Source organism: Pseudomonas sp. NFX1 (assembly GCF_051123555.1).
GTDB lineage: Bacteria > Pseudomonadota > Gammaproteobacteria > Pseudomonadales > Pseudomonadaceae > Aquipseudomonas > Aquipseudomonas capeferrum.
The window spans coordinates 1,252,024-1,713,396 of sequence record NZ_CP169366.1; the positions used below are offsets into that span (position 1 = coordinate 1,252,024).

362 protein-coding genes, 7 pseudogenes and 2 riboswitches (2 of these 371 cut by a window edge) are annotated in these 461,373 nt (G+C 63.5%); of the genes and pseudogenes, 232 read left to right on the forward strand and 137 right to left on the reverse strand.

Annotated elements, in window-relative coordinates; genetic code table 11:
• The 6 genes from DJ563_RS05540 to DJ563_RS05565 form a co-directional block, all read left to right on the forward strand.
• Positions 1-352, forward strand: partial view of an amino acid ABC transporter permease gene (locus DJ563_RS05540; protein WP_434518987.1) — the 3' portion only. 290 nt of this gene lie to the left of the window's left edge; 352 of the gene's 642 nt are visible here — the last part of the coding sequence; the start codon falls outside the window, past its left edge; it ends in the stop codon at positions 350-352.
• Entirely contained in the window at positions 349-1,014 is a 666-nt protein-coding gene (locus DJ563_RS05545) for an amino acid ABC transporter permease (protein WP_434518988.1), read from the forward strand. Before DJ563_RS05540 ends, DJ563_RS05545 begins: the two co-directional genes overlap by 4 nt.
• Positions 1,015-1,048: 34 nt before the next feature.
• On the forward strand, positions 1,049-1,882 hold the full coding sequence (locus DJ563_RS05550) for a substrate-binding periplasmic protein (RefSeq protein WP_274100669.1): 834 nt from the start codon (positions 1,049-1,051) through the stop codon (positions 1,880-1,882).
• A 156-nt stretch (positions 1,883-2,038) separates the two neighbouring features.
• Positions 2,039-3,013 carry a porphobilinogen synthase gene (gene hemB, locus DJ563_RS05555; protein ID WP_033697542.1) on the forward strand — a complete coding sequence of 325 codons (975 nt, stop codon included), beginning with the start codon at positions 2,039-2,041 and terminating at the stop codon, positions 3,011-3,013.
• A gap of 246 nt (positions 3,014-3,259) precedes the next feature.
• Positions 3,260-4,762, forward strand: coding sequence for a glycine betaine/L-proline transporter ProP (gene proP, locus DJ563_RS05560; RefSeq protein WP_033697543.1), 1,503 nt, complete (start codon positions 3,260-3,262; stop codon positions 4,760-4,762).
• A gap of 33 nt (positions 4,763-4,795) precedes the next feature.
• The gene (locus DJ563_RS05565) at positions 4,796-5,695 is read left to right on the forward strand and encodes a LysR substrate-binding domain-containing protein (RefSeq protein WP_434518989.1); all 900 of its coding nucleotides are present in this window, start codon (positions 4,796-4,798) and stop codon (positions 5,693-5,695) included.
• Positions 5,696-5,750: 55 nt separating this feature from the next.
• Here the strand turns inward: DJ563_RS05565 and DJ563_RS05570 are convergent, their stop codons facing one another.
• From DJ563_RS05570 to DJ563_RS05585, 4 genes are all read right to left on the reverse strand, one after another.
• Complete coding sequence (locus tag DJ563_RS05570) at positions 5,751-6,452, reverse strand: YoaK family protein (protein WP_434518990.1); 702 nt, start codon at positions 6,450-6,452, stop codon at positions 5,751-5,753.
• Positions 6,453-6,454: 2 nt separating this feature from the next.
• Positions 6,455-7,084, reverse strand: coding sequence for a riboflavin synthase subunit alpha (locus DJ563_RS05575; protein ID WP_434518991.1), 630 nt, complete (start codon positions 7,082-7,084; stop codon positions 6,455-6,457).
• An 83-nt stretch (positions 7,085-7,167) separates the two neighbouring features.
• Complete coding sequence (gene treS, locus DJ563_RS05580) at positions 7,168-9,234, reverse strand: maltose alpha-D-glucosyltransferase (protein ID WP_434518992.1); 2,067 nt, start codon at positions 9,232-9,234, stop codon at positions 7,168-7,170.
• 100 nt (positions 9,235-9,334) lie between these two features.
• Positions 9,335-10,252: a LysR family transcriptional regulator gene (locus DJ563_RS05585; RefSeq protein ID WP_274099852.1), complete on the reverse strand. Its 918-nt coding sequence runs from the start codon at positions 10,250-10,252 to the stop codon at positions 9,335-9,337.
• Between the two features lie 120 nt (positions 10,253-10,372).
• Here DJ563_RS05585 and DJ563_RS05590 point away from each other — a divergent pair, with 120 nt between their 5' ends.
• The 3 genes from DJ563_RS05590 to DJ563_RS05600 all read left to right on the forward strand — a co-directional run bounded on the left by DJ563_RS05590 (position 10,373) and on the right by DJ563_RS05600 (position 13,080).
• Complete coding sequence (locus tag DJ563_RS05590; protein WP_434518993.1) at positions 10,373-11,131, forward strand: 5-oxoprolinase subunit PxpA; 759 nt, start codon at positions 10,373-10,375, stop codon at positions 11,129-11,131.
• A gap of 93 nt (positions 11,132-11,224) precedes the next feature.
• The gene (locus tag DJ563_RS05595; RefSeq protein ID WP_274099851.1) at positions 11,225-12,112 is read left to right on the forward strand and encodes a 5-oxoprolinase subunit B family protein; all 888 of its coding nucleotides are present in this window, start codon (positions 11,225-11,227) and stop codon (positions 12,110-12,112) included.
• A complete protein-coding gene (locus DJ563_RS05600) occupies positions 12,109-13,080 on the forward strand; it encodes a biotin-dependent carboxyltransferase family protein (RefSeq protein ID WP_434518994.1) in 972 nt (323 codons plus the stop codon). The genes DJ563_RS05595 and DJ563_RS05600 overlap by 4 nt, the downstream gene beginning before the upstream one ends.
• A 300-nt stretch (positions 13,081-13,380) precedes the next feature.
• Here DJ563_RS05600 and DJ563_RS05605 read toward each other — a convergent pair whose 3' ends face one another.
• From DJ563_RS05605 to DJ563_RS05620, 4 genes are all read right to left on the reverse strand, one after another.
• Complete coding sequence (locus DJ563_RS05605; protein WP_434518995.1) at positions 13,381-13,821, reverse strand: hypothetical protein; 441 nt, start codon at positions 13,819-13,821, stop codon at positions 13,381-13,383.
• Between the two features lie 11 nt (positions 13,822-13,832).
• Positions 13,833-14,234 (reverse strand): SGNH/GDSL hydrolase family protein, encoded by a 402-nt coding sequence (locus DJ563_RS05610; RefSeq protein WP_434518996.1) that lies wholly within the window; start codon positions 14,232-14,234, stop codon positions 13,833-13,835.
• 215 nt (positions 14,235-14,449) lie between these two features.
• Positions 14,450-15,289: a TIGR03915 family putative DNA repair protein gene (locus DJ563_RS05615; protein WP_033697553.1), complete on the reverse strand. Its 840-nt coding sequence runs from the start codon at positions 15,287-15,289 to the stop codon at positions 14,450-14,452.
• Positions 15,280-16,500, reverse strand: coding sequence for a putative DNA modification/repair radical SAM protein (locus tag DJ563_RS05620; RefSeq protein ID WP_274099848.1), 1,221 nt, complete (start codon positions 16,498-16,500; stop codon positions 15,280-15,282). Before DJ563_RS05620 ends, DJ563_RS05615 begins: the two co-directional genes overlap by 10 nt.
• Before the next feature lie 146 nt (positions 16,501-16,646).
• Between DJ563_RS05620 and mqo the strand changes: the two genes are divergently transcribed.
• From mqo to DJ563_RS05635, 3 genes are all read left to right on the forward strand, one after another.
• Positions 16,647-18,236 carry a malate dehydrogenase (quinone) gene (gene mqo, locus DJ563_RS05625; protein ID WP_434518997.1) on the forward strand — a complete coding sequence of 530 codons (1,590 nt, stop codon included), beginning with the start codon at positions 16,647-16,649 and terminating at the stop codon, positions 18,234-18,236.
• A gap of 377 nt (positions 18,237-18,613) precedes the next feature.
• Positions 18,614-19,660 (forward strand): class I SAM-dependent methyltransferase, encoded by a 1,047-nt coding sequence (locus DJ563_RS05630; RefSeq protein ID WP_434518998.1) that lies wholly within the window; start codon positions 18,614-18,616, stop codon positions 19,658-19,660.
• A gap of 101 nt (positions 19,661-19,761) precedes the next feature.
• Positions 19,762-20,457: a tRNA (adenine(22)-N(1))-methyltransferase gene (locus tag DJ563_RS05635; protein ID WP_434518999.1), complete on the forward strand. Its 696-nt coding sequence runs from the start codon at positions 19,762-19,764 to the stop codon at positions 20,455-20,457.
• A gap of 1 nt (position 20,458) precedes the next feature.
• On the opposite strand, the gene DJ563_RS05640 is transcribed toward DJ563_RS05635, so the two are convergent.
• Entirely contained in the window at positions 20,459-20,725 is a 267-nt protein-coding gene (locus DJ563_RS05640) for a DUF2790 domain-containing protein (protein WP_274100244.1), read from the reverse strand.
• A 126-nt stretch (positions 20,726-20,851) separates the two neighbouring features.
• Between DJ563_RS05640 and DJ563_RS05645 the strand changes: the two genes are divergently transcribed.
• A complete protein-coding gene (locus tag DJ563_RS05645) occupies positions 20,852-21,784 on the forward strand; it encodes a LysR family transcriptional regulator (RefSeq protein WP_186659223.1) in 933 nt (310 codons plus the stop codon).
• A 45-nt stretch (positions 21,785-21,829) separates the two neighbouring features.
• On the opposite strand, the gene DJ563_RS05650 is transcribed toward DJ563_RS05645, so the two are convergent.
• Both DJ563_RS05650 and DJ563_RS05655 read right to left on the reverse strand, forming a co-directional pair.
• Positions 21,830-22,981, reverse strand: a complete 1,152-nt coding sequence (locus tag DJ563_RS05650; protein WP_434519000.1) for an acyl-CoA dehydrogenase family protein — start codon at positions 22,979-22,981, stop codon at positions 21,830-21,832.
• Between the two features lie 16 nt (positions 22,982-22,997).
• Complete coding sequence (locus DJ563_RS05655) at positions 22,998-24,068, reverse strand: enoyl-CoA hydratase/isomerase family protein (protein WP_274100243.1); 1,071 nt, start codon at positions 24,066-24,068, stop codon at positions 22,998-23,000.
• Positions 24,069-24,343: 275 nt separating this feature from the next.
• On the opposite strand from DJ563_RS05655, the gene mdcA reads away from it, so the two are divergent.
• The 28 genes from mdcA (at position 24,344) to DJ563_RS05795 (ending at position 53,108) form a co-directional block, all read left to right on the forward strand.
• Positions 24,344-26,005, forward strand: a complete 1,662-nt coding sequence (gene mdcA / locus DJ563_RS05660) for a malonate decarboxylase subunit alpha (protein ID WP_274100242.1) — start codon at positions 24,344-24,346, stop codon at positions 26,003-26,005.
• Positions 26,005-26,847, forward strand: coding sequence for a triphosphoribosyl-dephospho-CoA synthase (locus DJ563_RS05665; protein WP_434519001.1), 843 nt, complete (start codon positions 26,005-26,007; stop codon positions 26,845-26,847). The genes mdcA and DJ563_RS05665 overlap by 1 nt, the downstream gene beginning before the upstream one ends.
• A gap of 1 nt (position 26,848) precedes the next feature.
• Positions 26,849-27,145 (forward strand): malonate decarboxylase subunit delta, encoded by a 297-nt coding sequence (locus DJ563_RS05670; RefSeq protein ID WP_033697564.1) that lies wholly within the window; start codon positions 26,849-26,851, stop codon positions 27,143-27,145.
• Complete coding sequence (locus tag DJ563_RS05675) at positions 27,142-27,990, forward strand: biotin-independent malonate decarboxylase subunit beta (RefSeq protein ID WP_434519002.1); 849 nt, start codon at positions 27,142-27,144, stop codon at positions 27,988-27,990. Before DJ563_RS05670 ends, DJ563_RS05675 begins: the two co-directional genes overlap by 4 nt.
• Complete coding sequence (mdcE, locus tag DJ563_RS05680) at positions 27,987-28,778, forward strand: biotin-independent malonate decarboxylase subunit gamma (RefSeq protein WP_434519003.1); 792 nt, start codon at positions 27,987-27,989, stop codon at positions 28,776-28,778. The genes DJ563_RS05675 and mdcE overlap by 4 nt, the downstream gene beginning before the upstream one ends.
• 1 nt (position 28,779) lies before the next feature.
• Positions 28,780-29,394, forward strand: coding sequence for a malonate decarboxylase holo-ACP synthase (locus tag DJ563_RS05685; RefSeq protein WP_434519004.1), 615 nt, complete (start codon positions 28,780-28,782; stop codon positions 29,392-29,394).
• Positions 29,391-30,311 (forward strand): malonate decarboxylase subunit epsilon, encoded by a 921-nt coding sequence (gene mdcH, locus DJ563_RS05690; protein ID WP_274100185.1) that lies wholly within the window; start codon positions 29,391-29,393, stop codon positions 30,309-30,311. Before DJ563_RS05685 ends, mdcH begins: the two co-directional genes overlap by 4 nt.
• Before the next feature lie 163 nt (positions 30,312-30,474).
• Positions 30,475-30,897 (forward strand): malonate transporter subunit MadL, encoded by a 423-nt coding sequence (gene madL, locus DJ563_RS05695; RefSeq protein ID WP_274100184.1) that lies wholly within the window; start codon positions 30,475-30,477, stop codon positions 30,895-30,897.
• Positions 30,898-30,899: 2 nt separating this feature from the next.
• Positions 30,900-31,664, forward strand: a complete 765-nt coding sequence (gene madM, locus DJ563_RS05700) for a malonate transporter subunit MadM (RefSeq protein ID WP_033697574.1) — start codon at positions 30,900-30,902, stop codon at positions 31,662-31,664.
• Positions 31,665-31,834: 170 nt separating this feature from the next.
• On the forward strand, positions 31,835-37,696 hold the full coding sequence (mnxG, locus tag DJ563_RS05705; RefSeq protein WP_274100183.1) for a manganese-oxidizing multicopper oxidase MnxG: 5,862 nt from the start codon (positions 31,835-31,837) through the stop codon (positions 37,694-37,696).
• Between the two features lie 18 nt (positions 37,697-37,714).
• A complete protein-coding gene (locus DJ563_RS05710; protein ID WP_434519005.1) occupies positions 37,715-39,706 on the forward strand; it encodes a cytochrome D1 domain-containing protein in 1,992 nt (663 codons plus the stop codon).
• Entirely contained in the window at positions 39,703-40,395 is a 693-nt protein-coding gene (locus DJ563_RS05715) for an SCO family protein (RefSeq protein WP_434519006.1), read from the forward strand. Before DJ563_RS05710 ends, DJ563_RS05715 begins: the two co-directional genes overlap by 4 nt.
• Entirely contained in the window at positions 40,392-41,057 is a 666-nt protein-coding gene (locus DJ563_RS05720) for an SCO family protein (RefSeq protein WP_033697584.1), read from the forward strand. The genes DJ563_RS05715 and DJ563_RS05720 overlap by 4 nt, the downstream gene beginning before the upstream one ends.
• Before the next feature lie 5 nt (positions 41,058-41,062).
• Positions 41,063-42,607 carry an ABC transporter substrate-binding protein gene (locus DJ563_RS05725; RefSeq protein WP_434519697.1) on the forward strand — a complete coding sequence of 515 codons (1,545 nt, stop codon included), beginning with the start codon at positions 41,063-41,065 and terminating at the stop codon, positions 42,605-42,607.
• A 12-nt stretch (positions 42,608-42,619) separates the two neighbouring features.
• Positions 42,620-43,261 (forward strand): SurA N-terminal domain-containing protein, encoded by a 642-nt coding sequence (locus DJ563_RS05730; RefSeq protein WP_274100152.1) that lies wholly within the window; start codon positions 42,620-42,622, stop codon positions 43,259-43,261.
• Between the two features lie 248 nt (positions 43,262-43,509).
• Positions 43,510-44,043, forward strand: a complete 534-nt coding sequence (locus DJ563_RS05735; protein ID WP_033697588.1) for a response regulator — start codon at positions 43,510-43,512, stop codon at positions 44,041-44,043.
• 61 nt (positions 44,044-44,104) lie between these two features.
• Entirely contained in the window at positions 44,105-45,808 is a 1,704-nt protein-coding gene (locus tag DJ563_RS05740) for a GspE/PulE family protein (protein WP_434519007.1), read from the forward strand.
• The gene (locus DJ563_RS05745) at positions 45,789-46,583 is read left to right on the forward strand and encodes a hypothetical protein (RefSeq protein WP_434519008.1); all 795 of its coding nucleotides are present in this window, start codon (positions 45,789-45,791) and stop codon (positions 46,581-46,583) included. Before DJ563_RS05740 ends, DJ563_RS05745 begins: the two co-directional genes overlap by 20 nt.
• Position 46,584: 1 nt before the next feature.
• Complete coding sequence (locus DJ563_RS05750) at positions 46,585-47,127, forward strand: pilus assembly protein (protein WP_156310325.1); 543 nt, start codon at positions 46,585-46,587, stop codon at positions 47,125-47,127.
• Positions 47,114-47,677, forward strand: coding sequence for a type 4a pilus biogenesis protein PilO (gene pilO, locus DJ563_RS05755; protein ID WP_274100155.1), 564 nt, complete (start codon positions 47,114-47,116; stop codon positions 47,675-47,677). Before DJ563_RS05750 ends, pilO begins: the two co-directional genes overlap by 14 nt.
• The gene (locus DJ563_RS05760) at positions 47,677-48,201 is read left to right on the forward strand and encodes a hypothetical protein (RefSeq protein WP_434519009.1); all 525 of its coding nucleotides are present in this window, start codon (positions 47,677-47,679) and stop codon (positions 48,199-48,201) included. The genes pilO and DJ563_RS05760 overlap by 1 nt, the downstream gene beginning before the upstream one ends.
• Positions 48,198-50,063: a secretin N-terminal domain-containing protein gene (locus DJ563_RS05765; protein WP_033697598.1), complete on the forward strand. Its 1,866-nt coding sequence runs from the start codon at positions 48,198-48,200 to the stop codon at positions 50,061-50,063. The genes DJ563_RS05760 and DJ563_RS05765 overlap by 4 nt, the downstream gene beginning before the upstream one ends.
• A complete protein-coding gene (locus DJ563_RS05770; RefSeq protein WP_434519010.1) occupies positions 50,060-50,533 on the forward strand; it encodes a type II secretion system protein in 474 nt (157 codons plus the stop codon). The genes DJ563_RS05765 and DJ563_RS05770 overlap by 4 nt, the downstream gene beginning before the upstream one ends.
• Before the next feature lie 5 nt (positions 50,534-50,538).
• On the forward strand, positions 50,539-50,913 hold the full coding sequence (locus tag DJ563_RS05775) for a type II secretion system protein (protein ID WP_033697602.1): 375 nt from the start codon (positions 50,539-50,541) through the stop codon (positions 50,911-50,913).
• Positions 50,888-51,415, forward strand: a complete 528-nt coding sequence (locus tag DJ563_RS05780; RefSeq protein WP_274100159.1) for a type II secretion system protein — start codon at positions 50,888-50,890, stop codon at positions 51,413-51,415. Before DJ563_RS05775 ends, DJ563_RS05780 begins: the two co-directional genes overlap by 26 nt.
• Positions 51,412-51,813 (forward strand): curli production assembly/transport protein CsgE, encoded by a 402-nt coding sequence (csgE, locus tag DJ563_RS05785; RefSeq protein WP_274100160.1) that lies wholly within the window; start codon positions 51,412-51,414, stop codon positions 51,811-51,813. Before DJ563_RS05780 ends, csgE begins: the two co-directional genes overlap by 4 nt.
• Positions 51,810-52,223: a curli assembly protein CsgF gene (locus DJ563_RS05790; protein ID WP_033697605.1), complete on the forward strand. Its 414-nt coding sequence runs from the start codon at positions 51,810-51,812 to the stop codon at positions 52,221-52,223. The genes csgE and DJ563_RS05790 overlap by 4 nt, the downstream gene beginning before the upstream one ends.
• Before the next feature lie 33 nt (positions 52,224-52,256).
• The gene (locus DJ563_RS05795) at positions 52,257-53,108 is read left to right on the forward strand and encodes a CsgG/HfaB family protein (RefSeq protein ID WP_274100161.1); all 852 of its coding nucleotides are present in this window, start codon (positions 52,257-52,259) and stop codon (positions 53,106-53,108) included.
• A gap of 141 nt (positions 53,109-53,249) precedes the next feature.
• Here the strand turns inward: DJ563_RS05795 and DJ563_RS05800 are convergent, their stop codons facing one another.
• Positions 53,250-54,041, reverse strand: coding sequence for a MipA/OmpV family protein (locus tag DJ563_RS05800; RefSeq protein ID WP_274100162.1), 792 nt, complete (start codon positions 54,039-54,041; stop codon positions 53,250-53,252).
• An 881-nt stretch (positions 54,042-54,922) separates the two neighbouring features.
• Here DJ563_RS05800 and DJ563_RS05805 point away from each other — a divergent pair.
• The 4 genes from DJ563_RS05805 to qhpG are packed head-to-tail and all read left to right on the forward strand — an operon-like array spanning position 54,923 to position 60,520.
• Positions 54,923-56,833: a sigma-54-dependent Fis family transcriptional regulator gene (locus tag DJ563_RS05805; protein ID WP_274100519.1), complete on the forward strand. Its 1,911-nt coding sequence runs from the start codon at positions 54,923-54,925 to the stop codon at positions 56,831-56,833.
• A 1-nt stretch (position 56,834) separates the two neighbouring features.
• Positions 56,835-58,568, forward strand: a complete 1,734-nt coding sequence (locus DJ563_RS05810) for an ABC transporter ATP-binding protein (RefSeq protein ID WP_274100518.1) — start codon at positions 56,835-56,837, stop codon at positions 58,566-58,568.
• Positions 58,558-59,235, forward strand: coding sequence for a subtilisin-like serine protease QhpE (qhpE, locus tag DJ563_RS05815; protein ID WP_156310313.1), 678 nt, complete (start codon positions 58,558-58,560; stop codon positions 59,233-59,235). Before DJ563_RS05810 ends, qhpE begins: the two co-directional genes overlap by 11 nt.
• Positions 59,228-60,520 (forward strand): flavin-dependent monooxygenase QhpG, encoded by a 1,293-nt coding sequence (gene qhpG / locus DJ563_RS05820; protein WP_434519011.1) that lies wholly within the window; start codon positions 59,228-59,230, stop codon positions 60,518-60,520. The genes qhpE and qhpG overlap by 8 nt, the downstream gene beginning before the upstream one ends.
• Positions 60,521-60,665: 145 nt before the next feature.
• Here qhpG and DJ563_RS05825 read toward each other — a convergent pair whose 3' ends face one another.
• The gene (locus tag DJ563_RS05825; protein ID WP_033697611.1) at positions 60,666-62,159 is read right to left on the reverse strand and encodes an aldehyde dehydrogenase family protein; all 1,494 of its coding nucleotides are present in this window, start codon (positions 62,157-62,159) and stop codon (positions 60,666-60,668) included.
• Positions 62,160-62,570: 411 nt separating this feature from the next.
• On the opposite strand from DJ563_RS05825, the gene peaA reads away from it, so the two are divergent.
• The 5 genes from peaA to DJ563_RS05850 all read left to right on the forward strand — a co-directional run bounded on the left by peaA (position 62,571) and on the right by DJ563_RS05850 (position 68,866).
• A complete protein-coding gene (gene peaA, locus DJ563_RS05830; RefSeq protein ID WP_434519012.1) occupies positions 62,571-64,136 on the forward strand; it encodes a quinohemoprotein amine dehydrogenase subunit alpha in 1,566 nt (521 codons plus the stop codon).
• 47 nt (positions 64,137-64,183) lie between these two features.
• On the forward strand, positions 64,184-65,614 hold the full coding sequence (gene peaB, locus DJ563_RS05835) for a quinohemoprotein amine dehydrogenase maturation protein (RefSeq protein ID WP_274099980.1): 1,431 nt from the start codon (positions 64,184-64,186) through the stop codon (positions 65,612-65,614).
• Between the two features lies 1 nt (position 65,615).
• Complete coding sequence (qhpC, locus tag DJ563_RS05840) at positions 65,616-65,939, forward strand: quinohemoprotein amine dehydrogenase subunit gamma (RefSeq protein WP_008091708.1); 324 nt, start codon at positions 65,616-65,618, stop codon at positions 65,937-65,939.
• A gap of 32 nt (positions 65,940-65,971) precedes the next feature.
• Positions 65,972-67,093, forward strand: a complete 1,122-nt coding sequence (peaD, locus tag DJ563_RS05845) for a quinohemoprotein amine dehydrogenase subunit beta (protein WP_434519013.1) — start codon at positions 65,972-65,974, stop codon at positions 67,091-67,093.
• Between the two features lie 99 nt (positions 67,094-67,192).
• Positions 67,193-68,866 (forward strand): fatty acid CoA ligase family protein, encoded by a 1,674-nt coding sequence (locus DJ563_RS05850; RefSeq protein ID WP_434519014.1) that lies wholly within the window; start codon positions 67,193-67,195, stop codon positions 68,864-68,866.
• A gap of 21 nt (positions 68,867-68,887) precedes the next feature.
• Here the strand turns inward: DJ563_RS05850 and mobA are convergent, their stop codons facing one another.
• Positions 68,888-69,466: a molybdenum cofactor guanylyltransferase MobA gene (mobA, locus tag DJ563_RS05855; RefSeq protein ID WP_274099983.1), complete on the reverse strand. Its 579-nt coding sequence runs from the start codon at positions 69,464-69,466 to the stop codon at positions 68,888-68,890.
• A 182-nt stretch (positions 69,467-69,648) separates the two neighbouring features.
• Here mobA and DJ563_RS05860 point away from each other — a divergent pair, with 182 nt between their 5' ends.
• On the forward strand, positions 69,649-69,927 hold the full coding sequence (locus tag DJ563_RS05860) for an HU family DNA-binding protein (protein WP_274099984.1): 279 nt from the start codon (positions 69,649-69,651) through the stop codon (positions 69,925-69,927).
• 67 nt (positions 69,928-69,994) lie between these two features.
• Here the strand turns inward: DJ563_RS05860 and DJ563_RS05865 are convergent, their stop codons facing one another.
• Positions 69,995-73,123 (reverse strand): multidrug efflux RND transporter permease subunit, encoded by a 3,129-nt coding sequence (locus tag DJ563_RS05865; protein ID WP_434519015.1) that lies wholly within the window; start codon positions 73,121-73,123, stop codon positions 69,995-69,997.
• A gap of 11 nt (positions 73,124-73,134) precedes the next feature.
• Complete coding sequence (locus DJ563_RS05870) at positions 73,135-74,322, reverse strand: efflux RND transporter periplasmic adaptor subunit (protein WP_274099986.1); 1,188 nt, start codon at positions 74,320-74,322, stop codon at positions 73,135-73,137.
• A gap of 212 nt (positions 74,323-74,534) precedes the next feature.
• Between DJ563_RS05870 and DJ563_RS05875 the strand changes: the two genes are divergently transcribed.
• Both DJ563_RS05875 and DJ563_RS05880 read left to right on the forward strand, forming a co-directional pair.
• Positions 74,535-75,236 carry a response regulator transcription factor gene (locus DJ563_RS05875; RefSeq protein WP_033697621.1) on the forward strand — a complete coding sequence of 234 codons (702 nt, stop codon included), beginning with the start codon at positions 74,535-74,537 and terminating at the stop codon, positions 75,234-75,236.
• Positions 75,237-75,242: 6 nt separating this feature from the next.
• Positions 75,243-76,544, forward strand: coding sequence for an ATP-binding protein (locus DJ563_RS05880; protein ID WP_434519016.1), 1,302 nt, complete (start codon positions 75,243-75,245; stop codon positions 76,542-76,544).
• Here the strand turns inward: DJ563_RS05880 and DJ563_RS05885 are convergent.
• The 4 genes from DJ563_RS05885 to nrfB are packed head-to-tail and all read right to left on the reverse strand — an operon-like array spanning position 76,516 to position 83,683.
• Positions 76,516-77,628: a GGDEF domain-containing protein gene (locus DJ563_RS05885; protein WP_434519017.1), complete on the reverse strand. Its 1,113-nt coding sequence runs from the start codon at positions 77,626-77,628 to the stop codon at positions 76,516-76,518. The two genes, DJ563_RS05880 and DJ563_RS05885, sit on opposite strands and share 29 nt — an antisense overlap.
• Before the next feature lie 42 nt (positions 77,629-77,670).
• Positions 77,671-78,510: a DUF4434 family protein gene (locus DJ563_RS05890; protein ID WP_434519018.1), complete on the reverse strand. Its 840-nt coding sequence runs from the start codon at positions 78,508-78,510 to the stop codon at positions 77,671-77,673.
• Complete coding sequence (locus tag DJ563_RS05895; protein WP_434519019.1) at positions 78,510-81,512, reverse strand: phage receptor; 3,003 nt, start codon at positions 81,510-81,512, stop codon at positions 78,510-78,512. Before DJ563_RS05895 ends, DJ563_RS05890 begins: the two co-directional genes overlap by 1 nt.
• Positions 81,509-83,683 (reverse strand): cyclic di-3',5'-guanylate-activated glycosyltransferase NrfB, encoded by a 2,175-nt coding sequence (nrfB, locus tag DJ563_RS05900; protein ID WP_434519020.1) that lies wholly within the window; start codon positions 83,681-83,683, stop codon positions 81,509-81,511. The genes DJ563_RS05895 and nrfB overlap by 4 nt, the downstream gene beginning before the upstream one ends.
• Positions 83,684-83,911: 228 nt before the next feature.
• Between nrfB and DJ563_RS05905 the strand changes: the two genes are divergently transcribed.
• Both DJ563_RS05905 and ilvA read left to right on the forward strand, forming a co-directional pair.
• Positions 83,912-84,343: a PACE efflux transporter gene (locus tag DJ563_RS05905; RefSeq protein ID WP_274097980.1), complete on the forward strand. Its 432-nt coding sequence runs from the start codon at positions 83,912-83,914 to the stop codon at positions 84,341-84,343.
• A gap of 181 nt (positions 84,344-84,524) precedes the next feature.
• The gene (gene ilvA / locus DJ563_RS05910) at positions 84,525-86,087 is read left to right on the forward strand and encodes a threonine ammonia-lyase, biosynthetic (protein ID WP_274097981.1); all 1,563 of its coding nucleotides are present in this window, start codon (positions 84,525-84,527) and stop codon (positions 86,085-86,087) included.
• A 48-nt stretch (positions 86,088-86,135) separates the two neighbouring features.
• Here ilvA and DJ563_RS05915 read toward each other — a convergent pair whose 3' ends face one another.
• The 5 genes from DJ563_RS05915 to DJ563_RS05935 form a co-directional block, all read right to left on the reverse strand.
• On the reverse strand, positions 86,136-87,317 hold the full coding sequence (locus tag DJ563_RS05915) for a hypothetical protein (RefSeq protein ID WP_434519021.1): 1,182 nt from the start codon (positions 87,315-87,317) through the stop codon (positions 86,136-86,138).
• 80 nt (positions 87,318-87,397) lie between these two features.
• Positions 87,398-87,865, reverse strand: a complete 468-nt coding sequence (locus DJ563_RS05920; protein WP_434519022.1) for a VOC family protein — start codon at positions 87,863-87,865, stop codon at positions 87,398-87,400.
• Between the two features lie 130 nt (positions 87,866-87,995).
• Positions 87,996-89,615: an NADP-dependent glyceraldehyde-3-phosphate dehydrogenase gene (locus tag DJ563_RS05925; RefSeq protein ID WP_434519023.1), complete on the reverse strand. Its 1,620-nt coding sequence runs from the start codon at positions 89,613-89,615 to the stop codon at positions 87,996-87,998.
• A gap of 215 nt (positions 89,616-89,830) precedes the next feature.
• On the reverse strand, positions 89,831-93,445 hold the full coding sequence (locus DJ563_RS05930) for a dermonecrotic toxin domain-containing protein (protein ID WP_434519698.1): 3,615 nt from the start codon (positions 93,443-93,445) through the stop codon (positions 89,831-89,833).
• Positions 93,337-93,666 carry a hypothetical protein gene (locus DJ563_RS05935; RefSeq protein WP_434519024.1) on the reverse strand — a complete coding sequence of 110 codons (330 nt, stop codon included), beginning with the start codon at positions 93,664-93,666 and terminating at the stop codon, positions 93,337-93,339. The genes DJ563_RS05930 and DJ563_RS05935 overlap by 109 nt, the downstream gene beginning before the upstream one ends.
• Positions 93,667-93,998: 332 nt before the next feature.
• Here DJ563_RS05935 and DJ563_RS05940 point away from each other — a divergent pair, with 332 nt between their 5' ends.
• From DJ563_RS05940 to DJ563_RS05970, 7 genes are all read left to right on the forward strand, one after another.
• Positions 93,999-95,153 carry a hypothetical protein gene (locus DJ563_RS05940; RefSeq protein WP_274097986.1) on the forward strand — a complete coding sequence of 385 codons (1,155 nt, stop codon included), beginning with the start codon at positions 93,999-94,001 and terminating at the stop codon, positions 95,151-95,153.
• A 41-nt stretch (positions 95,154-95,194) separates the two neighbouring features.
• Positions 95,195-96,313 (forward strand): glycosyltransferase 61 family protein, encoded by a 1,119-nt coding sequence (locus tag DJ563_RS05945; protein WP_434519025.1) that lies wholly within the window; start codon positions 95,195-95,197, stop codon positions 96,311-96,313.
• 399 nt (positions 96,314-96,712) lie between these two features.
• Positions 96,713-96,889 (forward strand): EPS-associated small membrane protein EppA, encoded by a 177-nt coding sequence (gene eppA, locus DJ563_RS05950; protein ID WP_077068395.1) that lies wholly within the window; start codon positions 96,713-96,715, stop codon positions 96,887-96,889.
• 347 nt (positions 96,890-97,236) lie between these two features.
• Positions 97,237-97,794, forward strand: a complete 558-nt coding sequence (locus DJ563_RS05955) for a polysaccharide biosynthesis/export family protein (RefSeq protein WP_033697637.1) — start codon at positions 97,237-97,239, stop codon at positions 97,792-97,794.
• A 23-nt stretch (positions 97,795-97,817) separates the two neighbouring features.
• Positions 97,818-98,933, forward strand: a complete 1,116-nt coding sequence (locus DJ563_RS05960) for a hypothetical protein (protein ID WP_274097988.1) — start codon at positions 97,818-97,820, stop codon at positions 98,931-98,933.
• 20 nt (positions 98,934-98,953) lie between these two features.
• On the forward strand, positions 98,954-100,519 hold the full coding sequence (locus tag DJ563_RS05965; protein ID WP_274097989.1) for a GumC family protein: 1,566 nt from the start codon (positions 98,954-98,956) through the stop codon (positions 100,517-100,519).
• Between the two features lie 11 nt (positions 100,520-100,530).
• Positions 100,531-101,337 carry a CpsD/CapB family tyrosine-protein kinase gene (locus DJ563_RS05970; protein ID WP_274097990.1) on the forward strand — a complete coding sequence of 269 codons (807 nt, stop codon included), beginning with the start codon at positions 100,531-100,533 and terminating at the stop codon, positions 101,335-101,337.
• A 77-nt stretch (positions 101,338-101,414) separates the two neighbouring features.
• Here DJ563_RS05970 and galE read toward each other — a convergent pair whose 3' ends face one another.
• From galE to DJ563_RS05985, 3 genes are all read right to left on the reverse strand, one after another.
• Positions 101,415-102,377 (reverse strand): UDP-glucose 4-epimerase GalE, encoded by a 963-nt coding sequence (gene galE / locus DJ563_RS05975; RefSeq protein WP_274097991.1) that lies wholly within the window; start codon positions 102,375-102,377, stop codon positions 101,415-101,417.
• A 108-nt stretch (positions 102,378-102,485) separates the two neighbouring features.
• Positions 102,486-105,086: a cellulase family glycosylhydrolase gene (locus DJ563_RS05980; protein ID WP_434519026.1), complete on the reverse strand. Its 2,601-nt coding sequence runs from the start codon at positions 105,084-105,086 to the stop codon at positions 102,486-102,488.
• 5 nt (positions 105,087-105,091) lie between these two features.
• Complete coding sequence (locus tag DJ563_RS05985) at positions 105,092-106,618, reverse strand: O-antigen ligase family protein (protein WP_434519027.1); 1,527 nt, start codon at positions 106,616-106,618, stop codon at positions 105,092-105,094.
• Positions 106,619-106,712: 94 nt separating this feature from the next.
• Here DJ563_RS05985 and DJ563_RS05990 point away from each other — a divergent pair, with 94 nt between their 5' ends.
• The 11 genes from DJ563_RS05990 to DJ563_RS06040 all read left to right on the forward strand — a co-directional run bounded on the left by DJ563_RS05990 (position 106,713) and on the right by DJ563_RS06040 (position 118,862).
• Positions 106,713-108,089 (forward strand): oligosaccharide flippase family protein, encoded by a 1,377-nt coding sequence (locus DJ563_RS05990; RefSeq protein ID WP_434519028.1) that lies wholly within the window; start codon positions 106,713-106,715, stop codon positions 108,087-108,089.
• A 274-nt stretch (positions 108,090-108,363) separates the two neighbouring features.
• Positions 108,364-109,830: an FAD-dependent oxidoreductase gene (locus DJ563_RS05995; RefSeq protein WP_434519029.1), complete on the forward strand. Its 1,467-nt coding sequence runs from the start codon at positions 108,364-108,366 to the stop codon at positions 109,828-109,830.
• Positions 109,831-109,936: 106 nt separating this feature from the next.
• On the forward strand, positions 109,937-110,554 hold the full coding sequence (locus DJ563_RS06000) for an acyltransferase (RefSeq protein ID WP_033697657.1): 618 nt from the start codon (positions 109,937-109,939) through the stop codon (positions 110,552-110,554).
• Positions 110,547-111,503 (forward strand): glycosyltransferase family 2 protein, encoded by a 957-nt coding sequence (locus tag DJ563_RS06005; RefSeq protein ID WP_274097996.1) that lies wholly within the window; start codon positions 110,547-110,549, stop codon positions 111,501-111,503. Before DJ563_RS06000 ends, DJ563_RS06005 begins: the two co-directional genes overlap by 8 nt.
• An 8-nt stretch (positions 111,504-111,511) precedes the next feature.
• Positions 111,512-112,042: a serine O-acetyltransferase gene (locus DJ563_RS06010; protein ID WP_274097997.1), complete on the forward strand. Its 531-nt coding sequence runs from the start codon at positions 111,512-111,514 to the stop codon at positions 112,040-112,042.
• A 5-nt stretch (positions 112,043-112,047) separates the two neighbouring features.
• Complete coding sequence (locus DJ563_RS06015; RefSeq protein WP_434519030.1) at positions 112,048-113,025, forward strand: glycosyltransferase family 2 protein; 978 nt, start codon at positions 112,048-112,050, stop codon at positions 113,023-113,025.
• A 7-nt stretch (positions 113,026-113,032) separates the two neighbouring features.
• Positions 113,033-114,034 carry a VirK/YbjX family protein gene (locus DJ563_RS06020; RefSeq protein WP_434519031.1) on the forward strand — a complete coding sequence of 334 codons (1,002 nt, stop codon included), beginning with the start codon at positions 113,033-113,035 and terminating at the stop codon, positions 114,032-114,034.
• Positions 114,035-114,083: 49 nt separating this feature from the next.
• On the forward strand, positions 114,084-115,286 hold the full coding sequence (locus DJ563_RS06025; protein ID WP_434519032.1) for a glycosyltransferase family 4 protein: 1,203 nt from the start codon (positions 114,084-114,086) through the stop codon (positions 115,284-115,286).
• Positions 115,283-116,470, forward strand: coding sequence for a glycosyltransferase family 2 protein (locus tag DJ563_RS06030; protein WP_434519033.1), 1,188 nt, complete (start codon positions 115,283-115,285; stop codon positions 116,468-116,470). Before DJ563_RS06025 ends, DJ563_RS06030 begins: the two co-directional genes overlap by 4 nt.
• On the forward strand, positions 116,470-117,234 hold the full coding sequence (locus DJ563_RS06035) for a WecB/TagA/CpsF family glycosyltransferase (RefSeq protein ID WP_434519034.1): 765 nt from the start codon (positions 116,470-116,472) through the stop codon (positions 117,232-117,234). The genes DJ563_RS06030 and DJ563_RS06035 overlap by 1 nt, the downstream gene beginning before the upstream one ends.
• 212 nt (positions 117,235-117,446) lie before the next feature.
• A complete protein-coding gene (locus DJ563_RS06040) occupies positions 117,447-118,862 on the forward strand; it encodes an undecaprenyl-phosphate glucose phosphotransferase (RefSeq protein WP_033697665.1) in 1,416 nt (471 codons plus the stop codon).
• A gap of 18 nt (positions 118,863-118,880) precedes the next feature.
• Here the strand turns inward: DJ563_RS06040 and DJ563_RS06045 are convergent, their stop codons facing one another.
• Positions 118,881-119,816, reverse strand: a complete 936-nt coding sequence (locus tag DJ563_RS06045) for a LysR substrate-binding domain-containing protein (protein ID WP_274098003.1) — start codon at positions 119,814-119,816, stop codon at positions 118,881-118,883.
• A 146-nt stretch (positions 119,817-119,962) separates the two neighbouring features.
• Between DJ563_RS06045 and DJ563_RS06050 the strand changes: the two genes are divergently transcribed.
• Positions 119,963-121,339, forward strand: coding sequence for an L-serine ammonia-lyase (locus tag DJ563_RS06050; protein WP_274098004.1), 1,377 nt, complete (start codon positions 119,963-119,965; stop codon positions 121,337-121,339).
• Between the two features lie 39 nt (positions 121,340-121,378).
• On the opposite strand, the gene DJ563_RS06055 is transcribed toward DJ563_RS06050, so the two are convergent.
• The 4 genes from DJ563_RS06055 to DJ563_RS06070 form a co-directional block, all read right to left on the reverse strand.
• Complete coding sequence (locus DJ563_RS06055; protein WP_434519035.1) at positions 121,379-122,056, reverse strand: DUF3313 domain-containing protein; 678 nt, start codon at positions 122,054-122,056, stop codon at positions 121,379-121,381.
• Between the two features lie 440 nt (positions 122,057-122,496).
• Positions 122,497-123,792 carry an NAD(P)/FAD-dependent oxidoreductase gene (locus DJ563_RS06060; RefSeq protein ID WP_434519036.1) on the reverse strand — a complete coding sequence of 432 codons (1,296 nt, stop codon included), beginning with the start codon at positions 123,790-123,792 and terminating at the stop codon, positions 122,497-122,499.
• Positions 123,793-123,805: 13 nt separating this feature from the next.
• Complete coding sequence (locus DJ563_RS06065; RefSeq protein ID WP_274098007.1) at positions 123,806-124,894, reverse strand: polyamine ABC transporter substrate-binding protein; 1,089 nt, start codon at positions 124,892-124,894, stop codon at positions 123,806-123,808.
• Positions 124,895-124,959: 65 nt separating this feature from the next.
• A complete protein-coding gene (locus DJ563_RS06070) occupies positions 124,960-126,318 on the reverse strand; it encodes a glutamine synthetase family protein (protein WP_274098008.1) in 1,359 nt (452 codons plus the stop codon).
• 150 nt (positions 126,319-126,468) lie between these two features.
• Here DJ563_RS06070 and DJ563_RS06075 point away from each other — a divergent pair, with 150 nt between their 5' ends.
• Both DJ563_RS06075 and DJ563_RS06080 read left to right on the forward strand, forming a co-directional pair.
• The gene (locus DJ563_RS06075; protein WP_274098009.1) at positions 126,469-127,368 is read left to right on the forward strand and encodes a helix-turn-helix domain-containing protein; all 900 of its coding nucleotides are present in this window, start codon (positions 126,469-126,471) and stop codon (positions 127,366-127,368) included.
• 71 nt (positions 127,369-127,439) lie between these two features.
• Positions 127,440-129,353: a hypothetical protein gene (locus tag DJ563_RS06080; RefSeq protein ID WP_274098010.1), complete on the forward strand. Its 1,914-nt coding sequence runs from the start codon at positions 127,440-127,442 to the stop codon at positions 129,351-129,353.
• Positions 129,354-129,389: 36 nt separating this feature from the next.
• Here the strand turns inward: DJ563_RS06080 and DJ563_RS06085 are convergent, their stop codons facing one another.
• Positions 129,390-130,775, reverse strand: a complete 1,386-nt coding sequence (locus tag DJ563_RS06085) for an aldehyde dehydrogenase family protein (protein WP_434519037.1) — start codon at positions 130,773-130,775, stop codon at positions 129,390-129,392.
• A 106-nt stretch (positions 130,776-130,881) separates the two neighbouring features.
• Between DJ563_RS06085 and ptrR the strand changes: the two genes are divergently transcribed.
• Positions 130,882-131,748 (forward strand): putrescine utilization regulator PtrR, encoded by an 867-nt coding sequence (gene ptrR / locus DJ563_RS06090; protein ID WP_033700022.1) that lies wholly within the window; start codon positions 130,882-130,884, stop codon positions 131,746-131,748.
• Between the two features lie 296 nt (positions 131,749-132,044).
• Here ptrR and DJ563_RS06095 read toward each other — a convergent pair whose 3' ends face one another.
• Positions 132,045-133,253, reverse strand: coding sequence for an FAD-dependent oxidoreductase (locus tag DJ563_RS06095; protein ID WP_033697683.1), 1,209 nt, complete (start codon positions 133,251-133,253; stop codon positions 132,045-132,047).
• A gap of 660 nt (positions 133,254-133,913) precedes the next feature.
• Here DJ563_RS06095 and DJ563_RS06100 point away from each other — a divergent pair.
• The 3 genes from DJ563_RS06100 to DJ563_RS06110 all read left to right on the forward strand — a co-directional run bounded on the left by DJ563_RS06100 (position 133,914) and on the right by DJ563_RS06110 (position 135,878).
• The gene (locus DJ563_RS06100; protein WP_434519038.1) at positions 133,914-134,357 is read left to right on the forward strand and encodes a carboxypeptidase regulatory-like domain-containing protein; all 444 of its coding nucleotides are present in this window, start codon (positions 133,914-133,916) and stop codon (positions 134,355-134,357) included.
• Between the two features lie 57 nt (positions 134,358-134,414).
• Positions 134,415-135,161, forward strand: coding sequence for a phytanoyl-CoA dioxygenase family protein (locus DJ563_RS06105; protein ID WP_434519039.1), 747 nt, complete (start codon positions 134,415-134,417; stop codon positions 135,159-135,161).
• A gap of 195 nt (positions 135,162-135,356) precedes the next feature.
• Positions 135,357-135,878: an acyloxyacyl hydrolase gene (locus tag DJ563_RS06110; protein WP_274100723.1), complete on the forward strand. Its 522-nt coding sequence runs from the start codon at positions 135,357-135,359 to the stop codon at positions 135,876-135,878.
• 146 nt (positions 135,879-136,024) lie between these two features.
• On the opposite strand, the gene DJ563_RS06115 is transcribed toward DJ563_RS06110, so the two are convergent.
• The 4 genes from DJ563_RS06115 to DJ563_RS06130 form a co-directional block, all read right to left on the reverse strand.
• Positions 136,025-138,151 (reverse strand): TonB-dependent siderophore receptor, encoded by a 2,127-nt coding sequence (locus tag DJ563_RS06115; RefSeq protein WP_434519040.1) that lies wholly within the window; start codon positions 138,149-138,151, stop codon positions 136,025-136,027.
• A gap of 173 nt (positions 138,152-138,324) precedes the next feature.
• Entirely contained in the window at positions 138,325-139,215 is an 891-nt protein-coding gene (locus DJ563_RS06120) for a universal stress protein (protein ID WP_033697693.1), read from the reverse strand.
• A gap of 55 nt (positions 139,216-139,270) precedes the next feature.
• Positions 139,271-140,719 carry an efflux transporter outer membrane subunit gene (locus DJ563_RS06125; protein ID WP_434519041.1) on the reverse strand — a complete coding sequence of 483 codons (1,449 nt, stop codon included), beginning with the start codon at positions 140,717-140,719 and terminating at the stop codon, positions 139,271-139,273.
• A 17-nt stretch (positions 140,720-140,736) separates the two neighbouring features.
• A complete protein-coding gene (locus DJ563_RS06130; protein WP_434519042.1) occupies positions 140,737-141,519 on the reverse strand; it encodes a helix-turn-helix transcriptional regulator in 783 nt (260 codons plus the stop codon).
• Between the two features lie 415 nt (positions 141,520-141,934).
• On the opposite strand from DJ563_RS06130, the gene DJ563_RS06135 reads away from it, so the two are divergent.
• From DJ563_RS06135 to DJ563_RS06155, 5 genes are all read left to right on the forward strand, one after another.
• A complete protein-coding gene (locus DJ563_RS06135; RefSeq protein WP_434519043.1) occupies positions 141,935-148,294 on the forward strand; it encodes an amino acid adenylation domain-containing protein in 6,360 nt (2,119 codons plus the stop codon).
• Positions 148,295-148,423: 129 nt separating this feature from the next.
• Positions 148,424-170,746 carry a non-ribosomal peptide synthase/polyketide synthase gene (locus DJ563_RS06140; RefSeq protein ID WP_434519044.1) on the forward strand — a complete coding sequence of 7,441 codons (22,323 nt, stop codon included), beginning with the start codon at positions 148,424-148,426 and terminating at the stop codon, positions 170,744-170,746.
• Positions 170,743-182,064 (forward strand): amino acid adenylation domain-containing protein, encoded by an 11,322-nt coding sequence (locus DJ563_RS06145; RefSeq protein WP_434519045.1) that lies wholly within the window; start codon positions 170,743-170,745, stop codon positions 182,062-182,064. The genes DJ563_RS06140 and DJ563_RS06145 overlap by 4 nt, the downstream gene beginning before the upstream one ends.
• Before the next feature lie 63 nt (positions 182,065-182,127).
• Positions 182,128-183,285, forward strand: a complete 1,158-nt coding sequence (gene macA / locus DJ563_RS06150; protein ID WP_186664591.1) for a macrolide transporter subunit MacA — start codon at positions 182,128-182,130, stop codon at positions 183,283-183,285.
• Positions 183,286-183,287: 2 nt separating this feature from the next.
• Positions 183,288-185,291, forward strand: coding sequence for a MacB family efflux pump subunit (locus DJ563_RS06155; protein ID WP_410926954.1), 2,004 nt, complete (start codon positions 183,288-183,290; stop codon positions 185,289-185,291).
• A 65-nt stretch (positions 185,292-185,356) separates the two neighbouring features.
• Here the strand turns inward: DJ563_RS06155 and DJ563_RS06160 are convergent, their stop codons facing one another.
• On the reverse strand, positions 185,357-186,001 hold the full coding sequence (locus DJ563_RS06160; RefSeq protein WP_274100692.1) for a helix-turn-helix transcriptional regulator: 645 nt from the start codon (positions 185,999-186,001) through the stop codon (positions 185,357-185,359).
• Positions 186,002-186,221: 220 nt separating this feature from the next.
• On the opposite strand from DJ563_RS06160, the gene hisN reads away from it, so the two are divergent.
• Together hisN and DJ563_RS06170 are read left to right on the forward strand one after the other, a co-directional pair.
• Positions 186,222-187,013, forward strand: coding sequence for a histidinol-phosphatase (gene hisN / locus DJ563_RS06165; protein ID WP_274100693.1), 792 nt, complete (start codon positions 186,222-186,224; stop codon positions 187,011-187,013).
• 111 nt (positions 187,014-187,124) lie between these two features.
• Positions 187,125-187,856 carry a hypothetical protein gene (locus DJ563_RS06170; protein WP_434519046.1) on the forward strand — a complete coding sequence of 244 codons (732 nt, stop codon included), beginning with the start codon at positions 187,125-187,127 and terminating at the stop codon, positions 187,854-187,856.
• An 11-nt stretch (positions 187,857-187,867) separates the two neighbouring features.
• On the opposite strand, the gene DJ563_RS06175 is transcribed toward DJ563_RS06170, so the two are convergent.
• Together DJ563_RS06175 and DJ563_RS06180 are read right to left on the reverse strand one after the other, a co-directional pair.
• Positions 187,868-188,752, reverse strand: a complete 885-nt coding sequence (locus DJ563_RS06175; protein ID WP_434519047.1) for an alpha/beta hydrolase — start codon at positions 188,750-188,752, stop codon at positions 187,868-187,870.
• Positions 188,753-188,836: 84 nt separating this feature from the next.
• Positions 188,837-189,799, reverse strand: coding sequence for a LysR family transcriptional regulator (locus DJ563_RS06180; protein WP_274100218.1), 963 nt, complete (start codon positions 189,797-189,799; stop codon positions 188,837-188,839).
• A gap of 355 nt (positions 189,800-190,154) precedes the next feature.
• Between DJ563_RS06180 and DJ563_RS06185 the strand changes: the two genes are divergently transcribed.
• From DJ563_RS06185 to DJ563_RS06260, 16 genes are all read left to right on the forward strand, one after another.
• Positions 190,155-191,033, forward strand: a complete 879-nt coding sequence (locus tag DJ563_RS06185; RefSeq protein ID WP_274099701.1) for a quaternary amine ABC transporter ATP-binding protein — start codon at positions 190,155-190,157, stop codon at positions 191,031-191,033.
• A gap of 19 nt (positions 191,034-191,052) precedes the next feature.
• Entirely contained in the window at positions 191,053-192,006 is a 954-nt protein-coding gene (gene proW / locus DJ563_RS06190) for a glycine betaine/L-proline ABC transporter permease ProW (RefSeq protein ID WP_274099702.1), read from the forward strand.
• A 57-nt stretch (positions 192,007-192,063) separates the two neighbouring features.
• Positions 192,064-193,092, forward strand: coding sequence for a glycine betaine/L-proline ABC transporter substrate-binding protein ProX (proX, locus tag DJ563_RS06195; RefSeq protein WP_274099703.1), 1,029 nt, complete (start codon positions 192,064-192,066; stop codon positions 193,090-193,092).
• 79 nt (positions 193,093-193,171) lie between these two features.
• A complete protein-coding gene (locus DJ563_RS06200) occupies positions 193,172-194,218 on the forward strand; it encodes a GlxA family transcriptional regulator (protein WP_434519048.1) in 1,047 nt (348 codons plus the stop codon).
• A gap of 237 nt (positions 194,219-194,455) precedes the next feature.
• Entirely contained in the window at positions 194,456-195,412 is a 957-nt protein-coding gene (locus DJ563_RS06205; RefSeq protein ID WP_274099705.1) for a helix-turn-helix transcriptional regulator, read from the forward strand.
• Positions 195,413-195,513: 101 nt separating this feature from the next.
• Positions 195,514-196,872, forward strand: a complete 1,359-nt coding sequence (benA, locus tag DJ563_RS06210) for a benzoate 1,2-dioxygenase large subunit (protein ID WP_274099706.1) — start codon at positions 195,514-195,516, stop codon at positions 196,870-196,872.
• A complete protein-coding gene (gene benB, locus DJ563_RS06215) occupies positions 196,869-197,354 on the forward strand; it encodes a benzoate 1,2-dioxygenase small subunit (protein ID WP_261871848.1) in 486 nt (161 codons plus the stop codon). The genes benA and benB overlap by 4 nt, the downstream gene beginning before the upstream one ends.
• 70 nt (positions 197,355-197,424) lie before the next feature.
• On the forward strand, positions 197,425-198,438 hold the full coding sequence (gene benC, locus DJ563_RS06220) for a benzoate 1,2-dioxygenase electron transfer component BenC (RefSeq protein WP_434519049.1): 1,014 nt from the start codon (positions 197,425-197,427) through the stop codon (positions 198,436-198,438).
• 55 nt (positions 198,439-198,493) lie between these two features.
• On the forward strand, positions 198,494-199,255 hold the full coding sequence (locus DJ563_RS06225) for a 1,6-dihydroxycyclohexa-2,4-diene-1-carboxylate dehydrogenase (RefSeq protein WP_274099707.1): 762 nt from the start codon (positions 198,494-198,496) through the stop codon (positions 199,253-199,255).
• 56 nt (positions 199,256-199,311) lie between these two features.
• Positions 199,312-200,640, forward strand: coding sequence for an MFS transporter (locus tag DJ563_RS06230; protein WP_434519050.1), 1,329 nt, complete (start codon positions 199,312-199,314; stop codon positions 200,638-200,640).
• A gap of 64 nt (positions 200,641-200,704) precedes the next feature.
• Positions 200,705-201,904: a benzoate/H(+) symporter BenE family transporter gene (locus DJ563_RS06235; protein WP_434519051.1), complete on the forward strand. Its 1,200-nt coding sequence runs from the start codon at positions 200,705-200,707 to the stop codon at positions 201,902-201,904.
• Positions 201,905-201,957: 53 nt separating this feature from the next.
• Positions 201,958-203,208: an OprD family porin gene (locus tag DJ563_RS06240; RefSeq protein ID WP_434519052.1), complete on the forward strand. Its 1,251-nt coding sequence runs from the start codon at positions 201,958-201,960 to the stop codon at positions 203,206-203,208.
• Between the two features lie 103 nt (positions 203,209-203,311).
• Positions 203,312-204,388 (forward strand): metal-dependent hydrolase, encoded by a 1,077-nt coding sequence (locus tag DJ563_RS06245; RefSeq protein WP_274099711.1) that lies wholly within the window; start codon positions 203,312-203,314, stop codon positions 204,386-204,388.
• A 3-nt stretch (positions 204,389-204,391) separates the two neighbouring features.
• Positions 204,392-205,084, forward strand: coding sequence for a TraX family protein (locus tag DJ563_RS06250; protein ID WP_434519053.1), 693 nt, complete (start codon positions 204,392-204,394; stop codon positions 205,082-205,084).
• Positions 205,085-205,275: 191 nt separating this feature from the next.
• Complete coding sequence (locus DJ563_RS06255) at positions 205,276-205,488, forward strand: cold-shock protein (protein WP_003179963.1); 213 nt, start codon at positions 205,276-205,278, stop codon at positions 205,486-205,488.
• Between the two features lie 309 nt (positions 205,489-205,797).
• The gene (locus DJ563_RS06260) at positions 205,798-206,022 is read left to right on the forward strand and encodes a hypothetical protein (RefSeq protein ID WP_274099713.1); all 225 of its coding nucleotides are present in this window, start codon (positions 205,798-205,800) and stop codon (positions 206,020-206,022) included.
• Between the two features lie 54 nt (positions 206,023-206,076).
• Here DJ563_RS06260 and DJ563_RS06265 read toward each other — a convergent pair whose 3' ends face one another.
• A complete protein-coding gene (locus DJ563_RS06265) occupies positions 206,077-207,087 on the reverse strand; it encodes an aldo/keto reductase (protein WP_156310278.1) in 1,011 nt (336 codons plus the stop codon).
• Positions 207,088-207,363: 276 nt separating this feature from the next.
• Between DJ563_RS06265 and DJ563_RS06270 the strand changes: the two genes are divergently transcribed.
• The 3 genes from DJ563_RS06270 (at position 207,364) to DJ563_RS06280 (ending at position 212,578) form a co-directional block, all read left to right on the forward strand.
• Complete coding sequence (locus tag DJ563_RS06270) at positions 207,364-209,544, forward strand: PQQ-dependent dehydrogenase, methanol/ethanol family (protein WP_434519054.1); 2,181 nt, start codon at positions 207,364-207,366, stop codon at positions 209,542-209,544.
• A 6-nt stretch (positions 209,545-209,550) separates the two neighbouring features.
• Positions 209,551-210,984, forward strand: a complete 1,434-nt coding sequence (gene aldA, locus DJ563_RS06275; protein WP_274100662.1) for an aldehyde dehydrogenase — start codon at positions 209,551-209,553, stop codon at positions 210,982-210,984.
• Between the two features lie 544 nt (positions 210,985-211,528).
• On the forward strand, positions 211,529-212,578 hold the full coding sequence (locus DJ563_RS06280) for a PAAR domain-containing protein (RefSeq protein ID WP_434519055.1): 1,050 nt from the start codon (positions 211,529-211,531) through the stop codon (positions 212,576-212,578).
• Positions 212,579-214,183: 1,605 nt separating this feature from the next.
• On the opposite strand, the gene DJ563_RS06285 is transcribed toward DJ563_RS06280, so the two are convergent.
• The 3 genes from DJ563_RS06285 to DJ563_RS06295 form a co-directional block, all read right to left on the reverse strand.
• On the reverse strand, positions 214,184-216,085 hold the full coding sequence (locus tag DJ563_RS06285; RefSeq protein ID WP_434519056.1) for a sigma-54-dependent Fis family transcriptional regulator: 1,902 nt from the start codon (positions 216,083-216,085) through the stop codon (positions 214,184-214,186).
• Positions 216,086-216,251: 166 nt separating this feature from the next.
• Positions 216,252-217,772 carry an FAD-dependent oxidoreductase gene (locus DJ563_RS06290; protein ID WP_434519057.1) on the reverse strand — a complete coding sequence of 507 codons (1,521 nt, stop codon included), beginning with the start codon at positions 217,770-217,772 and terminating at the stop codon, positions 216,252-216,254.
• 149 nt (positions 217,773-217,921) lie between these two features.
• Complete coding sequence (locus DJ563_RS06295) at positions 217,922-219,250, reverse strand: MFS transporter (protein ID WP_186653002.1); 1,329 nt, start codon at positions 219,248-219,250, stop codon at positions 217,922-217,924.
• Between the two features lie 163 nt (positions 219,251-219,413).
• Between DJ563_RS06295 and DJ563_RS06300 the strand changes: the two genes are divergently transcribed.
• From DJ563_RS06300 to asnB, 9 genes are all read left to right on the forward strand, one after another.
• Positions 219,414-220,511, forward strand: coding sequence for a sugar diacid recognition domain-containing protein (locus tag DJ563_RS06300; protein WP_033697751.1), 1,098 nt, complete (start codon positions 219,414-219,416; stop codon positions 220,509-220,511).
• A 114-nt stretch (positions 220,512-220,625) separates the two neighbouring features.
• Positions 220,626-221,786: a glycerate kinase gene (locus DJ563_RS06305; protein WP_434519058.1), complete on the forward strand. Its 1,161-nt coding sequence runs from the start codon at positions 220,626-220,628 to the stop codon at positions 221,784-221,786.
• A gap of 323 nt (positions 221,787-222,109) precedes the next feature.
• Positions 222,110-223,306, forward strand: a complete 1,197-nt coding sequence (locus DJ563_RS06310) for an AMP-binding protein (protein ID WP_434519059.1) — start codon at positions 222,110-222,112, stop codon at positions 223,304-223,306.
• Entirely contained in the window at positions 223,303-225,018 is a 1,716-nt protein-coding gene (locus DJ563_RS06315) for a prenyltransferase/squalene oxidase repeat-containing protein (RefSeq protein WP_434519060.1), read from the forward strand. The genes DJ563_RS06310 and DJ563_RS06315 overlap by 4 nt, the downstream gene beginning before the upstream one ends.
• 9 nt (positions 225,019-225,027) lie before the next feature.
• A complete protein-coding gene (locus DJ563_RS06320; protein ID WP_274100563.1) occupies positions 225,028-225,435 on the forward strand; it encodes a hypothetical protein in 408 nt (135 codons plus the stop codon).
• Positions 225,432-225,716 (forward strand): acyl carrier protein, encoded by a 285-nt coding sequence (locus DJ563_RS06325; protein ID WP_274100564.1) that lies wholly within the window; start codon positions 225,432-225,434, stop codon positions 225,714-225,716. The genes DJ563_RS06320 and DJ563_RS06325 overlap by 4 nt, the downstream gene beginning before the upstream one ends.
• Complete coding sequence (locus DJ563_RS06330) at positions 225,713-226,708, forward strand: AMP-binding protein (RefSeq protein ID WP_434519061.1); 996 nt, start codon at positions 225,713-225,715, stop codon at positions 226,706-226,708. The genes DJ563_RS06325 and DJ563_RS06330 overlap by 4 nt, the downstream gene beginning before the upstream one ends.
• A complete protein-coding gene (locus DJ563_RS06335; RefSeq protein WP_274100625.1) occupies positions 226,695-228,080 on the forward strand; it encodes an amidase family protein in 1,386 nt (461 codons plus the stop codon). The genes DJ563_RS06330 and DJ563_RS06335 overlap by 14 nt, the downstream gene beginning before the upstream one ends.
• 10 nt (positions 228,081-228,090) lie before the next feature.
• On the forward strand, positions 228,091-229,926 hold the full coding sequence (asnB, locus tag DJ563_RS06340; RefSeq protein ID WP_434519062.1) for an asparagine synthase (glutamine-hydrolyzing): 1,836 nt from the start codon (positions 228,091-228,093) through the stop codon (positions 229,924-229,926).
• A 2-nt stretch (positions 229,927-229,928) separates the two neighbouring features.
• Here the strand turns inward: asnB and DJ563_RS06345 are convergent, their stop codons facing one another.
• Positions 229,929-230,870 (reverse strand): LysR family transcriptional regulator, encoded by a 942-nt coding sequence (locus DJ563_RS06345; protein ID WP_434519063.1) that lies wholly within the window; start codon positions 230,868-230,870, stop codon positions 229,929-229,931.
• Positions 230,871-231,073: 203 nt separating this feature from the next.
• Between DJ563_RS06345 and DJ563_RS06350 the strand changes: the two are divergent.
• Together DJ563_RS06350 and DJ563_RS06355 are read left to right on the forward strand one after the other, a co-directional pair.
• Positions 231,074-231,709, forward strand: a pseudogene (locus DJ563_RS06350) (SDR family NAD(P)-dependent oxidoreductase); the annotation flags it as partial.
• Positions 231,683-232,792 carry an SMP-30/gluconolactonase/LRE family protein gene (locus DJ563_RS06355; RefSeq protein WP_434519699.1) on the forward strand — a complete coding sequence of 370 codons (1,110 nt, stop codon included), beginning with the start codon at positions 231,683-231,685 and terminating at the stop codon, positions 232,790-232,792. The pseudogene DJ563_RS06350 and the gene DJ563_RS06355, both read left to right, overlap by 27 nt.
• Here DJ563_RS06355 and DJ563_RS06360 read toward each other — a convergent pair.
• The 4 genes from DJ563_RS06360 to DJ563_RS06375 form a co-directional block, all read right to left on the reverse strand.
• Positions 232,782-233,762 carry a site-specific integrase gene (locus DJ563_RS06360; RefSeq protein ID WP_274099022.1) on the reverse strand — a complete coding sequence of 327 codons (981 nt, stop codon included), beginning with the start codon at positions 233,760-233,762 and terminating at the stop codon, positions 232,782-232,784. The two genes, DJ563_RS06355 and DJ563_RS06360, sit on opposite strands and share 11 nt — an antisense overlap.
• 34 nt (positions 233,763-233,796) lie before the next feature.
• Positions 233,797-236,166 (reverse strand): putative bifunctional diguanylate cyclase/phosphodiesterase, encoded by a 2,370-nt coding sequence (locus DJ563_RS06365; RefSeq protein ID WP_274099021.1) that lies wholly within the window; start codon positions 236,164-236,166, stop codon positions 233,797-233,799.
• Positions 236,167-236,246: 80 nt separating this feature from the next.
• On the reverse strand, positions 236,247-237,233 hold the full coding sequence (locus DJ563_RS06370; protein WP_274099020.1) for an SCO family protein: 987 nt from the start codon (positions 237,231-237,233) through the stop codon (positions 236,247-236,249).
• Between the two features lie 60 nt (positions 237,234-237,293).
• Positions 237,294-240,620, reverse strand: a complete 3,327-nt coding sequence (locus DJ563_RS06375) for an Ig-like domain-containing protein (protein ID WP_434519700.1) — start codon at positions 240,618-240,620, stop codon at positions 237,294-237,296.
• A gap of 309 nt (positions 240,621-240,929) precedes the next feature.
• Positions 240,930-241,045: riboswitch (TPP riboswitch) on the forward strand.
• Positions 241,046-241,124: 79 nt separating this feature from the next.
• Between DJ563_RS06375 and DJ563_RS06380 the strand changes: the two genes are divergently transcribed.
• Complete coding sequence (locus DJ563_RS06380) at positions 241,125-241,772, forward strand: TenA family protein (protein ID WP_434519064.1); 648 nt, start codon at positions 241,125-241,127, stop codon at positions 241,770-241,772.
• 2 nt (positions 241,773-241,774) lie between these two features.
• Positions 241,775-242,434: a thiaminase II gene (tenA, locus tag DJ563_RS06385; protein ID WP_434519065.1), complete on the forward strand. Its 660-nt coding sequence runs from the start codon at positions 241,775-241,777 to the stop codon at positions 242,432-242,434.
• A gap of 135 nt (positions 242,435-242,569) precedes the next feature.
• Here the strand turns inward: tenA and DJ563_RS06390 are convergent, their stop codons facing one another.
• The 11 genes from DJ563_RS06390 to DJ563_RS06440 all read right to left on the reverse strand — a co-directional run bounded on the left by DJ563_RS06390 (position 242,570) and on the right by DJ563_RS06440 (position 253,557).
• A complete protein-coding gene (locus DJ563_RS06390) occupies positions 242,570-243,757 on the reverse strand; it encodes an MFS transporter (RefSeq protein ID WP_274099016.1) in 1,188 nt (395 codons plus the stop codon).
• A 414-nt stretch (positions 243,758-244,171) separates the two neighbouring features.
• Positions 244,172-245,167, reverse strand: a complete 996-nt coding sequence (locus DJ563_RS06395) for an aldo/keto reductase (RefSeq protein ID WP_434519066.1) — start codon at positions 245,165-245,167, stop codon at positions 244,172-244,174.
• 116 nt (positions 245,168-245,283) lie between these two features.
• Positions 245,284-246,132: a LysR family transcriptional regulator gene (locus tag DJ563_RS06400; RefSeq protein WP_274099014.1), complete on the reverse strand. Its 849-nt coding sequence runs from the start codon at positions 246,130-246,132 to the stop codon at positions 245,284-245,286.
• A gap of 37 nt (positions 246,133-246,169) precedes the next feature.
• A complete protein-coding gene (locus DJ563_RS06405) occupies positions 246,170-246,790 on the reverse strand; it encodes a TetR/AcrR family transcriptional regulator (RefSeq protein ID WP_434519067.1) in 621 nt (206 codons plus the stop codon).
• A 2-nt stretch (positions 246,791-246,792) separates the two neighbouring features.
• Positions 246,793-247,617 (reverse strand): HpcH/HpaI aldolase/citrate lyase family protein, encoded by an 825-nt coding sequence (locus DJ563_RS06410; protein WP_434519068.1) that lies wholly within the window; start codon positions 247,615-247,617, stop codon positions 246,793-246,795.
• A complete protein-coding gene (locus tag DJ563_RS06415) occupies positions 247,614-248,456 on the reverse strand; it encodes an FAS1-like dehydratase domain-containing protein (protein WP_434519069.1) in 843 nt (280 codons plus the stop codon). The genes DJ563_RS06410 and DJ563_RS06415 overlap by 4 nt, the downstream gene beginning before the upstream one ends.
• 34 nt (positions 248,457-248,490) lie before the next feature.
• Positions 248,491-249,693, reverse strand: coding sequence for a CaiB/BaiF CoA transferase family protein (locus DJ563_RS06420; RefSeq protein ID WP_434519070.1), 1,203 nt, complete (start codon positions 249,691-249,693; stop codon positions 248,491-248,493).
• A gap of 68 nt (positions 249,694-249,761) precedes the next feature.
• Positions 249,762-250,919 (reverse strand): acyl-CoA dehydrogenase family protein, encoded by a 1,158-nt coding sequence (locus DJ563_RS06425; RefSeq protein WP_434519071.1) that lies wholly within the window; start codon positions 250,917-250,919, stop codon positions 249,762-249,764.
• Positions 250,920-250,967: 48 nt separating this feature from the next.
• Entirely contained in the window at positions 250,968-251,564 is a 597-nt protein-coding gene (locus DJ563_RS06430) for a thiamine pyrophosphate-dependent enzyme (protein WP_434519072.1), read from the reverse strand.
• Positions 251,552-252,082 (reverse strand): thiamine pyrophosphate-binding protein, encoded by a 531-nt coding sequence (locus DJ563_RS06435; protein ID WP_434519073.1) that lies wholly within the window; start codon positions 252,080-252,082, stop codon positions 251,552-251,554. The genes DJ563_RS06430 and DJ563_RS06435 overlap by 13 nt, the downstream gene beginning before the upstream one ends.
• Before the next feature lie 110 nt (positions 252,083-252,192).
• Positions 252,193-253,557, reverse strand: coding sequence for an MFS family transporter (locus DJ563_RS06440; RefSeq protein WP_434519074.1), 1,365 nt, complete (start codon positions 253,555-253,557; stop codon positions 252,193-252,195).
• A 190-nt stretch (positions 253,558-253,747) separates the two neighbouring features.
• Here DJ563_RS06440 and DJ563_RS06445 point away from each other — a divergent pair, with 190 nt between their 5' ends.
• Positions 253,748-254,671 (forward strand): LysR family transcriptional regulator, encoded by a 924-nt coding sequence (locus DJ563_RS06445; protein ID WP_434519075.1) that lies wholly within the window; start codon positions 253,748-253,750, stop codon positions 254,669-254,671.
• Here DJ563_RS06445 and DJ563_RS06450 read toward each other — a convergent pair.
• Positions 254,668-255,858 carry an MFS transporter gene (locus tag DJ563_RS06450; RefSeq protein WP_434519076.1) on the reverse strand — a complete coding sequence of 397 codons (1,191 nt, stop codon included), beginning with the start codon at positions 255,856-255,858 and terminating at the stop codon, positions 254,668-254,670. The two genes, DJ563_RS06445 and DJ563_RS06450, sit on opposite strands and share 4 nt — an antisense overlap.
• A gap of 94 nt (positions 255,859-255,952) precedes the next feature.
• A complete protein-coding gene (locus DJ563_RS06455) occupies positions 255,953-256,888 on the reverse strand; it encodes a LysR family transcriptional regulator (protein ID WP_274099012.1) in 936 nt (311 codons plus the stop codon).
• A 101-nt stretch (positions 256,889-256,989) separates the two neighbouring features.
• Here DJ563_RS06455 and DJ563_RS06460 point away from each other — a divergent pair, with 101 nt between their 5' ends.
• Complete coding sequence (locus DJ563_RS06460; protein WP_274099011.1) at positions 256,990-257,262, forward strand: PepSY domain-containing protein; 273 nt, start codon at positions 256,990-256,992, stop codon at positions 257,260-257,262.
• Between the two features lie 61 nt (positions 257,263-257,323).
• Here DJ563_RS06460 and DJ563_RS06465 read toward each other — a convergent pair whose 3' ends face one another.
• Both DJ563_RS06465 and DJ563_RS06470 read right to left on the reverse strand, forming a co-directional pair.
• Positions 257,324-259,888: an HWE histidine kinase domain-containing protein gene (locus DJ563_RS06465; RefSeq protein WP_434519077.1), complete on the reverse strand. Its 2,565-nt coding sequence runs from the start codon at positions 259,886-259,888 to the stop codon at positions 257,324-257,326.
• A gap of 201 nt (positions 259,889-260,089) precedes the next feature.
• Positions 260,090-261,466 carry an amino acid permease gene (locus DJ563_RS06470; RefSeq protein ID WP_033697791.1) on the reverse strand — a complete coding sequence of 459 codons (1,377 nt, stop codon included), beginning with the start codon at positions 261,464-261,466 and terminating at the stop codon, positions 260,090-260,092.
• 355 nt (positions 261,467-261,821) lie between these two features.
• Between DJ563_RS06470 and DJ563_RS06475 the strand changes: the two genes are divergently transcribed.
• The 17 genes from DJ563_RS06475 to DJ563_RS06555 all read left to right on the forward strand — a co-directional run bounded on the left by DJ563_RS06475 (position 261,822) and on the right by DJ563_RS06555 (position 283,027).
• On the forward strand, positions 261,822-263,519 hold the full coding sequence (locus DJ563_RS06475) for an FAD-dependent monooxygenase (RefSeq protein WP_434519078.1): 1,698 nt from the start codon (positions 261,822-261,824) through the stop codon (positions 263,517-263,519).
• 7 nt (positions 263,520-263,526) lie between these two features.
• Positions 263,527-263,715, forward strand: coding sequence for a hypothetical protein (locus tag DJ563_RS06480; protein ID WP_033697795.1), 189 nt, complete (start codon positions 263,527-263,529; stop codon positions 263,713-263,715).
• A gap of 85 nt (positions 263,716-263,800) precedes the next feature.
• A complete protein-coding gene (locus DJ563_RS06485) occupies positions 263,801-265,141 on the forward strand; it encodes an MFS transporter (protein WP_274099007.1) in 1,341 nt (446 codons plus the stop codon).
• 76 nt (positions 265,142-265,217) lie between these two features.
• The gene (locus DJ563_RS06490) at positions 265,218-266,033 is read left to right on the forward strand and encodes a helix-turn-helix transcriptional regulator (RefSeq protein WP_434519079.1); all 816 of its coding nucleotides are present in this window, start codon (positions 265,218-265,220) and stop codon (positions 266,031-266,033) included.
• 26 nt (positions 266,034-266,059) lie between these two features.
• Entirely contained in the window at positions 266,060-266,482 is a 423-nt protein-coding gene (locus tag DJ563_RS06495; protein ID WP_186653092.1) for a hypothetical protein, read from the forward strand.
• Between the two features lie 14 nt (positions 266,483-266,496).
• Positions 266,497-267,114 (forward strand): dTMP kinase, encoded by a 618-nt coding sequence (locus DJ563_RS06500; protein ID WP_274099025.1) that lies wholly within the window; start codon positions 266,497-266,499, stop codon positions 267,112-267,114.
• Between the two features lie 53 nt (positions 267,115-267,167).
• Positions 267,168-267,545 carry a VOC family protein gene (locus DJ563_RS06505; RefSeq protein WP_434519080.1) on the forward strand — a complete coding sequence of 126 codons (378 nt, stop codon included), beginning with the start codon at positions 267,168-267,170 and terminating at the stop codon, positions 267,543-267,545.
• 143 nt (positions 267,546-267,688) lie between these two features.
• A complete protein-coding gene (locus tag DJ563_RS06510; RefSeq protein WP_434519081.1) occupies positions 267,689-268,615 on the forward strand; it encodes a 2-hydroxyacid dehydrogenase in 927 nt (308 codons plus the stop codon).
• A 177-nt stretch (positions 268,616-268,792) separates the two neighbouring features.
• A complete protein-coding gene (locus DJ563_RS06515; protein WP_434519082.1) occupies positions 268,793-271,699 on the forward strand; it encodes an FAD-binding and (Fe-S)-binding domain-containing protein in 2,907 nt (968 codons plus the stop codon).
• A gap of 106 nt (positions 271,700-271,805) precedes the next feature.
• Positions 271,806-273,368, forward strand: a complete 1,563-nt coding sequence (locus DJ563_RS06520) for a PucR family transcriptional regulator (protein WP_434519083.1) — start codon at positions 271,806-271,808, stop codon at positions 273,366-273,368.
• 124 nt (positions 273,369-273,492) lie between these two features.
• Entirely contained in the window at positions 273,493-274,776 is a 1,284-nt protein-coding gene (gabT, locus tag DJ563_RS06525) for a 4-aminobutyrate--2-oxoglutarate transaminase (protein WP_033697808.1), read from the forward strand.
• 181 nt (positions 274,777-274,957) lie between these two features.
• Positions 274,958-276,367, forward strand: a complete 1,410-nt coding sequence (locus DJ563_RS06530; RefSeq protein WP_274100266.1) for an amino acid permease — start codon at positions 274,958-274,960, stop codon at positions 276,365-276,367.
• A gap of 69 nt (positions 276,368-276,436) precedes the next feature.
• A complete protein-coding gene (locus DJ563_RS06535; RefSeq protein ID WP_434519084.1) occupies positions 276,437-277,912 on the forward strand; it encodes an NAD-dependent succinate-semialdehyde dehydrogenase in 1,476 nt (491 codons plus the stop codon).
• A 195-nt stretch (positions 277,913-278,107) separates the two neighbouring features.
• Complete coding sequence (locus DJ563_RS06540; protein WP_434519085.1) at positions 278,108-278,698, forward strand: hypothetical protein; 591 nt, start codon at positions 278,108-278,110, stop codon at positions 278,696-278,698.
• Complete coding sequence (locus tag DJ563_RS06545) at positions 278,695-279,687, forward strand: hypothetical protein (protein ID WP_434519086.1); 993 nt, start codon at positions 278,695-278,697, stop codon at positions 279,685-279,687. The genes DJ563_RS06540 and DJ563_RS06545 overlap by 4 nt, the downstream gene beginning before the upstream one ends.
• Positions 279,688-279,716: 29 nt before the next feature.
• On the forward strand, positions 279,717-281,342 hold the full coding sequence (locus tag DJ563_RS06550) for a serine protease (RefSeq protein ID WP_274100262.1): 1,626 nt from the start codon (positions 279,717-279,719) through the stop codon (positions 281,340-281,342).
• 101 nt (positions 281,343-281,443) lie between these two features.
• Positions 281,444-283,027, forward strand: a complete 1,584-nt coding sequence (locus DJ563_RS06555; RefSeq protein ID WP_434519087.1) for a toll/interleukin-1 receptor domain-containing protein — start codon at positions 281,444-281,446, stop codon at positions 283,025-283,027.
• Positions 283,028-283,329: 302 nt separating this feature from the next.
• On the opposite strand, the gene DJ563_RS06560 is transcribed toward DJ563_RS06555, so the two are convergent.
• From DJ563_RS06560 to DJ563_RS06570, 3 genes are all read right to left on the reverse strand, one after another.
• A complete protein-coding gene (locus DJ563_RS06560; protein ID WP_033697820.1) occupies positions 283,330-284,121 on the reverse strand; it encodes an NYN domain-containing protein in 792 nt (263 codons plus the stop codon).
• Positions 284,122-284,212: 91 nt separating this feature from the next.
• Positions 284,213-284,839, reverse strand: a complete 627-nt coding sequence (locus tag DJ563_RS06565; RefSeq protein WP_434519701.1) for a histidine phosphatase family protein — start codon at positions 284,837-284,839, stop codon at positions 284,213-284,215.
• A 51-nt stretch (positions 284,840-284,890) separates the two neighbouring features.
• Positions 284,891-285,838 (reverse strand): AraC family transcriptional regulator N-terminal domain-containing protein, encoded by a 948-nt coding sequence (locus DJ563_RS06570; protein ID WP_434519088.1) that lies wholly within the window; start codon positions 285,836-285,838, stop codon positions 284,891-284,893.
• A 278-nt stretch (positions 285,839-286,116) separates the two neighbouring features.
• Here DJ563_RS06570 and DJ563_RS06575 point away from each other — a divergent pair, with 278 nt between their 5' ends.
• Positions 286,117-287,229, forward strand: a complete 1,113-nt coding sequence (locus DJ563_RS06575) for an MFS transporter (protein WP_274100212.1) — start codon at positions 286,117-286,119, stop codon at positions 287,227-287,229.
• Between the two features lie 184 nt (positions 287,230-287,413).
• Here DJ563_RS06575 and DJ563_RS06580 read toward each other — a convergent pair whose 3' ends face one another.
• Together DJ563_RS06580 and DJ563_RS06585 are read right to left on the reverse strand one after the other, a co-directional pair.
• Complete coding sequence (locus DJ563_RS06580) at positions 287,414-288,421, reverse strand: zinc-binding alcohol dehydrogenase family protein (protein WP_434519089.1); 1,008 nt, start codon at positions 288,419-288,421, stop codon at positions 287,414-287,416.
• A 124-nt stretch (positions 288,422-288,545) separates the two neighbouring features.
• Positions 288,546-289,343: an SDR family NAD(P)-dependent oxidoreductase gene (locus DJ563_RS06585; protein WP_434519090.1), complete on the reverse strand. Its 798-nt coding sequence runs from the start codon at positions 289,341-289,343 to the stop codon at positions 288,546-288,548.
• A 106-nt stretch (positions 289,344-289,449) separates the two neighbouring features.
• Here DJ563_RS06585 and DJ563_RS06590 point away from each other — a divergent pair, with 106 nt between their 5' ends.
• On the forward strand, positions 289,450-290,400 hold the full coding sequence (locus DJ563_RS06590; protein WP_033697826.1) for a GlxA family transcriptional regulator: 951 nt from the start codon (positions 289,450-289,452) through the stop codon (positions 290,398-290,400).
• A 65-nt stretch (positions 290,401-290,465) separates the two neighbouring features.
• Complete coding sequence (locus DJ563_RS06595) at positions 290,466-290,768, forward strand: hypothetical protein (RefSeq protein WP_277604287.1); 303 nt, start codon at positions 290,466-290,468, stop codon at positions 290,766-290,768.
• A 56-nt stretch (positions 290,769-290,824) separates the two neighbouring features.
• On the opposite strand, the pseudogene DJ563_RS06600 reads toward DJ563_RS06595, so the two are convergent.
• Positions 290,825-291,034, reverse strand: a pseudogene (locus DJ563_RS06600) (transposase); the annotation flags it as partial.
• Positions 291,035-291,482: 448 nt separating this feature from the next.
• Between DJ563_RS06600 and rfaD the strand changes: the two are divergent.
• Positions 291,483-292,523, forward strand: a complete 1,041-nt coding sequence (gene rfaD / locus DJ563_RS06605) for an ADP-glyceromanno-heptose 6-epimerase (protein WP_434519091.1) — start codon at positions 291,483-291,485, stop codon at positions 292,521-292,523.
• A gap of 147 nt (positions 292,524-292,670) precedes the next feature.
• Here rfaD and DJ563_RS06610 read toward each other — a convergent pair whose 3' ends face one another.
• Entirely contained in the window at positions 292,671-293,885 is a 1,215-nt protein-coding gene (locus DJ563_RS06610) for a type II toxin-antitoxin system HipA family toxin (protein WP_434519092.1), read from the reverse strand.
• A complete protein-coding gene (locus DJ563_RS06615; RefSeq protein ID WP_274100630.1) occupies positions 293,885-294,229 on the reverse strand; it encodes a transcriptional regulator in 345 nt (114 codons plus the stop codon). Before DJ563_RS06615 ends, DJ563_RS06610 begins: the two co-directional genes overlap by 1 nt.
• A gap of 288 nt (positions 294,230-294,517) precedes the next feature.
• On the opposite strand from DJ563_RS06615, the gene DJ563_RS06620 reads away from it, so the two are divergent.
• The 3 genes from DJ563_RS06620 to DJ563_RS06630 are packed head-to-tail and all read left to right on the forward strand — an operon-like array spanning position 294,518 to position 298,375.
• Positions 294,518-296,119, forward strand: coding sequence for a mechanosensitive ion channel family protein (locus DJ563_RS06620; protein WP_434519093.1), 1,602 nt, complete (start codon positions 294,518-294,520; stop codon positions 296,117-296,119).
• 13 nt (positions 296,120-296,132) lie between these two features.
• A complete protein-coding gene (gene potE / locus DJ563_RS06625) occupies positions 296,133-297,473 on the forward strand; it encodes a putrescine-ornithine antiporter (RefSeq protein ID WP_434519094.1) in 1,341 nt (446 codons plus the stop codon).
• The gene (locus DJ563_RS06630) at positions 297,470-298,375 is read left to right on the forward strand and encodes an amino acid ABC transporter substrate-binding protein (protein ID WP_274100409.1); all 906 of its coding nucleotides are present in this window, start codon (positions 297,470-297,472) and stop codon (positions 298,373-298,375) included. The genes potE and DJ563_RS06630 overlap by 4 nt, the downstream gene beginning before the upstream one ends.
• A gap of 1 nt (position 298,376) precedes the next feature.
• Here the strand turns inward: DJ563_RS06630 and paaX are convergent, their stop codons facing one another.
• Together paaX and paaY are read right to left on the reverse strand one after the other, a co-directional pair.
• On the reverse strand, positions 298,377-299,300 hold the full coding sequence (paaX, locus tag DJ563_RS06635) for a phenylacetic acid degradation operon negative regulatory protein PaaX (RefSeq protein WP_434519095.1): 924 nt from the start codon (positions 299,298-299,300) through the stop codon (positions 298,377-298,379).
• Between the two features lie 77 nt (positions 299,301-299,377).
• Positions 299,378-299,977: a phenylacetic acid degradation protein PaaY gene (gene paaY / locus DJ563_RS06640; RefSeq protein WP_434519096.1), complete on the reverse strand. Its 600-nt coding sequence runs from the start codon at positions 299,975-299,977 to the stop codon at positions 299,378-299,380.
• Between the two features lie 346 nt (positions 299,978-300,323).
• Here paaY and paaF point away from each other — a divergent pair, with 346 nt between their 5' ends.
• The 16 genes and pseudogenes from paaF to DJ563_RS06720 all read left to right on the forward strand — a co-directional run bounded on the left by paaF (position 300,324) and on the right by DJ563_RS06720 (position 316,357).
• Positions 300,324-301,097 carry a 2,3-dehydroadipyl-CoA hydratase PaaF gene (gene paaF / locus DJ563_RS06645; protein WP_274100412.1) on the forward strand — a complete coding sequence of 258 codons (774 nt, stop codon included), beginning with the start codon at positions 300,324-300,326 and terminating at the stop codon, positions 301,095-301,097.
• A 36-nt stretch (positions 301,098-301,133) separates the two neighbouring features.
• Positions 301,134-301,925, forward strand: a complete 792-nt coding sequence (paaG, locus tag DJ563_RS06650) for a 2-(1,2-epoxy-1,2-dihydrophenyl)acetyl-CoA isomerase PaaG (RefSeq protein WP_274100413.1) — start codon at positions 301,134-301,136, stop codon at positions 301,923-301,925.
• Position 301,926: 1 nt separating this feature from the next.
• Positions 301,927-303,444 (forward strand): 3-hydroxyacyl-CoA dehydrogenase PaaH, encoded by a 1,518-nt coding sequence (paaH, locus tag DJ563_RS06655; RefSeq protein WP_434519097.1) that lies wholly within the window; start codon positions 301,927-301,929, stop codon positions 303,442-303,444.
• The gene (gene paaI, locus DJ563_RS06660) at positions 303,437-303,892 is read left to right on the forward strand and encodes a hydroxyphenylacetyl-CoA thioesterase PaaI (protein ID WP_033697902.1); all 456 of its coding nucleotides are present in this window, start codon (positions 303,437-303,439) and stop codon (positions 303,890-303,892) included. The genes paaH and paaI overlap by 8 nt, the downstream gene beginning before the upstream one ends.
• Entirely contained in the window at positions 303,885-305,105 is a 1,221-nt protein-coding gene (gene pcaF, locus DJ563_RS06665; protein WP_434519098.1) for a 3-oxoadipyl-CoA thiolase, read from the forward strand. The genes paaI and pcaF overlap by 8 nt, the downstream gene beginning before the upstream one ends.
• A gap of 106 nt (positions 305,106-305,211) precedes the next feature.
• Positions 305,212-306,531 (forward strand): phenylacetate--CoA ligase PaaK, encoded by a 1,320-nt coding sequence (gene paaK, locus DJ563_RS06670; RefSeq protein ID WP_033697904.1) that lies wholly within the window; start codon positions 305,212-305,214, stop codon positions 306,529-306,531.
• Between the two features lie 494 nt (positions 306,532-307,025).
• The gene (gene paaA / locus DJ563_RS06675; protein WP_033697905.1) at positions 307,026-308,015 is read left to right on the forward strand and encodes a 1,2-phenylacetyl-CoA epoxidase subunit PaaA; all 990 of its coding nucleotides are present in this window, start codon (positions 307,026-307,028) and stop codon (positions 308,013-308,015) included.
• A 25-nt stretch (positions 308,016-308,040) separates the two neighbouring features.
• Positions 308,041-308,322, forward strand: a complete 282-nt coding sequence (gene paaB, locus DJ563_RS06680; RefSeq protein WP_004374528.1) for a 1,2-phenylacetyl-CoA epoxidase subunit PaaB — start codon at positions 308,041-308,043, stop codon at positions 308,320-308,322.
• A gap of 8 nt (positions 308,323-308,330) precedes the next feature.
• Positions 308,331-309,089, forward strand: a complete 759-nt coding sequence (gene paaC / locus DJ563_RS06685) for a 1,2-phenylacetyl-CoA epoxidase subunit PaaC (RefSeq protein ID WP_274100575.1) — start codon at positions 308,331-308,333, stop codon at positions 309,087-309,089.
• On the forward strand, positions 309,076-309,609 hold the full coding sequence (paaD, locus tag DJ563_RS06690) for a 1,2-phenylacetyl-CoA epoxidase subunit PaaD (protein WP_033697907.1): 534 nt from the start codon (positions 309,076-309,078) through the stop codon (positions 309,607-309,609). The genes paaC and paaD overlap by 14 nt, the downstream gene beginning before the upstream one ends.
• Before the next feature lie 14 nt (positions 309,610-309,623).
• Complete coding sequence (gene paaE / locus DJ563_RS06695; RefSeq protein WP_274100576.1) at positions 309,624-310,700, forward strand: 1,2-phenylacetyl-CoA epoxidase subunit PaaE; 1,077 nt, start codon at positions 309,624-309,626, stop codon at positions 310,698-310,700.
• An 82-nt stretch (positions 310,701-310,782) separates the two neighbouring features.
• The gene (locus DJ563_RS06700; protein WP_012314487.1) at positions 310,783-311,091 is read left to right on the forward strand and encodes a DUF485 domain-containing protein; all 309 of its coding nucleotides are present in this window, start codon (positions 310,783-310,785) and stop codon (positions 311,089-311,091) included.
• Positions 311,082-312,650: pseudogene (locus DJ563_RS06705) on the forward strand (cation acetate symporter); the annotation flags it as partial. The gene DJ563_RS06700 and the pseudogene DJ563_RS06705, both read left to right, overlap by 10 nt.
• A gap of 32 nt (positions 312,651-312,682) precedes the next feature.
• Positions 312,683-313,915 (forward strand): OprD family porin, encoded by a 1,233-nt coding sequence (locus DJ563_RS06710; RefSeq protein WP_434519099.1) that lies wholly within the window; start codon positions 312,683-312,685, stop codon positions 313,913-313,915.
• A 24-nt stretch (positions 313,916-313,939) separates the two neighbouring features.
• On the forward strand, positions 313,940-315,994 hold the full coding sequence (gene paaZ, locus DJ563_RS06715) for a phenylacetic acid degradation bifunctional protein PaaZ (protein WP_434519100.1): 2,055 nt from the start codon (positions 313,940-313,942) through the stop codon (positions 315,992-315,994).
• 192 nt (positions 315,995-316,186) lie between these two features.
• Positions 316,187-316,357, forward strand: a complete 171-nt coding sequence (locus DJ563_RS06720) for a hypothetical protein (RefSeq protein WP_434519101.1) — start codon at positions 316,187-316,189, stop codon at positions 316,355-316,357.
• 46 nt (positions 316,358-316,403) lie between these two features.
• On the opposite strand, the gene DJ563_RS06725 is transcribed toward DJ563_RS06720, so the two are convergent.
• From DJ563_RS06725 to DJ563_RS06735, 3 genes and pseudogenes are all read right to left on the reverse strand, one after another.
• A complete protein-coding gene (locus DJ563_RS06725; protein WP_077068408.1) occupies positions 316,404-316,673 on the reverse strand; it encodes a DUF6555 family protein in 270 nt (89 codons plus the stop codon).
• A gap of 168 nt (positions 316,674-316,841) precedes the next feature.
• Positions 316,842-316,997 (reverse strand): annotated as a pseudogene (locus DJ563_RS06730) (general stress protein); the annotation flags it as partial.
• A gap of 194 nt (positions 316,998-317,191) precedes the next feature.
• The gene (locus DJ563_RS06735) at positions 317,192-317,743 is read right to left on the reverse strand and encodes an ATP-dependent Clp protease proteolytic subunit (protein ID WP_186653324.1); all 552 of its coding nucleotides are present in this window, start codon (positions 317,741-317,743) and stop codon (positions 317,192-317,194) included.
• A 189-nt stretch (positions 317,744-317,932) separates the two neighbouring features.
• On the opposite strand from DJ563_RS06735, the gene DJ563_RS06740 reads away from it, so the two are divergent.
• The 5 genes from DJ563_RS06740 to DJ563_RS06760 are packed head-to-tail and all read left to right on the forward strand — an operon-like array spanning position 317,933 to position 322,237.
• Positions 317,933-318,850, forward strand: a complete 918-nt coding sequence (locus tag DJ563_RS06740) for a DUF72 domain-containing protein (RefSeq protein WP_434519102.1) — start codon at positions 317,933-317,935, stop codon at positions 318,848-318,850.
• Complete coding sequence (locus tag DJ563_RS06745; protein WP_274099646.1) at positions 318,847-319,632, forward strand: endonuclease/exonuclease/phosphatase family protein; 786 nt, start codon at positions 318,847-318,849, stop codon at positions 319,630-319,632. The genes DJ563_RS06740 and DJ563_RS06745 overlap by 4 nt, the downstream gene beginning before the upstream one ends.
• The gene (gene clsB, locus DJ563_RS06750; protein WP_434519103.1) at positions 319,629-320,831 is read left to right on the forward strand and encodes a cardiolipin synthase ClsB; all 1,203 of its coding nucleotides are present in this window, start codon (positions 319,629-319,631) and stop codon (positions 320,829-320,831) included. The genes DJ563_RS06745 and clsB overlap by 4 nt, the downstream gene beginning before the upstream one ends.
• Positions 320,831-321,778, forward strand: coding sequence for a lysylphosphatidylglycerol synthase domain-containing protein (locus DJ563_RS06755; RefSeq protein WP_274099648.1), 948 nt, complete (start codon positions 320,831-320,833; stop codon positions 321,776-321,778). Before clsB ends, DJ563_RS06755 begins: the two co-directional genes overlap by 1 nt.
• A gap of 33 nt (positions 321,779-321,811) precedes the next feature.
• On the forward strand, positions 321,812-322,237 hold the full coding sequence (locus tag DJ563_RS06760) for a hypothetical protein (protein WP_434519104.1): 426 nt from the start codon (positions 321,812-321,814) through the stop codon (positions 322,235-322,237).
• 51 nt (positions 322,238-322,288) lie between these two features.
• Here the strand turns inward: DJ563_RS06760 and DJ563_RS06765 are convergent, their stop codons facing one another.
• From DJ563_RS06765 to DJ563_RS06775, 3 genes are all read right to left on the reverse strand, one after another.
• A complete protein-coding gene (locus DJ563_RS06765) occupies positions 322,289-322,480 on the reverse strand; it encodes a metallothionein (RefSeq protein ID WP_077068409.1) in 192 nt (63 codons plus the stop codon).
• A complete protein-coding gene (locus DJ563_RS06770) occupies positions 322,473-322,940 on the reverse strand; it encodes a phosphotransferase system, HPr-related protein (RefSeq protein WP_274099650.1) in 468 nt (155 codons plus the stop codon). The genes DJ563_RS06765 and DJ563_RS06770 overlap by 8 nt, the downstream gene beginning before the upstream one ends.
• A gap of 91 nt (positions 322,941-323,031) precedes the next feature.
• Positions 323,032-323,733 (reverse strand): FadR/GntR family transcriptional regulator, encoded by a 702-nt coding sequence (locus DJ563_RS06775; RefSeq protein ID WP_434519105.1) that lies wholly within the window; start codon positions 323,731-323,733, stop codon positions 323,032-323,034.
• A gap of 95 nt (positions 323,734-323,828) precedes the next feature.
• On the opposite strand from DJ563_RS06775, the gene DJ563_RS06780 reads away from it, so the two are divergent.
• Positions 323,829-324,572 carry a FadR/GntR family transcriptional regulator gene (locus DJ563_RS06780; RefSeq protein ID WP_047583192.1) on the forward strand — a complete coding sequence of 248 codons (744 nt, stop codon included), beginning with the start codon at positions 323,829-323,831 and terminating at the stop codon, positions 324,570-324,572.
• Here the strand turns inward: DJ563_RS06780 and DJ563_RS06785 are convergent.
• From DJ563_RS06785 to DJ563_RS06820, 8 genes are all read right to left on the reverse strand, one after another.
• On the reverse strand, positions 324,560-326,356 hold the full coding sequence (locus tag DJ563_RS06785; protein ID WP_434519106.1) for a glycosyl hydrolase family 28 protein: 1,797 nt from the start codon (positions 326,354-326,356) through the stop codon (positions 324,560-324,562). The two genes, DJ563_RS06780 and DJ563_RS06785, sit on opposite strands and share 13 nt — an antisense overlap.
• A 41-nt stretch (positions 326,357-326,397) precedes the next feature.
• Positions 326,398-327,174, reverse strand: coding sequence for an ABC transporter ATP-binding protein (locus DJ563_RS06790; protein WP_033697925.1), 777 nt, complete (start codon positions 327,172-327,174; stop codon positions 326,398-326,400).
• 10 nt (positions 327,175-327,184) lie between these two features.
• Complete coding sequence (locus DJ563_RS06795) at positions 327,185-328,024, reverse strand: ABC transporter ATP-binding protein (protein ID WP_033697926.1); 840 nt, start codon at positions 328,022-328,024, stop codon at positions 327,185-327,187.
• Between the two features lie 11 nt (positions 328,025-328,035).
• Positions 328,036-328,953 carry an ABC transporter permease gene (locus DJ563_RS06800; RefSeq protein ID WP_186665379.1) on the reverse strand — a complete coding sequence of 306 codons (918 nt, stop codon included), beginning with the start codon at positions 328,951-328,953 and terminating at the stop codon, positions 328,036-328,038.
• A gap of 62 nt (positions 328,954-329,015) precedes the next feature.
• Positions 329,016-330,626 (reverse strand): ABC transporter substrate-binding protein, encoded by a 1,611-nt coding sequence (locus DJ563_RS06805; RefSeq protein ID WP_434519107.1) that lies wholly within the window; start codon positions 330,624-330,626, stop codon positions 329,016-329,018.
• A 54-nt stretch (positions 330,627-330,680) separates the two neighbouring features.
• Positions 330,681-331,718 carry an ABC transporter permease gene (locus DJ563_RS06810; protein ID WP_033697928.1) on the reverse strand — a complete coding sequence of 346 codons (1,038 nt, stop codon included), beginning with the start codon at positions 331,716-331,718 and terminating at the stop codon, positions 330,681-330,683.
• Positions 331,719-331,784: 66 nt separating this feature from the next.
• The gene (locus DJ563_RS06815; RefSeq protein ID WP_434519702.1) at positions 331,785-333,344 is read right to left on the reverse strand and encodes an ABC transporter substrate-binding protein; all 1,560 of its coding nucleotides are present in this window, start codon (positions 333,342-333,344) and stop codon (positions 331,785-331,787) included.
• 120 nt (positions 333,345-333,464) lie between these two features.
• The gene (locus DJ563_RS06820) at positions 333,465-334,619 is read right to left on the reverse strand and encodes a mandelate racemase family protein (RefSeq protein WP_434519108.1); all 1,155 of its coding nucleotides are present in this window, start codon (positions 334,617-334,619) and stop codon (positions 333,465-333,467) included.
• A gap of 360 nt (positions 334,620-334,979) precedes the next feature.
• Here DJ563_RS06820 and DJ563_RS06825 point away from each other — a divergent pair, with 360 nt between their 5' ends.
• Both DJ563_RS06825 and DJ563_RS06830 read left to right on the forward strand, forming a co-directional pair.
• Positions 334,980-335,705, forward strand: coding sequence for an oligogalacturonate-specific porin KdgM family protein (locus DJ563_RS06825; protein ID WP_033697931.1), 726 nt, complete (start codon positions 334,980-334,982; stop codon positions 335,703-335,705).
• 78 nt (positions 335,706-335,783) lie between these two features.
• On the forward strand, positions 335,784-336,614 hold the full coding sequence (locus DJ563_RS06830) for an NAD-dependent epimerase/dehydratase family protein (protein ID WP_274099242.1): 831 nt from the start codon (positions 335,784-335,786) through the stop codon (positions 336,612-336,614).
• A 20-nt stretch (positions 336,615-336,634) separates the two neighbouring features.
• Here DJ563_RS06830 and DJ563_RS06835 read toward each other — a convergent pair whose 3' ends face one another.
• A complete protein-coding gene (locus tag DJ563_RS06835; RefSeq protein ID WP_274099241.1) occupies positions 336,635-337,552 on the reverse strand; it encodes a LysR family transcriptional regulator in 918 nt (305 codons plus the stop codon).
• Between the two features lie 105 nt (positions 337,553-337,657).
• On the opposite strand from DJ563_RS06835, the gene araD1 reads away from it, so the two are divergent.
• From araD1 to DJ563_RS06880, 9 genes are all read left to right on the forward strand, one after another.
• A complete protein-coding gene (gene araD1, locus DJ563_RS06840) occupies positions 337,658-338,656 on the forward strand; it encodes an AraD1 family protein (protein ID WP_434519109.1) in 999 nt (332 codons plus the stop codon).
• A 64-nt stretch (positions 338,657-338,720) separates the two neighbouring features.
• Entirely contained in the window at positions 338,721-340,040 is a 1,320-nt protein-coding gene (locus DJ563_RS06845; protein WP_274099239.1) for an MFS transporter, read from the forward strand.
• Between the two features lie 28 nt (positions 340,041-340,068).
• Positions 340,069-341,622, forward strand: a complete 1,554-nt coding sequence (locus DJ563_RS06850; RefSeq protein WP_434519110.1) for a UxaA family hydrolase — start codon at positions 340,069-340,071, stop codon at positions 341,620-341,622.
• 43 nt (positions 341,623-341,665) lie between these two features.
• A complete protein-coding gene (locus tag DJ563_RS06855; RefSeq protein WP_434519111.1) occupies positions 341,666-343,246 on the forward strand; it encodes an aldehyde dehydrogenase (NADP(+)) in 1,581 nt (526 codons plus the stop codon).
• Positions 343,247-343,377: 131 nt separating this feature from the next.
• Positions 343,378-345,873: a DNA ligase D gene (ligD, locus tag DJ563_RS06860; protein WP_434519112.1), complete on the forward strand. Its 2,496-nt coding sequence runs from the start codon at positions 343,378-343,380 to the stop codon at positions 345,871-345,873.
• Positions 345,873-346,916, forward strand: a complete 1,044-nt coding sequence (locus DJ563_RS06865) for an acyl-CoA dehydrogenase family protein (RefSeq protein WP_274099236.1) — start codon at positions 345,873-345,875, stop codon at positions 346,914-346,916. Before ligD ends, DJ563_RS06865 begins: the two co-directional genes overlap by 1 nt.
• Positions 346,913-347,662 carry a PIG-L deacetylase family protein gene (locus DJ563_RS06870; protein WP_047583198.1) on the forward strand — a complete coding sequence of 250 codons (750 nt, stop codon included), beginning with the start codon at positions 346,913-346,915 and terminating at the stop codon, positions 347,660-347,662. Before DJ563_RS06865 ends, DJ563_RS06870 begins: the two co-directional genes overlap by 4 nt.
• Positions 347,663-347,672: 10 nt before the next feature.
• Positions 347,673-348,272 carry a class I SAM-dependent methyltransferase gene (locus DJ563_RS06875; protein ID WP_033697940.1) on the forward strand — a complete coding sequence of 200 codons (600 nt, stop codon included), beginning with the start codon at positions 347,673-347,675 and terminating at the stop codon, positions 348,270-348,272.
• Positions 348,269-348,931: a glycosyltransferase gene (locus tag DJ563_RS06880; protein ID WP_033697942.1), complete on the forward strand. Its 663-nt coding sequence runs from the start codon at positions 348,269-348,271 to the stop codon at positions 348,929-348,931. Before DJ563_RS06875 ends, DJ563_RS06880 begins: the two co-directional genes overlap by 4 nt.
• A gap of 98 nt (positions 348,932-349,029) precedes the next feature.
• Here DJ563_RS06880 and DJ563_RS06885 read toward each other — a convergent pair whose 3' ends face one another.
• From DJ563_RS06885 to DJ563_RS06930, 10 genes and pseudogenes are all read right to left on the reverse strand, one after another.
• Entirely contained in the window at positions 349,030-349,890 is an 861-nt protein-coding gene (locus DJ563_RS06885) for a Ku protein (RefSeq protein ID WP_434519113.1), read from the reverse strand.
• Between the two features lie 112 nt (positions 349,891-350,002).
• Positions 350,003-350,584, reverse strand: coding sequence for a nucleosidase (locus tag DJ563_RS06890; protein WP_434519114.1), 582 nt, complete (start codon positions 350,582-350,584; stop codon positions 350,003-350,005).
• Between the two features lie 72 nt (positions 350,585-350,656).
• Entirely contained in the window at positions 350,657-351,778 is a 1,122-nt protein-coding gene (locus tag DJ563_RS06895) for a carboxylate-amine ligase (protein WP_434519115.1), read from the reverse strand.
• A 3-nt stretch (positions 351,779-351,781) separates the two neighbouring features.
• Positions 351,782-352,735 (reverse strand): methyltransferase, encoded by a 954-nt coding sequence (locus DJ563_RS06900; protein ID WP_434519116.1) that lies wholly within the window; start codon positions 352,733-352,735, stop codon positions 351,782-351,784.
• The gene (locus tag DJ563_RS06905) at positions 352,735-354,069 is read right to left on the reverse strand and encodes an iron-containing redox enzyme family protein (protein WP_434519117.1); all 1,335 of its coding nucleotides are present in this window, start codon (positions 354,067-354,069) and stop codon (positions 352,735-352,737) included. Before DJ563_RS06905 ends, DJ563_RS06900 begins: the two co-directional genes overlap by 1 nt.
• Before the next feature lie 17 nt (positions 354,070-354,086).
• On the reverse strand, positions 354,087-354,284 hold the full coding sequence (locus DJ563_RS06910; RefSeq protein WP_033697948.1) for a hypothetical protein: 198 nt from the start codon (positions 354,282-354,284) through the stop codon (positions 354,087-354,089).
• 62 nt (positions 354,285-354,346) lie between these two features.
• Positions 354,347-354,466, reverse strand: a pseudogene (locus DJ563_RS06915) (general stress protein); the annotation flags it as partial.
• A gap of 222 nt (positions 354,467-354,688) precedes the next feature.
• The gene (locus DJ563_RS06920) at positions 354,689-355,972 is read right to left on the reverse strand and encodes an NTP/NDP exchange transporter (protein ID WP_274099244.1); all 1,284 of its coding nucleotides are present in this window, start codon (positions 355,970-355,972) and stop codon (positions 354,689-354,691) included.
• Positions 355,973-355,976: 4 nt separating this feature from the next.
• A complete protein-coding gene (locus DJ563_RS06925) occupies positions 355,977-356,885 on the reverse strand; it encodes an aldo/keto reductase (protein WP_434519118.1) in 909 nt (302 codons plus the stop codon).
• Between the two features lie 89 nt (positions 356,886-356,974).
• Positions 356,975-357,856, reverse strand: a complete 882-nt coding sequence (locus DJ563_RS06930) for a Dyp-type peroxidase (protein WP_434519119.1) — start codon at positions 357,854-357,856, stop codon at positions 356,975-356,977.
• A gap of 196 nt (positions 357,857-358,052) precedes the next feature.
• Here DJ563_RS06930 and DJ563_RS06935 point away from each other — a divergent pair, with 196 nt between their 5' ends.
• A complete protein-coding gene (locus DJ563_RS06935) occupies positions 358,053-358,952 on the forward strand; it encodes a bile acid:sodium symporter family protein (protein WP_274100125.1) in 900 nt (299 codons plus the stop codon).
• 2 nt (positions 358,953-358,954) lie between these two features.
• On the opposite strand, the gene DJ563_RS06940 is transcribed toward DJ563_RS06935, so the two are convergent.
• The gene (locus tag DJ563_RS06940; protein ID WP_186653428.1) at positions 358,955-359,422 is read right to left on the reverse strand and encodes a sterol desaturase family protein; all 468 of its coding nucleotides are present in this window, start codon (positions 359,420-359,422) and stop codon (positions 358,955-358,957) included.
• Positions 359,423-359,836: 414 nt separating this feature from the next.
• On the opposite strand from DJ563_RS06940, the gene DJ563_RS06945 reads away from it, so the two are divergent.
• Positions 359,837-360,550 carry an MgtC/SapB family protein gene (locus DJ563_RS06945; protein ID WP_274100126.1) on the forward strand — a complete coding sequence of 238 codons (714 nt, stop codon included), beginning with the start codon at positions 359,837-359,839 and terminating at the stop codon, positions 360,548-360,550.
• Between the two features lie 34 nt (positions 360,551-360,584).
• Positions 360,585-361,091, forward strand: a complete 507-nt coding sequence (locus DJ563_RS06950; protein ID WP_434519120.1) for a GNAT family N-acetyltransferase — start codon at positions 360,585-360,587, stop codon at positions 361,089-361,091.
• A gap of 27 nt (positions 361,092-361,118) precedes the next feature.
• On the opposite strand, the gene DJ563_RS06955 is transcribed toward DJ563_RS06950, so the two are convergent.
• The 3 genes from DJ563_RS06955 to DJ563_RS06965 are packed head-to-tail and all read right to left on the reverse strand — an operon-like array spanning position 361,119 to position 363,764.
• Positions 361,119-362,687, reverse strand: a complete 1,569-nt coding sequence (locus DJ563_RS06955) for a sensor domain-containing diguanylate cyclase (protein WP_274100128.1) — start codon at positions 362,685-362,687, stop codon at positions 361,119-361,121.
• Positions 362,688-362,730: 43 nt separating this feature from the next.
• The gene (xth, locus tag DJ563_RS06960; protein ID WP_274100129.1) at positions 362,731-363,525 is read right to left on the reverse strand and encodes an exodeoxyribonuclease III; all 795 of its coding nucleotides are present in this window, start codon (positions 363,523-363,525) and stop codon (positions 362,731-362,733) included.
• Positions 363,522-363,764 (reverse strand): hypothetical protein, encoded by a 243-nt coding sequence (locus DJ563_RS06965; RefSeq protein WP_033697960.1) that lies wholly within the window; start codon positions 363,762-363,764, stop codon positions 363,522-363,524. Before DJ563_RS06965 ends, xth begins: the two co-directional genes overlap by 4 nt.
• Before the next feature lie 169 nt (positions 363,765-363,933).
• On the opposite strand from DJ563_RS06965, the gene DJ563_RS06970 reads away from it, so the two are divergent.
• Both DJ563_RS06970 and DJ563_RS06975 read left to right on the forward strand, forming a co-directional pair.
• The gene (locus tag DJ563_RS06970; RefSeq protein ID WP_033697962.1) at positions 363,934-364,434 is read left to right on the forward strand and encodes a DUF4142 domain-containing protein; all 501 of its coding nucleotides are present in this window, start codon (positions 363,934-363,936) and stop codon (positions 364,432-364,434) included.
• 8 nt (positions 364,435-364,442) lie between these two features.
• Complete coding sequence (locus tag DJ563_RS06975; protein ID WP_274100131.1) at positions 364,443-364,694, forward strand: hypothetical protein; 252 nt, start codon at positions 364,443-364,445, stop codon at positions 364,692-364,694.
• Positions 364,695-364,731: 37 nt separating this feature from the next.
• Here DJ563_RS06975 and DJ563_RS06980 read toward each other — a convergent pair whose 3' ends face one another.
• From DJ563_RS06980 to codB, 5 genes are all read right to left on the reverse strand, one after another.
• A complete protein-coding gene (locus DJ563_RS06980; RefSeq protein WP_434519121.1) occupies positions 364,732-364,902 on the reverse strand; it encodes a DUF6021 family protein in 171 nt (56 codons plus the stop codon).
• Positions 364,903-364,969: 67 nt separating this feature from the next.
• The gene (locus DJ563_RS06985) at positions 364,970-365,962 is read right to left on the reverse strand and encodes a DNA-binding protein (protein WP_434519122.1); all 993 of its coding nucleotides are present in this window, start codon (positions 365,960-365,962) and stop codon (positions 364,970-364,972) included.
• Between the two features lie 245 nt (positions 365,963-366,207).
• On the reverse strand, positions 366,208-367,449 hold the full coding sequence (gene codA, locus DJ563_RS06990; protein ID WP_033697965.1) for a cytosine deaminase: 1,242 nt from the start codon (positions 367,447-367,449) through the stop codon (positions 366,208-366,210).
• Positions 367,450-367,453: 4 nt separating this feature from the next.
• Positions 367,454-368,671, reverse strand: a complete 1,218-nt coding sequence (locus DJ563_RS06995) for a PucR family transcriptional regulator (protein WP_274100134.1) — start codon at positions 368,669-368,671, stop codon at positions 367,454-367,456.
• Positions 368,668-369,933 (reverse strand): cytosine permease, encoded by a 1,266-nt coding sequence (gene codB, locus DJ563_RS07000; protein ID WP_274100135.1) that lies wholly within the window; start codon positions 369,931-369,933, stop codon positions 368,668-368,670. Before codB ends, DJ563_RS06995 begins: the two co-directional genes overlap by 4 nt.
• A gap of 320 nt (positions 369,934-370,253) precedes the next feature.
• On the opposite strand from codB, the gene DJ563_RS07005 reads away from it, so the two are divergent.
• Complete coding sequence (locus DJ563_RS07005) at positions 370,254-371,219, forward strand: endonuclease (RefSeq protein WP_274099738.1); 966 nt, start codon at positions 370,254-370,256, stop codon at positions 371,217-371,219.
• An 18-nt stretch (positions 371,220-371,237) separates the two neighbouring features.
• Here DJ563_RS07005 and DJ563_RS07010 read toward each other — a convergent pair whose 3' ends face one another.
• The 8 genes from DJ563_RS07010 to DJ563_RS07045 form a co-directional block, all read right to left on the reverse strand.
• On the reverse strand, positions 371,238-372,212 hold the full coding sequence (locus tag DJ563_RS07010) for a 2-hydroxyacid dehydrogenase (RefSeq protein WP_434519123.1): 975 nt from the start codon (positions 372,210-372,212) through the stop codon (positions 371,238-371,240).
• On the reverse strand, positions 372,209-373,516 hold the full coding sequence (locus DJ563_RS07015; protein ID WP_434519124.1) for an MFS transporter: 1,308 nt from the start codon (positions 373,514-373,516) through the stop codon (positions 372,209-372,211). The genes DJ563_RS07010 and DJ563_RS07015 overlap by 4 nt, the downstream gene beginning before the upstream one ends.
• Positions 373,517-373,579: 63 nt before the next feature.
• A complete protein-coding gene (locus tag DJ563_RS07020) occupies positions 373,580-374,530 on the reverse strand; it encodes a sugar kinase (RefSeq protein WP_434519125.1) in 951 nt (316 codons plus the stop codon).
• Positions 374,523-375,296 carry an AP endonuclease gene (locus DJ563_RS07025; protein ID WP_434519126.1) on the reverse strand — a complete coding sequence of 258 codons (774 nt, stop codon included), beginning with the start codon at positions 375,294-375,296 and terminating at the stop codon, positions 374,523-374,525. The genes DJ563_RS07020 and DJ563_RS07025 overlap by 8 nt, the downstream gene beginning before the upstream one ends.
• 64 nt (positions 375,297-375,360) lie before the next feature.
• Positions 375,361-376,383, reverse strand: coding sequence for a LacI family DNA-binding transcriptional regulator (locus tag DJ563_RS07030; protein ID WP_434519127.1), 1,023 nt, complete (start codon positions 376,381-376,383; stop codon positions 375,361-375,363).
• Between the two features lie 136 nt (positions 376,384-376,519).
• Positions 376,520-377,812: a cytochrome c gene (locus DJ563_RS07035; protein ID WP_274099733.1), complete on the reverse strand. Its 1,293-nt coding sequence runs from the start codon at positions 377,810-377,812 to the stop codon at positions 376,520-376,522.
• A 12-nt stretch (positions 377,813-377,824) separates the two neighbouring features.
• Positions 377,825-379,609 carry a GMC family oxidoreductase gene (locus tag DJ563_RS07040; protein ID WP_434519128.1) on the reverse strand — a complete coding sequence of 595 codons (1,785 nt, stop codon included), beginning with the start codon at positions 379,607-379,609 and terminating at the stop codon, positions 377,825-377,827.
• Between the two features lie 3 nt (positions 379,610-379,612).
• A complete protein-coding gene (locus tag DJ563_RS07045) occupies positions 379,613-380,353 on the reverse strand; it encodes a gluconate 2-dehydrogenase subunit 3 family protein (protein WP_434519129.1) in 741 nt (246 codons plus the stop codon).
• A gap of 418 nt (positions 380,354-380,771) precedes the next feature.
• Between DJ563_RS07045 and DJ563_RS07050 the strand changes: the two genes are divergently transcribed.
• The 13 genes and pseudogenes from DJ563_RS07050 (at position 380,772) to DJ563_RS07110 (ending at position 397,959) form a co-directional block, all read left to right on the forward strand.
• Positions 380,772-382,946 (forward strand): type VI secretion system Vgr family protein, encoded by a 2,175-nt coding sequence (locus tag DJ563_RS07050; protein WP_434519130.1) that lies wholly within the window; start codon positions 380,772-380,774, stop codon positions 382,944-382,946.
• On the forward strand, positions 382,946-383,824 hold the full coding sequence (locus DJ563_RS07055; protein WP_434519131.1) for a DUF4123 domain-containing protein: 879 nt from the start codon (positions 382,946-382,948) through the stop codon (positions 383,822-383,824). Before DJ563_RS07050 ends, DJ563_RS07055 begins: the two co-directional genes overlap by 1 nt.
• Before the next feature lie 11 nt (positions 383,825-383,835).
• Positions 383,836-386,508, forward strand: coding sequence for a T6SS effector BTH_I2691 family protein (locus tag DJ563_RS07060; protein WP_434519132.1), 2,673 nt, complete (start codon positions 383,836-383,838; stop codon positions 386,506-386,508).
• Positions 386,508-387,644: a DUF6708 domain-containing protein gene (locus tag DJ563_RS07065; RefSeq protein WP_434519133.1), complete on the forward strand. Its 1,137-nt coding sequence runs from the start codon at positions 386,508-386,510 to the stop codon at positions 387,642-387,644. Before DJ563_RS07060 ends, DJ563_RS07065 begins: the two co-directional genes overlap by 1 nt.
• Before the next feature lie 291 nt (positions 387,645-387,935).
• A pseudogene (locus DJ563_RS07070) lies at positions 387,936-389,165 on the forward strand (T6SS effector BTH_I2691 family protein); the annotation flags it as partial.
• Positions 389,165-390,301 (forward strand): DUF6708 domain-containing protein, encoded by a 1,137-nt coding sequence (locus tag DJ563_RS07075; protein WP_434519134.1) that lies wholly within the window; start codon positions 389,165-389,167, stop codon positions 390,299-390,301. The pseudogene DJ563_RS07070 and the gene DJ563_RS07075, both read left to right, overlap by 1 nt.
• A 234-nt stretch (positions 390,302-390,535) precedes the next feature.
• Positions 390,536-391,864 carry a hypothetical protein gene (locus DJ563_RS07080; protein WP_434519135.1) on the forward strand — a complete coding sequence of 443 codons (1,329 nt, stop codon included), beginning with the start codon at positions 390,536-390,538 and terminating at the stop codon, positions 391,862-391,864.
• A 32-nt stretch (positions 391,865-391,896) separates the two neighbouring features.
• Positions 391,897-394,128: an Ig-like domain-containing protein gene (locus DJ563_RS07085; RefSeq protein WP_274097875.1), complete on the forward strand. Its 2,232-nt coding sequence runs from the start codon at positions 391,897-391,899 to the stop codon at positions 394,126-394,128.
• 16 nt (positions 394,129-394,144) lie between these two features.
• Entirely contained in the window at positions 394,145-394,618 is a 474-nt protein-coding gene (locus DJ563_RS07090) for a curlin (protein WP_033697986.1), read from the forward strand.
• A 16-nt stretch (positions 394,619-394,634) separates the two neighbouring features.
• A complete protein-coding gene (locus tag DJ563_RS07095; protein ID WP_274097874.1) occupies positions 394,635-396,080 on the forward strand; it encodes a curlin in 1,446 nt (481 codons plus the stop codon).
• Between the two features lie 134 nt (positions 396,081-396,214).
• Positions 396,215-396,859 (forward strand): DNA oxidative demethylase AlkB, encoded by a 645-nt coding sequence (gene alkB / locus DJ563_RS07100; RefSeq protein ID WP_274097873.1) that lies wholly within the window; start codon positions 396,215-396,217, stop codon positions 396,857-396,859.
• Between the two features lie 111 nt (positions 396,860-396,970).
• Positions 396,971-397,258 (forward strand): hypothetical protein, encoded by a 288-nt coding sequence (locus DJ563_RS07105; protein WP_274097872.1) that lies wholly within the window; start codon positions 396,971-396,973, stop codon positions 397,256-397,258.
• Between the two features lie 86 nt (positions 397,259-397,344).
• Complete coding sequence (locus tag DJ563_RS07110; protein WP_047583215.1) at positions 397,345-397,959, forward strand: Yip1 family protein; 615 nt, start codon at positions 397,345-397,347, stop codon at positions 397,957-397,959.
• A 19-nt stretch (positions 397,960-397,978) separates the two neighbouring features.
• Here the strand turns inward: DJ563_RS07110 and DJ563_RS07115 are convergent, their stop codons facing one another.
• From DJ563_RS07115 to DJ563_RS07130, 4 genes are all read right to left on the reverse strand, one after another.
• Positions 397,979-398,239: a DUF1652 domain-containing protein gene (locus tag DJ563_RS07115; protein WP_434519136.1), complete on the reverse strand. Its 261-nt coding sequence runs from the start codon at positions 398,237-398,239 to the stop codon at positions 397,979-397,981.
• A 186-nt stretch (positions 398,240-398,425) separates the two neighbouring features.
• Complete coding sequence (locus tag DJ563_RS07120) at positions 398,426-399,307, reverse strand: pirin family protein (protein WP_274097870.1); 882 nt, start codon at positions 399,305-399,307, stop codon at positions 398,426-398,428.
• A gap of 101 nt (positions 399,308-399,408) precedes the next feature.
• Positions 399,409-400,278, reverse strand: coding sequence for an alpha/beta fold hydrolase (locus tag DJ563_RS07125; protein WP_434519137.1), 870 nt, complete (start codon positions 400,276-400,278; stop codon positions 399,409-399,411).
• A gap of 21 nt (positions 400,279-400,299) precedes the next feature.
• Positions 400,300-400,929, reverse strand: a complete 630-nt coding sequence (locus DJ563_RS07130; protein WP_077068416.1) for a LysE family translocator — start codon at positions 400,927-400,929, stop codon at positions 400,300-400,302.
• 125 nt (positions 400,930-401,054) lie between these two features.
• Between DJ563_RS07130 and DJ563_RS07135 the strand changes: the two genes are divergently transcribed.
• Positions 401,055-401,534 (forward strand): GNAT family N-acetyltransferase, encoded by a 480-nt coding sequence (locus DJ563_RS07135; protein WP_274097868.1) that lies wholly within the window; start codon positions 401,055-401,057, stop codon positions 401,532-401,534.
• A 121-nt stretch (positions 401,535-401,655) separates the two neighbouring features.
• Here DJ563_RS07135 and DJ563_RS07140 read toward each other — a convergent pair whose 3' ends face one another.
• The 4 genes from DJ563_RS07140 to DJ563_RS07155 form a co-directional block, all read right to left on the reverse strand.
• Positions 401,656-402,582: an aliphatic sulfonate ABC transporter substrate-binding protein gene (locus DJ563_RS07140; RefSeq protein WP_434519138.1), complete on the reverse strand. Its 927-nt coding sequence runs from the start codon at positions 402,580-402,582 to the stop codon at positions 401,656-401,658.
• A gap of 3 nt (positions 402,583-402,585) precedes the next feature.
• Positions 402,586-403,629, reverse strand: coding sequence for an L-glyceraldehyde 3-phosphate reductase (gene mgrA / locus DJ563_RS07145; protein ID WP_274097866.1), 1,044 nt, complete (start codon positions 403,627-403,629; stop codon positions 402,586-402,588).
• Positions 403,626-404,960, reverse strand: a complete 1,335-nt coding sequence (locus tag DJ563_RS07150; RefSeq protein WP_434519139.1) for an LLM class flavin-dependent oxidoreductase — start codon at positions 404,958-404,960, stop codon at positions 403,626-403,628. The genes mgrA and DJ563_RS07150 overlap by 4 nt, the downstream gene beginning before the upstream one ends.
• A gap of 97 nt (positions 404,961-405,057) precedes the next feature.
• The gene (locus DJ563_RS07155) at positions 405,058-407,262 is read right to left on the reverse strand and encodes a TonB-dependent receptor (protein WP_434519140.1); all 2,205 of its coding nucleotides are present in this window, start codon (positions 407,260-407,262) and stop codon (positions 405,058-405,060) included.
• Between the two features lie 260 nt (positions 407,263-407,522).
• On the opposite strand from DJ563_RS07155, the gene DJ563_RS07160 reads away from it, so the two are divergent.
• The 20 genes from DJ563_RS07160 (at position 407,523) to DJ563_RS07255 (ending at position 430,921) form a co-directional block, all read left to right on the forward strand.
• Positions 407,523-408,569 (forward strand): LacI family DNA-binding transcriptional regulator, encoded by a 1,047-nt coding sequence (locus DJ563_RS07160; RefSeq protein WP_434519141.1) that lies wholly within the window; start codon positions 407,523-407,525, stop codon positions 408,567-408,569.
• 97 nt (positions 408,570-408,666) lie between these two features.
• Complete coding sequence (locus DJ563_RS07165; RefSeq protein ID WP_274097862.1) at positions 408,667-409,557, forward strand: LysR family transcriptional regulator; 891 nt, start codon at positions 408,667-408,669, stop codon at positions 409,555-409,557.
• Between the two features lie 169 nt (positions 409,558-409,726).
• Positions 409,727-410,863, forward strand: coding sequence for an acyl-CoA dehydrogenase family protein (locus tag DJ563_RS07170; RefSeq protein WP_434519142.1), 1,137 nt, complete (start codon positions 409,727-409,729; stop codon positions 410,861-410,863).
• Positions 410,860-411,804 (forward strand): D-isomer specific 2-hydroxyacid dehydrogenase family protein, encoded by a 945-nt coding sequence (locus DJ563_RS07175; protein WP_434519143.1) that lies wholly within the window; start codon positions 410,860-410,862, stop codon positions 411,802-411,804. The genes DJ563_RS07170 and DJ563_RS07175 overlap by 4 nt, the downstream gene beginning before the upstream one ends.
• A gap of 21 nt (positions 411,805-411,825) precedes the next feature.
• Positions 411,826-412,620: a class II aldolase/adducin family protein gene (locus DJ563_RS07180; RefSeq protein WP_434519144.1), complete on the forward strand. Its 795-nt coding sequence runs from the start codon at positions 411,826-411,828 to the stop codon at positions 412,618-412,620.
• A 43-nt stretch (positions 412,621-412,663) separates the two neighbouring features.
• Positions 412,664-414,292 carry an ABC transporter substrate-binding protein gene (locus tag DJ563_RS07185; RefSeq protein ID WP_434519145.1) on the forward strand — a complete coding sequence of 543 codons (1,629 nt, stop codon included), beginning with the start codon at positions 412,664-412,666 and terminating at the stop codon, positions 414,290-414,292.
• Positions 414,289-415,239, forward strand: coding sequence for an ABC transporter permease (locus DJ563_RS07190; RefSeq protein ID WP_274097857.1), 951 nt, complete (start codon positions 414,289-414,291; stop codon positions 415,237-415,239). Before DJ563_RS07185 ends, DJ563_RS07190 begins: the two co-directional genes overlap by 4 nt.
• A gap of 2 nt (positions 415,240-415,241) precedes the next feature.
• Positions 415,242-416,132, forward strand: coding sequence for an ABC transporter permease (locus tag DJ563_RS07195; RefSeq protein ID WP_274097856.1), 891 nt, complete (start codon positions 415,242-415,244; stop codon positions 416,130-416,132).
• The gene (locus DJ563_RS07200; RefSeq protein ID WP_434519146.1) at positions 416,129-417,745 is read left to right on the forward strand and encodes a dipeptide ABC transporter ATP-binding protein; all 1,617 of its coding nucleotides are present in this window, start codon (positions 416,129-416,131) and stop codon (positions 417,743-417,745) included. Before DJ563_RS07195 ends, DJ563_RS07200 begins: the two co-directional genes overlap by 4 nt.
• A 113-nt stretch (positions 417,746-417,858) precedes the next feature.
• On the forward strand, positions 417,859-418,959 hold the full coding sequence (locus DJ563_RS07205; RefSeq protein WP_434519147.1) for an LLM class flavin-dependent oxidoreductase: 1,101 nt from the start codon (positions 417,859-417,861) through the stop codon (positions 418,957-418,959).
• 551 nt (positions 418,960-419,510) lie between these two features.
• On the forward strand, positions 419,511-421,073 hold the full coding sequence (locus DJ563_RS07210) for a flavin monoamine oxidase family protein (protein WP_434519148.1): 1,563 nt from the start codon (positions 419,511-419,513) through the stop codon (positions 421,071-421,073).
• A 20-nt stretch (positions 421,074-421,093) separates the two neighbouring features.
• Entirely contained in the window at positions 421,094-421,588 is a 495-nt protein-coding gene (locus DJ563_RS07215) for a RidA family protein (protein WP_274099572.1), read from the forward strand.
• A gap of 33 nt (positions 421,589-421,621) precedes the next feature.
• Positions 421,622-424,033, forward strand: a complete 2,412-nt coding sequence (locus DJ563_RS07220) for a TonB-dependent receptor plug domain-containing protein (RefSeq protein ID WP_434519149.1) — start codon at positions 421,622-421,624, stop codon at positions 424,031-424,033.
• A gap of 56 nt (positions 424,034-424,089) precedes the next feature.
• Positions 424,090-424,311, forward strand: a riboswitch (cobalamin riboswitch).
• A gap of 97 nt (positions 424,312-424,408) precedes the next feature.
• Entirely contained in the window at positions 424,409-424,594 is a 186-nt protein-coding gene (locus DJ563_RS07225; RefSeq protein WP_027593390.1) for a CbtB domain-containing protein, read from the forward strand.
• A 9-nt stretch (positions 424,595-424,603) separates the two neighbouring features.
• Positions 424,604-425,296, forward strand: coding sequence for a CbtA family protein (locus DJ563_RS07230; RefSeq protein WP_274099570.1), 693 nt, complete (start codon positions 424,604-424,606; stop codon positions 425,294-425,296).
• Between the two features lie 17 nt (positions 425,297-425,313).
• Entirely contained in the window at positions 425,314-425,706 is a 393-nt protein-coding gene (locus DJ563_RS07235) for a cobalamin biosynthesis protein (protein WP_434519703.1), read from the forward strand.
• A gap of 31 nt (positions 425,707-425,737) precedes the next feature.
• A complete protein-coding gene (gene cobM, locus DJ563_RS07240; protein ID WP_434519150.1) occupies positions 425,738-426,490 on the forward strand; it encodes a precorrin-4 C(11)-methyltransferase in 753 nt (250 codons plus the stop codon).
• A gap of 66 nt (positions 426,491-426,556) precedes the next feature.
• A complete protein-coding gene (locus tag DJ563_RS07245; protein ID WP_033698001.1) occupies positions 426,557-426,799 on the forward strand; it encodes a DUF1272 domain-containing protein in 243 nt (80 codons plus the stop codon).
• Between the two features lie 223 nt (positions 426,800-427,022).
• Positions 427,023-427,637, forward strand: coding sequence for a response regulator transcription factor (locus tag DJ563_RS07250; RefSeq protein WP_033698002.1), 615 nt, complete (start codon positions 427,023-427,025; stop codon positions 427,635-427,637).
• Between the two features lie 11 nt (positions 427,638-427,648).
• On the forward strand, positions 427,649-430,921 hold the full coding sequence (locus DJ563_RS07255; RefSeq protein ID WP_434519151.1) for a transporter substrate-binding domain-containing protein: 3,273 nt from the start codon (positions 427,649-427,651) through the stop codon (positions 430,919-430,921).
• Here DJ563_RS07255 and DJ563_RS07260 read toward each other — a convergent pair.
• The 3 genes and pseudogenes from DJ563_RS07260 to DJ563_RS07270 form a co-directional block, all read right to left on the reverse strand.
• Positions 430,896-431,390 (reverse strand): methyl-accepting chemotaxis protein, encoded by a 495-nt coding sequence (locus DJ563_RS07260; RefSeq protein ID WP_238338555.1) that lies wholly within the window; start codon positions 431,388-431,390, stop codon positions 430,896-430,898. The two genes, DJ563_RS07255 and DJ563_RS07260, sit on opposite strands and share 26 nt — an antisense overlap.
• Before the next feature lie 42 nt (positions 431,391-431,432).
• Positions 431,433-432,215 (reverse strand): annotated as a pseudogene (locus DJ563_RS07265) (PAS domain-containing protein); the annotation flags it as partial.
• 136 nt (positions 432,216-432,351) lie between these two features.
• Entirely contained in the window at positions 432,352-433,371 is a 1,020-nt protein-coding gene (locus DJ563_RS07270; RefSeq protein WP_274099566.1) for a LacI family DNA-binding transcriptional regulator, read from the reverse strand.
• A gap of 207 nt (positions 433,372-433,578) precedes the next feature.
• Here DJ563_RS07270 and DJ563_RS07275 point away from each other — a divergent pair, with 207 nt between their 5' ends.
• From DJ563_RS07275 to DJ563_RS07285, 3 genes are all read left to right on the forward strand, one after another.
• Positions 433,579-434,118, forward strand: a complete 540-nt coding sequence (locus DJ563_RS07275; protein ID WP_434519152.1) for a gluconokinase — start codon at positions 433,579-433,581, stop codon at positions 434,116-434,118.
• Positions 434,119-434,229: 111 nt separating this feature from the next.
• Positions 434,230-435,582: a GntP family permease gene (locus DJ563_RS07280; protein WP_033698007.1), complete on the forward strand. Its 1,353-nt coding sequence runs from the start codon at positions 434,230-434,232 to the stop codon at positions 435,580-435,582.
• 87 nt (positions 435,583-435,669) lie between these two features.
• Complete coding sequence (locus DJ563_RS07285) at positions 435,670-435,954, forward strand: hypothetical protein (protein ID WP_434519153.1); 285 nt, start codon at positions 435,670-435,672, stop codon at positions 435,952-435,954.
• A gap of 37 nt (positions 435,955-435,991) precedes the next feature.
• Here DJ563_RS07285 and DJ563_RS07290 read toward each other — a convergent pair whose 3' ends face one another.
• From DJ563_RS07290 to DJ563_RS07305, 4 genes are all read right to left on the reverse strand, one after another.
• Positions 435,992-437,419 carry a sigma-54-dependent transcriptional regulator gene (locus DJ563_RS07290; RefSeq protein ID WP_274099564.1) on the reverse strand — a complete coding sequence of 476 codons (1,428 nt, stop codon included), beginning with the start codon at positions 437,417-437,419 and terminating at the stop codon, positions 435,992-435,994.
• Positions 437,388-438,881, reverse strand: coding sequence for a sensor histidine kinase (locus DJ563_RS07295; RefSeq protein WP_274099563.1), 1,494 nt, complete (start codon positions 438,879-438,881; stop codon positions 437,388-437,390). Before DJ563_RS07295 ends, DJ563_RS07290 begins: the two co-directional genes overlap by 32 nt.
• A gap of 284 nt (positions 438,882-439,165) precedes the next feature.
• Positions 439,166-440,626 (reverse strand): sensor histidine kinase, encoded by a 1,461-nt coding sequence (locus tag DJ563_RS07300; protein WP_434519154.1) that lies wholly within the window; start codon positions 440,624-440,626, stop codon positions 439,166-439,168.
• 96 nt (positions 440,627-440,722) lie between these two features.
• Entirely contained in the window at positions 440,723-441,316 is a 594-nt protein-coding gene (locus tag DJ563_RS07305) for a lytic transglycosylase domain-containing protein (RefSeq protein ID WP_434519155.1), read from the reverse strand.
• A 185-nt stretch (positions 441,317-441,501) separates the two neighbouring features.
• Between DJ563_RS07305 and gspG the strand changes: the two genes are divergently transcribed.
• Both gspG and DJ563_RS07315 read left to right on the forward strand, forming a co-directional pair.
• Complete coding sequence (gene gspG / locus DJ563_RS07310) at positions 441,502-441,927, forward strand: type II secretion system major pseudopilin GspG (RefSeq protein WP_274100370.1); 426 nt, start codon at positions 441,502-441,504, stop codon at positions 441,925-441,927.
• Between the two features lie 11 nt (positions 441,928-441,938).
• Positions 441,939-443,129, forward strand: a complete 1,191-nt coding sequence (locus DJ563_RS07315) for a type II secretion system F family protein (protein WP_186653575.1) — start codon at positions 441,939-441,941, stop codon at positions 443,127-443,129.
• Here the strand turns inward: DJ563_RS07315 and DJ563_RS07320 are convergent.
• Both DJ563_RS07320 and DJ563_RS07325 read right to left on the reverse strand, forming a co-directional pair.
• Entirely contained in the window at positions 443,115-444,431 is a 1,317-nt protein-coding gene (locus tag DJ563_RS07320; protein WP_434519156.1) for an LLM class flavin-dependent oxidoreductase, read from the reverse strand. The genes DJ563_RS07315 and DJ563_RS07320 overlap by 15 nt on opposite strands.
• Positions 444,432-444,500: 69 nt before the next feature.
• Complete coding sequence (locus DJ563_RS07325) at positions 444,501-445,442, reverse strand: ABC transporter substrate-binding protein (RefSeq protein ID WP_434519157.1); 942 nt, start codon at positions 445,440-445,442, stop codon at positions 444,501-444,503.
• 299 nt (positions 445,443-445,741) lie between these two features.
• Between DJ563_RS07325 and DJ563_RS07330 the strand changes: the two genes are divergently transcribed.
• The 7 genes from DJ563_RS07330 to DJ563_RS07360 all read left to right on the forward strand — a co-directional run bounded on the left by DJ563_RS07330 (position 445,742) and on the right by DJ563_RS07360 (position 457,032).
• Entirely contained in the window at positions 445,742-446,350 is a 609-nt protein-coding gene (locus tag DJ563_RS07330; protein ID WP_434519158.1) for a cysteine dioxygenase, read from the forward strand.
• Complete coding sequence (locus DJ563_RS07335) at positions 446,347-447,933, forward strand: rhodanese-related sulfurtransferase (RefSeq protein WP_434519159.1); 1,587 nt, start codon at positions 446,347-446,349, stop codon at positions 447,931-447,933. The genes DJ563_RS07330 and DJ563_RS07335 overlap by 4 nt, the downstream gene beginning before the upstream one ends.
• A gap of 291 nt (positions 447,934-448,224) precedes the next feature.
• On the forward strand, positions 448,225-449,466 hold the full coding sequence (gene mexE / locus DJ563_RS07340; protein ID WP_033698016.1) for a multidrug efflux RND transporter periplasmic adaptor subunit MexE: 1,242 nt from the start codon (positions 448,225-448,227) through the stop codon (positions 449,464-449,466).
• Between the two features lie 12 nt (positions 449,467-449,478).
• On the forward strand, positions 449,479-452,658 hold the full coding sequence (locus DJ563_RS07345; protein ID WP_434519160.1) for an efflux RND transporter permease subunit: 3,180 nt from the start codon (positions 449,479-449,481) through the stop codon (positions 452,656-452,658).
• Positions 452,655-454,070, forward strand: coding sequence for an efflux transporter outer membrane subunit (locus tag DJ563_RS07350; protein ID WP_434519161.1), 1,416 nt, complete (start codon positions 452,655-452,657; stop codon positions 454,068-454,070). Before DJ563_RS07345 ends, DJ563_RS07350 begins: the two co-directional genes overlap by 4 nt.
• Positions 454,071-454,260: 190 nt before the next feature.
• Positions 454,261-455,316, forward strand: coding sequence for a tetratricopeptide repeat protein (locus tag DJ563_RS07355; protein ID WP_274098803.1), 1,056 nt, complete (start codon positions 454,261-454,263; stop codon positions 455,314-455,316).
• Between the two features lie 111 nt (positions 455,317-455,427).
• The gene (locus DJ563_RS07360) at positions 455,428-457,032 is read left to right on the forward strand and encodes a response regulator (RefSeq protein WP_434519162.1); all 1,605 of its coding nucleotides are present in this window, start codon (positions 455,428-455,430) and stop codon (positions 457,030-457,032) included.
• A gap of 6 nt (positions 457,033-457,038) precedes the next feature.
• On the opposite strand, the gene DJ563_RS07365 is transcribed toward DJ563_RS07360, so the two are convergent.
• Positions 457,039-459,120 (reverse strand): response regulator, encoded by a 2,082-nt coding sequence (locus DJ563_RS07365; RefSeq protein WP_434519163.1) that lies wholly within the window; start codon positions 459,118-459,120, stop codon positions 457,039-457,041.
• Between the two features lie 145 nt (positions 459,121-459,265).
• On the opposite strand from DJ563_RS07365, the gene DJ563_RS07370 reads away from it, so the two are divergent.
• Together DJ563_RS07370 and DJ563_RS07375 are read left to right on the forward strand one after the other, a co-directional pair.
• On the forward strand, positions 459,266-459,952 hold the full coding sequence (locus DJ563_RS07370) for a type 1 glutamine amidotransferase domain-containing protein (RefSeq protein ID WP_434519164.1): 687 nt from the start codon (positions 459,266-459,268) through the stop codon (positions 459,950-459,952).
• Positions 459,953-460,084: 132 nt separating this feature from the next.
• Positions 460,085-460,891: a CSS-motif domain-containing protein gene (locus DJ563_RS07375; RefSeq protein ID WP_274098807.1), complete on the forward strand. Its 807-nt coding sequence runs from the start codon at positions 460,085-460,087 to the stop codon at positions 460,889-460,891.
• An 18-nt stretch (positions 460,892-460,909) separates the two neighbouring features.
• Here DJ563_RS07375 and hppD read toward each other — a convergent pair whose 3' ends face one another.
• Positions 460,910-461,373, reverse strand: the 3' portion of a protein-coding gene (gene hppD, locus DJ563_RS07380) for a 4-hydroxyphenylpyruvate dioxygenase (protein ID WP_033698024.1). It continues 613 nt past the right edge of the window; the window shows 464 of its 1,077 coding nt (coding positions 614-1,077); its start codon lies off the right edge, out of view; it ends in the stop codon at positions 460,910-460,912.

Below are 461,373 nucleotides of genomic sequence, written 5' to 3' on the forward strand. Positions count from 1 at the left end.
CGAGGTCTACCGGGGCGCCTTTGCGGCGATCCCCGATGGCCAGTATGAAGCCGCCCATGTGCTCAACCTGTCAGCGCCGCAGCGCTTCTTCGATGTGGTGTTGCCGCAACTGGTGCGCATTTCCATCCCGACAGCGGCCACCTACGCCATCGGCCTGCTCAAGGACTCTGCGGTGGCGTCGACGCTGGGTGTCGCGGATATCAGCTTCCAGGCGTACCAGGTTTCGCAGCAGACCTTCCAAGGGCTGGGCGTATACAGCGCGGCTGCGCTGGTGTACTTGGTGCTCAGCGTGCCGGTGGCGCTGGCCTCGCGCTGGTTGTCGAGCACCTTGCAACGGAGGATCAGCCTATGAACGCGCTGCTGACACTGTGGGCGCAGTGGTTTCCGGAGTTATGGAAGGGCTTCGTCCTGTCGTTGCAGGTGACCGCCATCAGCCTGCTGCTGGGCATCGCGCTGGGGCTGCTGCTGGCCCTGGGCGTGGGCGCCAGGGGCAAGGCCATACGCTACCCGACGTTGATCATTGTCGAACTGGGGCGGGGTGCCCCGGCATTGATCCTGTTGCAGTACTTCTACTTCGGCCTGCCTTCGGTGAACCTGACCTTGACCTCGTTCTGGGCGGCCGTGCTGGCGTTGGCGTACTGCACGGCGGCGTACACCAGCGAGATCATCCGCGGCGGCATCGAGGCGGTTGCCCGTGGCCAGCACGAGGCGGCTGATGTGATTGGCCTGAACCGGGTCGATGCCCTGCGCTATGTGATCCTGCCCCAGGCCTTGCGGGTGGCGCTGCCGTCGTTGCTCGGCTTCTCGATCATGATGTTCCAGGCTTCTTCGCTGTGTTTCACCATCGCCTTGCCTGAGATCGTCAGCCGCGCCTCGGCCATCGGCTCCTCGACGTTCCAGTACATGCCGGTGCTGGTGCTGGCCGGGCTGATGTACGCGGCAGTCTGCGCGCCGGCCAGCCTGGGCGTGGCTGCCCTGGAGCGACGCTTGGCGCCCGTGCAAACTGCTTGCTGATGCTGCTTTTACATTCACTTCCTGAAAGGTACCCGTGATGAAACCATTCAAGCGCGTTACCCGTTGCCTGAGCCTGTGCCTGGCCCTGGTCGGCAGCGCCCAGGCCATGGCCGAGTGCAAACCCACCCACACGTTCGAAACCCTGACCCCAGGTGTGCTCACCGTCGCGGCCTGGGTCTTCCCGCCGTACTCGATCCCTGGCACCGGCCAGGCACTGGGCGGCGTTGATGGCGAGATCATCAAGCAGATCGCGGCCCGGGAGTGCCTGACCATCAAGGCCAGCGTGCTCGACCCCTCGGCGGCAATCCAGTCGGTGGTCGCCCGCCGTGCCGACGTGGTCATTGGCGACTGGTACCGCACGGCGGAGCGCGGCAAGGTGCTGGGGCTGTCGGCGCCGTTGTACCTGGACGTGATGGGCATCATCTCGCCCCAGGGCTATGCCAAGGTCAGCGAACTGGAGGGCAAGCGCGTGGGGACGGTGCAGGGCTACCTGTGGGTCAGTGACCTGAAGACGGTGTTGGGCGACGACCTGGTGCTGTACCCCAACCCGGTGGCCATGGCCCAGGACCTGGCCTCGGGGCGCATCGAAGCTGGCATCGACAGCCATGCGGTGGCCATCGCCTCGCAGCAGAAAGGGGCGTACAAGGGCGCCAGCATCAAGGTGTCCGAGCCGGATCCACGGGTCAAGGCGACCGAGCAACCGGGGCAGACCAGCATCCCTTACATGCTGAGCAACGTCGAACTGGGCAAGGCGCTGGATGCCAACATCCAGGCGTTGCATGGCAGTGGCGAGATTGCCCGTATACTTGAGGCGCATGGGCTGGATCGGCAGGCGGCAGATGTGGGGGCGCCCCGGTTGGTGGAGTGAAGTGACGTATACCGGCCTCTTCCCGGGTTTACCCGCGAAGAGGCACGGCAAATCCAGGCTATTACCCTTGATGCAAGACACAATCTCTTCATTCAGCCTTTTCACTGGGGCTCAACAGGCATATGGTGTACGCCGTCCATATTCCCTGGAGCTGTCATGTCCAACCGTTTCCCCTCCGTTCGTCCTCGTCGCTTGCGCCAGAACGAATCCCTGCGTTCGATCTTCCAGGAAACCGAGTTCCGCCTTGAAGACCTGATCCTGCCGATCTTCGTCGAAGAAGGCATCGATGATTTCGTGCCGATCACCAGCATGCCGGGTGTCAATCGCATCCCTGAAAAACTGCTGGCGCAAGAAATCGAGCGCTACGCCCGTGCAGGCATCAAGTCGGTGATGACCTTTGGCGTCTCGCACCACCTGGACGAAGTCGGCAGTGACACCTGGAACGAAAACGGCCTGGTGGCGCGCATGGCGCGGATCTGCAAGGACACCGTGCCGGAAATGGTGGTGATGTCCGACACCTGCTTCTGCGAATACACCAGCCACGGCCATTGCGGTGTGGTGCACGACCACGGTGTGGACAACGACGCCACCCTGGTCAACCTGGGCAAGCAGGCCGTGATCGCGGCCGCCGCTGGCGCCGACTTCATCGCGCCATCGGCGGCGATGGACGGCCAGGTCCAGGCGATTCGGGGTGCGCTGGATGCCGCAGGCTTCCATGACACGGCAATCATGGCCTATTCGACCAAATTCGCCTCGTCGCTCTATGGCCCGTTCCGCGAGGCCGGCGGTACCGCCCTCAAAGGCGACCGCAAGAGCTACCAGATGAACCCGATGAACCGCCGCGAAGCCGTGCGCGAATCGTTGCTCGACGAGCAGGAAGGGGCCGATGTGCTGATGGTCAAGCCGGCCGGCGCCTACCTTGACGTGATCGCCGACATCCGCGCTGCTTCGCGCCTGCCACTGGCGGCCTACCAGGTCAGTGGTGAATACGCGATGATCAAGTTCGGCGGCCTGGCCGGTGCCATCGATGAAGGGCGCGTGATGCGTGAAAGCATCGGTGCCATCAAGCGGGCGGGTGCCGACCTGATCCTGACCTACTTCGCCATGGACCTGGCGCGCGAAGGTATCTGATAGGGCCGCCTGCCTTGTGGGAGCGGCCTGTAGGAGCGGCCTTGCGTCGCGAAAGGGGCGCGTAGCGGCCCCAGGTTCTGTGGCGCAGCAAAAATCGCCGGGGCCGCTACGCAGCCCTTTCGCGACGCAAGGCCGCTCCTACAGGCCCCAGCCCGCGCTGAAATCACAAAAATTCATTAAGCGCTGAATTATTTAGTGTCCCTTAGTCTCTGATGCCATAGAGCATTCAGCGACAGGGATATAAGCATGAAATCTCGCAAGAAAAGCGTCAAACCGATCGGCCTGAAAGACATCACCATCGTCGACGACGCCAAGATGCGCAAAGCGATCACCGCCGCCGCCTTGGGCAACGCGATGGAATGGTTCGACTTCGGCGTTTATGGCTTCGTCGCCTACGCACTCGGCAAGGTGTTCTTTCCCAACGCCGACCCCAGCGTGCAGATGATCGCCGCCCTGGCCACGTTCTCGGTACCCTTCCTGATCCGCCCGCTGGGCGGGTTGTTCTTTGGGGCACTGGGCGACAAGTTCGGCCGGCAGAAGATTCTCGCCGCCACCATCGTGATCATGTCGTTGAGCACCTTTGCCATCGGCCTGATACCGTCCTATGCCTCGATCGGCATCTGGGCGCCGATCCTGTTGCTGCTGGCCAAGATGGCCCAGGGCTTCTCGGTAGGCGGTGAATACACCGGGGCTTCGATTTTCGTCGCCGAGTACGCGCCCGACCGCAAGCGCGGCTTCCTCGGCAGTTGGCTGGATTTTGGCTCCATCGCAGGGTTTGTTCTCGGTGCGGGCGTGGTGGTGTTGATTTCCACCGTGCTGGGCGAGGAGCAGTTCCTTGAGTGGGGCTGGCGCCTGCCGTTCTTCCTGGCCTTGCCGCTGGGCATCATCGGCCTCTACCTGCGCCACGCGCTGGAGGAGACACCGGCATTCCAGCAGCACGTCGAAAAGCTCGAACAAGGCGACCGCGAAGGCCTGGCCTCCGGCCCCAAGGTGTCGTTCAAAGAGGTGGCCACCCAGCACTGGCGCAGCCTGGTGACCTGCGTTGGCGTGGTGATCGCTACCAACGTCACGTACTACATGCTGCTCACCTATATGCCCAGCTACCTGTCGCACAACCTGCACTACAGCGAAGACCACGGGGTGCTGATCATCATCGCGATCATGGTCGGCATGCTGTTCGTGCAGCCGATCATCGGGCTGCTCAGTGACAAGTTCGGGCGCCGGCCTTTCATCATGGTCGGCAGTGTCGGCCTGTTCGCGCTGGCCATCCCGGCCTTCATGCTGATCAACAGCGGCGTGCTCGGGCTGATTTTTGCCGGGCTGCTGATCATTGCCGTGCTGCTGAACTTCTTCATCGGCGTGATGGCCTCGACATTGCCAGCGATGTTCCCCACGCACATTCGCTATAGCGCCCTGGCCAGCGCGTTCAACATCTCGGTACTGATCGCCGGCCTTACCCCGACCCTGGCCGCCTGGCTGGTAGAAAGCACGGGCAACCTGTACATGCCGGCCTACTACCTGATGGTGATTGCGGCCGTCGGCCTGGTCACCGGCCTGACCATGAAGGAAACCGCCAACAAACCCCTGCGCGGCGCAGCACCTGCCGCGTCGGACATCGAGGAAGCACGCGAGCTGCTGCAGGAGCATCACGACAATATCGAGCAGAAAATCGAAGACATCGACACGCAGATTGCAGAGCTTGAGGCCAAACGCAAATTGCTGGTGCAGCAGCACCCGCGTATCGAGTAAGGTACAAGGCCCTTTACTCAGTAGATAATTTATATGGCCGAGGGCTTTTCGGCGCTACCGCCACTCAATGGCTTGCGGGTGTTGGAGGTGGTATCACGCCACCTCAACTTCCGCCTGGCAGCGGACGAGCTGGGGGTTACCCAGGCGGCGGTGGCGCAGCAGGTTCGCGGGCTGGAGGCGAACCTTGGGGTCAAACTGTTCGAACGGTTGCCCAGGGGCCTGAGCCTTACCGGCGCTGGCCAGCGCTACAGCGCCGATATCCGCAGTGCGTTCGCCTTGATCGCCTCGGCTACCCAGGCGCTGCGCCCCGATGCGTCCCACCTGACGGTCAGCGTTACGCCCACCTTTGCGGCGAAGTGGCTGATCCCTCGGCTGGCGTCACTTGCCCATGACCACCCCGATATCGACCTGCAGGTACTGGCCACTGATCGCCTCTCGCAGTTCCGCCCTGAGGGCGTGGACATCGCGGTGCGCTACGGCCGCCCACCGTTCGGCCCTGCCTTGCATGTCGAGCCTTTCCTCAAGCAACGCATCGTTGCCGTGGCAAGCCCTGGGCTGCTAGCGCAACTGGGCAAGCCGACTTCCCTTGACGACTTGCACCGCTTCGCGCTGCTGCACGATGCGCACAATTTCTGGCCAACCTTTATCGGCGAGGTCTTTGCGCAGCCGCTGCTGGCCGGGGCCAAGAATGTGCGCTTCAACCAGACATCGTTGGCGATCGATGCTGCAGTTGCCGGGCAGGGGCTCGCCTTGGCCAGCGACTTCTTCGTACGCAACGACATTGAAGCAGGGCGGTTGGCCTTGGTGTTCGAGCAGCAATTGGTACTGGAGCAGGCGTTTTACCTGGTCTGGCCGCGCAATGCCTATCAAGCGCCAGCACTGGAGAGGGTGCGCAGCTGGTTGTTGCAACAGGCGCAGGCATCTGGTCAGTAGTTTTTCTATCGTCTATTGCATCAAGGTCGATGGCCGTATCACGCGCAGCATCTGATCAGCGTGGCATGTAGCCCAGTTGCCATGAGCGCGGAATGAACCGCGTCACCAGGGCCAGCAGGCACGCCAGCGCGCAACTGCCCGCCAGTGCTTGGAGGCCCAAGCGGTGCTCCAGCCAGGCGCCAAGGGCGGCGCCCAGCAGCATGCCGGCCCAAGGCACCAGCTGCACCCGCCAGCCATTGCGCCGCTCGCCCAGCACCCAGCGGCCCAGGCCACGGCCGAAACGGGACAGGGCACCGGTGACATACGTCAGGCCGATGGGCAGGCCATTCACCTGTTCGACCACCGCATTGATCATGCCCATGGCCAGCGTTGCCGCAAGCAACGCCGGAAAGGTCGCGGCCAGCGGCCAGGCCGCAGCGCCACCCAGCAGCCCCGCGACCACCAGCAGTACCGGCCAGGCGCGGCGCCGAAAGCTGCGGGCCAGCATTACACCCAGGGCATTACCGGCGACGAAGCCGAGTACCGCCCCGCTCAGGCGCAGCACCATGGCCGCATCCGCCTCACTGATCGCGACGGCCAGGCGGGTGGTGTTGCCGCTCATGAACGAAACAAAGTCGCCCAGGGCCAATAGGCCGATGGCATCGGTCATGCCGGCCAGCACCGACAGCCCGGCCACCAGCCCCAGGCCCACCCGGCCTCGCAGGCTGCGCAGTTTCAGCCGCCGCGCACTGTGCGATGTCAAGGCGTTGGGCAGCATGCTCAGGGCAACAGCTTTTCGCGGGCCAGGGTACCCTTGAGGGTGCGTTCGACCACATCGACCAACACCATGGTCTGGTGGTCCACTTCGATGTTCAGCAGATCGCCGGCCTTGTAGTTGGCGAAGGTGGTCTGGCGCAAGGTTTCGGGGATCAGGTTGATGGTAATGACGTTGTCTTCGACATCAGCGACGGTCAGGCTGCAGCCGTTCACACCAAGGAACCCGCGGGGGAACACGTACTTGGCCCACTCGGGCGGCATGCGGAACTTGATGAACGCACCGTTCGGCTCGATCGACAGTTCGACGATCTCGGCGGTGGTGGCGATGTGGCCCGCCATCAAGTGGCCGCCGATCTCGGCGTTCATCTTGGCCGAGCGTTCGATGTTCACACCCTGGCCAGCCTTCAAGCAGCGCAGGTTGGTGCGCTCCAGGGTGGCGTTCATGGCGTCGAATTTCACCTCGGTGCCGTCGATCTCGGTGACCGACAGGCAGGTCCCCTCGACACTGACGCTGGCGCCGATCTTGAGTTCGTCGAGCAGCTCCGGGGTGAGGTCGAGGGTGAACTGCTTGTGGCCTGGGTAGGTGTTCACCGCAAGCAGAGGGCGGACGGCCTGGACGATGCCGGTGTACATGGAAGTTGCTCCTGGGCACGGGAAAATGAAGTCACCCGGAAACTAAGCCTGTGAAGCGGTAAAAGCAAGGTGGCCGCGCCCGTTCAGACATGCCCGCTGCTGTTCACGATGCGCAGGCACAGTGCCTCGTAAGGGTCCAGGTTCACCACCAGCCGCCCATCTTCGGTCAAGTCGCCCTCGACCGTTTCATTGATCATGTCCACCACCGGCCCCGGCGTGAAGCCGGTCAAGTGCAGCGCTTCGCTGATCACCGTCTGGCCAAAGTTCAGCGCGCTGATCTGCACCCCGCGCCCGGCCGGCAGCTCGTGCACCATCACCAGCAACCCAGGGCTGCTGACCTCGGGCACCAGCACCTGGCGGCTGGTGGCGATACCGTAGGCCTGGCGCACGGCAAGCAGCTTCTTCACCTTGCTGGCGAATGAATCGGGGTGTTCCAGCTGGCTGTCGAGGCTGCCGTAAAGCGCGCGGGCACGGGGCATGCCACGCACCGACGTCTCGGCGTGCGGGGCAAGGCCGGCCAGGTCGTAGCCGCCGCGGTGAATCCAGCGGGTGTCGCCATCGAGCATGCGTTCTGCTACTGCCTCGGCGGGCAAGGGCAGGGCACCGACCAGGTCCCAGCCGGACAGCGCCACCACGCCAGGCTGCATGGCGTTGTACATCACCAGCAGCAGGTGAATCTTCTGGATGCGCTCGATATCCGCTGCGTTGATCTGATCGAGGTCGCGGATGCCAAGGGCGGCAGTGATCAGGCTGGCGGTGGTGCAGGCGATGCCGTTGGTGACGAAGCGCAGGTTGTAAGGGGCATGTTCGCCCGACAGACGTTCGTAGATTTCTTCGCGAATGTGCTCGCGCAGGATGTTGCCGGGCAGGGTCTGGCCCTTGTACAGGTACATGTCGTGGGCGTGCAGGGTCCAGAAGTGCACCAGTTCGACGGTCAGCTCGTCATGGTTCTGCAGGGCGTGGATCAACGAAGCCGGGTCGATGCCGAAGCCGTGCATTTCCTTGAGCATCAGGCGCAGGAATTCGGTGTCGCCGGTCAGCAGCGCGTGCTGGTAGGCCGGGCGGGTGATGAAGTCGTAGGACAGGTCGGCGCCGCCCTTGGACATCAGGGCAATGTCGTCGATCGTCAGGTTCAGCTCCTGGAAGCTGAAACCGCCCGCCTTGCGAATCATGCCGCCAATCAGCTGGTTGCCGACGATCGACAGGGGGTGGCTCTCGGACCAGGCAGTGCCCTCAAGGCGGGTTTCCACTCCGAGAAAACCATTGGCGTCCAGGCGCAGGCCGCGCGCGCCAATGCAGTCCAGCGCATGCAGGGCATCGCCGATGATCATCTGCTGGGCGGCAAACGTCGGGTCAAGCCAGTTGAGCGACGGCTGGCCCTCCTTGAAGTAGTGCAGGTACACCCAGCGCCGGGTCTTGCCGTCGACGCCGGTGACCGGCGGGGTGGCGCTCCAGTCGGTCTCCTTGACCCCAGGTTCGAAGAAGATCACCCGCTGCAACTGGCCGACGATGTAATGGCGTGCCTTGAGCGCATCGCACACGGCCGGCAACAGGTTGACCGAATCGCGCCCTGCGGGTACGTCGGGCAGCAGCGGCCAGTCTTCCTCGCGCACCTCGACCATGTGGTAAAGCCCCGGGTAGGCGCCGTGGGCCAGCTCTGCCAGGCGGAAGTCGGCGCCTTTGCCAGTGTGCGAGGGGATCAGGTCATCGATGGTCACGGCGTTGTGCGCCGCGGCCATGCGGCTCATCTGGATCAGATCCTGCTCGCTGCCGTAGAGCGGGTCGATGTCGAAGCTGATGCGGTCGAAGTTGCCGTCCACGCTGGGGGTGAACTCGCGGCCGCGCACACCGCCAGACTGCTTGATCGGGCCGGTGTGCACGCCTTGTATGCCGATCTCCGACAAGCGCTTCCACAAGGCTTCGTGGGCCAGGGCCGAGAGCACCGAGCAGTCATCGGGGGCGATGATGGCGTCGGGGTAGACGGTGAGCCACACCGAGGCGATCTCGGTTGCGCGGCGGGGCTGGGCCTCGGCATAGGGGTTTTGCCACAGGCGCGATTGCCCCGAATACAAAAGGGCCCGCTGCTGGGAGGCCTTGAGCATGGAACGGTCTTCGAGCCACTGGATGTATGACGGGTCTGGTTGAGTCATCTCGCGTCCTCTCTGCGTGTCGGCACCGGCCACAGTTATGACGGCTTCGCACGCGGAACGTTCGCAATGCCTGCGCGGCGTGTTCCCAGGGGGAAAAGGGTCAGCGCCGCGCCGACAGCTGCTGCGGTGCCAGAAACGCACTGTGGAAGTAGTTGCGCAACGCCTGCATGGCCGGGCTGAACGCCCGCTCGCGGTGCCAGGCCAGGCCCACGCTCATCGGCGTCACCGGGTCGCTGATGGTCACCGTCTCGATCCGCTTGCCTTCCAGCGACCAGGGCCTGTGCACCAGGTCGGAGAGGATCGCCACGCCGCTGCCATTGGCCACCATGCTGCGCACGGCCTCCACCGAGCTGGTCCGCACGCGCACGCTGGGCCGCTGCCCGGCCTGCTCCCAGTAGCGCATGGCGCTTTGTTCGGCCTCGTCCACGGTCAGCAGAATGAACGGTTCGCCGGCCACATCCGCCAGGCTCACCGCAGAGCGCTCGCACAGCGGATGGTGGCCGGGCAGCCACAGTCGGCGTTCGGAGTTGAAGAGGGTTTCCGAGACGATGTCCGGGTGGGTGAGGTTGGCGGTGAGCACCACAGCCATGTCGAAACGGCCCTCAAGCAGGCCCTGTTCGATGGCGCTGCGCTCCTGTTCATGCACGTGCAGGGTCACGTCCGGATGCCAGTGTGCCAGCCGTTGCAGGTGGTGCGGCAGGAAGTAGCCCATCACGGTATAGCTGGCGGCCAGGCGCAGCAGGCCGCTGGCGCGCACGTCAGGCAGCGGGCTGTTCAGCGCGTCGTCCACGCTGCGCAGAATCACATAGGCCCGGTTGAGAAAATGCCGGCCAGCCTCGGTCAGGCTCATACCCTGGGCCGAGCGCTGGAACAGCAGCACACCGAGTATCGCCTCCAGTTCCTTGATCGCCGTGGTCACGGCCGATTGAGAGATGTTCAGATGGATCGCCGCCTGGGAAATCTGGCCGATCTCGGCAGTGGCGACGAAGTAGCGGACCTGGCGCAGGGTCAGTGACAAAGTAGGCTCCCTGTGTATCTGATTTTCAGAAGACACCCTATCTGTTTATAGATCTTCCCAAGGGGGTGAGGAGAATCTAACGTGGCTTTCAGGCAGTCACAAGCACCAGGAGATACATTCATGCAGGTGGTGGATTTCAATTCGGACATGGGAGAGGGCTTCGGCCCGTGGACCATTGGTGACGGCGTCGACGAGGCGTTGATGGCTTTCATCAGCTCGGCCAACATTGCGACTGGCTTCCATGCCGGCGACCCGGGCACCATGCGCCGAACTGTCGAGCGGGCCAAGGCGCTAGGGGTGGCGGTCGGGGCACACCCGGGCTTTCGTGACCTGGTCGGTTTCGGCCGGCGACACATCAATGCCCCGGCCCAGGAGTTGGTCGACGACATGCTTTACCAACTGGGCGCGCTGCGTGAAATCGCCCGTGCCCAGGGGGTGACGCTGCAACACATCAAGCCCCACGGCGCGTTGTACATGCACTTGGCGCGCGATGAAGAGGCTGCACGGCTGCTGGTGCAGAACCTGCGTGTGATCGAACCGCAGTTGCTGCTGTACTGCATGCCGGGCTCGGTGACCTGCCGTGTCGCCCAGGCACTCGGGCAGCCGGTGATCCGCGAGTTCTATGCCGACCGCGAGTACGACATGAGCGGCTCTATCGTGTTCACCCGCAACGTGCGCGGCCATGACCCCAAGGCCGTCGCTGAGCGTGTGCTGCGGGCTTGCCAGCAAGGCCTGGTGCGCACGGTAGAGGGGCAGGACCTGGCCATCGAGTTCGATTCCATTTGCCTGCACAGCGATACCCCAGGGGCGCTCGACCTGGTCGAGGCCACGCGCCAGGCGCTCGATCGGGCGGGTATCGAGGTGCGTGCGCCACGCTGAGTTTTATCGGCACCCGGCGCTCAAAGGCCGGGGCCGTTGCATTGAGTTGTTTTCGCCTGCCTTTCTATAAAGATTCCAAGAAAAGGAACAGTCATGGCCGAGCCGGTTGCTTCAACCCCGATCCGCTACAGCTTCGGTGCCGACGAGCACCTGTTTGCCGAAGTCAGTGACAGCATGTCGCTGGAGGCCTTCTTCAAGGGCATGGCCGTCACCCGCGCGGTGGAGCGACTTGGCCTGCAGGGCGTACTCGACGTATGCCTGGCCAATGCCTCGTTCCAGATCCGCTTCGACCCTGACCGCATTGCCCCCCAGGCCCTGCTCGAAGCCGTACGCGGCGCCGAGGCAGAGGCGGTGGCGGAGCGCTCGCTGCAGACCCGCATCATCGAAATCCCGGTGCTGTACAACGACCCGTGGACCCACGAAACCCTGATGCGTTTTCGTGACCGTCACCAGGACCCGAGCAGCACGGACCTTGAGTATGCGGCGCGGGTCAACGGCCTGGCCGATGTCGAGGCGTTCATTGCCGCGCACAGTGGCGCGCCCTGGTTCGTGTCGATGGTCGGCTTCGTTGCCGGCCTGCCGTTCATGTTCCAGATGGTCGAGCGCGAGCGGCAGTTGCAGGTGCCCAAGTACCTGCGTCCGCGTACCGACACACCCAAACTGACCCTCGGCCATGGCGGTTGCTTCGGGTGCATCTACTCGGTGCGCGGGGCGGGCGGCTATCAGATGTTCGGCGTTACCCCGGCACCGATCTACGACCCGCAGCAGACTCTGGCCTACCTCAAGGCGCACATGGTGTTCTTCCGCCCTGGGGACATCGTGCAGTTCAAGCCTATCGACCGCCGAACCTATGACCAGGCCGTTGCGGATGTAGAGGAGGGCCACTTCAACCTGCGCATTCGCCCGGTGACGTTTTCCCTGGATGCCTTCCTCGCCGACCCGGTCGGCTACCCCAAGACGCTGCAGGAGGTGCTGGCATGATCAAGGTACTCAAACCCGGCCTGGCCACCTCGGTACAGGACCTTGGTCGCGAAGGCTATTACCACTTGGGCATTCCGCCGTCCGGGGCGCTCGACCAATATGCCCTGAGCGCCGCCAACCATCTGGTCGGCAACCCGGCAGGTGCAGCAGGGCTGGAATGCGCGCTGATGGGGCCAGAGCTTGAGTTCCAGCATGATGCGCTGGTGGCGGTATGCGGAGCGCAGATGCCCGCCTTGCTCGACGACCGTGAGCAGCGCCCCGACACCGCGTTCGCGGTCAGGGCAGGGCAGGTGTTGCGTTTCGGCTTCCCCACCGCAGGTGCCCGGGCGTACCTGGCCGTGGCCGGCGGTATCGATGTACCCGAAGTGCTCGGCAGCCGTTCGACCTACGCCCTGGGTGCGTTGGGCGGGCTGCACGGGCGCAAGTTGATGGCGGGTGATGTATTGCCGGTCGGTGTGCCCAGCGGCAAGACGCGGGCTGGCGCGAGCCTGCCGATGGCCCTGCGCCAGGCGCTGGGTGGCGAGGTGGTAGTGCGGGTGGTGCCGGGGTTGTATTTCCATCGCCTGACCGACGCGGCGGCGCAGAGCTTCTTCACTCAGGCGTGGACCGTCGGCTCCGAGGCGGACCGTATCGGCTACCGCTACAAGGGCGCTAGCGCATTGAGCTTCCAGCCACGTGAGCAGCCGTTTGGCGCAGGCTCGGACCCCTCGAACATCGTCGACAGCTGCTACCCGATCGGTTCGATCCAGGTGCCAGCGGGGCTGGAGCCGATCATTCTGCACCGCGATGCGGTGTCGGGCGGCGGGTATGCCATGATCGGCACGGTGATCAGCGCCGACCTGGACCTGATCGGGCAGATGCAGCCCAATCAGCAGGCGCGGTTCTTGGCGGTGAGCCTGGAGCAGGCGTTGGAGGCACGGCGGTCGTACAAGAAGAAGCTGGGGTGCCTGGCCCGGTTGTTTGCTTGATTGCTGGGTGGGTTGAGTGACAGGCCATCGCTATTGCCGAGGGTCTAGTCGCTCGCCTGTATCAGGAAGCATCCTGCTTATGCCCTCGCTCAGGTACCTCATTGGTATGACATAGTTCCACCAACCGCTTTTGTGTGCGTTACACCTGGCTAGATGCAGACTGTCCACACATCGCTCAAAAGCTGCCACTGAAACTCGCAAACAAGCTGGCGTCCTGGGCCTCCCTCTGCAGGGTGGTCGTTGTAACTCCGATACTGGCGCTGACATCGCCTAACACTACCCGCACCCCCAGCAGCGCAGTCACGTAGTAACGGTCGAACTCCAGCCCCGGCACTCGATACGGGCCAGCTCCAGGTACGGTTTGCAGCCATGCGTTAGCCTGCTTGCTGCCTTCAAACTCCTGATCGTAGGTGATCTGTGCATAAGGCTCAAAACGACTTGCTCGTAGACGGGCCTGCCAACCAATTCGACCCACGGCCGAGTCAACCTTTTGATCGTACGGGCTTCGAGCACCGAAATGGCGTACTGCCCGAGCATTTGATTAGCGGCTGTGCTCAAGTGCACATCGTCCGCAAACAGGTAGGTCATATCCGCGTTGGGGACGACGTAGTCCGCCGGGCCGCAGATCAACGCCAATTTTCGTCCGCAGGCCGCATCAGTGACATTGGTGAAACCATAGCTGTCGGGGTTGCCTGCCAGCGTTTGCATGAAGCTGAACGCATCCAGGGGAATGAACGCCAAGCCAGCCTGCCTCAACCCACCGTAAAGCGCGCGACACCACCAGTGGTCGAAAAGTACTGAGCCAGCTGGTCTGTCAACGAGGGGATCGGCCCAAGTTCACCGGCCGCCGGCATGCTCACTCGCGCACCACCCGCAGCGTAATTGTCGCCCGTCTGGCCATTGCCGTTGGCGCTTGCATCCACACCATAGTGGTCAGCCAAATGCTCTGACCAGACCTTGCCCGGATTGGTGGTCAACTTACCTAGCCCAGCTTGAACCCCAGGAGGTAGCAACGGCCGGTAATAGCCACTGTCGGTGTAACTGTCGCCCAGAAAAAGGGTGCGCGAGAAGGGCGCTTCTGTGGCAATTGAAGGCGTTGCGACGAAGAACAGCGCCGTAGCTGCGGCAGCAAGAATGCACGTTCTGATCGACATGGAATCTTCCTGATGATGCGCAGACGGGGCCTTGATAGGGGCTCAAGAGACAGTCCTTATCGAGCCGAACCATGGCGAACTTTGCGGCGATCATAGGCGTGCCTTACTGGGTGCTGCTACTGGCAAAACTAACAGTTCCACGCTGCGTTCAGACGTGCCTGCAAAGACCCCATGTTCGATCATGCCGTTGAAAATGGGTGCGGTAAGCACGTGCGCTACTCACCTCTGCAAATCCGTTTGCCGCGCTGCGAGGCCACTTCCAGCGCCTGCCCATCCCGCTGTTTGCCCTGCCGTGCCAGGCCTTCAAGCTGAGGTATCAGCATGCCTTCCGGCAAATGCCGCCAGAACCGCCCGGGCATATGCAGGCGCAGCGCGTCCGGGTTGAGGCGGGCAGGGTTGAAGGTGTGGCGATAATAGGTGCGCCACAGTTCGGCGCCGGGATCATCGGCATGGCGTGCCCATTGCCGCCAGTCATCGGGGCAGTGGCGGCGGTAGTCGAAGGCCTGGCCGTCGAAGCGGATGCCATCGGTGGGTGTGGCGATCAACCAGCGTTGTCGGCCCAGGCGGTCGGCAAAGTGCGCACTGGCATCGTGCAGGATGTCGTGGGCGGGCTCGTGATAGGCGACCAGGTCCAGCTGCAGTCGCTCGGCCAACGCCTCGGGCAGGGGGACGAAGCGCACGAAAGCATGCAGGTGGTGCGCCTCACGGCTGACTTGTTTGATCCGCCGGTGCAGCTCACTGCCCAGGCGGTCGCCCGCGAGCATGGCGGTGCGATCGCCATGGGCGACGCGCCAGAGCACTTCGTACAGCAGGTTCCAGCGTTGCGCGCCGCGATAGCAAGCGGCCTGTGCCAACTGGCTCAGTAACGCCGCCGGCACTTTGCCGCGAAACGGGCCAGGGCCTTCAGGCAGCGGTGCCGGCACGGCCAGCAGATCATCGATAGGGCCTTGCGACCAGGTCACCTCGGCCGGGTCGATGCCATGGCCGAGCAGCGTTCGGGCTTGGTCACGCCAGGTGGCGAAGTGGTTATCACAGTCGAGCGCGATCACCCCCACAACCCCATCTGCACAGGCGCTTGTGGCTCGCGCAGGCGTTCGCGCAGCAGGCCGCTGCGCAGTTCGGCCTGGGCCGGGCGGTAGTCGCTGGTGACAATGAACGGCCGGGCCTTGTCCAGTACGCAGCGCAGTTGGATCAAGTCGTCATAGCGGATGCGCCGTTCACGGCGCAGCGCCACCAGGCGCTGCACGCTGCGCAGGCCGATGCCCGGGATACGTGCCAGCAAGGCCGGTTCGGCGCGGTTAACATCCAGCGGAAAGACTTCGCGATTGGCCAGCGCCCAGGCCAGCTTGGGGTCGATGTCCAGTGCCAGGTTGCCGCTATGGCCCAGCAGTTCGCCGGCCTTGTAGCCATAGCCACGCAGCAGGAAGTCGGCCTGGTACAGGCGGTGCTCACGCAACAGCGGCGGCGCCGCCAGGGGCACGCTGCCCGGGCTGTCGGGGATCGGGCTGAAGGCCGAGTAGTACACACGCTTGAGGCCGTAACCCTGGTACAGCGACTCGGCATTGCGCAGCAGCGTGCTGTCATCGGTGGCGTCGGCGCCGACGATGACCTGGGTACTTTGCCCGGCGGGCGTGAAGCGCGGCGCCTTCGGCTCATTGGCCACGGCTTGCTGGCCTTGGTGGATGACTGCCATGGCCTGGCGGATGGTGTGCGCGTGTTTCTCCGGCGCCAGGCGTTTGAGGCTGGCATCGGTCGGCAGCTCGATGTTGACGCTCAGGCGGTCGGCCAGGTGCCCGGCTTCCTCGATCAGCAGCGGGTCGGCGTCGGGTATGGTCTTGAGGTGGATGTAGCCGCGGAAGTTGTGCTCGTCGCGCAGCAACCGTGCCACGCGGATCAGTTGTTCCATGGTGTAGTCGGCCGAGCGGATGATGCCTGAGCTGAGGAACAGGCCGCTGATGCAGTTGCGCCGGTAGAAGTCCAGGGTCAGGCGCACCACTTCTTCCGGGGTGAAGCGCGCCCGCGGTACGTTGCTGGAGCGGCGGTTGACGCAGTACTGGCAGTCATACAGGCAGAAGTTGGTCAGCAGCACCTTGAGTAGCGACACGCAGCGGCCGTCCGGCGTATAGCTGTGGCAGATGCCCATGCCATTGGTGGCGCCCAGGCCGTCGCCGCCGCGCGAGCTGCGCTTGGGCGCCCCGCTGCTGGCGCAGGAAGCATCGTACTTGGCGGCGTCGGCGAGAATGCCGAGTTTGGCGATGAGCTGCATGGTGGCTGACTCGAAACACTGAATATTCATACAGTATTTTGAGCGCGGCCTGATTGCAAGCCCCAGTGATCGAGGTGCCCCAGTAAAACCCTCAGCTAAGCTTGTGCTGGACTTTACGGACAGCTACGAGGCGTGCGGGAGAGGACATGAAAATCACGATCGATGCGAAGTGGGCGCTGGCCGGCCTGGCGCTGGCGATGGGCATGCTCAATGCCCAGGCGGCTGAAACCAAGAAGGTCGATGTGCTGCTGGTGGGCGGCGGCATCATGAGTTCGACCCTGGCTGTCTGGCTCAATGAGCTGGAGCCAGGCTGGTCGATGGAGATGGTCGAGCGCCTGGACAAGGTGGCCGAAGAAAGCTCCAACGGCTGGAACAACGCCGGTACCGGCCACTCGGCCCTGGCAGAGCTGAACTACACGCCAGAGAAGGATGGCAAGATCGACATCAGCAAGGCGGTGGAGATCAACGAGTCGTTCCAGGTGACCCGACAGTTTCTTGCCTGGCAGGTCAAGCAGGGCGTGTTGAAGAACCCCCACTCATTCATCAATACCACTCCGCACATGAGCTTTGTCTGGGGTGACGACAATATCCGCTTCCTGAAAAAGCGCTACGAAGCGCTGCAAGCCAGCCCGCTGTTCAAGCCGATGCAGTATTCCGAAGACCACGAACAGATCCGCAAGTGGGTGCCTTTGATGATGGAGGGGCGCGACCCCAACCAGAAACTGGCCGTGACCTGGACGCCGATCGGCACCGACGTCAACTTTGGTGAGATCACCCGGCAGTACGTGGGCTACCTGCAGACCCGGCCGAACTTCGACCTCAAGCTGTCGACCGAGGTCCAGGACATTACCCGTAACGAAGATGGCTCCTGGCATGTAGAGTACAAGAACCTGAAGGACGGCAGCCAGGCCGCCACCGATGCCAAGTTCCTGTTCATCGGTGCGGGGGGCGCGGCGCTGCCGCTGTTGCAGAAGTCCGGTATCGATGAAGCCAAGGACTATGCCGGCTTCCCGGTGGGGGGGTCGTTCCTGGTAACCGACAACCCGGCCATTGCCCAGCGCCATATGGCCAAGGCCTACGGAATTGCGGCGAGCGGCGCCCCGCCCATGTCGGTGCCGCACCTGGATACCCGTGTGCTCGATGGCAAACGCATGATTCTGTTCGGCCCGTTCGCTACCTTCTCGACCAAGTTCCTCAAGCAGGGTTCGTTGCTTGACCTGTTCGCCAGCGCCAGTGTTCACAACGCCTGGCCGATGGTCAGGGTAGGGGTGCGCGAGTTCGACCTGGTGCAGTACCTGGTCGGTCAGGTCTTGCAGTCCGACGATGACCGCTTCGAAGCGCTGCGCACCTACTTCCCCGAAGCCAGGAAGGAAGACTGGCGCCTGTGGCAAGCCGGCCAGCGTGTGCAGATCATCAAGAAAGACGAGGCCCAGGGTGGTGTGCTCAAGCTGGGTACCGAAGTCGTCACGTCCAAGGACGGCAGCATCGCCGGCCTGCTGGGGGCATCGCCTGGCGCCTCGACTGCGCCACCGATCATGCTGGATGTGTTGAACAAGGTGTTCAAGGACAAGGTGGCTTCAGCGGCCTGGCAGGCGAAGATCAAACAGATCGTGCCGTCCTATGGCATCCGCCTGAACGAGCATCCTGACAAGGTGCAGCAGGAGTGGACGTATACCAATGAGGTGCTGCAGCTGAATCCGCCGTCGGATGGTGAAACCCCAGGTGTCGCGCCATAACGCTGTCAGAGATGTTATGGCCGCAGTGGCCTCTTAGGTTCTGTACGAAAAGTAGGGTTATCCATCGTTATTTGATAGGTGCCTGTCTTAGGTTTGGAGGTGGGACGGAGATCGAGCGCCGCGTGGGCGGCGCTCGATCTGATAGGCGCTGAAAATGACAAGCCAGGCACTTGGTGGCCCCGAATACAATCTCCAGGCATCCACAACCCCGCGTGGGGCCGGTAAGCCGGCCCCCACAAGTACGCGCACAATTCTACACTTACATACAGCACGTCACGGCGAATGTCGCGGTGCGCGACACCATTCCCCGGACCACCGCCCCCTCGGACCCGGACTTCCCCTGTCGACGGTGGCCTTCTTGCAGAGGAGGGCAGGTCATGGACGAGGCACGGCTTCACGAATTCATGGGCAAGCTGGTGGGTGACATGGGCGCTGCGGCGACCCTGGCCAATGTCATCCTGGGTGACGAACTCGGGTTGTACCGGGCGATGGCCGACAGCCAGCCGACCACGCCCGAAGCGCTCGCGGCAAAGACCGGCTGCCACCCGCGGCTGGTCCGTGAATGGCTCAATGCCCAAGCGGCGTCGGGCTACATGGTTCACGACAAGGGCAGTTTCGTACTGCCCGAAGAACAGGCGATGGCCTTGGCGCTCGAAGACTCCCCGGCCTACATGGCCGGTGGCGCGGCGGTGGTGGCCGCCTTGTTCCACGACAAGGACAAGCTGGTCGCGGCCATGCGTGGCGACGGCGCACTGGCCTGGGGCGACCATCACCCGTGCATGTTCAGCGGCACCGAACGGTTCTTCCGGCCGGGCTACCGAACGTTCCTGGTGGCCGAGTGGCTGCCGGCGCTGGAGGGGGTGGTGGCCAAGCTGCAGGCGGGCGCCAAGGTGGCCGATGTGGGCTGTGGCCATGGCGCCTCGACGTTGGTCATGGCCCAGGCGTTTCCGGCATCGACCTTTGTCGGTTACGACTATCACGCGCCCTCCATCACCACCGCCAACCAACGGGCTGACGAGGCAGGTTTGGGCGCACGGGTGAGTTTTCAGCAGGCCACGGCGAAAAACTACCCAGGTCACGACCATGACCTGGTGTGTTTCTTCGATTGCCTGCACGACATGGGTGACCCGGTGGGCGCTGCGCGGCACGCCTACGATGCCTTGAAGGCGGACGGCACGGTAATGCTGGTGGAACCCTATGCCGAGGACTCGCTGGAGGGCAACCTGACACCGGTCGGGCGCTTGTTCTATGCGGCGTCGACGTTTATCTGCACGCCCAACTCGTTGTCTCAGGAAGTGGGGCTGGGGCTGGGTGCCCAGGCCGGGGAGGCGCGGTTACGCGCGGTGTTCCAGGAGGCGGGGTTCACACGGTTCCGGCGCGCCACACAAACACCGTTCAACCTGATACTGGAGGCGCGCAAATAGCCGCCGCCTTTGCCGCCACCTGCGCCATTCGGCTTTTGCGCATTGTAATGCCGCGCCGTGGTCGTCAGAATCGCGCCCGGTTTTCGAGCAAGGGGCTTACGTTGAACGAACAGACACTCTGCATGCGCCTGGAGCGCGTGGCGGCGCATGTGCCGCAAGGCGCGCGCCTGGCCGATATCGGCTCGGACCATGGTTATCTGCCGGTAGCATTGATGCTGCGTGGCGCCATCGAAGCAGGCGTGGCCGGTGAAGTGGCGCACACGCCCTTTGCCTCGGCCCAGCGCAACGTGCGCCGCAACGGCCTGGAGGCGCATATCACCATTCGCCTGGCCGATGGGCTGGACGCGATCGAAATGGCCGACCGGATCTCGGCCGTCAGCCTCTGCGGCATGGGCGGTAAAACCATGTGCGAGATTCTAGAGCGCGGCAAGCATCGCTTGAGCGGCAGCGAGCGCCTGATCCTGCAACCCAACGGTGATGAGTGCGAACTGCGCGGGTGGCTGATGCAAAACAGCTATCGGATCGTCAGTGAAGAGTTATTGCGCGAAAACCGCTTCGACTACGAAATCATCGTCGCCGAACCTTGTGAGGCAGTGGCTTACACCGCCGAAGAGCTGTACTTCGGCCCGCTGCTGATGTGTGAAAAAGCTCCGGCGTTCGTGACCAAATGGCAGCGCATGCTGCGCCAGAAGCAGCAGACGTTGGCCAACTTCGAACGCGCTCGGGATGCGATACCCGAGGAAAAGCGCCGCGATTTCGCCCGGCAGATCAGCTGGATCACCCAGGTACTGGCCTGACTCACTGCTGCGAGCAGTTGCCCATTTCCCGGTAGTTGATCTCGCGGGTACGGCCCTGGTGGTCGACATACACCATGTGCGCGGTGCCGACCTGGCAGTCGGCAGCGTTGCTGGCCGGGGTGATGGAGATGACTTTGGCGACATCCAGCGGCATGCCGTATTCGTAGTTGCCCGTGCTGGCGGACGGCTGCTGTGTGCCGGCGTCGGCAAAGGCGCCGAATGAGGCGAGAGTAGCGGCAAAGGCAAGGACGGTGATCGAACGTTTCATGGCAGGCTCCTTTTTCAATGTTTTACCAATGATGTATTCATTGGTGATCCACAATAAATGGGCTAAGCCGTGATAGATTCCTGCCTGGAACGTAAGAATAAGACCCGATCAAGGAGCCCACCCCCCATGGACATGCTGCATGCCATGCGTACTTTCACCCGTGTGGTCGAATGCGGCAGCTTCGCCGCAGCCGCCAATGCCCTGGACATTTCTGCGGCGCAGGTGTCGCGCATCGTTGCCGAGCTAGAGAACCAGCTACAGACCCGCCTGCTGCACCGCACCACGCGCCGTTTGCGCATGAGCGAGGCGGGCGAACGGTTTCTGGAGCGCGCGCGGCAAATCATGCTGCTGACCGAAGAAGCCGTCGGCGAGGCGCGCGGTGCGCACCTTACCCCCCGTGGGCGTTTGCGCCTGCATTGCCCGCATGGCCTGGGCCTGCTGCTGATGCCGCTGGTGGCGGGCTACAATGCGCTGTGCCCGGAGGTGGTGGTCGAGTTGACCTTGTCTCAGCGCAACCCTGACCCCTTGGCCGAAGGGCATGACGTGGTGATCACCGTGGACGAGGCCTTGCCGGACTCGCAGCTGATCGCCGTGCCGCTGGGCAACATTTTCAGCATCCCCTGCGCGGCGCCCAGTTACCTGGAGACCTTTGGCGTGCCCGAGCGGCCGGAAGACCTGCATGGGCATCGCTGCCTGCGCATGGCGTACCCGATGTACGAAGGCGACTGGGTGTTCCCTCAAGGTGTCGATCACTGTGTGATCGCACCGCGCGACAGCTTCCTCACCAACGTGGCCGATGCGATGCTGTTGGCCAGCGAGCTGGGCATGGGCATCGGGCTGCTGCCGTTCTACACCGCCAGCCAGGCGATCGAGCAGGGGCGTTTGCGCCGGTTGTTGGCGCCGTATCGCCTGCGTGAGAGTGCGCTGTATGCGATCTATCCGTCGCGCCACTACCTGGATGCCAAGGTGCGTACCTGGATCGACTACCTCAAGGAGCAACTGCCCGCGCTGTTCGAAGGGCATGCGCGGGTAGTGGATGACGCGCGCTACTGGCGCTGAGCCAGGTTGCGCGGCCGCCCCATCAGCGGCCGCGCTAGCCGGCTGTTACAGTGAATAATGCTTGAGCTCCCGCGCAATCAGCATCCGCTGGATCTCGCTCGAACCCTCGTAGATCTGCGTGATACGTGCATCCCGATAATGGCGCTCTACCGGGTAGTCCTCCAGGTAACCATAACCGCCATGCACCTGGATGGCCATGGAGCACACCCGCTCGGCCATTTCCGAGGCGAACAGCTTGGCCTGTGAAGCCTCCGACAGGCACGGCTTGCCGGCACTGCGCAAGCGGGCCGCATGCAAGATCAGCAGGCGCGCGGCATTGACCTGGACCTGCATGTCGGCCAGCAGGTTGGCGATGCTCTGGTGCTCGTTGATCGGCTTGCCGAACTGCACCCGATCACGCGAGTAGGCCAGCGCCGCTTCGAACGCGGCGCGGGCGATGCCCAACGCTTGCGCGGCAATGCCGATACGCCCCCCTTCGAGGTTGGACAGGGCGATGGCCAGCCCCTTGCCACGCTCGCCGAGGATATTGGCGGCAGGGATGCGGCAGTCGACCAGGGTCACCGCGCAGGTGTCGGAGGCGCGGATGCCCATCTTGTGCTCGCTGCGCTCAACCTTGAAACCTGGCTTGTCCGTAGGCACCAGAAAGGCCGACAGGCCCTTCTTGCCCAGCGCCGGGTCGGTCACGGCGAAGACAATCGCCAGGCCCGCGCGGCGGGCATTGCTGACAAACTGCTTGGCGCCGTTGATCACCCATTCGCCATTCACCAGCTCAGCACGCGTGCGCAGGTTGTGGGCCTCGGACCCCGCCTGCGGCTCGGTCAGGCAGAAGCAGCCAATCACCTCGCCAGTGGCCAGGCGCGGTAACCAGGCCTGCTGTTGCTCGGCAGTGCCATAGGCCAGCAGCGGGCCGCAACCCACCGAGTTGTGAATGCTCATCATCGCCCCGGTGGCGCCGCAACCGGCGGCGATCTCTTCCACGGCCAGGGCGTAGGCAACGTAATCGGTGTAGCTGCCGCCAAAGGTGTCCGGCACTACCATGCCAAGCAGCCCCAACTCGCCCATCTTGCGCACCACGCCATCATCGATCCAGCCGGCCTTTTCCCAGGCCTGGGCATGGGGCGCGATTTCGCCACGGGAAAAATCCCGGGCCATGTCGCGGATCATGATCTGTTCTTCGCTCAGTTCCAGGTCTTGCATCTGTGTACTCCCGGGCTCACAGGCCTTCGAAGAATTGGTCGACCCGCCGGCGCTCGAGCCCGGCCAGGGTCGGCGGGTTCCAGCGCGGCTGTTTGTCCTTGTCGATGATCAGGGCGCGCACGCCCTCGACGATATCGCCGTACTGGAACCACTGGCGGTCCAGGTGCAGTTCCATGGCAAAGCACGCTTCAAGCGCCAGGTGGCGGCCGCGGCGCAGCATCTCCAGGGTAACCGCCATGGCCAGTGGCGAGCGGCTTTCCAGCTGGTCGGCGGTGGCCAGGGCCCACTGGTGGCTGTCGCCGATGCTCACGGCGCGCAGTTGTTCGATGATCGCCGGCAGGTCGGGGAGGGCGAAGAAGTGGTCGATGACCGGGCGCAGCTTCTGCAGTGGCGCGTCGTCCAGTACCTGGGTGCCGAGTTTGGCCAGCAGGCTTTGCAGGTCCTTGAGCGGGTGGTCGCCGAAGGCCAGCTTGTCCAGGCCCTGGTCGAGGGCGCTGAGGGCGTCGCTGCTCAGGTACCAGTCGGCCAGCCCGCAATAGAGGGCATCGGCTGCCTGGATCTGGCTGCCGGTAACACCGAGGTAAATGCCCAGTTCACCCGGGATGCGCGGGAGGAAATAGCTGCCGCCAACGTCCGGGAAATAGCCGATGCCGACCTCTGGCATGCCCAGCCGGCTGCGTTCGGTGACCACACGCAGGTCACACCCCTGAGCCAGGCCCATGCCGCCCCCGAGGGTGAAGCCGTCCATCAGTACCAGCACCGGTTTGCGGTAGTGATGGATGCACAGGTCGAGCGCGTATTCCTCGACGAAAAAGTCTTCGTGCAGGTTGTCGCCGTTTTTGTAGCTGTCGTGCAGCGAGCGGATATCGCCACCGGCGCAGAACCCTTTAGGCCCTTCGCCGCGTAGCACCACGGCGCGTACCTGCGGGTCTTCTGCCCACTGGTCCAAGTGCTGGCGCAGGCTGCGGACCATGTCCAGGGTGAGGGCATTGAGGCCGGCGGGGCGGTTCAGGGTGAGGTGGCCAATCTGGTTACGGACCTCGGCCAAGACATGATCCGTTGCCGAAGTGTGAGCATGCGCGGTCATCGCGTTCTCCCTGCTTTGTTATTGATTTTCCAAGTGAAGTTTGGAGTTCGCTGGAGGATAGCTGGATCCTGTCATGCGAATTTGCCGTGCACAATCGGCAAATCTGCAGGGGTGTCCTGCATTTTTGTCACTCTAGCAGTCTGTAAAGGGTCTGGTGGGCGTGGATAGGCCCTCAATTATTAACCTTAGCGTAACGATTGCCCATCCAGCTTGATTGATGCCCAGGCCCGCACCGCCCTAAGGTGACCCCACGACAGCGAACCCGTGGAGTCACCATGACAACAACGAAGAATCCACCGCCGCAATGGTCGCGGCGGCGCGCCGAGAAGCAGCGCCGCCTCGACCGGGCCCGCCACCTCGCCGACGGCGTGGTGCTGCCCACCGACCGTATCGTCGAGGCCCTGGAACTGTTGCTCGCCCCCGGAGACCGGGTGGTACTGGAAGGCAACAACCAGAAGCAGGCCGATTTCCTCTCGCGCTCACTGGCCAAGGTGGACCCAGCGCGCCTGCACGACCTGCACATGATCATGCCCAGCGTCAGCCGTGCCGAGCACCTGGACCTGTTCGAGCGTGGCATCGCCCGCAAGCTCGACTTCTCGTTCGCCGGGCCACAAAGCCTGCGCATCGGGCAGTTGCTGGAAGACGGCCTGCTCGAAGTCGGCGCCATCCACACCTACATCGAGCTTTACTCGCGGCTGCTGGTCGACCTTATCCCCAACGTGACACTGGTCGCAGGCTTCATGGCCGACCGTGATGGCAACCTCTATACCGGCCCCAGCACCGAAGACACCCCGGCCCTGGTGGAGCCTTGCGCGTTCAGCGATGGCATCGTCATCGCCCAGGTCAACCAACTGGTGGATCGGGTCGATGACCTGCCGCGCGTCGATATCCCTGCGTCCTGGGTCGACTTCGTGGTGGTCGCCGACCAGCCGTTCTACATCGAGCCGCTGTTTACCCGCGACCCGCGCCACATCAAGCCGGTGCATGTGCTGATGGCGATGATGGCGATCCGTGGCATCTATGAAAAACACCAGGTGCAGTCGCTGAACCACGGGATCGGCTTCAACACCGCAGCCATCGAACTGATCTTGCCAACCTACGGCCAATCCCTGGGCCTGAAAGGCAAGATCTGCCGCAACTGGACACTCAACCCTCACCCCACCCTGATACCCGCCATCGAGACCGGCTGGGTCGAAAGCGTACATTGCTTCGGCACCGAACTGGGCATGGAGGACTACATCGCCCAGCGCCCCGATGTGTTCTTCACCGGCCGCGATGGCTCGCTGCGCTCCAACCGCATGATGTGCCAGCTGGCCGGGCAGTACGCCGTCGACCTGTTCATCGGGGCCACCTTGCAGGTGGATGGCGATGGCCATTCCTCGACTGTAACCCGCGGCCGCCTGGCCGGCTTTGGCGGTGCGCCGAACATGGGCCATGACCCCCGTGGCCGCCGCCACGCAACCCCGGCCTGGCTCGACATGACCGTGCCCGAGACAATGCTCGAGCGCGGCCGCAAGCTGGTGGTGCAGATGGTCGAAACCTATCAGGAGGGCGGCAAGCCCACCTTCGTCGAAACCCTCGATGCGGTCGAAGTGGCGAAAAAAGCCGGCATGCCCCTGGCCCCTGTGATGATCTACGGCGATGACGTCACGCACCTGCTCACCGAAGAAGGCATCGCCTACCTGTACAAGGCGCGCACCCTCGAAGAGCGCCGGCAGATGATCGCTGCCGTAGCCGGCGTCACCGCCATTGGCCTGCGGCACGACCCCAAAGACACCCAACGCCTGCGCCAGCAAGGCCTGGTGGCATTGCCCGAAGACCTCGGCATCCGCCGCACCGACGCCAGCCGCGAGCTGCTGGCCGCGCGCAGTATTGCCGACCTGGTCGACTGGTCTGGCGGCCTGTACAACCCGCCCGCACGGTTCAGGAGCTGGTGATGAAAGCACTCAACCTGCACACCTTGCCCCTGGCCGACCGCCTGGCCGACCTGGCAGTCGATGCGCTGATCGACGAAGCCGACCTGTCGCCCAAACCGGGCCTGGTAGACCGTCGCAGCAACGGTGCCCACACGGACATGACGCTGGCGTTGATGCATGCCTCGGCGTTGGCCCTGTGGCCCTGCCTGCGGCAGATGGCCGAAGCGGCCGAGGCCATTGGCGAGATCGGCGTGCCCTTGCGCGCAGCCCTGGGCCGGATTGGCCGTGAGGGCGAAGCGGCGATGCTGGCGACCACGGGCGGGGTGAACACCCACCGCGGCGCGATCTGGGCCTTGGGCCTGCTGGTGGCCGCCAGTGCGCTGGATGCCCAGGCCGGCCCCGCTGCATTGGCCGCCCGCGCCGGGCGCATTGCACTGATCGACGACCCAGGCGCAACCCCTGAAGACAGCCATGGTGTGCAGATACAGCGCCGCTATGGCAGCGGCGGTGCCCGTGAGCAGGCGCAGTTGGGGTTCCCTGCTGTGATCACTCACGGCCTGCCGCAACTGCACCGCAGCCGCGCTGCCGGCGCCCGTGAAAACCAGGCACGGCTCGATGCCTTGCTCGCGATCATGGCGGCCCTGGCCGACACCTGTGTGCTTTGGCGTGCCGGGCCGCAAGGGCTGGCCACGGTCCAGCAGGGCGCCCGTGCCGTGCTGGAGGCGGGTGGCAGTGCCACCCTGGCCGGGCGCCGTCAGCTGCGCCGGCTGGACCAGCAGTTGCTGCACCTGAATGCCTCACCGGGCGGCGCCGCCGATCTGCTGGCCGCCTGCCTGTTCCTCGACAACGCCGGGAGCCTGTGACATGGAAACCCTGACCTTTCAATTCGCCGCCGCCGAACCTGGCCGTGGCCGCACCGTGGTGGGCTGCGTCAGCTCCGGCGACCTGGAGGTGCTGATCGAGCCCGGCACCGCCGGCAGCCTGCAGATTCAGGTCGTAACCTCGGTCAACGGCAGCGGCGCCCGCTGGGCGCAACTGTTCCAGCGCCTGTTCGAAGGCCGCCAATGGCCCGCTGTGAACATCGACATCCATGACTTCGGCGCCACCCCTGGCGTGGTGCGCCTGCGGCTGGAGCAAGGCTTCGAGGAGATCGCCCCATGACGGACATCGAACGCTTGCTGCAAAGCCGCAGCTTTGTCGAACTGGGCGCGCGCCAGCGGGCCCGCGCCGTACTCGACCCGGGTAGCTTCCGCGAACTGCTGGGCCCGTTCGACCGGCTCATGTCGCCCTGGCTGCCACGCCAGGGCATCGTGCCCCAGGCCGATGATGGCGTGGTCATCGCCAAGGGCCGCCTGAACGGCCGCCATACCGTGCTCGCCGCTATCGAAGGGGGCTTCCAGGGCGGCAGCATGGGCGAGGTGGGCGGGGCCAAGATCGCCGGTGCGCTGGAGCTGGCCATCGAAGACAACCGCAACGGTACCCCGACCAGCGCCGTGTTGCTGCTGGAAACCGGTGGCGTGCGCTTGCAGGAAGCCAACCTTGGGCTGGCGGCGATTGCCGAGATCCAGGCCGCGATCGTCGCGTTGCGCAGCTACCAGCCGGTGATCGGCCTGATCGCAGGTACGGTCGGCTGCTTCGGCGGCATGTCCATCGCTGCCGGGCTGTGCAGCCACGTGCTGGTCACCCGCGAGGCGCGCCTGGGCCTCAATGGCCCGCAGGTGATCGAGCAGGAAGCGGGCATCGGCGAATACGACGCCAAGGACCGGCCGTTCATCTGGAGCCTCACCGGTGGCGAGCAGCGCCATGCCAGCGGGCTGGTGGATGGCTACGTCGCCGACGATGTGGATGCCATCCGCCAGCAGCTTCTGCAACTGCTCGACACCCCAGCAACAGACCGGGCCAGCCGCCATGCCTGGTTCCTCGAGCGGCTGTCGCGCCTGGGCGATGACTGCCCGCAACTGGATGCCGCCGCCGTGCGCACCCTCTATCAAGGAGAAGCCAAATGAACCGTGCCTCGAACTGGCTGCCGGGCCTGGCCGGCGGCCAAGCGTTGTCGGGCTACCCCGCGTCGCTGCAGGTGATCGACGGCGAACTGGACAACCGCCTGGCCCGCTTCATTGCTGTGGTGCCGGATGCGCACAACCCGTTCCCCCGGGCCCGCGCGGGTGAAGTAGGCCTGCTGGAAGGCTGGGGGTTGGCCAAGGCGGTGAGCGAGGCGGTCGAGGCCGACCGCCACGGCGAGAAGCGCGCGATTGTCGCGGTCATCGATGTGCCGAGCCAGGCCTATGGCCGCCGCGAAGAAGCGTTGGGCATTCACCAGGCCCTGGCCGGTGCGGTGCAGGCGTATGCCCAGGCGCGCCTGGCCGGGCACCCGGTGATTGGCTTGCTGGTCGGCAAGGCGATGTCGGGTGCCTTTCTGGCGCATGGTTATCAAGCCCAGCGTCTGATCGCGTTGGATGACGCTGGGGTGATGGTGCATGCCATGGGCAAGGCCGCCGCCGCGCGCATTACCCTGCGCAGCGTCGAAGCGCTGGAAGCCCTGGCCGCCGAAGTGCCGCCGATGGCTTACGACCTCGACAGCTACGCCTCGCTGGGTTTGCTGTGGCGACGCCTTGGCGTGGACAACGCCGAGACGCCAAGCGCCGACGACCTGGCTCGGGTGCGTACGTGCCTGGCCGACGCTGTGCGCGATATCGGCAGCTCGACCGACCTGTCATCGCGGCTGACGGGCGAGAACCGGCGGGCGTCGCGCGAGGTGCGCGAGCACCTGCGTCGTCAGTGGCAGGGGGCCTGAGATGAGCACGCCACGCCCACACGACCTGCTCTGGGGGATGCCCCTGTCTGCGCTGCCTGCCGATACCCCGCAGTGGGCGCTGCAGGTGGTGGCAAGCGGCCAACCTGTGGTGGTGCGCCGTGCAGCCTGCGCGGACGGCTGCGTGGCGGTGGGCGTGCGCGGGCAAAGCCGGGATCAGCGGCTGGGCACGCAGATGCGCCTGGGCGATATCCAGCGTCTGCAAAGCCCTGAGGCATTGCGTTGTTGCGAGCCGAGCCTTTGGCCTGCGCTACAGGCCTTGGCCTCGGTGGCCCCGGTGCTCGACACCTGCGGGCTGGCCTGGGGCCCGACGGGCGGGGTGGGCTACCAGTTGGCCACGGGCATTGGCGTGTTGCACCTGGCCAGCGATCTGGACCTGGTCCTGCGTGCGCCGCACCCTTTGACACGGGCAAAGGCCCTGGAACTGCTGGACATCCTCGACTGCGCACCGTGCCGTATCGATGTGCAGCTGGAAACACCGGCAGGCGCCGTCGCCCTGCGCGAATGGGCAGGTTTTGCCCGGCGCGTACTGCTCAAATCGCCGCTCGGCGCGCGCCTGGTCAGCGACCCCTGGGCTGCCCTGGAGTGCGCGGCATGAGCAGCCTGTTCGCGTTCCCCGGCCAAGGGGCTCAGCAGGTGGGCATGTTGCATCGTCTGCCTGACGACGCCGGTCAATTGCTGGAAGAGGCCAGTGATACCTTGGGCCAGAGCGCCCTGGGCCTGGACAGCCAGGAGGCCCTGCAGGGCACCCGTGCGGTGCAGCTTTGCCTGCTGCTGAGCGGGGTTGCCTGGGCCCGTTGGCTGATGCAGCGCAGCCCTGCGCCGGACTACGTGGCCGGCCTGTCGATTGGCGCCTATCCCGCTGCGGTTGCGGCGGGTGCCCTGGGGTTCGCCGATGCTGTGCGGCTGGTGGCCCTGCGTGGCGAGCTGATGCAGTGCGCCTATCCGCACGGTTACGGTATGACCGCACTCAGCGGCCTCGACCTGGCTAGCGTCGAGCGTTTGCTGAGGGCGGTGGGCGGCGAGGTCTACGTCGCCAATCTCAACAGTGAAAACCAGATCGTCATTGCCGGCAGCGAGGCGGCCATGGCCGCGGTGGCACGCCGCGCGCGCAGCCTGGGCCAAGGCGTCGCACGGCGCCTGGCGGTGAGCGTGCCATCCCATTGCCCGCTGCTCGCCGGCCCGGCTGCAGAGCTTGCCAAGGCCTTTGCCACGGTCGAGCTGCGCCGGCCTGCGATCACCTACCTGAGTGGCAGCAGTGCACGGCCAATCTTCGATACACAGCGCTTGCGCGACGACCTGGCCGGCAACATGGCACAGGTGGTGGATTGGCGTGCCACGTTGCGCAACGCCTATGAACGCGGGGTACGCCTGCACCTGGAAATACCGCCGGGCAGTGTGCTCAGCGGCCTGGCCCGGCCGGTGTTTGAACAGGGCAGGGTGGTGAGCGTGGAAGGCACCCGTCCAGACACCCTCGACGCGCTGCTGCGCCAGGAGGTGGCCCAGAACCGATGATGGCAGGCTGGAGCGATGCCTGTAGGCGCGGCCTTGTGTCGCGAAAGGCCGCAAAGCGGCCCCGACAATCTGGCAACTCCCACATTGACCGCGTGAGCCGCGCAAGTGTGTGTTTACGAAGAACAACAACAAGCAACTTCGACACTATCTGAGGACAACAACAATGATTATCTATGGTGTGGCTCTGCTGGCGGTATGCACGCTTGCCGGCGTCATCGTCGGCGACTTCCTGGGCGTGCTGCTGGGTGTCAAATCCAATGTGGGCGGGGTCGGCATCGCCATGATCCTGCTGATCTGTGCGCGGTTGTACAGGCAGCGCCATGGCGGCATGAGCAAGGAGTGCGAGTTCGGCGTCGGCTTCTGGGGCGCCATGTACATCCCTGTGGTGGTGGCCATGGCCGCCCAGCAGAATGTGGTCACCGCCCTGCATGGCGGGCCGGTGGCGTTGCTGGCGGCGATCGGCGCAGTACTGGTGTGCGGTGCGACCATCGCGCTGATCAGCCGCAGCCACCGCGGTGAACCGTTGCCCGCACTTGAGCCTGCCCCCGAAGCCCCGGTGCAGGTTGCCCCTGCAGGAGGTCGTTGATCATGTGGCCGATCATGGACAATGCCCTGGAACACAACGGCCTGATCACGGCCTTCGCGGTGGTCGGTGCGATCATGTGGTTGTCGGTACTGATGTCGAAATACCTGACCTTCGGCCGGGTGCACGGCTCGGCGATCGCCATCGTCATCGGCCTGGTGCTGGCCTGGGTAGGCGGCACTGTTACCGGCGGGCAAAAAGGCCTGGCGGACATGGCGCTGTTCTCAGGCATCGGCCTGATGGGCGGGGCGATGCTGCGAGACTTCGCCATCGTCGCCACGGCCTTCGAAGTGCAGGCCACCGAAGCCCGCAAGGCCGGGATGATTGGCGCCGTGGCGTTGCTGCTGGGCACGGTGCTGCCGTTTATCGTCGGTGCGGCGGTCGCCTATGCGTTCGGTTACCGCGATGCCGTGAGCATGACCACCATCGGAGCGGGCGCCGTCACCTATATCGTCGGGCCAGTGACGGGCGCGGCCCTAGGCGCCAGCTCCGATGTGATGGCGTTGTCGATTGCCACGGGGTTGATCAAGGCGATTCTGGTGATGGTGTTCACGCCGGTATCGGCGCGCCTGCTGGCCCTGGACAACCCGCGTTCGGCCATGGTGTTCGGCGGTTTGGCCGGGACGGTGTCGGGGGTGACGGCGGGGTTGGCGGCAACGGACCGGCGGCTGGTGCCCTACGGCGCGTTGACGGCGACGTTCCATACCGGGCTGGGCTGCCTGATGGGGCCTTCGATCTTGTATTTCTGTGTGCGTGGCTTGATGGGTTAAGGCGATGGGCTGCGCAGCAGCCCCATCCCCCGAATCGGGGAAAGCCGTTGGGGAATCCTCCCCAATCTGTTTCGGTTGATCGCATAACACACTGAAATTAATAGCAATTCACATGTGGCATATACCTTGCTGAACCTCCTCGCAGAGTTCCTGTGTTCCGGAGGTGCAGCATGTCGACCCCGCTCAAAGGCCCCGTCCTGTCATCATTCTTCCTGGCCCTGCTTGGCTGGGAAGCGACCAGCGAGGCAGCTGTGCAGTGCCAGCGCACCTTGGTTGCCAATGTGGTGGCACTGGACCAGCCGCTGATGTTCAACCGCCTCGGCGCGCAAAACGCCAATGGCATGATGTTCGCCTTGCGCGAGGATGTGGTGGACGAGCACCAGGTCCCGCTCGGCAAAGGTGGCGCCGCCGTGCCTGGCAAAGTCACCTTGCGCCCGGACAAGCGCCCACGGCCAATCGTGTTGCGTGTGGCCGCAGGCGACTGCCTCACCGTCAACCTGACCAACCTGCTGGCCTACCAGGCCAACCCCAACAAGCACGGCATCGACCACGAAGAGAACGAGGCCGAAGGGGAGGAGGAGGAAGGGCCGGAAACCGAATTCGAAAACGAAGGCGGTGAGCACTTCGTCGCCGATGAGCAAGTCAGCGACCGCCACGTAGGCTTCCAGGTCAACGGCCTGCAAGCGGTCAACAGCATTGGCGATATTGCTGCCAACACCGGCCGCAACGGCAACTTCCTGGTGTCACCGGGCAACACCCGCAGCTACACCCTGTATGCCGAACGCGAAGGGGCGTTCGCCGCCACCAGCCAAGGCGCGACCTTCGGCGGCCAGGGCGGTGCCGGTAACGTTGCCAATGGCTTGTTCGGCCAGGTGGTGGTGGTGCCCAAAGGCGGGCGCACCTTCCGCAACACCCTCACAGAAGAAGAGATGCGCCTGGCCAGCACCGGCCGCACCGCCACTGGCCAACCGGTTATCGATTACCAGGCACGCTACCCGCAGGCCGAGCCCTGGATCACCGAAGGCAAGGCCGGGAAACCGATCATCGCCATGGTCGATGGCAACGAGATCCTCAACAGCGAGACCGATGCCATTGTCATGGGTCCCAACCCCGATGGCAGCTTCCCGCGTTCGACCTATCCGCTGGAAAGCGTCAACAAACGTAACCCGGCGCTGCCCAACCGGCTGGACGCGTTCCGTGATTTCGCCTCGCAGTTCGCCGACGAAGTGGCCGCAACCCAGGCCTTCCCCGGTTACTGGGCCGACCCGATCATGGGCCATGTACTGGAGCCGACCCGTGATTCGTTCATGATCAACTACGGCTCGGGGGGCATGGGTGCCGAAGTGGTGGCCAACCGCCTGGGCGTGGGCCCGATGCACGACTGCTTGTCCTGCGCCTACGAGGAGTTCTTCCTCAGCGCCCACACCGTGGGCGATATCGGCACGCTGGTGGATGTGCCGGCCAACGTTGGCCTGGAGAACATCCGCCCAGGCGAGACGCCGCCGGCCAGCGCCATCGGCGTCAAGGCCAGCATGGCCCTGTACCCGTCAGAACCGGCCAACGTCCACCACAGCTACATTGGTGACTTCACCAAGTTCCGCAACACGCACAACGGTCACGAACAGCACATCTTCCATTTGCACGGGCACCAATGGCTGTTCAACCCCAACGACGATAACTCCGACTACGTCGACGCCCAGGGTATCGGCCCGGGCATCGGCTACACCTACGAGATCGCCAACGGTGGCTCTGGCAACCGTAACCGGGTGGCCGGCGATGCCATCTATCACTGCCACTTCTACCCGCACTTCGCCCAGGGCATGTGGGCCATGTGGAGGGTGCACGATGTATTCGAGGAAGGCACCCGGCTGGAGGTCAGTGGCCAGGCCGCGAACGGCTACCACAGCACCCCGTTTGCCCTGCGCAGCGGCAAACCGGCGGTTGGCGCGCGGGCCTTGCCCGACGGTGAAATCATTGCCGGCACCCCCATCCCCGCCATCGTCCCGCTGCCTGGCAAAGCCATGGCGCCCATGCCGGGCAAGGTGGTCGTGGTACCCAAACTTGCCGAGCAACGGGTGGCAGCCAATGACGAGGAGGATGACGACGGCGAGGAGGGCGACGATGACCACGGCCATGGGGTAGCTGAACCCAAGGCCGTCGGCTCGCTGGCACTGGTTGACCGCAGCGAGAGCAACCGTAACGCCGATGGCACCTTGAAAAACCCCGGTTATCCGTTCTGGATCGGTGGCATGGAAAGCAGTGTCGGCCAACGGCCTCCCACCCCGCCGCTGGACATGCTCGACCCTGCACTGGCCCAGCAACTCAAGAACAGCGGCAACGCCCTGTGGGCCAACCTGGACGCCAACCAGGTCGATGGTTGGGATGGTGGCCTCGGCCGGCATGCACTGGATGGTGTTTCGGCAGGGGGTGAAGCACAGACCACCACCACCAAGCTGGATTTCTCCAAGGTGGTGCACAAAGCCAAGCCGATCTACCTGCCCGAAGAGGGCACGGAAGTCGAGCAGGCAGCCATGAAATTCCACGCCAAGGCCGAGCACCCCAGCTATGCGCTGATACCCGGCAGCCAACCGGTGGCGCGTAACTTCCGCACCAACGGCGCCCTGCCGACCGCCGGTGCGCCGTTCTTCGAACCCTGCATGGACGACCGTGGCAAGCGCCTCACCCAGTCGTCGGGTGTGGGCGAGTACGCCAGCGGCGAGAGCCTGACCGGCATGAACTTCCGCGGCGCTTCCACCTTCACCGCCGACCGCCCGCGCATCTACAAGGGCGCCAATATCCAGTTCGATGCGGTCTATAACAAGGTCGGCTACCACTTCCCGCAGGCACGCATCATCGCCCTCTGGGAAGATGCCTGGCCGGTGATCACCAAGCAGCGCCCGCCAGAGCCGTTGGTGATGCGCATGAACACTTTCGACTGCACCATGTACCAGCACACCAACCTGATCCCCTCCATTTATGAGATGGACGACTACCAGGTACGCACCCCGACCGACGTGATCGGCCAGCATATCCACCTGCCCAAGTGGGACCTCACCGCAGCCGACGGTTCGGCCAACGGCTGGAACTACGAGGACGGCATCCTCTCGCCCGGCAGCGTGGTCGAGCGCGTGCATGCCATTCGTGCCTACAACGGTTGTACCGAAGGCGACAGCCGGGACGGTACCGCCGCCTGCCCGAAAGCCAAGCAACACCCTTACTTCGGGCGTTTCGGCCGGGCCGACTGGGTGGGCGCGCGCACGGCGATGCAACGTTGGTTCGCCGACCCGGTGGTCAACGTGCATAACGTCGACCGTGGCCTGGGCACCATCTTCACCCACGACCACCTTGGCCCATCGACCCACCAGCAGTTGGGCCTTTACGCCACGGTATTGGCCGAGCCTGCCGGCTCTACCTGGTACCACGCCGAAACCGGCGAGCAGCTGTACAACCCGTCTCGCCAGGACGGCGGGCCGACCTCGTGGCAGGCGGTGATCAAGACCGGTGACCATGACGGCGATGGCCGTAACGACAGCTACCGCGAGTTCTTCCTCGAGTACAGCGACTTCCAGCATGCCTATGAAGCGGGCGTGTACGTTGGCGCGGGGCCAGACGGTATTCCCAATGGCCAGTCGTACCCGGCCACTGCCGACAGCTTCCGCTACGCCATCAACCCACCGGTACGGCAGAAGGCCTCGTCGCTGCTCGAATCGGTGGTCGAGTCGCGTGGCGGGCTGAGCCCAGGGTGCCCGACCCGGCCGTGCCCACAGGCCATTTCGGTGGATGACCCTGGCATGTTCGTCGTCAACTACCGTAACGAGCCGCTGGCCCTGCGGGTGTTCGACCCCAACAAGGTGGCCCCGGACGGCAAGCGTGGCATGCAGGCCGACGGCCTGGGCGGCGACCTCAGCTATGCCTTGCAAAGCCGCATTGACCGCGCGATCCCGGCGATGAACATGGCGCCTTCGGCGATCACCTCGGCGGTGGGCCCCACCGGTGGCACCACGGTATTCCCGCCGCACATCAACACCGCCGGCAGCGAACCCGGCGACCCGTTCACGCCAATGTTGCGCACCTACTCGGGCGACAACGTGCGGCTGCGCATGCATGCCGGTGGCCATGAAGAGGAGCACAACGTCACCTTGCACGGGGTCAAGTGGCTGCAGAACGGCTCGGGCTTTGGCAGCAGCTCCAACTCGGGGTGGAAAGCGTCGCAGATGATCGGCATCTCCGAGCAACTGGGCTTCATGGCGCCGGTGTCGATGATCTCCAGCTCCGCCGCCACCAACGGCGACTACCTGTACTCGCTGGACGCGGCACTGGAAGGCTACTGGAATGGCATCTGGGGCATCATGCGCAACTACACCACCTTGCGCCCGGACCTGTTCCCGCTGTCGAACAACCCGCAGCCGGTGGCCATGCGCAACACCGTGAACTTTGACGGCATCTGCCCGAAAACCACGGCCAACGTCAATGGCATCGGCACCCGGGCGACGGTCAAGCGCAACTACGAGATCGTCGCCGCACTGGCCAACGACATCCTTGAGAACCGCCACGGCGTCAGCATCGCCGACCCGGCGGGGGTTGGCCAGCATGTCGGTGGCCCGCTCAAGGCCGCCGGCGGCACCCTGGTGTTCAACAGCCGCACCACCAGCATCCCGCAGGTCACGGTGGTCGACGAGGAGGACGGCACCACCTTCACCGTCGGCGGCCACAGCGCGCCGCTGCACGATCCGACCGCTGTGCTGTATGTGCGCAAGGCAGACCTGGATGCCAGTACCGGCAAGCTCAAGCCCGGCGTGCCGGTAGAGCCGCTGGTGCTGCGCGCCAGCGCCGGTGACTGCATCAGCATCACCTTGGAAAACCGCCTGCCGCTGGTGATGCCCGACCTGCCGAGCACCGCAGTGATGCAGAACGTGGTCAAACGTGACCGCAACGGCAGCGAAGGCTCCACCGCCTTCAACAACAACCTGATGCGGCCTTCCAGCCATGTGGGCCTGCATGCCCAGTTGCTGGCCTACGACATCACCAAGTCCGACGGTGCCAACGTTGGCCTCAACCCGGTGCAGACCGTGCCGCCGCGGGCCGGCAACAGCGGCGCCTACCCGTCCAAGGTGTACCAGTACTACGCCGGCCACCTGGAGCGCGAAGGTAAACCGGTGCTGCAACTGGGCCGTACGGTAGACAACATCAACACCACGGCGATCGAGTTCGGCGGCCTCAACCTGACCCCGTCGGACTTCATCAAGCAACCACAAAAAGGCCTGGTGGGTGCCATGAGCATCCTGCCGCAGGCTGCCACCTTCACCGAGGACACCGCCAGCCGTGCCCAGGCGACCGTGAAAGTCAGCGGCCAGCCCGACTACCGCGACTTTGTCACGGTGTGGCAGCGCTCGATGAACATGCGCTGGGCTGATGGCCGGCCTGTGGAAGGTATCGCCACCGAGGGCAATGGCGTGCCGGGCGACCCTAAAGACAACGGCAACATGGCCATGAACTACAAGACCGAACCGTTGTGGCTGCGCTTCGGCATGGCGCCGGACGCACCCTTCGGCCACGCCGACGGCAATGGCTTTGCCGATGTGCCAAATGCCCACATGGCCTACAGCAACGCCCTGGTCGGTGGCGACCCGCAAACGCCGGTGCTGTGGGCCAAGCCTGGCCAGCCGGCGCGCAGCCATGTGCTGATGCCAAGCGGTGGCAGCCGCGGTATCACCTACCAGCTGGACGGGCACCTGTGGCCGCTGCACGCCTACCAGGCCGAGAAGAACGACGCCGATGGCTACCCGATGAGCCTGCCTGGCATCGGCTCGGTGCGCTTCGGCTACAACCCGATGTCCATCTACATCGGTGCCCAGGAAAGCGTACTGCCGGCGGCGCACTTCAGCTTCATGCTGCCCAGCGCAGGCGGGGCCAACGCGGTGCCGGGGGACTACCTGTTCCGCGACTACGCCGCCTACGGCAACCTCTCGGGGCTGTGGGGGATCTTGCGGGTAACCAACGAAGCGCCGCCGGCAACGGCTGCAGCACAATAACGACATGGGAGCGCGAGCATGAACAAGAAGACTCGCCCTGCTTACTTGGGGGTACTGCTGGGGGTAGCGCTGATCGGCCTGGGCGTTGCCTATGAAAAACTCTGGTGCGACCCGCGCGAGCTGTTGCAGGAGCCTGCCGACCCGCAGGCCCTGCATCGGCTCAGCCGGGACGGCGTGACCGTGGAGTTCGAGGCCCGCCCGCTGGCCGGGGGCGAGCTGCGCGAAGGCGCCTTTGCCAGCATTCGCTTCAAGGTCAGCGACCAGACCAGCGGCCAGCCGCTGTCGGGCATGGCGCCGGGGGCCTGGATCGACCCGGCCCAGTCGGCACCGGTTGGCGACCGCGACCAAAGCTGCAAGGCCCGTGTCGCACTGTTCTTGAAAAGCAGCATTGGCGCCCGGCCGCTGCTCGACCTCAACAGCTACTTCCTGTTGATGCTGAACAAGGACGCCAGCCTGACGGTGATCGACCCGACGGTGTCGGTGGGCGGTGTCACCAGCACCATGGCCCGCATCGAATTGCCGGGCAGCCCCATGGACTGGGCAGCCACCGGCGACGACAAACAGGTGTTCGTGTCGATCCCCGAACGCGGCAAGGTGTCGGTGATCGACACCGAAACCTTCACCCGCGTGGCGGACCTGGACGCCGGCGAGCAATCGACACGGGTGGTGCTGCAACCCGACCAGCACCGGCTTTGGGTGGGCAACAACAGCAGTGACCCGGCCAAGGGTGGGGTAACGGTGATCGATGTGCCCGGGCGCAGTACGCTCAAGTCCTTCGCCACCGGCTCCGGGCACCACGAGATCGCCTTCAGCAGCGACTCGCACTACGCCTACGTCAGCAACCGCGACAGCGGCACCCTGAGCATCATCGACATCCCCGAAATGCGCCTGGCCAAGACCCTGGAGGTGGGCCCGCACCCGCTGTCGGTGAGCTACTCGGCGTTGTCCCAGGCGGTCTACGTGGTCGACGGCAGGGAAGGCACGGTGCGGGTATTCGATGGCCGTAGCCATCAATTGCGCCACACCCTCACGGCTGAACAAGGCCTGGGCCCGATGCGCTTCAGCAGTGACGGGCGTTACGGCATCGTGCTCAACACCCTGGAAAACCAAGCCCTGGTGATCGACGCCAGTACCGACACGCTGATCCACCGCATCCCGGTGGCGGCCGAACCGTATCAGCTGACCTTCACCAAGGGCTATGCCTACGTGCGGGGCCTGGCCTCGCCGAGGGTCAGCATGATCAACCTGGGCAGCCTTGGGCAGGGGCGTTCGCCGATCGTCCAAGGCTTCGACGCAGGCCCCGCCGCGCCGCGCCAGGCCGGCGACCTGCCGCTGGCCCAGGGGCTGTCGGTATCGCGTGACGACAACTCGGTGTTCGTGGTCAACCCGGTGGACAACACCACCTACTTCTACGCCGAGGGCATGAACGCGCCGATGTCCGGCTACAACAACCGCGGCCATCAGGCCCGCGCCGCCATCGTCGTCGACCGCAGCCTGCGCGAGGTGGCCCCGGGGGTGTACGGCTCGACGGTGAAAATGCCGGCAGCCGGCAAGTTCGACGTGGCCTTCCTGCTCAACCAGCCGCAGATCATTCACTGCTTCAGCACCGATGTCGCCGCAGCGCCGAATGCCCGCAAGCACAAGGGCGCGCATGCCGAGTTTCTCGGCCTTGAACAGCCGCTGCCGCAGCACAGCGCCTTCACCGCGCGGGTGCGCATCGTTGGCGATGACGGCGAGCCGCGGCTTGGCCTGAGCGACCTGAGCCTGCGCTATTTCCTGGCGCCGTCGTCGATGCCGCGCAACCTGCGCCTCGTAGAAGTGGGCGAGGGCATCTACCAGGCTGCATTGACCCTGCCTGAAGCCGGCGCCTGGTACCTGCATGTGCAGTCGCCGTCGCTTGGCCGCAAGTTTGCCGAAGAAAACTACACCAGCCTGCGCGTCCTGCCGGCTTCGGTCTCCACGGCTGCCCAAGGGGACGCTACCCAGATGCAAATAAGGAGTGTGCGATGAACGCCAAGCATGCTTTTACACGGCTGGGCCTGAGCCTGGCGCTGCCACTGTTGTTGTCCAGCAACCTGGCCCTGGCCCATGCCGGGCATGACCACGATGGCCCTGCCGAGCAACCGCCCGCCGCGCGACAGGAGAAGGCCAGCCTGCGCTTCGCCGATGTCTCGCTGCTCGACCAGGATGGCATGCCGGTGCGCCTGGAGAAGGACCTGGTCGGGGATCACCTGGTGGTGATGGGGTTCATCTACACCAGCTGCACCACGGTGTGCCCGGTGGTGTCGTCGATCATGGGCAAGGTCCAGCAGCAGTTGGGCGGCCGTGTCGGCGAGGAGATCCACCTGGTGTCGATCAGCGTCGACCCGCAGCGCGATGACGCCAAGCGCCTGCAGCACTACGCCAAGGCCTTTCAGAAAGGGCCAGGCTGGAGCTGGCTGACCGGCACGCCGTACGCCATCACCGAAACCCTCAAGGGCCTGGGCAGCTTCAGTGCCGACCTGAGCCAGCATCCGCCGCTGATCCTGGTGGGTGATGGCCGCAGCGGGCACTGGACCCGCTACTACGGCTTCACCGACCCGGCGGTATTGGTCGCGGAGATCAACCGCCTGAGCGCCCGCCGGGTGCATGCCAAAAGCACGGCCATTGCCGAGCACAGCGCCGAACCCATCGCCGACCATAACGAGGTGCAACCATGAGCCATTCGACTTCTCGCCGCGTCGGGATGCGCAGTTTCGACTGGCTGGTACTGGGCGGCTGCCTGTGGATTCTCGCCTCGGTGGCCTTCGCCCATGACGGCCATGCGCCCCAGGCCCCCGAACCACAGCCCGCGCCCCAGGCGATGAGCAGTGGCGGCGGTACCCGCGATGCACAGACCTGGTTCACCGATACCGTGCTCAAGGACCAGAACGGCCGCGAGCTGCGCTTTTACAGCGATGTGCTCAAGGACAAGGTGGTGATGCTCAACGTGATCTTCACCCACTGCACCGATGCTTGCCCGCTGATCACCCGCAAGCTGCGGGAGGTGCGTGAGGCCATGGGGCCGGTCTTGGCAGGGCAGGTGACCTTCGTCTCGATCAGCAGCGACCCGCTCAACGACACCCCGGCGGCACTCAAGGCCTTTGCCCAGAAGCAGGGCGTGGATGGCCCCAACTGGTTGTTCCTGACGGGTGACAAGGCCAGTGTCGACCTGGTACTGGGCCGTATCGGCCAGTTCCTGCCCAGCCCCGAGCAGCATTCCACGCAGCTGATTGCCGGTGACGTGGCAGGCAAGCGCTGGAGCAAGATTCGTCCGGATGCACCACCTGTGGCGATCGCCCAGCGCATGCAGCTGCTGACCCAACCGCTGGCAGGTCGGTGACCATCATGAGTGCAGGCGGGTTTGGCCGCGCATACAACGCCCTGCTGTTGGCGCTAGGTTTAAGCCTTGCCAGCTCAGCCTTCGCCCTCGACCTCACCGAGCACGAACAGGCCGGCAAACGCCTGTACCGCGAAGGCCTGTCGAGCAGTGACGCGCAATTGCTGGCGCGGGTGGGCGCCAGCGACATGAGCGTGCCGGCCAGCGTGCTGCCCTGCGCCAGTTGCCACGGCAGCGACGGGCGCGGCCGCGCCGAGGGCGGTGTTCGCCCACCGAGCCTTGACTGGCAGCGCCTGGCACTGGGCCACGGCGAGCGCCAGGCCAACGGGCGCAGTTACCCGGGTTACACCGACGCCAGCCTGGCCAGGGCGATCCAGCAGGGCGTGGACCCTGCCGGCAACCACCTCGACGCCGCCATGCCGCGTTTCGAGCTGACCCTGGCCGACCAGCGCAACCTCACGGCCTACCTCAAACGCCTGGCCGAGGACCGCGACCCGGGCGTGGAGGAGGGCGTACTGCGGCTGGGGACGTTGCTCCCCGCTTCCGGGCCGCTGGCCGAAGCGGGGCATGTGGTGCGCGCGGTGCTTGAAGACGGCCTGGCGCAACTCAATCAGCAAGGCGGTGTGCATGGACGGCGCCTGGAGCTGGTGGTGCTCGACCCCGGCAGCGACCCGCACAGCGCCGAACAGGCCCTGCGCCAGCTGTTGGAACACGAGCAGGTGTTCAGCCTGATCACCCCCCTGGCACCGATGCTTGACCAGCGTCTGGCGCCCGTGCTGGCGCAACAGAATGTGCCGCTGATCGGCAGCACCCCGCGCAGTGGCGGCAGTGCGCAGATCTTCGACCCCCTGCCGGGCTTGCCCGTGCAACTGCTGAGCCTGGCCGGCCATGCCCGCGAAGCCTTGGGCCTTGGCCCGGATGGCCTGCGCGTGGTCTACGCCGGTAACGAGCAGGCGCCGCTGGCCGAACAGGTACGCGAGCAGCTTGTGCAGCAAGGCTGGGCACCTGGCGCCATCCAGGCCTTCGATGGCCAGGCCGTGGACGGCCAGGGCATCGTCTTTCTCGGCCGCGCCCAGGCCTTTGCCGAACTGGCCGCAGCGCTGCAGGCGGCAGGCCGCAAACCCTACCTGTTCGCGGCCTCCAGCCAGGTGGTCGGGGGGCTGGCAAGCCTGTCTGAGCAGTGGTCGCAACGGGTCTTCCTGGCTTATCCGTTCGTACCCGAAGACTGGACCGAGCAGGGCCTGGCAACCCTGGCCGGCCTGCAGCAACGCCAGGGCCTCGACCCACGCCAGGCGTCCTTGCAGGTGAATACCCTGTGCGCCCTGCGCCTGCTCACCGAAGCCCTCAAGCAGATTGGCCGGGATGCCAGCCGCGAGCAGATGATCACGGCCCTGGAAGGCCTGCACGATGTCACGACCGGCCTGACCCCGGCCCTGGGCTTTGGCCCCGGCCGTCGGCAGGGCATGGCCGGTGCCCATGTGGTGGCAGTGGCCTTGCCCGGGCCGCGATTCACCTCGGTTACCCCGTACCGGCCTGTGCCGGACGCCCTTTGAGCGGAGGTTGCCATGCGTACCCTGTTGTTGTGCCTGTTGTTGCTGACCACCACGGCGAGCTGGGCCGATGTGCCGGCAGCGCGGGTGAACGGTGTGCAGATCGATGCCATGCGCCTGGAGCGTTACTTCACGGAATACCTCGAAGCCCAGGGGCGGGCGGTGGCCAGCATCCGCAACCCGACCCTGTACAAGCGCCTGCGCGACCAGGCCCTGGATGAACTGATCGACAAGGAGCTGTTGTGGCAGGAAGCCCAGCGCCAGGGTATCGCCATCAGTGACGCGCAGGTGGCTGCCCATGTCGGCGAAGTGGAGGCTGCGTTCGGCAGCCCGACAGTGTTCGAGCGGCGGCTGGCAGAGGCGGGTTTCGATAGGGCAGAGTACGCTCAATACATGCGTCACGAGATGGCAGCGCAGCAGCTGTATGCCCAGCTAAGCGCGGTCGACGCGCCCAGCCAGGCACAAGTACAGGCCTTCTACGAGGCCAATCGGCAAACCCTGCAAGGAGCGCAGAACCAAAGTGATAATCCTTCTGTCATACGGGAACAGGGCCTGCGCTTGGCCAGGGCCACGCTTACCGGCCAATTGCAGGCGCAGGCTCGGCAAACCGTGCGCCAACGTTTGCGCGAATCCGCTAAAGTGGAAATCGCCGACTGAGGCCCTCGACGGTGTTCCCCCAAAGCTGGGGGATAACGACTTGGCAAAGTGCCATCAGGTTCCCCGGATGTGGGGAACTGGGCGAGCCTGGCTGCGCGCAGCAGACTGGGCGCCCTCGGGCAGCCTTGCCAGATCAACGACTTACAGCGGTGCAGCATGACTATTCACGCCTGGCACGAAGCCTGCTCAAGCCTTATCGAGGCCGCACTTCGCAGACCGGGTAACCGGGCAGTATTGGGGAGTCGACCTTGGTGAACAGAGTATTGGTAGTCGATGACGAACAGACCCTTGCGCAGAACCTGCAAGCGTATCTGCAGGCGCAAGGCCTGGATGTTCATGTTGCCCACGACGGTGCCAGTGGTATCGAGCAGGCTGAAAGCCTGGCACCGCAAGTGATCGTGCTGGATTACCGCTTGCCCGACATGGAGGGGTTTCAGGTTCTGGAGACCGTGCGCAAGAACAGGCAGTGCCATTTCGTGCTGATCACCGCTCACCCGACCGCCGAGGTCCGTGAGCGCGCCGCCGAACTTGGTGTGACCCATGTCCTGTTCAAGCCGTTCCCGTTGGCGGAACTGGCCCGCGCGATCTTCGACCTGATGGGCATCGAGCGCCGGCGCAGGGCCACGGACAACCCGGCAGAAGGGTTCGTCGAACGACGCCAGACCAGGAACGAATCGTTCCCCCTGCAGTTGTACGATGGTAGCTGGGTACTGGCCGACCGCCGCCGCAATGGCGCAAAGCCCCCAGGTGCTGACGACGAACAACTGCTCACAGGGGAATAGCGGCGCCCGCTACCCTGGCTGAGCCAGCCTGCGACGCGCCCCCTGAGCGGAGTCGCAGGCCATGTCCGAAGCAGTCGATACAGCCGCCACACCCCTGCAGCCAGCACAGCCACTGTGCGCCTATCCGCGTGACCTGCTGGCCCAGGCCCGTCTGCAAGCCGGTGACGAACGCCTGCTCAACTGCCTGGAACGCCTGGCCAACGACAGCCCAGACACCTTCACCCATCGCCTGGGCATCACCCTGCATTACCCGGTGCTGCACAGCCAGGCCCTGCTGGCCAGCAGCCCACGCTTCGACAAGGTCAGCCTGGCCCAGAGCCTGAAACGCGAATTCGTGCTGATCGAGCGCGAAGGCGAACTGCTGGGCGTGTTCGCCGACCCCTTCGACTCTTCCCGCCTGGCCTGGATCGACGATGTGCTGCAAGGCGCGCCACTGTACCTGGCCCACGCCGCCGAGCTGGCGACGTTTCTGGCCCGCCACGAAGAAAGCTTCCATGCCGTCGATGCCCTTGACCACGACAGCGAAGCCAGCAGCGAAAGCGACCCGCTGCAACGCCTGTCGCTGACCAGCATCAGCGAAGACCAGAGCCGGGTAGTGAAGCTGGTCAACTCGACCCTCTATGACGCCCTCAAGCTGCACGCCAGCGACATCCACCTGGGCATGACCGGCCAGGGCCTGACCATCAAGTACCGCATCGACGGTGTGCTCAACGGTGCCGGCAAGGCCAGCGGCAGCGCTTTCGCCGACCAGGTGATCTCGCGCATCAAGGTCATGGCCGAGCTCGACATCGGTGAGAAGCGCGTGCCCCAGGACGGCCGGTTCAAGGTTGCCGTGGGCGAACGGCAGATCGACTTCCGCGTCTCGATCATGCCCAGCATTTTTGGTGAAGACGCCGTGCTGCGGGTGCTCGACAAACAGGACCTGTCCGACAAGGTCAGTGGTGTGCAGCTGCAGGCCCTGGGTTTTGCCGACGACACCCTGCGCGCCCTGCGCCGGCTGGCCGCCGAGCCCTACGGCATGATCCTGGTCACCGGCCCCACCGGCAGCGGCAAGACCACCACCCTGTACGCCATGATCAGCGAGATCAACCATGGCGTGGACAAGATCATCACCATCGAAGACCCGGTCGAATATCAACTGCCCGGTGTATTGCAGATCCCGGTCAACGAAAAGAAGGGCCTGACCTTTGCCCGCGGCCTGCGTTCGATTCTGCGCCACGACCCGGACAAGATCCTGGTTGGCGAGATCCGCGACCCCGACACCGCTCAGATTGCCGTGCAGTCGTCCCTGACCGGGCACCTGGTGTTCACCACCATTCACGCCAACAACGTCTTCGATGTGATCGGCCGCTTCAGCCAGATGCAGGTCGACCCCTACAGCTTCGTCTCGGCGCTCAACGCCATCCTGGCCCAGCGCCTGATTCGCCTGGCCTGCCCGCACTGCGCCACAGCCTGCGAGGCGGACGATGAAACCCTGCAGGCCTCAGGCCTGACCCGCGCCGCCGTGGCCGGCTGGACGTTTGTCCGCGCCCAGGGTTGCGGGCAGTGCCGCGGCAGTGGCTATCGCGGCCGCAGTGCCATTGCCGAGCTGCTGCACCTGGACGACGACCTGCGGCAGATGATCGTCGAACGCCGCCCCCTGTCGCAGATCAAGACACTTGCCTGCCAGCGCGGCCTGCGCTTGCTGCGCGCCTCGGCCCTGGACCTGGTCCGTGAAGGCCGCACCACCCTTGAGGAGATCAACCGTGTCACATTTATCGCGTGATCGTGGTGCTCATAGATACTGTGCCGTGCTCGGCGCCGAGGGTGTAGGCCTGGGCCGCTGGCACGCCAACCAACAGCAGTGGCTGGGCAGCCGCGCGTTCAGCTGCGAGGCGGCCCAACCGGCCTGGGAGGCCGCCGTCGAGGCGCTGGCCGCGCTGCTTGCCGAGCACGCCGTGCGCGGTGCCCAGTTGCGGGTATTGCTGTCGGCCCGCTACAGCCGCTTCTGCCTGGTGCCCTGGAGCGATGCCATCGGCCACCCGCGCGAACTCGATGCCTATGCGCGGGCCTGTTTTGAAAACCTCTATGGGCAGTCGCTGGGCGACTGGCGCATCGTCCTCTCGCCAGAGCCGGCAGGCGCCGCACGCATTGCCACGGCGCTGCCGGAGGCCTTGCTACAACGGCTGCAGGCACTGGGGCGAGAAAGCCGGCTGCAGCTGCGTTCGGTGCAGCCGTACCTGATGGCCGCCTACAACCGTTGCTCGGCGCAGCTGGGGCAGGGTGACTTCCTGTTCGTCCTCGCCGAGCCACGCCGCAGCGTGCTGCTACTGGCCGCCGGGGGGGCCTGGCAGCAGGTGCTGGCGCAAGGCTGTGCCGACAACGACCAGGCCTTGCAGGCGCTGATCGAACGCACCTGCGAGTTGTACGGGGAGCATCTGCCACGGGTGTACCTGCATGCGCCCGGCCGGGGCGACGTGCCGCAATTGGCGGCGGTGCAGCTGTGCCAACCGGCCAGCGAAGCCGACCCGTTGTGCGCCATGTGGCGGGCGGTAGCCTGACATGCGCCGCCTCGACCTGGAATTCCAGCCCCGGCGCAGCGGCGCCTTGGCCTGGTCGCTACTGGCCCTGGGTTGCGCCGTGGTGGCCGCCCTGGTGGTGCTGCAACAACGCTTGCAGGTCGAGCAGGTCGATCTGGAAGGCCGCCTGCACAGCCTGGAACTGCAACTGGGCCGGCGCCCGGCCACCGCCGCCCCGCAAAGCAGCGCTGCCAGCCGCGAACAGGCCGAGCGCCTGGCGCAGATGCGCAGTGTCTCGCAGCAGCTGCAACGGCCTTGGCAGCAGCTGTTCGCCATGCTCGAAGCGCAGCCGCAGGACGATGTCGCGCTGCTTGGCCTGACCCCGGATGCACGCAAGGGCCAGGTACGCATCGCCGCCGAGGCGCGCAACCTGGAGGCGATGCTGCAGTACCACCAGCGCCTGGAGGCCAGCGCCGAGCTCAGCGATGTTTCCTTGCTCAACCACGAGGTGATGGTGGGCCAGCCGGAGCACCCGGTGCGTTTCACCCTTACCGCTACCTGGGAGACCGGCCATGCGCGCCCCTGACCCGCTGAGCAGCCTGATCATGCAGGAACGCCTGCGCCGCATCGGCCCGGTGGGCCTTGCCGCTGTCGCCGTTGGCCTGCTGGCCGTCGGCGTGGCATTGGCCGCTGTGTTGCCGCACTGGCAAACCGTGCGCGAACTGCGCGCCAGCGAGGCGGACGCCAGCGTGCAAGTGGGGCGGGTGCAGCGGGGCGAGCTGAAGATCGCGGTCAAACCCGAGCAGCAGGCCCTCGACACGCTGCGCCAGCAACTGCCTGGGCAGCCGCAGGCCAGCGAGCTGATCGAGCGCCTGTATCACCTGGCCAGTGCCGAGCACATCAGCCTGGCACGCGGCGAATATGCCTTGGGCATCGACCCGAAAACCCAGTTGGCGCGCTACCAGATCGTGCTGCCGGTGCGCGGCAGCTATCCGCAGATCCGCGGCTTCCTCAAGGGCCTGCTGGGCCAGCTGCCAACCTTGGTGCTGGAAGACCTCGAGCTGCAACGCAAACGCATCGGCGACAGCGAGCTCAACGCCCGCCTGCGCATGACCCTCTACTTGTCGAGGTCGTGATGAAGACTCAACGTGCGGTGATCTGGGCCGGGTTTCTAGGGCTTTCTGCCGCGTTGGCATGGGCGCCGGAGCATTGGTTCGGCCAAGCGGACAGTGTGGGGCTGTTCGCGGGCAAGCCCGCTGCTACAGGTTCTGTGAGCACCCCTGACCGTGTGGAAGCGGACACATCGGGGCGCGGAGCTGCCGCGAAGAGGCCGGAACGGGCCTCTACCGATCTGTTCCCGAGCCAGCGCTGGAGCAAACCGCAAACCCTGGCCACCGTCACCGAACAACCGGTCATCGCCGCGCCTGTGGTGGTTGCCGCACCCACCGCCCCGGCGCTGCCCTTCCAGTTCGTCGGCCGCCTGGGCGATCGCGACGACCTGCAGGTGTTTCTACAGAGCGGCGAAAAACTCTACGTCGTGCGCCAGGGCGACGTCATCGAAGACACCTACCGCCTCGATCGGGTCTCGGCCAATGAGCTGGACCTTGTCTACCTGCCTTTGCACCAGTCGCAGACCTTGTCTGTCGGGAGCGCACCATGAAGTCGTCAAAGCTGTGCAAGCCTGCTCCGTTCCTGCTCCTGGCGCTGTGCGTGGCCATCGCAGGCTGCGGCTCCAGTGCGGTACGTGAAGACAGCGCAGAACTGATGAAGGAGGGGCAGTACGAAGCCGGAATCGCGCGCCTGGAAGAGGCCCTGCGTGAAGACCCGCGCGACACCGAGCTGAACATCGCCCTGGCCCATGGCCGCCAGGCGGCGGTCGAGGCGCTGCTGAGCCAGGCCGACAGCGACCGCATCCGCCACGATTTCGCCGGTGCGCGCATGGGCTATGGCCGGGTGCTGAGCATCGAACCGAACAACCGCCGCGCCCAGGAAGGCATCCGCCAGCTGGAGCTGATCCGCACCCTCGACGAACGTGTCGCCCTTGGCCAGGCGGCCCTGCGCCAGGGCGACCTGTTCGGCGCCGAGCGCTACATGCGCGAAGTGCTGCGCCTGGACCCGCAGAACCAGAAGGGCATGACCCTGCGCAGTGACATCGAGAACGTCCAGGCGCGCACCGCGCAGCCGTTCCCGCAGCTGCGCAGCAAGCTGGAGCGCCCGGTGACCCTGGAGTTTCGCGACGCCAACCTGAAGACCATCTTCGAAGTGCTGTCCCAGGTCGCCGGCATCAACTTCATCTTCGACAAGGACCTGCGCCCGGACATGAAGGCCACCATCTTCGTTCGCGACGTGCGCATCGAGGACGCCGTGGCCCTGCTGCTGGAGCAGAACCAGCTGCGCCAGAAGATCGTCAACGACAACACCCTGATGATCTACCCCGACTCGCCGCAAAAGACCAAGGACTATCAGGAACTGGTCATGCGCACGTTCTACCTGACCAGCATCGACGCCAACACGGCGCTGAACATGGTCAAGACCATGCTCAAGACCCGTGACGTGTTCGTCGACGAGCGCCTCAACACCCTGACCATGCGCGACAGCCCCGATGCCGTGCGCATGGCCGAGAAGCTGCTGCAGTCCCAGGACCAGTCCAACCCCGAGGTGGTGCTGGAAGTGGAGGTGATGGAGGTGGCCACCTCGCGCATCCTCGACCTCGGCCTGCAATGGCCCAACACCTTCGGCGTGCTGACCTCCGACGGCAAGTCGGTCAGCGTGCTCGACCAACTGCGCGGTATCGACTCCAGCCGCATCAGCATCTCGCCGGCGCCGCAGGCCAAGATCAATGCCCAGGACAAAGACATCAACACCCTGGCAAGCCCGGTGATTCGCGTCAGCAACCGCGAGCAGGCGCGTATCCACATCGGCCAGCGGGTACCGATCATCAGCGCCACCTCGGTGCCTTCGACCCAGGGCCCGGTGATTACCGAGAGTGTCACCTACCTGGATGTGGGCTTGAAGCTAGAAGTACAGCCGACCGTGCACCTGAACAACGAAGTGGCGATCAAGATCGCACTCGAAGTGAGCAACGCCACCCCGCTGGAAGCCACTCGCCAGGGCACCATCCCGGTCCAGGTCGATACCCGCAACGCCCAGACCAGCCTGCGCCTGCACGACGGCGAAACCCAGGTGCTGGCCGGGCTGGTGCGCAACGACCACAACGCCAGCGGCAACAAGATCCCGGGCCTTGGCGACATTCCCGGCCTGGGCCGTTTGTTCGGCAGCAACAAGGACGACATGAGCAAGTCTGAACTGGTGCTGGCGATCACCCCGCGCATCGTGCGCAACCTGCCGTACCAGAGCCCGTCTGACATGGAGTTCGCCACCGGCACCGAGTCGAGCCTGCAGGTGCGGCAAATGGCGCCACTGCCACCGATGGAGGTGCCGGGCACTGCGCCGTCCAGTGACAAGCCGGTGGTCGAAAGCCAGATGGCCGTAGTGCCCGCCAACGGGAGCCCACGGCCATGAAACGCCGCATGCAAGGCTTCAGCCTGATCGAGGTGGTGCTGACCCTGGCACTGCTCGGGCTGCTTGCCAGCATGGCCGCGCCGCTGACCGAAACCGTGGTGCGCCGCGGCAAGGAGCAACAGATGCGCGAGGCGCTGTACCAGATCCGCGATGCCATCGACGCCTACAAGCGTGCCTTCGACGCCGGTTACATCGAAAAGCGCCTGGATGCCAGCGGTTACCCGCCAAACCTGCAGGTGCTGGTCGAAGGCGTGCGCGATGTGCGCAGTGCCAAAGGGGCCAAGTTCTACTTCCTGCGGCGCATCCCCCACGACCCGCTGCTGGCGGCCAAGGATGACGACGAGGGAGCCTGGGGCCTGCGTGCCTACGACAGCAGCCCCGACAGCCCGCGTGAAGGCGAAGACGTGTTCGACGTGTATTCCAAGGCCCGTGGCAAAGGCCTCAACAACATCCCCTACGGGCAATGGTGACGGCCATGAAACGCAGCCAAGGCTTCACCCTGATCGAACTGCTGGTGGTGATGGCGATCATCGCCACGCTGATGACCATCGCCATGCCGCGTTACTTCAACAGCCTGGAGAGCTCCCGCGAGGCCACGCTGCGCCAGAGCCTGGCGGTGCTGCGCGAGTCGCTGGACCACTTCTACGGCGACACCGGGCACTACCCCGATTCGCTGGAGCAACTGGTGGAGCTGCGCTACCTGCGCAACACCCCGGTCGACCCGATCACCGAACGCAGCGATGCCTGGCAACTGCTGCCGCCGCCAGAAGGCGTGGCCGGCGGTGTGGCCGATATCAAGAGCGGTGCTACAGGGAGGGCGCGTGATGGCAGCCTCTATGCCGAATGGTAAGGCCTGTGCCGGCTTCACCTACCTGGGTGTGCTGCTGTTGATTGCGGTCAGCAGCGTGGCCTTGGCCGCCACCGGGACAGTCTGGTCGAGCGTCGCCCAGCGCGATCACGAGCGCCAGTTGCTGTGGGTGGGCAGCCAGTATGCCCAGGCCCTGCGCAGCTACTACCGCGCCTCGCCGGGCTTGGCCCAGTACCCGCAGGAGCTGGCCGACCTGTTGCAGGACAACCGTTTCCCGGAGGCCAAGCGGCACATCCGCAGGCTCTACCCGGACCCGATCACCAACAGCGACGACTGGGGCCTGCTGCGCTCGATCGATGGCCGCATCACCGGCGTACACAGCCGCTCGGATGCCACGCCGTTCAAGCACAGTGGTTTTGCCGCCGAGTGGTCGGGCTTCGAAGGGCTGGAACACTACAGCGACTGGCAGTTTGTCGCCGAGCAGGCGTTCGCCGACAGCCCCAACGGTGCCCAGCCCCAGGCCGGCGCGGGAGACACGCCATGAAACGCCTGGCTGCGCTGTGCCTGAGCCTGCTGCTGGCGGCATCGCCCTGCAGCCTGCTGAAGGCGGCTGAGGAGGACGAGATGATGGGCTTCATCGTCGACAACACCATCTCGCACATCGGCCACGACTTTTACTACTACTTCGCCGACCGCCTGCGTGCCACCAGCCGCCTGGATTTCAACCTGGTGGTGCGCGAACGCCCGGATGCCCGCTGGGGCAGCCTGGTTACCGTGGAGTTCGAGCGCGAAGTGATGTACCGGCGCTTCCTGCCACCCAACACCACGGAACTCAAAGACGAGGCTGTCGCGGCCGCCGACCTGGTCAAGCAGCAGATCATTCAACGCAAGCTGCAACGCTTGCTGCAGGACACCACCGATCTGGAGAGGGACGAGCTATGAAAACCCGCATTCCCCATTGCATCGCCGCCTGCCTGTTGGCCAGCGCCTGTGCTGCCCAGGCCACGGAGCTGGTGTACACCCCGGTCAACCCGGCCTTCGGTGGCAACCCGCTCAACGGCACCTGGCTGCTGAACAACGCCCAGGCGCAGAACGACTACGACGACCCCGACCTCAAGGACCGTGCCTCTGCCTTTTCGGGCACCACGGCCCTGGAGCGCTTCAGCAATCAGCTGGAGTCGCGAATGCTCTCGCAGTTGCTGGACAACATCAGTAATGGCAGCACGGGCAGCATGGCTACCGATGCCTTCCTGATCGATGTGATCGACGACTCGGGTGCCTTGAGCATCAAAGTCACCGACCGCGTCACCGGAGAAATCTCGATCATTGAGGTCAGCGGCCTGAACCCCTGAGAGGGAAGGGCTTTGAGTTGGGGAGAGAACACCATGAAACGTCTGTTGAGCACATTGCTGATCCTCGCCGCCCTGCACAGCCTGCAAGGCTGCAGCCTGCGCGACCCCATGTCGGCCGAACAGGACTCGGAAACCCCGACCCTGACCCCTCGGGCCTCGACCTACTACGACCTGATCAACATGCCACGCCCCAAAGGCCGGCTGATGGCGGTGGTGTATGGCTTCCGTGACCAGACTGGGCAGTACAAGCCGACCCCGGCCAGTTCGTTCTCGACCAGCGTCACCCAGGGCGCGGCCAGCATGTTGATGGATGCCCTGAGTGCCAGTGGCTGGTTCGTGGTGCTGGAGCGTGAAGGCCTGCAGAACCTGCTGACCGAGCGCAAGATCATCCGCGCCTCGCAGAAGAAGCCGGATGTGGCGGAGAACATCATGGGTGAGCTGCCACCGCTGCAGGCGGCCAACCTGATGCTTGAAGGCGGCATCATCGCCTACGACACCAACGTGCGCAGTGGCGGGGAAGGGGCGCGTTACCTGGGCATCGACATCTCCCGCGAATACCGGGTCGACCAGGTGACCGTGAACCTGCGCGCGGTGGACGTACGCACCGGGCAGGTGCTGGCCAACGTGATGACCAGCAAGACCATCTATTCGGTGGGGCGCAGTGCGGGGGTGTTCAAGTTCATCGAGTTCAAGAAGTTGCTGGAGGCCGAGGTGGGCTACACCACCAACGAACCGGCGCAGCTGTGCGTGCTGTCGGCGATCGAGTCAGCGGTAGGGCACTTGCTGGCGCAGGGGATCGAGCGGCGGTTGTGGCAGGTGCAGGGGGATGCCGACAAGGGGGCGGTGGAGAAGTACCTGAGTCAGTCTCAGTCTCAGTTGCAGTGACCGGGGCCGTGATTCTGATTTTTGCTTCGTCGGTGGATTTTCAGCGCTTTGGATATCGAACGCTGAAGCTCCCCTGCAATGCCCCTGAAGGCCCAAACGCAAGGCGGGCCTCATCAGGAAAAACAGCAAGCAGGTGCTCGCTCAGAAGGTGTATTCCAGCGAGCCAAGGATCGCACTCTGCAGGCGTCGCTCGACAATCGGGCTGTCAGCCGCCTCCTTGGACAAATACTGCACGTCCAGCAGCGTCGAGAATGTGGTGTGCTCGCTGATTGGCATGGCCCACGCCAGGTACAGCCCGGTACTGACCAATCCGCCCTTGGCGTCATAGGCCTGGAAGCGGCTCTGCAATGCTTGGCCGGCGGTGACGCCATACCAGGTCTGCATATAGTTCTTGTCGCCAAACAGACTGGTCAGGCCAAGGTCGAGCGAGCCATATGGGCCTTCATACACGTTGGTACCTACGCTCAGTTCCAGGGAGGTGAACGCCTTGCCAGCGTCGTTGTGATCGTCTTCCTCCAATGCGTGTTCCAACGTCGCGCCGAGGACAACGGGGCCTACGTCATAGCTGCCGCTGATGCCGAACTGAGCCCGGGACTTGATATCGCCCATGCCTTTAAGCCTGTTCGAACCCGCATGACTGCTGCTTTTCTTGTCTTTACGTTCTTCGCTACGGCCGACATAGGCGCTAAAACTCGCCTTCTCCCACTCATGTCGCCAGCCCAGGCCTTGATCGGTGTTGAGGAATATCCCCCACGGGCTGACGATTTCGCCTCCCAGTAGCGGGGTGGTAAGCCGTTCTTTACTGCCGCTGTAGCGTGGCATGTCCGCTACGCCGATGCTCAGGCTGTATTCCCAGTCGTCTGCCGATACGGCGTTGGCGTTGCCGAACAGGCACAGGGATGCCAGAGAAACACAGAGTTTAGTTGAACGCATTACAGGGATGTCCGTAGGGGTGACGTTAATGTCGTCGGGGCTGTGAAGTGCTCGAATAAAAGTTCGAGGCGCCATTTTTAATGCAGTTTTGCATTATTTTGATGGGCTATCTTGATAAGCATCATTCAATAATATTGGGTGTTCATGAGTGCTCTTGTTCGCCGCGCGCGGTAGGGGCTGAAGCAGCGTCAGGCTAGAGTTTAAGGTGTTGGCTTGTCAATGCGGGGGTGGGGTTTGTGAATGTATAAAGTCGGGGTTGTTAGTATCTGGGCGAGACTTGCAGAGGCCTTGGTGTCTCTGGCGTGGGGAGCGTGTTAGTCCAACGGATGCTATGGGTTTGATGTATGTTGGGTTTACTGTTTTTTACAACTGTTCACACGAATTCGCGCGAGGTGATACTTAATTACGCTTTTCTTGTGGGAACGGGGAATGTATGCCTTGGGTTTTGTTGCGCCTATGAGATCGAGCGCCGCCCGCGCGGCGCATCGCGACGCAAGGCCGCTCCTACATTTGTTTCGGGCCAGTTATGCCTGTGACATAAGCGCGCGACCGCCTTGTTTGTTCGACGCAACATTGAGGCGGGCACCAAGGGGCCGCGCGCAAATGCCTCAGAAATAATTGGCCCGAAACAAATGTAGGAGCGGCCTTGCGTCGCGATGCGCCGCGCGGGCGGCGCTCGATCTCGAGAGCGCTGAAGATCTCCCGCCATCCCCCTGAAGGCCCCAACGAAATCCTCAACCCAATCCCCCGCCATCCCCCCATACCCACCCCCCCAGCCTCCCGACAGCAGCCTGATGACGCCAGCCCATTTCTCCCGCACACTGCGGAAAAATTCCCAAGCCCGTTCCCCTCTACCGTGCGGGGCGCAGCCGGAGTAGAAAATGGCGCGACAACAAATAACAAACGCCCAAGACCCACTACACGAATCCCGCCAGGCCCGGCTCAAGCTGGCCAGCGAAGGCGAGCTGCCACTGGGCATGCTGCGCGACGAAATCGACGCCTCCTGGCGCCGCAGCCTCGGCCATGGCCTGGACTGCCTGCAAGGCGAACAGGTTGGCCTGGGCCTTGAACAAGGCCACGACCTGCGCATGCTGCTGGAGCGCAACCGCCTGCTGGTCGATGCCGTCACCCCCGAACTGGACTACCTGGTCTCGCGCCAGGGCAAAGCGGGCATCATCATCCTCGGCGATGCCCAGGCCAATGTGCTGGCCATCGAAGGCCAGACCCACGTGCTCACCCGCGAAGGCCTGCGCGACCTGCACCCCGGCAGTTGCTGGAGCGAGTCCTTGCGCGGCACCAACGCCATCGGCACGGCCGTGGTGGAAGGGCGGCCGACCCTGATCAACTGTGGCGAACACTACCTCGACCGCCTCAGCCCGTTTTCCTGTACTTCGGTACCGCTGCGCGACCCGCGTGGCGAGGTAATCGGTGTGCTCGACATCACCCGCGAAGGGGTGATGGCACAACCCCAGGACAGCCTGTCTACGCTGATGCTGGCTGCCGGCAATATCGAAAGCCGGCTGTTCGGCTTGTGCCACCCAGAGCAACTGGTACTGGCCTTCCACAGCCGTGCGCAGTACCTCAACAGTGCCTGGCACGGCCTCTTGGCGCTGAGCATGGACGGCGAAGTATTGGCAGCCAACGACAGTGCCTGCCAACTGCTGCAGGTGCCGCGCCAGCAACTGCTCGGCCGGCGTAGCAGCGAGCTGCTGGGTGAACGTTCACCCGCCTTCATCGCCCGGCTGTGGCAGGGCGCTGTAAGCAGTGTGCAGACGGCCAAGGGCGAATTCTTCTTCCGTGCTTTGCAACTGCCGCGCCATGGCCAACTGAGCGGCAGTGTGGCGGTGAGCAAACCGGTGCCGGCCACCCAGTCGCCTGCGCTGGAGGCTCTGGCCGGCGGCGACCCGCGTCTGGCGCGCAACCTGCGCATGGCCCGGCAAGGGCTGGGCAATGGCCTGCCGGTGCTGCTGCTGGGCGAGACCGGCACCGGCAAGGAAGTCGTCGCCCGCGCGCTGCATCAGGCCAGCCCACGGGCTGAAAAGCCATTTGTAGCGGTCAACTGCGCGGCCATTCCCGAAGGGCTGATCGAGTCTGAACTGTTCGGTTACCGCGAAGGGGCATTCACAGGTTCGCGCCGTGGCGGGATGGTCGGACGGCTGATGCAAGCCCATGGCGGCACGCTGTTCCTCGACGAGATCGGCGACATGCCGCTGGCCCTGCAGGCCAGGTTGTTGCGGGTCTTGCAGGAGCGCCGGGTGGCGCCGTTGGGCGCAGGCGACGAGCAGGACATCGATGTGGCACTGATCTGCGCCACCCACCGCGACCTCAAGCGGCTGGTGCTCGAACAGCATTTTCGCGAAGACCTCTACTACCGGGTCAACGGTGTATCGCTGCGCTTGCCGGCCCTGCGCGAGCGTGATGACCTGGGCGGGATCATCCAGGGCCTGCTGGACAAGTCCGGCGCCAAAGGGGTGACCCTCGACCCGGCACTTGCCGCCTTGCTCGAAGGCTTCGACTGGCCGGGCAACATTCGCCAATTGGAGATGGTCGTGCGCACCGCGCTGGCCATGCGAGAGGACGGCGAGCAGGTGCTGACCCTTGATCACCTCACCGATTGCCTGCTGGATGAACTGGCCACGGGCACAACGCCGTCCGGCAGCCTCAAGGACAACGAACTGGACCTGATCCGCACTGCCCTGGGCCGCCACCAGGGCAATGTCTCGGCCGCCGCCGAGGCCCTGGGTATCAGCCGCGCGACGCTGTACCGCAAGCTCAAGCAGCTGCGTAGCTGACATGGGCGGCCTGTTCGCAAGGCTGGTAGAGACCAGCGACCCTGTACTCATGCGCCAGGCTCTGGCCTGGCTGTATGGTTTCGTGCGCCCCCATCGGCGCGCCATCGGCGTGTTGCTGGGCCTGTCCCTGGGCGCCTCGCTGCTGGCCCTGGCGCAACCCTGGCTGGTCAAGACGCTGATCGACGAGGGCCTGCTGGCCAAGGACTACCAGACCCTGTGGCACATGGCAGCGGTCATGATCGTCGCCGGCCTGCTCGGCACCGTGCTGGCCGGGGTCAACCGCTACCTGCACACGCGGCTTTCCGGGCGCATCCTGTTTGCCCTGCGTGATGACCTTTACCGGCACCTGCAACAGTTATCGCCGACCTTTTACGGACGGCGGCGCATCGGCGACATTCTCTCGCGGCTGGACGGCGATGTTGCTGAAATCCAACGCTTTGCCGTGGACTCGCTGTTTTCGGCGGTGTCTGCCGTGATCGGGCTGATCGGCGCGGTGGCCTTGATGCTCATGTTGTCCTGGCAGTTGTCGCTGTTACTGGCGCTGCTGATCCCGATCGAGGTGCTATGGCTGCGCTGGATGCGGCGCAAGGTCGAGCGCGAGGTGCGTAGTCTGCGCGAGCGTTCGGCGGATGTGTCGTCGTTTCTGGTCGAGACGCTGCCCGCCATGAAGTTCATCCAGGCGGCCGGCCAGCAGGGGCGGGAAGCCGGGCGCCTCGACCAGTTGGGCCAGGGCTACATGAGCCAGTTGCTCAAGGTCCAGGTGACCGAGTTCTTTACCCAGGCGATACCCGGCACGTTGACCTCCTGGTGCCGTGCCTGCGCCTTTCTGGTGGGCGGCTGGTGGGTGATCCAGGGCACCTGGCAACTGGGCGCGCTGATCGCATTTTCCACCTACATGGGCATGGCGGTGGGGCCGGTGCAAAGCCTGTTGGGCTTGTATGTGGCGGTGCAGCGCATGGCCGTGAGCCTGGGGCGGGTGATGGAGCTCAAGCAGGAAGCCGTGGCCGTGCGCCCGGCGGATACGCCACGGCCGATACCCGACGGGCCAGGCGAGTTGCGCCTGGAAGCCTTGCACTTTGCCCATGACGGGCGCCAGGGCGCGGTGCTGAACAACCTGAATGTGTGCGTGCCGGGTGGCCTGAAGGTTGCCATCAGCGGCGCTTCGGGGGTTGGCAAGTCGACCCTGATCGACCTGCTGCAACGCTTCTACGACCCCGATGCCGGGCGCATCCTGCTGGACGGTACCGACCTGCGCGAGCTGGACCTGGCGGCGCTGCGTCGGCGCATCGCCGTGGTCAGCCAGGACATCGTGCTGTTCCGTGGCACCTTGGCGCAGAACCTCGCCTACGGGGTGCCCCAGGCCAGCCGCGCGGAGCTTGAACGGGTAGTGCGCCTGGCACGCCTGGACAGCCTGGTCGAAAGCCTGCCGTTGGGGCTGGACGGCTTGCTGGGCGAGCGCGGCCAGCAGTTGTCCGGCGGCCAGAAACAACGTATCGCCATTGCCCGCGCGGTGTTGCAGGCTCCGGCGATCCTGGTGCTGGACGAGGCCACCTCGGCGGTGGACGAAGCGACTGAGCGGGAAGTGATCGCGGCCATCGACCAGTTGTTCGCTGGGCGCACCCGCATCCTGATCAGCCACCGTGCCTCGACCCTGGCCGATGCCGACCTGCACTTGCAGTTGCGTGACGGGCAGTTGCAGGTCTTGCCCCAGGAGGCCATCAGGCATGGGCACTGAGCTGCGGGTCGGGGTTATCGACAGTGGCTGCTCGTCGGCCCAGGCCGTGCAAGTGGTGGGCGCGCGGCGGTTCTGGCTGGAGCAAGGCCAGCTGCGCGAAGGTGAAACGCTGCCTGACCAGCTGGGGCACGGCAGCGCTGTCGTCGCGGGCTTGCTGCGTGAATCAGGCCCCGTACCGCTGCTGGTGGCTCAGGTGTTCAACGCGCAGGCGAGCACCAGTGCGTTGCAGGTGGCGGCTGCGGTGTTATGGCTGGTGGAAGAGGGCGCGACACTGATCAACCTCAGCCTTGGCCTGCATCAGGACCGGCCGGTGCTGCATCAGGCCTGTGCCGAGGCCCAGGCCGCCGGCGTGCTGCTGTGCGCCTCCAGCCCGGCACAGGGCGGCGCGGTCTACCCGGCGAGCTACCCAGGCGTGATCCGCATGACCGGCGATGCCCGCTGTGCAGCGGGGCAGTGGTCGTGGCTCGGCAGCACCCAGGCCGACTTCGGTGGCGCTGTGGGCGCAGGCGGCCTGGCCGGTGCAAGCCTGGGCTGTGCGGCCTTGACCGGTCGGGTGGCGGCGTTGCTGCGGGAACGGCCGGGCCTGCAACGCCAGCAGGTGTTCGACTGGTTGCGCGCCCATGCCGCGTTCAATGGCCCTGAGCGGCGAGGTGCCGAAGATGTCTGAGCCACGCATCCTGGTGCTGGGCGCCGGCCCTGCAGGGGCGGCCACGGCCATCGGTTTGCGGCGCCTGGGCTACCCGGTCACGGTGGTCTCTGAATGGCGCCGCTTTGCTGCGGTCGAAGGCGTTTCACAACGGGTACTGGAAGGTTTGCGCCACGCAGGCCTTGGCGGCGCGCTGAGGCAGGCAGCGATGCCGGCAAGCCGGCAGGTGCGCTGGAACGGCCAGCACCTGCAGATGAACCAGGAGTTTCTGCTCGACAGGCAACGCTTTGACCGGGCACTGCGTGACGATTTGCTCAGTGCCGGCGTGACCGTGGTCGAGGGCCGGGTGCGTGAGGTGTCGCAACAAGACGGGCACCGTGTGCGCCTTGACGATGGCCAGGTACTGGCGGCGCAGTTTCTGGTCGAAGCCCGCGGCCGCCAGGCACCGCTAGCCGCCGACCGCCTGCGAGGGCCGGAGACGGTCAGCCTCCTCAACACCTGGCAAGGTCGCCCAAGCGTGCCGGCATCGGCGGTGGAAAGCCTGGAGGACGGCTGGGCGTGGATGGCCCGCCTGGAAGATGGCCGCTGCTACTGGCAGGTCACCCTGGACGCCGAAGGGCTGCCGGGCAAGGCCGCTCTGGCCGAGTATTGCGCCAACCGCCGACGGCACAGCGCGCTGGTGGCCGAGCTGTTCGATGAGCAGGCGCTGGCACCGGCGCAGGTACATGCGCGCAGCAGCACGGCGATCCTGGCGGGCGACTGTGCCGCAGAGAGCTGGCTGCGGGTGGGTGATGCGGCGATGGCGGTAGACCCCTTGTCGGGCAACGGCATTTTCCAGTCGCTGTCCTCGGCGCTGCAGGCGCCTGTGGTCATCAACACCCTGTTGCGCCGGCCCGAGCGGGCGGCGTTGGCGCTGCAGTTTCATCGGCAGCGGGTCGAGCAACTGTTCCTGCGCTTTGCCCGCATCGGTCGGGATTTCTATGCCCAGGAGCAAGGCCGGGCCGGGCAACCGTTCTGGGACGGTCGCCAGGGGTGGCCGGATGCACAACCGCTGCACACGGCCGCGGACTGGCAGGCGGTACGGGTGGCGCGGCGACCGGTACTACGTGACGGGCTGGTGGACGAAGCCGAGGTGGTGGTGACGGCGGACCAGCCGCTTGGGGTCTGGCATTTGCAGGGCGTGGAACTGGCGCCGCTGGTACGCAGGTTGCAGGCTGGCCAGGCGCTAAATGCTGTGCTTGCGGGGCAGCCGCAGGAGCAGCAGATGTGGGTGCGGCGTTGGCTCGTTGAACAGGGCTATGGTTGAGAACCCGGGGGCGTTTCACGCCCCCACAATTGTTGTTTTTGCGCGGCCTGTGCCGGCCGATTCGCCGGTGAACCCGCTGCCACAGGTACCTCACAGCTTTCGCGTTCAGTGGTGTACCTGTGCAAGGGCCGGTAGCGGCTGAAGGTCAGAGCTTGATCAGCACCGACTTGAGTTCGGTGTAGTGCTCGATGGCCGCCGCACCCATTTCGCGGCCGACGCCGGACATCTTGTAGCCACCGAATGGCAGGGCAGGGTCGAGCGCGCTGTGGCAGTTGACCCACACCGACCCGGACTTGATCCGCGGAATCATCCGATGCACCGCCCCCAGGTCGTTCGACCAGATGCTCGCCCCCAGCCCATAGGGGTTGTCGTTGGCCATGCCGATCACCTCGTCGATGTCATCGAACGGCATCGCCACCAGCACCGGCCCGAAGATTTCTTCCTGCACCAGGCGGTGGCGCTGATCGACATCGACGATGACGGTCGGCTTGACGAAGTACCCCGGCCCGAAGCTTTCGCCACCGCAGGCAATGGTTGCGCCCAGCTCGCGGCCGAGCTCGATGTAGCCGGTGACGCGGTCCTGCTGCTTGGCCGAGATCAGCGGGCCCATTTGCACCGCTGGGTCCAACCCGCTGCCGAGCTTCATGCCGTTGGCAATGCCGGCGATGTCGGCCACCACGTTGTCGAAGTGCTTGCGGTGCACGTACAGCCGCGAGCCTGCGCAGCACACTTGGCCCTGGTTGAAGAAGATTGCCGTGGCGGCGCCGGCGGCGGCTTCTTGCAGGTTGGCGTCGGGCATGACGATGGTCGGCGACTTGCCGCCGAGTTCCAGGGTGACGCGGGTCATGTTGTCCATGGCCGCCTTGCCGATCAGCTTGCCGACTTCGGTCGAGCCGGTGAAGGTCAGCTTGTCGACGCCCGGGTGACGGCTGAGCGCCGCACCGGCATTCAGGCCGGTGCCGGTAATCACGTTGAGCACGCCGGCCGGGTAGCCGGCTTCGTCCACCAGTTCGGCCAGTTTGAGCGCGGTCAGTGGGGTTTCGTCGGCGGGCTTGAGCACCACCGTGCAGCCGGTGGCCAAGGCCGGGCCCAGCTTCCAGCAGGCTAGCAGCAGCGGGAAGTTCCAGGCGACGATGGCGCCCACCACGCCAACCGCCTCGCGGCGGACAAAGCCGTGGAACTGGTCGTTGGGCATCAACGGCATCGAAGCTTCGACGGTGCTACCCTCGATCTTGGTGGCCCAGCCGGCCATGTAGCGCAAGAAATCGATGGCCAACTGCACGTCCATGACCTTGGCCACGGCGGCGCTCTTACCGTTGTTCAGGCACTCAAGCTCAGCCAGTTGTTGCGCATCGCGCTCCATGAGGTCGGCCAGACGCCACAGCATGTTCTGGCGCTCTCGCGGGCGCAGGCGGCTCCACGGCGAATCGTCGAAGGCCTGGCGCGCGGCACGTACGGCGCGGTCGACATCTTCGGCGTCGGCGGCGGGCACCTCACCGAGCACCTCGCCAGTGGCCGGGTTGCGAAACGACAGGGTGCGCCCGCTGGCGGCGTCCTGCCAGTCGGCGCCGATGCGCATCTTCAGCTTGCGTTCGAGGAAGGCGCGGGTGGCGGGCAGGATGGGCAGTTCGGAAAGCATGGGGCAGTGCCTCTTGTCATTGGAATGTGAGAGGCGGTTGCGCAATGGCCGTGCCAAGGTCGCCGATCGGCTGCAAGGGCTTGAGGCGCCTGGGGTTTGCCGCCGTGCAAGGTTGCGATTGCAGGGTTGCGCTGTTGCACATTGAGACGCTGTGAGACGGTGGTGAAACACTGCCTGCACTGGCCTCTTTGCGGGGCAGGGCCCTGTCTCAACATGAAACACACTGTCGCGAAATGGCACGCCCCGACAGGGCTCAGGTTTGCCTTCACGGCCGTTAGAAACCTACTAAGAGGCTGAAAATCAACACATTTAAAGCAGGTGGCACAGTTCCTGTATTGCCATAGTCACATGCACACCTGCTGTACCAAAGCGTGCGAAAACCATAAGAACAACAACCGTGGAGGTCTGACCTTGAAGACGACTCGACTCCGGCGGCATGCGGGCAAACTGGCGCTGGTCGCCGCCGCGCTGCTGAGCACCCAGGCCATGGCGGCCGAGCAGGGCCCGAGCCTGTTGCAAACCAAGTGCATGGGTTGCCATATCCCCGAGGGCAACGACAACTACAGCCGCATCAGCCATCAGCGCAAGACGCCTGAAGGCTGGCTGATGAGCATCGCCCGCATGCAGGTCATGCACGGCCTGCAGATCAGCGACGATGATCGGCGCACCCTGGTCAAGTACCTGGCCGACAAGCAGGGCCTGGCGCCCAGTGAAACCGACGGCGTGCGCTACGCCATGGAGCGCCGGCTGAACACGGTCGAGCACTTCGACCAACAGCTCAGTGAAACCTGTGGCCGTTGCCACTCCGGTGCCCGGGTCGCCTTGCAACGCCGCCCGGCCCAGGAATGGGAACACCTGGTCAACTTCCACCTCGGCCAATGGCCGTCCCTCGAATACCAGGCCCAGGCCCGCGATCGCGACTGGCTGGAAATCGCCCTCAAGCAAATGGTGCCGGACCTGGCCAAGCGCTTCCCGCTCGACAGCCCGGCTTGGGCCCAATGGCAGCAGGCCCGGCCCAAGGCCGATGCGTTGCCAGGGCAGTGGGCGTTCAGCGGCCACATGTTGGCCAAAGGTGATGTACGCGGGGTGATGAAGGTCAGCGCGGGCGAGGGCGACACCTTCAAGGTCGAGGTCAACGGCAGCTACGCCGACGGTACGCCGTTCACGGGCAGCGGCTCGGCGATTCTCTACAACGGCTATGAATGGCGCGGCAACGTGAAAGTCGGCGACAGCAACCTGCGCCAGGTGTTCGCGGCGCTGGATGGTGAGATGAAAGGCCGCATGTTCGAGGCCGATCACGATGAGCGCGGCCTGGACTTCAGCGCCGTGAAAGCGGGCAAGGCACGCCTGCTGGCAGTGCAGCCGGCGTACATCAAGGTGGGTGCCGAAAGCGAGATCACCCTGGTCGGCAGCGGCCTGTCGGGCAACCCGGAACTGGGCGCAGGTGTTGAAGTGACCGAAGTACTTGAGGCCACGCCGACCCTGATGCGCGTCAAGGCGCGCGCGGCGGCAGACGCCAAGCCAGGCCAGCGAGAAGTGGCGGTGGGCGCGCTCAAGGGCGTCAACCTGGCGGTGTACGACAAGGTCGACGAAGTCAAGGTGGTACCGGCGTTCTCCATTGCCCGCATCGGTGAGAACGGCGCTTCGGTACCGAAGGTGCAAGGGCGTTTCGAAGCCGAAGCGTGGGGCAAGGACGCCAGCGGCCAGCCGCTGCGCATCGGTTACCTGCCAGCCAAGTGGAAGGTCGAGCCGTTCAACGAGCGTGCAGTCGAGGACGAGGATGTCAAGTTCGCTGGCCAGATGCAGGCCGACGGGGTCTTCGTGCCCGGCGGCGCAGGGCCTAACCCGGCACGCAAGATGATGACCAACAACGCGGGCAACCTGAAGGTCATTGCCACCTTGGCTGACGGCGGCCAGACCGGCGAGGGCCACATGATCGTCACCGTCCAACGCTGGAACAACCCGCCCTTGCCATAAGGCAGGTGTGAACGGGTTTTCCAACGGATCGATTATCGGAGGTCGCCATGGGCGCACAATTGAACCTGGTCGAACGCAACCTGCACGAAGTGCAGGTCGATGCCGACCGCATGCTGTTTCATATCCCCAGCAGCTCGCTGTTTGCCACTGACGCGGTAACCGGCGGCATCATCGACACCCTGCGCCAGCAAGGCTGCTCTGCCGAAGAGCTGATGCAGCGCCTCGGCCAGCAGTTTGCCGGCGTCGATATCGAAGAGACCCTGCGCGAGCTGATCGCCCTGGAAGTGGTCAGCGACGGCTCGCCACTGACGCCGGAAATCGCCCTCAAGCAGGTCGAGCGCACGGCGTTGAACACGGTGGTGCTCAACGTCAACACCGGCTGCAACCTCAGTTGCACCTACTGCTACAAGGAAGACCTGGACAAACCGTCGGCCGGCAAGAAGATGAGCACCGCCACCGCAGAAGCATCGGTGGAGATGCTGCTCAAGGAATCGCCCGATGAGCAACGCTACAGCGTGGTGTTCTTCGGCGGCGAACCGTTGTCCAACCGGCCTTTGATCGAGCACATGGTGGCCTACTGCGAGCGGAGATTTGCCGAGGCTGGCAAGCAGGTGGAGTTCATCATGACCACCAACGCCACCTTGCTGACCGAAGAAATCATCGACTGGCTCAACGCCCATCGCTTCGGCTTGTCGATCAGTATCGACGGGCCCAAGACCGTGCACGACCGCAACCGCATCACTGTGGGCGGGCAGGGCACCTATGACGTGGTGCGGCGCAAGGCCGAGATGCTGTTGTCGCGTTATAACAGCCGTCCAGTGGGGGCGCGGGTGACCCTGACCCGTGGCATCACCGACGTCGAGACTATCTGGCATCACCTGTTCAACGAGTTGGGCTTTGCCGAGGTCGGTTTCGCACCGGTGACCTCGGGCGACCTGTCGGCGTTCAACCTCACCAGCGACGAGCTGGTGCAGGTGTTCGCCAATATGAAAGCCCTGGGCCGACGCTACCTGGAAGCGGCGCTGGAGCACCGCAACATCGGCTTCTCCAACTTGCACCAACTGATCACCGACATCCACGAAGGCCACAAGAAGGCCCTGCCATGCGGCGCCGGGTTGAAGATGCTGGCGGTAGACCACGAAGGCGAGCTGAACCTGTGCCACCGCTTCACCGGCTCCAGCCTGCCGACCTTTGGCAATGTGCACCAAGGCGTCAAGCAGGCGCAGCTCAATGACTTCCTGTCGCAACGCCTGGACCGCAGCAACACGGGGTGCGAAAGCTGCCGTATCCGCAACCTGTGCTCCGGCGGCTGCTACCACGAAAGCTACGCACGCTACGGCGACCCGCAGCACCCCACCTACCACTACTGCGAACTGATGCGCGACTGGGTCGACTTCGGCATCGAAGTCTACAGCCGCATCATGGCCGCCAACCCGGCCTTCATCGACCGCTATATCACCCCGCGGAAGGCGCACTGACATGAAGCATTTGAAGCCCCTGAACAACAAGGCGCGCATCCTCGAACAGGCCGCTGCCGAAGACCGTGTTGAAGAGGTCATGGCGATGAGCGCGGTGGCCGGCTGTACCGCCACCACCGACCCGGGTTGGGAAGTGGACGCCTTCGGCGGCGTGAGCTCGCTGTGCCAGCCCATGGAGGCCGACCTCTATGGCTGTTCCGACCCCTGCTGGTGGCCGGCCCAGGTGCCGGACATGATGAGCACCTACCAGGACTGGAACGCCCAGGCGACCAACTCCCAGGACGATTGGCGCAACCTTGGCACCGTGTTCCCGAAAGACAAGTGACCGGCCCAACAAGAATGACAAGGGGAAACCGCATGAAACCTGGACTCTGCGCGCAGCTCGCGCTCACCCTCGCCACCACGGCCAGCGCCTGGGCGGTACAGGCTGACGACACCGGGCCGGCCTTGAAGGCTGGCCATGAATACTTGATCGTGACCAACTACCCGAACAACCTGCACGTGGTCGATGTGGCCACGGATGCGCTGTACAAGAGCTGCCGCATGCCTGACGCGTTTGGCCCCGGCACCGCGATGATGGCGCCCGACAACCGCACCGCCTATGTGCTCAACAACCATTACGGCGACCTCTACGGCATCGACCTGGACACCTGCAAGACCACCTTCCACGCCAGTTTGTCCAGTGTGCCCGGGGAGGTCGGCAAATCGATGTATTCCTTTGCTATCAGCCCGGACGGTAAAGAGGTGTATGCCACGGTCAACCCGACCCAGCGGCTGAACGATCACTATGTGGTCAAGCCGCCGCGCCTGGAGGTGTTCCGCACCGCCGATGGCCTCGATGCCAAACCTGCACGTACCTTCCCGATGCCGCGCCAGGTGTACCTGATGCGCGCCGCCGACGATGGCAGCCTGTTCGTGGCCGGCCCGGACATCTACAAAATGGACGTGCACACCGGCAAGTACGAGGTGGCATTGCCGTTGCGCAACTGGAACCGGCCCGGCTACAGCGCCCCGGACGTGCTGTATTTCTGGCCGCACCAGAGCGCCCGGCACGAGTTCTCGATGCTCTATACCATCGCCAAGTTCAAGGACGACAAGCAGGACCCGGCCACCGCCGAGCTGCTTTATGGTTACCTGAGTGTCGACCTGAAGACCGGCAAGACCCACACCCAGGAGTTTGCCGACCTGACCGAGCTCTACTTCACCGGGCTGCGTTCGCCGAAAGATCCTAACCAGATCTACGGTGTGCTCAACCGCCTGGCGCGGTATGACATCAAGGAACGCAAACTGATCAAGGCGGCTAACCTTGAACACACCTATTACTGCGTGGCCTTCGACAAGAAGGGCGACAAGCTGTACCTGGGCGGCACCTTCAACGACCTGGCGGTGTTCGACCCGCAGACGCTGGCGAAAGTGAAGAACATCAAGCTGCCGGGTGGCGACATGTCGACCACCACGCCGCAGGTGTTTGTCAGGTAGGGCGGATAAACCCGCTCCCACAGGGCGTGCAGTACCTGTGGGGCGGTGTTGCCTGCGCAAGGGCCGGCCAATCAACACAAGAACAACAAGAGCGCACCCATGACCCAGCCAAGCTACTCCCAGGGCGACCAGGACAAGGCCTTGCTTACCCAATGCATCGGCGACGCCTTCGACACCACCGTGGCCCGCTTCCCCGACCGCGAAGCCCTGGTCGTTCACCACCAGTCATTGCGCTACACCTGGCGGCAACTGGCCGCAGCCGTCGACCAGCACGCCCGCGCCCTTATGGCCCTGGGCGTGCAACCGGGCGACCGCTTGGGCATCTGGGCCCCCAACTGTGCCCAGTGGTGCATCACCCAATTCGCCAGCGCCAAGGTCGGGGCAATCCTGGTCAACATCAACCCGGCCTACCGCACAAGCGAGCTGGACTACGCCCTGGTCCAGTCGGGCTGCCGTTGGGTGATCTGCGCCGACGCCTTCAAGACTTCCGATTACCACGCCATGCTGCTCGGCCTGGTCCCGGGCCTTGCCCATGGCACGCCGGGCGCACTGGCCTGCGAGCGCTTCCCCGAACTGCGCGGGGTGGTGAGCCTGGCTGCGGCACCGCCGCCGGGCTTTATGGCCTGGGACGCCTTGCAGGCCCGCGCCGATACGGTCAGCGCCGAGGCCCTTGCGGCGCGCCAGGCGCAACTGCACTGTGACGACCCGATCAATATCCAGTACACCTCCGGCACTACCGGTTTCCCCAAGGGCGCCACGCTGAGCCACAGCAACATCCTCAACAATGGCTACATGGTCGGTGAAAGCCTCGGCCTGACCGAGCATGATCGCCTGGTGGTGCCGGTGCCGCTGTACCACTGCTTTGGCATGGTCATGGCCAACCTGGGCTGCATGACCCATGGCAGCACGCTGATCTACCCCAACGATGCGTTCGACCCGTTGGCCACCTTACGCGCAGTCGCCGAAGAGAAGGCCACGGCACTGTACGGCGTACCGACCATGTTCATCGCCGAACTGGATCACCCACAACGTCACGCGTTCGACCTCTCGAGCCTGCGCACCGGCATCATGGCCGGCGCCACCTGCCCGATCGAAGTCATGCGCCGGGTCATCGACGAGATGCACATGGCCGAGGTGCAAATTGCCTACGGCATGACCGAAACCAGCCCGGTGTCATTGCAGACCGGCGCCAATGATGACCTGGAGCGGCGGGTAACCAGTGTCGGGCGGACCCAGCCGCGGCTGGAGAACAAGGTCGTCGATGGCGATGGCCACAGCGTGCCGCGTGGTGAGATCGGCGAGCTCTGTACCCGTGGTTACAGCGTGATGCTGGGCTACTGGAACAACCCCAAGGCCACGGCCGAAAGCATCGATGCCGAGGGCTGGATGCATACCGGTGACCTGGCGGTGATGGACGAGCAGGGCTATGTGCGCATTGTCGGGCGTAGCAAGGACATGATCATTCGCGGCGGCGAGAACATCTACCCGCGGGAGCTGGAGGAGTTTTTCTTCACTCACCCGGCGGTAGCCGACGTGCAGGTGATTGGCGTGCCGTGCAGCAAGTATGGCGAGGAGATCGTTGCCTGGGTGCGGTTGCATCCAGGGCATACGGCCACTGAAGACGAGCTGCGCGAATGGGCAAGGGCGCGGATTGCCCATTTCAAGGTGCCGCGCTACTTCCGTTTTGTCGATGAGTTCCCGATGACGGTGACCGGCAAGGTGCAGAAGTTCAGGATGCGCGAGATCAGCATCGAGGAGCTGTCGGTTGGTTAATGCGTGAAGGAAATCGACCCTTCAGCGCTGCAGTAGGTCAGGGCTATTGAAATTGCTCAACCTGCGGTCATCCTCCGCACACTCCAGCCCCAGCACCGGCTCAAGCAGCAGGGCCTTCTGCAAACTCCGCTCACCGGCCGCCCAGGCCTGCTGCAGTATCGGTAGCAGCCTGCGCGGCAGCACACTGAACATCGGTTGCCAGAAACCGCCCTGGCGCACCATCGCCGCACTGTCGCCAGTCACTGCCAACTGCAGCAAGTCCTCGATCAAGCCTGTGTCGATCAGCGGCGCATCGCAGGCCAGCACCACCACCCATTCGTGCCGCGCCGCGGCAAGGCCGGCGATCACCCCAGCCAACGGCCCGGGGAAGTCCGGGTCGTCGTCCCCGACCAACTGGTCGGCATAGGCCCGATAGGCCGCCTGGTTGCGGTTGCAGGATATCACCAGGTCATCGCTCAGCGGCCGCACCACGCGCTGTACATGCGCCACCAGCGGCTCGCCCTGCCAGGCCAGCAACCCCTTGTCGCGGCCGCCCATGCGCTGGCCACGGCCGCCGGCGAGGATGAGAACGGAACAGCAGGGTAAGGGGGGGCAGGTCATCGGGCAGTTTCCAAGGTTCAAGGCTTGGCAACCTCCCATGCCTGGAAGTGAAAGTCCAGATTGGCAGAACAACAGGGTGCGCGACCTGACATTTTTACCAGTTGTGGGCTTACCCCAATGGGGCCCTAAATACGCCGACGGCGCTGTCCTGGGGACAAGCCTGCAAACCAAGGAGCGAGTCTATGAACAAAGGCGAACTGACCAAGTCCATCGCGGAAAAGGCAGAAGTCTCAAAGTTGAAGGCTGCAAAAGCCCTCGAAGCTTTCATTGAAGAAGTTACCAAGGCGTTGAAGACGGGAGACCAGGTTGCCCTGGTTGGCTTCGGTACGTTCAAGTTGAAGCACAGGCCTGCTCGGGTTGGCCGAAATCCTCGGACCAAGGCGCCGCTGGATATCCCTGCAGCAAACAAGGCTGCTTTCACAGCGGGCACGAAGCTAAAGGCGGCGGTTAACAAAAAGTAGCGGGTTAACCAGAACAGGAGCGTTGAGCGCAACGCCAACGCTCCTGTTCATCGGCTTACCCCGACTGTCAGCCTTCAGTGGCGTGGCTGGCTTGCGCTTCAGGCTTGGCCTTGCCGCGCCCGGCCAGGCGCATCACCACCACGAAGAACACGGGCACGAACACCACCGCCAGGGTTGCGCTGAGCATGCCGCCGATCACCCCGATACCAATCGCCTGCTGGCTCGCCGAGCTGGCGCCGGTGGCGACGGCCAGGGGGACCACGCCGAGGATGAAGGCCAGCGAGGTCATGACGATCGGCCGCAGGCGCAGGCGGGCTGCCTGTACTGCAGCGTCCACGGCATCGACGCCCTGGTCCATCAGGCTTTTGGCGAACTCGATGATGAGGATCGCGTTCTTGGCCGAAAGGCCGATCAGGGTGATCACGCCGACCTTGAAGAACACGTCATTGGGCATGCCGCACAGGGTTACGGCCAGCACCGCACCGAGCACACCGAGCGGAACTACTAACAGCACGGCGGTCGGGATCGACCAGCTCTCGTACAGCGCTGCCAGGCACAGGAACACCACCAGCAGCGACAGCGCCATCAGCATCGGTGCCTGGCTGCCGGACAGCCGCTCCTGCAGGGACAGGCCGGTCCATTCCAGGCCCGCACCGGCGGGCAGTTGCGCGACCAGGCGCTCGACTTCGGCCATGGCTTCGCCCGAGCTGTAGCCCGCAGCCGGTTCACCGGAGATCGAAACCGCCGGGTAACCGTTGTAGCGCGTCAGTTGTACCGGGCCGCTGACCCACTTCGCCTGAACGAAGGCCCCCAGCGGTACCATCTTGCCGCTGCTGTTGCGCACGTGGATTTTCAGCAGGTCTTCGACCTGGCTGCGCTGGTCGCCTTCGGCCTGCACCACCACCCGCTGCATACGGCCCTGGTTGGGGAAGTCGTTGACGTAGCTGGAGCCTACGGCGGTATCCAGCACCGCGCCGATGTCGGCGAACGACACACCGAGGGCATTGGCCTGGCGCCGGTCGATTTCCAGCTGCACCTGTGGGCTTTCGGCCAGCGAAGCCTCGCGCACGTTGGTCAGCACCTTGCTCTTGCCGGCATTGGCCAGCAATGCATCGCGCGCGGCCATCAGCTCAGTGTGGCCCATGCCACCCCGGTCCTGCAGGCGGAACTCGAAACCGGTCGACTCACCCAGGCCATCGATAGGGGGCGGCAGTACAGCGTAGGCCACGGCATCCTTGAGCTGGGTGAAGGCCATAGTGGCGCGGTCGGCGATCGACTGGGCGCTGTCGTCGGCACCGCGCTCGGACCAGTCCTTGAGCGTGGTGAAGGCCAGCGCCGCGTTCTGCCCGCTGCCGGAGAAGCTGAAACCGAGGATCAGCGTGGTGTTGCCTACACCCGGTTCTTCGGCGTTATGCGCCTCGATCTGGGCGGCCACCTGCTCGGTGCGCATGCGGCTGGCACCGGGCGGCAGCTGGATGTCGGTGATGGTGTAGCCCTGGTCTTCGGTCGGCAGGAACGCCGTGGGCAGCTGGCTGAAGCCATAGCCCAGCACGGCCAGCAGCACGCCATACATCAGCAAGTAACGGCCGCTGCGTTTGAGCGCGTGCACGACCCAGCGCTGGTAACCGTTGCTCATGCTGTCGAAGCGCCGGTTGAACCAGCCGAAGAAGCCCTTGCGTTCGTGGTGCTCGCCTTTGGCCAGCGGCTTGAGCAGGGTGGCGCAGAGGGCAGGGGTCAAGCTCAGGGCAAGAAACGCCGAGAACAGGATCGACACCGCCATGGACACCGAGAACTGCTGGTAGATCACCCCCACCGAACCTTTCATGAAGGCCATTGGCAGGAACACCGCCACCAGCACCAGGGTAATACCGACGATCGCCCCGCTGATCTGGCCCATGGCCTTGCGCGTGGCTTCCTTGGGCGGCAGGCCTTCTTCGGCCATGATCCGCTCGACGTTTTCCACCACCACGATGGCATCGTCGACCAGGATGCCGATGGCCAGCACCATGCCGAACAGGGTCAGCACGTTGACCGAGAAGCCCATGGCCATCATCACGGCGAAGGTGCCCATCAGCGCCACCGGCACCACCAGCGTCGGGATCAGCGTGTAGCGCAGGTTCTGCAGGAACAGGAACATCACCGCGAACACCAGCAACATGGCCTCGAACAGGGTGTTGATCACCTGCTGGATGGACACCTTGACGAAGGGCGAGGTGTCATAAGGGATGTCGTATTTCACCCCCTCAGGGAAGTAGCGCGACAACTCCTGCATCTTCGCCCGCACCAGGTCGGCGGTTTCCATGGCGTTGGCGCCAGGGGCCAACTGCACGCTGAAGGCGGTGGCCGGCTTGCCATTCAGGCGCGTGCCGTACTGGTATTCCTGGGCGCCGATCTCGACCCGGGCGACATCGCCGATGGTCACGCTGGAGCCGTCCGCGTTGGCGCGCAACACGATGGCCGCGAATTCCTCGGGGGTGCTCAACTGGCCCTTGACCAGCACGTTGGCGGTGATTTCCTGGGTGCCACGGGCGGGCAGGTCACCAATGCTGCCGGGGGCGACCTGGGCGTTCTGTGCGCTGATGGCCTCGGCTACGTCGTTAGGCGTGAGGTTGAAGCCGATCAGCTTGCTCGGGTCGATCCAGATCCGCATGGCGCGCTCGGAGCCATACAGCTGGGCCTTGCCGACGCCTTTGAGGCGACGGATTTCGTTCATCACGTTGCGTGCGAGGATATCCGACAGGGCGGTTTCGTCGAGCTTGCCGTCTTCCGAGGTCAGGGTGGCCAGCAGCAGGAAGCCGGTGGATACCTTTTCCACTTGCAGGCCCTGCTGGGTCACGGGGCGGGGCAGGCGCGACTCGACCACCTTCAGGCGGTTCTGCACATCGACCTGGGCCAGGTCGGGGTGGGTGCCAGGCTCGAAGGTGGCGGTGATGGTGGCGCTGCCCAGGCTGCTTTGCGACTCGAAATACAGCAGGTTGTCGGCACCGTTGAGCTCCTGCTCGATCAGGCTGACCACGCTTTCGTCCATGGTCGCCGCCGAGGCGCCAGGGTACACGGCATAGATTTCCACCTGTGGCGGGGCCACGTTGGGGTACTGGGCCACCGGCAACTGCGGGATGGCCAAGGCGCCGGCCAGCAGGATGAACAATGCGACCACCCAGGCGAACACCGGGCGGTCAATGAAGAAATGCGGCATGGGTCAGCCCCTCACTGGCTGTTGTGCTGTGCGATGGGCGGCGCGCCGGGCGCTGTGCCCTGGCTCGCTTCGACCTGCACCTGGTCGCCGGCCTTGACGTGCTGCAGGCCCTCGATAACCACTTGTTCACCTGGCGCCAGGCCTTCGCTGACGACCCAGCGGTCGCCCTGGGCATTGCCCAGCACCACCTGACGGTCGCTGATGCGGGCCTGCGCGTCGACCACCAGCACTTTCGGCACGCCGGCGCTGTCGCGCAGGATGGCGCGCTGCGGCACGCTGAGGCCTTTGGGCTGCACCGCCTGCTCCAGGCGCACGCGCACGTAGCTGCCTGGCAGCAGGTCGAGGTCCGGGTTGGGGAACTCGCTGCGCAGGGTGATCTGGTTGGTGCTCGGGTCGACGCTGATGTCGGAGAACAGCAACTTGCCGGGCAACGGGTAGGCGCTGCCATCGTCCTGGATCAGCGTGGCGCGCGCCTGGCCGTCGCCGACCTGCTCCAGCTCGCCGGCACGCAGGGCACGGCGCAGGGCGTTGAGCTCGCGGGTCGACTGGGTGACGTCGGCGTGAATCGGGTCCAGTTGCTGGATGGTGGCCAGGGGCGTGGTCTCGTTTTGCCCGACCAGTGCGCCTTCAGTCACCAGCGCACGGCCGATGCGCCCAGAGATGGGCGCGGTGACCGTGGCATAACCCAGGTTCAGGCGGGCGCGCTCCAGGGCGGCCTTGGCTTCGGCCACTTCGGCGTCGGCCTGCAGGAAGCTGGCACGGGAGTTGTCGTATTCCTGGCGGCTCACGGCCTTTTCGTCGACCAGCTCGCGGTAGCGTTGCTCTTGCAGTCGCGCTTGATACAGGTTGGCCTGGGCCTTGGCCAGGGTGGCGCGGGCGCTGTCGTGGTCGGCCTTGAACGGCGCCGGGTCGATCAGAAACAGCACGTCGCCTTGCTTGACGTCGCTGCCTTCACGGTACACCCGCTTGAGCACCACGCCGGCCACCCGTGCGCGCACTTCTGCAGTGCGCGGGGCGAGGATCCGGCCGCTCAGTTCGCTGCTGATGGCCAGTGGCTGCAATTGCAGGGTTTCCACGCGCACGTGGGGGGCGGGGGTTTTTTCGTCCTGCTCGCTGCTGTCGCCACAGCCGGCCAGGGACACGCTCAGAAACGCCAGTAGCGCCACGGGGCGCAGGCGAGGAATACGGGTAATAAGCATACGGATCTTCCGATGATGACCGTGCGTATGCTAAGGCAGACGGCGTTCCGGTGCCTGTTAATACCTGTAGGACGTGTGTGAAAAAGTGTGAAGAAAAATCCTGTCGCTATAGGGGATTCTATATTCTGCCTGTAACCCTCTGTGCTGGACCCTTCGCCGGCAAGCCCGCGAAGAGGCCGGCGACGTCTTCACTGAATTCTGCCCAAACGCCTATGCCGAATATTCTCCTGGTCGAGGACGACAGCGCCCTGTCCGAACTGATCGCCAGCTACCTGCAACGCAACGACTTTCATGTCCGGGTGATCGCCCGCGGCGATCATGTGCTGGAGGCCTTGCGCCAGGACAAACCCGACCTGGTCATCCTCGACCTGATGCTGCCAGGTATCGATGGCCTGCAGGTGTGCCGCCTGCTGCGCCAGGAGTCGCAGAGCCTGCCGATCCTGATGCTGACGGCCCGCGACGACAGCCACGACCAGGTACTGGGCCTGGAGATGGGCGCCGACGACTATGTGACCAAACCGTGCGAGCCCCGCGTGCTGCTGGCGCGTGTACGGACCTTGCTGCGCCGCAGCGGCGTGCACGAGCCGCGCCTGGACAGCGAGCAGATCCTGGTTGGCTGCTTGCGCATCGACCTGGCCGAGCGCCTGGTCAGCTGGCGCGGTGAAGAAGTGGAGCTGTCCAGCGGCGAATACAACCTGTTGGTGGTGCTGGCGCGCAATGCCGGTGAAGTGCTCAGCCGCGACCGCATCCTCCAGCAATTGCGCGGCATCGAGTTCAACGGCACCGACCGCTCGGTGGATGTCGCCATTTCCAAGCTGCGCCGCAAGTTCGACGACAGCGCTGGCGAGGCCCGCAAGATCAAGACCGTGTGGGGCAAAGGTTACCTGTTCAGCCGCGTCGAGTGGGAGTGCTGACCGAGCATGCTGAAGATCCTGGTGCGCCTCTACCTGGTGATCATCGTCGCCTACGCCGGTGCGCTGCTGTTCATCCCCGACACCATCGTCGGTCTGTTCCATGATCGCTTCATGGCCTACAACCTGGACCAGGCCAAAGGGGTGCAGTCGCTGATCGTGCGCCAGTTTCAGCAAGCACCACGCGAGCGCTGGCCTGCGGTGGAGCAAGACCTGACCGACGCCTTCGCACCGCTCGAAATCAAGCTGCTGCGCAGGGACCAGGCCGAGCTGAGCGAGGATGAACAGGCGCGCCTGGAGCACGGGTCGTACGCCGTGCGCATCGCTGACTGGGGCTATTACGAAACGGTGCTGGCACCGCTCGACAAGGACTGGCTGGTGCGCCTTCATGCGCCCCCAGACCCACTGGACATCAACGTGCTGTCGTGGGGCGTCACGGTGTTGATCGGCGCGGCGATGCTCGGTTGCCTGCTGCTGTGGGTATGGCCGCACTGGCGCGACCTGGAGCGGCTCAAGGAGACCGCCCGGCGCCTGGGCCAGGGGCAGATGGCGGAACGCACGCACATCTCGCCGCACTCGAACATCGGCGAACTGGCCGGGGTGTTCGACACCATGGCCAGCGACCTGGAGCGCCACGTCAACCAGCAGCGCGAGCTGCTCAACGCGGTATCCCATGAGCTGCGCACACCGCTGACTCGCCTGGACTTCGGCCTTGTGCTGCTGTTCGACGAGGTGCCTCCCACCAGCCGCAAGCGCCTGCTGGAGCTGGTCGGGCACGTGCGTGAGCTGGACGAATTGGTGCTGGAGCTACTGTCCTACAGCCGCCTGTACAACGCCGACCAGGCCCGTGAGCGGGTCGAGGTGTCGTTGCTGGAGCTGGTCGACAGTGTGCTTGGCGGCTTTGCCGAAGAGCTCGACAGCCGCGGCATCCAGTGGGAGGTGCGGGCCGAGGGTGAGCTGCCGCGGTTCGTGCTTGACCCACGGCTGACGGCGCGGGCGGTGCAGAACCTGGTGCGCAATGCGATGCGTTATTGCGACGAAAGCCTGCTGTTGAGGTTGCGGCTCGAAGAGGATGGCGCTTGTCTGCTGACGGTCGAGGACGACGGGATCGGCATTCCGGTTGAAGAACGTGAGCGGATCTTCCAGCCGTTCTATCGCCTGGACCGTAGCCGTGACCGCAATACCGGCGGTTTCGGCCTGGGGCTGGCGATCAGTCGGCGGGCCATCGAAGGGCAGGGTGGCACGTTGACGGTGGCGCAGTCTGCGCTAGGTGGGGCGCAGTTCAGGATTCGCCTGCCTGCGGGTGGGTAGCTTCGCTCTGCTGGGCAGTCCACAGCACGAAGCGATCCTTGCCGTTGTGCTTGGCTTCATAGAGCGCCTGATCCGCCTTGACCAGCGCCCTGGTCAAGGTATCTGCAGGGTCCACCCGGGCTAGCCCGATGCTGATCGTCACCGGATGCGCACCCCGGTCTTCACGTACACGGCGGCACAACGCCGCAACCTGTTGTTCGGCAGTCGGTTGGTCCAGCCCTTGAAAGAAGACCACGAACTCCTCGCCGCCGAGCCTGGCAAATTCATGGCCTACGATTGACGCCTTGATGTGCTGAGCCACGCGCTTGAGCACCTCATCGCCAACATCATGCCCGTACCGGTCGTTGATCTTCTTGAAGTTGTCGATGTCGATCATCGCCAGGTACTGGCCTGGAGGCGCCGCTTGCAACTGGCGCTCAGCCTTGGCCATGAACGAGCGGCGGTTGGGAATTTCGGTCAGTACGTCGACATAAGCCTGGTCGAGCAGCACCTTGGACATGTAGAAGTTGTGCAGCTTGGCCTGGCGGATACGCAGGTAGCTGTAGATGACCAGGCCGCTGAGAAACAGCGCATAGCTGATCAGCATGGCGGCTTCCAAGTCTTCCAGGTCGATGTTGGTGTCGTAGAACGGGCTGAGGACGGTCCAGGTGATGGCCATGGCGCAGAAGAACGACCAGCGCCGCACCGGTAGCACCGAGACGCTGTACAGCACGGTCGAGGTGCCCAGCACCAGCCACAGCGGGCGCAGCGCGATCGGCAGGCCTTCGATGACCAGACGCATGGCCAGGGTGATCACCGTGATGAACAGCAGGTTGAGCACGTCGAAGTGGTGGCTTTTGCGGGTGAAACCGAGCACGACAGTGAGGCTGCACATCAGCATGACGAACAGGCCGGAAAGCCAGGTGAACCCTTGGCCGCCGAGGTAACTGACGATGAGGTCGAAGACCAGCCATATAGCGATGCTGACGCAGAAGATCAGCTGGCAGAAGCGCCGGGAAGTGTCGAACTCATGCTGGCGGAATTCGGCACGCAAGGCGGCGGGGGCGACCTGTTGGCGAACATGCTCCTCAATGGTCTTGAACATCGGTGTGCTCCTTTGAGGCATGCACGTGCTACGCAGACAGTTTCAATTCAGCGGCAAGACACCTCTGGCCCACGGCCGGTAGCGCAAGTCGAACACGGCTTCGGCATGGCAACCCGTGCCCCGTTTCGGCTCTGCCGGCTGCGCCTTGAACACCTCCCCCGGCGCACTCATCTGGCGAAACGCTTCACGCACCACGCCCACCCGGCACGGCAGGGCCTGTTCATAGCGGTCACGCACCAGCGCTGGCAGCCTTCCAGTACCGGCCCCGTCCTGCCACCAGACAGTCAAGCCCAAACTAGCCAGTTGATCCAGCCATGCGCCGTTGACCCGCGGTGCCAGCTTGCCCACGCTGAAAGCACTGATATGCAAGGGCTTGTCCAATTGCCGGTTGAATGCCTGCAATTGGCGGTACAGCGCTTCGCGCCTGCTCGACTCGCGAAAGTGCAGGTCGTCCAGCTCCATGGGCAAGTACCAGCCGTCCACCGCCAGCTGCCAGCCATCACGCAATTGTGTGTACTGGCCCAGCGAACGCCCCAGTTGGGCTTTCCAGTAACTGCTCAGGCCCTCGCCATCCAGTTGCTCCAGGCGCTGGTAATAGGTCGGGTCCATGTACAGCCCCACTACCAGCTCAAGCCCTTGGGCGCGAGCTTCGCGCAGGCTGTTGGCCAGCCAGCCCTTGGCCCCGCCAAAGTCGCTGTCGCCGTAGGTACTCCACTGCACGATCAGGGTTTTGCCGCCCTGCGCCGCAGTGGCGCGCCACAGCTTTTGCCACTGGGCCGGGGTGACCCTCGCATCGCGGTTGAGTGGCTGGTAGAACAGGCGTTGGTCTGCCGCAGCAGGCAGGCACAAGGTTAGCAGGCAGATTGCCAGGAGCGTGCGCATCAGAAGGTCATCTCCGCACCGAGCAGCACGCCATTGGCGCGCTCGTAAAGGTTGCCGCCCAGCGATTGCTGGTACTCGGCACGCACTTTCAGCGAGCCGCGATAAGCGTTGTAGCGGTCGTCATCGAACCACCACTGCCAGCGCAGGCCGACCCCGGCACGGGCATCTTGGCGCCAATCATTGCTCGGGTCCTGGCTGGATAATTCGACAAAGCCATAGGGCATGAGGGTTTGCGGCGAATTACCCGGCAGCTTCCAGGTATGGCCCTGCTGGTAGCGCGATAACCAGGCGTGATCGCCAGCGCGGGTCCACCAGGCGGCGTCGAGGTACAGGAAACGCTCGTTCCAGTGGTCTTGGTCGATGCGCCAGTCATTGCGCCAGTCACCCTGGTCGAGGAATGAGGCCGTGGCGCGCAACAACAGGTCGTTGCTCGACTCGGCGTGGTGGCGCAGGTCGCCCCAGTTGCCGCCTACCTTGGCCGGGCTGAGCAGCTCGCCAAGGCTCAGGCCGCTGTAATGCTCGGTGTCGATCTGCCGTTGGTGGTAAAGCTCGGCATACAGGTTGAGGTTGGCCTGGCCCAGCGGCTTTAAGCGCAGGCCAACACCTGTGCCCATGCTTTGTGCATAGTCGGTGCGGCTCTGGCCGCCGAACAGCACGCGACCGTAGACCGAGACGGTGCTGCCGTTGCGGCTAGGTTCCTCGCCCAGGGCGTGGTCCCACATCGCCAGCTGGACGTTCTGTGACTGTGCGCGCCGTGAGCTGCCGCTGCGCAGGCCGTTGTCAAGGAACTTGTCGTTGGTCGAGGTACCGGCTGGCGACCAGGTACTGGCCAGGGTGATGGTGTCGCGCCGCGAAAGGCTCTCGTGGGCACGGCGCTGGCGGTACTTGCGGGCTTCGAGGCTGCCGTACTCGTCGTCGCCGTCGACCAGTTGCTGCTCCACGTCGATGACCCGGCGCAGCTCGCGGCGCGCGGCGGCGCTGTTTTCGACTTCGTCGTAGCGCAAAGCCAGGGTTTCGCCCAGGCGAAAGTCCTCCGGGAAGTCGCGCGCGGCACGCTCCAGGTAGGGTATCGATTGGCGGCGCTCGGCGTTGTCCTGCGAGCCGGCCAGGCGCATGCCGTAATCGGCGCGGTAACGAGGTTGGTCCGGGGCCAGGCGTACGGCTTCGGCAAGCCACGCTGTGCTCTGGGCGCTGTCGCCGGCCAGTTGCGCGGTGCTGGAGGCTGCGTAGTAGTGATCGGCGCGTGGCGAATGGGCCAAGGCCTGGCGCTGAAAGCCCAGGGCTGCCTGAGTATCGCCTTGGCGCTGGGCGATGGCGGCGCCCAGGGCCCAGTCATCGGCGCGGGTGTGTGCAGCGGCGTCCCAGTAGGCACGTGCGGCTTTCGCATCGCCTGCATTCAGCGCGCCACGGGCGGCCGTCAGGCGTGCATTATCGGTCCAGGCAGGGTCCGGCAGGCTGCGCCAGATCGGTAGCGCGGCTTCGGAGTCGCCAGCAGCCTCCAGCGCATAGGCCAGGGGCAAGCGATTGCCGCTGTCGCCCAACTGTTCGGCAGCCTGGTAATAGACCACGGCCTCGCCGGGTTGGTCGGGCATGGCGCAGCGGCCAAGGGCACGGTATTGGCCGGCCTCGCGTGGCTCACCAGGAATCGACTGGCGCACCGCGTCGCACTGGCCGGCTTCGGCGAGGCGGCCGAGCAGTTGGGCGCGGGTGTTGGCGTCGACCCTGGGGATCAGGGCACGCATGCGGCGGCTGTCCAGTGGCCCGTCGTTGCGTGCGTAGAGGTTGCCCAGGCGTTGCAGCAGGGAAGGGCTGAGGCGACCCTGACGGCGGTCGAAGGCCTGCTCCAGCAACTGCCGGGCGCGCCCGCTCTGGCCTTGCTGCAACAGCAGGAACGTGGCTTGCTCAAGCGCGGCCAGCTCGCCGCTCTGGCGGTAGCGGCGTTCCCACTCGGCGGCGGTACGGGGTTGCGGCGGCTGTGGCGGGTCGCCGTACAGACGCTGCTGGAGCACGGCATAGGCTCGCGGATCGGTGCTGGCCGTACAACCCTTGAGCTGTTCGCGGGCCAGGTCGGGGTCGTGCCGCGACAGCCAGTCGACCGTCTCCAGGCACGGGCGCTGCAGTTCGTTGCTCAGGCGGCGCAGCAGGTGCGCGTCATCACCTTCGCGGGCCAGCGCCCACAGCTGCTGGCGCTGCTCGGGTTGTTGCAATTGCTCGGTCGGCAGTGACTGCAACCAGCGCTGGGCCTGCTGGTTGTGGCCGACGGCGATGGCGCGGTTGGCCATGGCCAGGCGGGCTTTGTTGGCCACGGCCACAGTCGGCGCGCTGAGCAACAGTTTTTTCAGGCCTTGTTCGTCGACCTGCTGGATATAGGCGTTGGCCAGGCGCTGCCAGTCCTGGGCAGCCAACTGGCCCGCTTCGGCCAACGGTTGCAGTTGTTCGATGGTTTCTTTCCAGTTGCGCAACTGTTCGGCGAAGTTAGCCCTGACCAGGCGCAGGACCTGGCCGTCCTCGCGCGGCGGCAAGTGGTTGAGCCAGTCCAGGGCCTTGGCTGCGCCACCGAACTTGGCCAGGCTCAGGCTGTAGGCCTGCCACAGGCGTACTCGCTGGTTGCCATCGCTGGCGGCGAGCCAGCTCTCCACCTGGCTGGCGGGGGGCGGGTCCTGCTCGATCCAGGTCAGGCGCAACGCCAGGACAGCATTGGCATACTCCGGGCTGTCGGCAAGCTGATCGGCCAGTGCTTCGGCCTCTTTGTAGCGTCGCTGGTGGGCCAAGGCCTCGACCAGCAGTGCGCGGGCTTCGTCGTTGTTCGGCACCCGCCCCAGCACATGGCGGGTCAGGCGCTCGACCTCGGCCCAGTTGTCGCGCTTGGCCTCGCGGTAACTGCGCTCCATGAACGGGTAGCTGGTGAAGCGCTGGAAGTCGCTCATGGGGGCGGCTGCGCCGGGCAGGGTGGTGGCACACAGCAACAGGCCGGTGAGGGTGAGGGTAAAACGCGGCTTCATGCCACCTCCCGGGTCAGGTCGTAGGCGGCCTGCTGTTCGCTGGCCTGTTCGGCAAGGGCCTGCTGCAGGACGGGCTCGGTGATGATGCCGCGGGCAATCAGGTGCTCGCCGAGGGTCTGTTGCTCGGGGTCGAAATCGATCAGGGCCTGGTTGAACAGGGTAACCGGGACCCTGCCACGCACCTGCAGCAGGGCGCCGAGCATCACCTGATGATGGCTGACTTGCTCCAGCAACTGCGCGTTGTCCTGGTGGCGTTCGAGGACGGCGAGCATGTCGCGGGTTTCGGGCTTCTGCCAGGGGCTCGGGTAGTGGTAGCGCAAGCCGAGGGTGACCCGCCCTTGGGGTGCCAGGCGGCAACTGACCGGGCGTTTCAACTGCCGGCTGATCACCCCCAGCGACACTTGGCTGACCGGGCTTTCGCTGGCCAGGATCAACGTGTCACCGTCCTCCGCCACTGGCAGTACGCCGTAATGGGTGGCCAGCTTGCGCGGCAGTTTGGCGATCAGTTGCGGGTCGAGCTTGAACGGGTTCAGTGGTGCCCAGGGCAGGTCCAGCTGTTCGGCCAGCGTGGCCACCAGTTGTTCGCTGGTTAGCCAGCCGCGCAGCAGCAGTTCACGGCCCAGGCGCCGGCGCACCGGGCTGGTGATTGCCTGTTGCAGTTGCTCGTCGCTGATCAGCCCCTTGGCGACCAGGCGCTGGCCCAGCGGTGTACGTGCAGGTGTGGTAATGGCCGGGAACTCGTGGGTGGTCTTATCCCAGGCGACGCGGCGCGAGTCGCCCATCTCCATGACCTGGCGCAGGGCACGCAGGTTGGCGAAGAAATTGACGAAGTTGCTCCACATCATCCTGGGCGCCGACAGCAAGCCCTCGCCGATGCCGTAGTAGCGGGTGACGAACCAGCCGCGTTGGAACAGGCGGTTGAACAGCATCAAGCCGTTGAGCCAGAGCAGTGTCGACAACAGCCAGCTGTCACTCAAGATCGACATGAAGCGCCAGGACTCCGGCGCAATCACCGCCACCAGCCACATGGCCAGCAGCACCAGCAGCAACAGGTTGACCAGGAAGCTCAGCAAGTAGGCGAACAGCCCGCGGCGGTCGCGCCAGAGGAAGTAGTTGAGCGCGCCTGTGCGGCTCCAGCCCAGGTTGCTGGTGCCCTGGAACACGATACCGACGATCCACCGCGACTTCTGCCGAATGGCATGCTGCCAGTCGCGGGGGAAATGCTCGCGCACGCAGATCACCTGGGAAAACTCGCGGCTCATGCCGGGGCGCCATGCTTGCTTGAGGGTCAGCGCCGGGTCACTGATCGAGTAGCGGGCGAAGATGCACTTCATGCCCTTTTGCTTCAGGCGAAAACCGATGTCGTAGTCTTCGGTGAGGCTCTGCACGTCGAAGGCGATGCCATCGCCCTCTTCGAGCAGCGCGGCGATGGCCCGGCGGCTGAAGCAGGTGCCGACCCCAGCGCTGGGCACCTGGCCGGTCAAGGCTTCGCGCACGATGACGTCCTTGCCGTGGTTTTCGGCGAACTCGTCGACGTAGTGGCCTGCGGTGAAACCCTTCCATTCCGGTGCGTAGGGGTAGACCGGGATCTGGATCATGTCCTTGTTCGGCAGCAGGTAGTTGAACAGGCGCAGTTCCATGGGCGAGATCACATCTTCGGCATCGTGCAGGATGAAGCCGGCGAACTCGATGCGCGCTTCATCCTGGAAGCGCAGCAGCGCGTCGATGATATTGTTCAGGCAGTCGGCTTTGCTGGTGGGGCCGGGGCGGGCGCAGACCACCTTGTGCACGTTGGGGTAGTGCAGGCAAACCGCGTCGACATCCGCCTGGGTCTGTGGGTCGTTGGGGTAGGTGCCAACGAAGATCTGGTAGTTTTCATAGTCGATGGTCGACGCCGCCAGGCGCGCCATTTCACCGACCACACCCACCTCGTTCCAGGCCGGGACCATGATCGCCAGGGGCTTCTCAGGCACTTCGTATAGGCGTTTTTCGTCGGCCTTTTGGTACTTGTCGTAAATGCGGAAGCGGCGGATCAGCTTGCGACCCCAGTAGCACAGGTCGATGAACAGGTCATCCAGCCCGAGCAGGAACATCAGCGAGGCGAGTATGATCGCCAGGATCTTCAGGCCGAACAGCACATAGGTAAGAAAATCGATGAATGCCAGGCTCATGCGTGGTCCTCGTACGGCTCCCTGGACGAAGGTGCATGACGTGTCGCCGCGTGCACGGCATTTATACAAGCAGCCCAATACAGGGTTGTCCAATACGTGCTGGGCAGGCCACGGCGGCGCACAGTGCGGTCGCGCGTTTATTGACGGGTTGGTCAGATATGAATTTCAGCCTTTTTCTTGTGGGCCACATCTTGTAGCTTGGTAGGTCGTTTTTTCAGGGAGCTGAATATGCAAGGCAAGGCACGCAAGATCGTCCAGGCCATCCTCTACGAAGCCATCGCCGTGGCCTGCGTGGCGCCAGCGCTGGAACTGGCGTTTGCTGCCGGTATGGCCCAATCGGCCGTGCTGTCGGTGCTAATGTCGGGCATTGCCATGAGCTGGAACATGGCCTTCAACTGGGCGTTCGAGCGCTGGGAGGCGCGCCAGCAGCAGCGTAAGCGCACCTTCATGCGCCGGGTCTTGCATGCCTTGGGTTTTGAAGGCGGGCTGGTGGTGATTCTGCTGCCGCTGGTGGCGTGGTGGCTGGATGTGAGCCTGTGGGCGGCGTTTCTGACCAACCTGGCGCTGTTCGTGTTCTTCTTCGTCTATGCCTTCGTGTTCCAGTGGGGCTTCGACAAGGTCTTTGATGTGCCGCTTTCGGCGCAGCAGGCAAAGTGTTGACTTGCTGCCATGCGGCGGGATAAGTTCCTACCCCATGAACACATTCCCGCACGTGAACGCCATTATTATTACCGCCATTATCAGTTTGGCGGGCTAGCGCGTACGTGCACCTAACCCGCCCTGGAGGCGGGTTTTTACTCTCTGACTCCTGGGCAACGTGAAAACAGCCAAGGAGTCATCGATGACCAGCTTCAGCGCCAACCTGCGTACCTCGCTCACGCCCCAGCAGCTACTGTCGGAGCAGGTGCGGCGCATTCTCTCTGCGCCCGTCTACGACCTGGCCATCGAAACACCGCTGCAGCCAGCGCCAGCGCTGTCTGCCAGCCTGGGCAACCAGGTGTTGCTCAAGCGTGAAGACCTGCAACCCACGTTCTCGTTCAAGATCCGCGGTGCCTACACGCGGCTGTCGCGTCTGACGGCGGCCCAGCGTGAACGCGGGGTGATCACCGCGTCGGCGGGCAACCACGCCCAAGGCGTCGCCTTGGCAGCTTCGCACCTGGGCCTGAAAGCAACCATCGTCATGCCAACCACCACGCCGTCGCTGAAGGTCGAGGGTGTGCGTTCGCGGGGTGGCCACGTGGTGCAGTACGGTGAGAGTTTCCCCCACGCACTGGCCCATGCCCTGCAGCTGGCCGAGCGTGACGGCGCCACTTTCGTGCCACCCTTCGATGACCCGGACGTGATCGCCGGGCAAGGTACGGTGGCCATGGAGATCCTGCGCCAGCACCCGGGTGACCTGCATGCGATCTTCGTCCCGGTAGGCGGTGGCGGGTTGGTGGCGGGCATTGCCGCCTACGTGAAATACCTGCGGCCCGAGGTCAAGGTGATCGGCGTCGAGCCGGAAGATTCCAACTGCCTGCAGGCTGCGCTGGCCGCAGGCGAACGGGTGATCCTGCCCCAGGTCGGCACGTTTGCCGATGGTGTGGCGGTGGCGCAGGTCGGTGCCCATTGCTTCGAGCTGTGTCGGCACTTCGTCGATGAGGTGGTGACCGTCAACAGCGATGAGCTGTGCGCGGCGATCAAGGACATCTACGACGACACCCGCTCGATCACCGAGCCTTCCGGTGCCCTGGCCGTGGCCGGTATCAAGAAGTATGTGGCCCGCGAGGGTGTGCAGGGGCGGACCCTGGTCGCCATCGACTCCGGCGCCAACGTCAATTTCGACCGCCTGCGGCACGTGGCCGAGCGGGCAGAACTGGGCGAGCAGCGCGAGGCGATCATCGCCGTGACCATCCCTGAGCAACCGGGCAGCTTCCGCGCCTTCTGCCAGGCACTTGGCAAACGCCAGATCACCGAGTTCAACTACCGCTACTACCCGGGCAAGGAAGCGCGTCTGTTTGTCGGGGTGCAGACCCACCCGCTGCACGACCCACGTGAAAAGCTGCTGGCCAGCCTCGCCGAGCAGGGTTACAGCGTACTCGACCTGACCGACAACGAACTGGCCAAGCTGCATGTGCGCCACACCGTGGGCGGGCATGCCGCGCCAGGGGCGGATGAGCGTGTGCTGCGTTTCGAGTTCCCGGAGCGGCCAGGTGCGCTGCTGGGCTTCCTGGAGCGGTTGGGCAAACGTTGGAACATCAGCCTGTTCCATTACCGCAACCATGGCGCCGCAGAAGCGCGGGTATTTGCTGCACTTGAAGTGCCGGCCGATGAGCAGGCGAGGTTGCCGCAGGCACTGGACGAGATGGGTTATCGCTATTGGGACGAGACCGAGAACCCGGCTTACCAGCTGTTTCTTGGTTGATCTGAGCACAACCTCAGGTGTTGGACGCACATCCAACACCTGAGGGCTTCAGCGCTCCCGCATGAAGAAACCAGCCACAAACTTGCGGAAGGTCTCCAGGCTTTTGAAGTCGGCGTAGCGCTTGAAGTTCTCGGCATCCGGCTCGGGGCCGATCGGTTGCTCCAGCAGTGACACGGACAGCACCCGGTCCTGGTCCGATGTCAGTACCAGTTCATCCATCACCTGGCCGCCGATCACCGGCCGGCGCATCTGCACTTTCACGCCCTTGCTGGCCATCCAGTCGATCAGCGACACCAGCGCCTTGAGCGGCTCGCGCTCTTCATCGCGGTACACCGGGAACAGGTGGGAACGCGACAGCACCGGTACGCTGGCCACATGGATCAGTTCATAGAAATGGCTACCGGCGCTGGTGGGCGAATACAGCGCCAATGCCAACAGCGGGCCAGCCGTGCGGTTGCCACCCCAATACAGGTGGTGGCCCTGGAAATCGAACCCCTCGTCACTGCGGTTGTTGAACAGCTTGCGCCCTTTGATCTGGTCGACACAGTCGAGCATCAGGCCATGGCGGCGGTGGTTGCCGAACACCGTGGCCTCGCGCAGCCGGGCCTTGAGCATCATCATGTGCTTCATGTCCAGGCGGGTTTCCAGGTAGTTGCTGGCCGGCACCCGCTCCAGCAGCGGGTAGCGGCTGGCAACGCTGCGCAATTCGGCAAACTGCCCGGTGAGGTCTTTTTTCAGGTGAGTGGCGTAGAGGTTCAGGCCGCTGATCTCGACCCAGGTCAGCAACAGCGACAGCAGCCGTTGCTGTTCGCGCCGGTCATTGCCATCACCGCCGCCGTTGTCTTGGGCCGGGCGAAAGTCACCGATCAGGCGCAACGGTGTATCGGGTGGCAACCACGCAGCGGGTGGGGCAGGGTCGTCTTCGCGCTCTGCGGCTTCACGCTCGTCCTTGGTGAACGGGCAGCCCGGTGCATGCTCGGCAGTACCGGGGTTGTTTTTCAAAAACAGTGTGCCGGTGCTGCCGTTGAGGGTCACGTTGAGCACCGGCAGGGCGTCCTTGCGGCAGTCGCAGGCCAGCCACTGGTTGGCGTTACGCACCTTCATCAGCAACTGGTTGGCCTGCAGCAGTTGTGGGCCGACGAGCGTCCCTGTGCTGAAACCGACCAGCAGTTCTTCTTCGGCGAGTGTGAGGCTGCGCACCTGCGCGGCGGTTTTATCGATGATACGCATTGACGGGCAGCTCCAAGCTACGAGCCCCAAGCTTCAAGCAAAGCGCTTTCACTTTCAACTTGAGGCGCGCAGCCGGCGGCTTAGTTGCCACTGAACAGTTTGGCCGCGCGGGCACGGATTTCTTCCGGGGTGAGGTCCTCTTTGTGCGTGGAGACGAACCACAGGTTGCCGAACGGGTCTTTCAGGGTGCCGCTGCGGTCACCGTAGAACTGGTCCTGCAGCGGCCGTAGCGCAGTGGCGCCTGCTGCTATGGCCTGGGCGTAGACCTGGTCGCAGTTTTCGACGTACAGGTGCAGCCCAATTGCCGCACCATCGACATGCTGGCTGGCGGTAAGCCCGCCCTCCATGTCGCACGGGTCGGCGAGCATCAGTGACGAGTCGCCAATCTTCAGCTCGGCGTGACCGACGCGGCCGTCAGGGCCGTCGAGGCGGAACATTTCGATGGCGCCGAAGGCCTGCTTGTAGAAGTCGATGGCCTTTGCGGCGTCCTTGATGCCCAGGTAAGGGGTGATGCTGTGCTGGCCTTCGGGGATGGGTTTGGCTGACATGGTATGGCCTCCTTTTGCATTGGCAGTGCTGGCCGCTTGCGAGGGCAAGGCCGACACTGATCGCGAAGCTGTATGTTTATACAGCCTGGCGATCAATGCAAATGCCATTTCTCCATTAAGCGCTGGCGGGTTAGAAGATATAGTCGGTGGTCAGGAAGCTCGATTGGCGATTGCGGATGATCTCACTGATCAGCGCTTTGTTGGCTTCCTGGAACTTGGTCGCCACCAGCGTGCGGATCGAGAACACGCGCAAAGCGTCGTGTACCGAGAGCGTACCTTCGGCGCTGTTCTTGCGGCCGTTGAACGGGTAGGTGTCTGGCCCGCGCTGGCACTGGGCGTTGATGTTGATGCGGCCGACCTGGTTGGCAAAGGTATCGACCAGGCTGCCGATGGTCGCCGGGTCGTTGCCGAACAAGCTCAGTTGCTGGCCGTAATCGGAGTCGAGCACGTAGTCGATGACCGTCTGCAGATCGCGGTAGGGCACCACCGGCACCAGCGGCCCGAACTGCTCTTCGTGGTACACGCGCATGTCATGGTTCACCGGGTAAAGCAGGGCGGGGTAGAAGAACGAGCCGCGGCTCTGCCCGCCGCCTTCGTTGATGACGCGGGCGCCCTTGGCCGTGGCATCGGCCACCAGGCCGTCGAGGTAGTCGACCTTGCCCGGTTCCGGCAAAGGCGTCAGCGCCACGCCAGGCTCCCACGGCATGCCCGGCTTGAGCGCGGCCAGCTTGCGCTGGAATTTATCCAGGAAGGCCTCGACCACATCCTCGTGGACGAACAGTATTTTCAGCGCAGTGCAGCGTTGGCCGTTGAATGACAAGGCGCCGGTGACGGCCTCTTCGACCGCGTTGTCCAGGTCGACCTGGGGCAGCACGATGCCGGGGTTCTTGGCATCCAGGCCGAGCGCCGCGCGCAGGCGGTGCGGGCGTGGGTGCAGTTTTTTCAGGTCGCTGGCGGCCTTGTGGGTGCCGATGAAGGCAAACACATCGACCAGGCCGCTGGCCATCAGCGCGCTGACGGTCTCGCGGCCGCGGCCATAGATGACGTTGATCACCCCAGGCGGGAAGCTGTCGCGGAAGGCTTCGAGCAACGGGCGAATCAGCAGCACGCCAAACTTGGCCGGCTTGAACACCACGGTATTGCCCATGATCAGTGCGGGGATCAACGTGGTGAAGGTTTCGTTTAGGGGGTAGTTGTACGGCCCCATGCACAGCGCCACGCCCAGTGGCGCCCGACGGATCTGGCCAAGGGTGCCTTGTTCGAGCTCGAAACGGCTTGAGCGGCGGTCGAGGTCCTTGAGTGCGTTGATGGTGTCGACGATGTAGTCGCAGGTGCGGTCGAACTCCTTTTCCGAGTCCTTGAGGTTCTTGCCGATTTCCCACATCAGCAGTTTGACCACCGCCTGGCGCTGTTCGCGCATGCGTGCAAGGAAGGTTTCGACGTGCTGTATGCGCTCGGCCACGCGCATCGTTGGCCAGGCGCCGCGGCCCTTGTCGTAGGCCTGTACGGCGGCATCCAACGCGGTAAGGGCGGTGTCGGCGTCAAGCAGCGGGGCGCTGCCGAGCACGACCTGCTGCTCGCCGTCGGCCTGCTTCAGCCAGACCGGGCTGCGCACCGTGGCCAGCGGGCCGTCCCAGCGCTTGAGCTGGCCGTTCACCAAGTAGTCGCGTTGTTCCAGGGGGGCTTCCAGGCGCCAGGTGTCGGGGATGTTGTCGGCGGTGGGGAAGAGTGAATCGAGCAGACGGTCCATGGGTACTGCACCTCACATATCTGAGCGGATTGCGTGCCAGGTGAAACGCTTCAGCTTCGAGCATGCACCGGCCGCAGGAAAAACACCAGTCTGGCTCAACATTGCCTGCGCTGCGCCGATACAGCACTTACCAGTGTGTGCGCAGGCTTATGATCCCATCCAGCCCCCGTTTTGCGCGGCTGTCACCTCGGTGACAGACGCGTTTGCCGATCAATTCACAGTGGCAGGTTGAACAGGTTGCAGGGCGGGTGCGTCAACCATTCCTCGCGCAGTACCTGGTCAGCATCGATGGCGGCCAGGCGGCGCCAGAATTCCGCTCGTGCTTGCTGGGGCTGGCTTCGAAAAAAATTGTCGCCGAGCAGCGGTCTGAGGTCGCGACGATACTGCAGCGGAAAACGCTGCCAAAGTGCGACTTGCACAGGCCCGGTTTGCTCGAAGAATTCGTCATAGTCACCCTCACTAACCAGCAGATCGACCTGATGGGCCGTGTTGTAAGCATCAATTTGTGCAAGCACGCCTTCGCCGAGCCAGTCACTTTCCAGGCACAGGGCCTGGGCGGACGGTTCCGGTAGGTTGAAGCCGGCAGGCAATTGCACGAACTGGTTGCCCGACATGTCCAGGACGATAGGTTCGGCGACCCGCTCCAGGCCTGCGGGTAACTCGGTCAGCCCGCAATCATTCAGGAACAGGGTTTTAAGGTGATCAAGCCCATTCAGGTCAGGGGCCTCCAGCAGTGGGTTGCCCGACAGATCCAGGACGACAAGCCTGGAGCACTGATTCAAGGATGCTTGTGCGCGGTAGTCCCAAGTGATGCGGTTGTTGTCCAGGTCGAGCCATGTCAATCGACCAGGGTTGGCCAAACGGGGCAGGGCATTGAAGCGGCAATTGGACAGCAACAAACGCTTCAACCCAGGAAAGCGCTCATGCACCTCTGCGGGTAACTGTCTGAGCGAGGGGTTATTGCTCAGCGACAAGTGCTCCACATGGGTGAAGTCGTCCGGCAAGGCCAGGCTGGCCAAATCCTGGTCTTCGAGATCCAGGCCGGAGAGGTCGAGGCTGTAGATGCGCCCCGCGCCCCCGAGCGAAACCGTCGAGAGGCGCCGCCAGGCATTGACGATAGGGCGGATCGCTCGCTGCCGCTGGTGTGGGCGTTGCGGGTCGGGGCGGGCCCACTCGTGCAGGTCGCGGCGCAAGGTATCCAGGCGTTGCTGCAGGTCGCGCAGTCTTTGTGTAGGGGAGCGAAGGTCATTGTCCTCAGTCTCATCATCTTCTTGCCCGCTTTCAAGCGCATCCTCGATCTCTGAATCGGTGGCATTGGGGTATAGGCGGCGGTAGGCGCCGGCCAGTGAACTCGTTTGGCGCGGGTGCGGTGGTTCGGGGTCAAGCGGGCGCCCCCCACGCAGTTGGCCGGGGAGCGCGCGTCGTATTGCGCGATGCCCCCACAGTCGTTGCGCAAGGGTATCCCTGTTTTCGGTGGCCCAGCTCTGGATGCGCTGGCGTATCGAACCCCCATCTGCTTCGGTGATTGCCAGTGCGCCGCGATAGCCCCGCGGCAGCGCCTGTTCGATTGCGCGGCACAGGTCCTGGTCCCGCGTGGTGGGGGCAGGGCGCTGCCCCAGGTCAGCTTCATAGCCTTCTGTAGACCTGATGACTCGGCAGATGCGCCTGGCCTGGTCACTGCCAACACTGTCGAGCAGCGGGCCTTCGGGGCTACCGGCACGCAGCTCCAGGCGTACATCGCGCGGCCAGTCAGGCCAGTCAGCGAGGGCGCTGAACAGCAGACGTTCGCTTTCGGCACTGGCCCGAGCCGGCACCAGCACGCCTTCCAAGGCACGTACAAGAGGCAGTTCGCTGTGTGTATGTTCAATTTGTTGGCGCAGCCAGGCAGGTAACGTTGCGTCGTGTTCCCAGGCCAGTGCTTCTACAGCGTCCAGTGGCGCCAGCAAGCGCCTGGCCAGTGCGGCCGACAGGCGGGGGTAGGCCTGCAATAACCGAACTGTCGCGGGCTCGATGGGCCCCTCGCCGTTATACAGGCGCGCGAACAAGGCCTCTGGCGCGTCGCCACTCAGTGCTTGCGCCTTGGCTTGCGCGGCCATGCGCTGCAAGGTGTCGAGCAGCAACGCAGGTGCTGGCTGCCCCTCGAGGTGCACGCGGCGCAAGCTGGCTGCATCGGTACCACTGATGCGGCCTGCCAGGGTAAGTTGGTCTGCCGTCAGCGCAGGGTAGTCTTGCCCCAGACGACGTATCAGTACCGCGAACGACCACTGCGATGGCTGTTCATGACAGCCGCGCCAAGCGCCCTGTTCGTTGTGATCCAGCGGCGGTTGCCAAGCGTCTTGCACGTGGGGGTGGACGATACGCCATTGCTGTAACTCATTGTCCAGGCGTTGCTCGTAGAGATGGCCATCCATGCGAATGAAATACCGGCCGTCGAGCAGGTACTGGCCCTGTGCGTTGGCTTGTACTTGCTCCGGTAACGGCTGGGCGCTGCGGTAAGGTGTGAGATCAGGTTGCCAGAGCTTGTAGCAGCCATCGCTGCTGCGCACCTCGTGCAGCTGCTCCAACAGCGGGCTTTTGAACAGCTTCGGCACCACGTGGCCTGCAGTCACCAAGCCAGCGGCAAGTGCCAGATTCAGCCCGGCCGCCTCCAGATGACGCAGTGCCAGATTGCGATCGCCCTGATGCCAGGCTTCATAACCCTCGTACACTTCGCCAAGCAGTTGGCACGCTGTCACAGCCACCATCAGCGTGCCCACGGCAGGGATGAAGAAACCTGCCAGGTTGAGCGCATCCAGGCCAAGGTCTTCCCACGCTTGCAGACGCCTCGCCCGCGCCTTGGCATCGGCTTCAGCCGTCGGCACCGCCAGTTGGCGTGCTTCGCGCTTGAGGCGGTCTACGTGCAGCGCCTGATGGAAACCGAACGGCTCCTCGGTGATGGCTAGCCGCGTGGGGCGCAGGTCTGCATGACTGGCCCGCGACCATGCCTGGTCGTCGGCAGACGTGCCCGAGGCATCAAGGTTTTGGTGCAGCAAGTCGAGAAAGTGTTGATGCTGGCTCTGCTCAATGTAAGCCATGCACATCTGCCGGGTGGCGGGCTCCAGCAACAGGGCCGCCAATGCGTCGTGAACTGCATCAAGATCGGTAAATAGCCGCAGCGCCTCGTGGCCGGGTAGGTAGAGCAGCAGCCCGGCGTGCCCGGCGTCAATCAGCATGACCTCGTGCAGCGTGATACCGAATAACGCCAGTTGCCAGCACGGCAGATTTTCGCCCTGCAACAAAAGGTCGACGTGGTCACGCGTGGCACCGCTCAGTTCATGGCGCAGGTAGGCCAGGTCGGCAGCCAGGCGCAGCCGGTCCTTGTACACGGCCATTGCCTGCTCACGTACCTGGGGCTTGGCGAAATGCTGATCCAGATGGGTCTGGTATTGCGCCCCTAAGTCCAGTGTGCGACACAGCGCGGCGAACGAAGCGGGTGCCAGTGGCAATGGCTCCACCTGGTAGTGCTCCGTGTGCATCGCAAAGTGCGATGCGGGCGTTTGCGCACCGGTAAACGCGATGCCCTGCACCTCGGCGGCTGTTACATGAATATTGGCGCTCAGGGCGATGGCACTCTGGGGCGTGAAGGACTCGTCGTCGGCGAAGTTCTGCAGTGCGGCTTGCAGCAGATTATCGCGTCGATGACTGTAAAGCGTGCGCAGGCCTATCCAATGCCACGTGCTTTCTACCCGAAGCAGCTCAGTGCCACGCAAGGGTGCCGTGCAGTCCTGCTCGGCGAGGCAGGCTTTGAGTCGCGATTCAGCGAATTCGGCAACTTGTTCAAGCCCCCGCAGCGAGCGAGCGTGGCTTGCGAGCGTAACAGGCGCGATTGGCTACGCTGTACAGCCTCGCGAAGATCGGGGGCGGCATTGGCGAACCAGTCCTGGGTGAAATAGGCCGGTACATGGCTTTGTTTCAAACGCTGCCATTGAGAGGCCGCTATTCGATGGGTCCAGGCAGGAAGCTGTTGCTTGAGCAGGTCTTGATGGGGGGCGAGCGTGGAGAGGGCGGGCATGTTGATGCTCCTTTATGAGGAGCCAGCATCAAACGGCAATTGCTAATAACCAGGTGGTAGCCGAGTAGTGCGCTTAACTGAACATACGTCATGGGTTAGCGTCATAAAGTCATCAAGTGCAAACAAGAAATTTGACGTCATAAAATAGGTCGTCATGCTGTCAAAGTGCCGCTTGCCAAAGCGTGGCCTTGCATCTTAAATTGTTACTGAATGTGAGAGTGATGTTTCGTAAGCAATCTTTTATATATCAGCGCGTTGGGTGTGTTTATTACAGTCAACTGTGATCTTTTGCTGATCTGCCCTTGGACAACATCAAAGGATGTCGAACCAGCATGAAAGAGAACTTGGCGGCTGTTGCACGAAAACTCATCTCTCCCTCCACGCGCTACGAGATCAGGTTGCTCTCCAGCAAGATACGAGAAGTGCTTGGGCGAGCCTGTTTTTGGCGGTGGGAGGTCGCGAGGTTCCGGCTGCAGCAGGAAAGCCCCTACGAAATCCTCTACATCGGCCGCAAGCACCAGCGCGAGATGGCCAAGCTGCTGATTGGTGGCAAGGTAGCGGGCAACGCCCCGGTGGCCGCCGGCAGTGCAGAGCCTGAAGCGTCCAACCATGTGGTGCTGGTGAGTGAATTGCCCACCACTGGGGCCTTGTCGGTGCCGCACTACCTGAGCGCCGTGGTACCGCTGGGGCGCCCGCTGGAGGACATTACCGCACGCTATGACAGCGAATTGCGCCGCAGCATTCGCAAGAACCGACCGCTCTACCAGATGAGGCAGACACTGTCGGATGAAGAAATCGCAATGGCCGACAGCCAGCTACTGCGCCCCTATGCCACCGCAAGGCAAGGTATTCATGCCGCGCAGTTCCCCACGGACGATGTGTTTCGCATCGCCAAGCATGTAGGGCGTCTGGACCTGATCACCTTGGGCGACGAAGTCATTGGCTGTCACTTGGGGTGTGAAGTGACGCGCGGGGGCAAACGTTATTGGAGCACGCTGCGTTTTGGTTATAGCGAGGCGGTGTTTTCAGATGCGAAAAAACTGCGGGAAGTGAACTCCATCACCACGTTCATGGCGTTGGAGTGGGCACTGCAACAGGGCTTTGATTATTACGATATCGGCCTGTGCCTGGCGCGGCCGGATGACGGCTTGCTGAAATGGAAGAGAAGGCGCGGCGGCGATATCGATTCGTTGGGCAACCATGCCTACCTGTTCGTCAGGCTACCCAAGACCGGCACGGCGAAGTTTCTTTGGGAAACCCCGATGTTCGCTGTCGAAGGCGACAAATTGACCCTGCACCTGGGCTTGCCAGACGGGCCAAGCGAGGAGGAGGTCGCCAGCCGATATCACGAAATGGTGTTTGGCGGGCTGCACAAGATCTACCTCTATGGCACCACCGGTTCGGGGGAGTCCTTTATTGAAACCTTGCGCACGCGGTACGCCAACTTACAGTCGCCGCCGACGATGGAAAGGGTCACATCCAACTGATTCAAAGGGCCAGTGGCCACGCCACCCGGGGGAGCAGCTTCATGGGAAGCGATATGTCGAAATTCAGCGCACCGTCCGCCGGCAAACGGCATAAGTGGACCCTCGCTGCGTATAAGTACATGGCACGCAAGCGACTTGCCCGCAATTCGGCGGTCGACCTGAAAAGCATCGCGTCAAAAAGCTGGGACATTGCGCCGGGTGAGACAACCCTCTCCCCGCCAGCCTTCTATTTACCCAATCAGCTCGAGCGGGTAACGGGGTGGGAGGCCAAGCGCTTTTACCCCTATGTGCATCCAGCGCGCACCATGGAAGGCGGCCTCAGCGTTGTGCAGGGCCCTACACGCGGCTACTTGATCAAGGACGTCTGGCTCATAGACGGGGCGCTCTACAAGGGCAAGGCCAGCCATTGGTTATCGTTGAAACCCAGTACCTTTCCGCGGGTTGTCGTCGAGAACGAAATAGAACGAGCGGCCATCTATTGCACGCAAAATGGCAATTCATGGTTTGGCACCTGGTTGATGGAAGACTGTGTCACTTACGCACTGGCCCGTAACGAGGGCGTACCGGTGACCACGGCGCCATCAGCCCGCTACCCGTTGTTTTCCCAGGCGCCTGCCTATGAAGACTGGTTAGACATGAAGCCCCTACGTCTGCGCAGTGCGTTTTTCCGTGAACTGGTGCTGTTTGACGATCAGAGCAATAACCGCAGCCGGCATTTACGCTACCGGGCCATGGGTGAAAAACTGCTTTCGCACGTCAACCATGAGCCGCACCCCGGCGTGTTCATTTTGCGTGGGGGCGACGGCGACTTGCGTTTCCTGCGTAATGAAATGGCGATTGCAGAGCACTTGCGCCAGACCCGGGGCTTTCGCGTTGTCGACCCGCTGAAGACCGACGTGCCAAGCATTATTGCAGCCTGTGCCGGCGCCAGGGTGGTGGTCGGGGTTGAAGGCAGCCAGTTGGTTCACGGCGTCAACGTGCTGCAAACCGGCGGCTGCGTGCTGACGTTGCAGCCTCCGAACCGTTTTGTCAGCTATTACAAGTACCTGACGGATCGCGACCAGCAGCACTTCGGCTTTGTAGTGGGCATGCCGGAGGGCGATGGCTTCAGGATCGACATCGAGGAAGTGGAACGCACCCTCGACCTGATGCCCTTATAGTCCGTGTCAGCGTCTGGTTCGAAAGCGCCAGATTTCGGTTCGCAAGCTCAACGATTGGCATTTGCCTTCTCACCGATGAAACGCAATCACTTCCACGCTTATTACCTTCCCTTGCCGATATCGCACACCGCTGGGGTCTTCCGAGCGGCCGAGGTGATAGAAATTTAGGTATTTCAGTCTCTTGCAGCGAAGCGGCACGTGTCAGGCAACCGCCTGGGGCGCTTGCATTTTTTGCGTGACGGCATTTTGACGAAGTCACCCCTCGTTCATTGAGATTTATTATGGTGTCGGATCATTGACGTAGTGTCATTGTGCCCATAAGCTCAAATCAACAGCGAGGAAGTCTCCCGCTAAACCCAAATATAACGACTTTTATTATCCTCTATATAGGAGGGGGTTATGCGCTCGACACTGTTCATAAAATCAATATTCTTGTTGGTGCTTTTAAGTGGCGCAGCACGCGCTGCTGATTCTTATGTCAATCAAAACAGTGTCATTCCTGTCGCAACGGCAGGTTGGTTCTTCGCCTTCGCGGTGATTGGTTTTGTGGCAGTTGCCAACAGAAGAAAGATTTAAACACTCAACGCGTCGGCAGGGTGAAGTACGTCTTTAACGGTTGTTCAATAGCACACTCATTCAGTGCCGTCGGTAATTTGACGACTGTGCTTTGATGCACGACTTTTCGCTGCCGCGGGCGGCTTGTCAATTTTCCAACTGTTGCTATATTCCAGTAGCCAGTAATTGCCAATAGCCGTAGGGTAGCGCAGCGTGCTGGTGGGTCAGGGCTTCGCAGCGTCAGTTACAGGGCCTCCAGGATGGTTGAGGCCGTCGCAGCAGGTGGTACGGTTGCGAAGTGGAGCGAGAGTTTGTGTGCCGTTCTCATTCAGTGCTCTTTGTCGGGCCAATAGGCCGGAGGGACCCTCATGGTACGTTCATTGTGTTCCGCTTTTTGCGTGCTGATGCTGTGGTCCGGTACCGGCAACGCCCTCGAAAATAACGCAAGTTACCTGCTCAGCCCTGGCGACGTGGTGATGGTGTCAGTCTGGCAAGAGGAGAGCCTGCGCCAGGAGGCCACCGTGCTTCCCGATGGCAGTATCACCTTCCCCTTGGCCGGGCGAATCGATGTCGCCGGCCTCGATGTCACGGCGGTCGAAAAACAGGTCGCTGCCAAACTCGAAAAATTCCTCCCCGACCCGAACGTCAGCGTTGTCGTCAAGAGCATCGCCGGCAACCTGGTCTATGTGCAGGGCAAGGTGATCAAGCCAGGGCCCGTGCAAATGGCGGGCCCAACGGCTGTACTGCAGGCCTTGAGCATGTCGGGCGGTTTGGACAAATTCGCTGACGAAAGCGCCATCAAGGTGGTCCGTGTCGACAAGGGCAGACAACAGATTCTGCCCGTGCGATATAAGGACCTGGTTTCCGGGCGCGACATGTCCACCAACATCCAACTTCAGGCTGGCGATACGCTGGTCGTTCCTTGATCTTGCCTTAATAAGAACACTTAATGCCTCTTCTAAGAACAACTAGCATTGCAACGGCAATCTTGGTCTTGCCGTTTACGGACGCGGTCCAGGCAGCAAATTGGCAGTCCTCGGTGGTGGTGCCGACTTCGGTCGAATACGACAGCAACCCCTTGTTGCTGTCGTCTGAAGAAAAGGGGGTGACGCGCACGATCATCGCGCCCGACTACACCCTGGTCGGTACCTTCGACCGCGACGAGTTGCGCTTGGGTCTTGGCATGCAGGTGTTGCGCTCGTCCGACACCGATATCGTCGACGACCGCGAAGACCCCAACGTGAGCTTGGGCTGGCAGCGAGACACCGAGAAAGGGCGTTTTGGCCTGGTGGCCCTGTACAACGAAAGCTCCACGTTGTCTGGCACCGTGCAGGACACCGGTGTGGTGACGACCGATGGCACGCAAAAGCTGTATTCGCTGGCAGGCAACTGGAGCAGCGCCATCACCGAGCGCAGCACGTTGTCCAACGAAACCAAGTACACCCGTGCCCGTTATGACATCGACACCCTGACCGGCTACAACGAACTGGGCAACGTATTCACCTGGACCTACGCCTGGAGTGAGCGGGCCGACCTGTATACGCGCTTTGGCGCAAGGCGTTATGAGCCCGAGGAAGACCTTACTGCCACGGCCTCCAACAGCTACACGCCTGCGGTCGGGGTCAAGTATCAGTTTTCCGAACGCCTGAGTGCGGATGCGCACCTGGGGGTCAACAAGGTGTCCGGGTCCGAGGGCGGTCGGCGGGGTGAGGGCGGTGCTTCGCTGCTGTATACCGGGGTGCGCTCCGATGCCAGTTTCAGCGCCGAACGCAGCACGGTCGCCAGTGCCGAGGGTGGCTTTGCCCAGCTCGACATGGTGCGCGGTATCTACAGTTATGCAGTCAACGAACTGACCCGTGTCGGGGCCGATGCGTCATGGCAAGACAGCAAGGGGCAAACGCCCAACACCCTGCAAACCTACAGCGTTTGGGCCAGCCGGGAATTTTCGCCTTTTTGGGATCTGCGCCTATCGTTGATGTACAAGGAACGGCGCCAGGATGATGCACCCGATGCGACCGCTACGATTGTTGGTTTGACGTTGACGTATAGGTACCCCGACCTCTGAACTTCAGCCTGGTGGCCTTTATGAAGTCTGACTACGAGCTCTCCCTCAAAGATTACATCGCCATAATCAAGGATCGGGCCCTGTTATTGGGGATCAGTGTCGTAGTCATTCTTGCCGCCACCGTGGTGGTGGCGGTGAGTGTGCCGCCTATCTATCAGTCCACCGGTACCATTCTGGTGGAGTCGCAGCAGATTTCGCCGGAGCTGGTCTCGGCGAACAACAACAGCTTTGCCGATGAGCGCATCGAGGTCATCCGCCAGCGGGTCATGACCCGCGAGAACCTGCTGCGGATCATCGACAAGTACAGCCTGTTCGCCGACAAGGGCAAGCAGCTCAGCGAGAGCGACAAGATCGACCAGATGCGCAATGCCATCGTGGTCGCCTCGCTCAGTACCTTCGTCAGAGGGCGCGGTGAGGCCACGGTCGCCTTCACCGTGTCGTTCGAACACAAGAAACCGGAAGTCGCCAAGGAAGTGGCCAGCGAACTGGTCACGCTGTTTCTCAATGAAAACCTCAAGCAGCGCACCGAGCGGGCGAACGAAACCACTGAGTTCCTGACCCAGGAAGCGAACAAGCTTGGCGCCGAGCTCGCCAGCCTGGAGAACCAGTTGGCAGACTTCAAGCAAGCCCATGCCAATGCCTTGCCCGAGCACCAATCGCTGCGCATGAGCATGTTGTCGCGCTCCGAGCTTGAGTTCAGGGAGGTCGACCGCGACTACAAGACGGCGCAGGAAGAGCTGCGTTACCTTGAACTTGAATTGTCCGCAGCCAATGCCGGGCTGACCACCAAGGCCGACGGTACGCGGCCGGCCAGTGCCGACCTGCCGCAGGACCTGCCCAGCCTCAAGGCCGAGTACACCCGGCTGCTGAGCCGGTACAAAGAAGCGCACCCGGATGTGGTGGCGGTAAAACGCAAGATCCAGGCGCTCGAAGCCAGTGGCGGTAACAGCAAGGCTGCGTCTTCGGTGAGCCTTGACGTGGCCCGCGTCCGTGCAAGGATCGGCGCCGCCCAGGAGCGCATCAGTTCGTTGGCCGAGCAAAAGCGTGAGCTGGTGAAGAAGATGGAAGGCTACGAGGCAGAGATTCTCGAAGCCCCGCAAGTCGAGCGTGGCCTGGTGACCTTGATGCGTGACCACGACAACGCCCGCAAGAAGTACGAGGAAATCCGCGCCAAGGAGATGGGCGCGAAAATTACCGAAAGCTTGGAGCAGGAAAACAAGGCAGAGCGCTTCGTGCTGCTCGAACCACCACTGCTGCCCGAGAAACCAATCAAGCCCAACCGCAAGAAAATCGCTGCCCTGGGCTTGGTGTTGGCACCGGCAGGTGGCGGCGCGTTGGTGATGCTGCTGGAAATCCTCAATCAACGGGTGCGTGGCGTCGGTGCGCTGGAAAGCGTGCTGGGCAAGCGCGTGCTGGTCACGGTGCCGTTCATCACCACCCAGGCGGAACTGGCCAAGCGCCGGCGCTGGCGCAACCTGCTGATCATCGCGGGGCTTGTGCTGATTGCTATGCTGGTAGTGCTGGTGCACATGTTCTACATGCCGTTGGATGTGTTGCTGTTCAAGGCTATGGCGCGGTTTGAATAGGGAAAGCAGTGATGGACAGGATCAAGCCGGTAGTTGGCAATAATATTCATCAAGTTTCTCCAGGTGCCACCCAGGCACCGCAAACCGCCCACGGGGCGGAACAACCCGAGGTGCCTGGGCAGTTCGATTATGTGCAGACCAAGGTGGTGCCGTTGCGTGCGGAGCACCTTGAGCGTAATCGGATTGTCGCTTACAACAAGAACTCGAACATGAATGGGCCCATTGACCTGTTGCGCACGCAGGTGCTGAAGGCCATGGAGGAAAACGGCTGGCGTACCTTGGCCATCACCTCGCCAACGCCCGAAGCAGGCAAGACAGTCCTGGCCATCAACCTGGCCATGAGCATTGCCCACCACACGACCAAGACGGCGCTGCTGGTGGACTTCGATTTGCGTCGGCCCAAGGTCGGCAGCAGCCTGGGTTTGCCGATGGACAAGGCGCTCAACGAATTGTTGGCTGACGAAGCCGGGCTGGAAGAAGTGTTGGTCAACCCGACGTTGCCCCGCTTTGTGGTGTTGCCGACACGGGTGCCTATTCCGCTGTCTACCGAAGTGCTGTCCTCGCCCCGGGTGAGCAACCTGATCGGTGACTTGCGCAACCGCTATGAGTCGCGGATCTGCATCTTCGACCTGCCGCCGCTGTTGAGCTCGGACGATGCGATCACGGTGATGTCCAAGTTCGACTGCGTGCTGCTGGTGGTGGCCAACGGTATGAACAGCAAGCAGGAGATCGAGGAGTGTCTGCACCATCTGGCGGCGGTCAACCTGATTGGCACCGTGTTGAACAAGGCGGATGAAAAACCCCGCACGTACTACTGAGACCCTGCGGTCTGTAGGAGCGGCCTTGCGTCGCGAACGGGCCGCGAAGCGGCCCCAGGGAATTGAGCAAGCAGCTCTCAATGCCAGGGGTACTGCAGCTCCCACCGCCAGGCATGCGCCACAATCTGTTCAAGCGACGCATACGCAGGCTGCCACCCCAGCACCTGCATTGCCTTGCTGGCATCCGCCACCAACCTGGGCGGGTCGCCAGCGCGGCGTGGCGCATCGAGTGTATGGATCTGCCGGCCTGTGACTGCACGGGCGGTATCAATCACCTGCTGCACTGAAAAGCCCAACCCATTACCCAGGTTGAATGCCGTGCTGGCGCCGCCTGCCACCAGGTAGTCCACCGCCAGCGCGTGGGCCGATGCCAAGTCGGCGACATGGACATAGTCACGAATGCAGGTGCCATCTGCAGTGTCGTAGTCACGACCAAACACCGTCACCGCATCACGTCGGCCGGAGGCCGCCTGGAGAATCAGCGGTATCAAGTGGGTTTCCGGCTCATGGCGTTCGCCCAACTGGCCGTCAGGGTCAGCCCCCGCAGCGTTGAAGTAACGCAGGCAAACCGACTTCAGCCCGTAGGCGCGGTCGAAATCCTCAAGGATCTGCTCGACCATCCATTTGCTGAGGCCGTAAGGGTTGATCGGCGCCTTGCCATGCGCTTCGTCGATGGGCACGTAGTGGGGGTTGCCGTACACGGCAGCGCTGGAGGAGAACACCAAGCGCTTGATACCCGCATTCACCATGGCCTGCAGCAATGTCAGGGTAGCCGCTACGTTGTTCTGATAGTACTTGCCAGGGGCGCTGACAGACTCACCCACCTGAATGAACGAGGCGAAGTGGAACACCGCATCAAACTGGCACTCGGCGAACAGCGCATCCAGCGCGCGCTCATTGGCAATGTCCAGTTCGGCCCATTGCACCCCAGGGCCAGGCGAGGCCAGGTCCGCCACCACCACTTCGTGGCCTGCGGCCAGCAAGTGCTTGACCATGTGCGAGCCGATATACCCTGCGCCACCGACAACCAGTAACTTCATCCGTGCCTCCTGGACGCTGCTGTTGTACCGACGCAGTGAGTCGTCCCTGAATCGAACCGGCGGGAGTATCAGCTACAGGTCTTCAGAGACTGTAGATGGCCAAATGCCCTATTTCAAGAACAGCCAGTTGGACATGTACTGGCCATCGAAGGTGATGCTGTATCGCCCGTCCTGGTAGGCCGCTGGCAGTTCCTTCAGCTGTGCCTGGGCGTCGCGCGAGAACAGTTTCAAGCCAGCTGCAGCCTTGATCGACAACGTGCCTTCGAAGGGCTCGACATTGAACGGCGTCTTGTCATCGGCCTTGGGCACGGCCCGGGTGCCCAGCGAGATCAGCAGGCTGCGCGACTGACCGAGCGGTTTCGCATCCAGGCTTTGCACGACGACGCTGGCATACGGTGTTTTTGCCTGTACCGCGATTTGCCCAAGGTTGACCGTTCGCCCGCCAAGCCAGCCCGTCGCGGCCTGGGTGAGGGGCGTGTCGATGGTGTAGAGGCCTTGTTGCCAGTTGCGTTTGAGCTCCCCGGTATCGGTCACCGCCTCACTGGCATCGGCGTCCAGCAGTGACTGCCCAGGGTCGCGCAGCACCTGTGCGTCGGCAGGGATGACGCTGGGTTTCAGCCACGGCAACTCCGGCGTCTGGGGCATGGCAATCTGCAGCCTGCCTTTTTCCATGGCGGTACGCAGGGCCAGCGCGTTGCGCGGAGTGATGTCCTGGTCGAACAAGGTGGCCGGTGTTGGCGCGAAAACGTAGCGGGTGGTGGCTTGCCGTACATCGGCGCGGCGATAGAGCAGGGCAGCGGCGGGCAGGGTGGCCAGCATCGCCGGGTCGTTGTAGGCGTGCCAATTGTCTGCCGTGCGCCAGCCGCTGTTGAAGGCCTGCTGGCTGTAGGCGTATTGCATCATGGCGTCCCAGCCCTGGTGGCTGGCGGTGCCTGCCACATACAGGGGCAGTGAATGGCGGTCGGGCAGGGGGAAGGGTTCGGCGTTCCACTCGGTGACCGTCAGGGGCAAACCGACCACCTGGGCTGCGGCTATCCAGTTGATCATCCCGTCGCTGGTCAGCGGGTTCTTTTCGAGCTGGCCGATGGCGCCGTAGCTGTGTGCGTCGATCACATCGCCAGCGGTAAGCGCCGGCAGCGCGCTCAGGCCGTTGCCACCCCAGGTGCTGGTGGTGGCAATGGGTACCTTGACCCCCAGGCTGTGCAGGTGCGCGATCATGTCGACATCGAAGCGCCGTTCCAGGTCGTTCAGGAACAGTTTCGACGGGCCATGCTCCCAGGCACGCCAGGTACGGTCTGCAGACAGGTCATGGCGCTTGGCGAAGGCTTTGGCTTCGTCCATGTAGAGCTGGCTGTGCTTGGGCACGCGCTTGTCCGGCATCAGGGCGTTGCCGTAGTGCTGGGTGATGTCGTTCTCGTTGGTGATCAATACCGCAGCAATTGCCGGGTCGTCCTTGTAGGCAAGCCCGGTATAAGGGTTCACATGGGTCATGTACTGCTCGGTAAAGCGCTTCATCGCCTGTTGAATGCTCAGGTTCACATAGGCATAGCCCTTGAGGTCGACCCGGCTCTCGCCCTTGGCCAGTTCGTCGAAGGCATAGATGTTGTCATTGGCGGTGAGGGCGCGCTGTACGTGCATGTCGAGCCATACGTAGATGCCTTCGTCCTTGAGGCTTTTGACCCACAGGTCGATCTTGCGCAGTGATTCGGCATTGAGCTGCTGGGTATCGCGAATCAGGGTGCCGTCGCCAAACACGTTCGGGCTGACCCACGGCGAGTCATGGTGGTGCAGCCGCACGAGGTTGAAGCCCAGTGCCGACAGGCGCTTGGCCTGTTTGGTGATTTCCTCGTCCGGCGTCTTGAACAGCGAGTACGCGGACAGGTTGGTGCCCCAGAAGCGTACGGGCGTGTTGTCCTCGAACACCAGTTGCTCGCCAGAGGCTTTCACAAAACCGCGCTTGCCTGCCGGTTTCTCTGGCGCATTGAGAAAGGACAGGTCGACCGGCGAGGTTTGCCAGTCGAGCTGGTCGTCCGGCCATTGTGTGGGGTCGGCCAGGCCAAAGCGTTCGGTTGGGGTGGGGCCAAGCTCGATATCGCCGGTCACGTTCAACGTGGCCTTGATCTGCTGCTGGCCAGCGCTGATGGGGTCTTTGTAGAAAAACGCGCGAATTTCGGAGGTGTTGCCCTGCTCGAAGTACACCTTAGCCAACGCCGGCTCGAAGCGCATCTCGATGCGCCTGCCTTGCGCATCCTTGCCCCATGACCAGCCGCGGTTGCCGGGTAGCAGCACCGGCTCGCCCATTTCCCCAGCGACCACGGCAGGGTCGAACTGGAACACGATGCCGCCGCCCATCACGTCGCTCTGCCTGCTGTGTGCGGTCAGGTCGAACGCCCAGGTCAGGGTTTGCGCCTGCTCCTTGCGGATATCCGCTGCCAGGTCGAAGTCCAGCTCCTTGTTCTTGCCTTGCAGGGTGTAGCTGAAGGGCGCATTGACCTTCAGGGCGGTGTAAAAGCCGGTCCAGCTCCAGTCAGCCGCCCAGAAATCGAACTTTGCTTTCATCACGGGGCCGCCACCCCGGGTCACGGTGGGCAGGCCGTTCTGTTCTTCGACGCTGACGACCCAGCCTGATGCCCAGCCAGCCTGCGACACCATGGCCAGGCCAGCGAACAGCGAAGCCCGCACGAAGCGGTGCAGAGAAAAAGCGGTCATTGGCATCACCTGGGTTGAAGTCGTGCATCGGCAAGGTCGCTGGCCTGGCTGGCACGGAGCCTGCGCACCCTTTGTATGTAGGCCACCCCAAGCCCGGCGATCGACCAGTACACCGTGGGGATGATGGTGATGCTGCTGACGGTGAAAATGATCACCAGAATGCCCACCAGGGTCGCCAGCAAAGCCCGGCCCAGTTGCCGTTGCTCGTCATCCTTGTCGGGGAATGCGCGCATGGCCTTGCGGATGCCCAGCAGCACGGTGACGAAGAACGCCACGAACAGCGCGAGCCCGACCAGCCCGACCCGCAGCGCCAGGCTGACGTAGGTGTTGACGATGTCGATGATACCTTCACCCTGAATCATCGATTGCATTTCCGGGGTGTTACGGAAGTCGAACGAGCCGAACAGCGGGTTGCGCTGGATGACGATCCAGGCGTTGTCGATCAACCGTTCCCGGTAGGTAATGTTCTCTTTCTCGATATTGCCGATGAAGGGCAACAGGTCCAGCACCTTGTCGCCCCCGGGCAGCACCGTCAGCAGCGGCAGCGCCAGTACGCCGGCGAGGGCGAGCACGGTCAGGCGCTTGACCGCGCCTTTGCCCAGGGCAATGAACACCACGACGATGACCACGGCGCCGATCCAGGGGCCGCGGGACAGGGGGGCGAAGAGCCCGGCGGCCAGCAGCAGCGCGCCGAGTACCCGCTGCAGCTGGCTGCGTACGTAACCCTGCACGAACAGGTACAGGCCGATGGCCACGCTCATCACGTAACCCAGCGCAATCGCCTGGCCGGTGGTGGCGCTGGCGCGCAGCGAGCCACCGCGGCTCAGGTAGCCGGACATGCTCCACTGCACGCCCATGGCATCGATCAGGGCGTTGTACAGCAGCCAGTGGCGGACGAACTCGGTGACGCCGATCAGTGCCAGGACGAAGGAGGCCAGCACGAACGCCAGCATGGCGTCCTTGAAGTCACTGATTTCCTTGAGCCCACGGCTGGCGACGTAGTACGGCAGGAACACATCGATGTACAGGTACAGTGCCTGGCGCAAGGTGTCGGTGAGGGTGGTTTCACGCAGGTACAGCACACTCATCAACACCAGGCTTGCCGCCAGCAGCTTGTCCGGCCAGGTGCGGCCGAAGCGCAGGGTGTCGCTTTGCCTGCTCAAGGCCAGCGCGGCGGGCAGCAACACGCACAGCGTCAGCAGCCGAACGTGGTTGAGGTCGACCAGGTAGTTGACCACGCCAAACCCGGGTATCTGCACCGACGCAGGCGGAATCAGGAACAGCAACATGAAAAACAGCGCCATGGCATTGCGTTCGCGCCGCCCGGCGATATACAGGATTATCGCGGCCGCAGCCACGTACACCCAGAAACTGTGGGAGGCGAAGGCCACCAGCGTCAGGACGAACCATAGGTTGCGTCGGCGCTTGAAGTCGCTGTAGGGGATGAGATCTGTCGCCGGGCGGCGCGCCATGACGAAAACGACGCCTGCCAGAAACAGAATGACGACAAGTGCACGAAAATGTTCAGGCATTGGCTAAGGCACCTATCCCTCGGTAAGCAACGGCTAGCATCATGGCTAATTGAAACTATAGTGACTTTTAGCGAATCAGTCAGAGATTGAAGTCATGCCGTCGATTGATGTGTCAGCCTCAGCGAGCCTGCGCAACCGCGCACTGAAGGCCGGGTCATGGAACCTGGTATCGCTGGTGGCGTCACAGGTCATGCGCCTGGGCGGCAACCTGATCATGGCCCGTTTGCTATTGCCGGAAATGTTCGGTGTGATGGTCATTGCCACCACGGTTTCGGTGCTTTTGCACTTGCTCTCCGATGTCGGCTTGCGCCAGAACATCATCCAGAGCCACCGGGGTGACGACCCAGAATTTCTCAATACCGCCTGGACCGTACAGATCATCCGCGGTTTCGTGCTGTTTGCCCTGACCTTGCTGCTGGCCGCCGCGTCCTGGTTCGCGCAGCTTGCCAACCTGTGGCCGGCGGACTCCACTTATGCGGCGCCGGAGCTGCCGATGGTGTTGGCGGTGACTGGCCTTTCGGCAATCATCTGGGGCTTCCAATCCACCAAGATAGATGTCGCTGTACGAACTTTCCAACAAAAGCGCGTGGTGCTGGTAGACCTTGCCTCGCAAGTGGTCGGTTTGATCGCCATGCTGGTGATCGGCTACTTCACGCGGTCGATCTGGTCACTGGTGGTCGCGGGCCTGGTCAGTGCCCTGGCGGGTACTGTACTGGGCCACACGGCCCTGCAAGGGCCGAACAACCACTTGCGCTGGGACCGTAGCGCACTGACCGAGCTGATCGTGTTTGGCCGCTGGATCCTGCTGTCGTCGATGGTGGGGGTGTTGGCCATGTACGGCGACCGCATCTGGTTTGGCGCCAGCATGACGGCGGGGCAACTGGGTGTGTATTCCATTGCCGTGCTGATCCTCGGGTCTGTGCAGACCGGGTTGCTGAAACTGGTGGGTTCGGTGGCGCTGCCGGCCTTCAGCGAAGCCGCCCGGGAAGGTGACAAAGAGCGCCTGAAGGCCCTGTACTACCGTTTCAGGTTGCTGGTCGACCTGGCCATGCTGTTTGCCTGCGGGGTGTTCCTGACCGCCAGCCCGTTGCTGATCGGCTGGATGTACGACGCGCGTTACACCGAGGCAGGCACGATCCTTGCCATTCTGTCGCTGTCCTTCTTCACATTGCGCTATACCTTGGCACACCAGATATGGATTGCCCTGGGCCTGACCAAGTACCAGGCCATGGACAACATCATCCGGCTAGTCTCGTTATGGGGGTTGTTGCCACTGCTGCTGGCCATTGGCGGGGTGGACTATGCAATCTGGGGGGTTGCCCTGCATACCTTCCCGACGCTGCTGCTGATTGTCTACGTCAACTGCAAGCTCGATATCTTCAGCATCAAGCGCGAGCTGGTGGTCTTGCCGATGCTGGCGGTGGGCGTGCTCTGCGGTCTGCTGGCGACCCGCTTGTTCAACTGGCTGTAACGCCGCCGTCTGGCGAGCGATGTTTCAACGTCGGGGCGGTCGAGTGACTGATTTTGAACACTTCATCGAGATAGGTCGGGATCATGGGGAAGCTTACGTTGTGTACTGCGCTTTTGGGTCGTAGGGGCTTTCTTCAGAGCTGTGTCTTGCTGGGCGTTGGCGGCGCCGTGTTTGGCGTGGGCGCAGACGTTGCACGCAAACCCGTCGAAAATACCGGCTTCGTGGTGATCAATGGCTGGGTGTTGCCGTCGCAGTACTTCCGGAACGAGCAAGCATGATCAAGGACTATCAGCAGCAGAAAACGCTGCGTGACGGCTACGATTTTTGCATCATCGGGGCTGGCCCCGCAGGCATTACCCTGGCGCTGCGGTTGGCGGCTGCCGGCTGGAACGTGATGCTGGCCGAAGGGGGCGGGCACGAGTATTCGCCGCATTCGCAAGGGCTGTACCAGTGCACGTCGACTGGCCTTGAGTTGTACGCCGAGGAAACACGCCTGCGTTATCTGGGCGGCACGTCCAATCACTGGGCGGGGCGCTGCCGGCCTTTTACCCCTTCGGATTTCGCCATTGCACCGCCTGGTGACTTGCCCGGCTGGCCCATCCCGTATTCGGAAATCGAGGGTTATCTGGCGGCGGCCATGGCGATCGTCGACCTGCCGTCAGGCTCGGCGTTTCATGCGATGAACACCGGGCTCAGTGGCGGCGACTTCGAGCCTGACCGCTTCCTGCTCAGCCCGCCGACGCGCTTTGCACAGAAGTACGCAACAGCGCTGAATGAGACTGCGGGGCTGGATGTATTCATCAATTGCAACTGCGTCGATCTTGAATTCGACAAAGCCTCGGGCCAGGTGATGGCGGCGGTGGTGTCTGACTACGACCGCCATCGTCAGCGCGTGCAGGCCAGGCACTTCATCCTGGCGACCGGCGCCATCGAGAATGCGCGGCAATTGCTCAACAGTGAAACCCTGCTGGCCGCCGGTATCGTCGACAAGCAAGGGCTGACCGGGTGTTGCTTCATGGAACACCTGAATATCGACATGGGGACCTTCATCCTGAAGTCGGACCAGGACAAGGAGATGCGCCAGTACTACACCACCGATGCCTTTGTCGCCGAGTACCAGGCAGGTAAAGGCAATGTGACCGCCGCACTGCTCTCGGATGTACAGACCTATGGCCGCACGGCCGAGGTCAAACACTTTCTGGAGAACCTCGCCTGTGACATGGGCGTTGCCAGCAAAATCGAATTTTTCGCCAAGTTCAGCTGCCCCGGCGACGGCGTGATCGGCACGATGATCGAGCAGTTCCCCAACCGGCAAAGCCGCATATCGCTGCTGGATGAAAAGGATCAACTGGGGGTGGCCAAGGTCAACGTCAATTGGGCGTTGAGCGACACCGACCGGCACACCATCAAGTGCATTGGTACTGAACTGGCCAAGCAGTTCGCCGACATGGACCTTGGCTACGTCAAGCTCAATGACTTTGTGTATGACACGTCGGTGCCGCTGAAGATGGCGCCGCATGCCCACCATATGGGCACCACGCGCATGGCCGCTTCACCCGAGTTCGGTGTGGTCGATGCCGACTGCAAAGTCTTCGGCACCCAGAACCTCTACATCGCGGGAAGCAGTATCTTCGCCAAGGGCGGCGCTTCCAACCCGACCATGCCGTTGTTGCAATTTGCCGTGCGGCTGGCGGACCACCTCAATGAAAAATTGAAATCGGCTACGGGTGCCACGGTGTAACGCACGTTGTAAATGGGTTGAGTGCGATGCGGTCAGCACCAAGAAGAACGAGACCGAATTCGCCTCAGGGACAGTCCAGATTCGCTTTGATTGCGAGGCTTGCAGAATGAATGGATGGCTACGGAGTGCACTGACGTATTATGTCAATTCCACAGGGCGTGGAGGCTCGACATACAAAAAGTTCTGTAACCCTACAGGACGGGAGTGGGGCAACTACCTGGCCCGCTGGGGCAAGTTTCATTCGGTAGGCAACAACTTTCACATCAACCCTGGGTGCAACGTCACCGACCCTGCGCTGGTGCGCATTGGCAATAACGTCGGGCTCTCGGATTGCACCCTGATCGGGCACGATGGCGTGGTCGCGCTGATCGAGCTCTGCTACGGCAAACACCTCGATTCTGTCGGCTACATCGACATCAAGGACAACTGCTTCATCGGCCATGGCGCAATCGTCATGCCCCGCGTGACCATCGGGCCCGACTCGATCGTGGCTGCCGGTGCGGTGGTCACCAAAGACGTGCTGCCCGGCACCGTGGTCGGCGGCAACCCGGCCAAGTTCATCTGCACCACCGAGGCCCTGATCAAAAGGGTCGAGGATCGCTGCGAAAGCTACCCCTGGATCGAAATGGTCAAACAGCGCAAAGGTGCCTTCGACCCAGCGGTCGAGCCGGCCCTTGCTGCGCAACGGCGGCAGTACTTCTTCGGGGACGGTAGCAATGGATAGAAAACCCGTCGATGTCATGGTGGTCAATTTCAATACCGCGTCCTTGCTGCAGCCCATGTTCGATGCGCTGCGCCAGGCCGATAGCGAAAAGCTCGCCAGTTACCTGGTTGTCGACAATGCCTCGGTCGATGACTCTGTAGAGCGCATGGCCAAGGTGTGCCCCGAGGCGCTGTTGCTGAGCAACAAGAAGAACGTCGGTTTTGGCCGTGCCAACAACCAGTTGCTTGCGCACCTGCAGGGCAAGTACGCGCTGCTGCTCAACACCGATGCCTTCGTGGCGGCCGACTCCCTGGCCAAAACCATCGAGTACATGGACAACCACCCTGAGTGCGGTGTGCTGGGTGTGCGCCTGGAAGGCCGCGAGGGTGACCTGCAACCCAGTTGCCGCTACTTCCCGACGCCACTGAACGTGTTTGTCGGCCGTACCGGGCTGGGGCGCTTTTTCCCCGGCTTGAAAATGGTCGACGAGATGAGCTGGGACCATGGCTCGGTACGGGAGTGCGACTGGCTGCCCGGTTGCTTCTACCTGGTCCGTCGAGAAGTGCTGGACCAGGTCGGCCTGTTCGACCCGCGCTACTTTCTGTACTACGAGGAAGTTGACCACTGCAAGCGGGTCAAGGAGGCGGGCTGGAAGGTAGTGTTCTATCCCCATACCACGGTGGTGCACATCGGCGGCGAAAGCTCCAAGTCAGTCAGCGAACTGGAGGCGGCCAGCCGGCAGATCTCCAGTTACCAGATCGAAAGTGAGCTGCTGTACTTTCGCAAACACCACGGTGTTACCGGGCTGGCACTGCACATGCTGCTGGTGTGCATAGGGGACCTCGTACTGGCGCTCAAGGCGCTGTTGAAGGGAAGGGGCCGCGCTGCGATACGGGCCTGCTGGCGGCATTGCCAGACCACTTGGTCGCTGTTGTTCAAGACCCGGTTCGCAACCCAACCCACACGGTAGGTGAAGCCATGTTCGAGAATATCCGCGCGGACTTGCGTGCACACGGTGGTGATTGGGGCGCCCAGGGGTTCTGGGTGCTGCTGGTGTATCGCTTTGGGCGCTGGCGCTATGGTGTGCGCCCGGCCCTGCTGCGCAAACTGTTCTCCATCCTCTACAAGATCCTGTTCAAGTTCGTGCAGATCATCACCGGGGTGGAATTGCCCTGCGAGGTGGTGATCGGCCGCAACTTCGTCATCGACCATTTTGGCGGCATCGTCATCAGTGGCTACGCCCGGTTCGGCGATGACTGCCGTATTCGCAACGGTGTGGTGGTGGGCCTGAAGAACGTCAACGAGCCGATTGCGCCGGTGTTTGGCAACAACGTCGATATCGGCGCAGGGGCCAAGGTGCTGGGCAATATCCGCATCGGCAACAACGTGACCATTGGCTCCAACGCTGTGGTGCTGATCGATGTGCCCGACGACTCACTGGCAGTCGGTGTACCCGCGACCGTCAAGCGTCGAAAACCAACTGAAGCTGCGGCGTGCCCGGTCGAGTGAGGCCCATGGAGACAGGTATCGGCGTGGTGGTGATCGGCCGCAATGAGGGGCTGCGCCTGGAGCGCTGCCTGCGCTCATTGGCGCACGGCGCGGAGCAGGTGGTGTACGTCGACTCAGGCTCCAGCGACGGCTCCGTGGCCATGGCGCAGGCCTTGGGCGTGCACGTGCTGGCGCTCGACATGGCCCGCCCGTTCACCGCAGCCCGGGCGCGTAACGAGGGCTTCGCTTGCCTGCAACGGCTGTTGCCATCGATGCGCTACGTGCAGTTTGTCGACGGTGATTGCGAGGTGGACCCAGGCTGGTTGGCCAGCGCACAGGCATTTCTGCAGGCGCACCCTGAGGTGGCGGTGGTGTGCGGGCGTCGCCGCGAACGGTTCCCCCAGCGCTCGATTTACAACTGGCTGTGCGACCTGGAATGGGACACGCCCATCGGTGAAGCCAAGGCCTGTGGTGGCGATGCATTGATGCGTGTCGACGCGTTCACCCAAGTGGGCGGGTTCCGCCCGGACCTGATTGCCGGCGAAGAGCCAGAGTTGTGCGTGCGCTTGCGCGCCAAGGGTTGGAAGATCTGGCGGCTGGCCGCTGAAATGACCTTGCACGATGCGGCCATGACCCATTTCAGCCAGTGGTGGCGACGCAGTTTGCGGGCCGGCCATGCCTATGCCGAAGGTGCTTTTTTGCATGGGCGTGCGCCAGAGCACCACTGGTTGCGCGAGTCTCGCCGCGCCTGGCTGTGGGGCTTGGGTATCCCGCTGGCGACAGTGCTTGCCGGTGGCCTGATGGGTGGCTGGGCGCTGCTGCTGTTGCTGATCTACCCGCTGCAGGCCGCGCGCCTGGCGCGTCGCGGTGGCAAATCGAGGCGCGAGAACTGGTTGCAGGCGGTGTTCCTGGTGATTGGCAAATTCCCTGAAATGCTTGGGCAGGTAAAGTTCCTGTTGAACCGGTTCGCTGCCGGCAAGGCCGCGTTGATCGAGTACAAATGAGAGCCCTATGATTGCCAGATCGATAGTGAAAAGTGTGCTCACCCTGCAACCCGGCTACTCGCTGCGGGCCTTGAACAACAAAGCCAAGTTGACGGTAGAGATCGCCAGGCAGTGGCCCGCCCTGAAGGCGTTCATGCAGCGCATGTCGGCTGCGCTGGGTGATGACCGCTTTGCAAGGCTTGGGGTGGATTGCATCGGCGTCGTGCAGTGGCCCTACATCAGCAAGAATTGGCAGGCGCAGGAGCGCCTGGGGGTGGTGGCGTCGCACTTCGAAGAGGTGGCCAGGCAGTTTCCGAAACTGTTGCTGCTGGGCCGGGACGACAGCCTGACCCTGTGTGACCTGTCGGCCTATTCGACAGGGTGCGCCCTGATGCTGGACCGGCCCATCTGGTTCAAGCGTGAAGGTGAGCTGGTGCTCAACCTGTTCCAGGGCGATCTGCGCGTAGCGTCACTGGCGTTCACCCTGTGCCGCCAGCACGGTGAGTTGTGCCTGTTCATTGGCGCCGTCCAGGGCATTCACAAGGGCATCGACAGCGAAACGTCGTTGAACATCTACAGGGACCTGACCAAGGACTTCGAAGGCCTGCGCCCCAGAAGTTTTCTGCTGGAAGCCTTCAAGTGCATGGCCAGAGCACTGGGGGTAGTGCGCATCTACGCCGTCGGCGATGCGCACCGCCACCATCGTCATCCCTATTTTGGCGCCGACAAGGCGCAAGACCTGGCCGCCCATTACGACGTCATCTGGCAGGAAAACGGCGCTACAGCTTCAGAACGCGAGGACTTTTTCAGTCTGCCTTTGGCCGCGGCCAAGCGTGCGGCAGACGACATCGCGCCCAAGAAGCGGGCGATGTACCGCCGGCGTCATGCCTTGTTGGATGACGTTTTCGCCCGCCTTGAAGCTGCATTGTCAGGCAGCGAGCACAACCATGGGCTACAAGGGATGAAGGGGGATGTGCTTGAACGTGCATCGGCAGGGGGGCCGCCGCCGGCGATCGACAGCCTGAAGTAACGGGTTGCCGCTGGCAGGGTTCATTACGCAGGCATTGAATTGGATTCCTATGCGCATTGCTTACTTCATCAACCAGTACCCGAAGGTCAGCCATAGCTTCATTCGACGCGAAATGCTGGCGCTGGAGCGCCAGGGCATGGAGATCCAGCGCATTGCCCTGCGGGGCTGGGACGCCGAATTGCAGGACGCCGAGGACATTGCCGAGCGGGACAAGACCCGCTATGTGCTGCACGAAGGCGTCAAGGGGTTGTTGGCACCGACGCTGCAGGTACTGCGCGCCGAGCCGAGGCGCTTCTTCGCCACCCTGTGGCTGGCCTTGCGCATGGGCCAGCGCGCAGACCGGGCATGGCCTTATCACCTGGTGTACCTGGCAGAGGCGTGCAAGGTCTTGCTCTGGTTGCAGGCCTTTGGCGCCAAGCACGTGCACGCGCACTTTGGCACCAACTCCACCGAGGTGGTGATGCTGGCCCATGCACTCGGCGGGCCTGGCTACAGCTTTACCGTGCACGGCCCGGAAGAATTCGATAAACCGCAATTTCTGCACGTGGGCGAAAAGGTGCGCCGCGCAGCGTTTGTCGCGGCAGTCAGTTCTTACGGGCGCAGCCAGTTGTTCCGCTGGGTGGCGCATGAGCACTGGGGGAAAGTGAAGGTGGTGCATTGTGGCCTGGAGCGCGAGTTTCATGCCGTCGCCGCTGTGGCCGCACCTGCAGCGCCACGCCTGGTGTGCGTAGGGCGCCTGTGCGAACAGAAGGGCCAGCTGTTGCTGATCGAGGCGGCCCGCCTGTTGGCCGCCCAAGGCGTTGCATTCGAGCTGGTATTGGCAGGGGATGGCGAGATGCGCGGGCAGATCGAGGCCCTGGTCGCCCGCCATGGCTTGCAGGCACAGGTGCGGATAACCGGCTGGATCAGCGGCGCCCAGGTGCGGGACGAAATTCTGGCGGCCCGTGCCTTGGTGTTGCCCAGCTTCGCCGAGGGCTTGCCGGTGGTCATCATGGAGGCCATGGCGTTGCGCCGGCCGGTGCTGACGACTTATGTAGCGGGCATCCCCGAGCTGGTTCGCCAGGGCGAGAATGGCTGGTTGTTCCCGGCGGGCACGGTGGAGGAGCTGGCTGCGGCAATGGCCGATTGCCTGGCGCAACCCGCCGACGTGTTGCAGCGCATGGGCGAGGCGGCGTATGAGCGGGTGCTGCAACGCCACGATATCGATACCGAGGCCGCCAAGTTGGCCAGCTACTTCAAGGCCTGCGCATGATCAGCCTATTGGCGTGGCTATTAGGCCTGGTGGCGGTTGCCATCCTGCTGCCATCGTTGGTGTTGTTCGCGCAGGTGCTGCTGGCTTGCCTGCCTGCACGGCCACACCCTGCGGCCAGTGCCAGGCGCCCGCGCGTGGCGGTGCTGGTGCCTGCGCACAACGAGGCGTCGATCATTGCTTCGACGCTGGCGAGCGTCGGCCCGCAAATGCTGGTGCATGACCGTTTGCTGGTTGTGGCGGACAATTGCAGCGACGACACCGCGCAGTTGGCGCGCAGGGCGGGCGCTGAAGTGGTGGAGCGGCACAACGATCAACTGCGTGGCAAGGGCTATGCGTTGGACTTTGGTGTGCGGCATCTGGCGCAGGACCCGCCAGAGGTGGTGATCATCGTCGACGCCGACTGCCTGGTGGGTGAGGGCGCCATCGACCTGCTGGCACGCCGCTGCCTTGAAGCTGCGCGGCCTGTGCAGGCGCTCTACCTGATGCATGCGCCCGCCGGCGCGGGCCTGAAAGTGCAGATTGCCGAATTTGCCTGGCGGGTGAAGAACCTGGTGCGCCCGCGAGGGTGGGCACGCCTGGGCTGGCCTTGTCAGCTGATGGGTGCGGGCATGGCATTTTCCTGGCGGGACCTGGCAGCGGTCGATTTGGCCAATGGGCACCTCGTCGAAGACTTGAAGCTGGGCCTGGATTTGTGCCAGGCCGGCAAACCACCGCTGTTTTGCCCTGCCGCGCAGGTTACTAGCGAGTTCCCGCTTAGCCAGGAAGGCTTGAGCAGCCAGCGTACTCGCTGGGAGCATGGCCACCTGGGGGTGATCGTGGCCCAAGTGCCTAGCTTGCTGGTGGGCGCGCTCGCGCGGCGCAATTGGCCGCTGCTGGCCATGGCCCTGGACCTGATGGTCCCGCCGTTGGCGTTGCTGGTACTGGCCTTGATAGTGGTGGTAGGCGTGTGCTGGCTGGCCGCGCTGCTGTTCGGTATCACGGCACCGGCGTGGATCGCCACGGCGGCCTTGGCAATGCTGGGTGTGGCGGTGCTGCTGGCGTGGTGGCGTTTCTCTCGGGAACTGATCCCGTTTTCGGTGTTGCTTTACGCCCCTTTCTACGCCGCGAGAAAGATCCCTTTGTATCTGGGTTTCTTGATCAAACGCCAGGTTGAATGGGTGCGCTCGAAACGGGATGACAGCTGATGAGCGAATGGCAAAGCCGCTGGAAAACGATTATCGGCAAACTGCGGGTAGTCAGAGACCCTGCGCAAGCGCAACTTCTGCTTGAGGCACTGTGCCGGCCCGAGGCGCCGACGGTACTGGGTTTCGTCAATGCCCATGGCATGAACCTGGTGGCGGGTAATGCGGATTACTGCAAGGCGCTGTGTTCGGCCGATGTGCTGCTGCGTGATGGGGCCGGCATGGCGATTCTGTATCGCCGCCTGGGGCTGGACCCTGGGCTGAACATGAATGGCACAGACCTCATCCCCAAGCTGATGGCGGCGTTCAAGGGGCGGCGAGTTGCATTCTGGGGTACCCGAGAGCCGTTTCTGGGCCAGGCGGTGCAGTGCAGCGAGGCCCGCTTCGGCCTGGTGCCGGTGTCGGTCCACGATGGTTTTGCCGATGTAGCCACTTACCTTGAACTTGCCCGGGCAACGCAGCCGGAGCTGATCGTGCTGGGCATGGGGATGCCCAAGCAGGAAGCGCTTGCCCAAAGGCTGGTTGCCAGTGGCGGGCCGTGCCTGATCGTCTGCGGTGGGGCAATTCTGGACTTTCTTGGCGGCAAGGTCAGCCGGGCCCCGGCCTGGCTTCGCTGGTTGGGCGGGGAGTGGATCTTCCGTTTGGTGAAGGAGCCTAAACGCCTGTTCATGCGTTACGTGGTGGGTAACCCGGCGTTCCTTCTACGAACCCTGTTCTGCACCAAGGCAAAGACGCTCGATGCCGGTAACACGCCCAGGCGTATCTGACGATTCGGCCAGGCGAACCGTCTGAAATGGCCAAAATCCATGGCAGGGCGGATTCCGCCCGCCGGGTGGGCGAGCGACTGCTACAGTGATAGCAAGCGGCCTTGGGGGGCGGCGAAGATTATTCAGCATACAGGATTCTACTTTAAAGGCTGTTATTGATTGATTGAGTAAGCTGCAAGGCACTTGCTACGCTCAAATTAATGAGGTCTGAAATGGTTCTCGAACCCAGAAGCAGTCGTTCCTTACTTCAGCGAAGAAGCAGCGTAAGTAACGCCATTCAAGCGGGTCTAGATGGAATTGCAGTAACCGGTGTTGCCTGGTACTTGATCTATGATCAATTCGGTCACATTACCTCTGATTATGTGATCATGCTGCTGTTGTTAATTGGTGCGCTGGCGGTTATTTACGACCATTATGCAATTTATCGAACCAACGTCGGTTTGTCGATCAAGGCGTTCAGGTTGTTCAAGGCGTGGTCGGCAACCTTTTGTTTTCTGGTGGTCATGGCATTTCTTACCAAACAAAGCGAGACGTACTCGCGGCTGTTGGTGGTGCAGTTGTTTGTTTTTGGTTATTTTGCCCAGCTGTTTTTACATGTGGTGGTGCGTGAATTGCAAAAACGCTTTACCGCCCACGCCCGCCTGGACAACGCGCTTATTATCGGGGCGGGTGACCTTGCCAACTTCCTGCACCAGAAGATCAGCAACAACCCCTGGTTCGGTGAGCGGGTGCTGGGTTGCGTGCTGATCAATGATTCGGCTGAGCAGGGCAGTGCCGACGCAAAGCAGCGCCTGCCGGTGCTCGGGCATGTCACCGACCTTGACGAGATTGTCGCCAAGCACGCCATTCGCACGGTGTACCTGGTCACCCCGCTGGGTGGCTCCGAAGTGATTAACGATGTGTATTTGAAGTTGCTCGACAAGTGCATTGCGGTCAACTGGGTGCCGGACATCTTCTCGTTGCGCTTGATTAACCACAGTGTGCGGGAAATTGCCGGTATTCCGGTTTTGACCTTGTCGGAAACACCCTTGACCGGCATGAGTCTGTTTCTGAAGAACCTCGAAGACCGGGTGCTGGCCGCATTGATTTTACTGTGTGCCTCACCGGTGCTGCTGGCGGTGGCCATCGCGATCAAGATCGACAGTCGCGGCCCGGTCTTCTTCAGGCAAGAACGGATGGGCTGGACGGGGGAATCCTTCCGCATCTGGAAGTTCCGTAGCATGCATGTTCATCAACCGGAAAATGGCGTTGTCAAACAGGCTCAGAAGAATGACCCTAGGCTCACCCGGGTGGGCGCCTTTATTCGCAAGACCAGCCTGGACGAGTTGCCGCAGTTGTTCAATGTATTGACCGGCGAAATGTCGTTGGTGGGGCCGCGCCCCCATGCACTTCAGCACGATACGCTGTATTCGCAAGACATTGTCGACTACTTTGCGCGGCACAATATCAAACCCGGCATGACCGGCCTGGCGCAGGTCAGGGGCTTCCGGGGTGAAACCAAAGACATCGAGCAGATGATCCAGCGGGTCGACTCGGACATCGAGTACATCAACAATTGGTCGTTGTGGCTCGACTTTGTCATTTTGGTCCGCACGCTCAATGCCTTTACCGGCAAGCAGGCCTACTAGCCCGACGCTGATCGGCCCTCACCCCAGCGGGTGCAGTTCCCTGAACCCGCGAGCTTCTTCCACCAGCCAATCATGCACCGCGCGGGCGCCGGGCTGGGTCAGCCCGCCGGGCGGGTAATGCACCACATAGCGTTTGTGGTTGGCGATCGCTACCCCGAACGGCACGATCAGCGCCCCCCGTTCCAGTTCATCGTTGAGCAGGGTTCGCCGGGCGATTGCCACGCCAACCCCGGCAATCGCCGCCTCGATGGTCAGGTGGTTGCGGTTGAAGGTATGCCCCCGCCGTACATCGAGGCCGCCCGCACCGATACCTTCCAGGTAGAACTCCCATTCAGCGTACTCCGAGGCCCCTCGCCAGGCGGTGATGTCATGCAGCAGGGGGTAATGCGCAAGGTCAGCCGGCCCGTGCAGCGGTGGTCGGCCACGCAGCAGCGTGGGCGAGCAGACCGGGAAGATCTGCTCGTCCAGCAGCGGCGTCGACAGCATGCCCGGGTAACTGCCATCGTTCAGGTCGATGGCCAGGTCGAAGTCCCCCGGGTGCAGCGCCTGTGCGCTGTCTTCGGCCACCAGCCGCAACTCGATGTCCGGGTAGCGCTGCTGAAAGCGCGGCAAACGCGGCGTCAGCCATTTGGCCAGAAATGACGGAATAGAACGCAGGCGCAAGGTGCCGCGGATCTCACCGGCGTCCAGGCGCAGCAGCTCGGCCTCGATGCTGCCATAGGCCTCGGCCACCGTCTGGGCCAGGCGTTGCCCTTCGGCGCTCAGCTCGACGCCGCGCGCGCGCCGCAGGAACAGGCGATAGCCCAACCGTTCCTCCAGCTGGCGCATCTGCTGGCTGACGGCGCCCGGGGTGATATGCAGTTCTTCGGCGCAGCGGGTAAATGACAAATGCCGAGCCGCACAGGAGAACACATGCAGCCAGACGAACATCTGGCCATTGAGTTGTCGTCTCATCGTTTAGTACCACTAAAGCCTTGCTTAGGAGGTTTCGTTGGTCATCCTTGCCGCAGCAGGTCAGTATCGCTCAACTTCGCAGTAGCGTTCAATTTTCCCAGAGAACCGTGCATGGGCGTTTCTGTCCAGTCCGGTCAGGCATTAGTATGGCTATCAGTGTTTTCGACCTCTTCAAAATCGGCATCGGCCCTTCGAGCTCCCATACCGTGGGCCCGATGCGGGCAGCGGCGACCTTTGCCCAAGCCCTGCGCGAGCGCGGTTTGCTGGCCCAGGTGACGCGCGTCGAGGTGCGGCTGTATGGCTCGCTGTCGGCCACCGGGGTTGGCCACGCCACCGACCGTGCGTGCCTGCTCGGGCTGATGGGCCAGTGGCCGGACCGGATCGACCCCGCCACCATCGAGCCGCGGATCGACCAGCTGATGCAGGAGCACTGCCTGATGCTCGATGGTAGCCACCCGCTTGCGTTCAACTACACCCGCGACATGCGGCTGCTGGACGAAAGCCTGCCGTATCACCCGAACGCCATGACCCTGGAAGCGCTGGGCGGGCAGAGCAGCCTCTTCAGCCAGACGTACTATTCGGTGGGCGGCGGTTTCATCGTCGAGCAGGCTGAGGTCGATGCCCCGCAGAGTGAAACGAGTTCGGTCGACCAGCCGTATCCGTTTGCCAGCGCGGCTGAGCTACTGGCGCTGTGCAAGGCGCACCGGTTGAGTGTCGCGCAACTGATGATGGCCAACGAATGTGCCTGGCGCACGGAAGCCGAGGTGCGCGAAGGGCTGCTGCGCATTTGGGCGGCAATGGGTGAGTGCGTCGAAAATGGCCTGCGCAATGAGGGCATCCTGCCGGGTGGCCTGAAGGTCAAGCGCCGCGCCGCACGACTGCACCGCAGCCTGCAGGAGTTGGGCAAACCGAACGTGATCGGTTCGACCCTTAGCGCCATGGAGTGGGTCAACCTGTTTGCCCTGGCGGTAAACGAAGAAAACGCCGCCGGCGGGCGCATGGTGACGGCGCCCACCAACGGTGCGGCAGGCATCATCCCGGCCGTGCTGCACTACTACATGAAGTTCAACCCGGATGCCTGCGATGACGATGTGGTGAGGTTCCTGCTTGCAGCGGCCGCAGTCGGCATCCTGTGCAAGACCAACGCTTCGATTTCCGGTGCCGAAGTCGGTTGCCAGGGCGAAGTGGGGTCGGCGTGCTCGATGGCGGCGGCCGGCCTTGCCGAAGTGCTCGGTGCCACGCCACCGCAACTGGAAAATGCCGCCGAGATTGCCCTGGAGCACAACTTGGGCCTGACCTGCGACCCGGTCGGCGGGCTGGTGCAGGTGCCGTGCATCGAGCGCAACGCGATTGCTGCGGTCAAGGCAATCAACGCGGTGCAGATGGCCCTGCGCGGCGATGGCGAGCACTTCATCTCGCTCGATCAGGTTATCCGCACCTTGCGCGACACCGGTGCGGACATGCATGCCAACTACAAGGAAACCTCGCGCGGCGGCCTTGCTGTCGCCTATGTCGAGTGCTGATTCACCCTGCCCGGGGCCGCCTTGCGGCCCCGGGGCTGGTTAGCGGTTTTTCTGTTTCAGCGCTACAAAGCTTGCGCGCATGTCCTTGGCCCAGCCATCCAGCACGGGCTTGACGTCATCCAGGGTCAGCTTCTGGGTGTCGTTCTCTAGCTCCTTGCCTGCGCCCTTGCGCACCACCTGAGCGAGCACCTTCTGGCTGGCGCCGTCGAGGAAGGCTGCCTCGACACCCACATCTACGTCCTGGTCACGGCCGCCCATGGCGGTATTCACGCCTGCCGAGATCAGCGCAATCGGGATCACTTCGTAGGCCTTGAAGCCCTCGTTGCTGGTGGAGACCGCAGTAATCGCCGGGCGTACGACGATGGTGCCCGGGCCGGGGGCCTTGGCCAGGGTCAGTACACTGCCCAGTTCACGGCGCATCGCTTCGTTGAAGTAACGGGTGATCTCCTGCAGCGTCTGCGCCGAGATGACCGCTGTCGGTTGCGGTTTGGGGTAGAACTGACTGGGCTCGATGAACACCTGGCTGTACTGATTGACGTTGACCTTGGGGTCCATCCAGCGCATCACCGGTGCGCCAGAAGGGCTTTCAGCGGGTTGCAGGCGGCTGTAGTCCTTCAGGAAGCCTGAGTAGTCGCTGGGGTCCACGCGGTTGCTGGAGCAGGCCGCGACGGCAAGCAAAGCTGCGCATAACAGGGTGATGCGAGGCAGTGATTTCATGATCGTGATGCATCCATGAGGGGTCGGCCAGAACAACGCTAGCAGGTGCGGGGGAGTTGGCCAGTGGTCAAGGGCAATCTCGAAAGGCGGTGGCGGTATGCCGGGCGTTGCAGTCGGGTGTTTTAGTGGAGGTCTGTTGTGAGCAGCAAACTGATTGAGTCGTTGCGTGATGACCTTGCCGTACTGCATGAGGCGGGTGCTATCGGCAAGGTGACCCTACGAGATTTCGACGCGATCTGCCCCGCGCCCTGCAGGGCCGGCGCTTAAATTGATAAACATTATACAATGCAAAGGCTTACAAGCGATTCTTTAAGTGCTTTGTACTAAATGCTATTACCTTGCATGCCTTATAAATCAGTAAGTTAGCGAATATTCTTCAGGTTCTACATTGGTTCGCCCTCATCACACAGGCTTGCATGATGAGGGCGCAGAGGCAGCGCCTACCCCAGCACCTCGCGCAACCGATACCACAACATCCCCAACGCCAGCAGTGGTGAGCGCAGCGCCTTGCCGCCCGGGAAGGTCAGGTGCGGTACCGCACTGAACACATCCAGCCCTTGGCTTTGGCCAACGGCAATGCCTTCGGCGAGCAGTTTGGCCGTCCAGTGGGTCACGTTCAACCCATGCCCCGAATAGCCCTGGGCGTAGTAGACGTTCGGGTGCTGGCTTAGCCGCCCGACCTGGGGGAAGCGGTTGGCCGTGATGCCGATCATGCCGCCCCATTGGTAATCGATGCGTACCTCGGCCAGTTGCGGGAACACCTTGAGTACCTTCGGCCGCATGTAGGCGGCAATGTCCTTGGGGTCGCGCCCGGAATAATGGCAGGCACCCCCGAACAACAAACGGCGGTCGGCGGTGAGGCGGTAGTAGTCCAGGCCGACCTTCTGGTCGCACAGCGCCATGTTCTGCGGGATCAGGCTACTGGCAAGCGCCTCTGGCAACGGCTGGGTGGCCACCACATAGCTGCCGGCTGGCAGCACCTTGCCACTCAGGCGCGGCTCCAGTTCATCGAGGTGGGCGTTGCAGCCCAGTACCAGGCTGTGTGCCCTGACCTTGCCGTGGGCGGTGTGCAGGGTCACGGTAGGCCCATGCTCGATGCGCAGTACCGGGCTCTGCTCGAAGATGCGCACGCCAAGGCCCGCAGCCGCGCGCGCCTCGCCCTGCACCAGGTCCAGTGGGTGCAGATGGCCCGAGCCCATGTCCACCAGACCACCGGCGTACTGGTCGCTGGCGACGACCTGGTGCATGTGCTCGGGGCTGACCAGGCGTGTTTCGTGCCGATAACCCAGCGCGGCGAGGTCGTCCTGTTCGGCCTTGAAGGCGGCAAACTGCGCGGGGGTGTTGGCCAGTTCGCAGAAGCCCCAGCGCAGGTCACAGGCAATACCGTATTGCTCGATGCGCCTGGCCACCAAGGCCACCGAATCGATGCCAGCCTGTTGCAGGTAACGCACGCCATCCTGGCCGACATAACGGGCAAAACCACTGACGTCATGGCCGATGCCGCGGATCAGTTGGCCCCCGTTGCGTCCGCTGGCGCCCCAACCGATGCGCCGGCCTTCGAGCAAGATCACCGACAGCCCCCGTTCGGCAAGTTCCAGCGCGGTATTGACCCCAGTGAGGCCGCCGCCGACCACGCAGACATCGGCCGTCAGTTCGCCGTCCAGGCTGGGGTAGGGCGCCGTGTCGCGTGCCGTGGCGGCATAATACGAAGCGGTGTGCAGGGTATCGAAAGGCATGGGTGTTCTCGGCTCAGCGGTTGGACTTGATCTTGCTCCAGGAGCGGGTCATCACGCGCATTATCTTGGGGCTGGGCGTGCTGGAGATGTACAGCTTGTCCAGCACGTGCTGGGGTGGATAGACCTCGGGGTTTTGCACCAGGGCTTTGTCCATGTAGGCCTGGGCGTCGGGGTTGGCATTGGCATAGCCGACCGTGGTGCTGACCTTGGCGATCACCTGCGGCTCAAGCAGGTAGTTGATGAACGCCAGGGCCTGGTCCGGGTTGGCGGCGTCCTTGGGGATGGCCAGCAGGTCGAACCACAGGTTGCTGCCTTCCTTGGGAATGCTGTAGGCAACCTTGACGCCGTTGTTCGCCTCCACCGCGCGGTTGGCGGCCTGGAACACGTCGCCGGAGTAACCGAAGGCTACGCAGACATCGCCGTTGGCCAGGTCAGAGACATATTTTGAGGAGTGGAAGTAGGTGATGTAAGGGCGCAATTCGAGCAGGCGGGCTTCTGCCTTGGCGTAGTCCGCAGGGTTTTCGCTACGTGGGTCCATGCCCAGGTAGTTGAGGATCGCCGGGAACAACTCGTCGGGCGAGTCCATGAAGGCTACGCCGCACTGCTTGAGTTTTTTCAGGTTCTCGGGCTCGAACAGCACCGCCCAGGAGTCGATGTGGTCGATGCCCAGTGCGGCCTTGACCTTGTCGACGTTGTAGCCGATGCCGTTGGTGCCCCACAGGTAGGGCACTGCGTACTGGTTGCCGGGGTCGTTCTGCTCAAGCTGCTTGAGCAGCTTTGGGTCAAGGTGCTTCCAGTTGGGCAGCTTGCTGCGGTCCAGCGGTAAAAAGGCCCCGGCCTGGGCCTGGCGAGCGAGGAAGTGGTTGGAAGGCACGACCACGTCGTAGCCGGTGCGACCGGCCAACAGTTTGCCCTCCAGGGTTTCATTGGAGTCGAACACGTCATAGACCACCTTGACCCCACTGCTGGCCTGGAAGTCGGCCAGTGTCGTGTCACCGATGTAGTCGGTCCAGTTGTACACGCTGACGGTCGGTGCGGCATGGGCGGCAGCGCCGAACAGCAAAGTGAATGCAGCAGGAACCAGGGATTGCAGATGACGCATGTCGACACCTCGTTGGTTTTGTTCTCGGTTTCGATGGAGGTGGGGCGCCGCGCGCCCCGGGCAAATCAAACGCTGAGCATCAGGAATTCACGCTCCCAGGAGCTGATCACCCGTTTGTAGTTCTCGTGCTCGGCACGCTTGACCGCGACATAGCCCTGGACGAATTGCTTGCCCAGGTATTGCTGCACGGTCTCGCAGTCTTCCATGTGCTGCAGGGCATCTTCGATGGTGATTGGCAGGCGCAGGTTGCGTCGCTCATAAGCCCGGCCCTGCACCGGCGCGCTCGGGTTGATCTTCTCGATCATGCCCAGGTAGCCGCACAGCAGGCTCGCGGCGATGGCCAGGTACGGGTTGGCATCGGCGCCCGGCAGGCGGTTCTCGACGCGCATCGCCTCGGGGCTTGAGGTTGGCACACGCAGCCCGGCGGTGCGGTTCTCTTCGCCCCACTCGACGTTGACCGGTGCCGAGGTGTCCGGCAGGAAGCGGCGGAACGAGTTGACGTTCGGCGCGAACATCGGCAGCAGCTTGGGGATGTACTTCTGCAAACCGCCGATATGGTGCAGGAACAGCTCGCTCATGCTGCCGTCTTGATTGGCGAACACCGGCTTGCCGGTGGCGATGTCCACCACGCTCTGGTGCAGGTGCATGGCGCTGCCAGGTTCATCGGTAATCGGCTTGGCCATGAAGGTAGCCGCAACGTTGTGCTTGAGCGCGGCCTCGCGCATGGTGCGCTTGAACACGGTGATCTGGTCGGCCAGGTCCAGGGCATCGCCGTGGCGGAAGTTGATCTCCATCTGCGCCGGGCCGTCTTCGTGGATCAGCGTGTCCAGGTCCAGGCCCTGCAGTTCGCACCAGTCGTAGACGTCTTCGAACAGCGGGTCGAATTCGTTGGCGGCGTCGATCGAGAACGACTGGCGACCGCTTTCAGCGCGCCCGGAGCGGCCCAACGGTACCTGCAGTGGCAGGTCCGGGTCTTCGCAGCGCTTGGTCAGGTAGAACTCCATCTCCGGCGCGACGATCGGCTGCCAGCCTTGGTCGGCGTAAAGCTTGAGCACCTTCTTCAACACGTTGCGCGGTGACAGCTCGATGGGGTTGCCTTGCTTGTCGAAGGTGTCGTGAATGACGATCGCGGTCGGCTCGATCGCCCAGGGGATCTGGTACACCGCAGCCGGGTCAGGGCGGCAGATCATGTCGATGTCGGCGGCATCGAGCAGGCTGTAGTAGATGTCGTCGTCAACGTAGTCGCCGGTGACCGTCTGCAGCAGCACGCTTTCGGGCAGGCGCATGCCGCGCTCATGCAGAAACTTGGCGGTGGGCGCGATCTTGCCGCGGGCGATGCCGGTCAGGTCGCTGATCACGCATTCGACTTCGGTGATCCGGTGTTCTTTCAGCCAGGTGGACAGCTGATCGAAGGGGGCGTTCATACAGACCTCTTGGTTGGGTTTTTGTGTGCGCGGCGGGAGCCGGTGGCTTCCCAGGTGACGCGCTGGGGACTATCTTGGTCGCAGCCCCCAGGGCAATCTATCCACTTTCTCCGGCAATCAATGCACCAAAAGAGTGCAACAGGACGATGCGTGACAACGCCCAATGCCTTGCAGGTCCAGGCTTTCCACACCACCGATGTCACCGAGCAGGTGCGTGCCACCCCAGGCTGGCAACAGCAGTACCGGCAAATGTCGCCGGGGCACTTCAGTGGCGAACTGCGCTGCCTGGGGCTGGACGGCGTGGAGGTGTATGAAGAGCGTCTCAACACCCGTGTCGAGCAATTCTTCCGCCCCCCGAGCGGTTCGCTGGCGTTCTGCTTCGACCGCACGGAGAACAGCCTTTACCTGCTCAACGAGCAGAGCCGTAATATCTGGATCACCCCGGAAAACTACGAAGAGGTGGCGGTGGTGTTCGACCAGGCGTTCCTGGCCCGTCATGGTCTCGATACCCAGCGCCTGGACGGGCTGTTCATGGTGCCGTTGGGCAGTGGCCAGAACGCGTTGTTCGGCAGTTGGCTGAGCGCCACCCTGACCCGCCTGGGCCATGCCGATTGCCCGTTGCAGGGGCAGGCGCTGGCCGAGCAACTGCTGGAAGACTGCCTGTTCATTCTCGACAGTGCCTGCCAGCGCCTGGACGGTGGTGCGCTGGGCAGGCGAAGTGAAGCGCGCGAGATCATGCGCCGGGTCAGTGAGTGGGCGGCGGACTGCCCCGAAGAGACGCTCAATTTGATTGCGCTGGCCGACGTGGCCGGTGTTTCCCTGCGCCAGTTGCAACAGGCGTTCAAGGCGTTCACCGGTATGCCGCCGGCGCACTGGCTGCGCTTGCGCCGCCTCAACGGCGCGCGCCGAGACCTGCTGCGCCAGGCCGATGTCACGGTGGCCGAGGTGGCGATGCGCTGGTCGTTCTGGCACCTGGGGCGGTTTTCCGAAAGCTACCGGCAGTTGTTCCGCGAGTTGCCGAGTGAAACGCTGAAGCGGGGCAGGGGCTGAGGGCAACACTGAACCCAGCACACCCCTCGGAAAGTTGTTATCGTGCCGGGCTGTTCCCACCCGAGGTCCCGATGTTCTACCTGCCTTTGCCCAGTGACCTAGCCGACCGTCTCGCCAGCGAGCCTGCTGCCAGCGACTTTTTCTCAACTGCCAGTGTTGTGCAGGCGGCTGCAGTGCTGTTTGTGCAGAACCTGCCGCGCCAGCCGGCCATTGGGACGGCAGACGCACAGGAACGGCGCTTTGCCGAAATCGTGCGCATCGCCAGCGAAGTCGAAACCGCCGCACCGGGCCGCTTTCAGGGCCAGGTGGCGCAGCACTTCGACCGCGAGGCGTTCGCCATGGGGCTGGGCATGCTGGGTGAGAATGGCATCGGGCTGCTGGCCACCGAGGTCGAGTACGACAGCGACACGTTGCTCGATGCCGAAGGCCAGTGGAATTTCCGCTTTGCCGACAGCTACCGGCAGCAGGTCACGCCGCTGCACCCGGTCTACCTGCCCTCATTGGCCAGTGACCTTTTGTTGAGTGATCAACAAAACCGCCTGCTGCGAGAGTTTCTCTCCGGCGTCGACGAGTCTGTTGCGGTGCAAGGTTTCGCCGGCACCGGCAAGACCTTCCTGATCCACCAGTTCGCCCGCTTGCTCGACCCCCCGCGCACGCTGCTGCTGGCCTTGACCGAGGGCCAACTGCGCGCATTGCAGGCACGCGTCAAGGATGCCCAGGCCTACACCGCGCTGACCTTCGGGCAGTTGGCAGACGAACTACTCAACCGTGACCTCACCAGTAATGGTTGGCGCCTGCGCGACCCGTATCGCACCAAGCTGTCCTGGCGCCCGCAGGAAGCGCAGGTGGTGAAGTGGTTGAATATCCCCGATATCGGCCCGCTTGACGCTCGCGATGTCGTGGCCTTGTGTATCAAGGCCGTGCGCAGTTTTTGCCGAACCGGCGATGCCCAGTTGCAGTTGCACCATTTGCCCTGGGCTGGGCCCGGCACCTCGCCGCTGGACCAGGAAGTGCTGCTGGAGAAGGCGCGCTTGTACTGGCAGGAGCTGATCCGCCCATCAACGCGGGAAATCCAGCTGCCGGTGCGTGATTACCACCGGGTCAAACTGCTGTCGTTGACGCAGGACGTGATCGACAGCCGTTACACCCACATCATCGTCGACGAGGCCCACGAGCTTTCGGCGCCGATGCTCGCGGTGCTGGACCGCAGCCCGCAATCGGTCATCACCCTGGGCGACGAGCTGCAGAACCTCAACGGCCTGAGCCCGCACCATGGCGGCTTTATCCGTCAGCGCTACATCGACCATTCGCTGCGCGCCGGGCCGGCGATGGACAACGTGCTCAACCCGTTGATCCAGGCGCACCCGGCCAAGATCCAGGCCGCGTTCAGTGGCAGTGCCGAACACTACACCCGGGTCAGCTTCTTCGACACCGTCACGGTGCCGGAACAGCCCACGGCGTTGATCGTCGATGATGAATGGGGGCTGTTTGGCTGGTTCCAGCGCCTCACTCACCAAGGCGTGCCCTTCGTGCTGCTGAAGAGCGCACGCAAGGATTTCGAGCTGTTCGTCGAGGACTGCATCGAGCTGTACCGGTTTGGCACCCGGCCGCGCCACCCCATGTTGTTCCGCTACGCCAGCTGGCAGGCGCTGGAACAGGACAAGGGCGATGACAAGGCCTTCGTGGCGGTGGCCAACATGCTGCGCAAGGGCTATACGCCAGAGCATTTTGCCAAGGCCAAGAGCCGTTATCGCTGGGACAAGGCGCCCAAGCTGTTCCTGGGGCGGGTGAGCGACGTGAAGAACATGGAGTTCGCCCGGGTGATGGTGTCACCGGAGCTGATGGTCACGCCGGTGGTGGCGGGCAATCGCAACGAACGTGCACGGATGCTGGCGGGCCTGTATACCGCCTGTTCGCGGGCACGGCATGAGCTGATCGTGCCAGGTGGGATGCTGGACTGGGTGAAAGACCAGGTCAGGGATTGAAGTGATTGGGGCCGCAAGGCGACCCCAATGCACCGGTCAGTTACGGTCCAGCCACACCGTCTGTGCGTTGGTGAACTCGCGTACACCAAAGTGCGACAGCTCACGGCCAAAACCACTCTTCTTCACGCCACCAAAGGCGACGCGCGGGTCGGATGCGCAGTAGCCGTTGATGAACACGCCACCGGTATCCAGTGCCGCGGTCATGCGTTCAGCCAGAGCATAGTCAGCTGTGTAGATAGTCGCGGCCAGGCCGAACTCGCTGTCGTTGGCCAATGCCACTGCATGGTCGGCATCCTGCGCCGTGATGATCGCGGCCACGGGCCCGAACAGCTCCTGCTTGAACGCGGTCATCTCAGGGGTGACGTTGGCAAACACGGTCGGTGCGTAGAAGTTGCCCACGCCTTCGACCTTGTTGCCACCCAGCAGCAGGGTAGCGCCTTCGGCAAGGGTCGCCTGGACCTGGCCATCGAGTTCGTCGCGCAGGTCATAGCGGGCCATCGGGCCGATGTAAGTGTCGTCTTCCAGCGGGTTGCCGACTTTCAGCGCGCGCGTCGCTTCAACGAACTTGCGGGTGAAGGCTTCAACGATGCTCTCTTCGACAATAAGGCGCTTGGCCGCGGCGCAGACCTGGCCGGTGTTCTGGTAGCGACCGATGACAGCCGCCTTGACTGCGGCATCCAGGTCGGCGTCGGCCAGCACGATGAACGGGTCGGACCCGCCCAGCTCCAGCACGCACTTCTTCAGCGCGGCCCCGGCTTGTGCACCAATCGCCATGCCAGCGCGCACACTGCCGGTCAGGGTCACGGCGGCAATGCGTGGGTCGTTGATGGCGCGGGTGACACCGTCCGGCGTCACGTTCAGCACTTCGAAGACGCCCTCCGGCAGGCCGGCATCCTTGAACAGTTCACCCAACAGGTAAGCGCTGCCCATGACGTTCGGGGCATGCTTGAGCACGTAGGTGTTACCGGCGAGGATCGCCGGCACAGCGCCGCGCAGCACCTGCCAGACCGGGAAATTCCACGGCATCACGGCCAGGATCGGCCCCAGCGGGCGGTACTCGATGCGGGCTTTCTCGATCTGCGTCGGCTCTGCTGCCAGCATGGCCGGGCCGTGCTCGGCATACCAGCGGCACAGCCCCACGCACTTGCTCACTTCGCCACGGGCCTGCGTGATCGGCTTGCCGATTTCACGGCTGATCATCTGCGCAAAGGCTTCGGCCTTGGCTTCGAGGGTGCAGGCCAGGGCAAGCAGGTACTCGCTGCGCTGACCCAGCGACACCAGCCGCCATTGCCCATAGCCCACCTTGGCACGTTGCAGCGCCGCTTCCAGTGCGGCGTCGGTATCGAAGGGGTAGGCGCCAATCTGCTCGCCGCTGTGCGGGTCGAGGGAGATGGCATGGGTCAGGCTGCTGATCGCGCTCATGGCGGACACTCTCGTTGTTGTTAATCAGTGACGCCAGACTAGTGGTGTAGGGTTTTAATGAAAACTGAATAATAATGAGCGAAACATTCACGTTTGGAGAATGACTGTGGACCTGGTGCAACTGGAAATCTTCAAGGCAGTGGCCGAGCAGGGCAGCATCAGCGCTGCCGCGCAGCATATCCATCGGGTGCCCTCGAACCTGACCACGCGCATCAAGCAGTTGGAAGAAGACCTGGGCGTAGAGCTGTTCATCCGCGAGAAGAGCCGCCTGCGCCTGTCGCCGGCGGGTTGGAACTTTCTCGAGTACACCCGGCGCATTCTCGACCTGGTGCACGAGGCGCGGTTGACCGTGGCGGGCGAGGACCCGCAGGGCACCTTTGCCCTGGGCTCGCTGGAAAGCACCGCGGCAGTGCGTATTCCTGCGTTGCTGGCGGCGTACAACCAGCGCTACCCCAAGGTCGACCTCGACCTCTCGACCGGGCCTTCCGGGACCATGCTCGAAGGGGTATTGTCCGGGCGCCTGGTCGCGGCGTTCGTCGACGGGCCGCTGCTGCATCCAACCCTGGAGGGCATGCCGGTATTCGAGGAAGAGATGATGGTCATCGCGCCCCTCAACCATGCACCGGTAACCCGTGCCCAGGACGTCAACGGCGAGAGCATCTACGCGTTTCGCGCCAACTGCTCGTACCGCCATCATTTCGAGAACTGGTTTGTGCAGGACCAGGCCGTGCCGGGCAAGATCCATGAGATGGAGTCTTATCACGGGATGCTGGCCTGCGTGAGCGCCGGGGCGGGGCTGGCCATGATGCCGCGCAGCATGCTCGACAACATGCCGGGTTGCAGCACGGTGAGCGCCTGGCCGATGTCGGAGGATTTTCGCTATTTGAAGACGTGGCTGGTGTGGCGGCGGGGCGCGGTTTCGCGGAGTTTGAGCATGTTTGTGAAGTTGCTTGAAGAGCGGCGCCTGAGTTGATGTTTCGGGTGCCATAACGAAGGGGGGGTATAGCACACGCCGGGTTCAGGAAGCTTGGGAGGCCTCGGGGGTGGGGCTTCGAGAAATACGAAGCCTGTCACGACCCGAAGGCGCTCTCCTTGGGTTTGATCGACTCAACGATGGACGCTGCCGGGGAAGCGCTGGCGATCAGGCTGGATCACCATGACGTTGATAGATCTCCTGGCTCAGGGGATGCAGAACGCGAGCGGGTTCGGCTTCCACGGTTCAACGTGACGCAGCGTGCGGCAAGTTGACCAGTACCCAATGCGATGCAACTATCCAATGCGTGCGATAAACGTTGCAGCTTGCTCAAGAATGGCCTTGGCCTCAACAAGGTCTGGCGCATCGTTGCTATTGTTGAAGTTCCCTGTTTCGTCCATATTCTGCACGATCAATCCGTCACGACGCGGCATGACGAGAAACTGTTCAGCTCTTAATCCGTGGATGACCTCCGGCTGCGGCATCAAACGCACTGTTTGCCCGCGCACAGGAATAACGGTCTCGTCATTGAACAACGCCTTGGCACCGTAACCGGTAGCGTTGATAAAGGTGCATTCTGGCAATGTCAGCAGCTCGTTTGGATGGTTGAATGCCCTGATATCAACCTTTCCACCAGCGGCCAAGAAATCAGCCACCAGCTTACTCGCATAGGGCGTGATGTTGAACATCAAGCTGGTCCAGCACCGCGCGTATCGGGTTGGGAACGGGTGACCGCCAGGAAGCAGATCTATCTGCGGCGGCAGGAAGTCGTTTGCAAACCTAGCATACTCAGGCTCGTCTTCATCTTTTGTTTGTGGAGGCGAGCCGTAGAGGTCTTTAACCGGGAATGGTGTATCGGAGAGTTTATAACCATTGAACCATTCGACTAGTCTGCCTGGCAAACCCGCCGTTTGCTGATACTTATCGAATGAAGTTCTAGCCATCTCATTCCAGCGTGCCGCCCAGTCAGCCTCATGTTGCAGGTCGCAGAAGCGCGAATCCGGGGACCATAATCCGGTGGCTCCCATGGATGACACGTTCGGTGGTAGGGCCTTTGCGTATATACGTACAGACAGACCCGCGTGTTGTGCCAATAACGCAGAAGTAAGGCCAAGCGGGCCGCACCCGATAACACCAAGGGTACGCAGCCCAGGCGTCGCTGCCTGTGCCATGCGTAATGCTTGCATACTTGAACCCCAGGAGAGTGACCAACCAGAACCACCATGCCCATAATTGTGTACCACAAGCTTGCTTCCCAGCAGCTCTGCTTCTATGCGCGGCCCCGCGTGGCGGAATGGACGGGTACACGCATGGACACCGGCGATACGACTCATCTGTGCATTGATCAGCTTGATCGCTTCGCCGTCCGTTGGGCAAGTGGGCATTATTGGTAGCCTCGCTGCCTTCTGCTGTGGTGAGGCATCTGCCAGTTTTCTTAAGAACAGAGGAGATGCTGTTGAAGCCAATGCAAGCGCGCTACCCATAAAAAATTGACGTCGTTTCATAAAGGAACTCTTTCATAATGTGTTGAATAACTTCTAACTGCTACTACTCGCCTGCTTAATCGGCGCCGGGCCTCTGGGGACAGGGGGGCGCTGTTCGAGACATCCTCGTACAACGGGTGCATCAGTCCCAGTAGCTGGAAGTAGGCGTACGGGTGTGCGCTGCTTAGCGCGATATCGGCTTGTTTTCGACGTATGTCTTCATCGGGCCTGTCCATTGCGTGCTGCGCGCTCCAAAAATTAATCAAATGCCTACCGTGGCGTTCGTGCGTTCATTGTTTATAGAGGTCAACGTGCTAAGTAGTTTCTCTGGGTGGTGCGATGCTGAGCCAGATGTTTGTAGGAAATTCCCTACTGTCTCACTCAGCTGTAAACTGAACGTATATTGGTTTGTGCAAGCAGGGTAAATAACCATGTACCGATAGTTGGTGTCATGTCGAGCGTTTGGATGTAAGCGAATGTGTGATTTGCAAGTTATTTCTGATCCAGGCTGTTTATGAAAATAGCTGTCGTAAACACCGCAAGTAACAAGCCCGTGAACAATCGCGCTGCAGCACTCCGCGAGGCTGTAGACGTGGCTGGACGACCACGCATCAGTGCAAACGCCAGTGCCTTCAAATGATCGGATAATAGGTAAACCATCCTCAGAAGGAGGGTCATACCATGCGCAATCATCACTATGCCCTTGGCGCGGCGCTGCTGCTCACCCTGGCGTTGCCCTGGACGTTGGCGGCAGCCGCCGACCTCAATGCGCCCATCGACATGCAGGCCGTGCAGTTGCAACCGCAAGAGCAGAACGGGGTGCGTTACCTGCAAGGCGGTATCGGCCAGGATGAAGCCAATGCCTTGCGCAAGACCAAAGGCTATGACTTGCACATCGAGCTCTCGACTGGCGCGGAAGGAAAGTTCCAGAGCGGTGCCTCTGTTGATATTCAAAGTGCGCAAGGGCAGCCCGTGCTCAGCGTTACCGATGTCGGCCCGCTGCTCTTTGTGCAGCTACCACCGGGTCATTACAAGGTCACCGGCAATGCCGAGGGTGAGACTGTCCAGCAACAGGTGGTAGTGGATGGCAAAGCACCTGCCACGGTGAACTTGCACTGGCGTTGACTGGCATATTTCGGGCAGGGGTACATTTGTACTCCTGCTGAAAAGGAGTGCATAGCCATGAGCCTGGACCTTCAACTGGAGATGCTCGACGAGCAGGGTTTCGTGCTGATCCCCGGTGTGCTCGAACCCCTGCGCATCGCGCTGCTGCGCTGCGCCATCGATGACTTGCAGCCGATTCACTGGGACTACCAGGGGCTGCTCGAACACTACAAGTGCGTGTTCAACCGCAACCCGCTGTGGTTGCCGTTTCTTGATCTGCCACCGCTGATCAACCTGGCAGAGGCCGCGCTTGGCGAGGACTGCCACGTGATCGGCCAGACCGCCTGGCGTAGCCACCCCGGTTACCCCGGCATGGCGCTGCACTTTGACCATCTGCCCCTGCAACTGCCGGCCTGGATCGGCGAGCGCGGGGCCTTTACCCAGCCCATGCAGATTCTGACCGCGCAGGTGTACCTCAGTGATATCGATCACAGCATCGGGCCGACCTGGATCGTACCGGGCAGCCATCGTGCCGCTCGCCCGCCGCAGGCCGGCGAAGTGCAATGGCAAGGGCGTGAAGCGCATCCAGTGTTGTGCAAGGCGGGGGATGCTTTGCTGTTTCGCAGTGATGTCTGGCACAGCGGCGGCGCCAACTGCACGCAGGCGCGCGAGCGCGACATGCTGCAAGTGCATTACGGCCGGCGCATGGTGGCGCAGAAGTTTTCACCGTACCTGCATTGGCAGTTCAACCCACGTGTGCTGGAGCAGGCCACGCCCAGGCAGCGGCGGCTGTTAGGGGAGCATGAAGAGGGGGTGTATGACTGAACCCGTACGGCCACGCGCAGGGCGTTTGCTGTCAGTATTAGCCGATAGTGGCAAAGCCCTTTCAACTTTCTGATTATCTGGACAATAATCGAGAAAGTATTACCTCGTGTGACCGGTCTGGATGCGCCGGCCACCGCACAAGATCGAGGGGCTCAAGCCCCCACTTGCCGTGTAGACCATCAGGAGATGTCATTGATGAAAACCCGTCTCGCTGCTTCGCTGGCCGCTGCAGTGCTGGCCTTCGCCGGGGCCAATCTGGCTCAGGCTGCGCAGATTTCCGGTGCCGTGGGTGCCACCGGCCAAGGCGACATGACCTACCGAATCGGCCTGTCGTTCGATTGGGACAAGAAATGGCTGGAAAGCAGTACCGGCTATGTGACCGGTTACTGGGATGCGGCTTACACCTATTGGGAGGGTGGCGAAGCCAGCGGCGCGCACTCGCTGTCGTTCAGCCCGGTGTTCACCTACGAGTTCAGCGGCTTCACCTACACCCCCTACATCGAGGCCGGTATTGGCCTGGCAGCGTTTTCCAAGACGGATGTGGGCAACCAGCGGCTGGGTTCTGCGGTCAACTTCGAGGACCGCATCGGCTTTGGCCTGAAGCTGCCTGGGGCGCAGAAGGTAGGCATCCGCGCCATGCACTACTCGAATGCGGGCATCAAGCAGCCGAACGACGGGATCGAGTCGTACTCGCTGTTCTACAGCAAGGCGTTCTAACCGCGGTGCCGGTGCCTTTGTAGGAGCGGCCTTGCGTCGCGAAAGGGCTGCGCAGCGGCCCCGGGTTTTCGGGTGCCAGCAAGAACGTAGGGGGCCGCTCCGCGCCCCTTTCGCGACGCAAGGCCGCTCCTACAATTGCGCGGCGGTCAGAACGTGTAGGAAACCCCAGCCTGCACCGTGCGCGGTGCGCCTGGGTAGGCATAGCTATTGAACGCCCCTTCGTCATACCCCTTGTTGAAGACGTTCTTCATATCCAGGTTCAGCCGCACGTGTTCATTGACCTTGTAGAAGCTGAGCAGGTCGACCACGCTGTAGCGTTCCATGGTGTAGGTCGTCGCGGCTGTCTGGCCGGCGCGATCATCCACGTACTTGACCCCCACCCCAAGCCCCAGGCCTTTGGCCAGGCCATCCTGGAACTCGTAGGTGTTCAGCAGGCTGAAGCTGTTACGCGGGATGTTGGCCAGGCGGGTGCCGGTCGGCACGGTGGTGTCCTTGGTCACTTCGGCATCGACATAGGCGTAGCCACCCATCACCCGCCACGCAGGGGTGATATTGCCAGCGATGTTGATGTCCAGGCCGCGGCTGCGCACCTCGCCCGTTGCGATGCTGTAGATACCCAAGGGGTCGTTGGGGTCGCGTGCCAGCACGTTTTCCTTGACGATGTGGTACACCGCCGCATCAATGCTCAGCTGGCGATCGAGCGCTTCCCACTTCACGCCCAGCTCGTAGGATTTGCCCTTCTCGGGATCGAAGCCCCCGCTGCCAGCGGGCGTGCCACTGTTAGGCTTGAATGAGCGCGCCGTGTTGGCATAGACCGCCACGGTGTCGGTCAGGTCGTAGATCAGGCCAAAGCGCGGGGTCACGCCATTCTCGCCCTTGCTGAAGTCGCGGGTGTTGGCCAGCTTGTCGTCGTAGTCGTGCTCGAAGCGTTCGAAACGCACGCCGGCCAAGGCCTTGAGGCGCTCGGTCAGGGCCACCTGGTCCTGGATGAAGAACGCCCAGGTCTGCAGGTTTTCCTTGTCCCACGTTGTGGTACGCGTCAGCGCGGGCCTTGGCTGGCCGAGCACCGGGTTGTAGATATCGATCGGATAGGCCGCCGAGGAGCGCTGGATGATCGAGTTGTAGTCGTAGTTCTCGTACTCGATGCCAGTCAGCAGCGTGTGGCTGAAACCACCGGTATCGAAGTGGCCGGTAAGGTTCAGTTGCCAGTCACGGTCGGTCCATTCCAGCTTGCGGTAGTTGAAGTTGCGCTGCAGGGTGCGCCCGTCAGCGGGCGCGCCATTGGCTTCAACCGCGTTGCCCTTGAGCGAGCCATCGAGAAACTGGAAACCGCCAGCCAGCGTCCAGTTGTCATTGAGCAGGTGCTCGAAGCGCACCTGGGCCATGTTGTTGTCGTTGTGCAGCAAATTGTCGCTGCCTTTCTCCCAGATGTAGGTGTCACGCGAGGCGCTGCCGGTCTGGGTGGCATAGCGGGTCAGGCCACGGTCGAGCGGGTGGTTGTTGCGCATGAAGTCGCCTTCGAAGACGATCCGGGTGCTGTCGTTGACCTGCCAGCTGAGCACGGGCGCCACGTCGTAGCGCTCGCTCTCCACATCATCGCGAAAGCTTTCGCCGCCTTCACCGAGCACGTTAAGCCGGTAGGCCAGCGTGCCTTCGTCATTTAGCGCGCCGGTGGCGTCGAGGGTGGCGCGGTGCATGCCCTGGTCGTCGATCTGGCTGCCCAGGGTGACCTTGCGTTCAGCCTGCGGTTGCTTGCTGACCACGTTGAAGGTGCCACCGGGGTCGCCGCGGCCGTACAGGCTGGTGGCCGGGCCGCGGATCACTTCCAGGCGCTCGACGGTGTTGGCGTCGGGGGCATTGGGGTAGCCACGGTTGATCGGGAAGCCATTGCGGTAGAACTCGCCCGTGGTAAAGCCGCGTACCGTGAAGGTGGTCAGGCCCTGGCCACCGAAGTTGTTGGCGCGGCCTACACCGCCGGCGTAGTCCAGGCCATCCTGCAGCCGCGTGGCGCCGGTGTCTTCGAGCACGTCCTTGGGTACCACGCTGACCGACTGCGGGGTCTCGTGCAGGGCGGTGTCGGTGCGCGTGGCGCTTGCCGAACGGCTTGCCTTGTAGCCAACGACCGGGCCATCGGTACGTTCGCTGTCGGCGGTACCGGTGATGCTCAAAGCCTGGAGTTCGATCTGGGCGGAGTCGCTGAGCGAGTCGGGCTCAGCCCAGGCTAGCGGGGACACAGCATGAAGCACACAAAGCGAAACGAACGTGCGACGCATCGACGGTACGATCCTGGAGTAGGGCGCTAGGGGAAGGGGTACAAAGCGGCGTGAAATTACTACGAATCATTATCAAATGCATTCTTTTTAAATAGAGCGCCCGTGCCAGTTCACCTCTCGCCGCCCCGGCAAGGCCGCTCCTACGCCGCGCAACCTGCAGGTAACGAAAACCCTCAGGCCCCCGCCTTGATCGCCAGCACATTGCACAACGGATGCTCCAGCACATGCGCCGTGGTGCCGCCCAGGAAGGTCTGCATGGCGTCATGCCGATGGCTGCCCATGACGATCACATCGACCCGGCTATGGCTGATGAACTGGGCAATCGCACGAATCGCCGGCCCCTCCACGAAATGCCTGCGCTCCAACGGCACCTGGTGATGGTCACCCAGGCGGTTGAACGACGCCCGTTGCGCGGTGCGCACACTGCCATCGAACCCGGGCATGGTGACTGTGCCGGCGCCGAAGTCGGCGATATGGGTCTTGGCTGCGTCGCACACATGCAGCAGGTGCAGCTCGGCGTTGCACTGCAAGGCCAGGGCATGGGCGCTGTGAATCACCTGCTCGTCCAGGTGCTCGCCTGCGCCATGGCTGTTGAGGTCTACTGCGGCGGCGATCTGCCGGGGCAGGGGCAGGCGGATGTCGCTGACCAGGTGCACGGCGACTGGGCTGTCCTTGAGCAGCTGCCAGTCCAGGGGGGTTACCAGCAAACGCTTGAGCACCGGTTCGTGCTGCACATCCTTGACCAGCAAGTCGCAGCCCAGGCGCTCGATGCGCTCGATCACACTGGCCAACGGGTCGCGGGTCAGCAGCAACTCGGTGGACACATCCAGGCCGGCATCGGCCAGTTGCTCGGCTTCATCGGCCAGCCATTGGCGGTTGTCGCTGAGCAGCCGTTCACGTTCCCGGCCGTCGCTCATCAAACCGAACGTGTCGACATCGTCGACGAATACGTTGATATCGAGTAATGCACCGCTGGACTCGGCCAAGGCCGCCGCGCGTTGCAGCGCGGGCGTGTGGCGCATCTGCGGGCCGAGCATGACGAACAAACGTTTGAACTGGCTCATCTCACACCTCCGCGTGTGGAAGCCCCCCGGTTCATGCCTGGTGATCTGGCCCTGTTCAGTTTAGACCCACGAACGCGCTGCCGGGCGCCCCATCGCGAGCGTGAGCGTCGGCAGCCTCCTGCCAGCCCCCACCCAACGCCGCATACAGGTTCACCTCCGCCACCAGCTGCGCCAAGCGGTCATTGATCAGCCCCTGCTGGGCACTGAACAACGACCGCTGCGCATCGAGAAACGTCAGGCTGCTGTCCACGCCAATGCGGTAACGGTGCTCGGCCAGGTCGTAGTAGCGCTGGTTCGATGCCACCAAGTCGCGCTGGGCCTGCAACTGCCGCTGGTAGGTGGCGCGCGCGGCCAAACCGTCCGCCACTTCCTGGAAGGCGCCCTGGATCGCCTTCTGGTACTGCGCCACCTGAATGTCCTTCTGCAGCCGGGCGTAGTCCAGGCTGGCTCGCAGGCTGCCGGCGGTGAAGATCGGCAGGTTGATCTGCGGCTGGAACAGCCAGGTCTCCGAGCCTGAATCGAACAGCCCGCTGAGCGCAGGGCTGGTGCTGCCGGCATTGGCAGTCAGGCTGATACTGGGGAAAAACGCCGCACGTGCTGCGCCAATGTCGGCATTGGCCGCGCGCAGCTGGTACTCGGCCTGGACAATGTCCGGGCGGCGTTGCAGCAGGTCGGAGGGCAGGCCGGCTTGCAAGCCGGCGATCTGTTCGTTGGCCAGGGGCAGGGCGCGGAGGTCGTCGGCCACAGGGGCACCCACCAGTAGCGTCAGTTGGTTGAGGTCCTGGGCCACCTGGCGTTTGTAACGGGCCACGGCCGCGCGCGTGCTGTCGACGCTGGTACGGGCCTGGATCTGGTCCAGGGCCGAAACGGTACCCGCGCGGCGCTGGTTGACGGTCAGGCGCAGGCTGCGCTCGTCCGCCACCAGGGTGTCGTTGGCCAGGGCCAGCAGCTCCTGGTCGGCACGCCAGGTCAGGTACACGCTGGCGACGCTGGCCACCAGGCTCAACTGGGTGCTGCGCCGGGCCTGGTCGCTGGCCAGGTAGGTCAGCAGCGCCTGGTCACTGAGGCTGCGCAGGCGGCCGAACAGGTCCAGCTCGTAGGCGCTCACGCCCAAGGTCGCGGCATAGGTGGAGCTGATCATGCCCTGGTCGGTGCCGGTCATGCGCCGCGGCAGGTACTGGCGCTGCCCCTGCCCATTGGCCGAGACCTTGGGCAACAGCTCGGCGCGCTGAATGCGGTACTGGGCGCGGTAGGCCTCGACATTCAGCGCTGCACTGCGCAGGTCGCGGTTATTGGCCAACGCGTTGTCGATCAATTGGCGCAATACCGGGTCCTGGAACACTTGGCGCCAGTCATCGATGGCCGGGTGCGCCTGCACATCACCTTGATAGGCAGGCCCTTGTGGGTAGTGCGCGGCCACCGCTGCGCCCGGGCGCTGGTAGTCAGGGGCCAGCGAACAGCCGCACAACAGCGCAGCGCACAGGATAAGGCTAGATCGGGGCATCGGTGTGTCTCGCAGAGTCAGGCGCCGGCCATCCATTTGGTCAGGCCATGGCGGCCACTGACCCCCAGCTTGGCGGTGGCGCGCTTGAGGTAGGTTTCGATCGAGCTGTTTTTCACGTTCAGCCGCTGCGCCATTTCCGGCACCGTGCCGCCGGTCAGCAGGCCCAGGCAGACCTCCTGTTCCCGGGTCGACAGCCTCACGGCTTCCTGCACCAGGCGCTCGCCAAACGAATGGCGCAACGAGCCCGCTGGCAAATCGGCCAGCGGCGAGCCGGCATGCCGTGCCCCCCCTTGGCGCAGCAACTGGCCGTGGTGCTCGACCAGCGGCAGCAAGGTGTCAGACAGGCTTTTCAGTTGCGACAGTTCACCCAGCGAAAAGCCACGCTGGCTGGGCAAGCGATGAAAGCAGATGACCCAGCGCCGCACACCGCTGCACGACACCAGGTTGCACTGGTGGGCACTTTGGCTGGGTTGGCCTGCGTCTTGTGGGGCCTTGAATTCGATCAGCAGCGGGTCCTTCATCTGCATGATGCTCTGCAGCAGGGGGTGGCGCAGGGTGTTGACGGTGGGCCGTTCAGGGGCAGGGCCGGCGCTGCCCAGTACATTGATGCGGCTGACACTGGCCTGCCGGGGGGCAAGGGTCCATTCACTGAGGTCGAGCCTGTGGACCGGCACCTGGGCATCGACCAGATGCAACATCTGTTCGGCGAAGCGCTCGGCGCCGGTACTGGCGATCAGTTCGCCCAGTTGCAGATACAACTGCGGGTCGGGGCGGTATTCGAGGCTGTCGGTCAGCTTCATATCATTGTCTTCCTTGATTCCAAGCGTTACGGCGGGTGGTCTCGCGGTCGAGTCCTCTGGGGGGTAGGTGGGAGTGGCGGTATTCAAGCCCGGCCGGGGTGCTGCGTCTGTAGTGGAAAACAGGGACACAAAGTGCCACCGATTGCGGATCAGGTGGGCAGGGGCTCTGACGGTGTGGGTAGTGGCTAATGAGGGCTTGGCCAGCCAATTGACGCCAGAAGCGTGGCGATCCAGGCCTTTTCCCCGCCGATAAATCCGGGTGTAGGTGATGCCGGGTAGAGGCTGTGGCAAATCTCCTACATGTTTTTCAGCAGGCTTCTACACGCCCAGCGCATGTCCGGGTTTCAGGGGCCATACAGGCTGAAGGCGGGGTGCTTGAATCCGCCGATGATCAATCAGAAGGACCTGCCGACTCATGCCTGCCGCCGAAACCTTTGCCCTGACCGTTGCCCAGCGCGACATCTGGTTGGACCAGATCAGCCACGGCGACTCGCCGCTGTACAACATCGGCGCCTATGTCGAAATGAATGGCGGGGTGGATGCCGCGCGGCTGCGCCAGGCACTGGCGCACCTGGTTGCCCAGCATGACGGCCTGCGCACGGTGCTGGTGACACAGGGGGGCATGGCGCGGCAGTACTTTGCCCCCACCCTGGAGGTGGAACTGGTGCGGCACGATGTGCGCGATGCAGAGGCGCCGTGGGCGGCCGCCCAGGCCCTGCTGCAAGCCCGGATGCAGACGCCCTATCGCCTGGATGCCAGCCCGCTTTGGGGCACCACACTGATTCGCCTGGGCGAGCAGCGCTACCTGTTTGCCGTGCAGGCCCACCACCTGGTCCTCGACGGCTGGGGGGTGGACCAGTGGTTCAAGCAGATCGCCGAATACTACAACCTGCTCGAACAGGGGCTGCCCCTGCCGGGCGGCGCACCGTCCTATCGGGCGTTCATTGAGGACGATGCCCAGTACCAGGGTTCGCCACGCCATGACCGCGACCGCGATTATTGGCTGGCTAAATACCTGCAATTGCCGGACGCCTTGCTGGCGCCGCGCGAGCGTAACGCGGTACACCTTTCGCCGCCCAGCGCGGTGCTCGAACAGCCATTCGATACCCGTTTGCTGGCACGTATGCGGGCGCTGGGCAGCACGCTGCAGGCCTCGCCGTTTCATGTACTGCTGGCCGCCCTGCATGTGTGCAGCGCACGCACCTGGCAGCGTGACGAGTGGGTGGTCGGTTTGCCGGTGCGCAACCGCGGCAACGCCCAGTTCAAGTCGACCCTGGGGCTGTTTACCCAAGTCAGCGCGTTGCGCATGGACTTTGGCCGCGAGCGCACCTTCGCGGCGCTGGTGCAGGGGATTCGCGACGCGCTCAAGCAAGACTTCCGCCACCAGCGTTTCGCCCTCAGCGAACTCAACCGCAGCCTCGGTGCATTGCGTGAAGAGCGGCCGCAGCTGTTCGAACTGATGGTGTCGTTCGAAGAGGATGGCAACGACCTGCGTTTCGGTGATGTGCCTGGCCACACCGTGATGGTCTGCAATGGCCATGAACCCACCCCGTTGAGCATTCACCTGCGCTGCAACAGCCAACGTGACAGCGCTTGCCTGCACCTGGTGCACAACCGCGCCTGGTTCAGCGAACAGGACGCTACGGCGCTGGCCGAGCGCCTGCTGCACGTCCTCGAGCAAGGCCTGCAACAACCGGAGCAAAGTATCGCGTCCTTTGACCTGCTGACCGCCAGCGAGCACGCCCGCCTGCAGCAGTGGAATGCCACGGCGCAACCAGGGCCCGACAATGGCGAGGCGTTGATCCATCGTCGTATCGCGGCCCAGGCCAAGGCCACACCGCATGCCTTGGCAGCGCTTCAGGATGGCCAGAGCCTGAGCTACGGCGAACTCGACCGCCGCGCCGACGCGCTGGCCCAGCACCTGGCGAGCCTGGGTGCCAAGCCTGACCGGCGAGTGGCGGTGGTCGCCCAACGCAGCCTGGACACCCTGGTCGGCCTGTTGGCCGTGCTCAAGGCCGGTGCCGCCTACGTGCCGATCGACCCGGCCCACCCGCAGGAACGCCTGGCCTACCTGCTGGACGACAGCGAGCCAGACGTCGTGTTGACCCAGTCATGGCTGCGTGATCGCCTTCCCGCGCATGGTCTGGCGCAGATCGAGCTGGATCGCTGGGACTGGAACGCGCCGCCCGCCGCCCTGGCCCGGCCTGCGCAGCCGCTGCCCAGCGATCTGGCTTACGTCATCTATACCTCCGGCTCCACAGGGCAGCCTAAAGGCGTGATGGTCGAACACCACATGCTGGCCAACCTGATCGACTGGCACTGCAGTGCGTTCGAGCTGGGCCCAGGCCGCCATCAGTCGAGCCTGGCCGGCTTCGGCTTCGACGCCATGGCCTGGGAGGTGTGGCCGGCCCTGTGCAGCGGCGCGACCCTGCACCTGGCACCCGTGCGTGACGGTGCCGAGGACATCGATGCCTTGCTCCGCTGGTGGCGCGCCCAGCCGCTGGATGTCAGCTTCTTGCCCACGCCGGTGGCCGAGCATGCCTTCGCCCAAGGTGAGCTACACCCCACCTTGCAGACCTTGCTGATTGGCGGCGACCGCCTGCGGCGCATGGCCCGCGAGCGGCGCTACAGGGTCATCAACAACTACGGCCCCACCGAAGCTACGGTGGTGGCGACCTCAGGCGAGGTGACGGCAGGTGGCCCGCTGCATATCGGCGGGCCGGTGGCCAACACGCAGCTGTACGTGCTCGACGAGCAGCGCCGCCTGTTGCCCATCGGCGCCCCAGGCGAGCTGTATGTGGGCGGCAAGGGGGTTGCCCGGGGTTACCTCAAGCGGCCGCAGATGAGCGCCGAGCGCTTTCTCGACGACCCGTTCAGCACGCTGCCAGGGGCGCGGATGTACCGCACCGGCGACCTCGTGCGCTGGCTGCCCGACGGCACCCTGGAGTACCTCGGGCGCAACGACGACCAGGTGAAAATCCGCGGTGTCCGGGTTGAGCTGGCCGAAATCGAGGCCGCCCTGGCCAGCCATGCGGCGGTACGCGAGTGCGTGGTGATGCTGCGCGAAGGCCAACTGCAAGCGTGGTACATCGGCCAGTTGGCGGTAACACCGCGGGCGCTGCATGAACACCTGCGCGAACGCCTGCCGGCGGCTTTGCTGCCGGTGGCCTATGTCAACCTGGCGGCCTGGCCGCTGACCGCCAATGGCAAGCTCGACCGCCGCGGCTTGCCGACTGCGGACGAAGCCGCCAAGGTGCGCCGCGAACACGAAGCACCCCTCGGTGAAGTCGAGCAACGCCTGGCCGTGCTTTGGGCTGAATTGCTGCAGGTCGAGCGGGTAGGGCGCCAGGATCACTTTTTCGAGCTGGGCGGCCACTCGCTGCTGGCCGTGCAACTGATCGAGCGAATGCGTCAGCAAGGCCTGCAAGCCGATGTGCAGGTGCTGTTCGGCCAATCGACCCTGGCCAGCCTCGCGGCGTCCGTGGTGGTCGGGGAGGCCGCTCGCATACCGGCCAACCGGGTAGCGCCGCAGTGCCAGCGCATCACGCCTGACATGCTCACGCTCAGCGTGCTGACGCAAACCGCCATCGACCGCATCGTCGCCTCGGTACCGGGCGGTGCTGGCAACGTGCAGGAAATCTATCCGCTGGCCCCCCTGCAACAGGGCCTGCTGTACCACCATGTCACCGATGTACGCGACCCTTACCAGCAGCAGGCGTTGTTCGCCTTTGCCAGCGCCCAGCAGTTGCAGGCCTTCGGCGAGGCGTTGCAGCAGGTGATCGACCGGCATGACATCCTGCGTACCAGCCTGGCCTGGGAGGGGCTCGAACAGCCCCAACAGGTGGTCTGGCGCCAGGCGCGCCTGCCGGTCGACAACTGGCTGACGACAGCGCCCGACGGCAACATCGCCGGGCAACTGCGCAGCCACTACGACCCCCAGCATCGGCCCTTGGACTTGCGCCAGGCACCGATGATGGCGCTGGCCTGCACCGAGGATGCCCAGCACGGGTGCTGGCTGGGTTTGCTGCGCTTCCATCACCTGGTCAATGATGCCGTCTCGCTGCAGGTGCTGTTGGGCGAGCTCGAAGCCTTCATGGCCGGGCGTGGCGAACAGCTGCCGGCGCCTGTGCCCTATCGCGAGTATGTGGCGCTGAGTGCGGCTGCCGAGCGCCAGGCACGGCACGAGGCGTTCTTCCGCGAGCAACTGGCCGGCATCGAGCCGCTTGCGCCTATTGCCGGGCTCGGCGGCGAGCCGGTGGATGCGTTTGATCTGCACAGCCATAGCCAGGCCGTCGAAGCGCCGCTGGCGGGGTTGTTGCGTACCCAGGCCCGGCATCAGGGGGCGAGCCTCGCCAGCTTGCTGCACCTGGCCTGGGCCCAGGTGCTAGGGACCCTCGGCGGGCGTGATGAAGTCACCCTTGGCACAGTGCTGCTGGGCCGCAGCATGGCGGGCAAAGGCGCTGATCGTGCCTTGGGCATGTTCATCAACAGTTTGCCGTTGCGGGTGCAGCTGGAGCATCGTTCGGTCGAACAGGCGCTGGGCGAGACCCACGCGGGCCTGGCCGCATTGCTCGGCCACGAGGACGCACCGCTGATTCTCGCTCAGCGGTGCAGCGGCCTGCCGGCGGGCACCGCGCTGTTCGACAGCCTGATCAACTACCGCCAAGGGGCCGTGTTGCACGGGCAGGTGCTGCCGGGTGTGGAACTGGTCCAGGCCAGTGAAGTCCTGAGCCATGGCCTGGTGCTGACGGTCGACGACCACGCCGACGGGCTGCAGCTTGCCGTCCGTGCGCCGCGAGCGATTGGTGCGCAGCGGGTACTGAACTACTTGCTGGCGACCTTGCGCCAGCTGGGCAGCGCCCTTGCCGAACGCCGCAGCGTGAGCCTGACGGCGTTGTGCGCGGTGCCTGAGGCTGAACTGCACCGCTTGCTGCATGGTTTCAACGCCACGCAAGACCTGCAAAGCCCGGTCACGCAGACCTTGCCTGCGCTGTTCCAGGCCCAGGTGCGGCGTACGCCCCAGGCCATCGCGCTGCAGACCGACGACAGTTTCCTCGATTACCAGACCCTCAACGCCCAGGCCAACCGCCTGGCCCACCACCTGATCGGCCTGGGCGTGCGCCCCGATGCGCGGGTGGCGGTGTGCGTCGAGCGCGGCGCCGCACTCATGGTGGCGTTGCTCGGCGTGCTCAAGGCGGGCGGTGCCTACGTACCACTGGACCCTGGCTACCCGGCCGAGCGCCTGCGCTTCATGCTTGATGACAGTACCCCGACGGTGGTGCTGGTACACGGCGCTACCCAGGGCCTGTTCGACCAACTGCCAGGCCCTGTGCTCGACCTCGACCGTGGCGACTGGCACGCCTGCCCGGCAACTGACCCGCAGGTAGCTGGCCTGGGCCCGACGCAGCTGGCCTATGTGATGTACACCTCGGGCTCAACCGGCACCCCGAAGGGGGTGATGATCGAGCACCGTGGCCTGTGCAACCTGATGCACTGGGGTTCGCGAATCTGCCCGCCACGCCCGGGCGATGCCTTGCTACAGCGGGCGCCGTTCAGTTTCGACGGTTCGGTCTGGGAGCTGTTCTGGCCGCTGACCGCCGGCCTGCGCCTGGTCCTGGCACGCCCTGACGGGCATCGTGACCCTGCGTACCTGGTGCAACGGGTCCAGGCCAGCCAGGTGACCACGATCAAGTTCGTGCCGGCGTTGCTGCATCAGTTTCTTGAAGAACCCGGTGTCGAGGGTTGCACCAGCCTGACGGACATCTTCTGCGGCGGCGGTGAACTGACACTGGCGTTGCTGCAGCGTGTGCGCGAGCGCCTGCCCAAGGTGCGCCTGCACAACGTCTATGGCCCCACGGAAGCCACGGTAGACAGCACCGCCTGGACCTTGCAGCCCCATGAGCCACTGCCGCTGCTGGCGCCGCCGATTGGCCGGCCGATCGCCAATACCCGCCTGTATGTGCTCGATGCGCATGACCGGCCGGTGCCGCTGGGGGCGGTGGGCCAGTTGCACATTGGCGGTGTCGGCGTGGCCCGTGGCTACCTTGGGCTGCCGGCGTTGCAGGCCGAGCGTTTCATCGCCAGCCCGTTTGTCGAGGGCGACCGGCTGTATCGCACCGGCGACCTGGTGCGCTACCGCCTGGACGGCGAACTGGACTTCGTCGGCCGCAACGACTTCCAGGTCAAGCTGCGCGGTTTGCGGGTGGAGCTTGGCGAGATCGAAGCGTCGTTGACCGCGCACCCGGCAATCGGCCAGGCCGTGGTGCTGATGCGCGAAGAGCGCCTGGTGGCCTACTTCACCTGCCGCGAGGGCAGCAGCGCGCCGGCGCTTGAAGTACTGCGCAGTCACCTGTTGGCGCGCATGCCGGAGTACATGGTGCCGCAGGCGTTCGTTGCCCTGGCCCAGTTGCCTTTGAGCAACAACGGCAAGGTCGACCGCCAGGCCCTGCCGGCGCCGGGTGCAGAGTCGGTGATCAGCCGCGCCTACCAGGCCCCGCGCGGCGAGCTGGAAACCGCGCTGGCCGAGATCTGGACCGATGTGCTGAAGATCGAGCAAGTCGGCCGAGATGACAACTTCTTCGAGCTGGGTGGCCATTCACTGCTGGCCGTCGGCTTGGTGGCACGCATGCGTCAGGCCGGCCTGCATGTGGATGCCCGCACCTTGTTCAGCCAGCCGACGCTGGCGGGGCTTGCGGCCAGCACCCGCCTCGAACAGGTCGAGGTAGTGATACCGCAGACCACCATTCCCAGCCTGGGCAAACGCAGGCGCATCTGAAAGCACCGGGGCCGCATAGCGGCCCCGGTGCTATCCGCAATTGTCCCCGCTTCCCATGTCAGACCGACCGGTCACGATCCTTTAGCGTGTCCACGATCCCTATTTCCAGGCAAAGCAGGATGCTTACCGATGCACTTCAGCGAACTGATGGCTGCTCTTTCCACCCGTGCAATCCGACTCCAGCGTGAAGACCAGGACCTGATCGTCCTCGGCGATGACGACACCTTGGACGATAGCTTGTGGGAGGCGTTGTCGCGGCACAAGCCGGCGTTGCTGGAGATGCTCGCCGAACGCGATGACGACTGGCTGAGCCCGGCCTTTCGCATCACCCCCGATATGTTGCCGTTGGTGGCCCTGGAGCAACAGGCCATCGACCGCATCGTCGCCAGCGTGCCCGGCGGCGCCGCCAACGTTCAGGACATCTACCCGCTGGCACCGCTGCAGCAGGGCATGCTGTACCACCACCTGTCCGCCAGCGACGGCGACCCGTACCTGTCGCAGGTGCAACTGCGCTTTGCCAGCAAAGCCCACCTCGAAGCCTTCGCCGAGGCACTGCAGTGGGTGATCCAGCGCCATGACATCCTGCGTACCGCGCTGCACTGGGAGTACCTTGACCAACCGGTGCAAGTGGTCTGGCAGGAGGCGACGCTGGTCCGCGAAGCCGTCCCGGTTGCCGGTAGCGCGGCGCTGGCCGAGTTGTGTGCGCGCTTCGACCCGCGCGAGTACCGCCTCGACCTGCGCCAGGCGCCGCTGATGCAGCTGATGCACGCGCAGGGCGAAGGTGAGGCGTGGGTGGCACTGCTGATGTTCCACCATGTGGTCATGGACCATACCGCGCTGGATATCGTGCGCCGGGAAATCCAGGCGCACCTTGCCGGCCAGGCCGACCACTTGGCCGCGCCCATGCCGTTTCGCAACGTGCTGGCCGCCGCCCGCCAGGCACTGGATGAGCAGGCCCATGAAGGGTTCTTCCGCGAGATGCTGGGTGACATCGATGAGCCGACTCTGGCCTTCGGCCTGCAAGCCAAAGGCGATGCGCTGCTGGAGCAGGCACGCCTGACCTTGGCCCCGGCGCTCAGCCAGCGCCTGCGCAGCCAGGCCCGGCAACTCGGGGTAAGCCCGGCGAGCGTGCTGCACCTGGGTTTCGGCCGGCTGGTGGGGCAGCTTTCGGCGCGTCAGCAGGTGGTGTTCGGCAGTGTGCTGCTGGGCCGCATGACTACCGGCGACGGCAGCGAGCAGGCGCTGGGCATGTTCATCAACAGCCTGCCGCTGCGTATCGACCTTGGCGCAACCGGCGTGCGTGATGCGCTGCTGGCCACCCACCGGCGGCTCAGCGCCTTGCTCGGCCACGAACAGGCGTCCCTGGCCCTGGCCCAGCGCTGCAGCGGCGTGGCGGCACCGGCGCCGCTGTTCAACACCCTGCTCAATTACCGCCACAGCGATGCGGGCGATGCTGCCGACATCATCCCGGTGGCCGACGGCATCGATATCGTCGGCGCCGAGGAACGTACCGATTACCCGCTGACCGTCAGTGTCGATGATTTGGGCGACGATCTGCGCCTGACCGTGCAGAGCCTGCCCGAGTGGGGCGCGGCACGCCTTTGCGCGCAGTTCGAGCAGGTCCTGGCCAGCCTGGTCGAGGCGTTGGAACATGCGCCCACTGCACCTATGCAAGGGCTGCAGGCACTGCCCCTGGCAGAGCGCGAACAGTTGCTGCAACAGTTCAACCACACGGCTCAGGCGTACCCGCAGGGGCAGACCGTCCACGCCATGGTCGAAGCCCGCGCGGCCAGCGCACCGGCTGCGTTGGCGCTGCTGCAGGGTGACCAGGCGTTGAGTTACGACGCACTCAACCGCCACGCCAACCAGCTTGCGCATCAGCTGATCGCGCGTGGCGTCAAGGTGGGCGACCGTGTTGCTCTGTGCCTGCCGCGCAACAGCGGGCGCGTGGTCGCGTTGCTGGGCGTGCTCAAGGCGGGCGCGGCCTATGTACCGGTAGACCCCGCCTACCCGGCAGAGCGCATTGCCTACCTGCTGGCCGACAGCGAACCGGCACTGGTGGTGAGCGAGACGGCTATTACCGGGTTGCCGGCCGGGGTTCCGCGCCTCGACCTGGATCTTGCACAAAGCATCGCTGCGCACGACAGCAACCCTCAGTTGCCTGAGTTGCACGCGCAGCACCTGGCGTATCTGGTCTACACCTCCGGCTCCACCGGCCAGCCGAAGGGTGTGATGATCGAGCATCACACCCTCGCCAACCTGGTGCACTGGCACTGCCAGGCCTTCGCGCTGGACGCCACTGCACACGCATCCAGCGTGGCCGGTTTCGGCTTCGACGCCATGGCCTGGGAAGTCTGGCCCGCCCTGTGCGCCGGGGCCACGTTGCACCTGCCACCTGCGCACATCGCCAACGAGCATGTCGATGAACTGCTCGACTGGTGGCTGGCGCAGCCGTTGACGGTCAGTTTCCTGCCTACACCGGTGGCCGAGCAGGCCCTGCGCCGCGAACGTCAGCGCCCGACCCTGCGCACCTTGCTGGTAGGCGGCGACCGCCTGCGCCAGTTCGAGCGTGACCCAGGGTTTGCCTTGGTCAACAACTACGGGCCGACCGAAACCACCGTGGTCGCCACCTCCGGGCAGGTGGTGCCTGGCGGGCCTCTGCACATCGGCCGGCCGATCGCCAATACCCGCGTCTATGTGCTGGACGAAGGCCTGCAACCGGTGCCGGTCGGCGTCACCGGTGAGTTGTTCATCGGCGGGGCGCAAGTGGCGCGTGGCTACTTCAACCGCCCAGCGTTGACCGAGCAGGCGTTTCTCGTCGACCCGTTCAGCGCGCAGCCCAACGCACGGATGTACCGCAGCGGTGACCGGGTGCGCTGGAATGCCGACGGTACCCTCGACTACCTCGGCCGCAACGACGACCAGGTGAAGATTCGCGGCGTGCGGGTGGAGCTGGGCGAAATCGAAGCCACCCTCGCAGCGCAGCCCGGCATCGACGCGGCCGTGGTGCTGGTACGGGGCGAGCGTCTGCTGGCCTGGTTCACCGAGACCGCCCCGGTAGATATCGAAACTTTGCGCCAGGCCCTGCAGGCCCGCTTGCCGGCGCACATGGTACCGCTGGCGTTGCTGCGCCTGGCTGAGCTGCCGCTGACCAGCCACGGCAAGCTGGACCGCCGCGCACTGCCCGACCCGGCTACCTCGCAGTTGTTCGGCCAGGCATTCGAGGCGCCTGAAGGTGAGACCGAAGCCACGATGGCGGCCATCTGGGCCGACGTGCTGGGCGTGGAACGGGTCGGGCGGCACGACAACTTCTTCGAACTGGGCGGCCACTCGCTGCTGGCGGTGACACTGGTCGAGCGCCTGCGCAAGGCTGGCCTGCTCATCGATGTGCGGGTGCTGTTCGCCCAGCCGACCCTGGCCGCGCTGGCCAGCGCAGCGGCTATCGGCCGCGAAGTGACGGTGCCCGCCAACCGGGTGCCGCTGCACGCTGAACGGATTACCCCGCAGATGCTGAGCCTGGTCACCCTGGAGCAGGCGACCCTCGACGACATCGTCGCCAGCGTGCCGGGTGGCGCTGCCAACGTGCAGGAAATCTACCCGCTGGCACCCCTGCAGGAGGGCATTCTCTACCATCACCTGAGCGCCGAGCAGGGCGACCCCTACCTGCTGCAGACCCGCCTGGCCTTCGACAGTGTCGAGCGCCTGCTGGCCTGGGCCGGTGCCCTGCAACAGGTTATCGACCGCCATGACATCCTGCGCACCGCAGTGCTCTGGCAAGGGCTGGCGCAGCCGCTGCAGGTGGTCTGGCGCAAGGCCGAGCTGGTGGTCAGTGAAATCGATGACCTGGCCGATGACGATGGCAGGCCGCGGATCGAGCAGTTGCATGCGCGTTTCGATGCACGGCACCACCGGCTGGACCTGACCCAGGCGCCGCTGACCCGCCTGTACTACAGCCTGGACCCCGCCAACCACCAAGTGGTGGCGATTCTGCTGTTCCACCACCTCACCCTCGACCACACGGCCATGGACGTGGTCGCCCGCGAAATGCGCGCATTGCTGTTTGGCCAGGGGCACACGCTGCCGGCCGCGGTGCCGTACCGCAACTATGTGGCTCAGGCCCGCCTGGGTGATCAGGCCGGCCACGAGGCGTTCTTCCGCGAGATGCTCGCCGATGTCGATGAGCCGACCTTGCCGCTGGGCTTCGCCGACGTGCAGGGCGATGGCCGAGGTATCGAAACGGCCTTCCAGGCGCTGGACGGCGAGGTGGCCCTCGGTTTGCGCGCCCAGGCCCGGCAACTGGGTGTCAGCGCCGCGAGCCTGATGCACCTGGCCTGGGCGCGGGTGCTGGGGGTGCTTGCCAACCGCCATGACGTGGTCTTCGGTACCGTGCTGATGGGCCGCCTGCAAGGGGGTGAGGGCGCCGACCGGGCGCTGGGCATGTTCATCAACACCCTGCCGCTGCGGGTGGACACCACGCTGGCCGTGCGTGCCGCCGTGCGCGCCACCCACCGTAGCCTGTCGGCCTTGCTCGGCCATGAGCACGCGCCGTTGGCCCTGGCCCAGCGCTGCAGTGGTGTGGCGGCTTCTGCGCCGCTGTTCAGCGCCTTGCTCAACTATCGGCACAGCGCCGACGCTGCAGCGCGTGACGGCGAGGGCATCTGGGAGGGCGTGCGCCTGCTCGGGGGCGAGGAGCGCAGCAACTACCCGCTGACCCTCAGTGTCAACGACCTGGGTGATGGCTTCACGTTCAGTGTGCTGGCCGTCGAGGGCATTGGTGCGGCGCGGGTTGCCACGTGGATGGCCAATGCCGTCACCCAGCTGCTGCAAGCACTGGAGCAGGGGCAGGAGGCGCCGGTCGACAGCGTGTCGATCTTGAACGATGAAGCTCGCCAGCAACTGCTGGGCAGCTTCAATGCCACCGCGCAGCACTACCCGCAAGGGCTGACGGTGCATGCCCTGGTGGAAGCCCGGGCAGCCGCGACCCCGGATGCCACGGCAGTCAGCCAGCCGGGCATGGCGCTCAGCTATGGTGACCTCAACCTTCGGGCCAACCGCCTGGCGCACCAGTTGATCGCACGCGGCGTGCGCTGCGGTGACCGGGTGGCATTGTGCCTGGGCCGTAGCGCCGAGCGGGTGATTGGCCTGCTGGCCGTGCTCAAGGCCGGGGCCGCCTATGTACCGGTGGACCCAAGCTATCCCGCCGAACGCATCGCCTACCTGTTGGCCGACAGCGCGCCCGCCCTGGTGTTGAGCGAAGCGGCCATCGACGGCTTGCCTGCTGGCATACCGCGCCTGAATCTCGACCAGGCCGCCAGCGATGGCGCCCTCGACAGCAACCCGCACGTGCCCGGGCTGGATGCCCACCAGTTGGCCTACCTGGTCTACACCTCTGGCTCCACCGGCCAGCCCAAAGGGGTGATGGTCGAGCACCATACCCTGGCCAACCTGGTGCACTGGCACTGCCAGGCCTTTGCGCTGGAGGCCGGTGCACGTACTTCAAGCGTCGCGGGCTTCGGTTTCGACGCCATGGCCTGGGAGGTCTGGCCGGCATTGTGTGCCGGTGCCACGCTGCACCTGCCACCTGCGCACATCGGCAATGAACATGTCGAAGCGCTGCTTGACTGGTGGCTCGAACAGCCGCTGACCGTCAGCTTCCTGCCCACGCCCGTGGCCGAACAGGCGCTGCGCCGCGAACGCCAGCACCCGACCTTGCGCACCTTGCTGATCGGTGGCGACCGCCTGCGCCAGTTCGACCGCGACCCAGGCTTTGCTCTGGTCAACAACTACGGGCCGACCGAGACCACGGTAGTCGCCACCTCTGGGCAGGTGCTGCCCGGCGCTGCGTTGCACATCGGCAAGCCCATCGCCAATACCCGCGTCTACGTGCTCGACGCGCATCGCCAAGCGGTGCCGGTGGGCGTTGTGGGCGAGCTGTACATCGGCGGTGCGCAGGTGGCGCGGGGGTACTTCAATCGCCCTGAACTGACCGAGCAGCGCTTTTTCGCCGACCCGTTCAGCCGCAAGCCTGGCGCGCGCATGTACCGCAGCGGCGACCTGGTGCGCTGGAACGCCGATGGCACCCTCGATTACCTCGGCCGCAACGACGACCAGGTGAAGATTCGCGGCATGCGCGTGGAGTTGGGTGAAATCGAAGCCGCCCTGGCCACGCAGGCGGGTATTGCCGATGCCGTGGTGCTGGTGCGGGGCGAGCGCTTGCTGGCCTGGTTTACCGAGTCTGCACCGGTGGTGATCGACGCTGTGCGTCAAGCGCTGCAGGCCAGCTTGCCGGGGCACATGCTGCCGCAAGCGTTTATCCGTGTGGAGGAGTGGCCGCTGACCAGCCACGGCAAGCTGGACCGCCGCGCCCTGCCCGAACCGGATACCGCCGATTGGGTCAGCCGGGGTTACGAGGCGCCCATCGGCGAGACCGAAGCGGCCATGGCCAGCGTCTGGGCCGAGGTGCTGGGCGTGGAGCGGGTAGGGCGGCATGACAATTTCTTCGAACTGGGCGGCCACTCGTTGCTGGCGGTGACCCTGATCGAACGCCTGCGCCAACAGGGCCTGCCGACCGACGTGCGGGTGCTGTTCGGCCAACCGACCGTGGCCGCACTGGCGGCCGCACTGGGCAATGGTCGCCAGGTAAGCGTGCCGGACTACTGCATTGCAGAGGGCTGCACCCACATCACCCCGGCCATGCTGCCGTTGCTGGCCCTGGATGCCGCCGCCATCGAGCGCATCGTCGCCACGGTGCCCGGTGGCGCTGCCAACGTGCAGGACATCTACCCGCTGGCACCGCTGCAAGAAGGCATTCTCTACCATCACCTGAGCGCCGCCGACCAAGACCCGTACCTGCTGCAGTGGCGCGTGGCATTCGACAGCCAGGCCCGCCTGCAAGCGTTCGCCGCTGCCCTGGACCAGGTCATCGCCCGCCACGATATCCTGCGCACCGCCGTGCTGTGGGACGGCCTGGCGCAGCCAGCCCAGGTGGTCTGGCGCAGCGTGCCAGGGTCGGTGCTGGTTGAGTGCGCCGAACAGGCCGGCCGAATTGACCTCAGCCAGGCCCCATTGATGCGCCTGCTGGCGAACCCGCAGCCGGGCGCCGAACGCATTGAGGCCACCCTGCAATTCCACCATATCGCTCTTGACCATACGGCCATGAAAGTGGTGCTTGCGGAGATCCGCGATCACCTGCGCGGGCAACAGCCCAGCCAGCCGGCCGTGCCCTACCGCAACTATGTGGCCCAGGCCCGCCTGGCCATCAGCGAGGCCGAACACGAGGCGTTCTTCCGCGCCGAACTGGCCGACATCGACGCGCCGACCTTGCCCTATGGCCTGCTCGATCTGCAGGGCCAGGCCAGTGCCTTCGAACTGGCCACCGTGCAGTTGCACAGCGAGCAATACCGGCGCCTGCGCCGCCAGGCGCAGCAGCTGGGCGTAAGCGCCGCCAGCGTGCTGCACCTGGCATGGGCGCGGCTGGTGGCCGCCACCAGTGGCCAGGACCGCGTGGTATTCGGCACCGTGCTGCTCGGCCGCCTGCAAGGCGGTGCGGGGGCCGACCGCGGCCTGGGCATGTTCATCAATACCCTGCCGCTGCGCCTGGACCTGCAGGGGCTGGGTGTGCAAGCCGGTGTGCGCCTGGCCCACCAGCGCCTGAGTGCGCTGCTGGTGCACGAGCATGCCTCGCTGGCCCTGGCCCAGCGCTGCAGCGGTGTGGCCGCGCCGACACCTTTGTTCAGTGCCATGCTCAACTACCGCCACGGCGCCAGCCAGCCCGAACAGCAAGCGCAGCGCGAAGCCCTGGAAGGCATCGAGGCCCTGCCCAGCGGCGGGCACGGCAACTACCCGTTGAGTGTCAACGTCGACGACCTGGGCGACGGCCTGCGCCTGACCGCGCAGGTTAGCGCCCAGGTAGGCGCGCAGCGCGTCTGCGAGCAACTGTTGCAGGTGCTGGTCGGCTTGCTGGATGCCCTTGAGCATGCGCCCCACACGCCAGTGCAGCAGCTGCCAGTACTGACACCGAATGAACGCCAGCAACTGCTGGCCAACGCCACGCAGCAGACCGACGCTGCGGAGCAACCGTTGCACGCGCTGTTCGAGGCGCAGGTGAGGCGCACGCCGAATGCCATTGCCCTGGCCGCCGAGGAGGGCGAACTGAGCTATCGCCAGCTCGACGAGCAGGCCAATCGCCTGGCCCATCACCTGATCGGCCTGGGGGTAAAACCCGATGACCGTGTGGCGATCTGCGTCGAGCGTGGTTTGTCGATGGTGGTCGGCTTGCTGGCCATCCTCAAGGCGGGCGGTGCCTATGTGCCGGTCGACCCGGGTTACCCGGCCGAACGCATTCGCCACATGCTGGTGGACAGTGCGCCGCTGGCGGTGCTGGTACACAGCGCGACCCGCGAGGCCGCGCACGGCACCCAAGCGCCCCTGGTCGACCTCGACCAGCCGTGCTGGCACGCCCAACCGATCAGCAACCCACGCGTGCCTGCGCTGAACGCGCGGCATCTGGCTTATGTGATCTACACCTCTGGCTCCACGGGCCTGCCCAAAGGGGTCATGGTCGAGCACCGCAACGTGGTCAACCTGGTGCGCTGGAGCCAGCGGCTTTGCCAGCCAGCGGGGGACGGCGCGGTGCTGCACAAAACCCCGGTCAGCTTCGATGCTTCGGTGTGGGAGCTGTTCTGGCCACTGTGCAGCGGCCTGCGCCTGGTGCTGGCACGCCCGGACGGCCAGCGCGACCCGCAGTACCTCGCGCAACTGATCGAGGCGCAGCAGGTCAGCGTGGTGCAATTCGTGCCGGCGTTGCTGCAGCAGTTCCTCGAAACCCCCGCCAGCAGCCGCTGCACCCGCCTCAGCGATATCGTCTGCGGTGGCGGCGAGTTGACCGAAGCCCTGGCCGCCCAGGTGCGTCAGCGCCTGCCGGGTGTGCGCCTGCATAACGTTTATGGGCCGACCGAGACCACCGTCGATTGCAGCGCCTGGACGCTGGAACCGGGCGCCGAGCTGCCGCAAGGGGCATTGCCGATTGGCACCGCCATCGACAATACCCGCCTGTATGTACTCGACCCCTACGACCAACCGGTGCCCTGGGGCGTGGTCGGCCACCTGCACATCGGTGGCGCCGGCGTGGCCCGTGGTTACCTGGGCTTGCCAGCGCAGCAGGCCGAGCGTTTCATCGCCAGCCCCTTCGTCGACGACGAGCGCCTGTACCGCAGCGGTGACCTGGTGCGCCAGTGCCAGGACGGTAACCTGGTCTTCCTTGGCCGTAACGATCACCAGGTGAAGATTCGCGGCCTGCGCATCGAACCGGGTGAGATCGAAGCCTGCCTGGTGCGTATTCCCGGCGTGCGCGAGGCAGTGGTGCTGGCCTTCGACGCCCCGGTCAGTGGCGCGCGCCTGGTGGCCTACCTCACCGGTGAGCCGCAGGCAGCAGACAGCCTGCGCGAAGGGTTGCTGATGCATCTGCCGGAATACATGTTGCCGGCGCAGTACATCCACCTCGCCCAGCTGCCTTTGACGCCGAATGGCAAACTCGACCGCAACGCGCTGCCTGCCCCGGACGGTGCATTGCATGAGCGCCTGTACGAGGCCCCGCTCGGTGATACCGAAACCCTGCTGGCTCGATTGTGGGCCGAGCTGCTCGGCGTGCAGCAGGTAGGCCGGCACGACAACTTCTTCGAACTCGGAGGCCATTCGCTGCTGGCGGTCAGCCTGACCGCACGGCTGCGGCTGGAGGGCCTGCAGGTCGATGTGCGCACCCTGTTCGGCCAGCCAACGGTTGCGGCCTTGGCCGCGACACTGGGGCGTAATCAGCAAGTCGTGGTGCCTGCAAATCGTATTCCTGCCGACTGCCCGCGTATCACCCCAGACCTGCTCAGCCTGATCGAACTCGACCAAGCGGCGCTCGACCGCATCGTTGCGAGCGTGCCGGGCGGTGCCGCCAATGTGCAGGACATCTACCCCCTGGCGCCCCTGCAGGAAGGTATTCTCTACCATCACCTGAGCGCCGAGCACGATCCTTACGTGCTGTATTCACGGCTGCGCTTTGCCAGCCTGGAGCGCTTGCAAGCCTTCGCCAGCGCGCTGGACCAGGTCATCGCCCGCCATGATGTGCTGCGTACCGCCGTGCTCTGGGAGGGCCTGCCGCAAGCCGTGCAGGTGGTCTGGCGGCATGCGCCGCTGCAGCTTTTGCACCTCGAAGCAGGCGCGAGCGGCCTGGACCTGAGCCAGGCGCCGCTGATCCGTCTGCTGCATCGTCAAGTGCCTGGCACCGAGCAGATCGAAGCCACCTTGCAGTTCCACCACATCGTCCTCGACCACACGGCCCTGGAAGTGGTTGGCGAAGAGCTGATCGGCTTCCTGCACGGCACGCCGCCGGTGGCCACCCCGGTGCCGTATCGCAACTATGTCGCCCAGGCGCGCCTGGGCATCAGCCAGGCCGCGCATGAGCGGTTCTTCCGCGAACAACTTGCCGATATCGATGAGCCGACCTTGCCATTCGGCCTCAGCGATGTGCAAGGCGATGGCCGCGACATGCACGAGGCCAAGCTGGCGCTGTCGGCCGAGCTGGCCGCAGGGCTGCGGCGCCAGGCGCGGCAGCTTGGCATCAGTGTCGCCAGCCTGTTCCACCTGGCATGGGCACGCCTGCTGGCGGCTGCCAGTGGCAAGGACCGCGTGGTGTTCGGCACCGTGCTGCTTGGTCGCCTGCAAGGCGGCGAAGGCGCCGAGCGGGCGCTGGGCATGTTCATCAATACCCTGCCGCTGCGCGTCGACCTGAACGAGGTGAGCCTGCGCGAGGGCGCGCAGGCCGTGCACCAGTGCCTCAGCGCACTGCTGGCCCACGAGCACGCGTCCTTGGCGTTGGCCCAGCGTTGCAGCGGTGTGGCTGCGCCGTTGCCACTGTTCAGCGCCATGCTCAACTACCGCCATGGTGCTGAAACCAGCGCCGAGCAGCGTCAGGCATGGCAAGGCATCGAGGTGTTGGAAGGCCAGGAGCGTACCAACTACCCGCTGAGCCTGAACGTGGATGACTTGGGTGAAGGCTTCCGCCTGGTTGCCATGACCCCGGCGCAAGTGGGCGCGGCACGTATTTGCGGGCAGATGCACCAGGTGCTGGAGGCGATGGTCGAGGCCCTGGAACAGACGCCGGAGTTGGCATTGCAGCGCTTGCCGGTGCTGGAGCCAGAGGAACGCCAGCGGGTGTTGGTGGGCTTCAACGATACTGCGGTGGCTTACGACCTTGAGCAGACCCTGCATGGGCTGATTGAAGCGCAGGTCGTGCGCACACCGGATGCGGTTGCAGTGCGGGCTGAAGAAGGTTCGCTCAGCTACCGCGAGTTGAATGAACAGGCCAACCGCCTGGCGCACCACCTGATCGCGTTGGGCGTGAAGCCTGATGATCGGGTGGCGATCTGCGTCGAACGGGGGCTGTCGATGGTGGTTGGCCTGCTGGCTATCCTCAAGGCAGGCGGCGCTTATGTGCCTGTGGACCCGGATTACCCGACCGAACGCGTGCGCCACATGCTGAGCGACAGCGCGCCGGTGGCGGTGCTGGTGCACAGCGCTACGCGACACGTACCGGAGTCGGCCCAGCTCATTGATCTGGACCAGCCGACCTGGAGCGCGCAGCCTTCCAGCAATCCAGTACTCGCCGCACTGACCCCGCGTCATCTGGCCTATGTGATCTACACCTCGGGCTCCACCGGTTTGCCAAAAGGCGTGATGAACGAGCACGCCGCTGTGGTCAACCGCCTGCTGTGGATGCAGGATGCCTACAACCTCGGCGCAGACGATGTGGTCTTGCAAAAGACGCCATTCAGCTTCGACGTGTCGGTATGGGAATTCCTCTGGCCGCTGCAAACCGGCGCACGCCTGGTCATGGCTCGCCCCGGCGGCCATCGCGATCCGGAGTACCTGCGCCAGGTGATCCGCAGCGAAGGCGTCACCACCTTGCACTTCGTGCCATCGATGCTGGATGTGTTCCTTGCGCACGGCGACGCTACGGCAGATGCCCTCAAGCGCGTACTGTGCAGCGGTGAAGCCTTGCCGGGCAGCCTGGTACGGCGCTTCCACGCGCAGTTGCCAACGGTGGAACTGCATAACCTGTATGGCCCGACCGAAGCAGCAGTGGACGTCAGCGCTTGGCATTGCGTAACGGCGCCGGACAACACCCCGATCGGCAAGCCCATCGCCAACACCACGCTGTACGTGCTCGATACGCTGGGCCAGCCGGTACCGCAAGGTGTCGCTGGCGAGCTGTTCATCGGCGGCGTGCAAGTCGCCCGTGGCTACCTCAACCGCGCCGAGCTGACCGCCGAACGCTTCATCGACGACCCGTTCAGCACTCGCCCCGGGGCACGCCTGTACCGCACCGGCGACCTGGCGCGGCACCTGGTCGACGGCAATATCGAGTACCTGGGCCGCAACGACGACCAGGTGAAAATCCACGGCCTGCGCATAGAACTGGGTGAAATCCAGGCCGGCCTGACCGCCATCGAGGGCGTGAAGGAAGCGGTCGTCATCGCCCGCGAGCAGCGTCTGGTGGCGTACTACACCGGTGAGGAGCAGGCCGTGGAAAGCCTGCGCAGCGCGCTGCTGGCACACCTGCCGACGTTCATGGTGCCGGCGTTGTTCATGCACCTGCCGGCGCTGCCGCTGAGCCCCAACGGCAAGCTCGACCGCAAGGCCTTGCCGCTGCCAGACGCCGAAGCCCTGCAAAACCGCGAGTACCAAGCCCCCGAAGGCGACACCGAAACCCTGCTGGCCGCGATCTGGGCCGACCTGCTGGGTGTGGAGCGGGTAGGGCGCCACGACAACTTCTTCGAACTGGGCGGCCATTCGCTGCTGGCAGTCAGCCTCACCTCGCGCCTGCGTCAGCAAGGCCTGCATGCCGATATCCGCGTGCTGTTCGGCCAGCCGACCCTGGCTGCGTTGGCCGCCGCCGTCGGCGGTGAAACCGGCGTGAGCGTGCCGGCCAACCGCATCCCGGTAGAGGGCACCCGCATAACCCCGGACATGCTGCCGCTCGCCGAGCTGTCCCAGGCGGCCATCGATACGCTGGTCGGGCAGATCCCAGGGGGCGTGGCCAATGTCCAGGACATCTACGGCCTGGCCCCGCTGCAACAAGGGATCCTCTACCACCACCTCGCCAGCGAGGGCGCCGACCCCTATGTGCTGCAGGCGCGCTTTGCGTTCCCGGGGCAGGCCGACCTCGATGCCTTTGCCGCCGCGTTGGATCAGGTCATTGCCCGCCACGATATCCTGCGCACCAGCATCCACTGGCAGGGCCTGGACGAGCCCGTGCAGGTCGTCTGGCGCAGCACGCCTGCAGTGGCCGGCCAGGCTGGCACCACCACCCTCGACCTGAACCAGGCCCCCTTGATCCGCCTGGTGCCAAGCCCAGGCGAAGGTCGCGTGGAGGCGACCCTGCTGATTCACCACATCATTCTCGACCACGCGGCTGTCGAGCAACTGGTGGCCGAGATTACTGCGGTGCTGCAAGGCCAGGCCCTGTCGCATGCCAGCGTGCCTTACCGCAACTACGTGGCCCAGGCGCGCCTGGGCGCCGATGCCCAGGCCGACCAAGCAATGTTCGGCGAGCTGCTGGGCGATATCGACGAACCCACCACCGTGTTCGGCCTGCGCGATGCGCACAGTGACGCCAGCCGGGTGCTGGACAGTCGCCTGGCACTGGACAGCGCTCTGGCCGGCCGCCTGCGTGAGCAGGCCCGTGTGCTGGGTATCAGCGTCGCCAGCCTGGTGCACCAGGCCTGGGGGCAGGTGCTGGCGCAATTGTCCGGGCGCGAAGAGGTGGTGTTCGGCACCGTGCTGCTCGGCCGCCTGCAAGGCGGCGAGGGGGCCGAACGGGCGCTGGGCATGTTCATCAATACCTTGCCGCTGCGGGTGAGCGTGGGCGCGATGGCGGTGGCCGAGGGCGTGCGCCTGACCCACCAGCGCCTGGCCCGCCTGCTGGCCCACGAGCAAGCCTCGCTGGCCCTGGCCCAGCGTTGCAGCGCAGTGCCCGCGTCCCAGGCGCTGTTCACCAGCCTGCTCAACTTCCGCCACAGTGCCCCGGCCAAGGCCGAGCTGCGCCAGGCCTGGCAGGGTATCGAACAACTGGCCGCGCATGAGCGCAGCAACTACCCACTGGTGGTCAATGTCGACGACCTGGGCGACGCCTTCGTACTGACCGTGCAAGCGGTGCCAGAGGTCGATGGCGCGCAGGTCTGCCAGTTGCTGAGCACCGCCCTCGAACAATTGGCCGAGGCCCTTGCACAGGCACCGTCCATGGCCTTGCACCAGGTGAGCAGCCTGGCGCCGGCCGAGCGCGAGCGGGTGCTTCAAGGCTTCAACGCCACCCGCCGTGATTACCCTCGCGAACAGGCGCTGCATACCCTGTTCGACACCTATGCCGCGCTCAGCCCTACTGCGCCGGCGGTGTTGCACGGTGACCGGCAATGGAGCTACGCGCAGCTCGAACAGCACGCCAACCGCCTGGCCCATCACCTGTTGGGCCTGGGCGTACGCCCTGGCGACCGGGTTGCGCTGTTGTTGCCACGCAGCATCGAACTGCTGGCGGCGCAACTGGCGGCCAGCAAGTGCGCTGCGGTGTTCGTGCCGCTGGACAGCAATGCGCCGGTCGAACGCCAGGCCTTCATGCTCGAAGACAGCCAGGCGCGGGTGTTGCTCACCCTCAGCAGTGAACACGCGGTGGGCCACGCCCTGCGCGTCGAGCTGGACCGCCTGGACCTTGCCGGCTACCCACAGCAGTCTCCGGGCCTGGTGGTGGATGCCGAAAGCGCCGCCTACATCATGTATACCTCCGGTTCCACCGGCACCCCCAAGGGCGTGCAGGTACCGCACCGGGCCATCGTGCGCCTGGTGATCAACAACGGCTTCGCCGACTTCACCTGCCAGGACCGCGTCGCGTTCGCCTCCAACCCGGCGTTCGACGCCAGCACCCTGGAAGTCTGGGCGCCGCTGCTCAACGGCGGCGCAGTGGTGGTCATCGACCAGCACCAGGTGCTGTCGCGTCAGGCCCTGCGTGAGGTGTTGCTGGAGCAGGGCGTGACGGTGCTGTGGCTGACTGCCGGCCTGTTCCACCAGTTTGCCGACGACTTGCTGCCGGCCTTCGCCAAGCTGCGTTACCTGATGGTTGGCGGCGATGTGCTGGACCCGGCCGTGGTCAACCGGGTATTGCGCCATGGCGCCCCGGCGCACCTGCTCAATGGTTATGGCCCGACTGAAGCCACGACGTTCAGCACCACCTACGCCATCCGTGCGGTCGATGCGGGCAGCATTCCCATCGGCAAACCGATCGGCAATGGCCGCTGCTATGTGCTCGATGCGCGTCAGCAGCCGTTGCCGGTCGGCGCGGTCGGTGAGCTGTACATCGGTGGCGACGGCGTCGCCCTGGGTTACCTCGGCCAGCCCGCGCTGACCGCCGAACGCTTCCTCGACGACCCGTTCAGCCGCGAGCCGGGTGCGCGCATGTACCGCAGTGGCGACCTGGCCTGCTGGCAGGCCGACGGTACCTTGCGCTACCTGGGCCGTGCCGACCAGCAAATCAAGCTGCGCGGCTTCCGTGTCGAACTGGGCGAGATCGAAGCGCGCCTGGGGGCGTGCGCCGGTATCCGCGAGACGGCGGTGGTGGTGCGCGAAGATGTGCCGGGCGACAAGCGCCTGGTGGCCTATTTCACCGCCAGTGAGCCTGCCCCAGGCATTGCCGAACTGCACCAGCAGTTGCAAGGCCAGTTGCCGGACTACATGCTGCCGGCCGCCTATGTCTGCCTGGGTGGGCTGCCGCTGACCGCCAACGGCAAGCTTGACCGCCGTGCCTTGCCTGAGCCAGGCGGTGATGCCGTGCTGAACCGTGCGTTCGAGGCTCCGCAGGGTGAGGTCGAAACCACCCTGGCAGCGATCTGGGCCGAGCTGCTCAAGGTCGCGCAGGTCGGCCGCCACGACCATTTCTTCGAACTGGGCGGCCATTCGCTGCTGGCCGTGACCCTGGTCGAGCGCATGCGCAAGGCCGGCCTTGGCGCCGATGTGCGTGTGCTGTTTGCCCAGCCGACCCTGGCAGCTTTGGCTGCTGCGGTGGGCAGCGGGCGCGAAGTGCAGGTGCCGGCCAACCGTGTGCCGCAAGGTGCCCGCCACATTACCCCGGACATGCTCAGCCTGATCACGCTCGACCAGGCCAGCATCGACCGTATCGTCGCCACCGTACCCGGTAGCGCGGCCAATGTGCAGGAGATCTACCCGCTGGCGCCGTTGCAGGAGGGCATCCTGTACCACCACCTGAGCGCCGCCCAGGGCGACCCGTATCTGCTGCAATCGCGCCTGGCGTTCGACAACCTGGCGCAGTTGCAGCGTTGGGCGGGTGCCTTGCAGCAGGTCATCGACCGGCACGACATCCTGCGTACTGCGGTGGTCAGTGAAGGGTTGGAGCACGCCGTGCAGGTGGTATGGCGTGAAGCGCGGATGCAGGTGTGCGCAATCGACGGCTTGGCCGCCGGCTCGGTGATCGACGCCTTGCAGGAACGCTTCGACGCCCGCCACCAGCGCCTGGACCTGTCGCGTGCACCGCTGTTGCGCCTGCTGCACGCCGACGACCCGGCCAACCAGCGTGTGGTGGCGATGTTGCAGTTCCACCACCTGGCCCTGGATCACACCGCCATGGAAGTCATCGCCAGCGAGATGCAGGCGGTGCTGGCGGGCCATGGCGAGCGTTTGCCGGCGCCAGTGCCTTACCGCACCTACGTCGCCCAGGCGCGCCTGGGCGCCGACGATGCCGGCCACGAGGCGTTCTTCCGCGACATGCTGGGCGACCTCGACGCGCCGACCTTGCCGTTCGGCCTGGCCGATGTGCAGGGGGATGGCCGCGCCATCGAAGAAGCCCGCCTGGCCATCGATGCCAGCTTGGCACGCGGCCTGCGCGAGCAGGCGCGACGCCTGGGGGTGAGCGCCGCCAGCCTGGCGCACCTGGCCTGGGCACGGGTGCTCGGGGTGCTCGCCAACCGCACCGATGTGGTATTCGGCACGGTACTGATGGGGCGCCTGCAGGGCGGCGAAGGGGCCGACCGGGCGTTGGGCGTGTTCATCAATACCCTGCCGCTGCGCATCGACCTCTGCGCACCAGTGGCGCAAGCGGTGCGCATCACCCACCAGCGGCTCTCGGCGCTACTGGCGCACGAGCACGCGTCCTTGGCATTGGCCCAGCGTTGCAGTGGCGTGGCGGCCTCCACGCCGTTGTTCAGCGCCTTGTTCAACTACCGTCACAGCACGGCAGGGGCACCTGCCGAGGCCGATACCGGCACCCCGGGCGTGCGCCTGCTGGGCGGCGAAGAGCGCAGCAATTACCCGCTGACCCTGAGTGTCGACGACCTGGGTGAAGGGTTTGCCCTGAGCGTGCTGGCCCAGGAAGGCATCGGCGCCGAACGGGTCGCCGGCTGGATGAACCAGGCCCTGATCGAGCTGTTGCAGGCCCTGACCCAAACGCCGGACAAACCGGTGGATACGTTGTCGATCCTCGACCCGGCAGCGCGCCGACAGGTGCTGGAAGCCTTCAATACCACCGCACGCGACTACCCGAAAGGGTTCACCGTGCACGCCCTGGTCGAAGCCCAGGCGGCCCGCACGCCGCAAGCGGCGGCGTTGGTGCAGGATGGCCAGGTGCTGAGCTATGGCGAGCTGAACCGCAGCGCCAACCGCCTCGCCCACCACCTGATCGAGCGTGGGGTAAAGGTCGGCGACCGGGTTGCGTTGTGCTTGCCGCGTACCCTGGAGCGCGTGCTGGCACTGCTGGCCGTGCTCAAGGCCGGTGCAGCCTACGTGCCGATCGACCCGGCGTACCCGGCCGAGCGCATCGCCTACCTGCTCGAAGACAGCGCACCGGCACTGGTGCTGGTCGAGTCCGCCACCCTGGCGCTGGTCGGCGAGACCCCTTGCGTCCAGCTGCACCGCGATGCCTGGCAGGGCGCAGCCGACAGCAACCCGCGTGTGGCAGGCCTGGATGATCACCAGCTGGCATACGTGATCTACACCTCCGGCTCTACCGGCCAGCCCAAAGGGGTGATGGTCGAGCACGCCACACTGGCCAACCTGGTGCATTGGCACGGCGAGGCCTTTGCCCTGAACGCCGGTAGCCATACCAGCACGGTGGCCGGTTTCGGCTTCGATGCGGTGGCCTGGGAGGTGTGGCCGGCGTTGTGTACCGGGGCCGTGCTGCACCTGCCGCCTGCGCGTATCGCCGCTGAGCACGTCGATGAACTGCTCGACTGGTGGCTTGCGCAACCGCTGGCGGTCAGCTTCCTGCCAACGCCGGTGGCCGAGCAAGCGCTGCGCCGCGAGCGCCAGCACCCGACCTTGCGCACGCTGCTGGTCGGGGGGGATCGCCTGCGCCAGTTCGAGCGCGACCCAGGCTTTGCCCTGGTCAACAACTATGGGCCCACCGAAGCCACGGTGGTTGCCACCTCCGGGCAGTTGGCGGCGGCCGGTGCGCTGCATATCGGTATGCCGATCGCCAACACCCGGGTGTATGTGCTCGACGAACGTCAGCAGCCGCTGCCAGTGGGCGCCGTGGGCGAGTTGTACATTGGCGGGGCGGGGGTCGCCCGCGGTTACTTCAACCGCCCGCAACTGACCGCAGAGCGCTTTGTCGCCGACCCGTTCAGCGGGCAACCCGAGGCGCGGCTGTACCGCACGGGTGACCTGGTGCGCTGGAACGCTGACGGCACCCTCGACTACCTGGGCCGTAACGACGACCAGGTGAAGATTCGTGGTGTACGCGTGGAGCTTGGCGAGATCGAAAGCGTGTTGGCCGCCCAGCCCGGTATTGGCGATGCGGTGGTGCTGGTGCGCGGCGAGCGGTTGCTGGCCTGGTTCACCGAAACCGCACCGGTGGCCGTGGACACACTGCGCCAGGCGTTGCAGGCAAGCCTGCCCGTGCACCTGGTGCCGATGGCCTTCATGCATCTGCCGGCATTGCCGTTGACCAGCCATGGCAAGCTCGACCGCAACGCGTTGCCCGACCCCGACCCGAACCTGCTCGCAGGCCAGGCCCACGTTGCCCCGCAAGGTGAGGTGGAAACTGCCCTCGCGGCAGTATGGGCCGACATGCTGGGTGTCGAACGCGTGGGCCGGCACGACAACTTCTTCGAGCTGGGTGGCCATTCGCTGCTGGCCGTGAACCTGACCGCGCGCCTGCGCCGGGAAGGCTTGCAAGTCGATGTGCGCACGCTGTTCGGCCAACCGACCGTGGCGGCGCTGGCAGCAACCCTGGGCCAGGGAGGCCAGGTGCAGGTGCCGGCCAACCTGATCCCGGCTGGCTGCCAGCGCATCACCCCGGGCATGCTGCCCCTGATCACGCTGGAGCAGGCGGCCATCGAGCGCATCGTTGCCCAGGTGCCGGGCGGCGCCAGCAATGTGCAGGACATCTACCCGTTGGCGCCGTTGCAGGAGGGCATTCTCTATCACCACCTCAGCGCGCAGGCACATGATCCTTATGTGTTGCAGTCGCGCTTCGCCTTTGCCAGCCGCGAGCACCTGGACCACTTTGCCGCAGCGCTGGGCAAGGTCATCGCCAGGCATGACGTGCTGCGCACCGCCGTGCTTTGGCAGGGCCTGCCGCAAGCCGTGCAGGTGGTCTGGCGGCATGCGCCGTTGTCGGTCATGCCGGGCGGCGATGAGCGCGATGCAACGCTCGACCTGGGCCAGGCACCGCTGATCCGCCTGCGCTACACCCAGCAGCCGGGTACGGAACGTATCGAAGCGACCCTGCAGTTCCACCACATCGTGCTCGACCACACCGCCATGGAGGTGGTCGGCGAGGAACTGATCGGTTACCTGCAGGGCGCTGGCGAGCCGGCGCAGGCGCCGGTGCCATATCGCAACTATGTAGCCCAGGCGCGCCTGGGTATCAGCCAGGCCGAGCACGAAGCGTTCTTCCGCGAGCAGTTGGCGGATATCGACGAACCGACCCTGCCGTTCGGCCTCAGCGATGTACAAGGCGATGGCCGCGACATCGAAGAGGCCCAGTTGTGGCTGCGGGACGATCTGGCACAACGCCTGCGTCAGCACGGCCGGCAGCTGGGGATCAGCGTTGCCAGCCTGTTCCACCTGGCGTGGGCACGCTTGCTGGCGGCTGCCAGTGGTAAGGACCGCGTGGTGTTCGGCACGGTGCTGCTTGGTCGCCTGCAAGGTGGCGAAGGCGCCGAGCGGGCGCTGGGCATGTTCATCAACACCTTGCCGCTGCGGGTCGACCTGAATGATGTGAGCCTGCGCGAGGGCTCGCAGACCGTGCATCAGCGCCTCAGTGCCTTGCTGGCCCATGAGCACGCATCCTTGGCATTGGCCCAGCGTTGCAGTGGCGTGGCTGCACCCTTGCCGTTGTTCAGCGCCATGCTCAACTACCGGCACAGTACCCAGGTCACTGACAGCCAGCGGCAGGCTACCCAGGGAATGGAGAACCTCGAGAGCCAGGAGCGCAGCAACTACCCGTTGGGCCTGAACGTGGACGACCTGGGCGAAGGCTTCCGCCTGGTTGCCATGACCCCGGCCGAAGTGGGCCCGGCACGCATTTGCGGGCAGATGCACCAGGTGCTGGAGGCGATGGTCGAGGCCCTGGAGCAGACGCCGGAGCTGGCGTTGCAGCGCTTGCCGGTGCTGGAGCCAGAGGAGCGCCAGCGCTTGTTGGTGGGCTTCAATGACACGGCGGTGGCTTACGACCTTGAGCAGACCCTGCATGGGCTGATCGAGGCGCAGGCAGTGCGCACACCGGATGCGGTTGCAGTGCGGGCCGAGGAAGGTTCGTTGAGCTATCGCGAACTGAACGAACAGGCCAACCGCTTGGCGCATCACCTGATCGCGTTGGGTGTGAAGCCTGATGATCGTGTGGCGATCTGCGTCGAACGTGGTCTGTCGATGGTGGTCGGCCTGCTGGCCATCCTCAAGGCGGGCGGTGCTTATGTGCCGGTGGACCCGGACTACCCGACCGAACGCGTGCGCCACATGCTGAGCGACAGCGCGCCAGTGGCGGTGCTGGTACACAGCGCTACGCGCCACGTAGCGGAGGCGACCCAGCTTATTGATCTGGACCAGCCAACCTGGAATGCGCAGCCTTCCAGCAACCCCGTAGTTTCTGCGTTGACCCCGCGTCATCTGGCCTACGTGATCTACACCTCAGGCTCCACCGGCTTGCCGAAGGGTGTGATGAACGAGCACGCCGGTGTGGTCAACCGACTGCTGTGGATGCAGGACGCCTACAACCTCGGCGCAGACGATGTGGTCTTGCAAAAGACCCCATTCAGCTTCGACGTGTCGGTGTGGGAATTCCTCTGGCCGCTGCAAACCGGCGCACGCCTGGTCATGGCTCGCCCCGGCGGCCATCGCGATCCTGAGTACCTGCGCCAGGTGATCCGCAGCGAAGGCGTCACCACCTTGCACTTCGTGCCATCGATGCTGGATGTGTTCCTGGCCCACGGCGACGCTTCGGCAGATCGCCTCAAGCGTGTGCTGTGCAGCGGCGAAGCCCTGCCGGGCAGTCTGGTACGGCGCTTCCACGCGCAACTGCCAACAGTCGAGTTGCATAACCTGTACGGGCCGACCGAAGCGGCGGTGGATGTCAGCGCCTGGCATTGCGTGACGGCGCCGGACAACACCCCGATCGGCAAACCCATCGCCAACACCACGCTGTACGTGCTCGATACGCTGGGCCAGCCGGTACCGCAAGGTGTCGCTGGCGAGCTGTTCATCGGCGGCGTGCAAGTCGCCCGTGGCTACCTCAACCGCGCCGAGCTGACCGCCGAACGCTTCATCGACGACCCGTTCAGCACTCGCCCCGGCGCACGCTTGTACCGCACCGGCGACCTGGCGCGGCACCTCGTTGATGGCAACATCGAGTACCTGGGCCGCAACGACGACCAGGTGAAGATCCATGGCCTGCGCATCGAGCTGGGTGAAATCCAGGCCGGCCTGACCGCCATCGACGGCGTCAAGGAAGCGGTCGTTATCGCCCGCGACCAGCGTCTGGTGGCGTACTACACCGGCGAGCAACAGGCCGTGGAAGCCCTGCGCAGCGCACTGCTGGCCCACTTGCCGGCGTTCATGGTGCCCGCGCTGTTCATGCACCTGCCGGCGCTACCGCTAAGCCCCAACGGCAAGCTCGACCGCAAGGCCTTGCCGCTGCCAGACGCCGAAGCCCTGCAAAATCGCGAATACCAAGCCCCCGAAGGCGAAACCGAAACGCTGCTGGCCGCGATCTGGGCCGAACTGCTGGGCGTGGAGTGGGTAGGGCGCCACGACAACTTCTTCGAACTGGGCGGCCACTCACTGCTGGCAGTGACCCTGACCTCCCGCCTGCGCGACCAAGGCCTGGAAGCCGATGTGCGCGCCCTGTTCGACCAACCGACATTGGCAGGCTACGCAGCCATCACAGACAGAATGGAGATCGTCCTGTGAGCATCAACCAACTACTGGCAACACTGACGGCCAAAAACGTGCAGCTGGCGCTGAAGGACGGCCAGCTGGCCGTCCAGGGCAACCGCCAGGCCTTGACCGACGCCGCGCTGGTGGCGCAACTGCGCGAGCACAAGCCGGCGCTGGTGGCGATGATCGAGCGCGGCGAGTACGTGGCCGTGAGACAGGGCGCGGTGCAGGTGCCGGCAAACCTGATAGCGCCTGGCTGCACACGCATCACCCCGCAAATGCTCAACCTGATCGACCTCGACCAGGACACCCTCGATGGCATCGTTGCCTGCATCCCCGGCGGCGCGGCCAATGTGCAGGACATCTACCCGCTGGCACCCTTGCAGCAGGGCATGTTGTTCCACCATGCCAGCGCCACCGACAGCGACCCTTACGTGATGCAGGCGCGTTTCGTGTTCGCCAGCGAAGCACGCCTGCAGGCGTTCGCCGAGGCTCTGCGTGGGGTGATCGCCCGCCACGATATCCTGCGCACTTCGGTGCACTGGGAAGGGCTGGAAACACCGGTACAGGTAGTGTGGCGCCGTGCCGACCTGCAAGTGGCGACACTGCCCGCCAGCGACCCCCGACGCGGCATGCTCGACTTGACCCAGGCGCCGCTGATCCGCCTGCTGCGTGAGGCCCCAGAGGCCGATGGCGCATTGAGTGCCACCCTGCAGTTTCATCACATCGCCATGGACCACAGTGCCCTGGAGGTGGTGCGCCACGAGCTGATCGCGTTTCTGGCGGGCGAGGGCGAGCGCCTGGGCACGCCGGTGCCGTTTCGCAACTACGTGGCGCAGGCCGTGCTGGGGATCAGCGAGGCCGAGCACGAGGCGTTCTTCCGCGACATGCTGGGGGGCATCGATGAATCGACCCTGGCGTATGGCATCCAGGATGTGCAGGGCGTTGGCGAGGTGCACAACGAGCACTCGCTCGACCTGCCGCTCGCCCTGTGCCTGCAACTGCGCACCCTGGCGCGCAGCCTGGGGGTGAGCGTCGCCAGCGTGTTCCACCTGGCCTGGGGGCGTGTGCTGGGGGGGCTGACCGGCCGTGAGCAGGTGGTGTTCGGCACGGTACTGATGGGGCGCCTGCAAGGGGCCGAAGCCACTGACCGGGCGTTGGGGATTTTCATCAACACCCTGCCAGTACGTGTGGGCCTGGGCAGCGAGGACCTGGCAACGGCCATTCGCGCCACCCATCAGCGGCTGAGTGCATTGATGCGCCACGAACACGCGCCCCTGGCGCTGGCCCAGCGTTGCAGCGGTGTGGCAGCGCCGGCGCCGCTGTTCAATGCCTTGCTCAACTACCGTCACAGCGCGGTGGACACTACCCAACCACGCCGTGCAGCCCTGGCGGGCATCGACATCGTCGAGTCCGCCGAGGCCACCAACTACCCGTTGACCCTGAGCGTCGATGACTTGGGTGAGGGCTTTCGCCTGACCTTGCTGGCCAGTGCCGAGGTCCCGGCGCAGCGCGTCTGCGGCTATTTGCAGCAGGTCCTTGAAGGCCTGTTGCAGGCCCCTCAGGCAGCGGTCACGGCGCTTGCCATGCTGCCTGACAGCGAGCGCCAGGAACTGCTGGAAACCTTCAACGATTACCCGGCCAGCTACGAACGGCAGTTGGCCCTGCACCAGCGCATCGCACAACTGGCCGAGCAGTACCCTGACCACATTGCCGCCACCTGCGCCGGCGCGTGCCTGACTTACGCCGCGCTCAACCGCCAGGCCAATGCGCTTGCGCAGCACCTGATCGGCCTGGGGGTGCGGCCCGATGACCGTGTCGCCGTGGTTGCCCGACGCAGCCTGGAGACGCTGGTTGGCCTGTTGGCTGTGCTCAAGGCAGGCGCGGGCTACGTGCCGGTAGACCCGGCCCATCCGGATGAGCGCGTGCACTACCTGCTCAGCGACAGCGGCCCGGTGGTGGTACTGACGCAACAGGCATTGCAGGCGCGCCTGGGGCCCGTCGAGGTGCCGGTGCTGCTGCTGGACCAGCCGGGCTGGCCCGCCTGCGACAGCAACCCCTTTGTGCCGGGCCTGGACGCGAGCAACCTGGCCTATGTGATCTACACCTCGGGTTCGACCGGCCAGCCCAAGGGGGTGATGGTCGAGCACCGCACAGTCAACAACCTGGTCGACTGGCATTGCCGCGCCTTCGACCTGTGCCCTGGTCGGCACACGTCTAGCCTGGCCGGCTTTGGTTTCGATGCCATGGCCTGGGAAGTCTGGCCGGCGTTGTGTGCCGGGGCCACGTTGCACCTGGCGCCAGCATCCCAGGGCAACGAAGACCTCGACGCCATGCTCGCCTGGTGGCAGGCACAACCGCTGGACGTCAGTTTCCTGCCCACGCCGGTGGCCGAATACGCCTTCAATCACCAGCTCGAACACCCGACTTTGCGCACTCTGTTGATCGGCGGCGACCGCCTGCGCCAGTTCAACCGCACCCAGCGCTTTGCCGTGGTCAACAATTACGGCCCCACTGAAACCACCGTGGTGGCCAGCTCTGGCGTGTTGGAGCCCGGCGCGGCGCTGCACATCGGCCGGCCGGTCGACAACGCGCGCCTGTATGTCCTCGACGCCCATCAGCAACCTGTCGCGCTGGGCGTGCCAGGGGAGCTGTACATTGGCGGTGCCGGGGTCGCCCGGGGCTACCTGAACCGCCCGGCATTGACCGCCGAGCGCTTCCTTGACGACCCCTTCGTCGCCACGGCCGGTGGGCGTATGTACCGCACGGGCGACCTGGTGCGCTGGTTGCCCGACGGCACCCTGGACTACCTGGGGCGCAACGACGACCAGGTCAAGATCCGCGGCGTACGCATCGAACTGGGCGAAATCGAAAGCCGCCTGAGCGCCTTGGCCGGCATCGACGAGGCGGTGGTGCTGGCCCGCGAGGACCAGCCCGGCCAGCCACGGCTGGTGGCTTACTTCACCACCCAGGCCGACGTCGAGCCGCTCACCCCCGAAGGCCTGCGTGCCCAGTTGCAGGCGCACTTGCCCGAATACATGGTGCCGGTGGCGTTTGTCGCGCTGCAGGCGTTGCCGCTGACCGCCAATGGCAAACTCGACCGCCGGGCATTGCCACAGCCTGACCGCTCGGCGTTGTTCGAACAGGGTTACGAGGCCCCCGAAGGCGAGCTGGAGCAGGCCCTGGCGCACGTGTGGGCCGAGCTGCTGCACGTCGAGCGGGTCGGCCGTCGCGACCATTTCTTCAGCCTTGGCGGCCATTCCTTGCTGGCCATGCGCATGGTCTCCCAAGTGCGCGTGCGCCTGGGCGTCGAGCTGAGCCTGAGTGAACTGTTCGCCAACCCGGAACTGGCCGCTGTCGCCGACGTGTTGGCCAAGGCCGTGCGCAGCGAGCTGCCGGCGATATGCCCGGTGCCGCGCGACGCGCCGCTGCCAATGTCGTTTGCCCAGCAGCGGTTGTGGTTTCTGGCGCAGATGGACGGCGGCAACCAGGCTTACAACGTGCCGCTGGCCCTGGGCCTGCGCGGGCCACTGGACGCCGATGCCCTCGAGACTGCATTGCTGCGGATCATCGAGCGCCACGAAACCTTGCGCAGCCGCTTCGTGCCGCGCGATGCCAGTGCCGAGGTGGTGTTTGCCGCCACAGCGGGTGGCGAGTGGTTCCAGCGCGAAGACATTGGCGCCGATGCCCTGCCAGCCCGCTTGCATGAAGCGGCCAGTGCGCCGTTCGACCTGGCCCACGGGCCGTTGCTGCGGGCGTGTCTGCTGCGCCTGGGCGCCGAGCATCATGTGTTGGCCTTGACCGTGCACCATATCGTCGCCGACGGCTGGTCGCTGGGTGTGCTCACGCACGAGTTGAGCGCGCTGTACACCGCCATCTGCCAGGGCCGGGATGAACCACTGCCGGCATTGGGCATTCAGTATGGCGATTACGCGGTGTGGCAGCGCCGCTGGCTGGCCGGCGCCCAGTTGCAGCGCCAGGCCGATTACTGGCGCCAGGCCCTGGACGGTGCGCCCAGCCTGCTCAAGCTACCTAGCGACCGCCCACGCCCCGAGCGCCAGGACTTTGCCGGGGCAAGCCTGCCGCTGCAGCTGGAGCCGCGCCTGGCGGCGGGCCTGCGCACCCTGGCCCAGCGTCATGGGGTGACGCTGTACATGGCCGTGCTCAGCGCCTGGGCTGGCGTGCTGTCGCGCTTGTCCGGCCAGGCTGAGGTGGTGATCGGTTGCCCTGTGGCGGGCCGCGGCCGTGCCGAGCTGGAGCCCTTGGTGGGTTTGTTCGTCAATACCCTGGCCCTGCGCATCGACACTGCAACGGCACCGACAGCGCACGCCCTGCTAGAGCAGGTGCGCGCGCGTGTACTGGACGCCCAGGCGCACCAGGACTTGCCGTTCGAACAGGTGGTGGAAATCGTCCACCCGCTGCGCAGCCTGGGCCATACGCCGTTGTTCCAGGCCACCCTGAACTGGCAGGCCACCGAGGGTGCCGCCTTGCAGTTGCCGGGCCTGCAACTGGAAGCCGTGGCCCAGGCTGGCCAGGTGGCCAAGTTCGACCTGACGCTGAACCTTGGCGAGCATGGCGACAACTTGCGTGGCAGCCTCGACTACGCCACTTCGCTGTTCGACGAAGCCACCGTGCGGCGCTATGTGGGCTACTTCGAAACGTTGATGTGGGCCATGATCGATAACGATCAACAGCCACTGTCGCAGGTGCAGCTGGTTGGCGACGCAGAACGCCAGGCCTTGCTGAATGGCTTCAATGCCACCCAGCGCGACTACCCTCGCGAATGTGCGGTGCAGCGCCTGTTCGAGCAGCGCGTGGCCCGCCACCCGCTGGCACTCGCGGCGGCGCATGGCGACCAGGCCGTGGACTACGCCACGCTCAACGAGCGCGCCAACCGCCTGGCGCATTACCTGATGGGCACCGGTGTGGCGCCGGGCGCCTGCGTTGCGGTGCTGTTGCCGCGCTCGTTGCAACTGCTGGTGGCGCAACTGGCAGTGCTCAAGTGTGGTGCGGTCTATGTACCGTTGGACATCCATGCCCCCGCCGATCGCCAGGCGTTCATGGTCGAGGACTGCCAGGCCGCCGCAGTGCTGACGCTTGCCGCTACGCCAGTCGATCTTGCGGTGCGGCGTGTGAACCTCGACCAACTGTCACTCGACGACCAGCCCGGCCACAACCCTGGGCTGGCCCAGGATGGCGGGAGCACGGCCTACGTGATGTACACCTCCGGTACCACCGGCACACCCAAGGGCGTTTGCGTCACGCACCGGGGCATCGCGCGGCTGGTGCTGAACGACAGCTTTGCCGAACTGACGGCGGGCGACCGTATCGCCTTCGCCTCCAACCCGGCGTTCGATGCCAGCACCCTGGAGGTCTGGGGCGCACTGCTCAACGGCGGGCAGGTGCGGGTGATCGATCACCACACGCTGGTCGACCCGCAGCGTTTCGCGGCGGCGCTGGTGGACCAAGGCATCACCGTACTGTTCCTGACCACGGCGCTGTTCAACCAGTACGTGCAACTGATCCCCGAGGCCTTGGCGCTGCTGCGCGTGTTGATCAGCGGCGGTGAGCGTGCAGAGCCCGCAGCCTTCCGTACGCTGCTGCAGAAGGCGCCTGGGTTGCGCCTGGTCAATGGCTACGGGCCGACCGAAACCACCACATTCGCGGTCACTTTCGAAGTGCATGAACTGGCGCCGAACGCGCCTCAGGTGCCGATTGGCCGGCCTATCGGCAACACCCAGGTGTATGTGCTGGACGCCTGGCAGCAACCCGTGCCGCAGGGGGTGGTCGGTGAGCTGTACATCGGCGGTGACGGTGTGGCCCTGGGCTACCTGAATCGCCCGGAACTGACGGCGCAACGTTTCATCGATGACCCGTTCAGCCAGCAACCCGGTGCCAGGCTGTACCGCACCGGAGACCTGGTGCGCTGGCAGCCGGACGGCCAACTGGAGTGCCTGGGGCGCAATGACGACCAGGTCAAGATCCGCGGCTACCGGATCGAGCTGGGTGAAATCGAGCAGCAGTTGGCCTTGGCACCGGGGGTTGGCGAGGTGGTGGTGATGGCCGTGCCTGGCGAACAGGGGCCGCTGCGGCTGGTGGCCTGGTTCACCCGGATCGAGGCAGCGCTGCAGGCCACAGAGCTGCGCGCGTTCCTGCGTGGCCGCTTGCCGGAATACATGGTGCCGAGCGCCTTTGTCGCGCTGCCACGGATGCCGCTGAACAACAACGGCAAGGTCGATCGCCAGGCCTTGCCGGCGCCGGGGCCCCAGGACCTTGCGCTGACGGCTTACGAGGCGCCCGAAGGCGAGCGCGAGCAGGCGTTGGCCACGCTGTGGGGCGAACTGCTGCAACTGCAGAGCGTCGGGCGTCAGGACCGCTTCTTCGAATTGGGGGGCCATTCGTTGCTGGCGATGCGCATGGTGGCCCAGGTTCGCCAACGCCTGGGCCTTGAGCTGGCCCTGGGTGATCTGTTCGCCGATGACAGCCTGGCGGCGGTTGCGGCGCGCCTTGCCCATGACGGCAATGCGTTGCCGGCTATCCAGCCGGGCCCACGCCAGGGTGCCTTGCCGCTGTCGTTCGCCCAGCAGCGGCTGTGGTTTTTGGCGCAGATGGAGGAAGCCAGTGCGGCCTATCACATTCCGCTGGCCCTGCGCTTGCAGGGCCGCCTGGACTGCGCGGCGCTGGAGCGGGCCTTGCGGCGCCTGGTCGAGCGCCATGAGAGTTTGCGCAGCCATTTTGTGGAGCGGGACGGCGAGCCGCAGGTGGTATTGGCCAGCGGCAGCGATGGCTTCCAGCTTGGCTGGGAAATCTGCAATGGGCTGGATGAGCTAGCGCAGGCAGCGCTGATTCGCGAGGAGGCCGGCCGACCCTTCGCCCTGGCCAGGGACTTGCCGGTGCGGGCGCGCATGCTGCAGCTCGCCCCGGACCACCATGTGCTGTTGCTGACCTTGCATCACCTGGTGGCCGATGGCTGGTCGCTGGCGGTGTTGGTACGCGAGCTTGGCGCGCTGTACCAAGCCTTCGGCAGCGGTGGCGACGACCCGTTGCCAGCCTTGCCTGTGCAGTACATCGACTATGCCCTGTGGCAGCGGCGCTGGCTGAGCGGCGATGCGCTGCGCCAGCAGGCCGATTACTGGGTCGGCCAGTTGGCCGGGGCACCGGCGCTGATCAGCCTGCCTTGGGACCACCCACGGCCCGAGCGCCAGCAATATGCCGGTGACAGCGTCGCGGTGTGCCTGGAGCCGCGCTTGAGCCGCGACCTGAAAGCGCTGTGCCGGCGTCATGGCGTGACGCCTTACATGCTGTTCATGGCGGCCTGGGCGGTGCTGTTGAGCCGGCTGGCTGGCCAGGACGAAGTGGTGATCGGCTCGCCCGTGGCCAACCGCAGGCAAGCGGAAGTGGATGGCCTGGTCGGCATGTTCGTGAACGCCATGGCGTTGCGCGTGCAGACTTCGGATGCACCGGATGTCGCCACGTTGCTGGCCAGGGTCAAGGCCGTGGTGCTGGCCGGGCAGGCGCACCAGGACCTGCCGTTCGAGCAGGTGGTCGAACTGTTGCGCCCACGCCGCAGCCTGGCGCATACGCCGCTCTACCAGGCCACCCTGGACTGGGAGGCCAGCCCGGAGCGGCAGGCGCTGCAGTTGGCCGACCTGACGGTGAGCGCAGTGGGTGGGTCGGCATGCATTGCCAAGTTCGACCTGAGCCTGAGCCTGGGCGAGTCTGGTGATGGCTTTGCTGGCGGTATCGTCTACGCGACAGCCCTGTTCGAGCGGGCCACCATCGAGCGTTATGCGGGGTATCTCGAACAGTTACTGTGGACCTTCGCTGAAAGTGATCGGGCCATCCCGGCCCATACCGGGTTGCCCGATGCCGCTGAGCGCAAGCGGTTGCTGCAGGGCTTCAATGACACGGCGGTGGCTTACGAGCTTGAGCAGACCCTGCACGGGCTGATCGAGGCGCAGGTGGTGCGCACGCCAGATGCGGTTGCAGTGCGGGCCGAGGAAGGCTCGCTCAGCTACCGCGAGTTGAATGAACAGGCCAACCGCCTGGCGCATCACCTGATCGCGTTGGGCGTGAAGCCTGATGATCGGGTGGCGATCTGCGTCGAACGTGGTCTGTCGATGGTGGTCGGCCTGCTGGCCATCCTCAAGGCAGGCGGCGCTTATGTGCCTGTGGACCCGGATTACCCGACCGAACGCGTGCGCCACATGCTGAGCGACAGCGCGCCGGTGGCGGTGCTCGTGCATAGCGCTACGCGCCGCGTACCGGAGGCGGCCCAGCTTATTGATCTGGACCAGCCAACCTGGAATGCGCAGCCTTCCAGCAACCCCGTAGTTTCTGCGTTGACCCCGCGTCATCTGGCTTACGTGATCTACACCTCAGGCTCCACCGGCTTGCCGAAAGGCGTGATGAACGAGCACGCCGGTGTGGTCAACCGACTGCTGTGGATGCAGGACGCCTACAACCTCGGCGCAGACGATGTGGTCTTGCAAAAGACCCCATTCAGCTTCGACGTGTCGGTGTGGGAATTCCTCTGGCCGCTGCAAACCGGCGCACGCCTGGTCATGGCTCGCCCCGGCGGCCATCGCGATCCTGAGTACCTACGCCAGGTGATCCGCAGCGAAGGCGTCACCACCTTGCACTTCGTGCCATCGATGCTGGATGTGTTCCTGGCCCACGGCGACGCTTCGGCAGATCGCCTCAAGCGTGTGCTGTGCAGCGGCGAAGCCCTGCCGGGCAGTCTGGTACGGCGCTTCCACGCGCAACTGCCAACAGTCGAGTTGCATAACCTGTACGGGCCGACCGAAGCGGCGGTGGATGTCAGCGCCTGGCATTGCGTGACGGCGCCGGACAACACCCCGATCGGCAAACCCATCGCCAACACCACGCTGTACGTGCTCGATACGCTGGGCCAGCCGGTACCGCAAGGTGTCGCTGGCGAGCTGTTCATCGGCGGCGTGCAAGTCGCCCGTGGCTACCTCAACCGCGCCGAGCTGACCGCCGAACGCTTCATCGACGACCCGTTCAGCACTCGCCCCGGCGCACGCCTGTACCGCACCGGCGACCTGGCGCGGCACCTGGTCGACGGCAATATCGAGTACCTGGGCCGCAACGACGACCAGGTGAAAATCCATGGCCTGCGCATCGAGCTGGGTGAAATCCAGGCCGGCCTGACGCGGATAGAGGGGATCAAGGAAGCCGTGGTGATCGCTCGCGAACAGCAGCTGCTCGCGTACTACACGGGCCAATTCCACCCGGTGGAGGCGCTGCGCTCGTCGTTGCTCGGGCACCTGCCGACGTTCATGGTGCCCGCGCTGTTCATGCACCTGCCGGCGCTACCGCTAAGCCCCAACGGCAAGCTCGACCGCAAGGCCTTGCCGCTGCCAGACGCCGAAGCCCTGCAAAACCGCGAATACCAAGCCCCCGAAGGCGACACCGAAACCCTGTTGGCGAAGCTATGGACCGACCTGCTGGGCGTGGAGCGGGTAGGCCGCCACGACAACTTCTTCGAACTGGGCGGCCATTCCCTGGCCGCGATCCGGCTGGTCGACAAGATCACCAAGGCGGGTTTGCAAGTGGCCATCAACGATGTGTTTCAGCAGCCCAGCGTCGCCTTGCTGGCGGCGCGGCTGGGCAACCGGGATGCCGCGCCGCGTGGTGTGATCACGGTGCGGGCCCGCGGTACGCAGACGCCGCTGTTCCTGGTTCACGAATTCACCGGCCTGGACTTCTACTTCCCGGTGCTGGCCCAGCACCTGCCCGGTGACTTCGCTATCTACGGACTGCCCGGCGTACCGGGTGACCGCCCACAACCGCGCACCCTGGAGTGCCTGGCCCGCTACCACATCGAGCAGATGCGCAGCGTACAGCCGCAAGGGCCGTACCGCCTGGCCGGCTGGTCGTTCGGTGGGGTACTGGCCTTCGAGATCGCCAACCAGTTGCTGGGTGCGGACGAGCCGGTCGAGTTCCTGGGCTTGATCGACACCTATGTGCCGCGCCTGGCCGACCAGGGCAAGGCGCGCTGGGAGGGGCCGCGTGCACTGGAGCGGCAGTTGCTGGCCAACTGCAGCCTGTTCTGGCGCACGCAGGGCCCGGCAGGCGCCGACAAGCTGGCGCGGCTGCAGCACCTGGAAGCCGGGGAGGCCGAATTTGCCGCCCTGGTAGCCAGTTGCCGCGAACATCAGCTGCTGTATGGGCTGTGGGCGAGCATGACGGATGCGCAACTGCAGCACTACTTCACCCGCGAACTGGCGCACGGCCGAGCATTGGCGCATTACCGCCCTGCGCCGCTGAGTGTACCGGTGCACCTGCTGCGCGCCGAGCAGGGCAGCGACAGCCTGTCGGCCCTGGGTTGGGGCGAGACGCTGCCGACTCAGGCGCTGGTCGCCCTGGGCGTACCGGGCGACCACCGCAGCGTGATGCAGGCGCCCCATGTGGCCGCGCTGGGGCAGGTGCTCGGGCAGGCGTTGGGCGTGGTGCCTAACGCCGAGGTGGCGGCTTATCAGCCGTTGGTAGCGATCCAGACCGGTCAGGCTGGGCACGCGCCGGTGTTCTGCGTGCCGGGGGCCGGCGACAGCGTCACCAGCTTCATTGGCCTGGCCGAAGCGCTGGGGCCGGACTGGCCGCTGTATGGCTTGCAGGCCCGCGGGCTGGATGGCTGCTCGGTGCCGCACAGCACGGTGGAAGCCGCTGCCGATTGCCATGTGCTGGCGATCGAGGCGCTGTACCCGCAGGGGCCGTTGAACCTGGTCGGGCATTCGTTCGGGGGATGGGTGGCACATGCCATCGCCGCCAGGTTGCAAGCCAAGGGGCGGCAGGTGCGCTCATTGACGCTGATCGACAGCGAGGCCCCGGGCGAGGGTGGTACCTGTGGCCAGCCCTACACCTTCGGCGAAGCGTTGCAGCGGCTGATCGACGCGCTGCAGCTTTCCACTGGCAAAACGCTGGGCATCGACCCAGGTGCATTTGCCGACGCCAGCGACGATCAACAGCTGAGCCAACTGCACGCAGCCATGGTCCGGGTCGGCTTGATGCCGGCACGGTCGCGGCCCGCTGCGCTGGACGGCACCGTGCGCACCTTCGCCACGGCATTGCGCACGGCCTACCGGCCAACGCTGGCCTACAGCGGCGCGGTCGGGCTGGTATTGGTGGACGACCCGGGCCTGGATGCCTTGGGCAATGCGCGCGAGCATGCCGCCATGCAGGCCGGCTGGCAGCAACTGATGCCGAAGCTGGCGCTGTGGCAGGGGCCGGGTGACCACTTCAGCATCCTCAAGGTGCCGGACGTGTTCAGCCTGGCAGCCTGGTGGCACGACGGGCAGGCGCTGCAGCACGGCAAGGTTACCCCGTAATGATCGGCCTCCCCGACCCCGCTGGGGTCGGGTTATGCGAATCCCGAGAGAAAGTGAGTGTTCATGGAAAAGTCCAGATTCCGCAAATTCGGCCTCGGCATCGCCGTGGCCCTGGTGGCCGGCATCACGCTGTATGCCATCCAGGCCCCGGCCAAGCCGCCGCAGTACATCACCGCCACGGTCGAGCGTGGCGATATCGAGAACGCCGTGCTGGCCACCGGCACGCTGGAGGGCATCAAGCAGGTGGACGTCGGTGCCCAGGTTTCGGGCCAGCTCAGGTCGCTGAAGGTCAAGCTGGGCGACAAGGTCAGCGAGGGCCAGTGGCTGGCCGAGATCGACCCGCTGGTGCTGCGCAACACCTTGCGCCAGGCCGAAGTCGACGAGGACAAGCTGCAGGCCGAACGGCGTTCGACCCTGGCCCAGCTCAAGCAGGCCCGGCGGGTGTATGAGCGTTATCGCGAACTGCAGGCCGACGAGTCGGTGTCGCGCCAGGACTTCGAGAATGCCGAGTCGGAGTACGAAGTGCAGCAGGCCGCCGTGCGCTCGCTCGATGCGCAGATCCAAAGTGCCCGGGTCGAAATCGACACCGCCAAGGTCAACCTGGGTTACACCCGCATCAATGCGCCGATCAACGGCCATGTGGTGGGCATCGTCACCCAGGAAGGGCAGACCGTGATCGCCAACCAACTGGCCCCGGTGCTGCTCAAACTGGCCGACCTCGACACCATGACCGTGAAGGCGCAGGTGTCCGAAGCCGATGTGATCCACATCAGCCCCGGCCAGCAGGTGTACTTCACCATCCTGGGCGAAGACAAACGCTACTACGCCAAGCTGCGCGGCACCGAGCCTGCCCCGCAGAACTACGCGCAAAGCTCCGACAACAGCGATGGCAGCGCCGCCAAACCCAATGGTGCGGTGTTCTACAACGCGCTGTTCGAAGTGCCGAACCCCGAGCATCGCCTGCGCATCTCGATGACGGCCCAGGTGCATATCGTCCTCGACACCGCCCAAGGGGTGCTGACCGTGCCGGTGGCAGCGCTGGGCGCACGCAATGGCGACGGCAGCTTCCCGGTGCGGGTGCTCGATGCCAAGGGCTTTGCCCAGGTGCGCAACGTGCAGGCGGGGATCAACAACAACGTCAAGGTACAGGTGAAGGACGGCCTGGCCGAAGGTGATCGGGTGGTGATTGGTGAGCCGGTGTCCGGCGAAGCAGGGGCGTGAGCATGAACATGAATGTCGAGCTGAGCGCGCCCCTGGCCGTGGCCAACGGCAACGGCGAACCGTTATTGCGCCTGCAGGGCGTCAGCCGCAGCTTCCTGGCGGGCGACCGCGAGTTCCTGGCACTCAAGGGCATCGACCTGCAGATTCACAGTGGCGAGCTGGTGGCGATCATCGGCGCATCAGGCTCGGGCAAGTCGACCTTGATGAACATCCTCGGCTGCCTGGACAACGCCAGCAGCGGCAGCTACCAGGTTGGCGGGCAGGAGACCCGCACGCTGGGCGATGATGCCCTGGCAGCGCTGCGCCGCGACCACTTCGGTTTCATCTTCCAGCGCTACCACCTGCTGCCGCACCTGGATGCCCTGCACAACGTCGAGATCCCTGCGGTGTATGCCGGCACCCCACAAGGGCAGCGTCACACGCGGGCACGTGAGTTGCTCACGCGTCTGGGCCTTGTAGGGCACCTGGGGCACCGCCCCAGCCAGCTTTCCGGGGGGCAGCAGCAGCGGGTGAGTATCTGCCGGGCGCTGATGAACGGCGGCCAGGTGATCCTCGCCGATGAGCCGACCGGTGCGCTGGACACTGCCAGTGGCAAGGAGGTGATGAACATCCTGCTGGAGCTGCACGCGGCCGGGCACACGGTAATCCTGGTCACCCACGACCCCAAGGTCGCCGCCCATGCCGAACGGATCATCGAGGTCAGCGACGGGCAGATTGTCAGCGACCGGCGCACCGGCACGGCGGCCGTGCCCACCCCGGCCGCGGAGCCGCCACGGGCCGTCGAACCTGCCCGGCGCCTGGTGGCCAGCCTGGGGATGTTCCGCGAGGCCTTCAAGATGGCCTGGATCGCCTTGATCTCGCACCGCATGCGCACCTTGCTGACCATGCTCGGGATCGTCATCGGCATCACCTCGGTGGTGTCCATCTCGGCCATCGGCGAGGGCGCCAAGGGCTATGTGCTCAAGGACATCCAGGCGATCGGCAGCAACACCATCGATATCTATTCGGGCAGCAACTTCGGTGACAGCCGGGCCAAGACCATCGAGACCCTGGTGCCGGCCGACGTGACCGCGCTCAACGCGCTGTACTACGTTGACAGTGCCACCCCGGTGATCGGCCAGAGCACCTTGGTGCGCTACCGCAACCTGGACGTCGACGTGCAGCTCAATGGCGTCAGCGAACACTACTTCCAGGTGCGCAACATACCCCTGGCTGCAGGCATCGTGTTCAGTGCCGACGACGCCCGGCGCCAGGCACAGGTGGTGGTGATCGACCACAACACCCGCAAGCGGCTGTTCGGCCCCCATGTCGACCCGCTCGGGCAGGTGATCCTGGTAGGCAACCTGCCGTGCACGGTGATCGGCGTCACGGCCGAGAACAAGAACCTGTTCGTCGCCAGCAACCAGCTGAACATCTGGGTGCCCTACGAGACCGCCGCTGGCCGCGTACTCGGCCAGCGCCATCTGGACAGCATCAGCGTGCGCATCAAGGACGGCGTGCCGAGCAAGCGGGTGGAGGAGGAGGTGACCAAGCTGATGCTGCAACGGCACGGCACCAAGGACTTCTTTACCAACAACCTCGACAGCATCATGCAGACGGTGCAGAAGACCAGCCGCTCGCTGACCCTGCTGCTGTCGCTGATTGCCGTGATCTCGCTGGTGGTCGGGGGTATCGGGGTGATGAACATCATGCTGGTGTCGGTGACCGAACGCACCCGGGAAATCGGTATTCGCATGGCGGTGGGGGCGCGGCAGTCGGATATCCGCCAGCAGTTTCTGGTAGAGGCGGTGATGGTCTGCCTGTTTGGCGGGGTGGTTGGCATTGGCTTGTCGTACGGGATCGGCTATCTGTTCGAGTTGTTCGTCAAGCAGTGGGAGATGGTGTTCTCGCCGGCCTCGATTGTGATGGCGTTTGCCTGTTCGACCTTGATTGGCGTGTTGTTCGGGTTTGTGCCGGCACGTAATGCTGCGCGGCTTGATCCGATCGAGGCGCTGGCGCGGGATTGAGTTTTGCCTTGTCCGGCCTCTTCGCGGGCTTGCCCCGCGAAGAGGCCGTGACAGGCAACACATGATCAATCGGCGGTATACATCCAGCGCATCAACGAATGCCGCCCGCTGATCCCCAGCTTGATCGCCGCCCGGCGCAAATAGCTCTCGACGGTATTCACCTTCAAGGCCAACCGCTCGGCCTGCTCCGGGGCGGTATGCCCGGCCAGCAGGCCAAGGCACACCTGGCACTCACGTTCTGACAACTTCAGCCCCGATTGCCCCAGGCGGTCGGTAAAGCGCTGCTCAAGGCTCTCCTGGGTGGTGCGCTCTGGGGCGGGTTGCAAGGCATTGATGTGCTTCTCCAGCATCGGCAACAGCAGCGGCGAGATATCGTCCAGGCGGTTGCGTTCGAAGGCCGAAAACCCGTAGGTCGAGTCAGCGCGCAGTACATGGATCTCATAGCGCGAATCGCCTTTGCGGCGGATCAGGTGCAAGCGCGAAGGGTCGCTGAAATCCCTGGCGGGCGGCTCGTCCGAGGAAAACACCGTCTCGTCGATCAGGGTGGCGTGGCTGTCATAGCCGGCGGGTGCCATTGGCAACAGGCGTATGTGCGTGGCATCGATGGTCAGGTGGGCCTGGATCAGGTCGTGCAGCATGCGCGGGAACTGGCGGCTGCCGGTGCTGGCAATCACTTTGCCAATTTGCGGGTAGAGCAGGTGCGAATTCATCGTGTCATCCATGAGGTTCGGTGGTGCAGATCCCCGTCTGTCTGCCGGCCCGCGTCCTGGGCCGCATTCGGGAGGTGATGGGTATCCTAGTACAACGTTTGGGTGACGGTTAAATGAAGTGGCGATAATGTCATAATAGTGGCCTCTGTTGCTGGGCGGCTGGTGCGGCGCGGCTTGTCGGGTATGATGCTGGCCCCACTATCTTCAAGAGGCCCGCCCCATGTCCCTGAGTGCTGAACAGATCGTCGAATACCGCGCCTTTGCCGAGCAGCTGGCTGATGCCGCCGCGCTGGCGATCAAGCCGTATTTTCGCGCCAGCCTGGACGTCGAGGACAAGGGCGGGCGCTTGTACGACCCGGTGACGGTGGCCGACAAGGCGGCCGAAGACGCCATGCGCGAACTGATCCAAGCCCGCTACCCCGAGCACGGCATTCTGGGTGAAGAGCAGGGCGTGGCGGTGGGGACCAGCCCGCTGACCTGGGTGCTCGACCCGATCGACGGCACCCGCGCCTTCATCACCGGCTTGCCGCTGTGGGGCACGTTGATTGCCTTGAACGACGGTGTACGCCCGGTCGTAGGCGTGATGAACCAGCCCTTCACCGGCGAACGCTTCGTCGGCACCCCGCAAGGTGCCTGGAGCAGTGGCACCCCGCTGAAGACCCGCGCCTGCGCCGACCTGGCCTCGGCCACGCTGATGTGCACCACGCCGGACATGTTCGACACCGCCGAACGCAAGGCGGCCTTCGAGGCGGTTGCCGGCAAGGCCCGGCTGATGCGTTATGGTGGTGACTGCTATGCGTACTGCATGCTGGCTTCGGGCTTTGTCGATGTGATCGTCGAAGCCAGCCTGCAGCCGTATGACGTGCAGGCATTGATGCCGATCATCGAAGGGGCGGGCGGGGTGATCACGGCTTGGGACGGCAGCTCGGCGCAGCATGGCGGCTGTGTGGTGGCGTGTGGTGACCCGGAACTGCATGCGCAGATGGTGGAGATGCTGCGCCACGCCCTGTAAGTTCCGATAGCCAGTTACCGCAACCATCGCACTTTTTCCGGTTTGTGCGCTCTATGCTTGGCCAGGCCGCGCTGATCCCCGGTGCGGCCGCCGAATATCGACCCGGTGCCGATGGTTGCAAGCCCTTTCAAAACCCTCCCTGGCCTGCTGCTGGCAGGCGCCTTGACCTGCCTGTGTGCCTGCACCCAGGAGCAGGGCCGTGACATCGTCAGCCAGTTTGGCAACGGCAAGCCCAGCGAGCTGTTCCAGACCAGTGTCGACCGCCTGGCGACGCTGTCCATGCGCGACAACCTGCAAAGCCTGTACCTGCTGATGAACAAGCTGTACCTGCGCAACCCGAACCAGTGGAAGATGTCCGGCTACGTCGATGCCGCCACGGCCGAGCGGCAGATCCGCATCGCCATCGAGCAGCGCCAACCCTTGTCGCAGTTGGGCAATCGGCGCGACCTTGCGGCCCTGAGTTACGCCCTGAGCCCGGAGTTTCGTGGCGATCGGGTCGGTGCGTTCATCTACGCCATCGGCAGCATGTTGATCACCGCCCATGGCGGGCGCTCCGAGTTCTACATGACCGACACCATCGACCCGCTGTTCGTCAACAACGCGGCGCGCAATATCGAGAAGGCCACCTGGATGCTCAGCCAGCGCCAGGATGCCAATGGCGTGCTGTTGCTGTTCTCCAACGAGATTTCGGAGGAGGGCAGCAACCTGAGTTTCGCCGTCGAGTTCGGCAAGATCGTCGCGCGCCTGGATTTGCTCGCAGAGCTGCTGGATGAGCGCTATCGGCGGATCGGGCTCAACTATGCGCAAAGCCTGTTGCTGATGAATTTTTTGCCGGTGCAGTGAATGCCCTGCCTTCACAACAACGCCTGAATCGCCCGCCGATAACGTTGCCCTGCAAGGCTCATGCTGTTGTTGTGGGTAGCCCCCGGCACCAGCAACAAGGTCTTCGGCTCTTGCGCCGCGTCGAACAGCTGTCGGCTGAACCGCGAGGGTACAAAGCGATCGTCCAGCCCGTGTACCAGCAGCAACGGCAGGCCTACGTCCTTGATCTTGTCTAGCGAATCGAATTTTTGCGACATCAGCCAACGCACGGGCAGGGTGGTATCGGCAACAGCCGCAGCGACGTCGCCCAGGGAGGTGAAGGTGGATTCGAGTATCAAACCCCGGGCGGGGGGCGGGCTGCCGTCCTTGTGTGCTTGCCGTGCAAGCGCCGTGGCCAGCTCGACCGCGACCGCGCCCCCCAGGGAGTGGCCGAAGATCAACCGCTTGTTGGCATCAGGTTGCAGCTGGGCGAAGCGTGCCCAGGCGATCTGCGCATCTTCGTACACCGTCGCCTCGGAGGGCAGGCCGCCACGGCTCTGGCCAAAGCCGCGGTAATCCACGGCCAGCACCGAATAGCCCATGGCATGCAACTGCTCGATGCGGAACAATTGCCCGGTAAGGTTCCAGCGCACGCCGTGCAGGTACAGGATTGCAGGCGCATCGGCGCGTTTAGCCGGCCACCACCAGGCGTGCAGGCTCTGGTTTTCGGTGAAACTGTGCGGGCGCAGGTCAAGTTCCTGCACCCCGCTGGGCAGCCCGCGGAACCAGCTGGCCTGGCCCGGCTCAATGCGGAACACCAGCTCGCGCTCCTTGTGTTGCAGAACGGCGCAGCCGGTGGGGAGGCCGATGACCAGCAGGGTGGCGCACAGCCAGGTGAGCCAGCGGCGGCGCAGGTGGGTAAGGAAGAAGGTAGGCATGGCGCGGTTGTACCAGATGCATGGGGTTGGATGTCGGGAAAAACGCCGAGCGGTAGCTGCGCCCTTGCGCGACGCAAGGCCGCTCTACAACAGCGGCTGGAACGCTGACAGCAGCCAATCGCGCAGGCGTCGGCAGCTGGGCTCATGTTCCTTGTCTTCGTTGAAGGCCAGGAAGTGGAAGGTGTCCTTGAGCTCCAATTGCTGCGCCACCGGCCGCACCAGCAACCCTTGGGCAACGAGCGGGGCCACCAGATGGTGCCAGCCCAGCGCCACCCCCTGGCTGCCCAAGGCAAGCTGCACCAGCAGGTTGTAGTCATTGGCATTGAAGAAATGCGGCGCTGTGCTGGCGCGGCTTTTCAGGTCGACATCATGGAACGCCAGCCAGACGTTCCAGTCCACGTGTTCGGCTACCTGCGAGCGGCCATAAGGGCTGAGGTTGAGCAGCGAGCCATCGCGAATGCCTTCCAGGGTGGCCAGCTGCGGGTGCTGGGCCAGGTAGTGCGGGCTGCACACCGGGTAGATCAGGTCATGGTTGAGCGGGTGGCAGCTATAGCCCGCCTGGATCTTGCCCAGCTTGGTGATGTAGATGTCCGGCCGCACCCCAGGCTCCATCGACAAAAAGTTCTGGGTGGTCACCAGGTTGATGTCGATATCCGGGTTCTCATCGAAGAACTTCGGCATCCGTGGCCCCAGCCACAAGGCGGCAAACGCCGGTGAGCAGCAAAGGGTGACCACGTGTTTGGTGTTGGTGTTGCTGCGGATTCGCTCGGCCGCCTGGGCGATGTTGACGAACGATAACTGCACCGCATCGAAGAAGATCGACCCGGCCACGGTCAGCTCCACCGCGCGGCCGACCCGGGTGAAGAGTTCGGCACCCAGGTAGGTCTCCAGCTCGCGGATCTGCCGGCTTACCGCCGCCTGGGTCACGCACAGCGCTTCGGCGGCACGGGTGAAGTTCTGGTATTTGGCGGCCGCGACGAACACTTTGACCGCGCGCAGCGAAGGCATCTTGAGCAGGGTCTGATCGGGTTCGGAGTGTCTGACCATGGTGCTGGGGTGGGGTCCTTCGTCTAGCCAAGGCCCTCACTCTAGCCTTTGCGCACCCTGCGGTAAATGCACAAGCGCTCTGCCACCGGGGCTGCCGCCCAATTGATAACTTCAGGTAATGGTTAGCGCCCTGCAAATGTCGTTGGACCCGCTCTGGAGCTAGGCATAACGTGAAATACCGGCGCGACATTGAGACATCGATGTCGAATAACTTTTTGAAGCAGGACTTTCTGCGTGCCGGTTTTGACTCACGTTCGAGTGTGAACGAACTGCCAAGCGTACTCGCACTGATCTACCCGCCTTATTGAAAGTGCGAAGTTGATAGATTGGTTATAAGCATAATAAAGAGGGTCGTATGAGCCATGCCGATGAGATTCTTTCGGTAAACAACATCTTCAAAGTGTTCGGCCCCAACCCGAACATGGCCATGGAGATGCTCCGCAAGGGCGCCGACAAGAACGAAATCTTCAGCAAGACCGGCCACGTCGTCGGCGTGTTCGATGCAAGCTTTTCCGTCAAGCGTGGCGAAATCTTCGTCATCATGGGCCTGTCAGGCTCGGGCAAGTCGACCATGGTGCGGCTGTTCAACCGCCTGATCGAACCCACCTCTGGCAGCATCCACCTCAATGGCCGTGAAATCACCGGGCTGTCCGATAAAGCCTTGCTTGATGTGCGCCGCAAGGAAATGGGCATGGTGTTCCAGTCCTTTGCCTTGATGCCGCACATGAGCGTGCTGCAGAACACGGCCTTTGGCCTGGAAATCGCCGGCGTCGGCGAAGCCGAGCGCCACAGCCGTGCTCGCGAAGCGCTGAGCCAGGTTGGCCTGGCCGGCCACGAGCACAGCTACCCGCACCAGCTTTCCGGTGGCATGCAACAACGGGTAGGGCTGGCCCGCGCACTGGCCAACGACCCGACCATCCTGCTGATGGACGAAGCCTTCTCGGCCCTCGACCCGTTGATCCGCAGCGAGATGCAGGGCGAACTGATGCGCCTGCAGGCCGAACAGCAGCGCACCATCATCTTCATTTCCCACGACATCGAAGAGGCCATCCGCATTGGCCACCGCATCGCGATCATGGAGGGCGGCCGGGTGGTGCAGATCGGCACGCCGCAAGCGCTGATCGACCAGCCGGCCAACGACTATGTGCGCGCGTTCTTCAAGACCTTCAATAGCCGCTGCCAGTGCGCCAGCCTGGCAAACAGCGCGCCGTTGCAGTCCCTGAGCCGCCACTGAACCTACGCGAGGTTGTCCCATGTCCGAATTCAGCCTGCTCGACCCGTTCCAGGCGGCCACCATCCCCCTGGGTGACTGGGTCACCGCCACCCTCAACTTCCTTGTGCACAACTTCCGCGAGGTGTTCCGCGCCATTCGCTGGCCGATCGACCAGGTGCTCAATGGCATCGAGTTCACCCTGCAGAGCATTCCACCCACCATTGGCATCCTGCTGTCGTCGTTGCTCGGCTGGCAGCTGGCCGGCAAGCGCATGGCGCTGCTGTGCTTTGTCACCCTGACCCTGCTCGGTTTGATTGGCGTCTGGTCGGAGTCGATGACCACCCTGGCACTGGTGCTCACTTCGGTGTTCTTCTGCGCGGTGATCGGTATTCCGCTGGGCATCGTCTGCGCCCGCAGCAACCGCCTGGAAAGTATCATTCGCCCGCTGCTCGATGCCATGCAGACGCTGCCGGCGTTCGTCTACCTGGTGCCGGTGGTGATGCTGTTCGGCATCGGCAACGTGCCAGGCGTTCTGGTGACCATCGTCTTCGCCTTGCCACCGCTGGTACGCCTGACCAACCTGGGCATCCGCCAGGTGCCGGAAGACAAGATCGAAGCCGCCCGCGCCTTTGGCTGCACGCCGCGGCAGATGTTGACCCGGGTGCAGCTGCCGCTGGCCACCTCGACCATCATGGCCGGGCTCAACCAGACCCTGATGCTGTCGCTGTCGATGGTGGTGATCGCCTCGATGATCTCGGTCGGCGGCCTGGGCCAGATGGTGCTGCGCGGCATCGGCCGGCTGGACATGGGCCTGGCCACGGTCGGTGGCGTCGGGCTGGTGCTGCTGGCGATCTTCCTCGACCGCCTGACCCAGGCCATGGGCGCGCGCAGCAGCGCCGACCCGAGCCTGCGCTGGTACCACACCGGGCCCGTGGGCGTGGTGCTGCGCCTCTTCGGTGCAGGGCAAGCTGCAGGGCGGCGCAAGACCGCCTGATACAACCCTATTCGACCTGCCGCACACGCTATAAAAACCACAAGAAGGTACGCGACAATGTTGGAATCCATGTTCTCCCGCAGCATCCTGCAAGGCGCCAGTGCCTTGGCCCTGGTCATCGCCTCGCTGTGCGCCAACGCTTCGGCCGACCAGCCGGGCGAGGGCGTGAAGGTGACGCCGATCTTCCCCTCCATTGCCGAGGAGCGCTTCCGTGGCGAGGTGGCCATGGAGGGCCTGCGCGAACTGGGCTACAAGGTCCAGGAACCCAAGGAAACCGAATACGGCGTGATGATGGTGGCGCTGGCCAACGGCGATGCCGACTTCACCGTGCACCTGTGGGACAAGCTGCACGACAAGTTCTACCAGCAGGCCGGTGGCAATGACGTGATGGTCAAGGCCGGCGACATCATGCCGGGCGTGCTGCAGGGCTACCTGATCGACAAGAAGACCGCTGAGCAGTACCACATCAAGTACATCACCGACCTTAAAAAGCCGGAGATCGCCAAGTTGTTCGACACCGACGGCGACGGCAAGGCCAACCTCACCGGCTGCAACCCCGGCTGGGGCTGCGAGCTGGTCATCGCCCACCACATGAAGGCCTACGGCCTGGGCGATAGTGTGCACGTGGACCAGGGCTCGTACTTTGCGCTGATGGCCGACACCATCACCCGCTACAAGGAAGGCAAGCCGATCCTGTACTTCACCTGGGTGCCACAGTGGATTTCCACCGTGCTGGTCGAGGGCAAGGACGTGGTCTGGCTGGAAGTGCCGAAGACCGACCTGCCCGATGGCAACAACTCGGTCGACACGATGTACAAGGGCAAGAACCTGGGCTTTGCGGTCGACAAGGTCGAGGCTGTGATGAACAAGGAGTTTGCCGAAGAGAACCCGGCGGCCACCAAGTTCCTGTCACTGATGCAGATCACCACGGCTGACGAGAGCGCGCAGAACCTGAAGATGCAGCAGGGCGAGAAGAAGCCTGCCGACATCACCCGGCATGCCAAGGAGTGGGTGGCGGCGCACCGTCAGCAGTTCGATGAATGGCTGCAGGCGTCGCGCGCAGCGGCGACCCAGGCCAGCAAGTAACCTGGTCCATCGGTGTTGGCTTCATCGCGGGCTCACCTGCGATGAAGGGCACCGCGATTTTCGCAGTAGAGTTGAAACCATGAGCCATTTCGAAAGCATCCTCAAGAACGCCAACCTGGCCCACCTGGACGCGGCGGGCCGCACCGCGCTGTCGATGCCGTGCCAACGCGTCGCCTTCGTGCTGCGCGAGCACTTCTCCATGATGGCCTTCACCGCCGCCATGGACACCCTGGTTACCGCCAACCTGATGAGCGCCACGCCATTGTTCCAGATCCAGGTGGTGGGGGACGGGGCGCAGGTCATGAGCGACCTGGGCATCGCCTTGCCGGTCAACACGCCACTGGCCGAGCTGGATGTGCAGGCTCTGGACAGCCTGTTGGTGTGCGGTGGGTTTCGCGTGCGCCTGGAAAGCGCGCCGCTGCTGCGCGCCAAGTTGCGCCAGGCCGACCTGCATGGCTGCCAGCTTGGCGGTTTGTGGAACGGCGCCTACTTCCTGGCCGAGGCGGGCCTGCTCAATGATCACGACTGCGCCTTCCACCCCGATGGCCGGGCGATGATGAGCGAGCTGTTCCCCAAGGTACGGGTCAGCCGCCAGGCCCATGTCCTGGACCGCCGGCGTTTGAGCTGCGCGGGTGCCAGCAGTGCCCTGGACATGATGCTGGCGTTGCTTGAACACAGTGGCGGCCCGGTATTGCGCCGGGCAGTGGAACAGATGCTGGCGTGCGACCGCGCGCGGGTGATGAGTGATGCGCCGGCCAGCGCAGCGGAAATCGACCCGAGCCTGCCCAAGGGTGTACGTTTGGCCCTTGAGCTGATGCATGCCAATATCGAAGACCCGATCGGCATCGACGAAATCGCCGAGCATGCGGGGTTGTCGCGTCGTCACCTGGAGCGCTTGTTCCGCCGCCACGTGCAGGCGACACCGCCGCGCTACTACCTGGAGTTGCGCCTGACCCATGCACGCCAGCTGCTGCAACACACCAGCAAGTCACTGACCGAGGTGGCGGTCGCCAGTGGGTTTGTGAGTTTTCCGCATTTCTATCGGCGTTTTCGCGAGCTGTTCGCCATCGCCCCGCGCCAGTTCCGGGCGCGCAGCCAAGGCTGGGCGGTGCAGCAGAGCGCATAATAGCGTTCGGTAATCGAACATTAAGCATTGACGCCTTGTCCGCTATCCGCACGCCCATTCCAATCGTCGCATTGCCCAACCCCCGCCTTTTTGCTTAAGTGTGGCCATTCACCGGCTGTCGCCTGCCCCAATTCCCTGCGCCCAGCCCGATAGAATGACCGTGATCGACCGCAACCACTGGCCCCAAGCCCGTAGGGAGCGGCGCCCAGAACAATAACGAAACCGAGTGCCTTGCCTATGGAAAGCCGCCTGCTGAGCGAGCGCAGTAGCGTGTTTCATCACGCCGACCCCTATGCTGTGTCCGACTATGTGAACCAGCACGTGGGCCAGCATTGCATCGGCTTGTCCCGCACCACCCATCCCCAGGCCAGCCTCAGCCACCGCAAGTTCGCCGAACTCGACCTGTGCCGCATCAGCTACGGCGGTAGCGTGCGCGTCACCTCGCCAGCGCTGGAAACCATCTACCACCTGCAGGTGCTGCTCAACGGCAACTGCCTGTGGCGCGGGCACCAGCGCGAGCATCACCTGGTGCCCGGCGAGCTGCTGCTGATCAACCCCGACGACCCGGTTGACCTGACCTACTCGGAAGACTGCGAGAAATTTATCCTCAAGGTGCCGACCCGGCTGCTCGATTCGATCTGTGACGAGCACCGCTGGCAGCGGCCTGATGGCGGCGTGCGGTTCTTGCGCAACCATTACCGGCTGGAGGAGCTGGACGGGTTCGTGAACCTGCTGGCCATGGTCTGCCATGAAGCCGAGGTGAATGAGCCGTTGCCTCGCGTGCAAGGGCACTACAGCCAGATTGTCGCGAGCAAACTGCTGACCTTGATGAGCACCAACATTCGGCGCGAAAGCCTGAGTGCGCCGGCGGCGAGCCTGGAGCGGATCCTGGATTACATCGAGCGCAACCTGAAGCTTGAGCTGTCAGCCGAGGTGCTGGCAGAGCAGGCCTGCATGAGCTTGCGGTCGCTGTATGCGCTGTTTGATCGGCACCTGGGTACCACGCCCAAACATTATGTGCGGCTGCGCAAGCTGGAGCGGGTGCATGCGTGCCTGAGCGATGCCAGTTGCAGCGTGAGGAGTGTGACCGAGCTTGCCATGGACTATGGCTTCCTGCACTTGGGACGCTTTTCGGAAACCTACCGCCAGCGCTATGGGGTATTGCCCTCGGTAACGCTGCGCAACCGCGGTTGATGTGCACAAAGCGGATAGCACTCTGCACGAAAAGGATATTGCCACCACGCCTTGATCCCTAACCTGACATGGTCTGAACAATAACAATGGAGACCCTGGCCATGTCCCTGGGATTCGACTACCTCAATGCCATGCTCGAGGACGACCGTGAACAGGGCATCTACCGCTGTAAGCGCGAGATGTTCACCGACCCACGGCTGTTCGACCTGGAGATGAAACACATCTTCGAGGGCAACTGGATCTACCTGGCCCATGAAAGCCAGATCCCCGAAAAGAACGACTTCCTCACCCTGACCATGGGGCGCCAGCCGGTCTTCATCGCGCGCAACAAGGACGGGGTGCTCAACGCCTTCCTCAATGCCTGCAGCCATCGTGGTGCCATGCTGTGCCGGCACAAACGCGGCAACCGCGCCAGCTACACCTGCCCGTTCCACGGCTGGACCTTCAACAACAGCGGCAAACTGCTCAAGGTCAAAGACCCGAGCAACGCCGGTTACCCCGACAGCTTCAACTGCGACGGCTCCCACGACCTGACCAAGGTCGCGCGTTTCGAGTCGTACCGGGGCTTCCTGTTCGGCAGCCTGAAGGCCGATGTCAAACCGCTGGTGGAGCACCTGGGCGAGTCGGCCAAGATCATCGACATGATCGTCGACCAGTCGCCTGAAGGCCTGGAAGTGCTGCGTGGCGCCAGTTCGTACATCTACGAAGGCAACTGGAAGCTCACTGCCGAGAACGGCGCCGACGGCTACCACGTCAGCTCCGTGCACTGGAACTACGCCGCCACCCAGAACCAGCGCAAACAGCGCGAGTCGGGTGACGAGATCAAGACCATGAGCGCAGGCGCCTGGGCCAAGCAAGGCGGGGGCTTCTATTCCTTCGACCACGGCCACCTGCTGCTGTGGACCCGCTGGGCCAACCCCGAAGACCGCCCGGCATTCGAGCGACGTGATGAGCTGGTTGCCGACTTCGGCCAGGCACGCGCCGACTGGATGATCGAAAACTCGCGCAACCTGTGCCTGTACCCCAACGTGTACCTGATGGACCAGTTCAGTTCGCAGATCCGCATTGCCCGGCCGATTTCGGTGAACAAGACCGAAATCACCATCTACTGCATCGCGCCCAAAGGCGAAAGCACCGATGCCCGCGCCAAGCGCATCCGCCAGTACGAGGACTTCTTCAACGTCAGTGGCATGGCCACCCCGGACGACCTGGAAGAGTTCCGCTCGTGCCAGACCGGCTACGGCGGCGGTACCGGCTGGAACGACATGTCCCGCGGCGCTGAGCACTGGGTCGAAGGCGCCGACGAGGCTGCCCGCGAAATCGAGCTCAAACCGCTGCTGTCGGGTGTGCGCACCGAGGACGAAGGCCTGTTCGTGCTGCAGCACAAGTACTGGCAGGACACCATGATCCAGGCGCTCAAGGATGACCAGCAACTGATCCCCGTGGAGGCCGTGCAATGAGCCTCTATGAAACCGTGCGCGACTTCCTCTACCGCGAAGCGCGCTACCTGGACGATGCCCAGTGGGACCAGTGGCTGGAGCTGTATGCCGCCGACGCCAGCTTCTGGATGCCGGCGTGGGACGATGACGACCGCCTCACTACCGACCCGCAAAGCGAGATATCGCTGATCTGGTACGGCAACCGTGGCGGCCTCGAGGACCGGGTGTTCCGCATCAAGACCGAGCGCTCCAGTGCGACCGTGCCGGATACCCGCACCTCACACAACATCAGCAACATCGAGATCGTCGAGCAAGGCGAGGGCTACTGCCAGGTGCGCTTCAACTGGCACACCCTGAGCTTTCGCTACAAGACCACCGACAGCTACTTCGGCAGCAGCTTCTACACCCTTGACCTGCGCGGCGAGCAACCGCTGATCCAGGCCAAGAAGGTGGTGCTGAAGAACGACTACGTGCGCCAGGTCATCGACATCTACCACATCTGATCCGAGGTAACGCGAGCCGCTCGGTGTGCCGCTTGGCGCGCCGTGGCGACGCTCGCCCGCGAGGTGCTACATGAGCTTCCAGATCGCACTGAATTTCGAAGACGGGGTGACCCGCTTCATCGAGGCCGATGGCCATGAAACCGTGGCCGATGCTGCCTATCGCCAGGGCATCAACATCCCGCTGGACTGCCGCGACGGCGCCTGCGGCACCTGCAAGTGCAAGGCCGAAGCCGGGCGTTACGACCTGGGCGACAACTTCATCGAAGACGCCCTGAACGAGGACGAAATCGCCGAAGGCTACGTGCTGACCTGCCAGATGCGCGCCGAAGCCGACTGCGTGCTACGCATCCCGGCGTCTTCGCAACTGTGCAAGACCGAGCAGGCCAGCTTCGAGGCCGCCATCAGCGATGTGCGCCAGTTGTCGGCGAGCACCATTGCCCTGTCAATCAAAGGCGAGGCGTTGAGCCGGCTGGCGTTTCTGCCGGGGCAGTACGTCAACCTCAAGGTGCCGGGCAGCGAGCAGAGTCGTGCCTACTCGTTCAGCTCGCTGCAGAAGGACGGCGAAGTCAGCTTCCTGATCCGTAACGTACCCGGCGGGCTGATGAGCAGTTTCCTCACCAACCTGGCCAAGGCCGGCGACAGCATGAGCCTGGCAGGGCCGCTGGGCAGCTTCTACCTGCGGCCGATTCAGCGGCCGCTGTTGCTGCTGGCCGGTGGTACCGGGCTGGCACCGTTCACCGCGATGCTGGAGAAGATCGCCGAGCAGGGCAGCGAACACCCGCTGCACCTGATCTACGGGGTGACCAACGACTTTGACCTGGTCGAACTCGATCGCCTGCAGGCCTTGGCGGCGCGCATCCCCAACTTCACCTTCAGTGCCTGCGTGGCCAACCCTGACAGCCAACATCCGCAGAAGGGTTACGTCACCCAGCACATCGAGCCGCGCCACCTCAACGACGGCGATGTGGATGTGTACCTGTGCGGGCCGCCGCCGATGGTCGAGGCGGTCAGCCAGTACGTGCGTGAGCAGGGGATTACGCCGGTGAACTTCTACTACGAGAAGTTCGCGGCGGCTGCGGCCTGAGCGTTCGTGGGGGCTGCCGCTCCCACACAGACAGCATCAATATGGAGCGTTTCAGATGACGTCAAGATTTCACAATAAGGTCGCCCTGGTCACCGGCGCTGCCCAGGGCATTGGCCGAGGGGTGTGCTGGCGGCTGAAGGCCGAAGGCGCACAAGTGGTGGCGGTGGACCGTTCCGAACTGGTTCACGAACTGGCCGGGGAGGGCATGCTGACCCTCACCGCCGACCTCGAGCAGCACAGCGATTGTGCCCGGGTCATGGCCGCTGCAGTCGAGGCCTTCGGGCACCTCGACATCCTGGTCAACAACGTCGGCGGGACCATTTGGGCCAAGCCCTTCGAACACTATGAAGTGGAACAGATCGAGGCCGAAGTGCGCCGCTCACTGTTTCCGACCTTGTGGTGCTGCCACGCCGCGTTGCCCTACATGCTCGAACGGGGGGCAGGGGCCATCGTCAACGTTTCGTCCATCGCCACCCGTGGCGTCAACCGCGTGCCCTACGGCGCGGCCAAAGGCGGCGTGAACGCACTGACCGCCTGCCTGGCCTTCGAAACCGCCGGCCGCGGGATCCGCGTCAATGCTACCGCCCCTGGCGGCACCGAGGCGCCGCCGCGGCGGGTGCCACGCAACAGCGCCGAGCAGAGCGAGCAGGAAAAGGCCTGGTACCAGCAGATCGTTGACCAGACCCTCGACAGCAGCCTGATGCACCGCTACGGCAGCATCGACGAGCAGGTTGGCGCAATCCTCTTCCTGGCCTCCGACGAGGCCTCCTACATCACCGGTGTGACCCTGCCGGTAGGGGGCGGCGACCTCGGCTGAGCCACACCCTAAGGCAAAGGTTTTCTTCCACAACAAAAACAATAGAGACAGCTGCCATGCGAACCCTTGACGTACACCCGATCATCGATAACGCGCGCTTCACACCCTTCCACTGGATGGTCATGGCCTGGTGCGGCCTGTTGCTGATTTTCGACGGCTATGACTTGTTCATCTACGGCGTGGTCTTGCCGGTGATCATGAAGGAGTGGGGGCTGACGCCACTGCAGGCCGGCGCCCTGGGCAGCTACGCGTTGTTCGGGATGATGTTCGGTGCCCTGGTGTTCGGCAGCCTGGCCGACCGGATCGGGCGCAAGAAGGGCATCGCCCTGTGCTTTGCCCTGTTTTCCACGGCAACCATCCTCAACGGCTTCGCCAGCAGCCCCAGCGAGTTTGGCATCTACCGCTTTATCGCCGGCCTGGGCTGCGGCGGGTTGATGCCCAACGCCGTGGCACTGATGAACGAATATGCGCCAAAACGCCTGCGCAGCACGCTGGTGGCGATCATGTTCAGTGGCTACTCGTTGGGCGGCATGCTTTCGGCAGGCGTCGGTATCTTCATGCTGCCGCGTTTCGGCTGGGAGTCGATGTTCTTCGCCGCAGCCGTACCCCTGTTGCTGTTGCCGGTGATTCTCTACTACCTGCCGGAATCCATTGGTTTTCTGGTACGCCAAGGGCGCACCGATGAAGCCCGCGCACTGCTCAAGAAGCTCGACCCCGCTTGCGACATACAGCCTGGCGACACGCTGCAGGCAACGGACCGCAAGGGCGGCGGCAACGCTGTCGTGGAGCTGTTTCGCAACGGCCTGGCCGTGCGCACCCTGGCCCTGTGGCTGGCGTTTTTCTGCTGCCTGCTGATGGTCTACGCACTCAGCTCGTGGCTGCCAAAACTGATGGCCAACGCAGGTTACAGCCTGGGTTCGAGCCTGTCGTTCCTGCTGGTGCTGAACTTTGGCGGCATGGCCGGGGCTATTCTGGGGGGCTGGTTGGGCGACCGCTACAACCTGGTGAAGGTCAAGGTCGGCTTCTTCATCGCTGCGGCACTGTCGATCAGCTTGCTGGGCGTGAACAGCCCGATGCCGGTGCTGTACCTGCTGATCTTCATTGCCGGCGCCACCACCATCGGCACGCAAATACTGCTGTACGCCGGCGCAGCGCAGATGTACGGCCTGTCGGTACGCTCCACCGGCCTTGGCTGGGCCTCGGGGATCGGCCGCAACGGCGCCATCGTCGGCCCGCTGCTGGGGGGCGCACTGATGGGCATCAACCTGCCGCTGCAACTCAATTTCATCGCGTTCGCCATCCCTGGCGCGATTGCCGCGCTGGCCATGGCCGTGCACCTGGTCAGTGGCCGGCGGCATGGCCTGGCTACGGCTGCACAGGCCTAGCAAGACCACAGGCCTTGCAAGAGGCCTGATCCACACACCTGCCCCAAGCCTTGCGAGAGGTGCCATGAAAACCCTGTTCAAGGACAGTTCGCTGTCCGCCATCGTGGCCGGTTGCCTGGCGACGATGATTTCCTACGCCGGCCCGCTGGTGATCATCTTCCACGCCGCCGAGGCCGCGCACATGCCCCACGGCCAGCTGTCGTCCTGGGTGTGGGCCGTTTCCATGGGCAGCGCTGTGCTCGGCGCATTGCTGAGCCTGCGCTATCGGGTGCCGGTGGTGATCGCCTGGTCGATCCCGGGTTCGGCCCTGTTGGTGACTGCCTTGCCGGCACTGGGGCTGGAGCAGGCCGTGGGGGCCTACCTGGTGGCGAACCTGATCCTGCTGCTGATCGGCATCAGCGGGGCCTTCGACCGCATCATCACGCGCCTGCCCGGGTCCATCGCTGCTGGCATGCAGGCGGGCATCCTGTTCAGTTTCGGCACCGAGGTGTTCCGCGCCTTGCCCGTGCAACCGCTGCTGGTACTGGCGATGTTCGTTACCTATGTGCTGATGCGCAGGGTTCAGCCGCGGTATGCGGTGGCCGCCGTGCTGTGCGTGGGGGCCGTCGTCACCGTGGCCAGCGGCGCGTTTCGCAGCGAGGCCCTGGTGCTGCAACTGGCCTCGCCACAGTGGGTTACCCCGCAGTTCAGCCTGGCGGCGGTATTTAGCCTGGCGCTGCCACTGGTGCTGGTGGCCCTGACCGGGCAGTTCATGCCAGGGATGGCGGTGCTGCGTAACGCCGGCTACGCCACACCGGCCAGCCCTTTGATCGGTGCCAGCGCCATCGGCGGCGCCTTGCTGGCACCTTTCGGTTGCCACGGCCTGAACCTGGCAGCCGTCACCGCCAGCCTGTGCACCGGCCATGAGGCCCATGAAAACCCGCGCCGGCGGTATGTCGCGGCCGTCGCCGGCAGCGTGTTGTACCTGCTGTTGGGGGTTGCCGGTGCCACGTTGATGTCGCTGTTTGCTGCCTTCCCTGCGGCATTGATCGCAGCCCTTGCCGGGCTTGCCCTGTACGGGGCGATCAGCGAAGCCCTGGCGCGCAGCCTGGCCGAGCCTACGGAGCGCGATGCCGGCCTGTTCACGTTCCTGGTCACCGCCTCGGGGGTGTCTTTCCTTGGCCTGTCGGCGGCGTTCTGGGGGCTGCTGTTCGGCCTGTTGGCGCATGCGCTGCTCAGGCTGCGTCGGCCGCAAGCGAGCGAGGTATTGCGCCGTACCCCATGAACCCCGTGTTCCCAGCGCTTTATCCATAACAACAAGATCAAGAGAGCTTCGGAATGAACCACACCCCTTGCGTTGCCATCGGCCTGACCTTGCTCAGCCAACCTGTGCTGGCCGCTGATGGCGGCTTCTTCGAGGATTCGAAAGCCAGCCTCAGCGCCCGTAATTACTACTTCAGCCGTGACTTCTCGGACATCGTCGGGGCCAATCAGCAGTCCAAGGCCGAGGAGTGGGCCCAGGGCTTCATTCTCGACTTCAAGTCGGGGTACACCCCCGGCACGGTCGGCTTTGGCGTGGATGCCCTGGGCCTGTTGGGGATCAAGCTCGACAGCAGCCCTGACCGGGTCAATACCGGCCTGCTGCCGGTGCATGGCGATGGCCGCGCCGCAGACGACTACAGCCGCCTGGCACCGACGTTCAAGGCCAGGGTGTCGAAGACCGAGCTGCGTGTTGGCGAGCTGCAACCCAACTTGCCGGTGCTGACCTTCAGCGATATCCGCCTGTTACCTCCGACTTACCAGGGTGTGAGCCTGAGCACGTCCGAGCTGCAAGGCCTGACCTTGCAGGGCGGGCATTTGCGGTCCACGCACCTGCGCAACGAAGGCGGCGACGGCAAGATGAACGCCATGCTCGGCCATGTGCCGATGCGCCAGGCACAAAGCGATGCGTTCAACTATGTCGGGGGCGACTACGCGTTCAATGCGAACCAGAGCAGTGTCAGCCTGTGGTACGGGCAGCTGGAAGACATCTACGAACAAGGTTTTGTCGGCTTCAAGCACAGCAAACCCGTGGGGGACTGGGTGCTGAGTGCCAACCTGGGGTACTTTACCGCCCGCGAAGACGGTGACGCGCTGCTCGGCACTATCGACAACCAAGCCTTCTTCTCGCTGTTCACCGCCCGGCAGGGTGGGCACAGCGTGCATGTGGGGTACCAGGGCATCTATGGCGACAGCCCGTTCCCCCGGGTATTCGCCAACATTTCACCGTTGGGTAACGAGGTTCCCACCTACGAGTTCGCGTATACCGACGAGCGCTCCTATCAGCTGCGCTACGACTACAATTTCGCCGCCATGGGCGTACCCGGGTTGACGGCAGGGGTGCGTTATATCACCGGCAACAATGTCGATACCGGGCTGGGCTACGAGGGCCGTGACCGCGAGCGGGACCTGGATATCGGCTACGCGGTGCAGAGCGGGCTGCTGAAAGGGTTGGGGATTCGGTTGCGCAATGCCATGGCACGGTCCAACTACCGCAGTGATATCGATGAGAACCGCCTGATCCTGGTGTACACCTGGCAGTTGCTGTGAAAACCCATCGCCCGGCCTTGCCACCTTTTGTCACTGAACCGCATTTGCACCGCAGGGCAGGAGGGGGGTAGTTTTCCTGGGTCATCCACACAGGAACTCCCCCTTGGACTCATTGACCCAAGCCGTACTCGGCGCCGCCCTGCAGGGCACTGTGCTCGGCCGCATCCAGGGCCGCCGTTCGCTGCTGTATGGCGCCGCGCTGGGCACCCTGCCTGACCTGGACGTGATCATCCGCTACGCCGACCCGGTCTCGCAGATGACCTACCACCGGGGTTTCTCCCACTCCCTGTTCGTCCTCACCGGGCTGGCCCTGTTGCTGGCCTGGTGCGTCAACAGGTGCTGGCCGGGCAAAGGCTACACCTTGCCGCGGCTGTTCCTGGCGTTCTGGCTGGTGCTGGTCACCCACCCGGTGCTCGATGCCTTTACCGTGTATGGCACGCAACTGTTCTGGCCGCTGTCGGTTACCCCGCAAAGCTGGGCGGCGGTGTTCATCATCGACCCGGTCTATACCGTGCCGCTGCTGGCCGCAGTGGTCTACACCCTTGCCAAGGGGGTGACGGGCAAAGCCGTGAGGCTGATGACCCTGGCACTGGTCTTCAGTACCGCCTACCTGGGCTTTGGCCTGGCCGGGCGCATGCAGGCGGAGCAGCGTTTTCAGGCAGCCCTGGACCACCAAGGCATCACGGCCAGTGACGTACGCGCCGTGCCTATCGCCTTCAACAGCCTGATCTGGCGCGTGCTGGCCAAGACCCCGGACGGCGCCTACTACGAAGGTGTCAGCAGTTGGCTCGATCAACATCCGCCGGAAATGCAGCGCCTGCCCCGCAACCTTGAACTGGGTGCGGCGCTTGCCGCTGCGCCACTGCATCAACGCCTGCGCTGGTTCACCGATGACTGGCTGCGTTACGACGAGGTCGACGGCGCGCTGGTGGTGACCGACCTGCGCATGGGGATCCCAGGCAACTACACCTTCCGTTTCAACATGGCCCACCGCGACAGCCAGGGGCACTGGATTGCCGATACCCCCACGGCATGGCAGGGGGCAGGGGTAGCGTCGATGTTCAACAGCCATGACCTGGCCTTGATCTGGCGGCGCATCGTCGACCAGCAACCGCCCCTGCCGCTGGCTGCCTGGACCTCCCGCTACCTGGCGCCGACGGCGGCACAGCGCGGGCACTAGGGGATGCGCTCGGCAGGGCTGGACCTGGTCAAGTGGGTGGCGATCGTGACCATGGTCGCCGACCACCTGCGCTTTATATGGCCGCGTGCCGAAGGTTTGTTCATCCTTGGCAGGTTGGCCTTCCCGCTGTTTTGCCTGGCTATCGCCGTCAATGTCGGGCGCCAGCACGGAGGGGCGCCGTCAACCGGCGTCAACCTGCGCTACCTGGGCGCGATGCTGGTGTTTTCAGTAGTGTCCGAATGGCCCTACCGTTGGCTAGACAGCGGTTCGCAGACGTTCAGTGTGATGCCGACGCTGGCCCTTGGGCTCCTGGTAGCCGTGGGCGTGCAGCAGCATCAGGTGGTAGCACGGGTACTTGGTCTGGTAGCCCTGGTGGCTGCGGCCCTGTTCAGTGAACGCCTGATGTACGGCCTGGCCGGCGTGCTGTTGCCGCCCGCCTGGCTCATAGCTCGCCGCCTGGGCGCGCTGACGTGGCTGCTGCCGTGCCTGCTGGCAATGGCGGGCAACCTGACCAACGGCTGGTTGCGCGAACATCCGCTCGCGCCGTTCACCCTGCTGACCTTGGCCGCCGCTGCCCTGGCGGTGCCGTTCGGCTGTTTGCTATTACGTCGTGATGAGTGGCGCGTGCCAGCGGTGGGGCGCTGGGGGTACCTGTTCTACCCGGTGCATTTGCTGGTGATCAACGCGCTTATTTGAAGGGGGTACAGGGGCATTTTGCCGGTGAATTCGGGTACAGGATTCAGCTATTTTCGACACTGGTAAAATTGTTAGTAGCTTCTCGCCGACAAAGCGCTCAATATGTGGCTTGCAGGGGCTTGTTGTTTGACATGGCCCTCGTTGTAAATTTCACGGAAAACGCATCAAAACAGCCATCGAGGGCTCAGAGCATGTCCAACAGACAAACCGGTACAGTTAAATGGTTCAACGATGAAAAAGGCTTCGGCTTCATCACCCCACAGGGCGGTGGCGACGATCTCTTCGTTCATTTCAAAGCCATTGAATCGGACGGCTTCAAGTCGCTGAAAGAAGGCCAGACTGTCAGCTTCGTTGCCGAAAAAGGGCAAAAAGGCATGCAGGCCGCTCAAGTGCGTCCTGAGTAAGACACGTACCAGCCGGCTCAACGTTCGAACAGGCACCCGCAACCTTGCGGGTTGACCGGGGTACTTGATCGAACGATGTGAAGCCTGGCAACTGGGTAACGTGTAAAAAAAGCTCCGTATCGAAAGATACGGGGCTTTTTTCGTTTTGGCTGGACAGCAGCCGAGGTCGCCCGATCAACAGGGATTACCTAGTAATAGTGCTAGTAGCCGTCTGCCTGCCGATGGGCGATTATTTACAGTGATCCGTGAATAGTTTGTTCCAGGCTACTGATAACAGTGACCATTCAGATACAACAGGAGGTGCTGCTCATGCCCAGAAAAGCGCAGTCGCTGACCGCAATGTCGTTGGCACAGGTTGATCCCCAGTTTGTAGCACCGGGGGTTGGCGAGGTTGTGTTTCTGATGGGGGACGGTGGCCAAGGTGCCCCGATCATCCGCGAGGGTCAGCACGTCAGTTATGAAATCGAGCAGCGGGAAGATGGGCTGTTCTATGCGGTGAACATCGTCATCGAAGACGAGCCACCCTTGAACTAGATTAACTGCTCGATGGCTGGCCAAGGGGCTTCATAGCCCCTTGCCGATCTGCCTTCAACTGCGCGCCAGTCGCCCGCTGACAAAGTGCGCCACATCATTGAAACCTGGGGTAGATGCATGCCCCGGCGTCACCAGCGAATCGATGAACGCTTCATCCTCTGCCGTGATCTTCACTTCCAGTGCCCCGGCATAGGTGTCCCATTGCGCTTCGGTGCGGGGCCCGACAATCGCCGAACTGACCTGTTGGTTGTTGAGCACCCAGGCAATCGCAAATTCCACGATACCCACGCCCTTGGCCTCGACGTATGCCTGGATCTGGCGAGCGATGGCCAGTGACTCCTGGCGCCACTCCACTTCCATGATGCGCTTGTCCTGGCGCCCGGCACGGCTGCCGGCATCCGGTACCGAGCCAGGTGCGTACTTGCCGCTGAGCACGCCGCGGGCCAAGGGGCTGAACGGCACCACGCCCAGGCCATGGTAGGCCGCTGCGGTCAGTTGCTCGGGCTCTGCCTGGCGGTTGACGATGTTGTACAGCGGCTGGCTCACTACCGGCTTGGCCACGCCCAGGCGCTCGGCCAGGTTGCAGATATCGGCAATACGCCAGCCGCGGAAGTTGGACACGCCCCAGTAGCGGATCTTGCCCTGGCGCAGCAGGTCGCCGATGGCCTGCACGGTCTCCTCCAGCGGCACCTTGTGGTCCTCGCGGTGCAGGTAGTAGATGTCCAGGTAGTCCAGGTCCATGCGCGTCAACGTGGCATCGATGGCATTGAACACATGTTTACGCGACAACCCGCTGCGGTTGGGCAGGCCGTCGGCGGGGCCAAAACCAACCTTGGAGGCGACGATCCAGTCCTGGCGATGACGTGCCACGGCTTCGCCGACGATTTCTTCCGAGCGCCCGGCGTTGTAGACATCGGCGGTGTCGATGAAGTTGATGCCCTGATCCCAGGCTTTTTCGATGATCCGCAGGGCGTCTTCGGTGCTGGTCTGCTCGCCGAACATCATGCTGCCCAAGGTAAGGGCGGAAACCTGCAGGCCACTTTGGCCGAGGGGACGGTAGATCATGCGGGTAAGTCCTTTGCAGTGGGCTGATGTGCCTGTTTTACACAGAACCAAGCGGCATTGAAAGCCTGCAGCAAGGGCTGACACACCTGTGCCACGGCCGCATCAGCTGTGCCATGGCTGCTGCAGCCACAGCCTGCAGACAAGCGCAGGCCGTTTGCGCTCGAACCGCTCTGGCATGGCTGTTTCGACGGGGCTGGGCGACGCTGGCACAACCGTTGCTCTGTCTGTTGCAGGCGCCTGCCATGGCGTCGCCATAACAAGAACGGAGAAGCCACCATGAACCGAACAGGCCCGCACCGCCGGCCCTTCCCGCACGCCCTGGGCTGCCTGGCCCTTGCCTTGGCCTGCTGCGCACCTGCCTATGCCGCCGACGTCGATGGCAAACGCATCATCGCCGCCGACCAGGAACCCGGCAACTGGATGAGCCACGGCCGCACCTACGATGAGCAACGCTTCAGCCCCCTCAAAGCCATCAACCAGGACAACGTCAATCAGCTAGGCCTGGCCTGGAGCTACAAACTCGACCTGGACCGTGGGGTGGAGGCCACGCCCATTGTGGTCGATGGGGTGATGTACACCACGGGGCCGTTTTCGGTGGTGTACGCGCTGGATGCCCGCAACGGCAAGCTGCTCTGGAAATACGACCCGCAGTCGGATCGCAACCGTGCCGGTGAGGCCTGCTGCGATGCGGTAAACCGAGGCGTGGCGGTGTGGCAGGGCAAGGTCTACGTCGGCGTACTGGACGGGCGCCTGGAGGCGATCGATGCCAAGACCGGCAAGCGGGTCTGGTCGGTGGACACCCGCGGCGACCATAAACGCAGCTACACCATCACCGGTGCGCCGCGGGTGGTCAACGGCAAGGTCATCATCGGCAATGGTGGGGCGGAGTATGGCGTGCGCGGCTATGTAACGGCCTATGACGCCGAAACCGGCAAGCAGGCCTGGCGCTTCTTCACCGTGCCAGGTGACCCCAAGCTGCCCCCGGAAGACAAGGCCATGGAAATCGCCAGCAAGACCTGGCACGGCGATGCATTCGTCGAGTGGGGCGGTGGCGGCACGGCCTGGGACTCGTTCGCCTACGACCCGGAATTGAACCTGCTGTACATCGGCGTCGGCAATGGCTCGATGTGGGACCCGAAATGGCGCAGCCAGGCCAAAGGCGACAACCTGTTCCTGTCGTCGATCGTCGCGGTCAATGCCGACACGGGCGAATACGCCTGGCACTACCAGACCACCCCGGGCGATGCCTGGGACTTCACCGCCACCCAGCACATGATCCTTGCCGAGCTGCCGATCGACGGCAAGCAACGCAAGGTGCTGATGCAGGCACCCAAGAATGGCTTTTTCTATGTGCTCGACCGCGCCACTGGCGAGCTGCTGTCGGCCAAGAACATCGTGCCGGTGAACTGGGCCAAGGGTATCGACATGAAGACCGGGCGGCCCATCCTCGACGACGAGGCGGCGGCCTACTGGAAGGACGGCAAGCGCAAGCTGGTGACCCCGGCATTCTGGGGCGCTCATGATTGGCACCCGATGTCGTACAACCCGAACACGGGGCTGGTGTACATCCCGGCGCATATCATGTCGGCCTACTACGAGCACATTCCCGACGCACCCAAGCGCAACCCGTTCAAAAGCGTATACCAGCTCGGTCTACGCACCGGCATGATGCCCGAGGGTGCCGAAGGCCTGCTGGAGATGGCCAAGACCTGGTCCGGCAAGCTGATCGCCTGGGACCCGGTTAAACAGGCGCCGGCCTGGGAAGTGCCCTACATCACCATCTTCAACGGCGGCACCTTGAGCACCGCCGGCAACCTGGTGTTCGAAGGCAGCGCCGATGGCCGGGTGATCGCCTACGCCGCCGACACCGGCAAGAAACTCTGGGAGTCACCGGCCGCCAGTGGCGTGATGGCGGCACCGATCAGCTATTCGGTCGATGGCGAGCAGTACGTCACCTTCATGGCCGGTTGGGGCGGGGCATTCTCGACGTTTGCCGGGGCACTGTCGCTACGTGCCGGGGTACAGCCTTTCTCCCAGGTGCTGACCTACAAGCTTGGCGGTAATGCCACGTTGCGTGAGCCGGCACCGCCCGCCAACGCGCCCGAACCGCCACCCCTGACCGCTGATGCCAACGCAGTGGCCGCCGGTGCTGCCCTGTACGACGGCAACTGTTCGCAGTGCCATGGCATTCATGCCGTCAGCGGCGGTGTACTGCCTGACCTGCGCAAGCTCAGCGCGGAAAAACACCAGATGTTCCTCGGCATCCTCTATGGCGGCCGCGTGCCCGATGGCATGCCGTCGTTTGCCGACAACCTCAAGCCCGAGCAGGTGGAACAGGTGCACCAGTACCTCATCAAGCGTGCCCATGACCTCAAGCGCGAGGGCAGTACCTGGCAGCAGTTCAGCGCCAAGCCGGCTGCCCAGTCGCCACTGGCCGACAACCACCCACAGGAGTGAATGACCATGACTGCAACGATCTACCAGAACTACATCGACAATGCCTTCCTGCCCAGCGAGCAACTGATCGAGGTGTACAACCCGGCCAACGCACAGCTGCTGGGGCGTGTCCCGGAGTCGCCGGTGGAGCACGTGGAGCGGGCCATTGCCGCAGCGCGTCAAGCGCAAAAAGGCTGGGCGGCCAAGCCTGCAATCGAGCGCGCCGGGTATCTGCGCCAGATCGCGACAAAGGTACGCGCCAATGCCGAACGCCTGGCGCGCATCATCACCCTGGAAGGCGGCAAGGTGCCGGGGCTGGCGCAGGTCGAGGTCAACTTCACGGCCGATTACCTCGACTACATGGCTGAATGGGCGCGACGCCTGGAAGGCGAGGTGCTGACCAGCGACCGCGCCAATGAGCACATCTTCCTGATGCGCAAACCCTTGGGTGTGGTGGCTGGGATCTTGCCGTGGAACTTCCCGTTCTTTTTGATCGCCCGCAAGATGGCCCCGGCGTTGTTGGCGGGGAACACTATCGTGATCAAACCCAGTGAGGAAACGCCGATCAATTGCTATGAGTTCGCAAAGTTGGTGGCCGAGACCGACCTGCCGGCGGGTGTGTTCAACGTAGTCGGCGGCAAGGGGGCGAGCGTCGGCCATGGGCTGTCCAGCCATGCCGGCATCGACCTTGTGAGCTTTACCGGTAGCGTCGCCACCGGCGCACGGATAATGGCTGCTGCGGCGCCGAACATCACCAAGCTCAACCTTGAGCTGGGCGGCAAGGCCCCGGCGATCGTGCTGGCGGACGCCGACCTGGACCTGGCGGTGAACGCCATCGTCGCTTCGCGGGTCATCAATACTGGCCAAGTGTGCAACTGCGCCGAGCGGGTGTACGTGGAACGCAAGGTGGCCGACGCCTTCGTCGACAAGGTGGGCCAGGCCATGGCGGCCACCCGTTATGGCGACCCGTCGAGCCGTGCCGACCTGGACATGGGGCCGCTGATCAACCAGGCCGGGCTCGACAAGGTGGCGCAGATGGTGCGTACGGCGGTCGGGCAGGGCGCCCAACTGGTGACCGGCGGGCAGGTGGCCGACCTGGGTGCCGGGTTCCATTACCAGCCGACTGTGCTTGCGGGCTGTGCGTCGGACATGGAGATCATGCGCAAAGAGATCTTCGGGCCGGTGCTGCCCATCCAGGTGGTCGATGACCTGGACGAGGCGATTGCCTTGGCCAACGACAGCGAATACGGGCTGACGTCTTCGCTCTACACCCGCGACCTGAATGCTGCGCTGAAGGCCTGCCGCGAGATCGACTTTGGCGAGACCTACATCAACCGCGAGAATTTCGAGGCCATGCAGGGCTTCCACGCCGGGGCGCGCAAGTCCGGGGTCGGCGGGGCGGATGGCAAGCATGGTTTGTATGAGTACATGCGTACGCAGGTGGTGTACATCCAAGGGTAGAGGGTGGCTTTGCTGGCCTCTTCGCGGGGCAAGCCCGCTCCCACTGAATGTTGGGCAAGTAGGGCGGCTAGGTGCTTGTCTCGGGTTTGGAGGTGGGGCGAAGATCGAGCGCCGCCCGCGCGGCGCATCGCGAGCTAAGCTCGCTCCTACATTTGTTTCGGGCCAGTTATTCCTGAGGTATTGCCGCGCGGCCCCTTGGCGCCTGTCTCAATATCGCGTCGGACAAACAAGGCAGTCGCGCGCAACTGGTACAGGCCTCACTGGCCCGAAATAAATGTAGGAGCGAGCTTAGCTCGCGATGCGCCGCGCGGGCGGCGCTCGATCTTCGCCCCCCTGAAAAACCCAAGCCAGGCACCGTGCACGGCCATTCGCGGAACAGGTGTTATACCTGTGTGCGTGCTTTCCTGCTCAGCAGCAGATTGATCAATGGCGTACGGGGCAGTACCTGCACGATGCTTGTAGGGTAATTCTGATTTTCGCAGACCCAGGCTTTTGCATGTTTTTCCAGTGTTAGCTTCCAGCGTTCTATGGCAGGGGGCTACTCATGACGCGCATATCGATACATGGAAAAGGGCAGGCGCTGGATGGCGATATCACCACCACAGGCGCGGTCTGCATTGCCAGCAGTACGAACTTCCGGGGGGACAACCGACGTGCGCTGCGCCTGGGCGATGCCACGACCGAGTGCCCGAACTGCAAGAAGGCCGGGGTCATTGTAGAAGGGGTGAATTCTTTCGTCATCGGAGGTAAACCGGCTGTTGTCGATGGGGCGCTGGTCAAGTGTGATTGCCCAAACGGCAGCAACCGGGTCATCGCGCAGTCAGCCATGCACAGAGCAGGCAGCCATTCTGCTCAGGCTACATCGCCTGCCTCTGCCGCCCGTCACTCGGCTTCTACATCAGGGCAAAGCCCTGCACAGGCGTACCCCGCATTTCCCGTCGGCTCATCGTCTGCACTTGAGCCTGGCTTCCACATTGTGCAACGCAGCATGTCGTTCGAGCAGGTGCTGGAGCGCCTTGGCGCGACGCATAGCCCTTTGCCAGTGGCGTTATTGCAGCGCTTGAATCCTACCTTCCCTGAGGGCTTCAAGGCGGGCGAGATATTTGTGCTGGGCAGCCCAAGCAGTGGGCACGCATGCAGTGCGCTGGAAAATGAACTGATCATGGTGGCCGAAAAGACCAGGGAGTCCCTGTCGATTCTCTCGCGTGAAGAAGCCAACTTCATGATGCAGCACATCGGCGAGATTGCCGGGGTGCTCAATGGAGCCAGCCAGTCGATGGGGGTGGGCAAGGACATGCTTGAGCGTGGACTGGGGCAGGTCAAGGACACGCTGAAGGGCATTGAGACTTTGCACCAACAGCAGTTTGTTTTGCATGGCCACTTGAACAGTGCGGAGTTCTTCGCCAAGCGCAGGGGGCTTTATGAACAACTGGGCGCCCAGTTGCGCGTAGGTTTTTCTGAACAAGACATTGAACCTCGGCAGTTACGACACACTCCGCCGCGATCTGGGCATTTCCACCAAAAGCCTGGTGCATCATTGGACCAAGGCAGGCGTACCGGGGCAGATACCCGGATATGCGACCCACCTGGATGAGGTGGCCAAGATGTCGAATTACTTAAAATATGGTGGGTTTGCGGCGATTGGACTTGGTGCGGGTTCTTCTTATTTGAAAGTTCAGGCGGTGTGTCGGGCGGGAGAAACTGAGGCTTGTAAGAGAGTTAGATTCACCGAGACGGGGAGCTTTTCAGGTGGGTTAACTGGCGGAATAGTTGGCGCAAAGATCGCGGGTGAGGCTGCTCGGCTAGTCTGCTCGTTTGGGGTGTATGGTAAAGTTGCTTGCGGAATCGTTCTCGTTGGTAGTGGGTCCTTTGCTTTTAGTAAGGGTGGCGAAAAGCTTGGGGAGACATCTGGAGAGGCAATCTTCGAGAGACTTTATGACTGATTTAACTACATGGCCTGCAAGCCTGCATATTGCGTTTCTTCTCGCACCATTTCTTATAGGATTGATTGGTCTGGGTATTCATTACCATATTGCCGGCTCACGTCACTTTGAGGTGCTTTGCTCGGCGTTTCAGAACAGCCCTGGTCTTATTGAGGATTTAAGGTACTGGAGCACTATATCGATTCGAACCAGGGCCATGATAGTGGCTGGTGTAACGCTAGCGGCGGTTTGCCCGTCACTGGTGGTACGTCGAGGTTGGTTGAATGCCGAAGATTGCAAAAATTGCCCAGCCTACCTCAAACGTCGGCTGCAGATTTCATTCTGGTGTACTGCAATAGCGGGCTTTTGGATTATGGCTGGGTGGGTACTTATCGAATTCGATAAGCTATAAGAGAAAACCCTCACGGTGGTAGGTCGCCTACGGGATAGCAGTCGCCTTAAAAGCGGCGCTTTACCTATGTACACGCACATCGATACTGGGGAGTAAAAGGTACTTCATGATTGACTTATCAGATCTACCAATTGGCGTAAAAATCGCGCTAGGATTAGTGTCATTTACCCTGAGTGTCGTGGGTGTTGGTATAGGTCTACGCATCACCTGCTTTGAGTGGATGCGAAGCACTGCTCGGTTTAACTGCGATTGTTGACAGACGCTAGGGTCATCACGCCGAGTGATGCGGGGGAGAGATTGGGGAGCGCTATGATTGATTTTTCAAATGTGCCCATGAGCTTGAAAATGGCTTTTGTACTCGCGCCTTTCATTATTGGGCTCACCGGGGTAGGCATAAGTTATCATATAGCCGCTACTCGGCATTTCGATGTGCTTTGCACGGCATTTAGAAATAGCCAGGGGTTAGTGGATGATTTGAAATATTGGAGTACTATTTCGCTTGGGAAAGAACGAGGATAGTGCATGGCGTGACATTGGCATCGGTATGGCCGAGTTTGGGGGTTCGCCAAGGCTGGTTAGAGGCTGATGATTGTAAAAACTGTCCGCTCTATCTCAAACGTCGACTGCAGGTCTCGTTCTGGTGTCTATTAATCGGTTGTGCATGGCTTTTTGTGGTTTGGGCCCTAATTGAGTCGGGCAGATTGTAAGTCCGAAAGGGCCTCCCGTCAGCGGGTCGTTTTGCCGATTACTTCATGAATTCTGGCTGCTCATTTGGAGGGCAGCCAAAGCCATGGCTGTACGACATTTCTGAACTTGACTCACCCCATGCCCTCGCGCATGGCCACCAGGGAAGGGGCCGGTTCAGTCAGCCCAACTGGTTGGGCTGGACGATGCCGTATCGCTTCATCTTGCGATACAGCGTCGACCGCGAAACCCCCGCGGCCTCTGCCGCTGCGCTCATGTTCCAGCGCTCTCGCTTCAACACCTCCAGCAAATGCCGCGCCTCGGCAGCCTCGACCTGCTGCTCCAGCACCTTTGGCCGCGCAGGCGCTGCAGGGTCGGCCACTACCTCCGGCAGGTCAGCCACTTCGATCAGCCCACCTTCGGCCAGCGCGACGGCCTGACGCAACGCATTGAGCAACTGCCGCACGTTCCCCGGCCAGGCGTGCCCGAGCAAGCAGCGCCACGCTTCATCGCTCAGGTGCATGCCAGCGCCCCCCGGCAGCCCTGCCAACAACCCTTCGATCAATGCGCGCCGGTCACTGCGTTCACGCAGTGCCGGCAACGTCATGCGCATCCCGCACAACCGGTAGTAGAGGTCTTCGCGAAAGCGCCTGTCGCCAATCATTGCCTGCAGGTCCTGGTGCGTTGCCGAAATCACCTGGAGGTCCAGTGCTACCGGCGCTTCGGCACCCAGCGGCACCAGCTCGCGCTCGGCAAGCACCCGCAGCAGGCGCGTTTGCAGGTGCGCCGGCATGTCGCCGATCTCGTCGAGGAACAGCGTGCCGCCATTGGCCTGCTCCAGCTTGCCTTTCATGCCCTTGCGGTTGGCCCCGGTGAAGCTGCCGGCGCGGTAGCCGAACAGTTCGCTTTCGATCAGAGATTCGGGTATCGCCGCACAGTTGAGCGCCACGAACGGTTTGGCATGGCGCTGGCTAGCCTGGTGCAAGGCACGGGCGAATGCCTCTTTGCCGGTGCCGGTTTCGCCGTTCAGAAGAATCGCGATGTCTCGGTCCAGCACCTTGCGCAGGCGTTTCACGCCTTGTTGCAGCTGTGTGTCCTGGCCTGCCAGTTGCTCGAGCGTGGGGTGTGCAGTGCGGGTGGGCGCGGGCCGCGCAGAAGGCGCTTGGCGGTAACCGGCCGGTACGCGCAGGCCCACATCCAGCAGGTGCGCTTGTTCATGACCGCGCAGTTGAGTGCCACGGGCACCGCCGCGCGTCAGGTCCAGCAACTGGTCGATGGTGGCGGGCAGCAGTTGCTCGATGGCCACGCCCAACAGCTTGCCGGTATGCGCCAGGAACGCTGCCCGATTGGCGCCGATTACCCGGCCGCTTTCGTCCAGTGCCAGCAGTTGCTCGGCGGCCAGGTCGCAGAAGTCGTCGCGTGGTTTGATGGCCAAGGTCAGGCGGTCGCGGTAACGCTGGCGGAAATGGCTGTTCTCGATCAACCGGGCGTACAGGGTCACCAGTTGCAAGGTCAGGTGCTGGGCTTGCTTGGGGCCGTCGTTGTACAGGCAGGTCGCGTTTAGGCAGCCGAGCAGTTGGTTGTGGGCATCGAAGATCGGTGACACCGAGCAACTGAGCCGCGCATTGGCCGCAAGGAAGTGCTCCTGACGGTGGATGGTCAGTGCCTGCTGAGAGGCCAAGGCAGTGCCGATGCCGTTGGTGCCGGCAATCGACTCGTCCCAGCGCGCGCCGACGATCAGCCCGGAGCGGGTGTAGCGCTGTGGGTCGGCGGGCAGGCGGGCGGCCAGCGTGATGCCGTCGGCGTCGCTGAGCAGCACGGCGAAACCAGCGTCCACCACGCGCTTGGCCAGGCCACTGACGCCCTGGCTGGCGATGGCCAGGTAGGCCTCGTGCTGGGCTTGGTGCTGGCGGATTTCAGCGGCGCTGAGGATGTTGTCGACGTGGCGCAGGGCGGGGTCCAGGTGGTGCTGATTGATGCTGCGGTACCAGGATTCAGCGATCACCGGTTCTGGCGTCAGGCCACGTTCGGCAAAGTGGCAGTCGACGAAGGCGGCCAGTTCACTGGCGCGGGGTGTGGCCATGGGCGCTCTACCAAGTTCTTGTTATTTGAGTTGGGGAAACCATAGCTGATTTTGGGTCTGGGAGTTGCTTGTCTTTAGCTTTGCAGGGGGGCGGATATCGAGCGCCGCCCGCGCGGCGCTCGATATCCGCCCCCCCGAAGAACCCAAGCAAAAAAGCAGGCGCGTTTCAGCCGATCAGCTTGCGTGCCTCATCCAGACCCAACGGCCGCTTCATCCGCTGCGACAGCTGCGCCATGGCATCCGAATACCCCTTGGCCACCACCGCTTCAACCTGCTCCCCGACACACTGCAAGGCAATGAAGTCACCTTTCTCCGGCTCGCCGACAAACTCGATTCGGTCCCAGTCCCGAGCATGCCCCAGCACTTCATAGGTGCGCCCATGCTGATAGGTCCAGAAAAACGGCACATCCGCGTAACGACGCTGCTCGCCCAGCATGTTGGCCGCGGCGATTACGCCATGCTGCTGGGCCAGGCGCCAGTGTTCGATGCGCACCGGGCGGCCAGCGAGGGGGAAGGTGGCGATGTCGCCGGCGGCCCATAGGCGGTCGGCGGCATGCAGTTCGGCGTCGACCCGTAACGAACGATCCTCGGCCAGTTCCACGCCCTGCACGAACGCAGTGGCCGGTGCGACGCCGGTACCCAGCAACACCAACGACGTCGTCAGCTTCTCGCCATTGGCCAGCAGCACGGCGTCGACCCGTTCTTCACCGAGGAAGCGCTCGACCTCGGTCGGACCATGGAATACCACGCCCTTGCGCTCATGCAGCGCGCGTATGCTGCGCCCGATACGCTCACCTAACTGTTTGCTCAAGGGCACCGCGTGGCGGCTGACCACATGCACCTGCGCGCCATACTTGCGCAAGGCCGAGGCCGCCTCCAGGCCAATGAACCCGTCGCCGACGATCACCACAGGCTGCCCCGGCTCGGCGGCATCCAGCAGGCGTGCTGCATCCTCGCGTGAGCGCAGGGTCATGACCCCTGCCAGGTCGACACCGGGCAGGTCGGGGCGTTGCGGTTTGCCGCCAGTGGCCAGCAAGGCGGCGTCATAGTCGATGCGGTGGCCATCGCTGAGGGTGATCTGGCGCTTTTTCACGTCCAGTGTGCGCACCTTGCCCAAGCACCGTTCCAGCGGGCCCGCGCGCAGCTGGCCAGCCTCCAGCAGCGCCGGGACCTCATCGGGCGGCATCTCCCCGGCGATGACGAATTTGCTCAGCGCAGTGCGGTCGTAGGCGGGCTGGCGTTCATGGTCAAGCCAGACCAGACGCCCACCGAAGCCATGGGCCAGCAGCGTGGCCACCGCCGCCGAGCCTGCGGCACCGGCACCGATGACGACGAAGCAGCGCGCGTCACTGTGGCGTGGTGGCTCGGCCTTTGGCAGCGGCTGGTCATCGACCCAGACTTCACCGTCCTTGACCCACGCCCGATAGCGGCGCAGGTCGGCCAGTGCCGGCGGTTCGCACACCGCGCCTTCGTCCACGGCAAACGCCGCCTTGTGCCACGGGCAGACCAGCAAGCCTGCGCAGATCACGCCTTCTTCCAGCGGGGCGCCGGCATGGGGGCAGTTGGCCTGGTAGGCATGCACCAGGTCGCCCTGGCGGATGAGGATGAGTTCTTCGTTGCCGGCCTGCACACGCAGAGGGCGGTGGGGGTCGAGCTGATCGAGGCGGGCCACGGTGTGCTGGGTCATGAGGCTTCTCCAAAGGGGGCCTTTGGAACCATTTGACGCCTGTGCCGTTGAGATGCTGACCCGAGCCGACGATCGGGGCATTATTCTGAAGCACCGTGTGGGGGCGGGTTTGCCGGCTCCCACACGGGCTGTGGCGCATTGCAGGTGCCTTAGGTGGACTTTACCGTGGCCAGCGCGCCAGCGCGGGTTACCCGCAAGGCCACCAGGCTACCCACCACGATCAATGCCGCCAACGAATACAGCGCGGCATCGGTGGACCCGGTCTGGTCCTTGATGAAACCGACCAGGTACGGGCTGAGGAAGCCCGCCATCTGCCCTACCGAGTTGATCACCGCCAGCCCGGCCACGGCCGCACCGGCGCTGAGCAGCGCGGTAGGCATTGGCCAGAACATTGGCAGGCCGGTGAGCGCGCCCATGGTGGCGATCGACAGGCCGAGGATGGCAATCGGCGGGTTGCCGGCGAAGTTCACGGCGATCAGCAAGCCGATGGCGCCCATCAGCATTGGCACTACAAGGTGCCAGCGGCGCTCGTTGCGCAGGTCGGCCGAGCGCCCGCAGACAATCATGAACACCCCGGCCAGCAAGTACGGAATGGCGCTCAGCCAGCCAATCAGCAAGGGGTTGTCGAAACCCATGCTCTTGATGATCGACGGCAGCCAGAAGTTGATCGCGTACACACCGCTCTGGATACAGAAGTAAACGAAACCGAACGTCCAGATCAGCGGGTTGGTCAGCACTGCGAGCACGCTGTCACCGCTGGTGGCGGGTTTGCTGGCGGCGTCGGCCTTGAGGTCGGCCTCGATCAGCTGGCGCTCGGCCGGGCTCAGCCACGTGGCTTTCTGGTAGCCGTCGCTGAGCAGGCGGATGGCCAGGAAACCCAGGATGACGGTGGGCACGCCCTGGATCAGAAACATCCATTGCCAGCCGGCAAGGCCATGTTGGCCAGCGGCGAAGTGTTCGAGGATCCAGCCGGAGAACGGCCCGCCCAGCAGCCCCGACACCGGGATCGCCGACATGAACAGGGCCATGATGCGGCCACGGCGGTCGGCCGGGAACCAGCGCGAGAGGTACAGCACCACGCCTGGGAAGAAGCCGGCTTCGGCGGCGCCAGTCAGCAGGCGCAACGTGTAGAACTCGGTGGGTGTGGTGACGAACAGCAGGCAGGTCGAGAGGCTGCCCCAGGCGATCATCATCAACGCGATCCAGCGCCGTGGGCCGAAGCGGTTGAGTGCCAGGTTGCTCGGCAGGCCGCAGAGCACGTAGCCGATGAAAAAGATACCGGCGCCGAGGCCGTAAACGGTTTCGCTGAAGTTGAGGGCGTCGAGCATTTGCAGCTTGGCGAAGCCGACGTTGACGCGGTCCAGGTAGTTGAACAGGTAGCAGATGAAAATGAACGGAATCAGCCGCAGGGTGATGCGCCGGTACAGCGCGTTGCGGGTGGTGTCCGTGCCTTGGTCAGGGGCGGGGCTGTGTGCCATGATCGGGTTCTCTGTTGTTATGGTTGTCACCGCGTCGCCTGTTCCGGCGCTCGCCCTGACGAGTCTGGCGGGCCTGCGGCATGCCTGTCTTTGTGCTTTTGCACAGCGCTTGGCCAGGGCTGCTGTGCCCGCGACCAAAGCCTACCACCCCAAGGACCGTTGAATGTTCGAACTCGACCATGACCTGGCGCAGGATATCGTTGATCGGGCGATGGCCATCCTGCCCTGCAACGTCAATGTCATGGACAGCCAGGGGCTGATCCTTGGCAGTGGCGAGCCGGAGCGTATCAACACCCGCCACGAAGGCGCGCAACTGGTGCTGGCCAACGGCCGCATCGTCGAGCTGGATGTGGACGCGGCAAAGTGCCTCAAGGGTGTGCAGCCAGGGGTAAACCTGCCGCTGATGCTCGATGGGCGGCTGATGGGGGTGCTGGGCCTGACCGGCGACCCACAACAGTTGCGCACCTATGGCGAGCTGGTGCGCATGACCGCCGAGATGCTCCTGGCCCAGCGCCATCTGCAGGTCGAGCAGCAATGGCGGCGGCAGCGTTGTGACGATTTGCTGGCCTTGTTGCTGGGCGGCAGTGGCGATTCACCCAGGCTGCTCGACGAAGCCCGGCAGTTGGGCCTGAAACCCCAGCTGCCCAGGGTGCCCTGCCTGTTCGAGCTGGAGTCGGGGCCAACGGCCGAAGCCTTGTCGGCCTGGCTGACCAGCCGCTACCCGGACAGCTGGTGCGTCAGCCCCGCACGCCAGTCGCTATTGTGGTGCCGCCCGGCAGCCTTGGTGCTGGACGAAGCGCGGCTGCTCGAGCGCCTGCAGCGCCACGGCTGGCAGGTCGAGCGCCTGGCCCTTGGTTGCGTGGCGCAGAGCCTGGAGCAGTTGCGCCGAGGCTATCGCCGGGTGCGCGACCTGCTGGCCTATGGGCAGGAGGTGCTGCCCGCCGAACGCCTGCTCAGCCTTGAGCGCTATCGGTTACCGGCCTTGCTGTGGCGCCATCGCAATGACGATGCCCTGGATGAACTGCTCGAACCGCTGCAACGCATCCGGGCCAAGGACGCCAGTGGTCAGCTGATTGCCACCTTGCGGGCCTGGTGCGCCCATGATGGCCAGAGCCAGGCCTGTGCCGATGCCTTGGGCATTCACCGCAACAGCCTGCGCTACCGGCTGGAACGGGTCGCCGAGCTGGGCGAAGTCGACCCGCTGCGGATGGAAGGCATGCTCAGTTTGTACCTGGGGTTGCAACTGCTGCCGGCCGGTTGAGGGGGGGGGCGAAGGCATTTGCCCAAACAACGCCTCTGCTGTCTTGTGCATTTGACCGAGGCCAGCTCGCCAGGCAACTGTCAGCATGCCGCTCATCTGGACAGGAGAATCCCCATGAAGATCGTCATCGCCCCCGACTCGTTCAAGGACAGCCTCGACGCTGCCGGTGTCGCCCGCGCCATTGCCCTGGGCCTGGCCGAGGTGTGGCCGGATGCCGAGTTGGTCGAATGCCCCATGGCCGATGGCGGTGAAGGCACCATGGAGGCCATTCTTGCCGCCAGCCAGGGCGAACTTCGCCGCCTGGCCGTGCGTGGCCCTTTGGGGCAAACCGTCGAGGCCGGTTGGGGGTGGCTGGCGCAAAGCCGCACCGCAATCATCGAGATGGCCCAGGCCAGTGGCCTGCAATGGGTGCCGACCGAGCAGCGTGATGCGTGCCGCAGCAGCACCTGGGGCACTGGCGAGCTGATCGCTGCCGCGTTGGCCGCTGGTGCCCGGCGTATCGTGCTGGCAATTGGCGGCAGCGCTACCAATGACGGTGGCAGCGGCATGTTGCGCGCCCTGGGCTTGCGCCTGCTGGATGCGGATGGCAAAGCGCTGGAAGAAGGGGGCCTGGCCCTGGCAAGGCTGGCGCACATCGATGCCAGCGACCTGGACCCACGGCTGGCCGAAGTGCAGGTCGAAGTGGCTGCTGACGTTGACAACCCGCTGTGTGGGCCCAATGGCGCCTCGGCGATCTTCGGCCCGCAGAAAGGCGCAAGCCCGCAACAGGTGCAGGCGCTGGACCAGGCGCTGGGGCATTTTGCCGATCACTGTGCGCGGTTGCGCGGTGAGGATGTGCGCGACTTCCCTGGCTGTGGCGCCGCAGGCGGCATGGGGTTCGCGGCCAAGGCGTTCATGGGCGCGCAATTCAGCCCTGGGGTGGAGGTGGTGGCGGAGCTGGCCGGGCTCGATGCGCTGGTGCAGGGTGCTGACCTGGTGGTGACCGGCGAAGGACGCTTCGACGCCCAGACCCTGCGTGGCAAGACGCCGATGGGCGTGGCCCGGGTCGCCAAGCGTCACGGTGTGCCGGTGGTTGTACTGGCCGGCACGCTGGGGGAGGGCTACCAGCAGCTGTATGCCCATGGGATTGACGCCGCTTTTGCCTTGGTCAACGGGCCGATGAGCCTGGAGCAGGCATGCGCCAACGCGCCAACGCTACTGCAGGCGCGCGCGGGTGATATCGCCCGGCTGTGGCGCTGCGCTCCTACCGCCCCAAAAACGCATGTGAAATATTAAAAACATCTTAGTCTGATACCTCGCCCAAAACACAAGGCCAATCGGGTGCTTTTGCCAGAAAAGGACTACATACAGCGAGCGTAAAAGCCCCTATTTAGGCCGATTAATACCTGGCAACTCTCACCGTCGCCGAGAAATAAGTATTTTACTAACCCCCTGTCGCTCGCCAATTCTCTGCGCTGCACATTTGAGAGGGCGAGTCGATGTTGGTTCATGGCGATAAGGATTTCGAAGTATTGAAGAACGCCGAGCGCGAACTTCAACAGCATGTCGGGCATATCCCCGATGCCGCGTTTTATGAGCGAAAGTTGCAAGCAGCCTGGATGCGAGCACAGCACAGCGCCCACTACGCAGAGATAGGCCCCTACCGTTTTTCGGCGTTTCAGCAATTACCGCTGACGGCCAAGGCCTTGCTTAAACGTCAGCCATTGGCGTTCTGTACCGTGGCCCTGGGCGATGCGGCCAAGTACTACGCCACTACCGGCACCACGGGCGAGCCGACCCCGACCCCGCGCCTGAAACAAGACATCATCTGGAATGCTGTCAGCGTCGCCGCCCACTGGCGCTCGGTGCTGCGCCCGGGTGCACGGGTGGCCAACCTGATGCCATCGGACATCGTCCCGGTCGGCGACCTGATCGCCAATGTCTGCGAGTACCTGGATGTCTCCCATGTGCGGCTGTATCCGTTCACCACCGGCATCACCGACTGGGACCGGGTGTGCAACACCTTCGACACCTACCGGCCAACGGTGCTGTTCATCGCCCCCGGCGTGCTGGTACAGCTGACCCGCTACCTCAAGCAGCGGGACCTGTTGCACACCTTCGCCCAGTCGGTGCGCTCGATCATGCTGCTGGGCGAGGTCAACACTCAGCCGTTTCGTGAACGTCTGGCCCGTGGCTGGCAGTGCGAGGTGTTCGACGCCAGCTATGGCAGCACCGAAACCGGCACCTTGGCCGCCGTGGGCGAAGACCAGCAGATGCGCCTGGCCACAGCCACCCACTACTTCGAACTGCTGTTGCCCGACGGCAGGCTGGTGACGCCCGCCGAGGGCCTTACCGGGCGCCTCGTGGTCACCCCACTGAACCTGTATGCCCGCCCGTTGCTGCGGCTGGACACCGGCGACAGCGTGACCATCACCGCGCCGTGGCAGCCCGGGCAGCTCAGCCCCAGCCTGCTGATCAATGGCCGCGACAGTGACAGCATCATGGTTGCGGGTGTCAGCCTTGAGATTCGCGCGGTCGAAGAGGTGGTCTACGGCACCTGTGACGCTACCGGCTACGTGATCGAGATCGACCGCCAGAACGACAGCGCCGCCTTGATCCTGGAGCGCGACGTGCACTGGGACAACGCGCAGGAAAGCCAACTGCAAGCGCAACTGCTGGAGCGCTCCCAACAGCTGATGGGCCTGCGCTGGAGCCGCGTGCTGTTCGTCAACAACCTGTCGGCCATCAACAAAAGTGGTGGCTCGCAAAAAAGCTGGAAGAAGACCAACCTGCGCTTCGTGGGGGGCAAGCAATGACCGCACCACGCTTTGCGCAAGGGCGCGGCCTGGGCAATGGCCAGCCTGACCTGTGGTGCACCTACGCCGCCGTGCGCAGCCTGGCCTGGGTCGAGCGCCTCGACAGCGTCGATACGGCCAGCCTGCACACCTACATTCAGTCCCGCCGCAACCGTGACGCTGGCTTCGCCTGGAGCAAAGGCATGCCGTCCGACGCCTGGGCCACGTTCTATTGCTGCGAAACGCTCAAAGACTTGGGCATTGCCATCGAGCAGGGCACCCAGACCGCCGAATGGCTGCATACCCTGTTCGACGGTGACGCCTACGCCATGTGCCCGGGGCAGACCGCAGACGTCTGGGCCACCCACTATGCGGTGCGCACCTTGGTCGAGGTTTGCGATGGCCGCGTGGCCGACCCCGATGCCTTGTATGCCTGGCTGCAAGGGCTGCAGTGCAGCAATGGCGGCCTGAGCTGGTCGGCGGACTTTGCCCGGCGCAACCTGGCCGATACCCGTGCCTGCTTCTATGGCGTGATGGCTGCGCGCGCGCTGGCTCGGCAAGGGCTGCCAGCGCCGGCCTGGGACGTGCCGCGGTTGATCGGCTGGTTGCAGGCGCAACAGATGGACGACGGTGGCTTTCGCTTCAGCGAAGCCGCCGAGCGGCCTTGCCTGTGGGCGACCTACCGCGCCACGGCCAGCCTCGCAGCATTACAGGCGCAGCCGCTGGGGCCCGGCGAGTGCGTGGCCTGGATCGAGGCGCTGCGTGGCCCGAGCGGCGCCTTCGTGCGCTGGCAGGGCTATGACGTCGAAGATGTCTGGGCCGCCTTTTGTGCGGTGGGCTCGCTCAAGGCGCTCGGTGAGCCGGTGGCACACCTGGCAGATGCCGTCGCCAGCTTCATCACGACCCTGGCGTTGCCGCAGGGGGGTTACACCTATCGGCAGGTCGACGCTGCGGCTGATGTGCTGACCACGGCGGCGGCAGTGATCGGCGAGCAGTTGACGGATGCACAGCGGGCGGACGCGCTGCGCTGGATCGAGGGCTGCCAGATGCCGAACGAGCCCGGGATCATGTACATGCCGGGGCGTGGGGCGGAAGTGCGTTGCACCAATTGGGGCCTGGCCGCCGGTGCCTTCGCTGACCGCCCCGACGCACGCAAGGCAGTCGGACACTGGCTGGCCTCGCTGCAGAACCCCGACGGTGGCTTCGGTTTCTGGGAGGGGCGTGGTTCTGACCTGGTGTCCACTGCATCGGCGGTGGCGATTCTGCAGCAACTGGGTAACAACGCCGGTGTCGACCTTGTCGAGCTCGAAGCCTTTGTCGCCAGCTGCTGCCAGCAAGGCCGCTATGCCGTGTACCCGCGTGGGCAGGCCACTTTGCGCGCCAGCCTGCAGGCATTGATCTGCCTGCGCCATGTTGGCCGGGATATTCGCGCGCAGGCAAGCGACCTGCTGGCCGCGCACAAGGTGCGTCAGGGCGGCTTCGCCAACCAGGGGCAGCGCATCCCTGATCTGCTCAGCACCTACCAGGCCGTGGCGTTGGCCGCAGCGTTGGGGTTGCCGGTCGACCTGGCGCACCTGCGCTTCTTCCTCGACAAGGTGCGCAGCGGCCCGGGGTATGCCTGGTCGCCGCTCTACCTGCAGGGGCACGACGCGTTGTCGGGCTGCCTGGGGCGCCTGTTGCAGGCGTTTGCCGACGGCAATTGCCTGCGCCTGCCCAACTTGCAGTTGTCGTGAGGAGCAGGCATGCCGACCATCACTGTTACCTGCGCGCCGCTGCAGGCCATTGAACGCAAGCGCCTGGCCCTGGCCTTCACACGCCAGCTCAAGGCGCTGGGTGCCGAGCCAGCGCACTGCATGGTGTTTTTCAACCCGCTGGCGCCTGGCTGCGTGTTCAGCGCGGGCATGCCGTTGCCTACCGTGGACGGTGACGGCGCTGCCTTGCAGTTCTACCTGCGCATCACCTTGTCGGTGGCGCGCGACGCTATAGCCCACGCGGCATTGGCAGAAGGCCTGCACCGCTGCCTGGGCACGCACTACCCGGATGCTTTTGTCTATCTGCAGTTCGATCCGATCCTGCCGGAACAGGTGTTCTACAGCGCGGGAGCGGGACTTATCAATGCCGGCAACCCACAAGGAACAACAGGCCCGTGAGCAACTTATCTATTGAACAGCGTATTCGTCAGGCATTGGCGCAGTTACTGGGCGAGGAGGTCCACGTCATCGATAAACAGGACAGTTTTCGCGACTTCATTGGCGAGCGTTTCGACAGCCTGATGGCCGTCGAAGTCATTACCGCCATTGAAAGCTGTTTTGAAATCGAAGTGGATTACCTGAGTGACGATGTCCGCTACTGGTTTGAAACACTGGAGAAGATGGAAACGTTCGTCGCCCAGAAGCTTGAAGATCAATTGACCCTGCAGGCCGCCGAATGAGCGGCGACCATTTGTTCACCACATCGGGCTCTACCGGTGTGCCACGCCAGTGGCTGCGCAGCCACGCGCAGATGACCCAGGAGGCGGCCTTGATACTCGGCCACTGGGCGGCTGGCGCGACCGAGGTCCTGTCATTTGCGCCGAGCACGCACAGCTACGGCATGATCCTGGGCGAGGTCGGCGCGCGATGGCTGAACGCGCGGCTGCAGGCCTGCTCCCTGGAGCAGCAGGTATTGCCGCAACTCGATGGCGACGGGCCTTGTGTGATCCTCGCCATTGCCAGCACCTGGCGGCTGTTGCCCACCCTGTTGGCGCGCTTGTCGGTACGGCGTTCGGTGCTGGTGGTGCACAGCGCTTCGCTGCTGCCGCCCGACGCCTTGGCCATCGTGCAGCGCCATGCCGGGCCGCAGGTGCGCTTCATCGAACTGCTGGGCGCCACCGAAACCGGCGCCTTGGCCGTTCGCGAGCTGGATGCGCAAAGCAACGCGGAGCAACCCTGGACGCTGTTGGGCGACGTCACGTTGCTCAGCCCGATCGGCACGCCGAGCCCGCTGGAAGTCAGCAGCCCGCGTATCGCCCGGGAGCAGGGGGCTGCGACACCGGCCAGCCGTCACCGTTGCGATGACCTGGTGCTGGCGTTGGATGCCCGACGCTTTCAATGGCTGGGCCGTGCCAGCAGCCTGATCAAGGTCAACGGGGTACGGCTCGACCTGGCACGTGTGGCCAGCGAGCTGAGCCAGCAACTGCGCTGCCCGACCCTGGCCTGCGTGGCGGTGCGCGATGCGCTGCGCGCCGAGGCGTTTGAAGTGCTGTTCAGCTCGGCAACGTTGACCGAGCGGGCAGTGCGTGAAGCGTTCACGCACTGGCCAGCGCACCACCCGCGACCGGTCGCCGTGCGCCGGGTCGCCCATCTGCCTCTGTCTGCCACCGGCAAGCCCCAGCCGTGGGCGGCCGCAACTTCTGTCAAGGAATACACCCATGAGCCACGCTGATACCCAGGACACCATCGCCCATTACCTGAACCACTGCGGTGCGCCGCTGGACAGTGGCCGCGAGCAACCCGAATACCTTGGCCTCAGCCTGCGCAAGCGCCTCGAACTGCTGCAGCGCAGCCCCGCGCTGGCGGCTGACTGGGCCGCGCAGTACGACGCCTGGCGCGACCATGCCGACAGCCACTATCGGTGCCTGACCAGCACCCGCCCGGCCGAGGCGCCGTGGTTTCGGCTGGGGGTCAAGGACACCGTGGATGTCGCCGGCCTGCCGACCCGTCTGGGGCTGCGCAGCTACCGTCACTACCCGCAGCGCAGCGCCAAGGCGCTGACCTGCCTCGACCCGCGCATCGTGCTGACCAGCAAGGTGGCGACCACCGAGTTGAACATTGCGTTCGGCGCAGGCTGCCGCAACCCGCACTTCCCGAGCATCGACCCGTCAGGGTCCAGTACGGGGTCTGCGGTCTCCGTGGCGGCGGGCCTGTGCGATATTTCGTTGGGTACCGATGTACTCGGTTCGGTGCGCTGGCCGGCATCGCACTGCGGCATGGTCGGCTTGCGCATGACCCAGAAGGCCGCCAGCCTAGCCGGGGTATTCCCGCTGTCGCCACGCATGGACGCCCTCGGTTGGGTCACTCGCAGTGCCGACGACCTCGACCTGTTACTGCCAATGCTGGGCCTGGCACCGCTGCTGGGTGATCAGCAACCGCTCAAGCCGCACTACCGGGTTGGCCTGTTGGCGCACGCCCTGGACCCGGCACTGACCAGCGCGCCCATGCTCGACATGCTGGGCCAGGCGCGAGCGGCCCTGGCCGACCTGGGCATGGCGCCGCATGAAGTCGCCATGCCTGACCTCTGGGCCTGCCGTGGCGATGCCTGGCAGCTGTGTGCGCGTGACGCCTGGCTGGCCTCGGCCGCCTGGGCACGCCGCTTCGACAGCGAACTGCACTGGTCGACCCTCAGTGCGCTCAAGGTCGGTGAAGGGGTGAGCGACAGCGATTATCAGCGCATTCATGGGCGCATGGACGCCGTGCGCGCGGGCATCGATGCCTGGTTCGACAGCGCCCAGGTGGACTTCGTGGTCTTTCCGATGGACCCGAACCGGCCATTCGACCGGCGCAACCCGCAACCGGGTGACTCGACCATTCCGTCACCCGACGATCACGATTACCCGCAGAAGATCGGCTTCACCCCACTGGCCAGTTTCAGCGGCCTGCCAGCCATCACCGTGCCGGTTGCCCTCAGTGCCGACGGCAAGGCGCCGTTGGCCATCCAGATCATGGGCCGACGCGACAGCGAGCAGCAGCTGCTGGACATCGCCAAACGGCTGCAGGCGTTGATCGGCCTGCTGCCTACCCGCCGTCTTCAGGTGTAAGGAGCGAGCCATGTGCGCAATTACCGGCTGGGTGGACTACACCCGCGACCTGAGCCAACAGCGCCAGGTGCTCGGCGCCATGACCGACACCCTGGCCCTGCGCGGGCCAGATGCCAGCGGCAGCTGGCAGCACCGGCATGCCTTGTTGGGCCACCGGCGCCTGGCGATCATCGACCTGAGCGGTGGCGTGCAGCCGATGACCTACCGCTTCGCCAGTGGTGAGGAAGTGGCGCTGGTGTATACCGGCGAGGTCTATAACCACAATGCCCTGCGCGAGCGCCTGCGACAGGCCGGGCACACGTTTCAGACGCGCAGCGACACCGAAGTGGTGCTGCACGCTTACCTGGAGTGGGGCGAGCAGTGCTGCGACTACCTCAATGGCATGTTCGCCTTTGCCGTGTTCGACGGGCGCGACGGCCATTTCCTGCTGGTACGTGATCGCCTGGGGGTCAAGCCGCTGTACTACGCCCGCCACCAGCAGGGGCTGCTGTTCGGCTCGGAGATCAAGGCGGTGCTGGCGCACCCCGACTTCGCCAGCGCCCTGGACCCGCTCGGCCTGGTGGATGCCCTGAGCCTGAGCCGGGGTACTACCCGCACGGCGTTGCGCGGGGTCAGCGAACTGCCGCCCGGGCATCGGTTGTCCTGGCGGCCCCATGGGCAGGTCAGAATCAGCCGCTATTGGCAACTGCAACGCCGAGCGCACGAGGATGACCTGGCGACCACGGTCGAGCGCACCCGCGAGCTGCTCGACAACGCGCTGGGCGAGCAGCTGCACGCCGATGTGCCGGTCTGCTCGCTGCTGTCCGGTGGCCTGGACTCGACCCTGCTCACCGCCATGGCGCAACAACGGCTTCAGGCGGAGCAGGGCGGGGCGGTGAACTCGTTCTCGGTGGATTTCGTCGGCCAGGCCGAACAGTTTCAGAGTGACGCGTTTCGCCCGGAACGCGATCAGCCTTACGCCCTGGCTGCCGCGCAGTACATCGGCAGCCAGCACCAGACCATCCTGATCGACAACCGCGAGCTGGTGGCGGACGCGGCGCGCCTGGCGGTGTACCGCGCCAATGACAGCGCGGCAACCTTCGGCGACGTGGATACCTCGCTGTACCTGCTGTTCAAGGCCATCCGCGCGCACTCTACGGTGGCTATATCCGGTGAAGCGGCAGACGAGGTATTTGGCGGCTATGCCTGGTTCCGCGATCCGCAGGCCGTGGCGACAGCGCGCTTCCCTTGGTTGTCGCGTATGCAGCTGTTGCAGCCTGGGCTGATCAACCCCGAGTTCAACCGTGTCTGCGACTTTGCCGGCTATCAGGACAGCTGCTATCACCAGGCCCTGGACAGCGTCGAGCACCTGCCGGGTGACAGCCCGCTGGAGCGGCGCATGCGCGAGATCTGCCACATGCACCTGCAGCGTTGGCTGCCGATTCTGCTCGACCGCAAGGACCGCCTGAGCATGGCCGCCAGCCTCGAAGTGCGGGTGCCGTTCACGGACCACACCTTGGTGGAGTACGTGTACAACGTGCCGTGGTCGATCAAGGGCAAGGATGGCGAGGAAAAATGGTTGCTCAAGCAAGCCAGCGCCGGCCTGGTGCCTCCTGCGGTGTTGCAGCGGCGCAAAAGCCCGTACCCGACGTCGGCCAACCTGGCCTATGAACGCTTCCTGCGGGCGCGCATCGGGCAGTTGCTGAATGCGCCAGGCCAGCCGGTATTTCAGCTCATCGACCGTGGCCGGCTGGCCGCCGAGTTGCGCCAGCCCGAGGGCTACTTCAACTCGCAGCTGCGGCGCAACAACCTGGAGACCGCCTTGGCGCTGGATATCTGGCTGCAGGAGTATCGCCTGACGCTGTAGGGCTACAGGATCAAAGGGCTCTGCAGGGTGTCGCTGAAGCGCTTCGGCGCGCCCTGGTCGAGCATGGCGATGAAGCTGCCCAAGGCAGGCGAGGCGTTTTGAGTGTTCCAGTTCATGTACAGGCCCATGGTCGGGGTCGGCTGGTCCTTGATCGGGCGGATCGGCCGGAACTGCACACGGTCGCGCAGCGTGGAGTAGGCGATCGACTCGGGCACCAGGGCCACGCCGAAACCACAGGCCACCAGGCCGATCAAGGTATGGATCTGCGCCGCTTCCTGGACCACCTTGGGGTAGAAACCGGCCGACTCGCACAGGGCTATCAACTGGCTGTGGTAGCCACTGCCCAGGGCTTGCGGGGTAAACACGAAGTCCTCTTCGGCGAAGTCGCGCAGGTCGACCAGGGGCTGTTGTGCCCTGGCGTGGCTGGCGGGCAGGGCCATGATGATCTGCTCGTTGAGCAACAGCCGCGACTCGATGGTGTCGGGCGGCATGGGCAGTTTACGCATGAAACCGATGTCGGCCTCGCCGGCCAACAAGGCCTTGGCCTGGGAGGCCGAGGGCATCTCACGGATGGTCAGGCGCACATTCGGGTAGACCTCGCGGAACCTGCGCAAGGTGGTGAGCAGCGACTCGTAGTACGCGATGGAAATGGCCGTGATGGTCAGCTTGCCGCAGATGCCTTCGGAAACATTGCGCGCGTACTCGATGCCTTGCTCCAGTTCCTTCAGCGTGCGGTAGGCGGTTTCCAGGAAGGCCATGCCGGCGGCGGTCAGCTTGACCCCGCGCTTGTTGCGCAGGAACAGGCTGAAGCCGAGCTTTTCTTCAAGGCGGTTGATCGCTTGGCTCAGGGGCGGCTGCGCCATGTGCAGGCGGATGGCAGCCTTGTGGAAGTGCAGTTCCTCGGCCACGGCAATGAACTGCCTGAGCAAACGTGTTTCGATCATTCTACGTTCCTTCATCGACATGCAGGGTGCCCGGAAGGCGGCCGGGCCACCCCTGCAAGGCGGCCATCATAGTGCGTGGCACCCGAGTGACAAAGCCCGGTGATATCCCTGAGATATCAAAGTTGCATGCTTTTAATATTAAGTCATTGATTTTTTTATTGTTATCGTAAAAAAGGAGAATCTGAAGGTGCCCCGCAATGCCCATGACAGACCCTTTCAATAATAAAGTTGCCATCATTACCGGTGCCGCCCAAGGGCTGGGCCTGGCCTACGCCATGGCGCTGGCCGAGCGTGGTGCCCGGGTGGTGATCAGCGACCTGGGGACTGACCGCGCTGGTCAAGGGCAAGACCCGTCAGCACTGGACCAGGCGCTCGCGGCCTTGCAGGCCAAGGGCTACAACGTGGTCGCCCATGCCGGGCAATTGGAAGACGAACGTGAGTGCCAGCAGTTGATCGAGCTGGCCATCGAGCATTTCGGTGCGCTGGACATCCTCATTCACAATGCCGGCTGGGTCGATTACCAGGGTATCGAGGCGCAGGAAGAAGCCTTTCTTCAGCGTGCGCTGGGCATCAGCGTGCACGCCCCGGTGTGGCTGGCCAAGCATGCCTGGAAGTACCTCAAGCACTCGGCGGCGCCGCGCGTGGTGCTGACCACCTCGGACCGCGCCATGTACCAGCGCTATTCGCAGCCCGGCCTGGTGGCCTACTCGGCCGGCAAGATGGCCCAGGTCGGCATCATGAACGCGTTGAGCATGGAAGGGCAGGCGCACGGCATTCTGGTCAATGCCATCTCGCCGGTGGCCAAGACCCGTATGTGGGGCGTGACCGACGCACCGGAAGAGCTCAAGCCCGAATGGGTCACGCCGGGGGTGTTGTACCTGGCCAGTTCACTGTGCCGCGACACGGGGTACATCCTGCGCGCCAGCAACGGGCAGTTCACCGCCACCCGTTTCACCGAGAACAGCGGCGTCAGCTACCCGCGCGACCTGGCGCGGGTGCAGGCGGGCAACCTCAAGGAAGTGGCCGAACGCTGGAGCCGCATCAAGGAATGCCACTATGTGCCGGTCAAGGTCGCCAACACCCGTGCCGACCTGGGCGAAAGCCCGGTCTGGGACGCGCGAAGCGGCGCGCTGTACTTCGTCGACATCTCCGGTGGGCGCATCAACCGGCTGAACCCGGACGGCGAGGTCGAGAGCCTGTATGAATCGGCGGCGCGCATTGGTGCCCTGGCGTTGACCGACAAGGGCAACCTGATCTTCACCGAAGACTCCAGCGTCGCCATTCTTGACGTGAACGCGCGCAAGGTGCGGCAGTGTTCCGTGCCGGTCCATCCGCGATCCACCTACCGCTTCAACGATGGCGCCTGCGACCCCCAGGGGCGTTTTGTCAGCGGCCTGATGGACGAAGCGCCGAGCGGCAATACCGGTGCCTTGTTCCGTTTCGATGCACAGCTGAGCGACGAGGTGATCCACGACGGCATGGCACTGCCCAATGGCCTGGCCTGGTCGGAAGATGGGCATACCGTGTACTTCGTCGACTCGGTCGCCCGTTCCATCTACCGCGCCGAATACCTGCCGGAAGGTCGCCTGGCCGAGGTCGTGCTGTTCGCCGAAACTCCCGCCGAGCTGGGCCGCCCGGATGGCATTGCGCTGGACCGTGAGGGCGGGCTGTGGGTCTGCCAGTTCAATGGCAGTTGCCTGTTGCGTTACGACCGTAACGGCCACCTGACCGACCAGGTGGTGATGCCGGTGCCACGCCCGACCAGTTGCTGCTTTGGCGGTGAAGGCATGGCCACCTTGTACATCACCACGGCGCGTTTCGGCATGAACGCGGTTGAACTGCGGCACTATCCGGATGCCGGCGACCTCTACGCCATTCGCCCGGAGATCGCTGGCATCCACCGCCACGCCTTCAAGGAGTGAGCTGATGCACCCGGCTGGCCGGTAACACGGCCAGCTCGCCAAAGCGCTGCGCTGCATCGATGTAGCGCAGCGCCGACTTGGCGTCTTTCCAGCCCACGTAGCTCATCAACGCCTTCAGCTCCCAACCATTGGCCGTGGCCCAGGTGGCGAAACCGCGGCGCAGGGAGTGGCCGGTGTACAACGCCGCCGGCACCCCGGCACGCTCCAGCATGCGCCTGAGCAGGCCGACCAGGCTGTTGCTGTTGAGCGGCGCGTCGCCGAGGTTGCCCCAGCGGTCGAGCTTGCGAAACACCGGGCCATGGGCGATGCCGGCTACTTCCAGCCATTGCAGGTAGGCGGTGACCGGGCACAGCGCCTTGAGTGCCGGCGTGCGGTGCTGCACGCCAAGCGCTTCCCGGTCGCCCTTGCTGCGCGGCAGGAACAGCGTGATGCCGACACCCGCCTCGGCCTGGATATGCTCGATGCGCAGCCGGGCCAGTTCATCACCGCGAAACCCTCTCCAGAATCCCAGCAACAGCAACGCGGCATCGCGACGTGCGCGGCGCAGTGCGGTCAGGTCATGGTTTTCGCGTGCCTGGCGAGCTTCGTCCTCGAAGCACTGCACCGCCGTCTGCAGGTGCTGCAGCAACAGCGGTGCGGCCTGCTTCGGAGGGGTCGGGTGCAGGGTGCGGATACCGCGCAGCACCTGGCGCACCAGCGGTGCCTTGGTCGGGTCGGGGAAGCCCTGGCTGATATGCCATTGGCTAAGGGCCGCAAGGCGTTGGCGCAGGGTGCTCACGGCGTGCAGTTCGGCGTGGTCGGCCAGGTAGCGGGCGACCGCCTCGGCAGTGGCCGGCAGAAAGCCGCCCCATAGGGTCTCGAAATGGTCGATGGCAGCCTGGTAGCTGCGCCGCGTGTTGTCGCGGGTGGCGGCGCGGACGTAGCGCTCGATGTCGGTCATGGTACGGTAGCCGGTATTCAGTGGTGACACGATAAACCGAATCGGCGGGCCTGTCCTGGCACACTTAGCCGCTGTGGCCCATGGCACTGGTTTCGAGTGTATACGCGGGTGAACCCGCTGCCACCAGGTCCTCAATGCCGTTGAAGGGCGGGTAGTCGAGCAGTTGCGCTGGCGACAGCGGGCGGCTGAAGTGATACCCCTGGGCGATGTCGCAACCGGCGAGCTTCAGGCACACCACTTGCTCGCGGGTTTCCACGCCCTCGGCCACCACTTCCAGGCCCAGGCGCTTGGCCAGGATGATGGTGGAGGAGACGATCGGGCTGTCGTCATGGCTGTTGGACAGCGGCGCAATCAGCGAGCGGTCGATCTTCAACTTGCTCAACGGCAGCGAATGCAGGTGGGCAAAGCCCGCATAACCGCGCCCGAAATCGTCCAGGCTGATGCCCAGGCCCGCGTCGCGCAGGCGGTGCAAGTGGCTGACTGCAGTACCCTCGGGGTCGAGGATGGTGGTTTCGGTGATCTCCAGCTCCAGCCGTTGCGCGGCAATTCCGTACCCCTGCAACTGGCTTAACAGCCGCGTGCTGAAGTCTGCCTGGCGCAGTTGCAGCGCCGAGACGTTGACCGCCAGGCGCGCTTCACGGCCCTGGGCGTGCCAGCGGGCCAGCGCCTCGCAGGCTAGGCGCAGCACTTCCCAGCCGAGCTCGATGATGAAGCCGCTGCGCTCGGCCAGGTCGATGAAACGGTCGGGGTAGAGCAGGCCGAATTCAGGGTGGTCCCAACGCACCAGAGCCTCGTAGCCCAGCACCTGGTGGGTATCGAGGCGGATCTGCGGCTGGTAGTGCAGGACGAACTGGTGCTCTGCCAAGGCTGCACCAAAGGCCTGTTCGAGGGTGAAGGCATGGATATCAACCAGGTTCAGCGAGGGGTCGAAGAAACGGTACTGGGCCCGCCCGGCCTGCTTGGCCGAGTACATGGCAGCATCGGCGCAGCGGATCAGGCTGTCGATCTCCTGGCCATCGCGTGGGCAGATGCTGACACCGACACTGGGGCTTGTGTTGACCTCCTGGCCATCCAGGGCATAGGTGGCCGAGAGTTTCTGCACCAGTTCGCGTACCCAGGCGTTGATCTGCTCTTCGCTGCGCTGCCCGGCCAGCAGCACCACGAACTCGTCACCGCCAAAGCGCGAGGCCTCGTCGCCGGGCTCCAGCAGGCGCTGAATACGCCCGGCCACGGCTTGCAGCAGCAGGTCGCCGATCTTGTGACCGAGTGAATCGTTGATCGACTTGAAACGGTCCATGTCGATGAACAGGATCGCCATCAGCCGGCGCTGGCCCCGTTGTCGGGTCAGCGCAAGCCCCGCCACCTCGACGAACTGGCGGCGGTTGTGCAGGCCGCTGAGGTGATCGGTGGCGGCGGCATGGCTGCTGCGCCGGTGGGCCTCCTCGAGCCGCTCGATCAGTTGCTGGTTGACCTGTTGCGCATGCTCCAGGGCACTGAACGCTTCCTGGCGTTTGCGCAGCAGGCGCAAGGTCCAGGCCAGGCTGGCGAGAATCATCAGGGTCATGCTGAGGTTCAGCCAGAACTGGCGGGCGTAGGCCAGGGTCGAGGGCGCAAGAATCGCTTCGTAGCGCTGGCTGACCACCACGCTGAAGCCGCGTTCGGCAACCCGCCGGTACAGGCTCTGGTAGGCGCCACCGGGTGAGTACTGGGTCAGCGCCCCGGCGTCTGGCCCCGCTTGTGGCAGCCCGGGCTCGAGGTTGTCTGCGGCCATCAGCACACCACTGGCGTCGATGCGCAGGCGTTCCTGGCCATCGTCCTGCAGCAGGCGCATCAGGCCCGTGCTGCCCAGGTCGATGTGCTGGAACAGTACCGCCAGGTAGCCGATGTCCAGTTGCACCACGAGGATGCTGTCGATTTCACGGCCAGGCAGGTCGGTGAGCGGCAATACGAACGGCAGGCGCCAGCTGGGCATGGCGTTGATGCCGGGCGCTTCGGCGCTGGGCAGGAAGGGTTTGAAGCCATAGCGGGCCACGTGCAACTGCAACTGGCGCAGCCAGTCTTCAGGCAGTGTCGCGGCCTCGTCGGCATGGCTGGCCGACACCAGCCGACCCTGCCGGTCGTACAGGCTCATGCGTTTGAACACCGGGTCTTCGGCGAGCAGCCGCGCCAGGCTGGCGTTGCCCTGGCGCAGCGCCTTCATGTCGCCCTGGGTGACGCGGCCCACGGCCTGGGCCCGGTCGACCAGCTGGCGCAGGCTCTGCGCGACGATGCTGGCCAGGTTCAGGTGTTCGGCAGCCTTGGCCGACAGTGCATCCTGGCGTGCGGCGGCCTTCTGCGAAACGTGCAGCCCCCAGAGAAAGGCCAGGGTGGCTGCACACAGCATCAGGACCATCAGGCGCAGAAGGCTTGCAGAAGAGAGCGAGCGGCGAATCACGGCGGAGGGTCCCGACCCAGGGTGATGCCGGCAAAATACGACAGCAAGATGACAGGCTAATGACTGATGGCCAATTGCCTCTAAGGTTTTGCCGTATCCGCCAAAGGCGTCTGCAGGCGCGTGGTTTCTTCTTCCATATAGGCCATCAACGCGCTGACCTCGGCATCGCCCAGGCGCATGTTGGGCATCGCCAGGCGGTTGTACTGCTCATAAAGCAGCATGGCCAGCGGGTCTTTCTGTGCAAGCATCTGGTCTGGTGCTTTCAGCCAACGGCTCAACCAGCTGGCATCGCGTTGGCGTGTTACCCCCAGCAAGTCGGGGCCTATGCCCTGTTGCATACCGGGCTCGGTGTTGCCCAAGGTGTGGCAGGAGGAGCAGCGGGTGCGGAAGATCTGCTCGCCACTGCTGGGCGAGCGCACTTCCGGCGCCTGGGCATAGTCGTTGGCCATGGCGCTGGCCTGTTTCCAGTTGTGCAGGCTGTTACCCAGGCGGTCGGCGAGGATGTAGGGGCTTTCGAAGGGCGAGGCTTTCATCCAGCGGCCGGTGGCCTGGTTGCCGATGATCAGGCTCAGGTTGTGGTCTTTGGAGCGGCCGTTTTCCAGGCCCTCTATGTACAGGCCCAGGCTTCTGCGCAATTGCTCGATGTCGTCGGGCTCGCCGGTGAGCAGGGTCCAGCCGGGGCCGATGGCGAATTTTTCGGCGTAGCGTTTGAGGGTGGCGGGGGTGTCGTTGTAGGGGTCGATGCTGATGGAGTAGAGGAATATATCCTTGCCTACGCGGTCGCCGAGGATCTTCTGCACCTGGCGCAGGCGGGCGGTTTCAACCGGGCAGGAATCGGAGCAACCGGTGAAGATGAAGTTGATGGCGACGACCTTGTCCTTGATCAGGTCGTCGAAGAAGTGGACCTTTTCGCCATCCTGAGTGAGCAGGGGGGTATTGGGGAAGTAGTCGGCGCCCCAGGGCGTAGCAGCTTCGTTGGTAGGGGCTTGCTGGGGCTGCACGGGCCAGAACGGGACACTGGCAGCGAACAGCGACAGCACGAGCAGAACACGCCATGAGCCGGTCATGATGCATGCCTCGGAAGGTGAGCCAGTGGGGCTGCGCCGCAGCCCCGTTTCGCCAAGCGATTACTTGTAACTGATCGGCACCGTCACGCTTTGCCCCAGCGTCGATTTCACGGTCGCCGTCGCTGGCGTTGCCGGGCCGTAGCCGGTGGTGGTGACTGACACCCGCCAACGGGCACCGGTGGTGGCTGCGGTCAGCGTGGCCGCGCCCAGGTTCAGCGGGCCGTTGGTGGTTGCCACCGACACGTTGATGCTGTTACCCGTGGCGATCGAGGTAGTCCCTATCAGCTCCCAGGTGTAACGGTTGCCGCTGCGCAATTGCACCGAGGCACTGCTGACCTGGATAACGTCGACGGGTGCTGCGGGGCTCACTGCAACGCTGACCGTGGCCGGGACCACCGACTCGGCACCTTTGGTATCACGTGCCGAGTAGGTGAAGCTGGCGGTGAAGGGCGTGGCGACAGTGGCCGGTGGGGTGTAAGTCACCGTGGTGCCATTGGTACTGGTGGTACCCTGGCCAGAGTCCGGCTGGCTCAAGCCAATGATGGTCAAGGGCAGGTTGCGCTCGGGGTCGGTGTCGTTTGCCAGCACACTAAGCGTAATCGCCTTACCTGCGGTGGTGGCTGCACTGTCGCTGACGGCTACTGGCGGTTTGTTGACATCGTCATCATCGTCATGGGCAGCCGTGCGGAAGGTCGGCAGGCCAACGGAGGCGACGTATTCTACGCCGTCCCAACCCGGCAACGGGGTTGGCATCACCTGGAATTGGCCAGGGTGTTCCAGGTCCCAACGCAGCAGCATGGACGAATCCTCATGCTGGGTGTTGTGGCAGTGCTCCATGTAGGTCCCGGCGAACTCACGGAAGCGGATTGCCACATCCAGTTCTTCCGAAGAGTCGGTTTCCGAGCCGATGCGGTAGACGTCCTTGCGTGCCCATTTCTCCCATTCTGGCGGTGCCTTGCCGTCGCGGCTGAGCACGATGCCTTCCTCGAAGTGCACATGCACCGGGTGGCTCCAGCCATTACCGCCATTCTTGATCTTCCACACTTCGAGGGTGCCGTCGCCGCTGAAGCCAGCTGGCGTGGCTTCGTTGGCCAGTTGTGGGGAGGCGCTGATGCGCCGTGGGTCCATGCTGTAGCCGAAGCCGCCGTCTGTCTTGATGGTCCAAGGTGCAGTATCGGTACCGTCGGAGCGGCCAAAGAGGAACTCGCGGTGGCGGGCGTCCTTGAGCTTGGCCTGGTCGGCTGCGGAATTACGGTCGAGGGTCAACGGGATCATTTTCAGGCCTGCAGCCTTGCCCGGCTTGGCCGGTTCATAGGCGACCGGGTCCATGCTCAGGTCCTGGCCACTGTAGGGCTGTACCAGCAACTGCAGGAACTTGCCCACCACCGGGTCGCCTTTGTCCCATTGCGGGCCCTTGCTGGTCTGCTTGATAACGGCCTTGTATTTCTCCGACAGCACGTCCGCCAGCGCAATGGCCATGTTCGGGCCCTTGCCGGACTGGTGCTCCATCAGGTTGATGAAGTACAGCTTGTCGCCGGCCTTGATGCCGTTTTTGGCGAAGTTGATGATGATGTCGTAACGCTCGGCGATACCTTGCACCGGCAGGATGCCGTTGTTGTCCTTGAGGTCGCCATCACCGTTGAGGTCCAGGGTGCCGTCGAACGGCACGGCGTGTTCCATGATGTTGCCGTCGTTGGCGATCATGTGGAACGGCACGCGGGCATACGACAGGTTGGAACCGGTCGGCCCCTTGAATTCGCCGCTGGTGCCGGCGATTTCACGCACCACAGCGAACTTGAAGTAGCGCGAAACCGAGCCGTTGAGCAGGCGGAAACGGTAGCTGCGCGCCCGCACTTTCAGCTTTGGCTGGTACTGCCAGTTGACCAGGATCTGGTCGCCGAGAAAGCCGTCGGTGTTGAACGGGTTGAACCACAACTGGCCATTGGCATCCCAGGCCTTGTCGGCGATCACCAGGTTGACGTCGTAGTCGCGGTTGCCCCACGGCATGCCGGCCCCACTGGGCAAGCGCAGGTTGACGCCGTCCTGCAGGGCCTCGTTGCCGCGGTCCAGGGCGCTGTAGTAGTTCATCATCGCGGCGTTGCCTTTGTAGACGTTCTGCGCCGTGAAATCCATCATGTGGTCGTGGAACCAGTGGCTACTCATGGTTTCGCGCCAGTCGCCACGAATCTTGATGCTGCCGTTTTCGCAGGTCTTCAGGCCAGGCGACGCATCATTCACAAACAAGGTTTCGCCAGGTGAGCAAGGGAACGCTGCACGCGGGTCCTGGGCACGGGTATTGATCGTGTCGTAGCCAGCCAACTGGACCGGCCAACGGTAGTCGTAGTACTGGCCGGGGAAAAAGTAGGCATTGGCAAAGCCATCGCTCTCGGCCGGTGAGTGGCCGTTATGCTCGTGGGTCGAGAGGGTGTGCAGGCCAAAGCCACCGTTGGCCGAAGGGTCGATCGGCAGGGCGTTGTAGTGGCGCATCAGGATTGACTGGCCATACCGCACCATCAGCAGCTTGGGCGGGAAGGTGCCATCGAACGACCACAGCGATTTGTGGTTCTGCAGGGGCATGCTTGGGTGAAAACGGGTGTCGATGCCTTTGGTGGTGCCCAGCGTGGTAGGGATGTCCGAAGTCTGGTAGTACAGCCCGCCCGGCGCGAACTCGCCGACCGCATAGTTGTGCAGTTGCTTGCGGTCACGCAGCCCGAGGTTGATGCGTGCACCGGCCTGGGCGGTTTTGAATGCAGCCTGGGGGTAGAACTCGTTCCAGCGCTGATGGGACCAGCCTTTTCCTGGTGGCCGGCCTTCAGCCGGCGAGCCGACCGGTTGGCGGTTGAGGAACATTTCGATCTGCGCCTTCCACGGGTTGCGGTCGAGCACGTTGGCGTATTGGGTCGGGAAAGGGTACAGGCCAGGTTGTTTTAGAAACGCCTCCAGCGCCGTGCCGCTGGGGCCGCTGCGGGCGACGATGTTGGGGTCTTGCGCAGGCGCGGCGCCGAGGGTCGGCACCGGGAACGTCAGGCTAGGTACCGGGATGCTTGGGTCGAGCTTCTCGGGGCCGAACTCTTCGAACAGCAGCAGTTGCTGGGTGAACGGCTGCGCACCGAACAGCGGGCTCGGTTTACCGTTGGTGGGGTATTTTTCGGAGGTTTGCAGGGCGGGCGGCAGCACGTTGTCCTTGCGCACGGTGGTGCGGTCGCCGTAGGCACCGTCGGTAAGTTCCAGTGAGCCTTCGTTGGCATCCGGCAGGGTATACAGGTTGAGCAGCGCCGGGTTCGGGTTGGCCGGCTGATTGGTGTAGGCCGAGGGGTCGGTCGGCGGGGGCTGGCTGACGTCATCAAGGGAGGAGGCCATGGCCGGGATCAGCCCGAGGCTGAACATCAATGCAGTGACGGAAGACAATTTGAATGCATGCCTTGTGGGTTGGGTCTTGGCCGATGTTTTCATTGCCTTGTGCCTCGCTCGCGGCTCTATGGCTTGGAGCCATCAATGGCGTTTTGCCTGGTTAATGGACCTGAGCAACGGCTGTGCCAACTGATAATTAAGTAATGCTTTGTTAAACAAAACCTTGCAAGACCTGAATGAGGTGCGGTAGGAGGCGTCAAAAAACGGGTGTAAGTACCCACAAACGGGTCATGCATCACCCACTGTTTGGGTAGTGACAGCACCTTCGTACCTGCTGTATACCTGTGCGCCACCAAGGGGAGCCCCGGCAACGGGCTGAGAAACCGCTGAATGCTTTAGCGCGGTGACCCTTCGAACCTGATCCGGATCATGCCGGCGAAGGGATGGGACTTGCGACCTGCCTTTTTGCCGGCCTCACTGCGAGGCCAGTCCATGCCAGCTGCAACGGTCTCGCTGTCACCCCCTGCAGAGGACAGCATCATGACCGAACGTTTCACGCAAACCCTGCGCCGCCAAAGCGAGCCGACCTGGTCGGCGGCCATCGGGCACCGTTTCGTTACCCAATTGTGCGACGGCAGCCTGCCGGACCCGATCATGGTCCGCTACCTGGTGCAGGATCATCGTTTTCTCGACAGCTTCCTGACCCTGCTCGGCGCAGCCATCGCGACCGCCGACACCTTCGAGGCGCGCCTGCGCTTCGGCCAGTTCGCCGGGATGATTTCGAGTGATGAAAACACGTATTTCCTGCGTGCCTTCGAGGCGCTGGACGTAAGCCCGGCACAGCGCGTAGAAGCCGAGGACACTGCCCCAACTGCAGGTTTCAAGGCCATCATGCGCGAAGCAGCGGCCACCCGTTCGTATGCCGCCGCGCTGGCTGTGCTGAACGTTGCCGAAGGCTTGTACCTGGACTGGGCGATCAAAGCCCCCAAGCCCTTGCCCGAGCACTTCGTGCATGCCGAATGGATCACCCTGCACGACAACCCGGCGTTCCAGGCCTTCGTCGCCTTCCTGCAAGCCGAACTGGACCGCGTGGGGCCGCAGGAGGCTGAGCTGAGCACCGACTTCTACCTGCGTACCGTGGCCCTGGAACTGGCCTTCTTCGATGCCGTGTATGAGGGGGAGGCGTGAGCATGGATATTTTCGATCGCCTCAAAGCCGCCCGTGCCGACCAATGGAATCGCTATGTCGATCACGATTTCGTGCGGCAGATGGGCGAAGGCACGCTGAGCGAGTCTGCGTTTCGGACTTACCTGGTGCAGGACTACCTGTTCCTGATCCAGTTCGCCCGCGCCTGGGCGCTGGCCGCCTACAAAAGCCGCTTGCCGGCTGACATTCGTGCCGCCCAGGCAGGCCTGGCGGCGATTCTCGACGAAACCGAACTGCACCTGCGCCTGTGCGCTCGCTGGGGGCTGACCGAGGCCGATATCCAGGCTGCGCCGGAGCATCAGGCCACGGTGGCCTATACCCGCTACGTGCTCGATTGCGGCGCTGCGGGCGATCTGCTTGAACTGCATGTGGCGTTGGCCCCCTGTGTCATCGGCTATGCCGAAATCGGGCGCACGTTGGCGCAGCGTATTGGCGACCTGAGCCAGCACCCTTATCGTGAATGGATTGGTGAGTACGCCGGGGAGGGCTATCAGGCCGTGGCGGCCAATGCGCGCAAGCACCTGGATGAACTGGCGGCGCGCAGTATGACCGAGCAACGGTTCGTCGAGCTGGCAGGCATCTTCGGCCAGGCGTCGAGCCTTGAAGCCGACTTCTGGCAGATGGGGCTCGATGGCGCTGCCTAGCAGACTGCCCCCGTAAGCTGCGTATCCTGTGGGAGCGGGCTTGGCCCGCGAATGGGGAACACGGTGCATGGCACCGGCTTCGCCGGTGTTCGCGGGGCAAGCCCGCTCCCACAGCCCCCCACTACCGCAATTGAATCAATGGCCCCCCTTCATACGACGGGCCACCAGGTAAATCCCCAAACCGACCAATGCCGTAGCCGCACCGATGTAACCCGTACTGGTCCAGCCCAGCCCCGCAGTGATGGCCATGCCACCCAACCACGGCCCAAGCGCGTTGGCCAGGTTGAACGCCGCATGATTCGAAGCCGCCGCCAGGCTTGGCGCTTCATGGGCAATATCCATCAGGCGAATCTGCAACGGCGCGGCCAGGGCAATCATGGTGCCGACCAGGGCGACGCCCAGCAGCAGCGTCCAAAGCGATTGTGCCGCAAAGGTGAAAAATAGCAGCACAGCAATCGACCAGACCAACACCAGGCCCACGGCGCGGAACTGCAGGCGATCGAACAGTTTGCCACCGGCGATGTTGCCAATGATGCCACCCGCGCCAAAGGCGGCCAGGCCAAAGGGGATCCACTGCGGCGACACCTGGGTCACGTGCAGCATGGTCGGTGCCAGGTAGCTGAACACACAGAACATGCCGGCAAACCCGATCGAGGCAATGGCCAGTGCCATCCACACCTGGGGCAGGGCGAACGCCTGCAGTTCCTTGCGGGGGTCGCTGCGCACTTCATCGTGCGGTTGCGGCACGAAGCGCCAGACCAGGGCGATGGTGCACAGGGCAATCAGCCCGACCAACACAAACGCAGAGCGCCAGCCAAAGTACTGCCCCAGGAAGGTCGCAACCGGGTTGCCCAGCAGCATGGCCAACGTCAGGCCCATCATCACCCGCGCGACAGCGCCCGCCCGCTGGTTGTTTGCCACCATGCTCGATGCCACCACCGCCGCAATGCCGAAGTACGCGCCATGGGGCAGGCCGCTGATGAAGCGGAAGGCTACCAGGCCGCCGAAGGAGGGGGCAAATGCCGTGGCCAGGTTGCCCAAGGCATACAGCGCCATCAACAGCAGCAGCATGTGCTTGCGCAGCAGCTTGGCGCCGAGGATCGCCAGCGTCGGGGCACCGACCATCACGCCCAGCGCATAGGCACTGATGGCATGGCCCACTTCAGGCTCGCTCAGTTGCAGGTTGCTGGCGATGTCCGGCATCAACCCCATGATGGCGAATTCGCCGGTGCCGATGGCAAAGCTGCCCAGGGCCATGGCGGCTTCCATCTTGGCGACAGTGCGTTTCGGGAGGGCTAGCGGTGGTGGTTCTTGGACAGACATTTGAATCCTTATTGAAACATGCTGAAACGTTCAAGGTGGGATCATAGTCAATCAGGGAGAGGCACGTCGAGGCTGCGACGTGCATGTCTTGGGAGGTTCAGCGCCTATGAGATCGAGCGCCGCCCGCGCGGCGCATCGCGACGCAAGGCCGCTCCTACATTTGTTTCGGGCCAATGAGGCCTGTGGCATTAGCGCGCGACCGCCTTGTTTGTACGATACGATATTGAGACAGGCACCAAGGGGCCGCGCGCCAATGCTTCAGGCATAACTGGCCCGAAACAGATGTAGGAGCGGCCTTGCGTCGCGATGCGCCGCGCGGGCGGCGCTCGATCTCATAGGCGCCGAACCTCCCAAGGCATGCACGGCGGCGCTCGATCTCATAGGCGCTGAACCTCCCAAGCCCTACACCAAGGCCTACTTGAACCCCGTAACCGCATGCGGCACATAAGGCGCTTCCAGCCGCATGACCTCTTCATCACTCAACTCAAGCTCCAACGCCGCAATGGCATCGTCAAGGTGCCCAGGCTTCGACGCACCAACAATCGGTGCAGACACGCCGCGGTGCCCGAGCACCCAGGCCAACGCCACCTGCGCCATGGGTACGCCACGTTCAGCGGCAATCAGTTCGACCACATCAATCACTCGGCCATCCTCGGCTTCGGTCCGCTCATAGAACGACTTGCCGGAAACATCGCTCAGCGTGCGCGCCGTCTCCTGCCCCTTGGGCCGGGTCAGCCGCCCGCGTGCCAGCGGGCTCCAGGGCATCAGCCCGACGCCTTGGTCCTGGCACAAGGGGATCATTTCCCGCTCTTCTTCCCGATACACCAGGTTGAGGTAGTTCTGCATCGAGACGAACCGGCTCCAGCCATTGGCCGCGGCAACGTGCTGGGCTTTGGCGAACTGCCAGGCATACATCGACGAGGCACCGATGTAGCGGGCCTTTCCGGCCTTGACCACATCGTGCAGCGCTTCCATGGTTTCTTCGATGGGGGTGTGATAGTCCCAGCGATGCACCTGATACAGGTCGACGTAATCCACCCCCAGGCGGCTCAGGCTCGCGTCGATACTGCTGAAGATGGCTTTGCGCGAAAGGCCCTGCTCGTTGGGCTTGCTGGCGCCTTCCCACATGTTCGCGGGGTAGAAGACCTTGGTCGCGATCACCGTGTCTTCACGGCGCGTGAACGCCTTGAGCAGTTGGCCCAGGATGACCTCCGAGGTGCCGGCCGAATAGCTGTTGGCCGTGTCGAAGAAGTTGATGCCCTGTTCCACCGCGTGGCGGATGATCGGGCGGCTCTGGTCCACATTCAGGGTCCAGGGATGGGTACCGGCATCGGGGTCACCGAATGTCATGCACCCCAGGCACAGCCGGGAGACATCCAGGCCGGTGTTTCCGAGTTTGACGTACTGCATCTGCGTGCCCTCTCTGGCGGCATTGCCCGGCGCAGGTTGCCGAGCGATGGCACAAGGTTAACGGCGATGCGGCACTGCGCAAATTCCCGGAATGTGCAGGCGATGTTTGCAAAAATTCACAAGCGAAGCAGGGGCTTCACCTGCTCGATCAAAAAGTCGGTCACGGCTTTGATGCGGGGTGTGTTGCGCACGTCTTCATGAACCGCCAGCCAGATTTCGATGCTCATCGAACTGTTGTCGTTGGCTGGCTTGAGCCCGTATTCCTCAGCCATGAAGGCGGGCAGGCAGGCAATGCCCACGCCGCCGGCTGCTGCCTGGGCCTGGATGCGCAAGTCGTTGCTTTGCAGGGCGAAAGGGCGGCCTGTGGCGTGCTTGAGCAGCCACAGTTGCTGTGGGGATTTGGCCTGGGAGTCGTCGTAGCCGATATACACCTGCGGTTCGCGCTGGCGCAGGTAGGCCGCCGAGGCGTACAGCGTGTATTCCAGATGGCCGAGCAAGCTGGCCACCAAGGTGGGTTCGGTGGGCCTGGCCAAGGCAATGGCCACGTCTGCTTCGCGACGCGCCAACGAGGCGCGTGACTTGCTGCCGACCAGCTTCAGCTGCAAGTGGGGGTAGCGTTGATACAGGGCCCCCAGCCTGCGCGCCACCATGCTGCCCAGCAGCGCAGGTGGGGCAGCAATCACCACTTCGCCTTCAACGGTGTGTTGGTCGGCACTGGCAAAGTGCTCCAGTGCAAACGAAGAGGCCAGCATCTGTTCGGCGAACTCGCCGACCCGCAAGCCTTGTTCGGTGAGGGCGTAGGCCCGTGGCCGGCGGTCCACCAGTTTGAGCTGCAAGGACGCTTCGAGCGAGCTGATACGCCGGGCCACGGTGGCGTGGTCAACGCCCAGGCGCTTGGCGGCGGCCGAGAGCGAGCCGGCGCTGATGAAAGCAGAAAAATGACGCAGGTCTTCCCAATCGAACATGACAGGCCTCGGCTGTGAGGCCTGATGATACGCGGATTCAGGCAGTGCCCGTCAGCCGGGTTGAGCGCACGTGCTGTTTGCCAGGCGGGCAGGCCGACAGCAGCGCAAGGCTCATCTGCATCACCCAGGCTTCGATCCTGGCCTCATCGACTGGCACAGGCCGATGCCGCATACCCTCGGCGGTATCGACCAGGGCCAGGATCGCCTCGGCCGTGCCGGCGCTGTCCAGCACATTGAAGTGCCCCTGTTGCTGGCCCTGCTCGATGAGCTGGCACAAGGGCGCGTGCGAACGGCTGACCGCCTGCTCCAGCCAGGCGCGCTGGCCGGCCTCTACATGGCGCGACTCATGGCGCAGCAACAGTGCTTCGCAAGGGTGCGATACCTGCCGTGCGAGCAGAAACCGCAAATAGCCCCGCAAGTCACGGGTATAGGGCCCACGGCGCCAGGCCTTGAGCCGCTGCGCAAGAATGTTCAGCAACACATCGAGCAATAGGTCCTGTTTGCTCGCAACGTGGTGGTACAGGCTGCCGGGCTGCAACCCGGCCCGGGCCGCCAGTTGGCGCATGCTCATGGCGCCGTAGCCGACTTCGGCCATCAAGCCTTGCGCCACGCTGAGCAGATGGCCCGGGCAATGCTGCACTGGGCGGGCGTAAGCCATGGCTAGTCGCCCCTGCCTGCCATTTGCACTACGGCCCGGGCGCGCAGTATCACCGGCGCATCCACCATCTGGCCGTCAAGGGTGAACACCCCGGCACCGGTCTCGGCGGCAGCCAATACGCGGCGTGCCCAGTCCAGCTCGGTGGCCGAGGGCTGCAGGGCGCGATGAATCACGCTGACCTGGCTGGGGTGAATGCACAAGGCACCGCCAAAACCCATGTCGCGGGCGAATTGCACATGCCGTTGCAGGCCATCGACGTCCTCAATCCCTGGGAACACACCCTCCAGCGCCGGCGCCAGGCCGGCAGTGCGGCTGTGCAGCAATACCGCGTAGCGCGCATGTCCGAGCACCTGCTCGGCCGCTTCGCTGGCGCTGCGCAGGTTGAGGTCCAGGCCCAGGTCGAGGCTGCCAAAGGACAACCGCTCGACGCCTTCACAGTTGGCCAGCAAGGGCAGGGCGAGCAACCCGCGAGCGCTTTCGATGACGGGCCAGACCGGCTTGCCGGTGGCATGTGCACGCTGGACCTGTTCGACCGTTTCGGCCTTGGGAAGAAGGATGCCACTGACACCGGCATGGCGCTGACACAACGCCAGGTCAGCGGCATGCGCCCAGTGCTGCGGGGCGTTGACCCGCACCAGCACGCTGGCCTGGGGCTGCGCCGCAAGGAAGGCCTGAAGGTTGCTGCGTGCCTGGTCCTTTGCGGCTTCTTCAACGGCGTCTTCCAGGTCGACGATGACCCGATCGGCGCCACTGGCCAGCGCCTTGGCGATGCGTTCCGGGCGGCTGGCTGGCACGAACAGGGCGGAACGCACGATGGCCTGGTTCATTGAGCTGCCCCCAGGTTGAATTCGACTTCCCCGGTTTGGGCCATGCCTGCTTCGGCGGTCGCCCAGAGCTGGGCCCTGTCGCTGCCCAGCAGGCGCCCACCCACCTCGAAGGCGTTCGGCGAAATCAAGGGCCGCAGGCCACGGAAACTGAAGCGGCGTATCTGCGCGGCAGGGTTTGCACGGGCAAAGCCGCGCAGGTTGAGCGTGGCAATCAGCGGGCCGTGCACCACCAACCCCGGGTAGCCCTCGGTCTCGGTGACGTAGGGCCAGTCGTAGTGGATGCGGTGGCCGTTGAACGTGACTGCCGAGTAGCGGAACAACAGTGTTGCGTCGGGCGTCACGGTTTCTTGCCAGGTGCCGGCTGGAGCAGGTTCGGTACCACCAAGCTTGGGTGGGGTCGGCTCGCGGTAGACGATGTCCTGCTCTTCGACCAGCACCTCGCAGCCATCCTGCACATACACGTGTCTGACCGTGACGAACAGCAACGACCCGGTCCGCCCGTGTTTTTCCTCGACGTTGATAAGGGTCGACTGGCGCGATACCTGTGCTTCTACCCGCAAAGCGCCGAGGAATTCCAGGCGGCTGCCGGCCCACATGCGGTTGCGGTTGTGCGCCGGGGGCAGGAAGCCACCGCGCGCGGGGTGCCCATCGCCACCCAGCCCGGCGGCTTCGACAGCGTCCTGGAAGAACGCCCAGTGCCACAACAGTGGCAGCGGCTCCCCCGGTGACGGCGCGGGCTCGCTGAGGGTCGCCGCGAGGCGCTGGACCAGGTTGTGGGTGATGCGCTCGTGGCGGGTTTCGCTGCGCCCGATCCAGCTGCTGAGGTCTTGTGTTGTCATTGTGGTTTTCCTCGATCATTCAACGCTTGAAGGGTCAGATAACCCCGGCGGTACGCAGTGCCTGTATACGTTCGGCAGGCAGCCCAAGCTCGGCAAGTATGCCTTCGCTGTGCTCGCCCAGCGAAGGCACAGGGTCCATGCGCGGGCTGTAGGCATTGCTGCTGGCCGGGGGCAGCAAACTGGGAACACTGCCGTTCGCGGTCGCCACCTGCCGCCAGCGGCCGCGTGCCTGCAACTGTGGGTGCTGCCAAACCCCCAGCATGTCATTGACCCGGGCGTTGGCGATGCTGGCGCCATCGAGGCGTGCAATCACCGTGTCGAAGTCCAGGGCGGCGAATGCCTCGATGATCAGCGTGCGCAAGGCGTCGCGGTTGGCCACACGCTGGTAGTTGGCAGCGAAGCGCTGATCGTCTGCGAGCGCGGGCTGCAGCAGCACCTGCTCGCAGAACAGCCGCCATTCGCGCTCGTTCTGCAGCCCGAGCATGACGGTGTTGCCATCGCCGGTGGGGAAAGGGCCGTAGGGGTAGATCGTGGCGTGCGCTGCGCCGGCTCGCGGCGGCGGTTCCGCGCCTTCATAGGCGTAGTACAGCGGGTAGTTCATCCATTCCACCAGGCTTTCCAGCATCGACACCTCGACATGGCTGCCTTCGCCGGTGGTGCCACGCAGCAGCAGCGCCGAGAGCACGCCGGTGTACGCATACATGCCGGCAGCGATGTCGGCGATCGAGTTGCCCGCCTTGGCCATCTGCTCGTCGCCAGGGCCGCCGGTTACCGACAAGAAGCCGCCCTCGCTCTGGATCAGCAGGTCATAGGCCTTTTTCTGCTCAAACGGGCCACCGGCACCGTAGCCCGAGATGTCGCAGACGATCAGCTTGGGGAAGCGCACGTGCAACGCCTCGAACGACAGCCCCAGGCGCGCAGCGGCGCCGGGCGCGAGGTTTTGTACCAATACATCGGCCTGTTCCAGCAGTTGATCGAGAATGTCGCCCGCAATGGCCTGCTTGAGGTCCAGCGCCAGGCTTTCCTTGGAGCGGTTGGTCCAGACGAAGTGCGAAGCCAGGCCGTTGACCCGTTGGTCGTAGCCGCGGGCAAAGTCGCCGACGCCCGGCCGTTCGACCTTGATCACGCGGGCGCCAAGGTCGGCCAGCTGGCGGGTGCAGAAGGGGGCGGCAATGGCATGTTCGAGGCTGATGACGGTGATGCCGTCGAGCGGGCGCGTAGCCGTGGGCTGGCTCATGGTGGTTATCTCTCTTGTCATGGCTGAGCTGAACCCCTTGCCGCCTTGGCGACAAGGGGCGACTTCGGTCAGAACGACCGTGGCAACTCCAGCAGGTGCTCGGCGACATACGACAGGATCAGGTTGGTCGAGATCGGCGCCACCTGGTACAGGCGGGTCTCGCGGAACTTGCGCTCGACGTCGTACTCGTTGGCAAAGCCGAAACCGCCGTGGGTTTGCAGGCAGGCATTGGCCGCTTCCCAGCTGGCCTTGGCCGCCAGGTACTTGGCCATGTTGGCGGCGGCACCGGCATTCTTGCCGCTGTCGTATTCTTCACAGGCGCGCCAGCGCATCAGGTCGGCGGCCTCGATTTCGATATGCGCTTCGGCAATCGGGAACTGCACGCCCTGGTTCTGACCGATCGGCCGCCCGAAGACCACACGATCTCGGGCGTACTGGCTGGACTTTTCGATGAACCAGCGCCCATCGCCGATGCACTCGGCGGCGATCAGCGTGCGCTCGGCGTTGAGGCCGTCGAGGATGTAGCGAAAGCCCTTGCCTTCTTCACCGATCAGGCTGCTGGCGGGGATTTCCAGGTTGTCGAAGAACAGCTCGTTGGTCTCGTGGTTGACCATGTTGGCGATCGGCTGCACGGTCAGGCCGTTGCCGATGGCCTCGCGCAGGTCGACCAGGAAAATCGACATGCCTTCAGACTTCTTCTTCACTTCGGCCAGCGGCGTGGTGCGGGCCAAGAGGATCATCAGGTCGGAGTGCTGGACCCGCGAAATCCACACCTTCTGCCCGTTGATCACGTACTTGTCGCCCTTGCGCACGGCAGTGGTCTTGATCTTGGTGGTGTCGCTGCCGGTGGTGGGCTCCGTGACCCCCATCGATTGCAAGCGCAGTTCGCCGCTGGCCAGCTTTGGCAGGTAGTTACGCTTCTGCTCGTCACTGCCGTTACGCAACAGGGTGAACATATTGTACATCTGGCCGTGGATGGTGCCGGAGTTGCCGCCGCAGCGGTTGACTTCCTCCAGGATGACCGATGCCTCGGCCAGGCCCAGGCCCGAGCCACCGTACGCTTCAGGGATCATCGCCGACAGCCAGCCGGCCTCGGTCATCGCCTTGACGAAGGCGTCCGGGAAGCCCTTTTCCTCGTCCACCTTGCGCCAGTACTCGGCAGGGAAATCACCACACAAGGCGCGTACGCCTTCACGGATGGCTTCGAGTTGTTCGTAGTCGTTCATTATTGTTCTCCAGGCGGTGCAGGCTGCCAACCTGCACCCAACGCAGGGTCAGAGAGGCTGGAAGCCGAGGGCGGCGCGGAAGCGGTTCTTGACGTAATGGCCGTCACGCGGCGGCAACACACGGGGTGGGTTCTCGGCCTTGATCTTCACGGTCGCCAACTTCACACCCTCACGCGTGGCGAAGCGTTCGCGCAGGCCTTGCACGCCTTCCATTTCACGAATTTCGCGGGTCCAGCTGAAGCCGCAGGTCTGCGCGACCTGGTCGAGCTTGATGCCGAAGCCGGCATGGCTGACCTGCATGCCGGTCTCGCCGAAGTGGCCGTTGTCCAGCACGACGATGGTCAGGTTGGCCGGTTTTTGCAGGGCAACCGTGGCCAGGGCACCGAACCCCATCAGCAACTCGCCGTCGCCGGTGATGACCACCACCGACTTGTGCGGCTGGGCATTGGCCAGGCCCAGCCCGACGGTGATGGCGCTGCCCATGGCCGCCCAGAGGTAGTAGTTACCGTCGTGGTCGCCGGCAGCCATGACGTCGTAGGACGCCGAACCCAGGCCGGTCACCACCAGCACATCCTGGCGATCGGCGAGCAGGGTGCGTACCACTTCACGGCGGCACAGGGTGTGGTTGGCGCTTACTTGACCCATTTTTTTTCTCCGATCAGGCGCTGGCCGAGCAGCAGGGCGGTGGCGCTGTCGCCGTTGAAAGCCATGGTGGCGGCGCCATGCAGCAACGGGGCGACGTCTTCAGGCACATCGGCGCGCCAGGTCATTACCTTCATCAGTTGCAGCGAGGCCTCGGTGGCCTGGCCCATGGGGTTTTGCCAGGCATTGAACTCGGCCCAGTCGCCACGCAGGGTCACCACTATCAGCAGGGGGAAGCCGGCGCAATTCTGCAAGGCCAGGGTGTTGATGCAGTTACCCACGCCGCTGGACTGCATCAGCAGCGCGCCGCGCTCGCCACCCAGCCAGGCGCCGGCGAGGTAGCCGATGCCTTCTTCTTCGGTGGTGAGGACGACGGCCTTGATCTCGGGGTCGTCATAGGACATGCGGATCGCCGCCGAGTGGCCGGCGTCCGGAACGAACACGACATGCTTGACGTCGTGGGCCTTGAGGACGCGGAACACGTCTTCTTGCCAGCTTTGTTCAGCTTCTTGCGATGACATGGTTGTCTCCAGTGCTGCTCTTGTTTTGCCTCATCATGCAGGCAACAAACGGCCTCGACGACTACCGTTTTTCACTTTGAGATATGCCGGCCTGGCATAGCTTGTGGCGGTCACGCCTTGGCAGCCTGCACCTTGCTGGCGGGCATGCCGGTGTTTTCCTCGACCTTGCCATCGCCACTGATGTAGCCGTGCCTGGACAGGTTGGGCATCAATATCGACGCAATGAAGGTCACGCAGAGGACGGCTGCCACGTAGAAAAAGAAGTAGTCTTCGACGCCTTCGGCCCTGAACGAAAGCGCCACGTATTCCGCTGTGCCGCCAAACGCGGCATTGCCGATGGCATACGGGAAGCCGACCCCCAGTGCACGCACCGCCGGTGGGAACAACTCGGCTTTGACGATGCCTGCGATCGGGGTGTAGAGCGAGGCGATGACCAGGCCGCCGAAGACCAGGGCAAAGGCCATGATCGGGCTATGCGTCCCCTTGATGGCGAACAGCAAGGGAATCACCAGCAGCACGCCCAGGCTCGAGAACATCAGCATGTGCGTCCTGATGCCGAGCCGATCGGCCAGGTGGCCGAACAGCGGCTGGCACAGCATGAAGCCGATCAGCGCCGAGGTCATGATGAAGCTCACGGTGGCCGCATCGAAGCCTGCCGATATCACCAGAAACTTCTGCATGTAGGTGGTGAAGGTATAGAAGTACAGCGAGCCGCCGATGGTAAAGGCGAGCACCAGTGCAACCGCGCGCTTGTGCTTGAACATGCCGCGCAACGACCCGGCGCCTTCGCGGTGCATGTCCTTTTTCGACGCGGTTTCGTGCATCGAGCGGCGCAGGTACACCACCACCACGGCGCTGATGGCGCCAATGAAGAACGGGATACGCCAGCCCCATTCACGCAACTGCTCGTCGCTGAGGGTCTGTTGCAGGATGACCACGGTAAACAGCGCCAGCAATTGCCCGGCGATGATGGTGAAGTACTGGAACGAGCCATAGAAACAGCGCCGTCCCGGCGTTGCGATTTCGCTGATGTAGGTGGCGCCCGTGCCGTATTCGGCACCCACGGACAGCCCCTGGATCAGCCGGGCGATGACCAGCATGATTGGTGCGGCGATGCCCACCGTCTCATAGGTGGGCATTACCGCAATCATCAGTGACCCGGCACACATCATGAACACCGAGATGATCATTGAAACCTTGCGGCCGCGGGTGTCGGCCAGCCAGCCGAAGATCCAGCCGCCCAGTGGGCGCATGAAGAAGCCCACGGCAAATACGCCGGCAGTGGCCAGCAGCTGCGTGGTGGTGTCGCCCTTGGGGAAGAACGAAGCGGCGAAGTAGATGGCGGTGTAGGCGTAGATGAAAAAGTCGTACCACTCGACCAGGTTGCCGGAGCAGGCACCCATGATCGCTCTGACACGGTTGGGTTGCCGGGTGGGTACATCTTCAAGGTGGGAAGTGGAATGTGGCGTTGGCATGGTAGTCAGCCTCTGGTCTTATTCTTGTAGCGGGTGTCCGATCGGTGATCGACCCTGTTTCCACGCTACTCCAGAGCGGGCAGCTCAATAAGGGGACTGATTGACTAACTGATATGCCGAAATTCTATAGCTGCCAGCGGGGGCGCTGTTTAGACTGCCAGCTACCTTCTGCCTCAACACGGGTCGGCCCATGGACGTCGTTCAGCTCAAAACCCTGATTCATGTTGCCGAACTTGGCAGCCTCAGCAAGGCGTCCGACCGGTTGCACATTGCGCAGCCCGCCTTGAGCCGGCAGATACGGCAGTTGGAAAAAGAGCTGGGGGTTTACCTGTTCGAGCGCCATGGCCGCGGCATGATCATCACCGACGCCGGCAGTGAGGTGCTGCAGCACGCCACGCGCATCATGGATGAGCTCGAGGCGATTCGCAGTGCGGTGGTCGGCGGGCATGCCTCGTTTCGGGGGGCGGTAGCGATCGGCACCACACCGACCATTGCTGAAATCGTCACCGTGCCCCTGGTTACCCGTATTCGCCAGGCACACCCGGACTTGTCGATCCGTTTTTCGTCGGCATTCAGCGGCTACCTGGTGGACTGGATTCAACGCGGTGAACTGGAGCTGGCCATCTCTTACGATCTGGAGCCGCTGCATACCCTGCGCATCGTGCCGGTGATGATGGAGAGCCTGGTGCTGGTGGGGCCGCCGAGTACCGGCTTGGCGTGGGACAAGCCGGTCAATTTCGCCACCCTGGCCCAACAGCAACTGGTGCTGCCGAGCCCCAGGCACGGTTTGCGCAAGATCATGGACCAGTGCGCTGCGGACGTCGGCTTCAAGATTGCCACCAGTGTCGAGGCCGACTCGTTTGGGGCGATGATCGACCTGGTTCGCCATGGCTTCGGCATGACTGCGCTGCCCCTGGCTTCGATCTACAACCACCTGCAAAGCGGCACCCTGTGCGCGGCGCCGCTGATAGAACCGACCCCGATGCGCAAGCTGGTGATGGTGTCACCGGCGGACAGGCATGTGAGCCCTGCGACGCGCTATGTGGGGCAAACCTTCGTCGAGCTGGCCGCGGAACTGGTGGCGCAGGGCATCTGGGCGGGGCACATGCTTTAGCCCCGTGCCTGCAGGCGCGCCACGCCGGGCACGCACAGCAAGGCCAGCAGGGCTACGCCCGCCGCCACATAACCGAGCGACGATACACCGAACGCTGGGATGACCAACCCACCCAGCAACGCGCCCAGGCCGATCCCGGCATTGGCGGCAGATACGTTGGTAGTGCCGGCCAACGCCTGGGAATGCGACACCGCGTTCATCACCCGGACCTGGCAGATGGGGTACAGCGCCGTGTTGGCGATGCCCCACAGTGCCAGCGCCGCCCAGAGCGTAACCGGTGCAGAAGCCAGCGGGCTGAATGCCGCCATGCCCACCCCCAGCAAGGCCAGGAACAGCGCAGTGGCCTTGATCGGCGATTGCCTGACCGCGCGGCCACCCAGCCAGTTGCCCAGCAAACCGATGGCACCGAAGCCCATCAGCCACCAGCCGACATCCGCTGTTGCCACACCTGCGGTGCGCTCAAGCATGTCGGCGAGGTAGGTGTAGGCAATGAACATGGCGGTGAACACCAGCACCGAGAGGACCACGTTGGCCAGGAAGATCGGTTCACGGAAAATTCGCGCCTGCTGGCTGAAGTCGACTTTAGGCTGGCGGGCAACCGCTGGCATCCAGGCCAGCACAGCAAAGGCCATCAGCGCTGATGCGGCGGCCAATACCCAGAAGGCGCCGCGCCAGCCGATGGCATTGGCCGCCAAGGTGCCCAGCGGAATACCGAGCAGCAGGGCCGCTGAAATGCCCAGGTACACGCGCGCGACGGCCTGCCCCTGGCGATCGGGGCTGACCATCCTGGCCGCCGTCTCGCTGGCCGTCCCCCAGAAAACCGGCAGTGCCAGGGCGGGCAAGAATCGCGCTACTGCTAGCACCCAGATGTTCGGCGCAATGGCAGCAAGCGCATTGGCCGCAGCGAACAAGGCCAGGATGGCTGCGAACAGCTTGCGCCTGTCCAGGTGGGCAAGTGCTGCTGTCAACGGCGGGCCGGCGAGCATGACGGTGAAGGCGAACAGCGTGATCAGCTGCCCGGCACTGGAAATCGACACATCAAGGTCGCGCGCCAGCCCCGGCAGCAGGCCAACCATCAAAAACTCGGTGGTTACGATCAGAAAGGCCGAGGTGGCGAGGATCAAAGTCCCCAATGTGGCGCGTCGATCGGTCGCCAAGCCCAGGGGAGGGCGTTCAACAGCAGTCATGCAGGCAGTTCCTGAAATCAAGGTGCTGCCATTGTATTGATTCAAAAAAAGCTTATCGCTGGCAAAAATTCACTGGCTTGGCGAATATTATTCACTAATCACCGGGCTGCAGAACGTGACCGTCCATGCGCAGTGATTGCAGCAATACGTCCAGTAACGCCCTGACGCGCGGCAGGGCCTCGCGCTTCCTGAGCCATACCACGTTCATCGCCAAGCCCTCTGTTGCCAGGTGCGGCAATACTTCAACCAACTCGCCACAGGCCAGTTGCTGGTTGACCAGCCAGGTAGGCACCTGGGTGATGCCCAAGCCTTGCAGCACGGCTTGTACCACTCCTTCGCCATCGCCAATGGCAAGCCGCGCCGGCATGAAGCGCCGTTCCATTTCGCCAGGCTGGGTACCGGTCATGTGCCAAGGGCTGCCCAAACCGTCGGCTTGCCCGTAAACCACACAGTCATGGGCGTGCAGGTCACGCTCATCGACGGGCGTGCCACGTGCTCGCAAGTAGGCCGGTGATGCGCAAAAGATGACCCGCTGAGCGCCGATGAACTGGTGGCCCAGCTCGTCCGGCCAAACGTCCGGGCCGCCGATACGCACCACGATATCGATGCCCTGTTCGGTCGGGTTGACGAAGCTGTCGGTAAAGGACACGTGTGGCTGCAGCTGATGATGGCGCTTGACGTAGTCGAGGATGACCGGCAATACGTGCAGCCGCCCGTAGGCTGCAGGCAGGTCGATACGCACTCTGCCTCGCGGCTCGAAGTAGTCCTCGTGCAGCGACAGCTCCGATTCTTCGAGGTCGGCCAGTACCCGCGAACAGGTCTTGTAGAAGGTCTGCCCCGCATCAGTCAGGGCAAGCCGGCGTGTCGTGCGGTCGAACAGGCGCAGCCCCAGGCGCGCTTCCAGCCGCGCGATACCTTTACTGACCGCCGAACTTGTCAGGTTCAGGCGCTGCGCTGCCGCCGCAAAACTGCCGAGGTCTGCAACGCAAACAAATACATCGATGCCTTTCAGGCGCTCTGATGAGTGCACATCAACCCTTATGTCATGAATAGCCGTCTTGCCACTCTAATTGAACCGAAGCGACAGTGCTTGGGTCGCAGTGTTTAACTCTGGCAAAAAGGATGTTGACGATGAAAGCGATGACACGACTGTTCACGGGTTTGGCACTGGTGGGTGCACTGGGGACTAATGCTGCCTGGGCGGATCAGCCAGGCGCCGACTGGAAGGTCAACAAAGACCAGGCCGAAGCTGCGCTGAAGAGTGCCGGCTACACCCAGATCACCAAGATCGAGGCCGATGATGGCCATTGGGAGGGCGAGGGCATCAAGGCGGATGGCAAGCAGTACGAATTCCACGTCGATCCGCACACTGGCGCCATTACCAAGGATGAGTTGGACAAGTGACCGGGTGTTGAACGAATGCGACCCGCGCCTGTGCGCGGGTTTTTAATGCCAGCCCGGCAGGCTATTGTGCTTGGTCCGTAGCTTTCCGAATGTCGATCAAGCTTTCCAGGTTCGACAATATCGACAAGGCGTCATAGGGCTTGCGCACCACGGGAACGTGCTTCAAGTGCGCGGGAATGCTGACACTGTCGCCGTAACCCGTGGCAAACAGGAATGGGATGTGCTGGCGCGAGAGCGCTTCGGCGACGGCAATGGAGGTTCCCGTGCCCAGGTTGATGTCCAGCACGGCGACATCAGGCCTGTGGCTGGCCAGCAGTTTCATCGCCTCGGCTTCCGAGCTTGCGGTGATCACATCCTCGACCAGCGCATCGGCCAGAATCTGTTCAAGGCCCACGGCAATCACCAATTGGTCTTCAAGAATCAGCACGCACGCATTGACCAGGGCCGTGTAGCTTACCGGCGGCGCAGCCGGCGCGACCTGCGGCGCTGGGGTGTCGGCTGTTTCAAGCTGAGTCAGGTGTTTGCCAGGAATCTTGAAATACCCATGCAGGCCTTCTGGCCTGAACTCGAGCGTGCTGCTACCGCCCAGGTCGAAGGGGATGCTGCGTTCAATCAGTACCGAGCCAAAACCGCTTCGGCTCGGCGGGCGCACCGTCGGCCCACCGCTTTCGCACCAGGCGATGTCGCAAGCGCCACCCGAATCGATCGTCCAGCTGACCACCAGCTTGCCGCCTGCCCGAGACAACGCGCCATACTTCGCGGCGTTGGTTGCCAGCTCGTGAAGCACCAGCGCCATTACCGAGTAGGCGCGGGCATCGAGCAGCAGGTTCGGACCGTTAAGGGTGATGGCATCGGTCGCAGTGCGGTACGGCGATAGTTCCGCTTCCAGCAGCGTTGCGAAACGGCCGCCGCCATCCCCCCTCACCACCTGATCGTGCGCCAGCGACAACGCCTGGATGCGGCCCTTCAGCGTGGCCACATAGCTGTTGAGGGTCTGTTTTTCAGTGGTGGGGTGGGCCACCAGTGCACCGATCAGTGAAAGAATGTTCTTCACCCGGTGGTTGAGCTCTTCGTTGAGCATCCGCTGGCGCACTTCGGCCTTGGAGCGCTCATCGGCCATCAGCTCACTGTTGTGCAAGGCAACCTCGACGATCGCAGCGCGGATGGCCTCGCCGAACTGGCGGTCCTGTTCGGACCAGGGCTGCGAGTGTTGATGTACGGTCTGCTTCCACACAGCAAAGCTTTTGCGTGGGGTCAGGCGCTCACCCAGCGGGCCGCTTTCGTAGGTCTTGTTGGGGTCGCCGGCCCAATCCAGGGTTTCGATCACCTCCTTGCGAAACAGCATGAGGTAGTCCCTCGGTTGCTGCGACATCGGAATCACCAGTACGCCCGAAACGTCGACGGCATAATCCTGGGCGGCAGGGTGCGCCATCGACAGGCAGTTCGACGCCCATGTACGCCCCTCGGAGACTCCCTCGGCAAAGCGCAGCAGGTTCGGTACCGCCGCCTTGGGCGGTGTCAGCGCGTCTGCCGACCAGCGCCCTTGCAGCGACATGGCGATGCCGTCGCAAGGGATGAGCGCCTTGAAGTCTGTCATGCGGGCACGCAGCAGTTCTTCGATATCCGCGGTGCGGTGGGCATCGCGCAGCAGGTTGTCCAACACCCGGCGGGCGTATGCGGCGGCTTCCAGGGTTTGCTTGGCCCGTAGGGTCTGGATATGCAGCGAGAAGAACTCGCCGAACATCTCCGCCGCGACCCGCTGGCCCATGGTCAGCGTGCGGGGTGCGTAATGGTGGCAGGCAATCAGCCCCCAGAGCGCGCCGTCGACGATGATCGAAATGGACATGGACGCGCCCACGCCCATGTTGCTCAGGTACTCGCAGTGAATGGGCGAGACGCTGCGCAGGTGCGCGTAGGACAGGTCCAGTGGCTCGCCGGAGAGGTCCAGTACCGGCTCGATCGGCACGGTTCTGAACTGGGCATCGGCAATGATCCGCACCGGGTTGCGCAGGTACAGGGCGCGTGCCTGCTGAGGAATGTCCGAGGCCGGGAAGTACTGCCCCAGAAAGCTTTCGAGGCCGCTGCGCTTGGCCTCGGCAATGACCTTGCCGGCGCCGTCGACGCCAAGTTGGTAGATCATCACCCGGTCATAACCCAGTAGTGCGCGAACACGCCGGGCAGTATCGGGGAACAGCTTGTCGGAGCGGTCGATCTCACGCAATTGGGCAATGACGGTACGCACCAGTTCGATTGGCTCGGCAATGCCCGCACCGCGGGGCTCGAACTCCAGGATGGCAGTGCCTTTGAAAATATGCGCGGCCACATCGAACGCCAGCCCGGACGGCAGATTCACGGCAAAGCTCAGCGCCGGTCGGGACGCCTCTCTGACGCGTGCCAGCGCGTTGCGCAGCGTATGGGCAGCCTCGCTGCCGATGATGGTTTCGAGCCGTTGCCCGTTGATTTCACCCGCCACGCCCAGCATGCCGGCGGTATTGGCGGAGTGCCGCAGCACGACGCTTGCCGACGCGTTGCAGGCCAACAGGCAACCGTGCGGCTGGATGCTGCCGGGGATCTGGATAGGTTCGCGATCGCAGTTGGTCAAGTTGACGGGAGGTTGCAAAGTCATGGGCGGCCCCTGCCGGTTTACCAGAGGCCGGCTGCCTGCATGACCGCCGAACATTTTCAGGCAAACGAAGTGTTTACAGTCAAATTCAGCATGGGAGTCTAGCTTGCAGGGCACGCTTCGTCATCAAGGGCAAGAGGTGGCAAGCACAGGGGTTTAGCGTGCCGCCATGGGCAGGAGCGGGTAGACCCGCTCCTGCACTGGTCAGCTCCCTGCGTAACCCACCGACTTCGCCGCCATCCGATTACGTTTCACGAAGTAGGCAGCCACCACCACCAGTGAGGTCACCGTGGTGAACCAGAACTGGAAGCGCGACCCCGGGTCGAAGGCTTGGGTGACAATCACGGCCAACAGCGCGAACAGCGCAACGATATTGGCGTAAGGGAAGAACCACGCCCGGAACGCCGTGGGGTCGACCGCTTCATGCCGGGTTTTCCAGCGCATGGCAAAGTGGGCGATGATGATGAAGATCCACACGATCATCACGAACGTGCCGCTGCTTTTGGCCAGGGTCATGAACAGGTCGCCGCCGCTGACAAAGTGCACCGTCAGGATCAACAGGCAGATGCTCAGGCTCAGCAGCAGGGCGTTGAGCGGCACCCCTTTGGAGGTGGTGCGGGAGAACAGCTTCGGCGCATGGCCACGCTGGCTCAACGAGAACAGCATGCGCGAGTTGGAGAACATGAACGAGTTCATCACCGACATGAACGAGATGAACAACACAATCTTCATGGCCACCGCCGCGCCACTGAACCCGGCCAGGCTGAACAACGACACATACGGCGAAGCCAGGTTTTCAGTGTCTGTCCAGGGCAGGCACAGAATCAGAATCGACACCGAACCGACATAGAACAGCATCACCCGCAAAATCACGCTCTTGATTGCCCTGATGACGTTCTGCCGCGGGTTTTCCGATTCGCCGGCCGCAACGGCTGCAATTTCACTGCCGCCCAGCGAGAAGATCACCACCACCACACCCGCCATCACCGGCGACAGGCCATTGGGCATGAAGCCATCGTGCGCCGTCAGGTTGACCCAGCCAGGGGAGGGGATGTTGCTGTGCAGGCCGAGCAGTATCGAGACACCCAGCACCATGAAGATGAGAATGGTGGCGACCTTCATCGCGGCCAGCCAGTACTCCACTTCAGCGAACGATTTGACCGAGTAGGCGTTGCTGGCCATCAACGTCACCAGCATGATGAAAGCGCCCGCCCAGATCGGTAGCCACGGCAGAAAGTCGTTGAGGATGGCGCCTAGCAGTACCGCCTCCAGGGTGATGGTCAGCATCGATTTGAGCCAGTACAGCCAGCCGACGGCAAAACCCGCCCATTCGCCGAGGTAGGTATTGGCATAGGTCGAGAACGAGCCGGCGTCCGGGTTGCGACAGGCCATCTCGCCGAGCATGAACATCACCAAGGTGACCACGATGCCGCCGATGAAATATGACAGGATCGCGGCCGGCCCCGCCGAGGCAATCAACTTGCCCGACCCCATGAACAGCCCCGCGCCGATCACCCCGCCTAGCGCAATCATGGTGATGTGCCGTTGTTTCAGGCTTTGCTTCAGACTGTTGGATTGCATTTCCTTGTCCTCTCTTATTATCGGGGAGGAATTGGCAACGTTCGTGCAGCGCAAGGCTTGCCACCGCAAAAATAGTCACCCCCCACACACAGGCGTCGTCGTGCGCCTGCGTCCACGCCCTGCAGCCTTTTATTCAGGCAATAGCTGTCAGGCTGGCCACCTTGGGCAATGCGGCCGTCTATCTCAAGCGAATTCTGCGCACAACATCCTGCGTTTTTTTCCTGAGGGCGTGCTTTCTGCTGTGCAATGTTGTCCCTTCAAGGGGACATGTCTGTTTCTCACACCGCTTACAGTCCGCTGCATATCCGAAATGGCTCAGGCCAAAAAAAGCATAACAATCCGGAGATGCAGTGCGATGCACACACCACTCGCAGAGCCTCGTCGCTCTATCTATTTCGATTACCAGGTTTTCCCTGCCCACACCGCCAGCGTGAATGCCCAGGTGCAGCATCACCCTGTGGTGATCGTCGGCGCTGGGCCCATTGGCCTGACCACGGCCCTGGACCTGGCCCGCTACGGCATCCCCTCGATCGTGCTGGAAGCCGAACGGCAGGTCAGCGAAGGCAGCCGGGCGATCGTGTTCACCCGTCGATCACTGGAGATTCTGCAGCAGGTCGGCATCTCCGAGCGTGTCACCTCAGCGGGCCTGCCCTGGCGCTTTGGCAATTCCTACTACCGCAATCAGCGGGTATTTCGCATGGAGGCGCCGCACGACCCCGATGACCGTTTTGCGCCCATGACCAACTTGCAACAGCCTTGCCTGGAGCAGTTTCTGGTCGATGCCTGCCACGCCAACCCGATGATCGAGCTGCGCTGGGGCAACCAGGTCAAGGCGCTGGCCCAGGCAGACGACCGCGCGACGCTGGAGGTGGATACCCCCGCGGGTGAGTACACCCTGCAAGCCAGCTGGGTGGTTGCCGCAGATGGGGCGCGTTCGGCCATTCGCACGCTGCTTGGGCTGCAACTGGAAGGTGCTTCATACGAAGGCCGTTTTGTTATCGCCGACATCAAGATCGACCTGGACCTGCCCACTGAGCGTCTGGCGTACTTCGACCCGCACTGGAACCCGGGCAATACCGTGCTCATGCACCGCGAGCCAGACAATATCTGGCGCATCGACTATCAACTGGCACGGGGCGAAACGCCCGAACAGGCCTTGTCGGCTGACTCCCTGCGCGAGCGTATCAATGCCCAGTTGGGCATCGTCGGGGTAGTGAACCCGCAGTGGGAGCTGGACTGGTGCTCGGTGTACTCGGCGCGCGCACTGACACTGCCCGACTACCTGCATGATCGCGTGATATTCACCGGCGATGCCGCGCATTTGCTGCCCATTTTCGGCGTGCGCGGTGCCAACACCGGCTTCCAGGACTGTCACGGCCTGGGCTGGAAGCTGGCGCTGACCGTCAAGGGCGTTGCCGGCCCGGGGCTGCTCGCCTCGTATAGCACGGAGCGGGTAGGGGCCGCGCGCGAGATCATTGCCGAAGCGGGGAAGAGCACCCGTTTCATGACGCCGCCCAGTGCGGGTTATCGCCTGTTGCGCGATGCCGTACTGTCGTTGTCACTGACCCAGGCGTTCGTCCGCCCGCTGTACCACTGGCGCACTTCGCGGCCACATGACTATGTGGACTCTGCACTCAACTGCAAGCATGACGACAATTCACGCTTCAGCTGCGGGCCGCACCAGGGCGCGCCGCTGCTTAACGTGCGGCTCGGCGATGACCAGTTCCTGTTCGACAGGCTGGGGGCGTCGTTCTGCCTGCTGTATTTCACCGATGCCGTTGAAGTGCCAAGCGATATTCAAGCGCAGGCGCAAAGCCTGCGCGACCAAGGCGTGCCGTTGCAGTTGCTGGCTGTCGTGGGTAATCGGCAAGGCGAGGTCCGGGGCGCCGACGGAGTGGTCGACGACCCTGGCGGCCACCTGCGCAACAAATATGGTGCGTCGGCGGGCGGTGCTTACCTGATGCGCCCGGACCAGCACGTCTGCGCCCGGTGGCATCACCTCAATGGGCAGGCTTTGCGTGATGCCGTCGAAACCGCTTTGGGCAATGAGTGAGAACCCTATGGAACACAAGCAACTGACCATCAGCGACATTGAGACCCTCTACGACCAGCTAGCGGATGCCCTTGACCACATCGAAGAGGGCAAACGCGAGCTGTTTCTGGTGAAACTGGCGCTGCTCAGCGCCCAGGCGCTTGGCGACGCAGAGCAGTTTCTGGCGCTGACGCGCACGGCGTTGCTGGACCTGTAATCAGCCCCTGGCTTTCGTGCATTTGCCGCCGGTTTGTCTGTTCGAGCCGGCGAGCCTTCCTATAACAATAATCAGGAAGTTCCCCATGACGCGCAGTCCTATCGCCAGCGCGACCACCCCGACGGTGGCCGGTGTTGACGACCGCTATCAGCACGTGTGTAAAAAGATCTCGAAAAGGCTGATCGGCTTTTTGTTTGCCTGCTTCGTATTGTCGTTTCTGGACCGCATCAATATCGGTTTCGCCGGCCTGACCATGATGGGCGACCTGGGCCTCACGGGCACTCAGTTTGGCCTGGCCAGTACCTTCTTCTATGTCGCTTACATCGCCTGTGGCATACCCAGCAACATGGCCCTGGCGCGCATCGGGGCCCGTCGCTGGATCGGCAGCCTGATGATTGCCTGGGGGCTGGCGTCTACCTGCACGCTGTTTGCGACCGATGCCACCTCGCTTTACCTGCTGCGGATTCTGGTGGGTGTGACCGAAGCGGGGTTCTTGCCTGGCGTGTTGCTGTACCTGACCTTCTGGTTTCCTTCGGCTTACCGGGCCCGCGCCAATGCGCTGTTCATGATCGCCATGCCATTTACCGCCGGGTTCAGCGCTGCGCTGTCGGGGCTGATTCTGGGCCTGGATGGCGTCTGGGGGCTGAAGGGCTGGCAATGGTTGTTCCTGCTCGAAGGCTTGCCCTCGGTGCTGATGGGCTGCGTGGTGTTCGGTTATCTGGATGACCGCCCGCAACAGGCGAAGTGGTTGGATGGCGAAGAACAGGCGCTGCTGCAGCGCGCACTGCAAGCGGACCGCGCTGCCCGTACGGCAACTGCCACACAGCCTGCCCGCAGCGTGTGGCGCGAACTGGCCTCGCCGCGCATCCTGCTGTTCTGCCTGGTCTACTTTTGCCTGGTCAACACCCTGGCAATGATTGCGGTATGGACGCCGTTGATCGTCAAAAGCTTCAACAGCGCCAGCAGTAACCAGGCGATCGGCTTTCTGGCGGCCATCCCGCAGATCTGCACCATTATTCTGATGATCGTCTGGGGCCTGCATTCGGACCGCACCCGCGAGCGCCGGTGGCATTTGGTGCTGCCCATGCTGATGGCTGCGGCTGGCTGGGTGCTCACTGCGCTGTCGAGCTATCCGGCGGTGCAATTGCTGGGGGTGTGTATGGCGGCCAGCGGCTCTTACAGCGCCATGTCGATTTTCTGGACAACGCCCGACCAGGTGCTGAGTTTCAGTGCTCGTGCGGTGGGTATCGCGGTGATCAACGCCATGGGCAATATCGGCTCGGCAGTCAACCCGCTGGTGGTCGGCTGGCTGAAGGACCTGACGTCCAGTTTCAGCGCAGGTTTCGCCTATGCTGCCCTGCTGCTGATCCTCGGCGCACTGCTGGCCCTGCGCCTGCCCATTGCGCCGCCAGAGCCCGGGCATTGAAGGGTGATAGAGTGTCGGGTAGCCGTAGTAGGCAATAACCACAAAACCTGCGCCCGACACGTCGAGAGAAACCGCCATGCAGTACTGGCCCTTGCGCCCCGGCAGTAGTGAACACCGCTTCGATATCGCTCACACCGCCAATCTGTTCGCCAGGGTGGGCCAGAACCGCAGCAAGTTCCTCGCAGCGGATTTGCTGCAGGTGATCGGCCCGGGCGTGCCGTTGGCCCAATGCACGATCTTCGCTTATCCGCAGCGGCGCAACGCCGAGGTGTTCTCGTTTGCGGACCGGGCGCGCGAAGTCTCGCTGCCGGCGATCTCCCACAAATATGTGCAACGCTTCTTCGGCCTGGATGGCAACCAGCAGGTGATGAGCCAAAGCAACTGCGTCGCCAACACCATCGTGCAACGCCAGTCAGCTGACGACATCACGCACCCCGAGTACCGGCGCATCTGCTATGAGCAGCCACAGATTGCCGAGCGGGTAGCCTTGCTGACCCTCTGTGAAAGCAACCGCTGGTTGTCGGTGAACTTCTACCGCGGCCGCGAGCACGGGCGCTTCTCGGCGCAGGAGATGGAGCACCTGGAGGCCCTGGCGCCGTTGCTGATCCAGGCCGTGCGCCTGCATTACCACGCGCACCTGCAAGCCAACGAGCTGCCCTTGCTGTTGGCCGAGCGGGTGATCAAGCAGCAGCACTTGGCGCTGACCTTCCGTGAACAAACGCTGCTGCGCCTGATGCTGAGCGGCCTTGCAGTGGAAGACATTGCCGAGCATCTAGGGGTTCGCCCCGTCAGCGCCGCGACTTATGTGAAACGGCTATACCGCAAACTGGGTGTCAACGGTTTGCGTGAGCTGTTTGGCTTGACCACGCAGGCCCAGTGGGCGCTATCCTGAATGCCTGAACCCTTGGGGCATCTATCATGCGCAGGTTGATGGTGTTGCTCGCGATCACGGCGATTGCGGGTTGTCAGGCGCCAATGCCGGCTGCCGATCCGCAGATGGCCTGGGTCGACTTCTCGGTGCCGTTTCCCAACGACAGGTTGTTGATGGCCGAACGCCTGGACCAGCAACGCCTGCGCGACGGCCGGTTTTTTCAGGTCAGCCCCGGCAGCCATGAGCTGATCGTCCGGTTCGACTACGAAGCAAGCGGGGGTTCAGGCATGAGCATGATGGGGGGCTCCACCGTGCGCGAGTGCTACCTGACGCTCAACTACCCGCATTTCAAAGCCGGCCAGCGCTATGTGCTGGAGGCGCGTTCCATGGCCTTGACGCCTGAGGCGCGGCTGTACGATGCCAAGGGGGCGATCGTTGCCGAGGTCAGCGCGTATTATTGCCTTATGTGAGTGATGTTCAAACAATGAATCGTCCGCTGTTCGTTTCTCTGGATGGGCCCAAGGGCACTGGCAAGACCACACTGCTTGAGGCCATTACAAAAGTACTGAGGGCAGGCAACAACAAGGTGGTCCGGCTTTGCGAGCGCAATAACGACCCCAACAGGGGGGCAACAATGGCGCTGGTCAACCAGCTGGTCAGAAACCCCAGCCGGGCGCTGGAAATGGCGGTTTGCGAGCGCCTGGCCGATAGCCGTAGCTGGATTTCACAGCATGTGCTGCCCAGACAGCCCCCGGGCAGCATCATCCTGATCGACCGCTGGTACCCGTCGGATGCCGCGTTTCGCCGGATAGTCCCGTTTGCAGACATTCTGCGCTTGAATATCGAGCGCAATGTACGCGTGCCAGACCTGCATGTCGGGGTAGTCACCGACCCTGAAATCTCATGGGCCAGGGCAGCGGCGCGGTCGCGCGGGCTGGGCAGTACCGTGATGTTCAACCTGCAAGAGCAGGTTGCCAGTACCCAGGCGTTCGAGCGAGCGGTTGCGGAGCAGGGGTGGGTGTTGTGCCGCAATGAGGGCACGGTCGAAGAGGCGACGATGCAGGTGGTTGCCGAGATTCATAAGGTGTTGCGAGGCCAATAAGGGACCGCACATAAAGAAAACCCGCCAACACAGGCAAGGGAGCTTCTACCGCAATGATTGATCACTTGGATCATCTGGTGCTGACCACCATCGATGTCGACGCTTGCAAAGATTTCTACGTCCGTGTTCTGGGGATGCGTTTGCAGACCTTTGGGGCAGGCCGCCTTGCGTTCTGTTTCGGCAATCAAAAGATCAACGTCCATGTTCGCGGGCATGAGTTCGAGCCAAAGGCCCACCTGCCGGTGCCGGGGGCCTTGGACGTGTGCTTGATCACCAGTGTCGGGCTCGAGCAGGTGGTCGCACACCTCGAGGCTCAGAACTGGCCCATTATCGAAGGGCCTGTTCAGCGGACCGGGGCGACCGGGCCTATCCTCTCGGTCTATGTGCGCGACCCTGATCTCAATCTGATCGAGATTTCCGAACAGCTGTGACTTGGCAGTTCAGGGCTTTCAGTACCGGTGGTGAAACTACCTACTCGAGGCAGGAGGAACGGCTGTTCTTTTAGTGCACCCATGTGAAGGCATCATGTCGTTGGGGTGGGCATCATGTGTGTACTGAATAACAGGAGCCAGACATGGCTATTCTCTACATGGCCGAGCCCGGCAGTGCTGCTCAATGGCGTCAGGCTTTTCTTGAAAGTGCCCCCGAACTTGAGTTTCGCGAATGGCCCGAGGTGGGCGATGCGCGCGACATCGAGTATCTGATTGCCTGGAAACCGATGCCGAGGCTGATGGCGCAGTTCCCAAACCTCAGCGTGCTGTACTCGGCAGGCGCCGGCGTCGATCAGTTCGACCTGTCTGAGCTACCCGAGCACGTTTCGCTGGTCAGGCTGGTGGATGGCGCCATGGCCGACATCATGGCCGAGTACGTGACCTTTGCCGTGCTGGCCTTGCACCGTGACATCCTTACTTACCAGAACAGTCAGCGCGAGCGCCGCTGGGCGCCTTTGCCGATCATCCCTGCGTGCGAGCGGCGTGTGGGTGTGATGGGGCTGGGGAACCTCGGGCAGGTAGCCCTGCAGCGGTTGCAGCCACTGGGCTTCCAGCTGCATGCGTGGAGCCGTTCGCCCAAAGCGGTCGCGGGTGGGCGTTGCTACGTGGGTAATGAGCAATTGCATGCATTTCTAGGCCAATGCGACATCCTGATCAACCTGTTGCCTCTGACACCCGAAACGACGGGCATATTGAACGCGACCACGCTCGGTGCGCTGCCCACGGGGGCAGGTGTAGTGAACGTGGGGCGTGGTGCTCATGTTGTCGAGCAGGATCTGCTGGCGGCGCTTGATACCGGTAAGGTCGCAGGCGCGGTGCTGGACGTGCTTGATCAGGAACCTCCCTTGCCCGACCACCCGTTCTGGCGGCACCCGCGGGTATTGCTGACCCCGCATATCGCCAGCAATGTTCAGGTCGAGGGCGCCGTTGATGTCATCGTGCGAAACCTTCACCGCGCGCGCAGCGGCCTGCCCTTGCTGAACACGGTGCATCGCGGCAAGGGGTACTGAGGCGTTGCGATTTGATCCTGCCTAGAGAAGCATGAAAAGCCTGTTTCTTCCTATTCCGAGTTGGTAGAGCCTCACTCGCGCTCGGCTTACAGTAGTTAACGCCCACCGCTCTACCCTGGGGAGTCCCCGTAGGGCCGTTGCGTTTCCGTGCTGATGATCGAGACCAGGCTTCTCCTAATGACAAAAAACAACCCTATCCCTTTCGACCTCAACCTCCTGATGACCCTGCGCGCCAAGCTTGAGGCGCAAACCTCGGCGGAGGTTCGATTCGACGCCGCCACGCACGCCATCTACGCCTCCGAGGCGTCAAACTATCGTCAGCTGCCGGTAGGCATTGTCATTCCCAGGACCGTCGACGACATCGTGACCACGGTACGCCTCTGCAAAGAGGCCGGCATGCCGATCTTGCCGCGTGGCGCGGGTACCTCCATGTGCGGCCAGGCAGTGAACGCGGCGGTTGTGATCGATGCCTCCAAATACCTTCACGCTGTTCATGAGATCGACCCTGCAAGGCGCCTGGCCAGGGTGCAGCCGGGTGTGATCTGCGATCGGCTCAAAAGCGAGGCGGCCAAGGTGGGGCTGACCTTCGGCCCGGACCCTGCAACCCATAGCCGCTGCACGCTGGGCGGCATGATCGGCAACAACTCCTGTGGCGCTCACTCGGTGATGGCCGGCAAGACAGTCGAAAACGTCGAGCGCCTGGAAATTCTGACCTATGACGGGGAACGTTTCTGGGTAGGGCCTACCGACGAGGCCGCCTACCAGGAACACATCAAGGCCGGTGGGCGGCGTGCCGAGATCGTGCAGGCATTGAAAGCGCTGGTCGATCGCAACGAGGCGCACATTCGCCAGGGGTTCCCCAAGCTCAAACGTCGCGTGTCGGGCTACAACCTCGATCAGTTGTTGCCTGAAAACGGCTTCAACATTGCACGCGCGCTGGTGGGCGTCGAAGGCACCTGCGTCACCGTCCTGCAGGCTGAGACGATTCTGGTGAAGAATCCGACTCACCGCGTGCTGGTGGTGCTGGGCTATGACGAGATCTATTACGCAGCCGACTCCGTACCGCAGTTGCTGCCGCTCAATCCAATCGCAATGGAAGGGTTGGATGATGGCATCATCGATGGGCTTAAAGAACGCGGCATGAAGCTTGCCGATATCGCCGAGCTTCCGGCTGGCAACGCCTGGTTGATGATCGAGTTTGGTGCCCTGTCGACTGAGCAAGCGGTTGCCTTCGCCCAGCAGGCCGTGGACATTGCGCCTGAGTTGCCGGGCAGCCCAAGTGTGCGGCTGGTGACCGATGCAGGTTTGATGAATCGAATCTGGACGATCCGAGAGACGGGCGCCTCGGCGACCTCGCTGGGGCTGGACCCGAATGCGCCTGATCCTGTCGTAGGGTGGGAGGATGCAGCGGTCGAGCCCGAGCACCTCGGCCAGTACCTTCGCGAATTCAAGCGCCTGGTCAGCAGCTACGGCTACAAGACCAACCTCTATGGGCACTTTGGTGATGGCTGTATCCACTCGCGCATTACCTTCGACCTGAAATCCCAGGACGGCCTGGATAACTGGCGAGCATTCCTGGAGGAGGCGGCTCACCTGGTCGTGCGCTACGGTGGTTCGTTGTCGGGCGAGCATGGTGATGGCCAGGCCAAGGGGGAATACCTGCGGATCATGTACTCTGCCGAGATCATGAATGCCTTTGCCGAATTCAAGGCGATCTGGGACCCGCTGAACAAGATGAACCCCGGCAAGCTGATCCATGCCATGCCGGTCGATGCCAACCTGCGGTTGGGCCCGGACTACGAGCGCCGTGAAATCCCCAGCCCGTTCACCTACGATGCGCGCCTCGGTGACAAGGGCCTGGCGCGTGAGGCCGAGCGCTGCATCGGGATGGGTAAATGCCGCTCGCTCGAGGGCGGCACCATGTGCCCAAGCTTCAGGGCCACCCGCGAAGAGAAGTACTCCACCCGCGGCCGTGCACGTTTGTTTTTCGAGCTGTTGAAGGGCGAGGTGCTCGAAGGTGCCTGGCGGAACGAAGAGGTCAAGGACTCCCTGGATCTGTGCCTGGGCTGCAAGGGCTGCAAGACGGACTGCCCGACCAATGTGAACATCGCCCGCTACAAGACCGAGTTCCTTAGCCGCTATTACAGCCACAAGCCGCGCCCGGTGATGGACGCCATGATCGGGCGCATCGGCGCATGGCTGCCGCATGCCACCAAGCTGTCACCTGTACTCAACTACGCCATGGGTAACCCGCTGGTGCGTACGGCGGGTGCTTATTTCGGGCTGGCGCGTGAAGCCAAGTTCCCAAAGGTCGCCTCGCAGAGTTTCCGTAGCAGCGCTACGGCCAGGCGCATCCTGAAAAATGAGCGTGTGCGTGCCGGTACAGAGGTGCTGTTGTGGGTGGACAGCTTCAATAATGGCTTCACGCCCAACGTGCTCGAAGCGGGCGTAACCGTACTCGAGGCGCTTGGGTTTAGCGTAAAACTGATGAAGCGCCATGTGTGCTGCGGCCGGCCTTATTACGACGTGGGCATGATCGATCAGGCCAAGTCGAACCTTGAGCAGATCCTTGCCCAGTTGGCGCCGGTGCTCGAAGAAGGGCTTCCAGTCATCGTCCTTGAGCCCAGTTGCTTGTCGGTGTTCCGCGACGAAATGCCGGGCCTGTTCCCGACGGACCCACGCGCCAAAAAGCTCGAGAAGTCGATCATGACCTTGAGTGAGTTCATCGAACAGCGTGGTCTGCAGTTGCCTTCGATCAACGAAGACGTGCGCATACATGGGCATTGCCATCAGAAGTCCTGCGGCGGGATGGCAGGGGAGCAGGGCGTTCTTGAAAAGCTGGGCGGCCAGGGCCAGGTGATTGCTGCGGGTTGCTGCGGCGTGGCGGGTGCATACGCTTACCACAGCAAGACGGCTCCGATTGCGAAGATCATCGGTGAGAAAGAGTTCAAACCTCACATCGACAAGATCCCGCAGCAGGTGGCGGTGGTTGCCGATGGCTTCAGTTGCCGCGGGCAGATCCGCAATGTGAGTGGTAGAGAAGCCATGCACCTGGCTGAGTACCTTGCGAAAATTCTGGGTTAGTTGCACGCAGCGCAGCATTCTCCAGTGTTTGGCTGCTAAGGTCGTTTCAAACCTGGCAGCCTTCGAGAGCTGTCGTGTGGTTATTTCTGAGTGGGATTGATAGGTCATGAAGCTCGATGCAGCGATAGGTAACACTGTGCTTCGCGAGGCCACTGTGGTGGCCGGCGAAACAGCCATGGATCGCGAAATCACCTGGGTTCACATCGTCGATCACCCCGAGATCACCAATTGGTTGAAGCCTGGCGAGCTTCTGTTGACCACCGGCTACAACTGGCCAGTAGACGACGAAGAATGCCGTGTGATGGTGCGCCGGCTGAGTGAAATCGGTTTGGCGGGGGTGGTGCTGGCTGTTCCGCATTTTCGCGAGCATTTCACCCAGGCCGCCATTGACGAAGCGAACCGCTGCGACTTGCCACTGCTCGAGTTGCCGTGGGAGATCCAGTTCAGCGAGATCATGCACGATGTGCTGGCCCGGATCATCAACATCCAGGCCGAGACCATTCGCCGCTCAGACCATATCCATCGCACGTTGACCGAGGCTGCCCTGGAGGGCAACAACCTGGAGGGCTTGGCCAAGGCGCTGAAATCCGCCCTGGACAAGCATGCAACCGTGGTCTCTGCGGATGGCACTGTTCTGGGGGCCTCCGACCCCGCGGTCGACGCGCTGGCCGAGCGCGCACTGATCAAGAAAATCACCGAGCTGGACTCGCTCACGGGCTTTTTCGATGCCACCACGGCAAAAGTCGTGACGCAGGGCGTGCAGCGCCCCAGGCTGGGCGGTGCCATCAGGCTTCGTGGAGAAGTGGTGGGCATTGTCTGGCTGCACGGGGAGGAAGGGGCGTTTGAGGAGCTGGAGTCTCGAGCGCTCGAACACGCCTCGGTGATTGCGGCGTTGCACCTTGCCTACCAGCGTCAGTTGTCCGACCAGGAAACCCGCTTAGGTTATGCATTCGTCGCGGGGTTGCTGGAGGGCAAGTTCTCTGCCACGCCAAGTGCCATAGAGCGGGCGCAAGTTTCGGGATGGGGCGAAAACAGGGACTACCGGGTTTGTCTGGTGTTGTTGAATGAACCGATCCCGTTGTCGGTGGAAGGCTTCAACCGGCGCTCGCGAATTGCCGAGCGTATTGCCCAGTCGATGCAGGGCATGGGCATCGCGCCGCTCATGTCCGTCTCGCTGAACCAGGTCAGCTTCTTGCTCCCGGCAGAAAACGCCCCAGACGCCATCTGGAGGTCGGTGCGCACAGAAGGTAGCGCGATGGCCGTCAGCCGCGTGCACCAGGGGGTGACGGGTATGGCTCAAGGGGCAGAAGACGTGCTGGCGCTGCTGCCGCTGCTCAAGCCCGGAAAGCTGCATGACTTCGACGAGGTGCTATTCCCTCGCGCCTTGATGGGGGACTCGGATGCCCGTCGCTTGCTGATGGAAAAGCTGATCGAGCCGCTCGGCAACCCCAAGCGCGGCAATGCCCTGATAGACACTGTACTGACCTTGGCCAGAGAAGGCTTTCAACTACTCAATACGGCCAAGGCACTGGATATTCATATCAGTACGCTGCGGTACCGGGTCGAGCGGATCGAGTCGATGCTGAATATCTCGCTCGACAATCCAGACGACAAGTTCAAATTGCAGGTGGCGGCGCAGATGTACGTGTTGGCAACGGATGATAAGTAAAAGCGTTGAATTGGCTTTTCCTGCTTTGAGCAGGATTAGTTTGCGCGCGCTTCCTACTTCCTGGTTGTAGTTGGAGGGAAGGGCAGTGGTTAGCATTAAACACTGACACATAAAGGTGAATGCTATGTCCTCTCAACAAAAATTGTCTGTATCGGCGCGTGCCCAGCATGTTTCCAACGGTGTTGCAGTCGCTCACCCCATTACGGTGAGCCGCGCTGCGGGTGCCTACCTATGGGATGATCAAGGTAAGAAATACCTGGATTTCGTGGGTGGCATAGGCGTGTTGAACGTGGGGCACAATCACCCGCGTGTGGTCGAAGCGGTACGCAAGCAGTTGGACACCTTCTCGCATATCTGCTTCCAGGTTGCGGCTTACGACCAATACACCGATCTGGCTGCGAAGCTGAATAACCTGGTTGGCGGCCCAGAGCACTACAAGTCGGTGTTCCTGACCACCGGTGCCGAAGCGGTTGAGAACGCCATCAAGATCGCGCGGGGCTACACCAACCGCCCAGGTGTGATCGCATTCCGCGGCGGTTTCCACGGCCGTACCTTGATGGGCATGACCCTGACCGGCATGAGCCAGCCGTACCGCCAGAACTTCGGCCCTTACGCGCCGGACATCTACCACACCCCGTACCCGAACGAATACCGAGGCATCACCACCGAGAAAGCGCTGGTGGCCCTGCAGGAGGTATTCGACACGCAGATCGCTGCTGATCGTGTTGCGGCAATCATCATCGAGCCAGTACAGGGTGACGGTGGCTTTATCGCAGCGCCCGTCGAGTTCATGCGTGCACTGCGCAAGAAAACCGAAGAACTGGGCATCGTGCTGATCTGCGATGAAATCCAGACCGGCTTTGGCCGTACCGGCAAAATGTTTGGCTTCGAGCACGCCGGCATCCAGCCTGACCTGGTAACCGTTGCCAAGAGCCTGGCCGGCGGCTTGCCGATCTCGGGCGTTGTCGGCCGTGCCCGAATCATGGATGCCCCGCAGCCAGGCGGCCTGGGCGGCACCTACGGTGGCAACCCACTGGGCTGCGCCGCTGCCCTGGAAGTGATCAAGATCTTCGAGTCCGAGAACCTGACCGAGCGTAGCCGCGCTATTGGTGCGCAACTGCTGGAAGGCTTCAAGCAACTTGAGGGCCGTTTCAACAGCATCGGCCACGTACGCGCCATTGGTGCCATGGCAGCGGTCGAGTTCGTTTCCAATCGCGACAGCAAAGAGCCGGATGCGGCGATGGCGCAGCGCGTGATTGACGCTGCCCGTGAAGAGGGCCTGCTGCTCATCAAATGTGGTGTGTACCGCAACGTGGTTCGCTTTATCTGCCCGTTGGTGATCACTGAACAGGACGTTGCCAAGGCACTTGGCATGTTCGAGCGTGCACTGGTTGCCGCACAAGCCTGAGTCCGACTGCTTGCCGGTGAAGGGATTGAACGGATCATTCTGTTCACGTTCACCGACTTGAACTTGCCCCCTCCCTGCAGGGGGCTACCACACCGCAAGTTAATCAAACAGCGTGCCGGGAAGGGGGTTGGCGGTTTCTCGCGCGTCAATGTTCCCGTCAATTAATAGAGGTGCCTCGATCATGAATACAAGTATAAGTATCGATAAACCGAACACCCATGACAGCCAACTAAAGGCGGGCCTGAAGTCCCGGCATCTGACAATGATGTCGATCGCAGGGGTCATTGGTGGCTCATTGTTCGTAGGGTCGGGGAGTATCATTCACAGCGCGGGGCCAGCCGCCGTTCTTGCCTTTCTGGTTGGCGGCATTCTGATGATGCTGATCATGCGAATGCTGGGGGAAATGGCAACGTCATCGCCAGATACTGGGTCATTCTCGACCTACGCCGACCGCGCCATTGGTCGCTGGGCCGGGTTTACCATTGGGTGGCTGTACTGGGGTTACTGGGTCAGCCTGATGGCGTGGGAAGCGTACGTTGCCGGCAAAATCCTCAACGGCTGGTTTCCATCGATCAGCATCAATGTCTTTGTGCTGGCAACGACCCTGGTTTTGCTCAGTATCAACTTCTTCAATGTGAAGAACTACGGTGAATTCGAGTTCTGGTTCGCCTTGATCAAAGTGGTGGCGATCTTCTGCTTCCTGATTGTGTGCGGCCTGGCCGTGACCAACCTCTGGACGCTGGGGGAGGTGAGCGGCATCAGTAATCTGACCGCGCATGGCTTTATGCCAAACGGCATAGACCCCGTCGTCGGCGCAATGCTCGGGGTGATGTTTGCATTCCTGGGGGCAGAGATTGCGACCATTGCAGCGTCAGAGTCTGCAAACCCCTCGCAGCAGATCATCAAGACGACGAAGTCGGTTGTCTGGCGTGTAGGGCTGTTTTACGTGGGGTCGATCTTCCTGATTGTATGCCTGGTGCCGTGGAATGACCCCATGCTGGGCGTGTCGGGCTATGGCTCGTACCGCCGGACACTGGAGCTGCTTGGGGTGCCTGGTGCAGAAGTGCTGATGAACTTCGTGGTGCTGACCTCGGTGAGCAGTTGCCTGATTTCTGCGCACTACACCGCCTCGCGCATGCTCTTCTCCTTGGCCACCCGCGGTGACGCGCCTGCGTTCTTCAAGTTCACCAAGGCCGGAACGGGCATCCCGGTCTACGCGATTATTGGCTCGTGCCTGGTGGCTGTGATTCTGGCACTGATCAACTTTAGTGAGGCGCTGCGGCCCAAGGATGTACTGGATACGCTGATGAACATGACCGGCACTATTGCACTGCTGGTTTACCTGGTCATCGCCTGCTCTCAACTGAAGATGCGACGCAAGTTGGAACTCAAAGGCAGTGACATCCCGTTGAAGATGTGGCTGTTCCCTTGGCTGACCTGGGCGGTGATCGTGTTCATCGTGGTTTGCCTGGGGGTGATGTCGTTCATGCCTGACTACCAGGTGCTGGTGGTGTCTACGGGCAGTGCAGGGCTGGCGTTGGTGCTTATCGGAATCGTGCATCAGATTCGATGCAATCGCTTAAAGCGATAGTTACTGGGCACGCGCGGTGTCGCGGCCTGTCGGCTTAGTTGCGAAGTCTACTACTCAATTGGGGGTTTTATGAGCTTTAAACTGCAGCGCGAAGCGTTGATGGTTACCAAGAACTATATTGCGGGTGTGTGGCAAGATGCCGTATCGGGCGCCACCCTACCGGTCAATAACCCGGCGACTGGGGAGCCTGTTGCCTGGGTTGCAAACAGCGACGAAAAAGATGCTCAAGCCGCCGTTGAAGCGGCAGCCGCCGCTTTTGAAGCTTGGCGCGCCACGCCCGCCAAACAACGCGCTGTCATTTTGAAACGCTGGAATGACCTGATCATGGCGAACGCCGATGATCTGGGCAAAATCATTTCCTCTGAACAAGGCAAACCTCTTGCGGAAGCCATTGGTGAAATCGCTTACGCCGCCAGTTATGTCGAGTGGTTTGCAGAAGAAGCGACGCGCGCGAACGGCGACATCATTCCTCAGGCGGTGCGTGGCCGTAAAATGACAGCCTACTGGGAGCCTGTGGGTATCGTCGCTGCCATCACGCCCTGGAACTTCCCCGCCGCGATGATTGCCCGGAAAATCGCGCCTGCACTGGCTGCCGGTTGTACCGTCGTGTGTAAACCCGCAGCAGAAACCCCACTCACTGCGTTGGCCTTGGTCAAGCTTGCGCAAGAGGCGGGCGTGCCGGCAGGTGTGCTGAATATCGTCAACACCCTCTCGTCAAAGACAGTTGCCGATGTGTGGCTGGACGATGCGCGCGTTCGTAAAATCACCTTCACCGGCTCGACCCCCGTGGGTAAGCACCTTGCCCACGAATCCTCCCGTACCCTGAAAAAGCTGGCGTTGGAGTTGGGTGGTAACGCTCCGTTCATCGTGTTCGAAGATGCCGATGTCGATGCTGCGGTAGAAGGCTTGATGGTTGCCAAGTTCCGTAACGGCGGCCAAACCTGCGTGTGCCCCAACCGTGTCTACGTTCAGTCGAAGATCTACGGCAGGTTTCTGGAGAAGCTGGCAGCCCGCGTAGCAGCCCTGGTCGTCGGCCCGGCGAGCGATCCGGCGTCGCAGATCGGGCCAATGATCAACGCCAAAGCCATCGCCAAAATCGAAGAGCACGTTGACGATGCCGTTGCCCGGGGCGCCCGAGTGCTGACCGGCGGCAAGCGCCTGTTCACCGAACAGCGCGCCGAGTCCACATACTACGCGCCAACCGTTCTGGCCGACGTAGACCGCGCTGCCAAGTGCTTCCATGAGGAAACCTTCGGGCCCGTCGCGCCGATCACTCAATTCGACACCGAGGAGGAAGTCATCAAGATGGCCAACGACTCGCCGTTCGGGTTGGCAGCCTACTTCTATACCAACGACCTGCGCCGTGTGCACCGCGTTACCGATGCGCTGGAGTGCGGCATTGTCGGAGTGAACGAAGGCGCGCTGGCTGCCGAAGCTGCGCCGTTCGGCGGGGTGAAGGACTCGGGTTATGGCCGCGAAGGCTCCGTTCACGGCCTGGCGGAATACATGCACATCAAGTATGTGTGCCAGGGTGGCCTGGATTAATACCTCAAACGTGGTGGGTTAGTGTGTGCTGCGTTGGGCCTTCATTGCGAAGGCCTTAACCAGCTTGGTAAGTTGCAGAACTTTCGGTTTAGTGCTTTCGTCAAGTAATTGACCCATGCCGGTTTTCATAACGATCAAATTGAAACCGGCAGGCCTTGCCCCAGCGCACGGGGTTTTCGCCAAGAGATCCACTCCATGGACGCACAAGCAGCGGTCGACGGCATTCGCTCCCTCGGCGAGAAGCGAGTGGTGACCTTTCTGGGTTTTTCCGACGCGGGCTATGAGGATGAAGCTCGAGCCCGGGAGGTGTTGCTGGCAGAGCTCGCGACCTTCGACCCTCGGGATACCATCGTGTGCTCGGGTGCCACTGCGCAAGGCATTGGCATGGTCTATCCACTGGCACTGCGTAAAGGGTTTCGCACCGTAGGTATCGTCTCGTCGCGGGCGCGCGCCGAGGGGGTGCTGTTTTCCAAGGATTGCGAGCGTGTGTTCATGGTGGACGACCCTACCTGGGGTGGCATGCAGCCCAATGAACATCTGTCCTCCACCTCACAGGCCATGGTCGATGCCAGTGACGTGATGATCGCCATCGGCGGCGGCGCGATCGCCCGCGACGAACTCGTAGCAGGCCACAGCAAAGGCAAACTCGTCCGTTTTTATCCTGCAGACATGAATCATGCTCGCGCCATGGCGAATGCCATCAAAGAAGGCGGGCCGGCCCCACGGTCGTTCTGCGGCGACGCCCAGGCGCTGTTCCAGTGCACAGGTGGGGAGGAAGGAGCATGAGGAGATATGCGGTCGTCTTTGTGCATGGGCTGGCAAAGAAGCCTTCGCCTGAAAAGCTTGAGGAAATCTGGCGTTGGGGGCTGGAACGAGCGGACACGCCTGCACCTTTTCATGGCCACAACCCAGGGATCGACCTCGACACCCAGGGCGTGCCAGGCCTGTTCAACTACTATGCAGACGTATTCTACGGCACCGATTACGAAACAGATCTCGATGCGTTTTATGAGTCCAGGGACGGTTCTGTCGTTGACCTGGGGAGCCTGCACCAGATAGCAGGCGAGCTTGCCATCCCGACGCCTGCCAATGAAAAAGAAGCAAGGTTCCTTGCTGAGGTGGAGCGCAAGATGCGCGAGGCGCCTTTCCCACCCGAGCCGCCGTGCCTTGTAGCCCATCCAGCTGCACAGCAACCTACGCAATTGGAGATCGCCTCGTGGCTGCCGGGGCCTGTGAAGGAGGCCATCATCAAAAAAGCGGCGATGGAAGCGTATTACTTCCTGTTCAACAAGGACTATGCGCGGCCAGCCGATGGCGTGATCTTCAAGGTGCGTGATGAGCTGCGCCAGCGCCTGATCGATGACTTGAGAAAAGCGGCGGAGCAGGCCAACAAGCTGGTGCTGGTAACTCATAGCATGGGCACGATGATCGCCTACGACGTTCTGCGCAACTGCAAGCAATGCCCTCCGGTGGAGGTGCTGTTCACCCTTGGATCGCCGCTGGGCATCACCGAAGTGCAGGAGCAACTGCGGGCCGATGGGCTGCCACACGTCGATTTCCCACCTGGGCTCGGTCGATGGATCAACGTCTACGACCCCCTCGACCCCATCTGTGGTGCTGACCCGAGAATGGACGATTTCCGCCCCACGCAGGGGCGTAGGGTGGAGGATGTTAGAGAGAGCAACTGGGGAAACTGGCGCCATACAGTCACCCACTATTTTGCCGGCAGGCAGTTCCGCTCATTGCTGATGCATACCCTCGGGATATCACGCTGATGTCGCCCATGTCAGCGGGTGAACTCGCCATGGCCCTGAAACGTGGCGAGTTTCCCAACCCACCGTTGCAGTTGCTGACGCACGCTGTGCATTTGCTCGCTGACGAGGTGCTCGATGGCAAGCAGGCTTCGCGCAAGAGCGTCCGCGAGGCCATGGACCTGCTGCGCAGGCACCGCCATTTCGAACATGTGCACGAGTTAGGCGTCGCCTGGCACGATACCTTCGGTTGCGACGCCATGATCCAGCGCCTGCTCGCCCAGGCGAAGGTGGAGCTTGGCGCTCTGGAAGGGGCCGACGATCTGCTCGACGAAGCCGACCAAATGGCGATCAGGCACCCGACAGACTTGGAATACCAGGCAGAGGAGAAGGACTACAACGCGTTGCGCGGGCGTATCCGCAAGCAACGGTTTGTGCTGACGGACAATGTGAACGTACTCGCCGAGTCAATCGCTTACTACCAGAAGAAGCAGCTAGCGCAACCAAGCTTCTTCCTCGACGTGAATGTACTGGCGCTGCGGGTACGCCTGCACGATCGGATAGCACAGCCGATCCAGGTACTCATCGAGTTGGCCCACGATGTTTTGAAGCAGGCAACCGTCGCTATACGAACCAAGCCTGCCGACCCATGGGCGCTGGCAACTGCGTCCGAAGCGTGCCTTGCCTTGAGTCGCTTCCTGCCGGACGAGAGCTGGTGCGACTGGGCCGAATTGTGGTTGTACCGGTTCTTGGCGCACCCGAAATGCGGCCCGTTCGAGATGGAGAGCTATTTTCGCCAGGTGCGCGAAATCTGGAGTGGAGCCCCACTGGACGAATCCACGTGTGCGGGGCGCTTGGCCAGGATCTTTGAACGGCACATGCTGCGCACTCAGCGCCGTTGGTCCGTGGACGCCCGTCAGTTGCAATGGCTTCAACAAAATCCCGAAGAGCTCGAAAAGAACTTTTGCGGTGAAAAGTCGTTCACGGTTGCCGACATCCGCAAGATGCTCGCGCTCGCACCTAACATCGGTTGCGTGACGAACGACAAAGGGGTGCGTATGGGCACCGGTTTCCTGGTGCAGGGTTCAGCTTTCGGCGATGACGGCTTGCTGTTCATCACCAATGCCCACGTGATCAGCGATACCTTGACCAAAGCGATACGCGGCAGCGATGCACGCGTCACCTTCGAGACGGAGGCAGACGGCAGCGTGCCCCCCTGTCTGGTGCAAGCGATCCTGTTCAATTCGGAGCCAGGGCAACTGGGTAACGTGAAGGAGGCGCCGGGCAAGCTGGATGTTAGCGTCTGCCGCCTGAGCCGCACGCCAAACGGTGCTGCTGGCCTCCCGGTGGCGCCGACTGTCCCTTGGCCCTCACCGCGAACCAAAGCTTTCGTCGTCGGTCACCCGCGAGCCGGCGAACTGCAGTTCTCGCTTCAAGACAGCGTGCTGCTCGACGTCTGCGGCAACGAGCGACTGATGCACTACCGCACGCCGACCGACCCGGGTAGCTCCGGCAGCCCGGTGTTCAACAGGGACTGGGAAGTCATAGCGCTGCATCACGCGGGCTCGCAGACATGCCCGCGTTTGTCAGGCTCAGGCTTCTATGAAGCGAATGAAGGCATCACGCTGCAGGCGATCCGACAGCATTGGAAAGGCATGGCAACTGATTCGCTTGGATAAACCGCTACGACTAGCGTGTGGGTTATTCAGCTCATGCCGTGCCATGCGGTTACATCAGTCACCCGGTGGACGCTACCCAGGCATTGGGTAGGTAGGCTCAGATGGCATCGATCTTCATCAGCTATCGTCGCAAAGACTATACGGCCGGAGTCAGCGCCCTCGAGCAGCACCTGCGCGGTTATTTCGGGCAAGCGTCAGTTGTGCTCGATCAGGATGGCTTTCTCGGCGGCACGGACTGGCAAGCGGAGATGAGGGCAGCGGTCATACAAAGCAGTGTGGTTATTTGCGCAGTGGGTGATAGCTGGAGCGAACCGTCGTTACGCGAAAGCGGCCCGGACTACCTGCATGAAGAACTCAATATTGCCCGAAGCCTTGGCAAGCCAATTATTCCCGTGGTGGTTGGCAGCGGCGTGGGGAAATCAGCCCTGACCGAGCTACCCGCAGCCATTGCCTGGCTCGCAAAACTGCATGCGGTCGACTGCACAGGCCCTGAGCTGGGGCGAATCAAGGCGCTCGAACGTGCCATCGGCAGCAATGTTCTGGCCGCTACAGGGGCAGGAGGGGCATCGATCGGGGCGATGGTTGCCGATCTTTTCTACAGCCTCCTGTACCCAGTGAGTGCAGGGGGCATTGCATTACGAGGTACGGCATCAGGCATGACATCGGCTTTGCTTGGGGTCAGCCTCTCGGCAGTTGGCCTGCTGATGCTGTCCATGGTGCTGAGGGAAGACTTCGATGCATTGGTGCCTTTGGGTAATATCCTCGGAGTGGTTGTCATCTTTGTTGGCCTGGTCTACGGGCTCGCATCTTTGATTACCCGCTTTGGGCCTGCCAGGGCCCACCCTCGTGGGCGATTTACATACGCGTTGAGATTCTGTGCAGCCATCATCACGTGCGGGGTCCTTTACTTCACAGTATGGGTCAGCTTTTTCCCGGATGGCTTCTTCACGCAAATGATGAACGCGCTGGAGGAGGGCGGTGCAGCGGAATTGAAGACAGCAGAGGAGATCAACAACTTTCCTCCTCATTTGATGGTTGTGATGGCCGTGTTCAATCTTGGCTTGATTTTCCATCTGCTCTATATCACTTGGGGCTTTGTTCGCAGCATTGCGGCAGTGGTGAGAACAGGCCGGCTGCCTGCATTCCTGTTGTTCGTATCGTTGATAATGGCGATAGGCATCATGGGCTGGATCAGTTACTCGATGAGCGCCGAAACGCCCGCGCCGAGCAAGAAACCGGTTCGGATAGCAAGTCAAATGCCACGCGAGTTTTCATTTTCGAATGGGTCCGACAAACTGACCGTAGCGGGCACCGAGTTGATGCCCCTGAAAATCCGAGCCAACGGAGACATGCGCTTCGAGAACAATATCGTGATTCTGGACTCCAAAGAGTTGGTGGTCGAAAACCGCACCGACGCATCAGTCATCGTGGATCGTATTCACTTTACGCTGGGACGGCGTGTGGACGGAAAGTTCTCATGGACTGATCCCGTCCCCTACAGTAACGAGGTCGCGTTCGGCGCGATCGACGGGCATGGCGAGCGTCGCCTTGAAAACTTTACCCTGCGAGCACGACTGCATCCCACAATGAAGCCTGGAGAAACCGTGCTGACAGTCTGGGTGACTATTAACGGTAAAGCCGAGCAACCGATTGGCGATGGTAGTGACGCGATCTTGCGTTGGTGAAAGGTAGGTTCTGCGGAGCCTTACCTTTGTCATCGAGCGCCCTTCAAGCCCTTCTTCGGCGAACAAGGCATCGCCCTGTGACCCTCTGCGGTCCCTTGTAGGAGCGGCCTTGCCGGGGCGCCGGACCGGTCGGAAAGGGGCGCGCAGCGGCCCCAGATTGGTGCGTCACCGCTGATAGTGCCGGGGCTGCTTTGCAGCCCTTTCGCGACGCAAGGCCGCTCCTACAACGGGCGTCGCTCGCCAAGGTGCAGAAGGCGCCCAGCTCGCCGGCTTCGAAACAGGACCTCCTGATTACAATGGCATCACTTGCTGGGTGGCTTGTGCCGGGCGTACATCGCGGTACCCCCAGCAGATGCACCGCGAGCTTGTAGTTCGAACGTCTGCGGGTATGCCTTGATCAGGTCGCTCAGCTTCTTGAAACCATGGGTACGCGGGTCAAACTCCGGGCGAAGCTTCGAGATGTTCGTACCCAACACACTTAAATGTGCCCAGCCATCCTCATCAGCAATATCGTCCAGAATCTTGGTAATGAAACCGATGGGCGCCTTGGGCTTCTTGGGCTTTTCTGCCGCCACCGGTTTTGCATCAGGCGTCACGGAGGACTCGACAGACGCCTCGGCATTGGGCGACTGAGCGGCTTCGTCACGCAGCAATTCGATGTAGATGAACTTGTCGCAAGCGGCCACAAAGGGCTTGGGCGTTTTTTCCTCACCAAACCCGTAAACCGTCAAGCCTTCCTCCCGCAGCCTTGAGGCCAGGCGTGTGAAGTCGCTGTCGCTGGACACCAGGCAAAAGCCATTGAAGCGCCGGGTGTAGAGCAAATCCATGGCGTCGATGATGAGCGAGCTGTCGGTGGCGTTCTTGCCCTTGGTATAGGCAAATTGCTGGATGGGTTGGATCGAATGGTCGAGCAGCACTTTTTTCCAGCCACCGAGTTGCGGGCCAGTCCAGTCACCGTAGATCCGCTTGACGCTGGCAACACCGTACTTGGCGATCTCTTCGAAAAGCCCCTCTACGATCGCAGCTGGCGCATTGTCGGCGTCAATCAGTACTGCTAAGTGTTTTTGCGTGGTGGTAGAACTGTGTGTAGCCATGGTCATCCTTGGGGCATGAAAAGAAGCTGTTCTCAGTCATTCTGGCTGCATTGCACCAACTGCCGCAGCTTAATCGCTTTTCGCGACTCGGTCATACAAAGGCGCGCCGGGCCGTACAGGATGGTTTTTCGGCATTGAGTACCAGCTCAAGCCCCCAGCCATTTTGAATGTGGTTCGCGATCTCAAATTCGCGCCAGTGAGTCATTGCCTGGCCATCGATCATGCGTGGTTCACACTCGATCAGCCAAGCCACGGCATTGACGAACTGACCATGGGAAAACACCAGAATGTCTTGTGCCGGGTGCAAGGCCAGGCGATCCAAGAACGACCGCGCGCGCTCAATAAATGCGAGGAACGACTCTGCGCCTTCTCCGTCGACGTGGGAAGGATCAGCTTTAGCCCAATACAGGTCGACCCAAGCTTTTCGTTGAGCAACCGTAGTGTTCACGCAATTCGCAGGCGCGAGGTAGGTGAATTCTTCGATGGGCCATGTCTCGCAGGTAACGCTGGGGAACACTGAAATCGTGGCATCCGCGGTTGCTTGAGCGCGTGAGAAGGGTGACGCAACGATCAATCCAGGCGCCTTGCTGATTGACCTGGCTACGCGCGCTGCTTGATCGCGGCCCTTATCAGTCAGTGGGATGGTCGCGTGATCCAGGGTGGCTGCGCCGGCATTCGCCGCGCTTTCTCCATGACGTATGAGGCGGACGATCTTCATTTTACCGGTGGAGTACAAATGTTCTCCTCCTTGTAGGTGAGTGCTCAAGGTTCAGGGCAGGCTGGGCGTGGTGGCGCCTGATCGTTGCGCACCTAGGCGCAACCCTGCGATGTCGCGCTTTGGCGGCGTGCCGAACTGCCGCCCATACTCGCGGCTGAACTGCGAGGGGCTTTCATAGCCGACTTTGAAGGCAGCGGTGGCGGCATCCAGATGCTCGTTGAGCATCAACCGTTTCGCCTCGTTCAACCTCAACCATTTCTGGTACTGCAGCGGGCTCATCGCGGTGAGCTGGCGGAAGTGATGATGGAAGGTCGAGAGCCCCATTTGCACCTGGGAGGCCAGCTCGTCCACCCGCAGCGGGGCGGCGTAGTTCAGCTTCATCCAGTCGATGGCCTTGGCTATTCGGTGCCCCTTGCTGCCCACGGAAGCGATGTAGCGCAGGAGAGGGGCCTGGTCACTGAGCAATAGCCGGTAGTGGATTTCTCGCTGAATGAGCGGCCAGAGGGTAGGGATCGCATCGGGCTCTTCCAGCAACTCGATCAGGCGGGTGAAGCTCTGCAGCAGCTTCGGGCTGAGTTCACCCACTCCCGCGCTGGTATGAAAGGCCTGACCGCTCAAGGGAAGACGACCATCTTGCGCGATCAATTCCGCCAGCGTGCGCAGGTCGAGCCTGAACACCAGGCCAAGACAGGGGGCTGCCTCGCTGGCCATCGTCACCGCCGAGTTGGCGGGGATATTCAGTGAAGTGACCAGGAAGCGGCTCGTGTCGTAGGGGAACACGTCGCTGCCAATGACCATCTCTTTGGCGCCCTGGGCGACCAGCACGATGCTCGGCTCAACGATGCACGTGATCGGCGGGGCCGGTGCATGACGTCGGTAGACGCCGAGCGCTGCAATGCGCGTCGCGAAATCGCCAGCGGTAGGCGCATGGGCGCCGATGACCCTGCACAGCGTGGCCATTGGGTTAGAGGGAGAGGGCGGTTGTGGGCTGGCGTGCATAGGAAGCATCCGATGATCTCGTGGGAAAACACTACGCGTGCGCTGCCTGAGCTGTCCATGCCCGGTCAGCACGGCTTGGAGATTTAGGCAAGAAAACTAGCCATTTGCTCTACTGGTAGGCCGGTTTACGCGAGGAAGATGGCAGTTCATTCACTGCGGGAGCCGCGGACATGCCCCATGGAGCGAACAGTTTGTACAAGCGTGAGCCGGTTTCGCTCGAACGGGATTCACTACCCCTTCAACATTCAAGCCGCCAGGTTTGGAGTGCTGTCCTGGCGATGTCACTCTGTGCCTTCGCCCTGGTGGCGTCCGAATTTTTGCCAGTGAGCTTGCTCACCCCCATTGCATCCGATTTGTCGCTGACTGAAGGCCAGGCCGGGCAGGCCATTTCAATCTCGGGCTTCTTCGCCGTGATCACTAGCCTGTTGCTGGCCACCCTGACCCAGGGGATCGACCGCAAGCCTGTGCTACTGGCCACAACGGCGCTGATGCTGATTTCCGGAGGGATGGTGGCATACGCCCCGGACTACCTGACGTTGATGGTGGGGCGCGCCGTGCTCGGGATTGCCATCGGTGGTTACTGGTCGATGTCCACAGCGGTGATGATGCGCATCGCACCCAAAGCGCTCGTTCCCAAGGCCATTGCCGTGATGCAGGGCGGTACCGCACTGGCCACGGCAGTCGCGGCTCCGGTCGGGAGTTATTTGGGCGGCATCATTGGCTGGAGAGGAGCATTTTTTTGCGTGGTGCCGTTGGCCGCGTTGGCGTTGATCTGGCAAGCGTTCACGCTGCCGGCAATGCCGAGTGAGCGCGCTAAGTTATCGGCCACCGGCTCGCTGCGCTTGCTGGGAGACAGCAGGGTCGCGCTCGGCATGGCCGCCGTTGCCTTCCTCTTTATGGGGCAGTTCACACTGTTCACTTATCTGCGGCCCTTCCTGGAAACGGTCACGCAGGTGGATGTGCCTACGCTCTCGCTGCTCCTGCTGATCATTGGCGCCGCAGGATTGGTAGGCACTGTGTTGGTGGGCGCCCTCGTTGCACGACATCTGAATCGGGTGCTAATGGGGATACCGTTGATCATGACCGCCATCGCATTCGCCGTGATCGCGGTGGGTAGCTGGGTCGTTCCAGTCGCCGTTCTGCTGGGTTTCTGGGGGCTGATCGCTACCTGTGCTCCCGTGGGATGGTTCACCTGGTTGGCCAGGGCACTGCCGCGCGATGCTGAAGCCGGGGGTGGCCTGATGGTCGCGGTGATTCAGTTGGCTATTACTGTAGGGGCAACGGTAGGCGGCGTGCTGTACGACGGGATGGGCTATCAAGCTACGTTCGTAGCCAGCGGAGTATTTTTGCTTGTTGCAGCTGTGCTGAGCGCTATGACCCGCCGCAAGTAAGCCAGTACCGGCTAAATGCCGGTGAGATTTTGCGGGCAAAAGAAAGCCCGCTGCTAGGCGGGCAAGGTCTATCACACGTAGGGATAGCTTCAGGTTCTCTCAAACCACGTGAAAATTGAGTGAAAGAAACGTTCTCATGATGTGATGGCCGCATCTTAAAGATGAGGGCAGACCGGTGTAGCCATCAAAAGGCTTCCAGGACAATCTTGCCGCGTGCCTTGCCACTTTCGATTACGGCGTGCGCGCGCTTGAGATTATCGGCGTTGATCGTGCCGAAGTGCTCACCCACGGTGGTTTTGAGTACACCGTCATCGATCAGCTTTGAAACACGCTCGAGCAATTGGTGCTGCTTGATCATGTCCTCGGTTTTGTACAACGAACGTGTGAACATCAGCTCCCAGTGCAGTGACAGCGACTTGCGTTTGAGTGGCATTACATCCAGCTGTGCGGGGTCGTCGATCAGCGCCAGTTTGCCTTGTGGACGAAGCACTTCCACCAACTGCGCAAGGTAGGTGTCGGTGTGCGTCAGGCTGATCACATAATCGACCGTATCGAGCCCGAGCGCTTGCAACTGAGGCGCGATCGGCTTGGAGTGGTCGATGACATGATGGGCACCCAGTTCCTTGACCCACGCCTGGGTCTCAGGCCTTGAGGCGGTGCCGATGACGGTCAGCTGCGTGAGCTTGCTGGCCAGCTGAACCAAAATCGAACCCACCCCGCCAGCCGCGCCGATAACCAAAAGGCTTTGGCCTTTACCTGCATTTTCGACAACGCCCAAGCGGTCAAACAGCAGCTCCCACGCGGTAATCGAGGTCAGGGGGAGGGCAGCGGCACTCGCATTATCCAAGCTGCGAGGCTTGTGCCCGACGATGCGTTCATCCACTACGTGAAGCTCACTGTAGGTGCCCTGGCGGTCGATAGCACCGGCGTAGAAAACCTCATCGCCCGGTTGGAACAACGTCACTTCAGCACCTACCTCACGGACGACGCCGACGGCATCCCAGCCCAGCACTTGTGGTTGCTCACCGCCACGGCTTGCACGGATCTTCGTATCAACCGGGTTGACGGCGATAGCCTTGACCTCGACAAGGAGGTCCCGGGCACCGGGTGTCGGGGTGGGCAGCTGCGTGTCGTACAGCGATTGAGCGTCTTGGATCGGCAAACCGGGTTGGGTGTAGACGACGGCCTTCATTGGTTTGACTCTCTGATTGAATGTGGGTTAAGGCTAGACGTTTCGATTCACTCAAGAAATAGCCTGAATGGAGTAAGACTTTGTCGCCTGTGGTGAAAATGGTGGGTAGCGTTTGACCTGCTGATCATTTGGCGTTGTAACGCGGAGCAAGCAGATTGCTGGAAAGCTGACTGAACATGGCCTGTCGGCTGGCTTCGTAGCGTTCGAAAGCTTGCAAGTCATGCATCGAGGGGATGGAGATCAACACACTGTCGTCGAAATCCTGCAGGGCTCCGTCCACCAGGTCTTGGGCCGACATCACGATGCCCGGATCGAGGTTCTCGACAGGCAAGCCACCGATCTGCCAGAAGTCGGTGGCTGTGGCCCCTGGTAGCACCGCCTGGATTTTGATGCCTTTATCTGCTAGCTCCTTGTGCAGGGACTGAGTGAACGCGGTCACATAGGCCTTGCTGCCGCCATACACGCCATTGAGCAGTTCTGGCGCCAGGCTCACGATGGACGAGATATTGATGACGGCGCCGTGCTTGCGAGCGGTAAATCCTGGGATGGCGGCGTAGGTAAGGCGGGTGAGGGCGGTCACGTTGAGGGTGATCATTTCGGCCATGCGCTCGACATCACTTTCCAGCAGGCTGGTGTGGGTGCCGATGCCTGCGTTGTTCACGAGCAGGCTGATGCTGGCGTCTTCACGCAGTTTGCGTTCTACCTTGGCGAGGTCATCTGCCTTGGCGAGGTCTGCCGGAAACACCTCTACGTTCTGCCGGGTTTCGCTGGTGAGCCGGCTGGCCAAGGTGTTGAGGCGCTCCCGGTTACGGGCGACCAGCACCAAGTCGTAACCCCGGCGGGCCAAGCGTTCTGCGTAGATCGATCCGATTCCGGTGGAGGCGCCGGTGATGAGGGCGGTGCCCTTGAATTGCTGCGTCATGGTGATGCTCCGGTGTTTGGGTGTGGAGCCATGATGCAGAATAGCGCTGTTGTCTTAAACGACGCATATAATACGGTTTTAGGACATCGAACAGTGGAGCTCTACCATGCACCGGGTCGGCTACCTTATTACCGAAGGTTTCCAGGTCATGTCGCTGGCAACGCAGGCGGTATTCGAGTTCGCCAACATCGTCGCGGGCGAAACGGTTTACAGAATCCAGAATTTCTCCATGGAGGGTGGCACGGTGCGCTCTTCTCTGGGGATGTACATGGATACGCTTCCTCTTGGGGCTCCTGGTTTGGCCGATACCTGGATGATTACGGGGACTTTGACGCCATTGACGCCTCCTGGTGCAGACGTGCTGGCCAGTGTGCGGGGCTTTGTCGACGGCGCACGGCGCACTGCGGGCCTTTGTACGGGCTGTTTTGTGTTGGCTCAGGCAGGCGTGCTGGATTATCGGCGTGCAACGACGCATTGGGCCTATGCGAAAAAGCTGCGCGAGCTGCATCCGAAGATTGAAGTCGAAGAAGATCGGATATTCATTGTGGACGGGCAGATCTGGACGTCCGCCGGCATGACCGCTGCCCTGGATATGGCGCTGGGTATGGTGGAAAAAGACCTGGGAGCCGAAATGGCCAGGTCCGTGGCGCGCAAGCTCGTGATGCATCAGCGCCGCTCGGGTGGGCAATCCCAACACTCCGAACTGCTGACGCTTGCACCGAAGTCGGATCGGATTCAAAGCGCTCTGGATTACGCTCGCAAAAATTTGAGTCGTCCGTTGAGTGTTGAGGAACTCGCTGAAGTTGTGCACCTGAGCCCCCGGCAGTTCACCCGCGTGTTCACCGCCGAGACCGGGCAATCACCGGCCAAGGCCATAGAGCGTCTTCGTCTTGAGGCTGCCCGATTGATGATTGAGCAGAGCCGACACAGCCTGGATGTGGTGGCTAAAGAAACTGGTTTTAGGGATCGTCGGCATATGCGCGAGGTATTCATCCGCGGATTCGGCGTACCGCCACAAGCGGTGCGAAGGGATGCACGGCGGGTGGTACCTGCTTAAGAAGCGGTGCTAAACGGTTATGTGTGTGCGCCAATCGCGACTTTAGTCAGTGGAGGAAGTTTGTGATGACAGTTTCGGAATTGATGGTACTGGCGCGGGAAGCACCTCAGGATCTGCTGTGTTGGTCGAGCTTCGTAGCGCAGACCGAATTCGCCTGGCAAAACTCAATCTTGGTGTCAGATGCAGAAAGGTGGCAGACCCTTTGGTTTGAGATGGAAATTGTAAATGCGCTGGCATTGGCCGAGTGGGAGGATGATGGGCGTCCTTGCGATTGGTCTGGCCGTTGGCGCGAAGGGTACGAACAGGATGCGAAAGCGTTAGTTTCGGAGCTGCTGCCACTGCTTGTTAGCCCTGAGGCAAAGGCGTGATGCGGCGCAATGAGCTGCGGCGGCTCATTAGGGGGCGATTGGATGTCTCGCTCTTACGTCACGCTCTTGAGTTCAGCGCGTAGCTTGCGCAGTTCGGCCTGCCGATCGTCGTCTTGCTGACGCTTGCTATAGTCCTTGATCCAGGCGTAAAGGCTGTGCACGGACATGCCCAGGCGCTGGGCGACATCGGCGACAGATTTGCCTTTTTCGGTCACTTGCTTGACCGCTTCGATCTTGAATTCTTCGGGGTAACGCTGACGACTCATGGCACCTCCTATTTGGGCCTCATTATGAGGCTTGGAGGTGTCTAGGAAACCAGGGGCGATTCAAACCTGTAAGGCCTGACAATCAAATATCGAAAATTTTTGAAGGAAAGTGCGCCGATTAATTTTCGACAATTAGCAGTGAGACGAAAGCCGGCGCAGCGAGAAATCCATTCCTGTGAGGGTTGCGAAGGAAATGGCGTACCGCCGATTAATTTTCAACGCCGACAAGTGACATTGGACACACAGGTAAAGCGCACCTCCAGACACACCATTTAACATAATATGCATTATGCGCACCTTCATATTCCAGCTAGCGCCCGAGTGTGCCCAGATCTGAAAGCAGCCAACACCGAATTCCGACAAACCCTCACATCCTTTGACCCCGATTAATACCCCTGCAGATTCCCGCCCCTAAGCTGCGGTCTCCGCACCCTCATGGGGATCTGGCATGACCATCATCGTAACTGGCGCCGCGGGATTCATTGGCAGCAACCTCGTACAGGCGCTCAACCACCGCAACGAAACCGAGATCATCGCCGTCGACGACCTGACCGCTGGCGACAAATTTCGCAACCTGGCCGACAGTGAAATTGCCGACTACCTGGACAAGGACGACTTCCTCGAGCGTTTTCGTCGCGGGCAATTTGGCAAGGTGCAAGCCGTGCTGCACCAAGGCGCGTGTTCAAGTACCGTCGAAGCCGATGGCCGTTTCATGATGGCCAACAATTATCGCTTCAGTCGCGATTTACTGGAGATTGCCCAGAGCCAGCAGGTTCCGTTTTTATATGCCTCGTCGGCAGCCGTCTATGGTGCTGGCCAGGCCTTTCGTGAACAACGCGATTGTGAGTGCCCACTGAACGTCTATGGCTACTCCAAGTTCCTGTTCGACCAGCATGTACGCCGGCAGTTGTCGGCCACGCGCAGCCAGGTTGTGGGATTACGCTATTTCAATGTCTACGGGCCCCGCGAGCAGCATAAAGGCGCGATGGCGTCTGTAGCCCTGCATTGTTTCAACCAGTATCAGGCCCACGGGAAAGTCAGCCTGTTCGGCAGCTTCGGCGGTTACCCCAGCGGTGGCCATTTGCGGGATTTCGTTGCAGTGGACGATGTGGTCAAGGCCAATATGTTCTTCCTTGATCACCCGCAAACGAGCGGTATATTCAATGTCGGTAGCGGCCGCGCCCAGTCGTTCAATGACGTGGCCCTGGCAGTGATCAATAGGCTACGCCAGCACCAGGAACGCCCCCCATTGTCCCTGGAGATCGCCCTGCTGGAAGGCATTCTGGAGTACAGCGAATTTCCTGAGCATTTACGTGGCAAGTACCAGTGTTTCACTTGTGCCGATCTGGAACGTTTGCGCGCTGCGGGCTACAAGGCGGCAACATTGACCGTCGAACAAGGTGTGGGCCTCTACTGTGACTGGTTGCAAGGTACGCAAACCTCGCAAACCCCGCAGGCTGGCGCGTCCAGGCAGGCTACGGCTGCTTGATAGTTAGCTGAATGGCACTTTCCTTCCCTGCCACGGGTATCCTTTGGTTAAGGCTGGAACTTAACTACGCTAAATATTCATTTAGTTTAGTTATATTCCAGCATAACTTGTGCTGGGATTTTTATTGATTAAACAGTCCGTACTCGCTCAGCTGAGCATCCGCACCGAACTCGCCGCCTCACACGCCATCCTCAGGTCTTCCCCCGCAAGCAAATGCTGGTAATGCGCCTTCAAGGCCGGCTCCCAGCCCGCCACTTCTTCCAGCACCTGCTCGGCCTGCTCCCGCGTCAAGGCAAAGTGAGCGTGGTGGCTGAGCAGGTTGGCGCGGCTGATCTGGCTGCCCTCACGGCCAACAGCCATAGCCAAGGTTTGTGCCGGCCCTTCTTCGAGCATGGGCAGTACGTCGTACATCGGCGACAGACGCCACCCGCCTGCCACCCAGATCACTGCATGGTTGCGTGGATGGTCGTCAGAGTTCCCCACCAGGGCGTTGTAGCACATGCGTTTGAACAGCTCCTGCAGATCAGCATCGGGCACACCCCGCCGGCGCATTTCATCGGCTACGGCGGCGTAGCGCCAATCCCGATGGTGTGCGCCGTTCCATTCCGAATCCAGCAGGGTCAATGCGCTGAGCATGGGAATGCGTCGGGCGCCCTGCGCAATTGGCGTGCGGTCGAAGCGTTCGATCAGCAAGGTTGAAGGGTTTTCGGCATGCAGCGCGGTTTTTGCCACGTTCAAGCCCTGCCCTGCTGCAAAGGTCATGCAGGCATATTCGATGGAGGGCAGGTCGTAGTGGTCGTAGCGATCACGGGGCTTGGCCAGGATCAGCATGCCGTTGTCCTGCAGCGTGCGTTTGGGGCGCGCGCCGCCCAAGGCGGAACGCTGTTGGCGGACGTTGAGGGTTGCCACCGACTCGGCGTCGAGCTGGCCGTCGTACACCGCCTCGCACGCGGCGACGAATTTGGCCAAGCCTTTCAAGGTGGGTACCGCGCCGTCGCCCAGGCCAGGTGCGGGCATGGTTGCGCCACCCGCCATCAGGTTGCCGACGCGGTCGTTGTTCGGTGACTTGAGTAAGAAGTCGAGGGTGCCCAGTTCCTGGCCGTACGCCCGATGCAGCAGCCGCTCGCCCCAGCCATCAGGCATGGCGTCATTGATGAAGCCGGGTATGCCGCGGTTCTTGGCGATCCCCGTGTAGGGCTCGGCACGCAGGGGGTAATTGATGGGGTCGGGTACCCAGCCACCTCGCGCCACATGGTCAGGCGCATAGAGGAACTCACCGAGCTTGCCTTTGAGGGTCAGCCGGCCAAGCGTGATGACCTCACCCGTCTCGGGGTGATCCATATAGATGTAGGCACGGGACATCAGAATTCCTCGGGCTTGGGTTTTGCCAGCCGCACGCGGCGGGATGCGAGGCTCTGGTGGGCATCGTCGTCATCACTGAAACGGGTGATCTGGGAGGTTTTTTCAATGCCCTCCAGCGAGGCGAAGACCGTGTCGCTGATGCCCAGGCGCCATAACACCAGCATGAAAGAACGCAGGTCCACGAGTGCGGAGCCGCCTTCGATCTTGCGAAGGGTATGCGCGGAGACGCCGATTGCTGCCGTGAGGTCTGATTGGCGTAAACCGAGTGACAGGCGCTTTGCCTTGACCAGAAGCCCTATTTTACTGAGGGTATCGGCGCAGGCGACGGGGAAAAAGTCATTCATAAAGCCTACCAGCACTAACATTAAGTGTCATAAGGCAAACCATAGCACGCATTAAAATTTTTTACGATGCTGATAAAGCTCGTTACCGTAGGCCTTAAAGCCAATAAGGCTTACCTTGGTTGACTTTATAGATTGATGTTTGCTTGGGTGGCTACCCGTGGATGCGATACCGGGCAGGCCAGAAACCCGACTATGCTGGAAGCAGCCCAACCTCGGGTCGCAGGGGAGCGAAGCATGAGGATCATGCGTGGATTCAGGCAAGTGTGTTGGCTGGCTCTGGCGGTACAGATGCTGTGCTCAACCCTCCTCCATGCAGAGGGCCTGGAGCCTTCAGCGACGGCAGCCGATGCTGCCACCCCTGAGCCTGCAGCGCTGCAGATCATCAACCGCACGGTATTTGTCTTTCGGGCCACCTTGCTGGGTGAAACACCACAGGTTCGAGCACTGCGGGCCAAGTCGGCCATTGAAGAAGCGTTGCAGGATGAAGATGACCAGCACATCAGAATCGACGCTATCCTGAACAGCTACCTGGTGCTGCTGGGCGATCGGCGCGCGTTCATCGTCACGCCGCAGGACGCCGCCGCCAACGATATCACCGCGCGCGAAGCCGCCGAGCTGGCCGCAGAGAACCTGCGCCTGGTGGTCGAGGAAACACGCCAGGCGCGCAGCGTGCGTTTTCTGCTCAATGCCGTCGGCTATTCGGCTGCGGCCACCTTGGTGTTCATGCTGCTGGTCAAGGGCGCGCGAGGTGTGCGGCGCAAGCTTTTGGGGCTGCTGCCCAGGCTGATGGGCAAGCATTCCGAGCGTTTCAGGGTGGGTCAAACACCCCTGTTCGACCTGCAGAACCTCTACTACCTGGCCGATCGTTCGCTGTGGCTGGTGTACTGGCTGGTGCTGCTGTTGCTCTGCTACCAGTGGCTGGGCTTCGTGCTGTCGCAGTTCCCTTACACCCGGGCGTGGGGCGAAAGCCTGAATGTCTACCTGATGGAGCTGGTCAGCTACCTGGTCAGCGGCATCCTTCACGCCATCCCCGGGCTTGCCGTTGCCCTGTCGATTTTCTTCATTGCCCGGGGTATCAGCGCGTTTTCCAAGCGGGTGCTGCGGCGCATGGCACGGCCGGGCACGTTGAAGTGGCTCAACGAAGAAACCCTGCAGCCCACCATGCGCCTGACGTCATTGGCGATCTGGCTGTTTGCCCTGGTGATGGCCTACCCGTACCTGCCTGGCTCTGGCACCGATGCGTTCAAGGGCCTGTCGGTACTGCTCGGGCTGATGATTTCGCTCGGTGCCACCAGTGTCGTCGGCCAGGCGGCGGCCGGGCTGATTCTCACCTATACAAGGACGCTGCGCGCCGGGGAGTTCGTGCGCGTGGGCGACTATGAAGGCACGGTGACCGAGGTGGGCATGTTCACCACCACCATCCGCACCGGCCTTGGCGAGGTGTTGACGCTGCCCAATTCGATGATCACGGGCACCGTGACGAAAAACTACTCACGCATCGTCGAGGGGCCAGGCTATGTGGTCGATACGGTGGTGACCATCGGCTACGACACGCCGTGGCGGCAGGTCGAAGCGATGTTGCTGGAGGCGGCCAGGCGTACCGATGGCGTACTGGCAAAGCCCGAACCCCAGGTGTTCCAGACGGCGCTGTCGGATTTTTATCCGGAGTACCGCCTGGTGGCCCAGGCCGTTCCGTCGCAGCCCAGGCCACGCGCCCTCCTCCTCAGCCTGCTGCACGCCAATATCCAGGACGTTTTCAACGAGTACGGCGTGCAGATCATGTCGCCCCACTACCTCGGCGACCCGCTGCAGGCCAAGTGGGTGCCAAGGGAGCAGTGGTACGCCGACCCTGCCAAGCCAGAACATCCGCAGCCAGCCAGCAAGCCTTGAAAGGGAGTTTGCGATGACGGACCCAAGCAAGAAGATGAGCCTGATGGGCCTTACCACGCTGGTGACGGTCAACATGATGGGGTCGGGCATCATCATGCTGCCCACCAACATGGCGCAACTGGGCGCGGTGTCGCTGTTGTCATGGGCCTTCACCGCGATTGGTTCGATGGCCATTGCCTACTGTTTTGCTCAATGCGGCATCTTCTGCCCGCGCTCTGGCGGCTTGTCGGCCTATACCGAAGAAGCCCACGCAAAATCAGGCTTCTTTCTCTGCTCCTACCTGTACTTTCTGTCGCTGGCGATCGCCAACGTGGCGGTGGCAATCTCTGCGGTGGGCTACATGACCGCGTTCGTGCCTTGGTTGGGCACCGGTGCCGTACCGCTGTTCATCGGCACCGTGGGGCTGATCTGGCTGACCATCGTCGCCAACTTTGGCGGCCCGAACATCACCGGCAAGATCGGTGCGATCACGGTCTGGGGTGTCATCATCCCCGTTGCGGGGCTGAGCATCATCGGCTGGTTCTGGTTCAAGCCCGACCTGCTCCAGGCTGCCTGGAACCCCAACGCGTTGCCGCTTTCCGAGGCCATCGGCAAGGCCATACCGCTGACTCTGTGGGCCTTTCTGGGCATGGAGTCGGCAGCCCAGGCGTCTGATGCGGTCGAGAACCCGAAGCGCGACGTGCCGCTGGCATGCCTCTTCGGCACCCTGGGTGCGGCGGTGGTCTATGTGCTTTCGACCACGGTCATCCAGGGCATCATCCCCAACGCTGAACTGGCCAACGCGTCAGCGCCTTTCGCCCTGGTCTACGCGAAGATGTTCAGCCCGCTGGTGGGCAATATCGTCATGGCCTTGGCGGTCATGGCCTGTGTCGGCTCACTGCTGGGCTGGCAGTTCACCCTGGCCCAGACCGCCAAGATGACCGCCGACCAGAACCTTTTTCTCAAGTTGTTTGGCAAGCTCAACAGGTTTGGGGCACCGGTTATTGGCATGATCGTCTGCGGCCTGTTGCAGACTGCAATGGCCGTGTCGACCATTTCACCCAATGCCAGTGCGCAGTTCAGCAAGCTGGTGAACCTTGCTGCGGTGACCAACCTGATCCCCTACGTGACAGCGCTGACCGGGCTACTGGTGATCATGTACAAGGCCAACGTCCCGCCAACGGTGTACTCGCGCAACCTGGTTGTATTGCTGATTGCAGTGTCCTACTCGCTTTACGCGCTGTATGCCTGCGGCATGGAGGCTTTGTTTGGCGGGTTGCTGGTGCTCGCCTTTGGCTACCTGCTGTACGGGTTTCTCGCCAAACGCTTCGTCTACCCGCCAGCTGCCGGCCTGAGCGGAGGGCGCGAGCAATGAAGCCGTTGTCAGCGAAGCTTTTGCGCCTGCTGCTGGCGGGTGCGCTCTCTAGTGTCGCGGTTATTTCCTGGGCCGACACCGTGGAGCGGGTGCGCAGCAGCCATACCCTGACGCTGGGCTACCTGCCTGGGTCAGCACCGTTCAGTGAACTGAACGGCGATACCGTCGAGGGTTACGCCATTGACCTTTGTCTGAAGATCAGTGAACGGGTGAAATCCGAGCTGCAGCAACCCGCGTTGCAGGTGCGGTTTCAGCCCGTGGAAATTGCCCAAGCGGTTGCTGCGGTCAGCTCGGGCAAAGTCGATATCCTCTGCACGCCGACCCCGCAGACGCTGGAGCGGCGCAAAGCAGTGAGCTTTTCGTTGCCGGTATATACCGCGGGGCTCTCGGCTGTGGTCCGCAAGCAGTCACCTGAGCCCTTGCTCAAGGCGCTCAACGGTGAGGTGGCGCATGACGGGCCGACCTGGCGCGCCACGGTCAATCGGGGCCTGGCCAAGCAGACCTATGCCGTATTGGCGGGCAGCGCCACGCAGCAGTGGGTTGGCGAGCAGATGCGGCTGCTTGGCGTGATCGCGACCTTGGTTAGCGTCAAGAGCAATGAGGAAGGCGTACGGCGCGTGGCCGAGGGCGGTGCCGATGCGTTCTTTGCCGACCGTATCCTGCTCAAGACCCACATCGCGTCGGGCTATCCGGACGGCAGCCTATTGCTGCTCGACCGAATCTACGAATATGCGCCGGTTTCGCTGATGATCGCGCGCGGCGATGATGACTTCCGGTTGCTGGTCGATACGGTGCTGAGCGAGATGTACCGATCGGGCGAAATCGAGCAGGCCTACGTCAAATACCTCGGCGGTGTGAGCGACACGGCCAGGCGGTTGTTCAAGGTTTATGCATTGCCCTGACTCAGCCCAGCCCACCAAACCGCTTGTAGAAGCTCTCGTTAACATCCGGCAACGGCCCATCTGCCGTCTCCAGTGCGCTACCCAGCCACTCTTCCGCCTTGCCCCATACCAGCCGATAGAGGTTACGGCACAACTGGCGAGCAGCCCTGCCTTCCCAGTCCCCAGGCAGCAGCTCATCCGGCAACTGCGGGTCACGCAGCAGCAGCCGGCGGTACTCATGAATCAACAAGGTGCGCGCCAGGAAGCAGTCCTGGGCATCGAGTTCCTTCTGCTCCTTGAGCGCCTGCCACAGCGGCCGGAACAAGCGGATGAACTCGCTGTAGTGCTCGCCCAGTTCCTCGATCCGCCAGCTTTCCCGCACCTGGGCGCGCATGGCCTTGGAGGCTAGTACTTCCTGGGTGTGGGTTTCGAAGACGATGCTGTCGTCAGTGGCGTCCAGCTCGCGCAAGGTGGTCGCCAGGTCGGCACGATCAGCGCGCGGGCAGCCAAGTACGTTCGGGGCGATGGCACCGTAGCCCTGCCACTCCAGTTCTTCGCGCACGGCCTTGCGCTTGCTGGCCTCCAGCTGCGACAGCAACACCAGCGTCCAGGCGCCGTCCCAGGCTGGGAGGCTCGCGCTGTAAACACGCTTGAAGGCTTTTTCGAAACGGCGCCGGCCCGTGCCGGTGAGGCTGTAATAGCTGCGCCGGCCGACTTTTTCGGCGGTCAGCCAGCCTTCCTTGGTCAGGCGGAAGATCGAGGTGCGGATCAGCCGTTCGTTGATGCCGATCGGCTCCAGCAGGTTGATCAGGCTGCCCAGCCAGACCGTGCCACCATGCGGCTCGATGGCGTCGCCATACAGGGTGATGATCAGCGAGCTCGCGCGGATCGGCGTCTGCTCCTGGAAGCGGGTGATCAAGGTATTGAGGGGGGCAAGGCTGCTCATGAGGGAACTGTAAGCCGATGGAGCCCCGACTATACCTGCCCGCCGTGCCGCCTGGCCATTGCCAGTCACCACCAGGCTCATGCCTGCGCCTCGCCTTTGGGGCGAAAGCCGCAATCACCCATGCGTGGGCGCTGCGCCTCGACTTCGCTCAGGGGCGGGCATTCGACCAGGGCGGCACTGCAGCGCTGGGCCAGGCGCTGGTATTCGGCTGTGCCGCGTTGCTTCCAGGCCACTTCCTGGTCGCTGAGGGTGCGCTTGGCCTGTGCCGGCGCGCCCATTACCAGGCTCTGCTCGGGGCATTCGAAGCCGGCCTTGACGAAGGCCGTGGCGCCGACGATGCAGCGTGGCGCGATGTGTGCGCCGTCCATGATCACCGCATTCATGCCCACCAAGGCATCGGCGCCTATCCGGCAGCCGTGCAAAACCGCGCCGTGGCCGACATGGCCATTGCGCTCGATCACCGTATCGCCGCCCGGGAAGCCGTGCATCACGCAGGTGTCCTGCAGGTTGGCACCCTCCTCCAGCACGATGCGGCCAAAGTCGCCGCGCAACGACGCCAGGGGGCCGACGTAACACTGCGGGCCAATGATCACATCGCCGATCAGCACGGCGGTCGGGTGTACGTACGCCGTTGGGTGGATCACGGGGGTCAGGCCGTCCAGCCGATAGCAAGGCATGTCACACCTCTCAAAATGATTCAGTTAGTGGGGTGATCATGTATCACGATAAATGTAACCGTCAATTGCTGATTCTTTGTATCGCTTTACGATGCACATCGCTCAGCCCATAAAACCTGACTTAAACGCCGTATTTACTGGGATTTCAGAGCACAAGCCGGGCCTGGCCGGAAGCCAAACCTCGCAGCAAGGGACACGTAATACAATCTTTGCTATTGCTGTTATGTATCAGATAAGGCATATACTGGACCTCACCCGGGCAGGCCTCAGTGTTTTCCCCTGCCCCTGCAGACAATTCCAATAAATGCCGGCCCACGTGCCGTGCGTGCAGCCTGAGGAAACCGACATGCCTCGCTATCTCGTTTTGCAGGCGCCTGAGGACGGCGTCCGCCTGATCACCCTGCAGCGGCCCGAAGCCCTCAACGCGCTGTGTACCGAACTGCTCGCCGAGCTTGCGGCCGAGCTGGAAAGTGCCGAGCGCGACCCGGCAACCCGCGCCGTAGTGCTCACCGGCAGCCGCAAGGCCTTCGCTGCCGGTGCCGACATCCGCGAAATGGCCGAGCGCGACCTGGTCGGCATCCTCAATGACCCGCGTGTCGGCCATTGGCAGCGCATCGCAGGCTTTGCCAAACCGCTGATTGCAGCGGTCAATGGCTACGCCCTGGGCGGTGGCTGCGAGCTGGTGATGTGCGCCGATATCGTCATCGCCGGCGAAGACGCACGCTTCGGCCAGCCCGAAATCAACCTCGGCATCATCCCCGGTGCGGGCGGCACACAACGCCTGTTGCGCGCGGTCGGCAAGCCGCTGGCCATGCAGATGGTTCTGACCGGCGAGCCGATCACCGCCCGGCAGGCCCAGCAGGCCGGCCTGGTCAGCGAGCTGACGCAGCCCGAGCTTGCCGTCGAGCGCGCCCTGCAAGTGGCGGCCAGCATCGCCCGCAAGGCACCGCTGGCCGTGCGCCTGGCCAAAGAAGCCCTGCTCAAGGCCGGGGACACCGACCTGGCCACCGGCCTGCGCTTCGAACGCCACGCGTTCACCCTGCTGGCCGGTACCGCCGACCGCGACGAAGGCATCCGCGCCTTCCAGGAAAAACGCCCGGCGCACTACCTGGGCCAGTAACCCCTCTTCCCCACCGACTGACGGAGCGAGCCTGTCATGGCTTTCGAGCACATCCTGTTTTCCATCGAGGACGGTGTCGCCCTCCTCTCGCTGAACCGGCCTGACCAGCTGAACAGCTTCAACACGCAGATGCACAAGGAAGTGCGCGAGGCGCTCAAGCAGGTGCGCCAAGACCCGCAGGTGCGCGTGTTGCTGCTGACCGGCGAAGGGCGTGGCTTTTGCGCCGGGCAAGACTTGTCTGACCGCAACGTCGCGCCTGGCGCGCAAGTGCCCGACCTGGGCGAGTCGATCGAGGCGTTCTACAACCCGCTGGTGCGCGCCCTGCGCGACCTGCCGATGCCGGTCATCTGCGCGGTCAACGGCGTGGCAGCCGGTGCGGGCGCAAACATTCCACTGGCCTGCGACCTGGTGCTTGCGGCGCGCTCGGCCAGCTTTATCCAGGCGTTCTGCAAGATCGGCCTGGTGCCGGACTCTGGCGGTACCTGGCAACTGCCACGTTTGGTCGGCATGGCTCGGGCCAAAGCGCTGGCCATGCTCGGCGATCGCCTGAGTGCGGAGAAGGCCGAGCAATGGGGCCTGATCTACCAGGTGGTCGACGACGCCGCACTGCGTGACGAGGCGCTGGCCCTCGCCCGCCAGCTGGCGACCCAGCCGACTTACGGGCTGGCCCTGATCAAGCGTGCGCTTAACGCCAGTTACGACAATCACTTTGACCAGCAGCTCGAACTTGAGCGTGACCTGCAGCGCCTGGCCGGGCGCAGCGAGGACTACCGCGAAGGCGTCGCGGCGTTCATGGCCAAGCGCGCACCGGCCTTCAAGGGGTGCTGACATGAGTGCACTTGACAGTAACGCCCAGGTCGCGGTGATCGGCGCCGGTGCGATGGGGGCCGGCATCGCCCAGGTGGCCGCGCAGGCGGGGCATCCGGTTTGCCTGTATGACAATCGCCCAGGCGCTGCGGCCCTGGCCGTGCAAGGCATCGACCGCCAGCTCGGCCGCCTGGTCGATAAAGGCAAGCTCGACGCTGCCGCACGCCAGGCGATCAGCGCGCGCCTGCAGCCCGTGGAAACACTCGAAGCACTGGCCGATGCGCAACTGGTAATCGAAGCGATCGTCGAAAACCTGCAGGTCAAACAGGCACTCCTGCAGCAGCTCGAAGCCCTGTGCAGCGACAGCTGCATATTGGCCAGCAACACCTCATCGCTGTCGATCACCAGCATGGCCGCCGGCCTGCGGCGGCCCGAACGGGTAATCGGCATGCACTTTTTCAACCCTGCGCCGTTGATGGCGTTGGTCGAGGTCGTTTCAGGCCTGGCCACCGCCCCCGCCTTGGCCGCCACGCTGTACGACACGGCCACGGCCTGGGGCAAGCAGCCGGTGCATGCGCGTTCGACGCCGGGCTTCATTGTCAACCGGGTGGCGCGGCCGTTTTATGCCGAGAGCCTGCGCCTGTACCAGGAAGGCGCCGCCGATTGCGCGAGCCTCGATGCGCTGATGCGTGACGCCGGTGGTTTTCGCATGGGCGCTTTCGAGCTGACCGACCTGATCGGTCACGATGTCAATTACGCCGTCACCTGCTCTGTGTTCGATGCCTTTTATGGTGACTTCCGCTTCCAGCCCTCGCTGGTGCAGAAAGAGCTGGTGGATGCCGGCCGTCTTGGGCGCAAGAGTGGCCAGGGTTTCTACGATTACAGCGAAGGTGCGCTGCGGCCGCAGCCCGCCGAGGTGCAAAGCGCGGCGCGTGTCGAGTGCTGCGTGGTCGAAGGCAGCCTGGGCGTGATGCAGCCCTTGCTGCAGCGCATCCAGGCCAGCGGCGTCCAGGTCACCGAGCGCCCGGGCAGTGGCCTGTTGCGGGTGGGTGACGCCACCTTGGCGTTGTCTGACGGTCGCCTGGCCAGCCAACGCGCGCGCGAAGATGGGCTGCGCAACCTGGTGCTGGTGGACCTCGCGCTGGACTACAACAAGGCCGAACGGATTGCCATCAGCACTTGCCCCGACACTACCCGCGAGGCGCGCGAACACGCCGTGGCGTTACTGCGCCAGGCGGGCCTGAAGGTTTGCCTGGTTGCCGACCTGCCGGCCCTGGTGGTGTTGCGCACCGTCGCCACGCTCGCCAACGAAGCTGCCGATGCCGTGCTGCAAGGCGTCGGCTCGGCAGCCGACATCGACCTGGCCATGCGCGCCGGGGTCAATTATCCGCGCGGGCCGTTGGCCTGGGCCGAGCAGATCGGCATCGGCTACACCCTGCGCGTGCTGGACAACCTGCAGCGCTGCTACGGCGAGACCCGCTACCGCCCTTCGCTGCTGCTGCGCCGCGTGCATGCCCAAGGAGGCCGACTGCATGACTGAAGCCCAACGTACCCCCGAGCAACTGGCACGCGCCTGCGCCGATGCAATGTTTTCCCGCGACCGCGCCACCCAGGCCCTGGGCGCACGGCTGCTGGACGTCGGCCCCGGCCAGGCCCGCCTGAGCATGCCGGTGCGCGCCGACATGATTCAGGGCCACGGCAGCTGCCATGGTGGTTTCTTGTTCAGCCTGGCGGACTCGGCGTTTGCCTTCGCCTGCAACAGCTACGACGAAGCCACCGTGGCCCTGGGCTGCAGCATCGACTACGTGGCGCCGGCGTTCGAGCATGACGTGCTCACCGCTACTGCCAGCGAACTCACCCGCAAGGGCCGCACCGGCCTGTATGACGTGCGCCTGGAAAACCAGCGCGGCGAACTGATTGCCCTGTTCCACGGAAAATCCTACAAAGTGCGCGGCACGGTGTTGCCGCAGGAGACCCAGGATGACTGACCAGACCTTCGACCAGGCGTTGATCATCGACGCCGTGCGCACGCCCATCGGCCGTTACGGCGGCGCGTTAAGCAGCGTGCGCGCCGACGACCTCGCGGCCGTGCCGATCAGGGCGCTGATGGCCCGCCACCCCGAACTCGACTGGCGCGCCATTGATGACGTGATCCTCGGCTGCGCCAACCAGGCGGGCGAAGACAACCGTAACGTGGCACGCATGGCTAGCCTGCTGGCCGGCCTGCCCGATGCCGTGCCGGGCACCACCCTCAATCGCCTGTGCGGTTCCGGGCTGGATGCCGTCGGCAGCGCCGCCCGCGCCCTGCGCTGCGGCGAGGCCGGGCTGATGCTGGCCGGTGGCGTCGAGTCGATGTCGCGGGCGCCCTTCGTCATGGGCAAGTCAGAGCAGGCCTTCGGCCGCAGCGCCGAGCTGTTCGACACCACCATCGGCTGGCGTTTCGTCAATAAACTGATGCAGGCGCAGTACGGCATCGACTCGATGCCCGAGACCGCCGAGAATGTCGCCGCGCAGTTCGCTATTTCGCGCGAAGACCAGGACGCCTTCGCCTTGCGCAGCCAGCACAAGGCGGCGGCCGCCCAGGCCCGGGGCCGGCTGGCACGGGAGATCGTGCCGGTCGAGATCGCCCAGCGCAAAGGCCCGGCCAAGCGTGTCGAGCATGATGAGCACCCGCGCGCCGACACCACCCTGGACCAGTTGTCCAGGCTCGGCACGCCGTTCCGTGAAGGCGGCAGCGTGACAGCAGGCAACGCTTCGGGCGTCAACGACGGTGCTTGCGCCTTGCTGCTGGCCAGCACTGATGCGGCCCGCCGCCATGGCCTGAAGCCGCGCGGCCGGGTCCTCGGCATGGCCGCCGCTGGGGTCGAACCGCGCATCATGGGCATCGGCCCGGTCCCGGCGACCCGCAAGGTACTCGCGCAAGCCGGCCTGAGCCTGGCCGACATGGACGTCATCGAGTTGAACGAGGCATTTGCGGCCCAAGGCCTGGCGGTGCTGCGCGAGCTGGGCCTGGCTGACGACGACAAGCGCGTCAACCCCAATGGCGGCGCTATCGCCCTGGGGCATCCGCTGGGCATGAGCGGCGCACGGCTGGTGACCACCGCCCTGCACGAGTTGGAAGAATGCGGCGGCCGCTACGCCTTGTGCACCATGTGCATCGGCGTTGGCCAAGGCATTGCCCTGGTCATCGAGCGCCTCTGAGCACATCAGACCAATGGCCTGAGACTGAACACGACACGGGCAGTATGCTGCCCGCATGACACTCAAGGCCTTAGCGCCTACGTACAAGAACAATTCGAGTGAAGCCATGAACATGTACCACGATGCCGAACGCGCCCTGCTTGACCCAATCGAGACCGCCAGTGTCGACGAGCTGCGCCAGCACCAGCTGGACCGCCTGCGCTGGAGCCTGAAGCACGCCTACGACAATGTACCGCTGTACCGCCAGCGTTTCGACGAGTGCGGTGCCCACCCTGACGACCTTACCGCGCTGGAAGACCTCGCCAGGTTTCCCTTTACCGGCAAGAACGACCTGCGCGACAACTACCCCTATGGCATGTTCGCCGTGCCCCAGGAAGAGGTGGTGCGCCTGCACGCCTCCAGCGGCACCACGGGCAAGCCGACCGTGGTCGGTTATACCCAGAACGACATCAATACCTGGGCCAACGTGGTCGCCCGTTCGATCCGCGCGGCCGGCGGCCGCAAGGGCGACAAGGTGCACGTGTCCTATGGCTATGGCCTGTTCACCGGCGGCCTGGGCGCGCACTACGGTGCCGAACGGCTGGGTTGCACGGTGATCCCCATGTCGGGCGGCCAGACCGAGAAGCAGGTGCAACTGATCCGCGACTTCCAGCCTGACATCATCATGGTCACGCCCTCGTACATGCTCAATCTGGCTGACGAGATCGAACGCCAGGGCATCGACCCGCACGACCTCAAGCTGCGCCTGGGGATCTTCGGCGCCGAGCCGTGGACCGACGAGTTGCGCCGCTCGATCGAGCAGCGCCTGGGCATCAATGCCCTGGATATCTATGGCCTGTCGGAGATCATGGGGCCAGGGGTGGCCATGGAATGCCTGGAAACCAAGGACGGGCCGACCATCTGGGAAGACCACTTCTACCCCGAGATCATCGACCCGGTCAGCGGTGAGGTGTTGCCGGACGGGCAGCTGGGCGAACTGGTGTTCACCTCGTTGAGCAAAGAAGCGCTGCCAATGATCCGCTACCGCACCCGCGACCTGACACGCCTGTTGCCGGGTACGGCGCGGCCGATGCGGCGGATCGGCAAGATCACCGGGCGCAGTGACGACATGCTGATCATCCGCGGGGTCAACGTGTTCCCCACGCAGATCGAAGAGCAGGTGCTTAAAATAAAACAGCTTTCAGAGCTGTATGAGATACACCTGTATCGCAATGGCAACCTGGACAGTGTCGAGGTGCATGTGGAGCTGCGTGGCGAATGCCAGGTACTCGACGAGGCGCAGCGCAAATGGGTGGTGGCTGAGTTGAGCAAGCAGATCAAGACCTACATCGGCATCAGCACCCAAGTGCGGCTGCAGCCTTGCGGCACGCTCAAGCGCTCCGAAGGCAAGGCGTGCCACGTTTACGACAAGCGCTTGGCTGGCTGATCGTTCAGCGCTGAATCCTTTTTCCCCGGGGCCACCAGGTGCTTGGCTTGGCATTTTCAGCGCCCATCAGATCGAGCGCCGCCCGCGCGGCGCATCGCGAGCGAAGCTCGCTCCTACATTTGTTTCGGGCCAGTTATTCCTGAGGGATTGGCGCGCGGCCCCTTGGTGCCTGTCCCGATATCGCGTCGGACAAACAAGGCGGTCGCGCGCGCTGGCACAGGCGTGACTGGCCCGAAACAAATGTAGGAGCGAGCTTCGCTCGCGATGCGCCGCGCGGGCGGCGCTCGATCTCCTCCCCGCCTCCAAACCCAAGACAGGCACCTAGCCGCCATCACCCTATCCCCCGACAAGCACCTAGCAACCGCTCCGGGCGCTTCTTCCCGGCAATCCGATACAAAAATATTATCTGATACTTAATAATCTGTTTGATGTTGTGTTTTGTATCGCTTATAAATGACTCATGCCCCACCCAGCCCTGAGGCAGGAGTCAGAACATGTACGCACAGCTAGTCGAAACCGGTGTAAAACGCGTCAAGTCGCTGGACGAGATGTCGCCTGAAGAGCGCAACTTCCAGGAAAAGATCGACGCCGAGATCAAGATCGAAGCCAAGAACTGGATGCCCGAGGCCTACCGCCAGACCCTGATCCGGCAGATCTCCCAGCACGCCCATTCAGAAATCGTCGGCATGTTGCCCGAAGGCAACTGGGTCACCCGCGCCCCAAGCCTTAAGCGCAAGCTGCAACTGATGGCCAAGATCCAGGACGAAGCCGGTCACGGCCTGTACCTGTACAGCGCCATGGAAACCCTCGGCGCCGACCGCGACGAAGAAATCGCCAAGCTGCACAGCGGCAAGGCCAAGTACTCGAGCATCTTCAACTACCCGACCCTGAGCTGGGCCGACATGGGCGCGGTAGGCTGGCTGGTCGATGGCGCCGCGATCGTCAACCAGGTGGTGCTGCAGCGCACCTCCTACGGCCCCTACTCCCGCGCCATGATCCGTATCTGCAAGGAAGAGAGCTTCCACCAGCGCCAGGGCTACGAGCTGCTGCTGACCATGATGCGCCACGGCACCCAGGCGCAGAAGGACATGGTCCAGGACGCCATCAACCGCCTGTGGTGGCCGTCGCTGATGATGTTCGGCCCAAGCGACGAGCACTCCCCCAACAGCGCCCAGTCGATGGCCTGGAAGATCAAGCGCCAGACCAACGACGAACTGCGCCAGCGCTTCATCGACCAGACCGTGCCACAGCTCGAACTGCTCGGCTGCACCGCGCCCGACCCGCACCTGAAGTGGAACGAGGCCCGCGGCCACTACGACTTCGGCGAAATTCAGTGGGACGAGTTCTACGAAGTCATCAAGGGCAACGGCCCGTGCAACCTGGAGCGTGTCGCCACCCGGCGCAAGGCCATCGAGGACGGTGCCTGGGTACGCGAGGCCGCCGTGGCCTATGCGCGCAAGCAACAGAACAAGAACGCCGCCTGAGCGGCGATTGATGCGGAGATCGAAAATGTCTGTCTGGACCCTCTACGAAGTGTTCGTGCGCAGCAAGCACGGCTTGAACCACAAGCATGTCGGCAGCGTGCATGCCGCCGACGCCGCCATGGCCATCGAGAATGCCCGTGAGCTGTACACCCGCCGCAGCGAAGGCGTGAGCCTGTGGGTGGTGCCTTCGGCGCTGATCACCGCCTCCTCGCCTGACGAGAAAGACCCGTTGTTCGCCCCTTCGGACGACAAGGTCTACCGCCACGCCAGCTTTTACGAACTGCCCGACGAAGTCGGACACATGTGAGGTTGGCCATGCATACAGAAACGCTTATCCCGTATTTGCTGCTGCTGGGCGACAGCGCCCTGGTGCAGGGCCAGCGCCTTTGTGAATGGTGCGGCCATGCGCCGGCCATCGAAGAAGAGCTGGCCTTGATGAACGTCGGCCTCGACCTGGTCGGCCAGGCCCGCAACTGGCTGGAGTACGCCGCCGAGCTGCTCGATGACGGCCGTGATGCCGATGCCCTTGCCATGCGTCGCGACGAACGCGCCTACCGCAACCTGCTGCTGGTCGAGCAACCCAATGGCGACTTTGCCGTGACCATGACCAAGCAGTTCTTCTATGACGCCTGGCATTACGCGGTGCTGCAGGGCCTGGCCGCGTCCAGCGACGAACGTATCGCCGGCATTGCTGCCAAGGCGCTCAAGGAGGTCACCTACCACCTGCGTCGCTCCGGCGAATGGGTGCAGCGACTGGGCGGCGGCACTGACGAAAGCCGTCGGCGCATGCTCGATGCGATCCCGGCGCTGTGGCGCTTCACCGTCGAACTGGCGGCAGGCAGCGAAAACGAAGTACGCCTGGCCGAGGCTGGCATTGCTGCCGACCCGCGCAGCGTCGGTGCTGCCTGGCTCAAGCAGGTGACAGCGATTTTCGACTCGGTGCAACTGCCGCTGCCCAAGGCGGCCAGCCATTTCTACCTGGACAGCCGCAAAGGCCTGCACACCGAGCACCTGGGGCTGTTGCTGGCCGAAATGCAGTTCCTGCCACGGGCCTACCCCGATGCAACCTGGTGAGCTGATTGCCAGCGACCTCGGCGCCCGTGCGGCCCGCGGCGATGACCTGGCCCGGGCCTGGGAAGTTCTGGAGCAGGTCATGGACCCGGAAGTGCCGGTAGTCAGCGTGGTCGACCTGGGCATCGTCCGCGACCTCGACTGGCGCGCCGGCCACCTGCACCTGGTAGTCACGCCGACCTACTCCGGTTGCCCGGCGACCGAGGTGATCGAGGCCGACATCCGTGACGCGCTGCAACAGGCCGGTTTTGCTGCCCCTGCGCTGGAGCGGCGGCTGACCCCGGCCTGGAGCACCGACTGGATCAGCGAGCTGGGCCGCCAACGCTTGCGCGCCTACGGCATCGCACCGCCCGAGGGCAGCACCAGCAAGCGCAGTTTGCTCGGTGAAGCGCCCCAGGTGTGCTGCCCGCAGTGCGCCAGCCCCCACACCGAACTGCTCAGCCAGTTCGGCTCCACGGCCTGCAAGGCGCTGTACCGCTGCCGCGAGTGCCTGGAGCCGTTCGACTATTTCAAATGCATTTGAGCCGTGGAGAACACATGAGCCAGTTTCACAGCCTGACCATCAAGCAAGTGCGTAACGAGACCCGCGACGCGGTGTCCATCGCCTTCGACGTGCCCGAGCACTTGCAGGCGCAATTCAGCTTCACCCAGGGCCAGTACCTGGTCATGCGTACCCGGTTGGACAACGAGGAAGTACGCCGCTCCTATTCCATCTGCAGCGCGGTACAGGATGGCGAGCTGCGGGTAGCCGTCAAGCGCGTGCCGGGCGGGCGTTTCTCCGCCTTTGCCAATGACGTGCTCAAGGCTGGCCAGCAACTGGAGGTGATGCCGCCGTCTGGCAGCTTCCATGTACCGCTGGACCCTGCCCGCCACGGCCACTATCTGGGCGTGGCCGCAGGCAGCGGCATCACGCCGATCCTGTCGATCATCGCCACCACCCTGGCCAGTGAGCCGCACAGCCGCTTCACCCTGCTGTACGGCAACCGCTCCAGCTCCGGTGCGTTGTTCCGCGACAAGCTCGAAGACCTGAAAAACCGTTACCTGGACCGCCTGAACCTGATTTTCGTGTTCAGCCGCGAGCAGCAGGATGTCGACCTGTACAACGGCCGGATCGATGCCGACAAGTGCGGCCAGTTGTTCGCCCGCTGGCTGGACGTCACCACGCTGGACGCGGCGTTCATCTGCGGCCCCCAGGCGATGACCGAAACCGTGCGCGACAGCCTGCAGGCCAACGGCATGGGCAAGGAGCGCATCCATTTCGAATTGTTTGCCGCCGCTGGCAGCGAAGCACGCCGCGAGGCCCGTGAGGCGGCGCGCCAGGTGGATTCGGCGCTCAGCCATATCACCGTGATCAGCGATGGCCGCGCCCTGTCGTTCGACCTGCCGCGCAACAGCCAGAACGTGCTGGACGCCGGTAATGCCATTGGCGCCGAGCTGCCCTACTCGTGCAAGGCGGGCGTGTGCTCCACCTGCAAGTGCCGGGTGATCGAGGGCGAGGTAGAGATGGACAGCAACCATGCGCTGGAAGACTACGAAGTGGCGGCGGGCTATGTGCTGTCGTGCCAGACCTACCCGGTGAGCGACAAGGTGGTGCTCGACTTCGACCAGTTGTAAACCCGCGCCGCTTTACAACACCGCATGCAACACCCGTGTGACCTCACAAAAAACAACTACAACACCAAGAGATCGCTGACCCATGACCCCCGAACGCATCGCAAGCATCGCCAACCACCCCGACTTCCAGCACCTGGTCCGGCGCAAGCGCCGCCTCAACGGCAGCCTGACCCTGGCCATGCTGGTGATCTACTACGGCTTCGTCCTGCTGGTGGCGTTCTCGCCCAGCACCCTCGGCCAGTCGCTCAGCGGTGGCGTGACCACCGTCGGCATGCTGGTGGGCGTGCTCATGGTGCTGTTGTCGTTCGCCCTCACCGGCATCTACGTGCACCGCGCCAACAACGTGCTCGACCCGCTCAACGACAAGGTCAAGCAGGAGTGCGCGCAATGAACTGGACCGCCATCTCGATGTTCATGGTGTTCGTCTGCTTCACTTTGCTGGTCACCCGCTGGGCCGCATTGCGGACCCGTTCGGCCAGTGACTTCTATACCGCCGGCGGCGGCCTGACCGGCATGCAGAACGGCCTGGCGATCGCCGGCGACATGATCAGCGCCGCGTCGTTCCTGGGCATTTCGGCAATGATGTTCATGAACGGCTACGACGGACTGCTGTACGCCCTGGGCGTGCTCGCCGGCTGGCCGATCATCCTGTTCCTGATTGCCGAGCGCTTGCGCAACCTGGGCAAGTACACCTTTGCCGATGTGGTGTCCTACCGCCTGGCTCAAACCCCCGTGCGCCTGACGTCGGCGTTCGGCACCCTGGTCGTGGCGCTGATGTACCTGGTGGCGCAGATGGTCGGTGCCGGCAAGCTGATCGAGCTGCTGTTCGGTATCAGCTACCTGTATGCGGTGATGCTGGTCGGGGTGCTGATGGTCGCCTACGTGACCTTCGGCGGCATGCTCGCCACCACCTGGGTGCAGATCATCAAGGCGGTGATGTTGCTCAGCGGTACCACGTTCATGGCCTTCATGGTGCTCAAGCACTTTGGCTTCAGCACCGAGGCGATGTTTGCCAGTGCCGTTGCCGTGCACGCCAAGGGCCAGGCAATCATGGCGCCGGGCGGCTTGCTGTCGAACCCGGTGGACGCGATTTCGCTGGGCCTGGGCATGATGTTCGGCACGGCGGGCCTGCCTCATATCCTGATGCGGTTCTTCACCGTCAGCGATGCCAAGGAAGCACGCAAGAGCGTGTTCTACGCCACCGGTTTCATTGGCTACTTCTACCTGCTGCTGATCGTCATCGGCTTCGGCGCCATCGTCATGGTCGGCACCGAGCCGTCTTACCGCGATGCAGCGGGCGCGATCATTGGCGGCGGCAACATGGTCGCGGTGCACCTGGCCCAGGCGGTGGGTGGCAACCTGTTCCTCGGTTTCATTTCTGCCGTGGCCTTCGCCACCATTCTGGCGGTCGTGGCTGGCCTGGCGCTATCCGGTGCGTCGGCAGTGTCCCACGACCTGTATGCCTGTGTGATGCGCAAAGGCCAGGCCACCGAGCAGCAAGAGATGCGGGTTTCGCGTATCGCCACCCTGGTGATCGGCCTGCTGGCAGTGGTGCTCGGGCTGGTGTTCGAGTCGCAGAACATCGCCTTCCTCTCCGGCCTGGTGCTGGCCGTGGCCGCGTCGGTCAACTTCCCGGTGTTGCTGCTTTCGATGTTCTGGAAGGGCCTGACTACCCGCGGCGCGGTGTGCGGCAGCATGGCCGGGCTGTTCTCGGCCGTCGTGCTGGTGGTACTGGGCCCGGCCGTGTGGGTCAACGTGCTGCACAACGAACAGGCACTGTTCCCCTACAGCAACCCGGCGCTGTTCTCGATGAGCCTGGCGTTCCTCGGCGCCTGGGTGTTCTCGGTCACCGACAGTTCGGCGCGGGCCACCGAAGAACGTGGCCGCTACCTGGCGCAGTTCATTCGCTCCATGACCGGTATTGGCGCCGCCGGCGCCAGCAAGCACTGATTTCGAGAACAACCATGTCGGGTACAACAACAATGAACCGCACTCGCTTCTCTTGCCTCACCTGGCTTGCCACGCTCGCCCTGCCCTTGCCGGCCATGGCGGACTTCGTCGGCGACAGCCATGCGCGCCTGGAACTGCGCAACCACTACATCAACCGCGACTTCCGCCAGAGCAATGCGCCGCAGGCCAAGGCCGAGGAATGGGGCCAAGGCTTTACTGCCCGCCTGGAATCGGGCTTCACCGAAGGCCCGATAGGCGTCGGCGTGGATGCCATGGGCCAGTTGGGCCTCAAGCTCGACAGCAGCCGTGACCGCCGCAACACCGGCCTGCTGCCGTTTGGCCCGAACAGCCACGAGCCTGTCGATGATTACAGTGAGTTGGGCCTGACCGGTAAAGTGCGCGTGTCAAAGAGCACCCTGCGCCTGGGCACCTTGCAGCCGATCCTGCCGGTGGTGGTGTACAACGACACCCGCCTGCTGGCTTCGACCTTCCAGGGCGGGCTGCTGACCAGCCAGGAACTCAATGGCCTGACCGTCAACGCCGGACGACTGACCAAGGCCAACCTGCGCGACTCGTCTGGCCGCGACGACATCGGCTACGGCGCCGCCAGCAGCGACCACCTGGACTTCGGCGGTGGCAGCTACGCCATTACCCCGCAGACCAGCCTCAGCTACTACTACGCCAAGCTCGAAGACATCTACCGCCAGCAGTTCGTCGGCCTGGTCGACACCCGCCCGCTGGGCGAAGGCCTGAGCCTGCGCAGCGACCTGCGTTACTTCGACAGCCGCAATGATGGCGCCGAACGCGCCGGCAACATCGACAACCGCAACTTCAACGCCATGTTCACCCTCGGCGTCAGGGCGCACAAGTTCACTGCCACCTGGCAGCAGATGTCCGGCGACAGCGCCTTCCCCTTCGTCAACGGCGGCGACCCGTTCACCGTCAACCTGGTGACCTACAACACCTTCACCCGCGCCGGGCTCGATTCGTGGCAGGTGCGCTATGACTACGATTTCGTCGCCATGGGCATCCCTGGCCTGAGTTTCATGACCCGCTACACCGACGGCCGCCACGCCGAGACCGCGACCGTCAGCAACGGCCGTGAGCGCGAGCGCGACACCGACCTCACCTACGTCATCCAGAGCGGCCCTTTCAAGGACGTCAGCCTGCGCTGGCGCAACGTCACCTTCCGCTCCGGCAATGGCCTGACCAATGCCGTGGACGAGAACCGCCTGATCATCGGCTACACCCTGGCGCTGTGGTAACAGCGCCCTCAAAAGGAGAACAGCATGTCTGACGCCCCAACCCTGCAGAGCTTCATCGCTGGCCGCTGGATCGGCCAGCACGGCGCCCAGGCCCTGCGCAGCGCCTTGAACGGCCATGTCCTGGCCTACAGCCATGAAGAACGCCCAGACTTCGCCGAAGCCGTGGACTTTGCCCGCGCCCGGGGCCTGGCCGCACTGATGGCCATGGACTTCCAGCAGCGCGCAGCCCGCCTCAAGGCCTTGGCGCTATATCTTGCCGAGCACAAAGAGCAGCTCTACGCCCTGTCCCACCACAGTGGCGCCACCCGCGCCGACAGCTGGATCGACATCGAAGGCGGCAATGCCACGCTGTTCGCCTACGCCGGCATCGGCAGCCGCGAACTGCCCTCGGGCAACCTGGTGCACGAAGGCCCGGCGATACCATTGGGCAAGCAAGGCCATTTCGCCGGCAGCCATATCCTGGTGCCGCGTGCTGGCGTCGCCGTGCATATCAATGCGTTCAACTTCCCCATCTGGGGCATGCTGGAGAAGTTCGCGCCCACCTTCCTGGCCGGCATGCCGTGCATTGTCAAACCCGCCACATCCACCAGTTACCTGACCGAAGCCGTGGTGCGCCTGATGCACGCGTCGGGCCTGCTGCCGGCTGGCAGCCTGCAACTGGTGATCGGCAGCACCGGCGACCTGCTCGACCGCCTGCAGGGCCAGGATGTGGTGACCTTCACCGGTTCCGCCGATACCGCAGCCAAATTGCGTGTCACGCCGAACCTGATCCGCAACTCGGTGCCCTTCACCGCCGAGGCGGACTCGCTGAACTGCGCGATCCTCGGCCCGGACGTAACCCCGGACAGCGAAGAGTTCGACCTGTACATCAAGGAGGTGGTGCGTGAAATGACCACCAAGGCCGGGCAGAAATGCACCGCCATCCGCCGCGCCATCGTACCGGCCAAGCACATCGACGCCGTCGCCAGCCGCCTGCGCGAGCGCTTGAGCAAGGTGGTGGTCGGCGACCCTTCGCTGGAGGGCGTGCGCATGGGGGCCTTGGCATCCCATGATCAGCAACGTGACGTTGGCGAGCGGGTCCGCAGCCTGCTGCAGAGCTGCGACCAGTTGTTTGGCGCCAGTGACGGGTTCGCGCCGCGTGGCGAGGGCGTTGCCGAAGGGGCGTTCTTTGCGCCAACCCTGCTTCAGGCGCGCGACCCGCATGCCGAAGGCGGTGCCCACGATATCGAAGCGTTCGGCCCGGTCAGCACGCTGATGGCCTACGACGACCTTGACGAAGCCTTGGCCTTGGCTGCCCGCGGCAAGGGCAGCCTGGTGGCGACCCTGGTCACCGCCGACCGAGCCGTTGCCGCCAAGGCCATCCCAATCGCCGCCGCCTGGCATGGCCGCCTGCTGGTGCTGGACCGCGAAGCCGCGCTGGAGTCCACCGGCCATGGCTCGCCGCTGCCCCAGCTCAAGCACGGCGGCCCTGGGCGCGCCGGTGGTGGCGAAGAGCTCGGTGGCCTGCGTGCGGTCAAGCACTACCTGCAGCGCGCCGCAGTGCAAGGCTCGCCGAGCATGCTCAGCGCCGTGACGGGCGAGTATGTGCGCGGTGCCGAGGTAATCGAAAGCGAAGTGCATCCGTTCCGCCGCTACTTCCAGGACCTGCGTATCGGTGAGTCGTTGCTGACCCACCGGCGTACTGTGACCGAAGCGGACCTGGTCAACTTCGGCTGCTTGTCGGGTGACCACTTCTACATGCACTTCGATGAGATCGCCGCCAAGGAGTCGCAGTTTGGCAAGCGTATCGCCCATGGTTACTTCGTGCTGTCGGCGGCGGCGGGTTTGTTCGTTTCCCCAGGCGCTGGGCCGGTGCTGGCCAACTATGGCCTGGACACCTTGCGTTTCATCAACCCGGTGGGTATTGGCGACACGATTCAGGCGCGCCTGACCTGCAAGCGCAAGATCGACCAAGGCAAGACCAGCCCGCTGGGGCAGCCGCAAGGTGTGGTGGCGTGGGACGTCGAGGTGACCAACCAGTTGGGCGAGCTGGTGGCGAGTTACGACATTCTCACCTTGGTGCTGAAGAAGCCTGATTGAGCGCGGGTCAAGGGTAGCCGCGCTTTACCGTTGGTCAGGGCGTGCGGCTATCGGACTGACCTCCCCCGGCGCTGGTCGCTCTGAGTTCCTGAGGGGTGGTCAATGGCTTCGCCTCTCACTCCTGTATTGGGCCCGCCTGATCGCGGGCCCTTTTTTATCGAAGCAGGCTTCAACCAAGCGGAGGGTTGCGAGATGAAAAACACACTGCACATGGGGGGTGGCAGCGTCGAAGATGACTGGCCAGAGCTGGAACCTGACAGGCGCCAGGATCAGGTGGACGACCCGGATGCCGATCCGAACCTGACCGATGATGACGAAAACCGCCCCGGGGTGCCTGCCAGCGACCCTGAATCGGGCGCCTGATTGCCGAATCGATGGGCTGCAGTGCAGCCCATCGCCGCACCACCGATCAGCCCACTACTGCAGGGTCACCCACTGGCTGATTGGGTTTACTCCCGGAAATACGCCAGCTCACCGCCGTAATCCCATAGCGTTCTGCCATCGGCCTGCTCACTTTCTTGATTTTCTCCCGCCCGAACTTGGGAATGATGCCGATGCCCGCATCACAACTTGCCCAATGCCAGGCTTCGGCGTTGTCCAACCGTTCAAGACGAATGATGAAACTGCGCGGCTGACCATGCAGTTGATAATCGATGATGTAAAGCTGTGGACCAGGCATCGCAGGGGCCTCCTCTTCTCCATGGATGACTCACTGATTGATCGGGGCAGTGCGAGAAAATTCAAAATTTTTGCCGACCTTCGGTACCAGTGGCCCCGGATGGCGTTGAAGCGGGTTCAACGCGGCGCCGAACCCGCTCACAACGCGTTCAATCGGCTAGGCCCTGGGTCACGAGTGTCGCCCGCCACCATGGCTGTTCTGCCCACCCTTGCGTCCGGCTTGCGACGCCCGTTCACGGTCGTTGGCGAAGTTGCCGCCGGACACTTTCCCGCCCTTGTGCCCCGCGCGGGACGCCTTTTCCCGGTCATTGGCGAAGTTGCCCGGGTTGTTCTCCTTGGTGCCGCCGCGCTGGCTGGTCCGCTCTTGTTCAAGCGCCATGTCGTTTCTCCTTGCGATGGAAGAGTTGTCTGCGCAATGCCTTAGTTCCGAGCCAGTGATCAGCACCAATGCTCAATCGTTTTGCACGGGGCTGACGGGTGGCATGAAACGGCCGCAGGCCAAATGTTTGCGCCGCAGCCTCAGGCATGCACACTCCACTGGGTGCTTTGCGATTCGATCGGCATCTCGTCAATGGCGTGGATCAGCCCGTTCTCCAGCGCCTCCTCGGGGCCCAGTATCCGCGGATATGCCATCAGGTAACGGGGCACATCCAGCACTTCGGCACTGCCCTCGGTGCGTTCGGCGACGATCTGCGCGTAAAGGCGCAAGTCGTAGTCCAGGCTCATGGCGTATTCAGCCATCCTGGCATGGTCGACTGAGCCATGCAGCGTCCAGTGAAAGGGGTGAAACAGAAACTTGCTGAACGCACAGGCGGTGCGATGCTCGCCTGCCAGAAACAGGATATTGCCCATTGACTCCACCGTCCCCAAGTTATGGGTGTGCAGCGGAATCGGCAATGCACGCAGGAAGTTGTACAAGGTGAACCCATAACTGCATTCACCGCCCATGGTGGCGATGTTCAGTTGCAGCAATTCGGCGCCTTGTTGCATGGCCCGCGAGCAGGTGCTGATCAGGTTGCCGCAGGTGGATGAGTTGATCGGACCGGTGAAATGGATGATATGTCTGGCCATGCTTGCCTCCAGGTGGGGGGTCATCCATTGAATGGGCAGGCCCTCATTGGTATGCGGTGGAGACGCCATCGGCGGCAAAGTTCAACTCTTGCTCGCGCTCCCGTTGGTCAACCGTGCTGAACCTCACAGGCCCGTGCCAGTCGCAATTTCAGAGTGACCTCTCAAAGAGCTGGCAATGAGGAAGGCAGCGTGAGCGAGATCCGCATCGGAATTTCAGGGTGGCGCTACGGCCCTTGGCGCAGGGATTTCTACCCCAAGGGGCTGCGCCAGGACAGCGAACTGGCGTTCGCCTCGCGGGCAGTCAACAGCATCGAGATCAACGGCTCGTTCTACAGCCTGCAAACCCCCGAACGGTATCTGGGCTGGCGTGAGGAGACGCCGGACGGTTTCGTGTTCTCGGTCAAGGGGCCGCGCTATATCACCCATGTACGCAGGCTCAAGGATATCGAAGAGCCGGTGGCCAACTTCTTTGCCTCCGGGCCGTTGTTGCTGGGTGACAAACTGGGCCCCATCCTGTGGCAGTTTCCGCCCAACATGACGTTCGACGAAGCACGCTTCGCCCGGTTTTTCGAACTGCTCCCGCGCAACCGGGACGCCGCGCGCGAATGTGCCAAAGGGTGTGCCGAGCGCTTCAAGGGCAATGGCAGTACCGACATCGATGGCAACGCACGGCTGCGCCACGCCGTGGAAATCCGCAACGAGAGCTTTCTGTGTGAAGCCTTCGTCAAGCTGCTGCGCAAACACCGTATTGCGTTGGTAGTGGCCGACAGTGCAGGCAAATGGCCGTATGTCGAAGATATCACCGCCGACTTTGTCTACATGCGCCTGCACGGCGACGTGGAACTGTACAGCAGCGGCTACACCGCGCACGCCTTGCGCCGCTGGAAGCAACGCATCGTGCGTTGGAGCCAGGGCGGCCAGGTGGAAGACGCGCAGCTGATTGTGCCCGGCGCGCCACCCCAGCGTGCCTCTCGCGACATTTATTGCTACTTCGACAACGACCAGAAGGTGCATGCGCCCTACGACGCCCGGCGCCTGCTGGAAAAGCTGAAACTCGATTACGACCTGGTCACCGAGCCTGGCGTCGCACCGGAGGTCGAGCTTTGAACAAAACCCTGCCAGCCCCCCGCTGCATCATCGACAACGTCACCACGGTGCATCGGCTGAACGTGCTGACCATCAACGTGCACAAGGGCTTCACCGTATTCAACCGGCGTTTCATCCTGCCGGAGCTGCGTGAGGCCGTACGCGCCACCGGTGCTGACCTGGTGTTTCTTCAGGAGGTGCACGGCAGCCATCAGCAACATGCCATACGCCATGCAGCGTGGCCGGAAATCCCGCAGTACGAGTTTCTGGCCGACAGCATGTGGCCGCAGTTCGCCTATGGGCGCAACGCCGTGTACCCCCATGGCGACCACGGCAACGCCCTGCTGTCGAAATTCCCGATCCGCCAGTTCACCAACCTCGATGTCTCCATTCAGGGCAATGAACAGCGGGGCCTGCTGCACTGCTGCCTGGACGTGCCGGGCCATCAGCAGGTACATGCGGTATGCGTGCACCTGGGCCTGCGCGAGGCCCACCGCCAGCGCCAGGTGCGCTTGTTGCTGGAACTGCTCGACAGCTTGCCGCCCAAGGCGCCGGTGATCATTGCCGGCGACTTCAATGACTGGCGCCTGAAGGCCGATGCGGTGTTGTCCGAACACCTGGTCGAAGCCTTTGGCGAGCATTTCGGGACCCCGGCGCGCAGCTTTCCGGCGCGGTTGCCGCTGCTGCGGCTGGACCGTATCTACCTGCGCAATGCCATGCCGGGCAAGGCGCAGGTGTTGGCGAAGTACCCGTGGTCGCACCTTTCTGACCATGTCCCCCTTGCTGCGGAGATAAGCCTGTGAACCGACCTTGGCTAGAGGGCAACAGCGTGCAGTTGCTGATCAACGGCGAACAATACTACCCACGCGTATTCGAGGCGATGGCCCAGGCGCGGGAAGAAATTCTGCTGGAGACGTTCATCATTTTCGATGACAAGGTCGGCCAGCAGTTGCAGCAGGTGCTGATAGCGGCCGCTGGCCGTGGCGTGCGCGTCGAGGTGGCGGTCGATGGCTACGGCACTGCCGACCTGCCCGACGCCTTCATCTCGGCGATGACCGACGCCGGCGTCAACTTTCATGCCTTCGACCCCCAGCCCAGGCTGGTGGGCATGCGCACCAACCTGTTTCGCCGCCTGCACCGCAAGATCGTGGTGATCGATGGGCAGCGCGCGTTCATCGGCGGCATCAACTACAGTGCCGACCACCTGGGCGACTTCGGGCCCATGGCCAAGCAGGACTACGCAGTCGAGGTCACCGGCCCGGTGGTGGCCCAGGTGCACGCCACCAGCCGGCGCCTGATGTCGCCGGTGCTGCAGCCCCCCAGCGAGGTGCGCCCGGTCACCGAGCCTACCGGGGCGATCACGGCCGTGCTGGTCGAGCGCGACAATGGCCAGCGCAGCACCGCCATCGAAGCGCAGTACCTGCAAGCCTTTCGTGAGGCCCGGCAGCGTATCGTGGTGGCCAATGCCTATTTCTTTCCAGGCTACCGGTTGCTGCGCGAACTGCGTAATGCAGCGCGGCGCGGGGTGGCCGTGACCTTGATTCTGCAGGGCCAGCCCGACATGCGCTGGGTGCGGGCCTTGTCGCGGCTGCTGTACAACTACCTATTGCGCGACGGCGTGCGTATTCACGAGTACTGCAGCCGGCCGTTGCACGGCAAGGTCGCCTTGGTCGACGACCAGTGGGCCACTGTGGGTTCAAGCAACCTGGACCCGTTGAGCCTGTCGTTCAACCTGGAGGCCAACCTGTTCATCCGCGATCGCGGGTTCAACCAGCAGTTGCACCAGCATCTGCAGGCGCTGGCCAGCGAACAATGCAAATCGGTCACCCTGGAACGGATGATCCGCGGCTACTGGTGGCGGGCACCGCTGATCTTCCTGTGCTTCCACGCCATACGCCACTTCCCGCGGATAGCCGGCTGGTTCCCGGCGCACCGTCAGCGCTTGCGCTCGGTGCAACCGGAAGTCGAAGCACACGGCGATTTTCACGAGGGGCAGACCTGATGGCGCGCACACGGTGGCAAACCTGGGCCAAGCGCCTGTTCACCTTGCTGTTCCTGTTGCTGATACCCGCCTTGCTGTACATGCTGGCGCGCAACCTTGACTGGAACGAGGTGCGTCAGTCGCTGCTGGCCTACAAACCCGGGACCCTGGCCATCGGCTTGGTCGTCGCCTTGTGCAGCTACCTGACGTTTGCCAGCTACGACCTGCTCGCACGTGCCTACACAGGGCATACGCTGCCCGCCAGGCAGGTGTTGCCGGTGGCGTTCGTGTGCTACGCCTTCAACCTCAACTTCACCACCTGGGTGGGCGGCGTCGCCTTGCGTTATCGGCTGTATGGCCGGCTTGGCCTGGACACCGCGACGATCACCCGCATCCTGACCCTGGGGCTGTTGACCAACTGGATGGGCTACATGCTGCTGGCCGGTACGGTATTCGCCCTGCGCCTGGTGAAACTGCCCGAAAGCTGGGCGGTGGGCGCTACAGGCTTGCAACTGATCGGGTTTGGCTTGCTGGCCATCGCCCTTGCCTATCTGCTGGCCTGCGGCTTTGCAAAAAAACGTACCTGGAAATGGCGCGAACATGAAGTCACCCTGCCGGCCTTGCGCCTGGCGCTGTGCCAGGTAGCCCTTGGCGCCAGCAACTGGGCGTTGATGGCGCTGCTGATCTTCTGGCTGCTCCCTGAAAAGGCCTTTTACCCATCGATTCTCGGGATCCTGCTCATCAGTTGTGTGGCAGGTGTGGTCGCGCATATCCCGGCAGGCCTTGGCGTGCTTGAAACGGTGTTCCTGGCGTTGCTGCACGGCCAGATCCCTCAAGGCACGCTGGTAGCCGCGCTATTGGGGTATCGAACGCTGTATTACCTGATCCCCTTGGTGCTGGCAGTCGTTACGTATCTGATTCTGGAAAAGCGCGCCAAGGCCATGCGCCAGCGCGACAACCCAGCCTAGCGCGTTCAAGGGCCTTGGCCCGGGAGGTAGCGTATGCGAGTCGCTCTGTTGATGATGATGCTCACAAGCTTTGCCAGCACCAATGTGCTGGCAGAGGCCTGCAATGTGCTCACCCGTTCATCCAGCGAAGCCGTCAAGCCGGTCGAGCAGCACACCTGTTACAGCTACAGCAACCTGCCTGCCGAAGCGATCAACTGGTCGTGCAGCAACGAGAGCAAGGACATGCTCAGTACGCAGAAGCAGAAAGTCGCGCGATGCGCGGATGGCAGCGTAGGCAGTTGCATCGCGCCCTTGACCCAGGAGGCCTTGGCCAACCCCAAAGCCGGTGGTGGGCAACCTTCGACACGGCCGGCGTTGTCCAAGGATGCGCGGGTGATTACCTACTATTACGACACACCCAGCCTTGGCCAGGCGCGGGCAGATTGCGAGCGCAGCGACGGGATCTGGCAAACGCATTGACCCGTGATGGCGCCTTTTGGGGCTGCTCGCAACCCCAAAAGGCGGTCCAATTCACACCGCGCTGTCGTCGTCTTCGACTGGCCGCGACGCCTCAGCGCAGTCACAACCGCTCATGCGGCACGGCTCGCCATTGCGATGCCCCGACGCACAGGCCTCGCAGCAATACGCCTTGCCCTCTTGTTGCAGGGCATTGACATCCACCGTGCAAGAACAGTGGGCACAGGCACAGCGTTGCTCATTCATGGGGTTTGTCCTCGTCGTCTACTACGTCATCGGTCCAGGGTTCGCCGTCCAGCGGCGCCGAACGCGCCAGCTCTGCCTCGTCCAGGCCGAACCCGCCGCCAATTTCGCCCGCACCGACCCGCCGCAGGGACTGGTCAGCCGGGCCTTCGCCGTCACCGGCTTCATACGGGTCACGGGCACCGGTCTCGTCCAGCAAGGTGTCCGGGCTCATGTCGTCATAGGTGACATTGTCTTCGTGGAGGCTGTCGCTCAGCGCCTCACCGCCCGTCATGCCGGCTTCGGCGACACGTTGCGGCGGGAATTCCTGGTCAGCTTCACGGGCAGGTCGCTCGTCACCCACCCGCCCTTCGCGTTCGTCGTTACGGTCATCGAAGTCCAGCTCGTGGACGCTGCCCATGCGGTCTTCGGTATCGTCGATTTCCGCTGGCGTGTAAGGCTTGGGTTCATCGGGGCGAGACATGTGCGTTCTCCGTCAGTTGGCTACAACCGGTCGACTGCGCCCACCCCGGGAAGATTCAGAGTTTTTCACGCCGGCGTCCGAACGGCATTCTTTACCCCGGCGCCTGAGCGGCGCTGCGCGCGCGATGCAGGGCATTGGTCAGATGCAGCCGCATGGCGGCCCGAGCGGCATCGGCGTCGTGATGCTCGAGCGCAACGTACAGCTGCTCGCGCTCACGCACGTGCTGGGCGCGCTGCCCGTCGCTGAGCGTGCGTTGTGCGCCGCTCATCAGGGTATCGGCCAGGTGCTGCATGGCATCGATGAAAAAGCTGTTGCTGGTGCACAGGGCAATCTGCAGGTGAAACTCGAAGACGATACGGGTGCTGTCCTTGTGCAGCGGCCCCACGGCATTGGCATCGTCCAGCGCCGCGCGAATGGTCAGCAACTGGCCGGGTGTAGCGCGCTGCGCGGCCAGGGCGGCGCACTCGACTTCAAGGCTCAGGCGCAGTTCGAGCAGTGCTACCGCATCGAGGGCACTGCCCTTTTCATGTGAGTGGGCTTGAAGGTCGCCCGGCCGGATGGTGTCCATCACGAACGTACCGATGCCACGCCGGGTTTCTACCAGGCCCTCGGCCTGCAGCCGCGACATCGCCTCGCGAACCACGGTACGGCTGACCTTGCGCGCTTCGGTGAAGGCTTGCTCGGTCGGCAGCTTGGTACCGGCCGGCAGTTCGCCGGCCAATATGCTGCGCGACAGCTCCAGCACCAGTTGCTGGGCCAGGCTGACGCGTCGATCAGGGTTAACACGCTCCATGGGAGGATCCATTCAAACCAGACGATGGAGGATTGTAACCGCAGTATTGCCGCAAAACGCACTATAATGCCCGCTGATCAGCCAAGAGCACGACGATGTCGGACTTCAACGCCACCGCCCAAATCAAACCGCGCCGCCTCGCCGAATCGCTGGTCGAGCGCTTTGCCCAACGCATGCGCGAGGGCACCCTCAAGCGCGGCGACAAACTCCCCACCGAAACCCAGATCATGGCCGCCGAAAGCGTCAGCCGGTCGGTGGTGCGTGACGCCTTGTCGCGGATGCAGGCGGCCGGCCTGGTCGAGACCCAGCACGGCGTCGGTACCTTCGTCCTCGATATGCCGGCACCGGAAGGCTTCAACGTCGGGCCGGCGACCATCATGCTGTTGTCCGACGTGCTCGACCTGCTGGAGTTTCGCCTGAGCCTGGAAGTGCAAGCCGCCGGCATGGCCGCCGAACGGGCCACGCCCCAGGCCATCGACGAACTGGAGCAGGCGCTGAAGGCGCTGCTGCAAGGTCCGGAAAAGTCCGGTAGCACCACCAATGCCGACTTCCAGTTCCACCTGAAAATCGCCAAGGCTGCCGGCAACCCCTACCTGATCGACATCATGAAGCACTTGGGCACCAAGCTGATCCCCCGCACCCGGATGAACTCGGCCTACACCGGGCAAAGCAATCGCAGCACCTACCTGGCAGGCATCAACGCCGAACATCAGCAGATCTTCGACGCCATCGTCAGCAGGCAGGTCGATGCCGCCCGTGCGGCGATGTTCCTGCACTTGAGCAACAGCCGCATGCGACTGCGTGAGGCGCAGAAGCTTCAGGCGGTCTACAGCGAGTGAGCGGGCTCAGGGGCCGGCCGTACATCCTTGAACACTAGCCCTTCGCTGCTACCGACCTGCCAGGGGTTGCCGGTGCCGGCTTCGCTGAAGTGAACCGCCTCGAACCGTGAGCCTTGCAGGCCGTCGATTTTCACCTTGGCGGGCCCACTGAAGCGCACGCGCTCGAAGGCCAGTCCCTGGTGATAAGCCCCATGCAGGCTGTCGCCCTTGACCTCGATTGCCGCCAGTTGGGCGTTCTCGACGGTGACATCGCTGACCCGCACATCGCGGAACTGCCCCGCTATCGTCGACTTCTGGTAATCCAGCTTGGCATTGGGGTCGTTGTAATCGAGGGTGAAGATGAACGCCTGCTTGACCGTGTTGCGCATCGCCGAATCGCGGAATACCACGTTGCGCGCTCCACCCCCCATGAAGTTGGTGCTCTTCATGCGTAAGCCGGTATCGGTGCCGTCGGAGACGTTGTCCTCGGCCAGGATGTTCTGGATCCACGCCCCGGTGTGGCTGCCGGCGACGACCATGCCGTGGCCCTTGCGGAAGTAGTTGTTGAAGATCCAGGCGTCTTCCTGGGGCTTTTGCCTGACCGCATCGGCGCCCGTGCCGGCAGCGAAGTTGACGCAGTCATCACCGGTATCGAAGAAGTTGTTGAACACCATGGCGCCACGGCTGTTGGCAAACTCGATGCCATCGCCGTTGTTGGCGTCGTAGGTCTTGTGCGTGGTGTTGGCCAGCACCACGTTTTCGGTCTCCAGGTTCATGATGCCGTGGTAGGCCGGGTTGAGCACGGTGAAGCCGCCATAGAAGACATTGGTGACATTGCGCAAAGTGACCAGCGACGAGCGCATCTGGCCATAGGCGTCCTTGACGTTCATGCCCTCGGCCACTGCACGTTCGACCTGGGCTTTGGCCAGCAGGCCGTCCTGCAGGTAACGGGTATTGTCGCTGGGCAGGTAGAACGGCAGCGCCTGGCCGCGCTCGTCGAGCACGTCGGCATGGCGCTTCCAGCCGTTGCCGTCGATGACGCCCTTGCCGACAATGCGGATGTTCTCGAATGCCTGGTGCTTGCGTGGGTCACGCGGCAAGGCGTTGATCAGCGAGGCCGGGCGCACGGTGGTGGAGTACGGGTACTGGATGTAGCCTTGGCGAGGATAGTCCTCGGCGCGCTCGGAGCCCAGCAACGTCGCGCCCTCGGCGATTTCCAGGGTCATGTTGCTTTTGAGGTACAGCGAGCCGCTCTTGTAGGTGCCGGCGGGCAGCAGCACTTTGCAGCCTGCAGTGCAGGCATCGATGGCGCGCTGGATCGCGACAGTGTCGAGGGCGCGGCCGTCGCCCTTGGCGCCGTACTGTTTGACATCGAACAACGCCGGCACGGCGGTGGTGCGTTGGGTGATGACGGGGCTATCAGCCGACTCTTTGCCGTTGCGGCCCACCGAGCGCACGGTGAAGCGGTACTCGGTGTCGGGCGCCAGGCCCTGTGCGGTGTAGCTGTGGATGGCGATGCGGTGATGGAAATTGCGCGTGTCCTGCTGGTAGAAGCGGTCGATGTAGGGTTTGGCGGGCGATACCTGGTCGTTGTTGGCGTTGCTGCCCCCGAGCAGCTTGCCGTTGGCGTAGACGTGGTAGTCGGTGATGTCGGCATGGTCGGCCGGCTTTTCCCAGACCAGGATGATCTGCTGGTCGTCATAGGCCAGCGTCGGCACCTGCAGCTTGGTGGGCGGCTCCATCGCCCACAGCGGCAGGCTGCAGCTGATGGCCAACGTGGTCAGAAGTGGTCTTGCGTACGGCATTTTTATCTTCCTTGTAGTTGCCATTGCGGTGAGGTAGCTGATCAGGCGGATGCCACGCGTGGCGACTCGGCACTGAAATCGCGGCTGGCTTGCACCAGCATGCGGGTGTAGTCGTGGCAGGCCAGGTCCTGGCTCAAGGCCTGGCTGTCCAGGCGCTCGACAATCCGCCCCTGCTGCATCACCGCCACCTTGTCGCACAGGTGGCTGACCACACCCAGGTCGTGGGTGACCATCAGGTAGGTCAGCTTCTCGCGCTGACGCAGGTCTGCCAGCAGGTTGAGAATCTCGGCCTGCACCGACACATCCAGCGCCGACGTCGGTTCATCCAGCAGCAGCACGCGCGGTTCGAGGATCAGCGCCCGGGCGATGGCCACGCGCTGGCGTTGCCCGCCCGACAACTGGTGCGGGTAGCGGTAGCGGAAGCTGTCGTTAAGCCCGACCTTGAGCAAAATGTCGTTGATGCGGTCGTCGCGTTCGCCCATGCCGTGGATGGTCAGCGGCTCGCGCAACGCGGTGTCGATGGTGTGCCGCGGGTGCAGCGAGCCGTAAGGGTCCTGGAAGACCATCTGCACCTTGCGAAAGTGTTCCTTGCTGAGCTTGTGTTGCAGGGGCGCCCCGGCAATGCTCAGCGCCCCGCTCCAATGCCGGTACTGGCCGGCCAGGCAGCGCAGGACCGTGGTCTTGCCCGAGCCCGACTCGCCGACCAGGCCGAACGACTCGCCGTCTTCCACCGTCAGGTCGACGTCGTGCAGCACCTGGTTGCAGGCAGCGCCCACACCGAAGCTCAGGTTCAGCGATTGTGCTTGGATCATGGTCATGTCAGTTACCTCAGCAGGTGAGCCACAGCGGGTCGCGTTGCAAGACCGGCAAGCGCGGCCGGCGGTTGTCCATGCTCGGCAAGGCTGCCAGCAGGCCACGGGTGTACGGGTGTTCGGCGTACTGCAGGTCGCAGGCGGCCAGCGATTCCACCACCCGCCCGGCGTACATCACCAGCACCCGGTCGCAGTAGTTGCGGACCAGGTTGAGGTCGTGGCTGACGAAGATCAGGCCCATCTGCTGCTCGACCACCAGCTCTTCGAGCACATTGAGCACTTGCTGGCGTACCGACACATCGAGTGCCGAGGTCGGCTCGTCGGCGATGATCACTTCCGGGTTGGTGATCACCATCATGGCAATCATGATGCGCTGGCCCATGCCGCCGCTGACTTCATGCGGGTACAGGTTGTAGACCCGCCCGGGGTCGCGGATATGGACTTTTTCAAGCATCAGCAAGACCCGCTCGCGCGCTTCGCTGCGGCTGGCCTTGTGGTGCGCGAGGTACGCCTCGGCGATCTGCTCGCCGACCTTCACCACCGGGTTGAGCGAGTACTTGGGGTCTTGCATGATCATCGAGATGCGCTGGCCGCGAATCTTCTGCATGGCCTTCTCGCTGGCGCTGAGCAGGTCGACATCACCGAACTGCAGGGCCTTGGCGGTGATCTGCGTGCTACCGGGGTGCAGCTTGAGCAGGCTGCGCCCGACCGTGGACTTGCCCGAACCGGACTCGCCGACGATGGCCAGTTTTTCCCGGCCGAGGGTGAACGACACGTCGCGCACCGCATGGGTTTCTTTCTTGCCATTGACGAAGCGCACGTTGAGCGAATCGACAGTGAGTTTGAGCGTCGACATAAAGCCTCCAGTTACTCGCTACGCGGGTCGAGAATGTCCCGCAGGCCATCGCCCAACAGGTTGAACGCCAGGCTCACCAGCATGATCGCGGCCCCCGGCACGGCTACCAGCCACCAGCATTCGAGCATGTAGCGCCGGCCGGTGGAGATCATTGCGCCCCACTCCGGCAGCGGCGCCTGCGCGCCCAGGCCAAGAAAGCCCAGCGCAGCGGCGGTCAGGATGATGCCGGCCATGTTCATGGTCAGGCGGATGATCACCGACGACAGGCACATCGGCACGATGTGGCGCAGGATGATCCGCGTCGGCGAGGCGCCCTGCAGCTCGACCGCGACGACAAAGTCGGCCTTGCGCAACGACAGCGTTTCGGCGCGCGCCAGGCGCGCGATCGGTGGCCACGAGGTCAGCGCGATGGCGACCACGGCATGTTCCAGGCCGGGGCCCAGGGCCGCGATGAACGCCAGCGCCAGGACCAGGCTGGGGAAGGAGATGAAGATATCGGTGATGCGCATGAAAACGGTGTCGACGACGCCGCCGAAATAACCCGACACGGTGCCGATGAACAACCCGATCGGGCCGACGATGACGGTTACCAGGGTAATGATGTACAGGGTGATGCGTGAGCCATACACCAGCCGGCTGAAGATATCGCGGCCGTATTCGTCGGTGCCGAACCAGTGCGCTGCACCGGGTGCCTGCAAGGCATTGGCGAGGTTCTGCACCACCGGGTCATGGGTGGCGATCCAGGGTGCGAAGGCGGCCACCACGACCAGCAGCAAGGCCACCAGCAGGCCCGCCAGGGTCATCGGGTTGCGCAGCAAGTGGCGCAGCACCCGCAGGCTGCTCTTGTACAGCGCGTCGACGCTCGACGCGGGTGCGCGGTCGGCCTGCGCCTTGTCGTTTGAAACGGTAGAAGACAGGTTGGCAATCATCGGCATGCTCTCGATGTGAACTCATGGCCACCTGGGGCGCCCGCAGGCGCCCTCGGCAGTGTTCAGCGTTGCTTGTAGACGCCCAGGTAACGGGTCGCCTCGGCGTCATCGCCGGTGAAGCCCTTGACGTCCACCGCGCTGACTGCGGTGTCGGTCATCTGCGAAATCATCATGATCGGGCCGACCTGTTCGTCGTAACGCTTCTGCGCCTGGTGGTACAGGTTCAGGCGTTTGCCAGGGTCTCGCTCGACCCCGGCCTGGTCGATCAGTGCATTGAGCGGTTGATCGAAGAACGACGCACGCCAGCCCTGGAAGTTGGGCAGGCCAGCCGCGTCGCTGTTGTCGGGGTTGTAGGCGAAGGTGCGCAGGCTGAAGTAAGGGTGCGGGTAGCGCTCGGCACCGCGGGCGACGATCATCTCGAAGTTGCGTGCGCGCATGGCGCCGTACACCTGGTTGCCGGTACCGGTGACGATGCTGGCCTTGATGCCGCCCTCGGCCAGGGTCGATTGCATGCGTGCGGCAATGTCGATGAAGGGCGGTTCGGACAACGTCCGCAGGGTGGTGCTGAAGCCTTGCGGGTAGCCGGCTTCGCTCAGCAACGCCTTGGCCTTGGCCACGTCGAGCCGGTAGCCAGGGTCTGGCAGGCGTGCGTCCAGGCCCAGTTGCATCGGCTGCTGGTTGAGCAGGCCATAGTGCGGCATGACCTGCTCGTCGATGCCTTTGTAGTCGATCAGGTAGCGCACGGCCTCGCGCACTTTCGGGTTGGCAAACTCAGGCTGCTTCATGCTCATCGCCACGTAGTACATGGTGCCCCGTTGCAAGGGCTGAACCTGCAGCGTGCCGGTGCGCTCGACGGCCTTGATGTCGGGCGCGGCCATGCCATAGGCCAGGTCCAGGTCGCCGCGTTCAAGCATCAGGCGCAGCGACTGTGATTCGGTCATGTGCCGCACCAGCACCCGCTTCATCTTTGCCGGGCCTGCCCAGTAGCCGTCGAAACGGTTCATCACCAGTGCATCGTTGGCGCTCCACTTGGCCAAGGTGAACGGGCCGCTGCCGGCTTCGTTGGTGACCAGCCAGGCGGCGCCAAGGTCGCCATTCTTTTCATGTTTCAAGGCCTGCAGGCGGTCGACGATGACCGCACTGGGCGAAGTTGCCAGCGAGTCGATCAGCAGCAGCGGGTCGGTCGGCTGTGGCAGGTCGATGACCAAGGTGTGTGCATCGCTGGCGCGAATCAGTGCCTGAATGTTGTCGACGGTGTAGCCGTAGGCCTTCCAGGTGGTGGCCAGGCCGTAGTTGAGCTTCATCACGCGGTACAGCGACCAGGCCACGTCCTCGGCGGTAAGCGCGTTGCCGGAATGGAACGTGACGTCAGTGCGCAGGTGGAAGGTGATCTGCTTGCCGTCTTCGCTGATGGCCCAGCGTTCGGCCAGCTGTGGCAGGTGTTTTTCCGGGTTGCCCTGGTCGCGCTTGACCAGCGTGTCGTACAGGTTGGCATTGACCCCGGAGGCATCCAGGCCCGGCGCGTTGGCCGGGTCGATGGAAAACAGGTTGACCATGCTCATGCCGACGATCAACTGGTCGGCGGGGGTCTTGGCCTGCACGGCAGCCATTGGCCCCAGCGCCAGGATCACACCCAGCAGGCTCATGTGCAGCGGGGGGAGTACAGTCTTCATGTGGGCGTCCTTCTTTTTATAGTTATGCAATGTGTTCACGCGGCCCGCTCGGGCTCAGCGGGTCCTTGGGTCGAACACCTTGTACAGGGCATCGCTGATCAGGTTGAGGGCGACGAAGATCAGGCCGATCACCAGCACGCAGCCCATCACCGCGTTCATGTCACCGAGCATCAGGCTGCTGGTGAGGTACTGGCCGAAACCGGGCCAGGCGAACACGGTCTCGATCAGTACCGCACCTTCGAGCAGCGAGCCGTAGGCCAGCGCGACGACGGTCAGCAACTGCACGAGGATGTTGCGAAACGCATGGCCCCAGACCACCTGGCGCCGCGACAGGCCCTTGACCCGCGCTGTGATGATGTATTCCTGGGAGAGCTGCTCGAGCATGAAGCTGCGCGTCATGCGGCTGATATAGGCCACCGAGTTCAGCCCGAGGATCAGCCCCGGCAAGATGATGTGGCGCAGCGCACTGCTGAAGGCTTCCCAGTCACGCGCCAAGGCAGTGTCGATCAGCAGCAGGCCGGTCACGTCGGGGACCATGCCGTCGTAGGCAAGGTCGATGCGCCCTGCCCCGCCGGCCCAGCCAAGCCAGGCGTAGAACACCAGCAGGCCCATCATGCCCACCCAGAAAATCGGCGTGGAGTAGCCGAACAGGGTGATGACCCGCGCCACATGGTCGCCCAGCCGGCCCTGGTTGCTGGCGGCGACCACGCCCAGTGGCAGGCCGATGAGGATGCCGAACAGGATCGCCAGCGTGGCCAGCTCGATGGTCGCCGGGAACACCCGCTTGATGTCGTCCAGCACCGGGTGGCCGGTGAGCAGCGCATTGCCGAAATCGCCGTGCAGCAAATCGTTGAGGTACAGCCCGAACTGGGTCCAGATCGGTTTGTCCAGGCCCATGGCCTGGTAGACCTGCTCATAGGTGGAGCTGTCGGCATCCGGACCGACCACGGCCAGCACCGGGTCCAGCGGCATCACCCGACCAATGAAGAACGTCAGCGCCAACAGGCCAAGCAAGGTCACCAGCACCGTGCTGGCCCGTCGGGCAGTGGCAGACACGCGGGTGCCCAGCACAGAGGCAGTCGAAAGCAACATAACAGGCTCCTGAAAAAGCGTTCAGCAAACACCGAGGCGTCAGGGGCGCGCACGCCCCCGTCCCGCTCATCGCGACTTGTAGACGTCTTTGTAACGGGTGGTGGCCGCGCTGTGGGCCTGATAGTTCTGCACGTCGTGGTACAGCACCACGGTGTCGGTCATCTGTGAAACCGGCAGGATCGCCCCAACCTGGGTGTCGAGCGTGTTCTGGATCTGCTGGTACTGGGCCAGCTGGCGGGCCTTGTCGGGTTCGACTTCGGCCTGCTCGATCAGGCTGTTCAGCTCGGGGCTGTAGAACGAGGTGCGCCAGCCCTGGAAGTTGCTCAGCTTGGCTTCGTCACGGTTGTCCGGGTTGTACACCAGGGTGCGCAAGCTCGAATGCGGGTGGCGCTCGGCACCGCCGCCGCCACGGCCGACCAGGATGTCGAAGCTGCGTTCGCGCATGGCGCCGTAGATCTGGTTGCCGGTACCGGTGACGATGGTGGCCTGTATACCCGCCTGGGCCAGGGTGGCCTGCAGGCTGGAGGCGATGTTGATGAAGGGCGGCTCGGTGAGCACGCGGATGGTGGTCTTGAAGCCGTTGGGGTAACCGGCTTCGGCCAGCAGTTGTTTCGCCTCGGCCACGTTCAGGCGGTAGCCTGGGTCGTCCAGGCGTGCCGGCAGGCCCAACGGCAGTGGGCGCTGGTTGAGCTGGCCGTAATGCGGCATGACGGTCTGGTTGATGCCCTGGTAGTCGATCAGCGAGCGTACCGCCTTGCGCACGCGGGTGTCGTCGTAGGGCTTTTGCTTCACGCTCAGCGCCACATAGTAGAGGGTGCCGCGCTGCACGGTCTCGGTGCGCACCTTGTCGGACTTCTCCAGCGCTTCGATGTCCGGGGCGGACATGCCTTTGGCCAGGTCCAGGTCGCCGCGCTCCACCATCAGCCGCAGCGACTGCGATTCGGTCATGTTGCGCATGACGATGCGCTTGAGCTTGGCCGGGCCACCCCAGTAACCGTCGAAACGGCTCATCAGGATCACATCGTTGGCGCGCCAGTCATTGAGGATGAACGGCCCACTGCCGGCAGCATGCGTGGTCAGCCAGGCGGCGCCGAGGTCATCGCCCTTCTGGTGCTGCTGGACCACCTTGCGGTCGAGAATGAAGGCACTAGGCGATGTCGCCAGGGTGTTGAGCACCAGCAGCGGGTCGGTCGGCCGCGGCAGCTCGAGGACGAAGGTGTGCGCATCACTGGCACGCATGTACTGGGCGACATTGCCTGCCGTGAAACCGTAAGCCTTCCAGGTCGAGGCCAAGGCCAGGTTGAGCTTGAGGATGCGTTGCAGCGACCAGACGACGTCCTCGGCACTGAAGGCATTGCCGGAATGGAACGTGACGCCCTCGCGCAGCTTGAACGTGAGGGTCTTGCGGTCATCGCTGACCTGCCAGCTTTGCGCCAGCGCCGGCACCAGTTGGTCCGGTTGCTGCGCATCCTGCACCAGCAGCATGTCGTACAGGTTGGCGTTGACCTCGGAAACGTCCAGCCCGGTGGCACCGGCTGGGTCCAGGGACAACAGGTTGATCATGCTCATGCCGACGATCAACTGGTCGGCGGGTGTCTTGGCCAAAGCAGTGGGTGCCGAGGTCATTGCCAGCGATGCGGCAAGGACCCCTGCCCAGAATGTGGGAAGTACGCTCATGTGAGATTGCCTTTTTATAGTTATTGGACTCTCGGGCGGCGCGCACTGTCGCGCGCCGCCATGCACGGGTCAGAAGCGCTGCAATGTATGGGTCTCGACGTAGTCGAAGTCGATCTCTTCACCCAGGCCAGGCAGGTCCGACAGGTGGACGAAACCGTCCTTGTCCATCGGGTCGACCAGGCGTTTGAGGTAGGCCGGCACCTCGTCATAGTCGAGGAACGGGTGCAACAGGCCGCGCTCGTACCAGGTGCAGTTCTTGATGGCCCCGACCACGGCCAGGTTGGCTGCGCCGTTGCCGTGGATTTCGCAATCCATGCCGAACGCTTCGGCCATGTGCGCCACTTTCAGGCACGGTGCAATACCGCCGACCCCGGCAACCCCGGCGCGCAGGATGTCACAAACACCATGCTTGACCCAGCTGGCCCGGCTCAGGTGCTTGCCGCCCAGGCTTTCCGGGCCCAGCACCGGGATGTCCAGTTGGCCGGCAAGCCAGGCATAGGATTCGGCAGAGTCTTCCATCATCGGTTCTTCGAACCAGGCGAAGTTGAGCTTTTCCAGGGCGCGGCCGATGGTCAGGGCGTCGGTACGGCTGTACCAGTGGTAGCCGTCGATCATCAGTGCGATGTCGGGGCCGACCGCTTCGCGCACGGCGGCGCAGGCCTTGATGTCCATGCTCACGCTGGGCGCGAAGGATACCGGCGGCATCCAGGTGTGCAGCTTGATGGCCTTGTAGCCACGCTTGACCAGCGTTTCGGCAAAACGCCCGTATTCCTCAGGGGTGGACAAGCCGCCTTCGAGCTCATCGCCACACATGGTCGAGCCATACGCAGGCACCTTGTCGCGGTAGCCGCCAATCAGCTTGTGCACCGGCACGTTCAACTTGCGCCCGGCCCAATCCCACAAGGCCTGCTCGACCAGTGCCAGGGCGCGATCGGTCAACTGGCTGGCGCTGCCGCGTTGCCAGTGCGCAAGGTCGTGCCAGATCTTCTCGCGATCAAAGGCATTGGCGCCTACCAGCACTTTGCGCACGAAGCCATCGAGCACGTACGGGCGGATCAGTTCAGGGGCACCCAGTGCATAGCCTTCGTTGCCGCATTCGGTGGTGATGCGCAGCAACGCCATCTTGGCCTGGGTCACGTCACCGGGGTGGGCATGGCCGGCACTGTCGACAGCGCGGCGCGTGGGGTAGGAAAAAACCTGGACGTTTACAGCAGTGATGATCATGGACGTCTGAGCCTTCTTATTGGATTTGTGGCGAGTGAGTCACGCTCTGGAGGCAATCCTACGTCATCATACAACTTTTGAAAAGCACCCCTTTAAAACTTTCAAATCCGGCCGGCGCGAGCACCTATTTGCGTCTTTTGGGACGTGTGTCGCATTTATCTATTCGTATAAAACCCTCTAGAAAGCGCATCTCAGGCGTTTAAAAAGAAGTCATCCGACAACCACCCAAGAAATCGTAGACAACCCAAATGTTGTACGATAACTTTGCCGCATCTGATCGCGGCACCCTGCCCTCCACCGCATCCGATGGTGACCACCCGCTTCAAAACGACCTCAACAAAAACAAGAAAAGAAGATCGAATGAACACCACACTCCGCAATCTCATTGCTGTCAGCACACTCGGCCTGTCTTTCTATGCCTGCGCAGACTCGGCCAGCCTCAACTACCGCCACGGCTACACCGAAGACGACAGCATCCATTCCGACCGCATCAAGCTGAATTACCGGATGGAAACCGGCCTGGGGTTCGCCGCCGAGATCAAGTACAAGACCGCCGGCGACCGTGAGGACGTGGCCTACGACAACATGGTCAACAACGGCCATGAGTTCACCGTGGACTACAACTACAAGCTGAGCCCCAAGTCGACCCTTACCCCGGCGTTCCAGATGGACAGCTCCAAGGACGCCACCGCCTACAAGTTCGGCTTGAAGTACAGCTACAAGATCAGCGACACCTGGTACGTCGCCACCCGTGTGCGGCATGACGCGCGCAACCTCGACCGCGACCAGATCGATCATTCCAAGGCGGACCGAGCCAAGGACAACCAGAACACCACGCGCCTCGAAGGTTGGCTGGGCTACACCCCGAAAGGCCCGTGGGCCTTCGAATACCAGTACATCCACTTCGACACCGACTACATCCGCTACGACAACAAGAAGAGCGACTACGAGCAGAACCTGATCATCAAGTACAAGCTCAACAAGCAGTGGGCGCCGTTCATGGAGGTGGGTGACATCAAGGTCAACGCCTATACCGATGACCGCCAGGCCCGCTGGCGCCTGGGCGTCCAGTACAACTTCATGTAATGCCGCGCTGCCGGGTGCCTGCCAGGTGGCCCGGCGTTATCGCTACCCCCAACGACCTTTCAAGCCAAGGTGCTGACCATGACCACACCCGCCTCGCCCACGTCGGGCAAACCCTTCAACCGCTTGCTGCTGACCGGCGCTGCCGGCGGGCTCGGGCAGATCCTGCGCGAAGCCTTGCAGGCCCACGCCACTGTCGTGCGCGCTTCAGATATCAGTGCGATGGCGCCAGCGGCTGGCGACCATGAAGAGGTGATCAGTTGCAACCTGGCGGACAAGGCCGGGGTACTGGCGCTTGCCCAAGGCGTGGACGCCATCGTTCACCTGGGGGGAATTTCCACGGAGCGTGCGTTCGAAGACATTCTCGACGCCAATATTCGCGGCACCTTTCATGTCTATGAGGCCGCACGCAAGCACGGCATCAAGCGGGTTGTGTTCGCCAGCTCCAACCATGTGACTGGCTTCTACCCGCAGGACGAGACGGTGGATGCGCAGTCTGTGCGCCGCCCGGACTGCTACTACGGCTTGTCCAAGTCGTATGGTGAAGACCTGGCCACCTTCTACTTTCACCGGTACGGCATCGAAACCGTGAGCCTGCGCATCGGCTCGTCATTCCCCGAGCCACGCAACCTGCGCATGCTCTCGACCTGGCTGAGTTATGCGGACCTTGCGCACCTGGTAGAACGTGCGTTGCTCGCCAAAAACGTTGGCCACACCGTGGTGTATGGGGTTTCGGCAAACCGTGAGCTGTGGTGGGACAACCGCTTCGCCGCGCACCTGGGCTTCAACCCGCAGGACAGCTCGGAGCGCTTTCGCGAGAAGCTTGCGCAACAGCCCAAGCCTGCTGCTGACGATGCCAGTGCGCACCTGCAAGGTGGCGCGTTCACCGCCGCCGGACCTTTCGGTGACTGAAGGCGCCAACGCCAGCGGGCTCAGGCCATCAGGATGCTCACCAGCATCTGCGCTGGTGTGCTCAGCTCCACGTCCTTGCGCGTAACCACTTCGTACGGCTCACTGCGCGACTTCAACTGCAACGGCAGGCGCACCAGCATGCCGTGGTCCACCGCGACCTTGGCGACATCCCATGGCATCACGGCCAGCAACCCAGGGTCTTGCAGCAGCATCGACAAGGTGGTGAAGGTCGAGGAGGTTTCAATCGGGTACTGCGGAAAGCTCAGGCCCGCTTCGCGGAATTCGCGCTCCAGGGTCAAGCGCATGGGCATGTTGACCGGGAACACCAGCCAGCGTGAGCTGGCCAATTGGCCCAGGCTCAACGACTCACTGCCGGCCAGGGCGTGCCCAGGGTTGGCCACCAACACCAACTGTTCCTGGTGCTTGGGCCGACTGTCGTACGCGGCGGGGCGCGGGCTGACGCTGGTCCGGCAGATCACCACGTCCAGGCGGCCCTGGTCGAGCAAGTTGAGCAGGCGGTCGCTGGTGTCCTCGACCACCGAGACCGACAGGTCTGGCTGACTGTCGCGCAGGCGCGCCAAGCCTTCCACCAGTATCGGTACCGCGCCCATGATGGTGCCAACCGACAAGCGCCCCCCATGGCCTTGCAGAATCCCCAGCATTTCTTCCCGCAGGTGTGCCAGGTCATTACTGATCAACCGCGCATAGCGCAGCACGCACCGCCCCAGGTCATTGGCTTCGAGGCCCTTGCTGGTGCGCTCGAACAGCACCGCGCCAAGCGTTGATTCAATCTCGTTGAGGGCCTTGGTTGCACCGGGCTGGGTGATGGACATTGCCTCGGCCGCTTTATGGATGGAGCCCAGCTCGTCGAGGCTGATCAATAGCCGCAACTGGCGCAAGCGAAGGCGAGAGGCCATGGAGCTCAAGGATGGCAGCATAGGGGATCACTTAAAGTTATCACGGGGTCAGCAGCTCTCATTAGGCAGCAACGCCGGGGAAAATTAAAGTGTCGGCATCCCCACAAGAACAACACAGGAGCCAGCATGCGCCTGATCCAATTTGAAACCACCCCAGGCCAACGTCACGTAGGCGTAGTTGAAGGCGACCTGATCCAGGTCGTGCGTGATACCCACTCAATGCGCGAACTGGCCTTGGCCGCGATCGGCAAGCAGCACAGCCTGGCCGCCGAAGTACGCGAGCGTGGCCTGTACAGCACCGAACAATGCTACAGCCAGGCCTTGAGCGAATGCCGGGTATTGCCCCCGCTGGACCACGAAGACCCGGCCCATTGCCTGATCAGCGGCACCGGGCTGACCCACCTGGGCAGTGCCTCGACCCGCGACAAGATGCACCAACAGAAAACCGAAGATGCCGCCACGCTGACCGACACTGCGCGGATCTTCCAGTGGGGGATCGAGGGCGGGCGCCCTGCGCCAGGCACCGCGGGCGTGCAGCCGGAGTGGTTCTACAAGGGCGACGGCTCCATCGTCGTTCGGCCCGGCCAGGCGTTGCAGAGCCCGGCATTTGCCGAGGATGCCGGCGAAGAGCCTGAACTGGCCGGCCTGTATGTGATCGGCGATGACGGCCAGCCCTACCGCCTGGGCTTTGCCATCGGCAACGAGTTCTCCGACCATGTGATGGAACGGCGCAACTACCTTTACCTGGCTCACTCCAAGCTGCGTAGCTGCTCGTTCGGCCCCGAACTGCGGGTGGGTGAACTGCCCCGCCACCTGGACGGCATCAGCCGGATTCGTCGCGACGGCCAGGTGATCTGGGAAAAGGCCTTCCTCAGCGGTGAGGACAACATGTGCCACTCTCTGGACAACCTGGAGTATCACCACTTCAAGTACGCCCAGTTCCTGCGCCCCGGCGATGTGCACATTCATTTCTTCGGCACGGCGACCTTGTCGTTCGCCGACCAGATCAAGCCGGTCGAGGGCGATGTATTCGAGATCAGCCTGCCCGATTTCGGCGCCCCGTTGTGCAATGGCATTGCCGTGACGCCTTCGGCCATCTCACCTGGCGAGGTGAAGACGCTCTGAACCGATGGCGGCGCAGGGCCGCGCCGCCGCGGCATTTCATAACAATCACAAAAGTGAGATGAGCATGAAGAACACCCCTTACACCGCGGCCTCGGCCGCCGCCACGGCCAGCACAGACACCGCCAGACCGACCACCGTGCGCTGGCGGATCTTCCTGATCCTGCTGTTGCTGGCAGCGATCAACTACATCGACCGGGCTTCGCTGTCGGTGGCCCTGCCGTTGATTTCTGCCGAGTTCGAACTTACGCCCGCGCTTGAGGGGTTGATCCTCAGCGCGTTCTTCTGGTCTTACGCGCTGATGCAGATCCCGGCCGGAGTGCTGCTCGATCGCTTCCAGGTGCGCAATATCATCGGTGTCGCCACCATCGGCTGGGGCGCGTTCCAGGCACTGGGCGGCTTTGCCCATAACTGGATCACCCTGCTGGTCACCCGCATCGGCCTCGGTGTGGCCGAATCGCCGATCATGCCGGCGGGTGCCAAGCTCAACGGGGCTTGGCTGACCCCCAACGAACGTGGCCGAGGGGCGACCCTGGTCGACGGCGGCGCGCCGCTGGGCACCGCGTTTGGCGCCATCATCATCGCGGGGCTGATCACCTGGTTCGACTCCTGGCGCATCGCCTTCATCATCGCCGGCGTCGGCACCGTAGCGGCAGGTATCTGGGCCTGGTGGTACATCCGCAACCACCCCAGCGAACACCCGCAGGTGAACGCTGCCGAGCTTGCCTACATCACCCAGGCCAACGATGCCGCGACCCAGGCCAACGGCAACCGCAAAGCGGTGCTCAAGGAACTGCTCAAGAGCCGCTCGGTGCTGTGCATGTTCGCCGGCTACGCCTGCTACAACAGCGTGTTCTACGGCTTGTTGACCTGGATGCCGAGCTACCTGCACCAAGCCCACAACCTCGATATCAAGGCCATGGGTGGCGCCACCTTCCTGATCTTCATGTGTGGTTTTATCGGTGAGCTGATCGGCGGCTGGATCTCGGACAAGTGGAAAGCCAACGGCGGCCAACCGAACACGGTGATGCGCAGCATGTTTGCAGGCTCGGCCGCCGTTGCCGCGCTGTGCATCCTGCTGGTGGCGTATACCCCGGATGCCGCGCGGGTCATCGCGCTGCTGTGCGTGGCGCTGTTCTTCATCCGCTGGTGCGGGATGTACTGGTGCCTGCCGGCCATTCTCGGCGGCAAGTCCAAAGCTGGCGTGCTGGGTGGCAGCATGAACTTCTGCGGCAACATGGTCGGCGTGCTGGTGCCGATCCTGATCGGCTTGATCGTGCAGTTCACCGGTTCCTACTTCCTTGCCCTGATCTTCTTCGTGGTCATGGCCTTCGGCCTGATGCTGTTCTCTGGCCTGATCGACTATCGCGAGCGCGGGCTGGCCTGAGCCCCGCACCCTATTTGAGGTGATTGTCATGCAACTCATTACAACAACAGGCAGCGAACACACTGCCAACGCCGTGATCCGACTCAACCCGCTCGATGACGTGCTGATTGCCCGCCAGGCACTGCCCGAAGGGCTGCTGCTGGACGAAGGCATCACCGTTCGCCAGGCCATCCCCGCCGGGCATAAGGTCGCTGCGCGTGACCTGGCTGTCGGCCAGCCGTTGCGCCGCTACGGCCAGATCATCGGCTTCGCCAGCGAGGCCATCGCAGCGGGCCAGCATGTGCACGTGCACAACCTGGCCATGGGCGACTTTGCTCGCGACTACGCCTTTGGCGTCGATGCCCGGGGTGTGCAGGCGCCCAACGATGACACCTTCATGGGCATCGTGCGGGCCGATGGCCGGGTCGCCACGCGCAACTATGTGGGTATCCTCACCTCGGTGAACTGCTCGGCCACCGTGGCCCGGGCGATTGCCGACCACTTTCGCCGGGACATCCACCCCGAGGTGCTGGCGCCGTATCCGCACGTCGATGGCGTGGTGGCGCTGACCCACGGGGTCGGTTGCGCCGTCGACCCCTCCGGCGAAGCCTTGGCCATGCTGCGCCGTACCTTGGGTGGCTATGCCGTGCACGCCAACTTTGCCTCGGTGCTGCTGATCGGCCTGGGCTGCGAAACCAACCAGATCCCCGACCTGCTCGCCGCGCAGGGGCTGGAAAGCAGCCACACCCTGCGCACCTTCACCATCCAGGGCAGTGGCGGCACCAGCAAGACCATCGCCAGCGGTATTGCCCAGGTCAAGGCGTTGCTCGCCGAAGCCAACCAGGTCGAGCGCCAGCCGGTCAGCGTGCGCCACCTCACGGTCGGCCTGCAATGCGGGGGCTCGGACGGCTATTCGGGGATTACCGCCAACCCCGCCCTGGGCAATGCCGTGGACCGGCTGGTGGCCGCAGGCGGCACCGCGATACTGTCGGAAACCCCGGAAATCTACGGCGCCGAGCACTTGTTGACACGTCGCGCGGTAAGCCAGCAGGTCGGTGAAAAACTGATCGCGCGCATCCAGTGGTGGGAAGCCTATTGCCAACGCATGGGCGCCGAACTGAACAACAACCCCTCTGCCGGTAACAAGGCCGGCGGCCTGACCACCATCTTGGAGAAGTCACTGGGGGCGGTGGCCAAGGCCGGTTCCAGCGACCTGGTGGATGTCTACGAATACGCAGAACCGGTGCGCGCCCATGGCCTGGTGTTCATGGACACGCCCGGCTACGACCCGATCTCTGCCACCGGCCAGGTCGCTGGCGGGGCCAACCTGATCGCCTTCACCACCGGCCGCGGTTCGGCCTACGGCTGCGCGCCCTCCCCGTCGATCAAGCTGGCGACCAACACGCGCCTGTGGGAAACCCAGGAAGATGACATGGATGTCAATTGCGGCGGCATCGCCGACGGCAGCATGACCATCGAAGAACGGGGCCTGCACATCTACCAGATGATGCTGCACATCGCCTCGGGCGAACGCAGCAAGAGTGAACAGCACGGCTACGGGCAGAACGAGTTCGTGCCTTGGCAGATCGGCGCCATCACCTGACGGTTCGCTTCACGTACCCGTTTTAACGTTTATTGGAGCTTTCATGACCCAGATTCTTGGTCACAACTACATCGGCGGCCAGCGCTCGGCGCAAGGCAGCACCCGGCTTGTCAGCCTCGACGCCAGCACAGGTGAAGCATTACCGGGCGTTTTCAGCCAAGCCACCGAAGCTGAAGTGGATGCGGCTGCAACCGCTGCAGCCGCCGCCTTCCCGGCGTATCGCAACCTGCCTGCCGAACGACGCGCAGTGTTTCTGGATGCCATTGCCGACGAACTCGATGCGCTGGGTGACGACTTCATCACCACGGTCTGCCGCGAAACCGCCCTGCCCGCAGGCCGCATCCAGGGCGAGCGGGCCCGCACCAGTGGCCAGATGCGCCTGTTCGCCAAGGTGCTGCGCCGGGGCGATTTCCATGGCGCACGTATCGATCGGGCCCTGCCGCAGCGCCAGCCACTGCCGCGCCCGGATCTGCGCCAGTACCGTATCGGGGTCGGCCCGGTGGCCGTGTTCGGGGCCAGCAACTTCCCCCTGGCATTCTCCACTGCCGGTGGCGATACCGCCTCGGCGCTGGCCGCAGGCTGCCCGGTGGTGTTCAAGGCGCACAGCGGCCACATGGCCAGCGCCGAAGCGGTGGCCGATGCCATCCTGCGGGCGGCGGTACGCAGCGCGATGCCTGCGGGCGTGTTCAACATGATCTACGGCGGCGGTGTCGGCGAATGGCTGGTCAAGCACCCGGCCATCCAGGCCGTCGGTTTCACCGGCTCGCTCAACGGCGGTAACGCGCTGATGCGCATGGCCGCCGAACGGGCGCAGCCGATTCCGGTGTTCGCCGAGATGTCCAGCATCAACCCGGTAATCCTGCTGCCTGAGGCGCTGGCACAGCGAGGCGCCACGCTGGCCCGCGAACTGGCGGCATCGGTGACCCTTGGCTGCGGCCAGTTCTGCACCAACCCCGGCCTGATCCTGGGGTTGCGCTCAGCCGCATTCAGCCAATTTGTCGTGCACCTGCAAGCGCACATGGCCGACCAGCCGGCGCAAACCATGCTCAACGCCGGCACCCTGGCCAGCTATCGCCAGGGTTTGCAGCACCTGCACGCTCACCCCGGCATCAGCCACCTGGCAGGCGCCGAGCAAGGCGAGCGCCAAGCGCAGCCGCAGCTGTTCCAGGCGGATGTCGGCATGCTGCTGAACGGCGACCCGCTGTTGCAGGAAGAAGTGTTCGGGCCTGCGACCCTGATCATCGAAGTCGAAGACCAGGCGCAACTCAAAGCGGCCGTGCAGGCCCTGCGCGGGCAACTGACTGCCACGCTGATGGGCGAAGCAGCGGAGCTGCCGGGCTTCGCCTGGCTGAGCGAGCTGCTGCAGGAAAAGGTCGGCCGCGTGTTGCTCAATGGCTACCCGACAGGCGTCGAGGTGTGCGATGCGATGGTGCATGGTGGCCCGTACCCTGCCACCTCGGATGCGCGCGGCACGTCGGTGGGCTCGCTGGCCATCGACCGCTTCCTGCGGCCGGTGTGTTTTCAGAATTACCCGGATGAGCTGCTGCCGCCGGCGTTACAGAACGCCAACCCGCTGGGGATCTGGCGCTTGGTCGATGGCGAGGCTAGCCGTTCAGCCTGCTGAGGGCCGCCGTGCAGCCGCCCCGACGAACACCGGGGTGCGCTGAGGGGCGGCTGCCCACACGGAAATTTTGAACTCCCTTCGCACCGCCCTCTCCCACCTGAAGAGCCCCCGCGATTCTTCAGGACCCCGCCATGGCCAAGCCCCTGCAGGAGTACCAGCGCAAACGCGACTTCAACGCCACGCCCGAGCCCAGCGGTAGCCGTGGCCGAGGCAAGCAGCCCCATGCCCTGCAGTTCTGCATCCAGAAGCACGACGCCAGCCACCTGCACTACGATTTTCGCCTGGAGCTCGACGGCACGCTGAAAAGCTGGGCGATCCCCAAGGGCCCTTCGCTGGACCCGAAGGTGCGCCGGCTGGCCGTACACGTCGAAGACCACCCGCTGGACTACGCCGACTTCGAGGGCAATATACCGGAAGGCCACTACGGCGCCGGTGACGTGATTGTCTGGGACCGGGGCATCTGGGAGCCCGAAGGTGACGCGCAGCAGGCCTATGCCAAGGGCAAGCTGCGTTTTCGCTTGCAGGGCGAGAAACTCAATGGCGTATGGAACCTGTTTCGCACCCACCTTGGGGGCAAGAAAGAACAGTGGATGCTGGTCAAGTCGCACGATGGCGAAGCCCGCAGCGAGGCCGAGTACAGCATCGTCGAGGCTCAGCCCGACAGCGTGCTCAGCGAGCGGACCCTGGTCCCCAGGGCGCGAAAAACGGCCGGCAAGGCGGCGCCCCGTACACCACGCAAACGCAAGGCGAGCGCCCAGCAGGCCGCGCTACCCGATACGCTGCAACCGCAACTGGCCACCCTGGTCGACTCGCCACCGGCCGGCGATTGGTTGTACGAGGTGAAGTTCGACGGCTACCGGATTCTCGCGCGCATCGACGGTGATGACGTACGCCTGTACACCCGCAACGGCCATGACTGGACTGCCAAGCTGCCGCATCAGCAAGCCGCGCTGCGCAACCTGGGCCTCGATTCGGCCTGGCTGGACGGCGAAATGGTGGTCAACGACGCCCACGGCGTGGCGGACTTCCAGGCCCTGCAGAACGCCTTCGATAGCGAAGACGATCAGCACATCCTCTATTACCTGTTCGACCTGCCCTTTCTGGGCGGCCAGGACCTGCGCCAATTACCACTGCAAGAGCGGCGCCACACCCTGCAGCAATTGCTGGACCAGGACGACTCAGAGTGGCTGCGGTTTTCCGAAGGCTTTGATCAGCCAGTCGACTCACTGCTCGACAGCGCCTGCCGCATGAAGCTCGAAGGCCTGATTGGCAAACGCGCCGACAGCCCTTACACCGGCCGACGCAGCGCCGACTGGATCAAACTCAAGTGCCAGCAACGCCAGGAATTCGTGATAGTCGGCTACACCGACCCCAAGGGCAGCCGCAGCGCCTTTGGCGCGTTGCTACTGGCCGTGCACGACGAGGGCGGCGAGTTGCGCTACGCCGGCAAGGTAGGCACCGGCTTCAGCGCGGCCACCCTGGACAGCATTCATGCGCGGCTCAAGCCTTTGCAAACGGCCAAACCACCCTTGAGCCAACCACCGACCGGTGCCGAAGCGCGGGGGGTGCATTGGCTCAAGCCGACCCTGCTGGCCGAAGTGGCCTACGCCCAGATGACCCGCGACGGAGTGGTGCGCCACGCGGTGTTCCATGGGCTGCGGGATGACAAACCTGCCACCGCCATCGATCTGGAGCACGCCATGCCTGGCAAGTCCGTCGCCAAGCCCAAGGCTCAGCGCAAACCCGAGGCGCTGGGCGAACTGCGCCTGACCCACCCTGAGCGCATCATCGACGCCACCCGCGCAACCACCAAGCGCCAGGTGGCCGAGTACTACGCGCAGGTCAGCGAGTGGATTCTGCCGCAACTGAAAAACCGCCCCGTGGCGCTGGTACGCGCCCCCGATGGCCTGGCGGGTGAGCTGTTCTTTCAGAAAAACGCCGACCAGCTGCACATCCCCAATGTGGTCAGCTACGACAAGAAAGCGGCCGGCCAGGCCGCCATGGTCATCAACCGCGCCGACACCCTGCTGGGCGCGGTGCAAATGAACATGCTCGAACTGCATACCTGGAACGCCACCGACAAGGATTTCGACAAGCCGGACCGCTTCATCCTCGACCTGGACCCGGACCCTGCGCTGCCGTGGAAGGCCATGCTGGAGGCCACGCAACTGACCTTGACCCTGCTCGACGAGCTCGGCCTGAAGGTGTTCCTGAAAACCAGCGGCGGCAAGGGTATCCACCTCGTCGTGCCACTGACCCGCAAAGCGGGCTGGGACGAGGTGAAGGACTTCAGCCATGCCATCGTCGATTACCTGGCCAATCTGTTCCCCGATCGGCTCAGCGCCGTGTCGGGGCCGAAGAACAGAGTCGGGCGCATCTTCATTGACTATCTGCGCAATGGCCAAGGCGCTACCACCGCGTGTGCCTATTCGTTGCGGGCGCGAGAAGGCCTGCCGGTGTCCGTGCCCATCTGGCGCGAAGAGTTGGCGCAACTCAAGGGCGCCAACCAATGGCACATCGGCAACCTGCACGAACGCCTGGCCGAAGTGGACGACCCGTGGGCCGACATGGGCAAGACCCGTCAATCGATCACCGCGCGCATGCGCAAACAGCTAGGGCTGGGCTGATGAGCATCATTCAGGACTTTGATCTGAACAACCTTGACCGGCTGTTGCGCGCTTTCACCGAACGGCCGCAGGCGCTCAACCTCGATACCCAGCTGCCAGCGCTGATCCAGGCGTTGCAGGCTGACCACCTTGACCTGCTGCCCTTGCCGGGCCAAGGCAACACCTTGCGGCGGTGGCAGAGCCTGGCACGCATCGCTGGCTGTGACATGGCCCTGGCCAAACTCTACGAGGGCCATACCGATGCCTTGGCGATCCTTGCCGAATGCGGCGCCGCGCACCATGCCCAGGAGGGTATCTGGGGCGTGTGGGCTGCCGAACCGCCGAATGCCCGCGCACGTATCGTCGAACGCCAGGGCGAGCAGGTGCGCCTGGCTGGCCGCAAGGCCTGGTGTTCAGGTGCCTTGCAGATCGACCGCGCGCTCATCACCGCCTGGGGCGATGACGAGCAACCGCAGCTGGTAGCCATAGAGCTGTCGCACCCCAGCCAAGGCTTGAACATCGAGCACTGGCAAGCTGTGGGCATGGCCACCACGGCAAGCGTCGACGTCGAGTTCAACCATACGCCCGGCATCGCCATCGGCAAGCCGGGGCAATACCTGTCGCGCCCGGGCTTCTGGCACGGCGGGGCTGGCATTGCGGCCTGCTGGTACGGCGCGGCGGAGGCACTGGCCGATTACCTGCGCGAACACTGTCGCAACCCGCGCCCCGACCCGCATGCCGACGCCCACCTAGGCGCGGTCGACGCGGCCTTGCTTGGTGCCAGGGCGGCGCTGCGCGAGTGTGCAGCCTGGATCGACCGCGAGCCAAGCGCGGATGCCAGTTTCGAGGTGCGGCGCACCCGCGCGCAGGTCGAACAAGCCGTCGAGCAGGTGATCCATCACGTGGGGCGGGCACTGGGTGCCTCGCCGTTCTGCCGCAGCAGCCACTTTGCCCGGTTGAGCGCCGATTTGCCGGTCTTTATGCGCCAGAGCCACGCCGAGCGTGACCTGGCAGCCCTCGGACAGCAGCTGGCGAACCTGCCAGCAGGAGCTTGGCAGTTATGAATTTGATCGCGTCCAGCAACGGCACCCCCTGGGCTGACTGGCAGCATGCCGCGCACCTGGCCAGGGCCACCTGGATCGACCCCGGGCAACTGTGCCCGCCGGGGCGTCGCCTGGTACTGATCGCCCCCCACCCGGATGATGAAATTCTCATGGCGGGCGGCTTGCTGGCGGGCTTTCACGGGCGCGAAGAAGACCTGGTACTGATTTCGGCCACCGATGGCGAGGGCAGCCACCCAGGCTCCAGGCACTGGACCGAGCACCGCTTGCGCAGGCAACGGCCGCTGGAGAGCCGCCACGCCCTGCAACAGCTCGACCTCGACCTCAACCGCCTGGACTGGCGCAGGCTGCACCTGAAGGATGGCGCGCTACCGCGCGACGAGGCTTTTCTGGTCAACCACCTGAGCCAGCTGCTCAAGCCCGACGACCTGCTCATGGCCACCTGGCGCAACGATGGCCATTGTGATCACGAAGCGGTTGGCAGGGCCGCCGCGCAATCGGCACTGGCGCGCAAGGTGCAACTGGTGGAGGTACCGGTATGGGCGTGGCACTGGGCGCAACCGGACGACCCTCGCCTGCCCTGGCCGCGGGCTCATCGCGTGCAGCTCGATGAAGCCCGCCTGGCCCGCAAGCGCAAGGCCCTGGCTGCGCACGCCAGCCAGCTGGAGCCGGATGACGGCCAACCGCCCGTGCTGCCCGCCGCTTTGCAGGACTGCCTGCTACAGCCATTCGAACTGGTGTTCTTGTAAGGGAATCGACATGAGCCTCGACGCGCAATACTTCGCCGACCTCTACGCCAGCAGCGAAGACCCCTGGGCCTTCCGCACCCGCTGGTATGAAAAGCGCAAGCGCGAGCTGGTCATGGCCAGCCTGCCTCGCCAATGCTACCAGCGTGTTTTTGAACCGGCGTGTGCCAACGGCGAACTCAGCGCCTTGCTGGCCGAGCGTTGTGCCGACCTGCTGTGCCAGGACCTGGACCCGACCGCGGTGGGCCTGGCCCGTGAACGCCTCGCGAACGTGAGCCACGCCTCGGTCGAACTAGGCAAGCTACCGGGTGACTGGCCCGGGGGGCGCTTCGATCTCATTGTGTTGAGTGAGCTGGGTTACTACCTCGACCCGACAGACTGGCTGCAGGTCATCGAGCAGTCGGTCGCCAGCCTGAGCTATGACGGCGGCTTGCTGGCCTGTCACTGGAAACACCCGATCGCGGGCTGCCCGCAGGATGGCCGCGAGGTGCACCGGATGCTGGGCAAGCATCTACCGCTGTATCCGGTGTATCGCCACGAGGAAGCGGACTTTCTACTCGAATATTGGTCATGCCAGCCCAGCGTGGTGGACCTTGACGAGACCTGCCCATGATTGCCGTGGTGATCCCCGCGCACAACGAGGCGCGCCGCCTGGGCCGGTGCCTCAAGGCGGTCAAGGTCGCGGCCGCGCAGGCCGAGCAAGCGGGCTACCAGGTCAGCATCCTGGTGGTGTTGGACCGCTGCAGTGACGGTAGCGCGGCGGTGGCCAGGCGTCATGGCGTGCAGACGCTGGACGTTCACGCAGGCAACGTTGGCATGGCACGCAGGGCTGGGGCCGCCAAGGTGATCGAACAAGGCGCCAGCTGGCTGGCCTGTACCGATGCCGACAGCCAGGTGCCGCCGCACTGGCTGCTGTCGCAACTGGCGTTTGGGGCAGATGTGGTCTGTGGAACGGTGCATGTGGAATGCTGGCAGCCTTGGCAGAAGGCTGCCTTGCGTCGGCTGTACCTGAGCCGCTACGAGGCGCGTGAAGGGCATCGGCATATTCACGGTGCCAACCTTGGGGTCAGCGCGCAGGCCTATCTGCAGATTGGCGGCTTCCAGCCGTTGCCAGCGCATGAGGATGTACAGTTGGTGCGCGACCTGGAAGCGCAAGGGGCGCAGATTTCGTGGACGGCAAGGCATAGTGTGGCCACCAGCAGCCGGCGGGACAGCCGGGCTCGGGAGGGGTTTGGGGATTATTTGGCGAGCCTTGAGGTGACGGTGTCGTGATTGGGATCCTGGGGCTGCTTTGCAGCCCTTTCGCGACGCAAGGCCGCTCCTACACCGATCGCGTTCTTTTGGACTGCCCCCAAAATCTCAGCCATGACTCATGAAGCCTTGCGCGTACGCTTTGCAGGTTTCTTCTCGGCCTCGGGCTTTTTCTTCCCCGCCGCCCCACCCTTGCCGCCCAAGCTGCGCTTGAGCAGTTCGGTAAGGTCGATAATGTCGGCACCTTTCTCTGCAGTACCGCCCTCGCCCTTCTCCACCACGCTGATCTTGCCCTTGCTGGCTTTCTCTTCCACCAGGTCCATGATGGTCTGGCGAAACGCATCCTGATACTCATCCGGCTGCCATGAGCCGCTCATGTCCTCGACCAGCCGCTTGGCCATGTCCAGTTCACGTTTGTCCACTTTGGTATCGGTCACGCTCTTGTCCAGCTCCAGCGTCTCCAGCCCGCGCACTTCTTCGGGCCAGCGCAGGGTGATCATCACCAGGGCATCATCCAGCGGGCGCAGCAGCGCCAAGTGCTGACGGGTATGCAACACCACCGTGGCCAACGCCACCTTGCCGGTGCTGGCCAGTGTTTCGCGCAGCAACGCATAGACCTTGCCGCCGCGGCGGTCGGGGCTCAGGTAATACGGGGTATCGAAATGCTGCAGGGGAATTTCGCCGGCATCGACGAACGAGAAGATATCGATGGTCTGGGTCGCTTCAGGCCGGGCCGTGCGGATCTCTTCCTCGCTGATCACCACATAACGGCCTTTCTCGTACTCCACACCTTTGACGATGTTGTCCTTGTCGATCTCTTTGCCGGTGACCTTGTTGATTCGCTTGTAACCGACCGGCTCCATGCTGCGTTTGTCCAGCCAGTCGAAATCGACCCGCTCGGTGCGCACCGCAGTATTCAGCGAGACGGGGATGTGCACCAGCCCGAAACTGATCGCGCCCTTCCAGATTGCCCTTGCCATGGTTAAGTCACCTCCCTCCAGCCCTGCGCCTATCGGAGCCTCTACTTGAAGTGACTGCGGCGCGCTGGGAAGGTTTAGTCAGGCTGCCCTGCGGCGGGCAGCGACTCGGTGCTTAGTTGAACAACACGCGCTTGAAGGCCTCGGCGGCCAGGTGCACTTGCACCGACCAATCGTCTGCGGCTTCGCTGCCGGCATCGTCGGAAATGTATTTGAGGCAGACGAATGGAATGCCTTCGCTGCGGGCAATCAGTGCCAGTACGTAGGCCTCCATGTCGACGACGTCGTAAGGTGCCTTGCCGTGGCTGGTTTCGAAATTGTCACCTGTGCCGCAGGTTTCCAGGGCAAGCCCTGGAATTGGCTCGCCGTGTTCGAGCAGAACGGGGATGTCCGACAGCGGCGTCTCATAGCGGGCGAAGCCCAGTGGCGTGACATCCATGTCGCGCTGGACGAAACGGGTGCAGCACACCACTTCACCCTTGCCATGGCCCTGGCTGCCGGCCGAACCCAGGTTGACGATCAGCTTGGGCTTGCGTTGGGCGATGGCCTTGGTCAGCGCGATAGCAGCATTGACCTTGCCGATGCCAGTGAACACGGTGTTCACCTCAGCAAACACAGTGCCAGCCTCGGCCTCGAGGGCGAAGACGAACAGCGTGTCATCCAGTGAAATGTCGGGGAATTGCTTGATCAGCATCATGGCGCAGGGGTTCCGGGTGGCTGCAAAAGGCGCGGCCATTTTCGGCCAACCCTGCCGAATTGCAAGCCCCGGCTACTGTTGCGTATGCCCTTGCCTGATCACCTGCTCGACCACGGCCTGTAGCGCTTCGGTGGCGTTCTTCCCGGCGGCGCACGCCTGCTCCAGGCATTCAAGCTGTCGGTCGGCACTGGTGCCCTCACGCAGGATACGCCGGGCATGCTCGAAGGCGCGTTCGGCGTCCACGGTGTCGACGGGGAACTGCCCCTGCAACTGCGCCAGCCAGCCTTCGGCCGTGACCGGCTGTTGCTCCTGGGTACCAATGAACTGGCCTTGGCGGCCGTAGCGCAGGGCGCGCCAGTAATTCTCCTGCGCGACCCAGCGCAACTCCCGGTTGAAAGGTGCGCGCGCCTGCCTTGGCTGCAAGCTGTGTTCCACCAAGTGGCGAAACACCCCGGCGATGCTCAAGGCGTCCTCAAGGCAGGGGCAGCCATCACAGATACGCAGCTCGACGGTGGGAAAACGTCGCGACGGCCGGATGGCCCACCAGAAGTCACCGTCAGCAGCCAACGAGCCGGTGCGCTGAAGCAAAGCCCGGTAGCGTTCATAGGCAGACCAGTCGGCCAGCGGCTCGGGCAACCCCATGTGCGGCCACTCGCCACAAATGACCCGCCGGTAGCTCATGTAGCCGGTACTCTGGCCCAGCCACAAGGGTGAGGAGGTACTGAGAACCAGCAGCAGCGGCAGCCAGTGCACCAGCCGATTGATCAATTGCATGCGGTCGCAGTCCGCCGGCACCCCCACGTGAACATGCAAGCCATTGAGCAGGCTGCGCCGCGCCACATGCTGGTAGTCGTCGAACAACTGGCGGTAGTGCACGCACGGCGCAGGCTTGTGCCGCAGCCAGGCTGCATTCGGGTGGCTGCCCGCGCCATACAGGCCCATGCCTTGTGCCGCCAGCACCTCGCTCAATCGCTGCCGGGCATGCGAGAAGAACTCGCGCGACTCGAACAGGTTGGCGAACACGGGAGAGGCGACTTCTATCTGGCTGCGGAACATCTCCTGGGCAAAATGCTGCCCCAGTACTTCACGACACTGCCTGACCAGGCCCGAGGCAGGCATCGCCGGCACCTTGCCGGTAGCCAGGTCCACCAACAGGTATTCCTCCTCGATGCCAAACGTACAAGGCCGGGCCATGCTTCAACCGTTACGGGTAACGGTAAGCGCAACGGCGGCAATGCGCTCGACGTGTTCATAGCCGGGTTCGTCAAGCTGTTCGCCAAACACGTCGGGGTCGATTTCCCGGTATACCCAGGACCATTGCGGGCCCGCCAGGCGCAGGCGAACAGCCTCAAGCAGCGCGTCCCGGCCTTCTACAATCGCTACCCCGGTGTAGAGCAACAAGGTACCCCTCATGCTCAGGCGTTCCCGGGCCTGTTCGACGATGCGCAGTGACAGCTCGGCGCCCAGCGCCCCGCCACCGTGGCGGTAGGTGCGCGCATTGTGGTCGAGCATGTAGGGCGGATTGGCCACGATCAGGTCGAAGGTGCCGGTAATGCCGTGAAGCAAATCACTCGGCTCCACGGACACATTGCTGATGCCCGCCAAGGCCGCGTTGATGGCGGTATAGCGCAACGCCAGCGGGTTGATGTCCAGCGCGCTGACTTGGGCATGGGGGGCGGCGCGGGCGATGAGCAATGCCCCCACGCCACTGCCGCAGCCAATATCGACCGCGTGTTCCACGCGATCCGGGCAGCGTTGCAGATGGTCATGAATGACCTGGGCAAAGCGGTAGCTGTCGGGGCCGAAGAACACCGCGTCACTGGCGTGTGTGGGGTACGCGGAATGCACCAGCAACAGGTCGTCCAGGCTCGACCAACGCACCTTGCTGGCCAGCAGTTCACCGCGCTGCTCCAGCACCTGCGCATGCTGCAACGCTTGCAATTCGTCGGCCGAAAGCAACGAAGGCGCAAACGGCCGGCTCCAGCCGAACACGTCGCGCAAGTTGCTCGCCTGCCGGGCGCTGTCACGGGCGTTGTTGCGCGCATGGGTGGCGGGGGTTACACAGGTGAAGCGGTAACCGTCCGCACGCAAGCGCTTGCCTAGCTGCAGCAGTGCCAGGTCTGCCTGGGCTTGCTCTGGGTCTAACATCATCACTGACATCCTTCTTGAACCAGGCCAGTGGCGTTGACGAAGGCCTGAGTAGCCAACAACCCCTCCGGCGACGCGTGACGGTTGCCGGCCATGCGCTGCACCAGGGCCTCCACAGTCTCTGGGCGCTGGCTGACCATGGGCCTGTCATCCGCCGACACGTTGATGTCCCAGCTACCCGGCATGACGCGCCGGATAGGCGCCTGCCAGTCGCCAGCGATCCAGTCGTGCCACAACTGCTTCTCGTAGGCCGTGAATACGCCGAACATGGCCGCAGCAGGTCCGTCGATCAGTTTCCACCAGCGGCTGTTTACCGGGTTCTCCCCGCGCCGGATCCACCCTTGGGCCTGCAGCGCATCGACGAAGGCCGGCATGGCGCCGGGCTCGGCCAGCCATTGATTGATGGTGCGCTTTTGCAAACGGCAGTGATCGGCGTGCATGAACTGGCCGTATTGGCGCTTGCGCTCCAGCGCTGCGAACAGCTGGGCCTGCAGGTCGAACTCGGCGACCAAGGCGCTCGCTGGGGTGCCCAGGTCGTTCAACCGGTAGCCGCGCCGCACCCGTTGGTAGAAGTGCTGTGCGTCCTGTGCCGGGCACAGTTGCCGTAACGCCTGGAGGGACAGCTGGGCATGGCCGCTGGCGGCGTTGTCGATGGTGACATGCAGCTGAAAGTAATGGCCGTCGATGCCCAGCTCCGCCAGCTCATACGTGGTAATCAGCAAATGCAGCGGCGGCTGCTCGTAACCCAGGTTGTACCCCAGCACTTCCGGCAGGAATGCGTCCCCGTGCTGCCCAAGGGCCAGTTGCACGGCACCTTGCAAGTAGCGCTGGTCGTCCAGTTGTGGCAGTTCCAGGCAGCCCAGACGGCTCAGCAGCCGCTGGTAGATCAGCACATGGTTGCAACGCGGGTCGCCATTGCCCAGCTCTTCCAGGTAGGTGCGGATCAGCCCGTGGTACCGCGGGTCGCGCCAGTGCTGCAACGTGCCGTGCAGCCAGGCACCGTCCACCGCCTTGGTGGGTGCAACCTGCTGCAGAAACCACAGGGCATGGGCGCGGTTGCTGAAGAAGTGGCGTGGCGCACCTTGGCGGCGTTGCTGCAGGTAGTCGGCATAGGCCTTGGCGACTTCGCCGGCATGATGATCGCTCCAGGCAGGGAGCTGTGCGGGGGTGTCAGGCAAATCATCCGGCCAGTGCTCGACGCGCGCGATTTGTTCACGCAGCCAGGCGGCGCTTGTGGCGTCCGGGCCTTCCAGGAGGTTCTGGTACCGGTGTTGCAGGCTCAGGTTTGCTGCGCGAGCCCCTGCATCAGCAGCGGCCTTGCGGGTAATGACCGTCATGCCGAGCTCCTCTGAACTTATTGGGCCGGTTTTTGCCCCGGCATAGGCTCGGGGTCAGGCGCAGGCTGCGGCGCTGGCAGATCATCCGGTTTTTGCATTTGCAACGATGGCTTGCTGGGGTCGGCGTCTTTGCCAGGGTGATTGTTGTCTCGGTCGAAACAACCACCCATCAGCGTCATGGCGCCCACCAGGGCGACCCAATGAGTCAATCGCATGGGAAGTCCTCCGTTGTGTTCAATTGCAGTGCCAGGTCGCCCCGGCACTGCGTATTCCTCAATTACGAACGGCCGCCTTTACGGCTGGTGTCGTGAGGCATGTTGCCCCCCGAAGACTGGCCACCTTTACGCCCCGCTTCAGAGGCCTTCTCGCGGTCGTTGGCGAAGTTGCCCGGGTTCTTGCTGCCGCCTTGGCTGCCTTCCTTGCCCTGGGTGCCGGTGCGGCTGTTCTCTTTGTTAGCCATGGTCGTGAAACCTCATATGACTTCAGGAAGCACGGCACTGTGCCGTACATAGGTTCGGAGTTCGGCGATATCGAGGGATTCGTTTTATTGCGACAGGTTCGGACCGGTGGCATTAAATAAGCGGCAGCTGCATATTTGGTGCGCCAAGTGACGTCTGGCTTACTCGGTATCCGTTGTATCGAGACGCGCCTGCCGCCGCCCCAGCCAGCCGCCGGTCGCCGCCCACCCCAGGGCTATCGCGGCCCCCATCAGCATCGCCAGTTGCGGGTGCTCGGCCATCACGTCCAGTGCCCGCTTGACCCAACCGCTAAGGGCGTCACCGCCGCGGTAGACCACCGTGTCGATAAAGTTCTTGGCCTTGTACTTGTCCTCTGCCGACAGGACCGTGAACAGCATCTCGCGCCCAGGCCGCACCAGCGCATACTCACCGGCCCGGCGCACCACCATCACCACGACGAAGGCGGCGAACACCGGCGCCAGTGCCAGCCAGACAAAACCTGCAGCCATTACCAACGGCACCGCCACCAGCAGCACCCCCACGCCCATTCTCCGGGCCAGGCGCCCGGTCAGGAACACCTGGGTGAGGATCGCCAAGGCCTGGACCACGGTGTCGATCAGGCCGAACACCTGGGTTTGCCGTGTGCGGTCGGTGAAGGTCTCGCTGACGATGCGCGCCTGTTCGAAGTACAGGAACGTGCTGACGCTGGCCAGCAGTACCACGAACAGCGCGATACCTAGCAGATAGGGAGAGCGCAGCACCGCCGTGGCGCCGGCGAACGGGTTGCCACCCAAGGGTTTCGACGACGAGCGCTGCAGGTGCGCCGGTAGTGGATGACGGGCCCGCCAGCGCTGCAAGTACAGCGTTGCGCCCGTGCTGCCGAGCAAGAACAGGCCCGCCAGCACCAGCAGGCCGGCATGCCCCAGCGGGCCCACCAGCACGGTGCCCAGGATCGGCCCGCTTAGCCCGCCCAGGCTGGCACCGGCCGCCAGCAGGCCGAACAGGCGTTTGCCTTGCTCGGTGGAAAACAGGTCGGCAAGCACGCTCCAGGCCAGCGAGATGGTCAGCAGGTTGAACACCGACAGCCAGATGTAGAACGCCCGTGCCGTCCACAGACCGTCTGGATCACGGGCAAAGAGCACGGCGAAGAGCAGCAGGTTGCTGGTGAAAAAGCCATAGGTCCACGGCAGGATATGCCGCCGACGCACTTTCGACGCCAGCCAGCCAAACAGCGGCAGGCACGCCAGGGTAGCAACGAAGGTGCCGGTAAACAGCCATTGCAGGTTGTCTACGCCACCGGCCACGCCCATGGTCTCGCGCACCGGGCGCAGCATGAAGTAACCGCTGAACAGCAGGTAGAACAACAACAGCCCGGCAAGCACCGCAGGCCCTTCACCCGGTTGAAGGTTCAACCCGTTGCCCAGGCGCCGCCGCCAGCCTTGCATCGCGTCAGGCAAACTGGTCGATCAGCGCCTGTTGCTGCGCTTGGCTGAGCAGCGGCGTGTGGCCGGCCTTGAGCTGATCGAGCTGTCGATCAGGGCGGCTGGTGGCGGGTATGACCGTGGTCACTGCCGGGTGGCTGATGGCGAACTTGAGAAACAGCTGCGCCCAACTGCCGATACCTGCCTCTGCAGCCCAGCCAGGCAAGGGCTGGCCCTTGACCTTGGCGAACAGCCGGCCATCGTCGAACGCCCGGTTGATCAGCACTGCAACGCCCTTGTCCTGGCACAGCGGCAGCAGTTCGCGCGCCGCATGTGGCGCATTGACCGAATAGTTGATCTGGATGAAATCCAAGGGCTCGCTGCGCACGATCCTGGCGACTTCATCCTGGCCGCTGTTCAGGTAGTGGGTGATGCCGACGTAGCGGGTCTTGCCCTGCTGCTTGAGTTCACGGGCATAGGGCAGCTGGGTCTGCCAATCGCGCAGGTTGTGGATCTGCAGCAGGTCGACCTTGTCGGTGCGCAGGCTGCGAAGACTGCCGGCCCACTGCGCTTGCGCGTCGGCGAGGCTGTCAGCGGCGATCTTGGTGGCAAGGAAGCACTGCCGGTGCCAACCGCCTTCTTCCAGTAATTGGCCAAGGATACTGTCGGCGCCGCCATAGTTGGGTGAGGTGTCGATGACCCTGCCGCCACCCTCGAAGAAGGCCTTGAGCACCGTGGCCAGCTGTTGGTACTCGGCAGTGCCGGCTTCGACCTCGAAACTGCCAGAGGTACCGGCACCGATCACCGGCAGGGCTTCACCGGTGGACGGGATCTTGCGGGTCAGTAGCCCGCTGGGTGCGGCAGCGCGCAACCAGGGGCTTGCGGCCAGCAGCCCCAAGGCCGCGCTGGCGCGCAGGACATCACGACGTGCGTACATGGAAAAGCTCCCGTCATGAATCGGAAACTTTCAAGGCTAGCCGCTCTACCCTGCGCCGGCGAGTGATTCTGTATCTGGATGTTTAGCGATCAGGCCTGCAGCAGCAGGCGCAGGTCCAGGCCGGTATCACCCAGGGGTGGGCACCAGTAATAGCCGCCGGTCAGTGGCCGGCTGAAACGGTAGAGGCCATCGATGATGCCGTCTTCCAGGCCGCTCATGCGCCGCAGTTGCACTTCGAAGGCATCGAAACTGTGGCCCAGGGCAACGAAGGCAAGGCCTGCGCCTCGCGCGTCGGCCCAGGCGACCGAACGACGGACCATGAACGCTTCAGGTTCGAAGCTTTCCTGGGCGGTACGCTTGACGTGTGCGGATGCCGGGGCGTCGTCGAGTTCTTCGTTGTCGGCCAGGCGGCGGCCGATGATGTTGTCTTGGTCTGCCTGGGGCAGCGACTTGAAGTACGTCAGGTCATGCTTCCACAACTGGAACGCGGCAAAGCTGGAACCACTGAGGCCGGGCTGGCCAGCGTCGACGATGGCCGCTTGCACTGCCTCTTCGTCCACCGGGTTTTCGGTGCCGTCTTCATAGCCGGTCAGGTCGTGCCCGCCCCGGTGCAGGAAGCCGTCGATGCAGTCTGCCAGGTGCAGTGCCGGTGCCAGCGCCTGCTCCAGGGCCTGGGCGCGCAGCAGCAAGTCACCCCGCTCGTTACCGCGCAGCCACAGCCACAGGGCGTGCTGGGTGCTTGGGTTCTCGACCGCAGCATCCAGCTGCGGGAAGGCCCGCAAGCCCGGGACTTCGCGGCCCAGGGCCTTGGCCAGGGGTGCGCCGACGCCCAGGATCAGCTGTTCGCCATCGACCTGCGGCAGCAAGGCGTCGAGTGCAGCGGGCAACGCTTCGGGGGAGTGCAGCGTGAAGAACAGGTGGCGGGCATGGGCCGGCACCGGCGTGGCAAGCAGACCTTGCTGAAACGGCATGACAGGCTAATCCTTGGTAAAAGCGCGCATGCTACTGCGCCGGCACGCCCTTCGCAACGCGGCATGCAGACGCTGCAGGCGACCAGTTCGGTAACAAAAGGTTACCAAGAGATGGCGCTTTGCAATTAGCTATCAATACAGCGCGGCCTACACTCCTCGGAATCCTTCGTACGACGCCTTGATCCGAGAGCCCTCCATGACTGCCTCGCCCCTGCTTACCGCCTTCCTGCCCTTGGCATTGGGCATCATCATGCTCGGCCTTGGGCTGTCACTGACCCTGGCCGATTTTGCCAGGGTGGTGAAATACCCCAAACCGGTCGTAATTGGCCTGGCCTGCCAGATTCTGTTGTTGCCACTGGTGTGCTTCCTGATCGCCAACGGCTTTGGCCTGGAGTCTGCCCTGGCGGTGGGGCTGATGCTGCTGGCCGCCTCGCCGGGCGGCACCACGGCCAACCTGTTCAGCCATCTGGCCCACGGTGATGTGGCGTTGAACATCACCCTGACGGCGGTCAACTCGTTGATCGCGATCCTCACCATGCCGCTGCTGGTAAACCTGTCGCTAGGCTGGTTCATGGCGTCGGACCAGGCCATCCCCTTGCAGTTCGCCAAGGTTATGCAGGTGTTCGCGATTGTGCTGCTGCCGGTGGCGTTGGGCATGTTGATCCGCCGTTTTGCACCGGGCTTCGCTGTACGCATGGAAAAGCCCATGAAGCTGGTGGCGGCGCTGTTTCTGGCGTTCACCATCGTGCTGGCCTTGGCCAAGGATTGGCAGACCGTGCTGGCGTACGCCCCGGTAGTCGGCCTGGCTGCCCTGCTGTTCAACCTGCTGAGCCTGTCGGTGGGCTACTGGGTGCCCCGGCTGCTGAACATTCCCAAGCGCCAGGCCATCGCCATCGGTATGGAAATCGGCATCCACAACGGCACCCTGGCGATCGCCTTGGCGTTGAGCCCTTCGCTGCTGAACAACCCGACCATGGCAGTGCCGGCGGCGCTTTACAGCCTGATCATGTTCTTTACCGCAGCCGGCTTTGGCTGGTGGGTAAGCCGTGGGCACGGCGCAACCGCAGCAGAGGCCAAGGGCGAACCGGTCAACTGAGCTCAGGGCCGGTCGCGACGGCTGTGCAATTGGCGCTTCAGCACCTTGAGCGGGGGTGCGTAGAAGAAGCCGAACGACACAGTGCCCTTGCGGCCCTTGATCGCATGGTGCAGACGATGAGCGCGATGCAGCCGCTTGAGGTAGCGATTGACCGGCCGCGGTTTCTGCGGCCAGTGGCGATGGAACACGCCATCGTGGGCCAGCACATACAGCACGCCGTACCCTGCCACTCCCCCGCCCACCCATTGCAGCGGTGCATACCCGCCTTTGCCCAGCGCCACCAGCCCGGCGGCGATCAGCCCAAGCGCCACCAGGTAGAGGTCGTTGGTCTCGAGCATGCCCAGGTGCGGCTCGTGGTGCGAGCGATGCAGCCACCAGCCCCAGCCATGCATGATGTACTTGTGAGCCAGCGTGCCAACGCCCTCCATGGCCACCAGTGTGCCGAACAGCACGGCGAGATTGAACAGCATGTAAGGGCCCGGGCAGTATCAAGGGAAGGCGCAAGGGTAACGACTGCCGGCTTTTTTTTCCATGAAGCCGTGACAGGCTGTAGGCACTTTCCGGATGAAGCCGTTGTCATGTTTTTGCCCTTGACCTCGTCTACCTCGCGGCGTAAGGTCCGCGACGCAATTTCGCATCCCTGAACAGGAGTCCTGCATTGGACAGTAGCCCCAGTCGCTTGCGACAGGCCCACTTGGCGAGCTAGTCCGGCAGTGTCCTGCCACTGTCTCGCCGTCATGGTGTGATGGTGGTTTTCTCCAGCCTCCCTGGCTGAAGCCTTCCTCTTTCCCTACCCTTCGTGGCCCTGCGCATTTTCTGGTTATTCAACCACGCCAACACGTGATGGCGTTCATGCGGGCCTGTGCCCGTGGAAGAGGTTTGCTATGGATTGGAAAGTCTTTCTGCTGCGCGTCAGCGTCGCCCTGCTGCTGGGCGCACTCATCGGCGCCGAGCGTCAACTGCGTCAACGCCTGACCGGCCTGCGCACCAATGCACTGGTCAGTATCGGTGCCTGTCTGTTCGTGCTGATGACCCAGGCAGTGCCGGGCATGGCCGCCAACGATGCCTCGCGCGTTGCAGCCTACGTGGTGTCGGGCATCGGCTTTCTCGGCGGCGGCGTGATCATGCGCGACGGCTTCAACGTGCGCGGCCTGAACACCGCCGCCACCCTCTGGTGCACGGCCGCCGTTGGCGTACTGTGCAGCCTTGGCCTGCTGCTGGAGGCCACCCTGGGCAGCCTGGCGGTGTTGTGCGCCAATATCCTGCTGCGTGATATCGCCCAGCGCCTGGACCGCCAGGACATCGTGCCGGCCACTGAAGTGGAACAACGCTTCGAGGTGCGCGTGGTGTGCCGCGCCGAGGACGAAATCCAGGTGCGCAGCCTGATGCTGCACAGCCTGGGCGACCCTGAGCTGCGGCTGCAGTCGCTGCACAGTGAGGACCTGCCCAACCCGGCGCGTCTTGAAGTACGCGCCGAGCTGCTGGGCAACCCGCAGGCGCCGGCGCAACTGGAGCGGCTGGTCAGCCGGGTAAGCCTGGAAAAGGGTGTAAGCTCGGTGCGCTGGCAGCTGCAGCCGCAGGTGGCGGCGGCAGACTGACGCCCACCCACCCGACGGCTTGCAGGACCGACTTGTGCTTATACGCCCTACCCTCACCCGTGACATCCCCAGGCTTGCCGAGGTCGAGCGGTCAGCCGCTCAGGCTTTCGCCAGCCTGCCGGCGCTGGCCTGGCTGGCTGCAGGTGATGTGCTGGACATCACCACCCATCAGGCCTGCGTCGACGCCGGTGCAAGCTGGCTGGCCGAGGCTGACACCGGGCAGATTCTGGGTTTTGCGTGCGCAGGGTATGAGCAACAGGCATTGCACATTCATGAGATCTCCGTGCGACGGGAGGCACAAGGGCAAGGTATCGGGCGCAAGCTGCTCGATCAGCTGGTCGCAGTGGCCCGCGCATCAGGCGCCCGGGAACTGACCTTGACCACCTTTGCCGACGTGCCCTGGAATGCGCCGTTCTACAGGCGCTATGGCTTTGAAACCCTTGACGAAGGCCTGTTGTGCGCGCGGCTGCGGCAGATTCTGGCCAGCGAAGCTGCCCACGGGCTCAAGGGCCGCTGCGCGATGCGCCTGCGTATCGACTGAGCTGCGCACCCTTGCTGTCTTGTCGGTTCAGGGGTCTACACCTGCCGCCACGCTATCCGCCAGGCAGTAACGGTCCCGGCCCTGCCGCTTGGCCTGATACAACGCCCCGTCCGCCGCCGCCATCAGGCGTTCGGCGGTGATCGTGTCGCGGGCCAGGTCGCCGATCGCAATCCCAGCGCTGAACGACACGCGCCCCAATGGGCTGCCGCCATGCTCGATCACATGCCGGCGCAGCAGCTGCTGCAGCGCCTGAACGACCAATTCGGCGCCCGGCCCATCAGTGTCGGGCATCAGCAGCGTGAACTCCTCGCCGCCGTAGCGCACCGCCAAGTCCGCCGGGCGCCTCAATGCCTGTTGCAGCAGCTCGGCGAAACGCTGCAGGCACTCATCCCCGGCAAGGTGTCCATAACGGTCGTTGTAAGCCTTGAAGTAGTCCAGGTCGAGCATCACCAGCGCCACCGAGTGCCCCTGCCGGCGGGCCCGCCGTAGCTCCGGTGCGAGCACCGCATCCAGCCGCCGACGATTGCCAAGCCCGGTCAGGCTGTCGGTCAGCGCCAGTGAGCGCAAGGTCTGGTGCGCCTGGTGCAGCGCGCGCTCGATGACAATGCGCTCGCGCAGTTGGCGCAAGACCACCCCGCCAAATGCCGCCAACCCCACCAACAACAGCAGCAAGGCAGCCACCGACTTGATCGCATCGTGCCGCCACGGTGCCACGATGGACTCCCGGGAAAGCCCGGCTTCGACTACCAGCGGGTAACTCGATAAGGCACGGTAGGCATACAGCCGTGGCGTGCCATCCACTACCGCCACCGCCTCAGCCACCCCTTCACTGGCATAAGGCAAGTGGTTGCGAAAAATCTCGCTGTTGGCCAGTGTCCGCCCCACCATTCTGGACACGAACGGCCGGCGAACCAGAATAGTGCCGTCGCGCTTGGCCAGTACCAGCGCGCCACGCTCATCGATTTTGAAATCGCCGTAGTAGCGCACGAACCAGTCCACCTTGATGGTGCCCAGCAATACCCCGGCAAAACGCCCATCGCCATACTCCAGGCGCCGGGAGATGGGGATGATCAGGTCGCCCGTGGAGCGGCTGCGCACCACCGAGCCGATGCGTACCTGGTGGTCGGCATGGGTGCGGTGATAAACGAAATAGTCGCGGTCGGCATTGTTGGCATTGGGCGGTATGGCCGCCTGGTCGGTGACCAGCCAGTTGCCATCGGGGCCATACACGAACAGCCCATGCAACTGCGGCATCAGCGCCTTTTGCTGGGCCAGCAAGGCATGCAGCCGCGGGCGGTCCATATGCTCGAAGCCGTCACCTTCCAGGCGCTCGGCCAAGGATGCGGTCACTACATCCACCTGGCGTATGGCGTCTTCGGCATGTTGGGCCGTGGCGCGGGCGAGGTTGGTCACCATGTTCTCGGCGTTGCTGAAGGCATGGCGGTAGTCGCGCCAGATGCGCCAGCCCTCCACCACCACGAAAGCCAACATCACCACCACCATGAACGCCAGGACCAGGCGGAACAGCCCCACGGCCCGGCCCTCGCTGGTTACCGCGAGGTGCCCTTCATCATCCTGTTGCCTGGCTGCGCACATTCTATTCCCTTGCGATCCCGCGTTCGCCGCTTATGACTATAGTTCAGCGCCGCTTGCGTGACGCCAGTTCGATCCACACCGGGGCATGGTCGCTGGCCTTGGGTTCGTTGCGCACCCAGGCATCCACCCCGGCGGCCTTGAGGTAAGGCGCAAGTTCCGGGTTGAGCAGCAGATGGTCGATACGCAACCCGGCATTACGCTGCCAGTGGTTACGGAAGTAGTCCCAGAAGGTATAGACCCGCTCGTGCGGGTGCAAATGGCGTAGCGCATCGGTCCAGCCCTGGCTTAGCAAGCGCTGGTAGCAGTCTCGGGACTCAGGCTGCAGCAGCGCGTCCTTGAGCCAGGAGCGCGGGTTATAGATGTCGAAATCGGTGGGCACGACGTTGAAGTCTCCCGCCAGCAACACCGGGTGCTCACTCGCGCGCAAGCGGGCCGCATGTTCGATCAGGCATTCGAACCAGCGCAGTTTGTAGTCGAACTTGGGCCCGGGTTGCGGGTTGCCGTTGGGCAGGTAAAGGCAGCCGATGACCAGCCCTTGCACGGCGGCCTCCAGGTAGCGGCTCTGCTCATCCGCCTCCATGCCTGGGAGGCCGCGGCGCACTTCCAGCGGCTCGCTGCCACGGGCGAGAATGGCAACGCCGTTCCACGAAGGCTGCCCCTGATACAAACAGCCGTAACCCACGGCTTCGAGCGCGTCGCGTGGGAACTGCTGATCGGGCGCTTTCAGCTCCTGCAGGCAGGCGATGTCAGGTTTTTCCCGCTCCAGCCAGGCAATCAAAGCCGGTAGCCGACTGCGAATACCGTTGATATTGAAGGTGGCGATCTTCAGCGCTTTCATGCGTCCGGGTCTTCCACATGCGCCCGCACCGCATCTGCGAGCGCGTTGATGTGCGCCTGGTCGGCCATGGCCTTGAGCTGCAGCCAGTCATCCCAGTCGATGGCGCCATCGTCGCGCAGGGCTTCGGCCGTGCGCACCAGCTCATGATGGTAGGCGTCCGGCGACTCGCGCCGGTAACTGACATCGTCATACTGGGCGTACCAGGCCTCAAGCTCGGGGATGCTGCGGTCAATGCTCATGTGCGTGGCTCCTCGCTGCCTGCTTTGAATGTGTGAGCCCTGCCCTTGCCCAACGTTCAACCTTGCTGGCGAGGTGAGTGCCAGTCGGGAAAAACTTTAAACCTTTAGCGTCTGCACATGCTCAACCGTACGCGACACTGAAGTCGCGCCAACGGTTAAGGAGTGAAGCATGAGCAGTCTGTTCATCAAGCGCGTGGGGCTATCCATGGCGCTGGGCCTGGCGTCGGTGCATGCAATGGCAGCGAGTTCCGATGATTTCGTCGACGCGGCGACCGAAGCGGGCATCGCCGAAGTGGTGACGGGCAACCTGGCCAAGGAGAAAAGCCAGAATGCCGACATCAAAGCGTTCGCCCAGCAGATGGTCACCGACCATACCCAGGCCAACCAGAAACTCGGCGACATTGCCCGCAAGCTGGACATTTCGGTGCCCGATGAGGCGGCACTGACCGACAAGGTCAAGAAGATGATCCTGGAATGGCGTGAAGAATCCTTCGACAAGTCCTACATCAACAACCAGGTCGATGCCCATGAAAAGGCCGTCGAACTGTTCAAGAAAGAAGCCGCATCGTCCGACAAGGCTGAGCTGAAGGCATTCGCCAGCGACACACTGCCTAAACTCGAACAGCACCTGGAGCATGCCAAGGCGCTTCAGGCCAAACACGGCAAGTGAGGCCACACATGACTAATGATGCATTGCGCGCTGAAGTGTTGACCCGTCTGCTGCACGCCCACCCTGAGGGGCTGGGCAAGGAAGTGCTGGACAACTACCGGGGTGAAAAAGTGGTAGCCGGCATGCTCAAGACGCTTCAGGACGACGGATTGATTCACGACGGCAGCGTGGCTGTCGATGGCAACCACCAAGTCAGCCTGCACTACCCGATCAAGCTGTCCGCATCGGGCGTGGAAGCCGCCAAGCAAACGCAAGGCTAACCACGGTGAATGCGGGGCCGCTCGGCGGCCCCGTAGCTCACTGGTCTTTCTCGACGTCCCGGGGCGCGATGGCCGGGCCTTGCGGGTCTACCTGGGGGTCTTCCAGGTTTGGCGAGTCGGGGTCAAAACCCAAGTCTTCCTTTTTATCCGCGTGATCAGACGAGTGAGGCCCCTTCTGCGGGGTTTGCTTTGGTCCTGGCGTATGCATGGCACTGTCTCCTGTGAAGGTCTACGGAAGAAAGCACCCGCCCGAGGAAGTTTGATTTATCTAAGGCTTATTTGGCTTGGGTGTGTTCGCTCAATTGCGTGTGGCAGGCCTTCAGCGCCTCATCGCGCTCCAGTAGCTCAGCTTCCAGATGCTGCACCTGGCGCACCTGTTCGGCGTGCAGTTCGCGCTTGGCGTCAAGCAACTGCGTTTGCACGTCCAGTTGCCGGCGCATCTCCTCACTGGCGCCTTGGGCCTGGGCCAGGATCGTGCGCAAGCCCTGGATCTGCGCGTCACGCTGCTCCAGCAGTTCGTCACGCGCCTTGCGGTCGCTGGTGGCCTGCCGGTGTTCGCCCAGCAAGCGCTCGTTATCGCGGTGCAGCCTGGTCAGTTCATCCTGCTTGATGATCATGCCCTGCTGCAGTTGGCGCATTTCTACTTGCAGTTGCTGCAGCTGCGCCTCGTGGCGGCGTTGCTCCTGCTCGCGCTGCTCGCGGCTGGCGCTGCGGTAATGCTCCAGCGCATCGCGGGCGTGGCGATGCTTGTCTTCCAGTGAGCGCACCTGCTCTTCCTTGTCGCCCAGGCGCACCTGCAACTCGCCCAATGCCTGGTTGAGGCTGGCGCTGCGCAGTTGTTCTGCCTGCAAAGTGCTCTGGGTCGAAAGCAGCTTTTCCGACTCGGCGGCCAGTGCGGCGGCCTGTATCTGCTGTTGCTGGTGAGCCGCAGCCAGGGCCTGCTGGGCCAGCTGCAACTGCCCTTCAAGCTGCTCGCGCTGTTGGGTGAAAACAGCTTCGGCCTCTTCGATGCGCGCGTCCGCTTCTTCCTGCAGTTGGCTGGCCAACTGCCCGACAAAGCGCCCAAGCGTCTCGCTCAACCCTGCGGGCCCTGCCGTGGCCACGGCCTGCTGCTCGTTGAGCTCTTTCAGGTAGCGGTGAATGGTGCTTTTCGAGCCCGTATTCCCCAGTTCGATGCGTACTGCATCGATGCTCGGGTTCTCGCCACGGGCGATCAGGGCCTGACGCGCCTGCTGCACTACCACCTTGTTGATACCGCCCCGGGCCATGCTTGCTCCTACGATTTTGTACCATGGTACGTAACATGTAATTACGTACTAATTTTGACCGAGCGGTGACATCATTTCAAGTACTAAATCACATGGAATAATCACGGCTTATCGCATGTGAGGCGCTGGAAATGACAATTTCGAGTGGGAAACGCGTACGGCAACAGTCGAGTAGCGTCTCGCAGAATGCAAAACGCCCCGCCAGGCAAAAGCCTGCGGGGCGTTCGATTGAACCTGTAGCGGGGTCAGGCCAGGCGTTCGACCTGCGAAGGCGTACGCCGCATCAACACCTTGCCATTGCGCACCGACACCAGCGCGTACCCTTGGCTGCGGACCATCTCGTAATCATCCGGCGCCGACAGCAACAGCAGGTTCGCTGGCCGCCCGACCTCGATGCCATAGCGGTCCCCCAGGTTTAGCGTACGTGCACTGTTGTCGGTGATCAGGTCCAGGCAGCGCTGCAAGTCTTCATAGCCGAGCATGTGGCAGATGTGCAGCCCGGCCTCGAGGATGCGCAGGATGTTGCCATTGCCCAGCGGGTACCACGGGTCGACGATGGAGTCCTGGCCAAAACACACGTTCATGCCCGCGCGGTCGATTTCCGCCACCCGCGTTACCCCGCGTCGCTTGGGGTAGCTGTCGAAGCGCCCTTGCAGGTGAATACTCTCGGTCGGGCACGACACAAAGTTGATGCCCGACATCTTGAGCAAACGGAACAGCTTGTAGCAGTAGGCGTTGTCGTAAGAGCCCATCGCCACGGTGTGGCTGGCGGTGACCCGGGCGCCCATGCCCCGCACGCGGGCTTCCTCGGCCAGCACTTCAAGGAAGCGCGACTGCGGGTCGTCGGTTTCGTCGCAGTGCACATCCACCAGGCACCCGGTGCGCTCGGCCAGGTCCATCAGGAACTTGACCGACGAAACGCCCTGGTCGCGGGTGTTCTCGAAATGCGGAATACCGCCGACCACATCGGCGCCGATGGCGACTGCTTCGGTCATCAGCGCCCGGCCGTTGGCGTACGACTCGATGCCCTCCTGGGGGAAGGCGACGATTTGCAGGTCGACCAGGTGGCGCACCTCTTCACGCACCTCGACCATGGCCTTGAGCGCAGTGAGCTTGGGGTCGGTGACATCGACATGGGTGCGTACGTGCTGAATGCCGTGGTCGACCAGCATGCCGATGGTCTTGGTGGCGCGGGTCTTGATGTCTTCGTGGGTGGTGATTTCCTTGCGTTCGGCCCAGCGCTCGATGCCTTCGAACAAGGTGCCGCTCATGTTCCACTTCGGCTGGCCGGCAGTGAGGGTGGCGTCGAGGTGGATGTGCGGCTCGACGAAGGGGGCTACCACCAGGTTCTGCCCGGCATCCAGGTCATCGCTGGCCCCCGGTGCCACCGTACCACTCTGGGGCTGGATGCTGGCAATGCGGTCGCCGTTCAGTTCGATGCGAAACAGGCCAGCCTTGCCTCGCAGGCGTGCGTTGATGATGTTCATGGCGTTACTCCTTGCCTTGGGCTTCGGTCATGCGCCAAACCAGCATGGCCACCGAAGCGTTCATACGAAAAAGCGGATCGTCCAGGGACTGGCCACTCAGTTGTTCGATGCGTTGAATGCGTTGGTTGATGGTATTACGGTGCAGCCCCAGGCGCTGGGCGGCCTTCAGCCCATTGCCATTCTCCTTGAGCAGGGCGTCGAGGGTATGCACCAGGGTATTGGGATGCTTGCGGCCCGGTGCTATCAACGGGCCGAGTGTCTGGCCGACGAAATCGTCGATCAGCGAGCGATCGACGATGCCCTGCAGCAGGCGCAGTACACCCAGTTCGCTGAAGTCGCAAAAGCCGTTGGCCGGGCGCAGGTTTTGCGCCACCTCCAGGGCTTGACGCGCCTCGTTGAGTGCATGGCGGTAGTGGGCGCACTCCTCGGCACGGCTCGACAGGCCCATGTACAAGCCCAACTCCCCGGCCACAGCGACCAATTGCCGGTGCAGCGCGGCCAGCGTGGCTGGCAGGCCGGCAGCGTCCGGCAGCAACAGCACGAACAGGTCACCCGGCAAGTGCGCGGTCACGGTGCCCGGCCTGCCACGGCACCACGCTTCCAACTGGTCTTCCAGGGCCTGGCGAACGCCTTGCCACACCCGCTCACCCTGGGCCAGCCCATGGCGCTCGAACAAGCCATCGACGCCCGACAAGCGCAGCGCCAGCAGGCGCCGCGGCTCGTCAAGCGCCAGTGCCAGGTGGGCCGCGCGTTGCCGGGCGATCGCCAGGCTTGGATAGTCACCGGTCAACAGCTGGCCCAAGATATCGTTGCGCGAACGCCGCACCTGGGTCATCTGTACCAGCGCCGTCCCGATCAGGTGGGTGACCACCACCATCTTCAGCGCATAAGGCTGCTCGATCAACGGCAAGCCCAGTTGCTCGGCACGCGTGAGCACGTTGGCCGGGATACCCTGGATGTACGTACCACCGGTAAGGATAACCAGGCCCGCGATGCCCACGGCCTCGCCGTCCTCCACCAGGCTGAGCAGGTTGGCCTCGCCACGCGGGTGGTTGATGCCCGTAACGAACACCAGCTCGCCGCCCATCACCCACTCGGCGATGCCTTCGTTCTCGGCTACATAAGGCCAGCGCACCCGCCGCTGCAGGTTGCGCGCGCCAGCGCGCACGGTCATCTCCTGCAGGCCGGGCAGGTGCAGAATTTCATCCAGCGCCAGACTCACGGCTCGACACCCGCCTCGCCTACCACCCGGCGCCGCCCGCTCAGTTCAAGCATGACGATGTAACACAGCGCCGAAGCAGCGATGCCCACCAGCGGCGCGACCCAGGGCGAGGCATACGCCAATACCGCACCTACGGCATAAGCAAAAAGCCCCACCCGGTTGTAACGCGGCAGGGCCGTTGCGCCCAGCGCCGGATACTGGCCGCGGTGGCGGTACCAGAAGTCGGCCATGATTACACCGCCCACCGGCGGAATCACCGAGCCCAGCAGCACCAGGAACGGGATCAGCATTTCGTACATGCCGCCGATGGCCAGCATGATCCCCACCCCGGCCGCGACCAGTGTCGCGGTGCGCCGGCGCTCGCTGCGCAGCAGGTGGCAGGCCGCTGCCGACACGTTGTAGAGGGTCGGGCCCTGAATCGTCCACAGGTTCAGGCACAACATCACCACGGCCGCGAATGACAGGCCTTGCAGCATCATCACCTCGACGATGTCGGCCTGCTGATACACCATCGCGCACCAGGCCCCGGCGACCACCATCAGGCCATTGCCCAGCAGAAACGCAACGATGCTGGCCACCACCGCCACACGCCCGCTGCGCGCCAGGCGCGTCCAGTTGGTGGCTTGGGTGGCGCCACTGGCGAAGGTGCCGAACACCATGGTCACGGCCGCCGAAAAAGTCATGGTTTCGTGCGGTACCACCGCGGCCAGGCCGGCAAACCCACCGGCATCGCGGGTGGCGATGTACATCGACACCAGCAGCAGCGCGAACATCAATGGCACCGAAACCCGTGATAGCACGTCCAGCCCTTTGAAACCGATGATGGCCGTGACACTGAAGCCCAAGCCGAACAGCACCATCAAGGGCACGGCAAAGCCCCCTGCCAGTCCCAACAGCTTGACCAGCACGATTGCCACCGTGGCCGTGCCCCAGGCGTACCAGCCGAGCTCTGCGAAACCCAGCAGAAAATCCGAAAGCCGGCTGCCCGCCTCACCAAAGCAGAAGCGGCCCATCAGCACGGTGTTGAGGCCGCTGCGTGACGCGATGAACGCCAGGGTGGCGGCATACAAAGCCAATAACGTGTTGCCGACCGTGGCCACCCACAGCATGTCGGCAAAGTTGAAGGCCATGCCCAGCTTGCCACCGGCGAACATCGTACCGGTAAAGAATGTGAAGCTGAACAACACCATGGCAATGGGCAACAGGCCCTTGCGGGAAGCGCGCGGGGCTTCGCAAAGCGGGAATTCGGTAGGTGAGCTCATTGCACGGGGCTCCGGGTGGTAGTTGGAGCAGGTAGAGCAATATGCGGGCCGCTTTCACAGCAGGTGGCAACCCTCGAAATGGGTGGCGAACGGCACAGCATAAGATGTGCACTGTGCCTATTAAAGCAGGGTGCATCCGAACAGGGTGTGTGCTTGATGCCTTGATTTGATGCAGCTACGCACCAAAGGTGAACAATACTGGGTAGTTTTTACCCAGCCGGGCGGCGTTGCCCAGGCGGCTTCATGCAGCCCAGTAAAATCAGTTACTTAGGCTTTTTTTGATTACAATGCGTGCCCGTCTCTGAAATCTGCTTTCCCCCATGAAAAAACTGCTCTACGCCGTATCCCTGCTCCTCGCCGTCAACCTCCCCGCCTTCGCCAACCCGCCTTCGACCTTTACCGAAGCCAAGGTCGTCGCCAAACAGAAGATCTACCTGGACCAGGCAAGCAGCGCCATGGGCGACCTGTATTGCGGTTGCAAATGGACCTGGGTGGGCAAGTCGGGTGGGCGCATCGACGCCGCCTCCTGCGGATACGAGACCCGCAAGCAGCAAAACCGCGCCGAGCGTACCGAGTGGGAACACATCGTGCCCGCCTATACCTTCGGTAATCAGCGCCAGTGCTGGAAGAACGGCGGTCGCGAGCATTGTGTCGATGACGACCCGGTCTTCCGCGCCATGGAAGCCGACCTGTTCAACCTCTACCCGGCCGTGGGGGAGGTCAACGGTGACCGCAGCAACTTCAACTACGGCATGGTTGCCGGCAACGCCGGCCAATATGGCCAGTGCCCGACCAAGGTCGATTTCGTGCAGCGCGCCGCCGAACCCCGCGACGAGGTCAAAGGCCTGGTTGCCCGCACCACGTTCTACATGTTCGACCGCTACAAGCTGAGCATGTCGCGCCAGCAGCAACAACTGCTGATGGCCTGGGACAAGCAGCACCCCGTCTCGGCCTGGGAGCAGGAGCGCAACCGGCGCATCGCCGCCATCATGGGGCACGCCAACCCGTTCGTGACCGGCGAGCGCAAGTGGACAGCCAACTACAAGCCCGTTGGCAGCGGCGTTGTGCAAGCCCTGCCGGCCAAGCCCGCCAAGGACGCGGCCAAGCCCAGCCTGGCCAGCAGCGCAGCAACCGGCGCAGTGCTCGGCAACCGCAACAGCCATATCTATCACCTGGCCAATGGTTGCCCGGGTTACGCCCAGGTGGCCTCGAAGAACCAGGTGATGTTCGGCTCCGAAGGCGAGGCGCAGGCTGCGGGCTACCGCAAGGCTGGCAACTGCCGGTAACGGCCGCGCCCTGTCGGGTCAGCGCCTGGGCGTTTCGTTCACCAGGTTCGCCGGGCGTTCACCGGCCAGCGCGCTGAGCAGGTTGTCTACGGCGCAGCGCGCCATGGCCTCGCGGGTATCATGCGTCGCCGAGCCGATATGCGGGGTCGCCACCACGTTGTCCAGTTGCAATAGGGGCGAATCGCTCGGCAAGGGTTCCTGAACGAACACGTCCAGGCCCGCGCCACGGATACGCTTTTCACGCAAGGCCGCGATCAGCGCGGCTTCGTCCACCACCCGCCCCCGTGCAATGTTCACCAGAAACGCCTGCGGCTTCATCAGTGCCAGCTCGCGGGTGCCGATCAGGCCCTCGGTGCTGGCACACAGCGGTACGGTCAGGCACACGAAATCCGAATGTTGCAACAGATCGTCCAGGCTGCAATGGCGCGCGTCGTAAAGCGCCTCCACCTCTGGCTTGGGGCGTGGGCTGTGGTAGAGCACGCGCATCCCGAAGCCGGCCGCGCCGCGCCGCGCCAGCGCTTGGCCAATACGCCCCATACCGACGATACCCAAGGTCTTGCCATGCACATCGCTACCAAAATGCGCCGGCCCGAGGCTGGCCTGCCACTGGCCGTCACGCACCCAGCCCGCCAGTTCCACCACCCGACGCGCACTGGCCAGGATCAAGGCAAAGCCAGTATCGGCGGTGGTTTCGGTGAGTACGTCTGGGGTGTTGGTCAGCATGATGCCGCGTCGGGTCAGGTCGGCAATGTCGTAATTGTCGACCCCCACCGACACACTGGCGATCACCTTCAATTGCGGGGCCAGGTCGAGCAGGCTGCTGTCCAGCCGCAGGCTCGCGCCCAGCAGCCCCTGAGCGCCAGGCAAGGCATCACGCAGGCGGGCCAGGCCGTCCGGCCGCGTGGTATCCACCCAGGTCACTTCAACCTGTTGTTGCAGGCGCGCCATGAGGTCGTCGGACAGGCGTTTGTACAGCACGATTCGCTTTTTCATACCAAGGTTTCCTGTTGGCTCATTGCCAGGTGGGAGCCGCCGCGCTTGGCACGGCCAGGCGTTTGGGTTGTTTTCAGCGCTGCCGTGAGCGCGACGGCGGTCAGCAACGCGCCGCACATGAACAGGTAAGAGGCGCCCGGCCCGCCGGTGGCGCCATTGAGGTAACCCACCAGCCAAGAGCCGCTGAAGGAACCCAGCGCGCCCATGCTGTTGATCAGCGCCATGGCGCCACCGGCAACGTTGCTGGGGAGGATTTCCGGAACAATGGCGAAGAACGGGCCATAGGGCGCGTACATGCAGGCCCCGGCGATCACCAGCAGTGCGTAAGACCACCAGAAGTGCTCGCTGCCCAAGGCATAAGAGCCATAGAAGGCCAGCGCCGCGATCAGCAAGGGTGGCCAGACGAAACGCTTGCGCTTCTGCAAGCGGTCCGAAGCCCAGGACACCCCGACCATGGCCAGCACCGCTGCCAGATACGGCACCGACGACAGCCAGCCCGCCTGCACGATGTCGACGTTCGCCGCCTGCTTCAGAATCGAGGGCAGCCAGAGCACGAAGCCATAAACCCCGATGCTCCAGCAGAAGTACTGCATCGACAGGATGATCACCTGCGGCGAACGGAACGCCTCGCGGTAGTTTTTCACAGGCTTTATGCCCTGCTGTTCCGCTGCCAGGGCTTGCTCCAGGCTGGCCTTTTCCTGCGCGCTCAACCAGTTGACCTGGGCTGGCCGGTCATCCACCAGGCGCCACCAGAAGAACGCCCAGATCACCGCCGGCAGGCCTTCGATGATGAACATCCAACGCCAGTCGTAGTGTTTGATGAGGTAGCCCGACACCACCGACATCCACAGGATGGTCACCGGGTTGCCGAGCATCAGGAAGGTGTTGGCCCGCGAGCGTTCGGCGCGGGTGAACCAGTGGCAGAGGTACACCAGCATCGCCGGCATTACCGCGGCTTCCACCACCCCGAGCAGGAAGCGGATGCCGATCAGCATGTACACATTGCTGATCATGCCCGTCAGGGTAGCCAGGCCGCCCCAGAGGATCAGGCTGACGAAGATCAGCTTCTTCACGCTGCGTTTTTCGGCGTAGATGGCGCCGGGTACCTGGAAGAAGAAGTAACCGAGGAAGAACAGCGCCCCCAGCAGCGACGACAGCACCGGGGTGATCTTCAGGTCGTCGGCCATGCCGGAAGCGGCGGCGAACCCATAGTTTGCGCGGTCGAGGTACGCCAGGCTGTAGGTGACGAACACGATCGGGATGATGTACCACCAGCGGCGGCGCGCGAGACTTGTCGTTTGCATGATGTGTGCTCCTGAGCTTTTTGTTTTTGTTGCAACAGGTACCAAGGGTTCGGGATCAGGCCGTCAAGCGCGCCTGCGCAGGTCGTGCTCCTCCAGTTCGCGGCGCAGCGGCAAGCCTTCCATATCACCGCGCGACTGCACGGAGCGGCTGCCACACCAGTTGCCGCGCGCCACCGCCTGCGGCAGTTCGCGGCCTTCGAGCAAGGCACTGAGTACACCGACGGCAAAGGCGTCACCGGCGCCGACGGTGTCCACCACCTTGGCCACCGGCACCGCAGCCACCTGGCCCTCGCATTTGCCGGTGCGAAAATAGGCGCCCTCATCACCCAGCTTGATCACCACCAGCTCCACCCCTTTGTCGAGGTAGAACGCGGCGATGTCCGCCGGGGTGTGCTGGCCAGTCAGCAGGCGCCCCTCCTCCAGGCCGGGCAGCACCCAGTCGGCCTTGACGGCCAGGGCGTTGATCTCGCGGACCATGCACGTGCGGTCTGGCCACAGCGAGGGGCGCAGGTTGGGGTCGAACGAAATGCTGCGCCCGGCCGCGCGCATGGCGTCCACCAGCGCGTGGGACAACGCCCTGCACCCGGTCGAAAGCGCCAAGGGGATGCCGGTGGCGTGCAGATGCCGGGCCTGCAGCCAATGCGGGCGGACCTGGTTCGGCGATAGCAGGCTGGCAGCGGAGTGGCCGCGGAAGTACTCAACGGCAGGGTCGCTGCCATCCTCGCAGCGGGCCTTGAGCTGAAAGCCGGTGGGGTGTTTGCAGTCGACTTCGACATCAGTGCAGTCCAGCCCTTCGCGGCGCAGGCTGTCGAGAACGAAGCGGCCCAGCGAGTCGTCGCCAACGCGGCTCAGCCAGCGGACCTTGAAGCCGAGGCGCGACAGGCCGATGGCCACGTTGCTGTCGGCACCGGCGATACGCTTGCCGAACTGCCCGACCTGCGCCAGGTCGCCGGTCTGCTCGGCCACGAACATGGCCATGGTCTCGCCAAAGCACAGCACGTCATGCTCATGCATGGCTCACCTCCTCGCCCAGTGCGGACAGGGCGGCAACCTGAGCACGGGTCAACGCCAGCAGATCGTCGCTGACCAAGGGGTATTCCACCGCACGCACCACACCGGGTGTGAACTCGCCCAGCAAGGCCTCCCAGGCCAGCAGGTCTTGAACTTGCGGGGGCACTGCGGCCAGCCGGCCGTCAGGCTTACGTATGACCGCCTTGCAGTGCACATAACGCACCCAGCGCCCAAGCGTGCGGGCCGCTTGCTGCGCCGATTGCGCTTGCCATTGCCAGTTACCGATGTCGAAGGTCATGCCCAGCGCCAGGCCAAGGTCGTCGGCGCGCTGGAAGAACCGGCGCATCGGCTCGATGCGCCCGCCCTGCTCGGTCTGGTCGTTTTCGACCAACAACACAGGGCCGTCGTGAGGTAACAGCGTTGCCAACGCCCCCACATCGCAGCGGTCGTTGTAGTGCCCCAGGGACACCTTCAACGCCACCGCGCCGAGTGCGCGCGCCAACGCCAGTTTCTGTGTCAGCCGGGCATCGGGCAGGCCTTGCTCGGTCCACAGTTCAAGGGGTGTCGAGTAAAGGCATTCGAGCTTTGACGCGGCGATGGCGTTGGCCAGCGCGGCGGCGTCCGGCGCACTGTCGAACAGCTCTTCGCGCAATTCGACACGGGCAACGCCTGCGGCGGCCAGCAAGCCCAGAAAGTGCGCCTGGCCGCGCTGGCGTACCAAGGTGGCGCCGTAGCTGGACAGACTGATGGAAACGGGGTTCGAGCGCATTGTTATTGTCCTTATGAAACCGGTTTCATTTTTCGGCACGGCCTAACCGCCACGTGCCTGTGGTTCATTCGCGTGAGTGTGTTGAGCCTCGGATGATCAAGTCGGCTTTGAAGTCGATACGTCGGGGTGTCCCGCTTTCGCCGCGCAGGCGGTCGAGCAGGCAGTTGAAGGCGGCCACGCCAATTCGCCCGGTGGGCTGGGCCAATGCGGTGATGCCGCTACCGACCAAGGGGTACCAGTCCAGTTCGTCGAGGGCGATCAGGCCGACGTCCTCGAACAAGCTGCAACCCGAGTCGTGCAGGGCGCGGGTAACGGCCAGCGTGGCCACGCCGTTGCAGGTGAAGATGGCCTGCGGACCATGGCCGCTGGCCGCAAGAAACGAAGCCAGGCCGGCTCCCAGGTCTGGGGTGACTTCCAGCACCTGGTGGCGCATCCCTGAACGCCGGCTGATGGACGCACCGAACGCCTGCACCCGCTCAACACGCGAGCTGGTGCCGTCGAGGGGTTCGGTGACTGCCAGAATGTCGCGGTAGCCCTGCGCCTGCAGGTGGTCCAGGGCTTGTTCGACGGCATCGGCATTGTCCAGCCCGACCAGGTCGACCTCGAGTTCAGGTAATTGACGGTCGACAAGGACCATGGGGATTTCGCGCTGCAGGTTGAGCAGTTCGCCGGGATGATGGCCGAGGGTGTTCACGATCAACCCCTCGACGTTGTAAGACTGCAGGGCCACCAGGTGATGGCGCTCCTGCTCGTCGTCGCGGTTGGTGTTGCACACCACCAGGCTGTAGCCGTGCTGGCGGCAGGCGGTTTCGACGCCATGCATCACCGCCACCGAATAAGGGTTGAGGATGTCCGCCACCAACATGCCGATCAGCCGGGTCTGGCCGCGCTTCAGGCCCCTGGCCATCTGGTTGGGGCGATAGCCGAGGCGCTCGATGACCTCTGCCAGGCGCTTGGCGGTGGCCTCGGCCAGCAACTGGCGATCACCCCCGATGTAGCGCGAGACGGTGGCTTTGGATACGCCGGCGACTCGGGCTACTTCGCTGATGGTCACCCGCTCGCGGGCATTGGCAGGCATGTCGGTCATCGGTGTCCCTTGTGATTATTGTCGGTGACGGTATGAAACCGGTTTCAATACATCAAAACCGGCGCATTTAGTCACCTACCGTTCGTCGGGATTTACCTTGAGCCAAGCGGGGCGCAGAGCGCCCCCCCCCTGAGGGTTAATGGGTTGTCACCTGCCCAAGGTCATCCCCAGACGTATGCTTCATGTCATCGGTCCGCAACTTGGCGACCTCGCCCGCCTTCACCGCCCCACCCTGGTTCCCCCAGCTGGTGCGTATGAAACTGACCACATCCGCCACTTCCTGGTCACTCAACCGCCAACCGAACGCCGGCATGGTCAAGTTCGACGGGGCCGTGTGCGTGGCAGGCACCGTGCCGCCGGCCAGTACCACATGGATCAGCGAGGTCGCATCGGCCGTCTGCACCACCGGGTTGCCGGCCAATGCCGGGAATACCCGGGTATAGCCGTGGCCATCGGTACGGTGGCAGGCCGCGCAGTTATCGATGTACACCGACGCGCCGGGCTTGCTGTCATCGCCGTTCCAAAGCGCTTGTGCGACCTGCTTGTCATACACATGCGGCTTGTCGTCAGGATTGCTCGCGGGCAACGTCTTGAGGTAACGGGCAATGGCGGTGAGGTCTGCGTCGCTCATGTACTGCATGCTGTGCTCGACCACATCGCTCATGCCGCCGAACACGGCGCTGCGCTCGCTTCGGCCAGTCTTGAGGAACTGCACCAGTTGCGCTTCGCTCCAACTGCCCAGGCCATCCTTGTGGTCGCCGCGAAGGCTCTTGGCGATCCAGCCTTCAAGCGGGGCGCTGCCGGCCAGAAACTGCTCGCCATCCTGCGGGCTCAGCGCCTTTTCCTGCATGGTCAAGGCGCGCGGGGTATGGCAGGCGCCGCAGTGGCCAAGCCCCTCGACCAGGTAGGCACCGCGATTGACCACCGGGTCGGCAGCCGCCGAGGCCTGCCAGGCTTTCACTTCTGGGGCGAACAACCCGCGCCAGATCGCCAACGGCCAGCGCATGCTCAACGGCCATGGAATATCCGTCGCCTTATTGGGCTGGGCAACCGGCTCGACGCCTTGCATGAAGTAGGCATACAGCGCACGCATGTCTTCATCGTTGACGCGCGCATACGAGGGGTACGGCATGGCGGGGTACAAGGTGCTGCCGTCCTTGCCGACGCCACGGCGCACGGCCTGGTCGAAGTCTTCAAAACTGTAATGGCCGATACCGCTGGCGTCAGGGGTGATATTGGTCGAGTACACTGTGCCGATGGGGGTTTCCATGGGCAGCCCGCCTGCGAACGGCTTGCCGCCTTTGGCCGTGTGGCAGGCCACGCAGTCACCTGCGCGCGCCAGGTATTCGCCCTGTTTCACCAGCGTACTGTCAGCTTGAGCCGTCAGGCTTGCAGCGCACAGGGCCGTTGCGATCAACATTATCTTCATGCTCATCGCTCCTCAAGCCTGAACCAGTGGGCCAGGGTTTTTCAGGTACTGCTCGCGGATCGCGCGGGCAGACCAATACGTCAGGGCCGCCACCAGCCCGGTCGGGTTGTAACCCAACCCCTGCGGGAACGCAGACGCCCCCGGGACGAAGACGTTGGGCACGTCCCAGCTCTGCAGGTAACGGTTCAGTGCGCTGGTCTTGGGGTCGGTGCCCATGATCGCGCCGCCGTTGAGGTGAGTCGTCTGGTAGCTGGCGGTGTTGAAGTGTTCCTTGACCTTCTTGCCCAGCACGGCAATGGACTTGGGGTTCATCGCCTGGGCGACCTTGCTGAGTTTGTCGACCATGAACTGGTTCATCTTGATGTCGTTTTCCTGCCAGTCGAAGGTCATGCGCAGCAACGGTTGGCCGAAGGCATCGCGGTAGGTGGGGTCCAGGTCCAGGTAGTTGGCCCGGTACGACTGGTGCGCGCCATGTGCGTCCATCGACACCTGGTGGGTGTAGTAGTCGGCGGTGGCCTTTTTCCAGGCGCTGCCCCAGGCGGGCGTGCCGGGCGGGTTGGCGATGCCGGCGATCGGGCGGCTGCCGGCCTGGTTCACCCACATGGGCGAGCCGCCGACGAAACCATATGGCCCGTGGTCGAAGTTGTCTGCGTTGAAGTCATCGATCGCAATGCCGTTGCCGCCGGCGCCGATGAAGTTGTTGGTGTAGGTGTCCTTGTCGAAGAACGCCTTGACCGTACCCATGTTCTGATAGGCGAAGTTGCGCCCGACCACGCCTTCGTTCTTGAGCGGGTCGTACGGTTTGCCGATGCCCGACAGCAGCATCAGCCGCACGTTGTTGAACTGGAAGGCCGCGAGGATGACCAGGTCCGCCGGCTGCTCCACTTCCCGCCCTTGCGCGTCGATGTAGGTCACGCCGGTGGCGTTGCGTTTGCTGTCGTCCAGGTTCACCCGCAACACATGGGCATTGGCGCGCAGCTCGAAATTCGGTACCTGGCGCAGCGCCGGCAGGATGTTCACGTTGGGCGAGGCCTTGGAGTACATGTAGCAGACGTAGCCACTGCAGAAACCGCAGAAATTGCACGGCCCCATCTGCGCCCCGTAGGGGTTGGTGTAGGGCCCGGAGGTATTGGCCGAAGGCAGGTTGTACGGTTTGTAGCCCAGGCTGGTCGCGGCCTTTTCAAACAGTTTTGCCGACACCACGTTCTTCTGTGCGGGCAGCGGGAACGGGCTGGAGCGATCAGCGGCATAGGGGTTGCCGCCCTTCCCCGCGCCGACCACCGTACCGTTGACGGTCCAGGCCTGGCCCGAGGTGCCGAAGACCTTCTCGGCAAAGTCGAAGTACGGCTCAAGCTCCTGATACGTGACGCCGAAGTCCTGAATGATCATGTCTTCGGGGATGAACGCCTTGCCGTAGCGTTCTTCGTAGTGGCTGCGCATGCGCAGCTCGATCGGGTCTACCCGAAAATGCACACCAGACCAGTGCAGGCCCGCGCCACCTACGCCCTTGCCTGGCAAGAACGCGCCCAGCTGGCGGTTGGGCAACGCGACATCGTTGACGCTGTGGCGGATGGTGACGGTCTCTTTCGACACATCGACGAACAGCTTCTTGCGCACGCTGTAGGTGAGTTCATCGATCACCTGCGGGTAGCTGCCCTCGGGGTAGGTATCCTGCATCGGGCCACGTTCCAGGGCAACGACCTGCAGCCCTGCTTCGGTAAGCTCCTTGGCCATAATCGCGCCGGCCCAGCCGAAACCGACGATCACAGCATCAACTTTCTTCAACACATTCGCCATGGTTCAGGCCCTCTCGCCGCGGATGGACACAGCCGGGAACGGATACGGCTCATTGCGCTCGACCCAGTCCATGAAGTCGGCCCGAGCACCGGGGAAACCGATCTGGGTCCAGCCCACCATGCCTTTGTTGCCGCCGTGAATCGGGTCGCAGAAGAACCCTTCGCGGGTGTTCTGCACCAGCAAGCTGAAAAACAGCTTGGCCGGAATGGCGTCGAAAACCAGCTCACCGGCTTCCACCTTGGCGAGAATACGGTCCCGGGTAGCGCTATCTTGCGCAGCAAAAACGTGTCCGGAGTTGGCTTTGCACCAGTCATCCACGGCGGCGATGCCCAGGCGATAGATCTGTTGCGGGCTGAGTTGCAACTGATAACCCAACTCTGGGGCGGCGTCGGCATTGAACGGCCCCTGCATGTACCACTGCGCGCCGGTTGCATACGGGGTATTCATCTGGCGGTCGATGAATTCGGCGGCGCCGGCCTCAAGCGCGCCAGGGCCAAGCTCATCGGCGGGGATGATGCGGGCAACAGCGGCTTGCAGAAACGCCCACTCCTCGGCGGTGAAAAAGGTCGGCTGGTAGTGCCCCGCCGGCGGCGTGGCAGGCACTTTGGGTGCGTGCTGCGGGGCCGCAAGCAACTGGCTGGCACCCACGCCCAGCCCGGTGCTGGCGACGGTCACGACGGGTATCAGGGTCAAGGTCTTGCGCAGGAAGTCCCTGCGTGGGTTATCGGGGGCATGCTCAGGCATTACGAATCCTCATCGGCTTGGGGGCGGCCTTGAAACGAACCGTCTGATGTTCAATGTGGGGGGTGATCTTGATAGGCCATCAAGAAGACAGCCGAATAATCTAACGCGTTCAGAAATGTTTTGAAACCGGTTTCATGCTTGACTTTCTGGCCACAGCTAAAGCCAAGCTGCGGGAATCCGTGGCTCGCCAAGGTTTTTCACACCCGGCACTTTAAAGCACCCACGGCCTTCTCTAGCTGCAACCAATAGTTTCCTAGCAAAGTAAAAAACGAAACTTCCTACAACTGTTTAGGACGCTCAATACTCTCCAGTGAACTGATTCCTCGTTAGTGTTCAGGCTCCAGCTAAACGCTTACGTCTGATCGCACGGGTGGCCCATGCCCTTTGCAGACGCTGCCTGACTTTCGAGGGAATCCGCATGCCCAGCCAGTCCGACTTTTACTTCACCTTCCAGCCGCTGGCTGGTCAGAGTGAATTCGAAGTGGTTTCGTTCGAGCTCAACGAAGCGATAAGTACACCCTACCAGCTCAACCTGGAGCTGATCAGCTTCGACGATGAAGTCGATTTCGGCCAACTGCTCGACAAACCTGTGCTGTTTACCATTTGGCGTGGGGAGCGCGCGCTGCGCTACGTGCACGGCCTGGTCAGCACCTTCAGCCAAGGCGACACAGGTTTTTGCCGTACACGTTATCGCGCCTTGGTCGAACCCATGCTGGCGCGCGCCGGGCTGCGCTCCAACTGGCGCATCTTCCAGCAGAAGACCGTGCCGCAAATACTTGAAATCATGCTTAAGCGCCAAGGCATCCTTCATTTTCAGCTGAACAGCAGCGGCGAGCATCAAGTACGCGAGTTCTGCGTGCAAGCCGGTGAAACCGATCTCGCTTTCATCGCCCGCCTGGCTGCCGAAGAAGGGTTCGTCTACCGCTTCGAGCACACGCCGAAGCAACACATGCTGCTCTTCACCGACCGCTTGCTGTGGCTGGGGCAGATCAGCCGTGGTGTCATCCAGCGCGATGACGACGAAGGCTTCGATGACGACGACATCGACCCCAATCAGGTGCTGTACCGTTCCAACCGGGGGGGTGACCAGGCGATGCCTTGCCTGCACCGGTTGCGCTACAGCGAGCAGGTGCGTACTGCGCGCCAGGTGCAACGGGATTACACCTTCACCAACCCGGCCTACCGGCAGGAGCATCGCGCAGACGCCAGTGACCTGAAACATCAATCTACAGCGTACGAGTACTTCGACTACCCCGGCCGCTACAAGCGTGACGCTGTCGGCGTGCCCTTCACGGCCACCCGGATCACCGCTCTGCGCCATGATGCCCGCATTGCCGAAGTGGAAGGCGATGATGTGCGCCTGCAACCGGGGCTGAGTTTCACCCTGATCGAGCACCCTCGGGACGACTTGAACGTGCACTGGCGTGTGATCAACGTGCACCATGAAGGTACCCAGTTTACCAGCCTGCAGGAGGAAGCCGCGGGCGCCCAGCAAGGTACTCGTTACTCGCAGGCCGCAGTGCTGGTGCCGGGCAGAGCCGAGTGGCGCCCGGCGCCGCTGGCCAAGCCGCGCATCGACGGCCCGCATATGGCAACCGTCGTCGGCCCGCCTGGCGAGGAGATCTATTGCGATTCGTGGGGCCGGGTCAAGGTCAGCTTCCCCTGGGACCGGGAGAGCGAGAACAATGAATTCAGCTCCTGCTGGGTGCGGGTTTCGCAAGGCTGGGCCGGTGGTAGCTGGGGCTCGATGGCCATCCCACGTATCGGCCAGGACGTGATCATCCAGTATGTCAACGCCGACCCGGACCAGCCGATGATCACCGGCCGTACCTACTGCGGCAATCAGCTTCCGCCCTACGACCTGCCCGAACACAAGACGCGCATGACCATCAAGAGCCAGACCCACAAGGGCGGTGGTTACAACGAGCTGCGCTTCGAAGACGAACTGGGCCGACAAGAAGTGTTCATCCACGCAGAACGGGACCAGAACAACGTTGTAAAGCACAACGAAACCACGCAGGTCGGCAACGATCGCGCCGAACGCGTGGAGCAAGACGAAACGATTTCGATTGGCCGGGACCGCCGGGAAGATGTCGCCCAAGACGAGTCACTCAGCATTGGCCAGAACCGCGTACACGAAATTGGCAATGACGACAGCCTGTCAATCGGCCGAACCCATACCATCGTCACAGGGCAGGACCGGATCGAGAAAGTTGGCAATCACCGCCAGGACTTCACCAAAGCCAACCACACGGTAGAGATCGGTGGCCACCTCGAACAAGTGGTGGCAGGTCATAACCTATTGCAAACCGGGGAAGCCATCCGGCACACCACCAAGGTGTACGACATACAGGTCAGCGAGAGCCTCACAATCAGAAGCCCGGGCGGGCTGCTGCGGATCGATGGGGCCGGTGTGACGTTGGATGGCGTGGCACTCGCGTTCAGAGGGCCGGTCAGCCAGCAGGCAGTGGGCAGCCAACGTACAACTTCGACCGCCGGCATACCGGAGCCCGGCGAGCCCATTTGCCTCAGCTGCATGCTGAAAGCGATCGCGGACGGCCACAACATGATCCGCATGGGGGGCACCCACTGATGCCGAGCCCTTTCGTCAGAGCACTGGTCGAGGTACTGAGAACCTCCGATCGGTATCGCCTGAGCGCCATTGTCGAAATGGCCGATCTTTCACCTCAAATTCGTGAAGAGCTGACCGAGTATTACTCGGGGCGCTGCTGGCCACTGTTGCAGCAAGCTCAATTCAGCAACTTGCGAGCAGTAGGGCCCTGGCTATTCGGTTCGCGCCCCGGTTCTGATGTCTCAGCCCAATACGACTTTCAATGGCAGCTCGAACAAGGCGCAGTGGGTGCGGTATGCGGCTGGATAGTCAGCGCGTTGCCACCTGGCCTGCTCGCCCGACACTTGAGCCAGGCCAACATCGTCACCGGTGCAGATGGCCACGCTTACCTTATGCGCTACCACACCGCTGCAGCCCTTGGCGTGCTGGCTGCACACCGCCAGTTGCCTGGGGTCAGCGAGTGGTTGGCGCCTATCTATCACTGGTGGGCACCCGTGGCGGACCCGCACAAAACACTGTGGTTGAAGATAGCCGGCGGCAACCAAGCGCCACCTGCACACATCACGCCCATCACGCTGGACGATAACTGCTGGGCTGCATTGGCGGGAGACCCACTGAGCTACCAACTTGCCGAGATACTGAAGGGCGAGCAGTCGTGCCCCACCTTGGCCGCTGCTTGCCACGGCACACGGGTTGGCCTGATCCAGCACTATCTCGATCAGGCACGTGAGCAAGGCCTGGACCGTGAGGAGGACCTCATCACCTATGTACTGATGACGGCGCGCGACGGTGAACAGCTGAGCACATCACCGTCCTGGCAGGAAGCAATCGCTGCGACACGCGAGCAGCGGACCGCCCTTATCGACAACGTGCAGCAATACCTGCGCACCAAGGCCTGAGGCACACCCCCATGGACTCGCTCACCCAAACGCTCGAACTGTGCAGACGTGTTACAGCCGGCTACCGCCCGGCACTACGTAACAGCCCTGTCGCCGATTGCACACGCCGCTTCGAACTGCTACCCCTGCGCTATGCCGCTGTCGGCGGCAACTCGGCACAGCGCGCCCGCTTGCCCAAGTTGCCAGGCTATCTCAGCCCCTTTCAGGATGTAGGTGAACTGACCCACTCCAGCTATGCCATCCGCCCGCTGCGCGAAGGCTTTCTCTACTTGCTGATCAAACGCTACAGCGCGCCGGCCTACGAATGGCACAGCCAGTACCGCGTAGCGCCCAATGGTTCACTGCTGTACATCAACGCCGACGCCCCTTGGGAGCCTGCCCCCAGCACAGGCAACCTGGACGAAATCCTGAGCGCCTTCGGTTGGACCATCACCCTCTACGACCTGGACGACATCCAGGAACTGCGCCCGTTGTTCAGCCCCTCCCCGCTCACACCGCGCATGCTCGACAACTACCGCGTGCTGGAAGACGAGTATCGCAACAGCCTGCCCTCCATCGATATCGCCCGCTTCATCCAGCCTTCGGATGCACCGCCTCAGCCAAACGTACTCAAGCACGATCAACTGGGCTGGGTGGCTGACTTCAAGGCGCAAGACGATGCACAGCTGCAGGCGCTGCTGGACCTGCAGCCGTTCAACAACGACCAGATCGTATCGCCGCATGCCTCACGGCACGCCCTGGCGCCGCTTATGAATCAAACCAAACCCCGTGGCGCCGCCATCGTGATCGAAGACGCCATCGGCATCACTCAGGAGCTCAATGCCTGGCGTAACGCCGCCGTCGACGAGGTGAAGACGACATGGCTGCAGCGCACCGTGGAACCTGGCGTGGACAACGAGCGCAAATTGCTGGTCGCGCAGTCGTTCCTGGAAATAGAAAAGCTCTACCCGCAGATGGTGGCTGAGAAGATTATCAAGCAAGAGGTCATGGCCGAGACTGTGCGCAAGCAGCCGATGACGCCTGTGGACTTCTATGGATTTACCGATCACGCCCGCCAGCAGGCCGACGCCCATGACGAACGCATCAAACCTCATCTCGCGCAGTTCGAGCGCGAAGTCCGCGCCAAAGTCCAGGCCCGTCAGGATGCTGGCGAATTCAGCAAGAAGTTCGACGAGAAATACGGCCATCTGGTCGACCGCCAGGCCATGCACGATCAGCTCGAAGGCTTCGAGCAGGCGATGCAGCAGGCCCAGCAGGCTGCTCAGGACCGCGCCGAGGACCATGCCTACTGGGTGACAAGCGAGCGTTTGCTACAAACGCTGGACCGCTACGACAACGCCGACCTGATCAATGGCTTGGCCTTTGCCGAACAGACCGGCCAGTGCGTGATCGGCATGGAGCTCAGCGAACTGGGCACGGCCATCCTTGACCATTGGTGGCGCAGCGATGTGGCGGACCGCTGCAACCTGGCGATGCGCGGCATCACCTATAACCAGGACGACATCCGGGAAGCGCTAGCAGCGTTGCAGGAAGCAGCCAAGGCCGAACCGCCGGCAGAGACATCGTTCGTGTTGCGTGAAGCGCTCGCCCGCCAAGCGCATATCGCGGCGAACGCCTTCGGGCGCATCAATACGCTGTATGAAGAGCTACAGAGCAGGAACAGCACTGCCAGCATCGGTTTGTATGCCTGGTACGTCGCGCTGGGACGGCAGGTGCTGCGTACCGGGTCACCAAACAGCATGGACCGCGCCCTGCACCATGGGCTGCGCCTCACATTGTTTGCCTCGGTGCATGAAGCGGCTGTCGACATTCGCCTGGGCGACGCTGCTCGCAGTGGGCAACCACTGAATGCACAGCGCAGCGGTGCTCAGGTTGCACGCTATCTGGATCAGGCCTGGGCTGAAGGGCTGATGCAGGCCAACAGCAGTGATTTCTACAAAGTGCGTGTCTCCGGGCTGGTTTGCCTACTGGAAGGAATGCTGATGGCATTCAAGGCACGAGAGCTGCCCGACAGTGATGCGCGGGTGAAGACCGAGCTTCTGGCAGCGGCCATGACCACGGCGGCGGCCGGGTTTGAAATTGGCGCCAGCTATGTGGACCAGGTGGTGGAGAGGTATGGCGCGAATAGCGTGACCGGGAGAGGCGCTGCGGCGACGTTGGGGAGGTTGAAGCTTTGGGGGGCTGGGTTGGCGGGCATGGGAGGGCTGGTATTGGCGTGGTGGGATTTCGCCGATGCGGCTGAACATTTTAACTATCGTCAAGACGATCTTAACGGGAAAAGCACAACAAAGCCCCAAGTTTTGGCCCCCGCTTATGCATTGAGATCCCTGGCAACTATTACACTTTCTTTCGCAGAAGCAGGAGCAGCCATCGCAATCGCCAAACCTTTTTTTGACTATCTATCTCACAACGCCAAAACTAAACTTGTACGAATGCTGGCCTCATCAATGGGAGTGCTTGCAAAAAAATTGGGTGCACAAGCCGCTCGCCTCCTACTAGCGCGTTTGGTACTGGGAGCTTTTTGGATAGGTCTCGCCCTGACGATAGTGGTTTATCTTTTTGAAGACGATGCTTTGGGAAAGTGGTGCAAACGCAGCTGCTTCCGGATCGGAAAAAATTCGAAACTCTTTGAGGAACCGGAAGAGTTGAGCGCTCTCCATGCAGCTTTCAGTGAGGTCTTATAATGTACTTGGTTGAATGGGGCTTCTGGCAGATGGCAACAGAGTCAGAGAACGCACGGAAGGCGTACGAAGCAGAGATGACACCTGCAGAAAGACGCTCTAGCCAAGATTATTATGAGGGCGACCTGGAAAAAGAAATACATTTCCAACAAGTCAGCGAAAAGCCTCACACACGCGGCCCTATTTTTGCTTTCAATAAGACATTTCTTGAAATGCGCTGTGGCGGCTCCGAAGACAAGCGAGGCCTTATTACCCTCATTACATTAGGCGGAATCTTACCCGGCATCATTGTTGGAATAGTCATTGCTGTAGGTTCTATTTGGCTGGACATCACCAGGCCCGGCCCAATCTCCTTTTTTGGAGTGGTACTTACAATTATCTTGGGGTTGGTTTCAGGAGCTGCATTATACTTCTATTCAAAATACGGCATAAAAATTAGCCGATTAGAAATACTGACCAGCCGCCATCTGCTCATCCGCTTCAACCGAATAACACAGCAAGTCCACCTGCATAGACCAAGCTATTGCGGCGGTATCGTCACATTTCCATGGAAAAGCACCGGAAGCACAGGTCTTGATCCAGCGGACGACCCGCTCAGCGTTGGAATGAGACTTGGCCTGATCTGGCACCCCAGCCGCACCGGCCTCCCCCATATGGAAATGGCCCTGCTCGGCAAACAAGGTCAGGGCGGCAGCGAACTCCGTGATGAATGGGAATTCATCCGCCGCTACATGGAAGAAGGCCCTCACGCCGTCCCCCGCCCCCGTCTGAGCACTCAACTGCCCTCACCCATTCAGGCATTCAGCGCCCAGTTCGAAGGCCTTGGCCGTTTCTTCCGCAAAAGCAGTTGGCTGTTCAAACTCGCAATGCTCATGGTCTGGCCCGCTTTCGTCATCATCGGCACCGCGCACTGGGTCAGCCTGCTGCTGTGCTGGCGACCCCGCTGGCCGAAGGTGATCCGTGAGGCCGGTTTGCCGGGTAAACCAGTACCTTCACCCACTACCTTGAGTGACTACCCGCCCGAAATCCAAGAGCGACTGCTTGCCAATGCCGATCGCTGGCAGCTCAAACCTGGCAAGCGCCCAGAGAAAAAGCCACGTAAACCGCGTACGCCCAGAGCGCGAAAAATATCGACATAAAAGCTCACGCGAGCAGCGGACCGCGCTTATCGACAACGTGCAGCAATGCCTGCGCACCAAGGCCTGAGGCACACCCCCATGGACTCGCTCACCCGAACGCTCGAACTGTGCAGACGTGTTACAGCCGGCTACCGCCCAGCACTACGTAACAGCCCTGTCGCTGATTGCACACGCCGTTTCGAACTGCTGCCCCTGCGCTATGCCGCTGTCGGCGGCAACTCGGCACAGCGCGCCCGCTTGCCCAAGTTGCCAGGCTATCTCAGCCCCTTTCAGGATGTGGGTGAACTGACCCGCTCCAGCTATGCCATCCGCCCGCTGCGCGAAGGCTTTCTCTACCTGCAGGACGACATCCGGAAAGCGCTAGCAGCGTTGCAGGAAGCAGCCAAGGCCGAACCGCCGGCAGAGACATCGTTCGTGTTGCGTGAAGCGCTCGCCCGCCAAGCGCATATCGCGGCGAACGCCTTCGGGCGAATCAATACGCTGTATGAAGAGCTACAGAGCAGGAACAGCACTGCCAGCATCGGTTTGTATGCCTGGTACGTCGCGCTGGGACGGCAGGTGCTGCGTACCGGGTCACCAAACAGCATGGACCGCGCCCTGCACCATGGGCTGCGCCTCACATTGTTTGCCTCGGTGCATGAAGCGGCTGTCGACATTCGCCTGGGCGACGCTGCTCGCAGTGGGCAACCACTGAATGCACAGCGCAGCGGTGCTCAGGTTGCACGCTATCTGGATCAGGCCTGGGCTGAAGGGCTGATGCAGGCCAACAGCAGTGATTTCTACAAAGTGCGTGTCTCCGGGCTGGTTTGCCTACTGGAAGGAATGCTGATGGCATTCAAGGCACGAGAGCTGCCCGACAGTGATGCGCGGGTGAAGACCGAGCTTCTGGCAGCGGCCATGACCACGGCTGCGGCCGGGTTTGAAATTGGCGCCAGCTATGTGGACCAGGTGGTGGTGAGGTATGGCGCGAATAGCGTGACCGGGAGAGGCGCTGCGGCGACCTTGGGGAGGTTGAAGCTTTGGGGGGCTGGTCTGGCTGGGATGGGAGGCTTTGTGCTGGCGTGGTGGGATTTTGTAGATGCTAATAAGCATTTCCGTGAAGCACAGGGTAAAGCGTCAAGCGTTCAATCCCAAAGACTGGGTTACGCATACCGTACCCGAGGAGCCGCAACCATAGTACTGGCGCTGGCAGAAGCTGGAACAGCTATAGCATTAGCAAAACCCTTCTTCGACTATTTGTCCCTGAATAACCAGAACAAGACTCTACGGATTATTGGGCGCTCATTAGGGAGTGTTGCTTCACGACTAGGCACGCAGGCTGCACGTCTACTCCTGGCTCGATTAGTTTTAGGCACTTTCTGGCTGGGCTTGATCCTAACTGTATTAATCTACATATTTGAAGACGACGCATTGGAAAAGTGGTGCAAGCGGAGCAGCTACCGCTTAGAGAAAAACACCAAATCATATGATGAACAGGAAGAGCTAGCAGCGTTGTACTCAGCATTCAGCGAGGCCCTGTAATGTATATAATTGAATGGGGCTTGTGGCAAATGGCCATAGAGTCGGACGTCGCACGCAAGAAATTTGATGCCGAAAGAAGTGCGCCGGATAAACGTGCAGATAGGGATTTTTATGAGGGCGACTTCGAGAAAGAAACACACTTTCGCTCTGTCAGCGAAGCGCCAAAAGTGCGGGGGCCAGTCTTTACGCTCAACGATACCTATATGGAAATGCGTTGCGGGGGCTCAGAAGAAAAACGCGGACTAATTACATTGATGACCTTAGGGAGTTTGATTCCGATATTGTATACCGGGGTCACGATGACGCTTAGCTCAATTTATCTAAACATATTCTCACCTTACGATACCTCCCCACTAGACATTATCCTTGCCTTACTTATGAGTCTGATGGATGGCGCAATCATTTACTTCTACATAAGGTACGGCTTGCAATTTACACGCCTGGAAATGTTGACCAGCCGCCACTTACTTATTCGCTTCAATCGGAAAACTCAGCAAGTTCATCTTCATCGACCGCCTTCATGTGGTGGCATCGTAACATTTCCTTGGAGAACAACCGGAAGCACAGGTCTTGATCCAGAAGACGACTCGCTCAGCGTGGGAATGAGACTTGGCCTGATCTGGCACCCCAGCCACACCGGCCTTCCCCATATGGAAATGGCCCTGATCGGCAAGCAAGGCCAGGGCGGCAGCGAACTCCGTGATGAATGGGAATTCATCCGCCGCTACATGGAAGAAGGCCCTCACGCCGTCCCCCGCCCCCGACTGAGCACCCGGCTGCCTTCGCCCATCCAGGCATTCAGCGCCCAGTTCGAAGGCCTTGGCCGTTTCTTCCGCAAAAGCAGTTGGCTGTTCAAACTCGTAATGCTCATGGTCTGGCCCGCTTTCGTCATCATCGGCACCGCGCACTGGATCAGCCTGCTGCTGTGCTGGCGACCCCGCTGGCCGAAGGTGATCCGTGAGGCCGGTTTGCCCGGTAAACCAGTACCTTCACCCACTACCTTGAGTGACTACCCGCCCGAAATCCAAGAGCGCCTGCTCGCCAATGCCGATCGCTGGCAGCTCAAACCTGGCAAGCGCCCAGCGAAAAAGCCACGTAAACCGCGTACACCCAAAGCACCAAAATCGCCGATATAGAAGCGGGCTGCGCTCAAGCCGCACCGGCTCTCGGGAGTGGGTCGCAACCACCGGCCCAACCCCCAATGCTGGGGGTACGGGGCCCATAGGCAAGGTCCAGGAAAACCTGACGAAGGGTCTGCAGCCCTTGTGCCGCAAGGTCTGCAACCCAATGAGATCGTTTTGGCACGCCTATTGCCGATCTCCTGCCAGACGCCCCAAGTCCATGGGCCCGTTTGCAGGAGGAATTGACTCATGCACCGACCGATACCCCACCCGCTGGCAGTGGCGATTTTCGCCGGCATGCTCCAGCTCCCGGCGCAGGCTGCGTTGAACGCTGTCGACCCCGGTCCCTATAACCTTGGCAACGGCAACTTTGCAGGTTGGTACCAGGATAGCCACGGTCGTACCCTCGACCTGTGCCTGACCAAAGCGGTGAGTTCCAGGGCCGCCGGCGCGCCCGGTGCACCGGCGTACATGTGCACACTGCTGCCAACCCCCGGGGTGTTCGATGACACCCAACCCATCGCCTTCCCCACCAACTTCCCCGACGAGGCCTTCTGGTTTACCGCTGACGCCGCCATCGTCGACGCGGCACGCGGCATCGACCTGAGCTACGGCACGGCCATCGAGGCAGCGTTCGCCGCCGAAGAACCGGTCGAAGGCGATCAAGTCAGCTTCGCCCGGGTGCGGATCCGGGTTGATGTGCCGACGGCAGGTACCTACGTGGTCACCCACCCCTATGGTGTCGATGTGTTCGATGTACCGGCCGGCGGGCGTCGGGCAATCAACATGACCCGCGACATCGGCATCGCCGGTGCAGGCGACTTTACCGGTGCGCTCAAAGGCGATGTCGGCCCGTTCCTGCGCAGCGTAAACGGCCCTTACACCGAGGGCAGCGAACGCTTCATCGGCGACCCGAACCTGGAAGAGCGTGTGACCGGCAGCCCGTTCAACACCAACTTCGTGCGCATCGAAGGCCCCGGCGGCATCGACCTGCGTACCGAGCTGTTCTCGATCTCAGGCAAGCTCTCCAACGTCGCCCTGCCTACCCCGTTGATGCCGCTACGCACCACCTACTCGCGGCGTACCGAAAATGGCGACCTGCGCGCCCAGCAAGATGTGTTCGTCATGGCCCCGCCGCCGCCTGCGACCGTCACCCTGACCAGCCAGATTCCAAACCTGAGCCTGACCGAAGCCAACGGCACCGGTGCCTGGTATGCCCAGTCGGTTCTCAACCCAGCGGTGCCAACAACGCTGGTGCTGACCGCCGACAACAGTGTGGCCATCCCGACCAGCAGCCTGACCACAGCCAACCTGCCACTGACCGACCTGGTGACCATCACCCAGGCCGAATACCGCCTGTCCACCGGCCAGCTGACGCTGGTTGCCAGCACCAGTGATGAAACCAGCCCGCCGGTGCTGACCGCCCACACCGCCAACGGCACGTTGATCGGCAACCTCAGTGGCAACGGTGCGGTGAAGACATTGAGCACAACCCTTTCGCCTATTCCGCCGGCCAAGGTGCAAGTCACCAGCGCCAATGGTGGTAGCGACAGCGAAGACGTGGTGCTGGTGCCATGAACAGACAAAGGCTCAGCCTTCAAGGAGGCAGCATGAACACTTGGCCACGCCGTGCGCTGTTCGCCGCCGGTTTTTCCCTCACCGTCACCAGCGCCGCGTTTGCCGCGTTGTCCGATGTCGACCCAGGCCCGTACACCTTTGCCACTGGCGGTTATCCCATGTGGTACAAGGACGCCAACGACCTGTCGCTGGAGTTGTGCCAGTCGCGGGCAACCAGCACCCGAGCACCTGGTGGCCCCGGCGCCCCTGCCTACATGTGCACCCTGCTGCCCGAACCTGGCATCTATGACGATACCCTGCCGCTGGTATTCCCCGACAACTGGCCGCCAGAGATGTTCTGGTTCCTGGCCGAGACCGAGATACCGCAGGTAGGCAACAGTGGCTACGAGCTGGAAGTTTACGTCGCCGGCCTGGAAGCGGCGTTTGCCGCCGAGAACCCGGTGGACGGCGACCAGCAGAGCTTTGCCCGCATCCGAATCCGCGCCTCGGTGCCGCGCACAGGCGTCTACACCATTACCCACCCTTATGGGGTAGAGACGGTCAACGTCACCACGGCCGGCCGGCGGGCGATCAATATCACCCGCGACATCGGTATCGGCGCGCCAGGCAATTTCCGCGGGCCACTCAACGGTAACCTCGGGCCTTGGCTACGCGGCGTCGGCGGCCCCTATACCGCGGTCAACCCGGACACCGGCTCGACCGAAACCTTTATCGGCGACCCGAACATCACCGAAGCGGTGGTCGGCAGCCCCTTCAACACCAACTTCGTGCGCATCGAAGGCCCACCTGGCGCTATCCAGACCAATGCCTTCACGGTGTCCGGCAAAGTGCTCGATCAACGCGCGCAAACGCCCGTCACCCTGGAACGTGCCACCTACTCGCGCAACGGCGCCGGGACCCGTGTCGAGGTCTTTGCCAAAGCGCCCAACAATGCCAGCGTGTGCATGCGCAATGGCTTGGCATTGATCGGCTCACCGCCTTCGCCTTGCCAGTTCAGCCTGCTGCCGGACAACAACGGGCTGTTCTTCAGCCAGCAACTGAGCCAGGCTGCGCCGCCACCGGTGGTGGTGGTTACCGGCAGCAGCGCCACCGGCACCACACAGCCAACGGCGTTGTCGAGCAAGCTCAGCGATGTGGTCAAGGTAAGCACCGCACGCTACGACTGGGCCAATAAACGCCTGTTCATCGAAGCCCGCTCCAGTGACGAAGTGGCGATCCCTGACCTGGTGGCCCAAGGCTACGGACGGCTGTCCAAGTCCGGCACGCTGCAAAGCCTGACGGTCAACGATATTGCCCAGCCGCCTGCGACCGTCACGGTCAAGTCTGGCCATGGCGGCAGCGATGTCGAGCCTGTAGTGGTGGTCGGCAATGCGCCTGTCGAAGCCGCCAACCAGCCACCGCTGGCCCAGGCCGATATTGGCAGCACCAGTGTCGGGGTGCCGCTGAGCCTGAACCTGCTGCTGAACGACAGCGACCCGGACGGCAACGTACCGCTGACCATCAGCGACCTGACCCAACCGGGTACCGGCCTGGGCGGCGTAGTACTCAACGGCAGCACGTCGGTGACCTACACCCCGCCGGTCGGGGCCACGCAACCGCTGGTGGCCACCTTCAGCTATCGGGCCGTGGATGCCAAAGGCCTGAAGTCGGAACCGGCAACGGTTACGGTCAATGTCGCACCCAACCAGGCACCGACCGCAGCCGCTCAAACCGTCGCCACGCTCGGTGTAGCGCTCACCATCAACGCGCTGGCCGGCGCTACCGATCCAGAAGGCAATCTGCCCCTGGTGGTTGCCAGTGTGACCCAGCCGGCGGCAGGCAGAGGGACCGTCAGCACTGACGGCACCACTGTCACCTACACACCACCGGCGACCGTCACGACGGCCTTCACCACCACCTTCACCTACCAGGTGCGTGACGCGCTGGGGGCGCTGTCCAACAGCGCCACCGTCACCGTCAACGTGTCGCCACGCCCCGCCGCCGAGACCTTCGCGGTCACCGCAGCCACGGTCACGGCACGCTCCAACAACCGTTACAACTGGGACATCAGCGGCACCTCATCGGTGACCACCGGCAACGTCGTTACCGTGCGGGTCACCACCACCACTGGCGTGCAGACACTGGGCACCACCACGGTACCGGTCACCGGCCGCTGGCGCCTGGCCGTCAGCAACAGCACCACGGTGATCCCGAACGCCGCGCCGACGGCGACTATCACCACCAGCCCAGGCACCACCCGCACCGTCAACGTAGTCGTGCAGTGAAAGGCCGGAGAACGCCATGAAATGCCTGTATCCACTGCTGCTCTGCCTGGCCCTGGCGGGCCAGGCCAGGGGGGCCGAAGACCTGATGGACAACGCCGACCTTGCGCCCGGCAGTGATCTCGGCGACCCCGTGATCATCCGCCTGTTACCAGTCGGCGCCGGCCAGGCCGCGGTGATCGAACAGCAAGGCAACGGCAACCGCGCCGCCCTCGACCAGAACGGCCAGGCCCTGCTGGGCCGCATCGTCCAGGCCGGGGGCGCACAGGAGGCGTACATCCTGCAGGAAGGCAGTGACCTGATGGCCAGCATCAGCCAGCAGGGTAATGGCAACAGCGCGTCGATCCGCCAGAGCGGCAGCAGCAACAGCGCTGCCATCGACCAGATCGGCAACGACAACAGCGCCAGCATCGTGCAGTCCGGCACGGGCCTCAACAGCTCCGTGACCCAAGCCGGCAATGGCCAGCATGTTCAGATCACCCAATACCGATAGACCTGGAGGCACCACCATGTTCAAGCTCGCTCCCCTAAGTGCCGCTATCGTCCTGGCCCTTGCAGGTCAGGTCATGGCTGCCGACAGCACTTCGACGCAGACTCAGGACGGCAAGGAAAACATTGCCGAAGTGACCCAGACCCTCGCACCGTTCGCCTCGGCCACCCAGACCCAGACCGGCAAGGGCCACAACCACCTGGCAGTGCAGGCCGACAGCACCAGTGATATCCAGCAGAGCGCTACCGGCTCGTACAACGCGGGGTACGCCGAGCAACTGTTCGAAAACGGCAGCCAGATCACCCAGCAGGCCGGGGGCAGCTACAACGATGCCTTCGCCAGCCAGTCGCTGGGCGAAAACAACCAGGTCCTGCAGACCCAGCAAGGCAGCGAGAACCACTCGACCGTGTGGCAGGACACCCAGCTAGGCAGCCAAGTCACCACCCTGCAATCGGGCCAGCGCAACGAAGCCTTCGCCGAGCAGATGTTCGGCGGCAGCAACAACCAGAGCCTGATCATGCAGGCCGGCGCCGACAACTATGCCGCTGCCGAGCACCTGACCCACAACGACGGCAACATCCAGATCTACCAGGACGGCAAGGAGAACTGGGCCTACGGTGACCAGCGCGACGGCCAAGGCGGCACCATCGGCCTCAACCAGACCGGCACTGGCAACTCGGTGGAGGTATGGCAGGACACCCAGGTGGGCAGCCAGGCCAACGTCACTCAGACCGGCCAGCTCAACGAAGGCTACATCGACCAAAGTTTCGGCGAAGCCAACAAGGCCAGCCTCACGCAAAATGGCAAGGCCAACGCCAGCTGGTCGGATCAGTTCGAGAGCAACAACTCGACCACCACCATTTCGCAGAAGGGCAGCAACAACCTGCACTACACCTACCAGAACGGTGAAAACCTCAACCTGACCGTTACCACCCAAGGCAACGGCAACAAGATCACCGCCAGCAACTGGAAAGGCGACAAGATGGGCGGCCAGTTTGGTACCAACCAGACCGCCGTGATCAACCAGTACGGCAACGGCAACGGCGTCAACCTGACGCAGAATGGTGACAACCAGCTGGCCACGCTGAACCAGACCGGCAACAACAACGCGATGCAGACCAAGCAGGCCGACAGCAACAACGAGCTGTTCTTCGAGCAGAACGGCAGCGACAACATCCTCATCGCCGACCAGCGTGGCACCGACAACTATGCCTTCGGCAGCAGCGAAGGTACCGGCAACTCCATCACCTTGGACCAGTCCGGCTACAGCAACCAGAGCCACACCAATCAGCTCTACGGTAGCGGCAACGAGGTCACCATCAAACAGACCGACAGCGTCAACGCCGCCTACGTGACCCAGGGCGGCCAGGGCAACAAGGCATTCGTCGACCAGAGCGGTATGGCGCAAACCGCCACCATCAGCCAGCTGGGCAGCGCGAACACGGCCACTGTGACTCAAAAGTAAGCCCTTCCCCCTTGGACCGCGGTGCTCACTCTCCAGGGTGCCGCGGTTCCTTTTTGTTGCAGCGGGCTTGCCGCGAATAGGCCATGCACGCCAACAGCATTACAATGGTCAGCACCCCATTCGGTGCGCCCGTCATGATCCAGTCCGACCTCGACCTGTTCGGCCCCCAGCCGCAACGACTGGCCAGCCACACCGTGCTGCTGCCCGGTTTCGCCCTGGCCGAGCTCGAGGCCCTGCTCGACGCCCTGCGCCCAGTGCTGCGCGCCGCGCCGTTCCGGCACATGCAGACGCCAGGCGGCCTGCACATGGCCGTAGCGCTGACCAATTGCGGTGCGCTGGGTTGGGTCAGTGATGCGCAAGGCTACCGCTACACCTCCACCGACCCGCAAAGCGGCATGCCCTGGCCTGCGCTACCGCCCGTTCTGCTCAGCCTGGCAGGTCGAGCAGCCGCCATCGCAGGCTTCGACAATTTTGTCGCCGACGCCTGCCTGGTCAACCACTACCTGCCTGGTACCCGCCTGAGCTTGCACCAAGACCGCAACGAACAGGACTACGACCAGCCGATCGTGTCGATTTCACTGGGCTTGCCTGCGGTGTTCCTGTTGGGCGGGTTACAACGCGCGGACAAGACCCAGCGTGTACCGCTGAACCATGGCGATGTGCTGGTCTGGGGCGGTGAGGACCGCTTGCGCTTTCATGGGGTGCTGCCAATCAAACCTGGCGTGCATCCGCGCATGGGCGAACGGCGCATCAACCTGACCCTGCGCAAGGCGGGGTAATGGCGTAAAAACTTGAACATCTTCGCCGGCAAGGCTTCTAAAGATGAGCAGCGTCAGTCTTTTCTAGGAGCCCGACATGACCTACACGCCCTGCCATGGAGCTGCGCACCGATGAAAATGCCCGGCCGCTCTCCCAACGCCTCACTGCAGCTCGACTACGTACGCGATACGTTGTTCGGCCCTGTGGCGCAGAGCGTTGAATGCCAATGCCAGCTCGCCGCCATCAACCTGCAGGGCCGCCCTGCGCTGCGTTTGCACATCTGCCCGCCACTGCCTGACAAGGTCGACCGTGCCCACAGCGTGGCGTTCATCTGGGACGGCCGCAGTTACCGCGGCGTGGTGCGTGACCAAGGCAAGTGCGGCGATGGCGGGCTCAACCTGCTGCTGGAGTTGCAATAAGCCGATCAACGGCGGCCAAGTGGGCTGAACCTGCCGGCAACACCACGTCTCCATAGCACAAGAGCCCATGCCTTCTGGAGATCGCCATGAACAGTCCGTTGCTCAAGCTCTTCACCCACCCGTCTGATGCCTGGATGGAGATCCGCCGGGCCGAAGAAGACCACCCGCAGCAATACCTGCCGCGCCTGCTGGCGCTGGCGTTGATCCCTGCCGTGTGCCTCTTCGTCGGCACTACCACCTTTGGCTGGAGCCTTGCCGGCGAAGAACGCGTGCGCCTGAGCCTCGTCAGCGCGGCGCAGCTGGCGTGCCTGCTGTATGCCGTCACGGTGGTCGGGGTGATGATCATGGGGGTGATGATCCGCTGGATGTCACGCGGCTTTGACGCACAACCCAGCCTGCAGCAATGCATCGGCTTTGCCGCCTACTGCGCAACGCCGTGGTTTTTTGCCGGGGTTGTCGGGTTGCTGCCGATTCGCTGGCTGGCACTGGTGGCGCTGCTGGCCGCCTCGGCGTATGCCAGCGTGCTGCTGTTCGGCGGTTTGCAGACTTTCTTACGCCTGCGCAAGGAACAGGCAATGCTGTTCGCCGCCTGTGTGTGGGGGGTTGGGCTATTGGTGCTGGTGACCATCCTGGTGTCGATGATCCTGTTCTGGTTCAACGGCCTGATGCCGGAGTATGTGCGCCCGGCCAGCCTGGGCTGACCGGGCTCTACGGGCAGGCTCAGGCAATCGCCCTGAGCGGCGTGGTGGGTTTGTCACGCAGCGCGTGCAACTGCGTAACCAGGTTCACCACGTCGCGGCAACTGTTGAGGCCCTGCAGGTCTACCCCGGTCAGGGTCACCCCCTCTTCCAGGCTTTGCCCCTGGCCCAGGCGAATGGTCAGGTGAGCGCCATCCGCGCAACTGACTTCGCAGCGATCAGGCAGGCAGGCTTGCTCGATCATCTGCCGCATTTCCAGCATTGAAACGCCTATCAACGACATTGTACGACCCTCTCTGTACTGGATGGCCTATTGGTTAGGTACGCCTTTGCCAGGCAAGGTGCCAATTGATATTGCGCATGCTCCGGCGGCCGTCCATGCGCCAGAGCAATGATCGTGCGGGGAATCACCTAGCACCTTAGTGGAAGATCGCTGGTGGGCCAGTACTGTTCGATCGGCTGCTGGCAGTTAACGACGAGCGGTCTCGGCCTGCATCTGCCCGAACCGTCCGGCATGGAAATCATCGAACGATTCTGCGATTTCTGCCTCGCTGTTCATTACGAACGGCCCGTAACCAACGATCGGCTCATCGATCGGTTCACCGCTGAGCAACAGCACGCTGGCGTCTTCCAGCGCCTCGATGGCAATGCCCTCACCGCCACGCTCGAACAGCACCAGGCTGGCCGGCCCGGCTTCGCGTTCACCGTTGACCCGCACGCTGCCGCGCAACACCACCAGGGCTGCATTACGCCCCGCCGCGACGGGCAGTTGCACGCTCGCCTGAGCGTTCAAACGCATGTCCCAGACATCCATGGCGGTAAAGGTCCGCGCAGGGCCTGGTTGCCCTTGGTACTCACCTGCGATCACCCGCAGGCTGCCACCGTCGCCGTCCAGCGCCACTACAGGGATGTCCGTGGCCAGCAGCGTCTGGTACCCCGCCGCAGCGCGCTTGTCACGCGCAGGCAGGTTGACCCACAGCTGCACCATCTCCAGCGTACCGCCACTGCGGGCAAACGCCGGGGCGTGGAACTCTTCATGGAGGATGCCATTGGCAGCTGTCATCCATTGCACGTCGCCTGGGCCGATCAGGCCCCCCGCCCCCGTCGAGTCACGGTGCTCCAGTTCGCCCTGGTAGACGATGGTCACGGTCTCGAAACCACGGTGCGGATGTTGCCCGACGCCGCGCCGGGCGCTGGTCGGGGTAAAGGTGTGCGGGCCGGCATAGTCCAGCAACAGGAACGGGCTGATCTGGCTGGCCAGGTTGTCATAGGTGAACAGGCTGCGCACCGGGAAGCCATCGCCTACCCAGTGGGGGTGAGGGCTGCGGTGAATACCCAGAATCTTTTTCATGAGAAGTCTCCTCTCTCTTGGCTGGGATCACCTTACCAATGATACCAATCAGCCGGTAGACGGCTGAAATAGCATGCATCGTTCCACCAATAGGACAACCTTCAGTTTAGAAAGCTAAGCACGGACGCTGCCGCCAGCGCTGGGTCTTCCTGCATGAAACAGTGCCCACCCGCGACCTGCTGGGCAGTCACGTTCGGGTTCAGCGCCACCAGGCGCTTCACCGAATGCGGTACGAAGGGGTAGGTCTGTTCGCCATACAGCACCCGCGTCGGTGTCTGGATCGCGGCCAGGTTCGCCCACATGCGTTTGGGGAACGAACTGAAAATCTCCACCTCGCGGCTGGGCCGACACTTGAGTACCACCGCCTCGCCGCAATCGCCAATGGCATGCTCGACATAGGCTTGCAGCGCCGCATCGCTCCAGCCTTTGAAGATACCGCGGCCCTGCAGCGAGGCCAGCGCTGTTTCGCGATCGGGCCAATGGCTGCGGCGGCTGGCAGCCTTGCGCGCCAAGGCATGGCGCTGGTGCAGGCCAACCAGCGCGGCGGCGCCCATCACGCCGATCATGCTGCGGCTGAACAACACCGGGTCGAGCAGCACGGCGCGCTCGAACAACGGCGGCTTACTGGCCAGGATCAGCCCCGTGAGCACGCCACCAAAACTGTGCCCGAGGGCAACACGCGACACCTCACCATATTCGCCACGCCCGCGCTCGAACGCCTCCACTGCCAATTCAGCCGTGCGGTTCCAGCCGCGAAACGCACCGCCATGGTCGCTGTCGCCATGGCCTTGCACATCGCACAGCCACAGGTCGAAGTGCTCGCCCAGGCGCATCAGCAACGGCTGGTAGGCCAGGCAGCAGAAGCCGTTGCCATGCAGAAAATGCAACAAAGGCTTGCCACTGGCCGGTGTACGCCAGCCGCGCAGGGTGAAGCCTTCGGAGCAATGGTGGGACCACGGGATCAACTGCATGGGCTTGCTGTACTCATCGGTCTATGAAAACGCCGATTCTACAAACAGCAGCGGGTATAGCGAAATCACCAGTAGCACGGCCATCAGGACATTGAACAGCATCAGCCAACGCGGATTCTGCAACAGGTTGCGCAAGGCGCTGCCGAACATGACCCAGACCCCGACGCTGGGCAGGTTGACCAGGGCGAACAGCGCGGCGATGACGACCACGTTCATCACGTACCCCTGGGCCGGTGTGTAGGTGGTGATTGCCCCCACTGCCATTACCCAGGCCTTGGGGTTGACCCACTGAAATGCCGCAGCGCCCCAGAAGCCCAACGGTTTGCGGGCGCTGCCCGAGGCTGTGCCGATCGGCCCCGAGGTGGCGATCTTCCAGGCCAGGTACAACAGGTAGGCGGCGCCTGTGTAGCGCAGGATGGTGTACAGCGCCGGCCATGCCTTGAACACCTCGCCCAGCCCCAAACCGACTGCCAGCACCATGACCATGAAACCGACACTGATGCCAATGGCATGCGGGATCGAACGGCGCACGCCGAAGTTCACGCCGGAGGCCAGCAGCATGGTGTTGTTCGGCCCCGGGGTGATGGAGGATACGAAGGCAAACAGCACAAAGGCTGTCAGCAGGTCGGCAGAGGCAAGCATGGCAGGCATTCCACAATCATTATTGGTGCTGTCACACTAACGGAGTCGCCCTGCCTTGCGACCGGTACAATTTCGCTAAATTAAATAGATACAAATACTGTACCGATTTCGTTCAGTTCAAGGAAGCCTGCCCCATGAGCCTCACCATTCGCCCCGCCGTGCGTACCGATGCCGCGCAGATTCTGGCATTCATCACCGAACTTGCCGACTACGAACGTGCCCGGCACGAGGTCGTTGCGTCTGTCGACGACATCGAGCGCAGCCTGTTTGACGAAGGCAGTACCGTGCATAGCCTGATCTGCGAGCGTGATGGCCTGGCGGTTGGTTTTGCCGTGTACTTCTACAGCTATTCGACCTGGCTCGGGCGCAATGGCATCTACCTCGAAGACCTGTACGTGACGCCCGAGCAGCGCGGCGATGGCGCTGGGCGCAAACTGCTGCGCCATATTGCCAGCGAGGCCGTGGAGAACAATTGCGGGCGCCTGGAATGGAGCGTGCTGGACTGGAACGCGCCGGCAATCGGGTTTTACCAGTCGTTGGGCGCCGAGGCGCAGAGTGAGTGGCTTCGGTATCGGCTCGATGGCGAGAAGCTGCTGGCGTTTGCGCGGGGTTGACCCTGGAAACCGCCGGCAGCTCTTTAGAGTCACCTTAAGTAACTTATTAACATATAACTCTAGCTATCTGATTTAGATTAATTTTTTTGGTGGGGTCAGCCTCTCCCACCACAGTACAGGTTCAATCCCGCTGCCACACCGCCCCGGCGATATCCACCTGCTTGGGCAGCACCTTGTTCTGGAAAAACAGCTCCGCCGTGCGCTGCTGCGCCGCGATGATTTCATTGCTCACCGGTATCACGGGCGAAGCTGGCCGATGGCTGAAGCTGCGCCGTACCACCTCCTCCGGCAACCCCATGAACTGTGCCAGCAACTGAATGCTGCCCGCTTCATCGCTGCGCGTGAGGGCCTCGGCCCGGCTGATCTCATCGAGCAGTTGGCCAACGAACGTTCCATTCGCCTCGACATAACCACGCGCCCCCAGCATGAACGGCCCGATCAACCCCAGCCCTTGGCCGTCGGCCAGCAGCCGCGCCTTGCCCTCCAGGTCGATCGCCGAATAGAACGGGTCCCAGATCGCCCAGGCATCCACGCTGCCGCGCTCGAACGCGGCGCGGGCATCGGCGGGCGCCAGGTACACCGGCTGCACATCGCGGATACTCAAGCCGGCCTTGGCCAGGCTGCGCAGCAACAGGTTATGCGCACTGGAACCTTTCTGCAGGGCAATCCGCTTGCCCTTAAGGTCAGCGACGCTGGCGACCGCGCTGCCCTTGGGCAACAGGATCACCTCGGCTTGCGGCTTGGGTGGTTCCGCGCCGATGTACAGCAGGTCGGCACCAGCCGCCTGGGCGAAGATCGGCGGGATGTCGCCGGTGGAGCCGATGTCGAGGCTGCCAATATTCAGAGCCTCGAGCATCTGTGGGCCGGCCGGGAACTCGATCCATTGGACCCGGGTATTGGCAAAGCGCTGCTCCAGAAAACCATGCTGCTTGGCCAGGACCAGGCTGATCGAACCCTTCTGATAGCCAATACGTAACGTCGCAGGGTCCGCCGCCTGGGCAGTTCCAACAAAGCTCAGCAGCAAGACGGCAAGGCGCAGCACACGCATCGGTCACTCCTTCCAGTCGGTCGAGGGTTTTTCCCAGAGGTTGATCCCGCCTTCCACGGCGTACTGGTCGATGGCCGCCAGCTCCTCGGGGGTGAACGACAGGTTGTCGAGCGCGGCAACGTTTTCGATGATCTGCTCGGGCCGGCTCGCGCCAATCAGCGCCGAACTCACGCGCGGGTCGCGCAGCGTCCAGGCCAGGGCCAGCTGGGCCAGGCTCTGGCCACGCTCACGGGCAATGTCGTTGAGCGCACGGGCACGGGCGATGTTGGCCTGCGACAGGTGCTGAGGCAACAACGAGCCACCGCCAGCGCGGTTGACCCGGGCATCGGCGGGAATGCCGTTCAGGTACTTGTCGCTGAGCAGGCCCTGCGCCAGCGCGGTGAACACGATCACCCCGGCGCCGAGCGCGTCGGTGGTGGCCAGCAGGTCGCGCTCGATCCAGCGGTTGAACAGGTTGTACGAAGGCTGGTGTATCAGCAACGGCACTTTCAGTTCAGCCAGCAGTGCGGCAATCTCGGCGGTCTTGCCGGCCGAGTAGGAAGAAATGCCCACATACAGCGCCTTGCCCTGGCGCACGATGTCGGCCAGGGCAATGGCGGTTTCCTCCAGCGGGGTGTCGGCATCGAAGCGGTGCGAATAGAAGATGTCGACGTAATCAAGGCCCAGGCGCTGCAGGCTCTGGTCCAGGCTGCTGATCAGGTATTTGCGCGAGCTGCCGCCCTGCCCGTACGGGCCAGGCCACATGTCCCAGCCCGCCTTGCTCGAGATAACCAGCTCGTCGCGGTAGCTGCGCAGGTCCTCACGCAGCAAACGGCCGAAATTGCGCTCGGCGCTGCCATAGGGCGGGCCGTAATTGTTGGCCAGGTCGAAGTGGTTGATGCCGGCATCGAATGCCGTGCGCAGCAAGGCGCGCTGGGTGTCGATAGGCGTCGCGTCGCCAAAATTGTGCCACAGGCCCAGGGACAGGGCCGGCAACACCAGGCCACTGCGGCCAACACGGCGGTAAGGCATGCGCGCGTAGCGCTCGGGGTTGGCTGCATAGCTCATGGTTGACCTCGTTCGGTAAAGAAGGGATTGGCAGGGCGTTGCAGGCCCAGGTGTTGACGCAAGGTTCGGCCCTGGTACTGGCGGCGGAACAGCCCGCGGCGCTGCAGTTCGGGTACGACCTGGCAGGCGAAATCCTCAAGCCCGAGGGGCAAGTGCGGCACCAGCACGTTGAAGCCATCAGCGCCGCGGCCCTCGAACCAGGCCTGCAGTTCATCGGCGATGTGCGTCGCGGTGCCGATCAGGCTGTAGTGCCCTCGCCCGCCGGCGATGCGCCGGCCCAGCTGCGCCAGTGTCAGTTGTTCGTTGCCGGCCAGTTCGGTAAGCAGTTGCTGGCGGCTGCGCTGGCCATCTTCGGTGGGCGGCAGTTCGGGCAGCGGGCCGTCAAGCGGGTACCCGGACAGGTCGAAGTTGCCGAGCATGCGCCCGAGCAAACCGACGCCTACACGCGGGTCGACCCGTTCCTGAAACTGCTGGTACTTCTCTTCGGCTTCAGCCTGGCTGTGCCCGACCACCACAAACACGCCGGGCATGATCTTCAGCGAATCCTCGTGCCGCCCGTACGCGGCCAGGCGGCCCTTGAGGTCGGCATAGAAGGCTTGGGCGCGGACCAGGCTCGGTTGCGCGGTAAACACCACTTCGGCAGTTTGCGCGGCCAGCTCGCGACCGGCTTGCGAGGACCCGGCCTGCACCAGCACGGGCCGCCCCTGGGGCGAACGTGCAACGTTCAGCGGGCCTTTGACGCGAAAGTGCTCACCGGCATGGTTCAGTGCGCGCACGCCATCAGGGCGGTGGAACAACCCGCTGGCCTTGTCACGCACGAAGGCATCGTCCGCCCAGCTGTCCCACAGGCCCTGCACCACCTGCTGGAACTCACGGGCCCGGGCATACCGCTCGGCATGCGGGATATGCGCCTGGCGGCCGAAGTTGCCGGCTTCGGCGGCCGCATCGGAGGTGACCAGGTTCCAGCCGGCGCGGCCACCGGACAGATGGTCCAGCGAGGCGAACTTGCGGGCCACGTGGTACGGCTCGTTGTAACTGGTGGTGACGGTGGCGATCAGGCCGATGTGTTCGGTGACTGCGCTCAGTGCCGAGAACAAGGTCAGCGGCTCGAAGTAGGTGGAGCGGGCGCTGTGGCTGGCCAGGGCATCGGTTGGCGCGGCGACGCTGTCAGCGACGAACAACGCATCGAAGCAGGCAGCCTCGGCGATCTGCGCGGCGCGGCGGTAGCTGCTGAAGTCCATGGGGTCAGCCGGTACGTCCGGGTGCCGCCAGGCGGCCACGTGGTGCCCGGTGGCCATGAGGAAGGCGCCCAGGCTGAGTTGGCGACGCATGTCGATCTCCTTGTGAAGGGTTAAGGTCGCAAGCAAGCTGCCTGCACGGTGGGTGCTTCTGCCACCCAACCGTGCGTGCCCGGCATACTGCGGTTGGTCAGAAGTCCTTGCGCACCTGCACGCCGAAGTAGCGCCCGTCATCGCGCGGCACGGAGCGGTAGATGTAGTCACCGCCGCTGGCCAGCATCTGCGCATACGACTTGTCACCCAGGTTCTTGCCCAGCAACGCCACGCGCCAGCCATCGTTGTAGTCGGCCAGGGCGATGCTGGCGTTCCAGATGCCGTAGGCGCCTTGCACAGTGTCGGGGTTCTGGTCGAGGCTGAACTGCACCGCGTCCTGCCAGCTGTAGTCACTGGAAAGCTCGACATCCAGGCCGTTGTCCAGCGGGATCACGTAGTCCGCGCGCACGTAGGTCTTCCAGTCCGGGGTAAACGGCAAGTGGCCACCGTCGATGTTGCAGTTGGCGGCCGCCCCTGCCGGGCAGTTGAAGTGATCGACACGGGCCTTGGTGTAGGCCACCGCCGTGGTGAACTTCAACTGCGACGTGGCCTGGAAGCTGGCGTCCAGCTCCACACCCTGGGTCTTGACCTTGCCGGCGTTGACCAGGCGGGTTACCACCTGGTTGGCCACCGTGTCGAAGAAGTTGGCCTGGTAGTTGTCGTAGTCGGTGTGGAATACCGCCAGGTTGGCCGTCAGGCGGTTGTCTAGCGCCGTGCTTTTCAGGCCGATTTCGTAGGCGTCGGAGGTTTCCGGTTTGAGGGCGTCAGTGTCGCGCGGCTGCATGTTGAAGAACACGTTGTAGGCCGGGCCTTTGTAGCCGCGCGAATAGGTGACGTAGCCAGTCAGGTTGTCGCTGAAGTCGTACTGCAGGCCGGTGCGCCCGCTCCAGCCGTCTTCATCCACCGAACCCGAGCTTGCCGTCGAAGGCTGGATGCCGGTGACCGCAGTGGCCGAGGTAGAGACGCGGCGGTGATCGTATTCCAGGTCGTCGTGGGTCCAGCGCAGGCCGAAGATGGCCCGCAAGTCGTCAGTGAAGTTGAAGGTGTTCTCACCGAACAGCGCGACGCTGTCGTTGCTTGTCGAGTAGTCCGCCCGCCCGTTGTTGGCCACGCTGTCGTTGACCGACAGGCGCCGGTAGGTTTCGTTGGAGGTGCCGTGCATGTAGAAGGCGCCGAGCACGTACTCGTTGAACTGCCCTTTGGGCGAGGTCAGGCGAAACTCCTGGCTGTACTGGTCATAGTCCACAGTGCCCTTGTCATGGGAGGCGGTCACGGGCAGCAATGCACGGCGGTCGCCGTCCTGGTACTGGGTGTTGTCCCAGCCGCGCCAGGCGCTGATCGAGGTCAGCGTGTAGTCACCCAGCTGCCAGTCGAGCTGGGCCGACAGGCCCTGGTTCTGGTCTTCGACATGGGTCTTGAAGTCGCTGTTGATGTCGCGGTTGTGGGCACTTGGCGTGACGGGGCGCAGTGGGTCGGCAACCCCGGCACTCGCGCGGGTGATCACACCGCTGGGCAGCGTGTCTTCGCCGTTCATGTAGTCGGCGATCAGGGTCAGGCGCAGCTCTTCGTTGGGTTCGAACTCCAGCTTGCCACGGGCACCCTTGCGTTGGTAACCGTTGACGTCGTGGCCGTTGGCGACGTTTTCGACATTGCCGTCGTAGTCGCCCCACAGGGTGCTCAGCGAACCCTTGAGCTGTTCGCTGAGGCGTCCACCGATGCCGAAGCGCAGGCGGTTCTCATCGCCACCGCCAAAGTGCGAGTAGTCCACATAACCCTGGGTGTGCTCGGGGATGGCCTTGCTGACCACGTTCAGCACACCGGCCGAGGCGTTCTTGCCGAACAGCGTGCCTTGCGGGCCACGCAGTACCTCGATGCGCTCCAGGTCGAGCAGGTCGAGGGTAGACTGCCCGGGGCGGCCAAACACGACGCCGTCGACCACCGTGGCCACGGTAGGTTCGACGCCGGGGGATGTGGAAATGGTGCCTACACCACGGATGAACAGCGACGTGTCCTTGTTCGAAGCGCCTGCACGGTAATTGAGGGTTGGCACCTGCTGAACGATGCTGGCCACGTTGTTGCGGTTGTCACGCTCGAGCTGCTCACCGTCGATCACCGATACCGCCACGGGGACTTCCTGCAGGGTGGCTTCGCGGCGGGTGGCGGTGACGGTCACCGCGCCCAGCGCCGTGGCTTGCGCTGCTTGGGCAGGCTCATCGGCCTGGGCGCCATGGCCGAAGGCGGCCAACAGAATAGCCGCGACCAGCGGCCGGCGTTGCGTGGTTGGAAACGGAGTTGTCTGCATGCTGCTCACTGCCTTATGGGACCAGACCAGGCCCACATTCACGGGCCGACACGGAGGGTGCTGTGGTTGTCTGGTCTCGCTCGAGCGAGTGGCAGGCGCTTGCCAACAGCAGCGCTTGTTAGCGCTAACATGAACAAGTATCAGAGCCTGTCACTTAGCACGTCAAATACTTAAAAGTCAGATTGATATGCAATAAAGCTATTTGCCAGCCGCCCTCGCGTTAGCGCTAACATCGCGCCATTTCCCCAGGAGGCGAGCCCGTGAGCCAGGCCAAGGATCCACCCCGCAAGCGTCGTGGCGCAGGCCGTGCCACGCTGGCCGACGTGGCACGCGCCGCCGAGGTTTCGGCAATCAGCGTGTCGCGCTACTTCAACCAGCCCGAGCAAGTGTCGCCGCCCCTGCGCGAGCGCATCGAGGCTGCCGTGCAGGCGCTGGGCTATGTCCCTAACCTAGTTGCCGGTGGCCTCGCCTCGGCGCGGGGGCGCATTGTTGGCATGGTGATACCGAACATCTCGGGGCCCATTTTCGCCCAGACCATCCAGGCCTTCAGCGACACCCTCAGCCGCCACGGCTATCAGTTGCTGTTGGCGTCCAGCTACTTCAGCGAAGAACAGGAAGAGAGCGCAGTACGCGCCTTCCTCGGCTGGTCGCCCGCAGCGCTGGTGGTCACCAGCCATTTTCATAGCCCGGCGACTGAAAAGATGCTGGCCGAGGCAGACGTGCCGGTGGTGGAAATCTGGGATTACCGCCCCGAGCGGGCGCCCTTGCAGGTCGGCTTTCTGCATCACCAGGTGGGCGTGCAGGCATGCCGCTACCTGCTGGACAAAGGGTATCGACGCATTGCCTTCGTGCAGAACAGCGCGGCCGGTGACCTGAGTGCGCTGGAGCGGCGCGACGGGTACATCGAGGCCTTGCGCGATGCCGGGCTTGAGCCCTGGGTTTTCGTGCCCTCGGCTGACTGCGCGCCGTTCGAGGCGGGCAAGCAGGCGATGCAAGCGCTGATCCGCCGTGCGCCGCGGCCCGAAGCGATCATCTTCGCCAACGACAACCTGGCCGCAGGCGCCGTGCTCGCCGGCCAACGTGCAGGGCTGCGGCTGCCGCAAGACATGGCGATCGTCGGCTTTGGCGACTACCCGTTCGCCGACATGCTGTTGCCCAGCCTGACCACACTCAGGCCGCCGTCGCGGGAGATTGGCGAGGTGGCGGCCTTGCGCGTGTTGCAGCACCTGGGCGTGGTCGCCCATGAAGGCGAAGTGCAGCGCCTGAACCTGCTGACGTGCGAGTTGGTAGCCCGCGAAAGCGCCTGACGGGCAGCGCTCGACACACTTGGCGCTATGACATTCCGTGCAATGAGGATTATTCTCCCCAGGTATGTTCCACAGCCCCAATATGTGAGCGCCGAATATGAAAATCGATGACATGGACGCCTTCGTGGCGGTCATCCGCTGCCAGTCGACCAACCTCGCCGCCGAGGCCTTGCAACTGACCCAGCCGGCCATCACCCGCCGGGTGCAGAACTTCGAGGAAGACCTCGGCGCCACCCTCCTCGACCGCAACACCAAACCGCTCAAGCCCACGCCAATGGGCCTGCGGGTGTATGAGCAATGCAAGGCGATCCTGCGCGAGATCGACTCGCTGCGTGAATTGGTGGCCAATGACGGTGCCCCGTCCGGCACCTTGCGCCTGGGCGTGCCGCAGACCCTGGGCGATGTGGTGCTGCTCGACGCCCTGGCGCAGATACGTGATACCTACCCGGTGCTACGCACCCAGGTCACCAGCGGCTGGGGCAGCAGCCTGATCGCGCGCATGGAAAACGGCGAACTCGATGCGGCCGCCGCGCTGTTTCCGCCCGGCAAAATCTTCCCCGAAGGCATCACCAGCCGCTCGATAGGGCGCATGCCGTTACGGGTAGTGGCGGCCAAGGGCAGCGCCAGCAAGCGCAGTTACAAGTTGAAAGACTGCTACACCCGCGGCTGGGTGCTCAACCCTGACGGCTGCGGTTTTCGCGCGGGGCTACAGCGTGCCTTGAGCGAACAGGGGCTGAGTTTGTCGATCAACCTGGAGACCTTTGGCACCGACCTGCAACTGGGGCTCGTCGCCAGCGGCCAAGGGCTGGGGCTGGTGCCCGAGCCGCTGCTGCAGAGCAGCCGCCATCGGGATGCGTTGGATGTGGTCAACGTGACGGATTTCAAACCGCAGGTGGATTTGTGGCTGTTCCATCCGCGTTATCTGGGCAACCTGCAGGAGCCGGTGGAGCTGTTCGGCGAGATTGCCGGTAATCGGCTGCAGGCGTGACGCTGGCCGCTCCGGCAATGGCAATCGCAACTTAATAAAATTTTTGCATAATAAAAATAGCTTCTATTCTACAAACAAATAATTAGCATAGAACTAAAAAGACTTTTACAGCGTTCATCCATACGAATACGGTCTTAGAAACCCACCGTGTTCCAGGGATGAATACTCCATGAGTCACCCCCCATCTGCTAGCGCGCTAGCCGAACTGACCCAGGCCCTTGCCGCCAACGCCGAGCGCTATGACCGCAGCGGTCAGTTCCCGGCCGACAATTTCAGCCTGCTCCATCGTCACGGCCTGCTGAGCCTCACCGTACCCCGATCGCTGGGCGGCGGCGGTGCCGACCTGGCCACCGCGCGCCAGGTGGTTGCTGCCGTCGGCAAGGGCGACCCGTCCACCGCGCTGATTCTGGTCATGCAGTACCTGCAGCATTTTCGCCTGCAGGAAGAAGCCCGCTGGCCCGAGCACCTGCGCCTGCAGGTGGCCCGTGACGCGGTGGCCAACGGGGCGCTGATCAACGCCTTTCGCGTCGAGCCCGAGCTGGGCACGCCCGCCCGTGGTGGCCTGCCAGCCACCGTGGCGCGGCGCACCACTGAAGGTTGGCGGCTGTCCGGGCGCAAGATCTACTCCACTGGCAGCTGCGGCCTGACTTGGTACCTGGTGTGGGCCCGCAGCGACGACCGCGACCCGCTGGTCGGGGGCTTCCTGGTACACAAGGACACGCCCGGCATCAGCATCGCCGAAGGCTGGGACCACCTGGGCATGCGTGCTACCTGCAGTCACGAGGTGCGCTTTGACGACGTGCTGGTCCCGCTGGATCACGCCGTCAGTGTCAGCCCCGCCAGCGCACCGCGCCCGGAACTCGACGGCACTGCCATGCTGTGGATGTCCGTGCTGCTGCCGGCGCTCTATGACGGCGTCGCCCAGGCGGCCCGTGACTGGCTGGTAGCGTTCCTCAACCGCCGGGCACCGTCCAACCTGGGCGCGCCGCTGGCCAGCCTGCCGCGCTTTCAGGAGGTGGTGGGGCGCATTGACACCCTGCTGTTCGCCAACCGCAGCCTGCTGGACTCGGCCGTTGCCGGGCAAATCGACCCACGCCATGCCGGGCAGATCAAGCACCTGGTCAGCCGCAACGCCATCCAGGCGGTGGAGCTGGCCATCGAAGCCGCCGGCAATCCAGGGCTGTCGCGCCGCAACCCGCTGGAGCGGCACTACCGTGACGTGCTGTGCAGCCGCATCCACACACCTCAGGACGATGTGCTGCTGGCCCAGGTCGGGCGCGCAGCCTTGGCGGAGGTGGCAGCATGAGCCATTCGATCATTGCCAGCCAGCTTGACCCCCAGGCCAACCACTACCTGCGCGCGCACCTGCCCGACCATGAAGTCATCGACATCGCGCCAGGCCAGTTGCACCTGGATGCCCCCGCCGATGTGTTCATCGTGCGCCCGATCAACATACGCGGTAACCGCGTGGCCACCCCACCGCCCGGCTGGCCGTGGTCGCTGCGGTGGGTGCAAGTGGTGTCGTCAGGCATCGATTTCTACCCTGACTGGGTCTTCCAGGGGCCACCGGTCACCAGCGGCAAGGGCGCCAATGCCGAGCAGGTCGCGGAATTCGCCCTGGCCCTGGTGTTCGCCGCCGCCAAGCAACTGCCGGGCTTGTGGGTCAAGGACAGCGACTGGCGCCTGACGCCGTTGGCACCCCTGCGCGGCCGCACCCTGGGTATCTTCGGCTTCGGCAGCATAGGCCAGAGCCTGGCGCACAAGGCCAGCGCACTGGGCATGCGCATACTGGCGCTGAACCGCCCGGGCCAGCCCCTTGCTGAGGTGCCCGGTGTCGAGCGGGCCGAGCACTTGCAGCACCTGTTCGCACGCAGCGACCACCTGGTCATCGCCGCCCCGCTCACCCCGGCCACGCAAGGGCTGATCGACCGCCAGGTGTTGGCCGCAGCCAAACCAGGCCTGCACCTGATCAACATCGCCCGCGGCGGGCTGCTTGACCAGGGCGCCCTGCTCGAAGCTCTGGACAGCGGCCAGATCGGCCGTGCCAGCCTCGATGTCACCGACCCTGAACCGTTGCCGGCAGGCCACCCGCTGTACGACCACCCCCGTGTATTCCTGTCGCCGCACACCTCGGCGATTTCCGAGGACGGCTACCCCGCGCTGCTCGATGCGTTCCTCGACAACTTTGCCCGTTATCGCGAACAGGCGCCGCTGCGCAACCTGGTCGATATCCAGCGCGGCTACTGACCCTATTTTCTGGAGAACATCATGAGCTCATTGTCCGTCGTATCCCCGCAAGCCAACACCGTTCGCCAGCGCGTCAGCGCCGAGGAATGGGAGGTACGGGTGAAGCTGGCCGCAGCCTATCGCCTGGCCGCCCTGTTCCGCTGGACCGACCACATCTACACGCACTTTTCGGCGCGAGTACCGGGGCCAGACGAACACTTTCTGATCAACGCCTTCGGCTTGCTGTTCGATGAAATCAGTGCCTCCAACCTGGTCAAGGTGGATGTCGACGGCACGATCATCGACGACCCGCTGGGCCTAGGCATCAATCAGGCCGGCTACGTCATCCACAGCGCCATCCACCGCGCCCGGCCCGACCTCAAGGCGGTCCTGCACACCCATACGCGCGACGGCGCTGCCGTATCGGCCCAGCGCGATGGCCTGTTGCCCATTTCCCAACACGCGTTGGCCTATTACAGCCGGGTGGTCTACCACGACTACGAAGGCGTCGCCCTGGACCTGGACGAGCAACAGCGCCTGGTGGGCAACCTGGGTGACAGCAACATCCTGATCCTGCGCAACCACGGCCTGCTCACTGGCGGGGTCAGTGTCGAACATGCGTTTCGCGAGCTGCATGGGCTGGAGCGCGCCTGCAACATTCAAGTGGCGGCGCAGGCCGGGGGCAATGACCAGCTGCTGCATGCGGCACCGGCGGCGATTGCCAAGGTTCACGAGCAATCGAAGCGGTTTTCCGATGGGCTGGGCGAAGGGATTGCGCGGCACTGGGATGCGTTGATCCGGCAGCTGGACCGCGAGGGGCGTGACTACCAGGACTGACTGGCCGCCAAAGGCAACCCAAATTCAAGAGAAGGAACGCCCCATGCCGCGACTCCGCCGTGCCCGCCATCTGCTCAGCGCCTGCACCCTGGCCCTGGCCCTCGCCGGCTGCTCCCCCGCGCCCGAGAACGCCCCCAGCAAAACCCTCAACATCGCCTTCTGGGGCGACAACACCACCCTGGTCAGCGTCGACCCCTTCCAGGTCTACTGGCTCGAACACCGCGTGCTGCTGCGCAATGTCGCCGAATCCCTCACCGACCAGGATCCGGACAGCGGCCGCATCATCCCTTGGCTGGCAAAAAGCTGGGAAGTCAGCGATGACGCCCTGAGCTACACCTTCCACCTGCGCCAAGACGTCAGTTTCAGTAACGGCGAGCGATTCGACGCCCACGCGGTGAAGACCGCCTTCGACACCAACAAAGCGTTCGCCGCGCAGTTGCCGGCCACCTTCGGCGCGACCTACCTCGCCGGCTACGATCACGCCGAAGTGGTCGATGACTTCACCGTGCGCCTGGTGCTGTCACGCCCTAACGCGGGCTTCCTGCAGGCGACCTCGACCACCAACCTGGCCATTCTGGCGCCGGCGTCCTACGCCCTGAGCGCCCAGGAACGTTCGCTGGGCAAGATCATCGGCACCGGCCCGTTCGTGCTCGAACACTACACCCCGGAAGTCGGCGCACGGCTGGTCAAACGCCCGGACTACGCCTGGGCCTCGGCCAATGTGAAAAACCCCGGTGCCGCTCACCTGGATACCGTGGAAATCACCTACATTCCCGAAGAAAGCGTGCGCAACGGCCTGTTTCTGCAGGGCAAGGCCGACATCCTCTGGCCGCGCAACCCGTTCTCCGAAGTCGACCTCAAGCTGTTCCAGGCCAAGGGTGCGACCATTCAGAGCCGTTCGCTGCCTGGCCCGGCGCTCAACCTGTACCCCAACACCCGCAACGACCGCCTGCTGGGCGATCGTCAGGTACGGCTGGCCTTGCAGAAGGCCATCGACCGCACCAGCTACGCGCACACCGTATACAACGCCGAATTCCCGGTGGTGTCCGGGGTGTATGACGTGACTACTCCGTATTTCAAGGCCCAGGCCGACAAGCTCGGCTACGACCCACAGGGCGCCGAGCGCTTGCTCGACGCGGCCGGCTGGCACAAGGGCGACGATGGCTACCGGCACAAGGACGGCAAGCGCCTGACCTTGCGCTACAACCTTACGCCCGCCGAAAGCGCCGGCGACGTGCTGATCCAGGACCAACTGCGCAAGGTCGGCATCGACCTCAAGCTCAACGTGCTGACCCGCGCCGAATGGGTTGCCGGCAATGCGTCGGGCAATTACGACCTCACCTCCACCTACATGACCCGCGCCGACCCGATCATCCTGCAGACCATTCTCGACCCGCGCGCCGCCAACAGCGCCACGCTCGCCACCAACACCTACGAGCCACATACCCTGCCTCAGGCCCAGGCGCTGTTCGACAGCGGCATCACCGCCACCCGCGACGAACAACGGGCTCAAGCCTACGGCCAGTTGCAGGACCTGCTGGTCGACGAAGCCTCGGCGTTTCCGCTTTACGAGCGTGTCTGGCAGGCCGCCACCGCACCCAGGGTCAAGGACTTCCGCTGGACGGCCGAAGGCTTCGCCTTCCTCAGCGATATCCAGGTCGCCCAGCCATGAACCGCTACCTGATCGGTCGTATCGGCCAGGCGCTGCTGGTGTTGTGGGGGGCCTACACCATCACCTACTTCATCCTTTATCTGCTACCAGGCGACACCCTGGCGATCATGCTCAGCGCCTCGGGCATGGAGGCCGATGGCCTGTCGCCCGAAGACTTGGCCAAGGCCCGCGCCTACTATGGGCTGGACAAGGGCCTTTTCGAACAGTACTTCGACCTGCTGTGGCGCGCCGTGCAGGGTGACCTGGGCCGCTCGCTGTCGCTCAACCGGCCGGTCACCGAGTTGCTGGCCGAGCGCCTGCCGCAGACCTTGTCGCTGGCCGGCCTGGCCATCGTGCTGTCGTTGCTCGGTGGCATTGGCCTGGCCTACCTCACGGCCTACCTGCAATGGCGGCCGCTCAAGGTGGTGTTGTCACGCCTGCCGTCACTGGGGTTCTCGGTGCCGGTGTTCTGGATGGGGCTGCTGCTGATCCAGGTGTTTGCCTTTGGCCTGGGCTGGTTCCCGCCCACCGGCAGCCAGGGTTTCGCCAGCCTGGTACTGCCGGCCGTGACCCTGGCCATCCCCAGCGCAGCGGTGTATGCGCAGGTACTGCAGCGTGGTTTCCAGGGCGTCTGGCACGAGCCGTACATCATCACCGCCTTTGCCAAGGGCCTGAGCCGTGCCCAGGTGCAGGCCCGCCACGCCCTGCGCAACGCCGCCCTGCCAATTCTCACCCTGGTTGGCCTGCAGGTGGGCAATACGGTGTCTGGCGCCGTGCTGGTCGAGACCATCTTCTCGCGCAACGGCGTCGGCCGGCTGGCCCAGGAAGCGGTGCTGCGCCAGGACATCCCGGTGGTGCTGGCGATCGTCGCGGTCTCGGCCGCCGCCTTCGTGCTGGTCAACCTGATCGTCGACCTGCTCTACCCCTTCCTTGACCCACGCATCACGCACGCCACGAAGGTGACCTGACCATGACCACCGATACCCGCCTGTTTCGTGCCGCCGCAGCCGCCACGCCCTGGAAGCGCCGCAGCCGCGTGCAACGCCTTGGCCAGGCACTGGCGCCTTTGCTGACGCGCCCAGGTTTCAGCCTGGCGCTGCTGGTGGTGCTGTTTGCGTTGGTCGGCGCCGTGGTACCGCACTGGCTGACCAGCTTCGACCCCTACGCCACGTCACCCGCCGCCAAGCTGACCGCGCCCGGTGCCGAGCACTGGTTCGGCACCGACGAACTGGGCCGCGACCTGTACACCCGCGTGGTGTATGGCGCCAGCCTGTCGGTGCAAGCCGCGCTGCTGGCCGTCGGCATCGCCCTGGCCGGTGGCCTTGGCCTGGGGGTACTGGCCGGCTTCGCCGGTGGGCGCATCGATGCGCTGATCATGCGCGTGGTCGATGTGCTGCTGGCCCTGCCCGGCCTGCTGCTGGCCCTGGCCATCGTCACCGCCATCGGCTTCGGTACGGTGCCTGTGGCGATTGCCGTCGGCGTCGGCATCATCCCAGGCTTCGCCCGCACCACCCGCGCCGAGGTGCTGCGGGTCAAGACCTTGCCCTATGTCGAAGCTGCGCGCCTGGGCGGTGCGAGCTGGGGCCGTACGCTGCTGCGGCACATCCTGCCCAATGCCTGGGGCCCGGTCGCGGTGCTCGCCACCCTGGACTTCGGTGCCGCGATCCTGGCCACCGCTGGCCTGAGCTTCCTGGGCTTCGGCGCAGCGCCACCCGCAGCGGAATGGGGCACGTTGATCGCCAATGGCCGGCACTTTCTGATCACCGCCCCTTGGGTCTCGCTGCTGCCTGGCCTGTTCGTGGTCGCCGTGGTGTTCAGCCTCAACCATCTGGCCCGCAGTTTCGAGGAGAACCACCGATGAGTGAATACCCCCTGATCGTCGTGCGCGACCTCAGCGTCAGCTACCACGCCGGTGGCCATACCACCCAGGCGGTCAAACGCCTGTCGTTTGCCTTGGCCCACGGCGAAACGGTCGCCATCGTCGGTGAGTCCGGCTCGGGCAAGTCGACCCTGGCCACAGCATTGCTCGGCCTGCTGCCGGCCAGCGCCCGGGTCGAGGGTGGCCAGTTGTGGGTCGACGGCATCGACGTGGCACGTGCCAGCGAACGGCAAAAGCGCCAGTTGCGTGGCCGCACCATCAGCCTGGTGCCGCAAGACCCAATGGTCAGCCTCAACCCGACACTGCGCATCGGCCAGCAGATCGGCGAAGCGCTGGTGCTGGCCCAGGGCCGCCGCACTCGCAGCATCGATGCCGATGTGCTGGAACTGCTCGGCCAGGTCGGCCTGGACAACCCTGCTCTGCGTGCCCGTCAGTACCCGCACGAGCTGTCCGGCGGCATGCGTCAGCGGGTGCTGATCGCCATCGCCCTGGCCGGCAACCCGCGCCTGATCATCGCCGACGAACCCACCAGCGCGCTGGACGTGACAGTGCAACGCAAGATCCTCGACCACCTGCAGCGGCTGGTGGCCGAACGTGGCATCTCGCTGTTGATCATCACCCACGACCTGGGCGTGGCCACCGACCGCGCCGACCGTCTGCTGGTGATGAAACAAGGCGAACTGGTCGAGCAGGGCCCACCTCGGCAAATCGTCCAGGCTCCCCAGCATCCCTATACGCGTGACCTGCTTGGCGCAGCGCCCGCCTTCACCCATCGCCGCCGAGCGCGGCCTTTGGCACCGGATTCCTGGCCACTGCTGAGCCTGGAAGGGGTCGGCAAGACGTTCGAGTTGCCAAGGGTAAAGGGGCAGGACAACCGTTTCATCGCCCTGCAGGGCCTCAGCCTGCAGGTGCACCCTGGCCAGACCTTGGCCATCGTTGGCGAATCAGGGTCTGGCAAGAGCACCGCATTACGCATCGCACTCGGCCTGGAGCCGCCCAGCCAAGGGCAGGTGCTGTTCGACCAGCAGGACGTCACCGGCCATGGCTGGCGTGCGTTTCGCCCCTTGCGTCGGCGCATGCAACTGGTCCAGCAAAACCCGTTCGCCGCCCTGGACCCGCGCTTCACCGTGTTCGACAGCATCGTCGAGCCGCTGGTGTCATTCGGCTTGCTCAAGGGCCCAGCGCTTGAACAGGCGGCCCGCCAGCTGATCGAACGCGTGCACCTGCCGGTCAGCTACCTTGACCGCCTGCCCCGCGAGTTGTCTGGCGGCCAGCGCCAGCGGGTGGCCATTGCCCGAGCATTGGCCCTGCAACCCGAGCTGCTGTTGCTCGATGAGCCGGTCAGTGCGCTGGATGTCTCGGTGCAGGCGCAGATCCTGGCGTTGCTGGATGAGTTGCAGCGCGAGCTGGGCATCGCCTATGTGCTGGTGTCCCACGACCTGGCGGTGGTGGCGAGCATGGCGGACCAGGTACTGGTGCTGCGTCATGGTCAAGTAGTGGAGCAAGGCACCGTAGCCGAGGTGTTCGAGCGGCCGTCGAGCGCGTACACCCGCGAGCTGATCGCGGCTATCCCTGGCAATAGAACTGCAGCATGAAGTGTTTCGCTTTCCCAAAGCGTTTTCGGCCTCGGCATGTCGCCGAAACGCCACACCCTGCGCCGCAGCCAGACTGCGGTTGCCTGAACCCAGCACAACAAGGAGTTTGTTCCATGAGTCTCGAATTCATTGGCCTCATCGGCCCCCAGGAAGGCAGCGAATCACAGGCACCACGTGGCCCGCTGGTCGATCTCGATTTCATCAAGGCGTTTTCCCAGGCCCAGGAGTACGGCGGGTTCGACAAAGCGCTGCTGGCGGTCAACACCAGTGCCCCGGACTCGCTGATCCTGGCCAGCTACGTCGCCGCGCTTACCGAGCGCATCGGCCTGCTGGTGGCGCACCGCCCGGGGTTCCAGGCGCCCACCTTCGCGGCTCGGCAGTTCGCCACCCTCGACCAGTTGAGCCGTGGCCGCGCATCGATCAATGTCATCACGGGTGGTGACAGCGGTGACCTGCAGCGAGACGGTGACTTCCTCGACAAGGATGCCCGCTATGCCCGTACCGACGAATACCTGCAGGTGCTGCGCGACACCTGGACCCGCACCGAGCCATTCGACCATCACGGCCCGCACTACCGTGTCGAAGACAACCTGACCCTGGTCAAGCCCATGCAGCAGCTACCGATCTACTTCTCGGGTGCTTCGGATGCCGCGGTTGAAGTCGCGGCCAAGCATGCGGATGTGTACATGATGTGGGGCGAGCCGCTGGAGCAGGTGCGCGAGCGTATTGCCAAGGTACGCAAAGCTGCGGCCCGCTATGGGCGCGAAAAGCACATTCGCTTCAGCCTGTCGTTGCGGCCGATCCTGGGGGCGACCGAGGACGAGGCGTGGGCCCGTGCCGAGCGCATTCTGGCCGATGCCCAGACGCGCATCGGCATCCGCGAGGGCAACCGCCGCGAGAAGAACTTCGGCAAGAGCAACGCCGGTTCCGAGCGCCTGGTGCAATTGGCCAGCCAGCGCAAGGTGCATGACACCCGGTTGTGGACCGAGATCGCCGCGCTGGGGGGTGGCGCTGGTAACTCCACGTCATTGGTGGGGACGGCGGATCAGGTGGCGGAGGCGGCATTGGCGTACTACGAGTTGGGCGTTAGCACCTTCCTGTTCCGTGGGTTCGATCAGCTGCGCGATGCGGTGGAGTATGGGCAAGTGTTGATTCCGCGGATTCGGGGGTTGGTGGCCGAGCGGGAGGCTGGGCATAGCGCTCGCAGGGCTTAGGGGACAGGGTTGGGGGACCAGGTGCATGTCTTGGTTTTTTTAGCGCCTATGAGATCGAGCGCCGCCCGCGCGGCGCATCGCGACGCAAGGCCGCTCCTACATTTGTTTCGGGCCAGTTATGCCTGAAGCATTGGCGCGCGGCCCCTTGGTGCCTGTCTCAATATCGTGTCGTACAAACAAGGCGGTCGCGCGCTAATGCCACAGGCCTCATTGGCCGAAACAAATGTAGGAGCGGCCTTGCGTCGCGATGCGCCGCGCGGGCGGCGCTCGATCTCGCAGGCGCCGAACCACCCCAGCCATGCACTAGCCGCCACCACCCGCACGATCATAAAATGCATATCAGGCATTTTAAACACTACATAACATCAATATAAATATAATTAACATATACCCAAAAAGCCTTTCCAAGCCACCTGAAAGACCATTAAGTTATCTAAACCGACCCCGACCTGGCGGAGGCAAATGGATTTGTGCCAACCGTCGTCGGGCCGCGCCGTGCGTGCGCCTGCCCTGTTGCACACATCCGAATCGACCCTTTCGGAGACCGTGACATGGGATTTTCCCGCAGAGATCTGATCACCCGCCTCGCCGCCCTCGGCGGCTATTCGGCAACCGTGGGCATGCTCGGGCAAAACGCCCTGGCCGCCACCTTCGAACCCCTGCAACTGGCCGCCAACGGCGGCAACGGCAAAACCGTGGTGATTGTCGGCGCCGGCATTTCCGGCCTGGTATCGGCCTACGAGCTGCGCAAAGCCGGCTTCAAAGTCAAAGTGCTGGAAGCCCGCGAACGCGTCGGTGGCCGCGTCTGGACCCTGCGCCAGGGCGACCGGATCGAACACAACGACGGCACCCGCCAAACCGTCGAGTTCGACCAGGGCCTGTTCTTCAACGCCGGTGCCGCACGCCTGCCCAGCCACCACCTGACCATCCTCGGTTATTGCCGCGAGCTGGGCGTCGAGTTGCAGGTGCTGGTCAACAGCAGCCGCAACGCACTGGCCCAGCCAGACCTCAGCCGCCCACCCCTGCTGTTGCGCCAGGCCGTCAACGATACTCGCGGCCATTTCAGCGAGCTGCTGGCCCGCAGCGTCAGCCGCAACAGCCTCGACCAGGAGCTCAGCGCCCCGCAGCGCAAGGCCCTGCTGGACTTCCTCAAGGTCTACGGCGACCTCGACACCGAGCAGCACTACCGCGGTTCGGTACGCTCGGGCTATACCCGCTTCGCCGGTGCCGGCGACCAGACCCCGATCCAACGCCAGCCAGTCCCCCTCGATCAACTGCTGGACAACAACCTGCTGTTGCCCCTGGTGTTCGACGAGATCCCCGAGTTCTCGTCCACCATGTTCCAGCCCGTCGGCGGCATGGACCAGATCCCCAAGGCGTTCTACCGGCAGGTCAAGGACAGCGTGCAACTGGGTGCCGAAGTGCTCAGCGTGCAGACCGGGGAACAAGGCAGCCGTGTGCTCTGGCGCGACCGCAAGAGTGGCCGGCAGCATGTCGAAACGGCCGACTATGCCATCGTCACCCTGCCCTTGCCGCTGCTGGCGCGCCTGGACACCAACTTCAGCGCCGAATACCGCAAGGCAATCGGCCTGGCCCAGGGTGACAAGGCCAACAAGGTGGCCTGGCAGTCGCCGCGCTTCTGGGAAACAGACTTCCAGATCTATGGCGGCCTTTCCTACATCAACCATGAGGCCCGCACCCTGTGGTACCCCAGCGACCGCCTCAACAGCGAGCAGGGTGTACTGGTCGCCACCTACAACACCGGTGAGGTTGCGCAGCAGTTTGCGGGCAAAGGCCTGCAGGCGCAGATCGCTTCTTCGCGCCAGGCGGTCGAGTCGCTGCACCCGGGCCACAGCCATAAGCTCGGCCGCCCGCTGGCGATCAACTGGTCGAAGATCCCGTTCAGTGAAAGCCCCTGGATCGTCCACGACGAGGTCGCCCAGCCGGGGTACGACATCCTCAACCAGCCGCAGGGCCGCACCTGGCTGGCCAGCGATGCCCTGGCCCATGGCGGCGTTGGCATCTGGCAGAACAGCGCTGCCGAATCCGCACGCCGGGTGGTCGGCCTGATCGCCCGCCACGCCAGCCAGACCGCGCGCGGCGTTGCCGCCTGACTCTAGAAGGAACCCAGACCATGCCACGTTTGCATTTGCTCGCCGGAGTGCTCATGACCCTGACCCTCAACGCCCAGGCCGACGGCATCAAGCGCATTGACCCGCCAGGCTCGAACTTCCCCATCTCACAGCTGGTGACCGTACCGGCCGGCAGCCAGCTGACGTTCGTCAGCGGCACCCTGCCCGACATCGCCGACCCCAAGGCAGCCAAGGGCAGCATTGCCGCGTTCGGCAACACCGAGACCCAGACCCGTTCGGTACTCGGCAAGCTGCACACGGCCCTGCGCAGCCAAGGGCTGGGCCTGGGCGACATCGTGCAGTTGCGGGTGTTTCTGGTTGGCGACCCCGACAAGGGCGGCAACCTCGACTTTGCCGGCTTGCAGGCGGCGTATAGCGAGTTCTTCGCCACTGCCGAGCAACCCCGCAAGCCTACGCGTACCGCGATCCAGGTAGTGGCCCTGCCGTTGCCCGGTGCCCTGGTGGAAATCGAAGCAATCGCGGCCAAGGCGCCCTGAGTGCGCCATGCCGTCAGCCAAGGAATTTCGTGCATGAAGCAACCTTTGACCACTGCCTCGCTGCTCCCCGTCGCCCTGCTCGCCGGGCTTAACACCGCAACCGCCATGGCCAGCGAACCCGCCACCTCGGCACTGGGCACGGTGATCGTCACCGGCAACCGCAGCGCAGAAAAGCGCACCGTCACTACCAGCCCGGTACCCATCGATGTGATCAGTGCCAAGCAGCTGCAAGAAACCGGCAAACCCGGCCTGATGGAAGCGTTGAGCGCCACTGTGCCGTCCCTGACCCTGCCGGAAAAAACCGGCTGGGACGCCAGCGGCATGGCTCGCGCACCCAGCCTGCGTGGCCTCAATGCCGCCCAGGTACTGGTGTTGGTAAACGGCAAACGCCGCCACACCAGCGCGACCCTGAACATCAGCGGCATCAACGCCGGTGCTGCACCCAGTGACCTGGACCTGATTCCGATCAGCGCGATCGACCACGTCGAGGTGCTGCGCGATGGCGCCGCCGCCCAGTATGGCTCCGACGCAATCGCTGGGGTGATCAACGTGATCCTCAAGGCCGATGCCAGCGGTACGGCAGTGACCACCGCCGGGCAAGGCTACGACGGCAAGAAGCAAACCGTGCAGCAAAGCCTGAACAAGGGGTTCGAGATTGGCCGCGACGGCATCCTGCAGCTTGCCCTGGATGCGCGCAGCCAGAACGACGATAACAAGGCCAGTGCCAACGGCTACAGCCAGGCAGAAGCGCTCGACCGGGCCGGCAAGGTCACCTACGGCGGCTACGGCACGCCCAAGATCAACCTGCTGACCCTGGGCTACAACGCCGAACTACCGGTCAACGACGACCTCACTCTGTACTCGTTCAGCACCTGGTCGTACCGCAAAGCCGAACAAGGCCAGAACTTTCGCCTGCCCAGCATCGTCAACACCATCACCACCGGCCCCAATGGCTACCCGGCAGGCTACACCCCCACCTGGTACATCGAAGAGCACGATTACCAGGCGGCGATCGGGGCCAGGGGCCTGGTCAGCGAGTGGGACTGGGACCTGTCCAGTACCTATGGCCGCAACGAAGCCGAACAAGGCACCTGGAACAACCAGAACCCGTCCCTGGGCGAAGCCACGCCCAACCACTTCGAGTCCGGCACGTGGGTTGCCTCGCAACTGACCAGCAACCTCGACCTGCACCGTACATACGACATCGGCCTGAACAACCCCCTGGACCTGTCCTGGGGGCTGGAGCAGCGCCGCGATACTTACCAGGTCCAGGCCGGCGACTGGGCCAGTTGGGCCGATGGGGGTTATTGCGTCAGCCCCGGCAATTGCGCCGCCTCCGGCGCACAGGTCACCAACGGCATCTCACCAGCCGAGGCCAGCAGCGCCAGCCGCAACAGCTATGCAGGCTACCTGGATGTCGGCTTCAACCCGCTGGCGCAGTGGTACTGGGGCGCCGCAGTGCGGTACGAACACTACGATCGCGGCATCGGCGCCACGCGCAGTGGCAAGCTGACCACACGCTACGAACTCACCCCCGCGCTGGCCCTGCGCGCCACGGTCAGCAACGGCTTCCGTGCCCCTTCTTTGGCCAACAGCCTGTTCAGTGCCCGCTCGACCACCTATGGCGTGGTGAACGGGGTGTATCAGTCCATCAACTACGGCGTGCTGCCCGTGGACAGCGCAGCCGCACAAGCCCTGGGCGCCGAAGCGCTGAAACCGGAGAAATCCACCCACTACAGCCTCGGCCTGACCTGGCAGCCCAGCGAGCGCCTGGCGTTCACCGCCGATGCGTACCTGATCAACGTGCGTGACCGCATCACCCTCACCGGCACCCTGCTCGGCCCGGAGGTGACCGACACGCTGCTGGCCAGTGGCATCGACTCGACGTCCGGCGGGCGCTACTTCACCAACGGCGCCGACACCCGCACCAAAGGCCTGGACCTGGTGGGCAGCTACGACCAGGACCTGGGCGGCGCTGGCTCGCTGAAATGGACGGCAGCGTTCAACTGGAACGACACCGAGATCCTCGACTACAAGGAAAGCGTGAACATCCTGGGCACGCCGTATGAGCTGATGAACCGCGAGGCGCGCAATTTCCTGACCGACGTTCAGCCGCACACCAAGCTGATTCTCGGTGCCAACTGGCGCTGGGAGCGCTACCGCGTCAACCTCGGGCTGACCCGTTATGGTTCATGGCGCGAGGTGAATGACGCCAACGACCGCTCGCTGGACCGGGAATACAAGGCGCGCTGGATCACCGACCTGGACCTGGGCTACCAGCTGACCAAGGACCTTGAACTGGCCATTGGCGCGCGCAACCTGTTCGACGTGTACCCGGAACGCCAGGCGCCCAGCAGCAAGACCATGGTCAAAGGCTACGGGGCCTATTCGCCTTACGGGTTTACCGGTGGCTACTACTTCGGCCGGGTCACTTACAACTTCTGAAATACTTTTCGCACGCGAACCGCTGTGCAATTGACGGAAAACCTGCCTCGTGGTCTCCTAATGCCTCGCGTTCAGGTGCCCCTTCAGGGGTGAAACGGGAAACCGGTGCGTCACAGGCCCTCGACCAGGGCCGGATAAACCCGGTGCTGCCCCCGCAACGGTAAGCGAGCGAAGCGTCTAGACCACTGTGCCGCATTACCTGGCATGGGAAGGGGCGCTTTTCAGGAGCGCTGCTCCTCCTCGTTAGCCCGGAGACCGGCCTGGCGTTCATGAACAACACCCCGCGGTGGGCGGGCGCTGTCGCATTCCCCTGGGCGGATCACGTTCGGGGCTGCCGCGCTTGCCCGTTGCCCACAAAAAGCAGAGGAACGCGTCATGCCCGTCACCAGCGCCAAACACAGCATTGCCACCCCCGTTACCCTCAGTCAGCGTGTCGTCATCGCCGTCGGCGCCAGCCTGCTCGGCCTGTGCCTGGTCTACTTTGCCGGCTTCTCGCACATCGAGGCCGTGCACAACGCGGCCCACGACACCCGTCACAGCGCTGCCTTCCCCTGCCACTGAGTACGCCCCATGATCACGCGCATCGCCCGTACTGCGGGCTTCAGCGGGCTGCTTGCAGCCTTGCTGCTGACCCTGCTGCAAAGCTTCTGGGTTGCTCCTTTGATCCTTGAGGCGGAAACCTACGAGTCTGCAGCCCCTGCTGCCGAGCATCACGCACACGGCGCCGAAGGGGCCGCAGCCCATGAACACAGCGACGAAGCCTGGTCGCCCGAAGATGGCTGGCAGCGCATCCTGTCCACCACCGGCGGCAACCTTGTTGTCGCGGTCGGCTTCGCCTTGATACTCGCCGCCTTGTACAGCCTGCGTGAGCCCAAGCGCGCAGCGACAGGGGCGCTGTGGGGCCTGGCGGGCTTCGCCGTGTTCTGCCTGGCCCCTACCCTGGGCCTGCCACCGGAGCTGCCGGGCACCGCGGCCGCTGACCTGGGGCAACGTCAGGCCTGGTGGATCGGTACCGCAAGTGCCACCGCGTTGGGCCTGGCCCTGCTGGTGTTCGCCCGCCACTGGCTGGTGAAGGCGCTGGGCGCCGTGTTGCTGGTGCTGCCGCATGTCATTGGCGCACCGCAACCTGAAGTTCATCAGAGCCTCGCACCCGAGGCCCTGGAAGCGCAGTTCAAGATCGCCTCCTGGCTGACCAACGCGGCCTTCTGGGTGGCCTTGGGGCTGCTCAGCGCGTGGCTGTTCCGCCGCTCCAGCCGGGCTTGATGGCGTTCGACACCTCGGTGCCGACACTGTACGCCGGCTTCGGCTGCCGCCGGGGCTGCCCGGCGGACACCCTCGAAACCCTGCTGCGCCAGGCCCTGGACCACCACGGCCTGGCACTGCCAGCGCTACGCGGTATCGCCAGCATTGCCTTGAAGGCCGACGAACCTGGCCTGCAGCAACTCGCCACGCGCCTCGGCGTGCCGTTGCTGCTGTACGATGCCAGGCAACTTGCCTCCTACGAACTGCTGCTCAGCCATCGCTCGGCCATTGCCCACGCACACAGCGGTTGCTGGGGTGTAGCAGAGAGCGCGGCGCTGGCCATGGCCAGACAGCACCTCGGCGCTGCCAGGCTGCTGGTTACCCGCCAGGTGTACGGGCCGGCTACCCTCGCCCTGGCCTGCGGGCGATAATTGCGCCAACCATTCATTGCAAGGATTTTCCATGACGGTCTACTTCATCGGCGCCGGCCCCGGCGACCCGGAACTGATCACGGTCAAGGGCCAGCGCCTGATCCGCCAGTGCCCGGTGATCATCTATGCCGGCTCCCTGGTGCCCGCTGCCGTACTCGATGGCCACCAGGCCGAGACCGTGATCAACAGCGCCGAGCTGCACCTGGAGCAGATCATCAGCGCGATGCGCACGGCACACGCACACGGCCAGGACGTGGCCCGGGTGCACAGCGGCGACCCGAGCCTGTATGGCGCGATCGGCGAGCAGATCCGCTACCTGCGTGAGCTGGGCATCGACTACCAGATCATTCCGGGTGTCACCGCCACCGCCGCCAGCGCGGCGTTGCTGGGCTGCGAGCTGACCTTGCCGCAGGTCTCGCAAACGGTGATTCTGACCCGCTTCGGCGACAGCTCGCCGATGCCGCCCGGCGAGCAACTGGCCGATCTGGCGCGCCATGGCAGCACCTTGGCCATCCACCTGGGCGTGAAACACCTGCCGCGGATCGTCAGCGAGCTGTTACCCCACTATGGCCAACAGTGCCCGGTTGCCGTGGTCCATCGCGCCACCTGGCCGGACCAGGACTGGGTGCGTGGCACCCTGGAAGACATCGTCGAGCGCGTTGCACTCAAGGGTTTTCGCCGTACCGCGCTGATCCTCGTCGGCCATGTGCTGGGCGATACGCCGTTCGCCGAATCGGCCCTGTACCGGGCCGGGCACGCACACCTCTATCGCCCCGGCGACTGAGCATTGCCAGCCTTGGCACTGGCGTAGCAGACTCAACGCTCCCGCCTGCAAACAGGAGCCATGCCAATGCTGGAACTTCGACCCAACTGCGAGTGTTGCAACGCCGACCTGCCGGGGGATAGCCCGGACGCGTTGATCTGCTCGTTCGAATGCACGTTCTGCCGAACCTGTGCCGACACTCGCCTGCACGGGCGCTGCCCCAACTGCGCCGGCCAGTTGCTGGCACGCCCGACACGGGTCGGCCAAGCGCTGGCCAACAACCCTGCCTCGACCCTGCGCGTAGTCAAACCCCACCCCGCTTGCGCCTGACAGCCCTGCGCAAATAGGCATCGTCACGCCACGCTGGCGGTGCTTATCCCCGTTTTTTTGTAGGACTTTTCAACAATTCCTACTGGGTTAATCAACAGTCCTATACTCGGCATTACCAAACTTCGGGAATGGTCGTATCTTGCAGCGCTTCCGATAACCCCAGTTGCAGACGTATTCCTGAGTGTTCCAGGAAGCGGACCACATCCCTACAGGAGTTTTCTTGATGACAACCGTCCTGATCGTCGACGACCACCCTATCGTCCGGCTGTCCCTGCGCCTATTGCTCGAACGGGAGCGCTTTAACGTCGTCGGCGAAGTCGCCAATGGCAGCGAAGTCGCCCAGGTGGCGCGTGAACTGCGGCCGGACGTGGTGCTTCTGGACATCGGCCTGCCCGGCCTGGACGGCATGGAGGTGATCAAGCGGCTTCAGTGCCTGGAGCCGGTGCCCAAGATCATGGTGCTGACCGGCCAGGCCACCGACCTTTATGTTAGGCGCTGCCTGGATGCCGGCATCGGCGCCTTCGTCACCAAGGACGAAGACCACGAAGCCTTGCTGTTTGCACTGAAGGCCCTGGTCAAAGGCTATTCGACCTTCCCGCAGATGTCGGTCAACAGCAACTCGCTGGAGAGCGAGTCGATACGCCTGGGCAGCCTGTCCAACCGCGAAATGGAAGTGTTGCGGCGCCTTGCGCGCGGCGAAAACAACAAGAATATCGGCACCTGCATGAACCTCAGTGCCAAGACCATCAGCACCTATCGCGGCCGCATCATGGACAAGCTCAAGACCGAATCGCTGGTGGAAATGGTCGACCTGGCCAAGCGCAACAGCGTCAACTGAGCCCAGTTGCCATGAAGCGCCTGCTGGCGAGCGTTCTACTGGTCATCGGCCTGGCCGGCTCCACCGGCCTGTTTGCCGACAGCGAACCGAGGCAATTGTTGGCGCGCTCGATCAGCGCCGCAGCGCCCTTGCAACTGGGCGACCAGGACCGCCAATGGCTGCAGCAGCGCGGCCGCCTGGTGCTGGGCAGTTCGCGGCCTGATTACCCGCCGTTCGAAATCAACATCAGCCAGCATGATTACGAGGGCCTGAGCGCCGATTATGCAGGCATCATCGCCGAGCAACTGGGCGTCCCGATCGAAGTCCGGCGTTTCGACAACCGCCACCAAGCGATTGCCGCGCTGCGCGACGGCCGCATCGACCTGCTGGGTAGCTCCAACGCATTCGAGGCGGCGGATGCCCAGCTCGGCCTTAGCGAGCCTTACGCCGACGACCTGCCGGTGATCGTTACGCGCGAAGGCCGCACCTTGAAAGACACCCCAGACTTCAATGGCCTGCGCCTTGCGATGGTCGACCACTACCTGCCCGCCAATACCGTGCGCGCGCTCTACCCCAAGGCGCAATTGAGCCTGTACCGCTCAACCCTGGCAGGCCTTGCCGCAGTGGAACTGGGCGAGGCCGATGCCTACCTGGGCGATGCCATCAGCACGGATTTTCTCATCGGCAAGAGTTACCAGGGCACGGTAAAGATCGACCACTTCTGCAAGGTGCCGCCCGGCACCTTCGCGTTTGCCCTGGCCAATGACAACCAACGCCTGCGCAGCCTGATCGACAAGGCCTTGGGCAGAATCACCGAAAGCGAGCGCCTGACCATTCTGCGCCGCTGGACCAGCGGCAACACCAGCCTGCTGCTGGAGCGCCACCTGGCGGCCCTGACCGCTGAAGAAACCGACTGGATCGCCCGCAACCCCACCGTCAAGGTGCTGGTCAACACGTCGCTCGCACCGCTGACCTTCAACGACGCACAGCACCGCGCCAGCGGCATCACCCTGGAACTGCTCAAGCAGATATCCCTGCGCACCGGGCTGCACTTCAAGCCATTGGAAAGCCAGTCGGCGCAGGCGATGGTCGATCGCCTGGCACGCGGCGAGGCGCACATGATCGGCGCCCTGGGCTACGGTACGGAGCGCGCCAGGCAGTTGCGTTTTACCCGGCCCTACCTGGTCAGCCCACGGGTACTGGTCACCCGCAACGACGCCACATCACCTGCCCAGGCCAAGGCCCTCGACGGCCAGCGCATAGCCCTGGTGCGCGGCTCGCCGCAACGAGCTGAGCTCGAGCGCCGCTACCCGCGCGCCAAGGTGGTCGAAGTGGACAACCCCCTCGGGCTGATGGAAGCAGTGGCCAACGGCGCCGCCGACGTGGCCTTGAGCAATCACATCAACGCCACCTACTACATCAACCACGTGTTCAAGGACCAGCTGCGCATCGCCAGTGTGCTGGACGACAGCCCGGCCATCGCGGCATTTGCGGTGGCTTCGGACCAACCGCAACTGCAGGCCATTCTCGACAAGGCAGTGCTAAGCATTCCGCCGGAAGAGCTGGACCAACTGATCAACCGCTGGCGCACCAGCACACTGGTCAGTGACAGCCCATGGCGCGATTACCGCACGCTGGCGCTGCAAGTGCTGGTGCTGTCGGCGCTATTGCTGGCCGGGGTGGTGTTCTGGAACAGCTACCTGCGCAAACTGATCCACCAGCGCACCGACGCCCAGCATGCCCTGCAGGCCCAGCTGGCATTGAGCCGCGGCCTGCTCGAACAGCTGCGCCAGGCCAAGGACGACGCGGAACAGGCCAGCCAGACCAAAAGCACCTTCCTGGCCACCATGAGCCATGAAATCCGCACACCGATGAACGCGGTAATCGGGCTGCTCGAACTGGCCCTGGAAGACAGTCGCGGCGGCCGCTGCGATACCCAGACCTTGCAGACTGCCCACGATTCGGCCATTGGGTTGCTGGAGTTGATCGGCGACATCCTCGACATTTCGCGCATCGAGTCCGGGCACATGACCTTGCAACCGGTCCCCTGCAACCTGGTCGAACTGGTACGCAACACGCTGCGGGTATTCGAAGGCAATGCGCGGATCAAAGGCCTGCACCTGCACAGTGCGCTGCCACCTTCACCGGGTTGGGTCATGGCAGACCCGCTGCGGCTCAAGCAGGTGCTCTCCAACCTGATCAGCAACGCCATCAAGTTCACCGAGCGCGGTGAAGTGCATGCCAGCCTGACCCTGTCGGCCCAAGGCAGCAGCGGCGAGGTGCTGGTTGAGCTGTGCGTGCGTGACACCGGCATTGGTATCAGCCCTGAGGACCAGGCCCGCCTGTTCAATGCCTTCGCCCAGGCCGACGGCCCGCGGGCACGCCAGGGCGCCGGCCTGGGGCTGGTCATCAGCCGCACACTGGCCGAACTGATGGGCGGTACGCTAAGCCTGCACAGCGTCGAAGGCGTGGGCACCAAGGTGCAGGTCAGCCTGCAATTACCGGACAGCCAGGCGCCCGCGCCTGCCGAAGCGCTTGCCCCAGCCCTTGAAAGCAGCAGCGGCCCGCTGAACATTCTGGTGGTCGACGACTACCCTGCCAATTTGCTGTTGCTGGAGCGGCAACTGAACACGCTGGGGCATCGCGTGACCCTGGCTGAAAACGGCGAAGCGGCGCTGTCGCGCTGGCAGGCGGCTCGGTTCGACCTGGTGATCACCGACTGCAGCATGCCGATCATGGACGGCCATGAACTGACTCGGCGCATCCGCAGCCTGGAAAGCGAAGGCGCGCTGGCGCCCTGCCGGATTCTCGGCGTCACCGCCAATGCACAGGCTGAAGAGCGTGCACGCTGCCTGGCCAGTGGCATGGATGAATGCCTGTTCAAGCCCATTGGCCTGCAAACCCTCAAAACCCACCTGCCGCACGCCAGCGCGCATGCGCAGCCTGTGCCAGCCCAAGGCAGTGGTTTCAACCTGAACGAATTGCGCCACCTGACTCAGGACGATGAACAACTGACGCGCCACCTGCTGGAACAATTGTCGCAGAGCGCCAGCGAAGACCTGGCCGCGCTGCGTGCGCTCGGCCCCGACGCAAGTGGCGATGCTGTGCGTGCCTTGGCCCATCGCATCAAGGGCGGGGCAAAAATGCTCAAGGTACGCACACTGGTCAAGGACTGCGAAGCCATCGAGCATGCGCAAGCCCAAGGGCTGCCTACGGCTGAACTGAGGCAGCAATTGCAGACCAGCATGCAGACCTTGTTGCACGAACTGGCCGACGCCCTCAGTGCAATTGCAACGTCGAACTGATCTGGCTGATCGCATCGACCACGTGGCGTGAGCCCTGCTGGATTTCCATGATCACCGTACCGGCTTCGTTGGCCAGGGCGACGCCATGGCCGGTGCGGGTCAGGCTCGACTGCATGCTGGCCACCGCCAACAGCGACAGGTCGTGGTTCTGGCGCACCACATCGACGATCTCCAAAGTTGCCTTGCTGGTACGCGCCGCCAAGTTGCGCACTTCATCAGCGACCACGGCAAACCCGCGCCCATGCTCGCCGGCACGTGCCGCTTCGATGGCGGCGTTCAGTGCCAGCAAATTGGTCTGGTCGGCAATACCGCGAATGGTCAGGACAATCTGCCCGATCACATCCGACTGTTTGCTCACCGCGTCGATGCTGCGCGCCGCGTCATTGAGCTCCTGGGAAATCTGCTCGATCACCTGCACCGCCTGTTGCACCACCTCGGTACCCTTGCGCGCGCAGGCATCGGTCTGCATGGAGCTGGCATGGGCGGCATCGGCGGCGCTTTGCTGGGTGCAGACCTGGCTGGTGATATCGCTGGCGAACTTGACCACCTTGTACAGCCGGCCCTTGCTGTCGAAGATCGGGTTGTAGGAGGCTTCAAGAAAGACCGTCTGGCCTTGCTTGTTGACCCGCTCGAAGCGGTGCGAGTGGTATTCCCCGCGGTTGAGCGACGCCCAGAACTCCCGGTACGCCGACGACTCCCGCTCCTGTGGCAGGCAGAACAGCCCGTGGTGGCGCCCCACCACCTCTTCCAGGCGATAGCCCATAGTGGTGAGAAAATTCGGGTTGGCCTTGATGACCCGGCCGTCCGGGGTGAACTCGATCACCGCCATGGAGCGGCCAATGGCCTTGAGCAGGCTTTCACTCTCGTGCTCCTGCATGACCCGCTGGCTGATGTCCGACGCCACCTTGATCACGCTGGTGACTTGCCGCTGCTCATCCAGCACCGGCATATAGCTGGCTTCAAGCCAGACCTCACGCCCTGCCTTGTCGACCCGCTCGAAGGTGCCGCTGATAGCCTTTCCCTGCCCCAGTTCGCGCCAGAGCTGCTGGTATTCGGCTGTCTTTACGTAGGCCGAGTCGCAGAACAGCCGATGATGCTTGCTGCGTAATTCTTCGACGCTGTAGCCCATGGCCTGGCAGAAGCGCTCGTTGGCGTCGAGAATGGTCCCATCGGGCGCGAACTCGATCATCGCCATCGAACGGCTGATTGCCGCGAGCTTTGCTTGCGCACTGGCCAGTGCCTGGTGACTACGCTGGATCTCGACGAGGTCGGACTTGCGATGGAAATCGAACATGACGCCGGGCTCCTTTATGCGCGGGGTTTCCTGAGCATAGATGGGCAACAGCGCCGTGCAAGCACATTGATATCACTTTGTAATTAGTCCCCGAGGCCTTCATACACAAGGCGCTGAGCCTCAAGAACTCTAAGCCTCAAGAACTCTCGCGCACCATCAGTTCGAACCCAAGGTCCTGCTGCTCGTTGGCCACCCGCTTGCCGTCAAGCAACGTCAGCAGCGCCAGCGCGGCCCCCCGGCCTACGGCTGCCCTAGGTGTGCGAATCGAGGTCAACCGCGGGACCATGTGCGCCGAGGCGGGCAAATCATTGAACCCCACCATCGCGACCTGCCGCGGTACCTCAACCCCTTGGCGCAGCGCCTGTAGCACAGCGCCCTGGGCCAGGTCGTCGTTACAGAAGAAGATGCCGTCGACATCCGGCGCCTGCTGCAACAGCTGGCTGAACAACGCACTACCCAACGCGATGGAAGAAGGCTCGGGCGCCAGGATTTCCAGCTCCGTCGCTTGCAGCCCCGCTTCGGTCAGGGCCTGGCGGAACCCCTCGGCGCGCTGCATCACCCGCGGGTCGAGCTGCGCGGCAATGAACGCCAAGCGCCGCCGCCCGCGTTCGATCAGGTGCCTGGCAGCCGCACGCCCGGCCTGTTGCTGCGAGAAGCCCACCGACAATGCACCCGCCTCGCCACCCAACTCCATCATGTGCACGCAGGGCACGCCACTGGCCGCCAGCATCTGCCGCGATGCGTCACTGCGCTCGAAACCGGTCAGCAGCATGCCGCAAGGCTGGTAGGCCAGGTAGTTGCGGATCAGGTTCTCTTCTTCGGCAATATCGTAGTGATAGTTGCCGATCAAAACCTCAAGCCCGCGCGGGCGCATCACCTCGTGAATGGCTTCGAGGGTGTCGATGAACAACTGGTTGGACAATGACGGGATCAGCACCACCACCGACTGGCTGCGGGCCGAGGCCAGTGCGCGGGCGGCCGGGTTGGCGACATAGCCCAGGCTCGCCGCAGCAGCGGCAACCTTTTCGGCCAGCGCCGGGGCAACCGTGCTGACCCCGCGCAAGGCGCGGGATGCGGTGATCGGGGAAACCCCGGAAAGCCTGGCGACTTCTGCCAGGGTGGGACGACCGGTGGTGCGGGAGCCTGTTCGGGACATGAATGTTGTAATTTTACTACTTGCCAAGGGAGGGGAACGGCCACTAAGGTAGCGCTGTCTCAGGACGCAGGCAATGTAATCTTTGGTAGCCGTTCCGCGTGCTCGCTGCCAAGCGTCCATACTGCGTAAGGACAAGACCAATAACACCGGGGAGGTGGCTGTTCGTCAGCGACGAGACAGCGCTACCTCACCCCGCAGGAGGTACTGATGAATTCTCCCCTGTCCGCCATTGTGGTGATGGGCGTGGCTGGCTGCGGCAAAAGCTGCATCGGTGCCGCCATTGCCGCCAGAAGCGGCGGCCGCCTGATCGAAGGCGACGCTTTTCACCCTGCCGAAAACATCCGCAAGATGAGCGCTGGCATCCCGCTGGACGACAACGACCGTGCCGGCTGGCTGGTGCACCTGGGCCAGGAGCTGCAGGCCACGGTCAACGCGGGCGAGCGCCCGATCCTCACCTGTTCTGCCCTCAAGCGCCGCTACCGCGATACCTTGCGCGCCTCCATGCCGGGCCTGGTGTTCGTGTTCCTCGAACTCACCCCTGCCGAGGCAGAAAAGCGCGTACTGGCCCGCCCAGGGCATTTCATGCCGGCAAGCCTCATCGACAGCCAGTTCGCAGCTCTCGAAGCCCCGCATGGCGAGCCGCTGACCCTGCCACTGGATGCCACCCAGCCCATCAATGTGCTTGCCGAGACGGTAGACAGCTGGCTAAAGCCCTGCGGTGAGCGGGACCTGGCGCAAACTGCCTGATCCAGGCGGTTTTTCCGGCTCACCAAAGACAGCGCTGTCTCGACCAATGAAAGCGCCTGAAGTTCAATAAAGCAACGCCCAAAACAACGATAAGACCGAGGCATAAAAACCATGTTCGGACTGGCTACTGATACCTTCCTGCTGCTCGACGCCCTGGTAACCATCATCGGGCTGATCCTGCTGATCACCCATTTCAAAGTTCACCCCTTCGTCGCCCTCACCCTCGCGGCCGGCTTCCTCGGCCTTACCTCCGGCATGCCGGTGGCCAAGGTGATGAAATCGTTCCAGGACGGTTTTGGTGGTGTGCTGGGCTTCGTCGGCATCGTGCTTGCCCTGGGCACCATGCTTGGCAAGCTGATGGCCGATTCCGGCGGCGCCGACCAGATCGCGCAGACGCTGATCCGCGCCTTCGGCAAGAAGAACGTGCACTGGGCCATGATGTTCGCCGCCTTCCTGGTCGGCATCCCGCTGTTCTTCGAAATCGGCTTCGTGCTGCTGATCCCGCTGGTATTCATCGTCGCCCGGCGCTCCGGGGTCTCGTTGGTGAAAATCGGCATCCCACTGCTGGCCGGCCTGTCTGTGGTTCACGGCCTGGTGCCGCCGCACCCGGGGCCGCTGTTGGCGATCGGCATCTTCAATGCCGACATCGGCAAGACCATCTTCTATGGCCTGATCGTGGCGCTGCCTACCGCGATCATCGCTGGCCCGCTGTTCGGCAACTTCATCTCGCGTTACATCCCGGGTAACCCGTCCCAGGAGCTGATGGACCAGATCGCCAAGGAGTCCGATCAGGGCAACCTGCCGAGCTTCGCCGTCACCCTGCTCACGGTGCTGCTGCCGGTGGCGCTGATGCTGCTCAAGACCTTCGCCGACGTGGTGCTGCCCGCCGAGCATATCGTGCGGCAGTGGATGGACTTGATCGGCCACCCCATCACCGCCCTGCTCGCCGCCTTGCTGCTGGCCTTCTATACCTTCGGCGCGGCGCGTGGTTTCAACCGCCAGCAGATCATGAAGATGCTCGACCAGAGCCTGGCACCGACCGCTGCCATCGTGCTGATCGTAGGGGCCGGCGGCGGCTTCAAGCAGATGCTGGTGGACACCGGGGTCGGCAACGTGATCGGGCAGATGGCGGTGCAGGCGGAAATCTCGCCGATCATGCTGGCCTGGCTGGTGGCGGCGGTGATCCGCATCGCCACCGGCTCGGCGACGGTCGCCACCATCACCGGCGCAGGGATCGTCGCACCGGTGATCGACATGGTACCGGGGGTCAACCGTGAGCTGCTGGTGCTGGCCACTGGCGCGGGTTCGCTGATCCTGTCGCACGTCAACGATGCCGGGTTCTGGCTGGTGAAACAGTACTTCAACATGACCGTGGCCGAGACCTTCAAGACCTGGAGCATGATGGAGACCATCCTTTCGGTGGTGGGCATCATCTTCATCATGTTGTTGTCGATGGTGGTGTGACCGTTGATCGGGATGGGGGCACCCAGCGTCTGCTCGGCGGCCCAATCGAGGTAGAAGCCCTCATCCCGATGCAAAGGAGATTGCACCATGATCCGCCCCTTCCTGCTCGCAGCCGTGTTTGTTTCACCGCTGGCCCTGGCGGTCGGCACCGGGCCGACCTACCCCGACGACCCGCACAACCCAGCGCCCCAGCCGGGTGTCGACAGCACCCTCAACCCGATTGAAAAACCGATGCCACGGGATACCGACCCGCGCTTGCAGGGCAATGACCCCGACAGCCCGCCTGCCACGCAGAATGATGAACATGATTTGCCCGGCATGGAGGGTAGCGGTTCGCAAGATAGCAACAAGGCAGGCGCCAGCAAGCCCTGACGTCGCTGCGCGAGCGCCAGGCGCTACTACTGCGGGGTTACCACTGCCGCTTGTCTGGCCTGGTCAACCCCAGCTTCTCGATCCGGTAACGCAGCATATCCCGCGACAAGCCCAGCATTCGCGCCGACTTGGTCACGTTCCAGTCAGTCCGGTCCAAGGTCTTGCGCACCAGGTCCCGCTCCATGTCCGGCAGGCTGGTGCCGGGTTCAGGCTCATGCCGTGGCATCTCGAACACCATAGGCGCCTGTTGCTGAATCAACGGTTCGTCGATCAAGCTCATGCAAAGGTTCAGCTGATGGGTCTGGATCACCTCGTTGGGCGCCAGCAGCACTGTCTGCTCCAGCATGTTGCGCAGCTCCCGCACGTTGCCTGGCCAGCTGTAGCCCAGCATCAAGGCCTCGGCCTCGGCGGAAAAACGCAGGTTAGGCTTGCCATAACGGCGGCCATGGTGCGCCAGGAAATGCCGAGCCAATAGCAGAATGTCCTGCCCACGCGCATACAACCGCGGCACCTTGAGCGCGATGATGCGCAGCCGGAAGAACAGGTCGCGGCGGAACTTGCCCTGCTGCACCATCTGTTCGAGGTTGCAGTTGGTGGCACTGATTACCCGCAAGTCGACCTTGCGCTCCTTCACCGCACCAATGCGGCGGATGCTGCGGTCCTCGAGCAGCTTCAGCAGCTTGGCTTGCAGCACCAGGTCCATCTCGCCGATTTCATCGAGGAACAGCGTGCCCCCATCAGCGGCCTCGACCAGGCCCACCCTGCGCTCCTTGGCATCGGTGAAAGCACCTTTCTCATGGCCGAACAACTCCGCCTCCAGCAAATTGGCCGGGATCGACGCGCAGTTGAACTCGATGAACGGCCCCTTGCTGCGCAACCCATCGAAATGCAGGGCCCGGGCCACCAGCTCTTTGCCCGTGCCGGTCTCGCCTTCGACCAGTACCGGGGGCAGGTCGTCGCTGGCCATGCGCCGCTCGGCATCCAGCACCTGTTGCAACGTGTGCTTGAGGCTGAGCATCACCGGCGAGTCGCCGATCAGTGCCTGCAACCCGGACTTCTGCGCCTCGCGCTCCTGGTAGAACGACAGGGTGCGCTCCATCCGCTCGGCCGCCAGGGCCTTGTCCAGGGTCAGCTTGAGCTCGGCCAGTACCACCGGCTTGGTCAGGTAATGGAACGCGCCCTCCTTCATTGCCTGCACGGCATCTTCGACGTTACCGTAGCCGGTCATCATGATGACTTTGAGCGCCGGCACCTGTGCCACCAGGGCGCGCAACAGGTCGTGCCCGCTCATGCCGGGCAACGAGTTGTCGGTCAGCACGGCGTCGGGCTGGGCCTGCTTGACCTGCTCCAGTGCAAGCTCGGCACTGTGGCAGACCGTCACCTCATAGCCCTTGAGGCTCAGGTAGGTGCGAATGTTGTCAGCAAGGATTTCATCATCCTCGACTACCAGGATGCTCTGTTCCATGGTCCACTCCCGCTGCGATATTGAAAGTAAGGCTGACGCGGGTTCCTTCCTCTTCGCGGCTGCTCAGGCTGACCGAGCCGCCAAAACGCTCCATGATGCGTTGAGCAAGGGCCAGGCCTACGCCGAGGCCGCCCTGTTTGGTGGTAAAGAATGGTTTGAACACCATCCGTTCCTGCTGTTGGCTCATGCCTTTGCCGGTGTCACTGAGCAGCATGACCGCACGCTGGCCGTCCGCCACGCTGACCTGGGCGCGCAACACACCGCCTGCGGGCATGGCCTCGATGGCATTGGAAAACAGGCTGTTGAGAATCTGCGTGAGCTGCAGCGGCTGGCTGGCCACGTACTGCAGCTCGGGGCCTTCGTAGCAGAACTGCACCCCGTTGCGCGCGATCTGTTGGGCGAAGGCCAGGTGCGTGTCCTCGATGGCCGCGACCAGGTCCACCGCCTCGGGCTCGTCACTGGCCGGGCGCAGCGATACCAGCAGGTCGCGCACCCAGCGTGACATGCGGTCGACCTGGCCGATGATATCGTTGATGTTCTTCTGCGCGGTGGGGTTGGCGATTTCCTGGGCCAGCTCGGCGCTGGAGCGGATGTTGGCCAACGGGTTGCGCAGGCTGTGGGCCACCGCCGAGGACATTTCGCCCAGCGCCCCGTAGGTTTCGCTGGCCACCAGCCGGTCTTGCTGCTGGTCGAGCATGAGCGCCGCCCGCCGCACGATCCAGAACAGGCCGAAATAGATCAGCGCCCCGCCTAGCAGGGTCGAGGCCCAGATCAGCACATAGCCCCGCTGGATACGCCGGATCAGGTCCTGCGGCTCTTTGTAGATCTCGACCATCGACAGCACCTGCTCACCCTGGCTGTCGAACAGCGGGATGTAGTTCTCGATGAACAGGTACTCGGGTTCACGCAGGAATTTCTGTTCTTCACGGTCTTCCTCAGCCTTGTGGTAGCTGGCAGAAACCGCCTTGCGCGAGCGGAAGGCGTGCTCCAGATCGCCATCCTCCTCGATGCGTTTGCCAATCAACTGAGGGTTGGTGGACCAGACGATGGTCCGGTCACGGGCATAGACGTTGGCCAGCAGGGTGTCGGGCAGGTGTTCGACGTGGTCGAGGAATTCGACGCGGGTCGACTCGGCCAGCGCCGGGGTGACTTGCAGGTGCTGCAGGTCCAGGCGGGGGTCGAGCAGTTCACCCATGGTGGTACCCGGCGGCAACTGCGAATGGCGGACTTCGGCCTGGGCCATGGCCTGGATGAACTGTGCAGTGAGCATGGCGTCGCGCTCGACACTGTCACGTACCACGAAGCGCGTCGACACGTAACCCAGGCCACCGGCCACCGAGGCGATGATCAACAGGCTGATCAGGGAAAACCAACGCAGCAGGTTGAACTCGCGCAGCGGTGCCGCGAGACCACTGGAGGCCGCAGAGGCTTTGTCGGGCATTTCGTTGTCCAGCATCTGCATTGAGTGGTTCCCGCGCAGGGAGTCCGTTCTGAAGCGCAGCCTTGCTACGGTTGGTAGCAATTTAATAGCACTCCACCTGGGCCGCCGAAGCTGCCATCTGTTGCTATCGATCTCTGCAAAAACTCAGCCAGCAAATCTAGAAATCCATAAATCCATATTTTTCAATTAGTTGGTTTAGCTTTTTAATCCCTTTTCAAGATCTAACCCCCACAATTGGGTGAAAATTACCCAAAAAACAATAAATACATATAAATCATATAGTTACTAAATATATTTAAAGCCAATTACGCAGAGCTGACCAACCTGAAGTTCAACGAAACCCGAGTGCCGTGCCCTTCACTGCTGCTCAACCTCACCGCCCCACCAAAGCGCTCCATGATGCGCTTGACCAGCACCAAGCCAACACCCAGCCCGCCCTGCTTGGTGGTGAAGAACGGCCTGAATGCCATGCGAACCTGCTGCTCGGTCATGCCCTTGCCGGTATCGGACAGGCGCAGGGTGAGGCTGCGCCTGTCCTGGCGCACCACTTCGACACGCAAGGTGCCGCCCTGCTCCATCGACTCCAGCGCGTTGGCGATCAGGCTACTGAAGATCTGCCTGAGCAATGCCGGGTGCCCCAGTACCTGAACCGCCGGTAACGGCTGCAGGTCAAGCCTCACTGCACAGCGCGTCAGCGGTACGGCAAAGGTCTGCAGGCTTTCCTGCAGTGCCTGCGCCAGGTCCACCGCCACCGCTTCGTCATTGAGCGGGCGCAGTGACTGCAACAGTTGGCGAATCCACTGCGACATGCGATCGACCTGGTTGATGATGTCGTTGATATTCCGCTGTGCCGGGCCGTCATCAAACGCTTGTGCAAGCTCGGCACTGGAGCGGATGCTCGCCAGCGGGTTGCGCAAACTGTGCGCCACCGCCGAAGACACCTCGCCAAGGGCTACGTAGGTTTCGTTGTTGATCAGCCGCTTCTGCTGCACTGCCAGCAGCTTGGCGGCGCGGCGCATGATGCCGTACAGGCCGATATAGACCAGTGCGGCGCCAACGGTGATCGCCGCCCAGATAAGGATCAGGCCGTGCTCGATGCGCACGATCAGGTCATGAGGCTCCTTGTAGATTTCCACCATGGCCGTGACATGCTCGCCATCGGCGTCGAACAGCGGGATGTAGTTCTCGATGAACAGCTGCACGGGCGGAGTCACGAACTTCTGCTCTTCGCGTGCCTGTTCAAAATCATGGTAGCTGGCGGAGACTCGCATCTTGTATTCGAAGGCGCGATCAAGGTCGTCATCGCCCTCGATCAGCTTGCCGATCAATGCGGGGTTGCTGGACCAGATCACGGTGCGGTCCGGCGCATAGATATTGGCCAACAGCATGTCAGGCAGGTGCGCGATATGGTCAAGGAATTCACCACGCGCCTTGCGCCGGGCTTCGGGATCGACATCCGGCAGCGCCGTGCGATCGGTGCGCGGGTCAAGCAGCTCGCCCATGGTGCGCACATTGGGGATTGACACGTGGCGCACTTCGGCGTCGGCAATCGAGGTAATGAACTGGGCAGAAAGCAGCGCATCGCGCTCGACGCTTTCGTCGATGATAAAGCGGCTGGAAATCAGCCCCAGGCCGACAGCCACCGAAAAGATGATGGCCAGGCTGACCCAGGCGTACCAGCGCAACAGGTTGAACGGCTTGCGTGGGGTTGTCGCCTCGCTGCCGGCAGGCACTTCGAGGGCGTCGGAACGGGGGGCGATGTCCATGGCGGACTCCACGGCTGGGCACCTTTGAAGGTTATAGCCCAGAGTTGGGGGAACCATGGTTGTAAATTGATGGCATCCGCCGAAGGGTGGCCGCGCCTACAACGGCGAATCGTCCGCCAACCCTTGCAGCTTGCGGTACTCGCGCAGCACGTTGGGCACGTAGCGGCGGGTTTCGGCGAACGGCGGCACCGCACCCCGTCGCAGCACTGCATCGGGGCCTGCGTTGTAGGCGGCCACGGCCAAGGTGATGTCGTTGTCGAACAGGGTCAGCATGCGTTTGAGGTAGCGTGCGCCGCCCCGCACGTTGTCTTCAGGGTCGAGGGCGTTTTCCACGCCCATTTCACGGGCGGTATCGGGCATCAGTTGCATCAGCCCCACCGCCCCCGCTGGCGAGCGGGCCTTGGGGTTATAGCCGGACTCGGCCTTGATCAGCGCATGCAGCAACGCCTGCGGTACGTTGTGGGCGAGCGCCGCAGCCGCCACCAGCTCGGCATAGGGGCGCCCGGTGATCAACTGCGCACCGGCCGGGCCCGCCTGGGCCAGCGGTTCGCTGATCACCCGCTGGTAATGACGCCCGGGTCGATGGACGTTGGTCAGTACGTAGCCGCCCTTGGCATCGATGGAGATGTACACATCGGCCTGGGCGGCACCCGCCGCCAGCCAGATCAAACCCAGGATGAGTCCACGCATGTCGGCTGCCTCTTCGTCGTGGCCCCCGATGTGGGGGAAATGCCCCGGAAAACCCGAGGTCGATGTCGACGACGCAAGCACTGTGCCGCTTCCTGTACCGCATGGCGCAAGGCCCCGAGGCAGACGTGCACGGCTGTTGCATGGTGCCTGACACAGCCTGTTTCCATGCAGCGGAGGCCTTCACCATGCAGCGCAGATCCAACCCCCAACGTGGTTTCACCCTGCTCGAACTCCTCGTGGTGCTGGTGGTGCTCGGCCTGCTGGCCGGCATCGTCGCGCCCAAGTACTTCAGCCAGCTAGGCCGCTCGGAGGTCAAGGTGGCACGGGCACAGATCGAGGGCTTGAGCAAGGCTCTTGACCTCTATCGCCTGGAAGTCGGCCATTACCCCAACAGTGAACAGGGCCTGCAGGCGCTGGTTATCGCCCCCAGTGGCGAAGCCCGCTGGACGGGCCCCTACCTGCAGAAGGCGGTACCGCAGGACCCGTGGGGGCACGCCTACATCTACCGGCAACCCGGTGAGAACGGCGGTGAGTACGACCTGCTGTCGATGGGCAAGGACGGCCAGCCCGGTGGTGACGGGGAAAACGCCGAAATCACCAGCTGGCAATGAGGAGATCGGCCATGCGCTACAGCCTCAAGGCCCTGGGCAGACAGGGCGTGGTGCAGTTGCAGATCGACGCCGAAGATGCCGACCAGGCGCGTCGCCAGGTCGAGGCGCAAGGTTTGCGGGTGGTCAGCGTGAAGGGCCAAGGCGGCGCATTGCGTGGCATGGCCTGGCGCCGCGAAGCACACTTTGACCTGGTGCTGTTCAGCCAGGAGCTGTCGACCCTGCTGAATGCCGGGCTGCCGTTGATCGACGCCTTGGAAAGCCTGGCGGAAAAAGCCCCGACCCCGGCCACGCGCAAAACGCTGGGTGACCTGGTGCGCCAGCTGTACGAAGGCCATTCGCTGTCCCAGGCGCTGGCCCGACAGCCGCGCATATTCCCGGCGCTGTACGTGGCCTTGGTGCAGTCCAGCGAACGCACCGGCGCCCTGGGCGACGCCCTGGGCCGCTATATCGCCTACCGCCAACGCCTGGATCTGGTCCGGCAGAAGCTGGTGGGGGCGTCGGTCTACCCGCTGCTGCTGTTGCTGGTGGGCGGTGGCGTGGTGCTGTTTCTGCTCGGCTACGTGGTGCCGCGCTTCAGCCAGGTGTTCGAGGGCATGGGCACCGAGCTGCCCTGGCTGTCACGCATGCTGATGCAGATCGGCTTGTTCCTGCATGCCCAGCAACTGCCGTTGGCACTGGGCAGCGTGGCGGGGATAACCGCCCTGGTGCTGCTGCGCCGTCACCCGCGGGTGCGACGCTGGGCATCCCGCCAGCTAAGACGCATGCCCGCACTGCACCAGCGGTTGATGATGTACGAGCTGGCGCGCTTCTACCGCTCGCTGGGCATCCTTTTGCAAGGTGGCATTTCCATCCTCACGGCAATGGGCATGGCCCGCGGGCTGCTGGGCAGTGCCGCAGCCCAAGGCCTTGAACAAGCCAGCCAACGCGTGGCCGAAGGGTTGCCGTTGTCCGATGCGCTGGAGGCCGGGCAATTGGTGACGCCGGTGTCTTTGCGGCTGCTGCGGGCGGGTGAACAGTCGGGCAACCTCGGCGAGATGCTGGAGCGTTGCGCCGACTTTCACGACCAGGAGATCGGCCGTTGGGTGGAATGGTTCGTCAAGCTGTTCGAGCCGCTGCTGATGACCTTCATCGGCTTGCTGATCGGCTTCATCGTGATCTTGATGTACATGCCGATCTTCGAACTGGCCTCAAGCATCCACTGAAACGGCAAGACCCAGGCTTTCGCGCAACGTCGTCCCCTCATAAGCCGTGCGGTAGACGCCACGCGCCTGCAGCAACGGCACTACTTCTTCAGTAAAGCGGCGGAACTGGCCGGGGTGGCCAATGTAGATATTGAAGCCATCCAGCGCCCGCGCCTCGAACCACTCGGTCATTTTGGCCGCCACCGTTTCGGCCGACCCGACGAACGCCCCCGGGCGCAGCTGGCGGCCGAACTCCACCGCCTGGCGCAAGCTGAAGCCCTGCTCGCGCGCCTGGTCGGCAATGCGTTTGGCATTGGTGAAGAAACTGCTGCGCGCATGCTCCAGGCTCTGTTGCGGGAACGGCGCGTCGAGGTCGTACTGGGTAAAGTCGTGCCAGCCGAAATTACGCCCGAATTCTTTCAAGGCCAGCTCAAAGCTGTGGTCCTGCTGGTGGTAGTGGCGCTCGATTTCACGGGCGTGCGCATCGGTGTCGCCGACATAAATCTCTGCGCCAGGCAGTACCAGCAGTTGCTCCGGGTCACGTCCCAGGCGCGCGGCACGGCCTTTGACATCGCGATAGAAGGCCTGGCCCTGCTCGATGCTGGCCGCATGGGTGAAGATCACATCCGCCGTGGCGGCGCCGAGGTCGCGGCCTTGCGGGGAGTCGCCCGCCTGGAAGATCACCGGTTGGCCCTGGGGCGAACGCTGGATGTTCAACGGCCCCACCACCGAGAAATGTTCGCCCTTGTGGTTGAGCGCATGCATCTTGGACGGGTCGAGGAACTGGCCCGTGGCGCGATCCCGCGGGAAGGCGCCCTGTTCGTAGGAGCGCCACAAGCCCTGCACCACCTGGACGTGTTCTTCGGCACGGGCGTAACGGGTGTCGTAGTCGTAGTGCTCGTCACGGCCATAGTTGCCCGCCGTGCCGGCATCGCCACTGGTTACCACGTTCCAGCCGGCGCGGCCTTTGCTGATGAGGTCCAGCGAGGCCAGGCGGCGGGCGACGTTGTAGGGTTCGTTGTAGGACGTGGTCAGGGTGCCGACCAGGCCGATATGCCGAGTGCTGACCGCCAGGGCCGAAAGCAGGGTCAGCGGCTCCAGCCGGTTGAGGTAGTGTGAGGGGGAGCCGGGGGTGATGTACTGGCTGTCGACGATGAACACCAGGTCGAACAGTGCGGCTTCGGCCTGGCGGGCGATGTCGATATACCAGTCGATGTTGACGCTGGCATCGGCAGGCAATTCGGGGTCGAGCCAGAGGTTATGGCGGCCAGGGCCGCCGCAGCCCATGGTCAGGGCGCCGAGTTTGATTTTGCGGGTGGTCATGGGGATTCCTCGGAAATGCTGTGGGCTGTGCCGGCCTCTGTGGGCCACGAAGTGCCGGTGCCGCCAAACTCAGTGGTCGCTGGCCAGCGCCGCGGCGAACGAGGTGTCGAACAGGCTCGCCGCCGGGTAGGCCTTGATCAGCCCAAGCCCGGCAAAGAAGTCCACGGTCTTCTGCGCATCGACAATGACCTGGGGGTTGAGCGGCGCCACGTCGGTGCGCGCACGGGCGAACCAGGCCCGGGCAATGTCCCGGTCGGCGCGGGTACACTTGGCCCAGGCGTCGGCGTAGGCCTCGGTGTTGGCGGCGTCGCTCAAGGTCCAGTCACGGGCCTTCTTCAGCCGCGTGAGAAAATCACTGATCTGCGCACGCTTGGCCTCGACGGCCTTGGCATTGGCCACCACGAAACTCTGGGCCGGGATCACCCCCTCGGCCGTGGCCAGCACTCTCGCGCCCTGGCGCTCCTGCTGGGTGACATAGGGCTCCCACGTTGCGATCACGTCCACCGAGCCGCCGTCCAGGGCATGCGACGCGTCCAGTGCGCTGAGGTAACGCAGCTCCAGGGCATCGCGGGGTACCGCGGCCTTGTCCAGGGCGCTGAACAGCAGTTGCTGGCTCCAGGAACCCTTCCAGATGGCTGCGCGTTTGCCGCGCAGGTCTTCAAGGCTGTGAATGTTCGAATCCTTGCGCGCCAGAATGGCCACCCCGTCGAGGTTCTGCCGGCTGACGGCAATGACCTTGATGGGCGCACCCAGGGCGCCGAGGAACAACGGCGGCGCATCGCCCAGCAGGCCAATGTCGAGGCTGCCGACATTCAGGGCTTCGGCCACGGGGGAGCCGGCGGTGAACTGCTTCCACTCCAGGGTATAGGGCAAGTCGTCGAGCACGCCGGCCGCTTCCATCACGGCACGGGCATTGAAGCTTTGATCGCCGACCACCAGGGTTTGCGCAGCAGCGGCCAGGCTCAGCGAGGCGGCCAGCACACCGGCGGCCAGTTGTTTGAGGTATCGCACGTTCGTCTCCAGGGCCATTAAAGGCGCAGCTAGCAGGCGATCCGCCCGTGCGGTCTCGTCGTAATGAAAGGGTATGCTCTTTGAGTCTAACAAGCGGACTTTTTATAATTTAACGTTGTATAAAGCCTCTGTGAAATTCGTTCTAGGCATAACCTAATGCCTTGGACAGGGCCTATTTCAAAACAGAACACGCCTCGTGTAAATGCATTTTTTGCATATTAGCTTATGAATAATTTTACTTTGCTGAATATTCTGAGACTTTGCTAGGGTTAACCGAAACCGTCAGCCGAGCCTGTACCATGAGCCAACCCTTTCGCCTCGAGCGCCTCCGTCACTTCATCGGCGCGCTTTCGGACCTGCTTGACCGGGCACCCGACGAAGCCACCCTCCTCGACCAAGGCCAAGGCCTGCTGCACAGCCTGGTCGCCCATGACGACTGGTTGCCCGACGCGCTCGCCCAGCCAGACCCAAACCGTTATCAGCAATACCTGCTGCATTGTGATTCACGCCAACGCTTCTCCATCGTCAGCTTTGTCTGGGGGCCGGGGCAGCAGACGCCCATCCACGATCACCGGGTCTGGGGGCTGATCGGCATGTTGCGCGGCGCTGAATATTCGCAAGGTTTCGCCCGCACCGAGTACGGTGCGTTGCTGCCGGCAGGTGCGCCGGTGCGTATCGACCCAGGCCATGTGGAAGCGGTTTCACCGCGCATCGGCGACATTCATCAGGTCAGCAATGCCTTCGACGACCGCGTGTCGATCAGCATCCATGTCTACGGCGCCAACATCGGCGCGGTAAACCGAGCGGTCTATCTGGCCGACGGCACCGAAAAACCGTTTATCTCCGGCTATTCCAATACCCTTCTGCCCAACATCTGGGACCTGTCCAAAGAGAACCCTGCCTCATGAGTACTGTCGCCACCCGCTCCTTCCATGACATTCGCCGGGCCTTGCTGGCCCATGAAGAACTGGCGCTGATCGATGTCCGCGAGGAAGACCCGTTCGCCCAGGAACACCCGCTGTTTGCGGCCAACATCCCGTTGTCCAAGCTGGAGCTGGAGGTGTATGCCCGCGTACCGCGGCGCGACACTGCCATCACCCTGTATGACGATGGTGAAGGGCTGGCGGTGCTGGCTGCCCAACGGCTGCTGGCGTTGGGCTACAGCGATGTGGCGCTGCTCGAGGGAGGCCTCGCCGGTTGGCGCACCGCCGGCGGTGAGTTGTTCCGTGACGTCAACGTGCCGAGCAAGGCCTTCGGCGAGCTGGTCGAAAGCGAGCGGCACACGCCTTCGCTGGCGGCCGAGCAGGTCCAGGCACTGCTCGATGCCAAAGCCGATGTGGTGGTGCTCGACGCCCGCCGCTTCGACGAGTACCAGACCATGAGTATCCCCGGCGGCATCAGCGTGCCGGGGGCCGAACTGGTATTGCGCGTGGCCGAGCTGGCGCCGAGCCCGGCAACCCAGGTGATCGTCAATTGCGCGGGGCGCACCCGCAGCATCATCGGCACCCAATCGCTGGTCAATGCAGGCATTCCCAACCCGGTGGCGGCGCTGCGCAATGGCACCATCGGCTGGACCCTGGCCGGCCAGCAACTGGCCCACGGCCAAGCGCGCAGCTTTACCCACGTCAGCGACACCACCCGCGCCAGCGCCGCCGAACGTGCCCGCGCCGTGGCCGACCGTGCCGCAGTTGCGCGGCTGGATCGCGATGGCCTGGCGGCATGGCAGGCAGAGCGCCACCGCACCACCTACCTGTTCGATGTGCGCACCCCCGAAGAGTTTGCCCAAGGCCACCTCCCGGGCAGCCGCTCAGTCCCCGGCGGGCAGCTGGTGCAAGAGACCGACCATGTCGCCAGCGTACGCGGCGCCCGCATCGTGCTGGTGGATGACGACGGTGTGCGGGCCAACATGAGTGCTTCGTGGCTGGCCCAGATGGGGTGGCAGGTGGCCGTGCTGGAGGGCCTGTCGACAGCCGATTTCAGCGAGCTCGGCGACTGGCAGGCGCCGTTGCCGGAGCAGCCCCAGGTGAACGCGATCGACGTCGAGCAGTTGCAGGCCTGGCTACAAACGCCAGGCACCGTGCTGCTTGATTTCACCACTAGCGCCAACTACGTCAAACGGCACATTCCAGATGCCCATTGGGCGATCCGGGCGCAGTTGCCGCAAGTGCTGGAACAACTGCCGGTTGCCGAACGCTATGTGCTCACCTGCGGCAGCAGCTTGCTGGCGCGCTTTGCGGCGGCCGACCTGCAGGCCCTGACGCAAACCCCGGTGTATGTACTGGAGGGCGGCACAGCGCACTGGATTGCTGCAGGCCAACCGCTGGAGCGTGGCGAAACGCATCTGACGGTGGCGCCCAGCGACCGCTATCGCCGACCCTATGAAGGTACCGACAACCCGCGTGAAGCCATGCAGGGGTACCTGGACTGGGAGTTCGGCCTGATCGCCCAGCTTGAACGCGACGGTACGCATGGGTTCCGGGTTTTAAGTTAGTGCAGTTGCTCTATGAATGACCCAGGTGCCGCCCGGCCATTAATGACGCACAAGGTAGGCGCCGGCAGGAAGCGGCGGCCTGTGGCCCGGCGGCACCTCAAAGCAGCATCGGCCATGCGGTGTTCAGCAAGGCCGATTCGCTGCTGACCGGCAACGGCCGCGATGCCGCTTATCGATGAAAGACCCCGACATATCATTCAGCGTGATAATAACCTTCGCCCCGTTCGATTCGTGCGCCGCGCGCAAGGCACTCACACTCCGCCCACTACTAATACTCTGGCGGAGTTCTCCATGGACCACTCACTCAAACCCTTGCGCTTTCCACTCGCTGCCCTGGCAGTCGTAGTGCTCAGCGCTTGCGGTCGAACCCCCGACGCCGTGCAGGCGCCCGCCGCGCCCAAAGTCACCGTTGCCAAGGTGATCGAACAGCCGATCAATGAATGGGACGAGTTCACCGGCCGTCTCGAAGCCCCGGAAACCGTCGAAGTGCGGCCGCGGGTCTCGGGCCAGATCGACCTGGTCGGTTTCACCGAAGGCGCTCAGGTCAAGAAAGGCGACCTGCTGTTCCAGATCGACCCGCGCCCGTTCCAGGCTGAAGTCCGCCGCCTCGAAGCGCAACTGCAACAGGCCAAGGCCACCGCCATTCGCAGCGCCAACGAAGCCCGCCGTGGCGAGCGCCTGCGTGACAGCAACGCCATCTCCGCCGAACTTGCCGAATCGCGCAGCAGTGCCGCCGCCGAAGCCCGCGCCGGGGTCGATGCAATCCAGGCCCAGCTCGACCTGGCCCGCCTGAACTTGAGTTTCACCCGTGTCACCGCGCCCATCAGCGGCCGTGTCAGCCGTGCTCAGTTCACAGCCGGCAACATCGTCACCGCCGATGTCACCCCGCTGACCAGCGTGGTGTCCACCGACAAGGTCTACGCCTACTTCGACGCCGACGAGCGCGTGTACCTCAAGTACACCCAGCTGGCACGTGAAGGCCAGCGCGGCCAGACCACCCCGGTGTACCTGGGCCTGACCAACGAAACCGGCAACCCGCACCTGGGCCAGATGAACTTCGTCGACAACCAGGTCAACCCGCGCACCGGCACCATCCGTGGCCGCGCCGTGTTCGACAACCGCGACGGCCAGTTCACCCCTGGCCTGTATGCACGCCTGAAGCTGGTCGGCAGCGCCCAGTACGACGCCATGCTGATCAACGACGAAGCCGTGGGCACTGACCTTGGCAAGAAGTTCGTGCTGGTCATGGACAAGGACAACAAAGCTACCTACCGCGCTGTGGAGCTGGGGCCCAAGCTCGAAGGCCTGCGCATCGTGCGCAGCGGGCTGGCCAAGGATGACCGCATCGTAGTCAGAGGCCTGCAGCGGGTACGCCCAGGTTCGGCGGTTACCCCAGAAGAAACGCCAATGGCCAGCGAACAGACCCTCGCCGCCCTCGCCCAGCAGCGCCAGGCCCTCGAAGCCAGCAACACCACGCCGAAGGTAGCGGGCACCACTGAGAAAGTCGCCAGCGTCCAGGCGCCACGCGGTTAAGGGATCACACCGATGAACTTTTCAAAATTCTTCATTACCCGGCCGATTTTTGCCGCGGTGCTGTCGCTGGTGCTGCTGATTGCGGGTTCGATCTCGCTGTTCCAGCTGCCGATCAGCGAATACCCGGAAGTGGTGCCGCCCACCGTGGTGGTGCGCGCCAACTTCCCCGGTGCCAACCCCAAAGTGATCGGCGAAACCGTCGCCGCGCCGCTGGAGCAGGCCATCACCGGTGTCGAGAACATGCTGTACATGTCCTCGCAATCCACCGCCGATGGCAAGCTGACCCTGACCATCACCTTCGCCCTGGGCACCGACCTAGACAACGCGCAGGTGCAGGTACAGAACCGCGTCACCCGCACCCAGCCCAAGCTGCCGGAGGAAGTGACGCGCATCGGTATCACCGTCGACAAGGCCTCGCCCGACCTGACCATGGTCGTGCACCTGACCTCGCCGGACAACCGCTACGACATGCTCTACCTGTCCAACTACTCCATCCTCAATATCAAGGATGAGCTGGCACGCCTGGGCGGCGTGGGTGACGTGCAACTGTTCGGCATGGGCGATTACTCGTTGCGCGTGTGGCTCGACCCGAACAAGACCGCCTCGCGCAACCTGACGGCCAGTGACGTGGTCGCAGCTATCCGCGAGCAGAACCGCCAGGTCGCTGCCGGCCAGCTGGGTGCCCCGCCCGCCCCTGGGTCCACCAGCTTCCAGCTGTCGATCAACACCCAAGGCCGCCTGGTCAATGAGGAAGAGTTCGAGAACATCATCATCCGTGCCGGTGCCGATGGCGAAATCACTCGCCTGAAAGACATCGCCCGGGTCGAACTCGGCTCCAGCCAATATGCCCTGCGCTCGCTGCTTAACAATCAGCCGGCAGTGGCCATCCCGATCTTCCAGCGCCCAGGCTCCAACGCCATCGAGATCTCCGATGAAGTACGGGCAAAGATGGCCGAGCTGAAGAAAGACTTCCCCGAGGGCATGGACTACAGCATCGTCTACGACCCGACCATCTTCGTACGCGGCTCCATCGAGGCAGTGGTGCACACCCTGTTCGAAGCGCTGATACTGGTGGTGCTGGTAGTGATCCTGTTCCTGCAGACCTGGCGCGCCTCGATCATCCCGTTGCTGGCGGTGCCGGTGTCGCTGATCGGTACCTTCGCGGTGATGCACCTGTTCGGCTTCTCGCTCAATGCCTTGTCATTGTTCGGGCTGGTGTTGGCCATCGGTATCGTGGTGGACGACGCCATCGTCGTGGTGGAGAACGTCGAACGTAATATCGGGCTGGGCCTGAAACCGCTTGAAGCCACGCAAAAGGCCATGAGCGAGGTGACCGGGCCGATCATTGCCACTGCCCTGGTGCTGTGCGCCGTGTTCGTGCCTGCCGCGTTCATTTCCGGCCTTACCGGGCAGTTCTACAAGCAGTTCGCCCTGACCATCGCCATCTCCACGGTCATCTCGGCGTTCAACTCGCTGACCCTGTCGCCGGCCCTGGCCGCCGTACTGCTCAAGGACCACCACGCACCCAAGGACCGTTTCTCGCGCTTCCTCGACAAACTGCTGGGCAGCTGGCTGTTCTCGCCGTTCAACCGCTTCTTCGACCGTGCCAGCCACCGTTACGTCGGCGGTGTGCGCCGGGTCATCCGCTCCAGCGGCATCGCCCTGTTCGTGTATGCCGGCCTGATGGGCCTGACCTACCTCGGTTTCTCCTCCACCCCGACCGGTTTCGTGCCGGCCCAGGACAAGCAATACCTGGTGGCTTTTGCCCAACTGCCTGATGCTGCCAGCCTCGACCGCACCGAGGCAGTGATCAAGCGCATGAGCGAGATCGCCCTGAAGCAACCTGGGGTTGCCGATTCGGTGGCCTTCCCGGGCCTGTCGATCAACGGTTTCACCAACAGCCCGAACAGCGGCATCGTGTTCACCCCGCTCAAGCCGTTCGACGAGCGCAAGGACCCGAGCCAGTCGGCAGCGGCCATCGCCGCCGCCCTGAACGCCCAGTTCGCCGACATCCAGGACGCCTACATCGCGATCTTCCCACCGCCGCCGGTACAGGGCCTGGGCACCATTGGCGGCTTCCGCCTGCAGATCGAGGACCGCGGTAACCTGGGTTACGAAGCGCTGTACAAAGAAACCCAGAACATCATCGCCAAGAGCCACAACGTGCCGGAACTGGCGGGCCTGTTCACCAGCTACCAGGTCAACGTGCCGCAGGTCGATGCCGCCATCGACCGGGAAAAGGCCAAGACCCACGGCGTGGCGATCAACGACATCTTCGACACCCTGCAGGTTTACCTGGGCTCGCTGTACACCAACGACTTCAACCGCTTTGGCCGTACCTACCAGGTCAACGTCCAGGCCGAGCAGCAGTTCCGCCTCGATGCCGAGCAGATCGGCCAATTGAAGGTGCGCAACAACCTGGGCGAGATGATCCCGCTGGCGACCTTCCTCAAGGTCAGCGACACCTCCGGGCCTGATCGCGTGATGCACTACAACGGCTTCATCACCGCAGAAATCAACGGTGCGGCGGCCCCGGGCTACAGCTCTGGCCAAGCCGAGGCTGCCATCGAGAAACTGCTCAAAGAGGAACTGCCCAACGGCATGACCTTCGAGTGGACTGACCTGACCTATCAGCAGATTCTCTCTGGCAATACCGCGCTGCTGGTGTTCCCGCTCTGCGTGCTGCTGGCGTTCCTGGTGCTGGCGGCCCAATACGAAAGCTGGAGCCTGCCGCTGGCGGTGATCCTGATCGTGCCGATGACCCTGCTGTCGGCCATTACCGGGGTGATTGTCTCGGGCGGTGACAACAACATCTTCACCCAGATCGGCTTGATCGTACTGGTGGGCCTTGCGTGCAAGAACGCGATCCTCATCGTCGAATTCGCCAAGGATGAACAGGCCAAGGGCCTCGACCCGCTGGCCGCAGTGCTGGAAGCCTGCCGCTTGCGTCTGCGGCCGATCCTGATGACCTCGATCGCCTTCATCATGGGCGTGGTACCGCTGGTGTTCTCCTCCGGTGCCGGTTCGGAAATGCGCCACGCCATGGGTGTCGCGGTGTTCTCGGGGATGATCGGCGTGACGGTGTTCGGGCTGTTCCTGACCCCAGTGTTCTTCTTCCTGATCCGCCGTTTCGTCGAACGCCGCCAAGCCCGCAAGGCCGAACGCGTGCAATCGCTGGAGAACCCCGCATGAACCTGCTCAAACCCCTGACCCCGAGCCTGCTGGCATTGGCCCTGGCGGCCTGCGCGGTGGGCCCGGACTACAAGACGCCGAACACCGAGCCTGCCCGGTTTGACGCGCAGATGCAGGCCAAGGCCTACGACCGTAGCCGGTTTGAAAGCGTGTGGTGGAAGCAGTTCGACGACCCGGTGCTGAACCAGTTGGTGCAGGCCTCGCTCGACGGTAACCGCGACCTGCGGGTAGCCTTTGCCCGCTTGAAGTCGGCCCGTGCGATCCGTGAGGACGCCGCCAACGACCAACTTCCGGTGGTCACCAGCCGTGCCAGCAGCGAAATCGGCAAGGGCCAGGTCCCCGGCCAGACCGAGCAGCGGGTCAACAGCGAACGCTATGACCTGGGCCTGGACATGGCCTGGGAACTCGACCTGTTCGGCCGTATCCAGCGCCAGATCGAAGCCAGCGAAGCCCAGGAGGCCGCCGCCGCGGCCGACCTGCAGCAGTTGCAGGTGAGCTTGATCGCTGAACTGGTCGACGCCTATGGCCAACTGCGCGGTGCCCAGTTGCGCGAGAACATCGCCCTGGCCAACCTCAAGACCCAGCAGGAGTCACGCACCATCACCGAAACCCTGCGCGATGCCGGCGTGGGCAACGACCTTGATGTGGTGCGTGCCGATGCGCGCTTGGCAGGTGTCGAAGCCACCGTGCCGCAACTGCAGGCCGAACAGGCGCGAGCCCGTCACCGCATCGCCACCCTGCTTGGCCAGCGCCCGGACGCGCTGAGCGTCGACCTGTCGCCCAAGGCCCTGCCAGCCATCGCCAAAGCACTGCCGGTGGGCGACCCCGGCGAGCTGCTGCGTCGTCGCCCGGATATTCGCAGTGCCGAACGCCAACTGGCCGCCGCCACGGCCAACGTCGGTGTGGCCACTGCCGACCTGTTCCCACGGGTCAGCCTCAGTGGCTTCCTCGGCTTTACGGCTGCGCGTGGCTCGCAGATCGGCTCCTCGGCAGCCAACGCCTGGGGCCTAGGCCCGAGCATCACCTGGGCGGCCTTCGACCTGGGCAGCGTGCGCGCCCGTCTGCGTGGTGCCAAGGCAGACGCCGAAGGCGCCCTGGCCAACTATGAGCAGCAAGTGTTGCTGGCCCTTGAAGAGTCGGCCAACGCCTTCAGCGATTACGACAAGACCCAGCAGCGCCTGCTGTCGCTGATGCGCCAGAGCGACGCCAGCCGCAAGGCGGCAGCGCTGGCCTCGATCCGCTATCGCGAAGGCACGGTGGACTACCTGGTGCTGCTCGACGCCGAGCGCGAGCGCCTGAGCGCAGAAGATGCCCAGGCCCAGGGAGAGGTCGAGCTGTACCGCGGCATCGTCTCGATCTACAAGGCCCTGGGTGGCGGCTGGCAACCGGATACGGTGGCCAGCGCGCGCTGATTCAACCCCTTTCAACGACTCCTTTGGTTGGTTACTCCCCCAACCGTTTGCCCCGCGGGCCTTGGCCTGCGGGGCTTTTTTTTGCGCCTTGCGGGGCCTCTGACGGCCTTGGCGCCGCCATGCCTTCAGCGGTTGCATTTGACCCGTTGCTGGCCCAAGCTCTGCCCTTCCTGCCGCCACGGACCGTCCGATGCCCAGACGCAACCGCTACCTGATCGCCTTGATGCTGCTGATTTTGCTGGTCACCATGATCGGCTACCTGCAGCGAGACGACCAGCCGGCACCGCCCACGCTGCCCGCGCACAGTTACGCCAAGGCCCTGCGCCAGGCCCATGAAGGCTTGCCAGGCGCTGCGCGGGTGCTGTACCAGCAATTGCAACGCAACGATCTGGCCCCCATTCGCCGCGCGGCCCTGTACGCCGAGCTGCCCAACTACCCCTCCCCCCAGGCCCTGAAACTCGCACGCCTGGACCTGGAACACGCAGACCCGCTGGTACGCCGAGCAGCCATCGCCGGTATTCGCCGCTTGCTACCGGCCGCACAACGCAGCCTGGTACTCGGCCCCTTGCTCGATGACGCGGAGCAAAGTGTACGCTTCGCGGCCGTAGACGCTCTGCTGGGCCTGGACCCGGACGCCATCGGCCTGTACTTCGGCCCCTTGCAGTCAGCCCTTGAGCAGTATCAACAGGCACTGGAGGAACAACCCGACGACGCCGATGCCCAGGTACATCTGGCGCGCCTGTACCTGCACGAAAACGACTACACCCAGGCCGCTGCTGCCTTGCAACGGGCCCTGACGGTGGCCCCAGGCAACGTCGACGCGTTGGCAACCCAGGTTCGCCTGCTGGAGCGCCAAGGCCATCACGACGCTTCTCGCCAGGTGCTGGCCAAAGCCTTGCTCCTGAGCCCCGACTCTGCCTTTTTGCAATATGAGCTGGGGCTCTGGCTCAATCGGCACGAACAGCGCGAATATGCCCTGCTTGCCCTGTCCCGTGCGGTGGAGCTGGAGCCGGACAACGCCGAGTACCGCACTACCCTGGCGGTGACCCTGCATGAACTCGAGCAGGTCGACGCTGCCCAGAAGCAGTTGGAAACCGTGCTCAGTCGCGAGCCAGCCAATCGCCGGGCGCGGCTGTTGCTTATCCAGTATTGGAAAGAGACCGGCCAACTGCAGAACGTTCAGGTGGTGCTCGCTGAACTCGAACGGCAAAACCCCGACGATCCGGCGCTGCAACAGGGGCTTTAGCCCCCCACAAGATTCGTTGAACCCCAAGCGACAGCCTGTGGTCCAGTGAGTATCGGAGTACTGGCGGCATGGCCAAGCCTCGGCCCTGCCTATTGCTACAGGAGCGTCACTTTGGCCAGTTCGTTGGCGTTGGACGAACGTGCCTTGATCCTGGCACCCCCACAGCTTGCTGCGGATACCGCTCGCCTGCTTGCGACCGCCGGCATCGAGAGCCTGTGTGCCCATGACGTCGCCAACCTGCACGACTGCCTGATCGAAGGCGCGGCCCTGGCGATCATCGCCGAGCAGACGTTCAGCAACGGGCCCAGCCCGCCGTTGCAAGGTTTTATCGACCAGCAGCCCAGTTGGTCAGACCTGCCCATTCTGCTGATCATGGATGTCAGCTCAGCCGCCACAGGCCCCAGCCACCCGCCTACAGGCAACCTGATGCAGTTGCTCTTCCCACTCGAGGACGGGCAAGTGTTGCAACTGATCCGCATCGCGCAGCGTAACCGCCGCCATCAATACCAGGCACGTGATCAGCTCTCAGCCCAGCAACAGCGGCTGGACGCACGCTTCCAGGAACAGCACAGCACAGAGCTCGCCCGCACGCAGATCCGCAAAATGGAAGCCATCGGCCAACTGGCCGGTGGCATCGCTCATGATTTCAACAACCTGTTGACCAGTATCGGTGGCAGTCTCGAACTGATCGAGCGTCGTTTCAAGCAGGGCCGCAGCGACAGCCTGGAGGGCATCTTGCGCATGGGCCAGGAGGCCGTGTCGCGAGCAGGTCAGTTGACCCACCGTCTGCTGGCGTTTTCCTGCAGGCAATCCCTGCACACTCAGCGCGTCGAGCTGCACACGCTGCTTGAACCCAAGCGCCTGACCGCTGGGCTCAGCCATTCAGTAACCCTGCAACTGCATGTGCCCGCCGACCTCTGGCCAGTTGAGGCCGACGACGGGCAACTGCAAGAGGCCGTGGACAATCTGCTGCTCAATGCCTGTGAAGCCATGCCTACCGGCGGGCGGCTACGCATCGAGGCGAGCAACCAGCGGGTCGAGCACGAGCAGTTCGCGGGGGGCGCCCTGAACAGTGGTGAATACCTGCGCCTGAGCATCATCGATGACGGCCAGGGTATGTCGCAGAGCACGCTGGAGCACGCCTTCGAACCGTTTTTCAGCACCAAACCCGTTGGCCAGGGCATAGGCCTGGGGCTGTCCATGGTGTATGGCTTCAGCAAGCAGTCCCATGGGCATGTGACCCTGCAGAGCAAGATCGGCCATGGCACCCAGGTCGATCTGTACTTGCCGCGGCACGTTGGCGAGGCAAAGCCCGAGCGCCCGACCCCAAGGCCTGTGCCCGGCAGCAAGGGCCATGACGTGCTGGTGGTCGAAGACGACCCTCATGTGCGTCAGTTACTCTGTCATGCGCTGTGCGAAGACGGCTTCCCTTGTCAAACCGCCGCCAACGCCAATGAAGCGCTGCACATACTGCGTTCATCGCAAAGGATCGACCTGCTGGTCAGCGATGTCGGCCTGCCCGGCATGAATGGGCGGCAACTCGCGGAAATCGCCCGCACCCTGCGCCCAGACCTGCCGGTACTGTTCGTCACCGGTTACGCAGAAACGGCCATGGCCAGGGAGGGGTTTCTTGGCGCGGGCATGCACCTGATCTGCAAGCCATTCGCACTCGAACAGTTGCAGGCGCAGGTGACGCAGATACTCGGCGAGCCCTGATTCGGCTCAATCGGCAAGCATGAGCTGGGCCTGGTTGGCCAATTGCTCCAGCGGGAACGGCTTGAGCATCAGCGCGGTGCCAGGCTGCTCAAGCAGTTGGGCTTCGATCGGCTGATCGGTATACCCGGTGATGAAGAGGATCTTCTGCGTCGGCTTGAGCATACGGATGGCCTTGGCCACTTGCCGGCCGCTGAAACCACCTGGCAAACCAATGTCAGTGATGACCAGGTCGAAAGGCCCGTCATGGCGGAAGCGGTCCAAGGCCGAGTTGGCATCGCAGACATCACTGACCGAAAAACCACGCTCGCTGAGAAACTCGCGCATCAGTGCGCGCAGGTTCAGCTCATCATCGATCAGCAGCAGCCGCCCGCCCTGGGCCCGTTCGATGATCGGCAGGCATGTCGGTGCCTCTGCAGGGACCGGCGCATGGCTACGCGGAAACAACAGGGAGACTTTGGTCCCCTCGTTAAGGTTCGATTCGATCCAGACATACCCACCCGACTGCCCGACAAAGCCATAGACCATCGGCAGGCCGAGCCCCGACCCCCGCCCCAAGGGCTTGGTGGTGAAAAAGGGCTCGAAGGCTTTGGCGACATCGGCCGCCGACATGCCATGGCCGTTGTCTTCTACATGCAATGCCACGTAGTCGCCTGGCGGCAAGCCGTTCTCATCGGGGAAATGCGTCGTCAACCGTTCGTTGACAGTACGGATCGACACGCTGCCGCGGTCAAGGCAGGCTTCACGGGCATTCACACAGAGGTTGATCAAGGCATTTTCAAACTGGGTAACGTCAACCCAGACCGTCCACGGGGTCACATCCAGTTGCCAATGCAGGCTCATTTCCGCGCCCAGGACCTTCAGTAGCAGCGGTTCGATAATGGACAGCTGCCGATTGACATTCAGTGGCTTGGGATCAAGGGGCTGATGACTGGAAAACGCCAGTAACCGGTGGGTCAGGTTCATGGCGCGCTGCACCGAGTCGCGCGCCAGCTCCACATAGGTCTCCATGCGTTCCAGGCGCCCCTGCAGCATGCGCCGTTGCAGCAGTTCCAGGCTGCCCCCGATACCCGACAGCAGGTTGTTCATTTCATGCGCCATCCCGCCTGCCAGTTGGCCAATGACTTCCAGGCGTTCACTGTTGCGCAACAGGGCCTCGGACTGGCGGGTGGCCTCTTCGCGGTCGGCGGTGATGTCGCGGCCCACGGCGGTCAGCAAGTTGCCATCGAATTTGGCAGCCCAGCGAAACCAGCGATAGTGGCCATCCTGGTGACGCAGGCGGATATCAATCTGCTCGAGCGCCTTGTCCTGCACGAAGCCGGATACCGCCACCTGCACTTCTGCGCGATCCGCCGGGTGGATCAACTCCAGTATCGGCATGCCCTGCGCCGCGTCTTTACCCCAACCCAGGATACGGTGCCAGGCTGGGTTGGTGGCGTGCAGCGTCAGTTCACGGGTGATGATCATCATGGCATCACGCGACAGTTGCCAGATCTGTTCACGATCGGCCATGTAGCTTCCGAGCTCTTTTTCAAAGGCCTCGGCCTGCTCACGCCAATGGTGATACGCCTCGACACTTGCCGTGGTTTCGATGAGTGTGTGAAGAAAACCGGCAACGCTGCCCTGCTCGTCACGAATCGGTGAGTAGCCGAAGGCACACCACACAGGGTCGCCGTTCTGGCCGCCGGCGATACGCATGGGCGGGTCCTCGACAAAACTCGAGCGCCCTTCGAGTGCCTTGAACACCCAAGGCCCCATGGTCTGCCAGGCATCGCTCCAGACTGCGTCGAACGCTTTGCCCAGTACATCCTGGCCGCCGTGGCGCAGCGCTCGATAGGCGTCGTTATGGATCACGCTGAGGTCAGGCCCCCACACCACCGCGCAGGCAAATGGCGACAACAGCATCATGTCGACGGCAATACGCAGCGAAGCCTGCCAGCGTGGCAATGGCCCGAGCGCGGTGCGCCCCCAATCGAATTGGGCGATGCGCTCGCCCATGGGATCGACCGTTGCCGTGTTTGGCGCCAGCAGGATGGCCTTTGACGCAGCTTCGCGGGGGGTGCCATTAGCGACCAAATGTGTGACTCCCATGGTGTTCTGGGTGGCGAATGCTGTTCAAGGTAGCACAGCGCGCGCTGCTTTAATGGCGTACCGGTATGTGGCAGCTATGCTCATTAGGTTTTCCACTGAGCCATGGAATAACGGTCCCTTACAGGCTGCCGACAGGAGTGTGGTCATGAGCAAGAAAATGCTGGTAGTGCTGACCAATACGGCCAAGTACCCGAACCTCAAGCGGGCAACCGGGCTGTGGTTGGGCGAGGCCGTGCATTTTGTCGACAAAGTCGAGAAGGCCGGCTACGAAGTCGACTATGTCAGCCCTCAGGGTGGCTACGTACCGGTCGACCCGCACAGCCTGCAGATGGCCCCGGACCTGGACTGGCAGTGGTATGACGACAAGCGGTTCATGAGCCGCCTAGGGGCCAGCCTGAGCCCAGGGCTGGTCAAGGCTGACGACTACAGCGCCATCTATTACACCGGCGGGCATGGCGTGATGTACGACTTTGTCGACAGCAAACCGGTTCAAGACCTCGCACGCAAGATCTACGAGAACAAAGGCATCATCGCGGCTGTTTGCCACGGCGTCGTCGGCCTGTTGAACATCAAGCTCAGCGACAACAGCCTGCTGGTGAAAGACCGCCAGGTCACGGGCTTTTCCAACATCGAGGAGCAACTGGTTGAACTGGACAAGGTAGTGCCTTTTCTCACCGAAAACGAACTGGTTGCCCGTGGGGGTATTTACAGCAAGCACGATGACCCTTGGGAGCCCTTCGTGGTCGGCGACGATCGCCTGATTACCGGGCAGAACCCCGCCTCCACTGCCGACCTGGCTGAGAAGGTGCTCGCGAGGCTCAAGGCCAAGTGACAGCTTACGCCTGATTTCCTGATTTCCCGGCGTTCAGGCCGCACCCGGACTACATCCGCCACACCGTTGAGTACATAGGCTTTCAGCTCATCTGTCCAACACGGACAGCGTCAGACTGGAGAGCAATGGCCTATGTCGAAAATCATGCATGCCGGGCGCAGTTTGCTGGAGTTGCTGCTAATCATGGCGATCGGCCTGGTGCCGGTTGTTTCCGGGTTGCTGGTGATGGTGTTTCAACTGGAAAAGAAGCTTGAGGAAAACGCACGGATATCGGTTCAGGAAGCGGTGTTCACCATCGACAAGGTGCTGGACCGTATGCACAGCACCGCAATGCTCGCCCAGCCCCTGGCAGGCAAGGGATGCACGGAAGTCATCAGTACGTTGCAGGACCAGGTGGCCCGCGACTCCTTGCTACGCTCCTTGACCCTGACGCAAGACCAGCAAGCGTACTGCAGCACCCACACCGAGTCGCTGGAGCATCTGTCAGCTTTCGCCCAATCCGGGCAGGGGGTTGAGCTGGCGATCGACTCGCCCGTGTTGCCCACCACGCTGGTTACTCACTTTCAAGCGCCGGGGCAAAACCCCAATGTGATCGTCACAGGTTATGCCGCGGAACTGCGCAACGAATTGCGCGCATTCCAGGATGGCCTGACGCTGCTTCTGGAGTTCGGCGACCAGTACATCTGGAGCCATGGAGACAGCCGCGACCCGAATCGGCCTTCACAGTCCGAGTACACGGTGCGGTCAATTTCTGCCCAGTATGGATACGCCGTCACGGGGGGATACGCCAAAGGCTACAGCGCCCAGGAAATCCGCCAGTCGACGCTGCAGGTTCTTCCTTCTCTGGTGCTGGTGGGCATAGTGACCGGCTCGATCATCTATTGGGGCCTGTTCCGGGCGCGGGGCAACAGGCGTGGTACCGCCGCCGAAAAAACCTGACGGCGGTACCCGGGTGGATCAGTCGGTGCTCAACACGCCCCGACGAACCTGGTCCCGTTCGATGGATTCGAACAGCGCCTTGAAGTTACCTTCGCCAAAGCCATCATCGCCCTTGCGCTGGATGAACTCGAAGAACACCGGCCCGAGCAACGTTTCCGAGAAGATCTGCAGCAGCAGGCGCTTGTCACCCGACTCAGCCGCGCCATCAAGGAGGATGCCGCGCGCTTGCAGTTGATCCACCGGCTCACCGTGGCCTGGCAGGCGCTCTTCGAGCATTTCGTAGTAGGTTTGCGGCGGTGGGGTCATGAAGCGCATGCCAATACCCTTCAGCGCATCCCAGGTCTTGAGCAGGTCATCGGTGAGGAAGGCCACGTGCTGGATGCCTTCACCGTTGAACTGCATCAGGAACTCTTCGATCTGCCCGGCGCCCTTGGACGACTCTTCGTTGAGCGGGATGCGGATCATGCCGTCGGGTGCGGTCA

Coding starts and splice junctions, on each gene's coding strand:
- DJ563_RS06470 (WP_033697791.1), bottom strand. CDS start 261,466: ATGCAATCCAACAGTCTGAAGCAAAGCCTGAAACAACGGCACATCACC.
- DJ563_RS06865 (WP_274099236.1), top strand. CDS start 345,873: ATGAGCATCATTCAGGACTTTGATCTGAACAACCTTGACCGGCTGTTG.
- DJ563_RS06580 (WP_434519089.1), bottom strand. CDS start 288,421: ATGAAGGCCGTCGTCTACACCCAACCCGGTTTGCCGATCCAAGACGCT.
- DJ563_RS05800 (WP_274100162.1), bottom strand. CDS start 54,041: ATGCGTTCAACTAAACTCTGTGTTTCTCTGGCATCCCTGTGCCTGTTC.
- DJ563_RS07030 (WP_434519127.1), bottom strand. CDS start 376,383: ATGACCGACATGCCTGCCAATGCCCGCGAGCGGGTGACCATCAGCGAA.
- DJ563_RS06825 (WP_033697931.1), top strand. CDS start 334,980: ATGAACACCACACTCCGCAATCTCATTGCTGTCAGCACACTCGGCCTG.
- DJ563_RS06885 (WP_434519113.1), bottom strand. CDS start 349,890: ATGGCAAGGGCAATCTGGAAGGGCGCGATCAGTTTCGGGCTGGTGCAC.
- DJ563_RS07225 (WP_027593390.1), top strand. CDS start 424,409: ATGCCCGTCACCAGCGCCAAACACAGCATTGCCACCCCCGTTACCCTC.
- DJ563_RS06870 (WP_047583198.1), top strand. CDS start 346,913: ATGAATTTGATCGCGTCCAGCAACGGCACCCCCTGGGCTGACTGGCAG.
- DJ563_RS07330 (WP_434519158.1), top strand. CDS start 445,742: ATGAGCCAACCCTTTCGCCTCGAGCGCCTCCGTCACTTCATCGGCGCG.
- DJ563_RS05770 (WP_434519010.1), top strand. CDS start 50,060: ATGAAACGCCGCATGCAAGGCTTCAGCCTGATCGAGGTGGTGCTGACC.
- DJ563_RS07050 (WP_434519130.1), top strand. CDS start 380,772: ATGCCCAGCCAGTCCGACTTTTACTTCACCTTCCAGCCGCTGGCTGGT.
- DJ563_RS05750 (WP_156310325.1), top strand. CDS start 46,585: ATGCGCCGCCTCGACCTGGAATTCCAGCCCCGGCGCAGCGGCGCCTTG.
- DJ563_RS06805 (WP_434519107.1), bottom strand. CDS start 330,626: ATGAAGACTGTACTCCCCCCGCTGCACATGAGCCTGCTGGGTGTGATC.
- DJ563_RS07020 (WP_434519125.1), bottom strand. CDS start 374,530: ATGCATGAGCATGACGTGCTGTGCTTTGGCGAGACCATGGCCATGTTC.
- DJ563_RS06140 (WP_434519044.1), top strand. CDS start 148,424: ATGCACTTCAGCGAACTGATGGCTGCTCTTTCCACCCGTGCAATCCGA.
- DJ563_RS05905 (WP_274097980.1), top strand. CDS start 83,912: ATGCAAGGCAAGGCACGCAAGATCGTCCAGGCCATCCTCTACGAAGCC.
- DJ563_RS06180 (WP_274100218.1), bottom strand. CDS start 189,799: ATGGTCAGACACTCCGAACCCGATCAGACCCTGCTCAAGATGCCTTCG.
- DJ563_RS07080 (WP_434519135.1), top strand. CDS start 390,536: ATGCACCGACCGATACCCCACCCGCTGGCAGTGGCGATTTTCGCCGGC.
- DJ563_RS07045 (WP_434519129.1), bottom strand. CDS start 380,353: ATGCCTGAGCATGCCCCCGATAACCCACGCAGGGACTTCCTGCGCAAG.
- DJ563_RS06835 (WP_274099241.1), bottom strand. CDS start 337,552: ATGCTGCCATCCTTGAGCTCCATGGCCTCTCGCCTTCGCTTGCGCCAG.
- DJ563_RS07215 (WP_274099572.1), top strand. CDS start 421,094: ATGCCACGTTTGCATTTGCTCGCCGGAGTGCTCATGACCCTGACCCTC.
- DJ563_RS05730 (WP_274100152.1), top strand. CDS start 42,620: ATGCGTACCCTGTTGTTGTGCCTGTTGTTGCTGACCACCACGGCGAGC.
- mexE (WP_033698016.1), top strand. CDS start 448,225: ATGGACCACTCACTCAAACCCTTGCGCTTTCCACTCGCTGCCCTGGCA.
- DJ563_RS06085 (WP_434519037.1), bottom strand. CDS start 130,775: ATGAGCGCGATCAGCAGCCTGACCCATGCCATCTCCCTCGACCCGCAC.
- DJ563_RS06760 (WP_434519104.1), top strand. CDS start 321,812: ATGCGAGTCGCTCTGTTGATGATGATGCTCACAAGCTTTGCCAGCACC.
- DJ563_RS05995 (WP_434519029.1), top strand. CDS start 108,364: ATGATCAAGGACTATCAGCAGCAGAAAACGCTGCGTGACGGCTACGAT.
- DJ563_RS06945 (WP_274100126.1), top strand. CDS start 359,837: ATGGATTGGAAAGTCTTTCTGCTGCGCGTCAGCGTCGCCCTGCTGCTG.
- DJ563_RS05880 (WP_434519016.1), top strand. CDS start 75,243: ATGCTGAAGATCCTGGTGCGCCTCTACCTGGTGATCATCGTCGCCTAC.
- proP (WP_033697543.1), top strand. CDS start 3,260: ATGAAATCTCGCAAGAAAAGCGTCAAACCGATCGGCCTGAAAGACATC.
- DJ563_RS05645 (WP_186659223.1), top strand. CDS start 20,852: ATGGACATGCTGCATGCCATGCGTACTTTCACCCGTGTGGTCGAATGC.
- DJ563_RS06065 (WP_274098007.1), bottom strand. CDS start 124,894: ATGCGTCATCTGCAATCCCTGGTTCCTGCTGCATTCACTTTGCTGTTC.
- DJ563_RS07335 (WP_434519159.1), top strand. CDS start 446,347: ATGAGTACTGTCGCCACCCGCTCCTTCCATGACATTCGCCGGGCCTTG.
- DJ563_RS05985 (WP_434519027.1), bottom strand. CDS start 106,618: ATGCCTGAACATTTTCGTGCACTTGTCGTCATTCTGTTTCTGGCAGGC.
- DJ563_RS06975 (WP_274100131.1), top strand. CDS start 364,443: ATGACTAATGATGCATTGCGCGCTGAAGTGTTGACCCGTCTGCTGCAC.
- paaZ (WP_434519100.1), top strand. CDS start 313,940: ATGTCTGACGCCCCAACCCTGCAGAGCTTCATCGCTGGCCGCTGGATC.
- DJ563_RS05885 (WP_434519017.1), bottom strand. CDS start 77,628: ATGTTCAAGACCATTGAGGAGCATGTTCGCCAACAGGTCGCCCCCGCC.
- DJ563_RS05665 (WP_434519001.1), top strand. CDS start 26,005: ATGAAAGCACTCAACCTGCACACCTTGCCCCTGGCCGACCGCCTGGCC.
- DJ563_RS06110 (WP_274100723.1), top strand. CDS start 135,357: ATGAAAACCCGTCTCGCTGCTTCGCTGGCCGCTGCAGTGCTGGCCTTC.
- madL (WP_274100184.1), top strand. CDS start 30,475: ATGATTATCTATGGTGTGGCTCTGCTGGCGGTATGCACGCTTGCCGGC.
- DJ563_RS06080 (WP_274098010.1), top strand. CDS start 127,440: ATGTTCTACCTGCCTTTGCCCAGTGACCTAGCCGACCGTCTCGCCAGC.
- DJ563_RS06820 (WP_434519108.1), bottom strand. CDS start 334,619: ATGATCATCACTGCTGTAAACGTCCAGGTTTTTTCCTACCCCACGCGC.
- potE (WP_434519094.1), top strand. CDS start 296,133: ATGACGGACCCAAGCAAGAAGATGAGCCTGATGGGCCTTACCACGCTG.
- DJ563_RS05920 (WP_434519022.1), bottom strand. CDS start 87,865: ATGTCAGCCAAACCCATCCCCGAAGGCCAGCACAGCATCACCCCTTAC.
- DJ563_RS05805 (WP_274100519.1), top strand. CDS start 54,923: ATGGCGCGACAACAAATAACAAACGCCCAAGACCCACTACACGAATCC.
- DJ563_RS07350 (WP_434519161.1), top strand. CDS start 452,655: ATGAACCTGCTCAAACCCCTGACCCCGAGCCTGCTGGCATTGGCCCTG.
- DJ563_RS06755 (WP_274099648.1), top strand. CDS start 320,831: ATGGCGCGCACACGGTGGCAAACCTGGGCCAAGCGCCTGTTCACCTTG.
- qhpC (WP_008091708.1), top strand. CDS start 65,616: ATGAAGCATTTGAAGCCCCTGAACAACAAGGCGCGCATCCTCGAACAG.
- DJ563_RS05620 (WP_274099848.1), bottom strand. CDS start 16,500: ATGCAGCTCATCGCCAAACTCGGCATTCTCGCCGACGCCGCCAAGTAC.
- paaB (WP_004374528.1), top strand. CDS start 308,041: ATGTCTGTCTGGACCCTCTACGAAGTGTTCGTGCGCAGCAAGCACGGC.
- DJ563_RS05675 (WP_434519002.1), top strand. CDS start 27,142: ATGACGGACATCGAACGCTTGCTGCAAAGCCGCAGCTTTGTCGAACTG.
- DJ563_RS07155 (WP_434519140.1), bottom strand. CDS start 407,262: ATGCAGACAACTCCGTTTCCAACCACGCAACGCCGGCCGCTGGTCGCG.
- DJ563_RS05875 (WP_033697621.1), top strand. CDS start 74,535: ATGCCGAATATTCTCCTGGTCGAGGACGACAGCGCCCTGTCCGAACTG.
- DJ563_RS07260 (WP_238338555.1), bottom strand. CDS start 431,390: ATGCAGACCGATGCCTGCGCGCGCAAGGGTACCGAGGTGGTGCAACAG.
- DJ563_RS06595 (WP_277604287.1), top strand. CDS start 290,466: ATGACAGTTTCGGAATTGATGGTACTGGCGCGGGAAGCACCTCAGGAT.
- DJ563_RS06585 (WP_434519090.1), bottom strand. CDS start 289,343: ATGACGCAGCAATTCAAGGGCACCGCCCTCATCACCGGCGCCTCCACC.
- DJ563_RS06500 (WP_274099025.1), top strand. CDS start 266,497: ATGAATCGTCCGCTGTTCGTTTCTCTGGATGGGCCCAAGGGCACTGGC.
- DJ563_RS05980 (WP_434519026.1), bottom strand. CDS start 105,086: ATGACCGCTTTTTCTCTGCACCGCTTCGTGCGGGCTTCGCTGTTCGCT.
- ligD (WP_434519112.1), top strand. CDS start 343,378: ATGGCCAAGCCCCTGCAGGAGTACCAGCGCAAACGCGACTTCAACGCC.
- DJ563_RS07180 (WP_434519144.1), top strand. CDS start 411,826: ATGAGCTCATTGTCCGTCGTATCCCCGCAAGCCAACACCGTTCGCCAG.
- DJ563_RS06485 (WP_274099007.1), top strand. CDS start 263,801: ATGACGCGCAGTCCTATCGCCAGCGCGACCACCCCGACGGTGGCCGGT.
- DJ563_RS06790 (WP_033697925.1), bottom strand. CDS start 327,174: ATGACCATGATCCAAGCACAATCGCTGAACCTGAGCTTCGGTGTGGGC.
- hisN (WP_274100693.1), top strand. CDS start 186,222: ATGTCCCTGAGTGCTGAACAGATCGTCGAATACCGCGCCTTTGCCGAG.
- DJ563_RS05810 (WP_274100518.1), top strand. CDS start 56,835: ATGGGCGGCCTGTTCGCAAGGCTGGTAGAGACCAGCGACCCTGTACTC.
- DJ563_RS06270 (WP_434519054.1), top strand. CDS start 207,364: ATGAACCGAACAGGCCCGCACCGCCGGCCCTTCCCGCACGCCCTGGGC.
- DJ563_RS07190 (WP_274097857.1), top strand. CDS start 414,289: ATGAACCGCTACCTGATCGGTCGTATCGGCCAGGCGCTGCTGGTGTTG.
- mgrA (WP_274097866.1), bottom strand. CDS start 403,629: ATGAGCTATGCAGCCAACCCCGAGCGCTACGCGCGCATGCCTTACCGC.
- DJ563_RS07105 (WP_274097872.1), top strand. CDS start 396,971: ATGAAAATGCCCGGCCGCTCTCCCAACGCCTCACTGCAGCTCGACTAC.
- DJ563_RS06895 (WP_434519115.1), bottom strand. CDS start 351,778: ATGGCCCGGCCTTGTACGTTTGGCATCGAGGAGGAATACCTGTTGGTG.
- aldA (WP_274100662.1), top strand. CDS start 209,551: ATGACTGCAACGATCTACCAGAACTACATCGACAATGCCTTCCTGCCC.
- hemB (WP_033697542.1), top strand. CDS start 2,039: ATGTCCAACCGTTTCCCCTCCGTTCGTCCTCGTCGCTTGCGCCAGAAC.
- pcaF (WP_434519098.1), top strand. CDS start 303,885: ATGACTGACCAGACCTTCGACCAGGCGTTGATCATCGACGCCGTGCGC.
- DJ563_RS06575 (WP_274100212.1), top strand. CDS start 286,117: ATGTCACTCTGTGCCTTCGCCCTGGTGGCGTCCGAATTTTTGCCAGTG.
- nrfB (WP_434519020.1), bottom strand. CDS start 83,683: ATGAGCCTGGCATTCATCGATTTTCTTACCTATGTGCTGTTCGGCCTG.
- DJ563_RS05945 (WP_434519025.1), top strand. CDS start 95,195: ATGGGAAGCGATATGTCGAAATTCAGCGCACCGTCCGCCGGCAAACGG.
- DJ563_RS06955 (WP_274100128.1), bottom strand. CDS start 362,687: ATGTGCGCAGCCAGGCAACAGGATGATGAAGGGCACCTCGCGGTAACC.
- DJ563_RS06000 (WP_033697657.1), top strand. CDS start 109,937: ATGAATGGATGGCTACGGAGTGCACTGACGTATTATGTCAATTCCACA.
- DJ563_RS05925 (WP_434519023.1), bottom strand. CDS start 89,615: ATGGACCGTCTGCTCGATTCACTCTTCCCCACCGCCGACAACATCCCC.
- DJ563_RS05915 (WP_434519021.1), bottom strand. CDS start 87,317: ATGCGTATCATCGATAAAACCGCCGCGCAGGTGCGCAGCCTCACACTC.
- DJ563_RS06520 (WP_434519083.1), top strand. CDS start 271,806: ATGAAGCTCGATGCAGCGATAGGTAACACTGTGCTTCGCGAGGCCACT.
- DJ563_RS05870 (WP_274099986.1), bottom strand. CDS start 74,322: ATGCTTATTACCCGTATTCCTCGCCTGCGCCCCGTGGCGCTACTGGCG.
- paaD (WP_033697907.1), top strand. CDS start 309,076: ATGCAACCTGGTGAGCTGATTGCCAGCGACCTCGGCGCCCGTGCGGCC.
- DJ563_RS06425 (WP_434519071.1), bottom strand. CDS start 250,919: ATGAACGACTACGAACAACTCGAAGCCATCCGTGAAGGCGTACGCGCC.
- pilO (WP_274100155.1), top strand. CDS start 47,114: ATGCGCGCCCCTGACCCGCTGAGCAGCCTGATCATGCAGGAACGCCTG.
- DJ563_RS07065 (WP_434519133.1), top strand. CDS start 386,508: ATGTACTTGGTTGAATGGGGCTTCTGGCAGATGGCAACAGAGTCAGAG.
- DJ563_RS07320 (WP_434519156.1), bottom strand. CDS start 444,431: ATGACCACCCGCAAAATCAAACTCGGCGCCCTGACCATGGGCTGCGGC.
- DJ563_RS07290 (WP_274099564.1), bottom strand. CDS start 437,419: ATGGAACAGAGCATCCTGGTAGTCGAGGATGATGAAATCCTTGCTGAC.
- DJ563_RS06395 (WP_434519066.1), bottom strand. CDS start 245,167: ATGCAGTACGTCAAACTCGGAAACACCGGCCTGGATGTCTCCCGGCTG.
- mnxG (WP_274100183.1), top strand. CDS start 31,835: ATGTCGACCCCGCTCAAAGGCCCCGTCCTGTCATCATTCTTCCTGGCC.
- DJ563_RS06130 (WP_434519042.1), bottom strand. CDS start 141,519: ATGAAGCTGACCGACAGCCTCGAATACCGCCCCGACCCGCAGTTGTAT.
- DJ563_RS05865 (WP_434519015.1), bottom strand. CDS start 73,123: ATGCCGCATTTCTTCATTGACCGCCCGGTGTTCGCCTGGGTGGTCGCA.
- paaX (WP_434519095.1), bottom strand. CDS start 299,300: ATGAGCAGCCTTGCCCCCCTCAATACCTTGATCACCCGCTTCCAGGAG.
- DJ563_RS05600 (WP_434518994.1), top strand. CDS start 12,109: ATGATCAAGGTACTCAAACCCGGCCTGGCCACCTCGGTACAGGACCTT.
- DJ563_RS06120 (WP_033697693.1), bottom strand. CDS start 139,215: ATGAGCCAGTTCAAACGTTTGTTCGTCATGCTCGGCCCGCAGATGCGC.
- DJ563_RS05790 (WP_033697605.1), top strand. CDS start 51,810: ATGAAAACCCGCATTCCCCATTGCATCGCCGCCTGCCTGTTGGCCAGC.
- DJ563_RS07025 (WP_434519126.1), bottom strand. CDS start 375,296: ATGCGCTCGAACCCCGTTTCCATCAGTCTGTCCAGCTACGGCGCCACC.
- DJ563_RS05590 (WP_434518993.1), top strand. CDS start 10,373: ATGCAGGTGGTGGATTTCAATTCGGACATGGGAGAGGGCTTCGGCCCG.
- DJ563_RS06310 (WP_434519059.1), top strand. CDS start 222,110: ATGCGAGCACAGCACAGCGCCCACTACGCAGAGATAGGCCCCTACCGT.
- DJ563_RS07195 (WP_274097856.1), top strand. CDS start 415,242: ATGACCACCGATACCCGCCTGTTTCGTGCCGCCGCAGCCGCCACGCCC.
- DJ563_RS06200 (WP_434519048.1), top strand. CDS start 193,172: ATGAGCCATTTCGAAAGCATCCTCAAGAACGCCAACCTGGCCCACCTG.
- DJ563_RS05970 (WP_274097990.1), top strand. CDS start 100,531: ATGGACAGGATCAAGCCGGTAGTTGGCAATAATATTCATCAAGTTTCT.
- DJ563_RS06800 (WP_186665379.1), bottom strand. CDS start 328,953: ATGATTGCCAACCTGTCTTCTACCGTTTCAAACGACAAGGCGCAGGCC.
- DJ563_RS07110 (WP_047583215.1), top strand. CDS start 397,345: ATGAACAGTCCGTTGCTCAAGCTCTTCACCCACCCGTCTGATGCCTGG.
- DJ563_RS07060 (WP_434519132.1), top strand. CDS start 383,836: ATGGACTCGCTCACCCAAACGCTCGAACTGTGCAGACGTGTTACAGCC.
- DJ563_RS06700 (WP_012314487.1), top strand. CDS start 310,783: ATGACCCCCGAACGCATCGCAAGCATCGCCAACCACCCCGACTTCCAG.
- DJ563_RS06765 (WP_077068409.1), bottom strand. CDS start 322,480: ATGAATGAGCAACGCTGTGCCTGTGCCCACTGTTCTTGCACGGTGGAT.
- DJ563_RS07305 (WP_434519155.1), bottom strand. CDS start 441,316: ATGCGTGGACTCATCCTGGGTTTGATCTGGCTGGCGGCGGGTGCCGCC.
- DJ563_RS06880 (WP_033697942.1), top strand. CDS start 348,269: ATGATTGCCGTGGTGATCCCCGCGCACAACGAGGCGCGCCGCCTGGGC.
- paaE (WP_274100576.1), top strand. CDS start 309,624: ATGAGCCAGTTTCACAGCCTGACCATCAAGCAAGTGCGTAACGAGACC.
- DJ563_RS07355 (WP_274098803.1), top strand. CDS start 454,261: ATGCCCAGACGCAACCGCTACCTGATCGCCTTGATGCTGCTGATTTTG.
- DJ563_RS05965 (WP_274097989.1), top strand. CDS start 98,954: ATGAAGTCTGACTACGAGCTCTCCCTCAAAGATTACATCGCCATAATC.
- DJ563_RS06560 (WP_033697820.1), bottom strand. CDS start 284,121: ATGGCTACACACAGTTCTACCACCACGCAAAAACACTTAGCAGTACTG.
- DJ563_RS06615 (WP_274100630.1), bottom strand. CDS start 294,229: ATGAATGACTTTTTCCCCGTCGCCTGCGCCGATACCCTCAGTAAAATA.
- codA (WP_033697965.1), bottom strand. CDS start 367,449: ATGAACATCATCAACGCACGCCTGCGAGGCAAGGCTGGCCTGTTTCGC.
- DJ563_RS06005 (WP_274097996.1), top strand. CDS start 110,547: ATGGATAGAAAACCCGTCGATGTCATGGTGGTCAATTTCAATACCGCG.
- DJ563_RS05775 (WP_033697602.1), top strand. CDS start 50,539: ATGAAACGCAGCCAAGGCTTCACCCTGATCGAACTGCTGGTGGTGATG.
- DJ563_RS07300 (WP_434519154.1), bottom strand. CDS start 440,626: ATGGACATCGCCCCCCGTTCCGACGCCCTCGAAGTGCCTGCCGGCAGC.
- DJ563_RS06315 (WP_434519060.1), top strand. CDS start 223,303: ATGACCGCACCACGCTTTGCGCAAGGGCGCGGCCTGGGCAATGGCCAG.
- DJ563_RS06265 (WP_156310278.1), bottom strand. CDS start 207,087: ATGATCTACCGTCCCCTCGGCCAAAGTGGCCTGCAGGTTTCCGCCCTT.
- DJ563_RS07040 (WP_434519128.1), bottom strand. CDS start 379,609: ATGGCGAATGTGTTGAAGAAAGTTGATGCTGTGATCGTCGGTTTCGGC.
- DJ563_RS07255 (WP_434519151.1), top strand. CDS start 427,649: ATGAAGCGCCTGCTGGCGAGCGTTCTACTGGTCATCGGCCTGGCCGGC.
- DJ563_RS07120 (WP_274097870.1), bottom strand. CDS start 399,307: ATGAAAAAGATTCTGGGTATTCACCGCAGCCCTCACCCCCACTGGGTA.
- DJ563_RS07220 (WP_434519149.1), top strand. CDS start 421,622: ATGAAGCAACCTTTGACCACTGCCTCGCTGCTCCCCGTCGCCCTGCTC.
- mqo (WP_434518997.1), top strand. CDS start 16,647: ATGAAAATCACGATCGATGCGAAGTGGGCGCTGGCCGGCCTGGCGCTG.
- proW (WP_274099702.1), top strand. CDS start 191,053: ATGTCCGAATTCAGCCTGCTCGACCCGTTCCAGGCGGCCACCATCCCC.
- DJ563_RS05670 (WP_033697564.1), top strand. CDS start 26,849: ATGGAAACCCTGACCTTTCAATTCGCCGCCGCCGAACCTGGCCGTGGC.
- DJ563_RS06900 (WP_434519116.1), bottom strand. CDS start 352,735: ATGATGTTAGACCCAGAGCAAGCCCAGGCAGACCTGGCACTGCTGCAG.
- DJ563_RS06300 (WP_033697751.1), top strand. CDS start 219,414: ATGTTCGAACTCGACCATGACCTGGCGCAGGATATCGTTGATCGGGCG.
- DJ563_RS06770 (WP_274099650.1), bottom strand. CDS start 322,940: ATGTCTCGCCCCGATGAACCCAAGCCTTACACGCCAGCGGAAATCGAC.
- DJ563_RS06725 (WP_077068408.1), bottom strand. CDS start 316,673: ATGCCTGGTCCACAGCTTTACATCATCGATTATCAACTGCATGGTCAG.
- DJ563_RS05685 (WP_434519004.1), top strand. CDS start 28,780: ATGAGCACGCCACGCCCACACGACCTGCTCTGGGGGATGCCCCTGTCT.
- paaY (WP_434519096.1), bottom strand. CDS start 299,977: ATGCCTTGCTATCGGCTGGACGGCCTGACCCCCGTGATCCACCCAACG.
- DJ563_RS07285 (WP_434519153.1), top strand. CDS start 435,670: ATGATCCGCCCCTTCCTGCTCGCAGCCGTGTTTGTTTCACCGCTGGCC.
- DJ563_RS07205 (WP_434519147.1), top strand. CDS start 417,859: ATGAGTCTCGAATTCATTGGCCTCATCGGCCCCCAGGAAGGCAGCGAA.
- benA (WP_274099706.1), top strand. CDS start 195,514: ATGTCCCTGGGATTCGACTACCTCAATGCCATGCTCGAGGACGACCGT.
- DJ563_RS07280 (WP_033698007.1), top strand. CDS start 434,230: ATGTTCGGACTGGCTACTGATACCTTCCTGCTGCTCGACGCCCTGGTA.
- DJ563_RS06810 (WP_033697928.1), bottom strand. CDS start 331,718: ATGTTGCTTTCGACTGCCTCTGTGCTGGGCACCCGCGTGTCTGCCACT.
- paaA (WP_033697905.1), top strand. CDS start 307,026: ATGTACGCACAGCTAGTCGAAACCGGTGTAAAACGCGTCAAGTCGCTG.
- eppA (WP_077068395.1), top strand. CDS start 96,713: ATGCGCTCGACACTGTTCATAAAATCAATATTCTTGTTGGTGCTTTTA.
- DJ563_RS07375 (WP_274098807.1), top strand. CDS start 460,085: ATGTCGAAAATCATGCATGCCGGGCGCAGTTTGCTGGAGTTGCTGCTA.
- DJ563_RS05955 (WP_033697637.1), top strand. CDS start 97,237: ATGGTACGTTCATTGTGTTCCGCTTTTTGCGTGCTGATGCTGTGGTCC.
- DJ563_RS07140 (WP_434519138.1), bottom strand. CDS start 402,582: ATGCGTGTGCTGCGCCTTGCCGTCTTGCTGCTGAGCTTTGTTGGAACT.
- DJ563_RS07135 (WP_274097868.1), top strand. CDS start 401,055: ATGAGCCTCACCATTCGCCCCGCCGTGCGTACCGATGCCGCGCAGATT.
- DJ563_RS07095 (WP_274097874.1), top strand. CDS start 394,635: ATGTTCAAGCTCGCTCCCCTAAGTGCCGCTATCGTCCTGGCCCTTGCA.
- DJ563_RS05740 (WP_434519007.1), top strand. CDS start 44,105: ATGTCCGAAGCAGTCGATACAGCCGCCACACCCCTGCAGCCAGCACAG.
- macA (WP_186664591.1), top strand. CDS start 182,128: ATGGAAAAGTCCAGATTCCGCAAATTCGGCCTCGGCATCGCCGTGGCC.
- gabT (WP_033697808.1), top strand. CDS start 273,493: ATGTCCTCTCAACAAAAATTGTCTGTATCGGCGCGTGCCCAGCATGTT.
- DJ563_RS07175 (WP_434519143.1), top strand. CDS start 410,860: ATGAGCCATTCGATCATTGCCAGCCAGCTTGACCCCCAGGCCAACCAC.
- DJ563_RS06095 (WP_033697683.1), bottom strand. CDS start 133,253: ATGAAACGACGTCAATTTTTTATGGGTAGCGCGCTTGCATTGGCTTCA.
- DJ563_RS06045 (WP_274098003.1), bottom strand. CDS start 119,816: ATGAGACGACAACTCAATGGCCAGATGTTCGTCTGGCTGCATGTGTTC.
- DJ563_RS07035 (WP_274099733.1), bottom strand. CDS start 377,812: ATGAAGATAATGTTGATCGCAACGGCCCTGTGCGCTGCAAGCCTGACG.
- DJ563_RS06920 (WP_274099244.1), bottom strand. CDS start 355,972: ATGCAAGGCTGGCGGCGGCGCCTGGGCAACGGGTTGAACCTTCAACCG.
- DJ563_RS06475 (WP_434519078.1), top strand. CDS start 261,822: ATGCACACACCACTCGCAGAGCCTCGTCGCTCTATCTATTTCGATTAC.
- DJ563_RS05565 (WP_434518989.1), top strand. CDS start 4,796: ATGGCCGAGGGCTTTTCGGCGCTACCGCCACTCAATGGCTTGCGGGTG.
- mobA (WP_274099983.1), bottom strand. CDS start 69,466: ATGACCTGCCCCCCCTTACCCTGCTGTTCCGTTCTCATCCTCGCCGGC.
- DJ563_RS06505 (WP_434519080.1), top strand. CDS start 267,168: ATGATTGATCACTTGGATCATCTGGTGCTGACCACCATCGATGTCGAC.
- DJ563_RS05610 (WP_434518996.1), bottom strand. CDS start 14,234: ATGTCGATCAGAACGTGCATTCTTGCTGCCGCAGCTACGGCGCTGTTC.
- DJ563_RS06815 (WP_434519702.1), bottom strand. CDS start 333,344: ATGACCTCGGCACCCACTGCTTTGGCCAAGACACCCGCCGACCAGTTG.
- DJ563_RS07130 (WP_077068416.1), bottom strand. CDS start 400,929: ATGCCTGCCATGCTTGCCTCTGCCGACCTGCTGACAGCCTTTGTGCTG.
- DJ563_RS06335 (WP_274100625.1), top strand. CDS start 226,695: ATGAGCCACGCTGATACCCAGGACACCATCGCCCATTACCTGAACCAC.
- DJ563_RS05760 (WP_434519009.1), top strand. CDS start 47,677: ATGAAGACTCAACGTGCGGTGATCTGGGCCGGGTTTCTAGGGCTTTCT.
- ilvA (WP_274097981.1), top strand. CDS start 84,525: ATGACCAGCTTCAGCGCCAACCTGCGTACCTCGCTCACGCCCCAGCAG.
- DJ563_RS07010 (WP_434519123.1), bottom strand. CDS start 372,212: ATGAAAAAGCGAATCGTGCTGTACAAACGCCTGTCCGACGACCTCATG.
- DJ563_RS06620 (WP_434519093.1), top strand. CDS start 294,518: ATGCTGTGCTCAACCCTCCTCCATGCAGAGGGCCTGGAGCCTTCAGCG.
- galE (WP_274097991.1), bottom strand. CDS start 102,377: ATGAAGTTACTGGTTGTCGGTGGCGCAGGGTATATCGGCTCGCACATG.
- DJ563_RS06370 (WP_274099020.1), bottom strand. CDS start 237,233: ATGACCGGCTCATGGCGTGTTCTGCTCGTGCTGTCGCTGTTCGCTGCC.
- DJ563_RS05960 (WP_274097988.1), top strand. CDS start 97,818: ATGCCTCTTCTAAGAACAACTAGCATTGCAACGGCAATCTTGGTCTTG.
- DJ563_RS06925 (WP_434519118.1), bottom strand. CDS start 356,885: ATGTACGCACGTCGTGATGTCCTGCGCGCCAGCGCGGCCTTGGGGCTG.
- DJ563_RS05640 (WP_274100244.1), bottom strand. CDS start 20,725: ATGAAACGTTCGATCACCGTCCTTGCCTTTGCCGCTACTCTCGCCTCA.
- DJ563_RS06060 (WP_434519036.1), bottom strand. CDS start 123,792: ATGCCTTTCGATACCCTGCACACCGCTTCGTATTATGCCGCCACGGCA.
- DJ563_RS06400 (WP_274099014.1), bottom strand. CDS start 246,132: ATGTTCGATTGGGAAGACCTGCGTCATTTTTCTGCTTTCATCAGCGCC.
- DJ563_RS05655 (WP_274100243.1), bottom strand. CDS start 24,068: ATGACCGCGCATGCTCACACTTCGGCAACGGATCATGTCTTGGCCGAG.
- DJ563_RS05630 (WP_434518998.1), top strand. CDS start 18,614: ATGGACGAGGCACGGCTTCACGAATTCATGGGCAAGCTGGTGGGTGAC.
- DJ563_RS06795 (WP_033697926.1), bottom strand. CDS start 328,024: ATGTCGACGCTCAAACTCACTGTCGATTCGCTCAACGTGCGCTTCGTC.
- DJ563_RS06550 (WP_274100262.1), top strand. CDS start 279,717: ATGGCCCTGAAACGTGGCGAGTTTCCCAACCCACCGTTGCAGTTGCTG.
- DJ563_RS06540 (WP_434519085.1), top strand. CDS start 278,108: ATGGACGCACAAGCAGCGGTCGACGGCATTCGCTCCCTCGGCGAGAAG.
- rfaD (WP_434519091.1), top strand. CDS start 291,483: ATGACCATCATCGTAACTGGCGCCGCGGGATTCATTGGCAGCAACCTC.
- peaD (WP_434519013.1), top strand. CDS start 65,972: ATGAAACCTGGACTCTGCGCGCAGCTCGCGCTCACCCTCGCCACCACG.
- tenA (WP_434519065.1), top strand. CDS start 241,775: ATGGATATTTTCGATCGCCTCAAAGCCGCCCGTGCCGACCAATGGAAT.
- DJ563_RS07005 (WP_274099738.1), top strand. CDS start 370,254: ATGAAAAAACTGCTCTACGCCGTATCCCTGCTCCTCGCCGTCAACCTC.
- DJ563_RS06185 (WP_274099701.1), top strand. CDS start 190,155: ATGAGCCATGCCGATGAGATTCTTTCGGTAAACAACATCTTCAAAGTG.
- codB (WP_274100135.1), bottom strand. CDS start 369,933: ATGAGCTCACCTACCGAATTCCCGCTTTGCGAAGCCCCGCGCGCTTCC.
- DJ563_RS06970 (WP_033697962.1), top strand. CDS start 363,934: ATGAGCAGTCTGTTCATCAAGCGCGTGGGGCTATCCATGGCGCTGGGC.
- DJ563_RS05850 (WP_434519014.1), top strand. CDS start 67,193: ATGACCCAGCCAAGCTACTCCCAGGGCGACCAGGACAAGGCCTTGCTT.
- DJ563_RS06555 (WP_434519087.1), top strand. CDS start 281,444: ATGGCATCGATCTTCATCAGCTATCGTCGCAAAGACTATACGGCCGGA.
- DJ563_RS05725 (WP_434519697.1), top strand. CDS start 41,063: ATGAGTGCAGGCGGGTTTGGCCGCGCATACAACGCCCTGCTGTTGGCG.
- DJ563_RS07295 (WP_274099563.1), bottom strand. CDS start 438,881: ATGCAGATGCTGGACAACGAAATGCCCGACAAAGCCTCTGCGGCCTCC.
- peaB (WP_274099980.1), top strand. CDS start 64,184: ATGGGCGCACAATTGAACCTGGTCGAACGCAACCTGCACGAAGTGCAG.
- DJ563_RS06410 (WP_434519068.1), bottom strand. CDS start 247,617: ATGAACCAGGCCATCGTGCGTTCCGCCCTGTTCGTGCCAGCCAGCCGC.
- DJ563_RS07090 (WP_033697986.1), top strand. CDS start 394,145: ATGAAATGCCTGTATCCACTGCTGCTCTGCCTGGCCCTGGCGGGCCAG.
- DJ563_RS05825 (WP_033697611.1), bottom strand. CDS start 62,159: ATGCTTTCCGAACTGCCCATCCTGCCCGCCACCCGCGCCTTCCTCGAA.
- DJ563_RS07125 (WP_434519137.1), bottom strand. CDS start 400,278: ATGCAGTTGATCCCGTGGTCCCACCATTGCTCCGAAGGCTTCACCCTG.
- DJ563_RS05715 (WP_434519006.1), top strand. CDS start 39,703: ATGAACGCCAAGCATGCTTTTACACGGCTGGGCCTGAGCCTGGCGCTG.
- xth (WP_274100129.1), bottom strand. CDS start 363,525: ATGAAAGCGCTGAAGATCGCCACCTTCAATATCAACGGTATTCGCAGT.
- DJ563_RS05765 (WP_033697598.1), top strand. CDS start 48,198: ATGAAGTCGTCAAAGCTGTGCAAGCCTGCTCCGTTCCTGCTCCTGGCG.
- DJ563_RS06590 (WP_033697826.1), top strand. CDS start 289,450: ATGCACCGGGTCGGCTACCTTATTACCGAAGGTTTCCAGGTCATGTCG.
- DJ563_RS05570 (WP_434518990.1), bottom strand. CDS start 6,452: ATGCTGCCCAACGCCTTGACATCGCACAGTGCGCGGCGGCTGAAACTG.
- DJ563_RS06055 (WP_434519035.1), bottom strand. CDS start 122,056: ATGAAATCACTGCCTCGCATCACCCTGTTATGCGCAGCTTTGCTTGCC.
- DJ563_RS06135 (WP_434519043.1), top strand. CDS start 141,935: ATGCCTGCCGCCGAAACCTTTGCCCTGACCGTTGCCCAGCGCGACATC.
- araD1 (WP_434519109.1), top strand. CDS start 337,658: ATGCGCCTGATCCAATTTGAAACCACCCCAGGCCAACGTCACGTAGGC.
- mdcE (WP_434519003.1), top strand. CDS start 27,987: ATGAACCGTGCCTCGAACTGGCTGCCGGGCCTGGCCGGCGGCCAAGCG.
- DJ563_RS06050 (WP_274098004.1), top strand. CDS start 119,963: ATGGCTATCAGTGTTTTCGACCTCTTCAAAATCGGCATCGGCCCTTCG.
- DJ563_RS06830 (WP_274099242.1), top strand. CDS start 335,784: ATGACCACACCCGCCTCGCCCACGTCGGGCAAACCCTTCAACCGCTTG.
- csgE (WP_274100160.1), top strand. CDS start 51,412: ATGAAACGCCTGGCTGCGCTGTGCCTGAGCCTGCTGCTGGCGGCATCG.
- DJ563_RS07085 (WP_274097875.1), top strand. CDS start 391,897: ATGAACACTTGGCCACGCCGTGCGCTGTTCGCCGCCGGTTTTTCCCTC.
- DJ563_RS07370 (WP_434519164.1), top strand. CDS start 459,266: ATGAGCAAGAAAATGCTGGTAGTGCTGACCAATACGGCCAAGTACCCG.
- benB (WP_261871848.1), top strand. CDS start 196,869: ATGAGCCTCTATGAAACCGTGCGCGACTTCCTCTACCGCGAAGCGCGC.
- DJ563_RS06040 (WP_033697665.1), top strand. CDS start 117,447: ATGGTTCTCGAACCCAGAAGCAGTCGTTCCTTACTTCAGCGAAGAAGC.
- paaK (WP_033697904.1), top strand. CDS start 305,212: ATGAACATGTACCACGATGCCGAACGCGCCCTGCTTGACCCAATCGAG.
- mdcA (WP_274100242.1), top strand. CDS start 24,344: ATGACAACAACGAAGAATCCACCGCCGCAATGGTCGCGGCGGCGCGCC.
- DJ563_RS06570 (WP_434519088.1), bottom strand. CDS start 285,838: ATGCACGCCAGCCCACAACCGCCCTCTCCCTCTAACCCAATGGCCACG.
- qhpG (WP_434519011.1), top strand. CDS start 59,228: ATGTCTGAGCCACGCATCCTGGTGCTGGGCGCCGGCCCTGCAGGGGCG.
- DJ563_RS06330 (WP_434519061.1), top strand. CDS start 225,713: ATGAGCGGCGACCATTTGTTCACCACATCGGGCTCTACCGGTGTGCCA.
- madM (WP_033697574.1), top strand. CDS start 30,900: ATGTGGCCGATCATGGACAATGCCCTGGAACACAACGGCCTGATCACG.
- qhpE (WP_156310313.1), top strand. CDS start 58,558: ATGGGCACTGAGCTGCGGGTCGGGGTTATCGACAGTGGCTGCTCGTCG.
- DJ563_RS06285 (WP_434519056.1), bottom strand. CDS start 216,085: ATGGCCACACCCCGCGCCAGTGAACTGGCCGCCTTCGTCGACTGCCAC.
- DJ563_RS07200 (WP_434519146.1), top strand. CDS start 416,129: ATGAGTGAATACCCCCTGATCGTCGTGCGCGACCTCAGCGTCAGCTAC.
- DJ563_RS06775 (WP_434519105.1), bottom strand. CDS start 323,733: ATGGAGCGTGTTAACCCTGATCGACGCGTCAGCCTGGCCCAGCAACTG.
- DJ563_RS06445 (WP_434519075.1), top strand. CDS start 253,748: ATGGACGTCGTTCAGCTCAAAACCCTGATTCATGTTGCCGAACTTGGC.
- DJ563_RS05545 (WP_434518988.1), top strand. CDS start 349: ATGAACGCGCTGCTGACACTGTGGGCGCAGTGGTTTCCGGAGTTATGG.
- DJ563_RS06940 (WP_186653428.1), bottom strand. CDS start 359,422: ATGCTGTTCAATCTCGCCGTGCTGTTCGGCACACTGGTGGCCATGGAG.
- DJ563_RS07365 (WP_434519163.1), bottom strand. CDS start 459,120: ATGGGAGTCACACATTTGGTCGCTAATGGCACCCCCCGCGAAGCTGCG.
- DJ563_RS06235 (WP_434519051.1), top strand. CDS start 200,705: ATGAAAACCCTGTTCAAGGACAGTTCGCTGTCCGCCATCGTGGCCGGT.
- DJ563_RS06230 (WP_434519050.1), top strand. CDS start 199,312: ATGCGAACCCTTGACGTACACCCGATCATCGATAACGCGCGCTTCACA.
- DJ563_RS06105 (WP_434519039.1), top strand. CDS start 134,415: ATGAGCCTGGACCTTCAACTGGAGATGCTCGACGAGCAGGGTTTCGTG.
- DJ563_RS07315 (WP_186653575.1), top strand. CDS start 441,939: ATGCGCTACAGCCTCAAGGCCCTGGGCAGACAGGGCGTGGTGCAGTTG.
- DJ563_RS07270 (WP_274099566.1), bottom strand. CDS start 433,371: ATGTCCCGAACAGGCTCCCGCACCACCGGTCGTCCCACCCTGGCAGAA.
- DJ563_RS06100 (WP_434519038.1), top strand. CDS start 133,914: ATGCGCAATCATCACTATGCCCTTGGCGCGGCGCTGCTGCTCACCCTG.
- DJ563_RS06855 (WP_434519111.1), top strand. CDS start 341,666: ATGACCCAGATTCTTGGTCACAACTACATCGGCGGCCAGCGCTCGGCG.
- DJ563_RS06280 (WP_434519055.1), top strand. CDS start 211,529: ATGACGCGCATATCGATACATGGAAAAGGGCAGGCGCTGGATGGCGAT.
- DJ563_RS05780 (WP_274100159.1), top strand. CDS start 50,888: ATGGCAGCCTCTATGCCGAATGGTAAGGCCTGTGCCGGCTTCACCTAC.
- DJ563_RS05575 (WP_434518991.1), bottom strand. CDS start 7,084: ATGTACACCGGCATCGTCCAGGCCGTCCGCCCTCTGCTTGCGGTGAAC.
- DJ563_RS06420 (WP_434519070.1), bottom strand. CDS start 249,693: ATGAGCCAGCCCACGGCTACGCGCCCGCTCGACGGCATCACCGTCATC.
- DJ563_RS07185 (WP_434519145.1), top strand. CDS start 412,664: ATGCCGCGACTCCGCCGTGCCCGCCATCTGCTCAGCGCCTGCACCCTG.
- DJ563_RS07275 (WP_434519152.1), top strand. CDS start 433,579: ATGAATTCTCCCCTGTCCGCCATTGTGGTGATGGGCGTGGCTGGCTGC.
- DJ563_RS06430 (WP_434519072.1), bottom strand. CDS start 251,564: ATGGGTCAAGTAAGCGCCAACCACACCCTGTGCCGCCGTGAAGTGGTA.
- DJ563_RS06170 (WP_434519046.1), top strand. CDS start 187,125: ATGGTTGCAAGCCCTTTCAAAACCCTCCCTGGCCTGCTGCTGGCAGGC.
- DJ563_RS06710 (WP_434519099.1), top strand. CDS start 312,683: ATGAACCGCACTCGCTTCTCTTGCCTCACCTGGCTTGCCACGCTCGCC.
- DJ563_RS06250 (WP_434519053.1), top strand. CDS start 204,392: ATGCGCTCGGCAGGGCTGGACCTGGTCAAGTGGGTGGCGATCGTGACC.
- DJ563_RS07075 (WP_434519134.1), top strand. CDS start 389,165: ATGTATATAATTGAATGGGGCTTGTGGCAAATGGCCATAGAGTCGGAC.
- DJ563_RS06850 (WP_434519110.1), top strand. CDS start 340,069: ATGCAACTCATTACAACAACAGGCAGCGAACACACTGCCAACGCCGTG.
- DJ563_RS06225 (WP_274099707.1), top strand. CDS start 198,494: ATGACGTCAAGATTTCACAATAAGGTCGCCCTGGTCACCGGCGCTGCC.
- DJ563_RS06240 (WP_434519052.1), top strand. CDS start 201,958: ATGAACCACACCCCTTGCGTTGCCATCGGCCTGACCTTGCTCAGCCAA.
- DJ563_RS06980 (WP_434519121.1), bottom strand. CDS start 364,902: ATGCATACGCCAGGACCAAAGCAAACCCCGCAGAAGGGGCCTCACTCG.
- DJ563_RS06020 (WP_434519031.1), top strand. CDS start 113,033: ATGATTGCCAGATCGATAGTGAAAAGTGTGCTCACCCTGCAACCCGGC.
- DJ563_RS05860 (WP_274099984.1), top strand. CDS start 69,649: ATGAACAAAGGCGAACTGACCAAGTCCATCGCGGAAAAGGCAGAAGTC.
- DJ563_RS06355 (WP_434519699.1), top strand. CDS start 231,683: ATGTGGGGCGTGACCGACGCACCGGAAGAGCTCAAGCCCGAATGGGTC.
- DJ563_RS06875 (WP_033697940.1), top strand. CDS start 347,673: ATGAGCCTCGACGCGCAATACTTCGCCGACCTCTACGCCAGCAGCGAA.
- DJ563_RS06460 (WP_274099011.1), top strand. CDS start 256,990: ATGAAAGCGATGACACGACTGTTCACGGGTTTGGCACTGGTGGGTGCA.
- paaI (WP_033697902.1), top strand. CDS start 303,437: ATGACTGAAGCCCAACGTACCCCCGAGCAACTGGCACGCGCCTGCGCC.
- DJ563_RS06785 (WP_434519106.1), bottom strand. CDS start 326,356: ATGCCGTACGCAAGACCACTTCTGACCACGTTGGCCATCAGCTGCAGC.
- DJ563_RS06435 (WP_434519073.1), bottom strand. CDS start 252,082: ATGTCATCGCAAGAAGCTGAACAAAGCTGGCAAGAAGACGTGTTCCGC.
- DJ563_RS06630 (WP_274100409.1), top strand. CDS start 297,470: ATGAAGCCGTTGTCAGCGAAGCTTTTGCGCCTGCTGCTGGCGGGTGCG.
- DJ563_RS05935 (WP_434519024.1), bottom strand. CDS start 93,666: ATGCCCGCCCTCTCCACGCTCGCCCCCCATCAAGACCTGCTCAAGCAA.
- DJ563_RS05795 (WP_274100161.1), top strand. CDS start 52,257: ATGAAACGTCTGTTGAGCACATTGCTGATCCTCGCCGCCCTGCACAGC.
- DJ563_RS06030 (WP_434519033.1), top strand. CDS start 115,283: ATGATCAGCCTATTGGCGTGGCTATTAGGCCTGGTGGCGGTTGCCATC.
- DJ563_RS06735 (WP_186653324.1), bottom strand. CDS start 317,743: ATGGCCAGACATATCATCCATTTCACCGGTCCGATCAACTCATCCACC.
- DJ563_RS06440 (WP_434519074.1), bottom strand. CDS start 253,557: ATGCCAACGCCACATTCCACTTCCCACCTTGAAGATGTACCCACCCGG.
- DJ563_RS06390 (WP_274099016.1), bottom strand. CDS start 243,757: ATGTCTGTCCAAGAACCACCACCGCTAGCCCTCCCGAAACGCACTGTC.
- DJ563_RS07250 (WP_033698002.1), top strand. CDS start 427,023: ATGACAACCGTCCTGATCGTCGACGACCACCCTATCGTCCGGCTGTCC.
- DJ563_RS07015 (WP_434519124.1), bottom strand. CDS start 373,516: ATGCAAACGACAAGTCTCGCGCGCCGCCGCTGGTGGTACATCATCCCG.
- DJ563_RS06155 (WP_410926954.1), top strand. CDS start 183,288: ATGAACATGAATGTCGAGCTGAGCGCGCCCCTGGCCGTGGCCAACGGC.
- DJ563_RS06375 (WP_434519700.1), bottom strand. CDS start 240,620: ATGTTCAGCCTCGGGCTGATCCCGGCCATGGCCTCCTCCCTTGATGAC.
- DJ563_RS05595 (WP_274099851.1), top strand. CDS start 11,225: ATGGCCGAGCCGGTTGCTTCAACCCCGATCCGCTACAGCTTCGGTGCC.
- DJ563_RS05650 (WP_434519000.1), bottom strand. CDS start 22,981: ATGCAAGACCTGGAACTGAGCGAAGAACAGATCATGATCCGCGACATG.
- DJ563_RS06720 (WP_434519101.1), top strand. CDS start 316,187: ATGAAAAACACACTGCACATGGGGGGTGGCAGCGTCGAAGATGACTGG.
- asnB (WP_434519062.1), top strand. CDS start 228,091: ATGTGCGCAATTACCGGCTGGGTGGACTACACCCGCGACCTGAGCCAA.
- treS (WP_434518992.1), bottom strand. CDS start 9,234: ATGACTCAACCAGACCCGTCATACATCCAGTGGCTCGAAGACCGTTCC.
- DJ563_RS06175 (WP_434519047.1), bottom strand. CDS start 188,752: ATGCCTACCTTCTTCCTTACCCACCTGCGCCGCCGCTGGCTCACCTGG.
- DJ563_RS06610 (WP_434519092.1), bottom strand. CDS start 293,885: ATGTCCCGTGCCTACATCTATATGGATCACCCCGAGACGGGTGAGGTC.
- gspG (WP_274100370.1), top strand. CDS start 441,502: ATGCAGCGCAGATCCAACCCCCAACGTGGTTTCACCCTGCTCGAACTC.
- DJ563_RS07170 (WP_434519142.1), top strand. CDS start 409,727: ATGAGTCACCCCCCATCTGCTAGCGCGCTAGCCGAACTGACCCAGGCC.
- DJ563_RS06125 (WP_434519041.1), bottom strand. CDS start 140,719: ATGCCCCGATCTAGCCTTATCCTGTGCGCTGCGCTGTTGTGCGGCTGT.
- DJ563_RS06015 (WP_434519030.1), top strand. CDS start 112,048: ATGGAGACAGGTATCGGCGTGGTGGTGATCGGCCGCAATGAGGGGCTG.
- DJ563_RS07210 (WP_434519148.1), top strand. CDS start 419,511: ATGGGATTTTCCCGCAGAGATCTGATCACCCGCCTCGCCGCCCTCGGC.
- DJ563_RS07245 (WP_033698001.1), top strand. CDS start 426,557: ATGCTGGAACTTCGACCCAACTGCGAGTGTTGCAACGCCGACCTGCCG.
- DJ563_RS06025 (WP_434519032.1), top strand. CDS start 114,084: ATGCGCATTGCTTACTTCATCAACCAGTACCCGAAGGTCAGCCATAGC.
- DJ563_RS06515 (WP_434519082.1), top strand. CDS start 268,793: ATGACAAAAAACAACCCTATCCCTTTCGACCTCAACCTCCTGATGACC.
- DJ563_RS06415 (WP_434519069.1), bottom strand. CDS start 248,456: ATGACAACACAAGACCTCAGCAGCTGGATCGGGCGCAGCGAAACCCGC.
- DJ563_RS06010 (WP_274097997.1), top strand. CDS start 111,512: ATGTTCGAGAATATCCGCGCGGACTTGCGTGCACACGGTGGTGATTGG.
- DJ563_RS06260 (WP_274099713.1), top strand. CDS start 205,798: ATGCCCAGAAAAGCGCAGTCGCTGACCGCAATGTCGTTGGCACAGGTT.
- alkB (WP_274097873.1), top strand. CDS start 396,215: ATGATCCAGTCCGACCTCGACCTGTTCGGCCCCCAGCCGCAACGACTG.
- DJ563_RS06845 (WP_274099239.1), top strand. CDS start 338,721: ATGAAGAACACCCCTTACACCGCGGCCTCGGCCGCCGCCACGGCCAGC.
- DJ563_RS06910 (WP_033697948.1), bottom strand. CDS start 354,284: ATGCGATTGACTCATTGGGTCGCCCTGGTGGGCGCCATGACGCTGATG.
- DJ563_RS07165 (WP_274097862.1), top strand. CDS start 408,667: ATGAAAATCGATGACATGGACGCCTTCGTGGCGGTCATCCGCTGCCAG.
- DJ563_RS06965 (WP_033697960.1), bottom strand. CDS start 363,764: ATGAGCATTGACCGCAGCATCCCCGAGCTTGAGGCCTGGTACGCCCAG.
- DJ563_RS06890 (WP_434519114.1), bottom strand. CDS start 350,584: ATGATGCTGATCAAGCAATTCCCCGACATTTCACTGGATGACACGCTG.
- DJ563_RS06115 (WP_434519040.1), bottom strand. CDS start 138,151: ATGCGTCGCACGTTCGTTTCGCTTTGTGTGCTTCATGCTGTGTCCCCG.
- DJ563_RS05710 (WP_434519005.1), top strand. CDS start 37,715: ATGAACAAGAAGACTCGCCCTGCTTACTTGGGGGTACTGCTGGGGGTA.
- DJ563_RS06450 (WP_434519076.1), bottom strand. CDS start 255,858: ATGACTGCTGTTGAACGCCCTCCCCTGGGCTTGGCGACCGATCGACGC.
- DJ563_RS06545 (WP_434519086.1), top strand. CDS start 278,695: ATGAGGAGATATGCGGTCGTCTTTGTGCATGGGCTGGCAAAGAAGCCT.
- DJ563_RS06490 (WP_434519079.1), top strand. CDS start 265,218: ATGCAGTACTGGCCCTTGCGCCCCGGCAGTAGTGAACACCGCTTCGAT.
- DJ563_RS06480 (WP_033697795.1), top strand. CDS start 263,527: ATGGAACACAAGCAACTGACCATCAGCGACATTGAGACCCTCTACGAC.
- DJ563_RS06160 (WP_274100692.1), bottom strand. CDS start 186,001: ATGAATTCGCACCTGCTCTACCCGCAAATTGGCAAAGTGATTGCCAGC.
- DJ563_RS06295 (WP_186653002.1), bottom strand. CDS start 219,250: ATGGCACACAGCCCCGCCCCTGACCAAGGCACGGACACCACCCGCAAC.
- DJ563_RS05890 (WP_434519018.1), bottom strand. CDS start 78,510: ATGCGCACGCTCCTGGCAATCTGCCTGCTAACCTTGTGCCTGCCTGCT.
- mdcH (WP_274100185.1), top strand. CDS start 29,391: ATGAGCAGCCTGTTCGCGTTCCCCGGCCAAGGGGCTCAGCAGGTGGGC.
- paaH (WP_434519097.1), top strand. CDS start 301,927: ATGAGTGCACTTGACAGTAACGCCCAGGTCGCGGTGATCGGCGCCGGT.
- DJ563_RS06535 (WP_434519084.1), top strand. CDS start 276,437: ATGAGCTTTAAACTGCAGCGCGAAGCGTTGATGGTTACCAAGAACTAT.
- DJ563_RS06380 (WP_434519064.1), top strand. CDS start 241,125: ATGACCGAACGTTTCACGCAAACCCTGCGCCGCCAAAGCGAGCCGACC.
- DJ563_RS06290 (WP_434519057.1), bottom strand. CDS start 217,772: ATGACCCAGCACACCGTGGCCCGCCTCGATCAGCTCGACCCCCACCGC.
- DJ563_RS06405 (WP_434519067.1), bottom strand. CDS start 246,790: ATGGCTTACGCCCGCCCAGTGCAGCATTGCCCGGGCCATCTGCTCAGC.
- DJ563_RS06935 (WP_274100125.1), top strand. CDS start 358,053: ATGACTGCCTCGCCCCTGCTTACCGCCTTCCTGCCCTTGGCATTGGGC.
- DJ563_RS05895 (WP_434519019.1), bottom strand. CDS start 81,512: ATGAAGCCGCGTTTTACCCTCACCCTCACCGGCCTGTTGCTGTGTGCC.
- DJ563_RS06255 (WP_003179963.1), top strand. CDS start 205,276: ATGTCCAACAGACAAACCGGTACAGTTAAATGGTTCAACGATGAAAAA.
- DJ563_RS06510 (WP_434519081.1), top strand. CDS start 267,689: ATGGCTATTCTCTACATGGCCGAGCCCGGCAGTGCTGCTCAATGGCGT.
- DJ563_RS06565 (WP_434519701.1), bottom strand. CDS start 284,839: ATGAAGATCGTCCGCCTCATACGTCATGGAGAAAGCGCGGCGAATGCC.
- DJ563_RS06985 (WP_434519122.1), bottom strand. CDS start 365,962: ATGGCCCGGGGCGGTATCAACAAGGTGGTAGTGCAGCAGGCGCGTCAG.
- DJ563_RS07230 (WP_274099570.1), top strand. CDS start 424,604: ATGATCACGCGCATCGCCCGTACTGCGGGCTTCAGCGGGCTGCTTGCA.
- DJ563_RS06495 (WP_186653092.1), top strand. CDS start 266,060: ATGCGCAGGTTGATGGTGTTGCTCGCGATCACGGCGATTGCGGGTTGT.
- DJ563_RS07115 (WP_434519136.1), bottom strand. CDS start 398,239: ATGTCGTTGATAGGCGTTTCAATGCTGGAAATGCGGCAGATGATCGAG.
- DJ563_RS07150 (WP_434519139.1), bottom strand. CDS start 404,960: ATGCGTCGCCAACTCAGCCTGGGCGCCTTCCTCATGGCCACCGGGCAC.
- paaF (WP_274100412.1), top strand. CDS start 300,324: ATGCCTCGCTATCTCGTTTTGCAGGCGCCTGAGGACGGCGTCCGCCTG.
- paaC (WP_274100575.1), top strand. CDS start 308,331: ATGCATACAGAAACGCTTATCCCGTATTTGCTGCTGCTGGGCGACAGC.
- DJ563_RS06780 (WP_047583192.1), top strand. CDS start 323,829: ATGTCGGACTTCAACGCCACCGCCCAAATCAAACCGCGCCGCCTCGCC.
- DJ563_RS06905 (WP_434519117.1), bottom strand. CDS start 354,069: ATGACGGTCATTACCCGCAAGGCCGCTGCTGATGCAGGGGCTCGCGCA.
- benC (WP_434519049.1), top strand. CDS start 197,425: ATGAGCTTCCAGATCGCACTGAATTTCGAAGACGGGGTGACCCGCTTC.
- cobM (WP_434519150.1), top strand. CDS start 425,738: ATGACGGTCTACTTCATCGGCGCCGGCCCCGGCGACCCGGAACTGATC.
- DJ563_RS06930 (WP_434519119.1), bottom strand. CDS start 357,856: ATGCCGTTTCAGCAAGGTCTGCTTGCCACGCCGGTGCCGGCCCATGCC.
- DJ563_RS05990 (WP_434519028.1), top strand. CDS start 106,713: ATGCCGTCGATTGATGTGTCAGCCTCAGCGAGCCTGCGCAACCGCGCA.
- DJ563_RS06465 (WP_434519077.1), bottom strand. CDS start 259,888: ATGACTTTGCAACCTCCCGTCAACTTGACCAACTGCGATCGCGAACCT.
- proX (WP_274099703.1), top strand. CDS start 192,064: ATGTTGGAATCCATGTTCTCCCGCAGCATCCTGCAAGGCGCCAGTGCC.
- DJ563_RS05940 (WP_274097986.1), top strand. CDS start 93,999: ATGAAAGAGAACTTGGCGGCTGTTGCACGAAAACTCATCTCTCCCTCC.
- DJ563_RS06305 (WP_434519058.1), top strand. CDS start 220,626: ATGAAGATCGTCATCGCCCCCGACTCGTTCAAGGACAGCCTCGACGCT.
- DJ563_RS06035 (WP_434519034.1), top strand. CDS start 116,470: ATGAGCGAATGGCAAAGCCGCTGGAAAACGATTATCGGCAAACTGCGG.
- paaG (WP_274100413.1), top strand. CDS start 301,134: ATGGCTTTCGAGCACATCCTGTTTTCCATCGAGGACGGTGTCGCCCTC.
- DJ563_RS05720 (WP_033697584.1), top strand. CDS start 40,392: ATGAGCCATTCGACTTCTCGCCGCGTCGGGATGCGCAGTTTCGACTGG.
- DJ563_RS06070 (WP_274098008.1), bottom strand. CDS start 126,318: ATGAACGCCCCCTTCGATCAGCTGTCCACCTGGCTGAAAGAACACCGG.
- DJ563_RS07345 (WP_434519160.1), top strand. CDS start 449,479: ATGAACTTTTCAAAATTCTTCATTACCCGGCCGATTTTTGCCGCGGTG.
- DJ563_RS06345 (WP_434519063.1), bottom strand. CDS start 230,870: ATGATCGAAACACGTTTGCTCAGGCAGTTCATTGCCGTGGCCGAGGAA.
- DJ563_RS06320 (WP_274100563.1), top strand. CDS start 225,028: ATGCCGACCATCACTGTTACCTGCGCGCCGCTGCAGGCCATTGAACGC.
- DJ563_RS07055 (WP_434519131.1), top strand. CDS start 382,946: ATGCCGAGCCCTTTCGTCAGAGCACTGGTCGAGGTACTGAGAACCTCC.
- DJ563_RS06205 (WP_274099705.1), top strand. CDS start 194,456: ATGGAAAGCCGCCTGCTGAGCGAGCGCAGTAGCGTGTTTCATCACGCC.
- DJ563_RS06530 (WP_274100266.1), top strand. CDS start 274,958: ATGAATACAAGTATAAGTATCGATAAACCGAACACCCATGACAGCCAA.